The following is a 458,388-nucleotide window of genomic DNA, read 5'->3' as shown; positions in this document are numbered from 1 at the left end:
AACGGCGCAGGGCGCAGCAGGCCAAGGCTGCGGGCGATATGGGGGGCCATCAGGCCAACGAAACTGACCGGGCCGACCAGCACGCTTGCCGCGCCAGTGGCCAGCCCTGCCGCCAGCACAACGGCAAGCCGCACGACGCCAAGCGGCACCCCCAGACCCTGCGCGACACCCGATCCCAGCGGCAGGATGTCGAACCAGCGCGACAGCAAAAGCGCCGCGCCAAGCGCCGCCACCGCCATTGCGGCAAGCGCCATCGCCCCTGCGACCGTGACCCGTGTCGCACTTCCCGCAAGCCACCCCAGCAGGGACCATGCTCTGGGATCACCTGACGCCATAATCGCTGCCAGAAGGGCCGAAGCGAAGGCTCCGATCGCCAGCCCTGCCAGCAACAGCCGCGCCGGTGCCATATTACTGCGCGCCGCATAGGCGGACAGGATGATCAGCGTCGCCCCCGCCCCGCCAGAAGACCCGAGCGCCAGCGCCACGGGCGACGGGGCAGGCAGCAGGAACAGCGTCGCCGCATAGCCAAGCGCGGCACCACCGGTCACACCCAGAACCTCGGGCGCGGCCATCGGGTTTGCCGTCACCCGTTGCAGGGCCGCCCCCGAAAGCGCCAGCAGCGCTCCGGCCGCGGCAGCCGCCAGAATGGCCGTGGCCCGCAATGGCACGAAACTCGCCGCAATCGCGCCCGATATCACGCCCCAGCCCTCGGGTCCGCGGGTGCCAAACAGGCTCAGCACGGCAAAGGCGACCGCCGCGCAGGCCAGCAGAGCAAGCCGCCGCCACGGGTGCGGCGCGCGCGGTGGCAAAGTGTCGTTACGTTCAGCCTCGGGCGGGACAATGTTGCGCAATCGCGGGAGCAAAGCGATCAAAAGCGGCCCGCCAATCAGCCCGGTCAACGCGCCCGTCGGCAGTTCTGGCAGCCCAAAGGCGGCAAGCGCCAGCAGCGCGCTGTCCACCAGCCACAGCAGCAGCGCGCCCGCCAGTGGCGCGGCCAGCAGGACTTGCGCCACGCTGCGCGCGCCCAAACGCCGTGCCAAGGCCGGTGCCGCCAGCCCGACAAACCCGACCAGCCCCACCTCGGCAGAGACCATGGCCGAGACGAACACCGCCAACGCAAGCGCCGCGACCCGTATCGCCCCGACTTGCGCCCCAAGCGCTTTGGCCGTGGCCCCGCCAAGGCTTAGGACCACCAGTGGCCGCACCAGCAAGGCAGCTCCTGCCGCCCCCAGCACCAGCACCACAGTCAGTCGGGTCACCCCGTGCCAACTGTCTTGTGAAAGCGCCCCGCCGTTCCAGATCACCAGCGACAGCAGGTAATGCCCCTGCCCCAGTGTGAGCGCGGTAGAGATGGCGGAAGCAAGCATGCCCACCAGCATCCCCGCGATGGTGACCGTAACAGGCGCAAAGCCACGCCGCGCGCCAAGCGCCATGACAATGAGCGCTGCAAGCCCGCCTCCGACCAATGCGACAGGGCCGGGACCAAGGGCGAGCATATTCGGCCAGAGCAGCGTGGCGCAGACCAGCGCCAGCTGTGCCCCCGAGGCCACGCCAAGGGTCGTTGGATCAGCCAGCGGATTGCGCAGCACCGCCTGCATCAAGGCACCCGACAGCCCCAGAAGCGCCCCGATCAGCAGGGCAATCACGGCCCTCGGCATCAACCCGAAGGCAAAGAGGATCTGTTCGGGTGACAGGTCTTGCGGACCTGCGACGGGCAGCACCCATTGCGCAGCGGGCAGGGCGGCAAGCGCTGCGATGGTCCATAGGCACGCCGCGCCGAGGGCGGCCACAAGGGGCAGCGTCAAAAAGGGCGGACGGATCATGCGGTTTCCAGCGCGGTCACAAGATGGGACGCAAAACGCAGCCCGGAAGGCGCGCCGCCAAAGGGCATCTGATCGGGCAGATACGACACGCGACCCGCCCGCACGGGCGGCAGCGCGGACCAAAGCGCGCTTTGGCCAATCGCGCGCCGTGCGGTCACCGGCAAAGCGCCCGCGATGACTAGATGCGCCTGCGGAAAATCGATCAATCTGGACAGAGGGACCGGGGCATTGAATCCGAATTCAGTATCGCCGCCCCAGGCATTCGTCAGGCCGATCCGGCGAAGCGCCCCGCCATATAGGCTGTCGCTGCCATAGATCTGCACATGACGCGCATCCCCCACCGTCATCACCACAAAGGGGCGCACGGCAAAGCCTGTTGCCCGTACGCGCAGCGCATCGAAAGCGGCCTCAAAGTCCTGACGCACCCGGTGGCCCACCTCTCCGCGGTCCAGCTGTATTGCCAACGTTTCCAGCGCCGACAGCGCCTTGGGCAGTGCGGGTTCAGTCGGGATGAACATATTTTGTGTGAACACCGGTGCGATACGTCCCAACTGCGGTTCAACGAAACTGTAGAAATTCGACGACAGGATCAGGTCAGGGGCGACAAGGCTCAGCGCTTCGAGGTTGGGGCTGCCGCGCAACCCGACATCCGCACAGTTCGGGGGCAGCGTCACCGCCGTACCGCGCAGGAATTGACGTTTCTCAGCTACGGCAACCAGCGGCAGGTCGAGCGCGGCAGCGGTTTCCGCCATCGCCCAGTCAATCGCGGCGAGGCGCGATCCCCCCCAAGCGCGTGCGCCGCGCGCGCGAGATGCCACAAGAGCGCAGGCTCCTGTGGCAATGATCGCGCGGCGCGTGAGGGTGATGGGTTTTACCACTTCTTGGACAGCGTCGCAGAGATCGTGCGCCCGTCGCCATAGTAGGTCGAGAAATAGCCCACCGAAGAGACATAAGCCTCGTCCGTCAGGTTGGTCACATTGACCTGCAGCTCTGTGCCGTCATCAAAGTCATAGGACACAGCCGCATCCAGCAGCGTCACAGAGTCGAGCTGATTGGCATTGGCGTTGAACGCATAGCGTTCCCCGATGAACCGCGCGCCTGCGCCCACGGTCAGCCCGGCAAGCGGTCCGCCCTGGATCTCTTTCGATGCCCACAGCTTGAAGGTATGTTTCGGGGTCAGCCCCAGTTCGTTGCCATTGTTGTCACCGCCGATGATCTCGCTGTCGGTAAAGGAGTAGCCGCCCGTCACGCTCCAGCCGTCGGCCAGATTGGCACGGCCTTCCAGCTCTAGCCCGCGGATACGGGATTTGCCGACCTGATCATAGGCCCGCACCCCGGCCCCATTCTGCACATAGACGGGGCGGTTCTTTTCTTCGAGCTGATAGACCGAAGCCGACAGATAGGCATCAAGGGTGGCGGGTAGGTATTTCGCGCCAACTTCCCATTGCTCGCCCGTGGTCGGGTCAAGCGCTGTGCCCATATCGCCCGGCTCTGCAAAGCTTTGGAACGAGGTGCCATAGGACAGATAGGCCGACACGCCATTGTCCCAGACATAGCCAAGACTTGCCTGACCGGTGGTGGCGCTGTCGTCGCGTGTCAGATCAACGGTGCCGGGCGTGCCGCCAGAGCCCGGAACGGTGTAGAGCGTGTTGGACTGCCCTTCGGATTTGTTGCGATCATGGCGCAAGGCCAGACCCGCGCGCCAATGGCCATATTCGATTTCGTCGCTGGCGTAGATGCCGACCTGTTCCACGGTCACATTCTTGTTCGCATACCAGCTTGCCCCGTCGCGCACCGGCGTGATCGGGCTGTAGTCTGGCGCGGCAAAATCAATGCTGTCCTGACCATAGTAAAACACGCTGAGCGCAGATTCTTCGAACCGGCTGGCATCGATACCAAAGGCGAGATTATGCAGCACATCGCCGGTCAGCGCCGAGCCTTCAAGCCGCAGGTCCGTGGCATAAGACGTCACATCTTCGTCTTGCAACAGCTGTGTGCGCGCCACATCGGTGCCCGTCACGCCGCCGACAGAAAGGTTGGAATAGGACCAGTCGAATTTCGTCACGCCCGTGTTGCTGACCAGCCGCCAGCCATTATCGAACGTATGGGTGACCTGCGCGCCCAGATTAAGCACTTTGCGGTCGCCGTACTCCAATGCCTCGTTGCCAAAGTAGAAGTCGCGCAGGTCTTCATCGGAACGGGTGCCGACCAGCCCGTTGGGCACGCCCGAGGGGGAATCCGGGTCGTCATCCTGATAGGACAGCAGGAATTCCACCGTCGTTGCATCGGTCGCCTGGTATTTCGCGGCAAAGCCCAGATAGGCCCCGGGGTTGTCGTATTCATCGATCCCCAGAACGCGATTGCCCGCCTTGCCGACGATGCGGTAAGCAAAGCGGTCATCGACCACGCGGTTGGCATCGCCAAAGACATAATGGGACCCGTTGCCATCCGCATGCAGGCCCAGCTCGGTCGTGTCGCCATCAGATTGCGCGCGTTTCTGGATCAGGTTCACCAGCCCGGCGGGCGACCCTGCCCCGTATAGCACCGAATTTGGGCCGCGCAGAAGCTCCACCCGTTCCATGCCGTAAAGATCAAGCGAGGGCGCGCCATAGTTCGGGCGCGTAGAGCGGCTGAATTGCAACCCGTTAAGGTAGATCTGGTTTTGCAGGTCAGCCCCGCGGACCGAAATTGAATCAAACCGCGGATCGGCCCCATAGGCTTCGGTCACGACACCCGCCGCATAGCCAAGCGCCTCTGACAGATTGTTGGCGGCCGTATCCTCGATCTGGTCGGTGGTGACCACCGTGACGGAGGACGGCGTTTCCAGCAAGGACCGCCCGCTTTTGGTCGACGCCGTGGTACCCGCGGCATAGCCCACCACCGGGCCGGTCGGGTCTTCTTCGGACTGGATGATGATCTCGCCCAGATCGACGGCGTCCTGCGCCGTCGCCACACCGGCAGACAGGGCCAGCGCGCTGGTCCCCAGCATCAAGAAAAAGGTGAACTTCATGGATATACGTCCCGCTGTTTATTTTTCCGAGTATTTAACTCAGCTATAAGGCGACGTCTTGAACGCATCCGCCGTCATTTGTCCCAATCCGCTGTAAACGTATCACTGAATATCGCGTCGCCACTGCGATGGCGGCACCCCGACAGACCGGCGAAAGACCCGTGACAGATGGGCCTGATCGGAAAACCCGGTTGCCGCGGCGATGTCGGCAAGGGGGCGTCCGGGGTCGGCCATCATCTCCTTGGCGGCGACGACGCGACACTCGGCGATCCAGCGTTGGGGCGACAGACCCGAGGTTTGCTTGAACGCGCGGCTGAACCAGCTTTCGGAGAGCCCCGCCAAATCGGCCAATTCGCCCACCCCGACGGGGCGAAAGATATTCTGCGCCATGTACTGCCGAACCGCCGTCATATGCTGAGGCGACAGTCCGCCGGACGCAGGCAGGGCGTTTTGCGACGGCGGGTCCATCACTGCGCCCAAAAGCGATTGCAGCAGGCCTTCCAAGACCATCGTCCCACGTTGAGGGGTCTCTACTTCGCTGGCCGCAAGACGGCCAAGGGTCAGCAGCACGCTATCCTCCGACGCAAACATCACGCGGCGGGGCAGATCTGATACACCGATCGCACCAAGCCGTGTCTGCAATGCCGCCGCGTCAAAATGGAAATCTATATGGCTGAGCCTTTGGGCCTTGCCCAGCTTGCTCCACAACGGGGTGCCCGCCGGAACAAAGAAAGCGCGCGTTCCGAATTGGGCCGTCGCCCCCTCGCCCGTTCGAAGCGCGATCAGCGGCAGGGTGTCATCCAGAAAGACGACAAGGCGCGGATCCGGTGCGGTGTAGTACCCGCCGCCCCCTTGGTCCCCGTCGACATGCCAGACATCTGCGATAGCCCCCGACAAGGGCCGAAACCGCAAGGGCTTGATCGTGCGCAGGTTGCGGGTCTGCGCCTCCATACGAGGGACAAAAACCTGTGGCACATAGGATTTTGATAGAGGGGCGGATGACATGACGACGCGCTGAGACAGCTCCAGAATTCTGAAACCATTTTCTGACAAATTTACTCGGATAAGTCAATTCCCCAACATCCCCGCGGGGATCGTCACCAAGGGTCAGTCTTGCACCATTGATACGACGCGCCCAACTGCGCTTTGCGCCATGGGCATATGAGCCTGTTGTGCCTCCCGAGGCCACCGGATGAACAGCATGGCCTCGCCTGCGATCCTATTAGCGCTCAGCGTCGCTTCCAGATCTTGAAGGGAGCAGCGCAAAACCTTCTGATCCTTGCGCTGCGCTTTCGCGGCGATTTGCAGGTCGAACTGAACCCCCGGATGCGCTGTCTTTAGGTGATCCACAATCTGTGGCGCAGCCCCCACAGCCATGTAAAGCGCCACGCATGTGCCGGGTCTGATATCCTTGATCGGTTCGGGCACCGTATATCCATCTTGGCGATGGCCGGTCGTCAGCACCACGGTGTCGATCTTGCCCCGATCCGTCAGGCTTTCACCGATGCTCGCGGCCGCGGCGCAGGCCGCGGTGACGCCGGGGATGATCTCGAAAGCGATACCGCTGGCTTTCAGCGCATCGACTTCTTCTGTGCTGCGCCCGAACACCCCCGGATCACCACATTTCAGACGCACAACGCGTTGGCCGCGTTTGGCAGCCATCACCAGGGTCTGTGTGATTTTCTCTTGCGGCCAACTGTGACAGCCCGGAGCCTTGCCAACGTAAATGCGTTCGGCGTCACGACGGGCCAATTCAAGGATTTCAGGGGCAAGCAACCGGTCATAATAGATCACATCCGCCTCTTGCAGACGCTGCACGCCGCGCAGGGTGATCAGATCCTTCGCCCCCGGCCCTGCGCCAACAAGGCTGACGCTGCCGCCCGCAGCGGTGCCGAAGTCGCCCGTTTGGATGGCCGACTTGATACGCTTGGCCGCCGCGCGTTCGGCACCGGCGGCAAACATCCAGCGCGGGCTGTCGTTGAAAACCCAACGCCACAGATCGCGACGCGCGCGCGGATCAAGGCGCGCAGACGCTTTCCCCCGCAACCGGCCCGCAAGTGCAGCAAGATCCCCCAGCCGCGGCTCGAGCATTTCCTCTACTTTCGTCTTGATCTGGCGGGCCAGCACCGGGGCTGTCCCCTCGGTGCCGATGGCCACGACCACCGGATCACGGTCCACGATCGAAGGCGTGATCGCATCGCAAAGCTGTGGCTGGTCGACGACGTTCACAACCGCCCCGGCCTCTTTGGCCAAAACATGCAGCGCCATGTCCGCACCAGGGCAGCCAGTGGCGATAAAGGCCAGCGCGGTGTCTGAAAAGCTGTTCGGGGTGATTGGACCGTCGTGAAGTGTGACACGGCCCGATGCAGCAAGGTCCGACAGTTCGGCATCGAATGTAGCGGCCCAAATCTCGACCGTCGCTTCGGTTTTCAGGATCAGTCGCGCCTTCTGGGCGGCCTGTTCGCCCCCGCCCATGATCACGACGCGGCGGCCCGCCATTTGCAGGAACATTGGAAATGTCTTCATGCGGATTGCTCCTTTGACTGGTGTCGCTGGTCCCAAAGGCTGCGCGCCATTTGGTCGGCTTGAGAAAGTGTCGGAGACGCCTTCAGCGTCCACAGCGCAAGTGCCGCAGTGCCGGTCACCGTGGCGACTGCGAAAGGGTCGTCCACGCGCCCGTGCCACAGGCCCTGCAGGTCGATGACATCGCCTGTTTCATGCAAACGTCGGGTGTCACGCAGGATTGGCGCGGCGGTCTGCTGGATATGCGCCCCGTCGCGCAGGCCGAACAGGGTGATGTCCTTGGAGGGATGACGCTCGAATTCGCCGCCGCCCCCTTTGATGATGCTCAGATCCTGCTGGTCCAATAGCTGCGCGGCTTGGGCCTGCAGGCTGCGGTACGACGGGTGGAACACGCCTTGCACCGTCGCCGGGGCCTCGGACGGGTTCCACATCCGCAATACCGTATTGAAGCACGATCTGAGGCCGAGCGTATCGCGCAGGTTCAAGATGCTGAATGCCGCAGGGCTTAGGGTTTCTAGCGGGGTATAGGCCACCTGCGGCCCGGCAAGATCAATCACCTCGCGCACCGATGCATTGGCCGATTGATGCGAATTCCACCCGTGCATCGAAATGCTGTAACCTGCCTGCCCCACCAGCCGCGCAGCAAGCAGGAACAGCGGCACCCCCCGGCTGCGACCTGCGGCATAGGACGGCCAGTCCAGATCCGCTTTGGGCAGTTTGCCCACCACATGTGCGCGTAATGCCGCGGTGAAACCGGCAATCTCTTCGGGGGTTTCGCCGCGCAGACGCATGACCATCAACAGCGCGCCGACCGCTTCGGGGGCAGCATCACCGCGTAAGATCAGCGCCATGGCGTCCTGAGCTTCGGCCAAGGTCATCGCGCGGGCACGCCCCTTGCCGCGCGCGACGATCCGGACATAGGAGGCCAGGCTCATTCTGCGGCCATCCGTTGCAAGGTCTGATCCAGCAAGGCGGCGAGTTCGGGTTTGCACGACCCGCAGTTTGTCCCCGCGCAGGTGGCGTCGCCCAAGGCCGCGACGGTAGAGGCCCCGCCGGCGATAGCGGCCAGCAAGGTGTTGCGCCCCACATCAAAACAGGCACAGACCGTAGCACCCGGGTCCGGCCGGTCAGCGGCATTGCGCCCGGCGAGCGCCGCCAACGCCGATGTGTCCGTCCCGATCAGCGCGATAATCGCACTGCGCGAGACAACCACCGGATTGGGGGATACGAAAAGCAGCCCGGTGATCCGCCCACCTTGGGTTATCGCAATCCGGACGCCACCGGTCGCCGCGTCGGACTGGAGCGAAAGATCACCCTCCGCCTGCCCCGTCAGAAGGCGGGCCTCTGCCTCCCAATCCTCGGGTTTTTTGCTGCCCGCCAGCTCTGCCTGCCAGCCGGTATTGGTGCGGGCCAAGGCGGCATAGGTGGTGCGCGGGGCGGGTTCCGCGATGCTTGCCAGAAAGCCGTACCATTTCGCCTTGAAAACCTCGGCAGTGACAGCGCTGGCCTTCAAGGCGGGTTGACCTGAAATCGGATCGGTCAGCGGCGTCATGACGCTATTGACCGTGCCCGCGGTGCTGCGCTGACGGGTCCAGTGCATTGGCGCGAACAACGCGCCTTGGGCGACGCGCGGGGTGATCAACGCCCGCATCAAAACACGACCACGGCTGTTTTGCAGCGCGATCAACGCCCCGGGGAGCGCCCCCAATGCGGCGGCATCAGCCGGGTTCATCTCTACATAAGGTTCGGCCAGATGTGCCCCAAGCCGCGCCGATTTGCCCGTGCGCGTCATCGTGTGCCACTGGTCGCGGTTCCGTCCGGTATTGAGCGTAAAGCGTGAATTCAGCGACACAGGCGATGTCACGGCAACCATCTGCGCCTTGCCGTCAGGATGATAATATTGCCCGTTCGCAAAGAAACGCGCCCCATTGCGCGGCCATTGGGTCGGCACCATTTTCGCGTAATCCGCATCGGCAAAAATGCTCAGATCAAGATCGCGCGGGAAGGCCGAAGCGGCCTGATCAAGCGCGACATATTCGGCAAAGACATCCGCGGATGAGCCATAGGAAAAGGCACCCGAAAACCCCATACGCTTGGCCACGTCGCTGATGATCTGCCAGTCGGGCCGCGCATCACCGGGGGCGGGCAGAAAGGCGCGTTGGCGCGAAATGCGCCGTTCGGAATTGGTCACGGTGCCGTCTTTTTCACCCCAACCGGTGGCGGGCAGCAGGACGTCTGCCAAAGCGTTGGTATCCGTCTTCTCCATGATGTCAGACGTAACAACGAAGGGCACATTTGCAATTGCCGCCGCCACGCCATCGGCATCGGGCAACGACACCGCGGGGTTGGTCGAGATCACCCACAGTGCCTTGATCTGCCCGTCGCCACAGGCCTCGAACAGATCGACAGCTTTCAGTCCCGGTTTGGTGCAGATCGTCGGGCTTTGCCAGAATCCCTGCACCGCGCTGCGGTGCGCTTCATCCCCGATCTCTAGGTGGTTTGCCAGCATATTGGCCAGACCGCCAACTTCGCGCCCCCCCATGGCATTGGGCTGGCCAGTCAATGAGAACGGGCCCATCCCCGGATTGCCGATGCGCCCTGTGGCAAGATGGCAATTCAGGATCGCGTTTACCTTATCCGTGCCACAGACCGATTGGTTGACGCCTTGGGAGTACGCGGTGACGACTTTGGGCGTGTTTGCCCAAAGCGCATAGAAATCGGCCAGTTCCCGAGCGTTCAACCCGCTGTCCGCCGGATCACTGGCCTGGGCCGCCGCCAGTGCCGCATCCAGCCCGTTCACATGGTTTTCCGTATAGGCCGTGTCGAGTTTTCCGGTCTCTGCCAGATACGCCAGCAACCCATTGAACAAGGCAACATCCCCGTCGGGGGCGATCCTCAGATGCACATCCGCCAGATCGGTGGTCGCCGTCCGGCGCGGATCGACATTGACGATCCGCATATTGGGGCGAGCCTGTTTTGCGGCGGCAATACGCTGGTGCAGGACCGGATGGCACCACGCCAGATTGGACCCGACAAGCACAACCAGATCGGCTTGCTCCAGATCTTCATAGGTGCCGGGAACGGTATCGGTGCCGAAGGCACGCTTGTGACCCGCGACAGAGGACGCCATGCACAGACGTGAATTCGTGTCGATATTGGCCGCCCCGATGAACCCTTTCATCAGCTTGTTGGCGACATAATAGTCTTCGATCAGCATCTGGCCCGAGGCGTAAAAGGCGACGCTTTCCGGCCCATGCTGCGCGATGGCATCGCTGAACCTCTGCGCCACCATATCCAGCGCCGCATCCCAGTCTGCCCGCACCCCGTTGATCTGCGGATGCAAAAGCCGCCCGTCCAGATCGATGGTTTCCCCCAAGGCAGCACCTTTGGAGCAGAGCCGCCCGAAGTTGGCCGGATGATCCGGATCCCCCTTGATTGTACCATCGGCGGCCGCCAGCACACCGCAACCTACACCGCAATAAGGGCAAGTGGTGCGCGTGAGGGTCATGCGGCGCTCCGCGCTTGCAGGAACGTCCGGTCCAGCAGGATGCGCCCGCTTTCCACCCGCGCCGGATAGGTCGCGACGCGGCCCGCGTCCGCGCCCTGCGCCTCTCCGGTCTCGAGAGAGAATACCCAGTTGTGCAGCGGGCAGGTTACGGATTTGCCATGCACGATGCCTTCGGCCAGCGGCCCCGCCTTGTGCGGACAGGCATTATCAAGCGCAAAGACTTCATCCTCAGCCGTGCGGAACACCGCGACACAGCCAAGCGTGGTCTTGATCATACGCGCACCGCGCTGTGGCACCTCCTCAAGTGCTGCGATATCGATCCAGCTGGTCATTCCGCAGCCTCCAGTGACAGGGTTGCAAGGGGTTTGTAGCGCTCGGCCTGCTGGGTCACGTGTTCGGCCCACGGGTCTTTGCGGTAAATCGTCTGGCTCAGCTCGAAGCGATCAACCAAAGCGTCGCCTTCGGCAGCAACCCGTTCCTTGATCCAGTCCAGACCGACCTTGGCCATCCATTTGTAAATGCGATCAAGGTATTTGGCATTCTCGCGATACAGCTGGGTCACCGCCTTGATCACATTGATCGCCTCTTGCTCGGTCGGCACCTGGATCAGCAATTCGGTTTCCCTGACGTCCATACCGGCCGCCCCGCCGATGCTGATCTGGTATCCGCTGTCGACACAGATGACCCCGATGTCCTTGCAGGTCGCTTCGGCGCAATTGCGCGGGCAGCCCGACACCCCGAGTTTCAGCTTATGCGGCGTCCAGGCCCCCCAGAGCTCTTTCTCAAGCTGGATGCCCAGTCCGGTGCTGTCCTGGGTGCCAAAGCGGCAATGATCCGTGCCGACACAGGTTTTGACCGTGCGCAGCCCTTTGGAATAGGCATGTCCCGACACCATGCCGGCCGCATTCAGATCGGCCCAGATGTCGGGGAGATCCTCGCTTTTTACGCCCAATAGGTCGATCCGCTGCCCGCCGGTGACCTTGACCGTCGGCACCCTGTATTTATCCGCCGCATCGGCAATGGCACGCAGTGCGTCCGGCGTGGTGATCCCCCCCCACATGCGCGGCACGACGCTGTAGGTGCCGTCCTTCTGGATGTTGGCGTGTTTGCGTTCGTTGATGAAACGCGATTGCGGATCGTCGCGATATTCCAGCGGCCAATCGGCAAGCAGATAGAAGTTCAACGCGGGGCGGCAGACATGGCAGCCGTCGGGCGTCTTCCACCCGCATTCCTGCCAGACCGCCGGCATCGAGGTCAGTCGCTGCGACTTGATCATCCGCCGCACGTCTTCGTGGGTCATATCGGTGCAGCCGCAGATCGACGCCGCGGCAGGCAAGACGAAATCATCCCCCAGCGTGACCGCCAATACCTGTTCGACCAGCCCGGTGCACGTCCCGCAGGATGCGCTGGCCTTGGTCGTCGCTTTGATCGCGCCCAGATCAGAGGCGCCCGCCGCGATGGCGTCTTCAATTTGTCCTTTGCAGATACCGTTGCAGCCACAGATCTCCGCGTCACGCGGTAAGGCTGCAACAGCTGCTAAAGGGTCCAGGGGGGGCCCCCCTTGGTAGGCCGGGCCGAAAATCAGCGTATCGCGCATGTCCGCGATGTCGGTCTTGTCGCGTATCAGGCCAAAGAACCAGTTGCTGTCGGCGGTGTCGCCATACATCACCGCCCCGATAACCACGTTGTTCTTGATCACCAGACGGCGATAGACACCCCGCGCCGGATCGCGAAAGACGATATCCTCGCGCCCCTCGCCATCGGCAAAATCGCCCGCACTGAACAGATCGCAGCCCGTCACCTTGAGCTTGGTCGACAGCTCTTTCGGGACAAAGGTCGATGACTGCCCCAGCAGGGTCTGCGCCGCCACCTTTGCCTGATCGTACAGCGGTGCCACCAGACCGAAAAGCGCGCCATTATGTTCCACACATTCCCCGACAGCCAGCACATCGGCGTCGGAGGTCACCATCTGGTCATCTACATGGATGCCCTTTCCAACGGCCAAGCCTGCGCCCTGCCCGAGTGCCACGTTGGGGCGGATGCCCACGGCCATGACCAGCAAATCGCAGGGCAGTTCCGTCCCGTCATCCAGCAGCAGGGCACGGACCTTGCCGCTCTCGCCCAGGATCTCCTTGGAGTTTGCGGCGCATTTGACGGTGATGCCCTTATCCGTCAGGGCGCGGCGCAGCAGATATCCTGCGGCCTCGTCCAATTGCCGCTCCATCAAATGCCCCATGATGTGCACAACGGTCACGTCGACGCCGCGGGCCGCCATGCCTGCCGCCGCCTCCAACCCCAGCAGCCCGCCGCCGATCACGACGCATTTGTTGCCTTCGCCCAGCCCCATCATCCGTTCGGTGTCTTCCAGATCGCGGTAGGCGATGACGCCGTCCAGATCGTGACCCGGCAAGGGGATCATAAAGGGGTTCGATCCGGTGCCCAGAACCAGCTTGTCATAGGACACCGTGCCGTTCTCGCCCGTGACCGTCTTAGCTGCACGGTCTATTTCCAGCACCTTTTCGCCAAAACGGCAGGTGATGTCATTTTCGGCGTACCATCCATCATCATGGGTCACGATGTCGGCATAGGTCTTCTCTCCCGACAGGACCGGGGACAGCATGATGCGGTTGTAGTTGCCCCGTGCCTCTGCATTGAAAAGGGTGATGTCATAGGCTTCGCGGTCCTGTTCCAGAAGGTGCTCCAGCACCCGACCGGAGGCCATACCGGCACCGATAACGACAAGTTTCTGTTTCATGGTCTCACTCCGCCGCGATTGCTTTGGGTTTCGGTGTCCCGCCGGAGGCAGGTGATTTCGGCGCATTGCCGTGTTCGTATTCCTCAAGGAAATCGAGCACTTCTTGCCGGTAGCTGTAATAGTCGGGGTGTTCGAGCAGCGCCTTGCGGGTGCGTGGACGCGGCAGGTTTACGTCGGTGATCTTGCCGATGGTGGCTTGGGGTCCGTTGGTCATCATCACTACGCGGTCGGCCAGCAGGATCGCCTCGTCCACATCATGGGTCACGCAGATCGCCGTCACTTTGGTGCGCGACCAGACTTCCATCAGCACTTCCTGCAATTCCCAGCGTGTCAGACTGTCGAGCATGCCGAAAGGTTCATCCAGCAGCAGCAGTTTGGGCGATAGGGCAAAGGCACGGGCGATACCGACGCGCTGTTTCATGCCGTTCGACAGGCTGGCGGCATTCTTGTCCATACTGTCTGCCAGCCCGACACGTTCAAGGTAGTATTCCACCACATCCTGACGTTCCGCCTGCGACGCGCGGGGATAGACCTTGTCGACACCAATGGCGACGTTCTCCTTGGCCGAGAGCCACGGGAAAAGATTGGGCGACTGGAACACGACGGCGCGTTCGGGGTCTGCACCTTGGACGTTCCACCCGTCCAGACGGATCGCCCCTTTCGAGATCGGGTTCAGCCCCGCAGCCATCGTCAGCACAGTGGATTTACCGCAGCCCGAATGCCCGATCAGCGAGATAAATTCGCCCCTGTTGATCTTGAGATCAAAGTTCTCGACCACGGTCAGCGGCCCTTTCGGCGTCGGATACACCTTGTCGAGCTGCGAGAAATTCAGGAATTTTTCCTGGATGGCACCTTCCTGCGCCTTGGAGACTGCCGCGGGCACTGAATGGATCGGCGTGACATTGGGCAGCATACGCGTTTCTTCGACTTTCGCGGCGATGCCGATGTCCATCAGATAGGTCGTGACCTGCCCACGCAGCGCCTTGAATGCCGCGTCATTGTTCATCGCAATCCGGTCGCGGGGGCGGGGAATGTCGACTTTGAATGCGTCCCCAAGCGTGCCGTCCGGATTAAGGGCGATGATCCGATCCGCCAGAATGATCGCTTCATCCACATCATTGGTGATCAGGACGCAGGTTTTCTTGTCTTCGTCCCAGATCGCCTCGATCTCATCCGCGAGATTGGCGCGGGTCAGGGCGTCGAGCGCCGACAGCGGCTCATCCAGCAGCAGCATTTCGGGGTCCATCGCCAGGGCGCGTGCCACATTGACCCGCTGGCGCATCCCTCCGGACAATTCAGCAGGGCGGCGCGTGGCCGCATGGGACAGGCCCACCATGTTGACATAGTGATCGACCTTGGCCGCCCGTTCGAGTTTGGAGAGATCAGGAAACATCGTATCGACAGCAAGCCTGACGTTGCCCTGCACCGTCAGCCACGGCATCAGCGAATAGTTCTGAAAGATCACACCGCGTTCGCGGCCCGGTTCGGTGATGGGCTTTCCCTTGTAGGTCACGCTGCCCGAGGTCGGCTGCTCAAGCCCTGCCATCAGATTGATCAACGTGGTCTTGCCGGTGCCCGAGAACCCGAGGATGACGACGAATTCACCTTCGGCAACGTCAAGGGAGATGTCCTTGAGAACGGGTTGGGTGTCATAGGTTTTGGTGACATTTTTGAAGTTCAAGATACCCATATCGATCACCGGTTATTCGAGAAGGTGAACATGGACTGGAGCGCATACATCACACGGTCCAGAAGGAAGCCGATGATGCCGATGGTCAGCACCGCGACCATGATCCGCGCCAGACTTTGCGAGCTGCCGTTCTGGAATTCATCCCAGACGAATTTTCCAAGCCCGGGGTTCTGCGCCAGCATTTCCGCCGCGATCAAAACCATCCAGCCCACACCAAGCGACAGCCGCAGCCCGGTAAAGATCAATGGCAGCGCCGAGGGCAGCACCAGTTTGGTGATCTTGGTATAGGTATTCATTTTCAGCACGCGACTGACGCTGACAAGATCCTTGTCGATGCTGGCGACGCCAAGGGATGTATTGATCAGCGTGGGCCAGAGCGAGCAGAGCGTCACGGTGATCGCCGAGATGAGGAACGACTTGGAGAACATACCGTCATTGGTGCTATAGACGGCTGATACGATCATGGTCACGATGGGCAGCCATGCCAGTGGCGAGACCGGCTTGAAGATCTGTATCAGCGGATTCAGCGCCGCATTCGCCGTTACAGACAGGCCCGCAGCGATGCCCAATGGGATCGCAACGATCGACGCAATGAGAAAACCGAAAAGCACCGTTTTGATCGAGGTCCAGATCTGGTCGTAGTAGGTTGGCTTGCCTGTATAGGCGCGATCACGCACACGATCTGGGTTGCCACTTGCGATATGCTTGGCGTTGCGCGCCTCTTGCCGCTCGTAGAAGGCGGCTTCGCGTTCGCCCTCGCGGATGGCGTCCTGATGCAACTCGCCGACCTGCTCCCAGACTTGGGCAGGGCCGGGCACAGCCCCGAGCGAGGTTTGAACCTTGGGGGCCAGGCTTGCCCAGAGGGTCAGGAAGATCGCAATCGCCAAGAGCGGCACGCCCAGAAGCCGCCAGATCTCGCCGGCCTGCGCGCGCGGATTATCCCCCGCGGCGGCCTTCAGGATCGGTGTCATCCAAGACAGGCCAAAGACGCTGAACCATGCGTCGGCCTTGTTGATCCGGGCAAAGCGCCGCGCGCGGCGGGCTTCGATATCGAGTGTGTTTGTGTCAATCGCGGTCATATCGGCTGTCCAATTGCTGCTTTTGATGAAAGTGGCTCCCTCCCCCTTGCGCTTTGCGGTGTGGCAAAGCGGAGGGGGCGGGGTTTAGCCTTCGACCTTGCTGTCGACGACCGTTTGACCGGACTTCAGACCGATGGGCAGGCTGTCGATATAGGCGTTCGGCGCGCGTCCGTCGTAGCTGATCCCGTCGATGATATCGGCAGCCGGTGTCGGTGCTTTGAAGCCGTCGCTATCCCAAGGAAACGCCGCTTCGTCGGCCATACCCTCGTCTACCAGCAGCCTTGCGGCCTGTAGGTAGATGTCCGGGCGATACACGTCTGCGGCCGTCTGGAAATACCATTCATCCGGCTTTGTCTCGTCGATCTGGCCCCAGCGACGCATCTGGGTCAGATACCAGATCGCGTCTGAATAGAACGGATAGGTCGCATTGTAGCGGAAGAAGACGTTGAAGTCGGGGGCGGGGCGCACATCCCCTTTCTCGAACTCGAAAAAGCCGGTCATGGAGTTGGCGATCACATCCGCATCCGCGCCCACATATTCAGAGCGCGACAACATCTCTACCGCTTCCTCGCGGTTGGCGTTGTCGTTGGCATCAAGCCACATTGCCGCGCGGATCAGTGCCTTGGTCAATGCAAGCGTGGTGTTGGGGTTTTCCTCTGCAAATTCCGCGGTAATGCCAAAGACCTTCTCGGGGTTGTTTTTCCACATGTCGTAGTCGGTGATCACCGGCACGCCGATCCCTTTGAAAACCGCCTGCTGGTTCCAAGGCTCCCCCACGGCGTAGCCCGATATCGTCCCCGCTTCCATTGTCGCAGGCATCTGCGGTGGCGGCGTCACAGACAGCAGCACATCCGCATCAATCTGACCGGAGATATCCTGCGCGCTATAGTAGCCGGGCTTCAGTCCGCCCGCCGCAAGCCAGTACCGGATCTCGTAGTTGTGGGTCGAAACGGGAAAGACCATGCCCATATTGAACGGCTCGCCGCGGTCCTTGTAGCCTTCGACCACCGGAGCCAAAGCACTGGCGCTGATGGGATGCTGCGGCCGACCATCGTCCATCGTGGGCACGTTCGGCTTCATCTCGTCCCAGATGTCATTTGAAACGGTGATCGCATTGCCGTTCAGGTCCATCGAGAAGGGCGTGATGATATGCGCTTTGGTGCCATAGCCGATCGTTGCCGCCAACGGTTGGCCCGCCAGCATATGCGCGCCGTCCAGTTGGCCGTCGATCACGCCGTCCAGCAGCACTTTCCAGTTGGCCTGCGCCTCAAGCCTGACAAAAAGCCCCTCGTCCTCAAAGTATCCCAGCTCGTAGGCCACGGCCAAAGGTGCCATATCGGTCAGCTTGATAAAGCCAAAGGTCAGCTCCTCTTTCTCGAGTGCGAGCATTTCGGCCGACGCCGCGGTCGCCAGCAGACTTGTCGAGGCGAGCAGGAGTGCGAATGTATTTTTCATGGGTCATGTCCTTTCATGGCCCCGAAGGGCAGAAACGAAAAAAGCCGCACGTATGGTTCACGGGGAAGAAATCCGTGCTCCGTACGAGCGGCATTGCTCTGAGTGATGTGCGACCAGCATTGGTCAGCGGTATAGGTCGGACAACGTTGTCCCTTGGTATCAAGCGTGGCTCATAGACGCGGCTTCACGCAACGAATTTTCTGCATTGCGGCAGTTTTTCAGAGGCCCATGCAGAAGCCGCTTAAGAATTCATCGCACAGCTGCGGTGAAATCAAACGTTCTGCCGTCAAAAAAGGCGTCGGGCGAAAGAATCATCTCTCCCCGCGCAGATGCTACAGATGTTGGCAACGTCATCGCCCCTTCGGTTTTCTCGGAGGATTGGGGCATATCAGCGCCGATATCAGACAGATTCTGGCGGAAAAGATCGGCGCGAAAACAGGTTTTGGCTTTCTCGATTCCCGCGGCGTCGGCACCTAGGTGATGCGCGATCCACGCCGCCTGACTGCGCCACGGGAAAGAGGCGGCATGGCTGTGGAACTGCAAGAACCGGTCCACCGTGACCGGAGAGGCCCCCGTTCGGGGGACGATATGCCCGGTCAGCGCCGGATCGATCAAATCGGGCGACATGCTCAGGTGTTCACTGCGCCCCAAGATCTCCACCGCCAGCGGCTTGTTTCCAGGCGCATCAAGCCAGGCCGACGCTTGGTATACCGCCCGCATCAGGCGACGCACGCTGTCCTCGTTCTGCGAGGCCCACTCATGGCGCGCGGCAAGCACCTTCTCCGGCGCGAACTGCCAGACATCGCGGCCCGCCATCATCAGCTTGGCAACATTATTCTGCACGGCCACACCGCCCCAGGGCTCGCCCACCCAAAAGGCATCGACAAACCCGTCCGAGACTGCATCCGCCATACGCATCGGCGGCACGGTGACTTCCTCGATCTGCAGGTCGGGCGCTTGCGCGGCCCAATAAGACAGCAGCAGCCGGTGCATGGAATAGTGGAACGGGATACCCACACGCAGCGGTTTGGCACCGCGCGCGCTGAGCCCCGACAGCAATGCGGTCGTGTCCCCAAAGCGCACGTCCTCCAATGCGGAAGCAACAGCGTTAGAGACGCCGAACACCGTGCCGTTCACGGACAAGACCATCAGCGCATCTACCCGCGCGGGCAATCCACCCATCCCGATGGACATGGCCACCGGCATTGGCGACAGCATATGCGCGGCATCCAGATGCCCCAGTGCCAGCATATCGCGCAGTGCAGACCACGAAGGCTGACGCAAAAGATTAAGCGCGAGCCCCTGTTCGGCAGCAAATCCCAGCTCTTTCGCGATGACCAGCGGGGCGCAATCAACCAACGGGACATAGCCACAGTTCAGAACAACCTCGCTCATGACAACAGATCCGCTGCCGTCACCAATGCTTGCGCCACATCGATGACCTTGCGATTCTGGCTCATCGCGGTGGTGCGCAGCAGCTTATAGGCGTCATCCTCGGACATGCCGCGTTGGCGCATCAAGATCCCCTTTGCGCGGTCGATCGTCTTGCGATCCTCCAGCGCTTGCTTGGCAGCATTCAGTTCGAAGTGGAATTGACGCATCATTTTAAAGCGCGCGATGGCCGTTTGCAGCACGGGTTTGATCCGGTCCATCTGAAGACCATCCACCACATAAGCGCTGACCCCGGCATTCAGCGCCGCCTGCGTCAGGTTCTCATCCGTCTGATCCACAAACAGCGCGACCGCCCGCTTGGTCGTCTCGGTCGCGTGAGAGATATGTTCAAGCGTATCGCGGTCCGGGTTTGTCAGGTCGATAAGAACGATGTCCGGTGAAAATTCCCGCACCGTCTGGTTCAGCTCCGACATCTGCAGCAAAGCCTTGACGTCAGACCAACCCGCTTCGCGCAGTGCATCCACGATGTCACGCACGCGCTCGGGGTTTGGCTCTACAACCAGGATACGCAGATCTGTATTCATGCATTTTGATCCGCGATCATCGGTGCAACTTCAATCTGGCATCCCTCGTGCGCCAGCGGCTTACGACATGCTGCGCCCAAACAGTGCGCAGAAAATACGCATGTGCCAATCTGTTGTGCAGAATAAAACAACCGCTCGACCACAGCGGTGCCAGCCATTCAGGTTTACACCTGAGCTATGGGCAGCCCCCCCAAGAACACAAGCGGGCCGGAATGTGGGACCATCACGACATCCGGCTGTGGGCCGTCAATGATCCGGTGGCAGCAGCGACAGACCTAATCGCTTGGCCGCATCCAGAGCGGCCTCATGATGCAGGGGCCATGCTTGCGTCAGCCCTTCGATGATCAACAACAGCGCGGTATCGGCCCCCTTCAACGCGGTCGCCGCTGCGGCCCTTTCCGCGACCTCTGCCTTGTGACGTTCCAGTAATTCGCGCAGCGGCTGACTGCCCGGTTCAGCGGCCACTGCAGCATGAAAGAGGCAGCCATGCGCGCTCTCGGTCACCATCCAGTTTCCAACGCGGGTCAGTATCGTATCAAGCGCCTCGCTCGGGTCCTCTGGCAGGTCATCAAACACGCGGGCGAGATAGCGATGATGCCGGTTCTCCAACGCAGCAAGCACCATTTCCGCCCGCGACGGCGTGTATTTGTAAAGCGTGCGAAGGCTCACGCCCGCAGCATCCCGCAGGTCTTCGACGCTAGGCTCGGCAAAGCCCCGATTGGCAAAGGCGCGTTCAAGCCCTGCGGATATCTTGCTCATCATATCGGTCATGCTTGACGATGTAGAGTGATCCCTCTACATACGCAAGTAGAGCAATCATTCTACATCGGAGATTTCCCCTATGACGCTTCCTGAAACGATGAAAGCTGTACGCCTCACCGGCCATGGCGGGCTGGACAAGCTTGAGTGGTGTGACGACGTTCCGATGCCGCAACCAGAGGTTGGCGAGGTCTTGATCCGTGTGGGCGCATCGGCGGTGAACAATACCGACGTCAACACCCGAACCGGCTGGTATTCGAAAGCGGTGCGGGGCGACACGGGGTCGGCTGCAACCGAGGGTTACGCGGGGGCGTCTGATGCCGACGGCGGCTGGTCCGGTGCGCTCAGCTTTCCACGCATCCAAGGCGCGGACTGCTGCGGAGAGATCGTTGCGGTCGGGGACGGAGTGGACGCGGCGCGGATCGGTCAGCGCGTGCTGGTGCGGCCGATGTACCGTCCGGCCGGTGCCGGATCAGATGCGCTTGTGACCTTCGGCTCGGAGCGCAATGGCGGCTTCGCGGAATACACCACCGTGGGCGAGGAAAACGCACTACGGATCGAAAGCCCGCTTTCGGATGTCGAGCTCGCGTCCTTTCCTTGCGCATTCTCCACTGCCGAAGGCATGATCCAACGCGCCGGACTGGGGGACGAGCGCGTCTTGATCACCGGCGCATCCGGCGGCGTCGGATCGGCGGCGGTGCAACTGGCCAAGCGGCGCGGTGCCCATGTCACGGCCTCTACCAGCCCGGCGAAAATGGAGTCGCTGAAAGCCCTCGGCGCGGATGCGGTGATCGACCGGAATGAGCCTTATCCAAACGACGCCTTCGACGTCGTGCTCGACCTTGTAGGGGGGCCGCGCTGGCCCGAACTGCTTGATGCTTTGGTGCCACGGGGGCGCTACGTCACGTCGGGCGCGATTGCCGGTCCGATCGTCGAACTTGATCTGCGGACCCTCTACCTCAAGGATCTGACCCTCATCGGGAGCACCCGGCAAGCCCCAAGCGTATTCACTGATTTGGTCAGCTACATCGAAGCAGGCGAGATCAAGCCCGTGGTCGCCGAAACCTATCCCTTGGCTGACTTGCACGCGGCGCAGAAGGCATTTCTGGAAAAGTCGCATATGGGCAAAATCGGCGTGACAATCGCAGACTGACAGACACGAGGCACAGGTTACAGCCTGCATAAGGCACGGTCTGCTCACAAGTATCGCTCCGGACCTTCGCCGCTGATGGCGTCGAGGTCCGGTTTCGCGCAGACCGTGAGAACGTCTCGCATTCTGCCATCATGAAATGCGCAATCGCTGCACGCCGTGTCGAATACGTCCTGCTTGCCGATGACGTTAGGCCGCCCCCTTACCCCCACGCGTTCGGCTTTCCCCGCAAATAGGTCACGTTCTCAGGCAGGAATGGTGACCCCGGCAGGATTCGAACCTGCAACCTGCCCCTTAGGAGGGGGCTGCTCTATCCAGTTGAGCCACGGGGCCACGGGATTGGCTTAGCGCAAAACGGGGTGGTGATCCAGCCACACTGCACGGTGGTATGGCGGCGCTGTGGTGGGGGGCTTGATATGGTGATTGCCTGCGCCCAACCGACACACTACGCTGTTGATAGAATACCACTTTCAAGCAGGACAAGCGCCTTTGACACAGCCTCCGAAACGCCCGTTGACCCTTCGTGATGTATCCGATGCCTGCGGGGTGTCGGAAATGACGGTCAGCCGGGTTCTGCGAAAACGCGGCGACGTGTCCGAAGCGACGCGGCGGCGGGTGCTGGCTGCGGCGAAAGAGCTGGGGTATGTGCCCAACCAGATTGCCGGATCGCTGGCGTCCCAACGGGTGAACCTTGTCGCGGTGATTATCCCGTCGCTGTCGAACATGGTCTTTCCCGAGGTGCTGAACGGCGTCAATCAGGTGCTTGAAGACACGCCGCTGCAGCCGGTCGTGGGCGTCACGGACTATATGCCCGAGAAAGAAGAACGTGTTCTTTATGAAATGCTGTCGTGGCGGCCCTCGGGCGTGATCATCGCGGGGCTGGAACATAGTGATGCGACGCGTGCCATGCTCAAGAACGCGGGCATCCCCGTGGTCGAGATCATGGATGTTGACGGGCGCCCGATTGATGCGATGGTCGGCATCTCGCACCGCCGTGCGGGGCAGGAGATGGCCAAGGCGATCCTAAAGGAAGGCTATGAACACATCGGTTTCATGGGCACCAAGATGCCGCTCGACCACCGTGCCCGCAAACGGTTCGAAGGGTTTACCGAAGGGCTCGCCAAAGCCGGGATAGAGATCGAGGACCGCGCGTTCTACTCTGGCGGCTCTGCGCTGGCCAAGGGGCGCGAGATGACGCAAGACATGCTTGAGCGGTCGCCCGAGCTGGATTTCCTGTATTATTCAAACGACATGATCGGCGCGGGCGGATTGCTGTATCTGATCGATCAGGGCATCGATATTCCGGGCCAGATCGGCCTTGCCGGTTTCAACAACGTCGAACTGCTACAGGGCTTGCCCCGTCAGCTTGCCACGATGGACGCCTGTCGGCTCGAGATCGGACAGGCCGCGGCGCGTATCATTCTGAACGATACACTGGATGAACCGGACCCCGACCTGCAGACGCAGATTACGCTGACACCGACCCTGTCGCTGGGGGACACGCTGCGCCGCAACCGCAAGGTATGACCCTGCCGCTGATCGGCAACCGCGACGCCCGTCGCATCTTTCTGCATCGCCATCTGCTGAGCGATGCGCCCCAAGGGCCCGCCAGCGGGAAAGACCTGTTGCAGCTGATCCAGGGCCTGGGCTTTGTGCAGTTGGACAGCATCAATACCGTGGCGCGGGCGCATGACCTGATCCTGTTCTCGCGCCGCCAACGCTATCGCCCGCAAGCGTTGAAGACGCTGTATGAACGCGATGGGGCGCTGTTTGAGCACTGGACCCATGACGCCGCGGTGATCCCGATGGGATACTACCCCCATTGGGAATTGCGCCGCCAGAGGGACGCGCAGATGCTGCGCCAGCGGTACAAGAACTGGCACCAACATGATTTCGAGGGGCGGTTCCAGACCGTGCTCGACCAGATCCGCGCACAGGGGCCGGTGTCGTCGTCTGATGTCGGGCAGGATGAACCACGCTCGAATGGCGGGTGGTGGGATTGGCATCCCTCCAAAACCGCGCTGGAATATCTGTGGCGCGCCGGTGCGCTTTGCGTTGTAGGGCGGGACGGCTTCCAGAAACGCTATGACCTGACAGAGCGGGTGATTGACGCGGCGCTATGCGACCCGTCGCAGGCACCGGGTGAGGCGCAGACCATTGATTGGTGCTGCAACGGCGCGCTGGATCGTCTGGGCTTTGCCACACCGGGGGAGCTGGCGGCATTCTGGGCGCATATCTCTCCGGCAGAGGCGAAGGCATGGGTCCAGCGTGAACAGGCCGCCGGACGTGTCGAGCAGGTGCAGATCGCGGGTGCCGACGGCACAGTCCATCGCAGCTTTGCCCGTCCCGGTCTGGCAAGCGACCCCGCGATAGACATGGCTCCGACCGCACGGCTGCGCGTGCTCAGCCCCTTTGACCCGGCCTTGCGCGATCGCAAACGCGCCGAACGTCTGTTCGGCTTCCGCTACCGGATAGAGATGTTCGTGCCCGCGCCCAAACGGGTCTATGGCTATTATGTTTTTCCGATCCTGCAGGGCGACAGCATCATCGCGCGGGTGGATATGAAAGCACACCGTGACCGGGATACGCTGGTGGTACGCGCCCTTTGGCCAGAGCCGGGCAGCCGTTGGGGCAAAGGCAAACAAGCCGCCTTCGAGGCAGAGCTGGCCCGCATCATCCGTCTGGCAGGCGTCAGTCAGATCGCTTTCGAAGACGGCTGGCTTCGCTAACCCTCCCCGTTTCGATGAACGAATTGGCGGTACATGCTTGCGCAGGCGACAACGATGACAATTTGTAAACATTTTATTGACGTATTGCTTTTCCCTGCCAAAGTGAGCGGAAAGGAATCAAGAACCATGTCGAACCGTCTTTGCTTTCATCCCAAGGGTCGCCCATGACGCGCCATGTGGTCGTCGTGGGGGCGGGTATCGTCGGTGTGTCATCGGCGATCTGGCTGCAACGCGCAGGCGCGCAGGTCACGATCATTGACCGCGCGGCACCGGGGACAGGCACGTCGCATGGGAACGCGGGCGTGCTGGCAGCCTGCGCCGTGGCACCTGTCACCGCCCCCGGCCTGATCGCCAAAGCCCCCGCGATGCTGCTGAACCCGGATGTGCCGCTTTACCTGCGCCTGCCCTATCTGCCGCGTCTGCTGCCTTGGCTGGCAAAGTATCTGCGGGTCGCGAACGACCGCGACACCCGCCGGATTGCGCAGGGGCTCGCGCCTATTGTCAGCGACAGTGTGGACCAACACAAAAGCCTGACCGCTGATTTGGGCCTGTCCGACTGGGTGAGGGACAGCGATTATGTTTTCGCCTACCGAAACCGCGCCGCGTTTGACGCCGAAGCCTACACCTGGGCGCTGCGGGCGGAGGCGGGGTTCGCGCCAGAGCTGATCGAGGGGCCGCAGATACACGAGTATGAACCGACGCTCGGGTCGGACATTCACCTGCTTGCCACCATGAAGGACCACGGCTTTATCCGCGACCCCGGCGGCTATGTCGGCGCGCTGGCGCGGGCGTTCGAACAGGGCGGCGGCAAGATCCTGCAGGCCGAGGTCAAGGATTTCGACCTGTCCGGCGGCGCGATTTCCGGGGTCGAGACGACCCAAGGCCGCGTGGCCTGTGACGATATCGTGCTGGCCACCGGCGTCTGGTCGAAACCGCTGATGGCCAAGCTGGGGCTGAACGTCCCGCTGGAAAGCGAACGCGGCTATCATGTGATATTCGAGGGGGCGACGGGCGGGCCTGTGCGCCCCGTGATGATCGCCAGCGGGAAATTCGTTGCCACCCCCATGGCGCAGGGCCTACGCTGCGCGGGTATTCTGGAATTCGGCGGGCTTGACGCAGCCCCGTCCAAGGCACCGCTGGCGCTGCTGCGGCGACAGGCCAAGGCGGCCTTTCCACAGCTTAGCGCCACGCGCGAAATCGAATGGCTGGGGCACCGACCTGCCCCCAGCGACAGCCTGCCCCTGATCGGACAGGTTGGCACAAGCCGGGTCTTTACCGCCTTCGGGCATCACCACATCGGGTTGACAGGCGGGCCCAAAACAGGCCGCCTCGTCGCAGGATTGGTTATGGGGCAACCCGTCAACACCGACCTACAGCCCTATGCACCACAACGGTTTAGCAGGGGCTAACCCCGCAAACCAAAGACATACCAACAAGGAGAGAACCACATGAAACGGACCACCACATTGATGACAGGCGTCGCGACCGCCGCCCTGACGGTCACCACCGCCCTGCCTGCTTTCGCGGCTGAGAAATGGGACATGCCTATGGCCTATTCGGCGTCGAACTTCCATTCCGAGAACGGCGTTGAATTCGCCAACTGCGTGACCGAAGGCACCGCGGGCGAGATCGAGATCACCGTGCACCCCGGCGGGTCGCTGATCGCGGGTGCCGACATCAAACGCGCGATCCAAACCGGTCAGGTCCAGCTGGGCGAACGCATCCTGTCGGGGCACCAGAATGAAAACGCGATCTTCGGCTTTGATTCCATCCCCTTCCTCGCGCCGTCCTTCGAGGCGTCCGACAAGCTGTGGAAAGCCGCGAAACCCAAGATCGAAGAGCTCTTGGCAGAGCAGAACCTGACGCTGCTTTATAACGTGCCATGGCCTCCACAGGGTCTGTACTTCAAGAAAGAGGTCAACACGATCGAGGACATGAAGGGCGTCAAGTTCCGGTCCTACAACAACGCCACCAGCCGTCTGGCAGAGCTGACAGGCATGCTGCCCGTCACCATCGAAGCCGCCGAGCTGAGCCAGGCTTTTGCCACCGGCGTTGCGGAATCGATGATCTCGTCCGGTGCGACCGGCTATGACCAGAAAGTCTGGGAAAGCCTGACCCATTTCTACGAGGTCGACGCCTGGCTGCCGCGCAACTACATCATGATCAACAATGACGTGTGGAACGATGTCTCGGAAGAGAACAAGGCGATCATCACCACCTGTGCAAGCGATGCGGAAACGCGCGGGCTGCAAGCCTCCAAGGACTATACGCAGTTCACCTATGACGGGCTGCGCGAAGGCGGCATGACCGTGGAACCCGCCAGCGAAGAGCTGATGTCCGGCCTGCGCGACATTGGCGGCACCATGACCTCCGAATGGCTGGAGAATGCGGGCGAGGACGGTCAGGCGATCGTCGATAGCTACAAATCCATGCAGTAAATCAACGAACGGCGGCGCCCCACACAGGTGCCGCCGTTTGACGTTCGATCCGCCAATCCGGAGACCTTTCCCATGAACATCCTGCGACGCCTGCTTGATTTCATCTATTTCGCATCTGGTGCCCTGGCTGCCGTCAGTCTTGTCGCGATCCTGCTGCTGATCGTGGTGCAGATGGTTGCCCGCTGGACCGGCGAGGTTTTCCCCGGTGCGGCAAGCTATGCCGGCTATGCGATGGCCGCCGCCAGCTTCCTCGCTTTCGCCAACGCGCTGAACCGTGGCGCGCATATCCGCGTATCGGTGCTGCTGAACGCACTGCCCGCAGGCCCGAAACGGCTTCTTGAAATATGGTGCTTCGGCCTTGCCGCGGCGATTGCGTGGTATTTCACCTACTACGCCTATTGGTTCGTCTACTGGTCGTGGAAATTCAACGAAGTCAGCCAGTCGCAAGACGCCACATCCTTGTGGATTCCGCAGTCGGTGATGGTTGTGGGCGGTGGCATCCTCGCCATCGCGCTGACCGATAACCTGCTCTATCTGATCGTAAAAGGCGAACACCGTCTCACCCGCGATCTTGTCGATCAAAGTTTTGGGGAGTGACGCTGTGACGGAACTTTACGCGATCATTCTGTTTATCACTGTGCTGCTGTTCCTGCTGGGCACCGGCGTCTGGGTTGGCCTGGCGCTGATGGGCGTCGCCTGGTTCGGGATGGAACTGTTTACCACCCGCCCGGTTGGCGATGCTATGGTCACGACGATCTGGGCCTCGTCCAGCTCGTGGACGCTGACCGCGCTGCCGCTGTTCATCTGGATGGGTGAGATTCTATTCAGGACGCGGCTATCCGAGGATATGTTCAAAGGGCTGTCGCCGTGGCTGGCGAAATTGCCCGGCGGGCTGGTGCATACCAATATCGTCGGCTGCACCGTGTTTGCCGCCGTGTCAGGGTCGTCTGCCGCGACGCTGTCGACCGTGGGCAAAATGTCGATCCCCGAACTGCGGGCGCGCAATTATCCCGAAAAGATGATCATCGGCACGCTGGCCGGTGCCGCCACGCTGGGGCTGATGATCCCGCCCTCGCTCGCGCTGATCGTTTACGGCGTCACCGTGAACGAAAGCATCACCGAACTGTTCTTTGCCGGCGTCCTGCCGGGGCTTATTCTGGCGCTGATGTTCATGGCCTATGTCGCCTTTATCGCGCTGACCTCGAAGGACTGGAACCCCAGCGTCGAGACAGGGATGAGCTTTGCCGCCAAGCTGCGCAACTCGCGCTTTCTGCTGCCGGTCTTCGGGCTGATCACGGTGGTGATCGGGTCGATGTATCTGGGCTACGCCACCGCGACAGAGGCGGCGGCCATCGGTGTGCTGGGGTCGCTGGCGCTGGCGTTGATGCAGGGGTCGCTGAACTGGACCAGCTTTCAGGAAAGCCTGATGGGGGCGATGCGCACCTCTGCCATGATCGCATTGATCCTTGCGGGTGCTGCCTTTCTTAAACTGTCGATGGGCTTTACCGGCCTGCCCCGTGCGCTGGCGGACGGGATTGCAGCGCTTGAACTGACGCGCTTTCAACTGCTGATGGCGCTGCTGGTATTCTATATCGTACTGGGCATGTTCCTTGATGGTATTTCGTCGGTCGTGCTGACCATGGCTGTGGTTGAGCCGATGGTGCGCGGTGCGGGGATCGACTTGATCTGGTTCGGAATCTTTGTTGTGGTCGTGGTCGAGATGGCGCAGATCACGCCGCCGATCGGGTTCAATCTGTTCGTGCTGCAAGGCATGACGGATCACGAGATGGGATATATCACCAAAGCCGCCTTGCCGATGTTCCTGATCATGGTGGTGATGGTCTTTGTCCTGATCTTCTTCCCCGACATCGCGACCTGGCTGCCCGAAAATTTAAGGCAGGTGCCCCAATGACCGACTTCCCCCTGATCCAGACCGTTGGCCTGTCCGGCGTGCTGGTGCGTTTTGCGGACACGATGTCAGAGCCCGCGAACCGCGCCGCCCTGTCGTTTCGCGCCGCCGTGGATGCCGCCGACTGGCCCGAGGTGACAGAGACGAGCACATCGCTGGTGTCCACCTTCCTGCAGATCGATCTGGTGGCGGCTTCGGTGGACACCCTGCTGGACCGGCTGCACGACCTTCTGGCAACGCGCGACTGGTACACCTCTGACCTGCCGACGGGGCGGACGCTGTGGCATGTGCCAACGGTCTATGGCACCGACCTTGCGCCACAGCTTGAAGAAGCGGCAGAGCTTGCGGGGCTGGACCCCGATGCGGCGATTGCACAGCTGTCGCAGGCGCGCGTACGGGTGCTGACCATCGGCTTTGCCCCCGGCCAGCCCTATATGGGCGAACTGCCGCAGAACTGGGATATTCCGCGCCAGCAGGGGCTGACAAAATCCGTCCCCGCCGGCGCGTTGATCGTGGCGATCCGGCAGCTGATTATCTTCACCAATGCCTCCCCCACTGGCTGGCGCCACATCGGGCAGACCGCGTTCAAGACCTTCCGCCCGCGCAGCGACACACCCTTTGCCCTGTCACCGGGGGACGAGCTGTGCTTCCCCTCCATATCGCGCGCCGAATATGACAAGATCACCGCGACAGATGAAACCGGCCAGGGCGGCGCAGAGACAGAGGTGCTGGCATGAGCGCGACCCTCACCATTTCCCAAGCCGGTCCCGCCCTGACCATACAGGATATGGGCCGTCCCGGTTGGCGTGCCCAAGGGCTTACAAAGGGCGGTGCCGCCGATCCCGTGGCGCTTTACGAAGGGGCCGCCCTGCTTGGCCAATCGCCCGAGCTTGCGGTGATAGAGATGACAGGCACCGGCGGGACCTTCACGGCTGACGCCGACATCCGTATCGCCCTGACAGGGGCCACCATGGCCGCCAGCATCGACGGGGATGCCATCGTCTGGAACGCCAGCCACATGCTGCCCGCGGGCGCAAAGCTGACCATTGGCGGCACCACGGGCGGCACCTATGGCTATCTGCATGTGGGCGGGGGCATCGCCTCTGACACACTGTTGGGGGCACGGGCCAGCCACCTAAGCGCCGGACTGGGCCAGCCGCTTGCTGCGGGCGACGCGCTGCCCCTTGGGGCAGACAAGTCGCGCGAAACGGGGCTGCAACTGCCCCGCGACAGTCGTTTTGACGGCGGCACCGTGCGCGTCGTGGCCAGCATGCAGACCGACCACTTTACCGCTGATGAACGCAAACGCTTCGAGACCACCGCCTTTACCCGCGACCCGCGTGCCAACCGCATGGGCGTGCGCATGGACCACGACGGCGACGGTTTCAGCGCCGAGGGCGGTCTGTCCATCCTGTCCGAAGTTATCGTACCCGGCGACATCCAGATCACCGGCGACGGCGCACCTTTCGTGCTGATGGGCGAATGTCAGACCACCGGCGGCTATCCCCGCATCGGGACCGTGATTCCCCGCGACCTGCCCCGCGTGGCGCAAGCCGCATCAGGCGCCGCGATCCGGTTCGAATTCATCACGCTGGAACAGGCCATCACGCTCGAGACGCAGCACCGCCAAGACATCAAGGCGCTTGGCGGGCAGGTCACGCCACTGGTCCGCGACCCTGCCAAAATCCGCAACCTGCTGGCCTATCAGCTGGTGGGGGGCGCGATCTCTGCCACCGACAACCCCTTTGAAGAGGAGCATTAAATGCCGACCGTCGATCTGAATGCCGATATGGGCGAAAGCTTTGGCCCGTGGAAAATGGGCGATGATGCCGCTTTGTTGCAAATCATCAGCTCTGCCAACATCGCCTGTGGTGGCCATGCGGGTGACGCTGATGTGATGTCTGCCACAATGGCGCTGGCGCGTGACAATGGCGTCGGTATCGGTGCGCACCCCGGTTTCATGGATCTGGCCGGTTTTGGCCGCAACCGCATGTCGGTGCCACGGGGCACGCTGCAAAATCAGGTCCGCTATCAGGTCGCCGCCAGCGTCGGCATGGCGCGCAGCCTTGGCACATCGGTGCGGCACCTGAAACTGCACGGCGCGCTCGCCAATATGGCGTCAGAGGACGAGATACTGGCCCGTGACCTTTATGAGGCCGCGCTCAGCGTCGCGCCTGATCTGATCGTCATGGTGCTGGCCGCCACGGCGCAGCAGGACGCGGTGCAATCGCTTGGCTGTAAGTGGGCCGGAGAGATCTTTGCCGACCGCGCTTATAACGACGACGCGACGCTGGTCGACCGCTCTAAACCCGGTGCGGTGATTCACGATGCGGCACTGGCGGGCGAACGGATGGTCAAAATGGTCAAAGCCGGTGCGATTCTGACCGAGGGCGGCCAAACAATTCCTGCCGCGATCGATACGATCTGTCTGCACGGCGACACCCCCGAAGCCGTCGATATTGCCCGCGCTGTCAAATCATCACTGCAAGAAGCAGGGATCGCGCTGAAATGTTTTGAAGGCCATACGGGCTAAGCCCTAAACCCAACACCTGAAACGAAAAACAGCGCCCCGAGGGGCGCTGTTTTTATCCGTTCCAGTGAGACTGGAAAGTAGTGGTGAGCCGTGATGGGTTCGAACCATCGACCTACTGATTAAAAGTCAGTTGCTCTACCAACTGAGCTAACGGCCCACTAGGCGGGTATCTAGAAAGGTGCGGCCTTGGGGTCAAGCGGAAACTTACGAAAAATTTCACTCTCGCTGGATTAGTTTCAAATGCCGCGTTATATGCGCCGAATGTATAGTGATCTGACCAACGGTTTGCCCTTCATGAAGATGCATGGGCTGGGCAATGATTTTGTCGTGCTGGATGCGCGCGAGAAAGATGTGCTGGATGCGCGTGCCGACGGTACCCCGGCGCTCCCGAAGGTGACCCCTGCCCTTGCACAGGCCATCGGACATCGCCAGTTCGGCGTGGGCTTCGACCAGCTGGCCGTGATCACCAGTGGCGCGGCTGATGCGCATCTGACGTTCTTCAACGCTGACGGCTCTACCTCTGCAGCTTGCGGCAATGCCACGCGCTGCATCGCGCGGTTCCTGATGGAGGAAACCGGTAAAACCCAACTGCACCTGACCACCGACCGCGGCGATCTGGCGGCGCGGGATGCAGGCAATGGGCTGACATCGGTCAACATGGGTCACCCGCAGCTTGACTGGGACGAAATTCCGCTTGCTCGCCAGATGGATACGCTTGAGCTGCCAATCGACGGTGCGCCGACAGCCACCGGCATGGGCAACCCCCATTGCACCTTCTTTGTTGATGATGTCGACGCGATTGATCTGGCCGGTTTTGGCCCCGGTATCGAGCATCACGCGCTTTACCCCGAACGCACCAATGTGCAGATCGCCCAGATCATCGGCCCCGATCACATCCGTATGCGCGTGTGGGAACGGGGTGTGGGCATCACGCTGGCCTCCGGCTCCTCGAGCTGTGCGACGGCCGTGGCAGCGGCCCGCAGAGGGCTGACAGGCCGCGCCGTGCGTATTGATCTGGACGGTGGCACGCTGCACATCGACTGGCGCGAGGATGGCGTCTGGATGACCGGCCCCTCGGCCCATGTCTTCAGCGGCGTGCTGACCCCTTCGTTTCTGGAAAGCCTGACATGAGCGCCCCGATCTTCTCGAATCACGGCTGCCGCCTGAACGCCTATGAGACCGAAGCGATGAAGGAACTGGCCGAACAGGCTGGCCTGAAAGACGCGGTAATCGTCAACACCTGCGCCGTCACTGCCGAGGCCGTGCGCAAGGCGCGTCAGGACATCCGCAAACTGCGCAAGGCCAACCCGGACGCGCGTTTGATCGTCACCGGCTGCGCCGCCCAGACCGAACCGGAGACCTTTACCAAGATGGCAGAGGTCGACGCCGTCATCGGCAACACCGAAAAGATGGTGAGCGCGACGTGGCAGGGATTGGCCGCTGATTTCATCGGCGAGACAGAGGCGCTGCAGGTCGATGACATCATGTCGGTGACCGAAACGGCGGGGCATCTCATCGACGGGTTCGGCACACGCAGCCGGGCCTATGTGCAGGTCCAGAACGGCTGCGATCACCGCTGCACCTTCTGCATCATCCCCTATGGCCGCGGCAATTCCCGCTCGGTCCCCGCGGGGGTCGTGGTGGATCAGATCAAGCGACTGGTCGACAAGGGCTTTAACGAAGTCGTTCTGACCGGCGTCGATCTAACCAGTTGGGGTGCGGACCTTCCCGCGACGCCCAAGCTGGGGGATCTGGTGATGCGCATCCTGCGGCTGGTGCCCGACCTGCCACGCCTGCGGATCAGCTCCATCGATTCGATCGAGGTGGACGAGAACCTGATGCAGGCCATCGCCACCGAGCCCCGCTTGATGCCGCACCTGCATCTGTCCTTGCAGCACGGCGACGACATGATCCTGAAACGGATGAAGCGTCGCCACCTGCGCGACGATGCGATCCGTTTTGCCCAAGAGGCCCGCAAACTGCGTCCCGACATGACCTTTGGGGCCGATATCATCGCCGGCTTCCCCACCGAAACCGACGCGATGTTCGAAAACTCTATCAAGCTGGTGACGGACTGCGATCTGACATGGCTGCATGTCTTCCCCTATTCGGCGCGCGAAGGCACGCCCGCGGCACGGATGCCTGCGGTGAACGGCACGCTCATCAAGGAACGCGCGGCGCAGCTGCGTGCTGCAGGTGACGCGCAGGTCGCGCGCCATTTGGCCGCCCAACAAGGACGCGCCCATCAGGTGTTGATGGAAAGCCCCACCATGGGCCGGACCGAACAATTCACCGAAACCCATTTTGCCACCCCCCAGACCGAGGGCGCGATCATTTCGGCCACGATCACCGGCCAGAACGCAGGGCATCTGCTGGCTGTGTGAGACGTTGCAGATTGTAAACCTTTCTCCTCTAGGGTGATTCCCTAGCGAGAAAGGGTTAACATGAGCGAAATTATCGAATGGGTCCTCGAGATGGACGTGCGGGATGGTCAGGGCGACAATGTCCAACCGTTGCTTGATGAAATGGTACAGGCTGCAGAGGCAGACGAACCGCGCACGCTGCATTGCGAATTCTACATGTCCGACGACCGACGCACCTGCACTGTGCTGGAACGTTATGCGGACAATGCAGCCGTGATGGCGCATTTTGCGCAGTTCGGTGGCCGCTTTGCTGACCGGTTTACAGACCTGTTTATGCCGGTGCGTTTAACCGTCTACGGCCCTGCCACCGCCGCGGTGATGTCCGTGCTTGCGGGCTATGGCGGTGTACGGCTGGACCGCGTGGCAGGGTTCCACCGCTAAGCCATAGGCACCGTCTGTCGCGGTATTTGACCCGCGCGTTTGGCGACCAGCCGACTACCGCAAAAAAAGAAAACCCCCCGAACCACAATGGATCGGGGGGCTATATTCAGGCATTGGCCGTGTGAAGGAAGATCAGTCTTCCTTGTGTTTCACAGGCGCCCACAGACGTTTGTTGGTCAGGTACAGCAGTACCGACAACAGCGTCAGGAACAGAACGCCAGCAAAACCGGCTTGCTTGCGTGCCATCATCTTGGGCTCGGCTGTCCACATCAGGAAGGCCGCAACGTCTTCGGCTTCGTGGTGCAGGTCAGAATCGTGCCCGTCGTTATAGGTCACGTCGTCGCCGTACAGCGGGGGCGCCATCGCGATCCAGCTGCCTTCGATTGTGGCGTGGCCATTCTCGTCCTTACAGGATTCGGGGATACCGCCGCTTGGGAACGCTGTGTTGTAGTGACCGGGGAAATCCTCGGGGGCACAGGCAGGCGCTTCTTCATAGCCGACCATCAGGGACGCGATGTATTCGGGTCCGCCGATGCCTTTGAAGAACTGGTTGATCCCCAGACCATAGGGCCCGTGGAAACCGGCGCGCTTCTTGGCCATCAAGCTGAGATCGGGCGCGGTATCCAACGCGGACTCAGGGAAATGGTCAACCGGCGTGCCGGGGCGTGTGTCGTCCAGCTCGGGGTCGAAGATATCAAAGTTCGCGGCATAGGCACGGACCTGATCTTCGGGAAGGTGGGGGCCACCTTCATCCGCAAGAGTACGGATCGGCACAAACTTCATCCCGTGGCAGGCAGAGCATACCTCGGTGTAGATTTGCAGACCGCGTTGCAGCTGGTTGGCATCGAAGGACCCGAAAGGCCCTTCGAAAGAGAAGTCGAAGTCTTCGACATGCGCTTCACCACCGGCGGCGAAAGCAGCGGAACCTGCAAAGCCCAAGGCGACAACAGCCGAAAGGAAGGTTTTCTTGATCATTGTCATGGTCCTTACTCTGCTGGCTTGACCAGCGTCTTGGTGCCGCCGGTTTTTGGCGCGTAATGCGCGTCAAAGTCGGCTTCGATGGTTTCAGGCTGCGGCGCTGGTTTCTCGATCACACCCAGAAGCGGCAGGATCACCAGGAAGTATGCGAACCAATAGGCCGACGCGATCAGCGAGAAGCTGGCATAGGGCTCTTCCGCAGGCATGGCACCCAGCCACATCAGCGCGAAGAAGTCGATCACCAGCAGCGCGAACCACCACTTGAACATGGGACGATAGCGGCCCGAACGCACCGAGGATGTGTCCAGCCAAGGCACCAGCGCCATCACCGCAATCGCACCGAACATCGCCAGAACACCAAAGAACTTGGCGTCGATGATGCCACCGGTCACGAAAGACGCAATCTGAACAACCCAGACTTCGGCAGTAAAGGCACGCAGGATCGCGTAGAACGGCAGGAAGTACCATTCAGGCACGATGTGTGCAGGCGTCGAAAGCGGGTTCGCCTCGATATAGTTATCGGGGTGGCCCAGATAGTTCGGCATGAAACCCACGATCGCAAAGAAAACAACCAGGATCACGGCCAGCGCGAACAGGTCTTTCATCACGAAGTAGGGCCAGAAGGGCAGCGTGTCTTTCTCTGCGTCTTCCTTGCTTGTGCGACGGACCTCGACCCCAGTGGGGTTGTTGTTCCCGGTGGTGTGGAACGCCCAGATGTGCACGATCACCAGACCGGCAATCACGAAGGGCAGCAGATAGTGCAAGCTGAAGAAACGGTTCAGCGTGGCGTTATCGACCGCAGGCCCGCCCAGCAGAAGCGTTTGCAGGCTTTCCCCGATGAACGGGATCGCACCGAACAGACCGGTGATAACCGTAGCGCCCCAGAAGGACATCTGACCCCAAGGCAGAACATAGCCCATAAAGCCGGTTGCCATCATCAGAAGGTAGATCAGCATGCCGACGATCCACGTGATTTCACGTGGCGCTTTATACGACCCGTAGTACAGGCCGCGGAAGATGTGCGCGTAGACCGCAACAAAGAACAGGGACGCGCCATTCATGTGCAGATAGCGCAGCATGTAGCCGCCGTTCACGTTCCGCATGATGTGTTCAACGCTCGAGAACGCGACATCGACATGGGGTGTGTAGTGCATCGCCAGCACGATGCCGGTCACGATTTGCAGTGCCAGACAGAACGTCAGAACAATGCCCCAGATCCACATCCAGTTCAGGTTCTTCGGTGTCGGGATCATCAGTGTGTCGTACAGCAGCCCAACAACGGGAAGACGGGTGTGCAGCCACTTCTCTCCGTTAGATTTCGGCTCGTAATGGTCGTGAGGAATTCCAGCCATTCCCGTTCTCCCTTAACCTAGTTTGATCGTGGTTTCATCCACGAATTCTGCGATTGGCACCGGCAGGTTGCGCGGTGCTGGCCCTTTGCGGATACGGCCCGCAGTGTCATAGTGCGACCCGTGGCAGGGGCAGAACCAGCCGCCAAAGTCACCTGCGTCGCCCAAAGGCACGCAGCCCAGGTGGGTACAGACGCCCATCATCACCAGCCAGTCTTCTTTACCGGCCATGGCGCGGTTTTCATCCGTCGCGGGGGCACCGGCTGCGATGTTGGCGTTCTCGGCACCCGGATCGGGCAGCTCGGACATTTCAACATCACGTGCCTTGGCGATTTCTTCTTCGGTACGGCGGCGGATGAACACCGGCTTACCCAACCATTTGACCGTGAGCTGTGTACCTGGCTCAACAGCGGACACATCGACGCGGATGGACGACAGCGCCTTCACATCTGCGGATGGGTTCAACTGATTGACCAATGGCCAGACTGCCGCGCCGACGGCGACCGCACCTGTACCAGCTGTGGCGTAATAGAGGAAATCCCTCCGGGTGCCTGCGTGATCTTCTGCTTGGGACACGGGTTAACTCCAAATCGAGGGCCTGACGGCCATTAAATCAAGGGGCGGCGCTGACGCACCTCCCACAATTCTTTTGGTTACTAGCGGGCTGCGTCGCGCACGTCCAGATACCTTTGTCGCGCAAACCGTCGCAGTGTTGCATTCCTTCAAGGGTGCAGACCGGATTTTTTGCGCTTTTATCCTGCCGGAGGGGCAGTGGCCTGCATGGATGCACGCGAATCAAAGCGGCGCGCCCAATCGGCCAAGGCGTCGTTTCCCTTGCGCCAATTACGCGCGTCATGCCGGAAATCAAGGTATCCCAAAGCACAGCCGACGGCGATCTGCCCCATATCCAGCGGACCGGAAAGCTGACTGATCCAGCGTGTATTCAGCGCCGCGCAGGCCCGTTCGATCTTGGACCACTGACCCTCGACCCATTCCGGCATCTGCTTGCCTTCGGGGCGCATCCGGCCCTCGTAGACCATCGATAGCGCCGCATCCAGCATACCATCCGCCGTTGCCTCAAGCGTCAGCGTGTCCCAGCGGCGGCTGCCCGTGGGATAAAGCTTGCCGCCCGCGCGGTCATCCAGATAGGCGCAGATTACACGGCTATCATACAGCGCGGGCCCCTCGTCGCGCACCAGTGCCGGTACTTTGGCCAGCGGGTTGTTCGGCAGCAGCGCGGCATCAGGCGCCAGCGGCGTGGTCGAGATATTTTCAAGCGTCACATCTTCGATCTGGCCGGTTTCGTGCAGCAATACCATAACCTTGCGGACATAGGGTGATGTCGGGGAATAGGATAGTTTCACGGGTGTCTCCTCCTCGGGGTTTGGGCGAACTATCACCGTCATCCGCGCGCGGTGCAATCGCTTGTTGATCAGGCGCCATTTGCCGCGCGCATCTGGTCGGCCAAACTGCCTGTTCCCGCGCCAAAGCCGTGCGCCTCTACCCCGTCGGCAGCGGCCAGTCGCACCGCATCGGGTTTATTCTGGCTCAGCTTCCACGTCCCGTCGACGCCGGTGATCCGCATCCGGCAGGGCACGATCATGCGCATCATTTTCTGCAGGGTCACGGGGTTCATCTTGGCGGTGGTCCACGGCGGCTTGGGCAGCAGGCGGTCTTCGAACCAGGCAGACTGGCGATCCAGCAGGTCCAGCAGCTCTTCTTGCGGGCGCAGCTCTAGCATGCCGGTCAGATGCACCGCCACATAGTTCCACGTCGGCACCTGATCGTCGATGTCGTACCAGTCGGGCGAGACATAGCTATCGCCCCCGCTGATGGCGAGCTTGACCGGCAGCGCGGATTTGAGCGCCCGCGCGATCGGGTTTGACCGGACCAGATGCAGATCCGCCTGATCCCCTGCTTCGTTCAGCAAAAACGGCACATGGCTGATCAAAGGGCCGTCGCTGCCATTGGCTGCAAGCACGCCAAAGCTGCGGTCGCGGGCAAAGGCGATGTTCTTGGCGGTGTCGGCGTCGTGGTAAACGGGATTCGGGTGCATAACGTAGGGTCCAAACTGCAAACGCGCTTTTGGTATTGCAGACGCGCCCCTGCCTTGGCAACGTATCCCTATTCTCAGGGCGGGGCGCAATTCCCCACCGGCGGTATGTGGCCCCAGTGCCACGAGCCCGCGAGCGCTGGCGACATCCCTTCGGGATGCGCCGGGTCAGCAGATCTGGTGAGATGCCAGAGCCGACGGTCATAGTCCGGATGAAAGAGAATGCGTTTGTTGCGGCCCCTTGGGGCCGTCCGCAATCGTGATCGCCTTGGGTGACTTGTGTCGCTGACGTAAAAAAGGAGATCACTATGACACACACCCGCTACGCCTTTGTAAAAGCACGCTGGCACGCCGATATCGTTGATCGTGCCTATGATGGGTTTTCCGAAACCATCCCCGCAAGCCAGATCGATGTTGTCGATGTCCCCGGCGCGTTCGAAATGCCGCTGATGGCGCAGACCCTCGCCAAATCCGGCAAATACGATGCGGTGATCTGCGCGGCCTTCGTGGTCGATGGCGGCATCTACCGGCATGATTTCGTGGCGACAGCCGTGGTTGACGGGTTGATGCGCGTAGGCCTTGATACGGGCGTGCCTGTCCTCTCGGTGTCGCTGACGCCGCACCATTATCAGGAAACCGACCACCACAATGCGATCTACCGCGCGCATTTCGTCGAAAAGGGCCGCGAGGCCGCTTCGGCAGCGCTTGGCATCGTCGCGGCGCGTCAACTGCTTGACGCGTAAGACGGGTTTACCGCGCGGGCCTGTGCGTCAGGCCCGCTGCGCCCCGATGCTGGCGATGCCCAACACATCCAGCACTTTGGCCTCGATATGTTCGGCGTTCATCCCCGCGACCGCATACATATCCGCAGGGCTCGCCTGATCGATAAAGATATCGGGCAGCACCATAGACCGGTATTTCAGCCCCGCGTCGAACACGCCCTCATCCGCCAGAAGCTGTGCCACATGGCTGCCAAAACCGCCGACTGCACCCTCTTCGATGGTGATCAGCGCCTCGTGATCGGCGGCCAGCGACAGGATCATCTCGCGGTCCAGTGGCTTGGCAAAGCGAGCGTCGGCAATGGTCGGCGTGATCCCCTTGGCCCGAAGCGCCTCGGCGGCTTTTTCCACCTCTGACAGGCGCGTGCCAAAGGACAGCAGCGCCACGCGCTTGCCCTCGGCGATGATGCGCCCCTTGCCGATCTCCAGCGGTTCGCCGCGTTCGGGCATGGTCACGCCCGCGCCTTCACCCCGCGGGAAGCGGAAGGCAATCGGCCCGTCGTCATAGGCCGCCGCCGTGGCCACCATATGCACCAGCTCTGCTTCATCCGCGGCAGCCATCACGACGAAATCGGGCAGGTTCGCCAAAAACGCCACGTCAAAGGCGCCGGCATGAGTGGCCCCATCCGCCCCGACCAACCCCGCGCGATCAATCGCGAAGCGCACCGGCAAGCGCTGGATCGCCACGTCATGCACCACCTGATCATAACCGCGCTGCAGGAAGGTCGAATACATCGTGCAGAACGGCTTCATCCCGCCCGCCGCCAATCCGGCAGAGAATGTCACACCGTGCTGTTCCGCGATGCCCACGTCAAAGCACCGGCTGGGGTAGCGTTCGGCGAAAAGGTTCAGCCCTGTCCCATCCGGCATCGCGGCTGTCACGGCGCAGATCTTGTCGTCTTTTGCGGCCTCGGCGATCAGGCTGTCCGCAAAGACGCGGGTATAGCTGGGCGCGTTTGACGGCGCTTTCTTCTGCTCGCCCGTCAGCACATTGAACTTGGCGGTCGCGTGGCCCTTGTCACGGGCGGCTTCGGCGGGGCCATAGCCCTTGCCCTTTTTGGTGATCACATGGATCAGCACCGGCCCCGTCGCCCGCGCCTTGACCGTGCGCAAGACCGGCAACAACTGGTTCAGGTCATGCCCGTCAATCGGCCCGAGATAGGAAAACCCAAGCTGTTCGAACAACGTACCACCTACGGCCATGCCCTTGAGCATATCCTTGGCGCGCTTGGCCCCTTCGCGGAACGGGCCGGGCAACATGCTGACAGCGCCCTTGGCCGCGGCTTTGAAATCCTGAAACGGCTCTTCGGCATAAAGACGGCTAAGGTAGGTCGACATCGCCCCCACCGGCGGCGCGATCGACATCTCGTTGTCGTTCAGGATGACGAACATCCGTTTTTTCAGATGACCCGCGTTGTTCATCGCCTCATAGGCCATGCCCGCCGACATCGACCCATCGCCGATCACCGCAATCGCATCGCCCAGACCTTCGGGGACATTGCCGCCCAGATCACGCGCCACCGAAAAGCCCAAAGCCGCGCTGATAGAGGTCGATGAATGCGCAGCACCAAAGGGGTCGTAGGGGGATTCACTGCGTTTGGTAAATCCGCTCAACCCATCTTTCATACGCAGGGTGCGGATACGGTCGCGGCGTTCGGTCAGGATCTTATGCGGGTAGCACTGGTGGCTGACGTCCCAGATCAGCTTGTCCTTCGGCGTATCAAACACCGAATGGATCGCGACCGTCAGTTCAACCACGCCCAGGCCTGCGCCCAGATGGCCGCCCGTCTCTGATACGGCAGAAATCGTCTCTGCCCGCAGTTCATGGGACAGTTTCACCAGCTCTGCATCCGAGAAATTCTTCAGATCGGCAGGGCGGTTCACCCGGTCCAAAAGGGGGGTATCTGGTCTATCGGTCATCTGGCTCTCCACCGGATCAGCTTTTGCGGGCAATAACGAAGCGGGCCGCGTCTCGCAAGGTTTCGGCGTCACTGCCGTAGGGGGACAGGGCATCACAGGCAGCATCGACAAGATCACGGGCGCGGGCGCGGGCGGGGTCCAGCCCCAGCAGCGACACAAAGGTCGCCTTGCCCGCATCGGCATCCTTGCCCACGGCCTTGCCCACCGTGGCGGCATCGCCTTCGACGTCAAGAATGTCATCCGCAATCTGGAACGCCAGCCCGAGGTTGCGCGCATAGCTGCGCAGCGCGGCGGGATCATCGCCCGCCATCACCGGCCCCGCCGTCGCGGCCCATTCGATCAGCGCACCGGTCTTGCCGGCCTGAAGCGTTGTGATCTGGTCCAGGGTCAGCGGTTGGCGCGCGGTTTCGGCGGCGATGTCCATCGCCTGCCCGCCCACCATGCCGCGCACACCGGCAGCCCGCGCCAGCCCCGTGACCAGCGCAACCCGTTCAGCGTCGCCGCAGCCCGTTGCCGCGACCAGTTCAAACGCCAATGTCTGCAGCGCATCGCCCGCCAGAACCGCCGTCGCCTCGTCCCATTTCACATGTACCGTGGGTTGACCCCGACGCAGGGCGTCATCATCCATGCAAGGCATGTCATCATGCACCAGCGAATAGGCGTGCAGCGCCTCGATCGCGCCGGCGGCGGGGGCGGCCTGCGCGTCCATCACCCCGTGCAACCGCGCGCTTTCGATCACTAGAAAAGCCCGCAGGCCCTTGCCGCCTGTCACGGCATAGCGCATCGCCTCGGCCACGGTGCCGTCCAACCCGCCAAGCCCGTGCAGGATCTGGCCAATCGCCAGATCCGCAGCATGAGGCATGGCCGCATGAAACGGTTTGCGCGTCAGCTCTGTCTCAAGCGAGATGTCAAACCCCGCCAACGGGAGCCACTCCGACAGGGTTGCCGTCGCCATCCAGCGTGATCTGCGCGACTTTCTCTTCGGCTTCCTTCAGCTTGGTCTCGCAGCGTTTCTTGAGCTTGGCCCCGCGTTCGTAAAGCGAAATGCTTTCATCCAGCGCCACATCGCCCCGTTCCAGCTGGCCCAGAACCTTTTCCAGTTCGGCCATCGCTGCCTCAAAGCTCATCTCTTCTACCGGAGTATCCGTCATTGCCGTGAATCCCATCAATCAAACTTGGCCTGACCATAGCCCGCCCGCGCCATAGCTTCCAGTGACCGTGCCGATTTCTTGGGCGCAAATTCTCTTACGCCACGATACCACATTTACCGCCAAGGCAGCGCGTGATCAGTCGGGGGCCAGCATATAGCCCGCGCCGCGCACGGTTTGCAGATAGCGGGGCTGTTTGGGATTGTCTTCGATCTTGCGGCGCAATCGGGTGATCTGCACATCGACAGCACGTTCCTGCGCCTGCCCGCGGTCACGGCCCAGTTCCTCCACCAGTTTTGACCGGCTCAGCGCGGCGCCGGGTTGGGCCGCAAAAATGCGCATCAGCTGGATTTCGGTGGCGGTCAGCCGCACCAGATCGTCGCCCTGCCACAGCTCTCCGCGTTCGATGTCATAGCGGATCGGCCCCATCGACAGCACCTTGGGCGCGGTATCAGCCACGCGGGTGTCGGGCATACGCCGCAGGATCGCGTTGATCCGCAACAGCAGCTCTTTGGGTTCAAACGGTTTGGCAAGGTAATCATCCGCCCCCGCTTCCAGCCCTTCGATCCGGTTGTCCGTCTCGCCCTTGGCGGTCAGCAGCAGGATCGGCGTTTGCATGTCTTCGCGCAGGCTGCGGGTCAGGCTTAGACCATCCTCGCCCGGCATCATCACATCCAGCACGATCAGATCAAAATCCAGCCCCGCCAGAATACGCCGCGCATGGGCGGCATCGCGGGCCGAGGTCACAAGGAACCCGTGCCGCATCAGGAACTTCTGCAACAGCGTGCGAATACGTTCGTCGTCGTCGACGATCAGCAGGTGTGCGTCGGCCTCGTTCACGCGCCGTTTTCCTTCAGACGGGTGTAACAATGGTGCATTTCGGGGTCCATCATCGCCTCTAGCACGGTGCGGAAACCGGCGACCGCCTCGGGGCCCGCGTCGCGGAACGCACTGCGCATCCGCATCCGTTGTGCATCAGACAATGTCTGTTCGAGCGCGCGCCCGGCGTCAGTCAGATACAAGTGCCGCTCCCGCTTGTCTGCTTTTCCCACTTGGCTTTTGACAAGACCATCGGCGATCAGCGTGCGCAATACACGATTAAGGGATTGTTTTGTAACACCCAAAATCCCCAGAAGGTTGTTTACCGTCGTGCCCGGTGCCCGGTTGATAAAGTGGATCGCACGGTGGTGCGCACGGCCATAGGCCATATCCACAAGGATCTTGTCAGGGTCGGCTGTAAAACCGCGGTAGGCAAAGAACATCGCCTCGATCCCCTGCCGCAGCTGTTCATCCGTCAGGAACAGCAGGTTCTCGCCCGTGTGTGATGATGGGCCGCGTCCGTCTGCCATTATACTCTCCCCTTGCTGCGCCAAGAGCTTACGTCAGCGTTATTGACTTTCCAAGAGTCAAAGGCTATCGAATCCCATGTTTTGCGTAATTATATGTCTGCACGCAGCGGGTTTCACGCAATTTTCATAAATCCCGAGGTGCTTTGAGGAAGGATACATCATGGACGGCGCATACGACGATCGCGACGGCAAAATCTGGTTGGACGGTAAAATGGTCGATTGGCGCGATGCCAATGTCCACATCCTGACCCACGCCATGCACTATGCGTCATCGGTGTTCGAGGGCGAACGCTGCTACAATGGCAAGATTTTCAAAGGCCGCGAGCATTCGGAACGGCTGCGCAAATCGGCGCAATACCTCGACTTCGAAATCCCGTATTCCGTGGACGAGATCGAAGCCGCGAAATACGAGATGCTCAAGGCGAACGGCTGGACCGATGCCTATGTCCGCGCGGTAGCGTGGCGTGGAGCCGGCCCCGACATGGGCGTCTCGGCGGCGCGCAACCCTGTACGTCTGGCCATCGCGGGCTGGGAATGGGGCAACTATTACGGCGATGCCAAGATGAAGGGTGCCAAGCTCGACATCTCGAAGTGGAAGCGCCCGTCGCCCGAAACGATCCCCGTACACGCCAAAGCGGCGGGCCTGTATATGATCTGCACCACCTCCAAACACGCGGCAGAGGCCAAGGGCTGTTCCGACGCGCTGTTCATGGATTATCGTGGCTATGTGGCCGAAGCGACTGGCGCGAACATCTTTTTCGTCAAGGACGGCGAAGTGCATACGCCACTGGCCGATTGCTTCCTGAACGGGCTGACCCGTCAGACCGTTATCGGGATGCTCAAGGAAAAGGGCCTGACCGTGCACGAACGCCACATCATGCCGGAAGAGCTGGAAGGCTTCGAGCAATGCTGGCTGACCGGCACCGCGGCCGAGGTCACACCCGTCGGACAGATCGGCGACTACACCTTCGAGGTCGGCGCGCTCACCCGCGAGATTTCGGAAGACTACGAAAAGCTCGTCCGGTCCTGAACTGCCCCATCAAAACAAACGGCGCGAGGGTTCTCCCCCCGCGCCGTTTTCATGTCCGCACCTGCGGTGCAGCACGTCGTGTTAGTAAAGCGCGACCGGATTGATCATCGCCTGTACCGTGCCTTTGATCAGCGGCTGCCCGAGCACGAACATAAACTCTTGCACGCCTTCAGCGACCAGCGGTCCTGTGTTCATCGTCTCCAGAATATAGATGCCGTTGTCCTTGAGCAGCGTGACATGGCCATAAAACACCTTGTCCCCCTCTTTCGGTGGAATCGCTTCTAGGCCCCATGTGTCCGCACCCACGGCCATCGGGTTCATCGACGCCATAAACACCGCGCCTTCGTTATTCAGCCCCGGTTCGGTGGACCCCCAGGCCGTCGGGTCGCTTTCCATCATGCCGTCGGTCCAGCCCGTGTGAAACAGCACGATATCACCTTCGTTTACCGTGATCTGCTGCGCCTCCATCGCGGCGGTGATCTCTGCCTCGCCAAAATGCTCTCCGGCGGCCAACACATCCTTGCCCATGTGCTTGGCCATATCGATGATCACGGCACGCCCGACCAAGGGCGGCACGGCATGCGTTCCCAACTTGGTCAGGCCGCTGATCGCCGAGATTTCCTTTTCGTCCAGGCAGTTATAATACATCCCGTCTTCGCCCAGATGCCCAAGCCCGTCCAACTGCGACCCGATACCGATCCAGGTTTGCAGCAGATCGTCGTTATAATTGCCCTCGTAGCCAAAGGACGACAGCTTTTGGCCGCCGTGCTGGTTCGGCTGGACCACCTGAAGGCTCAGCGAACGGGGCGGGAAGGCAGGCGTATCCGGCCCGATCACGATCCCGAGCGGCATCGATTTGCCCTGCTTGATCAGCTTGGCGGCCTGCAACGTGCGCTCGGTCGAGATCAGGTTCGCCGATCCCAGCTGGTCGTCAGGGCCCCAATGCGAATGGTCACAGTCTTGCGCCCATGCGGCAGATGCCCCGACACCGATGGACAAGGCAGTTGCGATAATCTTGGTAAATTTCATCTTTCTTCCCTCCCAGAAAACAGGGTGCAGCACCGACGGGATACCCGCTGCTCCACACCCCAGAGGGTTAGGCTAACATGAAATTCAATCAGGGCACGTAATTTCAACCGATCAGCTGGGCGTCCCCTGTGGCATGCTGCTGGCCTTGGATTTGGACCGATCCAGCCCCAACTGCCGTTCCCGCCAGATGATCGCCGCACCGCCGGCGATGACCAGACCGGCACCGATCAGGATAGCAGGCGTCGGGATTTCGCTGAAAAGCACCCAGCCGATCAACACCGCGAACAGCATGGAGGCATAGTCGAACGGGGCGAGCATCGACACCGGGCCAAAGCGGTAAGAGGCCGTGATCATGATCTGTGATACCCCGCCGATCATGCCCGACAGGATCAACAGTGCCGAGACTTGCCAACCGGGGTTCACCCACCAAAGCGGCTCCCAGTTGATCACCATGCCTGCGGGCAGCGTGAGGAACGACAGGCAGGTCGCGGTCAGCGAAAAATAGAACACGATGGCCGCCGTGCTGTCGGTTTGCACCAATCGGCGCACGTGGATCTGGACAAGCGCGCGCATGATCGACGCGGCAACCACCATCATCGCCCCCAGCATGGCAAGCTGCGACACACTATCCCCGCCTACGGTAAAGCGGGGGTACAGAACGATTAGCACGCCGATCAACCCCACGGCCACCGCAGACAGTCGGAACACACGCACCTGTTCGCCCAGGAATATCGCGGCGAAGATTACCGTGAAAAGCGGTGTGGCATAGCCGATCGCGGTGACCTCTGGCAGGGGCAGCAGGCTAAGCCCGGCAAAGGTCAGCGCCATCGCCGTGGTCCCGAAAACGCCGCGCCAGACGTGGCCCATCAGATTGCTTGGCTTCAGCCCGTCGCGCAGGTCGCCGCTTTGCCATAGCCACAGGATGATCATCGGGAAGGCAAAGAACGAACGGTAAAACACGGCTTGGGCGGCGGGCACGGTGGCCGTCGCGATCTTGATAAGGGCCGCCATGACCGAGAACAGAAAGACCGCCCCCAGTTTAAGGGCGATGGCCCGGCCGGGGCGGTGCTCTGTCGTGGTGCTTTGCATGGCGCATGCTTGCGCCTGCAGGTTTCAAGTTGCAAGACCCCGCGTCAACTTGCGCGTCGTATTCCCGCCAATATGCAAAAAATCCGAGCGTTCCGCGCGGCTTAGCCGATGATGCCGCGGTTCTCGCCAACCTGACCGCGGTGCAACAGCATATGGTCAAGCAGGACGCAGGCCATCATCGCTTCGCCCACCGGCACGGCGCGGATGCCGACGCAGGGATCGTGGCGACCTTTGGTAATGATCTGCGTATCTTCGCCGGATTTGGTAATCGTCTTGCGTGTGGTCAGAATGCTTGACGTTGGCTTGACCGCGAAACGCAGCACGATGTCCTGACCGGTGCTGATGCCGCCCAGAATACCGCCCGCGTGGTTCGACGAATAGACAGGGCCGTCGGGGCCCATGCTGATCTCGTCCGCGTTCAGCTCTCCGGTCAGCATGGCGGCGGACATGCCTTCGCCAATCTCCACGCCTTTGACGGCGTTGATGCTCATCATCGCGGCGGCAAGATCGGTGTCGAGCTTGCCATAGACCGGCGCGCCAAGGCCCGCGGGCACGCCGCGCGCTGTCACCTCGATGATCGCACCGACGGAGGATCCGGATTTGCGCAGACCGTCCAGATACGCCGCCCACTCTTCTGCCGCTTTGGCGTCGGGCACCCAGAACGGGTTCTGTTCGATCTGGTCCCAATCGAAGGCATCGCGGTCGATCTTGTGCGGGCCCATCTGCACCATGTAGCCGGTGATCTGCACATTCGGCGCAATCGCCTTGATCGCTTCACGTGCCAATCCACCCGCCGCCACACGCGACGCGGTTTCACGTGCCGAGGACCGCCCGCCCCCGCGATAATCGCGGATACCGTATTTCTGGAAATAGGTTATGTCGGCGTGACCGGGGCGGAACTTGTCCTTGATGTCGCCGTAGTCTTTCGACCGCTGGTCGGTGTTCTCGATCATCAGCTGGATCGGCGTGCCGGTGGTGACGCCTTCAAACACGCCCGACAGGATCCGCACCTCATCCGCCTCGCGGCGCTGCGTGGTGTATTTGTTCTGGCCGGGTTTGCGCTTGTCCATCCAGTGCTGGATCATCTCTTCGGTGATCGTCACACCGGGAGGGCAGCCGTCCACCGTGGCCCCCAAAGCAGGCCCGTGGCTTTCGCCCCAGGTGGTCACGCGGAAAAGATGGCCAAAGCTGTTGATCGACATGGGCGGTGCTCCTTTGGCGGTGATCCTTAACGGGGGCTGCACCATGCCTCAAGGGGTTTCACCTTGCGCGCGGGCGACAGGCGTTCTACCGATAAGACACCTCGGGGGGCCTGACAGGCTGAGATGTGCGCGCACGGACCCGTTGAACCTGAACCGGTTAACACCGGCGGAGGGAAGGTCTGGATACACCTCCAACGCTTTCTGACGCCGCATTTTGGAGGATGCCATGAAGTATCTTACACTTGCTGCCACCACGCTTTTCGCCACGCAGGCATGGGCCGACACACCCGAACTGGTGGTCTATACCTACGACAGCTTTGTCGCCGAATGGGGCCCCGGCCCCGTGATCGAAGCGGCCTTCGAGGCCGAATGCACCTGCGATCTGAAATTCGTCGGCATGGGCGATGGCGCGGCGCTGCTGGCGCGGCTCAAGCTGGAAGGCGCGCGGTCTGACGCCGATCTGGTGCTGGGGCTTGATACCAGCCTGATCGCGGCGGCCAAGGAAACAGGGTTGTTCGCGCCCGCCACAGTTGATGCGGATTATGACCTGCCGGTCACATGGGAAGACGACAGCTTTGTCCCCTATGACTGGGGCTATTTCGCCTTTGTCCATAACGCCGATCTGACCCCGCCCGCGAATTTCCGCGCTCTGGCCGACAGTGACCTCAAGATCGTGATTCAGGACCCGCGGTCCTCTACCCCCGGTCTGGGCCTGCTGATGTGGGTCAAGGACGCTTATGGTGACGAGGCCCCTGCGATCTGGGAAGGTCTGGCGGATAATGTCGTGACCGTGACCAAGGGCTGGTCCGAAGCCTACGGCCTGTTTCTTGAGGGCGAAGCCGACATGGTGCTGAGCTATACCACATCCCCCGCCTACCACCTGATCGCCGAAGAGGACGCGACCAAAGCCGCCGCCGCCTTTGACGAAGGCCACTACATGCAGATCGAAGTGGTCGGTAAACTGGCGGGCAGCGACCAGCCCGAGCTGGCCGATCAGTTCATGCAGTTCATGGTATCGGACGCGGCGCAATCGGTGCTGCCCACGACCAACTGGATGTACCCCGCCGTCACGCCCCAAGGCGGGCTGCCCGAAGGCTTTGAGCAGTTGATCGAACCGGGCAAGGCGCTGCTGATCCCGAACGATGACGTGCCCGCCCTGCGCGAGGAAGCATTGGCCGAATGGCTCTCCGCACTGTCGCAATAAGCACGAAAACCGGCATCAGCGCCGCCATTCTGGTTGCGGCGCTGATCCTTGCTGCGGTGGGCGCCGTGCTGTGGCGGGCCGAGTTCGGCAGCGGGCTTGGCCCGGCCGATTGGTCCGCGATCCGGATTACCGTGTTACAGGCCGCGCTTTCCGCCCTGCTGTCTACCGCGCTGGCGATCCCTGTCGCCCGCGCCTTGGCGCGACGGCGCTTTGTCGGGCGCGGGCTGCTGGTCACGCTGCTGGGGGCTCCGTTCATCCTGCCGGTGATTGTCGCCGTGCTGGGGGTGCTTGCGGTCTTTGGCCGCGCGGGCTGGCTCAATGCGGCGCTGGCGGCGGTCGGATTGCCCGGCATCACGATCTACGGGCTACACGGCGTGGTGCTGGCGCATGTCTTCTTTAACCTCCCGCTGGCCACGCGGCTGTTGTTGCAGGCATGGCAGACCGTGCCCGCGGAACGGTTCCGGCTGGCCGCACAGCTTGGCCTGACCCCGCGCGCGGTATTTCGCAGCATCGAGCTTCCCCTCCTGCGGCAAATCCTGCCCGGCACCGCAGCGTTGATCTTTGTGATCTGCCTGACCAGCTTTGCCGTAGCGCTGACCCTCGGCGGCGGCCCCCGCGCCACGACGATCGAGCTTGCGATCTATCAGGCGTTCCGTTTCGACTTTGACCTGAACCGTGCAGCGCTGCTGTCGCTGGTGCAGCTTGGGCTTGCGGGCAGCACCGCCGCGCTGGCGCTGTGGATCATCCCCGCGATCAGTCTGGGTGGCGGGCAGGACCGCCCCCTGCACCGCTGGGACGCACGTGGCGGGCTGCAACGCGGGCTCGACGCGCTGTTCATCACGTTGGCGGCGGGGTTTCTGCTGCTGCCCCTGACCTCGGTCGTGCTGCGCGGGGTGATCGGCCTGCCGCAAATGCCCGCCAGCGTGTGGCAGGCAGCGGGCACCTCTGTCACCGTGGCGCTGATCAGCGTGGTGGTATTGCTGGCCTTGGCCCTGCCCCTTGCCGGATGGATCGCGACCCGCGCCCGCGGCGGGGTAGAGGCCGTGGGCCTCTTGGGGCTTGCGGCCTCTCCGCTGATGATCGGCACTGGCTGGTTCATTCTGATCAACCCTGTCGCCAGCCCCTTTGCGCTGGCCCTACCCGTCACGGCGCTGGTCAATGCGCTGATGGCCCTGCCCTTTGCCCTGCGTATTCTGGTGCCCCGCCTGCGCGACACGGTGCAGATCTATGGCCGGCAGGCGCAGATGCTGGGACTGACCGGATGGCCGCTTTGGCGCTGGCTGATCCTGCCACGCTTGCGCCCGCAGATCGGCTTTGCCGCGGGGCTGACCGGTGCCCTGTCGATGGGGGATCTGGGGGTCATTGCCTTGTTCGCCGACCCCGACAGTGCCACCCTGCCACTGCAGATGTACCGGTTGATGGGGGCCTACCGGATGGAGGCCGCGGCCGGTGCGGCCCTGATCCTGCTGGCGCTGTCGCTTGGGATTTTCTGGATATTCGACAAGGGAGGGCGCTGGCATGCTGACGCTTGAGACCGCGCAGATCACCCAAGGCAGCTTTACCCTGCACGCCGACCTGACCCTTGCGCCCGCGCAGACCTATGCGGTGATCGGCCCCTCGGGTGCGGGGAAATCCACCCTGCTGGGGGCGCTTTGCGGGTTCATTCCGCTCAGGTCCGGCAGGCTGCTGTGGCAGGGCAAGGACATCACCCAAGCCGCCCCCGGTGTGCGGCCCATGACAATGCTTTTTCAGGACAACAACCTCTTTCCCCATCTCAGCGTGATGCAGAATGTGGGGCTGGGGCTGCGCCCCGACCTGCGGCTCGGCTCTGCGGAACAAACCCGTGTACACGAGGCGCTTGATCGCGTCGGGCTGCAGGGGATGGCTGCCCGCAAGCCTGCCGAGCTTTCCGGCGGGCAGCAAAGCCGTGTGGCCCTCGCACGGGTGCTGGTACAAGCCCGTCCGCTTGTGCTGCTCGACGAACCCTTTGCCGCACTTGGCCCCGCCCTGCGCAACGACATGCTGGATCTGGTGGCCGCCCTCGCCGCAGAGACCAAAGCCGCGTTGATCATGGTCACCCACGCCCCCGAGGACGTACGCCGTATCGCGGATCAGGTGATCTTTGTCGAAGGTGGCACCGCACATCCGCCGCAGCCTGCCGCAGCGCTGATGGACAACCCGCCCGACGCGCTGCGCGCCTATCTGGGGTAATCAGAAAATGACGGCGTAGAAGGTCAGCGATGTCAGCAGGATCGTCAGATACCCCAGCAGCACATAAAGCCCGTCGCGGGTGAACAGACCAAAGGCGAACAGCGCCACCGTTCCGCCCCCGAAGGACGACGCGAAGGGCACGAATTCAAGCAAGGGCCAACCCACAGGCAGGATCACGCAGGTCACCAACGTCAGCAGACGCATCGGGCCTGTCGTCAGAAACTGGAGCCTTTTGCCGGAGTGGCGATCAAAAAACGCCGCGGGCTTGCGCAGCCACCGCACGCAGAACAGCAACCGCGATGACTTGACCTCCCGGCGCAGCAGGAACTGCGGCAACCACAGACGTTTGCGCCCATAGACCGCCTGCGCCGACAGCACGATGATCACCATCGCCATGAAACTGGACACACCAAAGACACCGGACAGCGGCGACACCAACAGCAGCGCGGCCAGCAGAATGAAAGGGAGCAGGGACCGCTCTCCGAATTCGTTCAGCACATCGTTGATCGTGACCGTCTCGCGGCTGGCCGCTTGCTCCATCCCGTCCAGCAGATGGGTGAGGCTACGCTCCTCGATATTGTGCATATACCCCCCAAAGGTCAGCTGTCTTGTGCAAGCAATGCCGCCAGCCCGGCCCGATAGGTGGGGAACTGCGGTGCCCAGCCTAACGCCTGCTTGATACGGTCGTTCCGAACCTTCTTGCTTTCCGCGTAAAAGCTGCGGGCCATGGGGGTCATATCGGCCTGATCAAAGGGGATCGCGGGGGGCACGGGCAGGCCAAGCAGCTCTGCCGCGTGGGCGATCACGTCTTGCGGTGGCGCGGGGTCATCGTCGCACAGATTATAGACCGCGCCCGGGTCGGGCCGCTGCAAGGACAGCTCAAGCGCTTGGGCAATATCCTCGACATGGATGCGAGAGAAGACCTGCCCCTGCTTGATGATCCGCCGCGCCGTTCCGGCCCGCACCTTGGCAAAGGGGCCGCGTCCGGGGCCATAGATCCCTGCGAGGCGAAAGATATGGAGCGGCAGATCGGAGATCGCCTGCCACCGTGCCTCTGCCGTGACACGGGCGCGTCCGCGCTTGGTCGATGGTGTCAGCGGCGTGTCCTCGTCCACCCAATCGCCGTCGTGGTCACCGTAAACCCCTGTTGTCGACAGGTAGCCGACCCACCGCAGATCGGGCGCGGCGCGAATGACCGCATCCTCGACCGCATTCAAAACCGGATCGCCTGCGCTGTCCGGTCCGGCCGAGACGAGCACATTGGGAAACTGCGCGATCAACGCGCCCAGATCGGCCCCCGGCCAGACGACGGGTTCAACGCCTGTGTCCGCGATGGCATCTGCCTTGTCGGGACTGCGCGTGGTGCCGACGATGCGCCAGCCCTGCGGCACCAGCCGTGCGGCAAGGGCGCGCGCGCTAAAGCCATGCCCGATCGACAGCAGCGTTTTCTCCATGAGGCGTCCTTTCTATGTGGTGGGGGTCCGGGGCAAGGCGATCCGCTGCCCTTCGGGGACCAATGCATTCATCTGCGCGATATGTTCCGGCAGGCATTTGGTCAGGAAGTCATAGGTCTGGACCACATGCGCCCGCGCCGCAGGCCCCAGATGCGCATAGGCCGCCGGATTGCCCAGCACATCCGCCACCTGATCGCCCAGCGCATCGGGATCGAAGAAATCGCACAGCAGACCGGTTTCGCCGTGGGTAATCGCCTCGCGCACGGGGGCCACGTCAGAGCCGACAATCGTCGCGCCCATCGCCATCGCCTCGAGCAGGGACCACGACAGCACAAATGGCATCGTCAGATAAAGATGGCAGCGGCTGATCTGAATAACCCTCTGGTAATCCTCGTAGGACAGCTTGCCCAGAAAATGCACGCGCGACCAATCGACGTGCTTGCCCACCTCTGCCTCCATCTCGGCACGCAGACCCCCGGGGTGTTTGCTTTTGCCGCCATAAGAGGTGTCGTTGCCCCCCACCACCAACACCCGCGCATCGGGGCGTTGTTTCAGAATGCGTGGCAATGCGCGCATGAACACATGAAAACCCCGCGTGCGTTCAAGGTTGCGCGACACAAAGGTCAGCACCTCGTCATCCTTGGTCAGGGCGCGATCCATCCGCCCAAGCTTGAGCGTCACCGCCGGATCGGGGCGCAGCTGGTCTGTGCGTATCCCGTCGTGGCAGACATAGAGCTTGCGGTGAAAGCTTTGCGGAAAACGGTCACGCTGCCAGTAGGTCGGGCTGAGCCCGACATCGACGGTTTCGATATTGGCCAGCGGCACGGCATTCCGCGCGTGCAGCAGAAAGGGGGTATTCTCGGTCACGGGGTCTTCGGGGTCGAACCCCACAGGGCCGCCGGTATCGCTGTAGTAATACTCGAAGAAGCCGATGATCGGGACATCGGGCCAGATCTGCTTGAAAAACGTCAGCTCCCCCCAACCCACATGCCCCACCACGATATCGGGTTTGAACCCTTCGCGGGTCTCGATCTGTTTGGCCGCGCGGGCGGCCCCCAAGCCGTTGCCGGTCGATTCCTCCCAGTTCTTTGACAGCCCATAGGCAGTCTCTGCCGGTCTGTGATGCGCCTTGTAGACCCGTGTCTCGACGCCATCAAAACGGGGCGGATTTTTGCGTTGGGTCAGGAAATAGATCTGGTGTGTGCGTTGATCGGCCAGCCATTGCACCAGCTCGCGGTATTGGCCGGGCATATTCTGGTGCACAAACATGATCTTCATGGGGTCGCCTTATGTCCTGTCGGTTGCAGACAGTTAGCCCAGTCGGCACGGACAGTGCAAACGCCACAGCGCTGGACGGCTCTGGCTTGAACCTCGGGCGATCTTCGTGTCAACGTCAGGTATGAAAGAACACACATTCCCCTCGTGGCCCGATGTGGCCGATCAACTGGTCGCTGTTGCGGCAGGACGCAGCGCTGCGGATACGATTATCACCGGCGGTATCTGGGTCAACGTGCACACGCGCGAAACCCTGCCAGACCATGATATCGCGATCAAGGCGGGGCGCATTGCCTTTGTCGGGCCGGACGCCAGCCATTGCAAAGGCGACACGACCAAGGTGATCGAGGCAAAGGGCCGCTATATGATCCCCGGCCTGTGTGACGGGCATATGCACATCGAAAGCGGTATGCTGACACCGGCGGAATTCGCCCGCGCTGTGATCCCCCATGGTACCACGTCGATGTTCACCGACCCGCATGAGATCGCCAATGTGCTGGGGCTGGAAGGCGTGCGCATGATGCATGACGAAGCCCTGATGCAGCCGGTGAACATCTTCACCCAGATGCCGTCCTGTGCGCCATCCGCCCCCGGTCTGGAAACCACCGGCTTTGAAATCACGGCAGAGGATGTCGCCGAGGCCATGCACTGGCCCGGTATCATCGGTCTGGGCGAGATGATGAACTTCCCCGGTGTGACCGCGGGCGACCCCAAGATGCTGGCCGAGATTGCCGCAACGCAACGCGCGGGCAAGACCGTGGGCGGGCACTATGCCTCCCCCGATCTGGGGCCCGCCTTTGCGGCCTATGTGGCGGGCGGCCCTGCGGATGATCACGAGGGCACCTGCGAGGCGGATGCCATTGCGCGGATGCGTCAGGGGATGCGATCGATGATCCGGCTGGGGTCCGCGTGGTATGACGTTGAAACACAGATCACCGCGATCACCGAAAAAGGCCTGGATTCGCGCAACATGATCCTGTGCACCGATGACTGCCATTCCGGCACCTTGGTGAATGACGGTCATATGAACCGCGTGGTGCGCCATGCCATCGACTGCGGCTGCGACCCGTTGGTCGCGCTGCAAATGGCGACGATCAACACCGCGACCCACTTTGGGCTGGAACGCGAGATCGGATCGCTGACGCCCGGGCGGCGGGCCGATGTGATCCTGACCTCTGACCTCGAAACGCTCCCCATCGAGACGGTGATCGCGCGGGGGCAGATCGTGGCCGAGGATGGCGCGTGTCTGGTAGACTGCCCCCATTACGACTGGCCGCCCCATGCGCGGCAGACCGTCAACATGGGCAAAGCCCTTGGCGCGGATGATTTCCAGATCACCGCTCCTGCGGGGGCCAATGCCGTCACCGCCAATGTCATCGGCGTCGTCGAGAATCAGGCCCCCACCCGCGCGCTGAAATTCGAGCTGCCGGTGACCGAAGGGCGCGTGCAGTCCACGGGCGAAGTGTGCCAGATCGCGCTGGTCGAACGGCACCGCGGCACCGGCACTGTCGTGAATGCACTTGTGTCGGGCTTTGGCTATCAGGGGCCGATGGCGATGGCGTCCACCGTGGCGCATGACAGTCATCACATGATCGTGGTGGGCACCGATACCAAGCATATGGCGATGGCCGCGAACCGCTTGCGCGAGGTTGGCGGCGGGATCACCATCTTCAAGGACGGGGCAGAGCTGGCCATGGTCGAGCTGCCGATCGCCGGCCTGATGTCCGACAACCCCGCCTCCGAGGTCGCCGCCAAGACCGAAGCCATGATGCAGGCGATGCGCGACTGTGGCTGCACGCTGAACAACGCCTATATGCAGCATTCGCTTTTGGCGCTTGTTGTCATTCCCGAATTGCGCATCTCTGACCTCGGCTTGGTCGATGTGCGCAGTTTTGAATTTATTCCTTTGTTAGAGCCTGTTTCATGACCAGAATCCTGACCCCAGACGCCCGCCCCGCCGAACAGTTCACCGATGCTGCTGCCGCCGTTGCACGGCTGATCGAGCTATACAGCCAAGCGACAGGCTTTCTGAGCGCGCATTTCCAGAAGGCGATGGACAGCGCCGCCCCGGAAACGCGGATCAGGGCCTTCTACCCCGAGATCCGGTTTACCACCTCCAGCTATGCGCAGGTGGATTCACGGCTGTCGTTCGGCCATGTGTCGTCCCCCGGCACCTTCTCGGCCACGATCACGCGGCCAGAATTGTTCAAACATTACCTGACACAACAAATCCGTCTGCTGATCGAAAACCACGGCCAGCCCGTGACCATCGCGGTATCCGACACGCCGATCCCCGTGCATTTCGCGGTCAGCAATGACGACAGCGTGACGATCCCGCAGGAAGGTGCCGCGGATTTCACCCTGCGCGATGTGTTTGACGTGCCGGACCTGAGCACAACCAATGACGACATCGTCAACGGCACCTATCTGCCGCTGGACAACGTACGCCCGCTGGCCCCCTTCACCGCGCAGCGCGTCGATTATTCGCTGGCACGGCTGACGCATTACACCGCAACCGATCCCGAACATTTCCAAAGCCACGTGCTGTTCACCAACTACCAGTTCTACGTCACCGAGTTCGAGGAATACGCCCGCGCTATGTTGCGTGACCCCGATAGCGGCTACACGTCCTTCGTATCTACCGGCAATGTCGAGATTTCGGACGGCGACGCGCCGCTGCCTGCGTCGGTCAAGACTCCGCAGATGCCGACTTACCACCTCAAGCGCGCGAACGGGTCCGGGATCACGCTGGTCAACATCGGCGTCGGCCCGTCCAACGCGAAAACCGCGACCGACCACATCGCCGTGCTGCGGCCCCATGCGTGGCTGATGGTTGGCCACTGTGCCGGTTTGCGCAACACACAGGCGCTTGGTGATTTTGTGCTGGCGCATGGCTATCTGCGCGAGGATCACGTGCTGGACGACGACCTGCCGGTCTGGGTTCCGATCCCCGCGCTGGCCGAGATCCAGATCGCGCTGGAGGACGCCGTTGAACAGGTCACCCAGCTTGAGGGCTACGAGTTGAAGCGGATCATGCGCACGGGCACTGTTGCCACCATCGACAACCGCAACTGGGAATTGCGCGATCAATCCGGTCCGGTGCAACGGCTCAGCCAGTCGCGCGCCGTGGCGCTGGATATGGAAAGCGCCACGATTGCGGCCAACGGCTACCGCTTCCGGGTGCCCTACGGCACGCTTCTATGCGTCTCGGACAAACCCCTGCATGGTGAATTGAAGCTGCCCGGTATGGCGTCTGATTTCTACAAAACGCAGGTCGCACGACACTTGATGATCGGTATTCGCGCGATGGAACAGCTGCGCGATATGCCGCTAGAGCGGTTGCATAGCCGAAAATTGCGCTCGTTTGACGAAACTGCCTTTCTCTAAAGGCCGAAATCGGCTGAAAATAGCATGTTTTCGCGGTTTCTTGCGACCTATTCGTTGTGTTCAGCCACAACATACCGTTACATTCTGCGCGTGAGGCCCTAATCCGGGCGGACGAAGGAGAAAAACAAGATGGCAACTAAACCAATGACAAAAACCCAGCTCGTCGCGGCTTTGGCTGAGGAAATGGGCGAAGACAAGAAAACAGCAAGCGCGGCACTGGACGCGGTTTGCGCGTTGATCACCAAAGAAGTCTCCGGCGGTGGCGCTGTGACACTTCCCGGCATTGGCAAAATCTACTGCCGCGAACGCCCCGAGCGTATGGTGCGCAACCCTGCCACCGGCGAACAGTTCAAGAAAGACGCGGACAAGGTTGTTAAGATGACCATCGCGAAAGCGCTGAAAGACAGCGTTAACGAATAAGACTGATCACAGTCTGTTCTGACAAAGGGTCGCCCACGGGCGGCCCTTTGCGTTTGGCGCAGGTCTGCGTTGCGCTGAATGCGCTTGCCCCTGTCGGACAACTGCGGAAGTCTCCGCCCACTGGAAAACCTGAAAGGCCCCCTCATGGATATACGTGCAATTCTCATGGGGCTGGCCTTCGCCGTCATGTGGTCCTCTGCCTTTACGTCGGCGCGGATTATCGTCGCGGACGCGTCCCCCTTGATGGCTTTGTCGGCGCGGTACCTGATCTCAGGCCTGATCGGCGTGGGGGTCGCGCTGGCGCTTGGTCAGACGTGGCGACTGACGCGCGCGCAATGGCGGGCAACGATCATTTTCGGCGTGCTGCAAAACGCGGTCTATCTGGGGATGAACTTTGTCGCGATGCAGACCGTACAGGCGTCACTGGCAGCGATCATCGCCTCGACCATGCCGTTGCTGGTCGGTCTGGCGACATGGCTGTTTCTGGGGGAAAAGCTCAAGCCATTGGGCATTGCAGGGCTGATCGCCGGTGTGATCGGGGTGGCCATCATTATGGGGGCACGGATCAGCGGCGGCGTCGATCTGACGGGGTTGGTGCTATGCGGCGTCGGTGTGGTCGCGCTATCAGCGGCGACCCTGCTGGTGCGCGGTGCCACCTCTGGCGGGAACTTCCTGATGGTGGTGGGCTTGCAGATGCTTGTCGGCTGTGTGGCGCTGTCGATTGCGACCTTGCTGTTCGAGACGCCGCACATCAGCCCAAGCTGGCCGCTGGCGCTGGCGTTCCTTTATACCTGTCTGGTGCCGGGACTGCTGGCGACGGTGGTCTGGTTCTGGCTGGTCAACCGTATCGGAGCCACCCGCGCCGCGACCTTCCATTTCCTCAACCCGTTTTTCGGGGTGGCGATTGCCTGGCTGTTGCTGGGCGAACCGCTGGGGGTTCAGGATATCATCGGTGTCGCCGTGATTGCCCTCGGCATTCTTGCGGTTCAGGTCTCGCGGCAGCGCCGGGCCTGACCTGCAAGCCAAGGGGTTGGGCAACAGGCGGGCGGTCACAGATCGGTGCGTCGGTGCTTTACCCCTTTGAAAAACCCGCGCAGGCCCCATTTAATGTATCAAACCGCAAAGGAGCCTCGCATGCCGACCTATGAAAAGACCGACGCCGCCATTAACGCTCTGTCCCCCGAAGAATTCCGTGTCACCCAGCAGAACGGCACCGAACGGCCGGGCACGGGCAAGCTGCTCGATAACAAAGAGCCGGGCATCTACGTAGACATCGTCTCTGGCGAGCCGCTGTTCGCGTCCTCGGACAAATACGACTCCGGCTGCGGCTGGCCGAGCTTTACCAAACCCATCGAACCGGCCCATGTCGCCGAACTGCGTGACGCGTCGCTGGGGATGATCCGCACCGAAGTGCGCAGCGCCCATGGGGACAGCCATCTGGGCCACGTCTTCCCCGACGGTCCCGCGGATCGTGGCGGGCTGCGCTATTGCATCAATTCCGCCTCGTTGCGCTTTATTCATCGTGACGACATGCAAGACGCAGGCTATGGCGATTATATCAACCAAGTGGAGGATGTAGCATGAGCGAACAACGCGCAGTACTGGCCGGAGGATGCTTTTGGGGCATGCAGGACCTGATCCGCAAACGCGAGGGGGTTCTATCGACCCGCGTGGGCTATTCGGGCGGCGATGTGCCCAATGCCACCTACCGCGACCACGGCACCCATGCCGAGGCGATCGAGGTGATGTTTGACGACGACGTGATCAGCTATCGTGATCTGCTGGAACTGTTTTTCCAGATCCACGACCCGACAACGCTGAACCGTCAGGGCAATGACCGCGGGCTGAGCTATCGTTCGGCGATCTACTATGTCGACGAGGACCAGAAAGCCACGGCGCTGGACACGATTGCCGATGTCGAAGCATCGGGCATCTGGCCGGGCAAAGTCGTGACAGAGGTAGAACCCGTCAGCGATTTCTGGGAAGCAGAGCCCGAGCATCAGGATTATCTGGAGCGTATTCCAAACGGCTATACCTGCCACTTCCCGCGCCCCGATTGGGTCCTGCCCAAACGCGCGGCAGCAGAATAAACGCAAAACGGCGCAGCCCCTCGGGTTTGCGCCGTTTTCTTTTGTGCAGAGTCAGGCCGATGCGACCCTTGGCCTGCCTGTCGCCTCGACCGTCAGCAGCGCTTCAATAAAGACCTTGCGGCTTTCGACCTCTGCATGGCGGATGTCGCGTTGCACGTCGATCTGCACATCGACCACCCCCGCCGCCCGCGCCGCCGCCTCTGCCTTGTCGCGCAGGGTTGCCTCAAGCGTGCTCAGCGCCTGTGCCTGATCAGTGAAATCCTGCGGCCCGCCGGCCAGATACACCCTGAACCGCCCCTCTGCGGGCGAGGTCACCGTGCCGCTTTCCCGCATGGTCACCCGGCCCACGACTGCACCAATGGCATTTGCCACCGCGGCGTGTTCGGGCAGGATCATCTGCGTGCCCAGCCGTTCCCCCACCGCCGGATAATAAGCCGCGGCAGAGGCCCCCAGCCCGATCACCGGCACGTTCAGCGCCGCCTCGATCCGCACAAGCCCCGCGTGCCCGCGCAACCCGCGCTGCAACAGCTCGTGGCGGGCCAGCGTTTCGGGTTCTGTATCAAAGGCGGGCGCTTCTTCCGCCAGCGCCGCTTCCAGCATGGCTAGCGCGGTCTGTTCGGTCAGTTGATCCACGATGATCTGCGCCATAGCGGCGGGGTCAGGGGCCAGCATCTGCCCCGCGCCTGTGCGTCGCCGTCCAAACAACCGCAGCGCCTTGCCTGCGGCCTCTGCGTCCCACGCCGCGACCCGTCCCAGCACATGGCTTGCGTCCGATGGCGTAACGCCGGCCAGCTGGACCAAGCCACGCTCTACCAGACGTTTCAGCGCGCCTGTCTCTATGCGGGCGCGCAGGATGTCGGCCATCGGGTGCAGCCCGTCACCAATACGGTCCAGCAGCATTTGTTCACGCGCCGAGATCCCCTCGCGCGGTTGACCTGCCACGGCACGCACAAAGCGTCCGTCATATTCGCCGGGGGTGGTGCTGCGCAGCTGCGCATCAAGCGCGGCATGAGCCACCTCGGGTGCCTCCGTCGCGATGAGGGCAATGGGCAAGACCCGCTTGGGCCCCAGCGTCACCCCCCCATGCAAGCCTTCGGTCAGGAAATGCACCTCGCTGTCGCCCCCCAGACCAGTGGTGCGCATGGCAACGGCCTCTACCATCGTGCGGTAGCTGCCGACGCGGGCCCCTGCGGGGTCGATCGCGGGCCGGCCATCGCGCAACAGGGCTACATCGGTGGTGGTGCCGCCAATATCGCTGACCAACGCACGGGCCGCACCGGTCATCCACCGCGCCCCCACGATCGATGCCGCAGGTCCGCTGAGGATCGTTTCAATCGGCCGTTCCCGTGCCTGCGCGGCAGAGATCAGCGCCCCGTCCCCCCGCACGACCATCAGCGGGGCCGTGACGCCAATGTCGGTCAACACATCCTCGGCCCGCCCGATCAACCGGTCGATCATCCCGATCAGCCGCGCGTTCAGCACCGCCGTCAGCGCCCGTTTCGGCCCGTTGAGCTTGGCCGACAGCTGATGCGAGGCCGACACGGGCCGCCCCGTCACCTGCGTCACCAAGTCGGCGACGCGTTGCTCATGCGCGGGGTTGCGCGTGGCAAACTGGCTGGCGACGGCAAAACCGCTGACCTGTTCACGCTGCTCGGTCAAAAAGGAGATCAGCGCGGCTTCGTCCAGCGGGGCACGCTCTGCGCCTGCGTGGTCATGACCACCGCCAAGGATCAGATAGAGGTCACCGTTCAGCGCCCCTGCCAGCCCGTGGGTTTCAAGATCCCGTTCCTTGAAGCCGACATAGATCAACGCGACGCGCCCGCCCTGCCCTTCGACCAGCGCATTGGTTGCCAGCGTGGTCGACAGCGACGCCATCGCCACCTGACCCGCTGAAACATCGGCCGCCGCCAGCACGCGGCGCACGGCCTGCCCCACACCAATGGCCAGATCGGCGCGGGTGGTCAGCGCCTTGGCCGATGCGATCACCGTGGTTTCATCGCGGATCAGCACCGCATCCGTATAGGTGCCGCCCGTATCGACCCCAAGCAAAAGCGCCATTCAACTATCCTTGCACCGTTTTCCTAGGGTTTACCTGTTCCGGCGCAGCGGTCCAGCCCTGTCAGCCTTGGTTTTCGCGCAGACGGGCCACGGCCCATTGCGCCGCGTCGGCGACAGTCGCGTCCGGATCGTCCAACAGGCCCTGCGCCACAGGGGTCAGACGCGCCTGACCGGAATTGCCGATGGCATAAAGCACATTGCGAATGAACCGGTTGCGCCCGATCCGCTTGATCGGCGAGCCGCTGAATCGCAGACGAAAGGCCGCATCATCCAGCGCCGCCAGCTCTGCCAGATCGGGGGCTCCGACACCGCCGTGATAGCGCAAATCGCTCGCCGCGACGGCGAATTTGTTCCACGGGCAGGCGGCAAGGCAATCATCACAGCCGTAGATGCGGTTGCCCATCTTGCTGCGCAGCTCTAGGTCGACCGGCCCGTTGTGTTCAATCGTCAGATAGGAAATGCAGCGCCGCGCATCCAGCTGATAGGGCGCGGGGAAGGCATTGGTCGGGCAAGCCGTGAGGCAGGATCGGCACGACCCGCAGTGATCCACCTCTGCCGTGTCGGGGGTGAATTCCAACGTGGTGAAAATCGCACCCAGAAAGGCCCAGTTCCCCCAGTCGCGGCTTAGCAGATTGGTGTGCTTGCCCTGCCAGCCCAGCCCCGCCGCCTGCCCAAGCGCCTTTTCCGGCACAGGGGCCGTGTCGACAAAGACCTTCACCTCGCAGGGTTCCTGCGCCACCAGCCATCGCGCCACCCGCTTGAGCCGTTTCTTTACGATGTCGTGGTAGTCGCGCCCCTGCGCATAGACCGACACGCCCGCCTTGTCGGGGTGGTTCAGCACCTCGGTCGGGTCATATTCAGGCGTGTAGCTTTCGGCCAGCATGATCACCGACCGGGCCTCGGGCCAAAGGGCAGCAGGGTTGCCGCGCCACGCCATGCGGTCGGCCATCCACGCCATCTGCCCATGATAGCCTGCATCGACGAAAGCCTGCAGCCGTTCGGGCACATCAGGCACCGCGTCGGGGCGGCAGATCCGGCAAGAGACAAAGCCTTCGTCCAGCGCCTGCGCCACCAACCGGCCCCGCAGGGCGTCCGTATCGGCAGCCGGTGTCACAGACATCGGGCGCGGCGTGGATCAGAAATCAAGGTCATTGTAATGCTTCGGCGGCGGGAAGCCCGGCACCTGATCGGCCAGCAACGACCGGAACGCGGGGCGGGACTTGATCTTGGCGTACCAGTCCTTGACCACGTCGGACCGGTTCCAGTCCACATCCGAGATATAATCAAGCGAGGACAGATGCGCCGCCGCCGCGAAATCGGCCAGCGTCATCACGTCGCCCGCCAGCCAGCGCCGGTGGTCCAGCAGCCATGCCATATAGTCGATGTGATACTTGATCGCCTTAGCCCCGTCCTTGACGTTGCGGCTGTCGGGAAAGCCCTGTTTCATCACCTTTTTGTTCACCCGTTCATACAGCAGCTTCGAGGTGACCTCATCGTGGAACTTGTCATCGAACCAGCTGACCAGACGACGCACTTCAAGCCGCTGGACCGGATCAGAGGGCATCAGCGACGGTTCAGGGCGGGTCTCTTCGATATACTCGCAGATCGCGGCGCTTTCGGACATGATGATGCCGTCAAGCTGCAATACAGGCACCTTGCCTGCCGGATTGCGGCGCATGAAATCTGGGTCTTGCTCCCAATACCGCTCTTCGACGCGTTCGACCTCGATCTTCTTTTCAGCGAGGCTCAGCCGGACTTTGCGGCAGAACGGCGAAAGCGGGACGTGAAACAGGCGAGCCATAAGGGGTTCCGGTACTAACAAACAGGGGTTTCATCCTCATGCCCGTCTTGGTTGGGTTTTTCAACTCTCGAAACAGGCTGCCCGTCCGTCCTTGCTGATTGTCGCCGCACCATCGCGGATCTGTGCGCTGCGCTTGCGCACCGCGGCAGAGGGGCGCGCGGCCGAACGGGTTTTCGGCGACGGCAGGATCGCGGCCAGCCGCGCCGCTTGGGTTGCGGTCAGCTTGGCGGGAATCACCCCAAAGTAATGTTGCGCCGCAGCGTCGACACCAAAGATGCCTTCGTCGAACTCGGCCACGTTCAGATAGACTTCGATGATGCGCCGCTTGGTCCAGACGGTTTCAACCAGCGGCGTGATCCCGGCCTCAAGCGATTTGCGCAACCATGTGCGACCATGCCAGAGATAGACGTTCTTGACCGTCTGCTGCGACAGGGTGGATGCCCCGCGGTTTGATCCCTCGGCGATGGCGCGTTTGATCGCGGCCAGATCAAAGCCCCAGTGTTCGCAGAAATTCGCATCTTCCGCCGCCACGACAGACCGCGCCATGACAGGGGCCACGTCTTCCAGCGCGACCCATTGCTGGTCCACGCCCCCCAACCTGCGGCCTTCGCTGAACATATAGGGGGTCGTCGGCGGGTTGATCACCGCGAACAGCAACACCAGGGCGATCAACAGGCCAAGCACGGCAAGCACCAGCTTGAACGCGCCCCGAACCACCCGCCGCTTGAGCGACCGCAGCTGCGCCGCAGGGGACGGGGTCTTGGACTTGGCTTTGCCCTTGGATTTGGAGGATGCGCGTTTTGCCATAGCCATCAGCTATATCGTGGCAATGGCCTATTGTGAACGGGCACTGCGGGCGGAAATCCCTTTTGCAAGATAGGCCCCGATCAGCGCAGAGGCCTTGGGCGACGGGTGGGTGTTATCGCTGGCAAACAGGCTGGGATCCTGACGGTCGATGACGGTTTCTGAATCAAGGAATGTCACCCCCGGGGTTTGTGCCGCAAACCGCGCGATGCGGCGTTCCAGCAGCACCAGATCATCGCGACAGCCCTCGAATGACCCTTTGCCATTGCCGGCGTAATACCCCATCCACATCACCTGCGCGCCCGTGCTGCGCAAACGTGTCAGGAAGGCGGGGATTTCCCCAGTAGCGGCATCCGCCGCGATCAGCGTGTCGACCACAGGCGTGCAGGCCGCGCATTTGCAGTCGTTGAACCCCAGATCATTGGCCCCGCCGTTCACCACGATCCAGTTCCACCGCCCGCCGGGGTACTGATCCTGAATGTCGAAACCGACAGCGGATAAAAGCGTGCTGTCATTGCTGAACTGCGCACCGGGGACGGCCTTGCTGACCACATTGCGCCCGAGGCTGGCTGCCATCGCATCGGGGATCGCCTGATCGCTTGATCCGTTCCACGCCATGACGGAGTCGCCAATCACCAGAATATCGCCGCCGCCCTTGGGCGCAGCATCGGTACAGGCCGCAAGCGCGAGCCCCACCAGCAAAAGCGCCATCAGCCGGACGCGAGAGGTAAGTGTTTTGATCATCCCGTAACTATAGGCCGGTTGCGGCCCCGGTAAAGCGTGGGCGACGCACAAAAGAAATCGGGCGCGAGGTTTCCCCCGCGCCCGATCTATCCGTTTTGCTTACTCCGCCGGGATCGCGTGCTCTTCGACGCTCAGCGGGGCGGGCAGATGGACCAGCATCTCTTTGGGGCAGATCTGCAGGAAGTTATCCTTTTCAATGTCCCAGTGCTGCAGGATGTCTTCGGCCTTGCGGCTGTTGGTTTCCTGCAGGTGCCGTTCAATCAGGCCCTTCAGCTGGTTTTCCCAATGCTCGACCGTGACAGGGCAGGTCACCAGTGTTTCGCGGTTCAGCATTTTGTCGGCCTTGCCATCGGGGTTGTAGAGATAGGCCATACCGCCCGTCATACCCGCGCCAAAGTTCGCACCGATCTCGCCCAGGATCACGGCCACACCGCCGGTCATGTATTCACACCCGTTGCTGCCGCAGCCTTCGATCACCACATGCGCGCCCGAGTTCCGAACGCCGAAACGTTCACCGGCACGGCCTGCTGCGAACAAAAAGCCCTTGGTCGCACCATAAAGCACCGTGTTGCCGATGATGGTGTTGTCAGAGGCGACGATGGTGCTGGCCATAGACGGGCGCACGACGATGGTGCCGCCCGACAGACCCTTGCCGACATAGTCATTCGCATCGCCGGACACTTCAAGCTTGAGCCCCGGTGCCGCGAAGGCCCCCAGCGACTGCCCTGCCGAACCGGTCAGCTTGACCGTCAGGTGATCGGGCTGCAGCTGGTTGTTCATGCCGAAGTTGCGGATGATGTGGCTTGAGACGCGGGTGCCCACGGTACGGTGCGTGTTCTGCACCGCATAGCTCAGCTGCATCTTCTCGCCATCTTCAAGGAAACGCGCGGCGTCGCGCACAATTTCAGAGTCCAGCGTGTCCAGCACAGCGTTGCGTGGCTTGTTGCGGTCATAGACGATCTCTGCCGCGCCATCGACGGTGATCAGCAGCGGGTTGAGATCCAGATCGTCAAGATGCGCAGACCCACGGCTGACCTGTGCCAGAAGATCGGCACGGCCAATCACATCATCCAGGCTACGCGCCCCGATAGAGGCGAGCAATTCGCGCACTTCGGTGGCGTAGAAGGTGATCAGGTTCACGACCTTATCCGCGTTGCCCGTGAACTTGCCACGCAGCGCTTCGTCTTGGGTGCAGACGCCGACGGGGCAGGTGTTCGACTGGCACTGACGCACCATGATACAACCCATCGCGATCAGCGCGGCGGTGCCGATGCCGTATTCCTCGGCCCCCATCATCGCGGCCATCACGATGTCACGCCCTGTGCGCAAACCACCGTCGGTCCGCAGGGTGACGCGGTCGCGCAGGTTGTTCATCGCCAGAACCTGATGCGCTTCGGTCAGGCCCATCTCCCACGGCAGACCCGCATATTTGATCGAGGTCGCAGGCGATGCGCCCGTGCCGCCATTGTGGCCCGAGATCAGGATGATATCCGCCTTGGCTTTCGCCACACCGGCCGCAATCGTGCCAACGCCCGAGGACGCCACCAGCTTCACGGTCACCTTACAGCGCGGGTTGATCTGCTTGAGGTCATAGATCAGCTGCGCAAGGTCTTCGATGGAATAGATATCGTGGTGCGGCGGGGGCGAGATCAGGGTCACGCCCTTGGTCGAATGGCGCAGACGGGCGATCAGGTCGGTGACCTTCATGCCCGGAAGCTGACCACCCTCGCCGGGCTTGGCCCCTTGAGCGACCTTGATTTCAAGCTCTTCACACTGGTTCAGGTATTCGGCAGTCACACCGAAACGGCCCGACGCCACCTGCTTGATCTTGGCCGACGGGTTATCGCCGTTGGCCTCGGGCACGAAGTGCGCCGGATCTTCGCCACCCTCGCCAGAATCGGACTTGGCCCCGATGCGGTTCATCGCGACGTTCAGGGTCTTATGTGCCTCGGGCGACAGCGCGCCAAGGGACATGCCCGGCGTCACGAAACGCTTGCGGATAGAGGTGATGGATTCGACCTCTTCGATGGGCACTGGGGCCCCCAGCGGCTTGATATCCAGCAGGTCGCGCAGATGGATCGGCGGGTTGCTTTGCATCTTGGCGCTATACTGCTTCCACATCTGGTAGGATGCTTTGTTGCAGGCCATTTGCAGCATGTGCATCGACGATGCTTCCCATGCGTGGGTCTCGCCGGATTTGCGCGCCTTGTAGAAGCCGCCGATGGGCATGACGACGCCATCCCCCTGCCAACCACGGTCGTGAACCGCTTCGGCCTTACGTTGGATACCGGTCACACCGATCCCGCTGATGCGGCTGGTCATGCCGGGGAAGTATTCCGCGCACATCGCACGGCTCAGCCCTACGGCTTCGAAGTTCAGGCCGCCACGGTAGGAGGACATGACGCTGATGCCCATCTTCGCCATGATTTTCAGCAGGCCCTGATCAATCGCCTCGCGGTAGCGGGCCATTGCGGTGGTCAGGGTCATGTCCAGCAGACCACGCCCGATACGATCCGCCAGCGAATCCTCGGCTAGGTAGGCGTTCACCACGGTGGCACCACAGCCGATCAGCACGGCAAAGTAATGCGGGTCCACACATTCGGCCGAGCGCACATTGAGCGAGGTAAAGGTCCGCAGGCCCTTACGGGTCAGCTGGCTGTGCACGGCAGATGTCGCAAGGATCATCGGCATCGCCACGCGGGTCGCATCGCTGAACTGGTCGGTCAGCACGATGTGACCAGCGCCCGAGCGCACGGCGTCTTCTGCCTCGTCCCGGATGCGGCGCAGGTTTTCGCTCAGGTTGTTGCCGCCCGGCTCGAACGTACAGTCGATGGTGACGGAGTTCGCGTTGAATTCGGTCATCAACTGATCGAACTGCGCGTTCGCGAGGAACGGGCTGTCGAGCACGAGGATCTCGGTCTGGGCGCTGGATTCATCCAACACGTTCTTGAGGTTCCCGAACCGCGTTTTCAGGCTCATGACGCGGAATTCACGCAGGCTGTCGATGGGAGGGTTGGTGACCTGGCTGAAGTTCTGGCGGAAGAAGTGGCTGAGCGGGCGGTACTGGTTCGACAGAACCGCCGACGGGGTGTCATCGCCCATGGACGCCAAGGGCTCTTTCGCGTCTTCGGCCATCGGTGCGAGGATCTGCTCGAGGTCTTCGATGGTATAGCCCGCTGCCACCTGACGGCGGCGCAGCTCATCGCCCGAGAACAGGGCCTTTTCCTCGACATCGCCAAGCGCTTTGTCCAGCTCGTTGATCTTGCCGACCCATTCACCAAAGGGACGCGACGCGGCGAGCTTGTCCTTGATCTCGGTGTCGCCGAACATCTTGCCTTCTTCGATGTCGACCGCCAGCAGCTGACCGGGGCCAAGCGCGCCTTTGCGCACGACATTCGCCTCGTCCTGCGGGACCATCCCCGCCTCGGAACCGGCGATCAGCATGCCGTCGCCGGTGACGACGAAACGCATGGGGCGCAGGCCGTTTCGGTCAAGACCGGCGCAGACCCAGCGGCCATCGGTCATGGCCAGCGCTGCGGGACCATCCCAAGGTTCCATCACCGAGTTGCAATAAGAATACATGTCGCGCCATGCCTGGGGCAGCTCGACCGCCTGCTTGGACCAGCTTTCAGGCACCAGCATGGTTTTCGCCATCGGGGCCGAACGACCCGCGCGCACCAGGACTTCGAACACCGAATCCAGCGCGGCAGAGTCGGACGACCCCGCGGCGACGATCGGTTTGATATCTTCGGCCATGTCGCCAAAGGTGCCCGACGCCATGCGGATCTCGTGGCTTTTCATCCAGTTGACGTTACCCTTGAGCGTGTTGATCTCGCCGTTATGGGCCAGCATGCGGAAGGGCTGCGCCAGCCACCACTGCGGGAAGGTGTTGGTGGAATAACGCTGGTGATAGATCGCAAACGCGGATTCAAAGCGTTCGTCCATCAGGTCGGGGTAGAAGTTGGCAACATCCTGCGCCAGCATCATGCCCTTGTAGATGATCGACCGGCAGGACATCGACGCGATGTAAAGCGTCGGCACCTGAGCGGCCAGCGCGGCTTTCTCGATGCGGCGACGGATGACGTAAAGCTCGCGCTCGAATGTTTCCTCGTCCACGCCCTTGGCGTTGGAAATCAGGATCTGTTCGATCTCGGGACGGGTCGCATTGGCCTTTTCCCCCAGAACAGAGGTATCGACGGGCACGTGGCGCCAGCCGTAGATATAGTAGCCCATCCGCAGCACTTCGGTTTCAACGATGGTCCGGCAGGTTTCCTGCGCGGCAAAGTTGGTGCGCGGCAGAAAGACCTGACCGATGGCGATCAATTCGCCTTCGCGCGGGCTGTGACCGGTGCGACGCACCTGATCGTAGAAAAAATTGACGGGGATCTGCACGTGGATGCCCGCGCCGTCGCCGGTCTTGCCATCGGCATCCACCGCACCACGGTGCCAGATCGCCTTGAGCGCCTTGATCCCGTTTTCGACAACCGCGCGGCTGCTGGAGCCGTCGATGTTCACAACAAGACCCACCCCGCAGGATGAATGCTCTTCTTCTTCGGAATACAGACCGTTTTCTGCCATGAAGGCGCGTTTTGCTTCTTCGCGTGCTACCCAGGCGTCATCATATTTGGTCATTTGGAATCTCCTAAATCGGGCGCGCCCGAGGCGCGAAATATCAGTTGAAAGGGGCGCTTATTCGGCCGCGATGGCCACGCTGGCCCCCATCTTTTCAAGGATCGCCTGCGCACAGTCGCGCCCGTCCTTGATGGCCCAGACCACCAGCGACGCACCGCGCACGATATCGCCCACGGCATAGACGCCATCCAGCTCGGTCGCGCCGGTGATATAGTCGGCCTTGACCGTGCCCCAACGGTTGACCGGCAGCTCGGGCGTGTTCCACAGCGTGGGCAGGTCTTCGGGTTCAAAGCCAAGCGCCATGATCACAAGATCCGCCTCTTCGACATAATCGGCACCCTCGATCACCTCGGGGGCCTGACGGCCCGAGACATCCGGCGCGCCAAGGCGCATCTTTTGCACGACGACGCCGGTCACCGGATCACCGACGAACCCTTTGGGCGCGGACAACCATTCGAAGACCACGCCTTCTTCCTCGGCGTTTTGCACTTCGCGTTGCGAGCCGGGCATGTTGGCGCGGTCACGGCGGTACAGACATTTGACCGAGGTCGCCCCCTGACGGATCGAGGTCCGTACACAGTCCATCGCGGTATCACCGCCGCCGATCACGACGACGCGCTTCCCTTGAGCATTGAAACGGCCGGAATCGAATTCCTCTACCTTGTCGCCAAAGCTTTTGCGGTTGCTCACGGTCAGGAAATCAATCGCGCGCTCAAGGCCAACGCCGCCGACGCCGGGGGCTTGGATGTCGCGTGTTTTATAGACGCCCGTCGCGATGATCACGGCGTCATGCTTGGCGCGGATATCGGCAAAGCTGATGTCGACGCCCACATCGCAGTTCAATTCAAAGTTAACGCCACCTTCGGCCAGCTGGTCGTTGCGGCGCATGACGACATCTTTTTCCAGCTTGAAACCGGGGATGCCGTAGGTCAGCAAACCACCCGCGCGGTCATAGCGGTCATAGATGGTGACCTGCACACCCGCGCGGCGCAGCACGTCGGCTGCGGCCAGACCACCGGGGCCCGCGCCGATGATACCAACGGATTCGGCGCGTTCGGTCTTGGGCTTGATCGGCTGCACCCAGCCATTTTCCCACGCGGTATCGGTGATGTATTTCTCGACCGAGCCGATGGTCACAGTGCCGTGGCCCGATTGTTCGATCACACAGTTGCCTTCGCACAGACGGTCCTGCGGGCAGATGCGGCCGCAGATTTCGGGGAAGGTGTTTGTCGCCTGGCTGACCTCATAGGCCTCTTGCAGACGCCCTTCGGCGGTCAGGCGCAGCCAGTCGGGGATGTTATTGTGCAGCGGGCAATGGGTCTGGCAATATGGAACGCCACATTGGCTACAGCGGCTGGACTGCTCCTGCGCTTTCTCATCCGCGTATTCCGCATAAATCTCTTTAAAGTCTTCACGACGCAGATTCGGCATCCGCTTTTCGGGCATATCCCGGGAAACCGTTGTAAACTTGAGCATTGGCTGCTTTGCCATCTTGGATCTCTCCGCCTGAAACACGTTGCTGCCCCCTCATACACAGGGGCCAAACGATTATAAAGGCAGCATTGCTGACCTATATGCGGTTTATTTTATATCGACCCCAAAACTCCCGCAAATTTATCACATATTTATGTCCGTTACGGACCCAATTACAGGCTTTCCTTCCAGCCCCCCAAAGTTATACGCCTATGGCATCGCCAATGACCCAAAGGCCGGCCCCCTTATGACCCTGTTCCAACTGCTGCTTGTCGCAATCATTCAGGGTCTGACAGAGTTTCTGCCCGTCTCTTCCTCGGGTCATTTGATCCTGCTGCCCACGCTGACCGGCGGGCCGGATCAGGGGCTTGCGATTGATGTCGCGGTGCATGTGGGCACGCTTCTCGCGGTCGTGCTCTATTTCCGGTCCGAGGTCGCAGAAGCCACCATCGGGCTTGGTCGCCTGCTGCGCGGCAAGATGGACACCCCCGGCGCTAGGCTGGCCGCCCTGCTGATCCTCGCAACACTACCGGTGCTGGTCGCCGGGCTGGTGATCAAATTGCTGGGGATTGACGAAATGCTCCGCTCTGTCGCGGTGATCGGCTGGACCATGCTGCTTTTCGGTATTGTGCTCTATTGGGCGGATCACACGGGGCGCAGCGATCGGGAGTCCGGCGACTGGGATGTCAAAGGTGCCGTCTGGATGGGACTGGCGCAGGCGATGGCGCTGATCCCCGGCACGTCGCGGTCGGGCATCACCATCACCGCCGCCCGCAAACTGGGCTACGACCGCGCCAGCGCTGCCACACTGTCCATGTTGATGTCGATTCCCACGATCCTCGCCTCTGGCGCGCTTTTGTCACTGGATGTGATCGGGCAAGCCGACGCGCAGCTCGCGCGCGACGCGTCGATCGCTGCGGGCTTCGCCTTTGTTGCCGCACTGGCGGCACTGGTCCTGATGATGCGCCTGCTGCGCAGCGTGAATTTCACCCCTTATGTGATCTACCGCATCCTGCTGGGGGCAGCGCTTTTGGTATACGCCTACAGCTAACGCAAAAGGCCCCGCCGTCGCCGGCAGGGCCTTTCCAAATTCGACATCGAAATCGTTAGGTCCGCAGGTTCTTCGCGGATTGCTTGATCTCGTCATACTGGCCCGAGGGGCGGAACCGCCACAGGTACTCGGGCAGGACGGAGCCCATGGACACGGGGCTGATCCCCAAAGCATCAAAGCCCTGCGCCCCCTCGCCCACAACATTGTCATGCGCCAGGTTCTTGACCTGATCACGGGTCAGCGTGTTGTTCTTGACCAGGCCGAGCGTCACCGATTGCAACACATCAAGGCCAAAGGCGATCACCCGCGCCACGAAAGTCGGCAAGGCGACAACCATGCGGCGACGGTTCACCACGTCAAGCATACGTTGCATCAGGCCGCGAAAGCTTTCGACCTCGGGGCCACCCAGTTCGTAAATACCGGCAGCGGCCTTGCCTGTCACCGCAAGCTCCGCCGCGTGGGCCACATCATCTACATAGACGGGCTGGAACAGCGTATCCGCCCCTACAGCAGGGATCGCGGGGCTGATCCGCGTCATACCGGCGAAACGGTTAAAGAAGTCATCCTCGGGGCCGAACACGATCGACGGGCGCAGGATAACAGCCTGCGGCATATGCTTGAGCACACCGGCCTCTCCCATCGCCTTGGTCTGGGCGTATTCGCTATCCGCCTCGGCATCCGCCCCGATGGCAGAGATTTGCACCAAACGCGCGATCCCTTCGGCGGCGGCCAAGCGCGCAATGCGTTCCGCGCCGTCGGCCTGAATGGCGTCAAAGGTGTTCTTCCCCGCCTCGGCCAGAATACCGACGCAGTTCACCACCGCATCAGCGCCCTGCAGCGCATCGCGTACCGAAGCGTCATCACGGATGTTGCAAAAGACCGGTTCGACCTGGCCGACAGTGCCGTAGGTGCGCACAAACAGCGCCTCGTTCGGGCGACGCACCGCGACGCGCACCCGCCATCCCGCCAACGCCATGCGACGAACGATATACCGCCCCACAAACCCGGAGCCGCCGTAAACCGTGACCAGCTTTGCCATGATGATACCCCTGACCAGAAAATCTAGCGCTACAGATACATCCAGCCCCCCTCGGGAACAAGCAGCAATTCCGGCAGAGATCGCCTCGAAAGCCCGTCCCACCGCACCAAACCTCGGTTTTCCGGATTTATTTTCACACCGTTTCATTTTGTTGCGAGAATCCAATTGACACCCCCGCCCCACAACAATAAACGCTCCCTCACAACCCCCCTGTGCCCAGGTGGCGGAATGGTAGACGCGCTAGCTTCAGGTGCTAGTACTGGCAACGGTGTGGAGGTTCGAGTCCTCTCCTGGGCACCACTTATCCCCGATAAGTCGCTGTTTTGTTTCACTGCTACCTAGTGCTGCCTTGGCGATCGTTGTCCCTGCCCATCGAACTGCCCTTTCAAATCAGCATCGCATCTGCGGCATACCCGCCACCATCGACAGCGCCAATAAAGACGCCCCACTGGCGTCAGGCCCGCTTCACATCCATGTGATATGTCAAAAGTTAAGTCGATTTGTCGCCACTTATCGCTAATGAAATTGCAAAAATTGCTATAAACTAGGCTGGTCCGGATCATTTGACCGACCCACAGGCCACCAGAGGGTAAAGACATGGCGAGCTTTTTTGCGTTTGGTATCGATGTTATCAATAATCCCGCTGTGTCCACAAACTCCAGCGCAGGCCAAGACGGCGCTGGTCAGATGACACTTTCCGGTGGCAGCCAGCCCTTCGCTGACGATGCCATCATCGAATTCATCACACAGAATGAAACGGCAGACGGTGAACTTGACGGGGGCTCGTCCTTCATCGGGATCAAGGTCTATGCCAGTGCTGCCGACTATAACGCCGGCATCGTCCAATATAATTACGTTCCGATGAACCCCGGCCAATCGGCGAATATCCAAAGCGATGTCAGCGGACTTGGCGACACCTACGTACGGTTCAACGCCAACGTTCTGGTGCCCCGCACTGAAAGCGGTGCCAACGACCCAAGCGCACCGACATTTGGGAATCTACTGGTGGCACCAGGTACCAATGCGGGCGACAATATCGGCACACTCAAGATTGACCGCAATACGGATCAGGATTTTGACGGCGACGGCTCCATCGCATCCGGTACGTTGGAGGATGGCAACGGCAAGTTCTATGTCGGGAACACCGTGCCATGTTTCACCGCGGGCAGCCTGATCGCTACTGCAAAAGGCGACACCCCTGTAGAGCACTTGAAAGCCGGTGACGCTGTCATCACACGCGACCACGGAATGCAGAAAGTCTCTTGGGTCGGTGCACGCCAGCTGACAGCGGCGGAGCTGGTCGTCTATCCACACCTGCGCCCCGTTTTGATCACGGCGGGTGCTCTCGGCGCTGGAACGCCGGAACGGGACCTTATCGTTTCACCCAACCACCGAATATTTCTCTCCGATGCGCGATCGATGCTACATTTTGGTCAGGACGAGGTCCTCGTCGCCGCGAAGCACTTGGTGAATGGTGACACGATCCGGACGTTCACGCCATCGTCTGTACAATACGTGCACCTGATGTTCGAAAGCCATCAGCTTGTGCTGTCGGACGGGGCATGGACAGAAAGCTTTCAGCCGGGAGTAGAGACACTCCAAAGCATCGGCCAAGCGCAACGCGACGAGATACTGGCGCTGTTCCCCTCGCTTTCCGAGGAGATCGGGATACAGCAATACAACGCCGCGCGTAACACGCTGAAACGCCATGAGGCACGCCTGCTGCGGCTCTAGGGCGCGTTCAGGTTTATGGAGTGGAGCGGTTACAGTTTGCGCTCTCGCTGAGGTGTCTATGTGCGAATCTTTGTGTTTACGAAGCATCCCACTTCCGCAAATTCAGCTATAAGTCGCGGTACCTGCGTTACTATCAGGTCACCCCTCGCGCCATCACGTTGGCTCAAAACGCCACAAGGCCCGCAGGTGATGCGGGGTTTTTTATATCGTATTTTTTTGTATTTGGTTGCGGGAGTAGGATTTGAACCTACGACCTTCAGGTTATGAGCCTGACGAGCTACCGGGCTGCTCCATCCCGCGCCGGGTGCCAATGTTTTTGTATTGGCTTATTTATTGTCATCGTTGAGAGATACGTAGAGGTTTTGCTAGGTTTGGCGGTGACCTACTCTCCCACGTCTTAAGACGCAGTACCATTGGCGCAGTAGCACTTAACTGCCGAGTTCGGGATGGGATCGGGTGTTTTGCTTACGCTATGACCACCAAACCGAGTAAAACCTCTATGTTGCTGCTTTTGCCATTGGCAAAAGAGCAACAAGCGGGAGAGAGCGTATCCGAAGGATGCGCGTTCCCGCCCCCTCACCATTCTGGGTGAGGATGTCCAAGTCAGTACGACTGATTGTATGTGTATGCTTTTGTCCTAGTAAGAAGTCTTTCTTCTACTGGATCAAATCAAGCCTATCGAGCAATTAGTACCAGTCAACTGAACGTATTACTACGCTTACATCTCTGGCCTATCGACGAGATGGTCTATCTCGGCTCTCAGGGATACCTTGTTTTGAGGGGGGCTTCCCGCTTAGATGCCTTCAGCGGTTATCCTGTCCGATCATAGCTACCCAGCACTGCTATTGGCATAACAACTGGTCCACCAGTGGATCGTTCACCCCGGTCCTCTCGTACTAGGGGCAACTCCTCTCAAGTATCCTACACCCACGGAAGATAGGGACCGAACTGTCTCACGACGTTCTAAACCCAGCTCACGTACCTCTTTAAACGGCGAACAGCCGTACCCTTGGGACCTGCTCCAGCCCCAGGATGAGATGAGCCGACATCGAGGTGCCAAACACTGCCGTCGATATGGACTCTTGGGCAGTATCAGCCTGTTATCCCCGGCGTACCTTTTATCCGTTGAGCGATGGCCCTCCCACTTGGGACCACCGGATCACTATGGCCGTCTTTCGACTCTGCTCGACTTGTCAGTCTCGCAGTCAGGCTGGCTTCTGCCATTGCACTCAACGAGCGATTTCCGACCGCTCTGAGCCAACCTTCGCGCGCCTCCGTTACGATTTAGGAGGCGACCGCCCCAGTCAAACTACCCACCACACAGGGTCCCGGATCCGGATAACGGACCGCGGTTAGACATCAAGCAGAACAAGGGTGGTATCTCAAGGGAGGCTCCACGCAGACTGGCGTCCACGTTTCAAAGCCCACCACCTATCCTGCACATGTTCGGCCTAATGCCAGTGTGAAGTTGTAGTAAAGGTGCACGGGGTCTTTCCGTCTAACCGCGGGTAACCGGCATCTTGACCGGTAATTCAATTTCGCTGAGTCTATGTTGGAGACAGCGGGGAAGTCGTTACGCCATTCGTGCAGGTCGGAACTTACCCGACAAGGAATTTCGCTACCTTAGGACCGTTATAGTTACGGCCGCCGTTTACCTGGGCTTCAATTCAGAGCTCTCACTCCTCCTTTTAACCTTCAGGCACCGGGCAGGCGTCAGACCCTATACGTCGTCTTACGACTTCGCAGAGCCCTGTGTTTTTAATAAACAGTCGCCACCCCCTGGTTTGTGCCCCCAGCCCCTAGTTGCCTAGGAACCGGGCCTCCTTCTCGCGAACTTACGGAGGTATTTTGCCGAGTTCCTTCAACATAGTTCTCTCAAGCGCCTTGGTATTCTCTACCTATCCACCTGTGTCGGTTTAGGGTACGATCTAGCGATGGAGCTATTTCCAGGGACCTCTAAGCAGCCCATTCAATCCGATAAGGATGAACTACCCTCGAGATCCGTCACTTCCATCTGGCCCAGGAATATTAACCTGGTTCCCATCGACTACGCCTTTCGGCCTCGCCTTAGGGGTCGGCTTACCCTGCTCAGATTAGCTTTAAGCAGGAACCCTTGGATTTTCGGCGAGAGTGTCTCTCACACTCTTTGTCGCTACTCATGTCATCATTCTCACTAGTGATCTCTCCACCGGATCGCTCACGCGCCGGCTTCACAGAAAGCTCCGCGTCTCCAATACCCCGAAGGGCTAAGGAGACATGGAACTATGTCACACTACGCTCTGCTACCATGCAATTAATGCATCCTAAGCTTCGGCTCATGGCTTGAGCCCCGTTACATCTTCGCCGCAAGACAACTTATTTAGACCAGTGAGCTGTTACGCTATCTTTAAAGGATGGCTGCTTCTAAGCCAACCTCCTGGTTGTTTTGGTCGTCTCACCTGCTTTCCCACTTAGCCATGAATTAGGGGCCTTAGCTGTAGGTCAGGGTTGTTTCCCTCTTCACAACGGACGTTAGCATCCGCTGTGTGTCTGCCATCTAGTACTCCTCGGTATTCGGAGTTTGGTTAGGATCAGTAAGCCTGTGGGGCCCCATTACCCATCCAGTGCTCTACCCCCGAGGGTATTCGGATGACGCTCTACCTAAATAGATTTCGCAGAGAACCAGCTATCTCCGAGTTTGATTGGCCTTTCACCCCTAGGCACAGCTCATCCCGATCCTTTTCAACGGATGTGGGTTCGGTCCTCCAATAAGTGTTACCTTATCTTCAACCTGGCCATGCCTAGATCACTCGGTTTCGGGTCTGATCCCACAAACTCAACGCCCTATTAAGACTCGCTTTCGCTACGCCTACACCTAACGGCTTAAGCTTGCTTGTGAGACCAAGTCGATGACCCATTATACAAAAGGTACGCTGTCAGGCCGTAAAGACCCTCCAACTGATTGTAGGCGTTCGGTTTCAGGTACTGTTTCACTCCCCTCGTCGGGGTGCTTTTCACCTTTCCCTCACGGTACTGGTTCACTATCGGTCAGTAAGGAGTACTTAGCCTTCGAAGGTGGTCCTCCGATCTTCAGACAGAATTTCACGTGTTCCGCCCTACTTAATACGTCCAATCATGCTTCTTATACGGGACTATCACCCACTTTGGTTGCGCATTCCAACGCATTCTAACCACATTCATGGCTCGGCTGGTCCCCGTTCGCTCGCCGCTACTAGGGGAGTATCAATTGATTTCCTTTCCTCCGGGTACTTAGATGTTTCAGTTCCCCGGGTTTGCTTTTATAAACCTATGTATTCAGTCTATAAATACCTGTTTCTGCTTACTGATGAACCCACCGTCTGCACCTTGCGAACTTACGTCCTCAAGTAGCAAAGCGGTAGGACAACAATAAACAATCAGGTGGGTTGCCCCATTCAGAAATCCATGGATCAAAGCTTATTCTCAGCTCCCCATGGCTTATCGCAGAGTATCACGTCTTTCATCGCCTCTTACTGCCAAGGCATTCACCAAACGCCCTTTTCGCGCTTGATTTGATCCAGAAAAAGAAAGACTACCTAATATGCCCTACCGCTTCGCTACTTGAGGGCTATTTACACCAACAAACTAACGACGCTGCATAAGGCAGGCAGTCCAACGCGGGAGACAGAAGCTGGTAAGAAACTGTCTTCCCTTATTCCAGATCAAAAGCATACTTTTACCCGCCCACTCTCTAAGAGTGGACAGCGAGTAGTGCATATAGCCTACCTTCCGTGCAGGAAGCAGGCGTCACTACTCTGGTTAGTGTACTTGACTTGGACAACACGTCGCTTTCAGTCGCGATACGTTCAAAAGACCGAGGAAACAGTCAAGTAAACGCCGGCTCCAAAAGGAGCAGCAACCGAGATCATCACCTAACGCGGTGCGATCAGATCGTGTTGTTTGTTACTTCAAGATTACTCTTAAAGTAACTGTATCTCTCTTTACGATGTCAATCAGATGCACTCCAAAGGAATGTCACCCATGCGCTTGCGCGCCGTCCGATTGGACGATTAAGAACTGCGAACAGTGCTTAATGGTCAAATCGTATGCTTGCCCAACGCGTGCTTTGCTGCGCAAAACCCTGTTTGGGCGACGATCTTCAGCTGGCAAAGATCTTGGTGGGTCGAGGAGGACTTGAACCTCCGACCTCACGCTTATCAGGCGTGCGCTCTAACCACCTGAGCTACCGACCCAGCGTGTTTTGCAAAGCAAAACCGCGACGTCCCGGCAGGGCATTCCGAAGGAATGTCCCGAGAGGGACCAGCCCAAGCGGTTATTCAAGGGCCGTATGCTTGGTGGAGCCTAGGAGGATCGAACTCCTGACCTCCTGAATGCAAATCAGGCGCTCTCCCAGCTGAGCTAAGGCCCCAGCGTAGCCCGAGGGCTGCGTGTTACGTTGGCTGCATGAAGCAACCCTACCCCTTACGGGACATTTGCTGCGCAAATACCCTGTCGGGGCTTCGCGCCTCACTGCGTGAGACGCTTGCTGAAGAGATATGAGGACGGCTCGGTCCGAAAGGTCATCTTGCGATGCCTTGAATATGGTCAGTTTTGTTTACTGACCTGCTAAGTGATCTACGAGTGAGAACAAGTTCTCGCTGCTAAGATCATCCTTAGAAAGGAGGTGATCCAGCCGCAGGTTCCCCTACGGCTACCTTGTTACGACTTCACCCCAGTCGCTGATCCTACCGTGGCCGCCTGCCCCCCGAAGGTTAGCGCAGCGTCGTCGGGTAGAACCAACTCCCATGGTGTGACGGGCGGTGTGTACAAGGCCCGGGAACGTATTCACCGCGTCATGCTGTTACGCGATTACTAGCGATTCCGACTTCATGGGGTCGAGTTGCAGACCCCAATCCGAACTGAGACAGCTTTTTGGGATTAACCCATTGTCACTGCCATTGTAGCACGTGTGTAGCCCAACCCGTAAGGGCCATGAGGACTTGACGTCATCCACACCTTCCTCCCGCTTATCACGGGCAGTTTCCTTAGAGTGCCCAGCCGAACTGCTGGCAACTAAGGATGTGGGTTGCGCTCGTTGCCGGACTTAACCGAACATCTCACGACACGAGCTGACGACAGCCATGCAGCACCTGTCACTGCGTCACCGAAGTGAACGCCCGATCTCTCGGGTTAGCACAGGATGTCAAGGGTTGGTAAGGTTCTGCGCGTTGCTTCGAATTAAACCACATGCTCCACCGCTTGTGCGGGCCCCCGTCAATTCCTTTGAGTTTTAATCTTGCGACCGTACTCCCCAGGCGGAATGCTTAATCCGTTAGGTGTGTCACCGAACAGTATACTGCCCGACGACTGGCATTCATCGTTTACGGTGTGGACTACCAGGGTATCTAATCCTGTTTGCTCCCCACACTTTCGTACCTCAGCGTCAGTATCGAGCCAGTGAGCCGCCTTCGCCACTGGTGTTCCTCCAAATATCTACGAATTTCACCTCTACACTTGGAATTCCACTCACCTCTCTCGAACTCTAGACTGATAGTTTTGGAGGCAGTTCCAGGGTTGAGCCCTGGGATTTCACCCCCAACTTTCCAATCCGCCTACGTACGCTTTACGCCCAGTAATTCCGAACAACGCTAACCCCCTCCGTATTACCGCGGCTGCTGGCACGGAGTTAGCCGGGGTTTCTTTACCAGGTACTGTCATTATCATCCCTGGCGAAAGTGCTTTACGATCCTAAGACCTTCATCACACACGCGGCATGGCTAGATCAGGCTTGCGCCCATTGTCTAAGATTCCCCACTGCTGCCTCCCGTAGGAGTCTGGGCCGTGTCTCAGTCCCAGTGTTGCTGATCATCCTCTAAAACCAGCTATAGATCGTAGACTTGGTAGGCCATTACCCCACCAACTATCTAATCTAACGCGGGCCAATCCTTTCCCGATAAATCTTTCCCCCGAAGGGCTTATACGGTATTACTCTCAGTTTCCCGAGGCTATTCCGTAGAAAAGGGTATGTTCCCACGCGTTACTAACCCGTCCGCCGCTCACCCGAAGGTGCGCTCGACTTGCATGTGTTAGGCCTGCCGCCAGCGTTCGTTCTGAGCCAGGATCAAACTCTCAAGTTGAAACACATTACTGCGTATCCTTGACGTCGAACCTCTGCACATCAAACCTGCATCACTTACTGAATGATACAGGCGTTTTCTCCGTTTGAAGTGCTTAAAGTTACCAAAGTAACGAAAAGCCGTCCAAACAGTGAAGCTGACACTCCATCATCGGCCGAAGCCTAAGAGCGCGATATACAGACGTTGATCCATCGAATGAACCAAACCGCCCACATATCTCTTCAGATATCTATCAATTTCAAAGAGCGTCGAGACAAAAGAAACCAAGATGCGCCGTAAACTTCTCAGCGCGCCCCGCCTCAATTACCTCAGAATTTCTCCGCTACGTAAGACCCGAACCGTAACCCGTCGTCCCCGTCTAGCGCCCCGTGTCTGCATGTCTGCGTCTCCGGTAAGGGGCGTTCTAAGGTTTGTTCCAAATACCCGCAACCCCTTTTTTCGGATTTTATCCTTTTCGTCAAAAAACCTTCACAAACGCCTGTTTTATTGACTTTCTGAGCGGCGGAAATTTGTAGCACCAAGTCCCCTCAGGGTATCTCTCTCCGCTTATACGGAGCTTTTCGCGCCTCGACCCAACCACAGGTAGGGCATTGCGGTGGAATCGCCGACTCGCGGGCCGGATAATCGCGAATCCATATGGGGCGTTACAGCCGGTGCACGGTCACATCTGTGCCGCAGGCCTCTTGGGCGAGATCGACCACATGCTGGTGGTGGGTGAGATAGATGGCCTGCCCGCGCTTTCCGACCCGTTGCATCAAGTGACAGGCCGCGCGGGTGCGGTCTTCGTCGAAGGTTTCAAAGACATCATCACAGAAGAACGGCAGCACGGTTCCTGTCGACGCCATTTGTTCATAGGCCGCCGCGCGCAGGGCAAGGTAAAGCTGGAACCGCGTCCCTTTGGACATTGCGGCGGCTTCCTTAGACACCCCATCCTCTGCCCGTACGGCCATTAACACATCCCCCTGAGCGGCAGGCTGCGTGGTCAGTGTAGTGTATGCCCCTTGGGTCAGATCACTGAATGCCTGTTCGGTCGCGGCCAACATCGTGCTGCGGTGGGTGTCGCGATACCGGCGGATGGCATCCTCGGCCAAAATATGGCCAAAACGCCCCGTCAGATAGCGCAGCATCACGGCCTGCATCTGTTCTTCGACCGTGCGCTTTTGCGAGGTGAGCGCCGCAATATCGCCATCCCCCCCAACTGCATCCAGCGCCGCTTGCGCCCGAGCGCGCGCAGCAATCGCGCTGTCGAGCTCTGCTTCAAGTCGCGACAGGTCTTCGCAGAGCTCGGCAAGCGCCACTTGCGCCTGTGCGAGGGGCGCGGCGCTGAGGCGTTCCTGCGCCTGCTCCCAGGCATCAACCCCCAGGATCGAAAGCAGACGGGTACGCAAATCCGCACTTTGCTGGCGCAGGGCAATTGCCTGTTGCGCGGTCGCCGTCGCCTGACGCAATGCATCGAGGGTAGAGGTGTCTATCTGATCATCAAACGCACGGGCCAGAAGTTGGACCTGATCATCTAGCACGGCAATTTCGCGCAGCGCCTCAGCCGCGGCGTCCTCCGCCACGGCAAGGCGCGCGTCCAGATCGCTGCGGCGCGCTTGGGCCTGACGGGCACGCTCCACCACAGTTTGCAAAGCGGCGTAACGCGCCAAGGGCTGTTCCTGCGCGTCTGCCCCGCCATCCAGTGCATCCAACTGTGCGATGAAACCGGCGCGATCCTGTTTGATGCCTGCAATCTGGCGCCGGACACCCGCCATGCGGGCGTCGACCTCTCGGATACTGCGCAGGCCCGTCAGCCCGTTCCACATGTCTATGCCAGACTGCAGCGCCGGAAGATGTGTTGCGACGGCACCGCGCCACTGGTCACGCGCCTCGGTCACGGCCGTGCGTGCCTTGTCCGCTGCGACTGCTCGGCGATCCCGCTCTGCCGTGGCCTGACGCACTGTGGCCTGTGCGATCTTTTGGGCATTCTGATGCTCGCGCGACGCCGCGATCTGGGTTTTGGCCATGAGCACGACGGTCCGCAAAGGCGCATCCCCTGCCTCCAACCGTGCCGCCAGATCGTCGCGCATCTGCTCTGCCGCGCGCAATAGCTCTGTGTGGGCCTGTTCAGATGTCTTTAAGGTTTCGGCTGCAGTTTGCGCCGCCTCTGCGTCGCGCACCCATTCGACAAAATCCTCGGCGGAAAGGGTTTCGGGCAAGCCAAGTGTATCGAGGTGGGACCGCAGTTCACCCGTCACCTTATCAAACGCCACCTCGGTCTCGGTACGTTTATTCTGCGCCCTGTCATGATCCTGCCGCGCCTCGATCAACTGTCGTTCCGCCTGCCGCATTTCCGCCAGCGATTGGCTTTGCCCTGCGCGTAATGAGGTCTGCGCGTCATCCGCGCGCATGGCGGCCTCGAACGCAGAGGCAGAGGCCATGTCCAACACATCTTTATGCAGCGCCCATAGCTCATCTCGGGTTTGTCGCCCTTTGGCGGCGGCATCATCGCTGATCAAGTCTGGGGCCGACGCGGCCATTGCGTGTTTTGTCTCGGCACCCGCCAGACGATCGGCTGCCGTGGTTTCCGCCTGCACGGCAGCACGCAGGGCAAGCCGCGCTTCGCCATGAGCCTGCATCAATTCCTGCGCGCGCCGGCTGCTGAGCGGAAGTGCCGGAACCGCGTCGAACGCCACATTTTGCCGCGTCAGCCCGCGCAAGGCTGTGGCCACCCCCTGACGATCCGCCGCGAGCCGGCGCAGCGCGTCATTATATCGACTGACCAGATCCTCCGCTTCGGCCTGCATGAATAGGCGTTCGACGTCCGCGTCGACGGCGGTCTCTTCTTCGGTATCGCGCAGGGCCCGTGCCGCGTCATCGTATTTGTCGCGCGCGACCTCTGCCTCCGCCTGAGTGGTTTGCAGATGCTTGCGCGCATCGTCCAGAGTGGCGCGCGCCTGTTCAAGCGCCGTAAGGGCGGGATCGCTTAAGATGAATTGCGCAAGCGCGCCATCGGCGGGCAGCCCCAGAGCATCAAGCCGCGCTCGCATATCAGCGGTATCCTGCTTCAACTGTGCTTCGCGTTTGGGCAGGTCGGATTGCCCCGCCTCTACCTGACTTTTCTTGAAGGCAAGCGCATCAACATCAGCCCCTCGCGCCAAATCATCCGCGTTGACGGCGACCTCGTCTCGCGCGGCCCGCAATGTGTGCACCTCGGCGACGGACCGTTCCCTTTCGGCAACAAGCGCGATCCGTTTCGTCATCATTTTAATCAAGTCTTCGCTGTCGAACTCCAGCGTCGTGGGATAATGCGCGATAGGGGTAAGCTGCGCCTCTAGGGTTTTCCATTCTGTCGCCAATGGATGCGCATCAAGTATAGCCTCCAGCCGCGTTTTCTGAACGGAAAGCTCGGACTTGGCGGCGCGCAGACGCTGCTCTTCGGTTTGGGCGGCGTCCCGCGCAAGACGCAGCTCGCGAAACGCGGCGGCGCTGACGTCGTGATCCTTGATCTGCTGGACCAGTTCTGCATGCGCAGCCTTCAGCGCCGCGAACTCTGATTTTGTACCGCCTTTTAGATAAAGGTCACGATTGCCCTGCGCCACCCGCCCCAAGACCTGCGACAGATCGCTGATACCCGCCGCGGCAGAGAACAGCAGCTTCCCGATATCCCCCTCGCTTTTGGTAATCTCTTCGCCGCCGGCCTCGATTGTTTCATCGTCGAGACACAGCAGACTTTGGTATTCCTTTTGCGACACACCGCGCAGCGCCGCAGACAGCAAAGCATCCGGCACAGGTTTGCCCGCCCCGTCCACAAGATTGCCCGAGCGTTTGGGCAACCGGGACAGCTGGTGGATCTGCCCGTCAATATCGACGGTACCGCTGACGCGCAGGTTCGCGCGGGGGTGTTTGAAGGCATAGGGTTCACGCGCTGCAAAACCGTAAAGCAGCCGCAGATACCCCTCCATCAGGGTGGTTTTGCCCGCTTCATTCCGGCCAAAGACGATATGAAAGTCCGATCCGTTTGCGGGGCGCGCGCCGAAATCCAGCACGCGGTCGGTAAAGTGACCAAATCGGTCCAGCGCAAGCTGCTCCAGCCGCATCATTCGCCCGCTCCTCGCATCTGCGCGGCCATGGTCAACACCGCCTCGTCGGTCAGCTGCCGCAACAACGCCTCTTGCGCCTCTGCAGCCGGAGCGAGGGCGCGGCGCTGGTCAGCAGGCAATAGGCCAAGGATCTGGCTTAATTCTTGCTGCAACCTGTCCCGAGTGGCGGGCTCCTTAGCGATGTCCGTCATCAACTGCTGTACCTCGGCCACAGCACCATCCACCGCATTCTCAGATACAGCCGTTACATCCACCGACATCTTCTCGATCCACAGATCACCGATGCTTTCCGCGATTTCATCGGCTTGGGCGCGCCAAATATCCGCCAACTGGCGTATCTGCCACGCCAGCGCCGTTTGCCCCGTCAACCGCAACCGCAAGATCGCAGCCCCCCGTCCGGCCTGTGACTGCAACGCCGACCGCAGTTTGCGGCGCAGATCTTCGTCAGCCTCCGCCCCCGTCACATCGCAATCACAGCGGCGGAATTCCACGACCGAGGTCGCCACTTCCGAAACCGAGATCTTGCCATCCTCGATCGTCAGCAGGCTAGCGGACTTTGGCCCCGCCTCCCCGATATCGCGCCCTTGCGGCATGCCCGGCATCACGATCCAGGGGTCTTCGCTGTGCACGGCGCGTTTGTGAACATGACCCAACGCCCAATAATCAAACCCAGCCCCCGCCAATTCGCCGACCGACACAGGCGCATAAAGATCATGCCCCTCCGCCCCCGCGAGAGAGGTATGCATCATCGCAATATTAACCGCCCCCGCCTCTGGCACGGTATACTTCGGCAGCAGGCTTTCCGGCGCGTGACGGTCGAGAAAGCTGACGCCGTGAATATAGACGGGGTGGTCCGCCAACTGAACTTTCTCGCCCCGCCCGTCGAACACATGCACGTTTGGCGGCAGGTCGATCTCCCCCGCGATCGGGTTTTCCGCGTCATGGTTCCCCTTGATATAGAACACCCGCACGTCAGTCTGCGCCAAACGATGCATCTGCGCGGCGAGATACGCGGCGGTTTTCGCGCTACGTTCTTGCCCGTCATAAAGATCGCCCGAGATCAGAAAAGCGCTGACCCTCTCGTCGATGCAATATTGCACCATCGTCTCAAGCGCTTGCCGGCTGGCGCCGCGCACCTGCGCGGCCAGACGGTCATCCTTCATCGCCAAACTACGAAGCGGTGAATCTAGGTGAAGATCGGCAGTGTGCAGAATACGAAGGGTCACGGACGGAGGCCACCTTGTTCCACGGAAAACGCTGCGGTCTTTGTCACGTAGTTCACATTCCGTTGCAACGGGCCGCAGTTGTGTCTTGCGGCTTTGATCCGCTGATCCCGCGGGCTAAGACTGTCACACCCGCCTGATAGAAAGTCATTCGATGCGTCGACCCGATATCCCTCTGACCCAAGACCTGGTGCTGATCGGCGGCGGGCATGCCCATGCGTTGGTGCTACGCAAATGGGGGATGAAACCGCTACCGGGCGCGCGGTTAACCGTCATCAATCCCGGCCCCACGGCCCCATATACAGGTATGCTGCCGGGCTATATCGCGGGCCACTATTCACGTGAAACACTCGAGATTGACCTCGTGCGACTGTGCCGCTTTGCGGGCGCGCGTCTGATCCTGTCCCACGCCACAGATATCGATCGCACTGCGCGTCTGGTTCATGTCGAAGACCGCGCGCCTATTGCATATGATGTTGCCTCCTTTGATATCGGGATCACCGCTAAGATGGGTATCCCGGGGTTTGATGGCTTTGCTGTCGGTGCAAAGCCACTTGATGTCTACGCCAAACGCTGGCGCGATTTCCTTGCCGCGGTGACGAGCGGGGACATAGAGCCCGAAATCGCCGTGATCGGCGGCGGTGTCGCCGGTTGCGAGCTGTCCCTCGCGATGGCCCATGCCGTGCGCAGCGCGGGGATCGAGCCTCGGGTCACCTTGCTACAGTCCGACCCGACGCTTTCGGGCCTTGGCAACCGCGCGCGCCACACGGTCGAGGCCAAGCTTCGCGGCGCCAAGGTCACCCTACGCACCGGCGTACGCGTCACGGAAATCGCCGCCGATCATGTCGTTCTTGGCAGCGGCGACAAAATCCGTTCTCAATTGACGGTCGGCGCTGCCGGTGCTTTCCCGCATGAATGGCTGGCGCAAACGGACCTTCCCTTGCGTGATGGGTTCATCGAAACCACGCCCGACCTGTCACTTCCCGGTGACCCAACTGTATTTGCCGTCGGCGACTGCGCAGCAATGCCCTTTGCCCCACGCCCCAAGGCTGGCGTGTTTGCCGTTCGCGCAGCACCCATCCTGTATCACAACCTTCGTGCCGCCCTCACCAATGGTCCCCGCAAGCCCTTCAAACCACAAAAACGTTACCTAAAGCTTATCTCCCTTGGGGAAAAATCGGCTTTGGCGGAAAAATTCGATCTTGCATTCTCGGGGCCTGCGTTATGGCGCTGGAAAGATCGGATCGACCGCGCCTTCATGGATAAACTTGACGATTTGCCGCCGATGCAACCGCCAGCTTTGCCCGAAACGCTGGCGCAGGGTGCCCGCGATATACTGGCCGCGAAACCCTTATGTGGCGGCTGTGGCGCTAAGGTCGGAAACACAGTGCTTCGTGACGGGCTATCGTCGCTTCAAGGTCCGACGGATGCCGCCATTCTTTCTGTCCTCGGCGATGATGCTGCGGTGCTAAGGCAACCCGGTGGCGGTTTTCAGGTCATCAGCGCCGATCACTTGCGCGCTTTGATCCACGACCCCGCATTGATGACGCGCATCGCAGCAGTGCACGCCTTGGGCGACATTTGGGCCATGGGAGCGCAGCCCCAAGTGGCCCTTTCCAGCATCGTACTTCCCCATATGTCTCAGGCGCTTCAGTCCCGGACACTGCAAGAAATCACCGACGCAGCCCGTGCGATATTCGACCACGCGGGCGCGACGATTGTCGGGGGGCACACATCGATGGGTGCCGAAATGACCATCGGGTTCACCGTCACCGGCACGCGCGAAACGCCACCAATCACCCTGTCGGGCGCTCAAGCTGGCGACTGCCTTGTGCTGACCCGGCCCATCGGATCAGGAATTATCATGGCTGCGCATATGGATGGCACAGCACGGGGAGCCGACGTCGCCCAGGCCCTAAACGAGATGGCAGAACCGCAGGACCGTCAAGCCTTCCACCTGCGTCGCGCCAATGCCATGACAGATGTCACCGGCTTTGGCCTTGCGGGTCACATCGCCGCCATCTGCCGCGCATCGCGCCTGAGCGCGGAAATCTCGGCGGACGCCATTCCCGTCTACTCCGGCGCCCGAGACCTATCAGATCGCGGCGTGCACTCGTCGCTGTATCACCCCAACGTCGACAACGCGCCCACGCGAGGACGCAGCGACCCGCTTTTGCACGACCCCCAAACCGCAGGCGGCTTGCTGGCTGCTCTACCCCCAGCCGAGGCAGAGATTGCGATCCGAGACATGGCCGCCGAAGATAAAAAATCCTGTATTATCGGGCATTTGATCGACGGCGAAGAACCAATCACTGTGCTGTAGCTACACTCGGTGCGCCTGGCGATCCCGGGAGGACTCGAACCCCCAACATCCTGATTAGAAGTCAGGTGCTCTATCCAGTTGAGCTACGGGACCACTCAGGTCATCTCATAGCTAGTTTGCGTGGGATGAGCAAAGCAAAATCTATCCGTAATCCCCATGATATTGTCATCAAGTATCTCCTCTTCCGATAGTGTAAATCACCAATGGCTCCGCACAGGGACCCAATACTTATTGATCTTTCGGACTTAGCCGTCGACGATCCCAAGTGATACCGGCACGCACAACACGCGCCGGCGCGCCCACGGCCAAGCTATGTGCGGGGATAACCCCAAGAACCATGGAACGGCTACCGATCACGGAGTGCTGCCCTATCTGCGCGCCTTTCATGATCCTGACACCATGGGCCAACCAGACGTGATCCCCGATTTCGATATCTTGGGGCGGGTTGACCCGTTCCCCCGTTTCTACGTCAAGGATCGAATGCATATCACTGACATCCATGGTGATATCCCCGGACAGCATGCAATCCTCGCCAATCGTAATCGCGCCCGCTTCATGCAGACTGAGGTGAGCCATCATGATCGTGGTGCGATCGCCAATGCGAATATGCGTATCACGCGCGCGGCATCGAAATGACCCCGCCAAACGACAATCTGCGCCAATATAGACGGCGCTCTCGTGATTCCTGAGCTCAACCAAGCCACCGGAGATCACAGTACCCTCGCCGATCACCACGTGGTTATTGCGCCCGTATATATTAATCCGCACCCCTTCGGCGCAGGTAGCTGTTGGCGATATATCTACCTGATTGTTCTGACCATTATCCGTCACCAAAACGCCAAGTTGCGTTTTGCTCACCTATGTCACCTCCCGTAAAATCCGAACAGAAATTCTGTTGTAATGCTGAGTGAACTTAACCTCCCCTTAAGAGTGAGCGTGCTGATCTAGAGCTCTATCAACGCAACATAGAATCGAAATGATTGATTTTGTATAAACAGCTCAAAGCTCTCTTTGCCCGCTATATCGCCGCCCACCTAAGGGCCGTGGGGCGTCCAATGCACATTACGGACCCGTCCGGTGCCACGGTGGGTGCCGTTGATGTATTTGCCGTAAATGACGGGAACTTGAGGCTGGCGGGCTGGACGTTCGCGGATGATATCGTGCTGCATATGAACGGCGTAAAAGTAAGCGCTAAAGCCGACTTGATCCGTGACGACGTGACCAAAGCCTATGGTGGCCCGCGACGGGTCGGGTTCGACCTGACCACGCCGCTTGGCCCGACAGGCTTGCAAGAAATCGGGCGGTTTGGGGTCGAATTTCACCGTGTCCGCAATGGCACCTGGACAATTGCGCGAAGTCTAAAACTCCCTCACCTTGGGTGGATTCAAGCGCGATTGGTAATAAAATTCATCATCGCGCTGGTGCTGCAGTTGCCTGCCTATGCCGGCTGGCGCGTCAGACGAGACCCCGCTTTTCGCACACGGATCAAACGGGGGCTGGGGATATGCCCCGTTCACCATGCGCGCGAGCTTGACCCTGACCTATTCCGCGCCAATGCGCCTCCCGTCATAACGGTATCGGTGACGATAATACTGCCGGTATTCAACGCGCATGACCTACTGAAAGAGGCGCTGCGGCGCGTCGTCGACAATACCGATCTTCAGTGGCGCATTATTCTGATCGAAGATTGCTCAACCGATAAACGGATTCTACCGTTGCTGCGCGCGTGGTCCTTGGCCCACAATGACCGTGCGACACTGCTTGAGAATGATCAAAACCTTGGGTTTGTAAAAAGCGTAAACAAAGGCTTGCGCTATGCACAACGCTGGCCCGACACGGTAATTTTACTGAATTCTGACGCCTTAGTCCCGGCGAACTGGGCGAGCCGCCTTATCCGCCCCCTCGTTGAATATCCACGCGCCGCCACTGTAACCCCAATGTCCAACGACGCGGAAATTTTTACCGCCCCCCTCATATGTGCGCCCCAAAAACTTGCCGCCGGACAGGGGGATCTTATAGATGTGACCGCCGCGCAGCTTAACCCGCAAAGCTATCGCATGACCACGCCAACCGGGGTGGGATTTTGCATGGCGATCAACCCCAGATACCTCAGAACTGAACCGCAATTGGATGTCAGTTTTGGTCGGGGATACGCCGAAGAGGTCGATTGGTGCCAGCGCATCAGAGCAGCGGGCGGGCAGCATTATTGCGCCGTAAACCTTTTCGTAGAGCATCGCGGCGGACAAAGTTTCGGATCGACAGAGAAGAAGCGTCTTATCGCGAAAAACAACGCTCTAATTTCAAAACGTTATCCCGAATACGATACAGAGGTGCAGCAGTTCATTGCCTCTGACCCATTAAAATCGCCCCGCCTCGCCTTGGCATTGGCCTGGCTCGGTGCACAAGATACCTATCCAGTCTCGATATATATCGCGCACAGTATGGGTGGCGGCGCTGAATCGTATCTGCAACATCGGATGAAATCAAAACATCACGCGTTGGGCCGCGCCGCTGTGGTAATCAGGGTCGGCGGTGCCATGCGATGGCAGATTGAGTTGCATTGCCAGAACGGAACAATTTCCGGCGGAACCAGCAACCTCGACTGCGTCAATCAACTTCTACGCCCCATAAAACGGCGACGATTAATCTATTCCTGCGCGGTTGGGGATCAAGATCCGCTGACTATCCCAAGTGCGATTCTAGAATTGAGCCAAACCGGCCAACAGGTGATAGAGTTTCTCTTTCATGACTACTTCGCAATCTCGCCCAACTACACTCTTCTGAACGATCAAGGAGTGTACGATGGCCTACCTCCACCTCACCTAAATGCCCCAACAACCAAATGTGCACCGATAAGCATGATTCGGTGGCAAAGCGAGTGGGGAAAACTCCTGACCGCATCCCAAGAGATCGTGGTTTTTTCTAAAAGTAGCAAAGAAATTGTGCGCGCAGCATTCCCCAACTGCGCCGATAAAATTCAAGTTACACCGCATAGAATTTCAGACGCCGTGCCCCGTATCCCTCGGCCCCTCAGCCCAAAGCGCCCGGTGATCGGTGTATTGGGCGACATTGGTCTTCAGAAAGGCGCACAGATCATCAGCCGAGCCGCTGATGCGATAGATGTGCAAGGTGTCGGTATGGTCATCGTCGGGAACTTCGATCCCGCCATTCCCCTCCCCCCCTCGGTGCCTATCCATGGGAGATATACCATATCAGATCTGGGAAAAATTGCCGCCCGATACGGCGTGACAGATTGGTTAATACCTTCAGTGTGGCCGGAGACATTTTCGTTTACCACGCACGAAGCTCTGACATCCGGTTTGCCCACCCATGCGTTCGCAATTGGTGCTCAGGGCGAAGCAGTTACCAAAGCTGAAAACGGTTTCCCTATTCCCTACTCAACCCAACAGGATTTGGCGGATATTCTGCTGTCTCACGTTAAAAATCACATCACCAAAACCTGGGCGGTGGCCTCATGAGCCAAATCTCAGTGCCCCTAAAATTTTTGCGAAACAAAGGCATCGAAGTACTGAACCGGGGTGCTACGTCGATCAGCCTGCCCAGACATACCGTGCTCGAAGCCCCGGGGAGCCTGAAATGGACACAGTATGAACACTCGTTAGAGATGGGAACGTTCTCGTATCAAGTCTCGGGATACTGTTTTGCCGCACGTATCGGCCGATATTGTTCATTCGGCGAATCCGTTCAAATAGGTCGGCAAAACCACCCGTTGGACTGGGTATCCACAAGCCCCGCTTTCTATCTTGGGGACCGAGTATTCGAACTTGGCGACGGTTTTGAGGCAGCCGAACACTACCACAATTATAGGACAGCTCACAGCAAGCCTCCCACCAAGGTAAAAATCACTACAATTGGAAATGATGTATGGATCGGGCACGGGGCGTATATCGCCGCCGGGGTCACCATTGGCGACGGCGCAATAATCGGGGCGCATTCGGTCGTGACCCGCGACGTTGCCCCTTATGCAGTCGTCGCGGGGAATCCGGCCACTCTCAAACGAATGCGCCTACCGCCGAACTTCATCAGTCTCATGTTAAAGTGCCGCTGGTGGCAGTTTGCGCCGTGGCAGATGGATCACCTTGATCCGTCGGATGTGCTGGAATTTTGTAGAGGGGTAAACACAATGCTCAAAGATGCCGCACCTTTCGCGCCCCCGGCGCTGGATCTGCGATCGGAAAACATTCAGTGAAAAAAGTCGCATTTTTACACATACCCAAAACTGCGGGCCAATCTGTGCACTCGGAGCTCACTAAAATCTATGGCAGCGCTCGAACCTCTCCTGTTCGCGTTCACCACCAAGCTTCGTCAGACGGTCAATTTCCCAACGGGTATGACCTTTACTCGGGTCACCTAGATTGGTGCCGCCTTCGTGAGACCCAGACAGATATCTTTGCGTTCACGGTACTTCGCGATCCATTTGAAAGGATCGCTTCTTTCTATTTTTATTTAAGAAATAAGGCCTCACGCCTCACGGACAGCCTACTTTCGGCTCCTGGGCATATGGGGTTGTACAAAGTAAAAAATTGCTCCCCCGCCGCATATTTCTTTGGCGGAAGTCCCGCTTGGCAACAGTTCATTAAGGATCATTACGACAATTTTTACTGTTGCTATCTCGCCACCGGGAAAGTTCGCGGGGCGGCCGAGGTCTGCCATTTCTCGAAAGATATGCTTGTTGGTCAAGCGATAGGCGGCGCGCGGAAACTAGATAGGGTTTATCGCTTAAGCAGTTTAAATCTGCTTGAAAATGACATTCAAAACCTGACGGGGCGTCGTCCTTCGATTGTAAAAACGCGCATCAATGTTGGGCCAAAAGGCGTTCAGACAAGCCGATGGCAAGATCTAATGACTCTGATCAACGATAAACCGGCACAGGAAAGAATGGCTGCGTTTGCTGAGGCTGACATAGCCTTGCTTGATCACCTCAAAGACGAGGGCTTGTTAATTTAACACCGATTCAGAACCGTTTGAGTTGTGCAAGCGCGCGCAGGGCTAGATCGCCCGCCTGTGTTTGCCGGTAGATTCCGAGCGAAGTCAGTGCTGCGCGACCCTTAGTGTGACTTTGGGATCGCCAATCGAGAAACCTCAATAATTGCTCGCGAGCGGTCACCGTCAGAATGGGAGCAATTCGGTACATCGCGGCCGCATTTGCATCGATCCAATTCACCAACGTACCATCCGCCATGCATCGAGCCCTGCGCCGTAAATGACGAACAGGCGCGCCCACAAGATTTGCACCGTGTTGCCTGTATAATACCCCAGGTTTCTGATCATTAAGAATACCAAACCCTGCGCCTGTGATCGCCTGGTACATCCACCAATCATGAAAAGGGGTTTCCGCAACGTCGGTAGTACTTAAAATGCTACGCAGATAGTTGGTGACGATAGGCGGAATCACAATCGTATTTCCGCGCATAACATTCTGTACGATTGCATTTCCAAACCGAAAAGGGCGATTCAGCGCCGGGGACGCTCCCAAACGCTCCCCCGTTTCGTCCACATAGTAACTTCTACTACTGTAAACACATCTACCACCCAACCGCCCGACGAGCGCGACAGCACGGGATAGTTTGTGAGGCAGCCAGACATCATCCTGATCGGAAAACGCCACCCAATTCCCTTCTAACCATTTGTTTTTCAACAATTTATAATAATTGGCGGCAACGCCACTCTGAGGCCCTTTGAGCAAGTGAATATCATGGTGCGATGTTTCCGCTTTAAAATTTTCAAGCGCCTCACAAGTGCCATCGGTCGAGCCGTCATCGCTTACCCAAAGGCTCCAATCCTGATGCGATTGCCCGCGGATTGAGGCCAGCTGATCTGCCAAAAACATGCCACCGTTCTTCGTCCCCATTAAAATGTGAACATGCGGTTCCGCCATCCTAAAGTCCTTCGTAGTTTAATCGACTTTCTCTGAACTACTTCGCGCGAATTAATAAACTGTGAGGACTATTGAACTAGGTACTGAGATCATGACCCATAATCCTGCCCAATCAACGACCACGCACCATACGCACGCGGCGCGCAAACAACAAAAGCTGCGCGAGCGTGAGGAAGCTTTGCGACGCATCGAAAAAAAACGGCATGATAGGGCGCTTGCCGTTGCGGCGCGGGAAAAGAAGCGAGAAACCGCCTCTCAAGCGACTATTCTGACACTGCCAGTCACGTCGATCGTCCCGCCTGTGCCACAAGCGCGCCTTCACCTACGTCACCGGCTTTCTTTTGTCAGCTTTATCATCATCGTTCTCGGAACCAGCCTGTTCGTGTCATGGTACCTTTGGGAGCGCGCTGCAGATCGCTATACCTCTATCGCCGGATTTGCAGTCCATAGCGAGGATATGAGCTCGCCGGTCGAACTCTTGGGTGGGGTTGCAAATCTCTCGGGGTCCGGTGCCGCTGACGAAGAAGTTCTGTATCAATTCATTCAAAGTCAGCACTTAGTGGAGAAAATCGATAAGTCTCTGAATTTGCGAAAAATATGGTCACCCCCCGCGACGCAATCTGATCCGGTTTTCGGCTACCACGCCCCTGGTACGATCGAGGATCTGACCGAATACTGGGGTCGCATGGTCAATGTGTATAGCGATAGTAGCACCGGTCTGATCGAGGTTAAGGTGCAAGCATTTGATCCCGAGGACGCGCGCGCCATTGTCCAAGCAATCTATGCTGAAAGCGCACAACTGATACATGAACTTTCCGCGATAGCGCGCGAGGATGCTACCCAACATGCTGAAGAAAACTTGGCACGCGCAGCGCAGCGCCTCAAAAAAACGCGGCTTACGCTGGCCCAATTCCGCATAAGGAACCAATTGGTGAGCCCCGATACACCGCTTCAAATTCAGACCGGGTTATTGGCATCTTTAGAAGCAGAAATGACGGAAACGTTGATTAGCATCGACATGCTTCAACAAACCAGCACGCCAACCGATCCCCGCTTGAAGCAAGCGCAACGAAGGCGCGAAATAATAGCAGCGCGTATCTCGCAGGAGCATCAGAAATCGAATGCCATGCAGGGTGCAATGCACTCCATTGGTTTCGCGGATCTTTTTGGGCAGTTTGAAAGCCTAAAGGTCGATTTGGAATTTGCTGAACAGTCTTATACCGCCAGCCAAGCCGCCTTTGATACAGCGGTTGCAGAGGGGCGAAAAAGATCAAAATACTTGGCGGCGCATATCCCTCCGACACTTGCAGAGACTTCGATTTATCCAAATCGCCCTTTTCTTCTAGGCGTCACATTCGCATCTAGCTTCGCCCTGTGGGCGCTCATTATGCTGGTTTGGCACTCCTTACGAGATCGGCACTAGGATCGCCGATGATTGTCTTTCGAAATTTGACCAAAACCTATCATGTGCGGGGGCGACGGAAGACAGTCGCTTCAAATATTAACGTTATTTTTCCAACTGGTATTTCTGTCGGGCTGCTAGGGCGGAACGGCGCTGGAAAATCTACGCTGCTCAAGATCATTGCGGGGGCAACTGACCCTACATCGGGCGAGGTCATCTCTGATGGCAGTGTATCCTTCCCAGTTGGCTTTGCTGGGTCGTTCCACCCCGACATGACGGGGGCACAAAACACGCGCTTCGTTGCACGGATTTATGGTGCAGACACGTCTGCACTGGTCGACTACGTCGCCGATTTTTCAGAGCTTGGGGTTCACTTTCACCTTCCATTCCGAACATACTCCGCCGGTATGAAGTCGCGTCTGGCTTTCGGCGTTTCCATGGGGCTGCAGTTTGACACCTATTTGATTGACGAAATCACCGCTGTCGGAGATGCTCGGTTCAAACAGAAAAGTCGTTCCATTTTTATGGACCGCCTGTCCCGATCTGGTGCAATATTTGTAAGCCACTCCAATGGCATGCTACGAGAACTATGCACTGCAGGCGCTGTTCTAGAGGCCGGAAACCTAGAATATTTTGCCGACATTAACGATGCGATAGCACATCACGAATACAACATGGGGAAATGATCAGCTCATCCCAAGGCGTACCGTATGACTCCATCTCTTCTGCCGGAAAACACCAAGCTTGCCTATTGCATCGGGGCTCAGAAAGCCGGCACGACTTGGCTTTATGAAACCTTGCGCACCAGCAGTCAGATTCATTTTTCGCGCAATAAGGAACTTCATTATTTCAATGTGATCGCGGGTAAGTCTGACCAGGTTTTTGACCTACGTATGAACACGGCGAAAACCTTGGCAAGGGAACTGGTGTCAGAACGCGGCCCCAAGAATCGGCGCAATCTTAGGGTCCTCAGCGAATTGGCTGACCTTTTGTCTATCTACACGGATGCGCCTGAACATCACGAGGCTTATCTTTCCTATCTTACTCAGGGATTTAGCGGCCAGCCTGTGATTTGCGACATCACCCCGGCTTATGCGATACTGGACGCAAAGGACTTCTCTGAAATGGGGAGCCTTGGCGAAAGTTGTTTCATTTTTATTTTGAGGGATCCGATTGATCGTATGTGGTCCCAAATCAGAATGGCCGTTAGCGCGGATGCCGCCCAGGTAGCCGACTTTCAAACGGCTTGCGAGGCGCGCGCGCAGCATTTGATCGACAGCAAACGGCTGCCTAAGTTAGAGCGGGCGAACTATCGGCGCACGATGAGCGAGCTGGAAGCGGTGATCCCTCCACATCGAATTAAATATGTATTTTACGAAGACCTTTTTCACGCTCATACCATGCGCGATATCTGCATGTTCTTAGGTATTTCGCCGATTTCACCCAAAGCTGATCTTCGCAGTAATTCTGGTCGCCACGCCATGTTGCCAGAGCACCTAAAACACAGTTTTAGAGAGGCCTTTGCCCTACAGTATGACTTCATTTTAAATCGTTTTGGCGCGGCTACGCCCGCACGATGGCAGGTCAACAGCGCGCAGAGGGTACCAGGATGATAGGTCGGGTCGCACGCCAACGAAGAACAATGGTCTTTGCGACGCCGCGCATTATCGTCGCGCTGATACTTCGCGAAATCGGGACCAGCTATGGCCGGTCCCCGGGTGGGTATATTTGGGCATTGGCTGAACCCGTTCTCGGGATCGCGCTGTTGACCGCAATATTCTCGATCGGGTTTCGTATGCCCCCGCTCGGAAACAATTTTCCGATCTTTTACGCTACAGGTTTGCTGCCCTTTTTGATGTTCGTCGATCTCAGCAACAAGGTCGCGCAGGCGATCAACTATTCGAAACAGCTACTAGCCTACCCGCGCGTGACTTTCGTCGACGCCATCTTGGGGCGGTTCATCCTCAATTTTCTCACTCAGCTTCTTGTAGGCTTTATCGTACTGAGTGGGATCATTTTTCTGTTTGATACGCGGGCCGCAATAAATGCATCAGACATCGTGTCAGCTCTGACTATGATTGCCGCGCTTTCACTGGGCGTGGGGGTATTCAACTGTTTTATGATGTCAATGTTTCAGGTCTGGCAACGTGTCTACGGGATTTGCACGCGGCCGCTTTTGCTACTGTCCGGCGTCATCTTTTTATATGAAACGATACCCGAACCCTACCGCGGCTATCTTTGGTTCAATCCACTGATCCACGTGGTCGGCCGCGTCAGGTCCGGGTTTTATCATAATTACGACGTACCCTACGTCTCCTCAGCCTATGTCTACGCCGTTGCCGCAATACTGGGCCTTTTTGGCCTTGTGTTATTAAGGCGCTATCACCGTGACATTCTGGAACGCTAACGATCCCCACGTGGCAGTTTAAACCTTAAAAGCTTTCGAAGTCGCCATTTAGGATAGATAGGTTTTCGACCCCCAACAGGTCCAGTGTTTTGCCGCTGCCAAAATCCAGCACGATATGCCCCTCGGCCCCTTTGCGTGCGAACGACTGAAGCTGGCTCATCGATAAACTTCCCCCACCCCAAAGGGCAGAATCCAGCGAGAGAGTGTCAATTTCGTTTTGAAAGCTCAGGATTGTGTCTTGGCCTGCACCATAGATAAACTGATCTGCCCCGATCCCACCGGACAGCACGTCGTTTCCCGCGCCGCCGTCAAGCGTATCGTGACCCGCATTGCCTTTGATCAAATCGTCGCCGTCGCCGCCGATCAGCTGGTCGGCACCATTGTCGCCCGACAGCGTATCGTTCCCGGACCCACCGTTAACCGTATCGTTGTTGATCCCCCCCGCAAGACGGTCATTCCCGCTGTCCCCCTGCAGAAAATCTGCGCCCGCATTTCCGAAAAGCTGATCATTTCCGCTGCCGCCAAGCAGTTGATCCGCACCGGCGCTACCCTCCAAACGGTCCTTGCCGGCACCGCCCCACAGGCTATCGGCATTTAACCCGCCGATCAAATGGTCATCGTCCCTGTCCCCATAGAGTCGATCCGCACCGTTATTGCCTGTTAACGTGTCGTTCCCGTCGCCACCGCCAAGCGCGTCATACCCGTCGCCGCCCCACAGGGCGTCGTCCCCATCACTACCGCGCAAAGTGTCCCAGCCGATACCGCCCCAGATCTGATCCCCCTCGGTACCACCCTCAATCAGATCGCTCCCGCCGTTGCCATAGATCGTATCGGCCCCAGCTTCGCCAAGAATCGTATCATTGCCGCCTGCGCCCATCAGCCTGTCGCCATCCGCGCGCCCGCTGATATGATCATCGGCCGCATCCCCTTCCAGCACATCCGACTGGGGCGTGCCAACCAGAACCAACGGGGTCGGTGCGGTGGGGAGGGATGGCGTATCTGGTTCCTCTGGCAGGGTCCAATCCGGCATGAAACGCGACTGCCCAATCAGATCGAGCGCTTGAACATCATCCTCGCTAAGGGACTGTCCGTTCGATGTTTTTATCTCTAGCCGCTCCTCACCAAAGGACAGAACCGCACCGTCTTTGGTCGAAGATATGGTCAACTGAGACCCATGTCTCAGGAACGGCCAGGCCGACAGATCAATACTGTCCTGCGCGCTGTCGAAATCGGCAATCGTATCGGCCTCCCCATCTGTGGAAAGGACGAAAAGATCGCGGCCGGAACCGCCGGTCAACAGATCACGGCCGCCGCCGTCTCGCAAAATATCATCCCCTGCGCGCCCGGAGATATGGTCCGCGCCATCCCCGCCGGATAGCAAATCGCCCCCCGTGCCGCCTGTCAGCGTGTCAGCTTGATCATCCCCTGTTGCCGCCGCAACCCGGTCAGAAATATCCACCGTAAAGATGCTCAGCCCCGCTTCGGCACCTGAAGCGACGGCGAGGTGCAGTAAATCTCCTTGTACCGAAAAGTTAAGCGCCGACACCGCGTCAAGCGTGCTCCCTTCCGTGTCTTCGATCGACACCAGATGCATCAACCGGCCATCGTCCATCAATTCGAAGACCGAAACACCGTCATCTCCGCCCGCCGCCGCCACATAGGCGCGGCCGTGATGTGTTGCGGTCTCGATCACATGCACCCCGTCAAATCGCGTGTCCCGCGTGTCGAGGACGTGATCCGTTAAGGTTAATCCACCATTTGCCCCCAGCATCGCGACGCTCAAACTCGCGCTTCCCGCCGCGGCCAGTATCGCAAATCCATGCCCCCCAACGTCTACAAAGGCTGTCGCGCTTGGCCTGCCGATCCCCACGCCATCCTCCGCCGCGATACGAGAGACTTCTCGCGGGATACCATTCCCATCCAATTTGAACGAAATAAATGCGTCGTCCCGCGCCGAGGACGCCAGCAGATACGGCGTGCTTCCGACATACCCGACGCTCAGGCCGGTCAGACCTGCCTCTGACGCGACGCTACTGTCGCCCGATATGCGCGTCAGCGCCCCATCGTCGCCCATGCGCCACGACCCGATGCTATCCGCCCCCCGCACCAGCCCGTACAGATAGCTCTGCCCGCCCAAATCCAACGTCTCGACGGCCATTAACTGGGCAGGCACGGCACCACCGGTCACGGCAGAAACATTACCAAAGCGCCCATCATCTGTTAACGCAACGCGGGTGAGCGCGGCGTTATCCGCCCCCGTGAGCAATAGCGCACCGTCTACGACCTCCAGCCTGCTGGTGACCCCGGCCCGCGTGTCCCCGGCGATGGTCCGACTGTCCAGAAACCGAAGCCCCCCTTCCGCATCAATGCGATAGGCCAGCAAGTCACCGCCACCAAAGCGCGAGGTCGTGTATAGCACCGCCCCGCCAGAGGATTGGACAACCGCCATATCCGTCACCCCGGTCAGCGCCATATCCTTCCGCGGCGACAATGTGGTTTTATGCTCAAGCTCCATCGGTTTATTCCCCTACATGTTCCGGGGATAAAGATGGGCCGAATTCCTTAACGGCAGCTTCAGCTTTTAAGGCGGCAATGTGGCCCTTTCATACAATTTTCAGGGTTTCGCAGATCAGAGGTATAGGCCACCGCTGTGCGTCGTGCCCGCAATATCGCCCGGCAGCACGGTCCCGCCACTTTGCACCACAGCGTTGCTGCTCACGTCAAAACGTTTGCCCGTGGCTGTGCCGGTGAAACCATGCCCGCTGAAGTCCGCCTGCCCGGCCATCTCGCAAGTCACAAACGCAGTGGCAAAGTCGGGCGTATTCGCCAGCGTCACCGTCTGCATCCCCCGCGCCAGCACGGCCCCCTGCGACAAACGCAGATGATATGCGGCATCGCCGTCGATAACATACGAACCCGCCCCCTCGACGCGCCCGCCGACAATATCCAGATGTCCCCCCGCCGCGCCAAAGACGACCTCATCAACCTCTAACACCGCTTCCGGCAACACCCGGATCGCCGGGTCGGCACCGGAGGTTTCTATCCTCATACCCCGCAAACTCAGACGCCCCGAAACCAGCTCGATCACCGACCCTGTCGCTGTCATCGTGACCGCGTCGGGGTCGCCGGTATTCCCGACAAGCTCAACCAGACCTCCCCCCAATGCCGCGCTTACCGCGACTGGCGAAGCGCCCAGATCATAGCTGCCATCCGCCAACTGAACCGTGACGGCGTGGCCTGCGCTGTCCAAACGGACGACTTCCTCCATCGCACGGCCTAGCGACGCAAAGGCAGCCGCCCCCGTGCCCCGCCCACTTTGCCCATCGCCACCCTGAAGGGGGTCCACGTAGTAAACGCGAGGGGCAGTCAGCTGCTCTCGCCAACCCGAGACTGGGGCGGTCACACGCCCGCTCGCCGCTTCAATGCGCAAAGCTTCCGCCCAATTTGCGCCGTCCGCGCTGACCTTGATGGCGAAATCATCACTTCCCGAGGTCCCCATCTCGGCCCGCCCCCCAAAGGCGGTCTGGAACAGCAGACTGGCCGTGTCCCCTTCGGCTGCCTTGTTGATCTTAACCTGATGCCCCGCCCCGGCATTGTTGAACAGCACCGCATCTGACGCCACAACCAACCGGTTATACGCATCCGGCGTCGCCCCGACACCCAGCCGAGGCACATCTTGCAACGCCGGCACCGCCCAGCGCGCGCCGTCGTAAACCACTTGGGTTTGGCCGGGGGCCACAGATGCCACCCAGCCCGGCATCGGCGCGATAAACTGCCACGCCCCGTCCACGAACACTGCCACCGCGTGGTCATGCCCCGCCCAATCCCCGCCAGCGTTTGAGGCCACCAGATACCGATCCCCCTCGCCTGCGGTCGCGGGCGGCGTAGTTTCGGTGAAAGACAGGACCGACAGTTGCACAATCGCGTCCAAAAGCCGCAGCGCCTCGTTATGGGTCACATGCTTTTGCGCTTGCGACGGTTGAATATACGGAAGGGCGAGAACGGGGGATGTATCGGTCATATGGTGGCTCCTGTTCGGTAGATGGTGATCAGGGCTCACCCTGCCGCAGACAGGTTAACGCGAGCCTGCACCACCGCGCGCGGTATCGCGAAACTGCCCTTATCCTTCATTTAGCAACCAGCGGCTGACAATCCAAAACCGACCCGCTACAAGACCGCCTAGCGCAGAGGGGCCAGCGGGCCGCAAGGAGCGGGGCAGCCGGATATGACATCGCCAAAACGCCACCCGAATGGGGCAGCCACATGACCACGATGATCCCCGCCTGGGTCAACGGCAAGCTCACCCCCGTCGAAAAGCTTGAGGTCCACCAGCGCGGTCTGCGCCATAAGGCTATCTCGGTTTTCGTCATGCGCGGACGCGAAACCCTGATCCAGCGACGGGCGCTTGGCAAATATCACACCCCCGGTCTCTGGGCGAACGCCTGCTGTACCCATCCGTTCTGGGAGGAACCCGCGCTCACCTGCGCCAAACGGCGACTGGACGAAGAGCTAGGGATCAGCGGCCTAAGGCTCGACCATCGCGACCAGGTCGAATACCGCGCCGATGTGGGGGGCGGCCTGACCGAACATGAGCTGGTAGAGATTTACGTCGCCGAAGCCGTCGCGCTCACCGATGTGACCCCGAACCCCGCCGAAGTGATGGATACCGCCTGGGTCGACCTCTCCGACCTCGCCCGCCAGACCCAAACCACGCCAGAGCGTTTTACCCCCTGGCTGCGCATCTATCTGGCCGAACACATGGACAGCATCTTTACCGCTTAATCCTCAGTCTCGTCCGATGGTTTTGGCGTAAACAGCATAAACAGCGCATTCCCTTCGCGCAGCAAATGAACCTCGTTATCACCGGCAGTCATATCTGGCCGGGACGGGCAGGTATCAGGCACCTCGTCACAGGCGACCGCCGTCTTTCCGGTCAACTGTTTCAGCCGGAACGGCAGCGCTTTGTAAGATTGTATGCCGGCCTTTAGCCCAGCGGCAATTTTCGACGAATCGCCATAGACATAGACCGGCCCCTCCGTCGCCCGCACCTCCTGCGCCCAGAGTTTGGTATCACTACGCCAATCATTGGACTGCCCATAGGCCAGAAACAGCTGGATGAACCACACACCGATGATCAACAGCAATAGATTGCGCCCTAAACGGCCGTATAGACCCTCATCCTCGCTCAATATCTGAACCGCACGCACCACAGTGAGCGCAAAGAAAACCCAAAAGAAGATAAACGCGCGCGGCGGAACGATCACCCCCAGCTTCAGCGCCTGAACCACCGTCAGCGCCAGCCCGATCGCCATACCAGCCGCAAGATACAAAGCCTCTAGCGGCGCGCGCTTGCGCAGCACATTCAGGGCAAGGATATAGACAAACGGAATAAGCCCGATAAGCGGCGGATACCCGATGCCGGTCCGGTTGAGGAACAGCGTAAATGTTTCCCCCAGCTTCGGCAGGTTCGCGATCATCCCGCCAATCCCGTCCCCCGCGGTCGGATCACGCCAATCGGCTACAGGCACGCCAAACACACCGTGAACCTGCCAGTTCAACGTATAGACCGTCAGCACCGCGACAACGAAGCTTGCGCAAAACAGCGCCATCAGCTCCGCCAGATCGCGGATTGACCGGTCCCGCGTGCGCGCAATGCAAATCGCCAACAGCAGCAGCGGATAGGTCGTATAGGCCATAAAGCTGACGATCACGAAAATCGGCAATAGCCAGCGCAACTGCGCGCTGGAGATGTAACAGGCCAGCACCGCAAACAGCGCCACAACAGCCAACCCGGGGATGAGCGTATTGAACCAGAGCGAGATCAACATCTCGGACGGGCAAACCACCAGCAGCAGGGCCAGCACGACAGTAAACCAGCGCTGCGCACCGGGCCCCATCGCCGCAACGGCAAACGCAGCGACAAACGCCGCCCATAGGCTCTGATACAGGGCAAAGTTCAGCCAGGCAGGCGTAACCACCTCGCGCAGGTGCCAGATGTAGTTCAGCCACCGCCCCTCGTGCAGGGTCTTGTTCCAAAAGGCGGGCGCATCTGCGAAAAAGGCGGGATAGTCATCATGGCGGATCATCGGATCCAGCAGATTTTGCCCCGTCAGCAAGAACGCCGCCACCAGTGTGATCAGGAAGACCGGTGCCAGCTGCAGCCGTTCAGATTCGGCCCGCATCGCCAACTGCCGCCCGACCGCCGCCGTCATACAACCGCGCGACCCAGGGTTTTGGCACGGCGCGCCCGCAGGGCCAGCACCATCGCCCGCGCTTGCGCAATGGCAGTGACAACGCCGCGTGGCAGGGTCTTGACCACAGCCAAACGCAACCGCCAGCCAAGGCTACCCGCGTTGCGCAGCTTTTGCCCCGCAGGCACTTGGGTCGCGAGGATCTCTTTCGGCAAACCCGCGCGCCCGGCCTCATTCACATAAAGGATCGCGTTGTAACGATACCAGGGCGCGATATCCTTGTTGTCCTTCAACTCAGGGCGCACGCAATCATAGGCGACATAACCCTTGGCCGCGAAAATATCCTGCCAGAAGGACAAGGGCTGTTCGTTCACGTGAAACTCGCCCCCCTGTCCGGTGACCGCAGCGGAAAACAACACACGATCAGACGCCCGCGTCAGACTATCAACCAGAACCTCCGAGGCTTCGGTGGGCAGATGCTCTCCGACCTCAAGGCTCTGCGCCAGATCAAAGCGGCGGCCCGTCTTTACCGGCTGTGTCAGATCGGCGGCCATGAACTGCTCCGGCGCGACTGCCAGTTGCGCCCGGTCTACATAGTCCCCGTCTACCGCCAGCACGTCCTCCGCACCACCTTTGCGCCATTCATCCATCCAAACCCCGCGCCCACTGCCCAGATCGATCACCGTCGCTGGCTTCAGCAAAGGAAACAGCAATGACACAAACGGTTTTGCCGAGGCACGCGCACTTTGGTTGATGTAGTCGAAAAATGTATCACTGTAGATATGGCTCATGACATGTACTCCGTCTTGGGGTGCGGCAAGGCGAACACCCATAGGGTCATCAAAATATAGTTCTGCACCGGCAGATACAGCGCAACGGCCAGCGCCGCCGCCCAGGCCGGCATCCCCAAAGCCTCTGCCAGAGGGCCCGTGACAAGCATCGACATGCCAAAACCGCAGCCAACCATGATGGCGAATTTTGTGATCTGGCTGCGATTGATCAGCCGCCGTTCAAAGGTGAACAGGGCATGACCGATGTATTGCAGCACGATCGCCAGAAAAAACGCCAGCGCATTGGCTGCCGGTTGTGGCACCCCCGCCGCCAGAAACGCCGGATACATCGCCACGTAGGATAATGCCGTCATAATGCCGACAACCCCAAAGCGGGCGCACTTATAGTCAAAAACACGCATCAGGCACGCAACCGTTTCACATCGGGGACCATATCGCGCGTATCATCGCTCACGAAATAAAGCGGGCGATCCTTGGCCTCGACGTAAAGGCGACCGATATACTCCCCCAGAATACCCAGCGTCAAAAGCTGCGCCCCCGAGAAGAAGCTAACCGCAAGCACCACCGACGCCCAACCCGGTGCCGTCTGATACACGACCAGCGAATAGATCACATAAGCGGCCATCAACGCCGCCATGAACAAGCTGACAAAAGACAGGCGCGTCGCAAGTTTCAACGGCTTCGTCGAAAAGGCGGTCATCGCGTCGATGGCAAAGCGCATCATGGCACGGAAGGGGTATTTGGTTTCGCCCAAGGCGCGTGGTGCGCGGATATATTCAATACCCACCTGTTTAAAGCCCGCCCAGGCGAACATCCCCCGAATAAAACGGGCCTTTTCCGGCATCGCCAGCACCGCATCCAGCGAGCGGCGGTTCACCAAACGGAAATCGCCCGTGTCCTGCGGGATAGGGACATCGGACATGGCATTGAGGAAGCGGTAGAACAGATGCGCCGTGGCCTTCTTGAACATGGTCTCGCCTTGGCGCTCGCTACGACGGCCGTAAACCACGTCAAACCCGCGATCCATCATGAACATCATATCGACCAGCAATTCCGGCGGATCTTGTAAATCGGCATCCAGCATAAAAATGCGTTCGCCCTGTGCCGCCTCAAGCCCGGCGGTCAGCGCGATTTGATGCCCGCGATTGGCCGAAAGCTTGATACCCACCAGTTGCGCACAGCCGGCTTGCGCGGTTTCTATCGCTTTCCACGTGGCATCGGTGGATCCATCATCCACCAGAATAATCTCGGCCCGATCTTTCCACGGCGCGATTGCCTGCGTCAGCCGCGATACCAGCCCCGGGATCGAGGCTTCTTCGTTCATGCAAGGGATCACAACAGAAAGATACATATCACACCGCCTGAATAATTGACCCGTTCAGGGGTAATAAGGCGATGTGGCTGAAATAGGGCACCGATGGGTTCAATTTGCGGAACCTCTGGTCGTTAGACAGACCCTTTGAAACGTAAAAGGCCGGACATTTCTGCCCGGCCTTTGGTCATCAATTGCGGTCAGATCAATTGCTGACCGCGTTCCCCACACTCAGGATCTGCGGCAGGATCTGCGAAACAGCGCGGCTCCATTTAGTGACGGGCTGCTGCGCGATAAAGATGATGTCATCGGGGCGCAGTTCGAACCGCGGGGCCAGCGCGAAATTCGCGGCGTTGCGAGCATCCAGATGCCACGCGGTAATGGCCCCCAGCTCGCGCGGGTCAGAGGAGGCGCGCAGCACATAGACCTGCGATACATCGCCGGTCGACGACGCCACACCACCCGCATCATACAAGGCATCTGCCAGACTTGCCTTACGCTCGTAGGGCAAGGCAAAGCGCGACTGAGTTCCAACCTCACCCGCGAGATAGACATAGTCGCGGTCATCGGCACCAAGATCTAGGCGTGCTTTGTAGTTGTCACGGGCTTCGTCCAGATTATCACGGCGCAAGGACACCTCAAGCTGCAGCTCTTGCAATGCCGAGGCGCGTGCCGCCTGACGCGCCTGAACCAGAGTGATCTGCTGCGCGAAATATTCCTGCGCACGCGCCAGTTCGTATTCCGTATCAACAAAGATCGCATCGCCGGGCAGCAGACGGGTCTTGGTCAGGCTCGCGCGGGAATAAAGCTGCGACAGCGGGATCTGATACAGCGTACCATCACGGTACAAACGGATCGAGGCATAGTCCTGATCCTCGACCGTGATCCCGCCGGCAGCGGCCAAGGCTTCTTCCAGATAGAGCGGCGTCAGCGTTACCGGCACAACAGTCGGCTGCGACACGGCACCCCCGATGGACACACGGCGCGAGTTGAACTCGGAAATCTCGAGGCTGAAAGTCGGGTCAATCTGGTTCTCGACCAGACGCTGGAACAAGGCCGCTTCGGCGTCTTCAATGGTCAAACCGGCAATACGCACACGGCCCACATCGGGAATGTTGATCGATCCGTCATCCTGCACCGTATAGCCTTGGCGCGCGTTTTGTGCGGCCAGCAGCCCGGTCAACTGTTCAACCGATCCGGCGGCGCGCGGCGTGGCCAGCAGCACCACATCACCGATACCAATCTCGTAGGGACCGGGATCAACCGGGGGCGGCAGGCGCAGCTCAAGCGCGTTGGGGCGGGTCTGAACGTCGAGTGTGGGCGATGGCAGCGCCCCGGTTCCACGCAGCCCCGAGCCAGAGCCTGCGGTGCGGGAAAACACATCGGGCAGGCTCCGTGGCGCATAGGCGGATCTATTCGCCTGAATGACGGATTCAGCAGTGAGGTTCATTACCCGTACATTGGTGCCGCCAGCGGCGCCCTCTACAACTTCAGGTGTTCGGTAAACCGTACCACAGCTTGCAAGGGTCAGGCCCAAAACAGCTACCAATAGGTATCGCACTTTAATACTCCCATTCATCATGTGACACCTCGCCCCCAGACAGGTTCGGCCCCTGTTAACCTTAACGGGCGGCGGCCTTGGTCATCAAATACCCGACCTCATCGCCCGCCCATTGCCGCGCCTGTACAATGGCACCGCTCTTTACACTGACCCAATACGTATTCCGAAACGACTGGTCCAGACTTTTGCAATCCTCGGTTACAACCCGCGTCGCCACGGTGCCGATCTCAAGCGCGAGCGTCGCGCTGCCTTGCGGCTCCACCAGACAGCGGTACGCGCGGGTAGAAATCTCATCCAGTCCCGTCAGATTGCTGTGCAACCGGTCTGAATAACCGCGCCGCCCGGACAGGATCAGCGCCTTGGGCTCCGACACATCAGCAGCGAAAAGTTCAGACCCAAGGCCGCGTGTCCCTTGCAGCATCCCGTCTTCCAGCATCAGCGCCGTTAAATCCGAACTCAGCCATGTATCGACACCGTTCACACGCGCCTCGCGCAGCATGCGGCCGGTTTGCGCACGGTTTTCGACGGTCAGCAGCAAGGCGGGGGTCGCGGTATCCTGCACCAGCGCGGCAAAACGCGGCGGAAACCCTTGCGCGGTTTTGGGCACGACTGAATCGTCGTCCACAGCAACGGCAACACCACGCGCCAGAAGGTTCTGACTGGCGCTACAGGCTGTGAGGCCCGCCAGACACAGACCAAGGGTCAACGCACGTAAGATCATCGCAGGTATCTCCCCCAGCTTTCCCGCAGCTCTTTGCCGCGATAGTCGCGCACGACCCCGTGCAAACGGTTGGCGACAGCAAGACGCGCCCCGCCGTCGCGTGTAATCGGCTTGATTGTTTGCTGGACTTTCGTCCGCGACGGCCGTCCGGTCAGCCACGAAAGCGGCACTTCGAACCGCAGGCCCTTATCGAACGACCCTTCCCCGAAATCATCAAAGGACACATCCGTGAGCGTGAAATACCCGCCAACCTTGAACCCGTTGTTGAATTCACGATCCAAAGAGAATGTCGCGCCATAGTCACCCGCAAGATAGCGACCAACGTCTAGCTGCCCGAAGAACCCATTGCCCAGATCATAATAGGCAGAGGCATGGCCGGTCACGACGTCATAGTCCTGAAACCCGAACAGCATGTCGAAATCACGTTGTTTGACATAGTTCAGCTCTGCCCCAAGTGCGAGCCGGCTATCCATCGGATACCAAAGCACCTCGGTCGATACGCCGCCAAACATCCCTTCCAGATACCCTGCAGAAACACGACCAAACAGGTTTTTCCCCGGGCGGAACAAATACTCGGCCGTGAGGCTGTTCACCTCAAGCTCAGATTCCTTTGCATAGCGTATAGCATTAGAACGCACCGGCTCGATCACGGAATCCGACACGCGGAACGATTTGTCGATATTGCCCACCAGCGGATAGCGGAAACGACCCCCAAAGGTCAGCCCCGGGCGCGGCCGGTAATCCATCTTGAGCTGGACGCCGAAATCGGCCCTAATCGGGCTGTTAGGGTCGAAAAAGGATGTGGCGAGATATGGCCCGATCGACGTGTCAAAGACCGGATAGACATCCGCCAACTCGCCTTCGCGGCCCTGATCGTGCCCGTCTTCCAGACGCGCCCGTGCCAGACTGCGCCAGGCACCATCGTAATCAAACTGCAGCTCTTCCAGATCGGATCTTTGCGTCACGATCTGGTTCAGCGGCACACCGCGCTCCAGAAACACGACCGTGAACTCTTCGATCGCGGGGGGTAGCGTCACCGCCATGGCCCGCGCCGTGCGCCCTGCCGCTTGGGCCTCATTGTCGAAACGGGTGTTTTCCACGCGCACGGTCGCGCGGTTGCCCGACATGGTGAAGCCTTGCAGTTCCAGCCCGTCTTCCGCCAGCACACGCTGCAAAACGGTCTCGACCGCATCACGCCCGCCCCCGGCAGCAGAGTTGTTCCACTCCGCAATCGCCAGCCGGTTGCGCGCGCCGATGGTGCGCGGTGCCTGCTCCAACCCGCCGGGTACGGACGGTTTCTTGGGGTTGATGACATAGCTCAGCTGCGCGCCGACCTCATGCCCCCCGACGACAAACCCCTTGAGGTGCACACCGTTGTTGAAACGATACTCCAACCCCACATTGAGGGGCGAAGACACGTCGATGCCCGTGTTCACCGATTCCCGCGTGTATTCATCGGGGGAGTATTCGGCGAATAGCGTCATCTGGTCCGACACATTCCACTGCACGCCCGCGAAGACCGACGTCGGCCCGCGGAACCAGTTCCCTGTTTCTAGCTGGCCGCCCGTGTTGGCGTCGCGCGTCCGTGTGTCAAACCGGTCAGACAAAATACTGAACGGATTCGAGAATGAGTTCCGCCCCGCAAGCCGCCCCCATCCCAGACCGCCGGTAACCTCCAGCTTCGACCCGAAGCTTTTGGTGGCCACAAAATATTCACTGCTCAGGATACCAGTGCCCAGAAAGTCTCGCATCCCCACGGCGAAAGCAGGGCGTAGGTCGGTTTCATCCCAAATCTGGTAATGCACATCAAAGCTGCGATCGAAGGTATCGCCATCAAGGTACGCATTGGTACTGATATTCTTAATCTGCGAATACCGGAATGTGCCGTACAGACGCGGCAGAACCTGGAACGTTGCTGAATACCGGTAGTTGGGGCCAAACGTGCTTGCCGTGAAGGCCAGATCGCCGTCCTTCAAAACGCGGGCCGTCGGCATTTCAACCAATCCGGGTGTGCCGTAGGTCGATAAAGATTGCGCTGAACCTTCGGCAAGACTAGTGACGCAAAACGCCCCGGCTAGCATCGAACAAGCTAGTTTCCTCGAGCGCCCTTGCATCTGCTAACCTACCTATTAATTAATTGTTGCGAATACCGGGACCGTAGAGAAGTTTAGGAAGGACTACACTTTGTGTGCCGTCCAATCAACGGATTTACCATTTCGTTGCGCCAGTTTTGCAACACAGAGGATACGCCAAGACCTATGCTGAACCGTTGGTTTAAACGCCGTCAACCTGACCCCGAGCCCGAACCTCATTTCGATCCGATCACACCGGATGTGCCCGTGATTGCGATCGGAGATATTCACGGGCGTTTTGATCTGCTTGAAAGACTGCCCGAACCTCCGGCCGGCACACAGGTGATCTGCGTCGGCGACCTTGTCGACCGCGGCGAACAAAGCGCGCAGGTTCTGCGGGCGCTGCATGAACAGCCCGATATCATCACGCTGATGGGCAACCACGAGCAGATGATGCTAAAGTTTATCGACAATCCGAAAGAGAATGGTCCGCGCTGGCTCCGGTACGGCGGGCTCCAGACTTTGTCGAGCTTTGGTGTCTCGGGCGTGTCGCAAACCTCCTCTGGTGATGATCTGGAACGCGCCCGCGACGCCCTGCAAGGCGCTATGGGCGAGGCCTTGCTCGACTGGGTGATCAACCTTCCAACCTCTTGGGTGTCGGGCAATGTCGCCTTTGTCCATGCCGCCGCTAACCCACTGATCCCTATCAAGGATCAGGAAAGCCGCACGTTGCTTTGGGGGCATGAGGATTTCGGGCGCAAACGCCGCCGTGACGGCATCTGGGTCGTACACGGGCACACAATCGTCGACACGCCGATGATCAAGGGCGGCGTGGTGTCGATCGACACCGGTGCCTACGCGACGGACAAGCTCACTGCCGCGACGATCAACAATGGCGAGGTCGAGTTTAACTACCTCTGATCTGACGGCATCCCGATTTTAACCACACCTTAGGATACCTCTGCTTTAGCTGACACACCGGCACATGCGTCGGTGTTTGGTTGCTATGGGTAAGAGGTGACGATGGCGTTTATCGATATCGGGATACGGCAGGGCAGTGATGTCCATGCACGTCGGGCACCACTTTACGAACGTGGCGGGAAACGGGTGTTCGACCTTGCGGTCAGCCTCGCGTTGCTGCCGCTGATCCTGCCCGTGATTATCGTTTTATACTGTCTGGTGGCATCCACGGGTCAGGGCGGTCTTTATGCCCACCCTAGGGTTGGGCGCGCCGGCAAGGTTTTCCGCTGTTGGAAAATCAGAACGATGGTCCCTGATGCACAGGCCGCGCTGCCGGCGATTCTATTGGCGCGACCTGATCGCGCGCTGGAATGGGCGTTGTACCAAAAGCTGACCAAAGATCCGCGCGTGATCCCCGGTGGCCATTTCCTGCGTCGCACCGGTCTGGATGAACTGCCCCAGATCTGGAACGTACTGCGCGGCGATATGTCTTTGGTCGGGCCGCGCCCCGTCACCCGGGCGGAGCTGCACAGCTACGGTGATGCCCGCCACGCTTACCAACGGGTGCGCCCGGGGGTCACAGGGCTTTGGCAGGTATCGGGGCGCGGCATCCTGCTGTTTGCCGAACGCGCCTCGCTGGATGAACGCTACGCCCGCCAGCCAAGCTTTATGGGCGATCTCAAAATCATCGCGCGCACTCTGCCCGTCCTGTTGCGCCCCACCGGATACTGACGGGGCGCAACAACAGTTTACGCGGTGACAAGGCGCTAGACCAACCCTTTGATCCCCGTTGCGGTGGTGCCGCTGTCGCGCACTTTTGAGATGCGAAACGGATAGACGACCCCCGCCATCAAACCGGGCAGAGTGATTGCATCCCCGCTTTTCAGCGTCACCGCGACATCACCGGCCCCACCGACCATAAAGCCACGGGTGATCTGCGGCAGGTCGGCGGTATCGTCGGGCACAATATCAAAGGCCCCGCAAATAGGGCCGGTCAATCCTGCGGTATAGTCATTGAAATTGTCGGTAATTGGCATGTCGCTCTCCGTTTGGTGAAGAGCGCAGCTTGGTCTACCGATCCTACCTAAATCTTACCCCACCGTGCGGAGCACCCCCAAGGCCAGCAACCAGCCTTGGGGAAGATCATTCACGCAAGCTTGCCGTGGCAATGCTTGAACTTTTTGCCCGACCCGCAGGGGCATTCATCATTGCGCGCAGGGGTGCCCCACGTGCTTGGATCATTCTCGTCGAACCCCGCCACAGCGGTAGAACCGGACGCGGCAGCGGCGGTCGAAGCCGGCGCTTCGCTGTTCTCTTCCGCCGCCTGCGCTGCGTTAACCTGCGCCGCGGCCTGACGTTCCTGCATTTGCGACAGGATTTGCTGCTGCTCTTCCTCTGTCATCGGACGGATTTGACCCAGCTTCTGGGTCACTTCGGTCCGCAGGCTGTCCAGCATGCTTTCAAACAACTGGAAGGATTCGTTTTTGTATTCGTTCAACGGATCACGCTGCGCATAGCCGCGGAAACCGACGACCGACCGCAGATGTTCCAGCGTCAGAAGGTGATCACGCCACTTGCCGTCAATCGCCTGCAACAACACCTGCTTTTCAATGTTGCGCATGTTCTCGGGGCCGAACTGTTCAGCCTTCTGGGCCATCATATTTTCGCTGGCTTCGACAAGACGTTCGCGGATGACCTCATCATCGACGCCCTCTTCCTCACACCATGCTGCGACGGGCACATCCAGGTTCAACTGATCCGCAACCGCGGCCTGGAAACCTTGTGTATCCCACTGATCTGCATATGTTTTTGGCGGCATGAACTGGTCGATCAGATCGTCGATCACCTGCTCGCGCATGTCGGCGGTGATCTCTTGCAGGTCGGCAGCTTCCATGATGTCGCGGCGCTGGCCAAAGATGACCTTCCGCTGGTCGTTCATTACATCGTCGAACTTCAACAGCTGTTTACGAATGTCAAAGTTGCGCCCTTCGACCTTGGCCTGCGCGCGTTCCAGCGACTTGTTGACCCAAGGGTGCACAATCGCTTCGCCCTCTTTCAGGCCAAGCGTCGTCAACACTTTCTCAAGCCGTTCAGAGCCGAAAATACGCATCAGATCGTCTTCGAGAGACAGGTAGAAGGACGACCGGCCGGGGTCACCCTGACGGCCCGAACGGCCGCGCAGTTGGTTATCGATCCGGCGGCTTTCGTGACGCTCGGACGCCAGAACATAAAGCCCCCCTGCGTCGAGCACTTTTTTCTTCTCGTCAGCGTGTTCCGCTTCAATCTTTTCACGGATCGCAACGGGATCGGCATCAGGATCAGCGTCCAGCGCTTCAATCACCTTCAGCTCGACGTTGCCGCCCAGCTGAATGTCGGTGCCGCGACCAGCCATGTTTGTCGCGATGGTGACCGCGCCGAACTTGCCCGCATCCGCCACGATCTGCGCTTCCTGCTCGTGCTGGCGCGCGTTCAGAACGTTATGCTTGATGCCCGCTTCGGTCAGCATCTGGCTCAGCATTTCGGATTTCTCGATAGAGGTTGTACCCACCAGAACCGGCTGGCCTATCGCATTGGCTTCTTTGACCTTTTCGATCATCGCCTGATATTTTTCCAGCGCCGAACGATAGACCTGATCGTCTTCGTCCACACGCGCAACCGGCACGTTGGTCGGGACCACGACAACACCCAGCCCGTAAATCTCGGCGAATTCTTCGGCTTCGGTTTCGGCAGTACCCGTCATGCCCGCCAGCTTGTCATAAAGGCGGAAGTAGTTCTGGAAGGTGACCGAGGCCAGTGTCACGTTCTCGGGCTGGATCTGGCAGCCTTCCTTCGCTTCGATCGCCTGATGCAACCCGTCGGACAGACGACGACCGGACATCATACGCCCGGTGAATTCGTCGATCAGCATCACCTCGCCGTCGCGCACGATGTAATCCTTGTCGCGCTGGAACAGCTTATGCGCCCGCAAACCCTGGTTCACGTGGTGCACGATGGTGGTGCTTTCGGGGTCATACATCGTTAACCCTTCTTCCAGCAGGCCGCGGCTGTGCAGCTCTTGCTCGAGGAACTCGTTCCCTTCGTCGGTAAAGGTCACGTTGCGGGTTTTCTCGTCCAGCTCGTAGTGGCTTTCCTGCAGCAGCGGGATCACATCGTCGACGATTTTATACATCTCGGAGCGGTCTTGCGACGGGCCAGAGATAATCAGCGGCGTCCGCGCCTCGTCGATCAGAATACTGTCGACTTCATCCACGATGGCAAAGTTGTGCTGTTTCTGGAAAATCTGGCTCAGCTCAGACTTCATGTTATCGCGCAGATAATCAAAGCCCAGCTCGTTGTTCGTGGCGTAGGTCACGTCGCAATCATAGGCGGCGCGTTTGTCTTCCTCGGTCATGCCGGACACCGCAGCGCCCGTGGTCAGCCCCAGCGAGGCAAAGACCTTGCCCATCCAGTCGGCGTCCCGTTTCACGAGGTATTCGTTCACCGTGACCACATGCACGCCCTTGCCGGTCAGCGCATTGAGGTAAGCGGCCAGCGTCGCGGTCAGGGTTTTACCCTCGCCGGTTTTCTGCTCGGATATATTGCCCTGATGCAGGAAAATCGCCGACATCAACTGCGTGTCAAAGGCGCGCAGACCCAAGGTCCGGCGTGCGCCTTCGCGGCAGTTCGCAAAAGCTTCCGGCAGCAGATCATCAAGGCTTTCGCCGTCAATCGCCCGCTTGCGCAGCTCTTCCGTTTTTTGCTTCAGACCGTCGTCGGTCAAAGCCAAGAATTCTTCTTCCAGCGCGTTGATCTTTTCAACCAGCGGGCGGGTCGCCTTGATTTTACGGTCGTTTGGGGTCCCAAAGACTTTTTTGGCGAGTGTTCCGATGCCCAGCATGCAATCTCCTGCCGAAGTTATGTTCCAAGGCGTCCATCTGCTTGCCGAGCCGCCGGACAGCCCCTAGATACAAGACTGAACGTGCGCCAAGGCCGCGCCCATAGGGCGATGTAAGGGCCGCACTAAACCGTGTCAATGTAGCAGCCCCTTGTGGCTGCCAAACCAAGGACAGATACATGCAAAAACCTCTCACTTTTCTGGCACCATTCGTGGTGGCAGCTTCGCTCGCCCTGCCCGCTGTTGCGCAGGACGACACTGCCGAAAACACGGATGCGCAGACAGACGTCACCGCTGAAACCGTGGTTGCCACGGTCAATGGCACCGACATCACGATTGGCAGCATGATCATTGCCCGCGCCACTCTGCCCGAACAATATCAACAGCTTCCCCCCGAAGTCCTGTTCAAAGGCATTCTGGATCAGCTTGTGCAGCAAACCGCCTTGTCGCAAGACTTTGACGGCGAAGTGCCGAAGCGGATCGAGATGGCGCTTGAAAACGAACGCCGCCAGCTGATCGCGGGCGAAGTGATCGAGAGAGCAATGGCCCAGGACGTCACCGAGGAAGAGCTGCAAGCCGCCTATGAGGAAGCCTACGCCGATGCAGAACCGACCGAGGAATTCAGCGCGTCGCATATTCTGGTAGAAACAGAAGAAGAAGCCCAAGCCGTCAAGAAAGAGCTGGATGAAGGCGCGGATTTTGCCGAGCTGGCGAAAGAAAAGTCCACCGGTCCTTCCGGTCCTGCGGGCGGTACTTTGGGTTGGTTCGGGCCCGGCATGATGGTGCCCGCGTTTGAAACCGCCGTTGCCGAGCTTGAGGTCGGCGCTGTGTCTGATCCCGTTGAAACCCAGTTCGGCTGGCACGTGATCAAACTGGACGACAAGCGCCAGAAAGAAGCGCCCAAGCTCGAAGACGTGAAGGACGAGCTGGAAACCCAGGTCCGTCAGGTCAAGGCACAGACCCTGATCGAAAAGACCACCGAAGCCGCAGATGTTGACCGCTCGGCGGCTGACACAATCGACCCTTCGGTTCTGACCAACCTCGGCCTGCTGGAGTAACAAATGGGCAAAGTCACCGCTGTATCCCCGCTGGCACCCGATCACTTCCCTGATCTTCCTGTCATCGATGGTGTGCGTTTCGCCACCATCGCGGCGGGGGTACGGTATCAAGGCCGCACCGATGTGATGCTGGCCGAATTGGCCCCGGGCTCGACGGTGGCGGGGGCGTTTACGCGCTCTGCCACCCGCGCCGCCCCAGTTCTGGATTGTCAGGCCAAGATCGGCGCGACATCAGACACCGGTGCCGCGATCCTGGTCAACTCGGGCAACGCCAATGCCTTCACCGGCAAGGACGGCGTCACCGCGGTCGAAGCAATTACCGCTTCGGTTGCTGATGTCTGCAACATTCCCCAATCGCGTGTTTTCACCTCTTCAACAGGTGTGATCGGCGAACCGCTGCCCCACGACCGGATCACGGCTGTTCTCGCGGACCTTAAAGGCGCGTTGTCCGACAAGGGCATTTCCGATGCGGCCAAGGCGATCATGACCACGGACACCTTCCCCAAAGGGGCCCGTGCCGAGGTCGAGATTGACGGTAAAACAGTCTCTATCGCGGGGATTGCGAAGGGATCGGGCATGATCGCGCCAGATATGGCGACGATGCTGGTCTATATCTTCACCGATGCGATTGTCAGCCAACCGGCGCTGCAAAAGATGCTGTCGACCCATACCGATAGCACCTTTAACTGCATCACCGTGGATAGCGACACATCGACCTCCGACAGTCTGATCCTGGCCGCAACTGGCGCGTCGGGCGTGGATGCCAGCGAAAGCGATGCGTTCTCGGAAGCGCTGCACGGCGTCATGCTGAACCTCGCGCATCAGGTTGTGCAAGACGGCGAAGGGGCGACCAAATTCGTCGAGATCGCCGTGACCGGTGCCGCTACGGATGATGATGCCAAGACCCACGGCATGGCCATCGCGAATTCCCCCCTCATCAAGACCGCCATCGCGGGCGAGGATCCGAACTGGGGCCGCGTGGTAATGGCCGTCGGTAAATCAGGGGCTGCTGCTGATCGGGATCGCCTGTCGATCCGCTTTGGCGATATCGAGGTGGCCAAAGACGGCTGGCGCAGCCCCGACTACTCGGAAGAGGCAGCGGCGGCGCATATGAAGGGCCAGAACATCACCATCGGCGTCGATCTGGGCCTTGGCGACGGCAAAGCAACGGTTTGGACCTGTGACCTTACCCACGGCTATATCGAGATCAACGCGGACTATCGTTCGTGAAGGTTATCCTTGTCTCGGCGGTTGCCCTGATCGACGTGGACGGGCGCGTGCTTTTGGCACAGCGCCCGCCCGGCAAATCCATGGCCGGTTTGTGGGAGTTTCCGGGCGGCAAGGTCGAAGCCGGCGAAACCCCCGAAGCCGCCCTGATCCGCGAGCTGCAAGAAGAACTTGGCATCGACACATGGGCCTCCTGCCTTGCCCCGCTGACCTTTGCCAGCCATGCCTACGATGATTTCCACCTGCTGATGCCGCTGTTTGCCTGCCGCAAATGGAACGGCACACCGCAGGCGCGCGAGGGGCAGACCCTGAAATGGGTCCGTGCCAATGCGCTGAAAGATTATCCGATGCCGCCTGCGGACATTCCCCTGATTCCGATCCTGCGCGACTGGCTTTAGGGCCAGCGCGACCTCGCTGCTGTTTCTTTACGCGCGTGAATACTGCTTCCTTGACTTTTTTGTTGCTAGACTTAGGCAAATTGTCGCTTATAAAGATGCAACTTCAGGTTCTTCTGGGAGGAAGCAATGCTTCGCACAATCACCATCGGTTCCACCGTATCCGTCCAGGGTATTTTCGTCCGCGACATGCCCGACGGCCGCGTATCGGTTAAGGTTGATGACGCGATCTATACCGGCAAGCCAATCCAGCGCCGGAACTGATCAGGCACACGCAAAACATCTGAACCATCCCCCTGCCCCAAGCGTTTGCTTAGGTCATCAAGGATGGATCAATCATGAAGCCTCAACGTGTTATCGTTATACTGAACAAGGGCTCCGGCCGCAAAGACGGGACAGAGCGTAAGTCTTGGATTTCAGACAGGTTTCAACACCACAACATTCCCGTCAGCTTCGTTGAATTCTCGCCCAATGGCGCGGATTTGGGACAGGTGGCGCAATCCACTGCCGAGGCGAACCCCGACGCCACCATCGTCGCGTCAGGCGGCGACGGAACGATCAGCGGCGTCGCCTCGGGCTTGGCGCATGTGCCCAACCAGATGGGGATTATCCCCGCAGGTACCTTTAACTATTTCGCCCGTTCGCTGAACCTGCCCGAAACCGTTGACGAAGCCGTGGATGTCATCGCCAAAGGCGTCCTGCGCCCCACGGACATCGCCAAGATCAATGGCAACGCGTTTCTGAACAACGCCAGCATCGGGGCCTATGCCGCCATTCTGAAAACCCGCGAAGGCATCTATGACCGCTGGGGTCGCAGCCGTGTTGCGGCCTATTGGTCGGTGGTCAAAGCGCTGGCAACACTCCGCGCGCCGCTCAGGCTGACGGTGACGATTGATGGCAAATCCTTTAAGCATAGGACACCGCTGGTCTTTGCGATCAGCAACGCCTTTCAGCTGAACCAAATGGGGCTGAGCGGTGAAGACTGTATCGCCAAGGGCGGCATGGTGCTGCTGGTTGCCCCCGATACCAACCGCTGGGGGTTGTTCAAACACGCCGCCGCGCTGGCCCTTGGGGTCGCGAAACGTGAAACCGACTATCAAATGCACTGCGGGAACGAGATCACGCTTGAGATGCCGCATAAATCACGCCCCGTTGCCCGCGACGGAGAGCTCAGCCGCATGAAAGGCCCGTTCAAACTGCACATGCAGCGCGAGGCCCTGCAACTGATCGTTCCTGCCGAATTTAACGAGGCCGTCAGATGAGCACATTGGTACATCTCTCAGATTTACACTTTGGCAAGGATCGACCCGACCTGCTGGAACCGCTGCTCTCTTGTGTGAACGAACTGAACCCCGATATCGTCGCCATATCCGGCGATTTCACGCAGCGCGCGCGGCGGAGCCAGTTCGAGGAAGCGCATAACTTTATCCAGCGGATCAACGCGCCTGTCTTGGGTGTGCCGGGGAACCATGATGTCCTACTTGACCGCCCGTTCCAGCGGTTTTTCATGCCGTGGCGGCGGTATCGTAAATGGATCAACGCCGATCTGACGCCGCGGTATGAAGATGACGATATGGTCGTCATCGGCATCAACTCGGTCGATCGCTTTTCGTGGCAGACGGGAAAGCTGACGGCAGGGCGTATCGCACATGCCTGCAAGGCGATGGACGACACCGCCGCGCGCAAAGCCCGCGTTTTAGTGGTGCATCACCCGCTAGAGCATCCCAATCACACCAAGAAAAAGCCCATACCCGGTGCCGAGATCGCGCTGGAAAAGCTGCTGTCTTGCGGGGCGAACCTGATCCTGTCGGGGCACCTCCACACGTGGCACGCAGAGAATTTTACCGTCGAATCCGGCGGCACCACAGCGATCCAGTTGCATGCGGGGACCAGCCTGTCGTCGCGCGTGCGCGGAGAGCCGAATGATTTCAACCTTGTGAAAATCTCGGACGATCAGGTCTGTGTCGACCGGCTGAGCTTTAACGAAGATAAACGGGTCTTTGAAACGACAGAAGCCCGGACATTTAACCGGGCTTCTGATCATCAGATTTCGGACGAAGTGTAACTTAGTCCAGCGTACGCACGACTTCTTCACGTGTGAAGATTTCGATAACGTCGCCCGGACGGATGTCTTCGTAGTTCTCGAACGCCATACCACATTCCTGGCCTGACGGTACTTCGGCAACTTCGTCCTTGAAGCGCTTGAGCGTTTTCAGCGTGCCTTCGTGGATCACGACATCGTCGCGCAGCAGACGCACACCAGCGGCGCGGCTTGCTTTGCCTTCGGTCACCAGACAGCCCGCAACCTTGCCAACGCCAGTCACTTTGAACACCTCTTTGATCGACGCATAGCCGATGAAGTGTTCGCGGATCTCGTTGCTCAGCAGGCCACTTGCGGCAGCTTTCACATCATCAACCATGTCATAGATGACCGAGTAATACCGGATCTCGACACCCTTCTGGTTGGCCGAGGCACGGGCCGAGGCGTTTGCACGCACGTTGAAGCCGATGATCGGCGCGTTGGAGGCTTCGGCAAGACCAACATCGGTGTCGGTGATCGCACCTACGCCCGAGTGAAGGACGCGCACGCGGACTTCGTCGTTGCCAATTTTTTCCATCGCTTGAACGATCGCTTCGGCAGAACCCTGAACGTCTGCTTTGATCAACAAAGGCAGTTCGCTAATGGTTTCATTCACCTTGGCGTTCGCCATCAGCTGTTCCAGCGTCGTGGCAGCACCAGCCGCAGCGCGTTTATCTTTGGCGGCTTTTTCACGGTATTCCGCAATTTCGCGCGCCTGCGCTTCGGTGTCGGTGACGTTCAGAACGTCGCCCGCACCCGGTGTCCCGTTCAGGCCAAGCACCTCTACCGGCACGGATGGGCCTGCCTCTTTCACGCGCTCGCCCTGATCGTTGATCAGCGCACGGACCTTACCGTACTGCTCGCCCACAACAAAGATGTCGCCCTGACGCAGCGTACCGTTCTGAACAAGAACAGTGGCAACGGGGCCGCGGCCCACGTCAAGCTGCGCTTCGATCACGGCACCGACCGCGGCGCGGTTCGGGTTCGCTTTCAGTTCCAGCAGTTCCGCTTGCAGCGCGATGGCTTCCAGCAGTTCGTCCAGACCTTGACCCGTGGTGGCCGATACTTCGACGTCCTGTGTTTCACCGGACATCTTTTCAACGATGACCTCGTGCTGCAGCAGGTCCGTACGGACTTTGTCAGGGTTCGCTTCGTATTTGTCGATCTTGTTGATCGCCACAATCATCGGCACCTTGGCCGCTTTCGCGTGGTTAATCGCTTCGATCGTCTGAGGCATCACAGCATCATCCGCCGCGACCACCAGAACAACGATGTCGGTGACCTGCGCACCGCGCGACCGCATCGAGGTAAAGGCCGCGTGGCCCGGTGTATCGAGGAAGCTCAGAACCTGACCGTTGTCGGTTGTGACCTGATAGGCACCGATGTGCTGTGTGATACCGCCCGCTTCGCCGGACTGAACCTTGGCTTTGCGGATCGCGTCAAGCAGCGATGTCTTACCGTGGTCAACGTGGCCCATGATCGTGATGACCGGAGGACGCGAGACCAGATCTTTCGGATCGTCTTCGGCTTCCTTGATCACGTCTTCAACGTCAGCGTCGGAAACGCGCACCACTTTGTGGCCGAATTCCTCGATGATCAGCTCGGCTGTGTCAGCGTCGATGGTTTCGTTCTGCGTGACCATCATGCCGTTTGTCATCAATGCTTTGACGACAGCGCCAACGCGTTCGGCCATCCGGTTCGCCAGTTCGGAAACCACGATCGCCGGAGGCAGGTTGACGTTGCGCACGACCTTTTCACGCTCAACCGAACCGCCCATTGCCTTCTGGCGCTGGCGTTCCTGTTTGCGTTTCATCTGCGCCATGGAACGTTGACGGCCACCTTCGCCACCGGACAAAGCCTGGTTCAACGTCAGTTTGCCGGAACGGCGGCTATCGTCGCCACCCTTGTTGCGCTTGTTGGTTTCCTCGCGGTCGCCTTCTTTCTTGCGGGCCGCAGGGGTCGGTGCGCCGGATTTGATGTTCGGCGAACGCGGCGCGGCAGGGGCCGCTGCGGGGGCTGCGGCAGCGGCTGCTGCGGCTTCCGCTTCTTTCTTGCGGCGCTCGTCCTCTTCGGCTTTCGCCTTCAGGCTTTCCTCGCGCTCACGCTCTTCGGCTTCTTTCGCCTCGATCTCGGCACGACGACGCTCGCGGTCTTCCGCGCGGGCCTTTTCCTCGGCTGCGCGTGCTTCGGCTTCTTCCGCCTCGCGGGCGCGGGCAGCCTGAACCGCCTTCAGCCGGCGTTCCATTTCGGAATCGGTGATCCCTGCCGGACGCTTGGAGGGATCCCCGAGCGATGGATTGCTACCGCCGCCGGCTTTTGCGCCAGCAGGTTTGGGCACCACAACGCGCTTGCGCTTGGTCTCGACCACGACGTTTTTCGTCCGCCCGTGGCTAAAGCTTTGCTTTACGTTGCCGGGACGCGAAGACGCTCCCCGCAGGCCCAATGTCTTTTTGCCGTCACTATCGCTCATGAAGCTCGTCTATCCTTTCGGGTGACCGTTGCCACCCTCGTTTATGCGCACGCCTTTTAACCGCTGAGCCTCCTCTACAACACGAGAGGTAAGACCACCAGAGGCGAGCGCCCCATGTATCACAGTTTGGCGTCCGAAAGCCAAACCCAATTCGTCTGCCGTCAGCCAGCCAATGTAATGGCCGTAATGCGGCGTGCTTAGTTTCGATTTGCCGCGGCCCGATCCATCTACTGCTTGGATCAACACTTCGGCTTCTTCCATTTGCAGCCAACCTTTGACTTTTTCGTAGCCCGCAACGGCCTTGCCCGCTTTGCGTTGCAACGAAATCAGGTCAACCACACGGCGGACAAGTTGCTTTTCAACTTCATCCACCAAATCATCCGCAACCTTGACAGGTTGCTTGGCCGAGCGGGCGAACAGACCCTTCTTGGCCGCTTTTTCCAACGCCGCCCGATCCGCTGACACATACATCCCCCGACCGGGCAGTTTCCCCATGATATCCGGGAAAACATGCATGTCGGGACCAATGACAAAGCGGATCAGCCCGTTTTTGGGCTGCGCCTCGCCAGTGGCGATACACTTTCGTTCGGGACCGTCTTGCCGGTCTTTAGAAACGCCACCACGTGTCATATCGTTCCCCAAGGCCCCGCGATCAGGCCTCGGCCTCCTCGTCCGTGTCGATGTCGGCATCGAACTCTTCGTCGACATCATCCGCTTCAAGCTCGGCAGGATCGACCCAGCCCAGCAGGACGCGCGCGGTCATGATCAGCTTTTGCGCATCTTCCAGCGACAGATCGAAAGGTTCAAGTGTCCCTTCATCCTTGGTGCGTTCGCCATTCACGGTAGTCCAGCCGCCGGCCAGCTCCCAATCCGCGCAAGTCGCGAAATCTTCGAGCGTTTTAACGTCGTCTTTGGCCAGTGCCTCAATCATTTGGGGTGTCAGGCCGTCGAATTCAATAAGCGTGTCGTCCACACCCAAGGCGCGCGCCGCATCAAGCGCCGCTTTGTTCTGTGCTTCGATCACGTCACGGGCGCGGGCTTGCAGCTCGCTTGCGGTGTCTTCGTCAACACCGTCGATGACCAGCAGCTCGTCCACTTCGACATAGGCGACTTCTTCGAGGTTGGTGAACCCTTCGGAGACCAGAAGCTGGGCAAAGAATTCGTCCAGATCCAGATTGTCCATGAACAGCTTGGTGCGCAGTTCGAACTCTGCCTGACGGCGCTGGCTCTCTTGCTCTTCGGTCATGATGTCGATGTCCAGACCGGTCAGCTGCGACGCCAGACGCACGTTCTGACCACGACGGCCAATCGCCAACGACAGTTGTTCTTCGGGAACGACGACTTCGATCTTGCCGGCTTCCTCGTCCAGAACAACCTTGGAGACCTCGGCAGGCTGAAGCGCGTTCACAAGGAACGTCGGCTGGTCTTCGTTCCACGGGATAATGTCGATCTTTTCGCCCTGAAGCTCGTTCACAACGGCCTGAACGCGGCTGCCGCGCATACCAACACAAGCCCCCACAGGGTCGATGGAGCCATCATAAGAGATGACAGCGATTTTCGCGCGCGAACCGGGGTCACGGGCAACGGCTTTGATCTCGATGATGCCGTCATAGATTTCAGGCACTTCCATCTTGAACAGCTCGGCCATGAATTCGGGCGCGGTGCGGCTCAGGAAGATCTGCGGGCCACGCTGTTCGCGGCGCACATCCTTGATGTACACGCGGATACGGTCGTTCGGGCGATAGCTTTCGCGGCCGATTTTCTCGTTGCGACGCAGGATCGCTTCGCCAGCGCCCACATCGACGATAACGTTGCCATATTCCTCGCGCTTGACCAGACCGTTGATGATAGTACCGGCGCGGTCCTTGAATTCTTCGTACTGGCGGTCACGCTCGGCTTCACGGACCTTCTGCAAGATCACCTGCTTGGCGGATTGTGCGGCGATACGGCCCATTTCAACCGGTGGGACTTCTTCGCTGAATTCCTGACCGACTTCGGGGTTCGCCATATACTGCTTGGCCTGCTCTACCGTGAACTCCGCCTGATAGTTCTCAAGCTCGTCATCGGCCACAACCGTACGCACACGGGTAAAGGTCGCGCGACCGGTCTTGCGGTCGATGGAAACGCGAATGTCCATCTCAGCGCCGTAGCGCGACTTCGCCGCCCGAGCGAGCGATTCTTCCATCGCTTCAACCACGAGGTTGGGGTCGATCATCTTTTCGCGGGCCACAGCCTCGGCGGTTTGCAGCAGTTCCAGCTGGTTGGCAGATGTAATGGCCATTTAGTCGTCTCCCTCGGTGGACCCTTCGGTCTCGATGTCATCGAATTTGGTTTCGTCAATCGCACCGGACGCTTTGCGTTGGCGCAGCATTTCTTTGATCAGATCGTCGGTCAGAACCAGTTTGGCGTCGGTCAGCCAATCGAACTTGAGCCCGATGGTGCCTTCCTCGACGTTGATCAGCACCTCGTCATCCTCGACGCCTGCCAGCTCGCCCTTAAAGCGGCGGCGGCCGTCGATCAGTTCGCCGGTCTCGATCTTGGCCTCATAGCCCTCGAACATCTCGAAATCCTTGAGCCGCGTCAGCGGGCGGTCGATGCCGGGGCTCGACACTTCAAGGGTGTATTCATCAAGGATCGGATCCTCGACATCCATGACAGCGCTGATGGATTGGCTGATCAGGGCCAGCTCGTCCACCTCGATACCGCCATCGGGACGGTCTGCCATCACCTGCAACGTCGTCGACTTGCCCGACATCAGGCGAACGCGCACCAGTTCAAACCCCATATCCTCGATCACCGGTGTGATGATCTCGGCCATGCGGCGATCAATGGCTGCTTTTGCAATCAGGTCGTTGTTCATAATCTCACTATCATCCTGCAGTTTCGAGCAGGCACAAAAAAACGGGCGCGCGGCCCGTGTTCAAGATCGGTGGAGCCTCAGGTGTGGACCCCGATGCGCCGCTGTTGAGACGTCATATACGCCCGTATATGTGAAACTGCAAGCCCCGTGTGCCTGCCCTGCTTAGGCCAGCCACCAGCGTTCGGCGGCGCGCAGGTTGTCCAGCGGGCGATGCTGGCCGGTGCGCAGGGGCATGGCGATGCTGCGTGACACCGCATGGGTCACCCCGCGTGCATGGGGCAGCAAGGCAATATCATCATAGGATTGAAGGGCTTCGCCATCATTCAGGTCTGCCGCTTCGACCAGATATTCAGCCATCGCCTGCGCACGAACCTGCTGCGCGGGAATGGACACCAGTTCAACCGTATCGAACCAGCCGGCGCTGCGCCCTTTGTAGTGATCTGCCACACGTTCGGCCAAAACCTGCTGACCCGGCGTAAATCTTCGCAGACGGTACAGGCCGGTGCCGATGCCGTCGTCCATCCCGTGGGCGGCGCGGATCACATGACGCGGGTCCGCCAGCGTAAAGGGCAAGTCCATCGCGGGCGCATCCATCGTGATGCGCAGCTGATGGGGGCCTGTCGCCTCTACCACACCGTCCAGCGCGAGGGACGCAACAACATCGCGCGCGGTCATGGGATGTTGATCGTGAAACAGCACATCCTTGCGCAGATCGACCAGCCAGACGCGCCCGTCGGCGATGCCCTGCCAGGCTGTTGCCAGCTCTCCGCGCAGGGTGCCGTCAGCGGCGATTTCGGTCAGCGTATCAAAGATCAGCCCCTGCCGCGCCACCTGCATGAACAGTCCATCGCCCTGCCCCCAAGTATCGCTGCGCGCCGCCCCCGACAGCGCCATCCGCAACCGCCCGCCCGCTTTGGGCATGGAGGCCGCAGACACCCCTGTCGCCGCCAGCAAGGCCGCCGCAGCACCCGAGGCAAATAAAGCACGGCGATCCATCAAAGAGCGGGTCATTGCGCAGCAATCCTGTCCATCGTGCGCACCAGTTCGGCGCTGATGCCGGGTTCAGACAGCGCATGACCGGCATTGCGCACCATCTTCAGCTCGGCATTAGGCCAAGCCTGCGCCAGTTCATACGCGCTGGAGGGGGGGCAAATCATATCGTAGCGGCCTTGCACAATCACGCCGGGGATATGGGCAATGCGGTCCACATGCGCAAGGATTTGGCCGTCAAACTCAAGAAATCCGGCGTTGGTGAAATAGTGATTCTCGAGCCGGGCGAAGGTGCGCGAATATTCCCCCGGGCCCTCATACGACCCGCCCGACGCATGGATCGAGGCCAGCGCGTTTTCCCACGCGGCCCAGGCCTTGCCGTATTTCACCTCGGTCATGCGGTCGCCACAGAACAGCCGGCGGTGGTAGGCAGCGATCAGATCGCCGTGCTCGGCTTCGGGGATCAGGCCGGTGAACCGCGCCCAAAGATCGGGCCAAAACTTGCCCGCGCCGCCGCCATAGAACCAGTCAAGCTCCGCCTGCGTCATCATGAAAACGCCGCGCAGGATGATGTTGCGCACCCTCTCGGGGCGGGTTTCGGCATAGATCAACGCCAGCGTCGCGCCCCAGCTGCCCCCAAAGGCAATCCATTTCTCGATGCCAAGCGCTTTGCGGATGCGTTCGATATCCGCGACCAGATCCCATGTGGTGTTATTGATGACCGACGCAAAAGGCTTGGACCGCCCGCACCCGCGCTGGTCAAACAGGATCACGTGATATTTTGCCGGATCGAAATAGCGCCGCATCGACGGGCTGCACCCGCCACCGGGGCCGCCATGCAGGACCACCACGGGGATGCCATCGGGGTTGCCGCATTGTTCGACATAGATCGAATGACCATCGCCCACATCCATCATCCGCTGATCGAACGGGTCGATCGGCGGGTGAAGATATTGCACTGCGCGCTTTTGGTCCGGGATTTTGTCCATTACAGCCCTATATAGTCATTGGACCCAAAAGAGCACAGAGAGATCAGAATGCAAGCGCCTCAAAGCACTGTTGACCCCGCCGAGATCGAAAAGTTTCAGGCCATGGCCGCCGAATGGTGGGACGAGAACGGCAAGTTCAAGCCGCTGCATATGCTCAACCCCTGCCGTCTGGATTACATCACCTCCCAAATCGCCGGAGAGTTCGACCGTGACCTGAAATCGCCCGAACCGTTCCGCGGGCTCCGGATTCTGGACATCGGTTGTGGCGGCGGGCTGCTGTCGGAACCGATGGCGCGGTTGGGTGCGACCGTGGTCGGTGCCGATGCCGCAGCAGGCAACATCCCCGTCGCGCAGGTCCATGCGCAGCAATCGGGGCTCGATATCGACTACCGCCACACCACCGCCGAGGCGCTGGCCGAAGCGGGGGAACAATTCGACGTGGTGCTGAACATGGAGGTGGTCGAACATGTCGCCTCTCCTATCGATTACCTGATCGCCTGCCGCACCCTGCTGAAACCCGGCGGGCTGCACATCTGTTCGACGCTGAACCGCAACCCCAAGTCTTTCATGATGGCGATTGTCGGGGCAGAGCACGTGATGCGCTGGCTGCCCAAGGGCACCCATGAATGGTCGAAGTTCATCACGCCGGATGAACTCTTTGACCTGCTGCACAAGGCCGGCCTGACGGCGGTGGATCGCAAGGGCTTCGTGTTCAACCCGATCACATGGTCGTGGCGTCTGTCCGATCGCGACCTGAGCGTCAACTACGTCACCGCCAGCCTGAAGCCAGAGTGACCCAAACCGGCGTCAGCCTTCCAGCTGGCGCCGCAGGGCGCGCAGGGTATCGAGCGTGGCACGCACCTGCGCCTCGCCCAGATCATCGGCCACGTCATTGATCAACGGCGAGATTTGCCGGATCGCATGATCCCGCGCATTGCGCCCTGCGGGACTGATCGCCACCATTTTGCGCCGCGCATCGTCCCAATCGGGGCGGATATGCACATAGCCCGCCCAGACCAGTTTATTCAGCGTATTCGTCATCGCGCCACGGGTGACATTGAACGTCTCGGCCAGCTGCGCGGGGGTCTTTTCACCGTCATGCCAGGCCAGATTGTTCAGCACCGAAAAATGCGAAATCTCCATGCCTTTGGGCAGCGCCCGGGTCAGCCGGTTGCGCATCCGTTGATCAGCCGACAGCAATTCGCTGATCAACGTGATCGCAAGTGAGTTTCGATTTTCCGTCATAAGCCGTTACTAAGGTGCCTTGAAATCCCGCCGGTTGGCAAGACTGGGTACGCGGGTACGTGCCTCTTGTACACGCGCCATGTCCAGCGTGAACGGATAAATGCCCGGCGCGGTGCCCGCATCCAGCAGCACCTCGCCCCACGGGGCAACAACCAGCGAATGGCCGTAGGTGTCGCGGGTCTTGTGGCTGTCGCTGGCATGGGTGCCAGTCTGCGCGGGGGCTAACACGAAACACCCTGTCTCGATCGCGCGGGCCCGCAGCAGCATGTGCCAATGCGCGGCACCGGTCACGGGCGAAAACGCGGCGGGCATGGTCAGGATCGTGGCCCCCGCATCCGCCAGCGCCTGATAGAGCTTGGGGAAGCGCATGTCATAGCAGATGCTCATCCCGATTTTGGCGAAAGGCGTCTGCGCCACAACCGCCTGATCGCCGGGGCGGTAGCCCGCCGATTCGCGGTAGCTTTCGCCCGCGTCGATATCCACGTCGAACATATGGATCTTGTCGTAGCGGGCTTTGATCTGCCCCTGCGGATCAATCAGGAACGACCGGTTGGCAAAGCGCCCGTCCGCATCCCGCGTTTTCAGCCCAAGCGACCCGATCAGCAGCCAGATGCCCGCCTCTCGCGCCACATCCCGCAGGGCGGCGAGGGTGATGTCATCGTCTTCGTGCTGCAAAACGCTGCGCTGGTGGTCGCGGCTGGTCGAGACGCAGTTCGTGACCTCTGGCGTGAGGACAAACGCCGCCCCCTGCGCCGCGGCATCGCGCACCATCTCTACCGTGCCCGCCAGATTGCGGGCCGGTGTATCGCTGACGTTCAGCTGGATCAGCGCCGCCTGCATCAGGAGGCCAACAAAGCGTCCAGCTTGCCCGCACGCTCAAGCGCGTAAAGGTCATCACAGCCGCCGACATGGGTGTCGCCGATAAAGATCTGCGGCACAGTGCGCCCGCCATTGGCACGTTCGATCATCTCGGATTTACGCTCTGGCTGGGCAAGCACGTCGACCTCGGCAAAGCTCACGCCTTTTTCATTCAGCAGACGTTTGGCGGCATGGCAAAAGCCGCACAGCGGGGAGGTATAGATCTCAACAGGTTGCATGTTGATGTCCTTTCAACAAATGGGTTGGATCAAGACTTAAGTATCTTTTGCCACTCTTGCCAGTGTCACAACGCAGATTGGCCCTGCGCGTGCGTCCAGACAGGCCCGCGCCGACGCCTGTAATGTCGCGCCCGATGTCATCACGTCATCCACCAGCAGCACCGGACGGCCACGCAGCAGGTCGGCGCGGCGGGGATGGGCGGTGATCGCGCCATCCAGATGGGCAATGCGTTCGCGACGTCCCTTCCCCTCTAGCGCGGCGGTGCGTCGGACGCGGCGCAGCGCGTCGGGGCACCACCCAAGCTTGTGTTCACGGGCAAGCGCACGGGCCAGCAGGGCCGATTGGTTGAACCGCCGCTTCCACAGCCGCGCGTAATGCAGCGGCACAGGCACAACCAAAGTGTCAGGCGTGACGAAGGGCGCGATCACCCGCGCCATCCAGTGTCCTGCGGGTTTGGCGATGTCCTGACGGTCGCCGTGTTTCAGCGCCAGCACCAGCCGGCGGCCGGTATCTCGGTACAGAAGGGCTGCGCGCCCGTGGTCCCACGGCGGCGGCGCGGCAAGGCACGCGTCGCAGCGCACGTCTGTCTCGGACAGATCGCCCAGCAAGGGAATACCGCAGGTTTCGCAGACCACACCTTCAATGAACCCCGTGTCGCGCCAGCACGGACCGCACAGCCCCCCATGAGCAGTCACCCACGCCCCGCACGCCAGACAGGACGGCGGGTAAATCAGCGCAACAGCGGTTTGTAACTGGTCTCGCATGATCTTATTATCCTTTCATGAACGCTTCACACACCCTGACCGATCGCGCGGCGCTGACCCGCAACCGCAGCCGCGCCACCGATGACGCCCTGTTCCTGCACCGCGCCGCGCTTGAAGAGGTCAATGATCGGCTGTCGCTGGTTAACAGAACCTTTACGTCAGCAGCGATTGTCACCGGCTTCCCGCAGGTCTGGGGCGCGCTGCATCCGAACGCGACGCTGGTGGAGGACACCGATACCCTTGCGCTGACCCAAGGCGCGCATGATCTGGTGGTCCATGCGATGGGGATGCATTGGGCGAATGATCCGGTGGGTCAGATCATCCAGTCACGCCGTGCCCTGCAACCCGACGGGCTGTTTTTAAGCGTTGGTTTCGGCGGGCAGACCCTGCACGAGCTGCGCGCCTGCCTGGGTCAGGCCGAGGCATCGATCACCGGCGGGCTGTCGCCGCGGATCGCCCCTATGGCCGAGTTGCGTGATATCGGCGGTCTGCTGCAACGGGCGGGGCTTGCGCTGCCGGTGGCGGATTCCGTGACGGTGACGACCGAATACCGCGATATCTGGCACCTGATGCGCGACCTGCGCGCCATGGGAGAGGCCAACGCGCTGACCAGCCGCCTGCGCCGCCCCAGTGGCCGCGCGATCTTTGACGCGGCGGGGCAGCTTTACCGCGACCACTACGCCACGCCAGAGGGACGCATCAAAGCAAGCTTTGAGCTGGTCTTTCTGGCGGGCTGGGCACCGGCGGACAGCCAGCCCAAACCCCTGCGACCCGGCTCTGCGCAGCAGCGCTTGGCCGATGCGCTGGCCACGGCAGAAACGCCGCTGCGCGATTGACGCGCGACCATAACCGTTTATCTCAGCGCTAAACGCAGAAAAGGAATGCCAGATGACGCAGCAGCGCCCAGCCCATGCACAACCTGACCACCCCACCGTGCCCGCCCCCAAGGTGGGTATCCTGCTGGCGAACCTCGGCACGCCGGACAACTATGATTACTGGTCAATGCGCCGTTATCTATCGGAATTTCTGTCGGATCGCCGCGTGATCGACTATAGCCCGTGGAAATGGCAGCCGCTGCTTCAGCTGGTGATCCTGTCGAAACGCCCCTTCACCAGCGGGGCCGCGTATAAGTCGATCTGGAACCACGAGGCGGGGGAAAGCCCGCTGATGACCATCACCAAACAGCAAACCGCGAAGATAAAAGACGCGATGCAGGCGCGGTATGGTGACGCAGTCATGGTCGATTACTGCATGCGCTACGGCAACCCGTCGACCCAATCCAAGGTGGCGGCGATGACCGCTGCGGGCTGCCAGAAGATCCTGTTCTTCCCGCTGTACCCGCAATACGCCGGTGCCACCTCTGCCACTGCGAATGACGCGTTTTTCGCGGCGCTCGCCAAAGAGAAATGGCAGCCCGCCGCACGCACGGTTGAACCCTATTTCGACCGCCCCGATTATATCGAAGCGCTCGCCACCTCGATCGAGAAGGCCTACGCCAAGATGGAGACAAAGCCCGACAAGCTGCTGTGTTCCTATCACGGTGTCCCGCTGCGCTATTTGATGGAGGGCGATCCCTACCACTGCCAATGCCAGAAAACGACGCGCCTGCTGAAGGAACGGCTGGGCTGGGACGACACCCAGATCATGACGACCTTCCAGTCGAAATTCGGCCCCGAAGAATGGTTGCAGCCCTATACGGTGGAAGAGGTCGCGCGGCAGGCCGAAGCCGGCAACAAAAAGATCGCGGTCTGTGCCCCTGCCTTTTCAGCCGATTGCATCGAAACGCTGGAAGAGATCAACGAAGAGATCAAGGAAAGCTTTGAACACGCGGGCGGGGAGGAGTTTCACTATATCCCCTGCCTCAATGACGACGACTTGCACATCAAGGCGCTGTCCAATGTGATCGAGGAAAACCTGCAAGGCTGGATCGACTAATCCCCCGCGCCGCTTGGACCTGAAAACAAAGAAAGCGCCTGTGGCTACAGGCGCTTTTCTTTTGTCCGCTTGTCATCTGATGCCAAACGGCAGACATAAAAAAAGGCGGTGTAGAACACCGCCTTTTTCTAACTGAAACTTCGACCGAATTAGTCGGAAGCAACTGCAGCAGCAACAACGGCCAGCAGCAGCAGAGGAATCAGGATGCCCGAGGAAGAAGAGGTGGACTCTTCAACGATGACGGGTGCTTCGATGATTGGCTCTGCCAGCGAACCAGCAAATGCATTCGATGCAGCAGCTGTCAGAGCAGCGGCGAGAACGAGTTTCTTCATAACATAACCTCCAGAAAAGGCGTACTTCACAGTGTGATAGCACGCGCCCAAGACTTACCTCGTAAAACTTTCTAAACAGCATCAGCGGGCAATTGCAAACCCGGATTCAGCTTTTGAGCACCACAATCGCTAAAAAGTTGTCAAATAAGCAACACTTGGGTGCCGACGTTCGCCATGCCAAAAAGTTCAGCAATATGTTCATTGTACAGGCCGATGCAGCCATTCGACGAACGGCGCCCGATCTTGCGTGTGTCATGCGTGCCATGGATACGGTAGTACGTCCAGCTCAGGTACAGCGCGTGGGTGCCCAAGGGGTTGTCAGGGCCCGGTCCGATCACCGCTGGCCACTCTGGGTTGCGTTCCAGCATCGACGGGGTCGGACGCCATGTGGGGCCGACGACCTTCTGGATCACGCTGGTACGCCCACGGCGGGTCAGTTCCTCGGTCAGCGGTACGCTTGAGGGGTACAGTTTGTAGATCGACTGATCCTCGGACCAGTAATGCACCGCGCGGCTGTCGATATCGACAAGAATGGCCCCGTTCTTGGTGTCGCTGAAGTAAGGCTGCCAATCCAGCGTGCGGAAGCTGGAGGTGTTGCGACGCACCGTCTCGGTCAGATCACGCTCCGTCTCCGTGGTCGCTTCGCTGTTGACGCTGCTTTGCGCCAGCGCGGGCGTTGCCAACATCGCGGCGCTGCCAGCAAGGAAAGCACGGCGCGACGAAAGGGTAAATTTCTTATCAGACATCAGATGTCTCCTGAAGGTAGTTACAACCTAGTATAATACTGTCGTATATGGCTCGAAAGTCGCAGTTTCAAATCAAACAAGCGTTAACAGGCGCGCTCACGCTCATGTGCGTTTGATCTGCAACGCATCAAGCTGTATGGCACGACAAACCCAATTGCGTGGAGTTGCGCCATGATCCGTCTGTTTTCAATCCTTATTTCCCTGACCGTGGCGCTGGCGGCCTGTACCCCTGCACCGACCCCGCTTGCATCCGACGGTCGCCCCGGCCCTACCGTCTATAAGATTGGGCGCAATGATACCGGCAAGCTGCAATTCCGCATGCTTGATTCCGTGAACGCGCTGCGCGGTGCCTCCGGTCTGGCACCCGTTCAACTGGACGCACAGCTGAACGCCGCCGCCGCGACCCATTCTCGGGATATGGCGGTGCAGAACCGCCCCTGGCACTTCGGGTCTGACGGGTCGTCCCCTGTCGATCGCATCCAACGTGTAGGGTATACCGGCGCTTTGGTCGGCGAAGTCATTTCGGAAACCTACGAGACCGAGCTCGAAACACTTGCCGCGTGGATGGAGAAGCCGGACACCCGCCGCATCATCATGTCGAAGGACGCTTTGAACATGGGCTTTTCCTGGCATCAGGAAAACAACGGCAAGATCTGGTGGACCATGGTGATGGGGAAGTGACCGCCAAGGTCACCCCCGCTTTTAACTAGATATCAGGGGTTCAGTGCGATGGGGGTGTTATCCCCGACCATCGCATAGATCTCCTCCATCTCGTCGTTCGAGACAGAGATACATCCCCACGTCCAATCGGTGCGATTCTTGTCCTTGGCGGTCTTTTGACCGTGGATAAAGATATCGCCACCGGGGCTTTTGCCCAAAGCTTCCGCGCGGGCGCGGTCCATTTCATTGGGGTAGTTGATGCCGATCGACAGGTGGAAGCGGCTGTTCGGATTGCGCCGGTCGATCATATAGATCCCTTCGGGCGTGCGTCCGTCACCTTCGTACACCTTGTGGCCCACAGGCGCGAACCCCAGTTTGATATCATATGATTCCAGCACCTTGTCGTGGTGCATCAGATACATCCGGCGGTCGCCCTTGTTGACGATCACATAGGTGACCTGCGGCCCGTTGTACCGTTTGAATTTACTGCTGCTGCAGGCCCCAAGCGCGACCAGCGCGGTGCCACCCAGAATCAGGTTTCTGCGTTTCATGTTCACTATGCCTCGTTCCCGCGACCTTTTCGGCCTTATGTGGATGCCCTATCATGTAGCAAATATCGATGCGGTCAAAAAGCCGTTACTGGCGGCTGTGCTCTGCCAGCTTCTTTTCGATCGCTTCCAGCTTTTCCATCACCTCAAGCCGGTAGGCATCGGTGCGCACGGTCTCTTCCTCGTTATGCGCGTCCTGCATCGAGTTCACGATCAGACCCACCAGCAAGTTCACCACGGCGAAGGTCGTGACCAGAATAAACGGCACGAAGAAGACCCAGGCATAGGGGTAGACCTCCATCACCGGGCGGACGATCCCCATCGACCAGCTTTCCAGCGTCATGATCTGAAACAGGCTATAGGCGCTGGCGGGCAATGACCCGAACCATTCGGGGAACTGGTCGCTGAACAATTTGGTCGCGATGACGGACCCGATGTAAAAGATGATCGTCATCAGCAGGAACACCGACCCCATACCGGGCAACGCGGTGATAAACCCTTCGACGACGCGGCGCAGACGCGGGGCGACGGACAGCACCCGCAAAACCCGCAGGATACGCAGCGCCCGCAAGACAGACAGCCCCTGCACCGCGGGCACCAGCGCGATGGCAACGACCGTAAAGTCAAAGACATTCCACCCGTTGCGGAAGAATCCGACCCCGCGCGCAATGATCTTGAGCGTGATCTCGGCGATGAAAATGAACAGGCAGACGCGATCCAGAAACAGGATCAGCGTGCCGTATTTCTCCATCAGGGCGGGGGCTGTCTCCATCCCCAGCAGGGCGGCGTTGAACACGATCACACCGATGATGAAATTGCTGACGGCCCGCCCTTCGACCCATCTTCCCAGACGTTCCCGCATGTTTACCGTGCCCACCATAGATCTGCGTTATTTACGTTTGCGTTGTACTTCCGGCGCAGTGAACTGCGCTGCCAGCTCCACATGGGATGACCAGCGGAATTGATCAACGACTTGCACCCAATTCAACGTATAACCGGCGGCAATCAGCACGGCGGCGTCCCGCGCGAAGGTGACGGGGTTACACGACACATAGGCCAGCACCGGCGGCATCGCTTTGACGATCTCGGCGATCTGGGCCTCGGCCCCCGCGCGCGGCGGGTCGATGACCACGGCGTCGGTCTTGGCCAGCTCGTCCGGCAGCAAGGGACGGCGGAACAGATCGCGCGCCTCTGTCGTGACGGGTTTAAGCCCAGTCGACATGCGCCACCCGTGATCCAGCGCGGCGGTCATAGCGGCGTCACCTTCGACGGCGTGTACCTCTGCCTGATCGGCCAGGGGCAGGCTGAACGTGCCGCAGCCGGCAAACAGGTCAATCACATGACGCGCCTCACCGACAGCCTCGCGCACGGCGGTGACCAGCGCCGCCTCTCCGTGCGGGGTGGCTTGCAGGAAGGCACCGGGCGGGGGTGTCACCTTGGCCGCACCGAAACGCTGCACGGGCGGCGTGCGCATCGCGATCACCTCGCCGTCCCAGGTCAGCCGCGCCAGCCCCAGACTGTCGCACAGATGCGCCAGTTCTTGCCGCAAGGGGCCGTCCAGCTCTTTCCCGTTCTGGACCGAGATATCGAGCCCCCCGCGCGATGCGGTCACCGTTACAGCCAGTGCGGCCTTGCGGCTTGTACCGATCACGGCAAGTTTTTCGGCAATCGGCAGCGCGCCCATCACCGCAGGGTCCAGCAGCTGGCACCCAGGAATTTCGATCACCACATCAGACCCGCGCCCGTGGAAACCGGCCATCGCGCCCTTTTTGGTGCGCTTCGCCGCAAAGGTTGCCCGACGGCGCGATTGCGCGGGCGAGGTTTGCAGTTGCTTAAAAACAGTCTCTATCCCGTGGGCATCCAGCGACGCCTTGACCACGCCCAGCTTGAAATCCGCGACATAGTCATCCGACGCATGCTGCAACTGGCAGCCGCCACAGGCCTTGAAGTGGCGACACGGCGCCGACACCCGGTTCTCTGACGGGGTGACGATACGGATGTCGGTCAGGGTCTGACCGTCAGGCGTGCCTGTCACCACCTCGCCCGGCAGGGTCATAGGAGCAAATAAAGGGCCGGGCGCAATGCCGTCGCCCAGGTGGCCAAGTCGCTGGATTGTATATTCTGTCATGCGCAGGGCTTACCGCGAAGCCGGGCGCAGCAAAAGCCTTATTCTGCGGCCTTCATATCCAAAAACCCGCCCGACTGCCGCCGCCAGTAGCGGGCATAAAGCCCGTCTTTGGCAAGCAGCGCCTCATGGGTGCCGATCTCTACGATGCGGCCCGCGTCCATCACGGCGATGCGGTCCATCTTGGTCAGGGTCGACAGACGGTGGGCGATGGCCATCACGGTCTTGCCCTCCATCACGCGGGTCAGCGCGCTTTGGATCGCGGCTTCGACCTCGCTATCCAGCGCGCTTGTCGCTTCGTCCAATATCAGGATCGGCGCGTCCTTGAGGATCGCGCGGGCCAGCGCAATACGCTGACGTTGCCCGCCCGACAGCTTCACCCCCCGTTCCCCCAGATGCGCGTCATAGCCGCTGCGGCCCGTGTGGTCCTGCATCTTCTCGATGAACTCATGCGCCTCGGCCTTACGTGCGGCGGCGATGACCTCTTCCTTTGTCGCGTCGGGCATGCCATAGCGGATGTTGTCAAACGCCGACCGGTTGAACATCGCGGTCTCCTGCGTGACCATCCCGATCTGACGCCGCAAGCTTTGCTTGGTCACACCCGAGACATCCTGCCCATCAATCGAAATGTGACCCTGTTCCGCCGTATAGAGCCGCAGCAAAAGCGACACCAACGTCGATTTTCCCGCCCCCGATGCGCCGACGATGCCCAGCTTCTCTCCCGGTTTGATCGATAGGCTCAGCTCTTCGATACCGCCCGTATCGCGGCCATAAGTAAAGCGCAGCCCGTCAAAGCGGATCGCCCCTTCGTGCACCTCCAGCTCTGCCGCGTTGTCTGCATCGCGCAGCTGCTGCGGCGCGGCCAGCGTGCGCATCCCGTCTTCGACCTCGCCCACATTCGCATAAAGCGCCATCAGCGTGAAACTGACCCAGCCCGTCATTTGCGCCAGCCGAAGCGACACCGCCCCCGTCGCCGCGATATCGCCCGCCGTCACCAGACCCAGCGACCAGTACCAAAGCGCGCCGCCCACCAGCAGCACCGGCAGAAACCCCGCAATCGTCATCAGCCAGAACCGGAAAGAGACGCTGACCCGCCCGAAATCGAGGCTCGTATCCAGAAACTTGCGCATCGCCCCCAAGGCGGCGCGGTCCTCGTGATCGGCATGGGCGAAGAGCTTGACGGTTTTGATGTTGGTGATCGTATCGACCACCTGCCCCGTCACCATCGCGCGCGCCCCTGCCCGCGCTTTGGAATGTTTGCGGACCCGCGGCATGAAGTGGCGGATCAGGAAAACATAGCCCACCATCCAAAGCACCAGCCCCGCAGCGATGCGCCAATCCACCGTGCCAAGCAGCATCACCGCGCCGACAAAGGACGCGGCGGCGAAGAGCACCGTATGCAGTACCTCGGTCACGACATCGGTCAGCGCGCGGCTGGTCTGCATTTCCTTCTGCGAAATCCGGCCCGCGAAATCATTGTCGAAAAACGTGACTGCCTGCCCCAGCGTGTAGCGATGCAAGCGCGACAGCACGAGGTTGAACACATTCGGCGCGACCACGATCGACTGCATATACGAACTAACGCCGAACAGCGCCGGACGCAGCAGCAAAAAGAACGCCAGTCCCGCCAAGAGCAGCCCCGTATGATCCGAAAATACGGCCCCCGCCTCGGCGGCAAGCGCCGCATCCACAACCCACCCAAGAACCAGGGCGGCCATCACCTCTATCACGCCGGCGAAAATCGACAGCACGCCCGCGACGCCAAGCGCAGGGCCGCTGCCCTTCAACGCCCAGCGAAAAAAGGCCGCCAGACGGCGCGGCGGCTCTGTCGTGGCGGGGGAAAACGGGTCGATCCATGTCAAAGGCATTACGATGTCGGCTCTTCTGTGCGAAGGAACCCGCCGGATTGCCGGTTCCAGAAATCTGCATATAGCCCGCCTTGTCCCAAAAGCACCTCATGCGTGCCTTCTTCGACGATACGGCCCCCGTCCATGACGAGAATACGGTCCATTTCAGCGATGGTGGACAGGCGGTGCGCAATGGCGATGACGGTCTTGCCCTCCATCATGCCGTACAGGGTCTGCTGGATCGCGGCCTCTACCTCGCTATCAAGCGCGCTCGTCGCTTCGTCCAGCAAAAGGATCGGCGCGTTCTTGAGGATGACCCGTGCCAGCGCGATGCGTTGCCGCTGCCCTCCCGACAGCTTCACCCCCCGCTCGCCAACCTGCGCATCATAGCCGGATCGCCCGCCCTGATCGTTCAAATCCTGAATAAAATCATGTGCTTGGGCCTGTTTCGCTGCGGCAATCACCTCTGCCTCCGTCGCGGTGGGACGCCCGTAGAGGATATTTTCGCGGATCGACCGATGCAGCAAAGCATTGTCTTGCTGCACCATCCCGATCGCCTGCCGCAGGCTGTCCTGCCGGACGGTGGTGATATCCTGCCCGTCAATCAGAATACGCCCGCCTTCGGGGTCGTAAAACCGCAGCAACAGCTTGACCAAGGTCGATTTGCCCGCGCCCGACCGCCCGATCAGGCCGATCTTTTCCCCCGGCTGCACGGTGATATCCACCTGATCCAACCCGCCCGAACCACGGCCATAATGATGGGTCAGCCCGCGCATTTCCACCCGCCCGTCGGTCAGGGCCAGCGGCTTGGCATCGCTGTCGTCAACCAAGGTGATTGGCTGCGCAATCGTTTCTAGCCCCTCGGCCACGACGCCAAGCTGCTGGAAGAACGTCGATAGCGCCCACATGATCCAGGCGGTCATGGAGTTCAACCGCAGCGTCAGCGCCGTCGCAGCGGTCACCACGCCCACCGTCGCGTTGCCGGTTGACCACAGATAGAACGCCCAGCCTACGACCCCGACGATTAACAAACCGTTCAAGCTGACCAGACAGATATCCATGATGGTGAATATCCGCATTTCCTTTTGAAAAGTGACGCGCGCATTCTCGATGGCGCCCTTGGCATATTCAATCTCGCGGTCATGGTGAGCGAACATCTTGACCGAATGAATATTGCTGTAACTGTCGACCACGCGGCCCGTCACCTCTGACCGCGCATCCGACGCGGCCTGCGACGCGACCGCAACACGCTTGATCGTCCATTGGGTCAGCACAGCATAAAGCGCGAACCACGCGACCAAGGGGATCAGCAGTTGCCAGTCCGACGTGGTTAACAAAATCGCTGCGCCGATGAGATAGGCCAGCGCATAGGAAATCGCGTCAAAAACCTGAAACACGACCTCTCCCGCCGCGGGGGGCGTTTGCATGATGCGGTTGGCGATGCGCCCGGCAAAGTCATCCTCGAACCAGCCGACCGATTGCCGCAGCACCTGCCGGTGTCCGCGCCAACGGAAAAGTGTGCCGTAATTTGGCAACACAGCGTTGTTCAGCAGTAACACATGAACTGCCTGCACAGCAGGACGCGCGATCAGGATAAGCAGCGCGACGACGATAAACTCCGCCCCATAGCTGCGCCATACCTCGGCCGGGCTGCCGTCCATCAGATCGACAAGACGGCCCATATAGTAGATCAACCCGATCTCGATCGCCGCGACCACAACGGAAAGCACACCCGTGACCCAGAACACCGTTTTGAACGGCGCGCTGTAGTTGCGGAAAAAGGGCCACAGCCGCGTGGGCGGCGTGTCTTGCTCGGCGTAATCCGCATAGGGATCGACAAGATTTTCGAAAAATCGAAACATAATTCACCTGTAGGGCGCGTGTTCGCCGCCACTATAGAAAGAGCCGCGCCGAAAAGACCACAGGTTGCGTCAGCTTTCTGGCGTGTTCAACAAACTGTCCCGCGTCGCCGCAAACCCCGAAGCGATCCAGAGCGCCCTAAGCGCGGCCAGCCGCCTTCCCAAAGCAGGTCCGGTGTATTCCGGCATCAAATCAGCGGCTTGAACGGGAAATACGGCAGCTTCGGCCTGCGCGATACGATCAAGCACTGCCGCATCGGGTGGCGTTTCAGACAGGCACGCGCGCAGCACAACAACCGCGCGCGCCATATCGCCGCCGTCGATATGGGCAATCGCTGCGATAGATTCCGCGCCATATGCCGCCTCTTTCAGCCGATGCAGGTATTTCACATCTGCCTTGCTCAGCCTAAGGCGCTGGTAGGTATCCTCACCGCCAAGCGCTGCCAGCCGCGTGCGCCAGTCCACAGACATCTGCAACAGCTGTTCGAAATGCACGACCATCCCGAGCCAGCGGTCGTCGCTCCCCGGCAGAATTGTCCCCAAAACGCCGGTTTGACGCATCGCAGCTACCGCTGGCGCAGGGTCCGGCGCAGTTAACAGCTTCGTAAGCTCTGCTCCGATCCGCTCCGCCGACAGGCTTTCCAACCCATCGGTATGCGCTGCAATCGCGGCCAAAGCCTCCGGATCAAAGCCCTCGACCGGGTCCGCATACCACGCGCAAAACCGGAAATAGCGCAAGGTGCGCAGGTAATCTTCGCGGATACGTTGGGCGGCATCCTCGATAAACCTCACCCGCCGCGCGCGCAAATCAACAAGACCTTCAAGCGGGTCGATCACCCGCCCCTGCGCATCCGCATAAAGCGCGTTCATCGTAAAATCACGGCGCAACGCATCGTCGAGGATACTGTCCGAAAAAGCGACAACCGCGCGTCGCCCGTCCGTTTCCACATCCCGGCGGAAGGTCGTCACCTCGAACCCCTTACCGCCGCTGACCACGGTGACAGTTCCATGTTCCACGCCCGTCGGTACGGCTTTCAGCCCAGCGCGCGCGGCAAGAGCCATGACGCGTTCGGGCAATGCATTGGTCGACATGTCGACATCGCTATCCGCCACGCCCAAAAGCGCGTTCCGCACACAGCCCCCGACAAAATAGATCGCATGCCCGCCGTCCGTCACCGCATCGCATACGGCTTGGGCATCGGGGTCGGAAAGCCAGCGCGTGCTGGCAGGAAGGGTCACATCATACGTTCTGTCCATGCCCGCAACATACGCGCGGTTGCCCCCCAAATGTAATAGGGCCCATAAGGAACCGTGTAATAATACCGTCGCTGCCCCTGCCATCGGCGCGACTGGACCACGTAATTTTCGGCGTTGAGCACATGATCAAGTGGAACGGTAAAGACTTCCTCAACTTCGCCGGGTTCGGGGATAATTTCGAAGTCTTTTTTCACGAAGGCAATGACGGGCGTCACCAGAAAGTTCGTAACTGTCTCATGTGCGGGCAGCGTACCCAAGACGTCGACCAGATCCGAGGGCAGGCCGATTTCTTCCCGTGCCTCGCGTAGGGCTGCGGCAACGACATCCGCATCACCGCCATCCTGCTTGCCGCCCGGGAAGGCAATTTGCCCCGGATGGTGCTTTAGCGCGGACGACCGCTTGGTCAGGATAAGTTCCAACCGCCCGCCCCGATCAACGATCGGGGCCAAAACGCCAGCTGGCCGCAATATCCGGTTCGCCGGTGGCGTAGACCCTTTGTTAAGGTCAAAATCGGAAGACGTGACACCAGTTTGTGCCAGCGCCTTCCGAAAATGGGCGAGCTGATCAGCTGCCACTGTTGTCTTCTGCCTCGAACCCGACTGTTTTCGGGTCCAGATCATAATGCGCGCCACAGAACTGGCAGTCGGCCGTGACGCGGCCGTCGTCTGTCGTCATCGTTTCGATATCCCCCGCCGAATAGATCGACAGGCTTTGCCGCACACGATCTTCGGAGCAGGTGCAGCCAAAGCGGACCGCCTGCGCGTCGAATACGCGCGGCATCTCCTCGTGAAACAGACGTTTCAAGAGATCTGTCGGCGGCAGGCTCGGCCCAATCAGTTCAAGCTCGTCTACCGTATCCAGCAACACGTTGACGCGGCGCCAGTTATCCCCCTCTTCACCGTCGACCAGATCAGTGGCTTGCAGCACCTCGCCGCTACCTTCCCCTTGCGCGGCAAAGGGCGAGGCTTTGGGCATATGTTGCAGCATAACACCGCCGGCGCGCCAATGCTCATCCTCCCCCGGGGAGGTGGATTTGCCAAAGCTCAGCTCAAACCGTGTGGGCAGTTGTTCGGACTGCGCGAAATACGCCTCTGCACATTCGGACAGCGATTTACCGGTAAGCGGCGTAATCCCCTGATAGGGGGTCATACCGTTGCCCTGATCGATCATTATGGCAAAATACCCCTCGCCCACCTGATCAAAGGCCGGCCCATCGGTGATCCGGTCGGCGTCATAGCTGGCGTAGGCACGGATGCGCGCGGGTTCACCATCCTCCGTCGGGCCGTAGTAATCTGTCGCAATCATGCGCACGGGCCCTTTGGATTGGACCTGCAGCTGCAATTTCCAGCGCAGCTTAATGGTTTGCCCGATCAGCGCCGTAAGCAAAGCCATTTCGGCGACCAACGCCTCTACCTTTTCGGGATAGTCATGCTGACGCAAAATCCCTTCCAGCACGCCATCCAGACGCGCGACGCGCCCCCGAATATCAGAGGCATCGAGTTGAAAGGGTAGAACGGTGTCGTCCCACGCGATTTTGTTTCCTTGGGTCATTTGACTTTCCTTACCGGCAGACGGTTGGCATACCGCGTCTATATAAGGGCAACAAGCCGTGCGAAAAGGGGGAGTCATATGATGCGACGCGTTGGGGAACCGCCCATTCCGGGAAAAACATACACGTCGCGCCCCGGAGCCTATGCGATTTTGCCCCTCAAGGGTCGCTTTTTGATGACCGCCCAGCTTAGGCCACATGTTGATATTCAGTTGCCAGGCGGTGGCATTGACCCCGGTGAATCGCCTCTCCAAACGCTCCACCGCGAGGTGATGGAAGAGATTGGCTGGACCATTGCGCGCCCCCGGCGGTTGGGCGCATTCCGACGATACGTCTATATGCCGGAGTATGACATCTGGGCCGAGAAAATTTGCAATGTCTATGTCGCCCATCCCGTCCGTCATATTGCCCCCCCGATAGAGCCTGACCACGCAACAGTTGTTCTGTCGGGGGAAGAGGCCGTTTCGGTGCTAGGCAACGATGGAGATCGGCACTTTCTTGAACGGTTTCTGGCGGCAAGGTCCTGAAATTCGAAGCAGATGCCGGAAACATCATCAGGAAAGTCAGCCGTCCCCGCATGATCTTCTAGCCGCGACGTGAGCGCGTCAAAGAAAAGCGGCCCCCTGATGGGGTGCAGATCATGTAGAACCTGATTTAAACCATTATCGTCCAGCATTTGCCCAATCGGGTCAGGACATTCCGTCACCCCGTCGGAAAGCACGATCAGACGGTCGCCAGGGTAAAGCTGGCTCGCGACTGTTTCATATTGCGCATCGGCAATCAGCCCTACGGGCAGCCCGCCTCTCCCGAAGTTTTCCAACCTGCTGTTGCGTCGCTGAATGAAGGGGTGCGGGTGGCCGGCCTGGGTTGCCCTGATCCTGCCGGTATCAAGTTCAATTTCCGCCAGAAAAAGTGTGAAATACTGCTCCGATTCCATGTCAGAGAGCACTAGGCTGTTCAGCTCGGCGATTACTTGGTCGGGCGGGCGCATTTTATACGTCCCGTCAGATTGGCGTGCCAATGCCAGGTTTTGCTCAGGTGCGACGGCGGAAAATATACCGGCCAAACGGGCGGCCATCAGAGCCGAGCTCACCCCGTGACCGGACACATCTAGCCCGTAAATCCCGATGCTATTTCCCGCTGTGAAATATCCCACCAGATCGCCCCCTACATGCCCGCTGGACCTGAGCATCAAAGACACGGTACCCGCATCGAAGGCGCAGTACGGTTCCTGCAAAAGGGATTTCTGAAACTTTCGCGCTTCGTCTAGGTCCCGATCCAATGCGTCATGTACGTTTTGCAACGCGTCCAAAGCTTCACTAATGACACGGTTTTTCGACGATAATTCACGCTGCATCGTCAAAATGCGTTCGCCCGCCATGATTCGCGCGCGTAGCTCGTCAACGTTGACTGGCTTGCTGACAAAATCGTCCGCACCGCTGTCCAACCCTTTAACCACCTCGGACTTATCAGATTTTGCCGTCAGTAAAATGAAGTACCCGTAGCTGCCCTTCGAAAGTTTGCGAAACGCCTCGCAAAATTGCAGCCCCGACATACCCGGCATAATCCAATCGCTGATGATCAGATCCGGTAGCGTTTGTTCGCAGACCGCCAATGCCTCTTCAGCAGAGGCCGCTTCCTGCACATCGAATCCCCATCGCGACAGTGTCGCCATCAAGATTCGCCGTTGCAGCGCGCTATCGTCGACAACCATAGCTGTTTTGATCGCGCGAAACCGCTGCGGCGTGTTTGGTCGGGCTATTTTTTCAATCTTGTTCTGCAACATTCAAAAGCTTTCGGCATCTTCGCCCCGAGCCTAGCCAACGACAGATTAAGATTCGGTGAAGCCCAAAAGTTTTTAAGTGATGATCGCCCTGCACGCTTTGTTAGGAATTTTGCCCCACATTGGCCGGAGAAAGAGGGCGAATCAGTGATTGACTGGGAACAGGTCACGACCTTGCAGGCCGCTGTTGGGCGCGACGACTTCAGCACAATTATGTGCGTGTTTTTTAAGGAGGTGGAAGAAGCCAATGCTCAGCTAACGATGGACGTAACGACCGATCAGTTTCGCGATATACTTCACTTTGTGAAGGGCAGCGCGTTAAGCGTGGGGTTTGTCGAATTGTCAGAACAATGCGCGCAGGCCGAAGGCAATTTTGCCGGCAGCCATCAAATCACATCTATTTGGAAGGAGATCCTTACCAGCTATGAAAAATCGAAAGAACATTTCCTATCGAACACGGGGACCTGCATTGCGCCTATAGAACAAATTGAGCCAAGGTTTCGTCATTCGTGATGTCCGTATAGGTAAATCCTGCGTCCTTCAGTTGCGCCAAGAACGGCCCAAAACTGTCAGGGCTGCGTGTTTCAATTCCGATCAGGACAGAGCCGAAGTTTCGCGCAGACTTCTTCAGGTATTCAAACCGACAGATGTCATCGTCCGGGCCGAGAATGCTCAAGAATTCTTTCAGTGCACCCGGGCGCTGCGGCATCCGCAGAATAAAATATTTTTTGACGCCGGAGTACCGCTGCGCCCGCTCTTTCACCTCTGGCAGACGCTCAAAATCGAAGTTTCCGCCGGATGCTACGCATACAATGGTCTTGCCCTTGATCTGGTCAGCTACTTCGCCCAGCGCCTCAATAGATAGGGCACCAGCAGGTTCTAACACGATGCCTTCAACATTCAGCATTTCGATGATCGTGACGCAGATGCGGTCTTCGGCCAGATGGATCACATCACTCTCTGCGACACGATCCAACCGTGCAAAGTTACGTTGGCCAATTTTTGCGACCGCGGCCCCATCGACGAAACTATTGATAGGAGACACATCCACCGGTGCACCCGCGGCCAAAGCTTTGGCCAAACTAGGGGCCCCTTCAGGTTCAACAAAGCTATACCGGCACTCATTTTGAAAATAGCTGTAAACGCCGGACGAAAGACCGCCGCCACCAACGGGAAGCAGAATGTGGTCGGGCACGCGCCCTAACTGCTCCTCTATTTCAACCGCAACGGAGGCTTGCCCCTCAATGACATCTTCATCATCGAAAGGAGACAGAAAATGCGCACCCTCTTCCACGCAATACTGCTGCGCCGCGGCGAGCGTTTTGTCAAAGTAGTCGCCGATCAAGCAAACCTCGACCTGAAGCCCACCGAACATCTTGGTTTTCTGAATTTTCTGTTGAGGCGTCGTGACGGGCATGAAAATCACACCTTTCACACCGAAATGACTGCACATAAATGCAACACCTTGGGCGTGGTTGCCCGCACTTGCACAAACGAAAACAGACTTCTCGGGGATCACTTTGCGCATGGCGTTGAACGCTCCACGCAACTTATATGATCTAACGGGGCTTAGGTCTTCGCGTTTCAACCATATGTCAGCGTCGTATTTTTCTGACAGATGTTCGTTGCGCATCAAGGGGGTGGCGGGAAACACCTCTCGCATCTGTTGCGCTGCGCTGCGTGCTGCAGTTTTAAACATATCTGTCATCTCATCGACCTTACCGTTGAATACTTGTCGATACGATTCCCAGGTGACGCGGTCAACGCAGCCTTCAATCTTGCTCACGCCTTGAAAAACAGGTACTTCGCGGTGCAAACCGAAAAGGAAACATCATGTCCGCGCCCAAAAAAGTTGTGCTCGCCTATTCTGGTGGGCTTGATACCTCGATCATCCTGAAATGGCTGCAAACCGAATATGGCTGCGAGGTGGTTACCTTTACCGCTGACCTCGGCCAAGGCGAAGAGCTTGAGCCCGCCCGCGCCAAAGCTGAAATGATGGGCGCATCCGAGATTTACGTGGAAGACGTGCGCGAAGAATTCGTGCGCGATTTCGTCTTCCCCATGTTCCGCGCCAATGCGGTCTACGAAGGCCTATACCTGTTGGGCACCTCCATCGCGCGCCCTCTGATTTCCAAGCGCCTTGTTGAAATCGCCGCCGAAACCGGCGCCGACGCCGTTGCGCACGGCGCGACAGGCAAGGGCAACGATCAGGTTCGCTTCGAATTGGCGGCCTATGCGTTGAACCCCGACATCAAGGTGATCGCGCCATGGCGAGAATGGGACCTGTCCAGCCGGACTAAATTGATCGAATTTGCCGAAAAACATCAGATCCCCGTGGCGAAGGACAAACGTGGCGAAGCGCCGTTTAGCGTGGACGCGAACCTGCTGCACACCTCTTCGGAAGGCAAAGTGCTGGAGGATCCGGCCGTGGACGCGCCCGACTATGTGTACCAGCGCACCGTCTCGCCAGAGCAGGCACCAGATACGCCCGAGTATGTAGAGATCGGGTTTGAACGTGGCGATGCGGTTAGCATCAACGGCGAAGCCATGTCGCCCGCGACACTTCTGGCTAAATTGAACGAACTTGGCGGCAAACATGGCTGCGGGCGCCTTGACCTTGTCGAGGGTCGTTTTGTCGGGATGAAATCCCGCGGTATTTACGAAACGCCGGGCGGCACCTTGCTGCTTGAAGCACACCGCGGGATCGAATCAATCACGCTCGACCGTGGGGCGATGCACCTGAAGGACGAGCTGATGCCGCGCTATGCGGAGCTGATCTATAACGGTTTCTGGTACAGCCCCGAGCGCACCATGCTGCAAGCGGCGATTGATGCCTCGCAAACCCATGTAACCGGTACAGTTCGACTAAAATTGTACAAAGGCCACGTGCGTACCGTCGGCCGCTGGTCGGATCATTCGCTGTATTCCGAAGCCCACGTGACATTTGAAGATGACGCTGGTGCCTATGATCAAAAAGACGCGGCGGGCTTCATTCAGCTGAACGCGCTGCGCCTCAAGCTCTTGGCCGCACGCGATAAGCGCCTCAAAGGGTAAACAGAAAAGGCCCGGACAGGGGGATATTCTGTCCGGGCCTTCTTTTGGGTTAGAACGGTTTACTCTGCAGTAATAACCGTCATCACCAATTTACCGTCTGGCTTGATCGGGCCGTCTTCTTTGGCGCCCAATGTGTATTCAAAGCCGCCGGTTTTCATGCCGCCCTCTTCGGAGTGGACCATGAGCATCAACATATCGCCGGATTTCACTTCTTCTTGCAGAATGGCGGCAACGTCGACGTTTTCACCGGCACGCAGAGGCGCGTAGCCGACAACGGGGCCGGGTTTCATCTCGGCATCTGTGCGGTGAACGACCATCCAGCCATTTTCAGTTGCCATCACCTTATCGGCGCTGACCACACCGTTGGATACATCTTGATCCATCGCTTCGACCATCGCGTTGCTGTGTGCGGCGGCGAAGGCTGTACCCGTGGCAAGCGTGAGAGCCAGAGCGGTTGCTGTAAACATCTTCATGTTAAATCTCCTTGTTGCGTGGTTCTTCATGACGAGTCACGCAACATGAGATGATTTAGTTTCGATAAATCGAAGATATTTACCCAAAATCACCTAAGCCGTTGATCATAAAGCTTTTGATAATGTGGAAGGGCTTTGGCACACAGCGCTTCGGCGGCAGGTTCAAGCCTGGGCAACGGCCCCTCTGCCCCTGCAAAACCGGTGCTTTTGTGCACGGCACCATACCAATGTGATGCCCAGATGCCATCTTCGGCACGTGGGCCCGCCGCCCAGGATAGCATTGCCGGATCGAAGGGCAGGCTGATGGCATCACACAGCTTACGCAGCATTCCTTCGGGGTTCGCGCGAATATCAGCGGAATCGATGACCAGCCCACCGATTTGATCGTACAGCGAGGTCTGTTGGCCATAGCCGATATCATTAAAATTCGGCGCTTCTCGTTTCGCGGTATAGCTGGCGATCACGCGGGCGGGGTGGCGTATCAGGTGGACATGCACGCAGCCCTCTGCCCAATCCATCGGAAACCCGTCAATCATATGATGGGGCATGTGTTTCATGTAGCGATGCGGCGTGCCCGGCTCTGCGCAGCGCGCCGCGACGCTCGAGGGGTCGCATTCATGGCCCGCGATAATTTCATCTTTCATCGGATGATCGGCGCCGGTGGCCTTAAGATACGGCGCATAGAACGGTTCATCCATCGCGGTGAAATCGGCCCGGTTGCCGAAGCTATACATCATCGCCGTGCTCAGATTGCGCGGGCCGGACCACATTGCGATACGCATCAGGCACATTCCTTTGCAATCAGGTCTTTGTATAAACCGCGCAGCTTTTTTGTTACCGGCCCCATGTCGCCGGTGCCAATCTGACGGCCATCGATCATCGCGACAGGTGTTTGCGCCCCGAATGTGCCGGTCAAGAAGGCCTCGTCAGCACCATAGGTGTCGACCAATGAATAATTCCTTTTGAAACACGGGATATCATTGGCGCGGCACAGGTCGATGACCTTCTGACGGGTGATTCCATTCATGCAGTAATCGCCGGTGCTGGTCCAAACCTCCCCTTTGCGGACGATGAAAAAGTTACAGGCGTTTGTTGTATTCACGAAACCGTTGATATCGAGCATCAGCCCTTCGTCGGCACCCGCTTTTTCCGCGGCAATACACGCAAGAATACAGTTCAATTTGGAATGACTATTTAGCTTTGGGTCCTGCGTCATCGGCAGCCCGCGCAGATGCGGCACCGTGGCCAGCCGGATCGGGCGCGGCATATTCGGGCGCGAGTGTTCCATAATGATCGTGATGGTGGGGCCCGATTGCGACAGCGACGGGTGCTGGAAGGGCCGCGTTTTTGGCCCCCGTGTGATCATCAGGCGCGCGTGGGCATCAGTGGTCATGCCATTGGCTTTTTGCGTCTCTAACAAGGCTGAAATCAGGGCGTCGCGCGTCATCCCGATGTCAAGGTCAATGGCTTTGGACGCCTCGAACAGGCGGTCAAAGTGATCGTTCAGAAAAGCCCATGTACCATCATACAGCCGCAGCCCTTCCCAGATGCCGTCGCCCAGCATGAAACCGCTGTCATAGACGCTGACCACGGCCTGTGCCTTGGGGACAATCTGACCGTTTAAATAGATCAAAATGTCTTCATTGCGGGCATCTTCTTCGGCTTGGTGCGTGGTGACGTGGGTTTGCATCAAATTGCTCCTTCTTTGGGGCTGACGCTAAGAACTTCGTGCCGCGGGGCCAAGGGTGAAACCGACATCACTTGGCTGTGACATCACGGGCACCTGAGTTGCGTCGCGCAAACATTGCGGTCACCGTTAGGCAAAACAAAGGAGAGTATTCCATGGGATTTGCCACAAATATGCGCATGATCGCGTTAAGCGCTGCCATTGGTCTGGGCCTTGCAGCACAGGCGACAACCGCAAAAGCTGCCGGAACAGAGACGCTTTTGGTCGCGGGCGGCTGCTTTTGGTGCGTTGAAGCGGACTTTGAAAGCGTGAAAGGCGTGAAAGAGGTCGTATCGGGTTTTGCGGGCGGAAGCGTGAAAAACCCCACCTATAAACAGGTCGTCGCCGGCGGCACCGGGCACTATGAAGCGGCGCAGATCCAGTATGATCCGGCGGTTGTGTCTGCGGACCAGTTGCTGTCGATGTTCTTCCGGTCGGTTGATCCAACGGACGCGGGCGGGCAATTCTGCGACCGCGGCGATAGCTACCGCACCGCGATTTTTGCCGACGGTAACGGGCAGAAGGCCGCTGCAGAAAAGGCCAAGGCCGATGCGCAGGCCGCTTTGGGCAAGAACGTCGTAACCCCGCTCTTGGGCAAAGCCGCGTTCTACCCCGCCGATGCCTACCATCAGGATTACTACAAAAGCGATGAACGTCTGGCCTTTACCAGCGTCGGCTTGGGCGTGAAGAAATCCGTCGCCTACAAGCGCTATCGCAACGGCTGTGGGCGCGACCAGCGCGTGAAACAACTTTGGGGCAGCGCTGCGCCCTTTGCGAAATAACGTTAACCCAGCGTTAATCGCGAGCGTTAATCTTCGTCAAAACCGTGATCCTGGATGTCTTTGAGGTCCGGGATCACATCCGCTGTCCCTTGCCGCGTGACCATCAAGGCGCCAGCTTGCATTGCCAGCGCAATCGCATCCGGCATCGACAGTTTGCGGTCCAAGGCGGCGATCAGATAGCCGGTAAACGTGTCCCCCGCCCCCGTGGTATCGATGGCTTTGACCGGATAGGCCGGAAAGCTTTGCACCGTTTTCGCCTTGTTAGAGACCCATTTGCACCCCTCAGCGCCCAAGGTCACGATAATATCGTCGATCGGCAGCGCGTCGATGCGGGCACCTGTGGTTTTTTCAAGCGCCTCTGCCTCGACCTCGTTCAACACCAGCAGATCAATGTCGGGCAGAACCTGCGCCACGATTTCAGCATCAAAGGGCGCAGCGGCATAAGCGACGCGCAGGCCCAGAGTATGCGCGGTCTGCGCGGCAAAGCGTTGGCCCAGGGTTTCGTTCTGCATCAGCAGAAAGTCACCGGGCGATGCCTCTGCCAGGGCGGCCCCGATCATCTGGGTGGTGATCTGGTGATTGGCCCCTGAGAACAACACGATAGAGTTTTCGCCATCCTCGGCCACACAGATATTCGCGTGACCGGTGGCCGTGTCGATCATGCTGATATGCTGCGTTTCGACGCCGTATTCCAGCAAGCGGTCCACGGTCCATTTACCGTCCGGCCCCACAGCACCGATATGCATAACGCGCGTTCCGGCGCGGGCGGCGGCGACCGACATATTGGCGCCCTTCCCGCCCAACCCTTGCCGGAAATCATGCGCGGCAATCGTTTCCCCCGGCGCCGGCAGATGCCGCAGATAGTAGAAATTATCCGCGTTGACAGAGCCGAGGTTCCAGATCATTCGCCAACCTTGCAGGCCGCCAGAATAGCCATGTTCAGGATGTCATTCGCGGTGGATGTGGTCGAACAGATCTGGATCGACTTGTCCAACCCCGTCAGGATCGGGCCGATTACTGTGGCCCCCGCCATTTCCTGCATCAATTTGACCGAGATACTGGCCGAATGCCGCGCCGGCACGACGAGGATATTCGCAGGCCCTGTCAGCCGCGAGAACGGATAGTTCTTTTGGCTTTCGGCATTCAGCGCCACATCCACGGTCATTTCGCCTTCGTATTCGAAATCGACCCCGCGTGCGTCCAGCACATCGGGGGCACGCTGCATCTTTTCTGCGCGCTCGGAAACCGGATAGCCAAAGGTAGAGAAGCTAACGAAGGCAACCCGTGGCTCAAGCCCCATGTGGCGGGCGACCTTGGCCCCTTTTTCAGCAATATTCGCAAGGTCTTCTTCGTTCGGCCATTCATGCACCAGCGTATCGCCGATGAACACAATCCGCCCCTTGTGCAGCAGCGCAGTGATCCCGACGGCGCCGTGTTTTGCATTGGCATCGAACACGTGGTTTAGCCGTTCAAGCACATGGGCGGATTTGCGGGTTGCACCGGTCACCAGACCATCGCCATGCCCGTGCGCCAACATCAGCGCGGCAAAGACGTGGCGGTCACGGGCGGCCAGACGGTGGATATCCTTGCTGTCCGACCCCTTGCGCTGCAAGCGATTGTAAAGGAATGACTTATACGTCTCCAGGTGCTGGGTATTGGCCGCATTCACGACCTCAAGCTCGCGGTAGGCATCCTCCATCCCCGCCGCCGTCAGCTTGGCCTTTACGTCGTCGGCACGCCCGACGACCAGCGCCTTGCCCAGACCGGAGCGTTGATACATCACCGCAGCCCGCAGAACCTTGGGGTCATCCCCTTCTGCAAAGATCATCCGCGCCTGATTGGCCCGCGCACGGGCGTTGATCCCACGCAGGATATTCGCCGTCGGGTCCATCCGCGACTTCAGGCTCAGCTCGTAGGCGTCCATATCGATGATCGGGCGCCGCGCGGCGCCGGTGTCCATACCTGCACGTGCAACAGCAGGCGGAATACGATGGATCAGACGCGGATCGAACGGCGTCGGGATGATGTAATCCCGACCAAAGCTCAGGTTCTTGCCATAGGCCAGCGCCACTTCGTCCGGCACATCCTCGCGTGCCAGATCGGCCAAAGCGTGGGCGCAGGCGATCTTCATCTCGTCGTTGATGGCGCGGGCGTGGATATCAAGCGCCCCGCGGAACAGGTAGGGAAAGCCCAAAACGTTGTTAACCTGATTGGGGTAATCGCTGCGGCCCGTGGCGACAATCGCATCGGGGCGTACCTCGTGCGCTTCCTCCGGCGTGATTTCAGGATCGGGGTTCGCCATCGCGAAGATCACCGGATTATCCGCCATGCTGGCGACCATCGCGGGCGTCACGGCCCCTTTGACCGACACACCCAGGAACACATCCGCGTTCTTCATCGCCTCTTCCAGCGTGCGCAGCTCGGTCTGCGCAGCATGGGCCGACTTCCACTGGTTCATGCCCTCGGTACGGCCCTGATAGATCACACCTTTTGTATCGCACATGATACAGTTGTTGTGCTTGGCCCCCATCGCCTTGAGCAGTTCAAGACAGGCGATCCCCGCCGCGCCCGCACCGTTCAACACGATCTGCACATCTTCGATCTTCTTGCCCGAAATGCGCAAAGCGTTCAGCAGACCCGCAGCACAGATCACCGCGGTGCCGTGCTGGTCGTCGTGAAAGACGGGAATATCCATCTCTTCTTTCAGACGCTGTTCGATGATGAAACATTCTGGCGCCTTGATATCCTCAAGGTTGATCCCGCCGAACGTCGGCCCCATCAGCTTGACCGCGTTGATGAAGGCCTCGGGGTCTTCGGTGTCCAGCTCGACGTCGATCGAATTCACGTCGGCGAACCGTTTGAACAGCACCGACTTGCCCTCCATCACCGGTTTCGACGCCAGCGCACCAAGGTTGCCCAAGCCCAAAACAGCAGTGCCGTTGGAAATCACCGCGACCATATTGCCCTTGTTGGTATAGTCATATGCCAGCTCGGGATTTTCAGCGATCGCCTCACAGGGAACGGCAACACCGGGGGAATAGGCGAGGCTCAGATCCCGCTGGGTCGTCATCGGGACGGTTGCGGTGATTTCGAACTTGCCCGGCGTGGGTTCAAGGTGAAAGGCGAGCGCCTCTTCGGACGTGATGCGGTTTTTGGTCACTAGAACGGCTTTCCTCATGGTTTCCCGCTTGATATCGCCGATCGGCCCCTCACACAATCATGATGGCGCTCACGGTTTGCACGACGTCGCGGCGACGCCTCGCGTGCAACGCCGGTCCGCCCTTTCGTCCGGAGGCGCGGTTTTGTACACAACGTTAACTCGAACCGGGGGCGCAGGGTGACCGAAGAAAAAATCACGCCAATGATGGCGCAATATCTAGAGCTTAAATCCCAGTACGCCGAAGCGCTGCTGTTCTACCGCATGGGCGATTTTTACGAGATGTTCTTTGACGATGCCGTCGCCGCGGCTGAAGCGCTGGATATCGCGCTGACCAAACGCGGCAAACACGGGGGCGAAGACATCCCCATGTGCGGCGTGCCGGTCCATGCCGCCGAAGGGTATTTGCTGACGCTGATCCGCAAAGGCTTCCGCGTGGCGGTCTGCGAACAGATGGAAAGCCCGGCAGAGGCGAAGAAACGCGGCTATAAATCCGTGGTCAAACGCGATGTCGTGCGGCTGGTCACCCCCGGCACATTGACCGAGGAATCCCTGCTCGAAGCGCGGCGCCACAACTATCTGGCCGCATTTGCAGAGGTCCGCGACGGTCATGCGCTGGCCTGGGTCGATATTTCGACCGGCGCGTTTCACGTGATGCCCCTGACCCTGTCGCGCCTTGGCCCCGAACTGGCCCGTCTGTCCCCGTCAGAGCTGATCGTGTCAGAAGCGAAAGAGGCTGATTTGCGTGAATTAGTCTCTGATTTCGACATCGCGCTGACCCCGATCGCACGCTCTGCCTTTGACAGCCGCAGCGCTGAGAAACGGGTCTGCGATCTGTTCGGCATCGGGTCGCTCGACGCCTTCGGCAGCTTTGAACGCGCCGATATCTCGGCCATGGGCGCGATCATCGACTATCTCGAGATTACACAGAAGGGCAAACTCCCCCTCCTGCGCCCGCCGCAGAAAGAGGCCGAGGCCCGCAGCGTACAGATCGACGCTGCCACACGTCGCAATCTTGAACTGACACATGCGCTGACAGGTGGTCGCGCCGGTACGCTGTTGTCCGTCATGGACAAGACAGTGACCGCCGGCGGTGCCCGGCTACTGGAACGGCGCATTTCGTCACCTTCCCGTGTGTTAGAGACGATTCAATCCCGTCTGGACGCGATCAGCTTTGCCTATGACACACCGTCGATCCGCAATGACATCCGCCAGCATCTGCGCAACGTCCCTGATCTGGACCGCGCCCTGTCGCGCCTGTCGCTGGACCGCGGCGGCCCCCGTGACCTTGCCGCCATCCGCAACGGCCTGACCGAAGCCAGCCATCTGGCCGACAAGATGCAAGCTGCCGTCCTGCCCGATCTGCTGGCCCAGGCCGCCAAAGGGCTTACCGGCCATGACAGCCTGATTGATCTGCTCGACGATGCGCTGATTGCCGAACCACCCCTGCTGGCCCGCGACGGCGGCTTTATCGCGCCGGGGTATGACGCCGAGCTGGACGAGGTGCGCACCCTGCGGGACGAAGGCCGCAGCGTCATTGCCCAGATGCAGCAGGATTTCATCTCGCTCACCGGTATCTCGACGTTGAAGATCAAACACAACAACGTGCTTGGGTATTTCGCCGAAGTCACAGCGACCCACGCCGAGAAAATGCTGTCGGCGCCGCTGTCCGATACCTTTATCCACCGTCAGACCACTGCCAATCAGGTCCGTTTCACAACCGTGGAACTGTCCGAGATGGAGACAAAGATCCTCAACGCGGGCAACCACGCGCTGGAGATTGAAAAGCGGCTCTATGAAACGTTGAAACGCGCGATTCTGGATCACTCCGGCCCGATCGGTGTCGCCTCGGCTGGATTGGCCGAGATTGATCTGGCCACCGGTCTGGCCGATCTGGCGCAGTCCGAAAACTGGGTGAAACCCCGCGTCGACAATTCACGTGCCTTCGACATTCAGGGGGGCCGCCATCCGGTCGTGGAACGCGCCTTGGCCCAGCAATCCGGCAGCCCCTTTATCGCCAATGATTGCACCCTGTCGGCCGATGGCGACAACGCGAATATCTGGCTGCTGACCGGCCCTAACATGGCGGGTAAATCGACCTTCCTGCGGCAGAACGCGATCATCGCCCTGATGGCGCAAATGGGCAGCTACGTGCCTGCCGCCACCGCGCACATCGGCCTGATCAGCCAGATTTTCAGCCGTGTCGGCGCCTCTGACGATCTGGCACGGGGCCGTTCCACGTTTATGGTCGAAATGGTCGAAACCGCCGCAATCCTCAATCAGGCGGACGACCGCGCGCTTGTGATCCTGGATGAAATCGGGCGCGGCACGGCGACCTATGACGGCTTGTCCATCGCTTGGGCCACGCTGGAACACCTGCATGATATCAACCGCTCTCGCGCTTTGTTCGCGACGCACTACCATGAAATGACCGCGCTTTCGAACAAGCTGGGCGGGGTCGATAACGCCACCGTCGCGGTCAAGGAATGGGACGGAGAGGTGATCTTCCTGCACGAGGTCCGCAAAGGCGCCGCCGATCGGTCCTACGGTGTGCAGGTCGCGCAATTGGCCGGCTTGCCGCCTTCCGTCATCGCGCGCGCACGCGTCGTGCTTGAAGCGTTGGAAAAGGGCGAACGCGAAGGCGGCGCGACGCAGAAAACCCTGATCGACGACCTGCCCCTGTTTGCCGTGGCACCGGCACCTGCGCCTCAACCAAAACAAAGCTCCAAGCTCGAAGAAACGCTGGCCGAGATTATCCCCGACGAGCTCTCTCCACGTGAAGCGCTCGACCTGCTCTATAAATTGAAAGAGGCGGCCAAAACCTGACCGCCTCCCTCGCTTCCAAATGGTGTTAAATCCTCCCCGAAGGGCCGCTCTATCCCGGGCGTTTACCCTGCGGGGGTAGAGGAAACGCCGACCTGCGCCGGACGCAGCAGACGGTCGTGCAACATGAAACCTTCGGCGGCGACCTGGATGATATCGCCTGCTTTGGTGTCTGGCACGGGCGCCTCGAACATCGCCTGATGATGCTGCGGATCGAACTTGTCACCCACTGCGGGCGAAATGACTTCGATGCCGTGCTTCTTGAACACGCTCAGCAACTCGCGCATCGTCAGTTCGATCCCTTCCAGCAATGGGCCGGAAATGGTGCGCTGCTCTTCTGTAGCGGCTTCCAGGGCGCGTTTCATATTGTCGTAGACCGGCAGCATGTCGCGCGCCAGTTTCGACCCGCCATAGTTTTCCGCCTCGCGACGGTCCTTGTCAGACCGTTTGCGCGCGTTCTCTGCGTCGGCCAGGGCCCGCATGAAACGGTCTTTCAGCTGGTCACGCTCGGCACGCAATTCGTCCAGTTCCAGCGCTTCGTCGTCAATCTCGGACATCTCGTCGGCATAGGCTTCGGCCTCTGCGTCATCGATATCATCCAGAAATTCGTTCTCTTTCGGCTCTGCCATAATTCACCTCTAGCTGCGGTTCGAAATCAGCTTTCCAACCAGCTGCGCCGTGTAATTCACAATCGGCACGATACGTCCATAATTAAGGCGCGTGGGGCCGATCACACCGACCGCCCCGATCACCTTACGATCAGCGTTCATATAAGGGGAAACGACCAGAGAGGAACCCGAAAGTGAAAAAAGTTTATTCTCAGAACCAATAAAAATGCGCACACCGTCGCCCGCGTCGGCCAATTCGAGGAATTCCGCGATATCCCGCTTGCGTTCAAGGTCGTCAAACAGCTGGCGGATCAATTCGACGTTCTCGGCCTCGCCTTCGGTGTTGATCAGATTCGACCGTCCGCGCACGATCAACCGCTCGGGGGACTCCCCTTCGCCCTGCCACAGCGCCAGACCGCTTTCTACAAGCTGCTGCGCAAGAACGTCGATCTGCTGGCGCCGCTGGCTGATCTCATGCGCGATGGTGCGCTGCAATTCCGAGATGGTTTTCCCCTCGACCAGCGCATTCAGGAAATTCGCGGCTTCACGCATGCTGCTGGGGGTCTGGCCCGGCGGCGGTGTGAACAATCGGTTCTCCACGTGACCGTCGGAAAAGACCAGAACGACCAGCGCCCTATCGTGAGACAGTGAAACAAATTCGATATGCTTGATCGGTGCCTCGTGTTTGGGCGTCAGCACAAGCGAGGCACCCTGGGTCACGCCGGACAGCGCCGACCCCACCCGATCAAGAATGCCGCTGACATCGGCGTTGTTGCTGCCAACGGTCGCGTCGATCTTTTCACGGTCCGTCTCGGTTGGATCGCCGATCTCGATCATGCCGTCGACGAACATGCGCAGCCCCATCTGCGTCGGGATACGACCGGCGCTGACATGGGGGCTGCCCAGCAGTCCCATATATTCAAGATCCTGCATCACATTACGGATCGTCGCCGCGCTGACCTTTTCGCTGAAATCACGGGTCAGCGTGCGCGACCCCACGGGATCGCCATTCGCCAGATAGCCTTCGACCACGCGGCGGAACACCTCGCGCGAGCGGTCGTTCATCTCGTCTAAAACTGTAGGTGTTTTGTCCATAGTGGGAGAAGTATGTGCGACAGGGGGCAAACGTCAATCGGGGTTGCATCGCGCCGCAACGCAGAGTTATCCCCAATGGCAAATGGAAAAGGAAATACCTATGCGCCCCTCTGGTCGGAAACTTGACGAACTGCGTGCCGTATCGATTGAAACGGGATTCACCAAACACGCCGAAGGATCGGCCCTGATCAAGATGGGCGACACCCATGTGCTGTGTACCGCCACGATCGAGGACCGCGTGCCGCCCTTCATCAAAGGCTCCGGTCTGGGCTGGGTCACGGCAGAATACGGCATGCTGCCCCGTGCCACCAACACCCGTATGCGCCGCGAGGCGGCAATGGGCAAACAAGGGGGGCGTACCGTTGAAATTCAACGCCTTATCGGTCGCGCCCTGCGCGCCGGCGTGGATCGCAGTGCCTTGGGCGAACGTCAGATCACCATCGACTGCGACGTGCTGCAGGCCGACGGCGGCACGCGTTGTGCCTCTATCACGGGCGGTTGGGTCGCGTTGAAACTGGCGGTGAACAAGCTGATGAAGGCGGGCGACGTGGTCAGCGACCCACTGGTCGATCCGGTCGCCGCGATCAGCTGCGGCATCTATGCGGGCCAGCCCGTGCTTGACCTTGACTACCCCGAGGATTCCGAAGCAGGCGTGGACGGTAACTTTATTATGACCGGCAGCGGCAAATTGATCGAGATCCAGATGAGCGCCGAAGGCTCCACCTATTCGCGCGACCAGATGAACCAGTTGATGGATCTCGCCGAAAAGGGCGTGGCAGAGCTTGTCGAGAAGCAGAAGGCAGCCACCGCATGACCCGTAAATTCACCGGCGACCAGATTCTGGTCGCCACCCACAACGCTGGCAAGCTGCAGGAAATGACCGAGCTTTTCGCCCCCTTCGGCGTCACCGTCAAAGGTGCCGCCGAGATGAACCTGGGCGAGCCGGAGGAAACCGAAAACACTTTCATCGGCAACGCCCGCATCAAAGCCCGTGCGGCGGTCGCGGCAACGGGCCTTCCCGCGCTTGCAGATGACTCCGGGATCGAGGTCGAAGCGCTGGACAATGCCCCCGGCGTCTATACCGCCGATTGGTCCGAAACGCCCAACGGCCGCGATTTCGTCATGGCGATGACCAAGACCCACAGGTTGCTGGAAGAGGCAAACGCCCCACACCCGCGCCGCGCGCGGTTCTGCGCGACACTGGTTTTGGTCTGGCCCGACGGACATGAAGAGATTTTCGAAGGCCGCGTGAACGGCACGCTTGTCTGGCCGATCCGCGGCGACGTCGGTCACGGCTATGACCCGATGTTCCAACCCGACGGGCACGAGCAGACCTTTGGCGAAATGTCCGCCGACGCCAAGAACGCAATCAGCCACCGTGCGGACGCTTTCGCCAAACTGATCTCTGCCTGCTTTGACTGAGGATTGGCGCCAGGGGGGCTTTGGCCTTTATATCCATTGGCCGTTTTGCGAGGCGAAGTGCCCCTATTGTGACTTTAACAGCCATGTTAGTCGCACAATCGACCAACGGGCCTGGCGCGATGCCTATCTGGCAGAGCTTGAACGCGGCGCCGCCGAAACCCAAGGGCGCGTCTTGAACGCCGTCTTTTTCGGCGGCGGCACCCCAAGTCTGATGGACCCCGATGTCGTCGCTGATGTCATCGCCGCGATCCGTCGACTGTGGCCCACGGCCAATGATCTGGAAATCACGCTCGAGGCGAACCCCGGTTCGGTTGAAGCCGACCGTTTTGCAGCCTTCCGTCAAGCGGGCGTCAACCGTATTTCAATGGGTATACAGGCCCTGAATGATGCGGACCTGAAACGTCTGGGCCGCATCCATACGGTTGACGAAGGGCTTGCCGCTTTTGACATCGCCCGCAATACCTTTGAACGCGTCAGTTTTGACCTGATTTATGGTCGCCAGAACCAGGGTTTGGCCGACTGGCGGACCGAGCTGAAACAGGCCCTATCGCTAGCGATAGACCATATGTCGCTGTATCAACTGACCATCGAGCAAGGCACCGCCTTTGGCGATCGCTATGCAGTGGGAAAGCTGCGCGGATTGCCCAGCGATGATCTGGGCGCCGATATGTATGCGGCCACTCAGGATATTTGCGGCGAGATGGGCATGCCCTCTTACGAGGTATCGAACCACGCCCGCGACGGGGCGCAATCGCGGCACAACCTGATCTACTGGCGCTACGGCGATTATCTTGGCATTGGTCCGGGGGCCCATGGGCGCCTGACCCAAAACGGCAATCGCTTTGCGACCGAATGTTATAGCAACCCCAAACGCTGGCTTGACGCTGTTGCCAGCGGTGCCACCGAAAAGCCCCGCGAGCTTTTGACGACCGAAGATCAGGGGAGCGAGTTTCTGATGATGGGGCTTCGTCTAAAGGAAGGCGTGGACCTGCGCCGGTACGAGGCGCTTTCCGGCGCACCGCTATCAACAAAAAAAATCACCCAGATGCAGGGCATCGGGATGATTTCTAGGGATAAAGACCAGCTTTATGTGACAGATCAGGGCTTTATGGTGCTAAACGCGATTTTGGCCGAACTCTTGTCGGATTAAGAGGCCGACAGACGTTGGCAAAGCTCGTCCAGCTCGTCCATCGTCGTGTAGTGCAGCACCATCTGGCCCGCCTCCTGCCCCGGCTTGTGGTTCAGGGTTACCTTCAAACCAAGGTTCGCTGACAGATCCCCTTCAAGCGCGCGGGTGTCCGCGTCTTTTTCGCTCGATGATTTGGCCGCCCGCTTGTTTGGTCCTTCATTCTCAGCTTGCTGCTCTTTCTTGATCAGCGCCTCGGCCGCGCGCACCGACAAGCCGCCGGCGATAATCTGTTTGGCCAGCTTTTCAGGGTTCTTCGACGGCACCAAGGTCCGGGCGTGACCCGCTGTCAGGTCGCCCTGACGCACCATTTCCAGAACATTTTCGGGCAAATTTAGCAAGCGCAGCAAGTTCGCGATATGACTGCGGCTTTTGCCCAAGGCTTCCGCCATCTTCTCTTGCGTGTGGCCAAAACGGTCCATCAGCTGACGATAGCCCGCCGCTTCTTCGATCGAATTGAGGTCCGCCCGCTGGATGTTCTCGATAATCGCAACTTCGAGAACTTCGACATCGGTGAATTCGCGGACAATGATCGGAAGTTCATGCAGCTGCGCCATCTGCGACGCGCGCCATCGGCGTTCACCCGCGACAATTTCGAACGTCCCATCATCACGGCGGCGTACGATCAGCGGCTGGATAACGCCCTTTTCGCGGATAGAGTTTGCAAGATCATCCAAATCCTGCGGATCAAACCGCTTGCGCGGCTGCTCCGGATTAGGAGAAATCTTTTCAATAGGAACATACTGTTCCGCCGCGCCTTCTGATGCCACCGTTTGTGTCTCCGCTACGTCCGCCATCAAAGCCGACAATCCTCGACCCAAACCGCGCCGTTTGTCTTTATCTGCCATTGCCTGACCCCTTATTTATACGGCACTATTTGCCAGTACTTCTTTCGCCAGATCGCGGTACGCTTTGGCACCTTTCGACCCGCTATCGTAACTTAGAACCGGCATCGCATAACTGGGTGCCTCACTGACCCGTACGTTACGCGGAATAACGGTTCTATATACCAGTTCGCCCAAATTGCTTCGGGCGTCCTGCTCAACCTGTTGCGACAGGTTGTTCCGCTGATCATACATCGTCAGCAAAATCCCTTCGATCCGTAGGTCCTTGTTCCCGCTCTGGCGCACTTCGCGGATGGTCAGCATCAACTGCGACAATCCTTCAAGCGCGAAAAACTCGCTTTGCAGTGGGACAAGCACCGAATGCGCCGCAATCATCGCGTTCACTGTCAGCAAGTTCAGCGATGGCGGGCAATCAATCAGGATATAATCGAAGGCGTAGCTGTCCATCTGCGTCTGCCGCAGGGCGTCATGCAAAAGAAAACTACGCTTTTCATTAGCGATCAATTCCATATCTGCGGAACTGAGATCGACAGTGGCGGCAACGATATGCAGGCCTTCTGTCTCGGTCGTCATAATCACTTGATCAAGGTCGATATCCTCAAGCAAAAGCTCGTAGGTCGTAAATTCCCGATCATCCAGTTCAATGCCCAGACCAGTTGACGCGTTGCCTTGCGGATCAAGGTCAATCACCAGAACGCGCTGCTTCTGCTCAACCAAAGCCGCCGCGAGGTTGATCGTCGTCGTGGTCTTACCCACTCCACCCTTCTGGTTCGCAATCGCAATAATTTTGGGCCCCGAAGGTCGAGACAGATCAGACATGTTTGATTTCCTTGATCTTAAGAATTGCGGCGGATGGGTTCGTCTGGCTTTGGATCGCGTCGCAGGTATATGCCCAGATCTCTCTCGCTGCGGCATCCTCTGCGCGCCAGTTCTCCCCCTTCGGGAAAAGCGCAGTGCCGGAGGGTAAGAGATGGCGATCTGCAAAACCCAGCAATGCGGTCAAGTCGGACAAGGCCCGCGCGCTTAGAACGTCTGCTTCCAAGTGTTCGATCGCTTCAATCCGCGCGTTCGCCACCGTTGCGTTCAGCTCAAGCTCCCGAATGGCTGTTCTCAGGAACGCGCATTTACGCTGGTCGCTTTCGACCAAGGTAAATTTCGTCGCACGCTCGTCTTGCTGCGACATCAGCGCTACGACAATTGCCGGAAAACCGCCACCGCTTCCAAGATCTACCCAATGGCCCGTATTCGGCGCGTGGGAATAGATTTGTAGTGAATCCAGAATGTGACGCTCCCACATCTCGGTGACGCTCGGCTTGGAAATCAGATTAATCTTCGCCGTCCACTTCTCGACCAATTGCGAGAAATGCTGAAGCTTCTCCAATGTTTCACGTGAAACATCCTCCTCAAAAGCGCCCATCATGCAGACTTCTTCTGGCTGCCGCGCTTGAGGTGAGACAGAAGCAGCGTCAAGGCCGAGGGCGTCATACCGTCAATGCGGGCCGCCTGTGCGAGGTTGGTCGGGCGAGTCAGCGACAGCTTTGAGGTAAGCTCATTTGACAGCCCGTCGATGGCTTCATAATCAAAATTCGCAGGAATGACATGTGCCTCATCCTTCTGGAGGAGGTCGATATCCCGTTGCTGACGCGCGATATAGTTTGCATATAGCGCATCCCGCTCGACCTGACGGCGAATTTCGGGTTCTACCGTTTCAAGCGCTGGATTAATCAAGACGATCTGCTCGAATGTCACATCCGGAAATGCCAATAGTTGGAAACCGGTCCGCTTTGTTCCGTCCTGGCTAACCTTGATCCCTGCCGCCTCGATCGCCTTTGATGCATAGGGCGTTTTCGTGAGCTCTGCCATCGCTGCGTCGATCTTGGCCATTTTGGCGTTAAAATACGCAACCCGCTCTTGCGATACGCAGCCCAAGGCAATCGCTAAAGGGGTCAGACGCTGGTCAGCGTTATCTGCCCGGAGCGACAAACGGAATTCGGCGCGAGAGGTAAACATGCGATAGGGCTCTGTCACACCTCGGGTGGTCAGGTCATCAATCATCACGCCAATATAGCTATCGGCGCGGCTGAACGTCACCGGCTCTTTGCCCTGTGCTGCAAGCGCCGCGTTCAATCCGGCAACCAAACCTTGTGCTGCAGCTTCTTCATAACCGGTGGTCCCGTTGATCTGACCAGCGAGATATAGGCCAGGCACAGTCCTCACGGAAAGGGCCAGATCTAGGGCGCGGGGGTCGACATAGTCATATTCAATCGCATACCCGGGCTGGATGATTTCTACATTTTCCAACCCAACCATCGACCGCACATAGGCAAGCTGAACATCCTCAGGCAGGGAGGTCGAAATACCATTGGGGTAGATGGTGTGGTCATCGGCGCCCTCAGGCTCCAGGAAAACTTGGTGCGAGGTTTTATCAGCAAAGCGGACAACTTTATCTTCAATCGACGGGCAGTATCGGGGCCCTACCCCGTCGATATGCCCCCCGTACATCGCGGAGCGCGACAGGTTATCGCGAATAATTTGATGCGTTTTTTCATTGGTATGCGTAATGCCGCAGGAGATTTGCGGTGCCGACGTCGCCTCTGACAAGAAAGAGAACAAGACAGGCTCATCATCCCCGGGTTGCGATTCCAGCTTTTCCCAATCAATCGTCCGCCCGTCCAAACGCGGCGGCGTCCCCGTCTTCAGACGCCCTAGTGGCAGTTTGAACGAATCAATGCGGTTTGCCAGATCGACGGAGGCTTTATCGCCCATCCGACCGCCGGAGCGCGACACATCCCCAATATGGATGACGCCGCGCAAGAAAGTCCCAGTTGTCAATACAACCGCAGCCGCAGCGATCTGTTCACCATCGGCAAGAACGGCACCAGAAACCTTGCCATCGTTGAGAATGAAGTCGGTCACCTCTCCCTCTACGATGGTAAGATTCTCCTGGCGTTCGGTCTCGGCCAGCATTTCTTTCCGATAGATCGCACGGTCCGCTTGCGCCCGCGGGCCTTGAACAGCGGGTCCCTTGCGGCGGTTCAAAAGACGGAACTGGATGCCGGCTTTATCCGCGACACGCCCCATAACACCATCCAGCGCGTCAATCTCTCGGACTAGATGTCCCTTACCAAGACCACCGATAGCCGGATTGCAGGACATCACCCCGATCCCGTCGCGCGACATCGTGATCAAAGCAGTATTCGCGCCCATACGCGCGGATGCGTGGGCCGCTTCGGCTCCGGCATGGCCGCCACCGATAACTATCACGTCAAAATGTTTCACGTGAAACACTCCATCTATTTTCCCAAGCAAAAGCTCGAAAAGATTACATCCAGCAGGTTCTCAACGTCAATTCGGCCTACCAGCGCCTCAAGTGCGCGAATCGAATGGCGCAGTTCTTCTGATGCTATATCATATTGATCGGGGCCGTGATCCAGAACCAACATCGCAGCAGCTAATCCCTCGGCTGATTTCTGCAATGCAACGCGGTGACGTTCGTGCGTCGCAAGGCCGGCATTCAGGCTTCGCGCGCCAAGGATGGCCTGTATTCTTTCTATCAGCTGCGGTACGCCCTGCCCCGTCACACCAGATATAGCGTCGTCCGAGCTATCGCGTAAGTCAGCCTTTGGTCGCAGGACGATATCATCCGCAGCTGCGGCGACAGGCAGTTCCTCACCCTCTTCAACCAAAAACACGCGCAGGTCAGCTTGCTCGCCGCGGGTTTTCGCGCGGTCGATCCCGATGGCTTCGACCTCATCTGCCCCCTCGCGCAAGCCTGCCGTATCCAGCAAGGTCACCGGCAGGCCACCAAGGTCCATCCGGACCTCGATCACGTCGCGCGTCGTGCCCGCCACGGCAGAGGTGATCGCCGCATCGCGCCCCGCCAATGCGTTCAACAAAGTGGATTTCCCGGCATTGGGCCGGCCGATGATAGCGACCTCAAAACCCGTTCGGATACGTTCCGCCGTATGCGTACCGGCGATTTCAGCCAGAATATCGGCGTTCACCGCATTCAGCAGTTCCGCAACCTCGGGCGAGACGTCGACGGGAACGTCTTCATCCGCGAAATCGATGGTCACCTCAAGCAGCGCGGCCGCACGGATCAGTTTCTCGCGCCAGATGTCGACCTTTTGACCCAAGTGACCGGACAAAACGCGCAAGGCTTGTTTTCGCTGGGCTTCGGTCTCTGCTTCGATAAGGTCACCCAAGCCTTCAACCTGCGTGAGGTCAAGCTTGCCATTCTCCATCGCACGGCGGGTAAATTCGCCCGGCTCGGCAAGGCGCGTGCCGTCAAAACCAGAGAGCAGCGCCAGTACCGCACGCACCACCGCGATGCTGCCATGCAAATGAAGCTCAACCGTGTCCTCGCCGGTAAAGCTGTTCGGACCTTCGAAAGTCAGGACAAGCGCACGATCAATGACCTGCCCATCGGCGTCACTAATTTCCCGCACGGCGGCCACCCGCGGGGCGGGCAATGGCTGCGCGATGGTTTCAGCGATAAAAAACGCCTGCGGGCCCGAGATACGAATGACGCAAACACCGGCCCGCCCCTGCGCTGTGGCTTGGGCGAATATCGTATCCATATCATTTAACCCACTGATTTAAATGAATATTTAGCTATTCATTGAGTCGAAGAAATCGGAGTTCGTCTTGGTTTGCTTCAACTTCCCGATCAGGAATTCAATCGCATCCGTCGTGCCCATCGGGTTCAGAATACGACGCAACACAAAGGTCTTTTGCAGATCGTTTTTGTCGACCAGCAGATCCTCTTTCCGCGTACCGGACTTCAGAATATCGATCGCAGGGAAGACGCGCTTGTCCGCAATCTTGCGATCCAGCACGATTTCAGAGTTACCGGTCCCTTTGAATTCTTCAAAGATCACCTCGTCCATGCGGCTGCCGGTGTCGATCAGCGCGGTGGCGATAATGGTCAGCGACCCACCCTCTTCAATGTTCCGCGCGGCGCCGAAGAAACGTTTGGGGCGTTGCAGCGCGTTGGCATCAACACCACCGGTCAGAACCTTACCCGACGACGGCACAACCGTGTTGAAGGCGCGGCCCAGACGGGTGATCGAATCCAGCAAGATCACAACGTCGCGCTTATGCTCGACCAGACGTTTCGCCTTTTCGATGACCATTTCCGACACGGCCACGTGGCGCGTTGCAGGCTCGTCGAAGGTCGAAGAAACAACCTCCCCTTTGACACTACGCTGCATATCAGTGACTTCTTCGGGGCGTTCGTCAATCAGCAGAACGATCAAGTAACACTCGGGGTGGTTCTGTTCGATCGAATTCGCGATGTTTTGCAGCAGAACCGTTTTACCGGTCCGTGGCGGCGCCACGATCAAGCAGCGCTGGCCCTTACCGATCGGCGATACCAGATCGATGATACGCGAGGACCGGTCCTTGATCGTCGGATCATCGACTTCCATTGTCAGACGTTCATCAGGGTAAAGCGGCGTCAGGTTTTCAAAGGCGACCTTGTGGCGCGCTTTTTCCGGCTCTTCAAAGTTGATTTTGGTGACATCTGTCAGCGCGAAATACCGCTCCGCATCATCTGGCGCCTTGATCAGACCTTCGATTGTGTCGCCGGTGCGCAGCGAGTGCTGGCGGATCATCTCGGGCGAGACGTAAATGTCATCGGGGCCCGGCAGATAGTTCGCTTCGGGCGACCGCAGGAAGCCAAACCCGTCCTGCAACACTTCCAGCACACCATCGCCCGAGATTTCCCAGCCTTCATCCGCACGTTCGCGCAGGATCTGGAACATCATTTCGCCTTTACGCATGGTCGATGCGTTTTCGATCTCAAGCTCTTCGGCCATCGCCAGAAGATTCTTGGGCGTCTGCGCCTTTAGATCGGCAAGGTTAAGTGTTTCAGTTGTCATGGAAATATCCTGTTCCGATCCCGGAATGCGGGCGGGTCGTGTCATAAAAATGGGCAGATGTATACGGTCCCCGGACGGGGTGCAGGAAACACATACTCAGAATGGCGGGTTTCGTCAATCAGCTTAGAATTTCACGACGACCGAGAATACGATGATGATCATCAGCAGCGTCGGGACTTCATTCATGATCCGGTAACGTTTGCCGCTCAGCCGGTTCTCCCCCGCTGCAAAGGCCTTCACACGCCCGACAAGCCACCCGTGGAACCCTGTCATCGCAAATACGCTTGCCCCCTTCGTCCAGGGCCACACAGCGGCCCAGTCGACGATGCCCGGTGTGAACACCAGCGCCAGCCCGAAAATCCAGGTGCTAATCATCGCGGGGCGCATGATCACGGTGGCAAGCTTGAACTCCATCTTCTTGAAAAGATCGTGGGTCTGGCCGCTTTGGCCCACCTGCTCTGTATGATGCACGAGAAGCCGCGGCAGATAGAACAGCGCTGCCATCCACGAAATGACCGAGATAATATGAAGCGATTTTACCCAAGGATAGGCGATGGCAAGCAAGTCGGTCATGTCACACTCCGGTTGGTGCCTTCTTACTAATATAAATAAGAAAAGAAGAAAGATGATGATGTAAGTAGGGGGATCATTTTCTGTGGATTACTGTTTTGTACCTCGATTTATCCACCTGTGCATGTTGTGAATCCCGTATCGATGATAACTCGGCGCCGCGCGGATAAATTCACCCTTTTTCAAATACTTAATTAAAAAATTTTCAGGGGATAAACTGTGTAGCTTTGTGGATAAGCTTGGGATTAACTCCGTTCAGGGGGTTTGCGATTTATCCTTATGCCGCCCCGTATAAAGCTGGAATTTCCCGCTGGCAGACAGGGGTTTTCCCGACGCTTTCGCGCACTCTCGCCATTCGGGGGAAAAATCCCTAAGAACTTCCTAGCGTCGCACACAGGTTTATCCCCATGCCCCAACGTTTCATCCTCGCCTCCGGGTCGTCGATCCGGTCACAGCTGCTGCAACAGGCCTGCGTCCCCCATGAGGTGAGCGTGGCGCGCATTGATGAACAAATGATTAAGTCGGCCCTGCTGGCAGAGCAGGCACCCCCCCGCGACATCGCCGATACACTGGCCGAGATGAAAGCCCGCAAAGTCAGCGACAAGACCCCGGGCGCCTTGGTGATGGGCTGTGATCAGGTGCTCGACCATCGCGGGACGCTGCTGTCAAAACCCGCCACGCCAGACGAGGCGATTGCCCAGCTGAAATCCCTGCGCGGTGATCGCCATAGCTTGCTGTCCGCTGCGGTGATCGTCGAGGATGGCAAACCGATCTGGCGTCACGTGGGTCAGGTGCGGCTGCGCATGCGCGACGCGTCGGACAGTTATATAGAGGAGTACGTCGCGCGGAACTGGGACAGTATCCAACATGCGGTCGGCGCCTATAAACTAGAAGAGGAAGGCGTCAGGCTGTTCAGCGGCATTGAAGGCGATTACTTTAATGTCCTAGGGTTACCCCTGCTTGAACTGTTGAATTATCTGACGCTACGGGGGGATCTATCCGCATGAGCTTGGCTAAAATACCGCTGGCAGGTGTGATCGGATCGCCGATTGCCCATTCAAAATCCCCACAGATCCACGGGCACTGGCTGAAAACGCTTGGGCTGCAAGGTGCCTATATCCCCCTTCACGTCGAACCCGAAGACCTCCGCCAAGTGCTTGAGGCGATGCCGAAAATGGGGTTCATCGGTGCCAATGTCACGATCCCCCATAAAGAAGCGGTGATCGAGATCGCAGATATCATCACAGACCGCGCCGCGATGATTGGGGCGGTGAATACGATCACCTTCCGCGCCGACGGTAAAATTCAGGGCGATAATACGGACGGCTACGGGTTTATCGAAAACCTCAAGGCAGGCGCGCCGGATTGGGTGGCGGGTAATGGCCCCGCCTGCGTCTTTGGTGCCGGTGGCGCCGCGCGGGCCGTGATATCTTCGCTACTGGACGCTGGTGTGCCCGAGATCCTGCTCGCCAATCGCACCCGTGTGCGGGCCGAACGGTTGCGGTCGGTCTTTGGCAACCGCGTGACGGTCTACGACTGGTCGCAGGCGGGGACGATGGTCAGCCACGCCGGCCTCGTGGTGAACACCACATCGCTGGGGATGATCGGAAAATCCGAGCTGCGCGTGCCGCTTGATGGGCTGCGCGCCGATACCGTGGTTACGGATCTGGTCTATGCACCGTTGAAAACCACGCTTCTGGCAACCGCAGAGGCGGCAGGATGCGTCACTGTTGACGGTTTAGGCATGCTTTTGCATCAGGCGGTGCCGGGGTTCGAACGGTGGTTTGGCGCGCGACCGACGGTGGACCATGAAACACGCCTGGCGGCGTTGCGCTGATGTTTCTTCTGGGTCTGACCGGGTCGATCGGTATGGGGAAATCGACCACCGCACAAATGTTCGCTGATCTTGGCTGCGCCGTCTGGGACGCGGATGCCGCCGTGCATCGGCTCTATGCCAAGGGGGGGGCCGCCGTCGCGGCCTTCCAAGAAACGCTACCTGATGCGGTGGTTGCGGGCGAGGTATCGCGGCCCGCACTCAAAAGCCTGATTGATGCGGACCCCACCGTATTGAAAACGATCGAAAGCATTGTGCATCCGCTGGTCGGTGAAGATCGGGCGGCCTTTCTGGCGGAAACAAAGGCCAAGATCGTCGTGCTCGACATCCCGTTGATTTTTGAAACCGGTGGTGACAAACGCATGGATGCGGTGGCCTGTGTCACGGTCTCGGCTGACATCCAGCAAAAGCGCGTGATGGCGCGCGGGACGATGACGCTGGAACAGTTCGAAAACATCCGCGCCAAACAGATGCCAAACGATGAAAAATGCGCTTTGGCCGATTATGTGATTGAAACAGACACCCTGCCCCACGCCCGCGCGCAGGTGGAGGCCGTCATCGACGATATCAAAGGAAAGCTGTCCCATGCGTGAGATCGTACTGGATACGGAAACCACCGGATTCGACCCTGAAAGCGGCGATAGGATCGTTGAAATCGGTGCGGTTGAACTGATGGGTCACGTGGCGACCGGCAATACCTATCACCAATATATCAACCCCGAACGCAGCATGCCCGCCGAAGCCTTCGAGGTGCACGGGCTGGGCGACGACTTTTTGCGCGACAAACCCAAGTTTGCGCAGATCGGGCAGGATTTTCTGGATTTCATCGGTGATTCAAAGCTGGTGATCCACAACGCCGCCTTCGATATCAAGTTTCTGAACGCGGAATTGAAATGGATGGGGCTGCCCCAGATCCCGTGGGAACAGGCGCTTGATACGCTGGCCATCGCGCGCAAACGCTTTCCGGGTTCGCCCGCGTCGTTGGATGCGCTATGCCGCCGCTTTGGCATCGACAACACGTCGCGGACGCTCCACGGTGCTTTGCTTGACAGTGAAATTCTGGCGGATGTCTATCTAGAGCTGATCGGCGGGCGGCAACCGGACTTCGGCCTGTCGACCAAACCGGAAAAGAAAGAGGGCGATACCACTCCCGATTGGACGCCAAAACCGCGCCCGACGCCCCTACCCTCGCGGATTACCCCGCAAGAGGCCGCCGCCCATACCGAATTTGTCGATAAACTGGGCGACAGCGCTGTCTGGAAGACGCTTTAGGCGTCCGCTTTTTGCGTATTCTCGGCCTGACGGCGCGCGATCTCGTTGCGATACAGCGCAACAAAGTCGATGTTTTCGAGGTTCAGCGGCGGGAAGCCACCGTCGCGGGTCACATCGCTGACAACGCGGCGCAGGAACGGGAAGATCATGCGCGGGCATTCAATCAGCAGAAACGGGTGCATCTGGTCTTCGGGCACGTTTTCAACGTGGAAGATACCGACATAGTCGATTTCCAGCAGGAACAGCGTCGCGTCGCCGCCTTTGGCTTTTGACGTGACCTGAAGCTTGATCGCGGATTCATACTGGTTCTCGGCCGACCGCTTTTTCGCATCCAGATTGACCTGAACCTGAACGTCGGGCTGCACATCTGTCGGCGCGCCTTTTTGCGCCATGATGTTTTCAAAGGACATATCACGAATGAACTGACCCAGAATGCGCATCTGCGGCTGTGCGGCCTGGGTCGGTTGTGTTGCTTCTTCTTCAGCCATTTAGAGGCTCCTTAAGACAATAAACTCATTTAGTCGGGCTTATCAGATCGCCTTGCCGCGCTCAATGGCCCGCTTCAAATGGCCTGAAGTCGGTGGCCCGCAGTCAATGCCCCGTCGTCAGTGATCCGTCCAGCCAGAGGGGCGTTTGGGCCCGCGGTCCTGTTCCGACAGCTCGTGATACTCGCCATCGATCACATCCCCCTGCATCGGACGATGGGGTTGCGGGCGCCGTGGCCCCGAGGTGCCGCCCATATGGACGCTGCTCACGTTGACCTTGCTGCGTGCAGCTTTGAACGCAGCGGTACGCACGCTGGGGATCAGCAGCGCAAAGCCCAGGGCATCGGTGAAAAACCCCGGTGTCAGCAGCAACGCGCCGGCAAACAGGATCATCGCGCCATGCACCAGCGGTTCGGTCGGATCACGGACTTCGGACAGGGACGATTTGATCTGGCCAAGCGCCAGCGCACCCTGTGCGCGCATCAGATAGGTGCCGATGATCGCGGTAGAAACAACAATCGCCAGCGTCCAGCCGAGGCCAATTGCCCCACCCACCTGAATGAACAACGTTATTTCTATCAACGGTACGGCAATAAAAGCCAAAAACAGCCACATGGCATGCGTCCTTTCCTATGGGCCAGAGTGGACTTGGCCCGGTTCACACCCTACATAGGGGCACTAGACCGACGTTTCCATGTTTCTCAGCACGAGGTACCTATGAATTCGCCCATGATACAGCTTCTGGTACTGGCCGCTATTGCCGTGTTCCTGATCCTGCGGCTCAAGAATGTGCTTGGCACACGCACCGGTTTTGAAAAACCGGCCGAGGTCAGCGAGAAACCCGAACGCCCCAGCGGCCCCGCGTTCGAAGTCATCGAAGGTGGCCCCGATCTGGATATTACCGATCACGCGCCCGAAGGGTCCGATACCGCGCTCGCCCTGGCCGAGATGAAGCGTGTCGAGCCGTCCTTTGGGGTCAGCGACTTTCTGGGCGGCGCCCGCGGCGCCTACGAGATGATCGTGATGGGCTACGAACACGGTAATCTGGACGAGATCAAACCCTTCCTTTCGGAAGACATCTACGAAAGCTTTGTCGAAGGTGTTGCCGCGCGTGAAGACCAGGGCCTGACCGTGGAAAGCCACTTTATCGGCATCCGCGAGATGGAGCTTGAGAACGCCACGATGGACAAGACCACCAACGAGGCAGAGCTGACGATCCGTTTCGTGGCCGAGCTGACGTCGGTCGTGAAAGACCGCGATGGTGAAATCGTCGAAGGCAGCACGACAGAGGTCAATCGTCAAAAAGACACATGGGTGTTTGCCCGTGTCATGGGCTCGGATGATCCAAATTGGCTGCTCGTTTCTACAGACGGTTAAAACGTGCCTGTGCGGGTGCATTGCTGTGGGCGGGCCTGATGGCGCCGCCCGCTTCTGCGACAGATGTGTCCTATTCGATCCTGTCGTTCGACCAGCTTGAGGGGTGGGAAACCGACGACCACGCCGCCGCCCTGCGCGCGTTTCTGAATACCTGCGGTGATATGAAGGATGTCGATTGGCGCAACATCTGCGCCTATGCCAAATCCGACCCCGACCCGCGCCAGTTCTTTGAACTTCTGTTCCGGCCTGTGTTGATCGAGGACGGAAACGAGGCGATGTTCACGGGCTATTTCGAACCTGAACTTGACGGTGATCTCTACCCCTCCGACCGCTACCGCTATCCGGTCTATGCCATGCCGCCAGAGGCGAAGGCGAACAACCCGTGGCTGACCCGCCGCGATATTCTGGATACCGACGTGATGAAGGGCCGCGGCCTTGAAATCGCCTATGTCGACGACCCGGTCGAACTTTTCTTTCTGCAAATCCAAGGCTCTGGCCGGATCAGGCTGCCCGATGGCAATTATCTGCGTGTGGGTTACCGTGGGGCGAACGGCCACCCGTACCGGTCGATCGGCGTCGAACTGGTGCGCCGCGGCGTCTATGACCCGCATCAGGTAAGCGCAGAGGTGATCAAGAACTGGGTCCGTCGTAACCCTGATGACGGGCGCGAGCTGCTGTATCACAACCCGTCTTATGTGTTCTTTCGCGAGGTCAATCAGGTGCCCGCCGATCAGGGGCCGCTTGGCGCGATGAACCGGTCGGTGACCACCCTGCGCACCGTCGCTGTGGACCCCAAGTTTGTACCGCTCGGCGCCCCTGTCTGGATCGAAAAAGAGGGCAAGGAACCGATGCATCGCTTGATGATCGCGCAGGATACCGGGTCGGCGATCAAGGGCGCGCAACGGGCGGATGTGTTCTTTGGCACCGGCGACAAGGCGGGGCGTGCCGCGGGCAAGCTGCGTGATCCGGGGCGGATGATGGTCCTGATGCCGATCCAGCGCGCCTATGCGCTTTTGCCGGAGCCGCTGCTATGAGCCGCAAGCGTCTGGATAAGGATGATCTGTCGCTTTGGAAAAAGGTGACAGAGCGGACGGAAAAGCTCGACGTTGACAAGCTGTTCCGCGCCGAGATTGACGGCACCTCCTCGATCCACGGCCCCGCACCAACGCCGCCGCAAATCCGCAAGCGCAGCTCTGTCGTCATGGGCAAGCCCGATCCCAAGCCGCGGCGAAACACCCATGATCTGATGCCTTCCCTGCCCGATCAGCTGCGTCAGGCACCGGTGCAGATGGATTCAAAGGCGTTTGGCAAGCTCAAGCGGGGCAAGATGCGCCCCGAGGGTCGCATCGACCTTCACGGTATGACGCTGGACCGCGCGCACCCTGCGCTGACCAAGTTCATTCTGGGCTCGCATGCCAAGGGGCGACGCCTTGTCTTGGTGATCACCGGCAAAGGCAAGATGCGCGACGAAGGCGGCCCGATCCCCGTGCGCCACGGCGTGCTGCGCCATCAGGTGCCGCAATGGCTGTCGATGCCGCCGCTGTCGTCAGCCGTGCTTCAGGTCAGTCAGGCGCATATCAGCCACGGCGGCGGCGGCGCCTATTACGTCTATCTGCGGCGTCACCGTTAGGCTGTGGCGGGCGCGACCAACCGCTTGCGGTAGCGTAGCACCCCGACCGTCGCCATGATCGCGGCCACGGCATAGTAGATCGCAATCGGGATCATCTGCTGCGGGAAATCAACGCCCAGATCAATGAACAGCCCCGTCACCCCCGGCCCGATGGCCGACCCGAACACCATCAGCGCGGCACCCACGGCCTTGATCGACCCGATATAGCGCGTGCCATAGAATTCGGCCCAGAAAACAGAGGTCGCGGTCGCCTGCATCCCCTGCCCCACGCCAAAGATCATCAACCCGACACCCGCCATCGCAATCGTATCGGCAAAGGCGAGCACGGCGAAAGACAGCGCAAAAGGCAGCATTTGCACCGGCGTGACCCGCGTCACGCCAAACCGGTCGATTGCCCAGCCCGACACAAAGGTCGAGACCACGGATGTCACCGTATAAAGCGGCATCAGCGCGACAAAGCTGACCAGCGTCCAGCCCTTCACCTCTGTCAGGTGGACCTGCTGAAAGAACAGCGCCGTCCCCCACGCCGGAGGACCGATCACCAGCGGGATCATCAGCCAGAACAACCCATGACGGATCATCTGCACCCGCGTCCAGTGCTGCCCGTCCATCCCCGCCGATTGCGTGCTTTGCGCCATGGATTGCGGCGTACGCTCTTGCCGCAGCAACAGCAGCATCACCGGCATGGTGATCAGCACCAAAGCGGCGGCCAGCACCCAAAGGCTGCGCCAGTGAAAGCTTGCGAAAAGGGCGACGAAGACGACAGGCAATATCGCCTGACCCGCCGCAAAACCCATAGACGACAGCGACAGCGCCTTGCCCCGTGCGGCTTCGAACCAGCGCACCATCGCCACGGCCCCAAGCTGAGACATCATCCCCTGCCCGGTCAGACGCAGCGCATAGATGACAAAGATCAGCGCGATCCAGTTAGGCACAGCGGCCATCGCCAGACAGGCGCCCGCCAGCGCGACCATTACCCAGAATGACAGCCGACGCACCCGAAACCGGTCTGTCAGCACACCCGCCCAGATCATCGTGATCGCCGAGAGCGTCGTGCCGATGGTATAGATCCCGCCCCATTGACCGTCAGACAGCCCGAAACTGCCCTTAATCTCGCCCGCGAAAAGCGAGATGAAATAGGTCTGCCCATAGGCCGAGGTAAATGTCAGCAGGAAACCCGCCAACAAGAACACCCAATTGGCGCGGATAAATCTGAAGTATGCCATGCGCCATCATTCTCAGGCGCATGGCAGATTGAAAAGCCCTAAAGAACGTAGCGTGACAGATCGGTGGATCGTGTCAGTTCGCCCAGGTTCTTCTCGACGAAATCTCCGTCGACGGTGATCTTTTCGCCGGTGCGATCCGGCGCGCTGAACGACAGCTCTTCAAAGACACGCTCCATCACGGTGTAAAGCCGCCGCGCGCCGATATTCTCGATCGACTGGTTCACATCGGCGGCGATCTTGGCCAGCGCCTTGATACCTTCGTCGGTGAATGTGACCTCGACCTCTTCGGTGCCCATCAACGCGGTATATTGCAGCGTCAGCGCATTGTCGGTCTCGGTCAGGATGCGAACGAAATCATCCTCCGTCAGCGCGCGCAGCTCGACGCGGATCGGCAAGCGGCCCTGCAATTCGGGCAACAGGTCGGACGGCTTGGCAATATGGAAGGCGCCCGAGGCGATAAACAGGATGTGATCCGTTTTCACCGGTCCGTGTTTTGTCGATACGGTGGTGCCTTCGATCAGGGGCAGCAGGTCGCGCTGCACGCCTTCACGGCTGACATCGCCGCCACGCGCGTCAGAGCGGGCGCACACCTTGTCGATCTCGTCCAGAAAGACGATGCCATTCTGCTCTACCGCTTCGATCGCGGCGCGGTTGACGGTTTCGTCATCCAGCAGCTTGTCGGCCTCTTCGCTGATCAGCACCTCGTAGCTTTCGGCGACTGACAGGCGTTTCTTGACCGTCCGGCCGCCCATGGCTTTGCCAAAAAGATCGCCAAGGTTCATCATCCCCATACCGCCGCCGGGTTGTCCGGGGATATCCATCGCCGGAAACGGGCTAGAGGTATCGGCGACTTCAAGCTCGATCATCGTATCGTCCAGCTCGCCCGCTTTCAGCTTCTTGCGGAACATATCGCGGGTGCCTTCGCGGGCGTCCTTGCCCGCAATCGCGTCAACAACGCGTTCTTCGGCGGCCTTATGCGCGCTGACCTTCACGTCCTCGCGCATGTATTCGCGGGTCATGACGATGGCGCTGTCTACCAGATCACGGATGATCTGTTCCACATCGCGGCCGACATAGCCGACTTCGGTGAATTTCGTCGCCTCGACCTTGAGGAAAGGGGCCCGCGCCAGTTTTGCCAAGCGGCGGCTGATCTCGGTCTTGCCCACGCCGGTAGGCCCGATCATCAGGATGTTCTTGGGGTAGACTTCGTCGCGCAGATCATCGCCCAATTGCTTGCGGCGCCAGCGGTTGCGCAGCGCCACGGCAACGGCGCGTTTGGCGTCGTTCTGGCCGATGATAAAACGGTCAAGTTCAGAGACGATTTCGCGGGGGGTCAGATCGGTCATTGTGTGATTTTCTCCACCGTGAGGTTACCATTGGTATAAACGCAGATGTCCGACGCGATCTTCATCGCATCCCGCGCGACGGTTTCGGCGTCGCGGTCGCTGTCCATCATGCCGCGCGCCGCGGCCAGCGCGTAATTCCCGCCCGACCCGATGGCCGCGACAGAATGTTCAGGCTCCAGCACGTCGCCCGCGCCGGTGATCACCAGCAGCTCGCGCCCGTCTGACACGATCAGCATCGCTTCGAGCTTTTGCAGGTATTTGTCGGTGCGCCAGTCTTTGGCAAGCTCGACACTGGCACGCGCCAACTGCCCGGGCGTGGCTTCAAGCTTGGCTTCAAGCCGTTCCAGCAGCGTGAAAGCATCAGCGGTCGATCCGGCAAAGCCCGCCACAACGTCAAACCCGCCGGGGCTGAGCCGGCGCACCTTGCGTGCGGTTCCTTTGATCACGGTTTGGCCAAGGCTGACCTGACCGTCGCCCGCGATCACGACTTCGCCGTCTTTCTTCACACCGATAATGGTGGTCCCGTGCCAGCCGGGGAATTCTTGCTTTGACATGTAGCCTCCATAGTTCAAACCTATATGAAAACCCCGCCGCTGTTTCGCAAGGCTAATGTCCCGAAAGGATTTGAATGCCCCCGGTAGACGACCTGAAAACCAAAGGATTTCAGATATTTGAGCGATTGTCGGCCAAGGCGGGGATTGCGCCCGAAACCTGTACCTGCGTGGCCGAGTGGATCAAGGATGACAGCAACCAGCGCCAGATCGTGCAGCGCTATGACGGGCGTGACGGGGGCTCTGTCGTGTTCAAACACGTGGCACGTCCGTGGGATACCGACAGGTTCACCGCGATGCTTGCGGCCCATCAGGCAGCCTGTGACGCGCTCGACGGCGTGCCCGGCTATAGCGTGCCACAAATCCTCGCGGCGGAGGCGGGCCAGCAGGCCTATCTGATGTGCTTTGCCAAGGGCGACACGTTTCTGGACCTGTGCCGCCAGACAGAGGATCACGCCCCCTTGCTGCGACGGGCGGGCGGCTGGCTGGCGGCGTTTCACGGGGCCACTTTGCAGGGCACCCATCCGTTTCAGCCGCGGTTCATGGTCAATCACCTGCACCGTCTGGTGGCGCGTGTTGAAAGCGGTGCGCGTCGGATCAACGGCAAGCAACGATTTGCGGCCTATGTGGGCCGTATCGCGGACTTCGCGCCACAGGCCCAAGGACACGCGGGCCGGATCGCAGCGAAACATGGCGACCTGAACGGGTATAATCTGGTGATGGCGCCCGACGAGACGGCAGCGTTCGATTTTTCAGCGACCACACCGTCGCCCGTGGGCTATGACATCGCGCGGCTGCTGCAAAGCTATACCCAGATGGTCGGCGACCTTGATGCCTTGCCCAAAAGCCACAGCGTTCCCCCCGCCGCCTGGGACGCGTTCTTTGAAGGATACACGCTGGTCCCGCCCGATGATCCCACGGTGCACTTCCTGACGCGGGTGCAGATCCTGACCGACTGGAACCGGATTCAAGAACATGGATCTATCGCCAATGTCATGCGGTTCGAGCGGATCAAAAAAATAGCGCGCCAAGCCTTTGCCTGACGCGCCATTGAATGTGCTTGCTGCGGGTGCGGCAGCTTAGATCGACTCTTCGATCCAGCCTTGCAGCGCGGCCTTGGGGCGGGCGCCCGCCAGGTTCGATACGACTTCGCCGTTCTTGAAGATGAACAGGGCAGGGATGCCGCGCACACCCATCTGGGCGGGGCTGTTGGGGTTTTCGTCAACGTTGACTTTGACGATCTTTACCTTGCCGTCCATCTCGGAGGAAAGTTCCTCGAGCGCGGGGCCGATCTGCTTACAGGGGCCGCACCACTCAGCCCAGAAATCCACCACAACGGGGATATCGGAATTCTTAACTTCTGCGTCGAATGTTGCGTCTGTGACTGCGACGGTTGCCATGTTGCTGCTCCTGCACGGGGTTGGTTAGAGTGGGAACCTATGTAGCCCCATGCGTCCCGTCAAGATCGCGCACCCGCGATAGGGCGTTTGTGATCAGCGCGTCGGGCAGTTCCATCAGCGTGGCGGTACGGGTCCATAAAATAGCGGTGCGGATGCGGTGATCGGGAAACACCTGCGCCAGCGCTGCGGCATAGGCCCCCATCTGGCGCAACAGGCCTTCGGGGCAGCGATCAGGCGTATCGGGCACCACGCGGTTGGTTTTGTAATCCACCAGCAATACATCCGTATCCGACACCAGCAGCCGGTCGATTGTCCCGTGCAGCCGTTCGGGGCCCAAGGGCGCGGTGATCGGTACCTCTGCCAAGGCGTCCTTGCCAAAGACATGGGCCAGTTCGGACGTATCCAAGACCGCGATCGCCTCTCTCAAGGCGGCTTGGGCGACGGTTTCATCATACCCCTGCGCCAGCGTGTGCAGCACACCGTTCCAGCGGTCGCTGTGCATCATGGGCAGGGTTTCCAGCATCTTATGCACCAGATTGCCGTAGGATTTCGCCGCATCTTCCGATTGGCCATCGTCGCCGGGCAGGGCCTTGGCGCCGCCCAGATCAGAAGGGGCCAGCGTTTTGGCACGCAGTGGGATATCGGTAAGGGCTGTGTTGAAAACAGGCTCTAACACTGGCGTTGTATGGGTTTTGGGGGCGGAGTCGATCACTGGCAGCGCATCCCAGTCGCCATGTTCAAACCGCATCCCGCCCGAGCTGCCAACCGGCTTGGCACCGGCTTGACCCATCGCGGCACCGACCATCTGATACCAGCTGTTGCCATCCTTGGGCAGCTCTCCCGCCGCGGCCACGATCAGCCATTTCTCGGCCCGCGTCATCGCCACATAGAGCAGCCGCAGCCGTTCGGCCATCTCGCGCGCCTTGCGGTCGTCCAGCGCGCCGCGCATGGCAGCGGGCATATCCCCTTCGGACAGTTTCCACACGGGCGTGTCACCGATCTTGATGATCTCGTCCCGGATCACCAAAGGGCGTTTGCCCGTGTCCGGCAGGATCACGATCGGCGCCTCAAGCCCCTTCGCCCCGTGCACGGTCATCACCCGCACCTGATCCGAGGCATTGTCGATCTGGCGCTTGATCTCGAGGTCGTCGGTCTGCATCCACACCAGAAACCCCGTGAGGCTGGGGATCGCGCCGCGCTCGTACGATAGCGCCTGCGAGAGCATGGCGTTGATCCCGTCCTCTGCCTCTGATCCCAGCCGCGCCAGCAGCTTGCGGCGCCCGTCATGGCGGGTCAGGATACGTTCGATCAGGTCATAGGGCCGCAGGAAATCGACCTGCGCCCGCAAATCTCGCAAGATCGCAACGGTTTCGGGGTAGGCATCGCTGCTGCGCAAGGCCTGCCACAGGTGATCTTCCTTGCGGTAGTGGGACAGGGTGAACAACATCTGCTCTGTCCACCCGAACAAAGGCGATTTCAGCGCCGTCGCCAGCGACAGGCTGTCTTCGGGCGTGGCAAGAAAGCTCAGCAGCGCCGCCAGATCCTTGACCGCCAGTTCGGCCCCGACCTTGAGCCGGTCCGCGCCCGCAATCGGCAAACCGGCGGTTTTGCACGCGCGGATGATTTCCGAGAACAGATCACTGCGCCGCTGCACAAGGATCAGAAAGTCACCCGCCCGAATACGCCGCCGCGCAAAGGCACCGGGGGTATCGGTATCGACGGGAAGATAATGTTCGCCCTCGGTCAGTTCCTTGATCTGCGACGCGACCTGATCGGCCAGAACGACTGTATGGTGATGCGCCGACTTCTGATCGACAGGATCGGACCATTCACGGTCATCGGGTTCGTCGGTTTTCTCGACCACGGGCCAAAGATCAACACGGCCGGGCAGGGCGGATTTGAACGCCTTATGCGCCGCATCCGCCTGAAACCCTGCATCCGTATGCGGGGCGAGCGTTGTATCTACCAGTTGCAGGATCGCCGAGGACGATCGGAACGAATATTCAAGGCTGCGCCGTTGAAAGATCTGACCCGCTTGGGTGATCTTTTGTTCAAACAGATCCTGTTTGTGATCAAACTCGCGCGGGTCGGCCCCCTGAAAGGAATAGATCGACTGTTTTTTATCGCCCACAACGAACAGCGTGCGGTCTTCCTCTTCTCGGGCACCGTCGCCACTGTAGAATTCATCGGCCAGCCGTTCGATGACATCCCATTGGCGCGGGCTGGTATCCTGCGCTTCGTCCACCAGAATATGATCAATGCCACCGTCGATCCGATAAAGCACCCAAGCCGCGACCGCAGGGTTGGTCAGCAGCGCCCGCGCCTTGAGGATCAGATCATCAAAGTCGAGCCAGCCGCGTTTCTGTTTCTCGTGGGCATAGATTTCAAGGAAGCGATGCGCGAATTGATGCAGCACATGGGTCTTTTGCGCCGCCCGCAGCGCCAGCCGCGCGTCACGGGCATCTTCGACCCGCCGCATCAGGTCATCGACCTGCGGCATCAAATCAAACAGCAGCTTTTGCGTCGGTTTCGTGGGCAGGCTGCCGACCTTGGCGGTAAAGGGTTCCTTGGCACCCGCACCGGTCAGCATCACGTCTTCCAGAACGGGCAGGGCGGAGATATCCATTTTCTGGATCGTCGCCAGCTTTTCCGCCGCTTTGCCGTCCAGCCCGCCCTTGGCCCGCATCTGCGGGATCATCTGTTCAAGGATCATCGCCTCTGATCCCAGAAACACCGAAGCCGTGATCTTGTCCTCGGTCAGGTCGGCGGGCTGATCGAACAGCGCCAGCACATCTTCCCATGACAGCACAGTGGCAAAGCCTTCGCGCTGCCCGACGATACTGCGGGTAAGCTTGCTGAAATCCTCGCCCGTGTACATCCGCGCCAGCGTGGTGATCAGCGCGGCATCCTGCCCCTCGGCCATGGTATCCACGATCTCGGCCCGCAGCAGATCGGCGGCGCGGTCTTCGATTTCGGTGAACTGCGGGCTCACCCCTGCTTCCAGCGGAAAGCGCCGTAATAGAGACGCACAGAACGAATGGATCGTCTGGATTTTCAGCCCGCCGGGGGTTTCGATGGCGCGAGCAAACAGGGTGCGGGCCATGCGCAGCTTTTCGGGGGTAAAGCCATCCTCGACCCCCAGCTCCGACAGTGAATGACGCAGATCGGCGTCGGTCAGCATGGCCCAGGCACCGAGCCGTTTGAACAGCCGGTTCTGCATCTCTGACGCGGCGGCCTTGGTGTAGGTCAGACACAGGATATGCTGCGGTTCGACCCCGTTCAGCAACAGCCGCGCCACGCGGTCGGTCAGCACGCGGGTTTTACCCGACCCCGCATTCGCCCCCAACCACGTAGAGGCATCGGGCCGCGCCGCGTCGATCTGGGCGCGGGTGGCGTCGTCAAAGGGGGCGGTCATGTCAGATCCTCCGGCGTGGGTTCGGTCGTGGCATCCCATTCGCCAAACCGGGCCAACTGGTCGTAATCGCCTGCAAAATCCGTGGTTTTCACCATTCGGCGCGCGGTAAACCCCTGTTCATCCGACAGGTAGCTGGTGATCAGCGCGTGCAGCTTGGCCAGCACCTCGTGCGGGGGCTCATCCTCAAGCGGCGCTGGGCGTTCCACCGGTTTGCTGCCAAGCCCGATATAGGCGGCTTGGGCAACGGGGGCGGGGCCGATTTCCTTGAAGCCGCCTTCCTCGACCATCGCGGCTTCGAGCAGCAACTGCTTATCAAAGGCTTTCTGCTCGGCCACACTGGGCGGCGTGCCGGTCTTGTAGTCATAGATCAGAATATCGCCATCTTCCGTCCGGTCGATCCGGTCGGCAAAGCCCATAAGGGTAAACCCCAGATCGGGGAACTCATGACTGCCCTTGGCGGCTTTTTCAAAAGCGGCGGGGGTGGAATAGCTTTGTCGCTGCAATTCGTTTTCGATGAACCAATCGGCAATCCGTTCGATCTTGGTCAGCCACATGACGCGCGCGGCGGGCCAGGGGGCTTCGGCCTCTAACACGGTGCAGGCAGTCTCTAACAAATGGCTTTTCGTCAAAAGTGCAGGCTCCGCTGTCACCGACTTGATGAACCGTTCCATGATCTCGTGCACGATGATGCCACGCACAGGCGCGTCTGGCGATTGCACCAGCGGGTTCAGCGCACGCAGTTTCAGGCTGTGTTTGGCATAGATCGCATAGGGATCACGGATCAGGCGCTTGATCTCTGTCACGGACAGCGCGTGGGGGCGTGCGGCACGGGGCGGGCGCGGCGACGGGCGCGGCGCGGGGGGCACACGGGTCACGGTTTCCAGCGCACGGGCCTGATCCAGCCAGTGGTCGCCGCGTTTTATCATCGCCTTCCACGCCGCATCGCCGCCCTGCGCGGGCAAACCGTTCAGCAGGTTGCCCAAGCGGTTGAGCCAACGCGAAGGCACGGTCTCAGCCTCGTCCGACCGGATCGCGCGGGTCAGGCAGACCTCGGGCGCGGCGATGGATTGTTGATAGTCATGCGCCGACAGGCCGATCCGCCGTTCGGGCAGCAGCAAACCGGCTTTCAGGCGCATCTGGCGGTTCAGCCAAGGGTCTGGCGGCGGGGCTTCGGGCCATGTGCTGTCGTTCAGCCCGCCAAGGATCACCAGATCGGCGCCCTGCACGCGGGCCTCGAGCGTGCCCCAGATCATGACGTTTGGATGTGGCGCATCGCGGTCGCGGATTTCGCCCTGTTGCAGCAGGGCTCCCACCAGATCGGTGTAATCCGCCGCCGACATCTCGCCCCCATAGGGCGCGTTTTCGGCAAGATCGTTCATCACCTTCGCCGCCTCTTCGCCCGCGTGATGCTGCCACAACCCGTTGGGCTGGCTTGGCGTGGCACCGTCGGCGATGGCATCGGCCAGCGCCATATGCAGGGCGACCCAGTCTTCCAGCGGTCGGTCGCCGGTGAGTTCGCAATCGGTCAGATGGGTGCCGACCCAATCGGCCCAGACATCCATTTGCGCGGGGTCTTTCGACCGCGATACCGTCTTGCGCGCCAGTTTCAACACACCTTCCGCATCCGGATAGGGCAGCCCGTCGCGGCGCAGTTGCAGTTCCAGCCGTTGGGTGTTGAGCTGGTGAAAATTGCGATCGCCGCCGCTGTGGGTCAGCGGATGTTTCAGCAGGGTCAGCAAGGCTTCGGAATCCAGCTTGCGCAGGAACAGATCGCCCACGTGACGCAAGAACCGACCCGGAGGCGACAGATGCAGCGGCAGGCCCGCGCTGTCGTCGGGCAGGATGTTCCACCGGTCCAGCGCCGAGGTCACCTGACGCGATAGCATCCGGTCGGGGGTGATCAGCGCGGCGGTTTTACCATCCTCGACCGCTTGGCGCAGGCGCAGCGCAATCGCAAGCGCTTCGGCACGCGGGGTAGGGGCCTGTATCAGGGTTAACCCTTCGGTGGCCTGATGCAAATCGGGCAGTTTCGGCCCTTCGGTCAGCCAGACGTGGGTCACAGGGGCAGGGCGCAGGGACAGCGACACCAATGCATTGCGCGCGGCAGAGGGCGGCGGCGTGTCGGTCCAGGCCTCGATCTTGCTGCGCGACATCTCAAGCTGGCGCAGCAGGTCGCGGAACCGGTATTGCGGATGATCCTGCGAAATCTTTTCCTGATCCTCGCCCAGATCGGTCCAGACCGCTTGCGGCATGTCGAAACAGAAACCGGGGAGCACAAGCGCGCCTTGTGGCAGCTTTGCCACCGCCTCCATCAGCAGGGCAGAGGTGCCCCGCGATCCGGTAGAGCCTGCGACGATCACCGGATGCCGGGGCGGGTTCTGCTCCCACTCTGCGATCAGGCGCTGTGCGACCTGACGTTGCCGCGCACGCGGATCGGGGCGGGTGACGCTTTCCCCCAGATACTGATGCGCGATGGCGAGGAACTGTTTCGCGCGTTCCCAATGGCCCGATTGGTCACTGACATCCAGCTCGGTCACGGCCTCGACCGGTACGCCTTCGCCCTGCATTTCGTCGATCAACTGCGCCAGACTGTCCGACAGGTCATAAAGCGACGCGCGCGGGGCCAGTTCAGGGGCCTGATCCAGCAGCTTTGACACCAGCGTAATCAACTCTAACCGGCGGCGTAGAGCCGGACCGGGGCGCGACAGGTCAACGCCGCTGCCAAGGGTATCAAGGTTGTCGATCAGATGGATGCGCGGCAGCAGGCTGGGCGGGCCCGCGTCAAAAATATCGCGCAAACGCCGTTGCATCCGGCGGGTGTTCACCACCAGATCGATCCGCCCGATGGCATGGGCGGGTTGCCCTTCCAGCCGCGAAAGCAAACCCCGCACCAGTTCCTTGGGGAAGTCGACGCCCGGGGCCAGCCCGAAAACGCGCGGTGCGTCCTGCGGTTCAAACATCGGCGGCGTCCAGCATGTCTTCGGCAAGGGTGATCCCGCCGGGGTGGCCAACATCGCACCAGCCGCCGGGATAGGACAGCCCGTACATCCGCCCGCGGTCCAGCATCACATCCCACAAGAGGTTGAGCGAGAATGCACGCTCTGAAATCGTCTCTAACAGGTCGGTTTTGATGATCTGCACCCCGCCATAGACAACGCCCGGCCCGCGTTTCAACGCGCCGTCGGTGCCCATTGTAAAGTCTCCGTCGCCCCCATGCCCCACGGCCTGCGTCACCGGCACGCCCATCAGCAGCGCATCCATCCTGTCGGGGTCCCATGCGTCTGCCAGCAAGGACAGCGGGTTGGGGCCCGCCCAGATCGCATCGGTGTTCATGGTAAACACCGGCCCGTCGCCCAAAAGCGGCAACGCATTGCGCAGCCCGCCGCCGGTTTCCAGAATATCGGGCTGTTCGACAATCGTCTGCACGTCGCGCCCTGCCAGATGATCCAGCAGCGCCTCGGGCTTATAGTGCAGGTTCACAACGATCCGCCGCGGCGCGACACCGCGCGCCAGATCAAGCGCGTGGTCGATCAACGGCTTGCCCGCGACAGGGATCATCGGCTTGGGCTGGTCTTTGGTCAGATGTTGCATCCGCGTGCCGAAGCCGGCGGCAAACATCATCACGGCATCTGGGGCATGGCGCATCTGGCTTTCAAATCCTTCAGAAAATCGGGGGTCGGCGCGGGAAGAGCGGGACGCAGCACTTTGGCCAAGGGCGCAAGCGCCGGATCATCAAGGTTACGCTGCACATAGCCCCAAACACGGGGGATGAAATCGACGTAATGCGCCTTGCCGTCGCGCAGGCAAAGCCGTGCAAAGATCCCCAAGATCCGCAGGTTGCGTTGCAGGCCAAGCAAGGCATAGGCTCTGCGGAAGGCGGCATCATCCTGACCGCTATGCCGGATGTAATGGGCGATCATCGCCGTCTCGATCTGCGGGATCACATCGCGCCGCGCATCTTGCAGGATCGAAACCAGATCATAGGCGGGGTGGCCCTGCAGCGCGTCTTGGAAATCCAGCAGCCCCACGCGGGCAGAGCCCGTCCTCTCGGGCCGCCACAACAGATTTTCAGCGTGGTAATCGCGCAGGATGATCACACGGGGGCTATTGTCCAGCGCGCGGGCCAGCGGGGTGAAGAGGGCGTTAAACTCCGCCGCGGCGCCGCTGTCGGGGGCGTACCAGTCAAACACCATCTGCGCCGCCTCTGTCAGCCAATCGGCATCGCAGAGCGGCAGATCGGGGGGCGGGGCCTTGTGCAGGTCCAGCAGACAGTCCGTCGCGGCGGTATAAAGCTGCCGCGTCATCGCGGGCGATTGGACCATCAGCCGCGCAAACAGGTCATCGCCCAGATCCTCGATCAGCAGAAAGCCGTTGCCTGCGTCTTGCGCGTAGATCTCGGGCGCGCTCGCCCCTTGGGCGCGCAGCCAATCGGCTATGCGGACAAAGGGGCGCACGTCTTCGCCCTTGTCGGCGGGGGCGTCCATCAGCACGGCGGTGCGGCCATCATCAAGGATCAGACGGTCATAGCGGCGGTTCGATGCGTCCCCGGCCAGCAGATCGCGCCGCGCCTGTGCCCACCCCGCATCGGCAAGGAAGCTTTCCATAGCGGTCATACGGCCGTTCATTTGCGCCAGGCCCCCAGCTTTTCGGGCCATTTATCGTCGTTCCACGTGGCAGACAGCCGCCGTGTGTCGTCGCCAGTGACCGTCAACGTCAGATCAAGCGCGTCTTCGGGGCGCAGATCGCCCAGCCTGTCGGGCCATTCCACAAGGCAGATGGCATCGCTGAACGCATCGGTCAGCCCCAGCTCTTCGATCTCGTAGACAGAGGTCAGACGATACAGATCCGCATGCCAGATCGCGGCGGCGGGGGCGTCATAGGTCTGCACCAGCGTGAAGGTGGGCGAGGGCACGTCTTCGGGCACCGCCAGCAGCGACTGGATCAGCGCCCGCGCGAAATGCGTCTTGCCCGCGCCAACGTCGCCGGTCAGTAAAACAACGTCGCCGGCAGTGAGCGCGCGCCCAAGGGTCACGGCCAGTCGGGCAGTTTGGTCTGCGTCATGCAGCGTAAGATCAAGTGCGTGTGATGCCATGCGCCAAGGTTACTTGGGCGCGGTGGTGCGCCGCAAGGCGAAAGCGGGGCGTCAGGCGTCTTGCGGCGGTTTCTCGGCTTCGGGGTTTTCAATCTCTGCCACCGGCTTTTTCGGCTGGTGAAACCGGATCAGCGTGGCCCCGTCCACTATGGGGGAAAACAGGCAGGTCAGCTCTGTCCCATTGGCAAGATACAGCGGCATGCTCCACTTCATGCGATCTTCGCGGTTGGTCACGAAATCCTCTATCTCCTGCCACAGCAGATTGGGGGCGGACCGGCGGTGCCAGCCCTGAATGGCGTCGTGGATAGAGATATCGGCAAAGGTCATGTCGGGATCGACACCCCAAAGGTCATTATACGCGGTGTTAGAGAAGGTCAGGATACCCGACGACGAAAAGACGACGATGGCATCGTCCAGCGTATCAAGCATCGCCTGCCCCTGTTCCAGCTCTGCCCTGAAGGTGCGGGTCAGGCTGACCTGGGCGCTGATATCCTCTATCAGAAAGGCCGTGGCCCCGTCGGGGTGCGGTCGGCCCTTGACCCGAAAGGTCTGCCCTGACTCAAGCGACCATATCTCTTCATAGCGGCCATCATGGGCGGCGCTGATCAGCTCGGACACGGTGGTGCGCCAGGTGGCATAATCCTTGGGCTCGGGGATTTTGCGCGCCTCGCGCAGCTTGTCGAAGAAGGTCTGGATCGCGGGGCGGGCGCTCAGGAACTGCGCCCCCAATCCGGTCAGGTCGATTAACGCCGGGTTAAACAGCACCAACTGGCTTTTGCGGTCAAATATCGCGAGCCCGATGGACAGCTGCGCAAAGGTCTTGGTCAAGGTTTGCACGAAATTGCGCTGCGCCTCTTCGGCGCGGACCAATGTGGTGATGCAGGTCGCCTGATAGCAGTTGATGCTACGCGATTGGCTGTGGGTGACCGCGTACCAGTCTTTCACCCCCGTGGTCCGGTCGCGCAAGGACAGACGGTGGGTCGCGTTGCTGAAATCGCTGGGAAACAGCCGCTGGGTTTCAATCGCCTGACCGGGGTGACAGGCGTTAAACAACTCGTGATAGGCATCGTTGTACCAAAGCAGTCGGTTTGCATGGTCCGTATGCCAAAGCGGCACCGACACGGTAGAGCGTAGCCGCGTCAGCGTGACCTCTGCCTCTGACCGCAGATCGACGCCCATATCATTGGGGTCCAGCACCACCACGCGGCACAGGTGCTTTTCCCAAGTGATGCGGATCAGCGTGTGAATCTTGGGGTCGGTGGCCGGGACGATCAACTGGCCTTCAGGCGTCGAAGGGGGTTTGTCGGGGAACATCGCGAAGCGACCTGACACGTTGTGATGCAAGTCGGACCATTCGTGAAACCCCGCCTCTAGCGGGCAAAACTGCGCTGTCGTGCCAGAGGCGTGCTGCAACACCCCGTGGTCAAAAAGATAGGACAGCTCGGGCTCCCCCCGCGGATCGGCCTTGTCGGCGGTCTCTGCGTTATCGAGCCAGAGATAGGCGATATAGCCACTCGAAAGAATGGCAAAGATCACGAGCGCAATGTCGAAGGTGGAAGCCACGGCGGGACTCAATTCTTTAGGGTTCCACTCAGTTAAGCGCCCAAATAGTTAACAGTTTATTAACCGCCGCGTGAATGGCCGTATGACCTACCGCGGAAAATCGCCGAGATCGTCTTTGGTGCCCCCCCACGCCGCTGCCGCAGGGATCAGGTGAAGCGCGTGTTCTCTCCGGTGGGCAGGGGCGTTTCGCCGTGATGCGCATCCAATTTTTCGCGGGGCCATGTGACCTTGACCACCGCACCGACGGGGGTGTCCGTCTTGGGGGCGCTGTCCGGCCCGTTGGCAAAACGAAGCTCCGCACCCGAGCGTTCAAGCAAGGTCTTGGCGATGAACAGCCCCAGCCCCATGCCTTCGTATTCGGGGCGCCGCGCGTTGCTGCGGTCCGAAGGGCGCCGCCGCATGAAAGGGTCACCGATGCGGCCAAGGATATGCGGAGGAAAGCCCGTACCATCGTCAAATATCCGGACCGAGATCACCGTGTCAGACCAGTTCGCCTCTACCCAGACCGTTGTGGCGGCGAAATCCACCGCGTTCTGCATCAGGTTGCGCAGGCCGTGGATAACCTCTGGCCGGCGCAGGATCGCGGGCTGGTCGGCGGCGTCCCCGGCATCTGGCCCGAGCCTAAATGTAAACGTTTTGCCGCGCATCCGGTGGGGTTCGGCGGCTTCTTCAAGCACCGTCATCAAGGGGGCTTGGCGCAGATGCAGATCGTCTTTGCCCGCCCGCCCCATGTCGCGCAGAATATCGCGGCACCGGTCGGCCTGATCGCGGATCAACGCGGCATCCTCTGCCAGATCGGGCTGGTCTTGCAGTTCATTCCACAGCTCGCTGCTGGCCAGTTTGATCGTGGCAAGGGGCGTGCCCAGTTCATGTGCGGCAGCGGCCACCACGCCGCCAAGGTCGGTCAGCTTCTGTTCGCGCGCCAGCGCCATCTGGGTGGCGGCCAAGGCGTCGGCCATCGAATGGATCTCGGTGGTGACGCGGCGGGAATAGGCGGTAGAGAACACAATCGCGATCACCAGCGCGATCCAGATGCCGAAGATAAAGATGCCCGGCAGCTCAAGCACGCCCCCATCTTGTGTGATCAACGGCAGGTGAAACAGCGCCAGCCCCGTCGCCAGCCCAATGGCTGTGCCACAAAGCACGATGGTCGACCGCAGGCTCAGCGCCGTGGCAGAGATGGTCACCGGCCCCAGCAACAGCAGCGAAAACGGATTATGCAGCCCGCCCGTCAAAAACAGCAGAAAGGCCAGCTGTACCAGATCGAACAGCACCATCAGCAGGTTTTCATACTCAGACAAACGCTTGTTTTCGGGAAACACCAGAATGGCGATCAGATTACCGATCACCGACACGCCAATCGCGAAATAGCACAGCCCCAGTTCCAGCTGCAGGCCAAAGATGCGTTGCGCGACGGTGATCGCCGTCAGTTGCCCCGCAATCGCCACCCACCGCAGCACGATCATTGTGCGCAGGCGGATCCAGTTGGCACGCGCGCCCTTGCCCAGGCCTCTACCCACGGGAATGTTAGCGGCCTGCGTCATCGGCGCACCTTTTCAAAATGTCGGTTACGTTGATAAAGGGAAAGCGTAGGTCTGTGTCCGACCGGGATCAAGAGCGCCTAACCGCGCAGGAGAATGAATATGAGAAGAGTGTTGGCAATTGGCGCGGTGTTGGTCGTGCTGGCGTTTCTGGCGGTATCCCTGATGCTGGTATACCGGACCGATGGCGACAGCGACAAATACGCGCAGTGCAAGAACTCTGCCGTGGCCGGTGGTGCCGAATTGGGCGGGCCGTTCGAACTGGTGAACGCCCAAGGCCAGACCGTGACGGACGCGGATGTGATCACCGAGCCCAGCCTCGTTTACTTTGGCTATACCTTCTGCCCGGACGTCTGCCCGCTGGATGTGGACCGCAACGCCCGCGCCGTGGATGAGCTGGAGGCGCGTGGTATGTCCGTGACGCCGGTGTTCATTTCTGTCGATCCTGCCCGCGATACCCCTGAAGTTGTTGGAGATTTCGCCGCCAACATGCACCCCAAGATGATCGGGCTGACCGGATCGCCCGCACAGGTCAAAGCGGCAAGCGATGCCTACCGCACCTATTACAAGGCGCATGAGGATGAAGGCGAAGACTACCTAGTGGACCATTCGACCTTTAGCTATCTGGTGATGCCGGGCGAAGGTTTCGTCGATTTCTTCCGCCGCGATGTCCCACCAGAGCAGCTGGCCGACAAGGTCGCCTGCTTTGTGGAACATCAGTAAAAATTTGACCAAGCTAGGCCACCGCCACATATCTGGATAAAGTCCCGGTACAACATTCAACCAGTGGAGCATGATATGGTTCAGGAAAATGCGCTTGATCTCGGCGAGGATCGGTCCCTCCTTCTGGTGGATGATGACGAACCGTTTCTGCGCCGCCTTGCCAAGGCGATGGAGAAGCGCGGCTTTGACGTAGAAACCGCCGGTTCCGTCGCTGCCGGTGTGGCCATCGCCACCGCGCGGCCCGCGGCCTATGCGGTGGTCGATCTGCGGTTGCAGGACGGCAACGGGCTGGATGTGGTCGAGGTGCTGCGCGACAAACGCCCCGATGCGCGGGTTGTGGTGCTGACCGGCTACGGTGCCATCGCCACCGCCGTCGCCGCGGTCAAGATCGGTGCGACGGATTATCTGTCAAAACCCGCTGATGCCAATGACATCGTGAACGCTCTGCTGGCCACGGGCGATGACATGCCGCCGCCACCGGAAAACCCCATGAGCGCGGATCGTGTGCGGTGGGAACATATCCAGCGTGTCTACGAGCTGTGCGATAGAAACGTGTCCGAAACGGCGCGGCGGCTGAACATGCACCGCCGGACCTTGCAGCGCATCCTGGCAAAACGGTCCCCGCAGTAACGCGCTACACGTCGTAGCGTTTGCTGATCTTGTCCACGACCTGACCCGAGGCAAGCGAGACCCCTTCGTCATAGTGCCAGTCGCGAAACCCGCGGCTTTGGTAATAGGTCAGCCCGCCGTGGTTGTCGGCGCGGATCGTGGCGTTGATCCAGACATACCCCAGCCGTGCCGCTGCCTGCGCGGTGGCATCAAACAGCGCGGACCCGATGCCCAGACCGGTACGACCAACCTGCACAAAGCTCGCGATGTCGCAGGCCTCGGGCGGCAGATCGGGGTGCGGGCTGATCCACTGGAACCCCACGACGTTTTCCTGATCGTCCAGCGCCACATGCCACGCGCTTTGATCGGCGTTGCTGGCCATCCATTCGGTCAGATCCTTGCCGGTGACAGGGCGGGTCATCGCGGTGGTGCCCCCGATGGTGATGATCTCGTTCAGCAGCTGCGCCATATTGCCGGCATCCAGCGCGATTGGCGGGCGGACCTTGACCATCACAGCGCGCCCAGCAAATCCAGATGCCGCGCGGTGAAGTCATTGCGCGTGTCCACCGGCGGGCGCAGCACGATCGACAGCCCCTCCATCAGAGCGGGGTTGGGCCGGCCAAAGAACTTGGACGCCTCTGCCTCCGAGAAACCGGCGATCTGCGTCGCCTCCATCCAGGCGCTGACCTTATCGGCGCGCTTGATCTGCTGCTTGACCGATTTCGGCAGCGCCGCAGGCAGCCCAAAGCGGATATGGATCGCGGACATCAGCCGGTCATCCAGCGCGCCATATTCCGGCCCGACCGCCGCCTTCACCGGAGATATCATATCGCCGATCACATATTCCGGTGCATCATGCAGCAGCGCGGCCAACCGCCACTTTGGCGGGGCCTTGGGGTTCATCCGGCCATAAATCGTCTCGACCAGCAGCGAATGTTCGGCCACGGAATAGGCAAAATCCCCCCGCGTTTGCCCGTTCCACCGCGCGACAAAGGCCAGCCCGTGGGCGATATCCTCGATCTCTATATCGACCGGCGTCGGGTCCAGCAGGTCAAGCCTGCGGCCGGATAACATACGTTGCCATGCACGGGATTGCTGCGCCATTCTATTGATCTGCCTTTGACACGTGGAACATTTGCGGGTTTCGCCGTGTTCTTCCCACGAAGGAGACGATCATGAAACCTGTTATTTCTGCTCTCACACTCGCACTTGGCCTCGGGACCGTGGCCGCACCCGCAATGGCAAGCGATGTCTGCATGCCCGCGCAAGAGCTGAAGGCGTCGCTGGTGGATTGGTACGGCGAAACGCCGGTTGAAGGCCAGGACGACGGCGCGGTCCAAATCTGGGCCTCGGATGACACAGGCACATGGTCTGCTGTAAAGACCCTGTCGAACGGAATGGCCTGCGTCACCGCGCAGGGCGCAAACTGGATGGCGGGGATGACCACGGACGAGATGATCGTCGCCTCGGCAGAGTAACCGTTTCGTGTGGCGCTTGACCGCCACCGTTGAGATCACCGCATCAAAGTGCTACGGCCCTTTTCAAATATACGATACATAGCCGATCTTTTGAAAAGGGATGCCCCGATGGCCAACGATTACATCGTTAAAGACATTAGCCTTGCCGCCTATGGCCGCAAGGAACTTGATATCGCAGAAACCGAAATGCCCGGCCTGATGGCCCTGCGCGCGGAATACGGCGACAGCAAACCGCTGTCCGGTTCGCGCATCGTGGGCTCGCTGCACATGACGATCCAGACCGCTGTTCTGATCGAAACGCTTGTCGCATTGGGGGCCGATGTCCGTTGGGCGTCCTGCAACATCTTCTCTACCCAGGATCACGCGGCGGCGGCGATTGCCGAAGGCGGCACGCCTGTTTTCGCGATCAAGGGGCAATCGCTGGAAGAGCATTGGGATTATCTGGACAAATCCTTCCAGTTCCCCGACGGCCCGAACCTGATCCTTGATGATGGCGGCGATGCGACGCTGTACATCCTGCTGGGCGCCCGTGCCGAAGCTGGCGAAGACGTGATCCCCGTGCCAACGTCGGAAGAAGAAGTCGCGATCAAGGCGCAGATCAAAAAGCGGATGGCGCAATCCCCCGGCTGGTTCACCAAGATGCGCGACCAGATCAAGGGCGTGTCCGAGGAAACCACCACAGGCGTCCACCGTCTGTATGATCTGGTGAAGCAAGGCCAGCTGCCCTTCCCCGCGATCAACGTCAACGACAGCGTTACCAAGTCCAAGTTCGACAATAAATACGGCTGCCGTGAATCGCTGGTCGACGGTATCCGCCGCGCGACAGACGTGATGATGGCCGGTAAGGTTGCTGTCGTCTGTGGCTATGGCGACGTTGGCAAAGGCTCTGCCGCATCGCTCGCCGGTGCCGGTGCCCGCGTGAAAGTGACCGAAGCCGACCCGATCTGCGCGCTGCAAGCCGCGATGGACGGGTTCGAGGTTGTCCTGCTGGAAGACGTGCTGGACACTGCCGACATCTTCATCACCACCACCGGCAACAAGGACGTGATCCGCATCGAGCATATGCGCGAGATGAAGGACATGGCGATCGTCGGCAACATCGGCCACTTTGACAATGAAATCCAGGTTGCCGCGCTGAAGAACCACAAGTGGACCAACATCAAGGAACAGGTCGACATGATCGAGATGCCTTCGGGCAACCGTCTGATCCTGCTGTCCGAAGGCCGTCTGCTGAACCTTGGCAACGCGACTGGTCACCCGTCCTTTGTCATGTCCGCGTCTTTCACCAACCAGGTGCTGGCGCAGATCGAACTGTGGGAAAACACCGGCAAATACGAGAACAAGGTCTATATCCTGCCCAAGCATCTGGACGAAAAAGTCGCCCGTTTGCACCTTGATCGTATCGGCGTGAAACTGACCCAGCTGAGCAGCGAACAAGCCGCTTATATCGGCGTCACACCCGAAGGCCCGTTCAAGCCCGAACACTACCGCTACTAAGCCGGTTCATACCGTCTGACAAAACGCCGCCTTGCAAGAATGCAGGGCGGCGTTTTTCGTGGGTCAGCTGCCAAGCGCGAAGCGTTCGACCTCGTGAAACCGCCCCTGCGCATCCTCGCCACAAAGCGTCAGACTATCGATGGTGAAGGGGGCAGGGGTATCTGACACTAAATAGCGGTGCAGAGCCGTTTTCACGGGGTCGATCTGATCGGGCGCAAGCGGCCCGGTGAGGGTGATGTGAAAGCGGAAATACTCCATAATATGGGGGTATCCGTAGGTTTTGAGGTAGATCCGCTGCTGATCGGTCAGGTAGGGGGCGTTCTTGCGCGTGAACTCCGCCTCTGACAGCGGCGCGCGGAAGGCGTCCAGCACCACATTGGCAGAGGCCGCAAGACTGCCAAGCGCGGTCGTGTCGCCCTGCGGCACCAGCGCCAGGAACCGCCCGATCTGCGACAGCGCCAGCCCGTCCAACTGCACCGGAGCCTGCCCTTCGCAAAAAGCGGCGAGGCCATCAGTCAGCTGTGCCGCGCTGGTCGCATCTGCCAGAAAGAACGGCGCCTTGACCGTCCCGTGTAGCCCGTATTTGCGCGGTCGCTGGGTCAGCTTGGCAATATCAAGCCCCGCGATATCGGGATGTGCCACAGCTTCGCCCGCCTGCACATCCCAACCCAACCAGGCCGCGCCCCGCCGGGCAAAATCCCCCGGCGGCGGCGTATAGTAAATGGCGTAGCGTTTGAACATCTTGGGCCCCTTTATCGGTCAGCCTAGACCCCTAGCAGCGCCATGTAACAGCTTAAAGATAGCGGTTTACCAGATTTTCCAGCGCTTCCTGACGGCCCGAGGCGGGCTGCGGGTTCAGCGCATCGGCTTTGACCTGCGCGTTGATCGTCTCCAGATCGCTGCTCAGCAGGCCTTGGCCGCGTTCAGAGCCCCAACCGGCATAGCGCGCATCACGCGCCGCTTCGAGCTTGCCATCCTCCAGCATCGCGGCGGCGGCTTTCAGGCCCTTGGCACAAACATCCATCGCACCGACATGGGCCAAAATCAGATCTTCGGCGTCCAGCGACTGGCGGCGCAGTTTGGCGTCAAAGTTGGTGCCGCCGGTGGTGAAACCGCCCGCTTTCAACACTTCGTAATAGGCCAGCGCGACTTCGGGGACGGAATTGGGGAACTGGTCGGTGTCCCAGCCTGACTGGTAATCGTTGCGGTTCATGTCGATCGACCCGAAAATCCCAAGCGCCGAGGCCATGGCCAATTCGTGTTCAAACGAATGCCCGGCAAGAATGGCGTGACCCTGTTCGATGTTCACCTTCACCTCGTTCTCAAGCCCGTAATCCTTGAGGAAACCATAGACGGTGGCCACGTCGTAATCATACTGGTGTTTGGTCGGTTCCTGCGGTTTAGGCTCGATCAGGATGGCACCCTTGAAGCCGATCTTGCGGGCGTATTCGACGGACATCTGCAAGAAACGCCCCGCCTGTTCGCGTTCGCGTTTCAGGTCGGTGTTCAGCAGCGTTTCATAGCCTTCGCGCCCGCCCCACAGCACATAATTCTCGCCGCCCAGCTTGTGGGTGACGTCGATACATTCCTTCACCGTCGCGGCGGCATAGGCAAAGATATCGGGGTCGGGGTTTGTGGCAGCGCCCGACATATAGCGGCGGTTGGAAAACAGGTTGGCCGTGCCCCAAAGCAGCTTGGTGCCCGTCTGCTCCATCTTTTCGCCGAAATAGTCAGTGATCTCGTGCAGCCGCGCGGTGCTTTCGGCAAAGGTATCGCCCTCGGGGCGGACATCGGCGTCGTGGAAGCAGAAATACGGCTGACCGAGGATCTTGAACATATCAAACGCGGTGTCAGCCTTGGCGCGGGCGGCTTCCATCGTGGTGTCGAACCACGGGCGCAGGAAGGTCTGGCCGCCAAAAGGGTCGCCGCCTTCCCATGCGAAACTGTGCCAATAGGCGACGGCAAAGCGCAGATGCTCTGCCATCGTCTTGCCCATCAGCATCTCGTCGGGATTATAGCTGCGATAGGCGAAATCATGGTCCGCTTGCGGGTCGTAAGAGATCGTCGGGATGCCGTCGAAAAAGCTGGTCATGGGGATGGTCCTTCTTGTCTTAGCGCAAATGTTTTACGGCGCTATACGTGTCTGAATATCGGGCGTGGGCCTCTGAAAAGGCGTCGACTAGAGCTGGAACAGGCTCTATCACGCGGGAAATGGGGGGCGGCACGGCGATCTCGGCTCCGGCACCGGCGGCGGCCATACGACCCAAGCGCGCTGCCCCAAGGGCACCGCCAAAGTCACCCGCGGCGGGCAGCTGGATCGGCATGTTCAGCGACGTTGCAATGGCCGACAGCCAATAGTCGGATTTAGACCCGCCGCCGACGGCGATCAGGCTGTCGATGTGGGTGCCGGTGTGCCGCATCGCGTCGAAACTGTCGCGCAGGGCGTGGGTGACCCCTTCCAGCACTGCGCGGGTCATGGCGGCGCGGTCGGTGTTATGGGCCAGATGCAGGAAACCACCCCGGATATTGGCGTCGTTATGGGGCGTCCGCTCGCCCCCGAGATAGGGCATAAAGATCGTGCGGCCGGGAGCCTGTAGCGCGCCCAGATCAGAGGTGAGCGTCCGCGCGTCCTCGTTCAACACACCAGCCAGCCAATTAAGCGAATCCGTGGCCGACAGGATCACCCCCATCTGGTGCCACAGGTCCGGCAGCGCGTGGCAAAAGCTGTGCAGCGCGCTTTCAGGTGCCGCGGCATAGCCCGGCGTCGCGGCAAACAGCACGCCCGAGGTGCCAAGCGAGACGAACGCCTGACCCGGCTTCACCACACCCATCCCGATGGCCGAGGCGGCATTATCGCCGCCGCCCCCCGCAACAGGGATCCCCGCAGGTAGGCTCAGTTGCGCAGCGATAGAGCCGCTTAGGTGCCCTGACACCTGCGATCCTTCAACCAGTGATGGCATCTGTGCCCGCGTCAGGCCAGATCGTTCCAGCAAAGCGTCGGACCAGTCGCGCGCGCCGGTATCCAGCCAGCTTGTGCCCGCGGCATCCGACATCTCTGAAACGGCTTCGCCCGTCAGCCAGAAGCGCAGCGCGTCCTTGGGCAGCAGCACCTTGGCGATCCGCGCGAATATATCGGGCTCATGGTCGCGCACCCATTCCACTTTGGGCGCGGTGAAACCGGGGAACACAATGTTGCCCGTGACCGCGCGCCAGAGGGGGTCAGCATCCATCGCGGCGGCCTGTGCTGCGGCGCGGGTGTCGTTCCACAGCATACAGGGGCGCAGCGGCGTGCCCGCGGCATCCAGCAGGGTCGCGCCATGCATATGCCCGCTAAGCCCGATGCCCTGCACAGCGGCCAGATCAACCCCCAGCCCTGCAATCGCATCGGCGCAGGCGGTGAACCAATCGCGCGGGTTCTGTTCGACCCAGCCATCGTGGGGGCGCGACACCTGCAAGGGTGCCACGCTTTCCGCGATGATGTTTTCCGCGTCGTCCACCAGCAGGGCTTTCAGCCCAGAGGTGCCAAGATCAAGCCCCAGAAACATGGTTTTCCCCTTTGTCAGCGCCTATGCGGCGTCGCGCGCCTTGCCCATGATGATCATGCTCAGGATGTCATCCTCGGTCACGTCGCCGACCTTTTCGGTGCCGATCAGCGCGCCGTTTTTCATCACCGACACACGGTCGCACAGCTCAAGCATCTCGCGGGTGTCGTGGCTGATCAGGAAGATGCCAAGCCCTTGGGCCTTCAGCTCTTTGATCAGATCGGCAACCATCTTGCTTTCATGCACCCCAAGAGCGGCGGTCGGTTCGTCCATGATCAGGATCTTGGCGTTGAAATAGACCGCGCGGGCAATCGCAACCGATTGCCGCTGACCGCCCGAAAGCGCCGAGACAGGCTCGCTTATCTTCTTAAAGTTGGGGTTGAGCCGCGCCATGATCTTGCGGGTCTCTGCCTCCATCCGCGCATCATCCACGAGGCCGAATTTATTGGTCAGTTCGCGCCCCAGAAACAGGTTGCTGGGCGCATCAAGGTTATCGGCCAGCGCCAGTGTCTGGTAGATGGTCTCGATGTTGTGGCGGCGGGCGTCACGGGGCGAATGGATGCTGGCTTTCTTGCCCTCGATCCAGATTTCGCCCTCGTCCATCTGATAGGCACCGGCAAGGATCTTGATCAGCGTGGATTTCCCCGCGCCATTGTGCCCCAACAGGCCGACGACCTCGCCCGGATACAGGTCCAGCGACACGTTATCGACGGCACGCACCCCCCCGAAGGACAGCGAGATATTCTTGAGCTCTACAAGCGGTGTCATGATTTCCCTCCCATACGGCGGCGATAGACGATGTCGATCCAGACGGCGAAGACAAGAACCGCACCGACGACGATGTTTTGCAGCGGTGCGTCAACGCCCACCATAGCCATGCCCGATTGCAGCGATTGCATGATCAAGGCACCCAGAATGGCCCCGTGGATCGTCCCTATACCACCCGCCAGAGCCGTGCCGCCAATGACAGCCGCCGCGATGACACGCAGTTCGTCCAAAGTGCCGATGTCGTTCGAGTGGTTGGTCAAACGGGCGGAGGCAACAACCGCGGACAGCGCCACCAAGGCCCCCATCAGGGCAAAGACCTTGACCGTCAGCAGACGGGTGTTGATGCCCGACAGCTCTGCCGCGTCGGGGTTGCCGCCCGTGGCAAAGATATAGCGCCCCAGCCGCGTGCGTTTGGCCATCACGGTCATGCCAATCGCCAGCGCGATCAGCAGCAACACCGAATAGGGGATGCCGTAAGACGCGGTATAGCCTTCGGGCATCACATCGCCACGGGCCTTGAACTCGCGCATCAGACGCGCGGTCGGAACCTCGTAGGCGTTCAGGATGGCGACAAAACCCAGAATGCCCACGGCGATGATCAGACCGACCAGCACCTCGGCCCAAACCGGTTTCACGTGAAACCCGTGGTTGACCTTGTTGCGCCGTGACGACCACAGCGCCCAAAGCGCCAGAACCACGGCGATCAGCCCGACGACCCAAGACCATGTCTCGCCCAGGGTTCCGTTGATTCCGCCGAACTTGCGGAAGGTTTCGTCCAGCGGCCCGATGGTCTGACCGTCGGTCATATACCACGCCACGTTGCGCCAGATCAGCAGTCCGCCAAGGGTCACGATGAAGGCGGGGATCGTGAGGAAGCCGATCAGCCAGCCCTGAAACGCGCCGATGATGGTGCCAAACAGCAGGCCGACGACGATGGCGATCCAGGGGATCATCGGATGCCCCAGCCCCATGCCCAGCATACGCGGCAGGATATCGGTCTGGGTCATCGCCATCGCGGCAGAGCAGGTGGCCAGCATCGCGCCGACCGACAGGTCGATGTGACGGGTCACGATCACGAAGACCATACCGGTCGCCATAATGGCAACGCTGACGGTCTGGATCGTGAGGTTGAAAATATTGCGCGGCGTCAGAAAGCGCCCGTCGGTCAGCACGTTGAACACGAGGCAGACCAGAATGAACGCACCGATCATCCCTAACAGACGGGTATCGATTTCGAGCTGGCTAAGAAAAGAGCGCTTGGGCGCTGTCGGCGACGGATGTACATCTGCCCCGGTTTCGGTGGTCGTATCTGTCATGTGATTGGCTTCCGGATTGGTTCGCAATGTCAATCAGCGGGGCCGCAAAGCGCGGCAGCCGGGCTGAAGCAAACGGGTGGCACACCCCGCATCAGGGGCGGGGTGTGCGTTTTGGTCTTAGTTACAGGCCGCGACGTCTGTCACGCCTTGGCACAGGGCTTCTTTCGAAATCCAGCCGGCGTCCAGAACCGCGTTCAGGTTGTCGATGGTGACAGGCACGGGGGCCAGAAACTTGGCCGACAGGGCTGTGCCCGCAGGGGATGTCCATTCCTGCGCGCCGTCCACGTCTGCCATCTCGGTGCCGCCGGCAAGGGCAACAGCGATTTCGGCAGCGTTCTTGCCCAGATCACGGGCGTCTTTCCAGACGCTGACGGTCTGCGTGCCCTTGGCAACACGGTTCAGCGCCGCGTGGTCGCCGTCCTGGCCGGACACGGGCGTGCCTTCCATGCCTTGCGCGGTCAGCGCGGCAACGGTGCCGCCTGCTGTCCCGTCATTGGAGGCAACAACCGCATCAACGTTATTGTCTTGCGCGGTCAGGATCTGCTCCATGTTGCGCTGTGCGTTGGCGGGCAGCCAGCCGTCGGTATAGGCTTCGGCAACGATGGTGATATCGCCCGCATCAATCGCGGATTGCAGCACTTCTTGCTGGCCGCCGCGCAGGAAGTCGGCGTTCGGATCGGTGGGCGAGCCCTTGATCATCACATAGTTGCCCTTTGGCATCGCTTCCAGCACGGCACGCGCTTGCATACGGCCCACCTCGACGTTGTCGAAGGTCAGGTAAAAGGCGCGGGGGTCTTCGATCAGGCGGTCATAGCCCACAACCGGAATACCTTCGTCCGCGGCTGCGGTGATTGCGGGGCCGATGGCCTGGCTGTCTTGGGCAAGGATGATCAGCGCATCAACGCCTTGGGCGATCAGGCTTTCCACATCCGACAACTGCTTGGCCGACGACGATTGCGCATCGGCGCTGACATATTTCGCACCGGCAGCGTCCAGCGCGGCCTTGATCGCGGCCTCGTCTGTTTTCCAGCGCTCTTCTTGGAAGTTCGACCAGCTCACGCCGACGGTGATATCCTCGGCTGCTGCAGTCTGAGTGAAGCCAGCAGTGGCGACGGCCGCTGCCATAAAGAGTTTACGCATTTCTTTCCTCCCAGATGAAATGATCCGATGTCCTTGGTGGCATCGGTGACGTCGTAGTATGAGGTTGCGCACTTTAATTCAGTTGTCAAAATAAATTTTACATTATGACACAAAGAATTTGACACAGATCGGCAAAACACGGCTTATTTCCTGTGGGAGACAGAGGGATTAACCTGTTGCAGGGGAATTTCAAAATACATCGGGAGGATAAAGTTTGGCGAGCGAACTAATTCGCGACCTTGGGTCGGAGGGGTCAAAACTTGTGTCTTCAGGCTGTGGCCCGCTGCTGGCCTTGCCGCAGGATGATACACGCCCGCTGCGCCAACAGGTGTTTGAACAGGTCCGCGCGAACGGGCAGATGCCGCGCATGGATGTGGCGCGCAAGCTCAACATCAGCCCCGGGTCGGTGACCACCATTACCTCTGATCTGATCGCGCGCGGTCTGCTGCAAGAGGTAGAGGACAGCCAGCGCGGCCCCAGCCGTGGCCGCCCGCCCATTGCCCTGCGGGTCGCTCCGCAAAGCCGTTTCGTCGTGGGCATGAAGCTGTCGGACGAACGCCATACCGCGGTATTGCTGGATCTTGCCGGCACGATCATCGCCGAGGCCCATGTCGCCAGTGCATCGCTGCGGCAGTCTACCGAAGATATGTTGACCGAAGTCAGTTCCCTCATGGACAGGCTGTTGCAGAAATCGGGACGCGTAATGTCCGACATCAGCGCCGTGGGAATCGGCTTGCCCGGGCTGGTGGATGCGAGCCTCGGGATCGTGAAATGGTCGCCGGTGATGCTGGACACGGATATGCCGCTGCGCGATCTGCTGTCGAAAACGCTGGGGCTGCCTGTGTCCTTGGACAATGACACCAACCTGCTGACGCTGGCCGAGCTGTGGTTCGGGGCCGGTCGGGGGATTTCCAACTTTGCCGTGGTGACCATTGAACGCGGCGTCGGCATGGGGCTGGTGCTGAACAACCGGCTGTTCCGCGGTGCCCTTGGCCCGGGGATGGAACTGGGCCACACCAAGGTGCAGTTGGACGGTGCCCTGTGCCGTTGCGGGCAGCGCGGCTGTCTTGAGGCCTATGTCGCCGATTACGCCATTATCCGCGAGGCAGGCACCGCGTTTGAACGCGACCCGCGCGCCGAAAGCTCTGCCGTGTCGATGATCGAAACCCTGTATGACGAAGCGAACGCAGGCAACGAGGCCGCGCTCGCGATCTTTAACCGCGCCGGACGGTTCCTGAGCGTCGGGCTTGCCAATATCGTGCAGTTGTTTGACCCCGAACGGATCATTCTCAGCGGCGAACGGATGCGCTATGACTATCTGAACGTTGACGATGTGTTAAGCGAGATGAACTCTATGATCCTACCCGCAGGCCGCGCGCCGACCCCTGTCGATATCCACGCTTGGGGCGGGTCCGTCTGGGCGAAAGGGGCCGCCGCACTGGCCTTGTCCGATGTGACCGACGCCCTGCTGGGGGAGAATGCTGCGTGATCCATCGTTTGATGGCGGCAGCCTGTGTTTTTGCCTCTGCTGCCCATGCCGATCCGTTGTTTCAGGACATCAGCGCGGGCCTGCCCGACCACCATTATACCGGCGGGTGGGAACATTTTGTAGGCGGCGGTGTGTCGGCGTTTGACTGTTCGGGCGACGGGCTGCCCGATCTGGTGGCCGCAGGCGGCACCGCGCCGCTATTGCTGCTCAAAAACGTCTCTGACACGGGGGAAATCGCCTTTGAACGAGCTGTGATCGACCCCGAGATTACGGGGGCCACGGGGGCCTATCCTGTCGATATGAACGGTGACGGGCTGCTTGATCTATATGTCATGCGCGTCGGGCCGGACCGCGTGCTTCAGGGCGGCGCGGATTGCCAGTTCACCGATGTGACAGAGGCATGGGGGATCCCGCAAACCGATCAATGGACCACCGCCTTCACCGCCTGGTGGGAGGATGGCGCATCCTTTCCCACGCTTGCTGTCGGCCATTATGTTGACCGCGCCAATCCCGACGGGCCGTTTGGCGCCTGTGATACCAACACGCTGCTCGCGCCCAAGGGCGGCACCGCGCCCCGCTATACCGCGCACGCGCTGTCGCCGGGGTATTGCGCCCTCTCGATGCTTGCCGCAGAGGATGCGCGTGGGCTCAAATCGCTGCGAATCTCCAATGATAGACACTATTATGTCTCCGGCGGGGCGGAGCAGATGTGGGATATCGCCGAACAGCGGTTCCTGACCGAAGCGGACGGCTGGGCCAAAGTCTCGCTTTGGGGGATGGGGATCGCCAGCCGTGACCTGACCGGCGACCAACGGGACGAGCTGATGCTCACCTCTATGGGGGACCAACTGATGCAGGTGGCGCAAGCCGACGGCAGCTATCGCGGCGCGCCCTATGACATCGGCACCTATGCGCAGCGCCCCTATGTGCCCGGCGATGGCCGCCCGTCTACCGGATGGCACGCCAGTTTCGCCGATGTGAACAACGATGGCCGCGCCGATCTGTTTATCGCCAAGGGCAATGTCGACCAGATGCCCGGCATGGCGATGCGCGATCCGAATAATCTGTTGATCCAAGGGGCGGATGGCCGCTTTACCGAGGCCGGCGACACCGCAGGTGTGGCCGATATCGCGCGGTCACGGGGGGCGACACTGGCGGATTTTGATGGCGACGGGCTCCTGGATCTTGCCGTGGTGAACCGGCGCGCGCCGATGCGTATGTATCGCAATGTGACGCCCGAGGCAGGCCGCTTTGTGCGCATCGCGGTGCGGGGCGCGGGCGGCAATCGCTTTGCCGTGGGGGCGCGGGTGATCGTGACGGTGGGCGACGCCGTGCAAAGCCAGCAGATCACCCTTGGCGGCGGTCATGCGGGGGCGGTGCTGGCACCGCTGCATTTCGGCATCGGCGACGCGGCAGAAGCATCGGTGCAGGTCCGCTGGCCCGATGGCACGCAAAGCGACCCCATGCGCATGACGGCAGGCGATGAGATCACGGTCACGCAGCCCGATTGATCAGGGCACACCGCCCACGGCCAGCCCGCTTGGCACCGTGTCAGGGATACCCAAGCGCCCCGACAGCGCCTGCGGGTCATCCAGACTGCGCAAGAAAGACACTAACGCGGCGATATCACCGGGATTCAGCCCTTTGGGCGCGCGGATCATCGCGGCTTGGGTGATGGCATCGCGGGCGGCGGGGTCGTCCATCTCGCGCCAGTCATCCCCGTCCAGCGGCGGCAGGCGCACCCCGTTCCTGTCAGCCGCGCCGGGGGCAAAGCGTTTCGCCGCGCGGGCCGGATCCATATGATCGCGCAAGAACTTCTCTATCTGGCTGTGCCCGCCCGCATGCCCCCAAGGGCCGGTCTGCATCACATTGCGCAGGGACGGCGTGCGAAACGCATAGGCATCGGCCCCATTTCCAGTCACGCCCATACGCCCCGTATCGCGGGTGTGGGTTTCAAACACGGCCGCCTTGCCGGGGCCAAGCTGCGGTGCCCCCATGGCGTGAAAACTATGGTCAGTCTGGAACGCCCCCGCGTGGCAGGTGCTACAGCCCGCCTCGCCATAAAACAGCGCCATGCCCTTTTGCGCATCGGCGTCCAACGGGGCTGACCGATCGCGCAGATAGGCATCAAAGGCAGAGCTGTCTGACCGCCATTCATGGGCCACAAAGACGGCAATCGCGTTTGAAATATCGGTAAATCCGATGTCGTCGGGCGTGGTGATATGATCATAGACCGATTGGAACCGCCGCGCATAGTCGGGCAAGCCCGCCACCCGTCGCGCCAGAATATCCCACGCCCCGCCCTGCGCCGTGATCAGACCCTGACGCACGGCTTTGGCAACGTCATTCTCCATATTCTGGCCGGCCATCTCGTCGGGGCTGAGCACCGGAAACATGGTTTGGGCCGAGAGCAGAGACGCAAAACCGTCAAGCATATCGTCGTCCAGCGGCGTGCGGAAACCGGACGGCATCTCGGCGTCAACCTCGATCCGGCCATCGTGGAACAGCACGGTGAATTCCCTTGCGCCCAGATTGAACAAGGCAGGCGAATTGCGCGGGATGCGGTGGGGCGGCATGTTGTCGGGATCCCCGCGCCGTTCCAGCCCCAGCCCGACCCCACCTTCGCCCAGACCTAGCGACACGCCATCGCTGGTGGCAAAATCAGGGTGGTGACAGGTGGCGCAGGCGATATTGCGGTTGCCCGACAGGATCGGATCGTAAAACAGCAACTGCCCGAGGATCGCCTCGTCCAGATCAACGGGCGCAAAGCTGGCCGGATCAACGGGATCGGGCAGCGGTCCTGCAACGCTGGGAAACGGCGCAAGACAAAGGGCGAAAGCGGTGGCGAGGGCGGTCTTCATCCTCGTAGTTTTGCGGAAAAACCGCTTCGGTACAAGCGTGTGACGCGGGGCGAGCCGCAATCAAGACATGCCGAAAACCGCACAGACCAACGCAGGCGGGAAAAATTTCTTTTGCGCGCGTCAAAACCGCTTTAGGGTCTGAAACAAGGCCGGAAACATCGGTCAAATCAACGGTTGGAGACCACGAATGGGCAAAAGAGATGAATGGATCGCGAAATATGCCGACGATCTGCAAACGAAATGCGGCATGACGCCAGATATGGACCTGCTGACGAAAGTGACTATCGGTTGCGGTCCGTCGATCTATAACGCTGACGCGCAGACCATCGCCGCGTCGCAGGAAAGCGAGCTTGAGCTGGTCAAGAACAACTTCCTCATCAAAAAGCTTGGTCTCTCGGATAGCCCCGAGCTTATGGACGGTATCCACAAGGCCGTAGAGACTTACGGCAAATCCGAGCGGAACAAATACCGCGCGGTGGTCTACTATATGCTGACCAAACACTTCGGCAAAGAATCCGTTTACGCGTAAATCTGACCCTGCCGAACTGAAAACGCCCGCTTGGTTCAGCGGGCGTTTTTATGTCTAAAACGTGTGATTAAAGCGTGTATTAGGCTCTAGGGTTTGGTGTTTCCCAAGGCGCAGATCGCGCTCCATTGCTCTGCTGTGACAGGCTGGACAGACAGACGCGGGCTTTTGACCAGCGGCATATCATCGAACCGGCCATCGGCCTTGATATCGTCCAGCGTCACCGGTTTTTCAAACGGGCGCACGGCTTTGATATCGACACATTCCCAGCGTGCGTCCTCGGTCGAGCTATCGGGATGCGCGGCGGCGCAAATCTCGACAATGCCGACAATCGCGCGCTCGCCTTGCGAATGGTAAAAGAACCCCAGATCGCCAACCGCCATCTCGCGCATGAAGTTGCGCGCCTGATAGTTGCGCACGCCGTCCCATTCCTCGCCCGCGTCCCCCTTGGCGACCTGATCCGGCCAGCCCCAAGTGGAGGGTTCGGATTTGAACAGCCAGTAGGCCATTACCCGATCACCCGGTTCCACGGGATCAGTTGCACATCGGCAAACAACCCGGCCTTGGCATAGGGGTCATTGTCGGCCCAATCCTGTGCCGCGGCTTTGTCGGCGACATCCAGAATGACCAAAGACCCGATCATATCGCCGGCATCATCCAGCAGCGGACCGGCCTGGGCAACGACGCCAGTGGATTTCAGATATTCCACATGGGCGGGGCGGTTTTCCTGACGCACGGAAAGCGCGCCAGCTTTGTCTTTGGCAATAAGGGCAACCAGCATGTTATTCTTCCTTTAAAGGGCGGGTCAAAAGCGCTTTCATCGCGCTTGCTACATCTAAGCGGTTCTCGACCAGACCTGCAACGGCGGCGGTGATCGGAAGATCCAGCCCGTTGTCATGGGCCAGCGCATCGACCGCCCGCGCGGTGGCGGCACCTTCGACGGTGGTGGCGCTGTCAAAGGGCTCCCCCCGGCCCAGGGCCAGCCCCAGCCGGTAGTTCCGCGATTGGGCCGAGGTGCAGGTCAGCGTCAGATCGCCAAAACCGGACAGGCCCGCCAAGGTCACCGGATCCGCGTGGTGATGCGCGGCAAGCCGCTGCATTTCGGCGAAGCCACGGGTCATCACGGCGGCGCGGGCGCTTTCGCCCAGGCCCGCGCCGATTGCGGCACCGCAGGCGATGGCCACCACGTTTTTCAACGCGCCCCCCAGTTCCGCACCCACGGTATCAGAGGTGCGGTAAAGACGCAGGTTTGCCGTTGTTAGGCTCTGTTGTAGGGTCGCGCAGGTGGTTTTATCGGCGCAAGCAAGGGTCAGTGCCGTGGGAAGCCCCCGTGCAATATCCGCGGCAAAGCTTGGCCCCGTGAGGATCGCGGCGGTCGCATGGGGCAGCACCTCGCGGATCACGGCGACAGGGCCAAGGCCGGTGTTCAGCTCGATCCCCTTGCAACAGGCGACGATGGTCTTGCCGTCCAGCGCGGCAGCGTGATCGCGCAGAAACCCGCGCAGTTTTTGCATCGGAACAGCGGCGAGCAAGGTCTGCGCCTTGGCGGCCTCTGCCAGATCCTCGGTCACGAACAGGCCCTCGGGCAGCGGGCAACCGGGCAGGCGGGCGGTGTTTTCGCGGCTTTGCCCCATGCCCTGCGCATCCCGCGCCCATAGCGTCACCGCGCCCTTACCCGCCAAAGAGATCGCCAACGCAGTGCCAAAGGCACCGGCCCCCAGAACGGCAATGCTCATGCTTTCGCTCCTTTTTTGCCGCTGCCCAACATGGCGGGCTGGCGTGTGTCCAGCGGCCAACGCGGGCGGGCCGATAGGGTCAGATCATCGGGCGCGCGCAGCTGGCTTTGCTCGATCGCGGCAAAGGCGATCATCGCGGCATTATCGGTGCACAGCGACAGCGGCGGCGCGATAAAGGCGCAGTCTACTTCGGCGGCAACAGTCTCTAACCCGCGGCCTATTGCCTTGTTCGCGGCCACACCACCCGCCACGCAAAGGGTGCGCACATCAGGCGCGTGATCCAGATATTTCCGCAAGGCGCGGCGGGTCTTTTCGGCCAGTACATCGGTAACGGCAGCCTGGAAACCCGCAGCCAGATCGGCCTGATCCTGAACGCTCAACCCGCCTTTTTCGTCGATCACCTTGTCCCGTGTGCGCAGCACCGCCGTTTTCAACCCCGAAAAAGACATGTCGCAATCGGGCCGGTCCAGCAGCGGGCGCGGCAGGGCAAAGCGTTTGGGGTCGCCCGCCTTGGCCGCCTGTTCAATCGCGGGGCCCCCCGGTTGCGGCAGTGAGATCAGGCGCGCCACCTTGTCAAAAGCCTCGCCCGGGGCGTCGTCGATGGTGCCGCCCAAGCGTTCAAACCGGTCCGGCCCATGCACCAGCAGGAACTGGCAATGCCCGCCGGACACCAGCAACATCAGGTAGGGATAGGGCACATCATCGGTCAGCCGTGGCGTCAGCGCATGGCCCGCCAGATGGTTCACGCCATAAAGCGGCTTGCCCGTCGCGGCTGACAGCCCCTTGGCGCACATCACGCCCGACAGCACGCCGCCGATCAGCCCCGGTCCCGCGGTCACGGCGAAACCGTCAACATCCGCCAAGGTCAGCGCGGCCTCGGCCAGCGCCTTTTCGACGCAAAGGTCCAGCTTTTCCGCGTGGGCGCGGGCTGCGATTTCGGGGACGACACCGCCGAAAGAGGCATGAAGCTCGGTCTGCCCCACAACGACAGAGGATAGCACGAGGGCGCGTTGCCCCGGCAGCTGACGCACCAGCGCGGCGGCGGTATCATCGCAGCTGCTTTCCAATCCAAGAAGTAACATGGCTGTTTCCGTTGCAAGGGTGACAGGGGCCAAGTAACACCTTGGGGCAGGTGGAACAATCCTTGGGGCCCAAGCGTCAGATGACAAAACCAGCGTTGATCCTGACCCGCCCTGCGCCCGCCTGCGCGGCGTTTGCGGCCAGCCTGCCGGATGCGCTGCTGTCGCGGGTGCGGGTGGTGACCAGCCCGTTGCTGCACATTCTACCGACCGCAGCGCCTGTTGATCTGGGCGGCATCGGCGGGGTGATTTTTACCTCGGCCAATGGGGTGGCGCATGGCCCGGAGGGCGGCACCGTGCCGGCCTATTGTGTGGGCGAGGCGACGGCGCAGGCGGCTGCGTCCAAGGGCTGGCAGGTCGCGTTTCACGCGCCCGATGCTGCGCGTTTGCTCCCGATGATCAAGGCACATCGCCCCGCAACGCCCCTGCTGCATCTGCGCGGCACGCATCAGCGCGGGGATATTGCCGAACGGTTAACGCAGGCCGGTCTGCCGACACGCGCTGTGGTGCTTTATGACCAGCGGGCGCTGCCTCTGACGCGTGACGCCCAAGCCGCGCTGGCAGATGGCCCGTCGATCGTGCCGCTGTTTTCCCCGCGCACCGCCGCGCAATTCGCCGATCAGGCATGTGAAACGCGGCGGGCTACCATCATCGCCCTCAGCCCCGCCGTGGCCGAGGCGCTGGCCCGCACAGTGGTTCAGCAGATACTCATCGCCCCAGAACCAACCGCCACGTCACTGCGTTTTACGCTTGAAACTGCGGTGGATTGGAACAGGTTAGCTTGAAGGTCGACCTAGATGCCGTCTAAGGTTGTGCAATACGTCTGATATCAGGTCAGAATCGGAAAGGTTTTTAAGCGTGGCGAAAGCGAAAACACCCAGTTCAGGTGACGACACCCCGAAGACATCTTCGACATCAAGGGCGTCTGCTGCCGCCGCCAAGCCGAAGACCACAGCCAAGAAAACCGGATCGTCCACCGCGACAAAACCGGCTGGGTCAACGGCGAAGCCATCAACGGCCAAGCCCAAGCCTGCGGCCAAGACATCCGCTGCAAGCGCGGCGAGCGCCGATAAAACCGCGACAGGTAAAGCCAGCGATGACAAAGCGAGTGCCAAACCGGAAAGCGTGAAAACCCCCGACACCGCATCGAGTGCCGCGAAAGCAAGCGACGCCAAAGAGGCAACGACACCCGCTGTGAAAACGGGGGGCAGTGATACAGCGGCCAAGGCTGCTACGCCCGCGACCGCCTCGACGTCTGCCAAACCCGAGACGAAGCCGAGCGACGCGAAATCCGATGCAAAGCCGGGCACGGCCTCTGATAAACCGGCAGCACCTGCGTCAAAGCCCGCGACGTCAACCGCATCGACCACATCAGCGAAACCGGCCACGCCGACCAAGACGCCGCCCCCCGTCACCCCTGTGGCAGAGCCTGAAAAGCGCGGTAGTGTCTTTTGGCCGATGCTGTTCGGCGGGATCATCGCGGGCGGGATCGGCTTTGCCGTGGCGGAATATGATTTGCTGGAACAGGCGGGCCTGCGCCCTGCGGACAGCTCGCAATCTAACCTGACCGACACGATCGCCGCGCAAGAAGCACGGATCAAGGCGCTGGAAGAGACAGACCCGGCCCCCGCGCCCACCGATGACGCCGCCCTGCAAGAGGTTCAGGCGCTGGTGGCCGAACTGGCCACCCGTGTGGATGATCTGGGTAACCGCCCCGCGACAGAGGCACCGGCCCCTGTCGATACGTCAGCCTTTGAAGAGGAACTGGCGGCGCTGCAATCCTCGGTCGAGACGCAGCGGGATGAAATTCAACGTCTGCTCGACAATGCGCTCAGCGTAGAGGAAGCGACGGCGCAAGCCGCACAGGCCGCGACGTTGCAATCCGCCTTGGGCCGGATCGTCTCTGCCGTCACAACCGGACAGCCCTTCGAGGCAGAGATCGCCGATCTGAAAGCCAATGGTATTCAGGATGTCCCGCCGGCCCTTGCCGATACGGCGGCGACGGGCGTTGTCACCGCCGCCAATCTTCAGGACCGTTTCCCCGATGCGGCACGGGCATCGCTTGCCGCGGCACGCGCGGCCTCGCCTGATGTGGACGGGGGCGGCATCGGCGGCTTCTTCAAGCAGCAGTTGGGGGCGCGGTCGGTTGCACCGCGTGACGGGGATGACCCCGACGCGATCCTGTCGCGCGCCGAAGCGGCAATGCGCGACGGGCGTCTGGCCGATGCGCTGGCAGAGGTGAAAGCCCTGCCGCCCGAAGCCAAAGAGCCCCTGTCCGAATGGCTGTCTGATGCGCAAGCGCGCCACGACGCCCAAGACGCCGTACAGACATTGACACAACGCCTGACGGCGAACTGAGGAACCTGATTTATGCTTTGGTCACTGATTAAGATCGTTGTGTTCGTTGCGGTGATTGCCGCCATCACCTGGGGCGCATCGTTCTTGCTGGAAAGCTCGGGCGGGTTGCAGGTCACCGTGATGGGCACCGAATACAGCTTTGGCCCGCTGCAATCCGTGATCGCCGTGGTCCTGCTGGTTGTTGCGGTCTGGATCATGCTCAAGATCTTTGCGCTGCTGGTTGCGGTCTGGCATTTCCTGAACGGCGACGAAACCGCGCTGTCGCGCTATTTCGACCGCAACCGCGAGCGCAAAGGTTACGAGGCGCTCTCCGAAGGGCTTATGGCGCTGGCCAGCGGCGAAGGGCGTCTGGCGATGGCCAAGGCCGCAAAGGCGGATAAATACCTTGAACGTCCCGACCTGACCAATCTGCTGATCGCGCAGGCTGCGGAAATGGCGGGCGACCGTCGCAAGGCAGAAGAGACCTATCGCAAGCTGGTCACCAACGAACGCACCCGTTTTGTCGGTGTGCGCGGGATCATGAAACAGAAGCTGGCCGAAGGCGACACGGAAACCGCGCTGAAGCTGGCCGAGAAAGCCTTTGCCATCAAACCGAAACACGCCGAAACCGGCGATGTGCTGCTGAAACTACAGGCCGAGAAAGAAGATTGGGCCGGTGCGCGCCAAACGCTGAACACCAAGCTCAAGAACGGCCAGATGCCGCGTGATGTGCATAAACGTCGCGATGCCGTGCTCGCCCTGTCCGAGGCGAAAGACGTCATTGCCGAAGGGAACAGCATCGAAGCCCGCGAGGCCGCGATCGAGGCGAACCGCCTGTCCCCCGATCTGATCCCCGCAGCCGTGATGGCGGCGCATGGCTATATCGATCAGGGCAAACCGAAATATGCGGCCCGCGTGCTGAAGAAAGCGTGGGACGTACAACCGCACCCCGATCTGGCCGGTGCCTTCGCCGCGATCCAGCCGGACGAGACCCCGAAAGAGCGGCTCAAGCGGTTTACCACGCTGACCCGCGTGCAGCCCGACCACCCCGAGACCAAAATGCTGCTGGCAGAGCTGAACATTGCCGCCGAAGATTTCCCGCAAGCGCGCCGGTCCTTGGGGGATCTGGTCGAAACCGACCCGACCGCACGTTCGGTCACCTTGATGGCGGCCATCGAACGGGGCGAGGGGGCTTCGGATACCATCGTCAAAGGCTGGCTGGCACGGGCGCTGACCGTATCGCGCGGCCCTCAGTGGATTTGTGACAACTGCCAACATATCCACGCGAGCTGGAAGCCGATCTGCGAAAACTGCCACAGCTTCGATACGCTGGCGTGGAAAACCCCGCCCATGTCCGAAGTCGCCATGCCCGGCGGTGTGCAGATGCTGCCGCTGATCGTCGGCGCGCTAGAGGATAACTCGGGCGCGGATGCCAAGCCGCCTGTCGCCACCCGCGCCGATATCGAGGATGCAGAGCTGATCGACGACACCCCCGCAGACGCCGCCGATCCGGTTGAAAAACCAGCGACCCAGCCCGAGAAATAGCGCGGGGCCCAAAGGTGAACGAAAACAAAGGCCGGCACGTATTGTGTCGGCCTTTTGCGTTACAGCTTATGTCTAACCTGCCTTTTGGTGTCTTATCGGATGACGGGGCTGCCGCAGGGGCGTATGTCTGTGACACGACTATTGCAAAGGATATGCCCCATGCCCGCTGATGATTTTGTATTCCCCCCCGCGCCGCAGACCAGTCTGGCTGTGCAGGGCACCGACGCCCGTTTTCCCATGCGCCGCATCTTTTGCGTGGGTCGCAACTACGAGGCGCACGCCCGCGAGATGGGCAAAGATCCGACGCGTGAGGCTCCGTTCTTTTTCACCAAACCCGCCGATGCGGCGCTGGATACGCCATGCACCATCCCCTATCCGCCCCAGACAGAGGATCTGCACCACGAGATCGAGCTGGTGATCGCCATCGGCAAAGGCGGGCGCAACATCGCGGAAGCCGACGTGATGGATCACGTCTGGGGGGCTTCGGTCGGGATCGACCTGACCCGCCGTGACCTGCAGGCAGAGGCGAAGAAAGCCGGTCGGCCATGGGATTGGGGCAAGGCCTTTGACAACTCCGCCCCGATTGCCGCGCTGAAACCCATCGCCGATGTCCCGTCTGTGGAACAGGGGCGCATCTGGCTTGCCGTGAACGGTGAGGTGCGGCAGGACGCCGATCTGGCCGATCTGATCTGGTCAGTGCGCGAACATGTGGCGATCTTGTCGCAATCTATGGCGCTGGCCCCGGGGGATATCATCATGACGGGCACACCGGCCGGCGTCGCCGCCCTTGTGGAAGGGGATGTCGTGACCGGCGGCGTTGACGGGATCGCGACGCTTGAGGTGACAATAGGCCCCCGCGCCTAAGCCCCAGCATCGCCCCCGCGACAAAAGCGCCCGTTGAAATCACGGGGGCGCCCCCTAGGTTATAGGATGATTCATACATATGGGAAATCGCAATGAAACATCTCTATAGCGCTCTACTGGCCACCGTGATCGCGGTTCCGGCCCTGGCAGACAGCCATAGCATGGGTGACGCAGACGCCGGCGAAAAGCAGTTCGGCAAATGCAAAGCCTGCCACATGATCGTGGACGACGCTGGCGAAACCTTCCAGCGGGGCGGCAAGGTCGGTCCGAACCTTTACGGGATCATCGGCAAGCAGGCCGGCACCGTCGAAGACTATCGCTATGGCGATGATCTGGTTGCCGCTGGCGAAGCCGGTCTGGTCTGGGACGAAGCCAATATGGCCGAATACCTGCAGAACCCCACCGATTTCCTGCGCACCACACTGGATGACAAGAAAGCCCGTTCGAAAATGTCGTTCAGAATGCGCAAAGGTGGCGAAGATGTTGCGGCCTATCTCGCGACGTTCTCTCCCGAAGCCGAGGCCGCAGCAGACGCGCCCATGGCCGACGATGCAGAGGCCGAGAAAACCGAATAAGCGGCTCTAACCAGCCTGATTGGCCCGCGTTCCCAAAAGGGGAGCGCGGGCTTTTTTATGAGTTTATCTGTTCAGATCAGACCAGCAGGGCAGCAGATCGCCCGCCGCCGGTGTCGCGTGATAGGCCGCCCGCGCAATCGCCCGCGCCAGACACAGTGACGCGGCATGGCCGATCAGCGGCAGAATGCTCTCGGCAACCTCATGCGCGCCGGTGCTCAGGCCAAAGACCAGATCACCGTCATAGGGGGTATGCGCAGGCACCGTGGCCCGCCCGATCCCGTCATGGGCCGCAACGGACATCCGCTGGCATTGCGCCTTTGTGAGGGTCGCATTTGTGGCGACAATCGCGATCGTTGTATTCTCGCGCGGGGACATCGACGCCATCTTGCGGCTTTCCATCGTCATCCCCAGCCCCGTCGCCGGGTCCGGGCCCATGCCGCCGAACTCTGCATCCACCTCGAAGGGGGCGGCGTAGAAGTGACGGTCACCCGGCGTGGTGACGGCCCCCACCGGATTGGCTGCGACCAATGCGCCGACCATTGTCCCATCCGGCAGGTGCAGTGACGCGGACCCCAGCCCGCCTTTCACCATCGCGCTCAGCGCGCCGGTGCCCGCGCCGATGGTGCCAAGCGTGAAATCTTCAGCCGCGGCATCATAGGCGGCACGGCCCAAGGCGCGGTAGGGATTCTCTGCCCAAGCCTTGTCACCGCCGTTCAGCAGGTCGAACAGGATCGCCCCCGGCACCAGCGGGATTGTGGCATCGCCCAGCCGAAACCCGCGCCCCGCCGCGCGCAGCCCGTCCACCACGCCCGAACAGGCATCCAGCCCATAGGCCGACCCGCCCGACAGCACCAGCGCATCCACCGCGGCGACCGATTTATCGGGGGCGAGCAGATCCGTCTCGCGCGTGCCGGGGGCACCGCCCATCACATGGACAGAGGCGGTAAAGGGGTCATCCGCCAGCAGCACCGTCGTGCCGGATTTCAGCGCATCGTCCTGCGCGTTTCCCACCCGAAGGCCGGGCACATCGGTGATCAGGTTTCTGGGTCCGGGTTTCATAGGGCAGGGCCTTTGGTTGGTGCGGGACGCTCCGCGGGGAGTTTATTTGGCAAAATGAAGCAGGGCATCACAGATCCGGCAAACGGGGCGCGGCGGCGAGGAGTTTTTGCGTGTAAGGGTGTTGCGGGCGATCAAAGACGTCGGCGGTGGCACCTTGTTCAACGATCTGCCCCGATTTCATGACCAGCACCCGGTCCGTGACTGTGCGCACCACCGAGAGATCATGGGAGATAAAGAGATAGGTCAGGTCATAGGCGCTGCAAAGCGCGGCCAGCAGATCAAGGATCTGCGCCCGAACCGAGACATCGAGCGCGCTCACCGCCTCGTCAAAGAGGATGAGGTCGGGGCGGATGATCAGGGCGCGGGCGATGGCAATGCGCTGGCGCTGCCCGCCTGAAAATTCGTGGATGTATTTGGTCGCATCTTCCGGCGACAGCCCCACGGCGGTCAGCGCATCGGCGATGGCATCGCTGCGGGCGCGGCCCTTGGGCGGGTCGGGCAGCAGGTGGAACGGTTCGGTGATCAGCCGGTCCACGCGGTGGCGCGGGTTGAAGCTGCCGAAGGGGTCCTGGAACACCACCTGCATTTTGCGCCGTACGGCAAGATCGGGTTTGCTGCCGCTATAGACCGCTGCACCGTCCAGCGTGATATTGCCCGATTGCACCGGTTCCAGACCCAAAAGCGCCCGCGTCAGGGTCGATTTCCCGCAGCCGCTTTCACCCACGAGGCCCAGGCGTTCGCCCCGTTGCAGGGTGAAGGACACGTTATCGACAGCGCGGAAACGCCCCGGTTTGCCGAAGAGCGTCTTGCGTGGCAGGGCGTAGTCGCGGCTCACGTTTTCCACCTTTAGCAGCGGTTGCGGAGGCGGGGCGGCAGGCAGGGCGACCGCATGGGTCGAGGCGGCAAACAGCATCCGCGTATAGGGGTGGCGCATGGTGTGCAGCAGGGCCTGTGTGTGCCCCTGTTCGACGATCTCTCCCTTGCGCATGACGATGATGCGGTCGGCCATATCGGCGACCACTGCCAGATCATGGGTGATCATCAGCAGCCCCATCCCGTCATCCCGCGCCAGCGATTTCAGCAGATCAAGGATCTGCGCCTGGGTCGTGACATCCAGCGCGGTGGTCGGTTCATCGGCGATCAGCAAGCGCGGCCGCAGCGCGATCGCCATCGCGATCACCACCCGTTGGCGTTGCCCGCCCGACAGCTCGTGCGGGTAGCGGGACAGGGGAAAGCGGTCATTTGGCAGGCCGACCCGCTCAAGCGTTTCGGCGGCTTGGCGGGCCGCGGCGTGACGTGACACGGTTTTGTCGTGGATACGGATGGTTTCCGCCACTTGATGGCCGATGGTCTGCACCGGGTTCAGCGCCGTCATCGGTTCCTGAAACACCATGCCGATGTCATTGCCGCGGATCGCGCAAAGCTCGGATTCGGGCAGGGCCAGCAGGTCTTGATCCCCCAGCATGATATGACCGCGCGCCTGCGTCCCCTTGGGCAGCAGCTGCATCGCCGCTAGCGCGGTCATGGATTTGCCCGACCCGCTTTCGCCGGTGACGGCCACGATCTCTCCGGCGTCGACAGAGAGGGTCACGCCTTGCAGGATATTGAACCGGTGGATCGCCACCGACAGGTTGGTGATGCTGAGCAAGCTCATATCCGGCGCACCCGCAACCGCGGGTCCAGCGCATCGCGCAGCCCGTCGCCCATCAGGTTCAGCCCCAGCACCGTCAGGATGATCGCGAACCCCGGCACCAGCGCCATATGCGGTGCGATGCTGACCATGGTCTGCGCATCTGCCAGCATCCGGCCCCAGGATGGCGTCGGCGGCTGCGCGCCCAGCCCGACATAGGACAGCCCTGCCTCGGCCAGAATGCCGAGGCTGAACTGGATCGTCCCCTGCACGATCAACAGATTGGTCACATTGGGCAGAATATGTTCGACCGAGATCCGCGCCGCCGATTTACCCGCGACACGCGCGGCGAGGATGAACTCGCGCTCCCACAGGCTAAGCGCGGCACCACGGGTGATGCGCGCAAAGACGGGAATGTTGAAGATGCCGATGGCGATGATCGCGTTCACCGCGCTGGCCCCGAAGATCGCTGTGATCAGGATTGCGATCACCAGTGAAGGGAAGGCAAAGACCAGATCGTTGCCGCGCATGATGATCTCGTCCACCAGCGACCCGCGTTTGGCTGCCGCCCACAGACCAAGCGGCACGCCAAGGCCCATGCCGATACCCACCGCCACCAGCGCCACGGCGATAGAGGTGCGTGCGCCGACCATGATCATGCTCAGGATATCGCGGCCAAAGTGATCGGTGCCCAGCAGATGCGCGCCGCCGACCCCTTGCAGCTTGTTCGGGATATCCATCGCCGTATGGGAAAACGGCGTCCAGACAAAGGATACAAGCGCGGACAGCAGAAAGACCGAGGTCAGCAGCGCGCCAAGGATCAGGTTCCGGTTCATGCGCGCGCCCTCAGACGCGGGTCAACTGCCGCATAGGCCAGATCCACAAGAAAGTTCACCACAATGACCGAGAAGACCAGCAGCATGACCACGGATTCCACCACGATCAGATCCCGCGCCGAAATGGATTGAAACACCAGCCGTCCAAGCCCCGGCAGATAGAACACCTGTTCGATGATGATCGACCCCGCCAGCAGGAAGGAAAACTGCAGCCCGATGATCGTCAGCACAGGGATCAGCGCATTGCGTAACCCGTGCCGCCACAGTGCTTGTCTTTCGGTCAGCCCTTTGGCGCGGGCGCTGCGCATATAGTCTTCGCCCAAGACATCCAGCAGCGCAGACCGCATGACCCGCGCCAGAATAGCCGCCTGGGGCAGGGCCAGTGCGATGGCGGGCAGGGTCAGGGCGTGCAGCCCCGTCAGCACGCCTTGATCCCAGCCGACAAAACCGCCGGCGGCGAACCAGCGCAGGTTAATGGCGAATATTAGCACAAGGATCATCGCGAACCAGAAATTGGGCACCGCGACCCCCAGTTGTGTGGCCCCCATCACCCCCATATCACCGGCTTTGCCACGCCGCGCCGCTGCATAGATCCCGGCGGGAAAGGCGATCAACGTGGACAGCCCTAGCGCGTACAGCGCCAGAGGCAGGGACACCCAAAGCCGCGCGGCGATCATCTCGGACACGGGGGTGCGGTAGGTATAGGAGGTGCCGAAATCCCCCTGCAGCAGCCCGCCGACCCAAGCCAGATAGCGCGCCGGTTTCGATGCATCGAGCCCAAGTTCACTGCGCAAAGCAGCAAGCGTTTCAGGCTGCGCATTCATCCCCAGCATAAAAGAGGCCGGGTCACCGGGGGCAACTTCGATAACGGTAAAGATCACCAGCGACGCAACAGCCAGGCTGATACAGAGCGAAAGCAAACGTTTGAGCGTGTACCGGATCATGCGGCCGAAGGTAGGCGCGCAAATCAACAGCGTCCAGCGCAGAAAAACCTTTTTAAGGCGAGCGGGTTACCCGTCGCTCTCTTTTTGGTGAACCGATTAGTTTTGGGGCAGGGGAACCAATTCGCGCTGCACGGGGTTGGGTATGCAGAAACGAGAATTTAGGAGCTTAACGATGACCAACACATTTAAGACACTCGCTATTGCCGCCCTTATGGGTACCGTATCCGCACCAGCATTTGCTGCCGCACATGCTGACACCTCGATGACCTGCGCCGAGTTCAACGAACTGTCGAAAGACGATCAGATGATGGTAGCTTCCGCTGCGATCGCAGAGATCGATGACGGTGACAACGGCGGTTCCATGGGCAACTCCGGTCGTGACACAGGTGATACAACCACCACCACTACTGTAACAGCAGCCGAAGCGACCGACGATGAGCCTGAAGAAGGTTCGCTGGAAGGTGACCTGAAAGCTGTGGAAGACACCGGTGGTAACACTGCTGAATCCAACATGACAGCAGAGCCAATGGACGAAGCCGCGATGGAACAGTTCATGGTTGTATGTAACCAGAACCTTGACGCCACCGTAGGTGAGGCCGCTGCTGGTCTGCCAGGCGACAAATAAGACTTAACCCTTCAGGGTTTTGCGGGCGGGTGCAGAAATGCGCCCGCCTTTTTTGTGCGATACAGCCTACGATACAGTGACTAAACCGCGCTTTAGGGTCAGGCGCGGGCCTCTGCCGTTGTCACTGTATTACGGGTCCGAATGGACTTGCTCGCCTGTTGCCGGGCCAGATCAGCGCTTGCTTGCAGGATCAGGCGCGAGGGGGCCTTACCCTTGCCGCGCGCAGGCAAGCCGTGCTGGTTCAACACCTGTTTCTTCTTCAGGAACACGCGTGCTGTGGGGCCATAGACCTTGGCGACTTCTTCGCGGTTGACGCGCCCTGTGCCCAAGGTGGGCAGTACCTTGGAGAATGCCGCGCGATGCGGTTTGCTCATCTGGTCCAGCGCCATCGGGCCGGGGTAGAAGCTTTCCGACGGGACGTTCTCGGCAAAGATCACCTGATGGTCGTCGAACATCAGGTGAACGTAGGTGACCGATTTCTTGCCCTTGGCGATGCGCACGCCTTTGGCCGCATCGGCAAGATGTTTGGCGCGGGCAAAGTTATCGCCGCTCTGGCCGACCAAAACACCATGTTGCTGCGAGACCAAGAGATCCCGTTCGGCACCGAAAGTGCCACGTTTGATCAGCACGGGATGCAGATGTGATCCCTTTTGCATCTGTTCGGCATCGTAAGACCGCGTGTTGATCCAGCGGATTTTCTGCGGGCCGTTGTCCATTGTGGTGACAAGATCGCCGACACGCAGGTCTTCGACCAAGACATCCCCGCGCGGCGTGCGGATGGCGGTGCCTTTGCCAAAGCAGACGACGCCGGTGTTGTCATAGGTAAAGTGCTGCGCCTGCACGCCGATGAACTTGAGCGACCCATCCTCGAACTTGGAATTATAGGTGTAATCCGTGGTCTCGAAGTTGGACTGATCCAGAATGCCATTGTCTTCATAGTCAGCGCGCAGATCGAAGATCTTGTCGTAATAGCCGCTTAGATCAATGAAATCATTATTGGTGGTGTCGTCGTCATCCAGCGGGCCGGTATTGCCCGCGTTGAAATCGGTGATCGTGTCGTGACCGCCGGAGTAGACGAATACGTCATCGCCGTCGCCGCCTGTCAGCTGGTCGTCGTCCTGACCGCCGTCGAGCGTATCATTGCCGTCGCCCCCGATCAGGGTGTCGCGGCCCGCGTCGCCGTGCAGATTGTCGTCGCCACCGCCGCCATCGATTGAATCATCGCCGTCGCCGCCGGACAAGCTGTTGTCCTGTGTCCCGCGCGCGGTGATGGTGTTGTCTTTGCTGTCGCCCTTGACCGACGCGGCAGAGTTCTCGAGCGCGACGTTTTCAAAGTTCAGCAGATCGCCACGGTCGTTTCCTGCGTGGTCCAGCCGGCTGGCGGCAAGATCGACGGTGTGATCCGCCCCCAGCCCGCTGCCTGCGACATAGGTATCGATGCCATCGCCGGCGTCGATGGCGGAGTTCGCGTCGTCCGCTGTGGTGCCCGCCTCGCGGATGATCCGGTCATCGCCCGTCCCGGCGTCGATGTCATAGGCACCATCACCAACCTTGATCGTGTCATCGCCTGCACCGGTATCAACCGCGACACCGCCAATGCTGGCATCCACATAATCCGATGAATTGGTCAGAACCAGCTTTTCAATCTCGGTGAAGGAAACGCTGTTGGGGCCTTCGGTCGCGGTGCCCGACTCTGCGCCGGTATAGGTGACAGAGACACCGTTGCTCAGCGCGTCGAAGGTGACGACATCATAGTCCTTGCCGCCTTCGCCACCGGCGATTTTATCGGTGCCGAAATCATCTTCCATGACAAACAGATCGGCGTCATCCCCGCCCGACATGGCATCATTGCCGGTGCCGCCCGCGATCGTATCGTGGCCCGTGCCACCCTCGATCCGGTCGTCACCGCTGCCGCCGGACAGGCTGTCATTGTCCGCCCCACCAGAAAGGCTATCATTCCCACCGTCGCCATAGATCGTATCGTTGCCAGCCCCACCGTCCAGCGTATCATTGCCGGCATCGGTCGCGCTGATGGTCGACATCTTGAGGTCGCCAACACGGATCGCGTGGCCGGTATCATCGGGGTCGTGGTTGTTATACTCGATCTCGATCCGCGAAACGGGGCCTGCGATATCGACCTGCAGGAAACCCGTCTTGGCATTGGTCGTGCCCCGCCCCGCATCCGTGCTGATGGCACGGCCGGTTTCGTCGTTCACGTCCAGCGTATCGCTATTGCCCGCCGTCAGATCGACAGGGATAAGATTGCCGTCGGCGTCATAGGCCCGCACGATGACTTCATCCACGAAGCCATAGGCCTGATCGATGTCGAAAATACCGAAGGTGACATTGCTCACCTCGTCCGACACGCCGCTGTCCAGCGACGAGAAGTCGATGCTCATCTTCGCGGTATTCGGGTCCGACCCCTCCGCACCGCCAAGGATACGGATCGACGAACTGTCGCTTAGTTCGTTGTAGTCATACAGCGGGTCGTTCCGCTCCATCGTGGCAGAGCGGAAGTTCTCCCCCTGATCCACGGACATCGTGACCTGGATATTGCCGGACGAGGTGACCCCGGTGATGCCACCCGTGACGCTAACGCCGTCCTCGATATTCTGGTTGGCCCAGGAAAACGTGGTCTCTTCGGTGGTGTCGGCGTCGCCGTGGAGGCGGTCGTCGCCGTCATTGCCTGCAATATAGTCATTTCCCGCGCCGCCCAAAATCGTGTCATCGCCCGACCCGGCCGAGATTTTGTCGTTGCCTGCGCCCAGCTTTACCGCGTTGCCGCTGTTGTCCACCTCGTCCGCTTGCGCGTCCGTCGATCCCACACGCATGGAATCATCACCCGACGTCCCATCAACGGTGCCATCCGGCGCAACATAGTCGGCATCGACGCGGCTGGCGTACATCATCGACTCGTTTGAAGAGACAGTGTTGAACGTGATGGAGTCGATGGGCCCCGCCTCAAGCGCGGATTGGTAATCGGAGGAGCTGGCAGCCGGCGCAAGGAACAGGTCGCCGTTGGTGGATTGGAAGACAATCGCCGTCACGGTCGCCTGGGAACCGTCGGCGTAGGTCAGCGTCGCGGCATAGGAGGCAATGGCGTCAAAGTTCTGGCTGTTGCCATCGTCGATGCGGAAGGTGTCAGACCCGTTTTCCCCACTGTTATCAGTAGAGTATGTGCCGCGTGCAGTATTTCCATACCCCCGCGCCCCCGGAGAGAAGGACTTGATGTTGTTGTAAAGTGGGCTGTTGGCACCCCCAAAGGTTTCCCCCTCCAGCGAGCGTGCGTTTTCGCTGATCTGGTTTCCCTCGGTCGTATCGATACGACCGACATTCCCAAGGTAGAAAACGTTAAATCTGGTTGCCATTGTTACAGCCCTCAACATCTTTGAACCGGTGGCAGGCCTGTGGCCCGCGTCCTGTGTATTGTTGTGGGTACGGGGACAATGTGGCGTCACTTTGACCGGAAACAAAAACAATGTGGCCATGTTTCTATGCTTTTGATCGAAACAATACACAGTCTGGTAATGATCAACGCCAAGCGCACAGCGTAAAAACGCGGGGGCAGGGCCTATGCGCCGCGATGTGATCAAATGGTCTAAAATGCCGGGTATTTAGAGATGTGACCGAAGTGCACGGTAAAAGCGGCGTGAACTTGCAGCGGCCATAGGGCGGGCTTGCTGAAGGTTGACCGCAGAGATTTTGCCCTAGTCGACTGAAAATAAGCGATTTTATCTGTCTCTCCCCCCTCGGGGCTGACCTCCTGCTTGGTTTAAACCCATCGGGCAACAGGGCACCCCTGACCCTGTACCGCGCGGCCATGCAGACTCCGCGCCTCAATTCCGCCGCACGAATGCCGCCGCAGCGCCTCAAGCCTCTGTCGAAAGTGAATGACCCCCAGCATCCCCGCCGGGTCCATCAACCAAAGGAGCTTTCCGTGCCACATCATGCCCCCCCTGAGCCCAAGACCGGCCTTTGGCACATTACCGGTGCTGCGATGGCCGCGACGTTCTGCTTGTTTGCGCTGCTTGGGGGATGGGCCGCGACAACACAGCTTTCGGGGGCGGTGATCGCGACGGGGCAGATCGATGTGGCGGGCAAGCCCAAGGTGATCCAGACGGTGGATGGCGGCGTGTTGGCAGAATTGCCGGTCCAGAACGGGGATATCGTCAAGGCGGGGCAGGTCTTGGCGCGGTTTGATGCCACGATCTTGCAGATTGATCTGCGCATGGCCCGCGCCCGTCTGGCCGAGGCAGCGGGCCTGCGCGCCCGTCTGGAGGCAGAGCGTGACGAAAGCCCCGCCCCCCGTTTCGATGCCATTGATCTGCCAGCAAAAATCGGCGCGCTGGATATGACGCAAGCGCAGGCAGGGCAGGCCGCGATATTCGAGGCGCGGGCCCAGATGCGCGCGGGGATGCGCGCCCGCATGGCCAGTGATCTTGCCGATGTCGAAACCCAGGCCACGGGCCTTAACGGTCAAATCTCTGCGCTGGAACAACAACTTGCCATCCTCACGACAGAGCTGCGCAGCCTCACGCGCTTGGTTGAAAAGGGGCTGGCCCCGCAGGTCCGTTTGTCGCAGCTACTGTCCACGCGGGCCGGTTTGCGCGGTGACCTTGCCGCGCGGCGGGCGGATCTGGCGCGGTTGATCCACCAACGCTGGACGCTCAAGCTGGAAAGCCTGCAAGCCGATCGCCGGTTTCAGGAACAGGTCGCGCTGCAACTGCGCGAGGTCACTGCCGAAGTTCAGGAACTGACCCTATCGATCCTCACCCGCCAAGCGCAGCTTGACCGTATTGCCATTCGGGCGCCCGTCGACGGGATGGTGCATGAACTGCGCGCCACGACCGTTGGCGCGGTTGTCGGGGCGGGTGCGACCTTGATGGATATCGTGCCGCAGCAGTCAAAGTTCGAATTCGAGGTGCAGGTCGATCCGCGCTCGATCAATCTGGTACGCTATGATCAGCCCGCCACCCTCGTGCTCACCGCCTTTGACCCGCACACGACCCCGCAACTGACCGGCAGCGTTTACAGCATCTCTCCGCAAGTGGTGGTGGACCCGCGCAATGGCGACAGCTTTTATCGGGTCATTCTGGATATCCCCCGCACCGAGCTGGACCGTCTGCCAGCCTCCGTCCGTTTGGTCCCCGGTATGCCGATCGAGGCGTTTTTGAAGACCAAAGACAGGACCGTGTTGAGTTATCTGGCAGAACCAATCAGCAGCCAGCTGCGCCGGGGGTTCCGCGGCTCCTGAGACCTCGACGTTAGCGAAATCTTTACCATCTTCCCGTCTTAAGAGGGGATGAACACACCGTCCGCCCCGCCCGGCATCACTGTCGTGATCCCCCATCTCAACCAACACAACGCTCTTGCGCGTTGCCTTGCTGCGCTGGACGCCGGAACGCGGAAGCCGGTCGAGGTGATCGTCGTCGACAATGGCTCCGCCCGGTCACCGCAAGGAGTTGTTAACGATTACCCATGGGTATCCCTGATCCATCAGCCGATCCCCGGCCCCGGCCCCGCACGTAACCTTGGCGCGGCGCGGGCACAGGGCGATGTGCTCGCCTTTCTGGACGCCGATTGCCTGCCCGACGCGCATTGGCTGACGCATATTGCCGCGCATATGGCGCGCGACCCCCATACGATCCTTGGCGGTGATGTCCGTATCGAACGTAAAGCGCGCAGGCTGGACCCCGCGACCGCATATCAAGCGATTTTTGCGTATCGGATGGACCGCTACATCGCGCAGCAGGGGTTCACGGGGACGGGCAATCTGATCGTGCATCGCAAGGTGTTCGACGCGGTCGGCCCGTTCAAGGGCCTCCACCATGCCGAGGACCGCGACTGGGGCCAGCGCGCCACCTTTGCCGGATATCGCATAGGCTTCGCCGCCGATCTGGTTGTCTATCACCCGCCGCATACGGCGACGGGCCTGCGGCTGAAATGGGACAGGCAGCTTGCCCATGACTGGACGCGCTGTACCGGCCTTGGCGGCCGGATCCGGTGGGCGATAAAGGCGCTGCTGCTTATTCCGTCACCGCTATGCGCTGTGGCAGAGGTTGTGACCAGCCCCCGCATCAAGGGCGCGCGCAACCGTGTGATGGCCTTGATCGGGCTGACGTCTATCCGGCTTTACCGCGCGCGACGGATGCTGTCGCTGCTGCGGGGCCATGACCCCGAACGGCTTTTGCACCGGTGGAACCGCATTGACCTGCCCTGACATCACATGCGCGACATGGGGTGGCCCGTGATCCGGTCCTTTGGCTTTCTGCTGTCCGGCAACGCCTGCGCCGCCGCGATCTTGCTGCTGCGCACGGTGGTGGTGTCGCGTCTGATCGGCCTCGAAGATTTCGGGATCGGCACAAGCCTCGTGCTCGCGCTTGCTATGATAGAGATGCTGACCGCGCTTGGCTTTCAACAACAGATCGTCAATGCGCCCAAAGGGGATGACGCGGATTTCCATAGCGCGCTGCATGGTGTGGCGCTGATACGCGGCATGATCGGGGCGGCGGCGCTGTTTCTTCTCGCGCCGCTTCTGGCCCGCTCCTTTGGGGTGGTGCAGCTGACATGGGCGTTTCAGCTGATCTCTGTAGTGCCGCTGTTACAGGGGGGGATGCATCTGGACGTCTATCGCCAGACCCGTCACGACAAACATCGCGCCGCAATATGGATCGCGCTGCTGCCGCCGCTGGGGTCGTTGGCCGCGCTGCTGCCCCTATCGCGGATGTTCGATGACTTCCGCATCATGCTTTTTGCCATGTTGGTGCATATGGCGCTGGGCACGCTCATGTCTCACGCAGTTGCGAAACGCCCTTACCGGCTGCGGTTTGATGGGACCGTTATGGTCCAAAGCATGCAGTTCGGATGGCCCCTCATGGCAAGCGGCGCGGTGATGTTTCTGGTGTTCAATGGCGAACGCGCCATCGTCGGGCGTCTTCTGGGGCTAGAGGCGCTGGCCCTGTTTTCCATGGCCGTATCGCTGACACTGACGCCGTCGCTGGTTCTGATGCGCAGCACGATGAGCCTGTTTCTACCCCGCCTGTCAGCCAGCACCGCGCGCCAGGAATTTCGGGCCCGGGCGATCACCACGATCCAAAGCCATATCGTGCTGGCCGCAGTGATGGTCACGGCAGTCTGCCTGCTTGGCGGTTCCTTCGTACACCATGTGCTGGGCGATAAATACCGCGCTGTGCTGCCCCTGCTGACGCTCTTGACGGCGGTTCAGGCGTTGCGGGTGGTCAAAGGCGGGTGTGCGATTGTCGCGCTGAGCGAAGGGTATCGCAAGACCGAGCTTTTGACGGACCTGTTGCGTATCGCGTTCCTACCCCTCGCGGCATGGAGTGTGCTGCAAGGCGCAAGCCTGCCCCATGTGGTGCATATCGCAGGACTGGGCGAAGCCGCAGGGCTGATGATTGCGCTGCTTTGGATGCACCGCGTGCAACGGGTGCCGCTATGGCCATTGGCCCTGCCGCTGATCTGTATGGTCGCGGTATTGGCTTGGGCGGTTTTCACGCAGGACCAGCCGACGGGATTTCGGGCCGCAGGCTTCGGTCTGTTGCTGGCCGGTCTGGCGATGGCGCTGCCTGACCTCCGCAGAATTATTTTCACAAAAGGAGCACCCGATGGGATGGAGTCCAAGGCGATACAGCACCGATAAGAAGACTTTGACCGCACAAGTGACATGCCGCGGCCAAAGCAACGGCAGCCGTTCACCATGAAGAGACGCGCCAAGCCGCCCCGCCTGTCTGCGCTTGCCATCGGGCGGGACAACCACTTTAACCTCATTCGCTTTCTGGCGGCGGTGGCTGTGTTGGTCTCTCACGCGTGGCCGCTCGCGCTTGGGCGCGGCACGGTTGAGCCTTTGAAAACAGCGCTTGGCTATTCGCTGGGGGAGCTGGCGGTTTTCGTTTTCTTTGGCCTGTCCGGCTTTTTCATCGCGGGCAGCTACGACCGGCAGGGGTCTGCCTTGTCCTTTGTCATGGCGCGGGCCGCGCGTCTGCTGCCGGGGTTGGCCGTGTCGATCTTGATCGTGGCGCTGATCATGGGGCCGCTGGTCAGCGGGTTAGACCCGGGTACGTATCTGTCGCATCCCGATACGGCGCGGTTTATCGTGCAAAATATACTCTTGTTTAAACCACAATATACCTTGCCGGGCGTGTTCACGACGAATCCCTATCCCACCGTAGAAGGTTCGATTTGGACGCTCGCGCATGAGGTCGCCTGCTATGCGCTTATCCTGTTCGTCGGCCTTGTCGGGGCCCTGTCCCGCCGGCGGGTGATGGCGGTGCTGTTGGCGCTTTACCTGATCGCGTGGGGAATCGCGCCGTATCTCGGCGACCTCATTCATCCGCGCCTACAGCAAACGCGGCTGCTGTCGTTGCCCTTTGTTTTCGGGGCCTCCTGCTGGATCTGGCGCGATTATATCACCTTGCGGTGGCCCTTCGTCGTTGGGTTGATCGTCCTGACATGGGCCGTGCACGCTACGGTTTTCGCTTTTCCAATGCTTGCACTGGCTGTGACCTACACCAGCCTCTGGGCGGGGTATTGCAAGCTAGACCCCCTGCTGATGTTCAATAGGGTCGGAGATTATTCATACGGAATATATATTTACGCGATGCCGCTGCAGGGGCTGGTGGTTTGGGTGTGGGGGGACATGACGCCAGCGCTGAACATTGCGCTGGCCTTGCCGTTGACGTTGCTTTGCGCGGTATCGTCCTGGCACTGGATTGAACGACCCGCGCTGACCTTCGCGCGGGAGGGGCAGCGCGGGTCTTTGATCACGCGGAGGATAGCACCGCGCCGATAAAGCCGCTATCGCCCAATGTATTTCCCACAAGGTCGCTGCCATAGGGGGCCTGCGCGGGTGATATTTTGGGCAGATCGGACAGTGCGTCGGGGCGGTAGTCACCACTGCCTGTGTTGCTGCCGGTGTGAGAGCGGTCGTCGACCCAAGGCGAGGCGATATGTGAAACCTCACCGATAGACGGCAGTTCCCCCAGCCACGAGGACGGGCCATAGCCGGGTTCATTACTTGACCCTGCGATTGCGACATTATGCGACCATCCAACCTTGTACCGCGCTGGCCAGTTGCCGGTAAGGGAGGTTTCGCCGGAAAATACATCGCTTTTGATGTTGATGCGGTGAAACAGATTGTTCCGGAAAGAGCCCGACTTCGCCACGTTCTCGCTGCCGTCCAGATACAGCAAATTCGCGCGTTCCCCCGCGATGGTATTGTTGTGCACAACGATGTTTTGGGCTGCATTTGTGTCGCTGTCAGCGTTCAATCGCAGCGCCGCATTTGTGGAGCTCCCCCAGCTTTCCACGATGTTCCCTACAAAAGCAAAGCCCCGCTCTCCGATCTCGGCGCTTGCGGAAACGATTGCATTGGTAGCGCTGCCATTGCTGAATGTGTTCCACCCTAAAAACGTGCCGGTCATGGCAGGCCGGTTGCCAGTCGGCGCCCGGAGGGTGAATTCGTCAAGTCCCGAACAGCCGAGCGCCTGATAGGTGATTGTTCCGGCACAGCTTTTGCAGCCGATCGCGGTGACCATGATTGCTTCGGTCGAAAAGGAATTGCCCTGGTGTGGATCTTCGTTGGGCACGACGGAGCAGTTGATTTGTACAAAGCGCCCCACCCGGTAAACCCAAGCGCCGTAGCTGCCGAATCCGTTGGCGTCCCAAAGACAGTTCTTTGTTATCAAAAGATTGCCTGCCGAGTCCGCACCACTGTCCAGAAACACCGTGTTCGCCCCGCCTTTCTGCAAAGTGACATCACAAATCTTGAGGTGCGTTGGTATGCCGTTGAAACGATTGACCCCACCGTCGGTTAAGATCGTGGTATCCCGTTTGAACGGGTCTTCAGCCCTGATACACAAGGGCAACTGTGCCGAGCGACCGGCAGCCTTGAAAGGCGTTAGGATATGCGACCCCTCTGCCAGTAAAATCGTGCCACCGCCTGCATCATCCACCCGCCCAAAATGCGCGGCATTAAATTCCTTGATCGCGTTGGCCGCGGCCGCGATTGTCGCGAATGGGGCGGCAATGGCATCTGCGCGCGCAGACGCAGCCTGACCCGTCGCATCGTCGCCCGTGGTTCCATCGACTTGGGCATAACATGCCCCATACCCGCCGCTCGTGTCGTTCAGCATCCGAAGCGTCGTCAGGTTGGGGGACGGATATTCATCGGTGTCGGCACTGATGGAAAAGGCGTCCCCCACCCATGGGTAGATGGTGGCATCTACAGTCAATAAATCCCCCTGGGCCAAGCCTGATAGATCAACCGTCGCTGCATAATGCGAAACATGGAGCCCCGACGCGTCAAATCCAAGACTGCTTTGCGACGACACAAGCTGCGATGCTTCGTTGCCAAGCGTATCGCGGACGATGAACCGCACCGCCGCGACGGGTTGCCCCTGTTGGGCATATGCGTGGGCAACTGCCAGCCTTAGTATATGTGCATCATCTTCTACCCTCTCACGGTCATGGTTTAACCACATGGCAATAGGCCGGGGCGCTGGCCTTGTGCTGTGATTGATTGCACCGTTGATAGTATCGCCCGCGTAAACGAAGTCTGAACACGCGACGGTCTTGTCAGTAAAATTTGAATGATCTGGGTAGGGCTGCCTGACACGGCTGGTGAATTGCACAACCGAAGCCCTGCTGACAGCCGTCGCCGCCGTATCAAAACCGCGCCGGTTCACGGTCACATTCCGCGCCTCGGAAGTGGTGGAAAACGACGGTATATCTCGGTGCTCGGCCTGCCAACCATCTGCAAGAATTTCCGTGACGGGCGAAATCTTTAGCGGCGGCGACCCCGCTATCGTTTGCCCCAGTTTCATGCCCAGCCCGAGTGTCATCTGCATAGTCCATACCTTGCGATCAGAATTCGTAGGCATCGATACATATCAACCTCGCTGAACCGTTGCCCTCGCAGGGGAAGAGGCGGAGGGCGGGTTAATCTTCACGCAATATTAAATGTTCAGCCCAATGGTGGTCGTACCGCCGATTCTTCTTACGAAAGGACAGTTATGATTTGGACGTGAACCACATATACGCGACGGACCAGCACCGCTCTCTCAAGCGCATACGGCTATACCATCAACGGCCCGTATCACGGGTTGTGCTCGTGTATTTCGGGCTCCTGCTGGTGCCCGTCGGCTTCAATTTAGGGTCGGTCTATATGACCGGGACCAAGGCGCTATTAGCAGTGCTGATTATTCCGCTAAGTCTCCGCCTGTTTTGCGGCCACTACGGGCGTGTTTTGTTGACAGACGTTCTGTTCTTTATGCATTTTCTATGGGTTTCGCTGGCCTTAGCGGTCAACAACCCGGTGGAAGCCACCCAGAATGCAGGCTCAATCGGGGTCGAGTTTCTAGGCGGGTATTTGATCGGGCGCGCCTTTATCCGGGACAGACACAGCTTTGCCGCAGTGGTTAAGATCCTCACGGGACTGATCGTGTTATGCTTCCCTCTGGCCTTGATAGAGTCGCAAAGCGGGACATCTGTTCCCATTGAATTGTGGAAGATGACCGGGCTTACGACCCCGGTGGATCTGGCGATTGATCGCCGCATGGGACTGGAGCGGGTGCAACTTTCGTTCGAGCATCCAATTCACTGGGGCTTGTTTTGTACAATCGCGACGTCTCTTTACTTTATCGGGCTGGCGGGACGGCACAGCTTGGGTCTGCGGTCTGTGATTATGACGGTGATTTGCGCCAGCTGTTTCCTATCGCTGTCCAGCGGCGCGCTACTGGCGGCAATCGTGCAGATAGGGCTGATATTCTGGAGTTTCCTATGTCGCAGGATCGGGCGACGATGGCTAATCCTCTCAACCTGTTTTGTTATTTTTTACGTCGTGATTGATTTGCTTTCCAATCGAACCCCGATCCAAGTTTTCATGAGCTATGCGACATTTTCTGCCGAAAGCGCCTATTGGCGGTCCGCTATTTTCCAATGGGGCATGACCAATGTCTGGAGCGCACCTGTATTTGGACTTGGGCTAAACGATTGGCTCAGGCCGGTTTGGATGCACACCTCGAGTATCGACAATTTTTGGCTATTTATCGCGATGCGTTTCGGATTGCCGGCGTTTACTTTTTTGACAGTCGGCTATGGCTATGCGCTCTGGCGTGTCGGGCGCAAAGATTTCACCATGGATCGGACCCTAGCGGCGTTACGGCTAGGCTGGATACTCTGCTTTACTGGGCTCACCCTCACGCTGTCGACGGTGCACATTTGGGGCAGCATCTATGGCTTCGTATTCTTCATATTTGGGGCAGGACTGTGGATGATGGATGCGAAGCCGCGATCCCCGCAGAGTGAACGTACAATTTGAAATATTGATCCTTTTCGGATTTGCCAATTTTTCCACTTTGTAAAGGAAATCACCCTACCACAGAAGTCAGGCCGCAAGGGAATGTCGGCCATGACGACTGATTGGTTTGGGGGAAGTGCAACGTGCAGACGCACAACATCTATGCCGCCGCGTTGCGATCACAGCTTGGGGGGATTGGGTTACTTTTTTTGGTCAGTGGGTTGATCAACATCCTGCTGCTCACAGGATCGATTTACATGATCCAGATATATGACCGCGTTTTGCCTAGTGGGTCGGTGGTCACGCTGATGGGGCTCTTCGGGATTGTACTGCTTCTTTTTTGTTTCTTCGGGCTTTTTGACCTGATCCGGCAACGGCTTTTGGCCCGTCTTTCGGTGCGTTTGGACCTGGCGCTTGGGGCTGAGTGTTTCGCGGCTTGGATCAGCAATGATGAAAAGAACAACGTACCGGCAAGCGCACAACAGCCCCTGCAACAACTGGGGCACCTTAGACGTCTGCTGTCTAGTCCCGCGTTCATAAGTGTCTGTGATATGCCGTTTGTGCCGATCTTTTTGTTGGCCCTATACATCATTCATCCTTGGTTGGGGGCGATGGTTCTGGGCGGCGTGGCGTTGGCTTGTGCCGTGATGGCAACGGGCCGCTATTTGACGCGCAACACGATCAGCATTTCGGCAAATCAGGATCATGCCCTCGCTGATATGTCCTATCACAGTCGCCGTCTGGCGGAGCCGCTGCGCGCCATGCGTATGCAAGATGATCTTGCCACATATTGGCGCGGGCTTCAGCGCAGCAGTCTGGCGTGGCATCAGCGCCTGCACGCCCCGCCGGATGCACTGGCATCGTTCAGCAAATCGTTCCGCCTGATGTTGCAATCCTCGATCCTGACAGTTGGGGCCATATTGGTCATTCAGGGCCAAATCTCGGCGGGGATGATTATGGCCGCTTCGATCTTGGCGGGGCGCGTACTGGCCCCTATCGACCAGATGATCAGCGGCTGGCAGGGGATTGCCTGCGGTTGGTCCGCGCACCGCCATCTGCACCGCCATTTTTCACAGAATATCCCGGCGCGCGAGGGGGTTGTATTGCCTGAACCAAAGGGCCGGATTTCTTTCACCGCCGTTTCCCACGGGATCGAGGGGCGGACGGAGAACGGGCTGAAGGATGTCTCCTTTGACCTGTCACCGGGGGATGGGCTGTGCGTGCTCGGCGGGCCAAATGCGGGCAAAAGCATATTGGCAAAACTGGTCGTTGGCGTTGCGGCTCCTACAACCGGTGAGGTTCGGTTTGATGCCGTTAATCTGGCTCGATGGCCTTCCGCGCAGATTGGCTCTGCGATCGGCTATTTGCCCGATACCATTGATCTTCTGCCCGCGACGATTTTCGACAATATTTCCAGATTTCGCCCCGATACCACGGATGCGCAGGTGATCGCCGCTGCGAAGCTGGCCCGTGTACACCACGCCATTATGGCTCTTCCGGATGGGTATATGAGTGTTGTGCGCGGCGGTGGGGGGTCCTCGTTAACCCAAGGGCAGATACAGCAGATCGGGCTGGCGCGGGCGTTGGTCTGCAATCCGGCGCTGGTTGTGATGGATGATCCGATGCGGTCGCTTTTCAGCTGTCCCGATGCTGAACAGATCGTGGCAGAGGTCGCACGCCATATGCGGGATCGGGGTAGCACGGTGGTGATCACGGCGCGCCAGCCCTGTGTAATTTCGGCGTTGAACAAAGTGCTAATATTGTCCGAGGGGCGGATAAGGCAGTTCGGCTTGACCAGTGATATCTTCGGGTGCGCTTTCCCTACGCGGGTGGCGGCGAAGGTTAAGACGCTGCAGATCTTGGGCAATGGCACAACACGGGCAAGCGGGGGGTAACCGTATGGAATAGAAAAATGGTATAAAAAAAGGGGCATTGCGCACGACCCAAGCCCCCTTCTATCGCTTTCTTCAAATGTCGCCCTATTCGGACCAAGAAACACCGGTAAGGTCGATAGCCTGCGTCGGGGCATTGCGCCAAAGGCCGGTCAGACCTGCCTTTGCAACGGACAGTGACGCCAGCTGGAACAGGAAACCGTTGACGTGATCTTGGGCGATCATGGTCTGCGCCTCGCCCAGCAACGCGTTGCGTGCCTCCGGGTCGGTTGTCGTGTTCAGCTTGGTCATCAAAGCCTGAAAATCAGGGTTGTCATATTGGAAATAGTAATCAGGGTTGGCGTAGATGCCAATATCCATCGGTTCGGTGTGACTTACGATTGTCATGCCGAAGTTCTTTCCCTTGAACACCGTTTCAAGCCATTGGGCCCATTCGACATTATTGATCTTGGCGGTGATACCAACCTCGGCCAGCTGCGCGGCGATGATCTCTCCGCCGCGGCGGGCGTAGGAGGGGGGCGGCAGGTCCAGAGTGGTCTCGAACCCGTCGGCAAAGCCGGCTTCGGCCAGTAAAGCTTTGGATTTTTCGATGTCATGCAGGCTCAGCGCGGTTTGATCGACATAGGCCGGGTTATGGGGCGCGAAATGCGTACTGATGGGCGTGCCGTATCCAAACATCGCACCATCAATAATGGCTTGACGATCAATGGCATGGGCGACGGCGGCGCGCACCTTGGGGTCATCAAACGGCGGCTGTTTGTTGTTCATCGCCAGAATGGTTTCGCCCTCGGTAGAACCGACAAGCACTTGAAACCGCGGGTCCGCTTCGAATTGCGGCAGGTTCTCGGGTGCGGGGAAGCCGGCGAACACATCAACATCTTCGGCCATCATCGACGCGAAAGCGGCGGTCGGGTCAGAGATGAATTTGAACGTGGCGATATCCAGCGCGGCCGGGGTCCCCCAGTAGTTCGGGTTCTTCTCGATACGGATATTGTCGCCCTGGGTCCAGCTGGTGAATTTGAACGCGCCGGTGCCGATCGGCAGTTGCTTGATATTGTCGATGCTTTCGGGTGCCACGATCACCGCGTCGCCCCAGGCGAGGTTGAACAACAGGTTGCCGTCCGGCTCTGACAGTTTGATTTCGACGGTCGACGGGTCGACGACTGTCACCTCCGAGATCGCGCCGAACAGCGCCTTTTGAGCGTTTGCGCTGTCTTCGGCATTGCTCCGGTCAAGCGAGAATTTGACGTCGGCAGCATCCATCGTCGTTCCGTCGTGAAAGGTCACGCCGCTTTGCAGTTTGAACGTATAGGTCAGGCCATCGTCAGAGATTTCCCACGATTGCGCCAGCCCGGGCACGACCGATCCGTCGCCCATAAAGCGGGTCAGCCCTTCGAAAACGTTGGAATAGAGCACCTGATCAATAGCCCCCGCCGCAGCGCTGGTCGGGTCCAGATGCGGTGGCTCAAGTTGCATCGCGACGGTGATGTCGTTTTTCGCGGCGACGCCGGTGGCCATCAGCGCGGCAGCGCAGGTGCCTAGAATAAGTTTGCGAAGATGGGCCATGGGTGTCTCCTGTTGGCAATAAGGAAAATGTTAACCAGTTCTGTCAGGTTTGACCAGCGTCGGGATGCTGTCGCAATTATCGGTTGTACCCAGCCTGTGCGCGGTTTATGCGCCGTTTTTTGAGGTTTTGAAGGGGCGCGCCATGGCTGCGATGTCACCCACTTTGGGTATCGATTTCGGAACGTCCAACTCTGCCGTGGGCTATGCAGTAGACGGTGTGCCGCATTTGATTAACGTCGAGGCGGGGCAGAACACGCTGCCGACCGCGCTGTTTTTCGATAATGAGGAAAAGCGGATCATTTATGGTCGCGGTGCCCAAGAGGCGCTGATCGGCGGGGAGGACGGGCGCTATATGCGTGCGCTCAAAAGTCTGCTGGGCACGCCCTTGATGCGCGAAAGTCGGGTTCTGTTGGGCAAACGCATGGATTTCATCGCCATCGTGGCGCGCTTTCTGGCCGAGCTGAAGACGAAGGCAGAGCGCGCCACCGGCCAGCAGTTTGATCGGGCGCTGTCAGGGCGACCTGTGATGTTCCACAGTGCCGATCCGGCGCGGGACGCGCAGGCGTTGGTGGATTTGACCGAATGCTATACGCAAGCCGGGTTCAAACAGGTCCGCTTCATGCCCGAACCCGAGGCCGCGGCTCTGGCCAATCGTGCTGTGCTTGAACCCGGTGATCTGGGGCTGATCGTCGATATCGGGGGCGGTACGTCTGACTTTACCCTTTTCCGGCAGGAAGGTGACGCGGGCATTCATATCCTCGCCAGCAAAGGGGTGCGCATTGGCGGGACCGACTTTGATCGCGAGTTGAGCCTTCAGCATGTGATGCCGCATCTGGGGATGGGCAGCCAGATCAAACATGTGTTCGGGGATGAAACCCACGCCGCCCCTCATGCGGTTTTTGCCGATTTGGCGACATGGCAGAAAATCCCGTTCCTTTACACCCGCGAACAGCGTCGCGCGGTCGAGGATCTGGCGAAATACGCGGTAGAGCCGAAGCTGCTGAACCGACTGCAGCGTGTGTTGGAGGATGAGCTGGGCCACGATATGGCCTTCGCGGTAGAGGCCGGCAAGATCGCGGCGAATGACCCCGATGCCAGTGCCCCGCCGCAGATCGACCTCAAGATCGTGGAGCGCGGGCTGACGGTCCCACTGCCACCGGCGATGATGGCGACGAGTTTGGCGTATATGGCAGCGGAGATCGCGCAGGTTGCGACCGATCTGACGGCGCAGGCTGAGGTAAAACCCGACGCCGTGACCAAGCTGATCTTTGTCGGCGGGTCCAGCCTGATGGGCGTGATCGACCGCGCCATGCGCGATGCATTTCCGCAGGCCGAACTGCACCGCGGGGCCGCGATGACCGCGATCGTCGACGGTCTGGCAATCGCCGCGCCACACGCCTTTGCTGACGGCTGAGGGCCTTAGTCTTTCGGAAGTAGCAGCGTCTCCAGCGCGGCCCCCATCACGCAGGCGCTATCGACCATATCGTCGATGCCGATATATTCATCCGGCTTATGCGCCAGCTCTAGCAGGCCGGGGCCATAGGCGATGCAATTCTTGAGCTTGCCGATCCGGTCGATGTGTTTCTGGTCGTATGACCCGGGGGAGGCGACGTATTCAGGCGCTTTGCCCATGATATCCTCGATCGCATGGGCGACAGTTTGCACGACCGGCGCATCGCGGTCGGTCATCGACGGCAGGACCGAATTCAGCTCTGTCAGCTCGTAGTCAAAATCGACCCGCGTTTCGCGCAGACCTTCCAGCAGGGCGCGCACTTCGCCGCGCACCTGATCCAGCGGTTCTTCCAGCAAAAAGCGCCGGTCAATGGTGATGCGGCAGCTGTCTGGCACGCAATGGGCCGGTAGCCCGTCGAAATCCGGGTCGTTTTCCTTTTGCCCACCGTGGATCGAATTGATGTTCATGGTTGAACTACGCGCCCCTTCGGGGACCACGGGCATGTCTGTGTGACGGGCGGCCATGGCGGGGAACAGCTTGTTTTCGAACTCGGAGAGCACTGCGCCCATGTGGCGCACGGCGCAATCGCCCAGAAACGGCATGGAGCCATGGGCGATCTCGCCCTTGGTTTCGATCTCGGCCCACCAGCCGCCCCGGTGCCCCAGACAGATACGGTCTTTCTGCAGCGGTTCGGGGATGATCACATGTTGCACGCGGTCCGGGTTGAAATGCCCGTGCTCGGCCAGATAGGCGACACCGCCGTAGCCGCCGGATTCCTCGTCCGCTGTGCCGGAGATTTCGATTGCGCCGCTGAAATCGGGGTGCTGTTCGATAAAGGTCTCGGCCGCGATGATAGAGGCCGCCAGCCCGCCTTTCATATCGCAGGTGCCGCGTCCGTAAATCTTGCCGTCCGAGATTTCGGCCCCGAATGGATCAAACGTCCAGCCGGCCCCGACCTCGACCACATCGGTGTGGCTGTTGAAGTGGACACATTCGCCCGCCCTGCGGCCTTCGCGGCGGGCGATGATGTTCCAACGGGGGTATTTCTCGCTATCGCCGGGGGTACCAAAGGCGCGGATCAGCTGCGTCTCGAACCCGTGCTTGCGCAGGCGGGTATCAAGGTATTCGCAGATCAGCCGATAGTCCTGACCCGGCGGGTTAAGCGTCGGGATGCGGATCAGATCTTGGGTCAGCGCGATCAGATCGTCACGCTTGGCGATAATGGCGGTAGAGAGAGTGCTTGTCATACCGCCATGTTTGAACGGGCGTTCATATATGGCAAGCGAAGTCTGCAGTTGCCCCGTCGGATTCGAGTTTATTTTGCAAAATGAAGCCGCAACCGGGCATTTATGCGGCGATGTCCTTCATCGCCGTGAGCAGGGCGCGGACTTCGTCCATGGAGTTGTAATGGCAAAGCGACACACGCACCGCGGCATCAAACCCGAGCGGGGTCAGGATGTTGCCGGAGTAGTGATCCGCCTTGCGCACATGGGTCCGGATGCCTTGGGCGTTGAGTTGGGCCACGATATCCGCCGCAGGCAGGGCGTCGAGCGTGAAGGACACAAGCCCCTCGCGGTCGGGGTTGTCGGTGCCGCCCAGGATCGTGACACCCGCCAGATCGGCCAATCCGGCGAGGTTCCCCGTGCCGAACAGCAGCGCATTGGTCAGCTGTTTTTCGTGGTCGTGGATCGCAGCAGCGGCGGCCTCTATCCGTGCGCGGGGGGCTGTGGCGTCTGACACCTGGCTGCCGAGCCAGTCGAAATAGCGCACCACATCCGAGAATGTCGCATAGGCACCCGTGTCACGGGTGCCCATTTCCCAATTCCCGGCGGGACCGTTCGCCAGTGTCTCGATCGGCAGCGCGGTAAGACGCTCTGACGCCCAGGCAATGCCATAGCCGTGGCGCGAGAACAGTTTGTACGGAGAGATGACATAGCCGTCGATGTCATAGCTGGCGATGTCGATATGCCCATGGCTGGCGTGCTGGATGCCGTCGACAAAGATATAGGCGTCGGGGGCGATGGCGCGGATCGCGGCGCTGATGCCCGCCACATCATTGGCGATCCCCGTCACGGGGGAGGTGTGCAGGATCGTGGCGACCCGTACCTCTGGGGTCATCAAAGCGGCGTAGGCGTCGGGCGTTACCTGACCTGTCGCGTTATCGTGGGGCACGCTGATATAGGGTTTGCCCGCCACATCGGCCCAGTGTTGCGCGGCACTGCGCGAGGCGGGGTGTTCCACAGTAGACCCGATGACGGCACCGGGGGCGCTGCCCATAACGGCTGTCCGGATCAGGCGGAACGACAGCTCTGTCCCGCTTTCGCCGACAAAGAACTGCCCGTCAGGCGCGTTGAAGAACAACGCCATATCGGCGCGGGCCTGTTTGATGATATCGACCAGCGCATGGGACGCGGGGTTGTCGCGCCCCTGATTGTCGGGGATGGCGGCGAATTTGGTCGAGGTCTCGACGACCGTGTTCAATGTCAGCGCGCCGCCAGCGTTTTCGAAAAACACGCGCGGTCCCTGGAACGGGCAGCTGTCAACATGGGCAAAGCGATCGCGGATTGCCGACATGAGTTTGGTATTTTCTGTGAACATTATGCGGCCCTGCTGCGTTACTTTCTGTGCTTATGCAGTTTCTGCGCTAGTTTGATGCTGGATCACAATCAGATTTTGCGGGCTCGGCCCCATTTGTTCGTAGTTTTCAGGAGCGCAGGAATGGCCCCTCTTATTCAACGCAAGGTTTCGCGTAAGAAACCACAGGACGCGCAAGCCGAGGAGAAATCGGTCAGCGAAGCGACGGCATTGTCGCCCAAGCTGATCTACGAGGTGATCCGCCGTGAGGGCGAGGAAGAGCTGGCGCGCAGCAAGCGGTCGTTGATCTGGTCGGGGATCGCGGCGGGGGTGATGATCAGTCTGTCGGTTCTGGGCGAGGCCGTGTTCCGGACCTATCTGCCCGATACCGCGCATCGTTTCCTGATCGAGAACCTGGGCTATTCGCTGGGTTTTCTGGCGGTGATCATGGGGCGGATGCAGCTGTTTACCGAAAACACCATCACCACCGTTTTGCCGATCATGCGGGCCAAGACGTGGCATTCGCTGATGTGTATGTTCCGCCTGTGGGGGATCGTGCTGGCGGCGAATGTGGTGGGGGCCTTTGCCGCGGCGATGCTGTTTCTCTGGACGCCCGCGATTTCGCCCGAGGTGCTGCCCGCCATTCTGGACCTGTCGCATCACGCAACCAGCATGGGGGCCTATCAGGGGTTCTGGCGGGCCATTCCGGCGGGGGTCATCGTCGCGCTTATCGTCTGGATGATGCCGCAGGCGGATGAGACGTCGTTCTTCCTGATCCTTGTGTTCACCTGGCTTATCGCCGCGGGGGATTTCGCGCATATCGTTGCGGGGTCTGTCGAGATGGCGGTGATGATACTGGACGGCCAGCTTGGCCTGATGGCGGCGGTGTTCGAGTTCTTCTTACCGGTGCTTGCGGGCAACATTGTTGGCGGAACGATCATCTTTACCCTCGTCGCTTGGGGTCAGGTGCGCGATGAGGTAGAAGAGGAAAAGTAGCGTAAATGTGATGTGGCAGGGGCCGCAGCCGTGGGGAACGAGGATCAAGGGTTTTGACACAGAAATCGGTGGGCACCGTAAAGCTGTACTGGGATGCGCTGAAAGCGGCGCTGGTTGATATCTCTGAAAAGAACGTCTCGCTTATCGCGGCGGGGGTCGCTTTTTATGCGATGTTGTCGCTGTTTCCCGCCCTTGCCGCGCTGGTCACGATCCTGAGCCTGATCTCTGACCCTGTGGTTGTCATTGCCCAGCTGGAAGACATGCGCGGTCTGCTGCCCGATGACGTCTATGATATTCTCAATGATCAGGTGGTGTCGTTGGTCACAACCAGCACCGGCAAACTGGGGTGGGCTGGTGCGGCTTCGGTTCTGGTGGCGATGTGGTCGGCGCGGGCAGGTGTGGGCGCGATGATGATCGGCCTGAACAGCGTGTATAGTGAACGCAATCGCAACGCCGCGCGACACTATCTGCGGGCGCTGATGCTGACCTTTACCTTGGTGATGGTGGGGCTGATTGCGCTGATCACTGTGGTGATCGCACCGATTGTGCTGTCGTTCATCCCCCTGGGGGTATTCGGCTATTTCGTCGCCGAGATCATCCGCTGGAGCATCGCGATTTTGGTGCTATTGGCCGGTGTTGGTGTGCTGTACCGCTTTGGTCCGAACCGTCGTGCGGCGCGCATTGGCTGGCTGACATGGGGGGCCGTTTTCGCGGTGTTTTCATGGGCGGTGGTGTCGATCGGGTTCAGCTATTACGTTGCGAACTTCGGCAATTACAATCAGGTCTACGGGTCTATTGGCGCTGTGATCGCCATGCTGGTCTGGCTGTGGATCAGCAGTTTTCTGGTGCTAATGGGGGCATCGTGGAACGCGCAGGTTGAACTGCGCACACGCCCTGACAGCACCATTGGCCGTGACCGGCCGCTTGGCAAACGCGGGGCCTATGTTGCGGATAATCTGGTCAGTGTGAGCGAGGAATAGCGCCTACATCAAGGGGCGCTTGGCCGGTTTGCTGCGCTCTGTCTCGGCGACGTCGGCGAGCTTGTCGAGGTCGTTGACCTGCAGCACCTGATCCGACCAGGACGCGAGTTGCTGGTCACGCAGCTTCGCGAGGGTTTTGTTGGTATGGACAAGCGATAGACCCAAAGCATCCGCCAGATCGCGTTGCGTGAAGGGCAGGGTCATTGTGTTATTTGTCACCAACCCCAGCCCCATCCCGCGTTCAAAGAACTTGAGCATCGCCCATGACACCGCTTGCAGCGCGGTGCGTTGCCCGACAGTGGCAAGCGTTTCGCCAAGGAAATGCTCCTCTATCGCGGCGAGCCATGTGATATCGAACGCGCGGCTGGGGTTGCTGCGGAAGAAGGTCCAGAAATCCGACCGGTTGAACACGCACATACGCATATGTGTCCGCGCCTCTACGCTGTGGCCCATTTCGCCAAGCATACCGGCCTGAAGTCCCATGAAATCGCCGGGGAAGACAAAATTAATAACCTGCCGTTCACCATTATCCAGCGACTTATGCCGGATGCCCATGCCGGACAGCACCGTATAAAGTTGGGGGGAGTTGGACCCCTGCATGAGGATTGTCGTGCCGGGGTCGACGCTAAGCTCACCGACCTTGAATTTCTGCATGAACTCAAGCTCTTCCCTTGTCATGGTGACAAAGGCGTCCTTTTTGTGAAGCGGACAATAGCGGCAATCGATACCCATGAAAAAATTCCTAACTCGTATGTCATAGTTTAACGCGGCGCTTTGGAAATATTGCTACCTTCACGGGATTAGAAAGGCGCGTTGTGATTCCTTTTTTCGTATTCGATACTGACCCGATCGTTCGGGCGGACGTGATCGACATGCTGGAACAGGCATTCGGTGACGCCGCATTGTCTGTGTCCGAAACCCTTTCCGCTTTTATCTCTGAACTGCGCAGCTGTTCGTCTCAGGCCGTGGCGCTTGTGTCCGGCACGTCGAATGACCTGTCGGAACTCTTTGCCGCAGACCTGCCCACGAAAGATGTCGCCTATGTTCTATACGGCGAAGGTCAAAGCATTCCCGACACCTACATCTATTCCGTCGTAGACCGGCCTTTCACCAATGACACTATGGTGCAAGGCATTAGCGACGCGCTTGCTTCCCTGCGTTCAGACCGTTGACGAAAGCCGTGATGATCGCGGCAATTCCTCCGACGCCGCCGGTGGCTTGCGCCTGTTGCATCGCCTGTGCGCGTAAGGCGGCTTCGCGTTTCTGACGCCGGATTGCACGGGCCCGGATTGACAGGGCCGCAATCAATACAAGACCCATACCGAAAAACAGGCTGCCCATAATCAGACAGGCTACTAGCGGTGTGGTGATGGTAAGCAAGAACAGCCACGCGGCGACGGCAAGAAACGCCCCGCCCACAATCAGGCAGAGCATTGCGCCAAAGCCGATGGCGGCAGTTTGCGCCGTTCGGGTTGCCTTTTGGGCAACCCTATCCGTCACATATTCGAACATTAGCGGCGTGTCGCGAACAGACCGGCGATAAAGCCGACACCCGCAGCGATACCCAATGCGGCGGCGGGTTGTGTGCGCACAAAGTCTTCGGCTGTTTGCTGCGCTTCCAGTGCCTTGTCACGGCCGGAGTTCGCCAGATCCTGCGCAGTGGATTTCGCTTGGTTGGCAGCTTCGGCGCTTTTGGCTTTGGTCAGATCGGCCATCGTGCTTGTCAGCGACGCGATGTCGTCTTTCAAAACGGCCAGCTGGACCGAGATATCATCGACAGACAGGTTGCTTGTGTTGGTTACGTCCTTGGCCATGGTGGTCTCCATTATTCATGTGTTCACCAACCAAACGCGCCCTGTAGATATAAGTTCCTTAAAGGCGTGGCTTGCGTCCCACAGGATCGATAAAAAAAGGCCACGGTGGAACCACCGCGGCCTCGTTTGTTTGCGTGTATGCCGGTTTAGCTGTGCAGCGTCTCTGTCGACGAGAAGAACATCGCTTGCGAAACAGCCGATACAACCTGATCCACCGTGTAGGGCTTGGAGATCAGGAACGCGGGTTCGGGCTTGTCGCCAGTCAGCAGGCGCTCGGGGAATGCGGTGATGAAGATCACCGGACGGTTACCCAGATCGCGCAGCAGGTCGTTCACGGCATCGATACCGGAGGAGTTATCGGCCAGCTGGATATCCGCGAGGATCAGGTCGGGCACATCCGCCTTGCCCAGTTTGACAGCTTCGTCACGCGTGCGCGCAACACCGGTCACACGGTGGCCCATCTCGGCGACGATGGATTCGATGTCCATCGCGATGATCGCCTCGTCCTCGATGATCATGACCGAACCGGTAACACTATCTGCCATTTCGCGGCGGGCAATTTGCACCAGCTCGCTGGCTTCGCCTTCTTCAACACCGATGATCTGGCCGACTTCCTTAAAGGAGAACCCTTCGATCGTGTGCAGCAGCAACGCTTCGCGGCTGTGGTTGGTCAGCTTGGCGAGGTGCTTTTGCGCCTTGGCGCGGGGTCCGCTTTCACCTTCTTCGACAGGCGCACCGGCGCTGGCCCAGATGCCGTACAAAACGCGGAACACACCTGTGCGGGTGTCTACACCATCCAGAACCGACCGGTCCGTCAAAATCGCTTCGAGCGAGGCGGCTGCAAATGCGTCGCCGCTGTTCTGGCTGCCGGTCAGTGCGCGCGCGTAGCGACGCAGGTAAGGAAGGCATTCACCCAACGCATCGCTGACACTTGGTGTTTCGGTGACATCCGTCATTTATTGTCGTCCTTTTAAAATATTTCTGGAACCAAACCCCCTAACGCTGTGTTTGGTTCCGTGTCATATGTATAAATACAGTATTTAAAGAAGGCAGGAAACTTGTTCATGCAATCAGGCCAAAACGACGAGCGTGAGCGCTTTATCGACGAAAATCTTCGCCGCGTTTATGACGAGACGATGGAAGAAGGGATTCCCGATAAATTTAAAGACCTGCTTAATCAGTTGAAAGAACAGGATAAAAACGCTGGTAAAAAAGGATGAGCAATTCTGATCCCCGCGACCAACTGGTGGAGCATTTGCCCGCCATGCGCGCCTTTGCCATCAGCCTGACCCGGAACGGTGCCGTCGCGGATGACATGGTTCAGGATACTCTGGTCAAAGCCTGGACCAACATCGAAAAATTTGAAGTCGGCACAAATATGCGCGCCTGGCTCTTCACAATTTTGCGGAACACCTATTATTCTTCCCGTCGTAAAGCCAACCGCGAGGTCGCTGATGTGGATGGTGTGTTCACCGAAAGCCTTGCCGAAAAGCCAGCGCATGACGGGCATATGCAAATGACCGATTTCCGCAAAGCTCTTGGTTTGCTGAAAGACGAACAGCGCGAAGCATTGCTGCTGGTCGGTGCATCGGGCTTTTCCTACGAGGAAGCCGCCGAGATGTGTGGTGTTGCCGTCGGTACGATCAAAAGCCGGACGAACCGTGCCCGTGCGCGACTGGCTGAGCTGATGGGCCTGCGCGATGACGAAAGTCTCGAAATGACGGATGATGCGACGATGTCGGTTATCTCGGCATCTAAAGTGTCTTCTTTCTGATCGTGACGTCGGGGTTTCTATCCACAAATATCTTTCGGGGCCTCGCGTTTCGCGTGCTGCTTTTTCTATCGCTTGCGTTGCTGCCCATCGGTTTGATCGCCGTTGTGCAAACGCGAGAGATTGCGGAGCAGAACCTCGAGAATGCCGAACTGTCGCTGCTTGCCATTACAGAGCAAGCGTCGGCGAAGGAAAGCGGCACGATTCAGGAAGCGTTCGGCGCAGCGGCGGCTTTGGCGTCCGTGGTCAAACTGATCAAGTCTGACAATGTATCCTGCAGCGCCTTCATGCGCGAATATCAGCAATCCTCCGACCTTTATACAGTCGCAAGCTTCATCCAAAACGACGGGCGGATGGATTGTGTGTCGACAGGCGTTTCGGGAAACGTGTCGGACCGGCCTGTATTTCAAAAGATGATCGAACACAAAAGTCGCATGGCGAATGTCACCAGCACGCCGGCACAAAGCAAGGAACCGGTGCTGATCGTCACCAACCCGCTTAAGGTGGAAGAAGAGCTGATCGGCTTTATCAACCTGTCCATTCCCGAAAAGATTTTTAACGACGCACCGGTGCCCGAGACAGGGTCGCAGCCGATCGCGATGCTGACCTTCAACGCGCAGGGCGACATCCTGACGACCAAAAATGGTCTTGAAGCGGCCGAGCAAGAGCTGCCCTCCTTTGCCGCGTTGAAATGGTATGTGGGCCAGTCTGGTCGCGTCTTCCATGATACCAACCAGCAAGGGCAGGACCGCGTCTATGCCGTTTTGCCCATCGTCCCCGGTGTTGCCTACGCCATGAGCGTCTGGCCCGAGGATTCCCCGCTGCTTCAGGCGGGGGCGATGACAACGCTTAGCTTCGTGCTGCCGGTGGCGATGTGGCTGGCAAGCCTCGTCGTGGCCTTCTGGGCGCTGAACCGTCTGGCCATTAAACACATCCGCAAACTTGGTCGGCAGATGCGCCATTTCGCGTTGAACAGAACCTTGCCGCGCACGCCCTTGGGGGGTGTCGTCCCGACCGAGATCGTGAATATGGAGCATGCCTTTGTCGGTATGGCGGAATCGATCCTGCGGGATGAAGCGTCGCTAGAAGACAACCTGCGCCAAAAGAATATTCTGCTGAAAGAAGTGCATCACCGGGTGAAGAATAACCTTCAGCTGATCTCTTCTATCATGAACATGCAGATCCGTCAGGCGACCACATCGGATGCGAAACGCGTGCTGCAGCGTTTGCAGGACCGGATACTCAGCCTCGCGACAGTGCACAAAAGCCTTTACCAGAACGACAACCTGACCCGCGTCGACGGTGGCGCGCTCATGCATGAGATCGTGAACCAGCTCCTTAGCGTAGGTCTGCCGTCCGGCTCTGGCGTGACGGTGTCGCAAAACTACGAGGCGGTTCAGCTTGATCCCGACGACGCCGCACCGCTGACGTTGCTGGTGTCCGAGGCGATTACCAATGCGCTGAAATATGTCGCCGCCGACGGCAAGGCAAAGGGACATATCGAGGTGAGCCTGTCTCATACCCAGCCGGAAATGGCGTTGCTGTTTGTTAAGAACACCACCGGCAATATTGATCCCGAAGCAGGGACCGGCCTTGGTTCTCGGTTGATCAACGCGTTCTCGCGTCAGTTGAACGGGCAGGTAGAGATCATCGATGAAGAGGGCACCTATACGCTGAGCGTTGAATTCCACGTGCCGCTACAGGCGAAAGAAGTTTACGACTACTGAGGGTTCGGCGCAGAAAACTCGGTAAAATTAAATTTATTTTCAGTATGTCGGCGGTGAATCCTTCGCGTCCCAACCGGCGGGGCCTATTGGGCTGCAACCTGCGGGATTCATGGGACTTTCGGTGGTTTCGCGATGGATGTGGTCCCGATCGCGTATGTCAGGCGACATTCGCCGTCTCAGCAAAGCGCCGCGCAAACTCTGCAATGCAGCAATTGCGCCCTCCAGCCTGTGGAACCATGTGACCCGTGGGCTGTTAGTCTCCTGAACGAGCCACACAAGCGAACAGGAGGCATCAATGACGACAGATTTGTTTATCGCTTCATTTTTGATTCTCGCTTTGGCCGCAATCGCTATCGTTTCGCTGACCACGCAACGGGGCAGCGAAGAGAAAAAGCGCCAAAGATCGTCATTGCATAGCCATTCCCGGCGCGACGACGAACGATAATCAAAGGTTTAGTGCGGGCCATCCGCACGTCAAGAAAACGAAATCAAAAACTCGGCGGCGTACATGCACTTACAACAATGCATTGTACGTCGCCGATGTTTCTGAACCGGTGCGGCAAGCGGCTGTCAAAAAGATAGCCATCCCCCGGTGCCAGCACGGCGACGGCACCGTCGACCGTCACCTCGATCTCTCCGGAAATAACCACACCAGCTTCTTCGCCCTCATGCACCAGCAGTTCGGGGCCTGTGTCCGCGCCGGGCGGGTAGGTTTCGTGCAGCACTTGCAAGGAGTGTTGCTCCGCATTGCCAAGCTGGCGCAATGACACCTGACCGTCATAGGTAGGGGAGACTTTGGTAAACTCACTCTCGCGGTAAAAGACCTTGGGCGATTGCGTGTCTTCCAGCGTTGAAAAGAATTCAGCCATGCTGATCGGGATCGCGTCCAGCAGGCTTTTCAAAGACGCGACCGAGGGGCTCGTCTTGTTCTTCTCGATCAGGGAGATGGTGCCGTTGGTCAGCCCTGCCTTTGTCGCCAGTTCGCGCTGAGACAGGCCGCGTTCTTCTCGAATCGATCTTAGTCTTTGACCTATGTCCACGTCCGGTCCCCGGATTATTTCTGTCAGCTACCTAACCCGTATCTTGGTGCGATCACAGGCAAATTTTGGCGCATCCGATTCAACTGACGCGCGCTGAGGCAAATCTATATTGACAATTAAATTAAACGCAATAAGAGGATTTTAAACGCGGGTCGCGTTTCAACAAGAGGATTTGTATATGCCTAGTACTGTCAAAAAGCAGCCGCGCAAGGCCGCTGCAAAGAAACCGGCAAAAAGCAGCGTCGTGCCCGACATGCTTGATGCAAACGTATCTGTCGAAACCAACGCTCAGTTGATCGCCCGCCGTGAACAGGCTGTTCCACGTGGCGTTGCCTCTGCCGCGCCGATCTATGCGAAATACGCCGAGAACGCGGAACTTTGGGACGTGGACGGCAACCGCTACATCGACTTCGTCGGCGGCATCGGCGTGCTGAACACCGGCCACCGTCACCCCAAGGTGATCGCGGCAGCCAAGGCGCAAGAAGACCAATACACGCACACCAGCTTTCAGGTTGTGCCCTACGCCCCCTATATCGAACTGGCGGAAAAGCTGAACGCGCTGGCCCCCGGTGACGCGCCCAAGAAAACGCTGTTGGTGACAACCGGTGCCGAGGCGGTGGAAAACGCGGTCAAGATCGCGCGAGCTGCAACCGGCCGCCCCGGTGTGATCGCCTTTACCGGCGGCTACCACGGGCGCACGCTGCTGACGCTGGGGATGACGGGTAAAATCTCTCCTTACAAAAAAGACGTTGGTCCCTTCCCGTCCGATATCTTCCGCGCGCCTTTCCCATCGCCTCGCGACGGGATCACGGTCGAGGATGCGATCACCGGCCTGAAGAACCTCTTCCTGACCGATGCGCAGCCCGAACGTGTGGCCGCCATCATCATCGAGCCCGTCTTGGGCGAGGGTGGTTATACCCCCGTGCCGTTCGAGATGATGCACCAGCTGCGCGAGATCTGTGACCAGCACGGTATCATGCTGATCGCCGACGAAGTGCAGGCGGGCTTTGGCCGGACCGGCAAATGGTTTGCCATCGAACACTCCGGCGTTACCCCCGATCTGATCACCGTCGCAAAGTCGATGGCGGGTGGCTATCCACTGGCGGGTGTGATTGGCCGCGCTGATGTGATGGACGCGATGATCCCCGGCGGGTTGGGTGGCACGTACGGGGGCAACCCCGTCGCCTGTGCCGCAGCGCTTGCCGCGATCGAGGCGATCGAGGAAGAAGGCCTGCTGCAGCGGTCGCTGGACATGGGGGAACACCTCAAGGCGCGCTTTGCCGAGATCGGCGCACGCTCTGCACCTTTCCGCATGTGGGATATCCGCGGTCTTGGTGCGATGGTCGCGGTCGAGTTTGTGACCGACTTTGACACCGCGACACCGGACGGAGATTTCACCAAACGTGTTATTGCGCACGCGCTCAAGCGCGGTCTGCTGCTGCTGAGCTGTGGCATGCAGGGCAACGCCGTGCGTGTGATGGTGCCGCTGACCGCGTCGGATGCGATCATCGAAGAGGGGCTTGGGATTTTCGAAGCCTCTGTCGCTGCCGCGGTCGCCGAAGAAGCAAAGTAAGCTCTGTCATCATAATGAAAGGCGCGCCGGGAAACCTGCGCGCCTTTTGTGTTTCCGGTCTTGGGGGCGTTTAATCAAACGGTACAAAGCTGTCGGCCTGCGCCCGCGCCCAACGGGTTTTATTGCCGTTATAGTCGGGCGATTGATCGTCCAGCAGATAGCCTTCGGGCAGGTAGCCATAGACCTGATCACCCTGCACCATGCTATTATCGCTTTGCCGCATCATCATATGGCGGGGCAGGAAATCGCTGGGGTGCTCTAGGCCGGCGGCGCCTGTCATCTCGCCTAAGGCCATCAGCGTATTGCGGTGAAACCGCGCGACACGCTGGCTTTTGTCATCCACATCCAAGGCGCGCTGACGGGTGGGGTCTTGGGTCGCGACGCCGACGGGGCAGTGATTGGTGTGGCACGCTTGCGCCTGGATACAGCCCACCGCAAACATGAACCCGCGGGCGGAGTTGCACCAATCCGCGCCCAAAGCCAGCGCACGGGCGATATCAAAGGCTGATACGACTTTGCCCGCCGCGCCTAGTTTCACCTGATCGCGAATACCGGCACCGCGCAGGGTGTTGTGCACAAAGGTCAGCCCCTCGACCATCGGCATGCCGACGTGGTTGGCGAATTCAAGCGGGGCAGCACCCGTGCCGCCTTCGGTGCCGTCGACGACGATAAAGTCAGGCACGATCCCCGTGTCCAGCATCGCCTTGACCATACACATGAATTCACGCTGGTGGCCGATGCACAGCTTGAACCCCACAGGCTTGCCGCCCGACAGATCGCGCAGCTTGCCCAGAAACTCCATCATCTGAACAGGAGAGGTGAACGCCGAATGGGCGGCGGGCGAGATGCAATCGTGCCCCATCGGGATGCCCCGTGCCGCCGCGATCTCGGCACTGATCTTCGACGCGGGCAGCATGCCACCATGACCGGGTTTGGCACCCTGGCTCAACTTAAGCTCGATCATCTTGATCTGGTCGCTGGCTGCCTGCTCCTTGAATTTGTCGGGGTCAAACTGCCCGTCTTCTGTGCGGCAGCCAAAATAGCCCGACCCGATTTCATAGATCAGGTCTCCGCCCCCCTCGCGGTGATAGCGGCTGATCCCGCCTTCGCCGGTGTCATGGGCGAACTGGCCCATCTTGGCCCCCTTGTTCAGGGCGCTGATCGCATTGGCTGACAGCGATCCAAAGCTCATCGCCGAGATATTGTAGATCGACGCGTCATAGGGCTGCTTGCAGTCCTTGTTGCCGATGGTCACGCGAAAATCCGTGTCGGTGATATGGACCGGCTGGACCGAATGGGTGACCCATGAATACCCCGCATCATAGACCCGCATCCGCGTGCCAAAAGGCCGCGCGTCTTCCACGCCTTTGGCGCGTTGATAGACCAGCGACCGGTCATCACGGCTGAAGGGTTCTTCGTCCTGATCGGATTCAATCAGATACTGCCTGATTTCCGGGCGGATACCTTCAAAGAAAAACCGCATGTGCCCCAGCACCGGATAGTTGCGCAGGATCGAATGTTTGGTCTGGATCAGGTCGTACACCCCCATACCCGCGAGGATGCCGAAGATCACCGACGGGAGAACCATCCACCACGACCACAGCGCTGTGAGCATCGCGAACACGCCGAAAAGGACGACGACAGTCGCAAAAAGGCCAAAGCGGCCGAGGGATTTGAGTGCTTTCATGTGGGGCTCCTGCTCGCGCGTCTGGGTCGAAAATCGCTGCTTTTTCGGTTATATAGCACAAATAACCCGAAAGTACCGCGCGGCGAAGGCAGATGTCCGGCACATATTCCGGCCCGCAGTTTTGATTTTGTGCCGCTGCGCGCTAGTATTTTTAGGCACGGGATTGGGGGAAGTGAAATAAATATGGAAAATCAGTTTATTACATCGTTTTTCGAGTTGCGATTTACCATCCGCGTCCCCTAAATGACGGGTGCCATGTGTACCGCATAGTGAAAATAATTCATGATTTCACGCCGCGATTCGCACAGGGTCAGAGCATTATTTCGGGGAAAAATCGCAATAAATCAGCTTGTTTTGCTTCGGAATATCTGCGCTCATTTCAACCATGACGGAGAGCATGCGCATCAATGACGTGTGTTCAGACAATTAAGTTGGGAGACTTCAAATGACTATTTTCAAGTCCATCGCCATCGCCTCTGCACTGGTCGCGGGTACCGCCGCCACCGCGCAGGAGAAATTCATCACCATCGGGACCGGCGGCCAGACCGGCGTCTACTTTGTTGTGGGTCAGTCGATCTGCCGCTTGGTAAACCGTGACAGCGCCAAAACCGGCCTGAAATGTACCGCTCCGTCCACCGGTGGTTCCATCGCCAACATCAACGCCATCAAGGCGGGTGACATGGACATGGGTGTTGCCCAGTCCGACTGGCAGTTCCACGCGTACAACGGGTCTTCGCAGTTCGAAGGCGACAAGTTCGACAAAGAGCGCGCGGTCTTCTCTGTACACGCCGAACCCTTCAACGTCATCGCGCGTGCCGATTCCGGCATCGAAAGCTTTGACGATCTGAAAGGCAAACGCGTCAACGTCGGCAACCCCGGTTCAGGTCAGCGCGCCACGATGGAAGTCGTTCTGGATGCCAAAGGCTGGACCATGGATGACTTCGCGCTCGCATCCGAGCTGAAGCCAGCCGAGCAGGCCGCCGCTTTGGGCGATAACAAGGTCGACGCGATCATCTACACCGTGGGCCATCCCAACGGGTCGATCCAGGAAGCCGTGTCTACCGTCGACGCCAAGCTGGTGCCGGTTGAAGGCGAAGCGATCGACAAGCTGGTCGCCGACAACCCTTTCTACGCATACTCCACCATCCCCGGTGGCATGTACAAAGGCACCGACGCGGATGTGAAAACATTCGGCGTGAAAGCGACCTTTGTGACCTCCGCTGATGTGGACGAAGAAGTCGTATACGAAGTTGTAAAAGCTGTGTTCGACAACTTTGACCGCTTCAAAAAGCTGCACCCCGCGTTTGAGAACCTCAAAGAAGAAGAGATGATCAAAGACGGTCTGTCCGCCCCTCTGCATGATGGTGCGGCGAAGTACTACAAAGAGCGTGGCTGGATTGAATAAGCCCGCCGCTTGACCATTAGCGAACGCGAGGAGGGCCTCGCGTTCGCATCCTGCGGCAACGACCGCAGTCGACCGACAATAAACGTGCACCTGTCCTGATACGGGGCCACCAAGGGGACGAAGATGTCACAGAACGATCAACACCAAGCCGCCGCTGTAGAAGCCGAAGCCGCCGGAAAAGGCGGGCTGAGCCAAAGCGAACTGGATGAACTTGTCGCGTCTTCGGACACGGGCGGCAGGTCAGCGACCGGTAGCGTTGGCGTCTTTCTGGCGTTGACCGCGCTGGCGTGGTCGCTGTTCCAGCTGTGGATCGCCTCCCCGCTTCCTTTTGTTTTCGGCTGGGGTGTTTTTAACGACACCGAAGCCCGGTCAATCCATCTGGCCTTTGCTATCTTCCTTGGCATCGCCGCCTTCCCCGCCGCGCGCACCAAGGTGCAGCTGGGGCTGGGGATTATCGTGCCCGTCGTGCTGGCCTATCTGTTCATGGTCGCGGCCAAAGACGGCACGCCGACCTGGTGGATCCCGCTGGTTGCCATCGTCATTGTCGCATGTGTCGTGCTTGGATCGCCCAAAGACCGTATCCCCCTGTGGGAATGGGCCCTGGCGCTGGTTGGCGCGGCCGCTGCGTTGTATCTGTTTGTGTATTATCGCGAAATCTCGGGCCGTGTCGGTGCGCCGAACATGCAAGATACGGTTGTTTTCGTGATCGGCATCATGATCCTGCTAGAGGCAACGCGCCGCGCTCTTGGGCCTGCGCTGATGATCGTTGCGTCGGTCTTCCTTGTCTACAACGTCTTGGGCCCGATGATGCCGGATATCATCGCGCATAAGGGTAACTCGCTTTCCGAGATCGTGAACCACCAGTGGATCACCACCGAAGGTGTGTTCGGCATCGCGCTTGGTGTGTCGACGTCTTTCGTATTCCTTTTCGTCCTGTTCGGCGCGCTGCTGGATAAGGCCGGTGCCGGTAACTATTTCATCCAGGTCGCCTTCAGCATGATGGGCCACATGAAAGGCGGGCCTGCGAAGGCTGCTGTTGTGTCCTCTGCGATGACGGGGCTGATTTCTGGCTCTTCTATCGCCAACGTCGTGACCACGGGGACATTTACCATTCCACTGATGAAAAAGGTGGGGTTCAGCTCTGAAAAGGCCGGCGCGGTCGAGGTTGCGTCTTCGGTCAATGGTCAGATCATGCCGCCCGTCATGGGGGCCGCGGCCTTCCTGATGGTTGAATATGTGGGCATCCCCTATTTTGATGTGGTGAAACACGCGTTTCTGCCCGCGGTGATCTCTTACATCGCGCTGGTGTATATTGTGCACCTCGAAGCGCTGAAGGCCGGGATGGTCGGGTTGGAACGCCCCTATACGCCCAAGCCGATTGTGCAGCGCTTGCTGGTGTCCGCCTTTATTATCGCCTGCATCTGCGCGCTGAGCTTTGCTGTCTACTATGGCATGGGCTGGCTGCGTCCTGCTTTCCCCAACAGCGCGGGCTATATCATCTTTGCCTTGCTGACCGCGGTTTATGCCGGTCTGCTGTATATCGGGTCGAAGGAAGAGCCGCTGGTACTGGATGATCCGAACGAGCCGGTGACGCGTCTGCCCTTGCCCGGTCCAACGGTGCGGTCGGGCCTGCACTTTATCCTGCCGATTGTCGTTCTGGTCTGGGCCTTGATGGTGGATCGTCTGTCCCCTGGCCTGTCGGCGTTCTGGGCCACGACCTACATGATCTTTATCCTCGTGACACAGCGCCCGCTGATGGCGATTTTCCGGGGCGAAAGCCAGTTTGCCAATGATGTGGTTGCGGGGGTGCGTGACCTGATCGACGGCTTGGTCGTCGGGGCGCGCAACATGATCGGCATCGGGATCGCCACCGCGACCGCCGGTATCATCGTGGGCGTTGTCAGCCAGACCGGCGTTGGCTCGGCGCTTGCCGATGTGGTCGAGGTTCTGTCGGGCGGCAATATCCTTGCGATCCTGTTCCTGACCGCGATCCTGTCGCTGATCCTTGGGATGGGGTTGCCGACAACGGCGAACTATATCGTTGTGTCGGCCCTGCTGGCACCTGTCATTGTGACACTGGGGCAGCAAAACGGTCTGATCGTTCCGCTGATCGCCGTGCACCTGTTCGTATTCTACTTTGGCATCATGGCTGATGTGACGCCCCCGGTCGGGCTGGCGAGCTTTGCCGCCGCGGCTGTGTCCGGTGGGGATCCGATCAAGACCGGTGTCGTCGCGTTCTTCTACAGCTTGCGGACGGCGGCGCTGCCGTTCCTGTTCATCTTCAACACCGAACTTCTGCTGATTGATGTGACGATGGTGCAGGGTATATTCGTCTTCATTGTCGCGACCTTTGCGATGCTGTTGTTTGCAGCGGCAACACAAGGCTGGTTCCTTGCGCGGAACCGCTTCTACGAGACGATTGCCCTCTTGCTGATCGCCTTTACCCTGTTCCGGCCCGGTTTCTGGATGGATATGGTCTTTCCGCCTTATACCGAAGAAGCACCGGCCGAGATTGTGCAGGCCGCGGCCGACACACCGCTTGGGGAGGATCTGCGCCTGCGCGTCGCGGGTATCAATGATCTGGGTGATCCGATCGAATTTGTCGCCCTTCTGCCCATCAACGAAGGCACCACGGGCGAAGAACGGCTGGAGGCTGCCGGCGTGATCACACGTGTCGAGGGCGACCAGATGTTCATCGACGACGTTCTGTACAACTCTGCCGCACAATCGGCGGGTCTGGATTGGGACCAAGAGGTGCTGCGCGTGCTCAAACCCGTCGCAACCCCAAGTAAATACTGGATGTTTATCCCCGCGCTGTTGTTGCTGGCCCTCGTGGTCGTCATGCAACGGGGCCGCAATGCACGTGCGGCCCGCAAAGCAGCGGTGGTGTAACAGATTAGTTTGTGCATGTTACGCATAGAAGCCATGCAAATGACGGTGGGTTCGCCATCACGTCACGTGTTTAATATTCCCAACAATGGGAGTATGGACTTGTCACCTTGGGCGTATGGGCGGAGTATTTCCGGCCCCTTCCGCCCGTTTGGACGGAGTGACAAGTTATGACACCTTTTGCGATTGCAGGCGTGCAGATGTACGTCAACGCGCTGGAGTCCAACGTCGATGGCATGATCCAACGACTGGACATCCTGATGGCGCGTTTTCCCTGGACCCAGATGGTCCTGTTTTCCGAGCTGGCCCCCTTTGGCCCGCTTGACCGGTTTGCATTGCCCCCCGAGAATGAAACGCTCGAGGTGTTTCAGGCCGCTGCGCGCAAGCACCGTGTCTGGCTGATCCCCGGCTCCATGTTCCTCAAGAACCCCGAGGACGGGCGCGTGTACAACACTGCCGTTGTGATCAACCCCGAGGGCGAGATCATCCGCCGCTACGCCAAGATGTTCCCGTTCCGGCCCTATGAATCCGGCATCGCGGCGGGCACCGAATTCTGTGTGTTCGACGTGCCGGAAGTCGGGCGTTTCGGCTTGTCGATCTGCTATGACATGTGGTTCCCCGAAACCACGCGCCAGTTGACCAGCCAAGGCGTCGAGGTTCTGCTGACACCGGTTCTGACCGGCACCACCGACCGTGACGCAGAGCTGGCGATTGCCCGCGCGACCGCGGCGCAGTTCCAGTGCTATGTCTTTGCGGTCAACGGTCTGGGCGCAGGCGGCGTCGGTAAATCGCTGGTAGTCGATCCGACATCGATGGTCCTGCACCAGTCCGCCGGTCAGGAAGACATGTTCCCGATCGAAGTCGATCTGTCGATGGTGCGTCGTCAGCGCGAAACCGGCATGAAGGGTCTGGGGCAGGTGCTTAAATCCTTCCGCGACCGGTCTACCGACTTCTCGATCTATGACCGTTCCAGCGGGACGGACGCCTATCTGAACACGCTTGGCCCGCTTGAGGTGCCCCATCAGGGGACCCGCGCCGGTCTGCACGTCGATGTGCCCGCGCAGCGGGTACCGGACGCGCCCGTGTTCAAAGGGCATGAAACAACGACACCAGCGGTTCAGCCGGGCTTTGCCCCCGAACCGCTACCAAATCCAACGGCGGGGACTGCCAATATCACGGCCCCTGCCGAAACACCTGTGGCTCCGGCTGCAGCGACACCAAATCCACCCGTAAAGCCCGGTGATCTGCCGGGCAGCGGGCCGACATCTAGCGGCTAGGCTGCGGCGTTCAGGTCCGGCGCTTTTCAAAAGTGCCGGACACCGGGATGCAGCAGTCGACCGCCCAAAGCGGAGTACGATTGATGCATTCTATGAACGATTATTCGTCGGCAATTCAGCTGAGGTCCGACCGATGGAGCGCGCTGCGTGAAGCGGCGAGCGGCCTGACCCGCGCCACCACAGCCAAGGAAATCGAAGCCCTGCGCAGCAAATGCGCCGCGCTGTTTGACTCCCTGTCGCTGATCGAACCCTATTGGGCCTTTCCAGGCATGGCGGCGTTCGAACACCTGCAGCGGATGCTGAATAACAACAGCTTTGACGACATGGCCTTTGCGGTGAACCGCATCACGCGGGCGCTGACAACAGGGGCCTATCGCCGTCGCACCATCCCGCTGGAACGCGACAGCATCGATCACGACGAGCATGACGACGAGGCGATGCTGTCCCCCGAGGCGCGGGCGCTGACCAAACCGTATTTCGAGGTGCTGATCGTCGATGATGTGAACGACCAGCAAGAGCGCTGGCTGAAATCCAACGTCAGCCGGATGCGCCGCCCCGAAGACCCGTTCCACTACGAAGCCGTGGTGGTCAAATCCATCGAAGACGCGCTGATCGCGGTGCTGTTCAACCATAATATCCAGGCCATCGTTGTGCGCCCGGGCCTGACGCTCAAGTCCAAGATGGACGAGACGATACTGGTGCGCTACCTCGCCCGCGCCGGCGGGCAAGAAGAGATCGACAAGCTCCAGCCCGAGAACTACGGCCCCGAGCTTTGCCGTATGATCGCCAAGGTCCGCCCCGAGCTGGACGCCTATCTGGTGACCGAACGGTCGGTCGAGGATATCGCGGGTCTGGATCTGGGGATCTGCCGTCGGGTCTTTTATAACCAAGAAGACTTTATGGAGCTGCACCTGAACATTTTGCGCGGGGTGCAGGCGCGGAACAAATCGCCGTTCTTCACGGCGCTTGTCGAATATTCCAAACAGCCCACGGGCGTTTTCCACGCGATGCCGATCAGCCGGGGTAAGTCGATCACGCGGTCGCATTGGATTCAGGACATGGGCGCGTTCTACGGGCCGAACATCTTTTTGGCCGAAACCTCTGCCACCTCGGGCGGGCTGGACAGCTTGCTTGAACCACACGGGCCAATCAAAGAGGCGCAAGAGCTTGCCAGCCGCGCCTTCGGGTCCAAGCAGACGTTCTTCGCCACGAACGGGACATCGACTTGCAACAAGATCGTGGTGCAGGCTCTGGTGCGCCCCGGTGACATCGTGCTGGTCGACCGCGATTGCCACAAATCCCACCACTACGGGATGGTGCTGGCGGGGGCGCAGGTGTGCTATCTTGATAGCTATCCGCTGAATGAATATTCCATGTACGGTGCTGTGCCCCTGCGCGAGATCAAGCATCAGCTTCTGGCGCTCAAGGCCGCGGGCAAGCTGGATCAGGTGCGCATGTTGCTGCTGACAAACTGCACCTTTGACGGGCTGGTCTATAACGTCGAACGGGTGATGGAGGAATGTCTGGCGATCAAGCCTGACCTCATTTTCCTTTGGGACGAGGCGTGGTTCGCTTTTGCCCGTTTCAACCCGACCTACCGCCAGCGTACGGGCATGAACGCAGCCAATACGCTGCGCGCGCGGTTCAAGTCGGACGACCACCGCATCGCCTATGAAAAGCAGCAGGCTGAACTGAAGGATGCCGACGACGAGACGCTGCTGAACACGCGTTTGATCCCTGCGCCGGATTCGCGGGTGCGGGTCTATACCACGCAATCGACCCATAAAACGCTGACCTCCCTGCGGCAGGGGTCGATGATTCACGTGAATGATCAGGACTTTAAGGGCGAGGTCGAACAAAGCTTTCACGAAGCCTATATGACCCATACCTCAACCTCGCCGAACTACCAGATCATCGCCTCGCTTGATGTAGGGCGACGACAGGTAGAGCTTGAAGGCTTCGAATTCGTGCAGCGCCAGATCGAGGCCGCTTTGTCCATGCGTCGTGCGATTGCCGACCACCCGCTGCTGAGCAAATACTTCAAGGTGCTGACAGCGGGCGACATGATCCCCGAGGAATACCGCGAAAGCGGGGTGACCAGCTATTACCATCAGGAACAGGGCTGGACCGATATGTGGGACTGCTGGGAGAAAGACCAGTTCGTCCTTGATGCCAGCCGTGTGACGCTGCTGGTCGGCGGGACGGGCTGGGATGGTGACACGTTCAAGACCGATATCCTGATGGATAAATACGGCATCCAGATCAACAAGACCTCGCGCAACACGGTCTTGTTCATGACCAATATCGGCACCACGCGGTCCAGCGTCGCCTATCTGATCGAGGTGCTGGTCGAGATCGCGAAATCGCTGGATGACCGTCTGGATGACGCCAGCAAGATGGAGCGTCGGTCTTTCGACAACCGCGTCGCCAACCTGATGGAGAACTACCCGCCGCTGCCGGACTTCAGCCGCTTTCACGAGGCCTTCCGCAACGACGATGTCACCTCCGAAGGGGATATCCGCACGGCGTTCTTCCTCGCTTATGACGAGAAGAACACCGATTACCTGGAGCTGAACGGCACGCTGAAAGAGGCGATGGACGCCAACCAGACGGTCGTGTCCGCCAGCTTTATCATCCCCTATCCCCCCGGCTTTCCCATCCTCGTCCCCGGACAGGTGGTAAGCCAGGAAATCCTGTCGTTCATGCGGAATTTGGACGTCAGCGAAATCCACGGTTACCGCCCCGATCTGGGGCTGCGCGTCTTTACGGATGCGGCGCTGAAACGGGTGCGCAAGAAAAACCTGTCGTCTTCACCTGATTAAGATTAAGCAAAGGACCAAATATCATGACAACGACTGTTCTCAAGAATATCTCGGAAATTCGCCGGTTCTTTCACCGTAACGAAGACCCTGTTTACTTTATCTCGGCCACGAACTTTAACCTTCTTGGTCTCGATGAGTGGGTGAAAAACTTTAAGTATATCTGCTACATCGACTGCTACGGCGGCAAGCACCCCAATGTGTTCTGCCCCTCGGAACAGCCCCACGCTGAATTCCAGAGCATCGAAGACATCAACAACTATCTGTTGCAGCACAAAGAAGTCATCGATTTCGTCAAGCGGCGCGGCGGCAAGCCCAAGTTCGTGTTCCTGATGTTCGACGAGGAAACCGAACGCCTGTCGAAAGAACTGGGGGCGGATGTCTGGTTCCCCAAGGCCAAGCTGCGCCAAAAGATGGACAACAAGATCGAAACCGTGCGTATCGGCAACAAGGCCGGTGTGCCGTCGGTGCCGAACGTGCTGGCCGAGGTCAAGGATTACGAAGACCTCAAGAAGACCTGCGAGAAGGCCGGGATTGGCCACGATCTGGTGCTGCAATCCGCCTTTGGCGACAGCGGCCACACGACGTTCTTTATCAAGTCCGAAGCAGACTTCCGCCGTCATGAATCCGAAATCGTAGGCGAGGGCGAGATCAAGATCATGAAGCGGATCGACTGTCGCGGTTCCGCGATCGAGGCTTGTGCCACCAAGGAAGGCACGATCGTTGGCCCCTTGATGACCGAATTGGTCGGGTTCAAGGATCTGACGCCCTATCGCGGGGGCTGGTGTGGCAATGAAATCCTGTCGACCGCCTTCCCGCCCAAGGTCCGTCAGAAAGCGCGCGAGCTGACCTATAAGTTCGGCGAACAGCTGCGCAAGGAAGGTTATCGCGGTTATTTCGAGCTCGACTTCCTGATCGACAAAAAGACCGGTGACATCTGGCTGGGCGAGTTGAACCCGCGCATCACGGGCGCGTCGTCGATGACAAACCACGCGGCCTTTGCGCACGCGGATGCGCCGCTGTTCCTGTTCCACCTGCTGGAATTCAGCAAGAAGAAGTTCAATCTGGATGTAGAAGAGCTGAACAACCGTTGGGCCGACCCCGAGATGATCGACGGCTGGAGCCAGATGGTGATCAAACATACCGAAGACAGCGTCGATATCTGCACCGAAGCGCCCGAAACAGGCATTTACAAGATGCTGGAAGATGGCCGCGTTGTGTTTGACCGTTTCGATTATCACCGTCGCGCCGTGGAATCCGAGAACGAGGCGTTCTTCCTGCGCATCCTGCAACCGGGTGATTACCGCTATGAAGGGGCCGATATTGGCATCCTTGTGACCCGCGGTCGGTCGATGACGAAGTCTTTTCAGTTGAATGAGCGCGCGAAAAAGTGGATTCACGGGATCAAGCAATCGGTGAACGGTCGTCCTCTGCCCGTCGCAGAGGCGGGTCCGGCGATGTCTGATCCGGCGTTCAAAATCCTCTAAGCACCGAAAGGGCAGCTCATGCTGTGGCGTGCCATTTCAGAAGAATTGCCCGGTCCCAAATGGGCCGGGCTTTTCGCCGAATACTGGCCTCACTACCGTAAATGGTGGCTGAAGGAGGGCGAGCCCGCGCGCCCGACCTATGCCGAATGTCGTCGTGCGCTCAAGGCGCATATGCCCGACCTCATCCCGCTGTACGAAGATCTATGTGATCAGGCGGGCGGGGGTGATCTGGCGGCAAGGTTCCTGAGCTTTTACTGCCCGCCGCCCTATCTATCGGGATGCAGTCAGGCGGTTTGGGGCGGCAAGGAACCTGTCATGGTGCGCAACTATGACTATAACACCAACGCCTTCGACAGCTTGGTGCTGCACACCGGCTGGAAGGGGCGCCGCGTGATGGGCACCTCTGACGGGTTGTTCGGGCTGGTGGACGGGGTGAACGACGCGGGGCTGTCGATCTCGCTCACCTTTGGGGGCCGTCGTGTGGTGGGGGTGGGCTTTGGCGTGCCGCTGATCCTGCGCTATGTGCTGCAAACCTGCGAGACTGCCGAGCAAGCGGGCGAAATTCTGGCACGTGTGCCGACCCACATGAGCTATAACGTCACCGTGCTGGACCGCAAACGCAAGTATCTGACGGCGCTGATGGCACCGGACCGGCCTGCGATCATCACCAAGGCAGCGGTGGCGACCAACCATCAGGAAAACGTCGAATGGATCAGCCATGCGCGCTTTACAGCGACGGTTGAACGCGAAAGATATCTGCTGCAACGGTTGCGGTTCCACCGTGATCCGGAAGAGAAATTCATCAACACGTTCCTGAAACCGCCGCTCTATTCGCACCAGTTCAACGCAGGCTTCGGCACGCTTTATACCGCTGTCTATCGCCCCCGCAAACGCGAGATGGAGCATCGCTGGCCCGGAACCGTCTGGCATCAGAAGCTGGACGCGTTCGAGGAAGGGTCGCGCAACGTCCTGATGCCGGGGGTTGTGGCGTAACTTTTTCCCTGCACATGAAAAAGGCGGGGCACATACCCCGCCTTTGTGTTTCGCTGTAGCCAAATTTAAGCGGCTTTGCGGTTGTGTTCACCTTCTTCGACTTCCTCGACGATCTTGGCGATAAACGCATCCAGATCTTCGGGGGAGCGGCTGGTGATGATGCCTTGGTCCACGACGACTTCGCTGTCCTCGTAGTGCGCACCGGCGTTTTTCACATCCGTCGCGATTGAGGCGTAGGAGGTTGCGGCGCGGCCTTTGATAATGCCTGCTTCGATCAGCAGCCAAGGGGCGTGGCAGATCGCGGCAACGGTCTTGCCTGCGTCAGCAAAGCTTTTGATCAGCGATACGGCGTCCTTGTTGGCGCGCAGCAGGTCGGGGTTGATCTGACCGCCGGGCAGGACAATCGCGTCGTAGTCATCAACGGTGACATCCGACAGGGCTTTGTCGGCAGCAACTGTGTTGCCCCAGTCGTCCTTGTCCCAGCCCTTGATGTCTTTGCCATCAGGGGTGGCAACATGCACGGTGGCCCCTTTGGCCTTGAGGTCATTCAACGGGCGCTCCAGCTCGGATTGCTCGAAACCATTGGTGGATAGGATCAGAATTTTCGCGTCTGTGATCTGTGTCATTAGAAAGCTCCTTTCATCTTCGCTATCTTCACCGACACAACAAAGACACCGCGCGAATGTTCCAGCGCTGGAACCTGCATTGACGGGATTCCGCCGATGCCGAGAATGAACTTTTCGTGTCCAGAATTCGATACACACGGTTTGTGATCTCCTTTATACCAAGGGGATGAAAGACACCGTCGACCCTGCACCATCCGTCAATCTGGAGGAGATCATCGTCTGCCCCCAATGCGACGCCGTGTATCACCTCAAGGTGCCCAAGGTCGGCGAGAAGGCGGTGTGCGAGCGGTGCCATACCGTGTTGATCGAACCGCGCAAAAAGGCGGGGCTGAAGATCATTGCCATCGCCATTGCCACCTTTGTTCTGATCCTTGGCGCGACGTTCTTTCCGTTTCTGGATATTGATGCGGCGGGCAACAAGAACTCTGTCTCTGTGATGGACGCGGCGCTGGCGTTTTCCAGCGGGCCGCTTTTGCTGCTGTCGCTGGCGACGGCTGCCTTGATCATGCTGGTGCCCTTGGCGCGGGTGATGCTGACGCTTTATGTACTGGTCCCCATCGTGCTGGACCTGCCGCCCGCACGCCACGCCATGCAGGCGTTCCGCCTGTCGCAAGCGTTGCAACCGTGGTCGATGGCCGAGATTTTCGCGCTTGGCTGTGCCGTGGCGCTGGTGAAGATTGCCGATCTGGCAACTGTGGGTTTTGGGCCAGCTTTCTGGATGTTTTGTGGTTTGGTTGTTCTGATTGTGGCGCAGGACAAATTCATGTGTAAATGGTCGGTATGGAATTCGCTGGAAAATCCCAAAAAATCCTAAGCGCCCGCGAAATGGGGTTGGTGGCCTGCACACGGTGTACCCGTGCGTGGCCTATCGGCACGCCTGTCTGCCAACGCTGCGGCCACAAGATGCTGTCGCGTGACTTTGGCAGTATGCAGCGGGTCTGGGCGTTCTGGGTCGTGGGGCTGATGTGCTATATCCCCGCCAATATGTACCCGATGCTGAAAACGCGGACCCTGTTTCAGGTGGATGAAAGCACCATCGTCGGCGGTGCGGTCGAACTGGCGCATCACGGCTCTTACGGTATTGCCTTTATCATCCTGCTCGCGTCGGTCGCGATCCCGCTGGCCAAGTTCTGGGCAATCGCCTATCTGGCAGTCAGCGTTAAGACGCGTAATGCCGCGGCACATCGGTCGCGCCATGTGATGTATGAAATTGTCGAGTATATCGGCCGCTGGTCTATGATCGATATCTTTGTGGTTGCGATCCTTTCGTCGCTGGTGCAACTCAAAACCCTTGCGACCATTAACCCCGGCCCTGCGAGCATGTTCTTCGCCTTGTCGGTCATTTTTACCATGCTTTCTGCACAGGCCTTCGACTCCAGACTGATCTGGGACACGAATGCTTTCGATGGGGATCCCGATCAACATGTCTGACACGCCACCCGAGGTTAAGGTTAAATCCGCGCGCAAACTGTTCCTGAGCGGCGCGTCGATCGTCTGGATCATTCCGATCCTGGCGTTGGTTGCGGCTTTGGGCGTTGCGTTCAGCAGCTATAATTCCCGCGGTCCGGTGATTTTTGTCGAATTTGACAAAGGCGCCGGCATCAAGGCGGGCGAGACCGAATTGCGTTACCGTGACGTGACCGTTGGCCGGGTCGAGGAAGTCGGCTTTACCACCGGTCTGGGCAAGGTCGTCGCGTCGATCCGCGTGGACAAGAATGTGGCCCCCTTTATCGACGCCAGCGCGTCCTTCTGGATCGTCCAGCCCGAGGTTTCGGCGCAGGGGATCTCGGGGTTGGGTACGGTGCTCAGCGGCGTCTATATCGAGGGCAGCTGGAATGACGAAGTAGGCGATTTTGCCGAACGGTTCGTCGGGTCGGATTCGCCACCGTTGATCCGCGCCGGGCAATCCGGTCTGCAAATCGCCTTCCGCACCGTTGGCAACGGCACCCTGACCGATGATGCCCCGATCCTGTATCGCGGGATCGAGGTGGGCCGTCTGGGCAAGGCAGAGATCGCCCCACGCGGGAACTTTGCCATCGTAGAGGCGCTGATTTACGAAGAGCACCGCAACCTGATCAACAGCAGCACACGCTTCTGGGACAGCTCTGGTTTCAGCCTCTCCCTTGGGCCAGGTGGTGCCGAGATCGACTTTCAGTCCATTGCGACGCTTATCGGGGGCGGGGTGACGTTTGATACATTCGTTTCCGGCGGCGACCGCGTGCAAGACGGCACCGTATTCGACATTTTCCCAAGCAAGGAAGACGCTCGCAGCGCGGTTTTCAACGCCTCGGAAGTCGAACCGCTGCTGATCAACGTGATCTTTGACGAAAACGTTTCCGGACTGGCCGTCGGCGCCCCTGTCGAGCTGAGCGGTCTGAACATCGGCGAGGTCGACTCCCTTGCCGGTATCGTGGATTACGACCAGTTTGGTGACAGCCGCGTGCGGTTGAACGTGACGCTGGCCATCCAGCCCGCGCGGCTTGGCCTGCCGGGGGATGTATCTGCCGAAAGCGCGCTGGCGTTCTTGCAGGACCGTGTTGTGAACGGCCTGCGCGCGCGGCTTGCCTCTGCCAGCCTGTTGACCGGTGGCCTGAAGGTTGAACTTGTGGTGGTCGAGGACGCGCCAAGCGGGCGTCTGGTGGCCGCGGGCGAAAACTTCCCTGTTATGCCAACGACCAAGAACGAAACATCAGATGCCGCTGCCACCGTCGAAGGTGTCTTTAGCCGCATCAACAACCTGCCCATCGAAGAGCTGTTGAACAGCGCCATCGGTCTGATGAATTCGCTACAGGCTTTTGTTGGCAGTGACGAGCTGCAACAGACCCCGCGCGATGTCCGCACGCTGATCAACGAGGTCACGGGGCTGGTATCGTCGGACTCGGTGCAGAATATCCCCGTATCGCTGAACGCCACGCTGCTGCGTGTCGAAACACTGGTCGCGACACTTGAGGAAGAGCAGATGGCGAAACGTCTGCTGGATGCGGTCGACTCCGTCTCGGAAGCCGCCACATCCTTCAGCACCTCGACCGAGGGCGTGCCCGAACTGGTCGAAGAGATGCAGGCCGTCGCCGCCAAGGCAAGCGAGCTGGAACTGCAACAGCTGGTGGACGAGTTGACCGCGCTGACCCGCTCTGCCGATCAGGTGATTGGTACACCGGACGCCGTGGCGCTGCCCGGATCGCTGAAAAACGCCCTGGACGAGCTGAACTATACGCTGCAAGAACTGCGCGAAGGCGGCGCGGTCGAGAACGTGAACCAGACGCTGGCATCCGCGCGTAACGCGGCGGATAATATCGCGGTGTCGGCACAAGACCTGCCACAGATCGTGAACCGTCTGTCGACCCTGTTCACGCAGGCAGAGCGTACAATTGAAGGGTACAACAAGGGTGATCAGATCAGCCGTACCGCACAAGAAACCATGCGCGATATCCAAAAAGCGGCCGATGCGCTTGCATCCTTGGCGCGCACCATTGAACGTAACCCCAATTCATTGTTGCTGGGACGGTAAAATATGAACGTTGTAAAAAGTATCGCAAGCCTTGGTCTCGTGGCCTTTCTTGCCGCTTGTGGATCCGCAGATCGCTATGCCGTGGACATGCCCCCGGTCACAGAGCAGGTGAGCATCCGCTTCAACTCGGTCGAAGTGCGTGACGTATCGCTGCCCAGCTATGCGGCTGCCGATGAAATCCACGTACGCAAATCGAACGGCACGTTGGTGAGCTCTTCCGACGAACTTTGGGCGGATTCACCCGAACGGGCCGTCGCCTTGGAATTGAGCGAGAACCTGTCGCGCCTCACCAACCGCCGGATCGCATCCGAGCCTTGGCCATTCGAAGCCTATCCCGATGCCCGGCTTGAGCTGCGGTTCAGCGAATTGCTGGCCGCTGAAACAGGCCAGTTCCGCGCCTCGGGCCAGTATTTCGTCGCCGTATCTACCGGTGGAAGCGAACGATCGGGGTTGTTTGACCTGACCGTAGCTTTCGACCCCAAGGGGGGTCCGGCTGCCATAGCGGCGGCACGGGGGCAACTGATCCTTGATTTGGCCAGCTACATCGCCAAGAATGGACTAAAGTGACGTAATTCCAGCGCGATTTCCCTATAGGGGAAAATTTTATACGACTTTTGATTGAATTTTTTTCATAAGGATTTAGCAAGGCCGCCATCACCCTTTGGGCGCAATCGCATAACAGGCAGACCTTCTTCATCTCATGCCCGTTGACGCTACCTGCGATACCGCGGGCATCTTGCCTGATACATTACTTTTAGCCAGTTCTGGCCATGATCAACGGACCACATGCATATGATGAACCAAAGCCAATCGAACTTTTCCGGGCCCAGGGACGAAGATGACGACACCATCGATCTTGGCGCGCTGATTGGTACGTTGTGGCGCGGCAAACTGATTATCGCTGCTGTCACACTGATTTTCATGCTGCTGGCGGGGTACTATGCCTATGGCGTGGCTGTGCCGACCTATCGGTCCACCGCGGTTGTGGTTCTGGACACCAAAGAAGACAGCATCGTGGACCTGCAGGCCGTGGTTGGCGGGTTCTCGGGCGATAGCACCGAGGTCAATACAGAGGTCGAAGTGCTGCGGTCCCGTGGGTTGGCGGGCAAAGTTGTCGACCGGCTGAACCTGATTGATGACCCTGAGTTCAACGGCGAACTGCGCGAACCGTCCATGATCGGTGGCATGATCTCTGGCCTCAAGGGGATGCTGTCTTCAGGGCCGCCCGAAGAAGAGTTGGACCCTGAACTTCAGAAAGCCAAAACCCGCGATGCGGTTGTGCAGGCTTTGCTGGACAAGGTGTCGGTCTCCAATATTCGCCAAAGCCTTGTGTTCAACGTCACGGCTGAAACGGAATCTCCGGTTAAATCTGCCCAGATCGCGAATACGATTGTTGAACTGTACATCCTCAACCAGATCGAAGTGAAATTCGAGGCGACGGAAAAAGCGACTGAATGGCTAAGCAACCGTGTGTCCGAGCTTCAGATCGAGCTTGAGAATGCCGAGAAGAAAGTATCCGAATTTACGGCGCGCACCCAACTGGTTTCGATCGAGGGCCTGCAAGCGCTTGAGCGTCAGATCAAAGAGCTCCGTGACCGCATTGATGGTGCCGCCCTGACCCGCGAGGCGCTTCAAACACGCCTTGCTGACTTAGAGGCCGCGCAAACGCCCGATGAAAAGCTCGACGCGGCGCAAGACGCCGCACTGACGCGTATCTTTAGCAACGGGCTGTCGTCCGAAACGAACCAGACGGCATTTGACCTGCGATTTGACACGGTGATGACACGGGTTCGGGCTGATCTTGTGCGCAGCACGCAACAACTTGAGGCGCTGCGCAACTCGGAAGAAGAGCTTGCAGCGCAGCTGGCCTCGCAAGGGCAAGACCTGATTGAGCTGCAACAGCTGACCCGTGAATCCGAAGCAACGCGTCTGCTCTATGAATATTTCCTGACCCGCCTCAAAGAGACCTCTGCCCAAGAAGGCATTCAGAAGGCCGACAGCCGCATGCTGTCCAGCTCGGTCGTGCCAAATTCACCAAGCGCGCCGAAGAAATCGCAGATCATTGCGCTGGCGATGATCCTTGGGGCGATGGTCGGCTCGGGGCTCGTACTGCTGCGCGAATTCAGAACCCGCACGTTCCGCACCGCGAACGAGCTTGAGCAACACACCGGCTATACCGTGATCGGGCAGATCCCGCTGATCCCTTCGCGTCACCGCAAGGACACGCTCAAGTATCTGTCGGACAAGCCGACGTCTGCCGCCGCCGAAGCGATCCGCAACCTGCGCACCTCGTTGATGCTGTCGAACCTCGACAAAAAGCCGCAGGTCATCGTATCGACCTCGTCCATCCCGGGGGAGGGTAAAACCACCGTCTCGCTGTCGCTGGCGAAATTCCTGTCCGGTCTGGGCAAATCCGTCCTGCTGGTCGAAGGTGATATCCGCCGCCGCACGCTGAACGAATACTTCCCCGATATGCCGCGCAATGGCATCGCGTCTGTCCTGAACGGCGATGTGAAATTCGCCGATGCGATCCATACGCCTGACGGTTTTGGCGCGGATGTTCTGGGCGGCGAAAAGACCAATGTGAACGCGGCGGATATCTTCTCCTCCGATCGGTTCAAATCCTTCATCTCCGAGATGCGCGATCAGTATGACTTCATCATCATCGACACGCCGCCTGTGTTGGTTGTGCCGGATGCACGTATCATCTCGCAGAATGCCGATGCGATCCTGTTCTCTGTAAAATGGGACAGCACGAACAAGGGTCTGGTCGAGGAATCCATGCGCTTCTTCCACAACTCGAACCAGCGGATCACCGGTCTTGTGCTCAGCCAGATCGATGAGAAGGGCATGAAACGTTATGGCTATGGCGGCGAATACGGTGCCTATGGGGCCTACGGCAAGGGCTATTACGACAGCTAAGCAAGGCTTGGGCATGCCTCAAAACCGCCCAAATCTTTCCCCTCAAGGGTCATAACAGGGCCCCTCTGCTAGGCGATATTCATTGGGAAGTTATCCCAGTGAGGACCCTCAGATGGCACGTATGAAAGAGATCGCAACAGCTGCTGGCACGCTCGCCTGCGCTTTGGGCATCGGCTACGTGATGCAAAGCTCTGACGCTGCGACAGCCCGCTATGGCTCTGACGCCGCTGTGAAAGAGCAAGAGCTACGCCGGCTAAGCAACGAGAATGCCGTGCTCGAGGTTGAAGACATCGTCCTCACCTCGGCCGAGTTCAATGCAGCCCCGCTGGAGCCCACGGTGGAGCTGCCCGATTCTGCCCCCGTCATGTTGGCCGCTGCAAGCGCGGACGAACCGATCTCTCGCCCAGTTTCCGCCCCAATTGCGACGGAACCAGCGGCCACACAGACCTGCGATATCACCGCGAACGCGCGCCCCGTCGCGGCAGCTATGGTGAACCTGACACTGGCGGCACCCTGCATGCCAAACGAACGGATCACAGTGCATCACAGCGGCATGATCTTTACCCAAACCACATCTGACACCGGCGCGCTGGACATTACCGTTCCGGCGCTTGCGCAGGATGCGACCTTCGTCATTGCTTTCGGAAACGGCGAAGGCGCGATTGCGGATGCGAAGATTGATGATCTGGCCGAATTTGACCGCGTGGTTCTGCAATGGAAGGGCGACACCGGTTTCCAGATGCACGCCCGCGAATTCGGGTCCGACTACGATGGTTCGGGCCATGTCTGGGCTGGCAAGCCGCGCAGCGTTGCCTCCGCGATCACCGGTGAAGGCGGATTTATGACCGTGAACGGCGACCTCAGCGCGGCAGAGCCACTGGTGGCCGAGGTGTACACATTCCCCGCTGCGATGGAAAACGCCGATGCCCGCGTTGCGCTGACCGTGGAAGCCGAAGTGATCCAGGCGAACTGCGGCCAGGAGATAGAGGCGCAATCGATCGAACTGCTTGGCGATGCCACGCTCAGAACGCGCGACCTAAGCGTCGCAGTGCCGGATTGTGATGCGGTCGGCAGCTTTCTTGTGTTGAATAATCTGCTCCAAGACATGAAGGTTGCGGGACACTAACGCAACGCTTGGGGTCTTATGATCACGATTATACGTGCGGCGGTTCTCGCCGCACTTTTCTTATGTTCGGCGACGCTGTCCGCAGGGGCGCAGGATGTCGCGCTGTCCTCCCGTGATGGCAAGATTGAACTAAGCGGCACCTTGCTGGGCTTTGATGGCGAGTTCTACCGCGTAGAAACCGAGTATGGCGAGCTGACGGTCGACAGCACCGGCGTTCAATGCGAAGGGCCGGGCTGCCCCAATCTGGACCCTTTCGTCGCCGAACTGCAGCTTTCGGGATCGGCCACGATGGGCGAAGTGCTGATGCCTGCCCTGATCGACGGGTTTGCGCAGCGCAACGGCTATACCGCTGTGCGCGAGGATGAAGACGAACACCGCTTTACCTACCGGTTGATCGACGAAAAAAGCGAACAAATCGTTGCACTGTTCATGTTTCGGGCAAGCAATAGTGACGAAGGCTTTGCCGATCTACTGGCGGACGAGGCGGATATCGTGATGTCCCTGCGCGAAATGCGCCCTGAAGAGCGGGTCCGCGCGCGCGAGGCGGGGTTGGGTGATATGACGGGCCTGAACCGCAGTCGCGTGCTGTCGCTTGATGCTGTCGTGCCGGTGGTGTCGGCCTCGAACCCGGTCAAGCAGATCTCTCCGTTGATGCTGGCGCGGGCCTTTGCGGGTAAGGTGACCAACTGGCAGGCGCTTGGCGGGCCGGACGCACCCATTGATCTGCATCTGCCCGATACCAGCAGCGGGCTGGCACAAGCGATCAGTGATCAGGTGATGCGGCCCGCGACGCTCAAGTTCACCGACGATATCACCCGCCACGCCCGCCCCGCCGATCTGGCGGAAGCGGTGGCAAACGACAGTTTCGCGCTTGGCATCACCAGCTATGCCGAACAACGTGATACCGACGTGTTGACGCTTTCTGGCAGCTGTGGCTTTGCGCTCGATGCCTCGCGCCGCACCATCAAGACCGAAGATTACCCGCTGACCGCGCCGATGTTTCTGTACTTTCCGGCCCGCCGTCTGCCACAGGTGGCGCGTGAGTTTCTGGCCTTTACCCGCAGCCCTGCGGCGCAGATCGTGATCCGGCGCGCGGGGTTTGTCGATCAGACGCCCGAGGAGATCCCCGTCGAGGATCAGGGCAACCGATTTACAAACGCGATTGCTGTCGCGGGGCCCGAAATCACGCTTGAGGAACTACAGCGGATGAATGCGGCATTGAAGCCCATGGCGCGGCTGTCGACCTCTTTCCGGTTCGAGGCGGGATCGGTGCGTCTGGATGCACAATCGCGGTCAAACGTGCAGCAACTCGCCCGCGCGCTCGAGGTGGGGCAGTACGACGCGCGCCGTTTGTTGTTCGCGGGGTTCAGTGACGGGCAGGGCGCGTCTTTCGCCAACCGTGACATCGCGCTGCGTCGGGCAGAAGCCGTGCGGCAAGCGGTGATCACCGCGGCGGTTACTGCCAATCTGGAACGTGTGACGCTGGATTTGGACGCCTTTGGCGAGGCGATGCCTATGGCCTGTGATGATACCGCATGGGGGCGTCAGGCCAACCGGCGGGTAGAGGTCTGGGTGCGCTAAACCCTAGCGAAACTGGGGCGGGGCGTATTTCAGAAGCACCGGCACGACCAATTCTTCTTCGTCGATCAGATGGCGGTTCAGCAAGGGTTTGAACGCATCCAGTCGCTGTTTCATGGCCGCGGTACTGTCGAGGAAACCTGCCGCGTCCCCCTCATGGCGCAGGACGGCATTCGCCGTCTCGGCCAGATCGTTCAAAATACCATCAAGACTGTGGTGGTCGCGATCCAAAATCTCGAACCCCTGTGCCGCACCTCGGTCAAGCTGCGCCATCACCGGAAAATACTGGGCATCCTCGATATGATGGTGACCGTGCAACTCGTTGATCAACATCCCGCCGAATCGCGACAGTTTGCGTTTGTAGGTCTCGGGCGGCTCGACGCGGTCCATCGCCAGTTGTGCGTCCCCCTCCATCTGGTCCAGCAGACGGCGGAACATCATATGACGATCCAACCAGAACGCGATCAGGCGAGAGTAATTCGGGTTCTCCTCCCAACCGTCGCGCGGGAAGGCTTTGATCAACGCACGCAACGGATCGGGCAAGCCATCGCGCTGCATCAGGGAAAGCGGGTCGGGGGGCGGCGTATTGGACATAGGCCAAAGCTAGTGCCGGGGGGTGATCCGGTAAACTGCGCAAATTCGAACACGACAGTTGCGCTTATAAGTACCCTTCGCTGCGAAAGCTAAGCTCGCGTGATTTGCCGATGATCAGATGGTCATGCAGGGTCAGCCCAAGGGCGCTGCAGGCTGCGAAAATCTGCTGCGTCATGTCGATGTCGGCTTGCGATGGAGTAGGGTCGCCCGAGGGGTGGTTATGCACCAGAATAAGCGCGCTGGCGTTCAGTTCAAGCGCGCGTTTGGCGACCTCTCGCGGGTAGACGGGGACGTGATCGACAGTGCCCTTGCCCTGTTCCTCATCGCCGATGACGACGTTCTTGCGGTCCAGATAAATGACGCGGAACTGTTCGGTTTCGCGGTGCGCCATCGTGGTGTGACAATAATCAAGCAGAGCGTCCCAGCCTGATAGCACATGCTGCCGCATCAACCTTGAACGCGCCATACGGTGGGCTGCGGCTTCAATCACCTTAAGCTCGACAATCACCGCGTCGCCCACGCCCGAGATATCCCTAAGACGTGGTTCAGGCGCGGTGATCACGCGGTTGAAGTCGCCGAACCTGTCCATCAGCGCACGGGCCAGCGGTTTGACATCACGGCGCGGGATGGCGCGGAAGAGCACCAGTTCAAGCAGTTCATAGTCCGGGATCGCTGCGGCGCCGCCCTGCATAAAGCGTGCGCGCAAACGTTGTCGGTGATCCGCTATATACGAAGGCTGTTTGCCCGATGCGGGCGGTGCGGGCACCGCTTCGTCCCCCAGAAAGGGCAGGCGCGGGTCAGAGAAGTGAGCGTTGTTGCGTCCCATTGGCCCAGCTTGCGGCCAAAGAGGTTATCATCCCGTTAACGCGGGCAGGGCCAGAAACAAAAAGGGCGGAGCCTGCGCCCCGCCCGATGTTTTGTATGCTCAGGTCTTACCCTTTCATCGAATCCCAGAAGGATTTCACCGACGAAAAGAAGCTGCTGCTTTCAGGATTGTTGTTGGAGGATTCCTTTTCGAACTCCTGCAACAATTCCTTTTGGCGGCTGGTCAGGTTCACCGGCGTCTCGACCGCCAGTTCGATGATCATATCGCCCGTACCACCCCCACGCAGCGGGGGCATACCCTTGCCGCGCAGACGCATCTGGCGACCGGACTGGCTGCCCGCCGGGATTTGCACGCGGCCACGGCCACCGTCGATCGTTGGCACCTCGATGCTGCCCCCAAGGGCGGCGGTGCTCATCGACACGGGAACGCGGCAGAACAGGTTTGGCCCGTCGCGTTCGAACAGCTTGTGGTCCTGCACCTCGATAAAGATGTACAGATCACCCGACGGCCCGCCGCGCATGCCTGCTTCGCCTTCGCCGGCCAGACGGATACGTGTGCCGGTTTCAACGCCCGCAGGGATGTTCACCGACAGCGCACGGTCTTTTTCAACACGCCCGGCACCGCGGCAGGATTTACAGGGGTTCTTGACGATCTGGCCCATGCCCGAACACGTCGGACAGGTGCGTTCGACCGTGAAAAAGCCCTGTTGAGCACGAACCTTGCCCATACCGGAACAGGTGGGGCAGGTGGTCGGCTCTGCGCCGCCTTCTGACCCGGAACCGTTACAGGAATCGCAGGCCACAGAGGTGGGCACGTTGATCGACTTCTGCATGCCCCGATACGCATCTTCGAGCGTAATCCCGAGGTTATAGCGCAGATCGGCGCCGCGCGCGGCACGGCGTCCGCCGCCGCCCCGCTGGCCACCCATGAAGTCGCCGAACAGGTCGTCAAACACGTCAGAGAACGCCGAAGAGAAGTCGCCCTGACCGCCGCCGCCAAAGCCGCCGCCACGATGGCCACCGCCACCGCCCATACCCCCTTCAAAGGCCGCATGACCATACCGGTCATAGGCGGCTTTCTTTTCGGGGTCTTTCAGGACTTCGTAAGCTTCGTTCGCTTCTTTGAACTGGGCTTCGGCATTGGGGTTGTCGGCATTGCGATCGGGGTGCAATTCCTTGGCTTTGGTGCGGTAGCCCTTTTTGATCTCGTCGGCAGAGGCACCTTTAGCGACGCCGAGCGTCTCGTAGTAATCACGTTTGGCCATGAATTAGCTCCTACGCTGGAACGTGACGGGCCGGCCCGGCAAGCGGACCGGCCCCTTCAGTGGTTCCGTGGGCGTGCTTACGCGCGCTTGTTATCGTCCAGATCTTCGAAATCGGCATCGACGATATCGTCGTCACCTTCGGGTGCATCCGCAGCCGGGGCAACGTCTTCGTTTTCGTCCTGAGCCGCCTTGTAGATGGCTTCGCCCAGTTTCATCGCCGCTTCGGTAACGTTCTGGATACCGTTGTTGATCTTATCAACATTGTCGGTCGCCAGTTCGTCGTTCAGTGCAGCAATGGCCAGTTCGATCGCTTCGACGGTGGTCGGGTCAACCTTGTCAGAATGCTCTTCCAGCGACTTCTCGGTCGAGTGGATCAGCGATTCCGCCTGGTTTTTCGCCTCGATCAATGCGCGGCGCTCTTTGTCGGCGTCGGCATTTTCTTCGGCGTCTTTCACCATCTTTTCGATATCCGCATCGGACAGACCGCCGGATGCTTGGATCGTGATCTTCTGCTCTTTGCCTGTGCCTTTATCCAGCGCGCCTACGGCAACGATACCGTTTGCGTCGATGTCAAAGGTCACTTCGATCTGGGGCATACCGCGGGGTGCGGGTGGGATGCTTTCCAGATTGAACGCGCCAAGGATCTTGTTGTCCGCAGCCATTTCACGCTCCCCTTGGAAGACGCGGATGGTCACGGCGCTTTGGTTATCCTCAGCGGTCGAGAAGACCTGCGACTTCTTCGTCGGGATCGTGGTGTTGCGGTCGATCAGACGGGTGAACACGCCACCCAGCGTTTCGATACCAAGGCTCAGCGGTGTCACGTCCAGCAGAACAACGTCTTTGACGTCGCCTTGCAGAACACCGGCCTGAATGGCCGCACCCAGGGCAACAACCTCGTCAGGGTTCACACCCTTATGGGGCTCTTTGCCGAAGAACTTGGTCACTTCCTCGATGACGCGCGGCATACGGGTCATACCGCCGACCAGAACGACTTCGTCGATCTCGGATGCGGAAACACCGGCATCTTTCAACGCGGCTGCGCAGGGCTTCATCGACGCTTTGATCAGGTCACCAACCAATTGCTCCAGTTTGGAGCGGGTCAGCTTCATCACCATGTGCAGTGGCGAGCCATCTTTGCCCATCGAGATGAACGGCTGGTTGATCTCTGTCTGGCTTGCGCTGGACAGTTCGATCTTGGCCTTCTCTGCCGCTTCTTTCAGACGCTGAAGCGCCATCTTGTCCTGGGTCAGGTCGACGCCGTTGGTCTTTTTGAATTCATCCGCAAGGTAGTTCACGATGCGCATGTCGAAGTCTTCACCACCCAGGAACGTGTCACCGTTGGTGGATTTCACTTCGAACAGGCCATCGTCGATCTCAAGGATGGTCACGTCGAATGTACCGCCGCCAAGGTCATAGACCGCGATGGTTTGCGTGTCTTTCTTGTCCAGACCATAGGCCAGGGCCGCCGCTGTCGGTTCGTTGATGATCCGCAGCACTTCCAGACCGGCAATCTTGCCCGCGTCTTTGGTCGCCTGACGCTGAGCGTCGTTAAAGTAGGCAGGCACAGTGATCACGGCCTGGGTGACTTCCTCGCCCAGATAGGATTCCGCTGTTTCCTTCATTTTGCCAAGGATGAACGCAGAGATTTGCGAGGGGGAGTATTTCTCGCCCTTGGCTTGTACCCATGCGTCACCATTCCCACCGTCCATGACGGTGAAGGGCAGGTTCTTTTTGTCCTTGGCTAGATCCGCGTCGTCATTGCGACGGCCGATCAGGCGTTTCACGCCGAAAATTGTGTTGTCGGGGTTGGTAACCGCTTGCCGTTTGGCAGGCTGCCCAACCAGACGTTCGTCGTCTGTGAACGCAACGATGGAGGGCGTGGTGCGCGCGCCTTCGGCGTTTTCGATAACGCGAGGCTGGCTGCCGTCCATGATAGCGATACAGCTGTTTGTCGTTCCTAGGTCGATACCAATAACTTTGGCCATGTTTGATCCCTCTTTTACTCAAGGCGATGACACGAAGCGCAGGCCCGTTGTGGCACCTTTGCCCCGATCTTTTTCACCAAAGGCCGGATGCCTTTAGCGGTTCTCGGCGTATATAAGGAGCAGATATGGACCCTGCAACCGTTGCATGAGAAAGGAGAGGCGGATTCTGCGTGGATTTTTCGCGAAAGCAGGCAAGAAGGGCGTTTAGATGACGATATTGCGGTTACGCGGCTTCGAAATTCACAAATCTTACCTTACGTTGTCGGCGCAGCGCGGGCTGCTGGATGCTGTGCGCGGCGTGGTCAAACAGGTGCCGTTCTTCCGCCCCGTCATGCCAAGCGGGCAGCAGATGTCGGTGCGCATGACCTCCGCGGGAGACTACGGCTGGCTGTCCGATACGCAGGGCTATCGCTATGCGCCAACCCACCCCAACGGCACCCCGTGGCCTGCGATCCCGCCTGAGGTTTTGGCGATCTGGAATGACCTGACGGGGCTAGAGCGGCAGCCGGAGTCCTGCCTTATCAACTATTACGCGTCAGACGCGAAGATGGGCCTGCATCAGGACAAGAACGAGACGGATTTCCGCTGGCCGGTCGTGTCCATCTCGCTTGGCGACGAAGGAATGCTGCGCGTCGGCGGTCAAAAGCGCGGCGGCAAGACCGACAGCCTTTGGCTGCAATCGGGCGATGTCGTCGTCATGGGCGGCGAGGCACGGCTGAACTATCACGGGATCGACCGCATTCGTGCGGGGTCTTCGACGCTGTTGCCCAAGGGCGGGCGGATCAACATCACGCTGCGGGTCGTGACCTGAGCCTAGCGTCGCGCGCTCCAGCTCGCGGAGGCATGTTTACGGGTGTAGAATTCACCCATCAGCCCGATCACCATCAGGACCACACCGACCCAAACCGCATATTCCCAGTTACTGTAGCGCGGGTTGTAGTTGATAAACGCATATCCGCGCGCCTGGTCGATGACGTGGAACAAGGGGTTCCAGTCAAACATGGCCAGCATGAAGGACGGCAGCGAATTGGCCAGAAACATCTTGCCCGAAGCGATCATATTCGCCCGCTGGTAAATCGTCGTGAAGATCTGCGTAAAGGCCGGTGCCCAGGGCTTGATGGCCAGCAGCACCATCCCCACGGCCACGCCCGTAAACCACGCGATCATCAGCATGAACATCACGCCCGACGGATCGTAGATCACCACCGGATTGAAGGCGAGGTGATAGACCGACATGATCAGGATCAGCGATAGCATCTGAATATACAGAGCGCCCAAGGCCGCCGCAGCCAGTGCGATCATCGTGGTCATCGGCGCGTGTTTCATCATCGCGCTCGCCGGTCCCTCGGCAGCGGCGACGGCGGCAACCGTTTTGGTGTGCACCATGAACAGAAAGATGCCGGTCATGATGTAGATCACGAAATCGCCCCGAATGGCCGCCCCGCGCATCCCCAGAACCGAGAACATGACATAGAACACGCCAACAAAGATCACCGCTTGCAGGATGTTGATCCCGATGGCGGCAAAGGCATTGTTGTGCTGCTTGCGCACAGAGCGCACGACGGAGTGGTAGACGAGTTCAAAGAAGTTAACGGCCGAGCGGAAATTGCCCGTGTTGGTGCGCCTTGGTTGAAACATCGTAAAGCCTCTTTGTGACGTACCCTCGCACGGAATTCTTGCTGTTCCGTCAAGGCGCAATCATAAGGGGTTTGCGCAAAGTAATCAACGAAACTGAAAAGGCCGCGACATTATGGATTATGAGCAACTGGTAACGGTGATGCGCCGTTTGTCGATCGAAGCAGGCGACAAGATCATGGAGATTTACGGCGCGGATGATTTCGAGGTCAAAACCAAATCCGACGAAAGCCCCGTGACCATTGCCGACGAAGCGGCGGACAAGATCATCTCGGACGGGCTGCGCGCGGCGTTCCCTGATGTGATGCTTGTCACGGAAGAGCAATCGGCCACCCATTCGGCGTCGGGCGATACATTCCTGATCGTGGACCCGCTGGACGGCACGAAAGAGTTCATCAACCGTCGGGGCGATTTCACCGTGAACATCGCGCTGGTCGAAGGCGGCGTGCCGACACGCGGTGTTGTCTATGCCCCCGCCCGTTCGCGCATGTTCTTCACGCTGGCCGATGGCAGCGCGGTCGAGGAAACCGGCGATTTCCCCAAAGACAGCATGGGCCCTGTGCAGCCGATATCAGTCTCTACGCCGGATAATGCCGCGCTGATGGTCGTCGCGTCCAAGTCGCACCGCGATCAGGCGACCGATGACTACATCGCGAAATACAATGTGCGCGACATGAAAAGCGCGGGTTCGTCGCTGAAGTTCTGCCTGATCGCCACGGGCGAGGCGGATCTGTACCCACGCGTCGGGCGCACGATGGAATGGGACACGGCTGCAGGCCACGCGGTTCTGACCGGCGCTGGTGGTGAGGTTGTGCGCTTTGACGACCTGACCCCGCTGACCTACGGCAAAGCCGATTTCGCCAACCCCTTCTTTATCGCCCATGCGCCGGGCGTTGATCTGAAAGCCTCCTGATGTCGGTCCTTATTATCATTCCCGCCCGCTATGCCTCCACCCGCTATCCGGCGAAACCGCTGGCGCTGTTGACAGGGGCGAGCGGTACGGCACGCAGCCTGATCGAACGCAGCTGGCGTGCGGCCTGCGAGGTTCAGGGCGTCGACAAGGTCGTTGTGGCCACCGATGATGATCGCATCAAGGACGCCGCCGAAGCCTTCGGGGCCGAGGTGGTGATGACCTCGGTCGACTGTGCCAACGGGACAGAGCGTTGCGCCGAAGCCCATGCGGTTCTGGGCGGTGGCTATGACATCGTGGTGAACCTGCAAGGCGACGCGCCGCTGACACCACATTGGTTTGTCGAAAGCCTTGTGCAGGGTCTGCAGGGCGACCCTAATGCGGGGATCGCGACGCCGGTATTGCGCTGCGATGGCGCGGCGTTGAACGGGCTGCTGGCCGACCGCAAAGCGGGTCGGGTGGGGGGCACCACCGCCGTTTTCGCAGCGGATCATACGGCGATGTATTTTTCAAAGGAAGTCGTGCCGTTCACGTCGAAAACCTATGAGGACGCCGATGCCACGCCGGTGTTTCACCACGTGGGCGTCTATGCCTATCGCCCCGACGCGCTGGCGGCCTATCCGTCATGGAAGGTCGGCCCGCTTGAACAGCTTGAAGGGTTGGAGCAGCTGCGCTTCATGGAAAACAGCCACAAGGTGCTCTGCGTCGAGGTCGAGGCCAAGGGCCGCCAGTTCTGGGAGCTGAACAACCCTGAAGATGTGCCAAAGATCGAAGCGATGATGGTCGAGATGGGGTTGGCGTAACCGCACCGCCCCACCGCCATCGCCAATATTGCGGTGGGGCGTGCAACCTGTAATGAATAAAGCCACAGCGATCCGACGTTTTGATTTATTTAACGAAAACGGCGGATAAGGCGCAAAGATGTGCAAGCTGCGGCATAAAGGAGCTTTTGACCGCAAAATCAGCAAGAAGCCGCCATATTTTAGGCGCTGCCCATATTTAGGGCTGGCAGCATGGTGGTTTGCAATTCAATGAGCGCTAACTCGGTTATCCGCACGTAAATGTATAAAGGCGACGATTTCACATGGCTAAGAAAGTAACAAAAGCGATTTTTCCGGTGGCTGGTTTGGGAACGCGGTTTTTGCCCGCGACGAAATCTGTCCCCAAAGAGATCATGACCTTGGTCGATCGCCCGCTGGTGCAATACGCCATCGACGAGGCCCGCGCGGCGGGCATCAAGGAATTCATCTTTGTTACCTCCCGCGGCAAGGGCGCGCTGGAAGATTACTTTGACCATTCGCCCGTGCTGGAACAGGAACTGCGCTCCAAGGGCAAGACAGAGCTGATGGAGATCCTGAAAAGCACCAATATGGACAGCGGTGCCATCGCCTATATCCGCCAGCACAAAGCGCTTGGTCTGGGCCACGCGGTATGGTGCGCGCGTCGTCTGATTGGCAATGAACCCTTTGCGGTGATGCTGCCTGATGACGTGATTGCTGCCGATAAGCCCTGCCTGCAGCAGATGATCGAAGCCTATAACGAGACCGGCGGCAACATGGTTGCGGCGATGGAAGTGAACCCTGAAAAATCCTCCTCCTACGGGATGCTGGACATCGACGAGGGCCAAACCGATGGTGAACTGGTCAAGGTGAAGGGCATGGTCGAAAAGCCCAAAGCTGAAGACGCGCCGTCGAACCTTGCCGTCATCGGCCGCTATATCCTGTCGCCAAACGTGCTGAAGAACCTGAACCAGCTGAAGTCCGGCTCGGGCGGGGAAATCCAGCTGACCGACGCTATTGCAGCAGAGCTGACCCAAGGCAACGATGTCTATGGTTACCGCTTCAAGGGGCAGCGTTTCGACTGCGGTTCCAAATCCGGTTTCCTGCAGGCGACCGTGTCCTTCGGGCTGGCACGTGAAGAGCTGCGCGATGATCTGCGTGCGTATCTGCAAGACATCATGCAGGGTGAAACCGCAGCGCAATAAGCGCTGGACGATAGGGACGGGCGTATGGCGAATATCTTGGTCACCGGCGGTGCGGGCTATATCGGGTCGCACGCGTGCAAGGCGCTGGCCGCCGCAGGGCATACCCCCGTCACCTTCGATAATCTGGTCACCGGCTGGCGTGACGCGGTGAAATTCGGCCCGTTCGTGCAGGGTGACCTGCTGAACCGCGCCGAGATTGACGCCGCGTTTGAACAATACCAGCCGGTCGCCGTCATGCATTTTGCCGCGCTTAGCCAAGTGGGCGATAGCATGAAACAGCCCGGCACCTATTGGCGCAACAACGTCGAAGGGTCGTTGAATCTGATCGAGGCGACGGTCGCCGCAGGCTGCAAACACTTCGTCTTTTCGTCCACCTGTGCGACCTATGGCGATCAGGACAATGTCGTGCTGGATGAAAATAGCGCGCAGCACCCGATCAACGCCTACGGGGCCTCCAAACGCGCGATCGAAGATATCCTGCGCGACTTCGAGGCGGCTTATGGTCTGCAAAGCGTGATCTTCCGCTATTTCAACGTGGCCGGTGCCGACCCCGAAGGGGAGGTCGGCGAATTCCACCAGCCCGAGACACATTTGATCCCGCTGATGCTGGACGCCATCGACGGTAAACGGGATGCGCTGACAATCTTTGGCACCGATTACGACACGCCCGATGGCACCTGCATTCGCGACTATGTGCATGTCTGCGATCTGGTCGATGCCCATGTTCTCGGGCTGAACTGGCTGCGAGAGGATAAGGGCAGCCGCGTGTTCAATCTGGGCACCGGCACCGGGTTTTCCGTGCGCGAGGTTGTGGAACACAGCCGCGAGGTTACCAACCGCGCCGTGCCCATGACCGAAGGCGACCGGCGACCGGGCGATTGCACCAAACTGGTCTCGGGCTCGGTCCGCGCCGAGACAGAGCTGGGCTGGCGGCCCACACGGTCGACCCTGCAGCAGATGATCACCGACGCGTGGAGATGGCACCAGACCGGCCACTATAGCGCATGACCGACAGCGCCGCTGTTCCCGCGTCGCGAGGGGCCCGGCTATGGGGTGCCTATCGGATGCGGTTGAAACGGCGGCGGCTGCTGTGGCGTGCATTTCGGTCGCGGCACCAGTTGAAGGCACCAACGCGGCCCGCCATTCCGCGCGATGGCGTGCTCGCCTTTGTTGTGCTGCGCAACGAGGCCGCGCGGCTTCCATATTTTCTGGATCACTACCGCGATCTTGGCGTTGCGCATTTTCTGATGATCGACAATGGCAGTGACGATGGCAGTACCGAAATGCTGGCGGCACAGCCCGATGTGACCCTGTGGCAAACCTCTGCCAGCTATCGCGCGTCGCGGTTCGGGCTGGATTGGCTGAACTGGCTGCTGTGGCGGCATGGGCACGGGCGCTGGTGTCTGACCGTCGATGCGGACGAGCTGCTGGTCTATGACCAGATGGAGACGCGGAAACTGCCCGCGTTGACCGATCAACTTGAGCGTAAAGCGCGCAAAGCGTTCGGCACGCTGATGCTGGATATGTTCCCGAAGGGCTCATTGGGCGCGCAGTTCTATGCCCCCGGCCAAGACCCGGCGCAGGTGCTGGATTGGTTCGACCCCGCCCCCTATCGGGCGCTACGTCAGTGGCCGATGAACAACCTTTGGGTGCAAGGTGGTGTCCGCGAACGGGTTTTCTTTGCCGATCGTCCCACACAGTCACCGACGCTGAACAAGATACCGCTGATCCACTGGCATCGGCGCTATGTCTATGTGAATTCGACCCACTCCCTCCTGCCGCCCGCGCTGAATGACATCTACGATGGGCCGGGGGGGAAGACGGCCTCGGGGGTGTTGCTGCATAGTAAGTTCCTGCCAGAGATCATTGCGAAGTCCCGTCAGGAAAAGGCACGGGGGCAGCATTTTCACAACCCGGAACAGTTTGACGGTTACTATGACCAGATCGCTGACGCGCCCGATCTGTGGCATGCAGGCGCGCGGCGCTATACCGGGCCGGCGGATCTGGAAGACTGCGACCTGATGCGCAGCCCCTGGGCCTGATATTCCCCGGCCTGACCGTCATTCCGGCAACGCGTAACTGTTTCAAAGTACGTTGTTTATGAACACGGCCCATGACATATTGGCTTGGAACCTGATGGAATGAAGGCCCTAGGCCGGCGGGGCATTCCGCGCAGGGTATGGAGAACACGTGAGCCTTTGGGATTCTTACAAGATGCGCGTGCGGCGCAAGCGGCGGTTGATCCGGGCGCTGCGCAAGTCGTCCGAGCTGACACAGGTTCAGGACAACACCAGCGCCATCCGTCCCGATGATGTCTTGCTTGTCTGCACCATGCGGAACGAGAAAATCCGGCTCCCGTATTTCCTGGAGTATTATCGAGAGCTGGGGATCAACCACTTTCTCTTTGTCGATAACGGGTCCGACGACGGCAGTGCCGATTACCTGCGCGGGATGAAGGATGTCTCTGTCTGGCATACCGATGCCAGCTATCGGCGGTCGGGGTTCGGTGTCGACTGGATGAACTACCTCAAACGCAAATACGCGCACGGGCATTGGGTGCTGGTTGTCGATCCGGATGAATTCTTTGTCTATCCGTTTTGCGATACGCGGCCGGTTCAGGCGCTGACCGACTGGCTGGACAACTGCGAGATCCGCAGCTTTGGCGCGATGCTGCTGGATGTCTACCCCAAGGGACGGCTGGGGGATGAACCCTATCAAGAAGGGCAGAACCCGATGGAGATCGCATCGTGGTTCGACAGCGGTAACTACGCGATCTCGCGCAATGCCAAATATGGAAACCTGTGGATACAGGGCGGGCCGCGTGCGCGGGTATTTTTCAAGCACAAGCCCGCCAAGGCCCCCGCGCTGAACAAGGTGCCCTTGGTCAAATGGGACCGGCGCTATGCCTATGTCAGTTCCACCCATATGCTGCTGCCGCGCGGGTTGAACCGTGTCTATGACGAATGGGGCGGAGAGAAAGCATCAGGCGTGCTGCTTCATGCCAAATTCCTGGACACCTTTAGCGCCAAGGCGGCAGAAGAACTTGTGCGCGGCCAGCACTATGCCAAATCCATCGAATACAAGACCTATGCCAACAACCCCGACCAGAATCCGCAGCTGTGGGGCAAGTGGTCCGAGAAATATATCAACTGGCGCCAGCTCGAGATTCTCGGTCTCATGTCCAAGGGGAACTGGGCATGAGCGTCGGGATCGTCATGCTGGTGCACACCGCCCTAGGCCGCGCCGAACAGGTCGCGCGACATTGGGCGGCGGCGGGCTGTCCGGTGGTGATCCACGTCGATAAATCGGTGCCACGCCAGACCCATGATGCTTTTGTGCAGGCGCTCGCGGATGTGCCCGCGCTGGTGTTCAGCAAAAGATACCGTTGCGAATGGGGGACATGGGGGCTGGTGGCCGCCTCGCAAACCGCGTCCGAGATGATGCTGAACCGCTTTCCGGATGTGCGCCATGTATATCTGGCATCGGGGTCATGCCTGCCGCTGCGTCCGGTGAAAGAGCTGATCGACTATCTTGCCGCCCGCCCGCGCACCGATTTTATCGAAAGCGCCACCACAGCCGATGTGCCCTGGACCGTTGGCGGGCTGGACGAAGAACGTTTTACCATGCGTTTTCCCTTCTCGTGGAAACGGCGGCGCTATCTGTTCGACAAGGCGGTGGCTGTGCAGCGCTTTATCGGGCTCAAGCGGCGTATCCCCAAGGGGGTCGTGCCGCATATGGGGTCGCAATGGTGGTGCCTGACGCGGCAAACCCTGTCGGCGATCCTGCAAGATCCGAAACGCGCCGCCTACGACGCCTATTTCCGCCACGTCTGGATACCGGATGAAAGCTACTTCCAGACGCTCGCGCGGCTGTATTCGACCCAGATCGAAAGCCGGTCGCTGACGCTGTCCAAGTTCGATTTTCAGGGCAAGCCGCATATCTTTTACGACGATCACCTCCAACTTTTGCGGCGGTCCGATTGCTTTGTCGCGCGCAAGATATGGCCCAAAGCGGACAGGCTCTACGAGGCGTTCCTCACCGATGAGGCGGGTGCCATGAAGCGGACAGAGCCGAACCCCGGCAAGATTGACCGTGTCTTTGCCAAAGCGGTTGAACGGCGCACGCGGGGGCGGGCGGGGCTCTATATGCAAAGCCGATTCCCCAATGAAGATTGGGAAAACGGCGTCACTGCCGCGCCCTATTCCGTGTTTCAGGGATTTGTCGAGCTGTTCGAGAACTTTGAACCCTGGCTCACCAAATCCACCGGCGCGCGGGTGCATGGCCATCTGTTCGCACCGGATCGCGTGCATTTTGCCGATGGGCAGAATTCGATCAACGGGGCGCTGAGCAATAGCGCCAAGATACGCGACTACGACCCCAAGGCGTTTCTAACCAATCTGATCTGGAACACCCGTGGCGAACGTCAATGCTTCCAGTTCGGCCCGCAGGACAATCAGGATATCGTCTGGAACATCGCCAAGGATCCGAATGCGCAGGTGTCGGTGATCACCGGAGCTTGGGCCGTGCCGCTGTTCCGGTCCAATCAGGATTTCGCCGACATTCGCCGCACCGCCGCCGCGCTGCAAAAGATCGAAAGCGAACATATGAAAGTGCTGCGGTCGCATTACGCCAAGGCGCGGGTGCGTATCTGGACGATGGCCGAATTCATCGAAGCCCCGATGGAGCCGCTGCAAAGCATTCTGGACGAGATCGGGCAGGTCAAAACCGGCCGTCTGTCCGAGGTGCCAAAGATGGCGGATCTCACCGGCTTTGGCCAATTCCTGCAGAACCTCAAGAACCAGGGGATGCACCCCTATCTGATGGGCGACTTTCCTGTTGAACGTGGCATGTCGGCCCCCCAGAAACCGCCGCGCAAACCCTATCTGGTGCAGTAAATATGAGTTCTAATTTCAAAAGCTTTGTCGTCTTTGCCGAAATGCGCACGGGCTCCAACTTTCTGGAGAGCAACCTGAACGCCTTTGACGGGATCACCTGCCACGGCGAGGCCTTCAACCCGCATTTTATCGGCTACCCCAAAAGCACCGAGATTTTGGGCATAGACCAGCAAACACGGGACGACGACCCGACAAAGCTGCTGGTTGCGATACGCGACAAGACCAAGGGCATCGGCGGGTTTCGCTATTTCCACAACCACGACCCGCGCGTTCTGGATCCGCTGCTGGAAGACGACACCTGCGCCAAGATCATCCTGACGCGCAACCCTGTCGAAAGCTACGTCAGCTGGAAGATCGCGCGCAGCACGGGGCAGTGGAAATTGACGGACGTGAAAGCGCGGAAAAAGGCGCAAGCCGTCTTTGACGAAGAAGAATTCTCGGACCACCTAGAGGCGCTTCAGGCGTTCCAGCTGACACTGTTGAACCGGTTGCAGAAGCTGGGGCAGACGGCGTTTTACGTGGCCTATGAGGATCTGCAAAGCGTCGAGGTGATGAACGGTCTGGCGCGATATCTGGGCGTGGATCACCCGCTAGAGGCGTTGGATAAAAGTCTGAAAAAGCAGAACCCCGACCCGATCTCGGCCAAGGTCAGCAATTATGACGATATGCTGGATGCGCTTGGCCGGATGGATCGCTTCGACCTGACCCGCACCCCGAATTTCGAACCCCGACGCGGGCCGGTGGTGCCGTCCTATGTCGCGGCGGCCGAAGCTCCGTTGCTTTATTTGCCCTTGCGCAGCGGGCCAGAGCCGCAGGTGCTGGACTGGATGGCGGCGCTGGATGGTGTCGGGCGGGACAAGCTGCAAACCAAGTTGAACCAGAAGCAGTTGCGCCAGTGGAAGCGCCGGCATCCCGGTCACCGCAGTTTCACCGTGCTGCGGCATCCGGTGGACCGTGCGCATGACGCGTTCTGCCGGCACATCGTGACCACGGACAAAGGCAGCTACCCGCAGCTGCGCACGACGTTGATCAACCGCTACAAGCTGCCGTTGCCGAAAGGCGAACCGGACAACAGCTATGACGCCGACGCACATCGCGCGGCGTTCAAGGCGTTTCTGACTTTCCTCAAGGGGAATCTGAACGGGCAGACAGCAATTCGTGTGGATCAGGCGTGGTGCACGCAGGCGCAGGCGGTACAGGGGTTCGGCGAATTCGCCTTGCCCGACCGGATCATCCGCGAGGATGAGCTGGCCGCAGAGCTGTCAGCCTTGGCGCAAAGCGTCGGGGTGCAACCGCCCGCAGCATTGCCCGCACGACCCGCAACCCACCCCTATGCGCTGGCCGACATCTATGATGCCGACATCGAAAAACGCGCATCCGACGCGTACCAGAGGGACTATATGATGTTCGGGTTCAAAAGCTGGGGGTAGCGCCGCTTAGGCGGCCTGCGTTGCCTGTGCTTCGGTTAGGATCGCGTAAAGCGTGGCAGGGTCCGGGTTGGCCCGCAGCTTAGAGCAGACAGAGGCATTGCGCAGTGTACGCGACACCAGCGCCAGCGCCTTGAGGTGTTCGACACCCGCGCTTTCAGGGGCAAACAGGGCAAAGGCGATATCGACCGGCTGGCGGTCGACCGCGTTGAAATCGATCGGCTTGTCGAGAAGCACAAAGGCCCCCAGCACATTGTCCAGACCTTCAAGCCGCGCGTGGGGCAGCGCGACCCCGTGGCCCACGCCTGTCGGACCAAGGGATTCGCGCGTCATCAAGGCTTCGACCACCGCGGCGGCTTTCAAGCCGTAAGCATTATGCGCCAGCTCCCCGATGTCGTGGAGCAGGCGTTTCTTGCTTGAGGCCGATGTGAGGACTTTGACAGCCCCCGGCTTTAGGAGTTTCGCAAAATTCATTCTGCTCGCTCTGTTCTCGGCCGCTGATGGGTCCGGTTTGTGTTACGACGGATCGATCCAGCCGATGTTGCCGTCATCGCGACGGTAGACAACGTTTACGCCTTCTTGACCGTCTTTGCGGAAGACCACGACAGGCGTTCCCGAAATTTCCATCTGCATCACAGCTTCACCCACAGACAAGGTCGCGATCTTGGTCTGCATTTCCGCGATGATCATGGGTTGGAGTGTTTCGGGTTCCTGCGCGTCTGAATCGCTTTCTGAGGCGAGGATATACGAGGATGCACCGAAAAGTTCAACCGGTTGCGCACGCTCGCGATGGTGATCTTTCAACCGTCGCTTGTAGCGCCTCAGCTGCTTTTCCATCTTTGCTGCACATGAATCGAAAGATCCATAGATATCAGTAGCATGCGCTTTCGCTGACGCCGTAAGGCCAGTCGATAGGTGCACCGTCGTTTCGCAGACGAACTCGTGACCGGATTTGGAAAAGATGACATTCGCGTCCGTCGGACGCTCAGCATACTTCTGGACAGCTTCGCCCAATTCCGTTTTCACATGCGTTTGCAGGGCTTCGCCGATGTCGATTTGTTTGCCACTGATTTGGTACCGCATAAATTCTCCTTGTTCTTATGATCCGGACAACACCATAGGCCGCATAAAATGCGGTAAAGGCGGGGTCAGATGCGGGTGAATGACGATGCGACGAGTTTGAGAGACACCATCCCTTTGGGAAGGGGGGGATGCAGCACAAACATGATACGCCGTCTCGCCATAGTCCTATTGAGCGCGTGATTGGGCCGCGTTGTCAAATGAATCCGGCGCATGGATGTGCGGAAACTAGCGCAATATGTCTGTAGTTGATTAGGAAATGCGGAAGTTATCGCCCAGGTAGACCCGGCGCACATTCTCGTTCTGCACGACCTCTTCGGGGGTGCCGGACATCAACACAGTACCTTCGTGCAAGATGTAAGCACGGTCCACAATATCCAATGTTTCCCGCACGTTATGGTCGGTGATCAGCACGCCGATGCCGCGCTTTTTCAGATCGGCAACCAGATGGCGGATGTCATCCACCGAAATCGGGTCCACGCCCGCAAAGGGCTCGTCGAGCAGCAGGTATTTGGGATCGGCCGCCAGACAACGTGCGATTTCCACGCGGCGACGCTCCCCACCTGACAGGGCCAAGGCCGGCGCACGGCGCAGGTGTTCGATGGAAAATTCCGACAGCAAGGCTTCAAGCCGTTCACGCCGCCCGCGCGCGTCAGAGATAGAGATATCCAGAATCGCCGAGATATTGTCTTGCACGCTCAGCCCGCGAAAGATGCTCATCTCTTGCGGGAGGTACCCGATGCCAAGCTGTGCGCGGCGATACATCGGCAGGGTGGTGACGTTCTTGCCATCAATCGTGACAGTGCCGCCTTCGGGCATGACCAGCCCGGCCACGGCGTAAAACGTGGTCGTCTTGCCGGAGCCGTTCGGCCCCAGCAGGGCAACAACCTCGCCCCGGTTCAGCTCCATCGAGAAGTCGCGGATCACAGTTTTCTTGCGGTAGGATTTACGCAGGTGTTCGATGCGCAGACCGCTTGCGCCATCCGTGACCGTCAAATTCGGGGAAGACATCAGTTGTTGCTGCCCGTTTGCAGGATCGTTTTCACGCGGCCGGACATCTGCGCCGTGCCGTCCGACAGCTTTACGCTCATGGTGTCAGAGCTGAGCGCATTGCGCCCTTGGGTCAGCAGCACGTTCCCCGACATCACGATCGTGCCCGTGTCGATGTCGTAATCCGCGCGCTCTGATTCGGCGGCGTCCTTGCCCGAGACAAGGGTCACACCGCCCGTCGCTTCAAGCCGCGCGATGCCTTCGGCCTCTGCCCGGTACACAACCAGAACGCGTGCGGCGGACAGGCGCATCTCGCCCTGACCGATCAGCACATTCCCAGTGAAAACAGCCGATCCATCCCCTTGATCGACTGAAAGATTGTCGGCGGTCACCTCGACGGGCAGGCCGGTATCCTGACGGATCGACCCAAAGGCCACATTGGTCCCTTGTGCGGCGATTGGCATCGCGGAAAGGAGCAGGAAAACGGGCAGCAGTAGGTGTTTCACGTGCGTCACTCTGATTTGGATTTCGGTTTGTATATCAGCTTCACCCGGTTTGTGAAAACCAATTGGGGGGCGGTTTGTTCATCTGTTTGCGTTATCGACATGGCGCCGGCCTCAAGCGTACCACCTGGGGTAGTGCCGTGGACCGCGCCCGGCGACTGGATATTCAGCCCCGACAGGTCTGACGTGATCTTTTCGCTTTGCAGCCGGTATCCGGTCGAGGTCGTGAGGATCACCTTGCCCAGCAGATCGGCCACATCCTCGGCAATATCAAAATCGGCGAGATCCGATTGCAGGCGAAAGGTCGATCCCTCGGGGGTGTTGATCGTCGCACGCAGGTTTTCGGCGTGGTTCATGCCGGTCTGCCCGTCGGGGCGGGTGAGCACATCGGCATAGAACGACAGCTCGTCCCCCTCTGACGTTGCGCCGGTAAAGAAGGGGCCGGTGATCTGCTGGTCGCGCAGGCGATCTTGCACCTCTTTCTCGGCAAAGGGGATGGCCTGCCCGGGATCAATCGCGCGCGACAGCAGGAACAGGGTCGACAGCAGGCCAAGCGCTGCCAAGGGGAATAGCACCTTGAGCCAAGAGATCAGCCTTGTGTAACGGTCCCCCTGCATCGCGCCCTAGCCCAGACCGACGCGTAGGCAGTCGTGGATATGCAGCAGACCTGCGGGGACGTCCCCTTGGGCGGGGTCCAGCACCAGCAGACAGGTGATCTTGCGGGCGTTCATGATGCCCACGGCCTTTTCCGCCAGCGCGTCGGGTGCGACGGTGACAGGGGTCGGCGTCATGACCTCGCGCGCGGTTTTGGACATCAGCCCGTCCAGGTGACGCCCCAAATCGCCGCTGGTGATGATACCGGCCAGCGCGCCGTTGCTGTCGGTGACAATCACCACGCCAAAGGATTTACTGCTCATCGCCATCAGCGCGTCGGACATCGGGGCATCGACCTGCACCAGCGGAAGCGCATCGCCCGTGTGCATCAGATCAGCGACGCGGCTAAGCCGTGCGCCAAGTTTGCCACCGGGGTGGAATTCGCGGAAATGTTCGGCGGTGAAGGCGCGGTTTTCCATCAGGGCAATCGCCACAGCATCCCCCATCGCCAGTGTCATCGTGGTCGATGTCGACGGCACCACGCCGGTCCCGCAGGCCTCTGCCAATTGCGGCAGTTCCAGCACCACGTCGCATTGCGCGCCAAGGCTGCTTTGCGCGCGGCTGGTGATGCCGATCAGCGGGATGGAAAAGCGCCGCGAATAGGCGATCAGATTGGCCAGCTCCGGCGCTTCGCCCGAGTTCGAGATCGCAAGCACCACATCATCGCCAGTGATCATCCCCAGATCGCCGTGGCTTGCCTCGGCAGGGTGGACGAACTGCGCGGGCGTGCCCGTGCTTGCCAGCGTTGCGGCGATCTTTTTGGCGATATGGCCGGATTTGCCGATGCCGGTGACAATCACCCGCCCACGGGTCGCGACCAGCAGGTCGATGGCCTGACGAAAACGGTCGTCCAGACTGTCGGCCAGTTGTTCAAGCGCTTGGGCTTCGGTGCGGATGACGCGGCGGGCGGTATCTAGGAAAGGTGTGGTCATGCGTGTGCAAAAATATCCGTTTCGGGCCAGCCGTCCAAATCGAGTTGGGCACGGGTTGGCAAAAATTCAAAACACGCTTGTGCGAGCTCGATGCGTCCTTCGCGGATCAACATCTGGTTCAACACGTCCCGCAGCTTGTGCAGGTGCAGCACGTCCGAGGCGGCATAGTCGATCTGCGCTTTGGTCAGCGTCTCGGCACCCCAATCGCTGGATTGCTGCTGTTTGGAGATATCGACGCTCAGCAGTTCTTGGCAGAGTTTGGCAAGCCCGTGGCGGTCGGTATAGGTGCGCACAAGGCGGCTGGCGATCTTGGTGCAATAGACCGGCGCGGCCTTGGCCCCAAAGGTGTTCAGCAAAGCCGCGATGTCAAACCGGCCATAGTGGAACAGCTTGAGCACATGCGGGTCTTCGAGCAGGGCACAAAGATTAGGGGCCTCGGTCTGGCCCTTGGCGATCTGGACCAGATGCGCGTTCCCGTCACCGCCGGACAGCTGCACGACACACAGCCGATCACGGTGCGGATGCAGCCCCATGGTTTCGCAATCGATCGCGACCATCGGTCCAAGGTTCAGCCCGTCGGGCAGGTCATTTTGGTAAACTGTATTTGTCATGCCCTCCCTATATCCCGACGGCGCGCGTTGGGAAAGCATCGCTTTCTGCGCGGCCTCAGGCGGTGGCGATTTCCGGCAGGTCAGGGCGTGGGTAGGCCGCGAGCAGAGCAGCAACCCTTTGATGCGCGACCAGACCGGCCCAATCATCGCGGATCAGCGGACGCGGCAGCGCGGGGTGCTTCAGCGCAAGGCGGCGCCAATTATGCACGATCAGGCAGCGTAGGGTCGCAATTTGCAACGGCGTCAGCGTGTCGGCACCGGCAAGGTCGCGCGCGACATGGTGCAAGGCGTCTGACAGCTGCGCATAGCTTTCGGCAAGGGAGGCAGGCTCTAGCTGGCGTTTCATCCAGTCGGGGGCAGCCTGACCGGGCAGCGTGGCCGCGTCTTTGGGCACAGGTAGGCCGGCACCCCCGACATAAAGGCGCGGCATCAACGTGGTGAATCCCGCCTTTTCCAGCGCGCCGGTCTCGGCGTCATCGGTCACGATCATTTGCCAGTGCTCCGGCAGATCGTTCGGGGTGGCGTAGATCCGGCCACTGGCCGCCTGACTTTGGGCGCGGCCTTGGGGTGTCAGGCTGTGATGGCTGATCCGCCCGTGTTTCTCGGACGCGATCCATTTGTCCTTGCGCAAACGATGCAGAGCCACGCGCGCGGCCTCGGGACGGACGTCCATCGCCGACATGATCGCCGACAGCACCGGCCCGCCGATGATCTGCCCTTCCTGTCGGGCCAGATCACCAAAGAGACTGATCATCAAAGACCAGACGCGCTGGCCGCCAAGGTCTTTCAGGGGGGCGATCGCAAGGTCAAAGTCGTCAATAGGCATTCATCGTCAGCAATTCATACTCGGCCACGGCGGCATCATCCTGATTGGTCAGGGTCACGTGCCAGCGTACCTCACCGTATTCGACATTGCGAGGCGTCTTTGCCTTGACACTGAGCCGGACCTTGATGCTGTCGCCCGCCTGCACCGGTGCCATAAAGCGCAGGTTGTCCAGCCCGGTATTCGCCAGCACAGGGCCGGGGTCAGGCTGCACGAACAGCCCTGCGGCAAAGCTCAGCAGCAGATAGCCATGGGCAACACGGCCCGGAAAGAACGGGTTCGCCTTGGCGGCGGCGTCATCCATATGCGCGTAAAACGTATCACCGGTGAAATGAGCGAACGTCTCGATATCCTCCAGCGACACGGTGCGGCTGGCAGAATTGAAAGTCTCGCCCAAATCCAGCGCGCCAAAGCGGCGGGTGAACGGGTGGTCGCGGTCCGAAATCTCGGTCGCGCCGGGCACCCATTGCTTGCCGATGGCGGTCAGAATATCGGGGCTGCCCTGAATGGCGGTGCGCTGCATATAGTGCATGACGCCGCGCACGCCGCCCAGTTCCTCGCCGCCGCCTGCACGCCCCGGACCCCCGTGGACCATATGGGGCAGGGGGGCACCGTGGCCCGTCGCCTCGGCCATCGAGTCGCGGTTGTTGAAATAGAGCCGCCCGTGAAACGCGCCTGCGCCCATGACCATGTCGCGTGCGGTCTCGCCGTCGCGGGTGATGATGGAGGCGACCAGTGACCCTTTGCCTTTGTTCAGCAGCGCGATGGCGTGATCGGTGTCGCGGTAAGGCATGATGGTGGACACAGGGCCAAAAGCCTCGGTGTCGTGCACATGCGTGGCGGCATCGGGATCGGCGCAGTGGAACAGCATCGGCGGGACAAAGGCGCCTTTCTGCGCATCCGCACCTTCGACCGCAAAGGCATCGGGGTCGCCAAAGACACGCGTCGCCTCGGTCCCGATCAGGGCGGCTTTCTCCATCACATCACGGCGCTGCGATTGCGAAACAAGCGCGCCCATTTTCGTGCCTTCAAGACGGGGATCGCCGATGGTGACTTTGGCCAGCCGGTCCGACAGCGCGGCGATCAGCGCATCAACATGGGGTTGCGGTACCATGATCCGGCGGATGGCGGTGCATTTCTGCCCCGCCTTGGCCGTCATCTCGCGCTGGACCTCTTTCACAAACAGATCAAACTCGGGCGTGCCGGGGCCCGCATCAGACCCTAACACAGAGGCATTGAGGCTATCTTGTTCAGACGCGAACCGGACGGAGCGTTCGACCAACACAGGGTTGCTGCGCAGTTTCAGCGCGGTTTCGGCAGAGCCGGTAAAGCTAACTACATCCTGACAATCGAGGTGGTCCAGCATATCGCCCAAGCCCCCCGTCACCAACTGGATCGCGCCGTCTGGCAGAATACCGGATTGGATCATCAGGCGGAAACAGGCCTCGGTCACCTGACAGGTGGCGGTGGCGGGTTTGACGATGGCAGGCACCCCGGCCAGCAGCGTCGGGGCGAGCTTTTCCAACATGCCCCAAACGGGGAAGTTGAAAGCGTTGATATGAACCGCAACGCCCTGCAACGGCGTGCAGATGTGGCGGCCCATGAACTGACCCGCGCGGCCCAGCTGTTCGACGGGACCATCAAGATAGACCTGATCATCCGGCATCTCGCGGCGACCTTTGGCGGCGTAGACCTGCATCGTACCGATCCCGCCATCCACGTCGATCATGTGGTCAGCCTGCGTGCCACCTGTGTCGAACGACAGCTCGTACAGGCTCTGTTTATGGTCATTGAGGTAGAGCGCGACGGACTTGAGCATCCGGGCACGGTCGTGAAAAGTCAGCTTGCGCAGGGCAGGGCCGCCGATGTCACGGGCATAGGCCAGCATCGTCTGAACCTGCAGCGCGTCATTGCCGGCTTGGGCGATCACATCGCCGGTGATCGCACTTGCGATGTTGCGTGCACCGGCACCGGGGTTGATCCATTGTCCGGCGGCAAAGCTTTGGATATCGCGCATATTGGGCCCCTTAGTGATGGTCGTAGTCAATGAAAAGCGTGTCGCTCAGCGGATAGCTTTGGCAGCTCAGCCGGTATCCGCGTTCAACTTCGTAGTCCTCAAGCGCGTGGTTCGACAGCATCTCGACCTCGCCTTCGGTGACCTTGCACATGCAGGTCGAACAGACCCCCGCCTTGCAGGCAAAGGGCGCATCAAGGTTATTCTCTAGCGCGGCATCCAGCACCGACTGCCCCTTGGCCATGGTAAAGCTGTGCTGCGCGCCGTCGATTTTCACGGTCACCTGCGTTTGCGCCTGACCTTCGCTGCGCTTGGCCATTTCCTGTTTCGCCAGACGGCCCTGTTGGCTTTCGCTGAACAGTTCGAACTTGATTTGATCAGGCTCTAACCCGTGGGTTTTCAGCGCATCCGCGATGGCCAGCATCATCGGCTCCGGCCCGCAGATAAAGGCCATGTCCATGTCCGACACGTCGATCCAGGTCTTGAACAATTCGGCGCATTTATTCTGGTCTACACGGCCGGTGAACAGGTCGATGTCCTGGCCGCTTTCCAGCATGTGAATGACGCTCAACCGGCCCATATAGCGGTTCTTGAGATCCTCCAGCTCTTCGCGGAACATGATCGTGTTCACAGCGCGGTTGGCATAGACCAGCGTAAAGGTCGATTTGGGCTCGCGTTTCAGCACCGTCTTGAGGATCGACAGCACGGGCGTGATCCCCGACCCGCCGGCAAAGCCAAGGTAATTCCGCGCGCGATCAGGCTCTAACCCGGCGGAAAACGTGCCTTGGGGGGGCATGGCATGCAGCGTATCCCCGACCTTCAACACCTCGTTCGCAAAGGTAGAGAAGGCACCGCCATCGACCCGCTTGATCCCCACTTGCAACACGCCGTCATCCAGACCGGCGCAAATGGAATAGTTGCGGCGCAGCTCGGTCCCGTCGAAATCCTGTTTGAAGGTCAGATACTGACCCTGCTTGAAGGCAAATGCCTTTGGGTCTTCGGGCTGCAGGGTCAAGACCACCGCGTCGCGGATGGTGCGGTGAATATCAGTCACTAATAAGGGGAGGAATTGGCTCATGGGTCAGATACACTTAAAATAATCGAAGGGTTCCAGACAGTCGGTGCAGCGCCATTGCGCCTTGCAGGGTGTCGATCCGAACTGGCTGATCTTTTCCAGATGCGTCGATTGGCACCGGGGGCAGCGTTCGGGGCCACCTGCGGGTTGGGGCGGGGCGATGCCGTAGCTTTCCAGCTTGGCGCGGCCCGCGTCGGTCATCCAGTCAGAGGTCCAGGCAGGCGAAAGTTGCCGCTTTAGAGCCAGTTTTTCGATCCCGTGCCCGCGCAATGCCGCTTCGATATCAAGGTTGATGATCGTCGTGGCAGGGCAGCCGGAGTAGGTCGGCGTCACCGTGACCTCTAGCGTGTCACCCTGCCATTGCACATCGCGGATGATCCCCAGATCGGTCAGCGAGATTACCGGAATCTCGGGGTCCGGCACGGCGTGGAGCCAGCCCCAAACAGTCTCTAACGAGGGCTTTTCGACTACCATGTCGCATCCGGGTAGGCGCGTTGCAGCCATTGCATCTGCGTCAGCATATGCCCCAGATGTTCCGAATGGCGTTTACCGGATTTGCCGCCGCGATGGCCGAAATCGCTTTCGGGCCGTGTCAGCGTGGCGACGGTGAAGACATCGTTCACCAAAGTATCATAGGCGGCGCGCAGGGAGGCAGGATCGGGCGCGATGCCCGCTGCGATCATGGCCTCATCCACGGCGTCCGCGACGAACATTTCCCCGACATAGGGCCACAACAGGTCCAGCGCGTTCTGCATGCGGCGGTGGCTTTCCTCGGTGCCGTCGCCAAGGCCGATCACTGTGTCTGTCGCGCGCTCCAGATGGTAGGTCACCTCTTTGCTCGACTTTTCCGCGATGGCCGCGATCTGTGCATCGCTGCTTTCCATCAGGGCGGTCAGCTGCGACAGGTGCCATGCGTCAAACAGGAACTGGCGCATGATCGTCTGGCCGAAATCGCCGTTGGGCTGTTCGACCAACAACAGATTGCGGAAATCCCAGACGTCACGGTGAAAGGCAAGCCGATCCGCATCGCGACCGGCATCTTCGACCTTACCCGCCAGATCCAGCCAAAGCGTGGTCTGGCCGATCAGGTCCAGCGCGGTATTCGCCAGCGCGATGTCTTCCTCCAGCACGGGGGCGTGGCCGCACCATTCCGAGACGCGGTGCCCCAGAACAAGGGTGTTATCCCCCATCCGGCATAGAAATTCGAACAAATCACCTTTGTTAGGGTCTATATTTGCCGTGCTCACATCGCCCCCACTTCGTCTGGAATGTCAAAGAAGGTGGGGTGGCGGTAGACCTTGTCGTTGGCGGGCTCGTACAGCGGGCCTTTTCCCTCGGGCGAGGAGGCGGCGATATGGGCGGCCTCGACGACCCAGATGCTCACGCCTTCGTTGCGGCGCGTATAAACATCGCGGGCATTCTTGATCGCCATTTCGGCGTCAGCGGCGTGAAGCGAACCGACGTGGCGATGGCTCAGCCCGTGCTGGCCGCGAATGAAAATCTCGAACAGGGGCCATTCATCGGCGCGCGCCTTGCCGTGGTCGACCGCTTGGGTGCCGGGGTAGGGTTTTGCTTCTGGGCTGCTCATCTTGCTTACTCCGCTGCCAGTTTCGCGGCGCGTTTCTTCGCCGCATGTGCCATCAAACCGTCCCGCACCCACGCGCCGTCGTCCCACGCTTTGTTGCGCGCGGCGAGCCGTTCGGTATTGCAGGGGCCATTGCCCTTGAGCACGTCAAAGAATTCGTCCCAATCGGGCTGGGTAAAGTCGTAATGCCCGCGTTCCTCGTTCCATTTCAGATCGGGGTCGGGAACGCTGAGGCCCAGATATTCGGCCTGCGGGACACATTCATCGACGAACTTCTGACGCAGTTCGTCGTTGGAGTTCATCTTGATCTTCCACGCCATCGATTGCGCCGAATGGACAGAGTTTTCGTCCGACGGGCCAAACATCATCAGCGCGGGGCCCCAGAAGCGGTTCAGCGCGTCCTGCGCCATCTTGCGCTGCGCGTCTGTGCCCTTCGCCATCTTCATCATGATGTCGTAGCCCTGGCGCTGGTGGAACGATTCCTCTTTGCAGATACGCACCATCGCGCGGGCATAGGGACCGTAGGATGTGCGTTGCAACGGCACCTGATTCATGATCGCGGCCCCATCCACGAGCCAGCCGACAGCCCCCATATCGGCCCATGTTAGGGTCGGATAATTGAAGATAGAGCTGTATTTCATTTTGCCCGACAGAAGGTCGCGGGTCAGCTGGTCACGGCTGACCCCCAGTGTTTCGGCGGCGCAATAGAGATACAGACCGTGGCCTGCCTCGTCCTGCACCTTGGCGAGCAGGATCGCTTTGCGCTCCAGCGTCGGGGCGCGGGTGATCCAGTTGCCTTCTGGCAACTGGCCCACGATTTCCGAATGCGCGTGCTGGCCGATCTGCCGGATCAGGTTCTTGCGATACCCCTCCGGCATCCAGTCTTTCGGTTCGATTTTGCCGCCCGCATTTATCCGTTCCTGAAAGGCGCGTTCCTGCGGATCCATCTCTTCGAGAGATTTGACACCTTGGCCGGTGGATTTGATCATCTGTGCATACATCGTTCAGATCCTTTCAGGGGGATAATTGCGTTAAGCGCGTTCGAGGATGATGGCGACGCCTTGGCCGACGCCGACACACATGGTGCACAGCGCATAGCGGCCGCCTGTGCGTTTCAACTGCAAGGCTGCGGTCATGACCAGACGGGCACCGGACATCCCCAGCGGGTGACCGATGGCAATCGCGCCGCCGTTGGCATTCACATGAGGCGCATCATCCGCCACGCCAAGCGCGCGCAATGTGGCGATCCCTTGCGACGCGAATGCTTCGTTCAGTTCAATCACATCCATCTGGTCGATGGTCAGACCTGCGCGGGCCAGAACTTTCTGGCTGGCAGGAACAGGGCCGATGCCCATGATGCGCGGTTCAACACCGGCGGCAGAGATACCGACAACGCGTGCAATCGGGGTCAGCCCGTGCTGCGACGCCGCCGCCTCAGAGGCCATCAGCATCGCCGCCGCGCCGTCGTTGACGCCAGAGGCATTGCCCGCAGTCACGGTCAGGTCGGGGCCGTTGATCGGGCGCAGCTTGGTCAGCGCGTCAATCGTGGTCCCGGGGCGGGGGTGTTCGTCGCGGTCAAAGACAATCGGGTCGCCCTTGCGCTGCGGGATCGACACGGGGGTGATCTCATCGGCGAAAACACCGGCCTTGTCCGCCGCTTCCCAGCGGTCCTGACTGCGCTTGGCAAAGGCGTCCTGATCTTCGCGGCTGATATCATAATCCGTAGCCACGTTATCGCCGGTTTCGGGCATGGATTCGACGCCGTATTGCGCCTTCATCTTGGGGTTCACAAAGCGCCAGCCAATGGTGGTATCATAGACAGCGTTGTTGCGCGAGAAGGCGGTTTCCGCCTTGGGCATCACGAAAGGTGCGCGAGTCATGCTTTCGACACCGCCGGCAATCGCCAGATCCATGTCGCCGGCCTTGATCGCACGGGCCGCGACGCCGACCGCATCCATGCCAGAGGCACACAGACGGTTGATCGTTGCACCGGGCACATCGACCGGCAGGCCGGCCAGCAGGGCCGCCATACGGGCCACGTTACGGTTGTCTTCGCCGGCCTGGTTGGCACAGCCAAAGATCACGTCATCGATTTTGGACCAATCCAGATCCGGATTGCGGGCCATCAGTGCGGCAATCGGTGCCGCTGCCAGATCATCGGCGCGGACCGATGACAATGCACCGCCAAAGCGGCCGATGGGTGTGCGCTGCGCGTCACAAATAAAAGCGTCCATGAAAGTCTCCCTTGGTTGACGAGCGTAGGGATAGTCGCGATTCGACGCAACTTAAATGTTACCTGACATTTTTCAGTTTACATATTTTGTAACATAATGGCGGGCAGGATAACGCGCAAGGCGGTCTGTTCGGGCCGCTTGGGCAAGGCGCGCAACCTTCCCCCGCAGGAGCGCTGGAACAGGGGTGGAAACCCCGTTAAAACAATGCGCAAGATGCGCCCCAGACTGATTTGACCCGAACGGACCTGACCCATGCATAGTGTGACCCTTCTAACCTCTCCTCAACGCCCGCAGCTTGAGGCGTCTCTGGTCGATGCCGTGCGCAACGCATGGGGCGGCGGGGATGCGGTCTGGCTTGCTCCGGATGAGGCGGCGGGCTTTGACATGAAGCGGATGCCGGGCAATCGCTGGGATGTCTGGGCCGAATGTCAGGGGATGGGGGTCGATCTGGTGATCACCCCGTCGGAAGGCCGCCGCAAGAAGATGCTGCTGGCGGATATGGACAGCACCATGATCCAGCAGGAGTGTATCGACGAGCTGGCAGATGAGGCCGGGGTCGGGGACCGCGTCAAAGATATCACCGCCCGCGCCATGAACGGAGAGCTTGATTTCAACGCCGCCCTGCGCGAACGGGTTGGTCTGTTGAAGGGGTTGGACGAGGCGGTGATCACCCGCGTGCTGGCCGAACGGATTACCCATATGCCCGGCGGCAAGACCCTGATCGCCACGATGAAGGCAAATGGGGCCTATGCGGCGCTTGTGTCGGGCGGTTTCACGGCATTCACCGCCGCGGTGGCAGAGGCGCTTGGCTTTGACGAGAACCGCGCGAATACGCTGATCGCATCGGATGGCGTGCTGACGGGCGACGTCGGCGTGCCGATCCTGGGCAAACAGGCCAAGGTCGATGCGCTGGAACAGATCACCGCGCGGCTGGGGCTGTCAGAGGACGACGTGATTGCCGTGGGCGACGGGGCAAACGATCTGGGCATGCTGGCGCGCGCGGGCATGGGCGTGGCGCTGCACGCCAAGCCCGCCGTGGCGGCGGAATGTGACGTGCGGATCAACTTTGGCGATCTGACGGCGCTGCTTTATGTGCAGGGGTACGCCAAGGACGAATTCGTCATCTAGGCGCGCAAGCTGCATGGGGCGCTGCCCCATACCCCGGGATTTTTAACCATTTGGAAGCGACGTTACGCAAAGCCGGCGGCAGGTTTGAGCGTGCCCGTAATGATGCCGCGCCGGTTTTCTATCGGGGCATTGCGGTATTTCAATGCTTCGGGGTGGTTCGGGTCGAGCGCGCCGAGTTTGACCAGGATCGAGGTGATCGCGCATTCGGCCGCGCGTTTGGTGCCACAGGCCGCCTTGAGAGCCACGCCGATGTTCTGATCCGGCAGGATTGCGATGAAGAACCCCTCGGCCCCGGTTTTGAGCGCGACCTTGCCGTTCATCGCGCGCATCAGATTGGTGCAGGCGCGGGTCTCGCCGGCGACAAGGTCGGGGTGCAGGCGCATGGCCTGATGCAGCCGCGCCTCGGCCGACCCATCGGGAGCAGCGGCGAAATGCGCCATGGCGCGGGCCATACCATGTAGCGTAGTTGCAAAATTCGGGACAGAGCAGCCGTCGATCCCGAAGCCGGGCGAGGTGGTGCCGGTCACACGCTCGAACGCCTCGAGACAGGCGCGTTGCACCGGGTGGTCCGGCTTTTCGTAATCCGCGCCGCCGCCCATATGGGCGTTGACCGACAAGAAGCCTGCGTGTTTGCCGGAACATTCATGGTGGATCTGGCAAGGCTGGGTGTCAGAACACACCAGTGCATTGCGCGCGGCCTCGTCACCGGGAACTGCCGTGCCGCAGCGAAAGGCGCTGTCGTCCAGCCCCAACGTCTTGAGCCAGTCAGAGATGATGCCCACATGCAAATCCGCCGCCTGATGGGACGCGCAGGCCAGCGCCAGATGTTGGGGCCCAAGGCCATAGGCATCGGCGGCACCGGACTGGATCAGGGGCAGCGCCTGGATCATCTTGGCAGAGGAGCGCGGCAGGATCACCGCATCGGGATCGCCCCAAGCCTGCAGGATCTGACCGCTGCTGTCACAGACCACCGCATGACCCGAATGCACGCTTTCCAGAAACGGACCACGCCAGATTTCAGCAAAGGGGGCTGCTTGGGTCATGAATTATCCTTTTCGTTGGCGAATTCCTGCCAATCAGGGTTTCGTGTGTCGCCTGTTTGCCGTTATTATGCTTGTTGACGAGAGAAATACAGTTCCTTTGATCAAGAGCGCCTCCCGAAGGGCTGCCATTGGGGAATTGTTGTGATGTTGAGGTTAATGGCGGCTGGAGGCCCAGGTAGATGATGAACTTTAGGACGATTGGTTTTGCGGCGGCGCTGGCGGGTCTGAGCGCAGGCAGCGTTTTCGCGCAAGCGCAAAGCACGAACCGCGTGGCAGCAGAGACGGACTGGAGCGTATTCGTCGAAGACAACCCGACCGAATGCTGGGGCGTGTCCACGCCGAAAGAATCCGTAAACTCCCGTGATGGCCGCGTTGTGGCGGTGAACCGTGGCCAGACCCTGCTGATGGTCTTTTACCGTCCAAGCGCGGGGGCCAAGGGGCAGGTGGCCTTTACCGGCGGCTATCCCTTTGCTTCGGGGTCGACTGTCAACATGAACATCGGCGGCACCACGTTCGAGCTGTTCACCGAAGGCGAATGGGCCTGGCCTGCGACCACCGAGGACGACAACAAGATCATCGCCGCGATGAAACGTGGCGCGGATGCAAAGCTGACGGGCCGTTCCGGGCGTGGGACGCAGACCGAGGACACGTTCTCGCTTCTGGGGTTCACGGCTGCGGTTGAAGATGCGGCCAAACGCTGCGGCGGCTAGGTTTTTCCGCCTGAACTGATCGCAAAGCCCTGCCATTGGCGGGGCTTTTTCACACCAAGGGTTAGGTCGATAAAGCGGCCATGACGGGCGAAGCTATGCACTCAGCCCGGCCCAGCAATGCGGCGTTTCCTTTTGATTTAGGGAAAAATCCCTATATAGAGCGCTCAAACCCCTGCACACCGGAGAATCCCCATGTCTGCGACCGCGCCGATCACTCAAGATGTCATGACCATTCCGCGTAAGCAGGCGGAGGGGCCGGTGAACCTTGTCGGGTTGACCCGTGATGCCATGCGCGCCGCGTTGATCGCAGAAGGCACGCCTGAGAAACAGGCGAAGATGCGTGTGGGGCAGATCTGGCAGTGGATCTATCAATGGGGCACCCGCGATTTTGCCGATATGACCAACCTGTCGAAAGCCTTCCGTGCCGAGCTGGCCGAGAAGTTTGTGATCGAGGTGCCCGAGGTCGTGACCAAGCAGGTGTCCGAAGACGGCACGCGCAAATATCTGGTGCGCATCGCGGGCGGTCATGAGGTCGAGGTGGTGTATATCCCCGAAGAGGGGCGCGGCACCTTGTGCGTCAGCTCTCAGGTCGGCTGCACGTTGACCTGTTCCTTTTGTCATACCGGCACGCAAAAGCTGGTGCGCAACCTGACCGCGGCCGAGATTATCGGGCAGGTGATGGTGGCGCGGGATGATCTGGGCGAATGGCCCGTGCCCGGTACGCTGACCGATGCGCCGCGGCTGTTGTCCAACATCGTGCTGATGGGCATGGGCGAGCCGTTGTATAACTTTGAAAACGTGCGCGACGCGATGAAGATCGCGATGGACCCCGAGGGGATCCAGCTGTCGCGCCGCCGGATCACCTTGTCGACCTCCGGTGTTGTGCCGGAGATCGCGCGCACCGCCGAAGAGATTGGCTGCCAACTGGCTGTATCCTTCCACGCTACCACGGACGAGGTGCGCAACAAGTTGGTGCCGATCAACAAACGCTGGAACATCGCCGAGCTGATCGAGGCGCTGCGGGCCTACCCCAAGGTCAGCAACTCCGAACGGATCACGTTCGAATATGTCATGCTGGATGGTGTGAACGATTCAGACGCCGATGCGCATCGTCTGATTGAATTGATCCGCGGTATCCCCGCCAAGATCAACCTGATCCCGTTCAACGAATGGCCCGGCGCGCCGTATAAGCGGTCGTCGAACAACCGCATTCGCGCGTTCTCCGAGATCGTGTATCAGGCAGGCTATGCCTCGCCCGTGCGTAAACCGCGGGGTGAAGATATCATGGCGGCCTGCGGTCAGTTGAAATCCGCGACAGAGCGCGAACGCAAGTCCCGCAAGCAGATCGAGGCTGACGCGGGGATGTAACCGCCCTCAATTCAACGTGAAATCCACGATGCAGCCGTCCCGATTGGGGCGGCTGTTTGCATTTGAAGGGGTTTGATTGCGGCGGGGTCACCCTGAAATGACCTTGGGCCCGCCACATTTAAGCAGAAATTAAGTCATGATCGCCCAGAATATTGTTTCCATCGACAACACAATCAGGAGCGATACTGCGATGACTGTTATTATCAAGAACGACGCCTTTATCACTGCCGATGTACTGGCGCTTGTGACCCGCGAACGCGAAAGCGCCTTGTCCTACCGCGAATGGAAACATCGTCTGGCCGGGTATGGCTATGGGGTACGTGATACGGACCACGGGTCCGTTCTGGAAACGCTGCCGCATCACGTAGAGGTCTGTGTGCTTCCGGCCGATCTTTGCGCCTGATCTGACCGGAACCTTTTATTTTGAACGCCCGGGGATTTCCTCTCGGGCGGGGGCTGTATCCCAGTTTTCGATCAGCTTCATCGCCTCGTCGGCGGTTTCAACGAATTGGAACAGGTCCAGATCCTGATCAGAGATCGTGCCCGCGTCTGCCAGCGCGTCCCAGTTGATGATCTTTTCCCAGAAGGTACGGCCGAACAGCAGGAACGGCACGCGGCTCATCCGGCCTGTCTGGATCAGGGTCAGCGTCTCGAACATCTCGTCCAGCGTGCCAAAGCCGCCGGGGAAGACACAGATCGCCCGCGCGCGCATCAGGAAATGCATCTTGCGGATCGCGAAGTAGTGAAAGTTAAAGCACAGCTCCGGTGTGACATATTCATTCGGGGCCTGTTCGAAGGGTAGAACGATGTTCAGCCCGATAGATTGCCCGCCGGCGTCGACGGCACCGCGATTGCCTGCCTCCATCACGCCGGGGCCACCGCCAGTGACGATCACGTTGTCTTGCCCGTCACTCTCCATCGATTTCAGCGTCATCAGCCGTGCGAATTCGCGGGCCTCGTCATAGAAATGGGACAGATCGGCCAGTGTCTTGGTGCGGGCCTTGTCTTTATGGGCAGGGGCGGGAATACGCGCGCCGCCGAACAGGACGATGGTGGATTTCACACCATGGGCGTCCAGCTCCATCTCGGGCTTGAGCAATTCCAGTTGCAGCCGGACGGGGCGCAGCTCCTGACGGCACATGAAGTCGTCATCGGTAAAGGCCAGCCGGTATGCCGGGGCGCGCGTTTGCGGCGTGTCGGGTACATCCTGCGCGGTGGCGCGGTCGTCGCCGGCCTTGCGCAAGGGGTGGCGTTTGGATTCGGTCATCATACTCTCCGGTCTGTGCGGGCGACGGGTGCCCTTTGCTGCAACATGCCTGCCTTTGCCGCAAATGACCACGCCATCCGACGTCATTGCACCACAGCCCCGACGACTGTATAGCCAAGCGCAACATTTGACCCTCATTCGCCGGAGCTAAACCCATGTCGAACGCCCAACTTGAAACCGCCATCGAAGCCGCCTGGGACGCCCGTGACACGATCACTTCGGCCACCACCGGCGAAACACGTGACGCGATCGAAGACACGCTGGCCGCGCTGGACAGCGGCAAGCTGCGCGTTGCCGAAAAGATGGAGAACGGCGACTGGCATGTGAACCAATGGGCCAAGAAAGCGGTCCTGCTGGGCTTCCGCATCAAGGATATGGAACAGCAAGACGGCGGCCCGCAGGGCAGCGGTTGGTGGGACAAGGTCGATAGCAAGTTCAAAGGCTGGAACGATGCCGACTGGAAAGAGGCGGGCTTTCGCGCCGTGCCCAACTGTGTCGTGCGCAAATCGGCCTATATCGCGCCGGGCGTCGTGCTGATGCCGTCCTTTGTGAACATCGGCGCCTACGTCGACAGCGGCACAATGGTGGACACATGGGCGACCGTCGGGTCGTGTGCGCAGATCGGCAAGAACGTCCACCTGTCGGGTGGTGTTGGCATCGGTGGCGTGCTCGAGCCCATGCAGGCCGGCCCGACAATCATCGAAGACAACTGCTTTATCGGTGCGCGTTCCGAGGTGGTCGAAGGCTGTATCGTCCGCGAAGGCTCCGTTCTGGGGATGGGGGTCTACATCGGCCAGTCGACCAAGATCCTCGACCGTGAAACCGGCGAAGTCTTCTATGGCGAAGTGCCCGCGGGGTCGGTCGTTGTGGCGGGGTCCATGCCGTCGAAGAACGGTGTGCACCTTTATTGCGCCGTGATCGTGAAGCGCGTCGACGAAAAGACCCGCTCCAAAACCTCGATCAACGAGCTGCTGCGCGACTAAGGGAACCTTTTCACAGACCTGTGAGTTCACTCTATGAAACAAGATTTATGGAGAATTTGAAATGACAGGTCTGGGTTGGTTCGCAGCAATAATCGTCGGTGGTCTGGCCGGTTGGATCGCGGAAAAGATCATGAAGTCCGATATGGGGCTGATCATGAACATTATTCTGGGGATCATTGGCGCGATCGTTGCCAACTTCCTGCTGATGACAATCGTCGGTGCGACCTTGGGTGGCTGGATTGGTCAACTGGTCGTCGGCGTCATCGGGGCCTGCCTGTTGATTTGGGTTACACGTTTGGTACGCGGACGTAGCTGACCCTTTTCAGACGACACAGAACACGATAGGGCTGCCGCATCTTAATGCGGTGGCCCTTTTTATGTCTGACCAGAAGAAACCCAAGAAACCGTCACGCCAGCAGGTCTATACGCTGCTGGTCGAGATTGGCCGCAAAGAGGGCGACGGCCTGCCGGACAAGGCGACGGGCGCTGCGCTGATGTGCTTTGCCTCGGGTATCGACGAAGCGGAAGCCGTGCGCGAGACGGTCGCCATCCTGAAACAGGCCGATACCAACCCGCTGGATGTGACCGGATATGGCACGATTGCCGACCGCGAGGCCGAAGGCCACGAGATTGACGAAGACGAACGGGCCTTGATGGCGCGGGCGCTGGACGAAAACTCTGTCATTATTGCGCAGATGACGCCTTTCTTCGACTAAGGTTCCTGCGCGGCTTTGCAGCGCTGGCGTGGGCTATGTGGCTCACCGCTTTGTGTATTTCCGCGCTGCCCCTTGGCTTTGGTACATTTTCCCCACAAATGTAGGGCAACACCGCGACACACGCCGAAGGAGCCCTCATATGTCCAGCATCGATCCCGTAGACCTGACCGCCAAACTGGTGCGTTGCCCGTCGGTCACCCCCGCAGATGGGGGCGCGCAAGAGGTGCTGTTCGATCTGCTGACCGAGGCGGGGTTTGACTGTGCCTGGGCGGACCGTGGAGGGATCAAGAACCTCTTTGCGCGTTGGGGCAACAAGGGTAACACCCGCAGCTTTGGCTTTAACGGTCACACCGATGTCGTGCCCATCGGGAACGAGGCCGACTGGACGATGCCGCCCTTTGGCGCAGAGATCAAAGACGGCATCATGTACGGGCGCGGCACCACCGATATGAAATCCGGTGTGGCAGCTTTCACCGCCGCGGCCATCGACTTTGTCCGCGACACGCCCCCGGATGGGTCCATCGTGCTGGCAATCACCGGCGACGAGGAAGCCGAAGGCATCGACGGCACTCGAGCCTTGCTGGATTACATGCAAGAGGCGGGCGAACGGATGGATGTTTGTCTGGTGGGGGAGCCGACATGTCCGAACAAAATGGGCGAGATGATCAAGATCGGGCGACGCGGGTCGCTGAACGCACATTTTCGCGTGATCGGCAAACAGGGCCATGCGGCCTATCCTCACCGCGCCAATAACCCGATGCCTGCGATGATGCGGCTTATGGATCAGCTTGCCTCGCATCAGCTGGACGAGGGGACGGACCATTTCGATCCCTCCACGCTGGCGATTGTCACCGTCGATACCGGCAACCCCGCGACCAACGTGATCCCCGCTGAAACCCGCGCGACGGTGAACATCCGTTTTAACGACAAGCATTCGGGCGCTAGCCTGACCACTTGGCTGGAGGAACAGGCCGCCGCGGTCCGCGACAGTTTCGGCGTGCAGGTCGAGCTCAAGGTTAAAATTTCGGGCGAGAGCTTTATCACGCCGCCGGGTGAGCTGTCTGATCTGGTGTCCAAAGCGGTGCAGGCAGAGACGGGGGTGACGCCCGAGCTATCCACCTCTGGCGGGACGTCGGATGCGCGGTTCATGAAGCACCATTGCCCTGTGGTTGAATTCGGGCTGGTTGGTCAGTCCATGCACGAGGTCGACGAAAACGTCGAGGTGGCGCAGATCCACCAGCTCAAATCCATCTATACCCGCATCCTGAAGGACTATTTCGCATGACCGCCCATATCGCCGTGACCGAAGACCTCGCCAGCTGTCACCTGCTGCGCCGCATCGTCTTTATCGAAGAGCAGAACGTGTCGGAAGCCGATGAAATGGACGACCGCGACGATGACGCGACGCATTTCCTTGCCACCGAGGAAGAGCTGCCGATCGGATCGGCGCGGATGCATATCAAGGGTGATACGGCCAAGATCGGGCGCGTATGTGTGATCAAATCCCACCGCGGTACGGGGCTTGGCGCGGCGTTGATCCGCGCGGCGGTAGACGAGGCGCGCAAGGATCCTGCCGTGCGCTTCGTGAAGCTCGGCGCGCAGTTGCATGCCTTGGGGTTCTACGAAAAGCTGGGGTTCGTGGCGCAGGGGCCGGTCTTTGACGACGCCGGCATTGATCATCGCGAGATGGTGCTGTCGCTTTGAACCGCACGCTGGTCATCATGGTGAAAGAGCCGCTGCCGGGGCGGGTCAAGACGCGGCTTGGCCGTGATCTGGGCATGACCGCTGCCGCGTGGTGGTTCCGGCATCAGACCCGCGCGTTGATCCGCCGTGTGCAAGACCCGCGCTGGCAGGTGGTGCTGGCGGTCGCGCCGGATCGGGCGGGGCTGTCCAGCCGTGTCTGGCCCGCGCATCTGCCGCGCTGGCCGCAGGGGCGCGGTGATCTGGGGGATCGTATGGGTCGTATGCTGCGTGCTGCGCCCGCGGGGCCGGTCTGCGTCATCGGGGCGGATATTCCGGGTGTGACCGCGGCGCGGGTGGCTGATGCGTTTCGCGCGCTCGGGTCGCATGACGCGGTGTTCGGGCCTGCACCGGACGGGGGCTATTGGCTGGTCGGGCTGAAACGCGCCCGCCCCGTGCCGCCGCGCCTGTTTGAAAACGTCCGCTGGTCCACGGAGCATGCGCTGGCCGATACCGTCGCCACGCTGCCCGATCACCGCATCGCACAGGTCGCCACATTGCGGGACGTGGATACAATCGACGATTTGCCCATGACGAAGCGGGGTGCGCGTGCTACCTCGTGAAGCATGAGCAAAATACCTTCAAAGCCCGAGATCCTTGACTGGATCGCCGAAAACCCCACTCTGACCGCCAAGCGTGACATCGCCAAGGCGTTCGGCATCAAGGGGGCGGCCCGGATCGATCTGAAACGCGTGCTGAAAGAGCTGGAGGCCGAAGGCCATCTGGAAAAGCGCAAGCGCAGCTATCAGGACCCTGACCGCTTGCCGCCGGTGTCTGTGTTGCAGGTCACGGGGCCGGACAAAGATGGCGATCTGTTTGCCAAACCGATGGAGTGGCAGGGTGAAGGCGTGGAGCCCGTGGTGCTGGTGATCCCCCGTGCCTCTGACCCGGCCTTGGGTGCGGGCGACCGTATTCTGGCGCGGTTGACGTTGGTACAGGCGCAAGACCACCACTACGAGGCGCGGCTGATCCGCCGCATTGGTGCGAACCCGCAGCGGGTCTTGGGCATCTTCCGCAAGACCACAGAGGGCGGGCGCATTGTGCCCATCGACAAAGGGTCCGACAAGGAATGGTGGGTGCCCGGAGACGCGACCCACGGGGCCAAGGATGGCGAGCTGGTCGAGGCGGAGCAGGCCGGACCAAAGGCGCGCATGGGATCGCCGCGGGCGCGTATCGTTGAACGGCTGGGGGACCCGTCGGCACCCAAGGCCGTGTCCCTGATCGCGATCCACCAGCATGGTATCCCCGACGACTTTCCTGACGACGTGATGGCGCAGGCCGATGCCGCAAAACCAGTGGGCCTGAAAGGGCGCGAGGATCTGCGCGATTTGCCCCTGATCACCATCGACCCGTCGGACGCGCGGGACCATGATGACGCATGCTATGCCCATGCTGACGAAGACCCCAAGAACGAGGGCGGCCATGTCGTCTGGGTCGCAATTGCCGATGTGGCCGCCTATGTCACCCCCGGCTCTGCGCTGGACCGCGAGGCGCGCAAACGGGGCAATTCCACCTATTTCCCTGACCGTGTGGTGCCGATGCTGCCCGACCGTCTGTCGGGAGATCTGTGTTCGTTGCACGAAGGCGTGCCGCGGGCCTGTATCGCTGTCCGCATGGTGCTGGATGCGGCGGGCAACAAGATCGGCCATAGCTTCCATCGTGGGCTGATGCGCTCTCCCGCGTCGCTGCACTACGAAGAGGTGCAGGACGCGATTGATGGTGCCCCCAATGACCGCACCGGCCCGTTGCTGGACCCTGTGCTAAAACCGATCTACGCCGCCTATGCCGCCTTGAAAGCTGCCCGCGCCGAGCGTCAGCCGCTGGACCTTGACCTGCCCGAGCGGCGGATCGAACTGGACAAGGACGGCACCGTGAAATCGGTGAACTTCAAGGACCGGCTGGATGCGCACCGCTTGATCGAAGAGTTCATGGTGCTAGCCAATGTCGCCGCCGCCGAGACTCTGCTGTCCAAGAAAACGCCGCTGCTTTATCGCATCCACGAAGAGCCCTCTCCCGCCAAGCTGGACGCCTTGCGCGAAACCGCGCAGGCGGCGGGCTATACGCTGGCCAAGGGACAGGTGCTGCATACGCGCCATCTGAATAAGCTGCTGAACGATGCGGCGGGCACTGATGATGCCGAGCTGATCAACCTGTCGACCCTGCGGTCGATGACGCAAGCCTATTACGGGCCTGCGCATATCGGGCACTTTGGTCTGGCGCTGCGGTCCTACGCGCATTTCACCTCTCCGATCCGGCGCTACGCGGATTTGATCGTGCACCGCGCGTTGATCACTGCCCACGGCTGGGGCAATGACGGGCTAAGCCAGCATGATATCGAGGACATCGAACAGACCGGCGCGCATATCTCGGACACGGAACGCCGGTCGATGATGGCAGAGCGTGACACCACCGATCGCTATCTCGCGTCCTATCTGTCGGAACGTGTGGGCAATGAATTCTCGGGCCGGATCAGCGGCGTGGCGCGATTTGGGGCCTTTGTGAAGCTGGATGAAACCGGTGCCGACGGGCTGCTGCCCATGCGGTCGCTGGGGCGCGAGTATTTCCATTTCGACCAAGAAGCCGGCACGCTGATGGGGTCGGATACGGGCATGATCATCTCTGTCGGGCAGCGTGTCACCGTGCGCCTGTCAGAGGCGGTTCCGGTCACCGGGGGCATCGCGCTGGAGCTGCTGACGCTTGAGGGTGACGCCCTGCCCAAGGGCGGCCAAGGGGTGCGGCGCGGACGCGGTGGGCCTGCGGGCCGCACCAACCCCAAGCGCAAGGGTGTCAAAGCCAAGCGCAAGGCGGATAAGGTGAAACGCAAGGTCAAACGCACACGACGCTGACCCCGGAGCGGGGACACGAGGCAGGAACAGGCGGGCAGTAACACGCACAGCGGGCAACTCCGCCTTTCTGGGCGCGGCGTTTGACGCTAGGCTTGCAGCGTGATGCTGGGGAAGGGCGCGGGAATGGAACTGCTGAAAATTGGCGTATTGGTTGGCGGGGTGACACTGTCGGTGACGGCTGCCACAGGTGTGATCGCTGCGGGGGCCGAGGGTACTGCGCGCCCACCCGCCATGGTGCAAAAGCCGGGCAACGCGGCGGGGTTGCAGGACTGGGTGACCGCCTTTCGTGCGCGTGCATTGGCCGCAGGGATCGACGGTGCGGTCTTTGACCGCGCGATGCAGACCGTGCGCTATGACCCGCAGGTCATCCGCCGCGACCGCAACCAATCCGAATTCACCAAAACAATCTGGGCCTATCTTGAGACCGCGACCTCTGATTTGCGGGTCACCAACGGGAAGAAGGCGCTGGCCGAACAGGCCGACGCGCTGTCACAAATCGAAACGCGCTATGGCGTCGAGAAAGAGATCGTCACCGCGATCTGGGGGCTCGAAAGCGCCTATGGCACCTTCAGGGGCAGCGATCCGGTGCTCAGCTCGCTGGCGACATTGGCCTATGACGGACGGCGGAGGGCGTTCTTTGAAGGGGAGCTGCTGGACGCGCTGCGGATCTTGCAGGCGGGCGATACCACGCCCGCGAGGATGCAGGGCAGTTGGGCTGGTGCAATGGGGCACACGCAGTTCATGCCCTCGTCTTTCCAGCAATATGCCGAGGATTTTACCGGCGATGGCAAACGCGATATCTGGAGCGATGATCCACGTGACGCGCTTGCCTCTACCGCGGCGTATCTCAAGCATTTCGGATGGGTCCAAGGGCAGCCTTGGGGCGTCGAGGTTCGCCTGCCCGAGGGGTTCGACTATCTTCTGGCGGGGCGGGATATCCTGAAAACGGCAGCGGAATGGCGTGCGCTTGGGGTGCGCCCTGTGACAGGATCGCTGGGGGATCACGGCCCTGCGTCACTACTTTTGCCCGCTGGGGCAGAGGGCGCGGCGTTTCTGATCTATGCCAATTTCGCGGTGATCGAACGCTATAATTCGGCCGATGCCTATGTGATCGGTGTGGGGCATCTGGCGGACCGTATCGCCGGGGGCGGGCCGATCGAGGCCAGCTGGCCGGTGCAAGACCGCGCGCTGACCTATGATGAACGGATCGAGCTTCAGACGCAGTTGACGGCGCAGGGGTTTGATACGGTCCAGATCGACGCCAAGATCGGCCCGCTGACCATCAATGCGGTGCGCGATTTCCAATTGTCGCAGGGGCTTGTGCCTGACGGCTATGCCTCCCCCCGATTGTTGGAGACGCTGCGCGCAGCCGCGGCGGAATAATCTGGCGTAAATGAAACGCGCCGGACCTTTGGGTCCGGCGCGTGCCTTCGGCGAGGATTTTAAACCATTTGGAAGCGGCTTAGCCGGGTGACATCCCGCGCAGCCGTTCGGAGCGGCGGCGCAGCAGTTCGACCACGGTCAGCAGGCAGATCGAGATGACCACGAGGATCGTCGCAACGGCAAGGATCGTGGGGCTGATCTGTTCGCGCAGGCCTGTGAACATCTGCCACGGGAGCGTTTTCTGACCGGCAGAGCCGACAAAGAGCACCACGACGACTTCGTCAAACGAGGTGATGAAGGCGAACAAACCGCCCGAGATCACGCCCGGCAGGATCAACGGCATTTGCACGCGAAAGAAGGTTGTGACCGGATTGGCCCCCATATTCGCCGCCGCGCGGGTCAGAGACCGGTCAAAGCCTACCAGTGTCGCGGTGACGGTGATGATGACGAAGGGGATGCCCAATGCCGCGTGTGCCAGGACAACGCCGACATATGTGCCCTGCAGGCCGACGCGGCTGTAAAAGAAGTACATGCCCGCCGCCGAGATGATCAGCGGGACGATCATGGGCGAGATCAGGATTGCCATGATCGCGCGCCGGAACGGCACGTGCTGCTGGCTCAGGCCAATGGCCGCGAGGGTACCGAAGCTGACCGACAGAAGGGTCGCGGCCGGGGCGATCTTGATCGAGTTCCAGACAGCACCTTGCCATGCGGAGCTGCTGAAAAAGTCCTTGTAGTGGCGCAGCGAATACCCTTCGGGATCGAAACGCAGCATTTCAGGGGTGAAGGTAAAGAAGTTCTCGGCGTTGAAGCTGAGTGGCATGACCACGAGGATCGGTGTGATCAGGAACACAAGGATCGCGCCGCAAATGATGCGGAAGGCAAAGTGCCAAAGCACCTGACCCGGGGTTAGATAGGGCGCGACCTTGGCGCGGTAGCGTCCCTCGTAGAGCCAGAAGCTGAACCAGCCGAAGAACCAGCCGAAGATGGCCCCTAGGACCAGCAAGGGCACGCCGCCCAGAATAAAGCCGATCACCGCCAGCAGAATGACAGAGGTCCAGCGAGCGATGGTTTCGTTCTTGATCAGCTGCGTCAGCACAAAGGCCAGCGCCCCCATGGAGAGCGCTCCGATTAGGATGCCCAGCAGTCCGCTGCCTTGGGCGGTGCCGACAAAGAGCCCGGCAAAGGCGCCTGCTGCGGCGACAACCGGTACATAGAAACCGACGGGTTTGCGGGAGATAGGTGTGAGTGCGACCATGATATCAGCCTCCCAGTTTCACGTTGTCGATGCCGACGATCTTGTCGTAGGCCCAGTAAAGCCCAAGCACCACGGCCAGCAGGATCGCCCCGAGCGCGGCTGCGAGGCCCCAGTTGAGCGAGCTGGAGATGTGGTAGGCAATCCGGTTGGAGATGAATGTCCCCGTGGTGCCGCCGACGATTTCCGGCGTGATGTAGTAGCCGATCGATAGGATGAACACGAGGATCGACCCCGCGCCGATGCCGGGCACTGATTGCGGGAAATACACGCGCCAGAAGGCTGTCCAGTTCGTGGCCCCCAGTGACTTTGCCGCACGTAGATAGCTGGGCGGTACTGTTTGCATCACGGAATAGAGCGGCAGGATCATGAAGGGCAGCAGGATGTGCGTCATCGCGATGATCGTGCCGGTTTGGTTGTTGATCAGCGCAAGACGGCTGTCATCGGCCACCAGCCCCAGCCACACCAGTGTATCGTTGATCACACCCTGTTGTTGCAGCATGACCTTCCACGCTGATGTCCGCACCAGAAGCGAGGTCCAGAAGGGCAGCAGCACGAGGATCATCAGCAGGTTCGCGGTACGCGCGGGCAGGTTGGCGAGGATCCACGCCACCGGATAGCCCAGCAGGATACAGCTGAGGGTGATGCAGACCGACATGAACAGCGTGCGCAGGAACAGCGTGCCGTAGATGCGTTCGTTGTCGGGGCGGAATTCGGGACCGTCAGCCGTTTTCTGCATGTCGACGGCATTCAGGAAATAGCCGTTGGTCAGCGCGGGGCTGTAGGCGCGGATGGTGCTCCAGATCGGGGTTTTGCCCCAATCGTCGTCAATCTCGGTGAAGGCTGTTTTGTAATCGACTGCGTCGAATGTAGGGGCGGCTGCGGCAGCCTCGGTCAACTCGGCTGATGCCGGGCCTGAATAGCTGGCGATTTGCGATGCCGTGGGGCCTGTCAGGTCGTCATAGAGAGCTGAGTAGATCAGCGCCCATGGGTCTTCCTTGTACAGGTTGTCTTCGTCGTCGTTCTGAACGAAGTCGGCGAAAATTTCGTAGTATTCTGCGGTCTCGGGCAAAAGCTCTGCCATGCCTTCGCGCATTTCAAACGCGGGCTGGTCGTCGCCGGAGGATTTTTTCCAGTCGGAAATCTCTGCCAGCCATGCGTCGGAGCCAAGCAGAGCGTTCCAGTTTTCGCCCTTCTTCCAGAAGTCGTTCAGATCCTCGAACTGGTCCTGAAACACTTCACCAATGTCATCCACGCCGCGGCCGGATTTGCGGAACAGGGACGATGCACCGGTCAGCTCGTAGTTGAGCCTTGAGCCCAGACGGGTGTGCAATTTGCGTTCCTGTGCGATGAACAGGTCTTCGTAGAGCGCCTTGTAGACGGGGGCACCGGGGGTTTCACCGCTTTCGCTGTCCCAGTCGGAAAGGGTTTGCGTGGTACGGGGCAGCGTGTCGCTGACGATCTGGTTCTCGACAGAGCGGAACAGCATATCGGCGATCGGCGCGATAAAGGTGATCAGGATAAAGATCAGCAGAGGGGCGATCAGCAAAAGCGCGCTGAGCTTCTGACGACGGAGCGCACGGTTCAGGCTGCGTTTCAGCGGTGTGCCGTCCGCGGCCAGCATCGGGCCGGTCTGTTCAGGTGTGTCGTTCGTCGCGTCGGCGGTATCGCTCATATCGGCCCCATGGGGTTAGGTCGCTGGAAGGTCGGGAAAATGGAAAAACAAATAAGGGGTGGAGGAGGCCAAAGCGGCCTCCTCCGAATGGTTCAGGCGATTATTGCGCCAACCATGCCTGGAACTTCGCGTCGATGTCGTCGCGGTAGTCAGCCCAGAACTCGTAGTTGTAGAGGAACGTGTTCTTTGCGTTGGCCGGGTCGGTTGGCATGTGTGGTGCCATGTCGATGCCCAGTTCTGCGTGCTTGCCAACCATAGGAGCGGAGGACAAACGGGCAGGGCCGTAGCTGATGTACTGCGATTGATCCGCCAGACGCTGGGTGTCTGTCGCGAATTTCACGAAGTCTTTGACGCGCGCCAGACGGTCGTCAGGCAGACCTGCTGGGATGATCCAACCGTCAAGGTCGAACACCTGCGCGTCCCACAGCATTGCAACGGGCTGGTCTTGCTCTTCGATAACGCTGAACAGACGGCCGTTGTAGGTGGAACCCATGACGACTTCACCATCGGCCAGCAGCTGTGGCGTGTCGGCACCGGCGGACCACCAGATCACGTCGTCCTTGATGGTGTCGAGCTTGGCCAGAGCCTGTTCCTGACCTTCTGGAGTTGCCAGAACGTCATAGACTTCGTCCTTTGCAACGCCGTCACAGAGCAGCGCCCATTCCATGTTGTTGATCGGACGCTTTTCAAGCGCGCGCTTGCCTGGGTAGGCTTCGGTGTCGAAGACGTCGCAGATTTTGGTTGGGGGCGTGTCGCCAACCATGTCTGTGCGATACCCGAATGTGGTCGAATACACGATCTGCGGGATAAAGCAGTCGCTGACCAGCAGGTCGCCAAAGTCGTCTTCAGCGGATGTCCCGTCGGGGGCTTCAGCCAGCATCTCGTCCGCGTCGATTTCCATCGCCAGACCTTCGTCGCACAGGCGGATGGCGTCAGCGGCAACCACGTCGACCAGATCCCAGGTCACGTTGCCGGCTTCGTTCATCGCGCGCAGCTTTGCCACGGCTTCGTTGGAGCTTTCATCCCAAACAGCAGAGAGTTCAGGGTGCATTTCCAGATAGGGCTGCAGATACGCTTTGTCTTGGCTGGCTTGGTAAGCGCCACCCCAGGAAACAAGCGTCATCTCTTTGGCCATGTCCGCATGCGCATCGGCGAATGCCAATGTGCCAGCGCCAATGATCGCGGAGGATGCGAGTAGCGTTGTCGTAAACTTCATTAGATAGTCTCCCATTATATGCCCGTTAGGGTCTTGAGGGTGTGATATCGGGCTTAACCACAGCCTCGTGCGACGCCGTCGAACGTTGGACGGCCGGCCGCGTCCTGACGCTTATGCGTCGAGGGCGCGGCAATCCTCTGCCAGCCAGCCAATCTCGATCTGCTGGCCTGGCTTCAAACGTACCTGATCGGGTGCGTTTCGTGTCTTGATGATAAAGTTGTCGGTCCCGGCAACCCGCAGGCGGGTGCGGAAGATGTCGCCCATATAGACGAATTCAAGCACTTCGGCTTTCAGGGTATGCGCCCCTTCCTGCATCCGTTCCTTGTTGAATTCAACGCGTTCGGGGCGGATCGATACGCGGGTGCGTTCGCCGGCGCGGGTCACGTTGATCGGCTTGGCCTCGATCAGGCCGCCGCCGTCCAGCTGCACAAGGCAAGTGCCGCCCTTGATCTCGGTCACGACGCCTTCAAGAGTGTTATTCTCGCCGATGAACTGCGCAACAAAGCTGTTTTCGGGCTCTTCATACAGCAGGTCGGGCGGGGCCAACTGTTGGATGCGCCCGTTTTCAAACACGGCCACGCGGTCGGACATCGTCAGCGCTTCGGTCTGGTCGTGGGTCACGTAGACCACGGTGATGCCCAGTTCATGCGCCAGATGCGTGATCTCGAACTGCAATGTTTCGCGCAGCTGTTTGTCCAACGCCCCCAGCGGTTCGTCCATCAACACCAGTTCGGGTTCGAAGACCAAAGCACGGGCCAAGGCAACGCGTTGCTGCTGACCACCGGAAAGCTGTGCCGGACGGCGGCCGCCGAAGTCGCCCATCTGAACACGGTCCAGCGCGATCTTCACTTTCTCTTCACGCTCGGACTTGCCGATCTTGCGCACCTCAAGCGGGAAGGCGAGGTTTTCGGCAACGGTCATATGCGGGAAAAGCGCGTAGTTCTGGAACACCATGCCAATGCCGCGTTTGTGCGGCGGGATGTTGTTGATCGATTTACCATCAAGCCGGATGTCGCCATGCGTGGCCGTTTCGAAACCCGCCAGCATCATCAGGCAGGTGGTCTTGCCGGACCCCGATGGCCCGAGCATTGTCAGAAACTCGCCTTTCGGCATCGACAGGTTGAGGTCTTTTACGACGAGATTTTCGCCGTCATAGCTTTTCTGCACGCGTTCAAATTCTACGAACGCATTCGTTGCTGAAGTATCTGCCAAAGCTGGCTCCCCGTTTATTGTGACGTTCAAGCGCCCTTGTTGACAGGAAGTTAAAACTGGCTGGTTTCCGCTTTGCAACCAATTAACGACACTTTTGGGCAGAAAGCGTCAATTGCGGGAAGATCGACGGTTATTTGACAAGAAACAGTTCTTTTGCCTGCGGAATTACTGTGCAGCCTGCTTGAAATAAGGGGAATTCGTTAATATCTGCCATAGGTTAAGCCTCAGCGGCTCGCCCCGAACCCGGCGATTTTGAGCGCTGGTCAGCCTCTGCCGATGTCGCAAACAGACAAGTCCTTGCAGGGCTTCCAGCGGCGGGACGGGCGACCTTTGCGCCGCGTCCCGAATGTATGTCACGCCTTAGCCGAGCGGCGATTCAGCGTCTTGCGCGTGGTCTTCGGCTGCCTTGAGCAGGCCGCCTTCTTTGACCGCGGTATAGGTTTCATCCAGCGCTTTGGTGGCGCGCGTCATGAATACTTTGATCTCTTCTGGGGTGATCACCAGCGGTGGCGAGATGATCATCCGGTCGCCGACGTGGCGCATCACCAGATTATTCGCAAAGCAGCGTTCACGACACATATAACCGACGGTTCCTGCATCGCCTGCGAACTTCGACCGCGTTTCTTTGCGCGGGGACAGCGGCAGCGACGCCATAAGACCCGCGACGTTGACGGTGCCGACCAAAGGATGCTCTGCCAGTTTGGCCAGCCCTTCCTTCAGGGCGGGGGCGGCAACATTGTTCACGTGATCCAGAATGTTTTCGTCCTGCATAATCCGCAGGTTTTCCAGTGCCACGGCCGAGCAAACGGGGTGCCCCGAATAGGTATAGCCGTGATTGAACTCCCCAGACCCGATGGTCTGCGCGATCTCGTCACAAACGATGGACCCGCCAATCGGCTGGTAGCCAGAGCTTAGGCCCTTGGCGATGGTCATGATATGCGGCTTGATCCCCATCGTCTCGGAGCCGAACCAGCTGCCTGTGCGGCCAAAACCACAGATCACCTCGTCCGCGATGATCAATACATTGTACTTGTCACAAATACGCTGGATTTCGGGCCAGTAGGTGCTTGGCGGCACGATAACCCCGCCCGCGCCCTGAATGGGTTCACCGATGAACGCCGCGACATTATCTGCCCCAAGCTCAAGGATCTTGGCCTCAAGCTCTTGCGCGCGGGCAAGGCCGAACGCCTCGGGCGTGAGGTCGCCACCTTCCACCCACCAGTCAGGCTGGTTGATGTGGTGAATACCGGGGATCGGCATGCCGCCCTGTTCGTGCATATAGCTCATGCCACCAAGAGAGCCGGACCCCATCGACGACCCGTGGTAGGCATTCTTGCGGCTGATGATGTGGGATTTCTCTGGCTTCCCTTTCATGGCCCAATAGGTGCGCACCATCCGGATGTTGGTGTCATTCGCTTCGGACCCCGACCCGGCAAAGAATACATGGTTCAGATCGCCGGGGGCCAGTGACGCGATCTCTTTTGCAAGAGCGATGGCGGGCACGTGCGAGGTCATGAAGAAAGTGTTGTAGTAATTCAGCTCGAGCATCTGGCGCGCGGCGACGTCGGCCATTTCCTGACGGCCATACCCGATGTTGACGCACCAAAGTCCCGCCATCCCGTCAAGGATCTCGTTCCCCTCACTGTCGGTCAGGTAGACGCCCTTGGCACGGGTGATAATCCGCGCGCCCTTCTCGGCAAGTTCGTCATTGGTGGTGAACGGGTGCATGTGATGCGCGGCGTCAAGTGCTTGCAGCTCGGCGGTGGGCATGTGGTTGGTGATATGGGCCATAAAGAACACCTCTGGGAATGGGGAGGGAAGATTGGGCTCAGAATATGATCAAATTATACAGAGTCAATCGAATCGCTCTGCTGTGGTGACGATAAACGGCTATCAGCCGATCAGATTTTAATCAAAGAGAGGCGCGAATCTGGACCATGCCCTGAGAAACATCCTCGGTCATGGCCTGCGCAGCCTTTGCCGCATCGCCTTCGCGAAAAGCCGCCAGCAAGTCGGCATGTTTATCTGGCAGGTTCGACGTGCCAAACCGACCGCAGACCACGCGCAGCGACGGGCCGAACATCAGCCATAAACGGTCGACGGTCGCGGCCAGAATAGGGGCCTCGGCACAGGTGTTGACGATGGTGTGAAAGCGGTAGTTCTGGGTCAGGTATTCGCCGATATCCCCACGATCAATCGCGTGGTTCAGCGCGTCGTCCACCTGTGCAAGTTCGCTTAAAACAGTCTCTGACATGCGGCTTGTGGCCCGTTGAGCAAGCTCTGCTTCAAGAGTTTTTCGCATGAATTCCAGCTCGTTAACCCCTTCGAGGTCCAGCACAGGGACCGATACGCGGCGATTGCCCTGATGCACCAGCGCGCCTTCGGCGATCAAACGGCGCAGCGCTTCGCGCACCGGGGTCATGCCCGCATCAAGGGTTTCCGCGAGGCCTTGAATGGTGACCGCTTGACCGGGGGCAAGATCGCCGAACAGGATCAGCTTGCGCACGCGTTCATAGACATGCTGATGGGCCGGCACCTTGGCCGGGCTTTCCAAAGGCTTTTGCGACGCAAGGTCAGCGGAATTTACGTTCATCAAATTTGCCTAAATTGTACTCAACCACATTTTGAACCACGGCATGCACCTGCGTAAAATTATAAATGATCTTGTCGCATGACGCAAAACTTGATCAAATTGACGAAAGGTTCGGATCAACTGAGCCTACACAACGGGAGATGACAATGAAATATAGCTTGCTCAGCTCAATCGCAGCAACGGCATTGATCGCCACCAGCGCCTTGGGTGAAGAGGTGCGGGTCTATAACTGGTCCGACTACATCGACGAAGACCTGTTGCAGAAATTTGAAAAAGAAACCGGCATCGATCTGATCTATGACGTGTTTGACAGTAACGAAGTGCTTGAAACCAAGATGCTTGCAGGCGGGTCCGGCTATGACGTGGTTGTCCCGACCGGCACCTTCCTTGAACGCCAGATCACGGCGGGGGTTTTCCAGAAGCTCGACAAAGACAAGCTGCCGAACATCACCAACATGTGGGATGTGATCGAGGACCGCGTATCGAAATACGACCCCGGTAACGAATATGCCGTTAACTATATGTGGGGCACCACCGGGCTTGGCGTGAACATGACCAAGGTTAAGGAAGTGCTGGGCGAAGATGCCCCTGTTGATTCGCTTGACCTCGTATTCAAGCCCGAGAATATGGAAAAGCTGGCCGAATGTGGCGTGCATTTCCTTGACGCTCCGACAGAAATGATCCCCGCGGCGCTGAAGTTTCTGGGCGAAGAGCCTCAATCCCAGGACCTCGACGTGATCGCGAAGGCAGAGCCTGTTTTGACGGCGGTTGCCCCCCACGTTCAAAAATTCCACAGCTCGGAGTATATTAACGCACTGGCCAACGGTGATATCTGCGTTGCCTTCGGTTGGTCGGGTGACATCCTGCAATCGCGTGACCGCGCGGCCGAGGCGGATAACGGTGTCGAAATCGCCTATTACGCGCCAAAAGAAGGGGCGCTGATGTGGTTCGACAATATGGCTATTCCAGCGGATGCGCCAAACCCGGATGGGGCGCATAAGTTCTTGAATTTCATGATGGACGCAAAGAATATGGCCGCCGCGTCGAACTACGTTTACTATGCGAATGGCAACAAGGCGAGCCAAGAGTTCCTTGCCGAGGACGTGATCGGGGACACAGCGATTTACCCAGACGAAGCCACGCTGGAAAACCTGTATACCATTTCTTCATATTCACCCAAGGTACAGCGTGTCATCACGCGTATGTGGACGAAGATCAAATCTGGTATCTAAAATCGCATCGGGTCAAAGCCTTACCGGTTTTGACCCGATCAACCGGACCCTTCCATCCGGAGGGGTAAACGCTGTGCAAAGGATAGATCAAAGTGAGCCAACCCGTTTTCGCCCCGTGGGATGACCCGAACGAAAAGCCGCTTATCCGCTTCGAGAATGTGACAAAGCGTTTTGGCGATTTCGTTGCGATCGATGATCTGTCTTTGAGTATTTATGAAAGCGAGTTCTTTGCACTGCTGGGGCCTTCGGGCTGCGGTAAAACAACGATGATGCGCATGCTTGCCGGGTTTGAAAACCCAAGCGCGGGCAAGATCGAATTGGCGGGTAAGAATATCGCGGGCATCCCGCCGAACAAGCGGGCGGTTAACATGATGTTCCAGTCCTATGCCCTGTTCCCACATCTGTCTGTCTGGGAGAATATCGCCTTTGGGTTGAAACGAGGGGATATGTCCAAGGCAGATATCGCCGCACGCGTTGAAGAGATGCTCAAACTGACGCGCCTTACCAAATTTGCCAAACGCAAACCCCACCAAATCTCGGGGGGGCAACGTCAACGGGTCGCGCTTGCGCGGTCCCTCGCCAAAGCGCCGAAGCTTTTGCTACTGGACGAACCGCTTGGCGCGCTGGACAAAAAGCTGCGTCAGGACACCCAGTTTGAACTGATGGATATCCAGGAAAGCACGGGGACCACCTTTGTGATCGTTACCCACGACCAAGAGGAAGCGATGACCGTCGCAAGCCGCGTGGCTGTGATGGACGAAGGGCAGATAATCCAGGTCGCGACGCCAGGAGGTATCTACGAAGCACCTAATTCCGTCTACGTCGCAGACTTCATCGGTGACGTGAACATTATCTCCGGCACGGTGAAGCCCGCAGGCGAGAATATGTACCACCTTGATTGGGTCGCGAATGAGGCCCCCTTGCTTGCGGCATCAGAACGCCCCTTTAGCGATGGGCAGGAAGCTCATCTTGCGATCCGACCGGAGAAGATCGCCATTTCTACCGAGAAGCCGACAGAAATGAAGAACGCTGTTCAGGGCACCGTTCTGGACATCGCATATCTTGGCAATCTCAGCACCTACCATGTCCAGCTGGCCGGTGGTCAAGTGATCAAGGCACAGACCGCAAACACGCGTCGGCTGTCGCGCCGCACGATCACGTGGGAGGATAAGGTCTGGATTTCATGGAGCGCCACCGCCGGCGTCCTGTTGGAGCGATGAATATGCGTCGCTTTTTCCTTATCGCGGTGCCCTATGCTTGGTTGCTCGCGCTGTTTCTCATTCCTTTCATCATTGTTTTTAAAATTTCTCTCTCTGATCTGGCTTTGTCGATTCCTCCTTACTCCCCGACGGCAAAAGACGGGATCTGGGCGATGTTCGCGGCATTCGATCTGGAAAACTTTACCTTTCTTGCTTCGGACGATCTCTACTGGAAGGCTTACCTAAGCAGTTTGAAGATTGCGTTAATATCTACAGTTTTAGCGGTTTTGGTGGGATACCCCATGGCCTACGGCATGGCCCGCGCGCCCGAGGAATGGCGTCCGACCCTCATGATGCTGGTGATCTTGCCCTTTTGGACCAGTTTCCTGATCCGCGTTTACGCATGGGTCGGTATTCTGAGTAATGAGGGGCTTTTGAATCAATTCCTGCTGTGGTTGGGCATCATCGATACGCCTTTGACGATCATGAACACGACGACCGCGGTCTATATAGGAATTGTTTACACCTATCTGCCATTCATGATTCTACCGATCTATGCCGCGCTAGATCGGTTGGACGAATCCTTGATCGAGGCCGCTGAAGATCTGGGATGTTCACGGTTAAAGGCATTCTGGCTGGTCACGATACCTTTGTCTCGCAACGGGATCATTGCAGGGTGTTTCCTGGTCTTTATCCCCGCGCTGGGCGAATTCGTTATCCCGTCTTTGTTGGGCGGTTCAGGGACGTTGATGATCGGCAAGGTCTTGTTCGAGGAGTTCTTTAACAACCGCGACTGGCCCGTCGCGAGCGCGGTAGCGGTGATCCTGCTGCTGATACTGATCGTTCCAATCGTTCTGTTCCAACGCAACCAGCAACGTCAGGCCGAGGTGGAGTCATGAGACGCGCAAGCTGGTTCAATATTACGTCGCTCACCCTCGGGTTTGCTTTTCTTTATCTGCCGATGATCCTGCTGGTCATCTACAGTTTTAACAGTTCGAAACTGGTGACTGTCTGGGCCGGTTTCTCGACGAAATGGTACGGCGAGCTGCTTCAGAATGAGGCATTTCTGAATGCTGCTATGGTAACGCTGAAGGTCGCGGTGGCATCCTCTACGCTGGCAACGGTGTTGGGGACGATGGCGGCATACATTCTTGTGCGCGGGGGGCGGTTTGCTGGGCGTACGCTCTTCTCGGGTATGATCTACGCGCCGCTGGTCATGCCGGAGGTGATTACCGGCCTGTCGCTGTTGCTTCTGTTTATCGGGATCGGGCTGGACCGGGGGACGCTAACCATCGTGCTGGCACACACGACCTTTTCGATGTGCTACGTGTCAGTGGTCGTGTCATCAAGGCTGGTGACTTTTGACCGGTCGCTGGAGGAAGCGGCGCTGGACCTTGGGTGCTCGCCTTTCGACGCCTTCCGTTTGGTAACCTTGCCGATCATCGCGCCGGCGGTCATTTCGGGGTGGCTGTTGGCGTTCACGCTCTCGCTGGACGACCTTGTTATCGCTTCGTTTACCACGGGCCCGTCCTCCACAACCCTGCCGATCAAGATCTGGAGCGCGGTGCGTCTCGGCGTCTCGCCCGAGATTAACGCATTGTCCACCATCATGATCGGTATCGTGACTTTCGGGGTTATCACGGCGTCACTGATATCGAAGCGCAAGGCGATCAAGGCGCAACGCGATGTGCAGGCGGCGGAACGCGCCGCGGCATGAAAGAGCGGCGGCATGAAACGAATATTTAACGATTTTGCCTATACAGATGCGCCTAGGGAAGATTGTTGGTGGGATCAAACCTGCGCCGCTACCGACAGGCCTGCGTTGGAAGGTGACGTATCCTGTGACGTGGCGATTGTGGGGGGCGGCTTTACAGGGCTCTCTGCCGCGTTGCGCCTTGCGGAGGCTGGATATTCGGCGGTCGTGCTGGAAAATCGATATGTCGGCTGGGGCGCGTCGGGCCGCAACGGGGGCTTTTGTTGCCTTGGGGGCGGACGGCTAAGTGATGCCGCGCTGGACAAGCTTGCGGGGCGCGAGGATCGGTTGCGCTTTCGCGCGGCTGAGCTGGCGGCGATCAACTTTGTTGACGCGTTGATCACGCGGCATGGGATCGAGGTTGACCGCCACTCCGACGGGGAGATCGAGCTGGCGCATCGGCCCAAGGATATGGACGATTTTCGCACGCGCGTCCGCGAGGTGCGAGAGAACTACGGGCTAGAGGCGCGGCTTATTGATCCCGCGGATTTCGCGGCGCATGGGCTGTCAGGGCCTTTCCACGGGGCGCTGCATATTCCCGCGGGCTTTGCGCTGAACCCGCGGAAATACGTGACCGGCCTTGCTGCGGCGGCGGAAAAGGCGGGTGCGGTGATTTACCATGGTACGCCTGCGCTTGAGGTACGGCAGGCGGCGCAGGGTCACGACGTTCGAACGCCCAAGGGCAGGGTGCGTGCACAGAAAGTGATTGTCGCCACGAACGGGTATTCGTCGGAAGATTTGGTGCCGGGGCTGTCGGCACGCTATATGCCCACGCAGTCGACGGTCCTTGTGACCCGCCCCCTGACCGAGGCAGAGCTTGATGCCGCAGGATGGAAGAGCGATTATATGTCCGCAGATACGCGCAATTTGCTGCATTATTTCAGGCTGATGCCGGACCGCCGGATGTTGTTCGGCATGCGCGGCGGTTTGGTGACGGGCAAAGCGGCAGAGGCGCGCGCCATTGCGCGTGTGCGCCGCGATTTCGAAAAGTTTTTCCCGGCATGGAAAGACGTTGAGACACCCTACCAATGGTCGGGTATGGTATGTCTGTCGCGCGCGCAAATGCCCTTTGTCGGCAAGCTCCCTGACCCCGGTGCTGTCTATGCAAGTCTTTGTTATCATGGGAATGGTGTTGCAATGGGCAGCTATTCGGGCGGGCTGGTCGCGGATCTGGTGATGGGCAAACCCATCGACCGGCCCTACCCTCAGGTTATGCAAAAACCGCTGCGAAAGTTCGAGCTGGGGCGCTTGCGCCGGCTTCTGATGCCATTTGCCTATCTTGGTTTTGCGCTGTCAGATCACTAGATGTGGGTGCACCGGCTGGCTTGGCTTGCTGACTGTCAAATTGATTTAGGATAAAGTTTCATGAAGATTGCGATGATTGGCACCGGCTATGTCGGTTTGGTCTCGGGTGTTTGTTTCTCGGATTTCGGGCATGAAGTTGTCTGTGTCGACAAAGACCCGTCTAAAATCGAGAAGTTGGAAAAGGGCATCGTCCCGATCTACGAACCCGGTCTTGATGATTTGATGGCCAAGAACGTTGCAGCGGGGCGTCTATCTTTCACCGGTAACCTTGCCAGTGCAGTGGATGGTGCGGATGCCGTGTTTATCGCGGTTGGGACGCCGACCCGGCGCGGGGACGGGCATGCGGATCTGACCTATGTCATGGCCGCCGCAGAAGAGATCGCCTCTGTCCTGACGGGTTATGCGGTGATCGTCACCAAATCGACTGTGCCAGTGGGCACCAACCGTCAGGTTAAACAGGTCGTCGCCAAAGCCAATCCCAAGGCCGAATTCGACGTTGCCTCGAACCCGGAATTCCTGCGTGAAGGGGCCGCGATTGACGACTTTATGCGCCCCGACCGCGTGGTTGTAGGCACGCAGAATGAACGCGCCGAACAGGTGATGAAGGACATCTACCGCCCGCTCTCGCTGCGCGAGTTTTCGATCATGTCGACCGATCTGGAAAGCGCAGAGATGATCAAATACGCCGCCAACGCGTTTTTGGCGACGAAGATTACCTTTATCAATGAAATCGCGGCGCTGTGTGAACGCACTGGTGCGGATGTGAAAATGGTGTCGAAAGGCATGGGGCTGGATAACCGGATCGGGTCCAAGTTCCTGCACGCGGGCCCGGGCTATGGCGGCAGCTGCTTCCCGAAAGACACGCAGGCCTTGGCGCGGATGGGGCAGGATCATTCGGTGCCGATGCAGCTGACCGAAACCGTGATCAAGGTGAACGACGAGGTCAAACGCCGGATGATCGACAAGGTGGTCGACATCTGTGGCGGATCGGTAAACGGCAAGACCATCGCGGTGCTGGGGGTAACGTTCAAGCCCAACACAGACGATATGCGCGACTCTCCCAGCTTGACGATTGTGCCATCGCTGGTGGGCAACGGGGCCAAGGTGCGTGTGGTTGATCCGCAGGGCAAACGCGAGGGCGAAGCCTTGCTGCCGGGCGTGTCGTGGCTGGAGGATGCCTATAAGGCCGCGCAAAATGCGGATGCGCTGGTCATTCTGACGGAGTGGAATGAATTCCGCGCGCTGGACCTCAAGCGGATGGCCAAGCGGATGACGACCCCTGCGATGGCAGATCTGCGCAATATCTACAGCCCGAAAGATGCCAAACGCGCCGGTTTCTCGGCCTATGTCTCTATCGGGCGCGAAGGGTTCGGGGCTTAACCTGAACCACAGGCCCGCGCTTGGAACAGGGCGGGCCGACAGCGTGATCAGCTGCGGTGGGTTTCGCCGCGTGCTTTGGCAAGCGTCATCTGCCGCTGGCGCTCACGGAACCGCGCCTTATCCGCGTCAGAGGTTTCATTGACGCACTGCGGGCAGCTAACGCCGGCCTCGTATCCGGGCTTTGCGGTATCTTCGGGCAGGATCGGGCGACGGCAACCGTGGCACAGCATATGCGGCCCTTCTTTCAACCCGTGACCAACGCTGACCCGGTTATCAAAGACAAAGCAATCGCCTTTCCAGCTGCTTTGCTCTTCGGGGACTTCTTCAAGGTACTTGAGGATGCCCCCCTTGAGGTGGAACACGTCCTCCACCCCTTGGCCGATCAGGTAGTTCGTCGATTTCTCACACCGGATACCGCCGGTGCAGAACATCGCGATCTTCTTGTTGTGGAAACGGTCCTTATTCGCCTCCCACCAGGCGGGGAATTCGCCAAAGCTCTGGGTTTCCGGGTCGATGGCCCCGTCGAATGTGCCGATCGCGACCTCATAGTCATTGCGCGTGTCGATCACGGCAACATCGTCGCGGCCGATCAGATCGTTCCAGTCGGCGGGATCGACGTAATGCCCGACCTTGGCCAGCGGATCGACATCGGGCTGACCCATGGTGACGATCTCGCGCTTCAGGCGGACCTTCATCTTGCCGAAGGGCGGCGTCGTGGCGGTGCTTTCCTTCCACTCAAGATCGGCGCAGCCGGGCAGGGCACGGATATGCGCGATGACCGCGTCTATCCCCGCACGGGGGCCGGCGATGGTTCCGTTGATGCCTTCGGCGGCGACAAGCAGCGTGCCTTTGACGTCATGTTGCGCACAAAGCGCAATCAACGGCGGGCGCAGGGCGTCAGGCGCGTCAAAACGGCTGAAATGATAGAGGGCGGCAATGGTATACATGCGCGCTGAGATACGCCCATGCGGCGGTTCAGGCAAGGGGGTGCCGTGCCGCACCCGCCGTGCTATGTCCCTTGGCACAAGCTGGCCCATGAGGAACCCGATATGACCCACGCCCTGATCGTGATTGATGTGCAAAATGATTTCTGCCCCGGCGGAGCTCTTGCGGTGACAGACGGCGACGCCATCGTCGACGGGATCAACGCGCTGATGGGGCAGGCGGATGCGGTGGTTCTAACGCAGGACTGGCATCCGGCGGGCCATTCCTCCTTTGCGTCGTCCCATGCGGATAAGGCACCCTTCGAGGTGACGCAGATGCCCTATGGCGCGCAGGTGCTGTGGCCGGATCATTGTGTCCAAGGCAGCAACGGGGCCGCGTTCCACCCGCGGCTGGATCAAGCCCGTGCCGATATGATCATTCGTAAAGGGTACAACCCCGCCATAGACAGCTATTCTGCGTTCTTCGAAAATGATCACAAAACGCCTACCGGGCTTGAAGGGTATTTGCGGACACGCGGCATAACCAAGCTGACGATGGTAGGGCTGGCGCTTGATTTCTGCGTTAACTTTTCCGCCGTGGACGCGGCGAAGCTGGGCTTTGATGTCGAGGTCCGTTTGGACCTGTGTCGTGCGATCGATCTGGACGGATCGCTTTCTGCCGCGCGCGAGGCGATGACGACGGCGGGGGTTACTCTGCGCTAAGCGGGGCGTCTTCGACGGGGGCGATGTTGAGGATATCCAGCGCATCCAGCCCGCCAAGCGTGGCATCCACCGCGACGGTCGCCAGAATGATCCCCATGACGCGGCTGATCACGCTGGCGCCCGTGGTCCCCATCAGGTGACCGATCCGCCCTGCGAGCAACAGAAGCACAAGCGTGAACAGCAGCACGACCACCAGCAGGCCCGCCGTGACCAGCTGGTCTGATATCTGGTTGGTGTGGTTGTCCGTCAGGATCACAATCGCCAGCATCGCCCCCGGAGAGGCGATAGACGGCATGGCGAGCGGAAAGACCGCACCGGCGAGATGATCCCGCTCTGCCGCCTCGATTTCCTGCGTCGGTTTGGGATCGCCGAAAATCATGCTGAGCGCGAAGAGGAACAGGATAATCCCGCCCGCGACCTGAAACGACCCCAGCCGCAGCCCAAGGTTCTCTAGCAGATATTGCCCGCCGACGAGGAACCCAAGCAAGACCAGGCCGGCCACCAGTACGGCCCGCAGCGCAAAGCTTTTGTGCAGGTGTTGCGGGACGTTGGCTGTCGCGAAAAGAAAGACGGGAAGGCTGCCAATAGGGTCGATCACGACAAACAAGGTAATCAACTCTCGCAAGAGAATGGGCCATTCCAGCATCTAGCAGCGCTCCTTAGGGGGTTAAGCCGGTGGATTACCACAGGTTTTGCACTGTGTCAGCGGCAATTCCCTTGCCCGTACAAGATGGATGGGCCACAAACACACCGCCTAAGGGAGCTTTGAACATGGTCGACATTGCAAGCCGCGTCTGGAACCACAAGTGGAAGATCGACCCTATCGTGCGGTCCCTGATCGATACGGATTTCTATAAGCTGTTGATGTGCCAGTCGGTTTTTCGCAACAAGCCGGAAACACAGGTCACATTCAGCCTGATCAACCGTTCCAAGCATATCCCGCTGGCCGATCTCATTGACGAAGGAGAGCTGCGCGAACAGCTTGATCACATCCGGTCGCTGTCACTCAGCCGCGGGGAAAGCACTTGGCTGCGTGGGAATACTTTTTACGGCAAGCGCCAGATGTTCCGCCCCGACTTTATGGAGTGGTTCGAGGGCCTGCGCCTGCCGCCCTATCATCTTGAGCGTAAGGGCGACCAATACGAGCTGACATTCGAAGGGTCGTGGCCCGAAGTCATGCTGTGGGAGATCCCCGCCCTGGCCGTCTTGATGGAGCTGCGCAGCCGCGCCGTGTTGGACCGTATGGGCCGGTTCGAACTGCAGGTGCTCTATGCGCGCGGCATGACCCGTGTCTGGGAAAAGATCGAAGCCCTGCGGGAAATTCCAGATCTGTCCATCGCCGATTTCGGCACCCGTCGTCGCCATTCGTTCCTGTGGCAGGATTGGTGCGTGCAGGCCATGCAGGAAGGCTTGGGCGACGCCTTTACCGGTACGTCAAACTGCAAAATCGCCATGAGCCGAGAGGTCGAGGCGATCGGCACCAACGCGCATGAACTGCCGATGGTCTATGCCGCATTGGCCAAGGACGACGCCGCACTTGCGCAAGCGCCCTATGACGTTCTGCAAGACTGGCACGATGAACACGAAGGTAACCTGCGCATCATTCTGCCTGATACTTACGGCACGAAAGGCTTTCTGGATAACGCGCCCGACTGGCTGGCGGGCTGGACCGGTATCCGCGTCGACAGTGGTGATCCGGCGGTGGCGGCACAGACCGCGATCGACTGGTGGAAGTCCCGCGGTGAAGACCCCAGTGAAAAGCGGGTTATTTTCAGCGACGGTCTGGATGTCGCCAAGATCAAGGAATTGCATCAACAGTTCGCGGGCAAGGTCAAAGCCTCCTTTGGGTGGGGCACCTTGCTGACAAATGATTTCCGCGGGCTGGTGCCTGACGACGCGCTCGCCCCGTTTTCGTTGGTGTGCAAAGCGGTCAAGGCAAACGGCAGCCCGACGGTGAAGCTGTCGGATAACCCTAACAAAGCAATGGGCCCGCAGTCAGAGATTGACCGTTACAAACGTGTCTTTGGCGTCGGCGATCAGGCGGCTCAGAAAGTTATCGTCTGATCCGACGGCAAAAGGGGCCAGTGGTTTCCCACCGGCCCCTCTGCTTTATGCCGCCTGCGTGGGGTGCGGGGCATAACTGCCAATCGCTTAGCCGCGGTCGTCGACGATCAGGGTCAGACCGCCCATACCGTTACCGCGCACGGCCACGACCTCTTCCGAGGTGAAGCCTTCGGCTTCCAGCTCTGCGCTCAGGTCAGCATTGGCGTCAACAGAGGCGCGCATGTCATCAACGGCCTCGGCCTGTGCGTCCAGCGCGTCGTCCAGCGCGGTTGTGGTCCCCTGTTTGGATGCCTTGAGCTCCGACACGGTTACGACGTCTAGCTTGGCGTCGGCATCGAACGCGTCAATTTCTGCTTGGGTCTGCGTGTCGGTTTCGGCACCAGCGCGCAGTTCCTGGATCAACTGACCATAGTTTTCCTGCGCGGTGTCGCTGGTGTCGGTCACGGCACCCTTGGCTTGTTTCAATGTGGAATCGGTGGATAGTGAACCGGATGCGCCAACGTCAGCGCTGATGCCCGACCCTACGTCTGCTGCGCCGCCAACGGCACCATCAACAGAGGTTTGCGCCATCGCTGCGGTGGAAACGCCGGTGGCCATCAGGGTCGCGATCAGTGTTGTGGTCGTAAGTTTCATCTGAGTTCTCCTTAGATTTACTACCAGACATCGCTTGCATGTCTGCGAGGGGAACACCGGGCCACGGCGATCCGTTCCAGCGCGGATTCGACCCTCTGGCGGCGATTTGCCGATAGGGGGCGCATACCGGCAAAAAACGGCGAGATAGGGGCGCTGCAATAGAAGTGATGGAACGGCGGCGCAGGGTAGGCCCCGCAGCAGGCTATTCCGGCGGATCAACCCGTCCGCGCAACGCCTTCACCTCGCCCCGCGTCTTTTTCGCCTTCAGCCGGCGCTTCTTCGAACCGAGCGTCGGGCGTGTCGGGATACGCTTTTTGGGCGGCTTCAACGCGGCGGTGATCAGTTCCTTCAGGCGCTCGCGGATAATCTCGCGGTTGCGGACCTGACTTCGGGTTTCGTCGCATTGCAGCACCAACGCGCCCTCGGTCGTCCAACGACGGCCCGCCAGTCTGCGCAGACGGTTTTTGACCGGCGTCGGAATAGAAGGGGAGGTCGCGGCCTCGAACCGCAGTTCCACGGCGCTTGAGACCTTGTTCACATTCTGACCGCCGGGCCCGGAGGCGCGCATGAAGCTTTCCGTCAGCTCCCAGTCCTGAATGGCAATCTCGTCCGTGATCCGCAGCATCAAACTCTCCTTCATGGCGACTATCGCATCGCGCAGACCCAAGGGAAAGGGGAACGCCCAGATACGAAAAGGGCCGCCCCGGTGCGGAGCGGCCCAATCGAAGGGTTTAAGGAGGTGGGATCGGTTAGATCGGCGATCCACCCGGGTTGTTTCAACCGTCAGGGGCTGCCCTAACGGGATACCTCCCAAGCTGTTCCGACACCTCGCTCCAATACCGTTCTTGACACTGGATCACCTCCTTTACATTTGTTGAACTCACTTGAAGACTGGCACAGTAATCTGAAAACGCAAAACGTTTTCTGCACCCGTCACGGTTCACAAAAGGGTGCCTATCAGCTGCGGGTCAAAAGTTGTGCAGTGATGATGCGGAAGGGGATCAGGGCAATCAGCGCAATCCCGAGTTTCACAGACCAGTCTGCAACGGCCAGCGATACCCAAAGCGGCGCGAGCGGGCCGCTGCCGAGCAATGGCAACATTTCGGCCGCCCAGGACACATCGGTTGCAGGATGCAGGAACGACAGGGCACCGGAAAATGAGATCGAGAAAAACAGCAGCGTATCAAGCGTGCTGCTGACCAGCGTGCTGGCCAAAGGCGCACGCCACCACGTGCCATCGCGCAGCGCAGAGAAGATCGCGACATCGACCAATTGCGCCACGAGGAATGCCACACCGGACCCGATCGCGATGCGTAGGGTCACCAGCGGCCCGAATTCGCCCATGATCTGCGTCCCGATCAGCGAACAGACCAGCCCCACGACAAAGCCTACCAGCACGACACGGCGCGCGGCATCCTTGCCGTAGACGCGGTTCATCACGTCGGTGACCAGAAACGCCAGCGGATAGGTGAACGCGCCCCAAGTCAGCCATTGGCCAAAGAGGAACTGAACAAGAATGTTGGAGGCCACAACGATGGCAGCCATGGCAAGAATGCCGGGAAGGTAGGTGCGTGTCATATTTGAAACCGTTTTTTGCAAGGGTGCGGCGACTTGGCCTGCGGGGATCGCAGACGTCATGCGTTGTAGGGAAGGCGGGGCACCCGCGCAAGCTATTGCGTTATCGTCAGCTCGATCACCTGGGTTTCCTGCACGGAGAGGAAATTATCGTCTGATATCATCATCACCCGCGTGCGCCCGATGGCGTCGCGCCAAACGGTCAGCGCCTCTAGGTTGTCGTATCGCGCGGGCAGGGTTTGCAGCAGCGTCACCGCGCTGGCCTGATCCCCAGAGAGTTCGATCCGCCGCAGGCGCGTGCGAAACCCCAGCGGGGTGACCGTACGCTCGAGCAGATACAACCGCCCTTCATCGTCGAAATCCGCACCCACGGGGACAAAGGGGCTGTCATTCTCGAGGTAGGCCGCGATGCGCCACGTGCCGTCTTGGTATTTGTACAGCGGGATCTGATCGCCGCGGTTATCCTCGGGCAAGGCATAAAGCGCGCCTGCTGCATCGACCGCCAAAGCTTCAAATCCGGCATTGTCGCGCAGCACTGCGCCCTCGGGCGGGGCGATGAACTGCAATGGGGTGCCGTCGGCAAGGTTGGTACGCGCGATGCGATGATCGCCTTCGTAGCTGATAAAGATGCTGCCATCCGGCGCAATCGCCAGACCTTCGGCGTCGGCCTCGGGTTTGTCCATCACCGCGCCGTTCTTATCGCGCAGCGCGACGGAATGGATGATCTCCATCCCCGTCAGCGTGCCAAGCGCGTCGCGCGACAGGTCGGCCACGATGATCCGCCCGCGGTCACTGATCGCGGTAAGCTGTTTGCCATCCGCGCGCATCTCGACACCGGACAGGCCACCGAACCAGGGGGCGTCATGCTCCCACGTCAACTGTTGATGTTGCGCGATAGGGCCATTTGCACCCGCCGCAAAAGCAGCGGAGGCAAAGCCGAGGGCAAAAAGGATCTGTAGCAAGCTTAGTTCGAATCCAGCACGGATTGGCATTGCGCTGGCAGGTCAGCAAGCAGCAGTTCGCGCTTTGGCTTGCGCTTGGGCGCATTGGGGTTTGGTGGGGGCGGGTTCAGGATATTCGCCTGCCACTGACGCGCATCGGCGCAGCCGTCGCCCGCAGGGGGCGGATCCTGGTTGACGCAGCCGGTCGCCCCTTTGGGGCAGCTTAGCCGAACGTGGAAATGATAGTGGTGCCCGTACCAAGGGCGGATTTTGCGCAGCCAGCTGCGGTCGCCCTTTTCGTCGGCACACATCTGCACCTTGGCCCCGGGGAAAACAAAGATGCGCGCCACGCGGGGATCAGATGCCGCGGCCTTGAGTACCTGATGGTGCTGGCGGGTCCAACTGCTGTTCACATAGGCACCGCTGGCCCGACGCATGGATATAGAGGAGATACTTTCACGCTGTGCCCGGCTGAGCGACAGCGACTTGGGCGGAAGCATCCAGAAATCGGCGTCCAGACCCATCTGGTGGCTGGCGTGCCCTGTCAGCATCGGGCCGCCACGGGGCTGGCTGATATCGCCGACATATAGCCCTTCCCATCCGGGTTGCTGTGCGGCCTTCGCGCTGAGCGTTTTAATGTAATCGATCATCTCCGGGTGGCCCCAGTTGCGGTTGCGCGACAGGCGCATCGCTTGCCAGGTCGGCCCCGTTTCGGCCAGTTGTTGCGCCCCTGCGACACAGCCCTTTGAATAGCTGCCGTAAGCGGCGGAAGACTGCCGTGACCCGTCGGCTTTCGCGCCAAAAAGCTTCTTGGCCTGAATGTTGCTGCGCGCGCCCCCCGACGACCCGATGGTCGGCAGGATTTTGGACGCTTCCGCATTCGGCTTGGACGGTGACCCGCCGCAAGCCGCCAGCGTGAGGGCCAGCGCGGTACATGTGAGGATTCGTGTCAGGATCATTTCGCGAAATCTCCGTTCGGTTTCACCCAGACTAACAGAACCAGGCCGATGATGAACAGCCCTACGACAGGGGCGATCCCGATCCGTTGGCTGCCGGATACGTCGCTTGCGATGGCGATCAGGGCAGGGGCCAGAAACGAGGTCGCTTTGCCCGACAGCGCGTAAAGGCCAAACGCCTCTGTCATGCGGTCGGGGTTGCCCTGACGGGTCAGCATATTGCGCGACGATGCCTGCAGCGCCCCGCCCGCCGCCCCGATCAAAGCACCAGCGATGTAAAAGGCGATGTCGGGCGCGGAGGATCCTTCGGCCAGCGTGATGCCCATGATCGAGTTGGGCGTCAGCGAGATGATCAGCACGGCCGTTGCAATCAGGATCAGACAGCATGTTACGATCACAGGCATCGGCCCAATCGCACGATCCACACGCCCGCCCACCCAGCAGAACACCGCGCCTGAAATCGCGGCAAGTATCCCGAAGACGCCGATATCAATAATGCTCCAGTTCAATACGCCAAGCGCGTATATCCCGCCGAATGTGTACATTCCGTTAAGCGCATCGCGGTAGAACATGGATGACCCCAAATAGGCCAGCAGCGACGGGTGGCGCGGCAGGTTCTTGAGCGTGACCCACAGATCAGAAAGCCCTTGCCCCACGCGGTACCGCGCCGCGCCGGTCACCGGCGTATCGCGCACATACAGAAAGAAGGGGATCATGAAGACCGCGTACCAGATCGCGGTCAGCGGCCCGACGATGCGCGTATCGGCTTTGGTCGCGGGGTCCAGCCCCAAAAGCGGGCTCAGCCCCGCCATCGTGCGCCCATTGCTGCCCGCCTGAAACAACGCGATCATCACGATCAGCGCCACAACACCGCCGACATAGCCAAAGGCCCAGCCTGACCCCGACAGCCGTCCGCGCTCTCCCGGGTCGGGATGCAGCTCTGGCAGATAGGAGTTGGTGAAAATTGTCGCGAATTCCATCCCGATCAGGCCAATGCCAAAGAAGAAGAGCGCCCACAGGACCGAGAAATCTTGCGGGGCGGTCCACCACAGCGCGGCTGATCCCACCACATAAAGCCCCGAAAACAGCCAGATCCACGGCATCCGCTTGCCCGATGAATCAGCCACCGCCCCAAGGGTCGGGGCCAGTATCGCTATCATGATCCCCGCAACCGTCAGCCCGTAGCCCCAATAGGCCTGCGCCTGCGCCTTGGCCGCATCCAGCGCCATGCCGCTATCCACAAGATTTGCCGTTGCTGTTTGCGCGAAATACGGGCCGAAAATAAACGTCAGAAGAAGCGTGTTATAGGGTTGGCTGGCCCAGTCAAAGAAGTACCAGCCCCAGATTTTCTTGCGCGCTGACGTGGCTGCCATGACTGCTTTCTCCTGTTTTGAGGGACGGTAGTGCAGCAGCCCTACGCGGCGCAAGAGCGGTGTTGGGCGCAACGCTAGCGTGAACTGCCCATCAGTATGTCATAAGACATCTCAAAAGGGTCGCTTTTCAAATCCTTTTTGCCTACACAGGGTGCCAACGTTAAGAATGTTTTGGATAATTTTACGAGGCTCCGTATGTCGATGATCCGGCTTTTGTACTTCAGCACCGCAGTTCCTTCGGTCTCTAAGGCGGATGTTGCCGACATATTTACCGTCGCTGTGCGCGAGAATGAAAAACACGGCGTCACCGGTGCCTTGGCCTACAACGGGCGCAACTTTTGTCAGGTGCTTGAGGGCGAAGAAGCCGCCATCCGCCAGTTGATCGAAAACATCCAGAAAGACAGTCGTCACAGCGGCTTCAAAATCCTCGACGAAAAGCCGATCGAGACACGGCATTTCGCCGATTGGTCCATGCTTCAGGTCGATAGCCTGGATTTTTCTGTCGTCATCAACGCGATGCAAGCGTGATGTGATGCGATTTTACCGAGAGGGGCGGTGCCAAGGCGCTGCCGCTCTTGTTCTTTGATGCCAGCGCACCTACTTTCGCGCTGTGCAACGAAAGGCCCCCTTATGACATCCCTGTTTCAGATCCTGATGCTTCTACTGAACATCGTTTGGTTCATCATCATCGCGCATGTCATCATGAGCTGGCTGATTAATTTTCAGGTTTTAAATCTTCGTCAACCTTTGGTGGCGCAAGTTTGGGATGGGCTGAATCGCTTGTTGGAGCCTGTTTACGGGCGGGTCCGCAGCTTTCTGCCGCAAATGGGCGGGCTTGATCTGGCACCGCTGGTCGTTCTGATCGCCGTTGCCGTTTTGCGTATCCTGCTGATCAACAACGCCGCGCTGTTCTACTGATCGGGTGGCTGCTGGGGCAAAGACCCCGCTGGACGCACGGGCAGGGATTGTTCCCCGCCCGCGACTATGAGATTCTGCAAACTGCAGGTTAGATACAGTTGGGTTTTTCATGTCAGGCGCTGCCACGCTACTTCGTGATGTCTTTGGATTTGACGGGTTCCGCCCCGGCCAACAAGAGATCGTAGAGGCCGTTACCGCCGGCGAAAACACATTGGCCATCATGCCCACGGGTGGTGGTAAATCTCTTTGTTTCCAAATGCCTGCTCTTTTGCGCGACGGGGTGACGGTGGTGATATCGCCGTTGATTGCCCTGATGCGCGATCAGGTCCGCGCGCTGCAAGAGCTTGGCGTCGGGGCGGGGGCGCTGACCTCTGGCAATACGCCAGAGGAAACCGATGCCGTGTGGGAAGGGCTTGAGGCCGGAACGCTCAAGCTGCTCTATATGGCCCCAGAACGGCTCGCTGCCGGGTCGGTTACGGGCATGCTCAAACGGGTTGGCGTATCGCTGATCGCCGTGGACGAGGCGCATTGCGTCAGCCAGTGGGGCCATGATTTCCGCCCCGATTACCTGCGCATCGGCGAATTGCGTCGTACGCTTGACGTTCCGCTGGCCGCGTTCACCGCAACGGCGGACACGGAAACCCAAGCCGAGATCGTTCAAAAACTATTCGATGGTGTCCCCCCGCGCGCCTTCCTGCGCGGGTTCGACCGGCCCAATATCCATCTGGCCTTTGCGGCCAAAAACGGGCCGCGCGCGCAGATACTGAACTTTGCGTCAGGGCGTAGGGGGCAGTCGGGCATCGTCTATTGCGGAACGCGGGCCAAGACCGAAGGGCTGGCCAAAGCGTTGCGCGACGACGGGCATCTGGCGCTGCATTATCATGGTGGGATGGAGGCGGACGACCGCCGCACCGCCGAACGCCGTTTCCAGCAGGAAGACGGGCTGATCGTGGTGGCGACAGTGGCCTTTGGCATGGGCATCGACAAGCCGGATATCCGCTGGGTGGCCCACGCCGATCTGCCGAAATCCATCGAAGCCTACTATCAAGAAATCGGGCGGGCGGGTCGCGACGGTGCGCCGGCCGAGACGCTGACGTTGTTCGGCCCTGATGATATCCGTTTGCGCCGCAGCCAGATCGACGAAGGGCTCGCCCCGCCGGAACGGCGCGCCGCTGATCATGCACGGCTGAACGCGCTGCTGGGGCTGGCCGAAGCATTGGCGTGTCGTCGTGCGAACCTGTTGAAATACTTTGATGAAACCGATGTCACCTGTGGCAATTGCGACCTTTGCGATACGCCTGTCGATGTGTTTGACGGGACCACTGCCGTGCGCAAGGCGCTGTCGGCGATGCTGCGCACCGAGGAATGGTTTGGCGCAGGCCATCTGATCGACATCCTGTTGGGCAATGAAACCGATAAAATCCGTGAACGCGGGCACAGCGATTTACCGACCTATGGCGTGGGCAAGGAATATGACAAACGCGAATGGCAGGCGGTGTTCCGGCAAATGATGGGGCACGATCTGGTGCGCCCCGATGCCGCACGTCACGGTGCGCTGCGCATGACCGATGCCGCATTGCCAATCCTGCGCGGTGAGGCGTCGATCTCTCTGCGCCGGGACAGTATCCGCGCCGCCGCATCGCAGCGCCGTCCTGCGGTCAAGGCGATGGTCAGCGACGAGGATGCGCCGCTGCTCTCTGCGCTCAAGGCGAAACGCCGCGGGCTGGCAGAAGCCGCAAAAGTGCCCGCCTATATCATCTTTAATGACCGCACCCTGATCGAGATGGCCGAGAAACGCCCGGATACACTGGACGCTATGGCCCGTATCGGCGGGGTGGGGGCCAAAAAGCTCGAGAACTTTGGCGATGCGTTTCTAGAGGTGATCAACGGGGCCGCCGCCGAGATGCACCCGACGCGGCGCAAGCTGGCGGGACGCGCGGCAGGGTCGGTGTTCGATCAACTGCGCGAAGTGCAAACTACCTTGTCTCGTGGGGCAGATGGGGGCGAAAAGCCGTTGAGCTGCTCAACTTCGCTGCTGGCAAAAGTGGCGCAGTTGCACGCGCCGAACCTTGATGCCATCGAACGCATTTTGGGCGAGAAACGCACCGAAAGGTTTGGCCCCGCATTTCTGGACGTTTTGCAGCAAGCGGGCTAGCTCTTGCTGCGACCAAAAAAGGAAAATCCATGCTGACCGTTATCTCTCCCGCCAAGAAAATGGACTGGACCCCGCGCGACGTCGCTATGACGACGCCCGACCTGCAGGAAGATGCGGTCGCCTTGGTCAAGGTGGCTCGCGAGCTGAGCGTTGGTGATCTGCAATCATTGATGCACCTGAGCGAGAAACTGGCCAAGCTGAACCGCGACCGTTTCGCCGCGTTCGAGGAAAATCCGTCCCCCGATGTTGTGCGCCCCGCTGCCTTTGCCTTTGCTGGTGACACCTATCAGGGGCTGGAAGCGACCAGCCTGGACCCTGATGAACTGGACTATGCCCAAGATCACCTGCGCATTCTGTCGGGGCTTTATGGTGTGCTGCGACCCTTGGATGCCATTCAGGCCTACCGGCTTGAGATGGGCAGCCGATTGAAAACGCCGCAGGGCAAATCGCTGTACGACTATTGGGGCGCGCGTCTGTCCGAAGCGTTGAACGAACAGGCGGAACAGACCAACAGCAAGGCGTTGGTGAATTGTGCCAGTCAGGAATATTTCGGCGCGGTCGACCTTAAGGCGCTGGTGCCGACGGTTGTGACACCACAGTTCATGGAAGATAAATCGGACGGCAAAGGGCCCAAGATTGTCAGCTTTTACGCCAAGAAAGCCCGTGGCGCGATGGCGCGTTTCGTGGTGCAGAACCGCCTTACCGACGCCGAGGCGATCAAGGATTTCGATATCGGCGGATACGCATGGCAGAAAGAGCTGTCGACGCCGGAAAAACCTGTATTTGTAAGGCCCTATCCCACCAACTGACCCTCCAGCGGGAAAGCCGCGTTGGGGCAGTAACGGTTAAGGAGCGCCACAAGCTCCGCCTTGCGCAAGGGTTTGGTGAGGAAATGATCCAGCCCGGCGGCGAGTATTCTTTCCTTTTCGTCCTGAATGGCATGCGCTGTCAGCGCGACAATCGGGCAGCTGCTCGCCCCGTCTTCCAGCGCACGAATGGCGGCGGCGGCGTCTTTTCCATTCATCTTGGGCATAGAAATGTCCATGAACACCAGATCGGGCCGGAAGGTTTCAAACAGCGCAACTGCCTCTTGCCCGTTGGTGGCAAGTTGCAGGTCGATGTTCAGCCGTTGCAGCATCTTTCGAAGCACCAGACGATTGGTCTTATTGTCCTCGGCCGCCAAGACCCGCATCGGGCGGGTACCAACAGGCACCGGCTGCATCGTTGACACTTCGGCCAGCAGCTCGGTGACACTAATCGGGTTCTTCATGATCCGGCGCACGCTCGTATCATCCATACTATCGCGAATTTTGTCGGGCGTCTGACTGTACAGGATTACCTCGGTCGCGGGGTCGGAGCCATGTACAGCGCGGGCAAATTCGATCCCGTCCATATCGGGCAGCGTGTCGTCGACAAGCAGCAGATCAATACTGCCGTCCAGCGCGGCCAGCCCCGCTTCACCGGTGCCACAGGAAGTCACGCGCACACCGATATGTTCCAGATTGCGCTGCAAGATCGATCGGCAGATCGTTTCCCTTTCGACAATCAGGACATGGCGCAGGAAGGGAGGTGGCTTAAGCGGCGGCGCGGCACTGTCTTCTTGGGCCTTCAGGGGCAGTTCGAAGCCAAAGCACGACCCAACCCCATGCTCTGACGTGACCCAAATCTCGCCCCCCATCAGTTGTACCAGACGTTGGCAGATGGCGAGCCCCAGTCCCGTCCCCTCTGCATTGGGGCTGGGGTCACTGCTGGCTTGGGTAAATTCCCCCATGATATGTTCAATCATGTCCGGCGCGATGCCGATGCCCGTATCCTCGATAGAGATTTTGATCAGCACGTTGCCAGAGCCCGCGTCGGGCAGCCCCGTGGCGCGGATCAGGATATGTCCATTTTGCGTAAACTTAACAGCATTTCCCACCAGATTGGTAAGCACTTGCCTAATGCGCCCTGCATCGCCGACCAGCTTGCGCGGCAGGAACAGGTCGTAATCCAGCGCGAGGTCCAGCCCCTTTTGCACCGCAAGGGGCTGTAAAAGCAGCAGTACCTCTTGGAAGACACGTTCCAGATCAAAGGGGGCGGGGTGGATGCTCAGTCGGTTTGCCTCGATGCGCGAGAAATCCAGAACGTCGTTGATGATGACCAGCAAAGCTTCGCCAGAGGTCTTTATGGTGTCGACATATAGGCGTTGGTCTTGGGTCAGCGCGGTATCGCCAAGCACCTCCGTCATGCCTACGATCCCGTTCATCGGTGTGCGGATTTCGTGGCTCATCTTGGCGAGGAAAAGGGATTTCGCGCTGTTGGCTGCCTCGGCCGCGGCGCGGGCATCGACGAGCTTGCGTTGGTATTCCACGGTTTCGGTAATGTCGCGGGCGAGCGATACGATATCACCGCCTTTTCCCCTTTGATCGACAATCTTGATATATGCGCCATTCCAGAGCTTTATGATGATGGGTGCCGGGGCCTTTTGCTGCGATCGCAGGAGCATCTTGGCGCGCCATTCCTCTGGCGTGCGGCGCCCGATATTTACGATCCCTTCATCGGTGAGCACACGCAGGATGGTGGAATAGCTGACACCCGGACAGATGGCATCAATACCGTCGAACACGGCCAGATAAGACCGATTGGCCATGATCATTTCATTGTCTTTGTTGAAAAAGGCAAAGCCGTCATGGATGGTTTCGACCGAATGCCACAGCCGGCGTTGGGTCAGTTCGATCTGTTCGCGCGCGGCACATAGATCGGACATCACCCGTTTGTTTTCGCCGCGGATGTTTTCAACCTCCGCCCGTGTTTCAGAAATCTCGACAGAGACATTTTGCGCGTGGTCATCCAGCTTGCGGTAAGCGGCACAAAGCTCTGCCTGGGTTTGTTCAAGCAGCGCTTCCACCTCTGCGCGGCGGCGTTGTTCATGGGCAAGCTGGTCAGCTGGTTTCATCCAAAGCTCCGAATTCCTCCTATCGGGGGATCATGGGGGGCTTGGGGTGAACAACTGCTTAAGCGTTGCGTGATTTATCGGGCGGTGGCGTTGTTTTTAAGGTTAACGCCGCCCTTCGCGCAGCCATGCTGCAAGGATCAGGGCGCTGCCCAGCAACAGGACGAGCCACGCGGGCAGGATCGGCATCTGTCGCACGTCACGTGTTTCATAGGCGTTGCGAGGGGTCAGACCGATCCATCCACGTCCGGCTGCAGGGCGCCCGACACGTATGTCGCGGAGGCGAGGCAGGCCGTCCTCGATCCGCGCGACACCACCGCGCAGGGGCGCAAGTACGGGGGCGAGGGTTTCGTCGCTGGCAATCGTTTCCACAAATTCCCGCGGGGCGGCGGGGCCCAAACCGATCACCGCGCTTTGGTCGCCATTTTCCAGCCGGTAAAGGCCAATCTCGGGGCCTTCGTAAACCCCTTCGAAGACACCCGGCGTGGCTGGCGAAAGCGTGATCTCTGCCGTGCTGCCATCGGGGTTGGTCAGGGTGACAGGCGGGATGTCATCCCCCAGCGTGCGACGGGTGATGCGCATGGTCTGGCCTTCGGCTGTGGCGGTCAGGGCCTCTTCCTCAAGCTCGGGTTCTTTCATCATCCAGTGGGCCAGCCGCCGCAACAGCTCTAGTTGCGGGCCGCCACCTTCATAGCCACGGTTCCACAGCCACGCATGATCTGACGCCATGAGCGCGACGCGCCCTTCTTCCACACGGTTCAGGATCAGCAGCGGCCGGTCATCTTCGCCGGTCATCACCACATGTCCCAAGGGATCGGCCACGTCGATCTGCCGCAGCCAGCGGCCCCATGTTTCCTGTTCGGGCAAGCCGCTGGTCACCGGATGGCGGTGCCCCAGCTCGGACACCAGCGGGCGGTAGGGCTGTTCGATCACCCGTGCGGTCGGCGTGGCGGGCAAGACCTCTCCGAGGGGGGAGCGGTAGATGCTGTCGGCGCTTGCGAAATCCGCCCCGGCAGCGACCAGCACAGCACCCCCGCCGCGCACATAATTGGCGACGTTTTCAAGATAGAGCGACGGTAGGATGCCGCGGCGTTTGTAGCGGTCAAAGATGATCAGATCGAAATCCTCGATCTTTTCCATGAACAGCTCGCGGGTGGGAAAGGCGATCAGCGAAAGTTCGTCCACCGGCACGCCATCCTGTTTTTCCGGCGGGCGCAGGATCGTGAAATGCACCAAATCGACAGAGCTGTCGGATTTCAGCAAATTGCGCCACGTACGCCCGCCCTGATGCGGCTCCCCGCTGACGAGAAGCACCCGCAGACGGTCGCGCACCCCGTTGATCTGGATCAGCGCGGCATTGTTGCGGTCGGTCAGCTCTCCTTCGGCCTCGGGCAGCGAGAACCGGATCACATTGCGCCCGCCGTGGGGCAGGGTGACGGGAAGTTCCAGATCTTGCCCCACGGGGACGCGGAAGGTCTGCGGCGGCTCCCCATCGACCGAGATTTCAAGCGGGGCCAGCGCGTCTTTTTCCGGGGCGGCCCCAAGGTCGTCGATGCGCAGGGTCAGGGTCACGGGTTCGCCGATGATGGCAAAGGCAGGGGCGTTGCGGACGGACAGGCGGCGATCCCAATCGCTTTGCTTTCCGGTCATCAACAGATGCATCGGTGCGGGCAGATCGACTGGCAGGTCGGCGTCGTGAATGCGCCCGTCGCTGAGCGCAAGGATGCCTGCGATACGGGCGCGCGGCTCTTCGGCAAGCACCTCTGACAGGGCGGTCATCAGCTGCGTGCCGCTATCGCCTTCTCCATCGGGCACAGTCACGCGGCGCAGTTCCGTATTCTCGCGCGCGGTGATCTGTGCTGCCAGTGTCTCGGCGGCGGCGGCGGTTTGTGCGGGCCGGTCTGCGAGGGATTGGCTGGCGCTTTCGTCTTCCAGCATCACGACGATATCGGTGAGCGGCGCGCGGTCTTCCTGCTGCACGGAGGGGCCAGAAAGCGCCGCCAGAACGACGAGCATCGCCGCCCCCCGCAGCGCCCAGCCTTGCAACCCGCGCAGCACCGCCAAGGCAACGGCCACCAGCGCCAGTGCGGCAACGCCCCATAACATCGGTAGCGGGATCAGCGGGTCGAAGATGATGGTTGATGTCATTGGCCCAACCTGTCCAGCAGCGCAGGCACATGCACCTGATCGGATTTATAGTTGCCGGTCAGCACATGCATGACCAGATTGACGCCAAAGCGGTAGGCGAGCTCGCGCTGACGTTCCCCGGCGAAACCGCGCCCGATCGGTACCATCGGCGCGCCGTTCGAGGACACGGCCCAGGCCGCGGCCCAGTCATTTCCACCGATGACAACCGGGCTCACCCCGTCATTCAGATTGCGGAACGGCATCCCCTCTACCTGTTCGGCATCGGGGGGCGATGCCTCTACCCACAGATCGCGTCCGCTGTGCCGTCCGGGGAAGTCCTGCAGCAGATAGAACGTGCGGGTCAGCACGTGATCCGCAGGCAAGGGTTCAAGCGGGGGAATGTCCAGCGGCGCGGCGAGGTCTTGTAGCTTGCGCCCGTTGGGGCTGGCAGCTCCGAAGCCCGCGATATTCGCATCACGTGTGTCGAACAGGATCATCCCGCCGGAGCGCAGATAGTCGTTCAGCTTGCGATAGGCCGCATCCGATGGGCGGGGCTGATCGGGGGTGATGGGCCAGTAAAGCATAGGGAAGAAGGCAAGCTCGTCCCGCTCCAGATCCACACCGATGGGGTTGGCAGGTTCGACCGAGGTGCGGAAATAAAGCGTATCCGACAACCCGCGCAATCCGGCATCCGACATCTCGTCAACCGACGCGTTGCCGGTGATCACATAGGCCAGCGTCATTTCCGCCGTGGCGTTCAGGGCAAAGCTGTCGTCCGCCTGCGCATCGGCCTGCGTCGGTGCATAGATCAGCGCCGCAAGGATCAGCCCTGCGGCATTGCTGTGCCTGAGCAGCCGCCCCGACAAGGACAGCGACGCGATGACATCAGCGAGCAGCAGTAGAATTGACAGGGACAACAGCCAACCGGCAAGCGGCTGTTCATCGGCCACATCAAGCCCACGTACTGGCACATCCGCTGGCCATGCCGCGGGGGTCAGGGTGGTATCTGCAACCACCACATTGCGCGCAATGCGCCGATCGCCAGAGGCATAGACCCCCGGTTGCAGGTCTGGGCCCGCAGCCGCGGCCATCAGATCAGCCCCGTCCACACCGGGCAGCGTACCCGCGTCAGACAGTGTGCCAAACCCGTCCATCACGCGCAGGGGCGTCCACGTCGTGCCCTGCAGGTCCGAAGCCTCGATACCGGCGGAAGATGAAGAAATCGCTAACCGTTCCATCATCTGCACAAACAGCCCCGACAGTGGCAACGTCGACCACTCGGCCGTGGCTGTCACGTGAAACAATACGATCTGCCCCTGTCCTACCTGCTTGCGGGTGACCAGCGGGGTGCCATCGCTTAGCGACGCGATCACACGCTCTGCCAGTGTCGGGTCGGGCTGCGCGACGACCTGGGCCGAGACGGTCACATCCTGCGGTATCTCCAACCCGTAGAAAGGAGAGGATTCGCGGAAGCTGTCCAGCGTTTTCGGGGCGCCCCAGCTCATTGCGCCGCCGACACTGCGGCCACCGGCCCGCAGGCGCACAGGCATCAGCGGGTCTTCGGTATCTCGGCTGATGTCGCTGGCAGCGATGCGTGGACCGGCGAAACGCACCAACATGCCACCGGCTTCGATCCAGTCGATCAAGGGGGCCTGCTCTGCCTCCGACAGGGTCGCGATATCGGCCAGCACGATCACATCTGGGTTTGCGGGCAGCACATCACCAATCCCCCCCTCAATCAGATCGGCGGCGGGGGCCAAGGCTTGTTCGATGTAGTGCAGGGGGGACAGCAGCTCCAGCCCTTCGCGGTTTTCGCGTCCGGCGATCAGCCCAACCTCGCGCCGCCGCAGCGCATCATCTACCAGCGTCGTCGCCCCGGCGGAGCGTTGGCTCGCGATGTCGAAACGCGTGATCCGCGCGCGCAGCTCTGCGGGCAGGGACAAGGCCGCGCTGGCCTGCGTTGATCCTGCTTCGAATGTGGCCGGAACGCTGGCAAGGACGCGGATATTGCCCGCCGGATCACGCCCCTGCGCCGTGATGGTCACCGACCGCTCAGCGCCAGCAAGGGCGCGCTTGGCGGTCAGGGTAATCGCCCCGTCCTCATAGGTCGCGGGGGCCAGTGCCGTTACGTCTGCGCCAGTCTGATAGACCTCGACGCTGCCCTTGCCCTGAAGCGCATCAAGCATCGCGTCGCGCCCCGCATAGGCCAGCCCGTCGCTGAACCACAGGGTATCGAAACCGCCAAGCGTGTCCGCGATCTCTATCGCGCGGTCAATGTCGGCGGGGGCGGGCTGCCAGGGGGCGGGATCAAACCCGGCCAGACGGCTGCGCCATGCGTCAGCGGATTGAAAGGCGGGTGCTTCTGGTCGGGTAAGGGTCAGAAAACCGACAGTGCGTCCAGCGCGTGCCGCACGGGTCAACTGCGCTTCTAGCGCTTCGGTTTGCTGAGGCCAACGCGTGGCTCCCGCCCAAGACCCGTCGAGCACGATCAGCAGCGGGCCGGTACCTTGGGTCTGTTCCTCTTGCGGGTTCAGGATCGGTCCGGCCAGCCCGATGATCAACGCGGCCACCGCCAGCATGCGCAGCAGCAGCAACCACCACGGCGTGCGGTCCGACACGCTTTCATCATCGCTCAGCCCAAGCAGCAGCGCCACGCCGGGAAAGCGGCGGCGGATCGGCGCAGGTGGCACCGCGCGCAGGATCAGCCACAGGATCGGCAGCGCCAGAAGCGCCAACAGCATCCACGGCGCGGTAAAGCCGATGCCCCCCAGAACGGTCATGCGGCCCCCCCGCTGCGCGTATCCAGCGCCGCATAAAGCCACAAAAGCGCCGATTGTGCGGTGCTGTCGGTGTGGTGCAGCCCGTATTGCCAGCCAGTCAGGGCGCAAAGCTGCCGCAGCTCTGCCTTGCGCGCGGCGAGCCGTTCCAGATAGCGGTCTTTCAGGTCGTTCGCTTTCAAGGTCTCGTGGCGCAGCGTGCCGCCGACGCTTTCAAAGATGGTGCGGCCGGTGAAGGGGAAGGCCTCCTCCGAGGGGTCCAGCACATGATATAACACGCCGCGCACCCCGCGGTCCGCCGCTTTGGTCAGCGCGGTGGTCACCCCCGCAAGATCACCCATGAAGTCAGAGATGAACACAGCCCGTGCATGGGGGATCATGGCGCGATGTTCCGGCGGGGCGTAGTCGGCGGCGTCGTCCTGACACAGGGCTTCGGCAAGGCGCAGGATCTGCGGCCTGCCGGATCGCGGGGGCAGGGCGCTGCCGGTCAGCCCGACCCGTTCACCGCCCCGTTGCAGCAGGATCGCCAGCGCCAACCCGATCAGCCGCGCGCGGTCGCCCTTCTGTTCCAACGCAGCCGTCGAGGCAAAGCGCATGGACGCCCCCTGATCGACCCAAAGCATGACCGACTGCGCGATCTGCCATTCGCGTTCGCGCACGAACTCATGGTCCCCCATTGCCGAACGCCGGTGATCGATGCTGCGACGGCTATCCCCGGCCTGTGCCGGACGGTATTGCCAGAAATCATCCCCCACCCCTGCGCGTCGACGCCCATGAGCACCCAGCAGGACTGCACCGGCCAGATGCTCTGCACGGGCCAGCAGCGCGGGCAAACGGGCGGCTTGCTCCTCTGATCGGATGCGAAGGGTGTAGGGGCTGTTCACGCCGCGGCCTTTTTCCCGATCAGACTGGCCGCGGTTGTGTCAATCAGCGCGGATAGGCTGTCGCCACGAGCGCGCGCCGCGAAGTTCAGCGCCATACGGTGCAGCAACACAGGACGGGCCATATCGATGACATCCTCCGCCGACGGTGCCAGACGCCCCTGCAACAAAGCGCGCGCCCGCACCGTCAGCATCAACGCTTGCGCGGCGCGTGGGCCGGGGCCCCACGCCACGGTATCGCGCACTTGCGGGCTGGCATCAGGCCCGTCAGGGCGGAAGGCGCGGACCAGATCAAGGATCAGCTCGACCACCGATTCACCCACGGGCATCTGCCGCAGCAGCGTTTGCGCGGCCAGTAGCTCTGCCGTGGTAAAGACGGATGCGGCCTGCGCATCGGTATCCCCTGTGGTGGCCAGCAGAATATCCCGCTCTGTCTCCCGGTCGGGGTAGGCCACATCGATCTGCACCAAAAAGCGGTCAAGCTGGGCCTCGGGCAGCGGGTAGGTGCCTTCTTGCTCAATGGGGTTCTGGGTGGCGAGCACGTGAAACGGATGCCCCAAGGCGCGGTCCTGTCCGGCGACGGTCACGGTCTTTTCCTGCATCGCCTGCAGCAAAGCCGACTGGGTGCGCGGCGAGGCGCGGTTGATCTCGTCCGCCATCAGCAACTGGCAAAAGATCGGCCCCTCGACAAAGCGGAACGCGCGGGTGCCATCGGCGGCGGTGTCCAGCACCTCTGACCCCAGAATATCGGCAGGCATCAAATCGGGCGTGAACTGGACCCGATTGCCATCCAGCCCCATTACCGTGCTCAGCGTTTCGACCAGCCGCGTCTTGCCCAGACCCGGCAAACCGATCAGCAGCCCGTGGCCACCGCAGAGCAACGCCGTCAGCGTCAGATCAACGACCCGTTGCTGCCCGATGAAACGCCGGTTGATCGACGCCTTCGCCTCGGCCAGCTTTGCGCCAAGCGTCTCGATTTCTGCTACCATATCGCGGGCTTGGGTCATGACTTTTGCGTCCTCGGGGTTATATCAGTTAGATGTAAGTGTATCGTGTGAACAGGAAATGGCAAAAGCAATGAGTGGACAAAAAACCGTGACCCCGACAGCAGAAAGCCTTGCCGCGTCTGTTTCCGCCGCCAAAACACGCGGATTGCCGCCGGTTGAAAAGTGGAACCCCCCGTTTTGCGGCGATCTGGACATGGAGATCAAACGCGACGGCACTTGGTTCTATCAAGGCACCCCCATCGGACGCATCGGGCTGGTAAAGCTGTTCGCATCGATTCTGATCCGCGAAGAAGATGATTATTTCCTTGTGACGCCGGTTGAAAAGGTCGGCATCAAGGTCGAGGACGCCCCCTTTGTCGCCATCGATTTCGAGGCCGAAGGCAGTGGCACCGACCAGAGGCTGACCTTCCAGACCAATCTGGAAGACATCGCCGTCGCCGGCCCCGAACTGCCGATCCGAGTTGAGCGCGACCCCGAAGATGGCGAACCCGCGCCCTACGTCCGTATCCGCCGCAACCTAGAGGCGCTGATCGACCGCAAAAGCTTTTACCGGCTGGTCGAGCTTGGCGTGCATCACGACGGCTGGTTCGGCGTATGGTCGGGCGGCAGCTTCTTTGGTATTATCCCCTCGGACGAACTGCCCGATTGATCCTGCCTGCCACAGTGCGACGATAGCGGCCCGAACCGGATGATCCTTCATGAAGCCAGCCGCGAACCTTACTCTGCTGTGGCCCGAGCTGCCCTATCTTGATCGTTTTGCCGCCGCCGCAAAGGCGGGGTTTACCGCCGTAGAGGTGCTTTTCCCCTATGATCTGGCCGCCAAAGAGACGCTGCGCGCCTGTGTCGCCAACGGCTTGCAGTTGATCCTGATCAACGCCCCGCCGCCCAATTACACCGGCGGCGCTCAGGGCTTTGCGGCGGTGCCCGAACAGGCGGCGCGTTTCCGCGTCGATATCCAGCGGTCGTTTCGATATGCCACCACGCTCAAGGTCCGCTATCTGCATGTCATGGCGGGCAATGGGCAAGGCGCGCTGGCGCGGCAGACCTTCATCGATAATCTGATCTGGGCGGCTGATATCGCGCCGAAGGGGCTTACCCTGACGGTTGAACCGCTGAACCCGGTCGCGATGCCGGGGTATTTCATGAACGACTACGCGCTTGCCGCCGATGTGCTGCGTGCTGTGAACCGGCCGAACGTCGGGCTGCAATATGACAGCTACCACGCCCAGATGATCCACGGTGACGCGGTGGCGGTGTTCGATCAATACAAAGATCTGATCGTACATGTGCAGCTTGGCAACGCGCCTGATCGCAGCGCGCCCGGTACGGGTACGGTTGATTTCCCTGCGCTCTTCGCCGCCCTGCGCCGCGCGGGGTATCGCGGCTGGGTCAGTGGCGAATATATCCCCGGCCCACGGACCGAGGACAGCCTCGGCTGGATGACACTCAGCTAGCCGCAGGGGGGCACTTCAGAGGCGATTAATGCGCCTCCGCCCAACTCGCCCCGACGCCTGCATCCACGTCGAGCTTCACATCCAGTTTGACCACCGGATCGGCTGCATTCTCCATCACCTTGCGTGCGGCGGCGATCAGATCGTCCTCGGCCCCTTTCTCCACCTCGAACAGCAATTCATCGTGGACCTGCAACAACATGGTGGCGGGCAGATCCTTGATCGCGTCGGGCATACGGATCATCGCGCGGCGGATCACATCGGCGGCGGTGCCCTGAATAGGCGCGTTGATGGCCGCCCGTTGGGCAAAACCGGCGCGGGGGCCCTTGGCGCTGATCTCGGGCGTGTGGATCTTGCGCCCGAACAGCGTCTGCACAAAGCCATGCTCTTTGGCGAAAGCCTTGGTGTCATTCATATAGGTACGGATGCCGGGGAAACGTTCGAAATAGCGGTCGATGAACCCCTGTGCTTCGGCGCGCGGGATACGCAGGTTGCGCGCCAGACCAAAGCCCGAGATGCCATAGATCACGCCAAAGTTGATCGCCTTGGCCTGACGACGCACGTCCGACGTCATCTCGTCCAGTGGCACGCCGAACATTTCCGAAGCGGTCAGCGCGTGAATGTCGATGCCGTCCTGAAACGCCTGCTTAAGCTCGGGGATATTGGCGATATGCGCCAGTATCCGCAGCTCGATCTGGGAATAGTCAAGCGCGACCAGCGCCTTGCCCGGCTCTGCAACAAAGGCCTCGCGGATGCGCCGCCCTTCTTCGGACCGGATCGGGATGTTTTGCAGGTTCGGATCGGTCGAAGCCAGCCGCCCGGTCGACGCCCCCGCGATGGAATAGGACGTATGCACACGGCCCGTGTCGGGGTTGATGTGATCCTGCAGCGCGTCGGTATAGGTCGATTTCAGCTTGGACAGCTGCCGCCAGTCCAGCACCCGCGCAGGCAGGTCATGCTCTGTCGCGAGGTCCTCAAGCACATCGGCACCGGTGGCATAGGCCCCCGTCTTGCCTTTCTTGCCGCCTTCCAGCCCCATCTCGTCGAACAGGATTTCCCCCAGTTGCTTGGGCGAGCCGACGTTGAATTTGCGCCCGGCGAGCTCATAGATCTCGTCCTCAAGCCCCGCCATCTTCTGGGCAAAGGCGTTGGACATCCGGCTCAGCGTATCGCGGTCCACCTTCACGCCAGAGCGTTCCATTGCCGCCAAAACAGGCACAAGCGGGCGTTCAAGCGTTTCATAAACCTTCGTCACCCCGACGCGGTGAAGCTGGGGTTTGAACAGTTGCCACAGCCGCAGAGTGATATCCGCATCCTCGGCGGCATATTTCACCGCATCGGCGAGCGGCACCTTATCAAAGGTGATGGCCGATTTGCCTGTCCCCAGCAGCGGCTTGATCGGGATCGGTGTGTGCGACAGATAGCGTTCAGACAGCGTGTCCATGCCGTGGCCGTGCAGCCCGGCGTGCATCGCGTAGGACAGCAGCATCGTGTCGTCGATGGGCGCGACGTTGATCCCAAGCTGAGCGAAAATCTTGCTGTCGTATTTCATGTTCTGCCCGATCTTGAGGATCGAGGGATCCTCCAGCATCGGGGTCAGCAGGCGCAGCGCCTCTTCGGTAGGGATCTGCCCCTCGGCCAGATCATCACTCCCGAACAGATCATCGCTGCCGCGCGCCTTGTGAATGAGCGGGATGTAGCAGGCCTTGCCCGGTTCGACACAAAGCGAAACCCCGACAAGCTGCGCGACCATATCGTCCAGCCCGGTGGTCTCTGTATCGACGGCGACATAGCCGAATTCGTAGATACGGTCGATCCAGGCCTGCAGCGCGGCTGTGTCACTGACGTGTTCATAGAGCTCTGCGTCAAAGGGCACATCCGCCGCGGCCGGGGCATCTGCAGCGACCGGTGCCTCGGCGATGGTGGGGGCCTCTTTCCCCAGCACCTCGGCCACACGTTTGGACAGGGTGCGAAACTCCATCTCGGCCAGAAAGCCCAGCAGTTGATCTGCATCAGGGTCGCGCACCTCAAGATCGTCAAGGGTGAAGTCCAGCGGCGTGTTCTCGTCCAGCTTGACCAGATCACGGGACAGGCGGATCTGGTCGGCATGGTCGATCAGGGTCTGGCGCCGCTTGGGCTGCTTGATCTCGCTCGCGCGCTCCAGCAGCGCATCCAGATCACCATATTCGTTGATCAGCAAAGCGGCCGTCTTGATCCCGATCCCGGGTGCCCCGGGGACGTTATCGACAGAGTCGCCCGCCAGCGCCTGCACATCCACCACACGATCGGGATAGACGCCGAATTTCTCGAACACACCGTCGCGGTCGATGCTCTTGTTTTTCATCGCATCCAGCATTTCAACACCGCCGCCGACCAGCTGCATCAAATCCTTGTCCGAACTGATGATGGTGCAGCGGCCACCTGCGGCGCGTGCCTGTACGGCGAGCGTGGCAATGATGTCGTCCGCCTCGAAACCTTCCTTTTCCTTGCAAGCGATGTTGAACGCTTCGGTGGCGGTACGGGTCAGCGGGATCTGCGGTCGCAGGTCTTCGGGCATGGCCTCGCGGTTGGCCTTGTATTTGTCATACATGTCATTGCGGAAGGTATGGCTGCCCTTGTCAAAGATCACGGCCACATGGGTCGGTGCATCCGGCCCTGTGTTGCCTTCGACATAGCGGTGCAACATGTTGCAAAAACCCGCCACCGCCCCAATCGGCAGCCCGTCCGACTTGCGCGTCAGCGGTGGCAGCGCGTGATAGGCGCGGAAAATAAACGCCGACCCGTCGATCAGATGCAGATGGTGACCTTTGCCAAATGTGCCGGACATGTCGGTGCTCCTCTTTCAGACAAGCTTTCTTGTGCCACGAAGCCGGCAAACTCTCCAGCGGCCAATTGCCCGCGACCGGCTTCATTTTGCCAAATAAACTCCCCGCGGAGCGTCCCTGCCTAGCGGGGCTCGCTTTGGTAAAGGCGCCAGGAGAGGCTCACTGACAAGGGTAGTGGCGTCCAGCGTCCGAACCGCAGCCCTGCCGCGCGGAGTTGGTCGCCGATCCAGACGTTGCAGGTGCGCAGGATGCTAAAGCGTCCCTTGGCGGCAAAGAATCCATCGGTGGCGGTATACCCATCCACATCCACACGTTGAGGCAGCCCGTCAGGGCCGGGGTCAAGCGCCGACCAGACATTCGCGACCAGTCTGCGGTACGCGCCTTCGGACATCGTCACGGTCCGGCGTTCGGCGGTCGGGGCGATGGGGCCAATGACATCAATCCGCAGCACCGCGTCGTCGCCGATAATCCCGCGCCAGACATTGCCGGGTTTCAATTCGCGATAGGTGGGGGTTTCCGTATAAAACTTGCGCGCCCCCCATCCGATGACAAGCCACCGCGCATCGGGGTGCGATAGCGGCAGACCCCGCGTCTCGAGCGCGGCAAACCGCGGGCCCGAGATATCATCAATCGGGATCAGCAGATCATAGTGGATGGGTCCGTGGACCAGCAGCACCTCGCGCGTCGGCACCGCGCGCGGTTCATCAGAGGCAGGAGCGGCCCAGAGGGCACCGATCACTGCGGCAAGCACAAAGCACGCGGGCAAAAGCGCAAGCGCGCCCAGCCATCGTAACGCTTTGGTCAGACCTTGCCCTCAAACTCGGCGTGGATGAACTTGCAGTCGCAGTACCCACATTCGACCCAGCCCTTGTCTTGCGGGATTTGCAGCCAGACGCGCGGGTGCCCCAAGGCGCCTTCGCTGCCGTCACAGGCGACGCGCCAGGTGTTCACAATGCGGGTTTCCGGTGCTTGGGATGTCATGCTGTCGTCCTTGGCTTTGATGCGCCCATCTTATGACCAAACCGCGCAGGCAGGGCAAGGGTGCGCCGTGTGATTTGGCCGCCCTCTGCTTACAAGTTTGTAAACTGCGTTGAATTAGGTTCACCATCGGCGACAGAGCCGCTAAAAGACGGAAAACCACTGTAAACCTGCGGAGCGGTCTCAGGATGAACACCCCAAAACCTGTCGTATTGTGCATTCTGGATGGGTGGGGCCTGCGCGATGACCCTCAAGGCAACGCGCCCCTTCTGGCAAAGACCCCGCATGTCGACCGGATCATGCAAAGCTGCCCTTCAGCGACGCTGACCACCTTCGGGCCTGATGTGGGTCTTCCACAGGGGCAGATGGGCAACTCCGAGGTGGGGCATACCAATATCGGGGCTGGTCGTGTCGTCGCGATGGATCTGGGCCAGATCGATCTTGCGATCGAGGAAGGCGCGTTTGCCACCCATCAACCGTTGCTGGACTTTGCCGAGACGCTGAAACAGACCGGCGGCACGGCGCATGTGATGGGGCTTGTCTCTGATGGCGGGGTGCATGGGCACCTGACGCATATGATTGCCGCGGTACGTGCGCTGCGGGCGCAGGGTATTCCGGTGGTGATCCATGCGCTGACCGACGGGCGCGATGTCGCGCCGCGCTCGGCCTTGGGCTATTTCGAGACGCTGCAAGCCGCCTTACCCGACGGGGCGACCATCGCAACGGTCTCGGGGCGCTATTTCGCGATGGACCGTGACAACCGCTGGGACCGTGTTGCCAAAGCTTATGAGGCGATCGTCCAGGGCAAGGGCAGCGCCGCCCCAACCGCCCGCGATGCGGTGAATGATGCCTATGGTTTGGACGAAAACGATGAATTTATCACGCCCACGGTGCTGGATGGCTACACCGGCGTGCAGGACGGCGATGGGATCTTCTGCCTGAATTTCCGCGCCGATCGCGCGCGCGAAATCATGTCGGCGCTTGCGGATCCGGAGTTTGACGCCTTTGACACAGGTGCGCGGCCTGCGTGGTCTGCGGTGATGGGCATGGCGGAATACTCCGACGCGCATGGGGCGTTCATGACCACCATGTACCCCAAGCCCGAGATCGTGAACACGCTTGGCGCATGGGTCGCACAGCACGGCCTTCGTCAGTTCCGCTTGGCCGAGACAGAGAAATACCCGCATGTGACGTTCTTTCTGAACGGGGGCGAGGAAACACCCACAACGGGCGAGGACCGCTATATGCCCAAGTCGCCGAATGTGGCGACCTATGATTTGCAGCCAGAGATGTCTTGCGCGGAAGTCACCGACCGTTTCGTGCAAGCGATCAAGGACCGCTACGACCTGATTGTAGTGAATTACGCGAACCCCGATATGGTGGGGCATACCGGTGATCTTGATGCCGCCATCGCGGCCTGCGAGGCGGTGGATACCGGCCTTGGGCGCGTGCTTGAGGCGCTAGAGGGCGTCGGCGGCGCGATGATCGTCACTGCGGACCACGGCAATTGCGAAACGATGATTGATCCCGAAACCGGCGGGGCGCATACGGCGCATACGCTCAACCCCGTGCCCGTGGCGGTTGTCGGCGGGCCCGATGGGGCCAGCCTGCGCAGCGGTCGTCTGGCCGATCTGGCACCGACAGTGTTGCAGTTGATGGGGCTGGATCAACCGGCCGAGATGACGGGAAAGTCGCTGCTAGAATGATCCGCCTTTGCGCCCTTGCCCTAATGTTCTGGCCCGTCGGCGTTTTTGCGCAGACCGAGGCGGCAGAACAGGCGCGTCGCGCGATGGCCGACCTTGAAGCGGCCTCTGCCCAGTTGGACGCCGCAGATGGGGCGCGGGACCGCGTGCAGGCGCTGACCCAGACGATTCAGGCGTTTGAAACCGGCCTTGGGGCCATGCGCGAGGGGCTGCGTCAGGCGGCCATCAACGAGGCGCAGCTGAGCAAAAAGCTACAGGCCCGCGATGGCGAGGTCGCGCAGTTGCTGGGCGTGTTGCAAAGCATCGGCGGCAACCCGTCGCCCACGTTGTTCCTGCATCCTGAAGGGCCCGTTGGCACGGCGCGCGCGGGTATGTTGCTGGCAGAGCTGACACCGGCCCTGAACACCCGCGCCGATGTCTTGCGGCAGGATCTTGAAGACGTGCAGACCCTGCGGGCGCTTCAGACCGATGCGGCACAGCGCTTGCAGGACGGGCTGACGGAAATCCAGCGCGCCCGGACAGAGCTTAATCAGGCGATGGCCAACCGGACCGATCTGCCCAAACGCTTCAACGAAGACCCGGTGCGCACCGCGATCCTGATCTCGACCTCCGAGACGCTATCGGGGTTCGCCAGCGGCCTGTCCGAGATGACCTCGGACCCGATCGCGGATGCCCCCGCCGATTTCGAAGGGCAGAAGGGCGACCTGACCTTGCCGGTGCAGGGCGTGATCCTGCGCCGTGCCAATGAAACCGATGCGGCGGGGGTGACGCGGCCCGGGATTATCCTCGCGACCCGCCCGCGTGCCATCGTGACATCGCCCACGGCGGCGACAATCCGCTACACTGGCCCGCTGCTGGACCTGGGAAACGTGGTCATTCTTGAACCTCGGGCCGGGGCGTTGTTTGTATTGGCAGGGTTGGATGTGGTTTATGGCGAGGCAGGGCAGGTGATCGGGGCAGAGACGCCGATTGGCCTTATGGGCGGCCCGGCCGGCGTAAATCAACAGGCGCTGTCACCAAATGGTGATGGGGCTGGCGTGGAGCGTTCAGAAACGCTCTATATAGAAGTAAGAGAGAACAATGTTCCGCAGGACCCGTCAGACTGGTTCCGAACTGATAAGGATGGATAAACGATGAAGAAGTTCGTGATGGCTGCCGTGGGCGGTACGCTGGCAGGGGTAATTGCCACGACGCAGATTGCGGGCCCCTTGCTGGCACAGGAAACTGAAAAGAACAGCAACGTTTATGAACAGCTTGATCTGTTCGGCGACATCTTTGAACGCATCCGCGCGCAATACGTCGAAGAGGTCGACACCGAAGAGCTGGTAGAGGCCGCGATCAACGGCATGCTTACCTCGCTTGATCCACACTCCAGCTACCTGTCGCCGAAAGACGCGCTGAAGATGCGCGACCAGACCCGTGGTGAATTTGGCGGTCTCGGCATCGAGGTGACGCAGGAAGAGGGTTTCGTCAAAGTCGTTTCCCCGATTGATGGTACGCCTGCCTCTGAAGCGGGTATCGAAGCGGGCGATTTCATCACCCATGTGGACGGCGAAAGCCTGCTGGGGCTGACGTTGGATGACGCGGTCGAGCTGATGCGCGGGCCAGTGGGATCAGAGATCGAGATCACCGTGGTGCGAGAAGGCGAGACCGAACCCTTCGACGTGTCGCTGGTGCGCGATACCATCCAGCTGACCGCGGTGCGCGCCCGTACCGAAGGCGACGCGGTTGTGCTGCGGGTCACCACCTTTAACGAACAGACCTACCCCAAGCTGAAAGAGGGTCTGGAAGAGCAGGTCGAGGCCGCCGGCGGCATCGAGAATGTCAGCGGCTTTGTCGTGGATCTGCGCAACAACCCCGGTGGTCTGTTGAATCAGGCTATCGCCGTGTCGGATGCTTTCCTTGAAGAGGGCGAGATCGTCAGCACCCGTGGCCGCGACGCCGCGGATGGCGACCGCACCAACGCCACCCCCGGCGATCTGGCCGAAGGCAAGCCGATTGTGGTGCTGATCAACGGTGGCTCTGCCTCGGCTTCCGAGATCGTTGCCGGTGCCTTGCAAGACCACCGTCGCGCGATTGTCGTCGGGACCAAAAGCTTTGGCAAAGGGTCGGTGCAGACGATCATGCCGCTGCGCGGTGAAGGGGCGATGCGCCTGACCACGGCGCGGTACTACACGCCGTCGGGCCGCTCTATTCAGGCACTTGGCGTGTCCCCCGACATCATCGTCGCCCAGCCACCCGCACAGCCTGCGGACACCGAGGAAGAGGATGCAACAGCACGTCCCCTGCGGTCCGAAGCAGACCTGCGCGGCAGTCTGAACAACGACAGCCTGACCGACGATCAGGTCGACCAGATCATGGAAGACCGCGCCAAGGCCGAAAAAGCTGCGTCCTTGCGGGAAGAGGATTACCAGCTAGCCTATGCCATCGACATCCTCAAAGGTTTGTCCGCATTGGGCCCGAAGAAGTAAGCGCGGCGATCACGCGTTCGCATTAAGGACCGGTCCGCAGATAGGCGGGCCGGTCTTTTTTGTTGGGCCAAGGGCGGGTGTTCAGCCCAGATAGACCTTGCCTTCGGGGTAGCGCACGCGGGGCACCGATTGCGTCGCCAGAAAGAACCCGATGGTCAGCGGGCCGACGCGGCCCAGAAACATCATCAGCATGATCATCGCGCGGCCGGTGCTATCAAGCTCTGCCGTGGCACCGCGCGACAGGCCGACGGTGCCAAAGGCCGATGTTGCCTCGAACGCGAGGTCGATGAACTCTCCGTCATGTTTGATCGACATGATGAAGATGCCCGTCAGGACCAGAAGGATGCTAATTGTGGTCAGCGCCATCACCTTGAACACTTCATCCGGCCCCATCGACCGACCAAAAGCATGCAGGCTGGTGCTGCGCCGGAAGAAGGCCACGGTGGCGAGGATCAGCACGATGAGCGTGGTCACCTTGATGCCGCCCGCCGTCGACGTACTGCCGCCGCCGACCAGCATCAGCGTCATGGTCATCAAGGCAGTACTCTCGTGGACCTCTGCGTAATCAAGCGTGTTAAAGCCTGCTGTCCGTGGGGTGACGGCCTGAAACCAACTGGCCCAAAGCTTGCTGCCAAGGCTGCCGAACTGGCCCAAGGTCGCGGGGTTGCGCCATTCCAGTGCTGCAAACAGCGCCCAAGCCAACAGGATCAGCACCACCGTGCCGGTGAGCATCAGCTTGCTGTGCAGGCTGAGCCGTCGCCAGCTGCGTTTTTCCCATATATCGGCCAGCACGATGAACCCGATGCCGCCGATGATGAACAGGGCGGGGATCACGACGTTGATAATCGGATCGCTGACCCAGTTACTTAGGCTGTCGGGGAACAGCGCGAACCCCGCATTGTTGAATGCAGAAATGCTTAGGAACACCGAATGCCACAGCCCCTGCGCCAGACCGAATTCGGGCACGAAGACAAAGGCCATCAAGGCAGCGCCGATAAGCTCTGCCAGAATGGCGATCTTCAGGATCGCCATCACCAGCGAGGTCAGATTGTAGATGCTCGGCTGGTTCAGGTCCTCGCGCAGGATAATCCGCTGCGGCATCCCCAAAGGGATACCAAGCGCGGACAGCACCAGAACGGCAAAGGTCATTAACCCCAAGCCGCCCATCTGGATCAAAAGTGCGATGACCGCCTGCCCGAAGCCGGTAAAGGCGGTGCCGGTATCGACCACCGCCAGCCCCGTCACCGTAACAGCAGAGGTAGAGGTGAACAGCGCGTCCGACAGGCTGATCCCCGCAGTATTCGCCAGCGGAGTCCACAGGATCAATCCGCCCAGAACCACCATCGTCAGATAGATCAACACAAGCACGGCGGGCGGGGGCAGAAGCCGCCACGCGCTTTTCTGTGACCTCGAAAAGAGTTTCAAAGGCTTGCCGCAAAGCTGCGCAGGTCGGTGCGCTGCCCGAGCAGGATCAACAGATCGTCCCGTTGCAACGTGCAGTCCAACCCGTCGCGCCCGATATATTCGGTGCCCCGCATCACGCCCAGACAGCGCAGGTCGAACTTCTTGCCGTATGACAACGTCTCGAGCGATTTGCCCTCAAGCGCTTCGGGGATGCGGAAGTTAACAACGTGGTACCCGTTCCCAAGGCTGACATAGTCGCGCACCAAGGGGTTGTGGATCACTTGGGCGATATGCTGGCCGACTTCGACTTCGGGGTGGATCACGCGGTCGACACCCAGTTTCGACAGGATGCGGTGATGCGTTTTTGTCTTGGCCTTTGCCCAGATCGTCTCGACGCCCAGCAGTTTCAGGTTGATGGCCGACAGGATGCTTGATTCAAGATCACTGCCCATGGCGACCAGCGCCATCGAACAGTCGCCCAACCCGGCTTCGCGCAGGGCGGCATCATCGCGGGCGTCCACGATAACGGCTTGGCTCAGCTTTTCGACATGGTTGCTGACGCGCTGGTCGTTCAGGTCCACGCCGATCACGTAGTTGCCAAAACGCTGCAGCTCGGTTGCGACCGTAGAGCCAAAGTTGCCAAGGCCGATCACGCCGATAGTCCGTCTTTTCACTGCCATCACGAGGGTCCTCTGAAGGGCTCAGTCTTGCCAAGGGATACATCGCGTCACAGGGGCAAGCAAGCAAGCGCCGTCAGGTCGTTTCGACGCAGTGCCGCCGGAACGCACGTTTCAGCATATCAAGCTCGGCGCGCAGCAAATCCACCTCGGCGCGCAAATCGGGGCCGGTGACCTCGTCCCCGATCAGGGTGATGCTGGCCAATGTCGAGCCAGACGCGCGGTCGACCACCAGCAATGTATGCAGCCCATCGGCGATTGCGGCTGCGGGCACAGGGATGCTGAGCACCCAGTGATCCGATGACGCGTCATGTTCCAACTGCACCCCCGCGACATCGGCATCGGCATGGGTGACCGCAAGATCGGGTTTGGTATCGCCCGCGCCGGTCACGATCCCTTGCCAGGTGCCATCGCGCATCTGGGTTTTGGTGAGGGTCAGGTTGCTCATGCGGGGCTCCTACAACTGGGCGCGGGGGCGGCGCGAAAAAGTCAGGTCACGCAGCATGATCTGGTTCATTTCGGGCCCTTCAAAAATCAGGTCGATCCAGGCTTTCTCGACGCGTTTTTCGTTCAGGTTGGAATAGGCGAGGTCGAATTCTGCCGTGACCTCGGATTTGTTCAGCGGCAGTTCCTGCACCATTTGTTCGGTGTTGGGCCCGTGGCGGATGTTCAGGCGGGCGAAAATCTCGATCGGTTTCTCCATCTCGATCACGGCGTCCACGCGCAGGACATGGGTGCGCTTCATCCCGTCGACGCAATCATCCTGCAGGTCCAGCACCAGCGACAGGAAAGACCCGTCGAAACGGTAGACCTCAAGCCGAAGCCCATAGGGCGCCAGATGGTTTTCTTCGAGGTTGCGGATTTGCCGGATGCCGAGTTCGGACAGGGTGCAGTCGTGGAAAATCGTGACCTCATCGCCCATGGTCGCCTTGGATTGCACCGACGACAGCCCCGATTTGGTCAAGGGCGCGCGCCACAGCTGCGGGCGCCAGGACCAATCGGTGTTATGGGGCCGAGAGAACTTGTTAGAGCCGATACGGGGCAGGGCAAGCCGGTCTTCGGCGGTGTAGATCAGCTTGTCCAGATGCCGACGCAAGGCGCGTGCTTGACCTGCTTGTTTGCGCAGCACGGACAGTTCTGTCTGGGGGGCACGGTCGGCTTTGGCGGACCAGCGGCGGGTAAACCGCGCGATCAAGGCGCTGTCGATCAGCTTTTTCCCGAGTTTGCGCATGTGCCTGTTGCCCCGATTACGAATGGGTTGTTGGTCGTACCCTACCGCCTGTGGCTTGGGGGCACAAATGAAATGGGCCAAGGGGCCGGCGCGCTAGTTGCGTTGCGCGACGGTAGTTTTTGCAGGTGCACTGGCGTCGATGCTGCGGGTGATCAACTGTGTCAGAACCCTTCGGCCAGAGGGGCTGACGATCTCGCCGCGTTCGGGGCCGTAGACAGCGATACCGGCGGTTTGCGTGCCCATCCGTGCGACGCCGCGCCACTGGTTGGGGGAAAGCCCACCGACAGGAATACGCCCCTGCGCGCGGAAGGTGACGCTTTGGTCGCCTTTCTCCACATCGCGCACATTCTGGAGCGAGGTTTCAGCCGCGATCTGCTGGGCGCTTGGCAGGGAGCCGGGTTTGGACTGGGTCAGGCTGACCGTGATCAACCCGCGCGGTGCTGCCCCCGCAGAGGCAGGGGCCCCTAATCCGTCACAGCGTGCAATCACGGCAAAGCGCGCCTCGAGGCTGGTTTGGTCGATGCAGAAACCATCGGGGGCGACCAGTTCGACCCCTCCGGCCATTTTCGCGCGTGACAACGGCGGCTTGGCGGCACCCGAGGACGCGCCAAGCCCCTGACCGCCCTCGCAGGCGGTCAGAAGCATCACGCCAAAGGCGGCAAGCGGACCTTTACAGGTCCATGTAGTCATGTGTTTCCGCCTTCGCGCCGGGATGCGTCACCGCACCAAGATAGGTTGGGCCCACAAGCTGCGCGTATTTCCACAGTGCACCGCTTTGATAGTTGGTTTTGCGGGCACCGGGCCAAGCCGCTTTGCGTTCTGCCATTTCCTCGTCCGAGATATCGACAGAGATCGAACCGGTGATCGCGTTCAGTGTGATCATGTCGCCCTGTTTGAGCAAGGCAATCGGTCCGCCATGCGCGGCTTCGGGGCCGACGTGACCAACGCAGAAACCCCGTGTCGCGCCGGAGAAACGGCCGTCGGTGATCAGTGCCACCTTTTTGCCCATGCCTTGACCGGACAGGGCCGCCGTGGTCGCCAGCATTTCGCGCATGCCGGGGCCACCAGCGGGGCCTTCGTTGCGGATCACGAACACGTCGCCTTCGCTGTAGGCCCGGTTTTGCACGGCTTCGAACGCGTCTTGCTCACATTCAAAGATCAGCGCCGGACCGGTAAAGACGATGTCTTCTTCGGACATGCCAGCGATTTTCACGATGGCCCCTTCGGGCGCGAGGTTGCCCTTCAGACCAACGACGCCGCCGGTCTTGCTGATCGGTGTTTCGATCGCGTGGATCACCTTGCCGTCGGCCTCGCGTTCGATCTTGTCAAGCTCTTCACCGATGGACAGGCCCGAGGCGGTCAGACAGTCATCATGCAGCAGGCCAGCCTTGCGCAATTCTTTCATCACAACAGGCACGCCGCCCGCGTCATACAGGTCTTTTGCCACATGCGACCCGCCGGGTTTCATGTCGACGAAATAGGGGGTGTCGCGGAAGATGTCGCATACATCGCTGAGGTTAAAGTCGATACCCGCCTCGGCGGCCATAGCGGGCAGGTGCAGACCGGCATTGGTCGATCCGCCGGTGCAGGCCACGATGCGCGCCGCGTTCTCGAACGCTTCACGGGTGCAGATGTCACGCGCGCGGATGTTCTTTTCGATCAGGTTCATGACGGCTTCACCCGAGGCCGCCGCATAGGCGTCGCGGGATTCATAGGGCGCAGGCATGCCAGAGGAGTTCAGCAGCGCCAGACCGATCGCCTCGGACACGCAGGCCATGGTGTTGGCGGTGAACTGGCCCCCGCAGGCACCGGCTGTCGGGCAAGCGACGCGTTCCAGAACTTCAAGCGCGGCTTGCGACATGCTGCCGTTCTGGTAATTACCCACGGCTTCGAAAACGTCTTGCACAGTCAGGTCGCGGCTGGCGAAATCAGCAGGCACATCGGCCCCTTCCGGGACTTTGCCCGGCAGGATCGACCCACCGTAGAGGAACACGGACGGCACGTTCAGCCGGAGCATCGCCATCATCATGCCCGGCAGCGATTTGTCACAGCCCGCAAGACCGACAATCGCATCGTAGCAGTGACCGCGCATCGTCAGCTCTACCGTGTCGGCAATCGCTTCGCGCGACGCCAGAGAGGAGCGCATGCCCTCGTGGCCCATGGCGATCCCGTCGGTGACGGTGATGGTGGTGAATTCGCGCGGCGTGCCTTGCTGCGCCTTGACGCCGACCTTGACCGCCTGGGCCTGACGGTTCAGCGCGATGTTACAGGGGGCCGCTTCGTTCCAGCAGGTTGCCACACCCACCAGAGGCTGGTGAATCTCTTCTTCGGTCATGCCCATTGCGTAGTAATAGGACCGGTGCGGTGCGCGCTCTGGCCCCTCGGTCACGTGCCGGCTTGGCAGTCTGGATTTATCAAAGCGGGTGTTGATGGACATGTGGCAGGCCTCCCTGAGTGGACGTTTACACCGGAATAGCCACCCAGCCCTGTCGCTGCAAGGCTCAAGCCACCAGTTGAACAGCGCGGGCTGTGGGCTTAGGTGTTAAATAACCCTTGGCTCTGTGCCGCCCCTAGCGAAAGCGACCCTGCATGGAGCATTCGATCTTTTCCTTTATTTGGAAATACTCCCGTCGTGACCAACTGGTTTTGCTTGTCCTCACGCTGATTACCTTCCCGATCCTCTACATCACCCTCGAACTGCCCAAGCGCATCATCAACGATGCCATTGGGGCAGAGACCGATGTGATCGACGTTTTCGGGATGTCGTTCAGTCAGGTGCAGTTCCTGATGGTGCTGTGTTTTGCCTATCTTTTCTCGGTGCTGATCCACGGCCTGATGAAGATGCGTTTGAACACGATGAAGGGGGTGCTGGCAGAGCGGCTACTGCGTCGCTTCCGCTATCAGTTGATCGCGCGGATGATGCGTTTTCCGCGCAGCTATTTCGAAAACACCAGTCAGGGCGAGCTGGTGTCGATGGTCACCTCGGAGGCAGAGCCGATGGGCGGGTTGATGGGCGATGCGGTCGCCCAGCCTGTGTTCCAGGCGGGGCAGATGCTGATCATCCTGCTGTTCCTCTTCCTGCAATCCCCGTGGTTCGGGTTGGCGGGCGTCGCATTGATCCCGTTGCAGGCGTATCTCATCCCGATGCTGCAGCGGCAGATCAACCTGCTGAACAAACAGCGGATCAAGGAAGTGCGGCACCTGTCGTCTGAAATCGGCGAGACCGCCGCCGGTATCACCGATCTGCGCACCAACGGCGGCTGGCGCTACCGTCTGGCGCTGTTCACCGACCGGCTGGGCCAGCTGTTCGAGGTCCGCTTCCAGATCTACCAGAAGAAATTCTTCATGAAGTTTCTCAACAACTTCATCACCCAGCTGACACCGTTCTTTTTCTATGCCGTGGGGGGATATCTTGCGATCAAGGGGCAGATCACGGTGGGCGCGCTGGTCGCGGCCTTGGCCGCCTACAAGGATTTGTCGAGCCCGTGGAAGGAACTGCTGACCTATTACAATCAGACGCAGGACATGTCGCTGCGGTGGGATGTGGTCATTGAACGTTTCGCCCCGCGGGGCGAGATCGACGCGCGCCTGTTCGAAGGTGAGCCCGAAGAAGTCCCGCATCTGCGCGGCCCAATTGTGCTGGAACATGTGTCTTTGCGCACGCCGGACGGGAACACGATCCTGGATGATCTGAACCTCGAAATACCCAAAGGCGCGCGCGTCGCGCTTGAGATGCCCAACCAATCCGAACGCAACGCTCTGGCAGAGCTTTTGGTGCGCGAGGCCGTGCCGAGCCGCGGGCGGATCACGATGGCGGGGCATAATCTGGCAGAGCTGCATCAGGCCGTGCTTGCGGCGCGGATCGGCTATTCCGATGCGCACCCCTATCTGTTTCAGGGCACCGTCGGGGACAATCTGCTGATGCCCCTGCGGTCGAGCCCGAAAACCGTCCTCTGGGACCCCATGAAAACCGACCGCGCCGCGATCGAGACAAAGCGGTCGGGCAATAGTCTGGACAGCACCAAGGCGGATTGGCTGGACCCCGGGCTCGCCGATCTGAGCACCCGCGAGGACATCAACGACTGGTGGTATGAGCTGGCCAGCGCCGTTGGCACACAGGACATGATGTTCCGTCGCATGGCCGCCGACCGGATGGACCCGGACAAACACCCCGAGCTTGCGGCCCGCGTGGTTGCCCTGCGTGACGAGGTGCACGAGCGGCTGAAAGAGCAAGGGCTGGACAAGGTGGTGCACCGCTTTGACCCAGATCGGTTCAACCCGGCGCTGCCGCTTGGGGGGAACCTGATGTTCGCCGCGCCCATCCGCAGCATCTCGCAGGCGGGTCTGGCGCTTGAACGCAGCTTTCTGGCGATGATCATCGAACAGGGTCTGGCCGAGCAGGGCATCGCGATTTCACAGACGCTGGTAGAAACGTTGCACCAGACCTTTGGACGTGATGGCACCGACCACCCGCTGTTCACCGCGCTCGGCATCGAGGAAGAACTGTACGAACAACTGGTCGATATCGCGCTACGGCGTCGCGCCAAAGGGGATGAAGCGCTGAGCGAGGATGAATTCTCGTTGCTGCTTACCGTGCCCTTTGCCTTCACGGCCGAACAGATCGGCCCGGCTTTCCCTGCGACCTTCAAGGACGAGATCCTGAAAATCCGTAAGCAGCAGGGTGCCGAGATGCGCGAACGGGCGCGGGATATGTTCGTGCCGATCACACCTGACCAGTATCTGCCGCGTCTGACGATACTTGAAAATGTGTTGTATGGCCGGATTTCCGCCGTGGCGGGGCTTCAGGCGGATCTGGTTCTGGATGTGGTGTCGGACGTGTTCAAGAAACACGGGCTGCAACAGGATGTCGCGCTCAACGTCTTTGATCTGCCGGTCAGCATCGGCGGGTCAAATATCGCGATGATGTTCCAGGAACGCGCCGGATTCAGCCGCGCGGCGATGAAACGACCCGATATCCTGATCCTGAACCAGTCGCTTGCGGGGCATGACGCAGAAAGCCTGCAACGGTTGCGCGACAAGGTCAGCGAACTGCTGCCCGAAACGACCCAGATCTACATGGATAGCTCCTTTGCCAATCCTGACGATTTCGACATGTACATCAAGATCCGTGGCGGGCGCATTGACGGTCTGGCGCAGGTTGATACTCCCAGTCAGGACGACAGCATCTCGGACGATTTGCGACGCAAACTGCGGATCATCGCGCGCAACGACTTGTTCGGCAACCTCGACCCGCGCAACCAGCGTCTGCTGGCCTTTGCGGCGCAGTGGTACACCGTCGCACAGGGAGAGATGGTCTTTGCTCAAGACCAACGGCCAGATGCGGTCTACCTCTGTCTGTCGGGGAAGGGAGAGCTGAGCTGGCGCGACCCCGAAGGGTTGGCGCATCACGTCTCGACCGTCGAAAAGGGGCGGTTGATCGGTGACCTTGCGGTCATCGTGAACGAGCCGCGGCAGATGGATTTTGTCGCCCTCGAAGACAGCCGTTTCCTTCGGATCGGCGCGGATCAATTCAAGTCGGTGGTTGAAAACGACCGTGTGATCCTGCTGAGCCTTCTACGCACGGTATCAAGCCATCTGACCAACGCCGCCGACTTGCTTCGTGCGGCACGGGTGGATATCCCGCGCGAAGACGAAGCCTTGCCCCCGCCCGTAGGAGATGACCCCGCGTGACCCGATACGCTGCCCACAAAGCCTTTGTCGCCCCTGCGATCCCCTCGGCGGCGCTGTGGCGGCTGATCCTCGGGTTTCTTGCGGCAACCGCGATCTACCTGCTGCTCAACAACCTGATGTTCACCACGCTGTTCAACCTGATGGGGCCCCGTGCGGACGGGTTTTATGACAGCTTGCTGTCAGGCAAGACGCCGATGGCGATGTTCCTGCTGCTTGGCAGCTTCGGGCTGATGATCGTCGGCGTGGCCGTGGTGACACGGGTGATCCACAAACGTCCCGTGCGTGGCCTGATCGGCCCGTCGGGGCTGGTGGTGCCGCAGTTCTGGGCCGTGCTCAAGATGCTGGTGCTGCTTGGTGCGGTGACCTATTTGCTGCCACCGTGGAACCTTGGCGCGCCCTATGTGCCCAACCTCGCGCTTGGCACATGGCTGATGTTGCTGCCGTTTTCGCTGCTCGGGGTGCTGGTACAGGTCAGCGCCGAAGAGATCGTCTTTCGCGGTTATGTCCAGCAGCAGCTGGCGGCACGGTTCAACTCTCCGCTGGTGTGGATGGTGTTGCCGGCCGTGATTTTCGCGCTTGGGCACTATCTTCCCGATCAAGCCGGCGAAAATGCGCTGGTCATAGCACTTTGGGCCGGTGTCTTCGGGATGTTGATGGCCGATCTGACCGCGCGTGCAGGGTCGCTGGGGCCAGCCATTGCAGTGCATTTCTGCAATAATGTCGCGGCGATCGTCATCACCTCTCTGCCCGATGACCTATCGGGTTTGGCGCTGTATCTGACCCCCTTCGGGATGGATGATGTCGACGCGTTGCGCGCGTGGTTGCCCGTCGATTTCGCGCTGATGCTGGTCAGCTGGCTTGCCGCGCGGCTGGCGATCCGCCGTTGATTGCAATTTACTGCGCGTCAGCTTATTTGGAAGGCGAAACTGGAAGCAAAGGTTCACCATGAACTGGATCAACAACTACGTCCGTCCTCGGATCAACTCCATCTTCTCGCGTCGCGAGACGCCGGACAATCTGTGGACGAAATGCGAAGAATGCGGCACCATGCTGTTCCACCGCGAGGTGTCGGACAACCTGAACGTCTGCACCAGCTGTGGTCACCACATGGCGATTACCCCGCGTGAACGCTTCAAGGCGCTGTTCGACGGCGGCATCTTTACCGAGGTCAAAGTCCCCGCGCCGACGCCGGATCCTTTGCACTTTCGCGATCAAAAGAAATACCCCGACCGCCTGAAGGCCGCCCAGAAACAAACGGGCGAAGCCGAAGCGATGCTGGTCGCCACCGGTGAAATCGGCCGCACGCCGATCGTCGCGGCAGGTCAGGACTTCTCGTTTATGGCCGGGTCCATGGGCATGTATGTCGGCAACGCCATCATCGCCGCGGCTGAAAAAGCGGTTAAGCTGAAATGCCCGCTGGTGCTCTTCTCCGCCGCCGGGGGCGCGCGTATGCAAGAAGGCATCCTGAGCCTGATGCAAATGCCGCGCACCACCATCGCCGTGCAGATGCTGAAAGAAGCGGGGCTGCCCTATATCGTCGTTCTGACCCACCCCACGACCGGTGGTGTCACGGCGAGCTATGCGATGTTGGGGGATGTCCAGATTGCGGAACCCAATGCGCTGATCTGCTTTGCCGGCCCACGTGTGATTGAACAGACCATTCGCGAGAAACTGCCCGAAGGCTTCCAGCGCGCCGAATATCTGCTGGACCACGGCATGCTGGACCGCGTGACACCGCGCACCCAGATGCGGGATGAGTTGATCGACATCACGCGGATGCTGATGAAGCTGCCGCCCGCGGTGCGCGGCGATCTGCCTGCGCCGACTGAAGGCGGCGATATTGCCCATGCGCTGACGCCAGAACCCGATGCGGCCCCCAAAGCCGAAGCGGCGGAACCCAAGGCGAAATGACGCAGAACAAATCGGATGCAGTGCTGGCGCGTATGATGGCGCTGCATCCCAAGATTATCGACCTGACGCTGGATCGCATGTGGCGGCTGCTGGACGCTTTGGGCAACCCCCAGAACGACCTGCCCCCTGTGGTCCATATTGCCGGTACCAATGGTAAAGGATCGACACAGGCGATGATCCGTGCGGGGCTTGAGGCGGATGGCCACCGTGTCCACGCCTATACCTCGCCCCATCTGGCGCGCTTTCACGAACGCATCCGCCTTGCCGGAGAGCTGATTTCCGAAGCCGCGCTGACCGAGATGCTGGATGAATGTTACGCCGCCAACAACGGCGAGAGCATCACTTATTTCGAGATCACAACCTGCGCCGCGCTCCTGGCCTTTGCCCGTACTCCGGCGGATTATACCCTGCTTGAGGTCGGCCTTGGCGGGCGTCTGGACGCGACCAATGTGATCGACCAGCCCGCATTGACCGTCATCACGCCGGTGTCGATTGATCACCAACAGTTTCTGGGCACGACCCTGCCGGAGATTGCGGGTGAAAAAGCCGGCATCATCAAACGTCGCGTGCCCTGCATCGTCGGCCCGCAACAAGATGCAGCGCTCGAGGTGATAGAGACGCAGGCGGCACGCCACCACGCCCCCGTTTTTGCCTATGGTCAGCAGTGGCATGTGGCCCCCGAAGCCGGACGCGTGGTCTATCAGGATGACTCGGGGCTGCTGGACCTGCCCAAGCCTAACCTATTGGGCGCGCACCAGATTTCCAACGCCGGTGCGGCTTTGGCGGCATTGCGTCAATTGGGGGCCTCCGCACAAGCCTGCGAGGCGGCTGTGACCCGCGCCGAATGGCCCGCCCGAATGCAACGTCTGCGTCGCGGGCCGCTGATCGACAGTGCGCCGCAGGCCGAATTATGGCTGGACGGCGGGCATAACCCTGCTGCGGGCGAGGCCATCGCAGCGGTGCTAGAAGACATGCCCGCCCGCCCCACATTCCTGATCTGTGGCATGTTGAATACCAAGGATATCGGCGGCTATCTGCGCCCGCTGGCTCGCCATGCAGAACAATTGTTCGCCGTCTCGATCCCGGGCGAAGCAGCGACGTTGCCGGCCACCGAAACCGCGCGCGCAGCGATCGACGTCGGCCTGACCGCGCAAGAGACATCTAGCGTCGCCGAAGCGCTTGCAACCATTGTCGCGAAGGTGCCCCACGCGCGGGTATTGATCTGCGGTTCGCTCTATCTGGCAGGCGCAATTTTGCGGGAAAACGGATAGCCTTTTAACAATTAGAATTGGCTATATTTACGATTTGTAGGGAATTTGCGTCCTAAGGTCTGAGGGTAACATTTTTGCCTTTGGGGGGACCAATGCAATGACCAATACGTATCAGAATTTCCTTGCGCTGCGCAGGATGGTGTTCGGCCATCTCCGTCTGCTCACGATCTTTGTCGGTGTGACCTTTATCGTCGATCACTGGCGATCTTCCGGGGGCCACGACACCGCGCAGGGCTATGCCAATGGACAGGTGGCGTATCTGGCCTCCGGTGGGCCAGCCTTTGTGCCGCTGTCGCCTGCGGCGCTGCTGAACAAGATGCACAAAGACGCTTCCTTTGACGTGGGCGATGCAATCAGCGCGATCGTCCAATCGTTTGATGATAGCAAACGCGGCCAAGTGCTTGAATCCTACCTGATCTGGGCGATTAGCACGGAACGGTCGGACAGCTATATTGATACTTTGCTGAACAGCGCGGCGGCCAAAGGCGATTTCAAAGTACCACCGGCGCTTACGACAGCCTCTGGTGCGCTGGATACGGCAGGTTTGCTGACGGCGGTTGTTGTCGCTGAACGCAAGGCTTTGGCCGCCCGCCAGACTGACGGCGATCAAGCGCATGCTCGCGACGGGCAGCAGATCCGCCAATCCGTCGCCTTTTACCACAATCAGGCCGCGCCACTCTATCTGGCCGCAGTCGATCTGCAGCGGGATGGGTCCGCCCCGGGGCGGCGGCGCAATTAAGCGCCCCAGCCTTCCCCCTGCATTTCGCGCAAACGCGATGCCGTACGCTCGAACTCGAAGGTGCCTTCCCCCTCCAGATATAGCATTTCGGGTTCGGCCGCGGCTGAGCAGATCAGCCTCACCTTAGCCTCGTATAACGCGTCGATCAGGGTCACAAAGCGTTTGGCTTCATTGAAGTTTGACCGGCCAAGACTGGGGATATCGTCCAGCATCAACACGCGCACGGCCTCTGCCAATGTCAAATAATCTGCCGCCCCTAGGGGTCGACCACAAAGCGCGTGGAACTTGGCGCGGGCGACACCGTTGCGAAACTCCGGCACGACGACATCGCGCCCCTTCACCCGCAGGATCAGCTCCTCCCCCGGGCCGCCAGCCAGATCATCCCAGACGGCATTCATCGCGGCACGGCTCTCTGGGTTGACGGGGGTGAAATAGGATTTCGTACCCGCCAATCGGTCCTGTCGGTAGTCGCGCGGGCTGGCAAGCTCCATCACCTTCATCTTCTCTTTGATCAATTCGATGAAGGGCAGGAATATCTGGCGGTTCAAACCGTCTTTATACAGGTCATCCGGTATCCGGTTCGACGTTGTGACCACAACCACACCAGCTGCAAAAAGCGCTTCAAACAGCCGGCCAACGATCATGGCGTCAGTGATGTCGGTGATCTGCATCTCGTCGAAGGCTAGCAGCTTCACGCTATTCGCGACCTCGGCTGCGACTGGCGCAATCGCATCGTCGACTCCTGTTTTCCGCGCCTCATGCATCGCGCTGTGAATTTCCTGCATGAACGCGTGGAAATGCACCCGCCGCGTTGGCACATCGCCCATATTTGCCGCGAACATATCCATCAGCATCGACTTGCCGCGACCCACACCACCCCAAAGATACAGCCCCTGCGGTGGCTCGGGCGCGCGCTTGAAAAAGCCCTTTTTCTGCGGGGCCATCAAGGCGCTGCGAATGCGGTCAAGCTCTGGCAGTACGGCCTCTTGCGCGGGGTCCGGCGACAGGCTGCCGTCGGCAACGCGGTTATCGTAAATGGTGCGTAAATCGGTCATGCCTTTGGCTTACAATGTGCCACAGGCTTTGGGAAGAACCCCCGCGGGCCGATATGCGCGCAGTTTTGAAATTGACGGCCCCGGTTTCAAAGCTACGGTGGCGGCACGTGCTTCGGGGGTCATCATGGAAAAAAATACGTCAATCTTCACACCGGTGCTGATCGTCGGGTGTCTGATCATCATGGTGAGCTTTGCCGTGCGTGCCTCTTTTGGCGTCTTTCAGATTCCCATCGCGGAAGAGTTCGGCTGGCTCCGCTCCGAATTCTCGCTGGCGATCGCGATCCAGAACCTCGCCTGGGGCATCGGCCAACCGATCTTTGGCGCGATGGCCGAGAAGATCGGAGACCGCCGCGCCATTATCATCGGGTCCGTGGTCTATGCCGTGGGGCTGGTGCTGTCGGCCAATTCGGTGTCACCGATTGAACACCAAACCTATGCGTGGTTGGTGGGTTTCGGGATCGCGGGAACGGGCTTTGGCGTGATTTTGGCCGTGGTGGGCCGCGCCTCAACGGCCGAGAACCGGTCCATGTCGCTGGCCATTGCCACGGCGGCGGGCAGCGCGGGTCAGGTCTTTGGTGCGCCAGTGGCGGAATGGTTGCTGGGGTTCCTCAGCTGGCAGGCGACCTTCCTTGTCTTTGCGGGCGCGATCATGGCGATGTTGTTGACGCTGCCGTTGATGCGCGCCCCCGCGATGGCCAGCAAGGCCGAACTGGAGGAAAGCCTGTCGCAAATCCTGGGCAAGGCGCTGCGCGACCCGACATTTACCTTCATCTTTATCGGCTTCTTTTCCTGCGGCTATCAGCTGGCCTTTATCACCGCGCATTTTCCTGCCTTCGTGACCGAACTTTGCGGTCCGATCCTGGCGGGCGGCGTGCTGCATAACATCGGGATCACAACAACCTCTGCCCTGGGTGCGGTGGCGATTTCCCTGATCGGTCTGGCCAATATCGCCGGAACATTGCTGGCGGGGTGGGCGGGCAAACGCTATTCCAAAAAGTACCTGCTGGCTGCGATCTATACCGGACGTACCGTGATTGCGGCGTTGTTTATCCTGCTGCCGATCACGCCGGTGTCGGTCATCCTGTTCTCCATCGGGATGGGGGCATTGTGGTTGGCGACGGTGCCGCTGACCAGCGGGCTGGTCGCGCATATTTATGGGCTGCGCTATATGGGCACGCTTTATGGGATCGTGTTTTTCAGCCATCAGTTGGGCAGCTTTATGGGGGTCTGGCTGGGCGGGCGGATGTATGACGCCTACGGCGATTACACCGCCGTGTGGTGGATCGGTGTGGCCGTGGGCGCGTTTAGCGCGCTGATCCATTTGCCCATCCGCGAGAAGCGGTTGCCCGGGCTGGTGACGAGTTAATCTGTCGCCTTATCCGCCGTGTCGATATGTGCCTTGATCGCTGCAATGATCTGGGGCGCATGGGTATAGGGCAGGCCGTGGCCCGCGCCTTTGATCACCTCGTGTTCGGCGGCGCGGTTCCATTCGGCAAGGCTGCCGATGGCTGACGCGGGGATCACCTGATCGTCCTGCCCCCAAAGCGCCAGCACAGGGATATCATGCGTCCGGATCGCGCGGTGTTCATCCCGCAGCACATCCGCCAGAATACCGCGACGGCTGGCCAGCACCGCAGGAACATAGTGCTTATAGTCCAGCTGTTCGGCCTGATGGTCGTGGATGTGGCGGACCTGTACGGGGATGTCACGTTCAGCCCTGATGCCGCGCCGGAAGGTCGGCGGGAACAGCGCCAACATCAGCCAATCGCCGACCAGCGGGGTTTTGGCCATAAAGTCGACCAGCTTGTTCGGCGCCAGCCCCATCCCTGCGGGCGCCAGCAGGATCAGCCGTTCGACACGTTCGGGGAAAGCGGCGGCAAAGCACGTCGCGATCGAGCCGCCCATGGAATACCCCAGCAGGGTGAAGCTGCCGGTGACATCCTGATCTTCCAGCAGGTCTTGCAGCTGTTTGATAAAGAACTGGCGATCTTGCGGGCCGGACGGACGGTCGGAATAGCCGCGCCCGTAAAGGTCATAGGTCAGCGTCCGGTACCCCATCGACACCAACCCGCGGGCGACTGCGCGCCAGACAATGCTGGGGGTGGTCAGCCCGTGGATGCAAACGACAACAGGGCCTTGGGCGGGGCCGGTCCACGCGTAATGGGTCACGCCGTCGGGCAGCTCTGCGAATTGGCCAAGGGCGCTGCCGCGGTCCGCGTCCTCCATTTCGGCACGGTTGCGTTCGATCACAAGCGGGATTGCGATGATCAGAGCCGCAATGAGAAGAAACCAGATCATCTGTGAGCGCGCCACCGGTCAAGGATATAGCGGCTGGTCATCAGGTCCAGATGCGCGCCGCCGCCGTTTTTGAACAGGGTGATGTCATCCTCTGACTGGCGGGTGAACGCGCCGAGATCATAGTAATCCGCGACGATGTCACTTGCGCTCAGCACACCTTGGGCGATCGGGATCTTCAGCTCGCCGATATGATCAACCGTGGTGTCGAGGCTGTCGACAAAGACCCGGGCACGGGTCAGCGCCGTATCATCCACCTCGCGCATGTCGGGGCGGTAGGCACCGATCAGGTCAAGGTGCTGGCCGGGTTGCAGCCACGCGCCCTTGATTAGCGGTTCGGTCGACATGGTGGCGCTGGTGATGATGTCCGCGTCGCGCACCGCGGTCTCAAGATCATCGGCAACGCGCAGCCCGTCGATATCACGTGCCATCGCCTGAGCATTGGGGGCGGATCGGTTCCACACCGTGAATTCGGCATCGGGAAACACCGCCCGGTAGGCAGCGTGCAGCCCGCGCCCTTGGGTGCCCGCGCCGACGATCAGGATTTTGCGGCTGTCGGGGCGGGCAAGCTTGCGCGCGGCGAGCAGGCTGTCACCGGCGGTTTTCCATTTGGTCACGAGGTGGAAATCTACCAAAGCCTCGAGCGCGCCGTGATCATCTGCGTAAAGCGACACGCCGCCGTTCACCATCGGTGCCCCTTTGGCGGGGTTGTCGGGAAAGATGGTGGCGGATTTCACCGCCAAACCCAACCCGTCGATCCACGCGGCGCGGTTCAGCAAGGTGTCCTTGCCCCGATACAAAAACGTATCCGCGATTTCGGCGCGCGGCAGGTTGTGCCCCTGGGCCAGTGCGTCGGTCAGGCCGATCCAGTCCAGCAGCGCGTCGCCGGCGTCGAAGGGGATGATGTCGAACTGGGTCATGCGGCCTCTGCTTCCGTCAACAGCCCCGCAGCGACGAGCCTGTCAGCCCAGCCGTCCGGCCCGGTGAAATGATGGGTCTGCCAGCCGCGGGCGTTGGCGGCGTTGATATTGTCGATACGGTCGTCGGTGAACAGAAGCGCGTCGCCGGACAGGCCCGATCCTTCCTCGAGCGCTGCATAGATCGCGGGATCGGGTTTGATCATACCCATATGACCCGAGATGAAATCGCGATCAAAGGCGCGCAGGAAAGGATAGTGTTCAGCCGCATGATCATAGGATTGGATGCCGAAATTGGTCAGCGAAAACACCGGCACGCCCTTGGCCTGCAGCGCCTCTTTCAGCCTGAGAGAGCGGGGGATCACGGGGGCGGCCATTTCGATCCAGCGATCATGCCACATGCGGATCTCATCGCGCCAGGCGGGGTTGGCTTCGGCCGCGGCATAGATCGTGTCGGTGAAATGCTGGCCGCTATCGACAAGATCGTTCATGCCGTGCAGGTCTACCTCGGCGAACATGGCGCGGCGGCGGTCCTCTCCGATCACGGAGTCATAGAACCGTTCGGGCTGCCATTCGATCAGCACATTTCCGATGTCAAAGACGACTGCCGCTGGTTTCATGTGCTCTTCCTTTTGCCGGGTCGGTGGGGGCACCTGCGCCGCCCTTGCCCTATCGTTGTGCCGCGCGAAGCTCGCGTTCTAGCGCGTCCAGAAAACGGGAGCGGTCGGCCTTTGTAAACCCTTTGCCGCCGCCCTGGCGAAACGGGTCCGCGGCACGCAGGTCGGCCATCAAATCACGCGTCGCCAGCACATTGCCGATATTGGCTGCGGTCAGCGCTTCGCCATTGTGTTTCAGCACCCGCGCGCCGGCTTCGACACAGCGGGAGGCAAGAGGAATGTCGCCGGTCACCACGACGTCACCGGGGCCGCAGCGTTCGGCGATCCAGATGTCGGCGATGTCGGGGCCATCGGGGACAATCACGGTTTCGACCAGCGGGTTCTGCGAGGGACGCAGCCCGCCGTTGGACACCACAAACATCCGCACCTTGTGGCGGGTGGCAACGCGTTCCGCCTCTGCCTTCACGGGGCAGGCGTCCGCGTCGATATAAAGCACCGTCATCGCCGGGCCCTATCGCGCATAAAGCGCATCGGCGTGGAAGGCGATGTGGTCTTCCATGAAGGTCGAGATGAAGAAATAGCTGTGATCATAGCCCGGCTGCATCCGCAATGTGGCGTTCTGGCGGGCTTTCGCCATCGCCTCGGCCAATGCTTCGGGTTTCAGCAGATCAAGGAATTGGTCATCGGTGCCCTGATCAATGAGGATCGGCCCGTCAAAGCCGCGCTCCGCCATCAAAAGCGTCGCGTCATGTTTGGCCCAGGTCGTCTCGTCACTGCCCAGATAGGCTGCCAGTTGTTTGCGGCCCCAGTCACTGCTGGTTGGATGCGCAATCGGCGCGAAAGCCGAGACCGAGGTAAAGCGCCCCGGCAGGTTCATCGCCAGCGTCAGCGCCCCGTGCCCGCCCATGGAGTGGCCGCAGATCGCCTGCCGGTCCATATCCAGCGCGAAGTTTTCACCCAGCAGCGCAGGCAGTTCGTCGGCGATATAGTCCCACATCTGGAAATGCGGTGCCCATGGGTCTTGGGTGGCGTTCACATAGAAGCCCGCGCCCTTGCCCAGATCATAGGCGTCGTCGTCGGCCACATCCTCACCGCGGGGGGAGGTGTCGGGAAAGACCACCGCGATCCCGTGTTCCGCGGCCCATGCCTGCGCCCCCGCTTTGGTCATCGCGTTTTCATGGGTGCAGGTCAGCCCCGACAGGAACCACATCAAGGGCACCGGGCCCTGCTGCGCCTCTTCGGGCAGGAACAGCGCAAAGGTCATGTCGCAGTTGCAGGCGGTGGAACGGTGGGAATAGACGCCTTGGGTGCCTTTGAAGCTGGCGTTTTCGGAAATCGTTTTCATCGGGCGTCTCCTGTGTGTGGTTGGTCTATGGCTATCGGCCCTCGGTCTGCGCGGCAAGGGCAGGACGCTGCGCTGGCTGAGTATTTGCCAAAGGGTGAAGGCTAAAGCGCGGTGACCCACGCGATGACGAGGCTGACGCTGAGGATGCTGAGCAGTGTCGAGACAAGGATTGCGGCAGACACCCGTTGCGGCCCGACGTTATAATGTTGGGCCAGCATATAGACATTGCCCGCGACCGGCAGCGCGGCGGTGGCGATGATCACGCCCGCCTTATACGGATCGACGTTGAACAGCCATAGCGCGGCAAAACCCACAAAGGCCGGGTGCAGCACCAGTTTGCAAAACGATAGCCAGCCCGCGACATGCAGCTTTTCCGCCGATTTCGTCGCCAGCGATGCCCCGATGGCAAAAAGCGCGCCGGGGGTCGCGGCCCCGCCGAGGATGGCCAGAAATTCGTTCATCGGATCAGGGATCGGGATCTGAAGGCCGGACCAGATAAAGCCAAGGGTCATGGCGACGATCATCGGGTTTTTCACCAGCCCCACGGAAATCGTGCGCAGGGCGCGCAGGCTCAGCTGACCATCGCGCGCGCCGGTGATCAGGATCACGATGAGGCTGGAAAACACGATCAGATCCACCGCCAGGGCCAGCACGACGGGGCCGATTGCCTCTGCCCCGAGCAGCAGGGTCAGCATGGGCACGCCGAGGAAGCCGGTATTGCCGATCACGGCACATTGGGCCTCCATCGCGGTGGCGGGGACATCGAGGCGGCGCAGAAAGCCTGTCAGCGTTGCGATGCCATAGACAAAGCCGGTGCCCCATAGATAGGCCGCGACGAGGCGGCTGTCCCAGACCTCGGCCAAGGACAGGTTGGCGGAAAAGCGGAACAGCATGGCAGAGAGGGCGAAGTAGAAGACGAATTTGGTCAGATAGGCCGTGGCCTCTGCCGTGAAGAACCGCGTGCGCCCGGCCCAATAGCCCAAGCCGATCAGCGCGAAAAAGGGAAGTGTCTTGAGAAAGATCGCCAGCATGTGAAATTGGTAGCGGCTGGCTGTGCTTCGTGCAACGGGGCAACAGTGCTGTGACGCAAATACACAGGCTTTGGGGTGGGGGGCTGCATTTGGGACTTGGAACTGAACGGTTCAGTTTATACTCTGCCTTTCAAACTGCCGGAGCCTTCATGACCAGTGACCAGACCAAGGTTCGTAAGGGCCGTAAATTCGATCAGGTTCTTGCGGGGGCGCGTGATGTCTTTATGGCGGACGGGTTTGAGGGCGCCAGCGTTGATGCGATTGCCCGTGCCGCTGGCGTGTCCAAGGCGACGCTTTACAGCTATTTCCCCGACAAACGTCTGTTGTTCATGGAGGTCGCCGATACCGAATGTGCCCGCCAGTCACGGCAGGCTTTCGATAGTATCGACACCGATGCGCCGCCGCGTGTGGTGCTCGGGCTGGCCGGTCGGCATTTGCTGGGGTTCATCACATCGACCTTTGGTCAGCAGATGTTTCGCCTATGCGTGGCCGAATGTGATCGGTTCCCCGAGCTTGGCCAGCGCTTTTATAACTCCGGCCCAGCTGTGGTCCGGCGCGAGATGGCGGGGTATTTCGAGACCGCTGTCGCCCGTGGGCAGCTGCGTATGGAGGACCCGCTACTGGCAGCCGACCAATTCGGAGAGCTTTGCAAGGGGGATGTCTGGCTGCGACTGACCTTTGGTATCATCGACAGGATTTCTCAGGCAGAGATCGACCGCGTGGTAGACAGCGCGGTCGATGTATTTCTGGCGCGCTACGCGGCTTAGCCCTTGGGCCGGTTGTCGATAATCCGCACCGCTTTGCCTTCGGAACGGGTGATGGTGTTCACATCGCCGACGTCGATCATCACGCTGATGCCCACGGTTTCCTTGATCTGCGCGGCCAGCTGCTGTGCCGCTGTTTGCCGGGCGGCATCGTCGACGGTGGCGTCGACACATTCGCACAGCACCCGCATCTGATCCATGCGGTCGGGCTTGCTGAGCTCGATCTGGAAATGCGGAGCGAGACCGGGGGTGGCCATCAACGCCTCTTCGATCTGGGTGGGGAAGACGTTGACGCCGCGCAGGATGATCATGTCGTCGCTGCGGCCGGTGACTTTCTCCATCCGGCGCATGCTGCGGGCGGTGCCCGCGAGCAGGCGGGTCAGATCGCGGGTGCGGTAGCGGATGATGGGAAACGCCTCTTTGGTGAGCGAGGTAAAGACCAGCTCCCCCTGTTCGCCATCGGCCACGGGCTGCCCGGTTTCGGGGTTGATGACCTCGGGGTAGAAATGATCCTCCCAGATGTGCAAACCGTCTTTGGTTTCGACACATTCGCAGGACACGCCGGGGCCCATAATCTCGGACAGGCCGTAGATATCGACAGCGTGCATATCAAACGCCTGTTCAATCTCGAGCCGCATGGCATTGGTCCAGGGTTCGGCCCCGAAGATACCTACTTGCAACGAAGACTGGCGCGGATCGATGCCTTGACGCGCGTATTCATCCAAGATCGACAGCGCATAAGAGGGTGTGACCGTGATGCCGTCGGGTTTGAAATCCTCGATCAGGCGAACCTGTCGCGGGGTCATCCCGCCCGAGATCGGTACGGTGCTTAGTCCAAGGCTATCCGCCCCCAGATGCACCCCCAACCCTCCGGTAAACAGCCCGTAGCCATAGGCGTTATGCAGCATGTCGCCGGGTTTCAGCCCTGCCGCGCGCAAGGACCGCCCCATGACGCTGCCCCAATTGGCGAGGTCATTCTTGGTGTAGCCCACGACAGTCGGCTGGCCGGTGGTGCCCGAGGACGCATGGATGCGCGCCAGCTGGTCGCGGGGCACGGCGAACATCCCGAAGGGGTAATTGTCGCGCAGGTCGGTTTTTACGGTGAAGGGGAATTTCGCCAGATCGCTCAGGTCGTTCAGGTCGTCGGGGTGGACGCCCGCGGCATCAAAGCTTTGACGGTAGAAGGGGACATTCGCATAGGCGTGGTGCAGGGATTTCTTCAGCCGCTCCAATTGCAGGGCGCTGATTTCATCGCGGCTGGCAAGCTCGATCGGGTCAAGCGATGATCGGGCAGGCGTGAGGTCTTTCATGGGGTCATTTCCTCCTCGAAATGGTGGCCTTTGATGGTGCGTGACAGGCCACGGAACAAGGCGATGGTCCGCCCGTCCTCCCCCGTGACTGTCACGTCATAGACGCCGGAGCGTCCGGTTCTGGATTGTTCCCGTGCCGCCGCGTGCAGCCGTTCGCCAGCCTTCCCCGGTGCGAGGTAGGAAATCTGGTTCTGCTGGGCGACGGCAAGCTGGTTGTAGCTGTTGCAGGCGAAGGCAAAGGCGCTGTCGGCGAGGGTGAAGATATACCCGCCGTGGGCGATGCCGTGGCCGTTCAACATGGCCGCGGTGACCACCATCGACAGCTCCGCCGCGCCGGGGGCGATATGGTCGATGCGCATCCCCAAAGACTGGCTGGCCGTATCGGTGGACCACATGGCAGCGGCGGATTTTTCGGCGCGGAGTTGCGGGGTCATGGCGGGCCTTTATGTTTCACAATTTGGATGCTTGCACAGATAATGTAACGCTTTCAAGAGAATTGATCGGCGGCTCTCTTGATTTGAGCGGCGAAGGGCGCAACTGTCAAAACATGACAGTGCATATTCATCCCTCACACCCGCAGAATGAACGCGCGCCCGAACAGGTTTCCTTTCACCGGACGGAGCTTGGCCCGATCCTGTCGCTTTATGGGCGCATGGTCGCGGCGGGGGAATGGCGCGACTATGGAATCTCTTCGCTGCGCGAGGTCGCGGTGTTTTCAATCTTCAGGCGCACTGCAGAGATGCCGCTTTACCGGATCGAGAAACGTCCCAAGCTGCGGTTGAAGCAAGGGATGTACGCGGTGATCGGGGCCAATGGGCAGGTGCTGCGCCGCGGTCAGGATCTGGCTGCCGTGCTGCGCGTGCTGGAACGCAAGATGATCCGCGCCGTCGACCCCTAGACCGCCGCGCTGGTCGAGGGGGCGGATGGATTTAAGGCCATTTGGAAGGGCTGAGCCGTTTGTGCCCGGTCAGCGGGCCGTCGGTTTTGGCGATACGGGTCAGCGCGTCCTGGATGGGTTCGCGGGTGACGGCCATATGATGCGCATTGGCGTGGATCATGGTGGCGGGGTCGAGGACCAGCGCCACATGGCCTTTCCAGAACAGGAGGTCATTGCGTTGGATGTCGCGCGGGACGGGGCCTGCACCTGCTACGGTATCGGCAAAGCTGGTCTGCTGCTGGTCGCTGTCACCGGGGCAGGGAATGCCGCAGGCGAGGAAGGCGGCCTGAACGAGGCCCGAGCAATCGATCCCCCAGCGGCTGTTCCCGCCCCAGAGGTAGGGCGTGCCGAGAAACAGCTCTGCCACGGCGGCGGGGTCCGGGAAAGCGTGCGGCAGCGGGGCGAGGTGTTGGGTCGGGATATGGCCAAGCGAGGTCTGGGCAAATCGGCCTTCCGTTCCCGTCACCATAACGCGGCTGCCAAAGCTGAGGCTGCTGACATCCGGTGATTTCAGATCGGCACGCGTATAGGCGTGGGTGGCGGGTGCGGTGACGACGTGAGTCGGGGGGACCGCAGGGCCGATGGCGGTTTCGGATATGTAACCGCAGTAGTTGTCCTTGGTCAGTTGCACATAGGCGGTGCCATCGGTGCGATCCAGCACGGTCAGCGCCTCACCCAAGAGCGCTTGCCGGTCGCGGGGGCCGTCGGGGCTGCGGTTCAGATCAACGACCGGTAGGGTGATCTGCGCCGCTGTCTTTTCGGTGATCCGCTTGGGGTCGGGATGCAGCCGTCGGTCGGTCATTGTGACAGGATCGCCCCGAGGCTGGCATGCAGCGCGCGTGTGGCCTGACCCACGCCGCCTTTGGCGCGGGCAGGGGCGGCGCTTGGTTGCCAGCCGTAGATGTCGAAATGCGCATAGGGGCTGTCGGTGACGAAGCGACGCAGAAACAGCGCGGCGGTGATACAGCCTGCGAACCCGCCAGAGGGAGCGTTATCCAGATCGGCGATACCGGGTTCGATCAGCGGCTCGTAGGGCGTGTGGAAGGGCATACGCCAGACGGGGTCGGCGTGGGTGGCGGCAGCGGATTCCAACGCGGCGACGAAATCGGGATCGTCGCTGAAATAGGGGGCAAGATCGGGACCCACGGCGACCCGTGCGGCACCGGTCAGCGTCGCCATAGAGATAATCTGGTCGGGCTTGTCCTCGTCCGCCAGAGCCAGCGCATCGGCCAGCACCAACCGGCCTTCGGCGTCGGTATTGTTGATCTCGACCGTGAGGCCCTTGCGCGAGGTCAGGATGTCTTGGGGGCGGAAAGCATTGCCGGAGACTGCGTTTTCAACCGCGGGGATCAGCACGCGCAGTTGCAGGTCCATCCCCGTGGCCATGATCATATGCGCCAGACCCAGCACCGCCGCCGCGCCACCCATGTCCTTTTTCATCAGACCCATCGACGCGCCGGGTTTCAGGTTCAGCCCACCGGTGTCAAAACACACGCCTTTGCCCACCAGCGTCAGCTTTTTCCCGGTTTTGCCCCAGGTCAGGTCGATCAGCCGGGGCGCGCGGTCGGCGGCGCGGCCGACAGTATGGATAAGCGGCAGGTTCTGTGCCAACAGATCGTCGCCCGTGATGACAGAGATCTGCGCCCCGTGTTGATCTGCCAGTTTACGCGCTGCGGCTTCCAGATCGGGCGGGCCCATATCCGAGGCGGGCGTGTTGATCAGGTCGCGGGTCAGCATCTCCCCTTCGGCGAGGGCGCGGATGTGATCGGCGTCGATCCCAGCGGGCGCAACAAGGCGGGCGGCCATCGGAGATTGCGAGGCATAGCGGTCAAACCGATAGGACGCGAGCAGCCACCCCAGAGCCTCTACCGCGCGCTCTGCCGCGGGCAGGTCGGCGTGCAGTTCATAGTCGCCCTTGGGCAGCTTTGCCGCGGCACCTGCCAGATGGAAGCGCCCCCGTTTGCGGGCGCTGGCCGTGCCGTAGCCCGCCAGAGCCACGCGCAGCGCGCCATCTTCGCCCGGCAGCGTCAACGCCTGCCCCAACGCGCCGGTAAACCCCTGTGCCGCGACCCAAGTGCGTGTGGCATCGGATTGCCCGTCGAGCCAGTCAGGCAGGGCATCGGAGGCAATCAGATGCAGCGGGATCGCAGCGGCGGAGGGATCGGCGAAGAGAGCGGACATAGGGCTGGGCCTTTCGTGCGTGATAGTCGCGCGCAGCCTAGACGTATCCTGTGGCGCTGCAAGCCCGTCAAAGGGTCACATCCTGCGCGTCCCAGATCGCGGTCAGCGACCGTTCGCCGATGCGGATCAGCCGCGTGAGCGTCGCCCCGATCGCGACGTGACTGTTCTGGTCAATCGCGCAGATCACATCCCCCGCAACGTTTGCCAGCTTTTGCAGCCCCACCTGTTCGGCAATCGCAATCAGCGACCGGCAGTTTTTACGCAGTTCAAGCCAGTTGGATGCCTGATACAGACGGTCGCAGTGGGACATGCGCAGGGCCAATTCCTCCATCGCGCGACAGACGACATCCTCGGCCCCTGATTCACCCAGTTGGTCATACAGGATACCCAGACGTTCCTGATCTACGCGGACTTGTTCGACTGGCCGCATTTGCAATACATACATTAGAGTCACCTCATCATTACGCCCCCACAGCGCATCTGCACTATGTCGGCCAATTGATGTCCAATTCGTTTACGGCCGTGTGCGTTTTCGCTCGAATACGATGCGAATTCAGAGTATTTTGGCTAAAATTTAGTAAAGGCGAGACAGAGATGGATAACGCGAAACCGCTCCCGAATTATCTGGTTCAACGGTATCACGGATGGAAAGCAACCAGTTACGCTGAAAACGAGGCATGGTACCGCCGTTTGGCCAGCGACGGGCAGCATCCTCGTGCGATGATCATTTCGTGCTGCGATAGCCGCGTGCATGTAACATCGATCTTTGGGGCGGATCAGGGTGAATTCTTTATTCACCGTAATATCGCCAACTTGGTGCCACCTTACCAGCCTGACGGGCAGCAGCACGGGACGTCGGCCGCGGTTGAATATGCGGTTCAGTCGTTGAAGGTCGCGCATGTTATCGTGCTCGGTCACTCCAGCTGTGGCGGTGTGCAGGGCTGTCTGGACATGTGCAAAGGCAACGCGCCGGCGCTGGATGCCAAAGACAGCTTCGTCGGTCGGTGGATGGATATCCTGCGCCCGAAATACGATGCGGTGTCGGACATCGAAGACCCGAAAGAGCAGGCACGCCAGCTTGAGAAACACGCTGTTATGACCTCTCTTGAGAACCTGATGACGTTCCCCTTTGTGGCGCAGCAGGTCAAAGCGGGCGAGCTGACGTTGCACGGCCTGTGGCACAACATCGGCGAGGGCGGGCTTGAGTGCTATAGCGCCGATAAAGAGATGTTCCGGCCCGTATAATGGGCTGGTCTGACAGGGACGGTTCCGGCGGCACCTGCGCGTGATCGTTCCTGCGCTTTTGCTGACCGTGTCGATCCTTGGTACGGTCATCGCGACCTCCCAGCCGGTTTGGGGGGATCTGGTTTTGCTGGCGGGGCCTTGTGCCATCGCCAGCGCCATCTTGCTCCTGCGCGAGGCGCGGGTCTGGTTGGCGGGGCAATCCCGGCGCAGTGCCCGTGGTGCGGTGGTGATTGACGGGTCAAACGTCATGTACTGGTGGGGCGGCACGCCGCTGATCACGCCCGTGCAGGACGTGGTGCGGACCCTGAAAGACCTTGGCTTCAAGACAGGCGTGGTCTTTGATGCCAACGCAGGGCATCTGCTGACGAACGCTTACAAAGATGATGCGGCGCTGGCGGCGATGCTGAAGCTGCCGGTGGATCAGGTGATGGTCGTGCCAAGCGGATCGCCGGCCGATCCCTTCATCCTCACCGCCGCGCGCGAGATGGGGGCGGTTGTCGTGAGCAATGACCGCTACCGTGACTGGGCCGATGACTTTCCCGAGGTGCTGCGACGCGGACATCTGATCAAGGGTGGATACCGGCAACAAGAGCTGTGGTTCGACTTTGCCACGCTGTCAGACGAACAGAGCGCCGCCTGATGGCCAGAGCGCCCGCGGCAGCGTTGATCTGAACATGCCGGACATGAAAAAGGCCAGCGCATCGCACTGGCCTTTCCCGACATAAAGATCAGGGGGCGCTTAGCCTTTTTTCAACACTTCGCGGCCCAGCAGTTCCGCGATCTGCACGGCGTTCAATGCGGCACCCTTGCGCAGGTTGTCGCTGACACACCACAGGTTCAGACCGTTGTCGATCGTGCTGTCCTGACGGATGCGGCTGATGAAGGTTGCGAAATCGCCCGCACATTCAACGGGGGTGACATAGCCACCGTCTTCGCGCTTATCGATCACCATGATGCCGGGGGCTTCGCGCAGGATGTCGCGGGCTTCGTTCTCGTCCAGATGCTCTTCGAACTCGATGTTGATCGATTCGGCGTGGCCCACGAAGACCGGAACGCGGACACAGGTCGCTGTGACCTTGATTTTGGGATCGACGATTTTCTTCGTCTCTACCATCATCTTCCACTCTTCTTTCGTGTCACCGCTGTCCATGAAGACGTCGATATGCGGGATCACGTTAAAGGCGATCTGTTTGGTGAACTTCTTCGCGGGCTTGTCGTCGGTGGGGTTGTAGATCGATTTGGTCTGGTCCCACAGTTCGTCCATGCCGTCTTTGCCCGAACCGGACACCGACTGGTAGGTCGACACGACAACACGTTTGATCGTGGCGCGGTCGTGCAGCGGCTTGAGCGCGACAACCATCTGCGCGGTCGAGCAATTCGGGTTCGCGATGATGTTTTTCTTGGAGTAATCGTGGATCGCGTCGGCGTTCACCTCTGGCACGATCAGCGGGATATCGGGATCGTAGCGGTACAGCGACGAGTTATCGATGACCACGCAACCGGCCTTGGCGGCCTTGGGCGCGTATTTTTTGGTCGCTTCCGAACCGACGGCGAACAGCGCCATATCCCAGCCCGTGAAGTCGAACGTATCCAAGTCTTTCGTCTTGAGCGTCTTGTCGCCAAAGCTGACTTCGGATCCCATAGACTTGCGCGAGGCAAGTGCCACGATTTCGTCTACAGGGAAGTGGCGCTCGGCCAGAATGTTCAGCATTTCACGGCCCACATTGCCTGTGGCACCCGCGATGACGACGCGATAACCCATCTTAAAACTCCAATACTAAAATGTGATGGTGCGGGCCTCTTATACCGCTTGGGCCCGCGGGGGAAGGGGGCGCGGCCTATTCGCCTGCATCGCGGGAAAACAGGTAGACGAACAGACCCGCTGCCATGAGCGCGGCAAACAGGGTGAAAATCATCACATAGGGGGCCTGCGCGGTGACGGCGGGCTGGCTGGCCGCATAGACGCGGCCCGACAGGAACTGCGCCACGCCAACGCCCCCAATGCTGCACAGGTTCAACAGGGTCATGCCCCGCCCGACCAGCTGCGGCGGCATAAAGCTGCGGCCGTGGGCGATGATCACCGCATAGGTCGCGCCAAAGAAACCGACAGCGGCCATCAGCGCCGTGGCAAGAATGATGCCGCTGTCGGGGAAAAGCATAAGCGCCACCAATGCCGCGAGGTTCAGCGCCGTGCCCCCGACAATCACCCATTTCGTGCTGCCGATCACGCGGTCCAGCGGGCCATAGGCGAGGCTGCCTGCCACCATCGCGATCCCCATCAACAGGGTCGCCCAGCCGATCTGGTGAGCGTTCGCGGCAAAGACATCCTCGAAATAGGGACCGATCCAGAGCCCGCGCAACGCGCCGACCTGGGCGTAGCTGACGCTCATGATGGGAAAGATGAACCACAGCGCCTTGATCTTGAACACGCCAAGTAGGCTGCCGCGTTGTTCCCCTTCGGGGGTGGCGGGGTCGCGCACGACGCTCCAGATGCCAACCGCCGTCAGCGTGGTGATGGCGCAAAGCCCCCAAAGCGACGCGCGCCAGCCGATCGTTTCCGCCGCAATCGCCATCGGATAGGAGGCGACGAGATTGCCAAGCGTGCCGATGCCCACCATGACAGAGGCGAGCACGACAAAGCGGCTTGGTGCGAATTCACGCGCAAAGATATAGTAGGCTCCCATCAACACCGGCGCACAGCCGATCCCGATCAGGACCATCGCCAGATTGATGTGCAGCGGCTGCGTCGCCACCGCGAACAAAGCCGCCCCGCCGCCTCCGCCCACCAGCAGCAAGCTGGCCGCCGTGCGCCGCGGCCCGACTGTATCCAGCGCCCATCCCACAGGCAGTTGCATCGCCGCAAAGGAGAAGAACCAAAGCCCCGACGCAAAGGCGAGGTCTTCGGGCGTGGCCCCCAGATCAACGCGCAGTGATGGGCTGAGCACGGCTAGAAAGGCACGGAAAAACTGGCTGAGCACATAGCCCAGCCCCAACAAAGCTACCCCGCGTGTCATGTCAGTGTGTCACGCCATTTGCCCGCAAGCGCTTGCGCCGCGTGGCTGAGCAGCAGAACATCCGCCCCGACCGCAACAAACTGCGCCCCGGCCTCAAGCGCGTCGCGGGTCATGTCGTCGTGGGTCGACAAGATGCCCGGTGCCTTGCCCGCCGCGTGTATCTTGTGCAGCGCGGTCATGATCGCGTCTTGTACATCGGGGTGGAGCGCATTGCCCATGTACCCCATATCAGCCGCCAGATCCGCAGGGCCGATGAACACGCCGTCGATCCCGTCAACCGCGAGGATCGCATTCAGGTTCTCAAGGCCCTTCACGCTTTCGACCTGCACCAGCAGGCAGATCTCATCATCCGCCGTGGTGCCGTAATCCGCGATCTGCGAGAAACGCGCGGCACGGGTCAGCGCATAGCCGACGCCGCGGTCGCCGTGAGGCGGATAGGTGACATCGCGCACCAGTTGGCGGGCCTGATCGGCGTTATCCACCATAGGCACCAGCAGGGTCTGCGCCCCCGCATCCAGCATCTGTTTGATCAGATAGGTCTCCCCCACGGGGACGCGCACGACGGGGTGGCTGTCAGAGGCTTCAAGCACCTGAAGCTGCGCCATGATAGAGCGCAGGTCGTTCGGCGCGTGTTCACCGTCAATGACCAGCCAGTCAAAACCGGCGGTCCCCATCAGTTCGGCGCTATAGGTGTCCGCAAGGCCCAACCAGCAGCCAAAGACGGTGTCGCCTTGTTTCAAAGCCTGTTTGAATGCGTTGAAGGGGGCTGGCATGGGCATGATCCTTGGTGCTGTTTCGGCGTACCCTAGGGTCAAGCATCACGGAGTGTCCAGAGGGGGCGCTGCCCCCGCCCGCGCAGACGTTTGCTTAACCCGCCGCCATGTCGGCAACAGTGGGCAGCGGGGCGACGGCGCCGTAGCCCTGGACAGACAGCGCAGAGGCCGCGACGGCGTAGTGGCAAGCGGCTTCGGGGGTGTCGCCTTTTGACAGGCGGGTCAGGAAGGCCCCGTCGAAACAGTCTCCGGCACCTGTGGCGTCGACGGCTGTGACCGGAACGCCGGGAATATGCGTTATCGCTCCGGCGTGCCCCAGAAGCGCGCCGTCCTCTCCGAGGGTCAGGGCGACGATGTCCGGCCCCATTTTGTGAAATGCCCGCACGATGTCTTCGGGGGTGTCCAGACCCGTAATCTGGCGCGCGTCATCCAGACCCGGCAGCGCGATATCCGCCAGCCCGAGCGCTTGGGTAATCACGGAACGGGCTTGCTCGAGGGGCCAGAGCGCCAGCCGCAAGTTCGGATCGAAAGACACCTGCCGTCCGGCCGCCCGTGCGATACGCATCGCCTCCAGACCGGCATCGCGCGCGCCGGCACTGATCGCCAGAGTGATGCCGGACAGATGGGTGAACCGGGCGCGCTCTATGGCCTCGACAGGCAAGCTGTCTGCGGTCATTCGGCTGGCAGCAGAGCCTGCGCGACGATATTCGAACCGGTGCCCATCTGAACCGTGGCGCACGAAGTAGAGCCCTGTCGGGGCCGATGCGTCCGTCGCAACGCAGGAGGCATCGACGCCCTCGCGGCTCCAAAGATTGCGAAGCTCTTGCCCGAAACCGTCGTCGCCCAAGCGCGTTGCGATGGCGCTGCGCGCGCCGAGGCGGGCAGCGGCAATGGCGACGTTTGACACGTCACCACCGAACCCCTGATGCCACTGCGTCCCCTTGATCTGGTTGAACTCGACCAGCGGTTCGCCGATGCAGATAATATCGAAGTCGCGCATGGGGTCAGTGGTTGTTGCGCGGCAGGCCGCGGCTGGTGATGTCGCGGTATTCGGTAGCACCTTCAAAGACCATGCCTTCGGAGAAGGGGCGTACTTTCTCGCGGAAGATCTCTTGCCAGGGGGATTGGCTTTCTGGCTGCGCATAGCCCCCCGCAGCGTCCAGCGCAGCGCGGCGCGCGGCAAGCTCGGTTTCGTCCAGCAGCACGTCCACGCGGCGCTGTTTCAGGTCGATGCGGATCGGATCGCCGTCTAGCAGCAGCGCAAGCCCGCCCCCATCCGCAGCTTCGGGCGACGCATTAAGGATCGACGCCGAGCCAGAGGTGCCCGACTGCCGCCCGTCGCCGATGCAGGGGAGTGCGCGGACGCCCTGTTTGATCAGATAGCTTGGCGGGCGCATGTTCACCACCTCGGCCCCGCCGGGATAGCCCTTGGGCCCTGCGCCACGCATCACCAGAACACTGTCATCGGTCAGCCCCAACGCGGGGTCATCGATGCGGGCGTGAAAGTCTTCTGGCCCGTCGAATACCGCGACACGGCCTTCAAAAGCCTCTTGTGCGTTCGAGAAATAGCGCGCCCGAAAACCCGCGTCGATGGCAGAGGTTTTCATCAAGGCGCTGTCGAACAGGTTGCCGCGCATGTTCAGGAAACCCGCATTGGGTTTCAACGGTGACGCCGCGCGGCGGATCACATCCTCATCAAGGATCGGCGTGTCGGTGTAGAGTTCGGCGATGGTTTGACCGGTCACAGTCAGCGCATCGGGATGTGGTAAAAGCCCGGCCCGCAACAATTCACCGATCACAGCGGCTGTGCCCCCCGCGCGGTGGAAGTCTTCGCCCAGATAGGTGCCGACGGGCTGCATATTGACGAGGAGTGGCACGGCGTGGCCGAATTCCTCCCAGTCTCCGTTGCTCAGCGCGATGCCAAGATGCGCAGCGATGGCATTGAGGTGGATCGGCGCGTTGGTGGATCCGCCAAGGGCGGAGTTGACGACAATGGCATTCTCGAAGGCTTCGCGGGTCATGATCTGGGCCGGGCGCAGGTCTGCATGGACCATATCAACGATACGTTTTCCCGTATGATAGGCCGCTTGCCCGCGTTCGCGGTAGGGTGCGGGGATCGAGGCAACGCCGGGCAGCTGCATGCCCAGAGCCTCTGACAGGGAGTTCATCGTCGACGCGGTGCCCATCGTGTTGCAGAACCCGACCGAGGGGGCGGAAGAGGCCGCGATCTCGAGGAATTCTTCGGCGTCGATTGTGCCGGCCGCCAGCTCTTGCCGCGCCTGCCAGATCACCGACCCCGATCCTGCACGTTCGCCCCGGTGCCAGCCGTTCAGCATCGGCCCGACAGAGAAGGCCAGGGCGGGCATGCCCACCGTCGCCGCTGCCATCAGCAGCGCTGGCGTGGTTTTGTCACAGCCAATGGTCAGCACGACGCCGTCGATCGGGTAGCCATACAGGCTTTCGACGAGGCTAAGATAGGCGAGGTTACGGTCCAGCATCGCGGTCGGACGCTTGCCGGTTTCCTGGATAGGATGCACCGGAATTTCCATCGGGATGCCTCCGGCGGCGATGATCCCGTCGCGGGTCCGTTTGGCCAGCTCGATGTGGTGGCGGTTGCACGGGCTCAGGTCGCTGCCGGTCTGCGCGATCCCGATCACCGGCTTGCCTGACCGCAGTTCTTCAAGCGTGAGCCCGTAGTTCAGGTAGCGTTCAATATAGAGCGCGGTCATCTCCGGATCGTCGAGATTGTCGAACCACTTACGGGAGCGCAGAGATTTGGTGTCGGTCATAATTCGTCTTTCAGCGGCCGGTCACGCCAGGGAAGGCAATGAGAATAGCGAGCGCGAGGATTTGAAGGGCAATGAAGGGCAGGAGAGAACGGAAGATCTCTCCCAAAGAGATATCGGGTGGTGTCACCGACTTGAGATAGAAGGCGGCGGGACCAAAGGGCGGCGACAGGAAGCTGACCTGCATGTTCATGGCGAAGACCACACCGAACCACACAGGATCAAGACCGAGATCGCGAATGATCGGGACAAAGATCGGCATGGTCAGCAGTGCAATCCCTACCCAGTCCAGAAACATCCCAAGGACAAAGAGGATCGCCATCATGAACAAGACAATCACGGTTGGATTGTCGGACACGCCGGTGATCAGGTTAGAGACAAAGGTGATGCCCCCCATCAGGTTAAAGACCCCGACCAGTGCCGAGGCACCGATCCCGATCCAGACGATCATCCCGACGGTCGCGAGGGTCCGCTTGGCCGCGCCCACCATCAGCTCTGTGGTGAATTCGCCGCGGATCATCGTGGACAGGGTCACGCCGATTACCCCGATGGCAGAGGCTTCGGTGACCGAGGCAATGCCGCCATAGATCGACCCCAGCACAAAGATCACCACCATGATTGGCAAGATCAACCCTTTGAGCAGACGCATTTTCTCGGCTGTCGAGGTCTCGTCCGGTTCCGGGATCGGGGCGATGTCGGGGTTCATATAGGCCCGCACCAGCACGTAGATGATATAGAAGCTTGCCAGCATCAGACCGGGCAGGAAGGACGCGGTGAACAGATCCCCGATAGAGACGGACGCCGTCAGGCCATAGATGATCAACACGATGGACGGGGGCACCATTGTCCCCAAGGCCCCGCCCGCGCAGCATACGCCGATGGCCAGACGCCGGTCATAGCCAAGCCGCAACATCTGGGGTAGCGCCAGCAGACCCAGCAGCACCACCTCGCCCCCGATGATGCCGGACATGGCGGCCAGCACCACGGCGACCAGCAAAGTCTGGATCGCGATGCCGCCCCGCAGACGGCCACCGACCACGCGCATGGCGTCGAACAGATCGCGTGCAATGCCCGACCGATCAAGGATCGCAGCCATCAATACGAACATCGGTACGGATACGAAGACGAAGGAATTGACGAAGCTGAAGATGCGGCTGGTGATCAACGGCACGGCCATTGGCCCGAACCAGCCAAGCGCAAAAATCAGCGCCACGAGCAGGGTCACGAAAGCCAGTGGCATGCCGGTGATCAGCAGCAGGAACAAGGTGACGAACATCGCCCCTGTCGCCACTTCGATCCCCATGGCCTTAAAGTCGAACAGCGCTGTGAGAAGGTCCATCACCGGTCCTGTTTTGTCATGTAGTTCCAAGCAAGCACAGCGAACTGCACGGCCATGACCACGAGAATTGTAAAGAGAAAGATCTTAAGCATCCCCGGCGTGGGTGGATCCCATGCGCTGCCGCTGCTTTCCAGCCGGATCGCGCCGGTTGGCGTCCAGACCGCACGCACAAGGCTTTGCCATGCGGCCCAGCCGAAGAAGGCTGTCGCCACGAGGCAGACCAGCGAAATCACCACATTGAAAATGCGCCGCCACGGGGCTGACAGATAATCGTAGATCAGGACCACACGGATATGCGCATCCCGCGATACAACATAAAGCCCCCCATAAACAAAAGCGGTGGCGTTCAGAAAGATCACCGTCTCATGCGCCCAGATCGTGGGGGCGTCAAAGACATAGCGCAAGACCACTTCGATCCCGAGGATCGCGGCAGAGGCGAGGATCGCAAAGGCAAAAAGGATGCCGATCCGGTCGATGCCGCGCCCTAGCAGCCCGGCCTCCGGGATCGCCCCCTTGGGTGCGTCAATATCCACGGGTGCGCTGGCCGCGACGTTGGGATCTGTCCTGTCTTGCATATGCCCCTCCCGAGCGTTCACCCCTCCGGGCTGTCCGGAAGGGTGCTGGTGCTTCGGCGCTTATTGCAGCAGCCCGTTTTCTTCGAGATAGGCGGTCAGCGTGTCATAGACCTTGCGCGATGCGTCGGATGCTTCGGCCGCCTTCTCCCATTCGGTCTTGGCAAAGGCGCGGAATTTCGCACGCTCTTCATCGGACCAATTGTGCACGGTGATATCGGCGTTGGCTTCGGCTTCTTTCACCGCGGCCATGTCACGTTCGGCCAAGGTCGACACCTGGAGCTGCCGGAAGTCTTTTACGGACTCCACCAATGCGCTTTGGATATCCTCGGGCATCGAATCCCATACACCTTTGTTGATCGACACCTCGACCAGCGGCATGGAGTGGAAGCCGGGATATACAGGATGGTTCGCCACGTCATGCATGCCCTGCGCGTGGTTGGTCGAGAAGACGGTATAATCCGCCGCGTCGATCACGCCCTTGTCAAGCGAGGTGAACACCTCGGAGCCAGGCAAGTTGACCGGAGACGCGCCCGCCGCAGCAAAGACTTTCTGCACCATACCTTCGGGGGCGCGCATTTTTAGCCCCTTCAGATCGTCCACACCGTCTAGCGGCACCTTCGACAGAAACGCCTCGAGGCCGGGGGTCGTCGCGCCGATGAAATGCAAACCGTAGGGTTCAAGCATTTCGTTCATCAGTTCATTGCCGCCGCCGTTCTCCATAAAGTCGAACATCTGCTGCGGGTCTGACCATGCCCCGACCGGATTGGCAATCAGGCCAAACGCCGGCTCTTTCCCTGCGAAATAAGAGGTATCAGTGACGTGGCCATCAATAATGCCAGCCGCCACGGCATCCTGAGATTCAGTATGGGCGACGATTGTTTCAACTGGCAGCAGATCGACCTCGACGCGGCCGTCGGTTTTGGCGGCGACGTCTTTGGCCCATTCTTGCTGCAGCAAGAAGTTGGCGTTGCCTGCCGGATCAGATGACTGGAACTTGAGCGAAAAATCCTGTGCAGCAGCGGCACCGGCCAGCCCGGCGCTGACAAGTGCGGTTGCGGCCAGAAGCCTAGCGGTAAAGCGCATGTGTTTATCCTCCCTAAAAAGTCGTGACCGTAAACGGTGACGATGGGCGGACGCTAATGACAGCGCTGTCATCTGTCAACTATTCACAAGGACCTGCGCACGTGATAGGTTTTATCGTATGGAAAAGAACATTAAATACAAGCGGGTTACGTTGAACGAAGTCGCGGCAGAGGCCGGTGTCAGCGCTATCACGGTATCGCGGACGATTCGTGCCCCCGACATGGTCTCGGCCGGTGTGCGAAAGAAGGTTCAGGCTGCGATCGAACTGCTTGGGTATGTACCGGATCAAGCCGCTTCGGCGCTTGCGTCCGAGCGGACAAATGTGGTGGGTCTGCTGGTCCCATCGCTGACCAACGCGGTGTTTTCTGACGTCTTGCGCGGTGTTTACGATGTGATCGACGGGTCAGGCCTATCGGTGCAAATCGGTAATTTCCGCTATAGCCCCAGCAAAGAAGAAAACCTTTTGCGTACCTTCCTGCGTCAGCGCCCTGCGGGGCTGATTGTGGCAGGGATCGACCAAACCGACGCAGCACGGACCCTGCTCAAGTCCGCCCCCTGTCCCGTCGTGCAGATTATGGACGTGTCGGACTCTCCGATTGACCTCATGATCGGGTTCTCACACTACGATGGTGCGGTCGAAGGCACGCGGCACTTGATCGATGCGGGGTACAAAAAGCCCGGATTTCTGGGCGCGCGAATGGACCCGCGCTCGCAGGCGCGGCTTGCGGGTTTCACAGCCGAAGCGCAGGCGCGCGGCGTGTATGATCCGACCCGCGTGATCACGACGACCCACCCGTCCTCGGTGGGTATGGGCGGGCAACTGCTGAGCGATCTTCTTGCGCAAGCGCCAGACACCGATGCTGTGTTCTGCAATAACGACGACCTTGCCGCCGGCGCGCTGTTCGAGGCCGAACGCCGTCGCATCAACGTCCCCAACGATCTGGGTATTTGCGGCTTCAACGACCTTGAAATGTCGCGGCACCTGAACCCCGGCATTACCTCTGTCGCGACGCCGCGCTATGAGGTCGGCGCAGGGGCAATGACCCTGCTTCGGGACGCAATCGCTGACCGCGCGGCCATCCAAACGCCGCATATCCGGCTCGGCGTGGAGCTGATAAAGCGCGGGTCGACAAGGCGGGGGTGAATGTCGCGGATGACACGAGACCGGGCAGGGGGCGCTGCCCCCGTCGCGCAGGCGCGACTCCCCCGGAGTTTTCAGGGCAAAATGAAGAGGTCAGATGACCTTGATCACGTCTTTGTCGATGGCCAGCATATAGCCGCGCCGCGCGATATTCTTGACCAGCAGTTCCGACACGATCTGGTTGCCCAATGTATCGCGCAGACGTTTGATGCGCGTGGCCCCTGCTGCTTCGTCGCAGTCAGCGGCGGTCCGGCCCGAGATCATGCCCTCGATCTCGGAGCCTGAGAGCACGTCGTCATCCATGCGCGCTTCGGCAAGGACCGACATCGTTTCCATCGCGGCGGCGGTCAGTTTGAAGCCGAGGTTGTTGAGGTAGACGGTGTTTTCCTCGCGGCTGATCAGGAGCGAGTTTACTTGTATCCCCACCCGTTCGATCTGCGCCATGCGGCGGTTGAAGCCCACGAGCATGATCAGGAACACCAGCGCCGCGACCAGCATGGCCGTCGCAAAGACCAGCAGCACGATGATCACGATCCGGTAGCTCGACAGGGTTTCGGAAAACGCGGTGCCCGATTGTGCGAGAATTTCAAGCAGTTTGATTTCGGCCTGAGTAGTCAGATCGTCGTGCTCGACAAAGATGCGTTCGACCTGCGCGTTAAAGGCATTGGCGTCGGGCAGGGCCCATAGCAACAGCCCTGCGCCGATCAGAATGATCGCCACAACGGCCGCGATACCACCGCCGACAAAACGCCCGCCCGTGCGGCGCATCTCAGAAGCGGAGGAAATTTGGTCCGGCACTCGCTTTCCTTTGGTTTAGGCCATCCTTGCCAAAGACAGAGACGATCGTCAGCAACGTCCAGCCATGTGCAGCCAGCCGGTCCGTCAATTGGGCCTGCGCCGAGGCACGGCTGCAGTCACCGGATACCTGCGCCACACCATAATGCAGGCGCAAGGGGTTTTCCTGCTTTGCCTTGTAATCGGCAAAGCACTCCGCCGCTTGGGCAGAGGGGGCGGAGAGGGCCAGAAGCCCCGCAGCAGCCAGGGAAAGGAGGATGTGTTTCATGACGATCAGACTGCGCCTATCCGGGCGGATATTCAATATCCATTGGGTCTGTACCGCTTTGTTATTCGATAACAGGGGGGTGTTATTGCCTGTCTGAGGGGGGGCGGCCAGTTTGATCCCACGGCCTCGCTCTTGATGGCTTTGCATGGGGTGCTTCCCATGTTGCCCCCAACCGAAAGGATCAGACAATGCGCTTTACATTGCACCATAAATTCATCGCCTCGATTGCAGCCGCAGCCGTCGCTATCACCGCCTTTACTGCTGCCCCCGCCGCCGCGGGCGACCGTAACAGGGATCTGGCGAAAATCGCGGTCGGTGTTCTGGGCGTGGCCATTGTCGGCAAGATCATTCACGACAAGAACAAGCGCGACGAAGAACGTGCCCGGCAGGAAGTATCAAAGCACCGCCATGCGCCAAACACTGTGTACCGCGCCCCACGCCCTCAACGGGCCGAGCGCGTGCCCGTCTACCGCGCGCCGCAATCGCGCCACCGGGTAGAGCCGCGTCCGCTGCCCAAGGGCTACAAGCGCAAGCAGCATCACACCCATGCCAATGCCAAGCTGCTGCCCAAACAGTGTTTCCAGAGCTTCGACACGCGTCGCGGTCAGGTGCTGATGTTCGGCCGCCGCTGTCTTGAGAATAATTTCCGTCATGCCAACCGTCTGCCGCAGCAATGCGCGCAGCAGATCCGGACCCATCGGGGCACCCGCTATGGATATGACGCCCGCTGCCTGCGCGGCGCGGGATACAGTTTGGCGCGCGGTTAATCTCAGCGTGCCAATACCGGGGGCATTTCGATGCTCTCGGGTGGGGAAGGGAGGGATGTTCGGGCATCCCTCCCTTTCTTATGTGCTGTGGATATCTTTTGCGATTGTGACATCGCAGTCTTCGCAAGGTCACAATTCGCGTGGGCGGGGCTTGAGCTTTGGCGCGGGTTGGGGTTTTCACGGGTCATGAAACCAGATTTTGAATTTGAACGGGCCGCCCATGCGCGCGGCTTTGAGCGGGTCGCCGGCGTGGACGAGGTGGGGCGCGGGCCCTTGGCGGGGCCGGTCACTGCCGCTGCCGTGGTGCTGGACCCGGATCGCATCCCCGAGGGGCTGAATGATTCAAAAAAGCTGACCAAACCTGCGCGAGAACGCCTGTATGAAGAGCTTTTGCAGGTTGCGGATGTCAGCGTTGCCCATGCCTCGGTCGAAGAGATTGAAGAGCTCAACATCCTGAGGGCGAGCCACCTTGCCATGCTGCGCGCGCTGGAGGGGCTGAAGACCCCCGCCGACTATGCGTTGATCGACGGCAATATGATCCCGCGCGATCTGACCTTGCCTGCCGAAACCGTGATCAAGGGAGACGCTCGGTCGCAGTCGATTTCCGCGGCCTCAATTGCGGCTAAAATATGTCGAGATTGTGTCATGTTGTCCTTGGCGCAACAGCACCCCGGATATGGCTGGGAAACCAACATGGGATACGGGTCGAAAAAACACATGGAGGCGTTGCAGAAAATTGGTGTGACCCCACACCATAGACGTTTGTTCAAACCCGTACACAACATGTTGTATCAAGATAAATAACTAACCACTTGATTCAAAAAAGAAATTGACCAGGAATCGTCTGTCGGGGCATCTTGTGGATAACCAAGAGCACACAATGTGCCGGGCAAGAGGCAGCTATTATGAAGACGATGACCAAGGGTGCGGCAGCACTCCCTTTAAACACGATCATTTCTGGCGACTGTATCGAAGCGATGAATGCGCTTCCGGCAGAGTCGGTGGACCTTATCTTTGCAGATCCCCCCTATAACCTGCAGTTGCGTGGCGACTTGCATCGTCCCGACAATTCAAAGGTGGATGCGGTCGATGATGCGTGGGACCAGTTTTCCAGCTTTGCCGTCTATGACAAGTTTACCCGCGAATGGCTGAAAGCCGCGCGGCGTCTGTTGAAACCCAATGGCGCGATCTGGGTCATTGGCAGCTATCACAATATTTTCCGCGTTGGTGCCGCCTTGCAGGATGCGGGTTTCTGGATCTTGAACGACGTGGTGTGGCGCAAGTCGAACCCGATGCCGAACTTTCGCGGCAAGCGCTTTACCAATGCGCATGAAACCATGATCTGGGCCGGCAAGGACGAGAATTCCAAATACACCTTCAACTACGAAGCGTTGAAAGCGCTGAACGAAGGGATCCAGATGCGCAGTGATTGGGTGCTGCCGATCTGCACCGGCCACGAACGTCTGAAGGACGAGATGGGCGATAAAGCGCATCCGACGCAAAAGCCCGAAAGCCTGTTGCACCGTATTCTTGTAGGGTCCACCAACCCCGGTGATGTCGTGCTTGATCCGTTCTTTGGCACTGGCACCACAGGCGCCGTTGCCAAGATGCTGGGCCGAGACTTTATCGGGATTGAACGGGAAGAGGCGTATCGCAAGGTTGCCGAAAAGCGGATCAAATCCGTGCGCAAGTTCGATAAGGAAGCGTTGCAGACCACCACCTCGAAACGCGCCGAGCCGCGCGTGCCGTTTGGCCAGCTGGTTGAACGTGGCATGCTGCGCCCGGGCGAAGAGCTTTATTCCCTGAACGGCCGGTATTCCGCCAAGGTCCGTGCCGATGGCACGCTTGTCGGGAACGAGGTCAAAGGATCGATCCACCAAGTCGGTGCGGCGTATGAGAAAGCGCCGAGCTGCAATGGTTGGACATATTGGTGCTACAAGAAAGACGGCAAACGCGTGCCGATCGATATCTTGCGCCAGCAGATCCGGGCAGAGATGGCCAACTAGGCCTCTCCCCACTTTCACACCCTATTTACGAACACCGCCGGTGTCCTTGCCGCCTCATGAGAAGGCGTGCCCATAAGGACACTCACCTTGGCCCCGCCTTTCATTGGCGGGGTCTTTTTCGTTTCAGGCGGTCAGGAAGGTTCAGCGATGTTCAGCGGGGATAGGGGGTCTTGCCCGCGTTATACTCGGCCCAGTCCGTGATCTCGGGGTAGTAGGTCCGGCGCCATTCCCGCACCCGCGGGTTCATCACACGCCGCCAGACCCAGGGCATCATCGCGGCCATTGTCATGACGGGGTAGCCATAGGGCAGCTGCGGCGCTTCTGCGTCGCCATAGGTTTGCAGCACGGGAAACCGCCGGTCGGGTTTATAGTGGTGGTCGGAATGGCGTTGCAGATTGATTAGCAGCCAGTTGGACGCCATATGCGCTGCGTTCCACGAATGACGCGGCTGGACGTGTTCGTATTTGCCGTCACCCAGATGTTTGCGCGTCAGACCATAGTGTTCGATGTAATTCACCAGCTCAAGCTGCCAGATCGCCACGCCCGCTTGCAGCAGGAACAGGCCCAGCCCGACCCAGCCGCCAAGGACCACGGCGAGGATCAGGCAGCCTGCTTGCAGCGCCCAGTATTTGAAAAACGGGTTGCTCAGGTCGGTCCAGTGTTTGCCCTTGCGTGCCAGCATCGCTTTTTCGGCCTGAAAGCTGGACACCAGCGATTGCCGCAGGACGCGCGGGTAAAAGCGGTGGAACCCTTCGTTATAGCGTGCGGTCACCGGATCGCGCGGGGTGGCGACATAGCGGTGGTGCACCAGCAGATGTTCAGACCGGAAGTGCGAATACAGCACCATCGCCAGCAGTGCATCGGCCCAGAAGCGTTCGCGTCTATTGCGTTGGTGCATCAGCTCGTGGGCGTAGTTGATCCCGATGGTGCCCGTCATGACGCCGACGCCGAAGAAGACGGCGGCTTTCTCCCAGCCGGACAGATGCGCGGCCTGTGGCACGTACCATAGCAAGCCGAAGAGCGTGAGAAACTGCACCGGCATCCACGCGGTCGTGATCATGCGATACCAGAACAGGTCGCCGTCTGACGCGTCCGGATCGGCGTTATCAAGGTTCAGCCCCGCGATCGCGTCGATGATCGAAAACAGATACCATGTGACCAGCGGCATCAGGATCACGGTCCAGCCGCCGACGGTGGCTGAGACCCAGACCAGCGGGATCAGCGCAAAGGACAGGGCAAAAGGCAGCGCACGCCGGAACTGCGACAGCTGGTCGGTGCTTATGTTTGTGGTGGGCGAGGTCATGCTGCACGGCCTTTTCGGGTTATCTGGCCCAAGGGGTCGGGCACAGCTTTGGCTGCGATAAACTATGCCGCGCCGCCGCTAACGTAGCAAGTCATAGGCTTTGCGCATCACCGTGGGCAGGTCCGAGGGGCGGAAATCATCCCGCACGACAAAGTGTCCGCGTGCTGGCGCCGTGTCATTCGGTAGGGGCGCGTGCATGACGGTCAGCATCAGGTGGAAATGCGTGAACGTGTGCCGCACCTCCCCCGCAAGGGGCTGCCAGTCGGCAGGCGCAGGCGGTGTGCCTGCGGGGCGTGGGCCGTCTGCCTCGATCCAGTCCGTGCCGGGCCAACCGAGCATACCGCCGAGCAGCCCTTTGTCGGGGCGCGTCTCAAGCAGCCAGGCGCCATCCGCGCGCTGCCCCAGATAGACCGTGCCATGCCGGATCGGCTTCGGCTTTTTCGGGGTCTTCTTGGGCAGTTCGGCCGCCGTGCCATTGCGGCGGGCAAGGCAGGGATCGCGCCACGGACAAATGCCGCAGGCGGGAGATTTGGGGGTGCAGATCGTGGCCCCCAGATCCATCACCGCTTGGGCGTAATCTCCGGGACGGGTGATTGGGGTCAGCGCCTCTGCACGTGTCATCAGCTCGGGCTTGGCAGCGGGCAGTGGGGTGTGGATGTCATACAGCCGCGCCATCACCCGTTCGACATTGCCATCCAGCACGGTGAAGGGCAGATCAAACGCGATAGAGGATACGGCCGCAGCGGTATAAGGGCCAATCCCCGGCAGCTTCAGCAAGGCCGCGTGGTCGGCGGGGAAGTGGCCGTCATGATCGGCCACCACAGCGCGGGCGCATTTCAGCAGATTGCGGGCACGGGCGTAATAGCCCAATCCGGCCCATTCTCCCATCACATCGGCATCCGCAGCAGCTGCCAGATCAGCGACCGTCGGCCAGCGCGCGGTGAACCGCTGGAAGTAGTCGCGCACGGTTGAGACGGTGGTTTGTTGCAACATCACCTCGCTCAGCCAGATGCGGTAGGGATCAGGGCGCACGCCCGCCGCCCGCGCCGCTGGCGGCACGCGCCAAGGCATCGTGCGCGCGTGGACATCGTACCATTCCAGAAGGATCAGCGGGAGGTCGCCGGAGGGGTCGGTGTCACGCAATGTTTATAACCTTTTCGGTTGGGTATGGCTGGTGATACGAGGCGGGATCGCTATGTTGTGGCTAGTCATTCGGGAAAGATAGTCATGGCGCCACGGCGTACCAGTACAAAAGGGTTCAAAAGGACGGATAGCCTGCTTTCGGCCAAGATCCGTCAGGCGAGCGAGACTCGCGGCTTTGCCCAATCCCGTCTGTTGACCCAATGGGCCGAAATCGTCGGTCAGGACGTCGCGGCCATCTCGCGCCCTGTCGAGGTCAGCTATGGCCGGGGCGGTATGGGGGCGACGCTGACCTTGCTGACGACAGGGGCAAATGCGCCGATGCTGGAGATGCAGAAGGAACAGCTGCGCGCCAAGGTGAACGCCATCTACGGGTTCAACGCGATTGCGCGGGTGCGGGTGACCCAGACGGCTGCCACCGGCTTTGCCGAAGGCCAGGTCGCTTTTGCGCCGCAACCCAAGACCCATCCCGAACCGCCGAACGACCCCGTCTTGCAACAGCGTGCTGCCGAAACCGTCAGCCCTGTCGCGAACGAGGCCCTGCGCGATGCACTTGCACGTCTGGGCGAGAACATATTGAACAAGACCAAACGCTGAAAAAGGAAATCACATGAAACCGACATTCCCCATCCTTGCGGCTGTTGCCGTAGCTGCCGCAGGTGGCTGGTACGCTTTCAGCGGTACAAATGCCGTGAACAGCACACCGATCAACCCGCTGGTCAGCGCGGCCAACGCACAGTCAGCCGACACGGCAGAGGCAGATGCACCTGCTGCAACCACCGAAATTCAGGACATGACATTGGGCAACCCCGATTCAGCGGTCCAGATCATCGAATACGCATCCTACACCTGCCCGCACTGCGCCGCCTTTGACCAAGGCCCGTTCCAGCAGCTCAAGGCGGATTACATCGACAACGACAAAATCGGCTTCACCTACCGCGAGGTCTATTTTGACCGCTACGGCCTTTGGGCGTCGATGGTGTCGCGCTGCGGTGGCGAGGACAAGTTCTTTGGCATCACCGACATGATCTATGCTGGTCAGTCGGAATGGGTCCGCGCCGGAGAGCCTGCCGCGATCGTCGAAGAGCTGCGCAAAATCGGCCGTCTGGCCGGGCTCGACAATGCTGAGCTGGACGCCTGTCTGCAAGACGGTGAAAAAGCACAGTCGCTGGTCGCATGGTGGGAAGAAAACCAGAAGGCGGATGACATCAACAGCACGCCAAGCTTCATCATCAACGGCAAGAAATACTCCAACATGCCCTATGCCGAGATGAAAGAGATCATCGACGCAGCGCTGGAAGAATAATGGCGGCCCCGCTGGCAGGGCTCAAGGTTATTGAGCTGGCACGTATTCTGGCGGGCCCTTGGGCCGGTCAGACGCTTTCGGATCTCGGCTGCGAGGTGATCAAGGTCGAAAGCCCGGCGGGTGACGACACCCGCCAGTGGGGGCCTCCGTTCATCGAGCGCGGGGAAGATAAATCCGCCTCGTATTTCCACTCGGCCAACCGGGGCAAAGCCTCGGTTGTTGTCGATCTGACCACCGATGAAGGTCAGGCCAAGATGAAAGAGCTTTTGGCCGATGCCGACATCCTGATCGAGAATTTCAAAACCGGCGGGCTTGCCAAATACGGGATGGATTACGCCAGCCTGTCCAAGCAGTTCCCCAAGCTGATCTATTGCTCGATCACCGGTTTCGGGCAAGACGGCCCCTATGCGCATCGCGCGGGCTATGATTTCATCATCCAAGGCATGTCCGGCCTGATGTCGATCACGGGTGAACCCGACCGTCAGCCGCAGAAACACGGCATGGCGATCACCGATATCTTTACCGGCGTCTATGCCACCACGGCCATTCTGGCAGCGGTACACCAGCGCAGCCAGACCGGTGTTGGCCAGCATATTGACATGGCACTGCTGGATTGCGCTGTTGCGGTGACGGGCAATCAGGCGATGAACTATCTGACCACGGGCAATGCGCCGACGCGGATGGGCAACGCACACCCGAACCTGACCCCCTACGAGGTGTTCACATCCTCTGACGGGCATCTGATCATTGCCACGGGCAATGATGGGCAGTTCCAGCGGCTGTGCCGGATGCTGGGGCTGGATGATATGGCAACCTCGGCAGACTATGCCAAGAACGCCGACCGCGTCGCCAACCGGCCCGAGATGATCCGCCGTCTGAACGGGGCTACCAGCCAACGCACCCGCGACGATCTGCTCGCCGCCTGCGAGGCAGAGGGCGTGCCAGCCGGGCCGATCAACGACATGGCCGATATGTTCGAAGACCCCCAAGTCATCGCGCGCGGCATGAAGGTCGAACTGGACGGGGTGCCGGGCATCCGGTCGCCGTTCAAATTCTCGGGCGCTGAACTGGCTTTGCATCGCGCCGCGCCAAAACTTGGGCAGGACGACTAGGTTCGCCCCGACACGCTGCCGGAGCTTCGCTGGAAGCTCTGGCGGTTACGCCGTTTTCGGCAGTCGATCCAGCGCGGCAAAAAGCGCGTTATCAGGATCGAACTTCAGACGCACCGGCAGGGTTATCACCTTCATTCTGAAAGACGCGGGCAGACGCACCGCGTCTTTTTCCGTTGTGACCAGCTGTGCGCCGCGCAGGGCGGCATCCGCCTCCAGCCGTCCCATCAGCGCAGGGTTCAGCGGCTGGTGATCCTCCAGCGCTTCGGCGTGGACAATCTCTGCCCCCAGATCGCGTAGGGTGGCAAAAAACTTCTCGGGGTGGCCGATGCCTGCGAAGGCCAGCGCGCGGGTGTCGGACCAATCCATCCCCGTTTGCAGGGGGGCGAGTTCGGCACGCACATGCGGCAGCCCGCCGGGCAGCCCGCCGGGCAGGTCGGTCGCGTCAAACTGCGCCTGATCTGCAGCGCCACCGATGGACAGCACGATATCCGCCCGCGCCAGACCCGTAGCAACGGGTTCGCGCAAGGGGCCTGCCGGCAGACACAGCCCGTTGCCGAACCCCTTGGCCGCATCCACCACCACAATCGATAGGTCCTGATGCAGCGCGGGGTTCTGGAAGCCGTCGTCCATCACAATCACCGATGCCCCCGCTTCCGCCGCGGCCTGCGCTCCCGCTGCGCGATCCTGCGCAACCCAGACATCGGCAAAGGCGGCCAGCAGCAGCGGTTCATCCCCCACCTGCGCGGCAGTGTGGCGCGACGGATCAACCTGCACCGGTCCCTTCAGCGTGCCGCCGTAACCGCGCGACACCACATGGGGCGTGTGATACCTGTCGCGCAGGTGTTCGACGACAGCCATGACCGTTGGCGTCTTTCCCGTGCCCCCGGCGTTGATGTTGCCGACGCAGACCACCGGAATATCCAGACGCAGCGGCGTGCCCGCCGCCAGCCTGCGGGCGGTGGCACGCGCATAAAGCGCGCCCAGAGGTTGCAACAGGCGCGCGCGCCAATCGGGCGTGGGACGGTGCCAAAAGGCGGGGGCGCGTTTCATGATGTGGCCTCTCGCTGGTCAAGCGTTTCTTGCACAAGGTCGATCACCTTGTCGGTGACGGCCGCACCGCGGCTGATCACATCCCACCCCGCCTGCGCCATCGTCGCTGCCTGATCTGGCGCGATCAGCCGGTTCACGGCGGTGCCAAGCGCTGTGGCATCATTCACGATCCGCGCGGCCCCTTCGGCAGCCAGCCGGGTATAAAGCGGCAGATACCGCCGGACTTTCGGCCCGTACAGCACAGCCGATCCCAGGGCCGCGGCCTCGAACGGGTCACAGCCACCGCTGCCGTTGATCAGGGAGTTGCCCAGAAAGGACACAGGGGCCAGCCGGTAGAACAAGCCGATCTCTGCCGGATCATCGGCGATCATCACCTGGGTCGAGGCGTCGGGATAGCCCGCGTCGCCCCATCGCAGCACGCGAAAGTTCTGATCCTCCATCCGCTGCGCGAAAACATCGGCCTGCTTGGGGTCGGCGGGCGCGAGGATCAGCAACAGCCGGTGTGATAGACGGAGCCCTTGGCGGTGCGCGGTAAGGACGGTGTTCAACTCACCCTCGAGCACCTGATTGGCGAACCAGATCGGGCGCCCCACAACCGCAGCCGACAGATCGGCCAGATCGGAATCCATGCACGGCAACACGCGGCCACCGGCCTGAAGGGCGGGGGTCAGCTCTATGTCCTTGCGGGCGAGCCCAAGCCGGACAAGCCGCTGCATCCCCGCCTCCGACCGCGTCATGATCGCCGAGAAATGCATCAGCAGATCGCGGGTCAGATCGCGCAGCCACCGGTCGCGCCGCCCGTCAAAGCCGTCGCTGTCGGCATCGATCAGGAACATCGGGCAGGCCTGTGTGGTCATCTCTGCAATCATATTCGGGTGCAAACGCCCCCATGCCCAGACACAGGCGTCGGGCTGCCAGTGGTCGATAAAGTTTTTGGCAAGCGTCGGGTGGTCGTCGGGCAGGGTATCGATCAGCACGTCGGCTTCGCTACACGGCGGCAGGTCGACCGGCACCAAGGGTTGGGGAACGGTGATCAGAACACTCAGCCCCGGACGGCTCCGGCACAGGCGGATGGCCAGATCCTGTATCGCGAACAAGCTGCCGGGTTCGGGGGCGTGGCACCAGACAAGTTCGCCTTCGGGGCGCTTGGCCACGGGGGTGAATGGCGGCACGCCCCCGCGACCGGTAAAGGCGCGATAGGCCGACAGCCCAAGCGACCGCGCCATAAGAGTTTACCCCAGCTCTTCGGTAGAGGAGGCCGCAGCCTCTTCGTCGCGCAGACGGTGCAGATGCGCGATGAAATACCGCATATGCGCATTATCGACCGTGCGCTGTGCCTCGTTTTTCCAGGCGTCGTAGGCGCTGGCGTAGTTCGGAAAAATCCCGACGACATGGATGTCATCGACGTTTTTGAACGCGGTACCGGTGGGCGAAATCAGTTCGCCCCCAAAGACGAGGTGCAAGCGTTGGGTCATATCGCGGTCCTTTGTTTTCAAACAGATGGCCTTGGGGGCAATCTAAGGGGTGGCTTGGGTCTGGGCAAGGCCGCTTAGCAGCGCCGCATGGACGGCATCGCCCCCCGCGACGACACCGTTCAGGCGTGGATCGGGGTTGTTGAACCGCAGGGGTTGCCCTGTGCGGTCGGTGCATTGCCCGCCTGCTTCGGTGACAATCAGCGCCCCTGCGGCGATGTCCCATTCCCAGCTTTTGCGCAATGTGACCATGCCGTCAAAACGACCCTGACCCACCAGCCCCAGCCGGTAGGCCAGCGACGGACGGTGCGCGCGTTTGAAGCCGGGGTCGCCCTTGGTCCAATGCTGCATTTCCATCACCGGTTTCGTGGCCAGCACGGTAGCCTCGGGCAATGTGGCGATGTCGGAGACAGAGATGCTTTGCCCGTTCAGGGTCGCACCGGCCCCCGCCGCCGCGGCATAGAGCCGGTCGAGCATGGGCAGGAACACCACCGCCGCCGTAATCCTCCCGTCGCGCGCAATGGCAAGGGAATGGGACCAGGTGTCGGACCCTTCGATAAAGCTGCGTGTGCCGTCAATCGGGTCGACGATGAACAGATCACGCTGCCCCAGCCGCCGTGTACCGTCGTCGCTTTCCTCGGACAGCCAGCCATAATCCGGGCGTGCCGCCGTCAGCGTCTGGTGCAGCATGGCGTTCACCGCAAGGTCAGCCTCGGTCACCGGACCGGCATCATCGGGCTTGTCCCAACGCTGCGCGGTCTTGCCGGTGAAAGAGGTCGCAATCTCGCCCGAGCGGCGTGCGGCCTCGATCAAAAGGGAGAGGTCATCAAGCGCCGGCAAGGGTCATTCCCGAGACAAGAAGCGACGGCACAACGCGGCTCAGATGCGCGCGCGCGTCATTGGCCGGTACAATCGATTGCAGCATATCACGCAGATTGCCCGCGATGGTACATTCGTTGATCGCGTGGGTGATCTCGCCGTTTTCGATCCACAGACCGGACGCCCCACGAGAGTAGTCGCCGGTATTGGGGTTGATGGTCGACCCGATCATCGACGTCACCAAAAGACCTGTGCCCATATCGCGGATCAGGTCTGCGCGGGTGGCATTGCCCTGGGACAGCGCGATATTCCATGTGGCCGGACCGGGGTTCGATCCGGTGCCGCGTGCGGCATTGCCGGTCGGGGTTAGCCCCAGCTTGCGCGCGGTTGCCAGATCAAGGGTCCACCCCTGCAACATCCCGTCATCCACGATGGTGCGGCGCGACGTGGGCAGCCCTTCCCCATCGAACGGGCGCGAACCTGCGACGCGGGGGCGAAACGGGTCTTCGATCAGGGACATGCCCTTTGGCAGCACCTGTTCGCCCATAGCGTCGCGCAGCCACGAGGCACCGCGTGCAATCGCCGTGCCACTGATCGCCGACAGAAGATGCCCGATCAACGCCGAGGAAATGCGTTCGTCAAACAATACCGGATAGGCCCCCGTGGGCGGTTTGCGTGCCCCCATGCGTTCAAGAACGCGCTCACCGGCTTTGGTGCCGATGTCTTCGGGGCTGCGCAGGTCGGCCTGGAAGATGCGGCTGTCGCCGTCATAGTCCCGCTCCATCCCTGTGCCGGTGCCGGCGATTGCAACGCAGGACAGCCCGCGGTCGGTACGGCGGTATCCGCCTTCGAAGCCGTTGCTTGCCGCCATAAATACCTGTTGCGCGCCATAGCCCGCACCCGCGGACTGCACCTGACTGACACCTTTGACGGCCAGCCCTGCGGCCTCGGCGCGGGCGGCGTCATCCTGCAGCGCTTCGGGCGAAGGCTCGGGCGCGGGGTCGTAAAGCTCAAGCGCCTCGACATCCCAATCCGTCGCCAGCTGGTCGGGATCGGCAAGGCCGATGTAGGGATCTTCGGGGGCCTCTTTCGCCATTGCCACCGCGCGGATCGCCATTTCCTCGACCGTGCGGTCCGATGTGTCGGAAGCAGAGACGTTGGCAGAGCGTTGCCCGACAAAAACCCGCAGCCCGATATCGACGCCTTCGGCGCGTTCGGCCTGTTCCAGCACCCCGCCACGCACATCGACGTTCACCGACGTCCCGCGCACGGCCATCGCATCAGCACTATCCGCACCCGCTTGACGGGCGGCATGCAGCAACGACTTGGTCAGCGCCTCAATGGATTGCGACATGGGGGGATACTCCTTGAATGGGTGAAAGACTGCTAGCGCCCCTGCCGCAGCTGTGCAAGGGACGCCAGTCGCTGGAGGGCCGTGGTCGCAAAGGGTTACTTGATCCGCTGCCCATTGGCGAGGATTTGCCCGTCGCGGGTAAATTCGAGCTTGGATTTCAGCGTATCGTCCTCACCCTCGGCCGGGACGGCGAACATGCCCATCATCATACGCGCCCCCATCGCCATCTGCGCCGGCAGCAAGCCCGAGGACACGAGCGTATCGATCAAGGTGTTCCCGCCCACCAGCTTGAGGTCAACAGCACCCGACGGCTTGAGCGCCGTGGGGGCGTTCTCGTCATGCTCGAACGTGACCGCGCCATTGCCGGTCAGCTTGGCCCCCAGTGCATCCACGATCAGCGCATTCAGGTTCACGCTATCGAGCTGTGCTGGCACCTGTCCGGTCTCGGCCATTCTGGTCGCGGCCTCGGGGTCAAAGTAATCCATCAGCAGCCGCGCCTTGCCGGACACATCCAACGACAGGTTGGCCGGATCGCGGGGCAGGGTGCCTTGCGGGTTGATCATGCCCCAGACCATATCCGACATGGTGAACCCTTCGAGGTTCAACCCAAGGGCCACGTCCTGCGCATCGTCGGTCTTGAGCACCGGCGCGCTCAGGTTGAACGCCGCATTATCGAGGCCGAAGGACAGAAGGAATGGAAACTGCTGCGGCTGCACTGACAGCGCCATGCCCTGACGCGAACCGGCATAGCTCATGCCGTCGGCGCTGGTTTCCACCGTCAAACGCCCCCCTTCAGAGGCGACAGCGGCAGACATATTACCGTTCTCGGGATCTTCGATGTCGACCGTCATGGTGCTGTTGCCGCTGGTGAACGTGCCCGCGCCGGTCATACCTGCCCGCAGCATCGCGGCCATATCACTGGCCTGCGCGATACCCAGTGGCAACCGCCCGTCGCCGTCGAACGTCATATCCGTCGAGGTGCCGTTGATCGTCGCGATGGCGGGCTCTTTGGGGTCTTTGAAGCGCATGTCAAACGTCATCGACGCAATGGACCCGTCCTGCGCATAGGCGCGCATATCGTCCAGCACCGATTTAGAGGCGTATTCGACGTTGTTCAGCACCACATTCAGCGAGGCGTTGTCGGGGCCGAAGGTCTCGTCGCCCACCGTCATCTGATCCAGCGTCAAGCCTAGAAGACCGGCAGCATAGGCGCTGCTCAGGTCGGTCGGCGTCCCGCTCACGCGCATGTCCTGGCCGGTCTGGTTCACGGTCAGCGCTGCGCGCACGCGGTCTTCATCCGGGTCGGTCGGGGTGATTTCGAACACCAAGGGCATTGCGTCGGGCATGACCACCGACACGGTGCCATCGTCGTTTTGCACAAGGCTCAATTGTTCAAGCGACATCGAGATCTGGCCCAGATCAGGCTCGCTCGTCAGATCAAAGCGGACATTGCTCACCGCGAGCGTATCCCCGGATACCTTTTCGGTGGCCGTCAGCGCATAGCCCATGCTTTGCATATGGTCCTGCCAGTCACGCCACACATCCTGCGGTGTCACATCCGCCAAAGCGCTGGACGAGGTGAAAAGAACTGAAAGGGCGGCACTGCCGAAGAGAGGGCGGATCATGAAAAATTCCTTTGTCGCAAATCGCGGGCGGCTATCCGGTGACAGCGCGGTTGCGCTAAAGGTAAGCGCCCGACGCCACCTTACAAGGCAAAGCGACCCGCGCCAATCTGCGATGTTCCGCCCGCGGGGGCGCTTTTGATTGGCGCTGGCGGATGTTGTTGCTAACGATGTCACCAAACGCCGTGCACGGCAGGCCCCGTGCGGGGCTTATTGATGACGAAGGGAATTATACGATGGATATGACAGGTAAAACCGTGATGATCACCGGTGCCAGCCGCGGGATCGGGGCCGAAGCGGCACGGGTTTTTGCAGACGCAGGTGCGAATGTCGTGCTGATGGCGCGGTCTCAGGACGCGATTGCCGATCTGGCGGGCGAAATTGGCAAGCAAGCCATCGCGATCCCCTGCAACGTGGCCCGTTTCGGTGAGATGTCCTCGGCGGTGGAAACGGTGCTGGGGGCCTTTGGCGGCGTCGATGTGTTGATCAACAACGCCGGTGTGATCGAACCGATCTCGCATCTTTCCGCGTCGGACCCTGACGAATGGTCGCAGGTCATCGATATCAACCTCAAGGGCGTCTACAACGGCATGCGCGCTGTCTTGCCCGTGATGAAAGACGCAGGCGGCGGGTCGATCCTGACCATCAGCTCGGGTGCCGCGCATCACGCCATTGAAGCCTGGAGCCACTATTGCGCGTCCAAAGCGGCGGTGAACATGATGGGCCGATCGATCCACCTGGAGGAAGCCGCGAACGGGATCCGCGCCATCGGCCTGTCGCCGGGCACGGTCGCAACCCAGATGCAGCGCGAGATCAAGGCAAGCGGCATCAACCCCGTCAGCGAACTGGCATGGGAAGATCACATTCCCGCCGATTGGCCCGCGCGGGCCCTGTTGTGGATGTGCAGCGCCGAGGCCGACACATACTGTGGCGAGGAAATCTCGCTGCGCGACGAGGGCATCCGCAAAGCGATTGGTCTGGTATGATCGATTTCGACCGCGAAGGCACTGTATGGGTCGCGACGATCAACCGGGCGGACAAGGCGAATTCTCTCACCCACGAGATGCTGGTCGCCCTGGCCGAGTTCATGGAAGACGCCCAAGCCGCCCGCGCGGTGATCCTGACGGGTACTGGCAAAGTGTTCAGCGCCGGTGCCGATCTGGACGAGGCGCGCGCGGGGCTCGCTGTCTCTGACATATGGGAGAGGCTGTCGGGCGCGATTGCCGCGCTCCCGGGGCTGAGCATCTGCGCGCTGAACGGGACGCTGGCGGGGGGCGCTATGGGGATGGCCTTGGCCTGCGATCTGCGGATCTGCGTGCCCGGGGCCAAATTTTTCTATCCGGTGATGAAGCTGGGGTTCTTGCCGCAACCCAGCGACCCCGCACGTATGGCAGCCTTGATCGGCCCTGCGCGCAGCAAGCTTATTCTGATGGGCGGGCAGAAGATCACCGCCGAAGAGGCACTAACGTTCGGCTTGGTCGATCGTATTGTGCCAGCCGACGAGCTTATGCAAAGCGCACGCGATATCGTCGCCGATACCGTTGCCGCCACGCCCGAAATTGCCACTGGGATCAAAGCGATGTGCGCCCCGCCCGAAACCCCTGCCGAGATGCCCTAGGTCAGGCGGTTAGATGAACGGGACAAAGGGCACGCCACAGCTTGCCAGCAGTGTAAGGCCCGAGATGATTAAAATGATGCGCATATTCTGCCCTTTTATTGGAATAAGCACGATCGTCGTGCATTTGGTTTAAGGTCAAGTTAATGGTGCCGCTGTAACTCACAGCTATATCCTTAACCCGAATGGAAGAGCACGTCATGACATCAGAAAATTTGCCCGCCCGCCGCGGGGTTGTCATCGGCGCGGGGCCTGCAGGGCTGATGGCGGCCGAAATGATGGCCGCGGCAGGCTTGGCTGTGACGGTCTGCGATCATAAGCCATCCGTCGGGCGCAAGCTGTTGATGGCGGGTAAATCGGGGCTGAATATCACCAAGGCCGAAGAACACGCCAAATTCCTGAACGCTTTTTCGACGGCGAAAGAACCGCTTGAACCCATTCTTAACAGTTTCGATTCTACGGCGGTGCAGGAATGGGCCAAGGGATTGGGGCAAACCCTGTTTACCGGCTCTACCGGGCGGGTTTTCCCGACCGTGATGAAGGCGTCGCCGCTGCTGCGTGCGTGGCTGGCGCGGCTGGCCGATGCAGGTGTTGCGGTGAACACCCGCTGGCGTTGGACCGGATGGGAAGACGGCGCGCCGGTGTTCGATACGCCAGACGGCATGAAAGGCTTGCCGGCCGATGTCACTGTGCTGGCCATGGGCGGGGCAAGCTGGTCACGCTTGGGCTCCACCGGTGCCTGGGCTTTGCCGCTGCGCGACGCGGGCGTCGATATCGCGCCTTTTGCGCCTGCCAATGCAGGAATCGCGATGAACTGGTCGCCCCATATGGAAGCGCATTTCGGCGCGGCGCTGAAAGGGATCGGCTTGAAATCAGGCACCTACCGATCGCGGGGGGAGGCGGTGATTTCCGCCCGCGGATTGGAAGGCGGCGGGATCTACACCGTGTCGCGCGGGCTGCGTGAAGGGCATCCGCTGATGCTGGACCTGCTGCCGGATCAATCCCGCGAGGCGTTGGTCGAAAAGCTGGCTAAGCCACGTGGCAAGATGAGCGTGGCAAACTATCTGCGCAAAACACTCAAACTGGATGTGGCCAAGATCGCGCTACTACAGGAAATGGCGCGCCCCTTGCCGGCGAACGCGACTGACTTGGCGAGGTTGCTGAAAGCGCTGCCGGTGAAACACGCAGGCCTGCGCCCGCTGGACGAGGCGATTTCAACCGCAGGCGGGGTAAAGCTTGATGCGCTGGATGACGGGTTGATGCTACACGCCCGCCCCGGCGTTTTCGTTGCAGGAGAAATGCTGGATTGGGAGGCCCCGACGGGCGGGTATCTGATCTCGGCCTGCCTTGCGACAGGCCGATGGGCCGGACAACACGCTGCCGCTTGGGCGCAGCGGGATTAACCTTCGCGGGTGGCGGCGGCCTTGAACGCGGGGCGGTCACGCATGGACTTGGCCCAATTTCCCAGCTTGTCATCCACGCGCGCAAACCCCGCGCCGATGGACCAGTTGATGCAATGGGTCGCCAGCAAATCCGGTATGGTGACTTCCTCCCCCATCAGGAACGGCCCGTCCAACCTGTCTGACAGGATCGCAGCAGAGCGGGCGAATTCGGCTTTCAGGCTATCCTTGATCTCGGGGACGCGCTGTTCCTGCGGGAAGACAAAGCTGTGTTTCGCCGCAGCCCAAAGGATCGCGTCCATTTCGTCGATCAGCCAGAAGGTCAACGCATCCTGATGCGCTCGGGCCGCGGTGCCAGGGGGGGCGGTCAGCGCGCCGTGCTTGTCCGCCAGATACTGCATGATCGCGACAGAATCGGTCAGCACGTCGTCACCGTCCACAAGTGCGGGAATTTTGCCGGACGGGTTGTATTGCTTGGCCTCGTTCGAACGTGGCGCACAGGGCAGGTGATCGTAGGGCTGGCCCAACTCTTCGAGCATCCACATCACCCGCATCGCCCGCGTTTTGGTTGCCCCGATAACCTTATACATCGATATTCCCTCCCAAGAATTAACCTGAATTTAGCGTTGTGCCCCCAGCATGGCGAGGCGGATAAAGGCGCGTTCGACCAGCGCCATCGTCGGCGCGTGTTGGCCTGCTGACCGAAGCGTCAGGTCGGTGTCTGTCAGCACGGTCAATGCGGTTTCCAGTTTGGCCGCACCCCAGTTTTTGGCCTGACGCATGGCGCGATCGCGGTCGCGGACGCCCCAGATCTGGCCGCCCGGATTGCTCGCGATGCGGTAAAGCGTGCGAAAATGACGTGTCGCCATGATGATCAGCGTCACGGCGTTCACCCCTTGGGCCTGCAGCTTGGCCATCACCGGGCCGATGTCGCCCGCGCGCGCCTCTGCCACGACGTGGAGAATGTCGTCGACCTCTGCCTCTGTCGAGGTGGGGGCGCAGTTGGCCACATCCTCTGCCGTGAGCGGGCCTGCGTCGCCGATCTTATAAAGCGTGATTTTATCGACCATTTGACGAAAATCGCCCGGATCAAGCACCCGCGCCAGTTCACTAAGCGCCCCCATCGCATCCGCCTCGGGGCTGAGCTTTGCTTCGGCAAGCACGCGTTCAATCTCTGCCCGGTCGGGTGGATTGTCGTAGATCGGGGTGGCGAAAGCGTTCTTATGCGCCTCGAACGCCTTGAGCACCTTGGAGGTTTTTTTCAGATCCCCCGCCGACACGACGATCTGCGCGTCCCCCGGCTGCCAGTCGGCCAGTGCATCGGTCAGGATTTTGGCGATATTGTCGTTGGCGTCTTCCACAAAAGCCGCGCGCGGCCCCGGGAAGAAACCTACCGCCTTGATTGCGTCCAGCAACATGGGCGCATCCCGCCGCAGGTCAGCGGCCTGAATACGGGTCAGGCGCATTTCCTCTTCGGCATTGGGGCCCAGCAGGTTTTTCAGGAACCTCTGCCGTTTCAACGCGACACGCATCGCATCCCCGCCATAGATCAGCAGCCCGGTCTTCGTCGGATCGGGCTTGGCGAAATAGGCATTCGCGTCGCGCGGGGGCAGCTTCATGGGGTCAGATCGGCCGCGTATAGGCGGGTGACCAGCTGGTCGGCCAACATGACCATCAAGCGTTTTTGGGCATCACGTTCTGCCGCGAGCGTTGCAACAGTCGAACCGGTCGCGGAATAGCCGGTAAAGTTTTCGACATTTCCTGACACCTCGATCTGACCACTGCTGAGGTTGCGCAGGGCGAATTCGACCTTGCCGACTAGGTTATACCGTGTGGTGTTGTCTTCGCTGTCGATCGCCAACCCCTCTTCCGAGGTGTCGACGGTCAGGGCCAAAGCATAACGCGGACTTGCGGCGCGGCCCAATCGCGTCTCGATCTCGCGAACGAGCGTGTAAGAATAGGCATCATTCGGCGCGTCGACCTGCACCGCGTTTTGCAGCGCCGTGCCAGTGCCGCCGGGGCCGTAAACGGGTTGAAACCCGCAGGCCGCCAGGACCAGCAGTGGCAATGCGATAAGAAAACGGCGGTTAAGCAACGACATTGACGATCCGTCCGGGCACAACGATGACCTTTTTAGGCGTGGCCCCATCAAGGGTACGAATGACAGCTTCGTGGCTCAGCGCGATCTTTTCAACCTCTTCCTTCGGCATATCGGCAGGTACCTGAATTTCCGCGCGGCGTTTCCCGTTGATCTGGATTGGCAGGGTCACCGTATCGTCGACCAGCATCGCCTCGTCTGCTTGCGGCCAGGTCGAGGTGGTGATCAGACCGTCGCCGCCTTGCGCGGTCCAGATTTCCTCTGCCAGGTGGGGCGTCATCGGGGCCATCAACTGGGCCAGCGTCATGATCGCTTCGCGCTGTGCGGCTTTGCCCGCCTTGGATTTCTGCAACGTCGCGGTAAAAGCATAAAGCTTGGCAATCGCGGCATTGAAGCCAAAGGATTCCACACCCATCGTGACATCGTGGATGGTCTTGTGCATCGCGCGCAGCAGATCGTCGTCGCCAGTGCCTGCGGCGCTGTCGTCCATCTCGGTGATGCGGCTGCTGATGTTCCACACGCGGTTTAGGTGCTTATACGCCGCCTCTGCCCCGGATGCGGTCCATTCGACATCGCGTTCGGGGGGCGAATCGGACAGGACGAACCAGCGGGCGGTATCCGCCCCGTAGTTCGCGATGATCCCCAGCGGGTCGACCACGTTTTTCTTCGACTTCGACATCTTGGCCGAGGGGATGATTTCAACCTCTGTCCCATCGGCGAGTTTGCCGTCGGTCACATCTTCGGGCAGGTGATAGACGGGGCGGTCATTTGCGTCGCGGGTCTGGTAAATCTCATGTGTTACCATGCCTTGCGTGAACAGCGCGTTAAACGGCTCAATCGCTTTTTCAGGCAGGTGGCCGGTGATCTGCATCGCGCGGGCGAAGAAGCGCGAATACAGCAGGTGCAGGATCGCGTGTTCGATGCCACCGATATATTGGTCCACATTCATCCAGTATTCCGCGTCCGCCATATTGGTCGGCGTGTCAGCGCGTGGCGCGGTGAAGCGGGCGAAATACCAAGAGGAATCGACGAATGTGTCCATCGTATCGGTTTCGCGTTTCGCGGGCGCACCGCAAGACGGGCAGGCGCAGTCGCGCCATGTGGGGTGTCGGTCCAACGGGTTGCCGGGCGTGTCAAAGCTGACGTCATAGGGCAGCTCGATCGGCAGGTTCTCTTTCTTTTCGGGCACCACGCCGCAGGTGTCGCAATGCACGACCGGGATCGGGCAGCCCCAGTAGCGTTGCCGGGACAGGCCCCAATCGCGCAGGCGGTATTTGGTCACGCCTTGGCCCACGCCCTGCGCTTCGCAGGCGTCGATGGCCGCAATGATCGCCTCTTCGCCGGTTTGCCATTTCTCGCCGGCAAAGCCGCCATTGTAGTACACTTTTTCGGATTTCGCCGGCACGAAGGGCGCGGCGAGCTTTGGGTCCGCGTCGTCGGACGGCAAGAAGGTCGACGTGATCGGCAGCCCGTATTTGGTGGCGAATTCAAAGTCCCGTGCGTCATGGGCGGGGCAGCCAAAGATCGCCCCCGTGCCGTAGTCCATCAGGATGAAGTTCGCGATATAGATGGGCAGTTCCCACGCGGTATCGAAGGGGTGGCGCACACGCAGGCCGGTATCCATCCCCAGCTTTTCGGCAGTCTCGATCGCTTCTTCGGTTGTGCCGCCCTTGCGACATTCGGCACAGAAGGCCGCGATTTCGGGGCTGTCTTTCTCGAGCAGTTTGGCCAGCGGGTGATCGGGTGAAATGCCGACAAAGCTTGCGCCAAGCAGGGTGTCGGGGCGCGTGGTGTAGACTTCGATCCGGTCGAAACCTTCCGGCGCGTCGATGGTCGAGAACGCGAATTGCAGCCCGCGCGATTTGCCGATCCAGTTCGCCTGCATCAGCTTGACCTTCGCGGGCCAGTTATCAAGCGTGTCCAACGCATCAAGCAGCTCTTCCGAGTGGTCGGAGATTTTGAAGAACCATTGCGTCAGCTCGCGCCGTTCCACCAGCGCGCCAGAGCGCCAGCCGCGCCCTGCCTCGACCTGTTCGTTGGCCAGAACGGTCATATCGACCGGATCCCAGTTCACGATGGCGTTCTTGCGATAGACCAGCCCTTCCGACAGGAAATCGAGGAACAGCGCCTGCTGCTGGCCGTAATATTCAGGGTCGCAGGTGGCAAATTCGCGGGACCAGTCGATCGACAACCCCAGCGGTTTCATCTGGTCGCGCATGTCGGCGATGTTGCCATAGGTCCAGTCTTTGGGGTGACCGCCAATGGCCATCGCGGCATTTTCAGCGGGCATCCCGAAGGCATCCCAGCCCATCGGGTGCAGCACGTTATGCCCCGTCGCGATCTTGTAGCGCGCGATCACGTCGCCCATCGTATAGTTCCGCACGTGCCCCATGTGGATGCGCCCCGATGGATAGGGAAACATTTCAAGCACGTAATACTTTGGCTTGTCGGCGTTGCGTACCGCTTGGAACACATCGTTCTTTTCCCAGGCGGCTTGCCAGCGGGCTTCGATTTCGGCGGGGGAGTAGGAGGGCATCTTGGCGGACCTTATCAACGAGAAACGCCGGGCGAGCGACTAGCGCGTGGCCCGGCGTGATAATGGGGAATAGACGGGTGCGGGCTTAGAATTTGGCGTCGGCAATGCGCATTTCACGCGCACGGCTCAGGATCGCGTCTTCGACCGCGCGAGAGGTTGCTTTGCTGACCGTGCGGCCACCACGGGTTTGCAGCGCGATGTTCAGCGACCGTGCATCAAGCGCGGGATCATCAATCAGGACCGTCGCGCGGTAGGATTGGCTGCCCCCCGGGGGGGTGCCATAGCCGGTCACGATCACGCCGGTATAGGGGTCGATGGATTGCACAGGCAGGAAGTTGAGAACTTCGAGCGACGCAGACCACAGGTATTTGTTGACCGACACGCTGGTGTCATTGTCTTTGCGGTTGAAGATTGCCCAAATGGTGTTGTCTGGGTTTGTCTCGACATAGTTGGGGTTCGTCGGAGACAGCCCGAGGTTAGGGTCGTTGTCGTTGGGCGGGCCGAAGTTCAGGCCACCGCATGCGCCAAGCGCTGAGACCACCACGAGGGCTAGTGTAGATTTGAATACCGAACTGCGCACCATCTCGACCGTCCTTTGCCTGTTTGGGCACAGGTCTATCCAAGCGGGGTTCTGTGGGCAAGCGCAATGTCAGTATATACTAGAGTACAGGGCACCTGTGCATCTGCGTTCTTGGCCCGTCCGTGCTTTCTGCGGGGTTGCGCAACTGTGACATAGCTGCATCACAGTTTTTTCCAATGATGCCAAGGCTTCCGCGATCCTTGCCAAAACTAGGGCAAACGCTGAAAACACGTCTCATACCTTTACCGGATTCCCCGGTATGGGCATATGAATTCAAACCGAGGGATAACTCATGAAAAAAGTTCTCTTCGCTACAACAGCTCTGGTTGCGACCGCTGGCGTTGCAGCTGCAGACGTTACATTCGGCGGCTACGGCCGTTTTGGTGTTCTTTACCAAGAAAACGCATCGGGTAACGATGAAACCAACGTAACAAGCCGTTTCCGTCTGCAGATCGACGCGACTGCTGAGTCCGACATGGGCGTTACATTCGGTGCACGTGCACGTATCCAGCAGAACAACAGTGACGAAAACGTCTCCGTAACAAAAGGTGCAGACGGCATCTTCGGTACAGCTGACGACGGTCTGACTACAGCTGGCCCGGCCGGCACAGGCATCAACGGCGTTCGCTTCTTCGCGCGCACCGGTGGCTTCGAAGTTGGTGTTGGTAACATCTACGGCGCTCTGGAATCCATGCCTGGCATGTACGAAATCGACTTGGGCCTGACCGGTCTGTCGTATGAGTACACAGCATACAACTTCCGCGGCGACGCGTACTCCTCCGGTGGTAACGGCGCGGCCGGTTCCAACGGTGTTGAAGCTCTGTACTCCATGGGCGACCTGAAAGTACACATCTCTGCTTCCGACACAAATGACCGTGTTGCAGGCTACGTTGCGTACACATTCAACGGCTTCACATTTGCAGCTGCTGCTCAGGACTCCAACGATGCAGGCGATACCGACTACGCTCTGTCCGTGGTTGGTAACGTTGGCCCAGCCAAAGTTTCCTTCGCATATGCTGACAACGGTGACGACACCGGTGCAGGCACAGTCAACGGCGACCACTACGCCCTGACCGCGTCCTTCGACATCGGCGCAGCTACCAACCTGGACGTTTACGTTGCAGACGCTGACTACTTCGCTGAAACTTCCTACGGTATCGGCGCTCACCACGATCTGGGCGGCGGCGTCTCCCTGCGTGGCGGTATCATCAGCAAAGGCGACGACACAATCCGTGCCGACATGGGTGTTCGTTTCACTTTCTAAGTTGAGCGATACAGTGTAAAAGAGGGGCAGGCCGTTGGTCTGCCCCTTTTCTTTTGCGCCAAGCTGTTGTTCTGTGCGCCCTCAACAACAAGGGTCGACTGACATGAGCTTGCACGACATCACATCCCGCATCGCCAAAGCCGAAACCGACGCGGGCCGCGCGCCGGGCAGCGTTGAGCTGATCGCCGTGAGCAAGGTGCAGCCGGACGCGCGCGTTGCGGCGGTGCTGTCGGAAGGTCACCGCTGTTTCGGCGAGAACCGCGTGCAGGAGGCCGAAGGCAAATGGCCCGCTTTCCGGCAGGAGTTTGACGGCGTAAAGCTGCATCTGATCGGCCCACTGCAAAGTAACAAGGCACGTAGCGCGTTCGAATTATTTGACGTCATTCACACGCTTGACCGCCCCAAACTGGCGCAAACCTTTGCGCGGCTGGCGCAGGAAATGGGGCGCTGTCCTGATATGTTCGTGCAGGTTAACACCGGCGAAGAGGATCAGAAGGCCGGTGTTCTTCCAGCGGATGCCGACGATTTTATCAAGGAATGTCTGTCGCTTGATCTGCCCGTGCGCGGGCTGATGTGCATCCCGCCGGTCGATGAAGAAGCCGCGCTGCATTTCGCGCTGCTGGCCAAGATCGCGGCGCGCAACGGGTTGCGGGATTTGTCGATGGGGATGAGCAGCGATTTTGAAAAGGCCATCGCGCTTGGGGCGACCCATGTGCGCGTCGGCTCCGCCATCTTCGGGGAACGTACCGCAGGCTAGACGATCAACCTGCTGTGGCGGGTCAGCCGTGCGGCGATCTGGTGCAGATGCGCGCGTGAAAAGGCGACGCAGCCTTCGGTGGGATAGCCCGGTCGGCGCTGCTGGTGGATAAAGATCGCCGACCCGCGCCCTGCAACGGCATCGGGCCAGTTCCAATCTGTCAGGATCACCAGATCGTATAGGGGGTCGGCACGGCGCAGAACCTCGTGGCTGTGCGGGTAGGGGGCCTGCACAAGGCTGTTGTAGTCGCCCTGCGTCCCGTCATCAGACCAAAGATCACGCGGGCCGATCGGCATCGCCCATGGCACAGGGGCGGGAATGCGGTCGGGACGGTAGAGCATACCGACAATGCGGTGAATGCCCGCGGGCGTCGCCTTGTCGCCCTCGCGCTTATTGCGGGTGATACCGGTTTTTCCGATGGTGCAGGGGTAAAGTTGCCCCTGAAACCGGACGCCCCGCGGCGTAAGGACCAGATCGTCGGGTGTCACAGAAGGTGCCCGGATTTGGCGGCTTTTGTGGCAAGGTAGGCGTGGTTGTGGCTGTTCTCGCCGACCTTGAGAGGGACGCGCTCTGCGACTTTGACGCCGCTTGCCTCCATCATCTCGACCTTGCGGGGGTTGTTGGTCAACAGACGCACCGACGAAAACCCCATTGATGTCAGGATGTCCGACCCCAATCGAAAATCCCGTTCATCGTCTTCAAAGCCCAGACGGTGGTTCGCCTCGACCGTGTCAAAGCCTTGATCCTGAAGGGAATAGGCGCGCATCTTGTTGGTCAGCCCGATGCCGCGCCCCTCTTGGTTGAGGTACAGCAACACGCCGTGCCCTTCCTTGCCCATCTGGGTCAGCGCGGCATGCAGCTGCGGCCCGCAATCGCATTTCAGACTGCCCATGATATCGCCGGTAAAGCAGGCCGAATGCAGCCGCGCGAGCACGGGTTTGCTGCGGTCTGGACGGCCGATTTCGATGGCGTAATGTTCCTCTCCGCCGTCGTCGGGGCGGAAGATATGCAGACGTCCGGCCTCTGAGACCTCCATCGGGAGACGCGCATTGACCACCGGATGCAAGGGGCTGCGCGCGGCAAGGATCGGTTGTGCCGCGCTCAGGTTAATCATCGTCAGGCCGTTTTGCTGGGCGAACTGACCTGCATCCGCAAGGTCGAGTATCACAGCAGCGGGCAGCAGGCGCGCTGACTTGATCAGATCAATCGCCAAGCCGTGCGGCGTCGCATCGCCCCCACGTGCGCAGGCCAGCGGGCCTTTCAGGGGGCTGCGCAGATCGTCCGCCGGATCCGCGATGGATTTCACCCATCGCAACGTGGCGTCCCGCGGCAGGAGGACACGCGCAAAACTGCCATCGTAGGCGCGCGCTTTCAGGGTTTCGGCGCGCCGGGCGCTGATCACCAACACCGGTTCGCCACCCATGGCCAGCAGGCCGGTCAACCGCGCGGGCGTCAGCGTTTCGGCAGCCATAACCAGAACCGGCCGCGATCCCGCCAGTACAATGGGAACGCCCAAACGCAGGTCCGCACGGGCGCGTGCCAGTTGCTCGGTTATATCGGGCCCAAAAACCATGATTTGAAATCTTTCATGTTATGTTGTCACATTTCTTACTGCAGAAACCGGCGGATTGAAACATTGCGCGACAATTTCGCACGGTCGTGTGATCAAACACCTGCTACTCTTGCACGCACGGCTTTGTGAACACATCTAAAGTGAAGTTGTAGAGGATGAGTTGATATGGCCCAGCTGAAGAAAATCTTGCTCGTAGATGATGACGACGACCTGCGCGACGCGCTGAGCGAGCAATTATTGCTGACCGAAGACTTTGATGTATTCGAAGCAGGCAATGGCGCAGACGCCAAAACCCGCGCCGCCGAAGCATTGTATGATCTGGTCATTCTGGATGTTGGGTTGCCGGACATCGATGGTCGTGACCTGTGCCGCGACCTGCGTACCCAGGGCGTGAAAAGCCCGATTCTGATGCTGACGGGGCATGACAGTGACGCGGATACGATCATGGGTCTTGATGCGGGCGCGAATGATTACGTCACCAAGCCGTTCAAATTCCCCGTTCTCTTGGCGCGCATCCGGGCGCAGCTGCGCCAGCACGAACAATCCGAAGAGGCGATTTTCCAGCTTGGGCCCTATACGTTCAAACCGTCGGCCAAGTTGCTGATCACCGAAGACGACAAGAAAATCAGGCTGACTGAAAAAGAGACGAATATTCTCAAGTTCCTATACCGTGCTGCCGCGGGCGTCGTCCCGCGCGACACGCTTTTGCACGAGGTCTGGGGCTATAACGCCGGTGTCACGACGCACACGTTGGAAACCCACATCTACCGTCTGCGCCAGAAGATCGAGCCTGATCCCTCGAACGCAAGAATTTTGTTAACTGAATCAGGTGGATACAGAATTATTTCATAATTTTGGAACCCAATCGGGCGCCACTGGTTATTCCTGCGAGAGACGGGGTTTTCATGACCCGTCGATCGGTTTGAACCCGAAGTTTGTATCCGGGAAATGATACATACCTCCCTGTTGGACTAGGCCGGGCCTTTGTGCCCGGTCTTTTTTTGTCCGCAGCCCGGAAGTCCCGGGAATTCGGCATGGTGGACGCTGCGCATTTCGCGGTAGGGTGCGCGCGATCTGACCCAAGGGAGCTGCCTCATGCCTTTCACGCTGGCCACATGGAATATCAACTCTGTCCGGTTGCGCGAACCGATTGTGCTCAAGCTGCTGGCTGAACATGGGCCGGATGTGCTGTGTTTGCAGGAATGCAAAAGCCCGGTCGACAAAATCCCCACCGCGGCCTTCATCGAAGCGGGCTACACCCACATGGTGGCGCGAGGACAAAAAGGATACAATGGTGTGGCAATCCTGTCGCGTCTGCCCTTGGTGGATGCCGGTGATCAGGACTTTGCGACGCTGGGCCACGCGCGCCATGTTGCGGCAAAGCTCGAAAACGGGGTGACGGTGCATAACTTCTATGTGCCCGCTGGCGGCGACGTGCCCGACCGCGAGGTGAACGAGAAGTTTGGCCAGAAGCTCGATTATCTTGCGGACATGCGCGACTGGTTCCACGGCGACAAACCCGAGAAATCCATTCTGGTAGGCGACCTGAACATCGCACCGCGCGAGGATGACGTCTGGGATCACAAGAAGCTGCTCAAGGTGGTAAGCCACACACCGATAGAGGTCGAAAAGCTGGCCGAGACGCAGGACGCCGGTGGTTTTGTTGACGTAACGCGGCAGGATATCCCGCAAGGCAACCTGTACAGCTGGTGGTCCTACCGCGCCAAGGATTGGGATGCGGCAGACAAGGGCCGCCGGTTGGATCACGTCTGGGCAACGCCCGATATCTCGGGCGCGGCACATTCCAGCCGCGTGTTGCGCGACGCCCGTGGTTGGGAAAAGCCCAGCGACCACGCGCCGGTCTTTGCGACATTCGACCTTTGAAATAGACAGACGCGCCCTCATATAAAGGGCAACCCCAAGCGAGGATTTTGATATGATGGATTTGAACCTTTCCCCCGCCGGTGCCGGTGATGCCGATCTGATCAAAGACACGAGCGAAGCGACCTTCATGGCCGATGTTGTCGAGGCATCGCAAACGGTGCCGGTGATTGTCGATTTCTGGGCCCCGTGGTGCGGCCCGTGCAAGACCCTTGGTCCGATGCTCGAAGACGCGGTGCGCGCGGCCAAAGGCGCGGTCAAGATGGTCAAGATCAACGTTGACGAGGCCCAACAGATCGCAGGCCAGTTGCAGATCCAGTCGATCCCGACGGTTTATGCTTTCTTCAAAGGCCAGCCGGTTGACGGGTTTCAGGGGGCCCTGCCACAGTCCGAGATCAAGGCGTTCATCGACCGCGTGATCAAAGCGGGCGGCGGCGAAGCCCCCGGTGAAGAGCTGTCAGAGGCCGTGGCCGCCGCGGATGACATGCTGGCCGAAGGGGCGGCGCAGGACGCGCTGGACACTTTTGCCGCGATCCTGGGCGAAGACCCGAACCATGCCGGTGCTTATGGTGGGATGGTGCGCGCCTATATCGCGTTGGATCAGCTTGATCAGGCCGAAGCGCATTTGAACGGCGCACCCATCGAAATCTCCAAAGCGCCCGAGCTTGAGGCCGCGCATGCGCAGCTTCAACTGGCACGACAGGCAGCCGATGCGGGCCCCGTGGCAGAACTTCAAGCGGCGGTGGATGCCAACCCTGATGACATGCAGGCGCGTTTCGATCTGGCGCAGGCGCTTTATGCGCATGGCGACACGCAAGCCGCTGTGGATCAACTGCTGACGCTGTTCGGCAAGGATCGTGAATGGAATGACGGCGCCGCCAAGACGCAATTGTTTACCATTTTCGAGGCGTTGAAACCCAATGATCCGATTGCGCTGAATGGTCGTCGTAAACTTAGCTCTATGATATTTGCATAAGGCTGTGCGCGCCCTAGGTAAGCTTACATGATACAGCAATCGGACCTGCCAGACACAATCGCGATCTTCCCGTTGTCGGGCGCATTGCTGCTGCCGCGCTCGCGGTTGCCGCTGCATATCTTTGAACCGCGCTATCTGCAGATGATCGAAGACAGTCTGAAAACGCCGGGGCGGTTGATCGGCATGGTGCAGCCCAATGTGGTGCCGGGGCGCGACGGTCCGGGGCTGCAAACCATCGGATGCGCCGGGCGGATCACCCAGTTCTCCGAGACAGAGGACGGGCGCTATATGATCACCCTCGCGGGGATCTCGCGTTTTCGGGTGGTGAAAGAGGTCGAAGGCTTCGCGCCCTACCGCCGTTGCGATGTCAACTGGGACGGGTTTGAACGCGATCTTGGCAAGGATGAACAGGACAGCAGTTTCGACCGCGATAATTTCCTGAACACGCTTGGCCGTTACTTCGACGCGCGAAACCTGTCGGCAGATTGGGATACGTTGCAAGAGGCCGACGATGAACTGTTGATCAATTCACTGTCGATGATGCTGGATCTTGACTGCGAAGACAAACAGGCCTTGCTCGAGGCACCATCCCTCTCTACCCGACGCGAGACGTTGCTGACGTTGATCGAATACACCCTGCGGGGTGGCCAAGAAGGGGAGATGATGAATTGAACGCCGAAGAGATACCATTCGACCGCCGCATGTTAGAGGCATTGATTTGCCCCCGCACGCAGATGCGCCTGACCTATGACGCCGACAAGCAAGAGCTGATCTCGGACGCGGCCGGTCTTGCCTATCCGATCCGCAACGGTATCCCAGTGATGCTGGTGGACGAAGCGCGGGTTATCGACTGACGCGGCGGGGGTAGGCGGCCCCCTAAAGCGCCTTACCCTGCATCAGACGGGGCAGGGTGCCCGTCAGCCCCGCCGCCTCGCGCATGAAACCGCGACGGGCATCGGGCAGGGCGTTAATCGCCGCCATCCCCACATCACGTGCAAGACGCAGCAGCGGGTTGTCGTTGGAAAACAGCCGGTTGAAGCTGTCCGTCGCCAATGCCAGCGCGGTGTTATCAAAGCGACGCCACAGCTGATATTGCTCGAGCACCGTGGTGCTGCCGACATCCTGCCCGCGCCGTTGCGCATCAGCGATCACCTCTGCCAGCGCGGCGACATCGCGCATGCCGGCGTTCAATCCCTGACCGGCAATCGGGTGTACCCCATGTGCGGCATCCCCCAGCAGCGCGACACGCGGTGCCACCATCGAATGCGCCAGCGACAGGCTCAGCGGGTAAGTGTACCGCGCACCGGCAAGGGAAATCTCGCCCAGAAAATCACCAAAGCGCGGGCGAAGCACGTCGAGGTATCCGTCATCCGGCAGCGCGTGGATATGCGCTGCGTTTGCGGCGGTCTCGCTCCAGACGATGGAGGACCGGTTTTCGGTCAACGGCAGGATCGCCAGCGGACCGGGGGGCATAAAGAACTGATGCGCGACCCCGTGATGGGGTTTATCATGGGCGATGGCGCAGACCAGCGCGGTTTGCGCATAATCCCAGCCGATGCGTTTGATCCCCGCCCGCGTGGCGGTGCCCGAGGCGCGACCATCCGCGCCGACAACCAGACGCGTGCGCAGGGTCTTACCGTCTTCCAGTGTCAGGGTGACGCCCGCCGGGGCGGCGTCTTGCGCGATGACCGTTTCGCCGTCCAGCCGCGCGATGCGGGTCTCAGCGCTCACCGCTTCTGCCAAGGCGCGCCGCAGGTGGCGGTCCTCGACCATATGGCCCATCGGCCCTTCTTCGATCTCTGCGTGATCGAAATGCATGAAGAAAGGGGAGGGGCCTTCGCCCGCGCGCCCGTCCGTCACTTTGATCTCGAGCATCGGTTGCGCGTGGGATTTCACATTATCCCAGATGCCGAGCGCCCCGAGCATCCGTGTCGAGGTCAACGCCAGCGCATAGGATCGCCCGTCAAACGCCGCATCTTCCCGCGTGGCAGCGGGCAGCCTGTCGATCAACGTGACCCGCAGCCCGATCTGCGCCAAAGCCAAGGCAAGTGTCGGGCCATTCAGCCCACCACCGACGATTGCGATATCTGTATCAAAATCCATAGCTTTAGATATGGGCGTGCAGCAGGGATTGTCCATGCGCGCTGGCGTCGCTACCGTCCCTTTTCCAAAGCATTATTCGAGGAAGCAACATGCAAGAGTGGTTAACCATGACAGCCGCAGATTTGGGACGGGGCATCGGGGACGGCCAGATCGACCCTGTTGTGCTGTGCCAGACCTATCTTGACGCGATCGACGCCCACCCCCTGCGGGATCGCATCTATGCCCGCGTGACCGCCGACCGGGCCCTGGCCGAGGCCGGAGCCGCGCGGGATCGCGCGCGTGCGGGCCAGCGTTTGTCGCCACTGGACGGGGTGCCGATCAGCTGGAAAGACCTGTTCGACACCGCCGGCGTCGCGACAGAGGCGGGCAGCGCCCTGCTGAAAGACCGTGTGCCGGACCGCGACGCGCGCGTGTTGGCGAATGCCACCGCGATGGGGTTGGTCTGTCTGGGCAAGACCCATATGAGCGAGCTGGCGTTTTCGGGGCTCGGGTATAACCCCAGCACCGCCACCCCCCCTTGCGTGAACGATGAAGCTGCCGTGTCGGGCGGGTCGTCGTCCGGGGCTGCGGCTTCTGTCGCTTTCGGTCTGGCGGCGGCGGCGATCGGGTCGGATACCGGCGGATCGGTGCGGGTGCCTGCCGCGTGGAACGATCTTGTGGGGCTGAAAACCACCTCGGGCCGTGTGTCGCTTGAGGGGACCGTGCCGCTGGCTGCCAAGTTCGACACGGTCGGCCCGCTTTGCCGCTCGGTCGAGGATGCGAGCCTGCTGCTGGCGCTCACTGAAGGGTCCAAGCCGATGGACATGGGCAGCACCGACATCGAAGGGCGTCGCTTTGCGATCCTGCGCACGGTGGCGTTCGACGACATCGAAGACGCCCCCGCGGCGGCTTTCGACGATGCTGTCGCGCGGCTGAAGGAAGCGGGGGCGGTGATCGAGGACATCGATTTCGACCCTATCAAAGAGGCGATGCCGCTGAGCGGATGCCTTTACACCGCCGAAGCCTACGGCCTGTGGCGCGACGTGATCGAGGCGAACCCGGATGCGATGTATGGCGAAATCCTTGAAAGGTTCCGCTTGGGTAAATCCCACTCCGGCCCCGATTATGTGGCGGCTTGGGCCAAGATCGACCAAATCCGCGCGGCCTATGTGAAAGCTGTGGCGGGCTATGACGCGGTGCTGATCCCCACCGCACCGCTGTTACCCCCCAAGCTGGACCGGCTGGAAACCGAGCATGACTATTACGTCTCGGCCAACCTCATGACCCTGCGCAACACGCGTATCGGGAATCTTATGGGGCTGGCGGCGGTGACCCTGCCCACGGGCACCCCATCCTGCGGGATCATGCTGATGGGCCAGCCCTTTGGCGAAGAGCACCTGCTGCGCATTGCCGCAGCCGCCGAAGAGGCATTGGCCTAAATGACACAAACCTTGCCCTGCGTCCTGCAATGTCTGGACGCGGGGCAAGCCCTTGGGTACTCTGGAACAAACGGGGCGTGAATGATCCCGAACCCGAGGCAGTGAAATGATGTACCCCGAGCGGTTTTCGAACCTTCCGGCCCACGCGTGGCCGCGCCTGCGCGCATTGCTTGATGCGCATGAAGGCGGTGGCACGCCGATCCACATGACGATTGGCGAGCCGAAACATGCTTTTCCGGCATGGGTCACCGATGTGATCGCTGAAAATGCTGCCGGATTTAACAGCTACCCGGCCAACGACGGCACGCCCCGGTTACGCGGCGCGATTGCCGGATGGATCAAGCGGCGCTACGGTGTGGATGTGGATGCGGACACGCAGGTGATGCCGCTGAACGGCACCCGCGAAGGGCTGTATAACGCCGTCATGGCCACCTGTCCCGAGATGAAGAATGGCCAGAAGCCCGCCATTCTGATGCCGAACCCGTTCTACCAGGTCTATATGATCGCCGCGATTTCCGGTGCCGCTGATCCGGTGATGGTGCCTGCCACGCGCGAAACAGGGCATCTGCCCGATTTTGCCAGCCTGCCCGAAGATGTGCTGAACCGGACCACTGCGGCCTATATCTGCTCGCCCGCCAACCCGCAGGGGGCCGTGGCCACCCGTGCGTATTGGACCGATCTGATCGCGCTGGCAGAAAAATACGATTTCAAGATTTTCGCGGATGAATGCTATTCAGAGATCTACCGCGACACGCCGCCCGTCGGGGCGCTACAAGTGGCGCAAGAGGTCGGGGCCGACCCGGATCGTGTGGTGATTTTCCATTCGCTGTCGAAACGGTCGAACCTGCCCGGGCTGCGGTCCGGCTTTGTGGCATCAGGTGCCAATACCATGCGCGAGATCAAGCAACTGCGGAACTATGCCGGTGCACCGCTGCCGCTACCGTTGCAAGCGGCGTCGGCTGCGGTCTGGGACGACGAAGCCCATGTGGCCGAGAACCGCGCGCTTTACATCGAGAAATACGAAGTCGCCGACCGTATTCTCGGCAACGTCCCCGGGTACCAAAGTCCCGAGGCCGGGTTCTTTTTGTGGCTGCCGGTGGAAGATGACGAAGCTGCGGCGCTGAAACTCTGGCGTGAAACCGGCGTGCGGGTGCTGCCGGGTGGCTATCTGGCGCAAAGCGTGAACGGCGAAAACCCCGGGAAACAATATATTCGGGTGGCGATGGTCGCCCCAAAAGAAGAGACAACGCGCGGGATCGAAGCGATCCGCCGCTGTCTCTATCCAGAATAAGACGAGGGATCAGAGCAATGGCATATCAGACACGTGGGCGCGACCCTTTGCTAGACACCAACATGGCCGAAGCGATCGAAAAACGCGGCAAGGAGCTGCTGGGCCTCGGGCTGATCGCCCTGGGCCTTATGGCCGCCATGATGATCGGCAGCTACACCCCTGACGATCCCAACTTTATGGTGTCCACCGATGCGCCGGTGCAGAACTGGCTGGGGCGCATGGGCGCGTCGCTGGCCGCGCCTTTGTTCATGATCGTGGGCTGGGGCGCGTGGTCTGTCGCGGCAATCCTGCTGGCCTGGGGCGCACGCTTTGCCCTGCACCGCGGCGAGGAACGCGCCGTGGGCCGTTTGATCTTTGCCCCGATTGCTGTCGCCTTGTGTTCGATCTACGGGGCAACGCTGACGCCGGATGCGGCTTGGCTTCAAACCCATAGCTTTGGTCTGGGCGGGCTGTTTGGCGACACGGTCATGGGCGTGATCCTGACCGTCCTGCCGATCGGGTCGACCTTTACGATCAAGCTGATGTCGCTGTTGATGGGCGTGGCGATCCTTGCCTTTGGTGCCTTTGTTGTCGGCTTCACCCGACTTGAACTGCAACGTCTGTTCCGCTTCATGCTGGTCGGGCTGATCATGGCTTATGCCGGGTTGATGACGCTTCTGGGGCGGGGTGCGTCGGGGGCGGTTGCGGCCGCGCAGGGCATTCAGGCCCGCCAGCTTGAACGCCGCGAACGCAACCGGATCGAGGCCGAGGAGAACGCGCAATTCGCGGCCAGCCAAGGATACTATGACGACGAACTGGCCTATAGCGACGCGCCTGCACCTGCGCCAAAAACCGGCCTCCTGTCGAAAATGCCGACGCTGGTCAAACGCGCCGACCCGCTGCCCGAACCTGAATTGGTCGAGACATGGGCTGAACCCGAACTGGACGAGGCCCCCAGCAGCGACCGTATCAAGTCCAAGATCGCCGATGTGATCAAAAGCCGCGTGCGCACTGGCGGGGCTGTGCATACGGCCACCACCGCCCCCTTGACCCGTGGTCGCGGGCGTGGCCCTGACCCGCTTCTGTTGGATACCACCGCCCGTGGTGCCCGCCGCGAAGAGCCGCCATTAACCGGTGCGCCGGCCCCCTCCCCTACTCGGGCGGAGCCGCCTTTAACCGCAAGCCGTGCACCTTTGGTCGCGGAACGCCCCGTGCTTGAGCTAACCCCCTCCGAACCGGATCACGACGCGGATATGGCGGTTCTGGATGATGAACCGATGACCGACAGCCACCTGCCACTGCAAGAGGCAGAGCGGGAACCGGCCATGCAGATCCCCGTGGCTCAGCCGCGCAAGGTGGTGCAGCCGCAGATGCGCAAGCCGGTGCAGCCCAGCAAACAGGCTCAGGCCGAGGCACAGCCTGCGTTGACCTTTGAGGACACGCACCCCGGATTTGAACTGCCGCCGCTGAACCTGCTGGAAAGCCCGGATAATGTAGAACGCCTGCACCTGAGCGACGATGCGCTGGAAGAGAACGCGCGCATGCTGGAAAACGTGCTGGATGACTATGGCGTAAAGGGTGAAATCGTCGCTGTCCGTCCGGGCCCCGTTGTCACCATGTACGAGCTGGAACCGGCACCGGGCCTCAAGGCGAGCCGTGTGATCGGTCTGGCGGACGATATCGCGCGCTCTATGGCGGCACTGTCGGCGCGTGTGTCTACCGTGCCGGGGCGCAGCGTGATCGGCATCGAACTACCTAACGAGAACCGCGAGAAAGTTGTGCTGCGCGAAATCCTCGCCGCGCGTGATTTCGGCGACAGCACCATGCGCCTGCCACTGGCCTTGGGCAAAGACATTGGCGGTGACCCTGTGGTCGCGAACCTTGCCAAGATGCCTCACCTGCTGATCGCGGGGACCACCGGTTCGGGTAAATCCGTTGCGATCAACACAATGATCCTGTCGCTGCTCTACAAGCTGACGCCGGAAGAATGCCGGATGATCATGATCGACCCCAAGATGCTGGAACTGTCGGTCTATGACGGCATCCCGCATCTGCTGTCCCCCGTTGTGACCGACCCGAAAAAGGCCGTTGTCGCGCTGAAGTGGACCGTGGGCGAGATGGAAGAGCGCTATCGCAAGATGTCCAAGATGGGCGTGCGCAACATCGAAGGCTATAACGGTCGCGTCCGCGAGGCCCTGGCCAAGGGAGAGATGTTCAGCCGCACCGTCCAGACCGGCTTTGACGAGGATACGGGCGAGCCGATCTTCGAGACGGATGAATTCAAGCCCGAAGCGCTGCCCTATATCGTCGTGATTGTGGACGAGATGGCCGACCTGATGATGGTCGCGGGCAAAGAGATCGAAGCCTGCATCCAGCGTCTGGCGCAGATGGCGCGGGCCTCGGGTATTCACCTGATCATGGCGACACAGCGTCCTTCGGTCGATGTCATCACGGGCACGATCAAGGCGAACTTCCCGACGCGGATTTCCTTCCAGGTGACCTCCAAGATCGACAGCCGCACGATCCTGGGCGAGATGGGGGCCGAACAGCTGCTTGGCATGGGCGACATGCTCTATATGGCGGGCGGATCCAAGATCGTGCGTTGCCACGGTCCCTTTGTCAGCGACGAAGAGGTCGAAGAGATCGTGAACCACCTCAAGGCCTATGGTGAACCTGATTATGTGTCGGGTGTGGTTGAAGGGCCATCCGATGACCAAGAAGGGAACATCGACGCGGTTCTGGGTCTGGGCGGCAATACCGACAGCGAAGACGCGCAATATGACACGGCCGTGGCGATCGTGGCAAAAGACCGCAAATGTTCGACATCCTACATCCAGCGGAAACTGGGCATCGGCTATAACAAAGCCGCGCGTCTGGTCGAACAGATGGAGGACGCTGGCCTTGTTTCGCCAGCCAATCACGTGGGCAAGCGCGAGATCCTGATACCAGAGCAGGGGTAGCGCGCAAAAATAATCGGAACGTCATTGCGACGCCGGGGGTTGGCTTGGGAACAGGCCAGCCCCTTTTGCATTTCGGGCGTGTTAGGCGATATCCTGCTGCGTGATATCGTATATCATGACGCGAAGCCCTATGTCGAAGGCAAGGCACTGGAATAAGAATAGGAAGACTATGATGCGTTTTGTTACCACCACCGTTCTGGCCATTGGTCTGGGGTTGGCAGCTGTGATGCCCGCCGCCGCCGACAAACTGCCGCTGAACGCGATTTCCGGCTATCTTAACGATCTGAAAACCGCCAAAGGCGAATTCACCCAGATCAACAACGACGGCTCGATCAGCACCGGCACGATCTACATCAAACGTCCGGGCAAAGTGCGCTTTGAATACAACGCACCGGATTCGGGGATTGTCGTGGCGGGCAGCAATACGGTTGTGATCTACGACAAGAAATCCAACCAGCCGGCAGAGACATACCCGCTGTCGAAAACGCCGCTGTCGATCATTCTGGCCGCGAATGTGAACCTGGGGCAGGCCAAGATGGTGACGGGGCATAACTATGACGGCACCGCGACCACCGTGCGCGCCCAAGACCCCGCGCATCCTGAATATGGCAATATCGAGCTGAAGTTCACCGGCAACCCAGTCGAGCTGCGCCAGTGGATCATCAACGACGGCAACGGCACCAAGACCACCGTGGTTCTGGGCGACCTGCAGAAGGGCGGCAGCCTGCCTAACAAACTGTTTGACGTCGGCAGCCCCGGTCAGGTGAACCGCTAACGAAAAAGGGCCCCGAACATACGTTCGGGGCCCTTTCTTTATCCGGTGTGGGTCAGCCTACCAACGTGACAGGCGACACCCTGCAATCTGCTGCTGGTACATATCGGAGCGCGCACGCACCTTGCGGGCCACGGCGACCAGCCAGGGTTTCGAATTATAGCTTTGGCGCGCATAGCCTGTGTTGCCTTCGTGATAGGCCAGATACTGGTTTTCCGCGTCATGCAGGGGGATGCCGTTCTTGTCGCGGCTCTTGTTCATGTACCACCCCATGAAATCCGACGCGTCGTTGATCCGGTCGCGCTTGGCGCGGAAACCGCCAGCTTCAGCCAGATATTCATCCCATGTCGCATCAAGCGCCTGGCTGTAGCCAAAGGCGCTGGACTGGCGGCCCATGGGGATCACGCCGATGACATAGCGGAACGGCGTACGGGCGTCCGCGATGAATTTGCTTTCCTGATGGATCGTCGCCATCTGCACATGGACAGGCACGCCCCAACGGCGTTCAGCTGCACGGAATGCGCGGTAATATTCTGGGCGCTCTTTGAGAATCGCACATGCGTTATCAAGGTCTCGTGGGGCACTGGTCGGACCGCCACTACATGATGCCAAAAGCACAGCAATTATCAGGGCGCAAAAGGTTCTGCTCATCGGCCTCTCGCTTTTATCGTGTTTTTATTACATTTAGTTTATCAGATTGCCCTGCCGACGCCCACCAGAAATTACAGCAGAAACCCCAGCATAAGCGGTAAAGCGGCAACCGATAGCACGGTAGAGACGACAACCAGCCCCGCGACAGACTGCGCATCCGCACCGTATTTCTCTGCCAGCAGGTAGGATGTCACCGCCACCGGTGTCGCAACCTGCAAGACCAGCACGCCAAACGCGATTTTATCAAGGTCAAAGAACCAGCCCGCCAAGGCGGCGATGCCGATGCAGATCGCAAGCTTGATCAGCGACAACACCACTGCGCGCCCGATCCCGCCGGGGGACAGCCGTGCCACGGCAACGCCCAATGTGATCAGCATAATCGGGATCGCCATCTGACCGAGCAGAGACAGCGTATTGGTCAGAAACACCGGCGTTTCCCAGCCTTGCACCAGAAACAAAGCGCCCAATGCCGTGCCCCAGACCAGCGGTTCACGGATGACTTTCCCGAACGAGCCAGAGCCCGCCACCAGCCAGATGCCAAAGGTGAACGACCAGATGGCCATAATGGCAAAGACCACAACGGCGTAACCCAACCCCGTGTCGCCAAAGGCAAAAAGCGCGAGCGGCAGACCCAGATTGCCGGTATTCCCGAAGATCATCGGGGCCAAATACGTCCGCCGGTTCAACCCAAACACGCGCACGATCACGGCGGCCAGCAGCGTCACCCCGCCATAGGCTGCCACTGTCGCCAGTGACAAAGCGCTCAGCGCGGCGGGGTCGATCTGCGTTGTCATCAGCGACACGAAAATCAGACAGGGCACCGATAGGGTCATCGCCAGCTGGGTCACAAACTGGATGCGATACTCGAACCCCAGCTTCACCCAGGCAAAGCCGATCCCCGCGAGCAGGAACACAGGAGCCACAATTTCAAGCACTGTCAGGACGAGGTTCACAAACTGTTTCCTTGGTTACGCGTCGCAGGATTGGACAAAAGCCCCTTGAAGGGACTACGAACGAACGGTAGGTGCACCGATGTTATGATAAGAACGCGCGCGAAATACCACTTGGGCCAGATCGTCCGGCACAAAAAACATCCCTTCCGAGGGGTGATTTTTGACGTGGACCCCGAATTTGCCAATACCGAAGAATGGTACGAGGCTATTCCGGAAGACAGCCGCCCCGAGAAAGACCAGCCCTATTATCACCTGCTGGCCGAAAACGAACAAAGCTATTACGTGGCCTATGTGTCCGAGCAGAACCTCGTGGCCGATTACTCGGGCGAACCTGTGGACCATCCCGATATCCCCGACCTCTTCGGCCCGTTCACCGATGGGGCCTATCCGCTGCACTTCCAACTGAACTGAGGCAAAGCGTGGGTGACCCGCGCCCTGCCACCCTTTTTTAATAGCCCAGGGCACACCCATCCTTGCGCGCGTCGCTCGCCCCCTCCAGCAAACCGTTGTCATGCAGCTGGATCGCCTGCGCGCCGCCGATGGCTGTGGCCGGAATTTCGACCTTATGCCCCATCTCGGCCAGCTCGGCACGGACCGCATCGCTATAGCCGCGTTCGACCTTGAGGATGCCATTGTCGGAAAACGCGCGGGGGGCGTCGATGGCGGCCTGAGGGTCTAGCCCGAAATCCGTCAGGTTAGAGACAAACCGCGCGTGGCCATTAGGCTGGTAGGCCCCGCCCATCACGCCAAACGGCATGATCACCTTACCGTCGCGTTTGATCATCCCCGGAATGATCGTATGCATCGGCCGCTTGCCGCCCTTCAGCTCGTTCGCGTGCCCTTGGTCAAGGGTGAAACCCGCACCGCGGTTTTGCAGCAGGATACCGAATTTATCCGACGCGATGCCCGACCCGAAACCGTGGAAGATCGAATAGATCAACGACACGGACATCCCATCCTTGTCCACCACGGTGATATAGATCGTATCCTTATGCACCGCCTCTGACAGGGCGACGGGGTTGGGCATGGCTTTCTTCGGGTCGATCAACGCCGCCAGCTCTCGCGCCGTTTCGGGCGCAAGCATATGGGCCAGACGTGCGGTATGGTCCGGGTCCGCCAGAAAACGATTGCGTGCATCATACGCCAGCTTGGCGGTTTCCGCCTCGATATGCACACGCTCCGCGCCCCAAGGATCCATGGATGCAATGTCGAAATGCGACAGCATGTTCATCATCAACAGTGCCGTGGCCCCCTGTCCGTTCGGCGCATGTTCCAGCACCTCAACGCCCTGATAAGTGGAGGCAAGGGGCTCACCAGGGGTGCAAGCGGTGGCGGCGAAATCCTCTGCCGTGTGCTTGCCCCCCATCGCATTGAGAGAGGCGACGATATCTTCGGCCACCTCACCGGTATAGAAGGCATCGCGCCCGTCCTTGGCGATGCGACGCAGGACTTCGGCCTGACCGGGGGCGCGGAAGATGTCGCCGGTCGTTGGGGCCTTGCCGCCGGTCAGATAGAAATCGCGTGCGGCCCCCTGCAAGGTGCCCGCATCATTGCCCCAATCAAAGGCGACACGTGCCGCGACGGGTACGCCTTCTTCGGCATAGCGGATCGCAGGGGCAAGAATCGTGTCCAGACCCATGGTGCCGATGGTGTCGGACAGGTGGCAAAACGCGTCGATCGCGCCGGGAATGGTCACGGCATGGGCGCTGCGCAGCGGTACCGTCTTTTCACCAGCGTCGCGCAAATGGGCGGCATCCAACGCAGCAGGGGCGCGGCCCGATCCGTTCAGCGCGTGCACTTCGTCGCTGCCCGCTGGCGAGTACAGCACAAAGCAATCCCCGCCGATTCCGGTCATCTGCGGCTCGCAAATCCCCAGCAGCACGGCACCGGCAATCGCGGCATCCATCGCGTTGCCGCCCCGCTCAAGAATATCGACAGCGGTCTTTGCGGCCAAAGGATGGGACGTGGCACACATGCCATTGCTCGCCAGAACGGGGGATCGTCCGGGAAGGTGAAAGTCGCGCATGTCATTGGCCTCAGGTTGCTGTCATCGGCCTGAACGTAGCGCGGTGCAGGACGGGCGGGCAATCACTAAAGGGCAGTTGGGCACTTAAAGGGGAGCTGGGTACATAAAGGGGGATTGGGCACAGCAAATGTGCCTCGGCGTTGCGTACTGGGTGGGGGCTATTAAAACGCAACGCCGAGGGAAGCCATATGCAGCTACAGAACCGACGTTGCCCGCAAAGCTGGGCGGAATTATGAAACCTTTGAGGCGCTATTGCGAAGCGTTGCTTCAAGCTGCCCCAAGGGTGACCAACACTTAACCCCTGGCCGCAAAGGCCCCCCTAGTGGCGGCCCCCCGTACCCAGCTTATCCGGCGGCAAGCGGAATGCGCAGCGCCAGCAGGTTCATATCACCGGTGCGCGAATATTCCAGCTCGCAGCTCAGCAACCGGATCAGGCTCCAGCCGAATCCCCCTTCGGGCAGCTCGTCAGCAAGTTTAAGCACATCAAATGCTTCACCCGGGGGGAGGGTGAACCCCGGCATCGGTTTGCCCAGATCGGTGATGCGAAACCGCAAGTCATCAGGCGCATAGGCCCCGCGCACCCCGATTAACCCCGCTTGGGGCAATCCGGCATAGGCGTGCTCGACCACGTTATTCAACGTCTCGGCCAGCACCAGTTCCACAATCTCGAGGTTTTCTTGCGATAGCCCCCGATCGGCCAGTTCTGTGCGGATATGTCCAAGGGCCGCGCGTACCGCATCGGCAGAGGCTTCCAACGTCACCTCGAACCCATAGGGGGTATCCGGCTGACCGACTGTGCCTTCGTTCCGGTTCGGGGCGCTCATGCGGGCACCTGCGCGGCCAATGCGGCGTCCAATGTGGGGAAAAGGGGAAACACGCTGTCCATCCGCGTTAATCGGAATACCCGATCAACCGAGGGCGTCAGCCCCGCCAGCGTCAGGCTGCGGTCCGGCAACAGAAGTTTCAGCGTCGCTACCACCGCGCCAAGCCCACTGGAATCAATAAAGGTCACCTGCCCCAGATCCAGAATAACCACAGGTGGCCCCTCTTCGATCATATCCCGCATGGCTTCTTTAAAGGCGCGGGCAACGGCGGCATCAATACGGCCTTCCATCACGGATATGATTTGCAGCTGCCCTTCTGTTCTGGTCGAGAGTTTCATATGGTCATCTCCAAGGTGTGCCGGACGCCAGAAGACATAGCGCCGATACCTTACCAAAAGATGATCATTTCCCGGGGAGGGGACGAAATGGAAAAAGTCGTGATAGCAGGGGCTGCGCGGACGCCGATGGGCGGGTTTCAGGGAGCTTTTGCCGATCTGACCGCGGCCGATCTGGGGGGGCACGCGATCAAGGCGGCGCTGGACGGTGCCGGCACCGATACCGTGGACGAGGTGCTGATGGGCTGTGTGTTGCCCGCAGGGCAGGGCCAGGCTCCCGCGCGTCAGGCCGGCTTCAAGGCAGGTCTGGGCGAAGAGGTGCCGGCGACAACGCTGAACAAGATGTGCGGCTCGGGGATGAAGGCGGCGATGATCGCCTTCGACCAGATCGCCTTGGGTCAGACCGATACCATGATCGCCGGCGGGATGGAGAGCATGACAAACGCGCCCTATGTGCTGCCGAAAATGCGCGGCGGCGCGCGGTTGGGGCACGGTCAGGTGATCGATCACATGTTCCTCGACGGGTTGGAAGACGCCTATGACAAGGGTCGCCTGATGGGCACCTTTGCCGAAGACTGCGCCGAGACATTTCAATTCACCCGCGCCGTGCAGGATGACTATGCGCTGGCCTCCCTGTCCCGCGCGCTCGACGCGCAAAGCAGCGGCGCGTTCGATGACGAGATCGCAGCGGTTGATCTGAAATCGCGTAAAGGGTCGGTCACCATCTCGGCGGATGAACAGCCCGGCAACGCACGGCCCGAGAAGATCCCCGAACTCAAACCCGCCTTCCGCGAGGGCGGCACAGTCACGGCGGCGAATGCGTCTTCCATCTCGGACGGGGCGGCGGCATTGGTGCTGGCATCTGAAACCGCCGCCAAATCCCAAGGCTTGAATGTCCGTGCGCATATCCTCGGCCACGCCAGTCACGCGCAGGCACCGGGGCTTTTCACCACCGCGCCCGTACCGGCGGCGCAGAAACTGCTGGACCGGTTGGGCTGGCAGAAAGACGACGTTGATCTGTGGGAAGTGAACGAGGCCTTTGCCGTCGTGCCACTGGCCTTCATGCATGAAATGGGGCTGTCCCATGACATCGTGAACGTGAACGGCGGTGCCTGTGCGCTTGGCCACCCCATCGGGGCCTCTGGCGCACGTATTATCGTGACCCTGCTGAACGCACTGGAAAAGCGCGGGCTGAAACGGGGTATCGCGGCGATCTGCATTGGCGGCGGTGAAGGCACTGCAATTGCGATCGAACGCCCCTGATTTTCCAAATGGACTAAATCCTCGGGGGTCGGGGGGCAGACAGCCCCCCGGTCCGACAGCAACAAAAGGCACTTTTATGCGCGTTGACTATCCTACCCTCTCCAAAACCCTACACGCTTTGACCGACGGCGAAACCGACAGCGTCGCGCTAATGGCCACCGTCGCCTGCGAGGTGCACCACGCCGACGACCGCTTTGACTGGACGGGGTTCTACCGTGTGACCGCGCCAGAGCTGCTTAAGATCGGGCCCTATCAGGGCGGGCATGGCTGTCTGGTGATCCCCTTTGCGCGTGGGGTGTGCGGGGCCGCCGCGCGCACCGGCGAAGCGCAGCTGGTTGCGGATGTGGATGCCTTTCCGGGCCACATCGCTTGCGCGTCCTCCACGCGGTCTGAACTGGTCCTGCCTGTCTGGAACGGCGCCGGAGAGCTGCTGGGTGTCTTTGATATCGACAGTAACCAGCCCGCCGCGTTTGACCAGACCGACGCCGATGAACTCGCCGCGATTCTGAAATCTGTTTTCGCAAACGTCTAGGCCGGTGATCCTGCCCGTCGATCAAAGGAAATGTCATGAGCTTTGACGCTTGGCTCGTGTTTGCCCTGTTCTGGGTGGTGTTTGTCACCACGCCGGGGCCGAACGCGGTGAACTGTATCAGCAACGGGATGAACCTGGGCTTTGCGCGGGCGATGGTCGGGGTGCTGGCGATCCTGACGCAGGCCTCGCTGTTTCTGGCGCTGTCAGCGATTGGCGTGACGGCGCTGCTGACGGCCTCGGCCACGGGGTTCTTTGTGGCCAAGATGATCGGGGCAGGGTTTCTGATCTATCTGGGCGTGCGCGGGCTGGTCATGGCGGGCAAGCCTGTGGTGATGGAGGATCGTCCCGCCGCGTCGGTCTATTGGCGTGCCTTTGCGATTGCGACGATCAACCCGAAATCGGTCGCCGGGTATCTTGCGGCCTTCAGCCAGTTCGTGCAGCCGGATGTCCCGATCTGGGACCAGATGATCGTGATCGTGCCGACGGCGCTGACCCTGACCGCGGCCAGCTATACCGGGTTTACGGCGCTTGGGGCGGGGCTGGGGCGGGCGGCCTTGGGAGCGGTGTTCAACGTCTGGTTCCGCCGCGTGATGGCGGTCAGCTTTATCATCTACGGGGTGCTGTTGGGCAGCGCGCATACGCCGATGCCTAAGGGGTGATCACGGGCTGATCCCGCGCGCCTGTGGGGCAAGTGCCCTTGGGTCAGTCTTTCCCTCTGGCCCCTGCGGTCCTGCGGGCGTAAGCAGACCCCAAGGAGACACGATATGCGCAACCCAGATACCCTATCCAACACCCAGCCCGCCCCGCCCGAGGACACGCCCCAAGGGCTTGCCTTTGCGATCGGGGCCTATGGTCTTTGGGGGTTTCTGCCGCTGTACATGAAGGCCATCGCCCATATTCCCGCGGCAGAGATTGTCGTGCACCGGGTCATCTGGTCAGTGCCCGTGGGCGCATTGGTGCTGATCCTTCTGGGGCGCACCGCCACCCTGCGCGAGGCGTTCCGGTCGCCGCGCACCTTGGCGATGGGCTGTGTCACGGCGACGCTGATCTCGGTCAACTGGGGCATCTACATCTGGGCGGTGAACTCGGGTCATGCGCTGGACGCGGCCTTGGGCTATTACATCAACCCGTTGTTCAGCATCTTGCTGGGGGCGCTGCTACTGGGGGAACGTCTGTCGAGACTTCAGCTTGCGGCAATCGGGCTCGCAGCCGTCGCCGTCGCGATCCTGACGCTCGATTCCGGTCGCTTCCCTTGGGTCGCGCTGAGCCTGACATTCACGTTCGGGCTGTATGCGCTGGCGAAAAAGCGGCTGCCGATCGGGCCGAACCAAGGTTTCCTGCTTGAGGTCCTGATCCTGCTCGCTCCTGCGCTGGCTTATCTGGTTTACCTGATTATGACGGGGCAAAACCACTTTGGTCAAGGCGTGCCGTTTAATACGTGGATGCTGGTGGGCTGCGGCGTGGTCACGGCGGTGCCGCTGATCTTTTATGCCAACGGAGCCAAGCGGCTGCGGCTGTCGACCATCGGTATCTTGCAGTATATCGCGCCGACGATGATCTTCCTTTGCGCGGTGCTGGTCTTTGACGAACCCTTTGGGCGGGCGCGGATGATTGCCTTTCCGCTGATCTGGGGTGCGCTGGTGATCTATTCGATCTCGCTGTTCCGGCAGATGCGGCACAAACCGGCATAACAAGGGACCGAGGGGCGCAGACATGTCGCGCCCCTCGATCATTATATCATTCGCTCAGGACAGCGCGTCCTTGAAAGCGAGGAAGCTGGGGTCTTTCATCACCCGTGCGTTCATCGCCTCACGTAGCGCACCGATGGATTTATAGGGGCGCATCACCACCTCGAATTTGGCGATCAGACCGTCGTCACCCAGGGTGATCAGATCGACGCCAACGGCATCCAGATCCCCGATCTTGCACTGGAACTCCAGCGCCCAATCTGTCCCTTCCCCCATGATCCGGCGGTATTTGAAATCGCTAAAGACATTGCCGACGTGCCCCAGGACCGCTGCCACAGGGGCGCGGCCGGTCCAGGTCTTGTAATATGTCGGCGGCATGAAGGTGACGTCTTCCGCCAGCAGCGGGGCGATCTTTTCCGAATCCCCCTTGGCGACAACATCAATCATCTTGGTAATAGTAGGATGCATTCCGGGTCCTTTGGTACAGATTGGCTTGAAAACCTACCCTAACTCTGAGACGGACACTTATGGAAACAGAATATAATCCGCCCCAAGATCCGCTGGTTGTCCTGCATGAAGACGCCGAAGTGTTGCTGGTCGACAAGCCCGCGGGCTTGCTGTCGGTGCCGGGCAAGGGGCCACATCTGGCCGATTGTCTCATCGCGCGGGTGCAGGATGCATTCCCGGACGCGCTGCTGGTGCATCGTCTGGATCGGGACACCTCGGGCGTGATGATCTTTGCGCTGACGCCCCATGCGCAGCGCCATCTGGGATTGCAGTTTGAAAAGCGGATGACGCGCAAGACCTATGTCGCGCGGGTCTGGGGGGTACCGCAGGAAAAGACCGGCACCATTGATCTGCCGCTGATCGTGGATTGGCCGAACCGCCCGCGCCAGATGGTCTGCCATGAAACGGGTAAACCCGCACAAACCGACTGGCGTGTGCTGAAAGACGAAGGCGACACCGCGCGGGTGCGCCTTAGCCCCAAGACAGGGCGCAGCCATCAGCTGCGGGTGCATATGCTGAGCCTCGGCCATCCGATTCTGGGCGATCCGTTTTACGCTACGGGGCCCGCGTTGGCGTATCCGCGCCTGATGCTCCATTCAGAGGAGCTGCGGTTCAACCATCCTCAGGGCGGACATTCGACCAAGATTCGCGCCAAGGCACCGTTCTAAAGGCCATAGGGCGCAGACGAAAAAGGCCACCCCGAAGGGTGGCCTTGGTGTTTGTGGGGGATGCCGAAGGACAGCTTATTCAGCGGCCCAACCCGAGACGGCTTTGATCTCGGTAAAGTCCTCGATCCCGTACATGCCACCCTCGCGGCCATTGCCCGATTGCTTCATGCCGCCAAAGGGCGACCCTGCGGCGCGGCTTTGGCCGTTCATCTCGACCATGCCCGACCGCAGTTGACGCGCCAGACGGTTGCGACGCTCGCCATCTTGCGACTGGACATAGTTGGTCAGGCCGTAAACCGTGTCATTGGCGATCTGGACCGCTTGCTCTTCGCTGTCGAACTTCATGATCGACAGAACCGGCCCAAAGATTTCCTCGCGGGCGATGGTCATGTCGGGGGTCACGTCTGCAAAGACAGTGGGTTTGACAAAGAACCCGCGGTTCAAGCCGTCGGGACGTCCGGTGCCGCCCGCAACCAAACGCGCGCCTTCGTCGATGCCCTTCTGGATCAGGTCCTGAATCTTGTTGAACTGCGATTCATTGACCACGGGGCCGATATGACGCCCATCTTCGGAGGCAGGACCAACGGTAACCTGCGACGCCACAGCGCCTGCTTCTTCGACGGCTTTGTCATAGACATCCGACTGCACCAGCATACGGCTGGGGGCGTTACACGACTGACCGGTGTTGTTCATCATGTGCAGCACGCCGCGTTTGACAGCCTTGTCATCGGCATCGTTGAAAATGATGTTCGCGCCTTTGCCACCCAGTTCAAGGTGGACCTTTTTCAGCGTATCCGCCGCCGCTTTCGAGATCAGCGTGCCCGCGCGGGTGGAGCCGGTGAAGCTGATCATGTCGATGTCTTTATGCGACGACATCTGGCTGCCGACACCGACGCCATCGCCGTTCACAAGGTTGAATACCCCTTTGGGGAAGCCTGCCTCGTCAATCAACTCGGCAAAGATCATCGCGTCCAGCGGGCTTTCCTCGGACGGTTTCAGCACCATCGTGCAGCCCGATACAATCGCCGCGCCGACCTTGAGCGTGATCTGGTTCATCGGCCAGTTCCACGGCGTGATCAGACCGGCAACGCCCACGGCTTCGCGGATGATCCGGTCATTCGGGGCGTGATCGCCAAGCGGCTGTTCGAATTTGAACTCTTTCGCGGCCTTGATGAAGTTGCTCAGGTGATAAGAGCCGGCACCAACCTGCGATGTACGGGCCAGATCCATCGGCGCACCCATGGCCGTGCTCATCGCTTTGGCCAGATCCTCGGCGCGGGCCTGATAGACCTCTAGCAGCTTTTCCAGCAGAGCGATGCGTTCCGCCGGAGGCGTCGCCATCCAGCCGGGCAGGGCGGCCTTGGCGGCGGCAACCGCGGCATCGGTATCCGCCTGATCCCCAAGCGAGATGACCGCGCAGGGCTCCTCTGTGGTGGGGTCGATCACGTGATAGTCATTCGGCTTGGCGGGGGATACCCATTCGCCGTTGATGTAAAACTCGCGCTTCTCCAGCATGGGAAAACTCCTTTTGTCATGCGGTGCCGGGGACGTTTCCCCCAGCCTGTTGCGCGTACCATGTCACCACATCTGGGGACCCGCAAGTGAGGGGGTGAAACCGGCAGCGCAACGTCTTACATAAGTGGAGAACGACAAACCGAAACCATGAAGCCGGAGAATATTATGTCCTTGCGCATCAACGATACCATCCCCGATCTGACTGTCGAAACCGATCAGGGCACGATCAGCCTGCACGACTGGGTGGGCGACAGCTGGGCGATCCTTTTTTCGCACCCAAAGGATTTCACGCCGGTCTGCACCACCGAATTCGGGGCGGTCGCACAGCTTGCTGACGAATGGGAAAAGCGCGGCACCAAGGTGATGGGTATTTCCGTGGACGGTGTTGAAGAGCACAAGAAATGGAAAGGCGATATCGAGACCTTCGCCGGTGCCAAAGCGGGCTTTCCGATCATCGCGGATAACGACCTGACCGTTGCCAAAGCCTTCGACATGCTGCCCGCCGACGCTTATCTTCCCGATGGCCGCACCCCCAACGACAGCGCCACAGTCCGCGCCGTGTTCATCATCGGGCCGGACAAGCAGCTGAAGCTGTCGATGACCTACCCGATGACCGTGGGCCGCAACTTTGCCGAGGTTCTGCGCGCGCTGGACGGCTTGCAAACCTCGACCGGCAAGGGCGTGGCGACACCGGCGAACTGGAATGTCGGCGACGACGTAATCATCCCCGCAACCCTGTCGGATGACGATGCCAAAGCGAAGTTCGGCGACTTCAACAAGATCCTGCCCTACCTGCGCACCACCAAAGCGCCCAGCTAAGCGCGGGATCTCAGGCTTTCTGAGGTCGCAATTTAACCTGCGTGCGATACCACGCCCGCTTTAATTCCCGCATCAGCTTGCCGCTGGTGCGGGTTTTTTGCTGGATGGTTGACCCGCCGATCTGGTTGGCGATTTCGCTTAGCCCATTGGGAAGCAGGGCGTGGAGCTTTTGCCCTGTCACCCAATGCATCTGCAGCCATGTATCGACAGGGCGGTCAATCTGGGTCGATCCGTCAAGCAAGCGCTGCGCGGCGTCGCGCCCCACCACCTGACAGCAACACTGCAAGCCGATCCGCTTGGGCAGGATCAACGCCATATCGCCGTCGCGCGCCACGACATCTGCGGGCAGCTCTCGCATCTTGGGCGGCAGGCGCAGGTACATATCGGGCGTCATATTCTGGTGGATAAGTTGCAACGCGCGGTCCAACTCTGGCCGCGACACGGCGAGGTCATCCTCGACAATCATCGCGTAATCCCAGCCCTGATCGACGATCATCTGCCAGCATTTGCGATGGCTTTGAAAGACGCCGATCTCGGCCGGTGTCAGGGCGAAGGGATAGGACGGGCTGTGCAGGTTGCCAGAGTGGGTGCGCACATCTGCGACCTGCGTAGGGTCGCGGCCATTCACCGCTTCGACGACCTGCGCATCGGGCAGATCCTGCAGCAACCGCGCGACATTGGCGTGCCGCGCGGTGCTGGTGGACATATGGATGATCAATGATTTCATACGGTTTGATACCGCGCTTGGTGACGTTCTCAAACCGTTTAAAATCATTGCTCGGCGTTAAAGGTGAACAGCTTTTCGCCGTTGATCGTATAGCTGTCGATCAGGTCTTTGGCGCGGTCGCCGACCAGCCAGTCTTCCAACTGGGCCGCGGCATCTTTGTTCACATGCGCATGCTTCTCGGGGTTCACCGGAATATAGGCATATTGGTTGAACAGCACCGGATCGCCTGCAAAGAGGATTGCCAGATCGGCCTTGTTGTCAAAGTTCAGCCAGCTTGCACGGTCGGACATGATATAGGCCCCCATCCCTGCAGCGGTGTTGAGGCTCGCGCCCATGCCCGCGCCGACAGCTTTGTACCATTCACCGAATGTCGCGGGGTCCAGATCAGCACCGGCCCAAAGCGAGAGTTCTTTTTTGTGGGTGCCGCTGTCGTCGCCACGGCTCACGAAAGGCGCCTCGGCCGCTTCGATCTTGGCAAGCGCGTCTTTGGCTGCCTCTGCCTCTGCGATTGCGGCGGGGTCGTCATTTGGGCCGATCAGGACGAAATCATTATACATGATCTCGCGGCGGTGGGTGCCATAGCCGTCGGCGACAAAGGCCTCCTCGGCTTTCTTGGAGTGCACCAGAATGGCATCGACGTCGCCCGCTTCGCCCAAGCGCAAGGCTTGACCGGTGCCGACGATCAGCAGTTGTACGTCAAGGTCCAGATCTTCTTTGATGGCGGGCAGCAGGACGTCGGACAGACCAGAGTTGTTGAAGGACGTGGTGACAGCCATTTTCATGGTGTCCGCCTGCGCAGCCGTGGTGCCAAGTGCGAGAACAAGAGCGGTAATCAAGGATTTCATATCAAAATATCTCCATTCAGGAACGATTTGAATTCCGGGGTCTGCGGGGCGTCAAACGCATCGGGCGCCGGGCCAGCCTCGTGAATACGACCTTTAAACAGAAACAATATTTCAGTTGCAAGGCGCCGCGCCTGACCCAGATCATGGGTCGCCATCACGATGCGCGTCCCTGACTGATGGGCAGACTGCAACAGCGCCTCTATATCCTTGACGGAGCGGCCATCCAGATTGGCGCAGGGCTCATCCAGCAGCAGCATCTCGGGGGTGCGGATCAAGGCGCGGGCGAGGGCGAGCTTTTGTTTCTCGCCACCGGACAACCCCGTCGCAGGGCGATCCAGCGCGGGCGTCAGGCCGATGCGAGCCGCCCATGCCTCTACCGCTTTGTTCACCTGCGCCTTGGGCTGGCCAAGTATCGCGAGAGGATAGCCCAGATTGGCGCGCACCGACCGGCGCAGCATCACTGGGCTTTGGAAAACATAGGCCTGCCGCATCCGCGCAAGGTCATTCGGAACGGCCCATGTGACCGCGCCTGTAGACAGCCGTTCAAGCCCGTGCAGCGCCTTGAGGAATGTCGTCTTGCCGGCACCATTGGGCCCCAGCAGGATCGTGAATCCGGTTTTGCCAAGGGTCAGGTCCACGGGGCCCAGCAATCGCTTGCAGCGGCGGGTGACGCTGACGTCGCGCATATGGGCGGGCAGCAGGGGGGTCACCATCTGCCCTCTCTTTCTGTGCGCGACAGGGCGTGGATGATCAGGTTCACACTCAGCGCAAGTGCGATCAGCACAAAGCCCAGACCAAGCGCCAGTGCGAAATCACCCTTGCCGGTTTCCAGCGCGATGGCGGTGGTCAGCACGCGGGTGGCGTGGTCGATGTTGCCGCCCACGATCATGATCGCGCCGACCTCGCCTATGGCGCGGCCAAAGCCTGCCAGCGCCGCCGTCAGCAAGGCCCGCCGCCCGTCCGAGATCAGCGTCAGGATGCGCCGCGTCGGGGTGGTGTTCAGCGAGATCAGCAGATCGTGGTATTCAGCCCAAAGATCACGCATCGCCTGATGGGTGATAGAGGCGATGAGCGGCGTGATAATGATCACCTGCGCAATGATCATCGCCGTCGGCGTGAACAGCAGCCCCAGCACCCCGAAGGGACCGGCGCGCGACAGCAGCAGATAGACGATCAACCCCACCACGACGGGCGGCAATCCCATGAGGGAGTTCAGCACCGCAATCGCGGTACGGCGGAAGCGGAAACGGCGGATGGCGAGCCATGTGCCGAAGGGCAGCGCGATGGCCGAGGCAATGACCAGCGCCGTCAGGCTGACCTGCAACGACCTGAGCGTAATCTCGATCAGGTCGGGATCGCCGGTGACAACCAGCCAGAACGCAGAAGAAAGGCCCGCCCAGATATCATTCATCGGGCGGGCCGTCGGAGTTTGCTATGCATAGGATGCGGTCTTAGTCGCCCAGCCGGACATTGCGATCAGACGAGGTCTGCTCGGCCGCGGAGAACCCTGCGTTGTCCAACGCAAAGTTCATGCCCGCAGCAAGGATGACCAAGGCGACGATGGCAGTGATAAAAGCTTTCATTCCGTACCTCGTTGATGCGCATTGGCACGCTGGGTGGGGGGCGTTGGGTGCATCATATCACTCTGCCGGCTGCGTGCCAGAGGCAGGTTTACCCTGCTTCGCGACAACTTCGTCGGCCCAGATGCTGTGGTGCTCGCGCGCCCATTCAAGATCGACATCGCCCGACCCCATCGCCTCGAACGCGCCTTCCATGCCGAGTGTCCCGATATAGATATGCGCGATGATCACAGCCATCAGCACAAAGCTGATAACGGCATGCCACAGCTGGGCGTATTGCATTTCCTCTTGCGGGGTCAGCGTGGCGTCTATTGTGCCAAGCCCCAACAGTTGCGGCACGCCCATGTCATTCAACAGCGCCAGCGTAGGTTCGAACATCGTCAATTCGAACGGGAAGAGCAGCGAAATACCCGAGACAGAGATCGAGGTGCCCAGAATGATGACGGCCCAGAAGATCAGCTTTTGACCGGCGTTGAACTTCTTGGCGGGGGGGTGACCCTTGCCGAAGATCCCGCCGCCCTTGAGGATCCAGTTGATGTCGGTACGGTCCGGCAGGTTGTGGACGATCCACATGACGAACACCATCACTAGCCCCAGCATAAAGGCCCATGACACGTTGTTGTGGATCCACTTGCTCGCGATGGCGAAGGTCGAAAACGCCTCGTGCCCGAACAGCGGGATCAGCAGTTTACGCCCCGCAAGCGATAGCAGACCGGTGATGGCCAGCAGGATGAAAGAGCTTGCGATCAGCCAGTGGCCGAAGCGTTCGATGAATTTGAACCGTTCGATAGTGATACCCGCGCGCCCGTGTTCGATACGGATACGTCCGCGGATCAGATAGAAAATCGCCATCAGCACGACGGTGACTCCCAACAGCAGGCTGCCATAGGTCAGCAGCGGGCCGTGACGGAAGTTCAGCCACCACATGCCACCGTCCTGCATCAGGACCTTGGCCGCAGGTCCGCGGTTGCTGGCGCGCGCGTCGGGCAGGGCGTCCGCCCGGATCTCGCGCCACAGGTCCGCGTCGGATGCGCTACCAAGCGGTCCAAGGTGAGATTCGGCCGGGGGCGGGTTGCCCTCAAGCGGTAAGGGAAGCTCGGCCCCAAAGGGCACGTCCTCGCCGCGTTGGCGGGCCATGATGTCTTCAAGCGACTGTTGGCCCGGTTGCAGGACCGAGGCATCGCCCGAGGTGTCCTGCGCGGCGGAAAGACCGGCAAAGGACACAAGAAATATGAGAGGCAGCAGAACGCGCAGCAATGTCATCGGGACCTCCGACAGGATAAAGATAGTTGGCCCGCCAGCAGCAGGTGCCAGCGGGCCAAGGAAAGCATGAATATGCGAAAGGGGGATTAGCCGCCCTTTTGCTCGTATGCCGTGCCCCAGCCCCAGGCGCCCGAGCCAAAGCCGCGCGCGACAACGCGTTCGCGGTAGATGCCCGAGACGACATCGCCGTCACCGGCCAGCAGCGCTTTGGTCGAACACATCTCGGCGCAGATCGGCAGCTTGCCTTCGGCGATCCGGTTGCGGCCGTACTTCTGGAATTCCGCTTCGGAGTGGTTTTCCTCGGGGCCACCGGCGCAGAAGGTACATTTGTCCATCTTGCCGCGCGACCCGAAGTTGCCCGCCTGTGGATACTGCGGCGCGCCGAAGGGGCAGGCGTAGAAGCAGTAACCGCAGCCGATGCACAGGTCTTTTGAGTGCAGAACGATGCCGTCGTCGGTCTGGTAGAAGCAGTCTACAGGGCAGACCGCCATACAGGGCGCATCGGAACAATGCATACACGCAACCGAGATCGACCGCTCGCCGGGTTGGCCGTCCTGAATGGTGACGACCTTACGGCGGTTGATGCCCCACGGTACTTCGTGTTCGTTCTTACAGGCCGTGACGCAGGCGTTGCATTCGATGCAGCGTTCGGCGTCGCAGAGAAACTTTGCTCTTGCCATCTTAATAGTCTCCTTACGCTGTCCAGATTTTGCAGAGAGTTGCTTTGGTCTCTTGCATCTGAGTTACTGAGTCATAGCCATATGTTTGCGCGGTGTTGGTGGATTCACCCAGGACGTAAGGGTCGGCCCCCTCTGGGTATCTGTCCCGCAAATCAACGCCTTCCATGTGGCCGCCAAAGTGGAATGGCATGAACGCCACGCCGCTTTCGACACGTTCCGTGACCATCGCCATCACCTTGACCTTGCCGCCTTCGGGGCCTTCGACCCAGACATCGGCCCCGTCACGCACACCCAGATTGTTAGCGTCGCGGGTGTTGATCTCGATGAACATGTCCTGCTGAAGCTCGGCCAACCAGGGGTTGGATCGGGTTTCGTCGCCGCCCCCTTCGTATTCGACGAGACGACCAGAGGTCAGCACGATCGGATAGTCCTTAGAGAAATCATTCTCCTGGATGGACTTATACATGGTGGGCAGGCGCCAGAACTTCTTGTCGTCATAGGTCGGGTAGTCGGCGACCAGATCACGACGGTTGGTGTACAGCGGTTCGCGGTGGATTGGCACCGGATCGGGGAAGGTCCAGACCACGGCACGGGCCTTGGCGTTGCCGAAGGGGGCGCAGCCATGCTTGATCGCGACACGCTGGATGCCGCCCGACAGGTCGGTTTTCCAGTTCACGCCACCGGTGTCGGCGATATAGTCCGACGGGGTCTCGCCGGTCTGGGATGTTTCACCGACTTCCTCGTCCGGCTTTGCATTCGCCGGTTGGCCTTCGGGATAGCCCGCAACATAGTTGATCACGGCCATCTCTTCGTCGGTCAGATCTTTGTCCCAGCCCAGTTCACGCAGCATGGCCATAGTGAACTCAGGGTAGCCGTCCTTGATCTCGGAACCAGCGCTGTAGACGCCTTCGGCCAGCAGGTTGTCACCGTCACGTTCCACACCGAAACGGGCGCGGAAGGTCAGACCGCCTTCGGCAACGGGCAGCGACATATCGTACAGGTTCGCTGTGCCGGGGTGGTTCATCTCGGGGGTGCCCCATGCGGGCCAAGGCATACCGTAAAAGTCCCCGTCGGCCGGTCCGCCTTTGGCGCGCAGCGTGGTGCGGTCAAACGTGTGCTGGTTGGCCATGTGCATCTTCATGCGCTCGGGGCTTTGTGCGGTGTAACCGATGGTCCACATGCCGCGGTTGAATTCGCGGGTCAGGTCCTCGATGTTGGGTTCGTCTCCGTCCAGCGCGATGTTCTTGAACAGACGGTCGCTGAAACCGAACTTGTCCGCGAACAGCTTGATGATCGTGTGGTCGGGCTTGGATTCGAACAGGGGCTCGACAACCTGATCACGCCACTGCAGCGACCGGTTGGACGCGGTGACAGAGCCGCGGGTTTCGAACTGGGTCGTTGCGGGCAACAGATACAGCCCGTCTTGGCGGTCCTGCATCACGGCGGACACCGTTGGATATGGATCGACAACGACCATCAGGTCGAGTTTCTCCATTGCGGTGACCATTTCCTTTTGACGGGTCTGCGAGTTGGGCGCGTGGCCCCACAGAACCATCGCGCGGGTGTTGTCCGGCTGGTCGATGTTTTCCTTGTCTTCCAGCACGCCGTCAATCCAGCGGCTCACGGGGATACCGGTCAGGTTCATCATCGAGGTGTCGTTGAACGACGCCTTGGAGAAGCGGGATTGCAACCATTCAAGGTCTTCTTCCCAAACCCGCGCCCAGTGGGCCCATGCCCCTGCGGACAGACCATAGTAGCCCGGCAGCGTATCGGCCAGAACGCCCAGATCGGTGGCACCCTGCACGTTGTCGTGGCCGCGGAAGATGTTTGTGCCGCCGCCTGCGGTGCCCATGTTGCCAAGAGCCAGCTGCAGGATGCAGTACGCGCGGGTGTTGTTGTTGCCGTTGCTGTGCTGCGTGCCGCCCATGCACCAGATCACGGTGCCGGGACGGTTGTTGGCCAAGGTGCGCGCAACGCGTTCAAGTTGCGACGCAGGCGCGCCGGTAACGCGTTCGACTTCTTCGGGTGTCCACTTCGCGACTTCGTCACGGATCTGGTCCATGCCCCAAACGCGGGTGCGGATGAATTCCTTGTCTTCCCATCCGTTCTCGAAAATGTGCCAGAGGATACCCCAGACCAGCGCCACGTCCGAACCGGGACGGAAGCGGACATATTCATCCGCGTGGGCCGCCGTACGGGTAAAGCGCGGATCGCACACGATCATCGGCGCGTTGTTCTGCTCTTTCGCTTTGAGCAGGTGCAGCAGCGACACGGGGTGCGCCTCGGCAGGGTTGCCGCCGATGACAAAGATCGCCTGGCTGTTGTGGATGTCGTTGTAGCTGTTGGTCATGGCGCCGTAGCCCCATGTGTTCGCAACGCCCGCAACGGTGGTGGAGTGACAGATACGCGCCTGGTGGTCGACGTTATTGGTGCCCCAATAGGCCGCGAACTTGCGGAACAGATACGCCTGTTCGTTGTTATGCTTGGCCGAGCCGAGCCAGTAGACGGAATCGGGACCGCTTTCTTCGCGGATCACGTTCATCTTGTCGCCGATCTCGTTGATCGCCTGTTCCCAGCTGATCCGAACCCACTGGCCACCCTCTTTTTTCATCGGGTATTTCAAGCGGCGTTCACCGTGGGCGTGTTCGCGTACCGACGCCCCTTTGGCGCAATGCGAGCCAAGGTTGAACGGGCTGTCCCAACCGGGTTCCTGACCCGTCCAGACGCCGTTCGACACTTCGGCGATGACGGTACAGCCAACCGAACAGTGGGTGCAGACAGATTTGATCGTCTCTACCGCGCCGCTGACGGCGGTGGCAGCCGACGCTTGTGTGACAGAGCCCGCGGTCGATGCGATCGCCGCCAGGCCGCCGATGGCCAGACCGGACCCGCGCAGGAATGCGCGACGGTCAACGGATTTTTCCGCGATGTCGGATAGCATGCCCGCCCGCTGGGGCCGCCGTGCCATCCCGTTGGTCTTTTTCCGAAGCATAATAGTCTCCCTTGATGCCCGCGTGCTCTGACCGCGTGGGTCGGACCGGGGCTGAGTTTCCCTCCCGCGGTGGTTAGGCGCGCGGGTTGTTGATCACTGAATTAGAAGCGTGTGCTTTCCAGATAGGCGCGGGTGTGCGCGGTATCTTGCATCTTGTCCGATTGCAGATCGACTGGCTGCGCCTCGGCGGCGGTGCCGCTGCTGGCCACGGCAACGGCGGCTGCCGGTGCGGCTGTCCCTGCCAGTTTCAGGAAATTGCGGCGGTTGGTGCCTTTGGTATCCTGGGTCATGGGTTGTACCCCTTTCCTTGGTTATGCGGGGGGAAGCCCGCCTGATGTGGTGCGGTTATCCCGCCGTCATACGAAATGCTTCGCGTTCAATGTCCATGAAGGCGCTGCCGACTGCGGCAACCCCGGCATATAGGACGGAGTTCTTGGCCCCTTGCAGGTCGGTAAAGAAGTGACCCGCCCAAGGCGCGATGTGTTTGTTGAAAAACGCCCGCTGCGTGGCGTCGCTGGCCGGAGCCCCAAAGCGCCCGACAATCATACCGCCCATCATCTCCATCAGGGATGCGATGTTGTCTTCGGGTTCAAAGACGTTTTCGGCGCGGCTGATGCGCTGTGCGGCCATGTCGCTGCGCAGGGCGGCGAGGGGCTTTTCGTTCAGAAAGCCGGTCAGGTAATAGCTGGCATAGGGCAGCAGCTCGCCCCGACCGAGACCAATGAACAGCGCGTTGAACTCGGTTTGCACTTTCTTGGGGGTCATGGCCTTGGCCACGCGCGCAAGCCCGTTGATCGCTTCGCCCAACGGGCTGTCATCGCCGGACAGGCCGGCGGTCTGGTCCAAGAGCATCTGATCCGCAGGGCGGGCCAGCATCACGCCAAGGTAATTGTACAGATCGGCGCGCAGGCGATCTTCGGCAGAGACTTGGGTGGCTTGGGCGGCAGCGGTCATGCGCTTTGCTCCTCAAAACGAAAGGCCATGCGGCGCGGGGGCAGGGCTGCGGGTTCTTCCATCGCGGTTTCGGCGACGGGGGGCTCTGCGGGGGTATCCGCTTGGGCCACGGCGACGGCGGGTGCGTCGACCTCTGCCGGAGCGACGGGCGTGGTCGGCTCTGTTTCAGCAGGTGTTTCTGCCGCATCGGTGGCGGTGTCGAGCGAGGCTGCAGCCTTGCGCGCGACATCTTCGATATGGCGGCGCAGCCCTTTGCCAACCTCATAGCTGGTGGTGAAACTCGTCACGGCAGAGGCTTGGGTATAGTCGTCAGCGTAGTCGACCAGATCATCCAGACAGGCCAGCGCCGGATCGGACACCCATAGTTTGCGCAGCGCACGGCGGCGCAGGTGTTCGGGGATGGCACGCGCCATAAAGGCCGAGAAATCATCGCCCGCTTTCAGCGTGTCAGGGTCGGGCAGATCAAACTCGGCCAGCAGTTCGGCGTCGGATTTTTCCGCCAGCGTGGCCTGATGCTGCGCCTCTGCCTGCTCTGCGGCGGCTTGCTGCGCGGCGGCTTCCTCTGCCTTGACGGCAGCGCGGCGGCGATCCCAAAAGGATGTGTGACGGGTCATTGTGACGACCCCGAACGCGACGTGCGCGGTGCGCGGTAGACATCGGTTGTCTGCGAGATGCGCGCGTCCCCGATCCCGTCTTGCTTCGGCTCTTGGTATTTGTCGCGCCGCCGCTTCACAAAGGCTTCTTCTTCGTGGTGCGTGTCGACATAGGCGCTGATCCAGGCATGGACCTGCGGGGTCATCATGACCTTTTCGACGATATCCTCGCCATTGTCGCTGTAATCCTGCGCCTCATAGG

General features: G+C 60.3%; 419 protein-coding genes, 7 tRNA genes, 3 rRNA genes, 1 pseudogene and 2 riboswitches (2 of these 432 only partly in view). Of the genes and pseudogenes, 181 read left to right on the top strand and 249 right to left on the bottom strand.

Annotated elements, in window-relative coordinates; all coding sequences use genetic code 11:
- The 15 genes from fhuB to ABM428_RS02590 all read right to left on the bottom strand — a co-directional run.
- A protein-coding gene (gene fhuB / locus ABM428_RS02660; RefSeq protein WP_132997462.1) for a Fe(3+)-hydroxamate ABC transporter permease FhuB crosses the window boundary here: on the bottom strand, positions 1-1,823 show its 5' portion. It extends 160 nt beyond the left edge of the window; only the first 1,823 of its 1,983 coding nucleotides appear in the window; the start codon lies at positions 1,821-1,823; its stop codon lies off the left edge, out of view.
- Entirely contained in the window at positions 1,820-2,641 is an 822-nt protein-coding gene (locus tag ABM428_RS02655; protein ID WP_240790829.1) for an ABC transporter substrate-binding protein, read from the bottom strand. The genes fhuB and ABM428_RS02655 overlap by 4 nt, the downstream gene beginning before the upstream one ends.
- A gap of 53 nt (positions 2,642-2,694) precedes the next feature.
- A complete protein-coding gene (locus ABM428_RS02650) occupies positions 2,695-4,833 on the bottom strand; it encodes a TonB-dependent siderophore receptor (protein ID WP_132997460.1) in 2,139 nt (712 codons plus the stop codon).
- 102 nt (positions 4,834-4,935) lie between these two features.
- Entirely contained in the window at positions 4,936-5,838 is a 903-nt protein-coding gene (locus tag ABM428_RS02645; RefSeq protein ID WP_240790828.1) for an AraC family transcriptional regulator, read from the bottom strand.
- A 102-nt stretch (positions 5,839-5,940) separates the two neighbouring features.
- Entirely contained in the window at positions 5,941-7,359 is a 1,419-nt protein-coding gene (gene cysG / locus ABM428_RS02640) for a siroheme synthase CysG (RefSeq protein ID WP_132997459.1), read from the bottom strand.
- Entirely contained in the window at positions 7,356-8,291 is a 936-nt protein-coding gene (locus ABM428_RS02635; RefSeq protein ID WP_132997458.1) for a glycosyl transferase family protein, read from the bottom strand. Before ABM428_RS02635 ends, cysG begins: the two co-directional genes overlap by 4 nt.
- The gene (locus tag ABM428_RS02630) at positions 8,288-10,864 is read right to left on the bottom strand and encodes a nitrate reductase (protein WP_132997457.1); all 2,577 of its coding nucleotides are present in this window, start codon (positions 10,862-10,864) and stop codon (positions 8,288-8,290) included. The genes ABM428_RS02635 and ABM428_RS02630 overlap by 4 nt, the downstream gene beginning before the upstream one ends.
- Positions 10,861-11,196, bottom strand: a complete 336-nt coding sequence (nirD, locus tag ABM428_RS02625; protein WP_132997456.1) for a nitrite reductase small subunit NirD — start codon at positions 11,194-11,196, stop codon at positions 10,861-10,863. Before nirD ends, ABM428_RS02630 begins: the two co-directional genes overlap by 4 nt.
- Positions 11,193-13,619: a nitrite reductase large subunit NirB gene (gene nirB, locus ABM428_RS02620; protein WP_353628140.1), complete on the bottom strand. Its 2,427-nt coding sequence runs from the start codon at positions 13,617-13,619 to the stop codon at positions 11,193-11,195. The genes nirD and nirB overlap by 4 nt, the downstream gene beginning before the upstream one ends.
- A 4-nt stretch (positions 13,620-13,623) precedes the next feature.
- Complete coding sequence (locus tag ABM428_RS02615) at positions 13,624-15,309, bottom strand: ABC transporter ATP-binding protein (RefSeq protein WP_353628139.1); 1,686 nt, start codon at positions 15,307-15,309, stop codon at positions 13,624-13,626.
- Positions 15,310-15,314: 5 nt separating this feature from the next.
- Positions 15,315-16,388, bottom strand: coding sequence for an ABC transporter permease (locus ABM428_RS02610; protein ID WP_286759661.1), 1,074 nt, complete (start codon positions 16,386-16,388; stop codon positions 15,315-15,317).
- An 84-nt stretch (positions 16,389-16,472) separates the two neighbouring features.
- Positions 16,473-17,843 carry a CmpA/NrtA family ABC transporter substrate-binding protein gene (locus tag ABM428_RS02605; RefSeq protein WP_353628138.1) on the bottom strand — a complete coding sequence of 457 codons (1,371 nt, stop codon included), beginning with the start codon at positions 17,841-17,843 and terminating at the stop codon, positions 16,473-16,475.
- A gap of 249 nt (positions 17,844-18,092) precedes the next feature.
- Entirely contained in the window at positions 18,093-19,238 is a 1,146-nt protein-coding gene (locus tag ABM428_RS02600; protein ID WP_037964687.1) for an ABC transporter substrate-binding protein, read from the bottom strand.
- Positions 19,235-19,819, bottom strand: a complete 585-nt coding sequence (locus ABM428_RS02595) for an ANTAR domain-containing protein (protein ID WP_353628137.1) — start codon at positions 19,817-19,819, stop codon at positions 19,235-19,237. The genes ABM428_RS02600 and ABM428_RS02595 overlap by 4 nt, the downstream gene beginning before the upstream one ends.
- A gap of 246 nt (positions 19,820-20,065) precedes the next feature.
- Positions 20,066-20,578 carry a TetR/AcrR family transcriptional regulator gene (locus ABM428_RS02590; RefSeq protein ID WP_353628136.1) on the bottom strand — a complete coding sequence of 171 codons (513 nt, stop codon included), beginning with the start codon at positions 20,576-20,578 and terminating at the stop codon, positions 20,066-20,068.
- An 82-nt stretch (positions 20,579-20,660) separates the two neighbouring features.
- Between ABM428_RS02590 and ABM428_RS02585 the strand changes: the two genes are divergently transcribed.
- Positions 20,661-21,731 (top strand): alcohol dehydrogenase family protein, encoded by a 1,071-nt coding sequence (locus tag ABM428_RS02585; RefSeq protein ID WP_353628135.1) that lies wholly within the window; start codon positions 20,661-20,663, stop codon positions 21,729-21,731.
- Positions 21,732-21,984: 253 nt separating this feature from the next.
- On the opposite strand, the gene ABM428_RS02580 is transcribed toward ABM428_RS02585, so the two are convergent.
- Positions 21,985-22,061 (bottom strand) — tRNA-Arg (locus tag ABM428_RS02580).
- A 156-nt stretch (positions 22,062-22,217) separates the two neighbouring features.
- Here ABM428_RS02580 and ABM428_RS02575 point away from each other — a divergent pair.
- The 9 genes from ABM428_RS02575 to ABM428_RS02535 all read left to right on the top strand — a co-directional run bounded on the left by ABM428_RS02575 (position 22,218) and on the right by ABM428_RS02535 (position 31,337).
- Complete coding sequence (locus ABM428_RS02575) at positions 22,218-23,255, top strand: LacI family DNA-binding transcriptional regulator (protein ID WP_037942958.1); 1,038 nt, start codon at positions 22,218-22,220, stop codon at positions 23,253-23,255.
- Positions 23,252-24,457, top strand: coding sequence for a DNA glycosylase AlkZ-like family protein (locus ABM428_RS02570; protein WP_353628134.1), 1,206 nt, complete (start codon positions 23,252-23,254; stop codon positions 24,455-24,457). Before ABM428_RS02575 ends, ABM428_RS02570 begins: the two co-directional genes overlap by 4 nt.
- 140 nt (positions 24,458-24,597) lie before the next feature.
- Complete coding sequence (locus ABM428_RS02565; protein WP_353628133.1) at positions 24,598-25,866, top strand: FAD-dependent oxidoreductase; 1,269 nt, start codon at positions 24,598-24,600, stop codon at positions 25,864-25,866.
- A 39-nt stretch (positions 25,867-25,905) separates the two neighbouring features.
- The gene (locus ABM428_RS02560) at positions 25,906-26,895 is read left to right on the top strand and encodes a TRAP transporter substrate-binding protein (RefSeq protein WP_005850974.1); all 990 of its coding nucleotides are present in this window, start codon (positions 25,906-25,908) and stop codon (positions 26,893-26,895) included.
- Between the two features lie 72 nt (positions 26,896-26,967).
- Positions 26,968-27,492: a TRAP transporter small permease gene (locus ABM428_RS02555; RefSeq protein WP_005850973.1), complete on the top strand. Its 525-nt coding sequence runs from the start codon at positions 26,968-26,970 to the stop codon at positions 27,490-27,492.
- Positions 27,493-27,496: 4 nt separating this feature from the next.
- Positions 27,497-28,807: a TRAP transporter large permease gene (locus ABM428_RS02550; RefSeq protein ID WP_009825820.1), complete on the top strand. Its 1,311-nt coding sequence runs from the start codon at positions 27,497-27,499 to the stop codon at positions 28,805-28,807.
- Positions 28,804-29,541 carry an allophanate hydrolase subunit 1 gene (locus ABM428_RS02545; RefSeq protein ID WP_005850971.1) on the top strand — a complete coding sequence of 246 codons (738 nt, stop codon included), beginning with the start codon at positions 28,804-28,806 and terminating at the stop codon, positions 29,539-29,541. The genes ABM428_RS02550 and ABM428_RS02545 overlap by 4 nt, the downstream gene beginning before the upstream one ends.
- The gene (locus ABM428_RS02540; RefSeq protein ID WP_353628132.1) at positions 29,538-30,566 is read left to right on the top strand and encodes an urea amidolyase; all 1,029 of its coding nucleotides are present in this window, start codon (positions 29,538-29,540) and stop codon (positions 30,564-30,566) included. The genes ABM428_RS02545 and ABM428_RS02540 overlap by 4 nt, the downstream gene beginning before the upstream one ends.
- Positions 30,567-31,337, top strand: coding sequence for a LamB/YcsF family protein (locus ABM428_RS02535; RefSeq protein ID WP_132997445.1), 771 nt, complete (start codon positions 30,567-30,569; stop codon positions 31,335-31,337).
- An 81-nt stretch (positions 31,338-31,418) separates the two neighbouring features.
- Here ABM428_RS02535 and ABM428_RS02530 read toward each other — a convergent pair.
- Positions 31,419-31,494: transfer RNA gene (locus ABM428_RS02530), tRNA-Lys, on the bottom strand.
- Positions 31,495-31,598: 104 nt separating this feature from the next.
- Between ABM428_RS02530 and dapF the strand changes: the two genes are divergently transcribed.
- The 3 genes from dapF to ABM428_RS02515 are packed head-to-tail and all read left to right on the top strand — an operon-like array spanning position 31,599 to position 34,141.
- A complete protein-coding gene (gene dapF, locus ABM428_RS02525; RefSeq protein WP_353628333.1) occupies positions 31,599-32,468 on the top strand; it encodes a diaminopimelate epimerase in 870 nt (289 codons plus the stop codon).
- On the top strand, positions 32,465-33,721 hold the full coding sequence (mtaB, locus tag ABM428_RS02520) for a tRNA (N(6)-L-threonylcarbamoyladenosine(37)-C(2))-methylthiotransferase MtaB (RefSeq protein WP_353628131.1): 1,257 nt from the start codon (positions 32,465-32,467) through the stop codon (positions 33,719-33,721). The genes dapF and mtaB overlap by 4 nt, the downstream gene beginning before the upstream one ends.
- A 60-nt stretch (positions 33,722-33,781) precedes the next feature.
- Entirely contained in the window at positions 33,782-34,141 is a 360-nt protein-coding gene (locus ABM428_RS02515; RefSeq protein ID WP_353628130.1) for an antibiotic biosynthesis monooxygenase, read from the top strand.
- Between the two features lie 132 nt (positions 34,142-34,273).
- Here ABM428_RS02515 and ABM428_RS02510 read toward each other — a convergent pair whose 3' ends face one another.
- The 5 genes from ABM428_RS02510 to ABM428_RS02490 all read right to left on the bottom strand — a co-directional run bounded on the left by ABM428_RS02510 (position 34,274) and on the right by ABM428_RS02490 (position 38,524).
- The gene (locus ABM428_RS02510; protein WP_037942948.1) at positions 34,274-35,122 is read right to left on the bottom strand and encodes a cytochrome c1; all 849 of its coding nucleotides are present in this window, start codon (positions 35,120-35,122) and stop codon (positions 34,274-34,276) included.
- A 5-nt stretch (positions 35,123-35,127) separates the two neighbouring features.
- Positions 35,128-36,471 carry a cytochrome b gene (gene petB / locus ABM428_RS02505; RefSeq protein WP_005850964.1) on the bottom strand — a complete coding sequence of 448 codons (1,344 nt, stop codon included), beginning with the start codon at positions 36,469-36,471 and terminating at the stop codon, positions 35,128-35,130.
- Between the two features lie 12 nt (positions 36,472-36,483).
- Positions 36,484-37,044, bottom strand: coding sequence for a ubiquinol-cytochrome c reductase iron-sulfur subunit (petA, locus tag ABM428_RS02500; RefSeq protein WP_037942947.1), 561 nt, complete (start codon positions 37,042-37,044; stop codon positions 36,484-36,486).
- 176 nt (positions 37,045-37,220) lie between these two features.
- Positions 37,221-37,832 carry a glutathione S-transferase gene (locus ABM428_RS02495; RefSeq protein WP_037944875.1) on the bottom strand — a complete coding sequence of 204 codons (612 nt, stop codon included), beginning with the start codon at positions 37,830-37,832 and terminating at the stop codon, positions 37,221-37,223.
- 68 nt (positions 37,833-37,900) lie between these two features.
- Positions 37,901-38,524, bottom strand: a complete 624-nt coding sequence (locus tag ABM428_RS02490; protein WP_353628129.1) for an FMN-binding negative transcriptional regulator — start codon at positions 38,522-38,524, stop codon at positions 37,901-37,903.
- 66 nt (positions 38,525-38,590) lie between these two features.
- Positions 38,591-38,749: riboswitch (FMN riboswitch) on the top strand.
- An 80-nt stretch (positions 38,750-38,829) separates the two neighbouring features.
- Here ABM428_RS02490 and ABM428_RS02485 point away from each other — a divergent pair.
- The gene (locus tag ABM428_RS02485; protein WP_005850960.1) at positions 38,830-39,264 is read left to right on the top strand and encodes a 6,7-dimethyl-8-ribityllumazine synthase; all 435 of its coding nucleotides are present in this window, start codon (positions 38,830-38,832) and stop codon (positions 39,262-39,264) included.
- Between the two features lie 27 nt (positions 39,265-39,291).
- On the opposite strand, the gene dxs is transcribed toward ABM428_RS02485, so the two are convergent.
- The 5 genes from dxs to ABM428_RS02460 all read right to left on the bottom strand — a co-directional run bounded on the left by dxs (position 39,292) and on the right by ABM428_RS02460 (position 43,717).
- Positions 39,292-41,220, bottom strand: coding sequence for a 1-deoxy-D-xylulose-5-phosphate synthase (gene dxs / locus ABM428_RS02480; protein WP_009825808.1), 1,929 nt, complete (start codon positions 41,218-41,220; stop codon positions 39,292-39,294).
- A gap of 16 nt (positions 41,221-41,236) precedes the next feature.
- The gene (locus ABM428_RS02475; RefSeq protein ID WP_132997440.1) at positions 41,237-42,175 is read right to left on the bottom strand and encodes a polyprenyl synthetase family protein; all 939 of its coding nucleotides are present in this window, start codon (positions 42,173-42,175) and stop codon (positions 41,237-41,239) included.
- Positions 42,129-42,371: an exodeoxyribonuclease VII small subunit gene (locus ABM428_RS02470; protein WP_005850957.1), complete on the bottom strand. Its 243-nt coding sequence runs from the start codon at positions 42,369-42,371 to the stop codon at positions 42,129-42,131. The genes ABM428_RS02475 and ABM428_RS02470 overlap by 47 nt, the downstream gene beginning before the upstream one ends.
- A gap of 135 nt (positions 42,372-42,506) precedes the next feature.
- On the bottom strand, positions 42,507-43,208 hold the full coding sequence (locus ABM428_RS02465) for a response regulator (protein WP_132997439.1): 702 nt from the start codon (positions 43,206-43,208) through the stop codon (positions 42,507-42,509).
- Complete coding sequence (locus ABM428_RS02460) at positions 43,205-43,717, bottom strand: MarR family winged helix-turn-helix transcriptional regulator (RefSeq protein WP_005850955.1); 513 nt, start codon at positions 43,715-43,717, stop codon at positions 43,205-43,207. The genes ABM428_RS02465 and ABM428_RS02460 overlap by 4 nt, the downstream gene beginning before the upstream one ends.
- Positions 43,718-43,877: 160 nt before the next feature.
- On the opposite strand from ABM428_RS02460, the gene ABM428_RS02455 reads away from it, so the two are divergent.
- Positions 43,878-44,747: a branched-chain amino acid aminotransferase gene (locus ABM428_RS02455; RefSeq protein ID WP_005850954.1), complete on the top strand. Its 870-nt coding sequence runs from the start codon at positions 43,878-43,880 to the stop codon at positions 44,745-44,747.
- Between the two features lie 81 nt (positions 44,748-44,828).
- Here the strand turns inward: ABM428_RS02455 and ABM428_RS02450 are convergent, their stop codons facing one another.
- From ABM428_RS02450 to aroC, 3 genes are all read right to left on the bottom strand, one after another.
- The gene (locus ABM428_RS02450) at positions 44,829-45,776 is read right to left on the bottom strand and encodes a cyclase family protein (protein WP_132997438.1); all 948 of its coding nucleotides are present in this window, start codon (positions 45,774-45,776) and stop codon (positions 44,829-44,831) included.
- A gap of 111 nt (positions 45,777-45,887) precedes the next feature.
- Positions 45,888-46,865, bottom strand: coding sequence for a DMT family transporter (locus tag ABM428_RS02445; RefSeq protein WP_132997437.1), 978 nt, complete (start codon positions 46,863-46,865; stop codon positions 45,888-45,890).
- 101 nt (positions 46,866-46,966) lie between these two features.
- Positions 46,967-48,067, bottom strand: coding sequence for a chorismate synthase (gene aroC, locus ABM428_RS02440; RefSeq protein WP_132997436.1), 1,101 nt, complete (start codon positions 48,065-48,067; stop codon positions 46,967-46,969).
- Positions 48,068-48,159: 92 nt separating this feature from the next.
- Positions 48,160-48,259: riboswitch (TPP riboswitch) on the top strand.
- A gap of 34 nt (positions 48,260-48,293) precedes the next feature.
- Here aroC and thiB point away from each other — a divergent pair.
- Genes thiB through ABM428_RS02425 form a run of 3 tightly spaced genes read left to right on the top strand, consistent with a single transcriptional unit; the run spans position 48,294 to position 51,482 of the window.
- Positions 48,294-49,271 (top strand): thiamine ABC transporter substrate binding subunit, encoded by a 978-nt coding sequence (gene thiB / locus ABM428_RS02435; RefSeq protein WP_353628128.1) that lies wholly within the window; start codon positions 48,294-48,296, stop codon positions 49,269-49,271.
- Entirely contained in the window at positions 49,247-50,803 is a 1,557-nt protein-coding gene (locus ABM428_RS02430) for a thiamine/thiamine pyrophosphate ABC transporter permease ThiP (RefSeq protein ID WP_353628127.1), read from the top strand. Before thiB ends, ABM428_RS02430 begins: the two co-directional genes overlap by 25 nt.
- A complete protein-coding gene (locus tag ABM428_RS02425) occupies positions 50,790-51,482 on the top strand; it encodes an ATP-binding cassette domain-containing protein (RefSeq protein ID WP_353628126.1) in 693 nt (230 codons plus the stop codon). The genes ABM428_RS02430 and ABM428_RS02425 overlap by 14 nt, the downstream gene beginning before the upstream one ends.
- On the opposite strand, the gene ABM428_RS02420 is transcribed toward ABM428_RS02425, so the two are convergent.
- From ABM428_RS02420 to ABM428_RS02410, 3 genes are read right to left on the bottom strand one after another with little or no spacing between them, the layout of a single operon-like run.
- Entirely contained in the window at positions 51,483-52,067 is a 585-nt protein-coding gene (locus tag ABM428_RS02420; RefSeq protein WP_005850947.1) for an exopolysaccharide biosynthesis protein, read from the bottom strand.
- Positions 52,068-52,081: 14 nt separating this feature from the next.
- Positions 52,082-52,936, bottom strand: a complete 855-nt coding sequence (locus ABM428_RS02415; RefSeq protein WP_353628125.1) for an SDR family oxidoreductase — start codon at positions 52,934-52,936, stop codon at positions 52,082-52,084.
- 12 nt (positions 52,937-52,948) lie between these two features.
- Positions 52,949-54,214: a glycosyltransferase family 4 protein gene (locus tag ABM428_RS02410; RefSeq protein WP_132997431.1), complete on the bottom strand. Its 1,266-nt coding sequence runs from the start codon at positions 54,212-54,214 to the stop codon at positions 52,949-52,951.
- Between the two features lie 121 nt (positions 54,215-54,335).
- Here ABM428_RS02410 and ade point away from each other — a divergent pair, with 121 nt between their 5' ends.
- The 6 genes from ade to msrA (ABM428_RS02380) all read left to right on the top strand — a co-directional run bounded on the left by ade (position 54,336) and on the right by msrA (ABM428_RS02380) (position 60,108).
- Complete coding sequence (gene ade / locus ABM428_RS02405) at positions 54,336-56,138, top strand: adenine deaminase (RefSeq protein ID WP_005850944.1); 1,803 nt, start codon at positions 54,336-54,338, stop codon at positions 56,136-56,138.
- Positions 56,135-57,598, top strand: a complete 1,464-nt coding sequence (locus tag ABM428_RS02400; RefSeq protein WP_005850943.1) for an AMP nucleosidase — start codon at positions 56,135-56,137, stop codon at positions 57,596-57,598. Before ade ends, ABM428_RS02400 begins: the two co-directional genes overlap by 4 nt.
- Positions 57,599-57,727: 129 nt before the next feature.
- Positions 57,728-58,018: an HU family DNA-binding protein gene (locus tag ABM428_RS02395; protein WP_235183739.1), complete on the top strand. Its 291-nt coding sequence runs from the start codon at positions 57,728-57,730 to the stop codon at positions 58,016-58,018.
- A 144-nt stretch (positions 58,019-58,162) separates the two neighbouring features.
- Complete coding sequence (locus tag ABM428_RS02390) at positions 58,163-59,032, top strand: DMT family transporter (RefSeq protein WP_132997430.1); 870 nt, start codon at positions 58,163-58,165, stop codon at positions 59,030-59,032.
- A gap of 120 nt (positions 59,033-59,152) precedes the next feature.
- Positions 59,153-59,602 (top strand): peptide-methionine (R)-S-oxide reductase MsrB, encoded by a 450-nt coding sequence (gene msrB / locus ABM428_RS02385; protein ID WP_037954063.1) that lies wholly within the window; start codon positions 59,153-59,155, stop codon positions 59,600-59,602.
- Positions 59,599-60,108, top strand: coding sequence for a peptide-methionine (S)-S-oxide reductase MsrA (gene msrA / locus ABM428_RS02380; RefSeq protein ID WP_037942922.1), 510 nt, complete (start codon positions 59,599-59,601; stop codon positions 60,106-60,108). Before msrB ends, msrA (ABM428_RS02380) begins: the two co-directional genes overlap by 4 nt.
- Positions 60,109-60,159: 51 nt before the next feature.
- On the opposite strand, the gene ABM428_RS02375 is transcribed toward msrA (ABM428_RS02380), so the two are convergent.
- The 7 genes from ABM428_RS02375 to ABM428_RS02345 all read right to left on the bottom strand — a co-directional run bounded on the left by ABM428_RS02375 (position 60,160) and on the right by ABM428_RS02345 (position 71,638).
- Positions 60,160-62,166: a hydantoinase/oxoprolinase N-terminal domain-containing protein gene (locus ABM428_RS02375; protein ID WP_132997429.1), complete on the bottom strand. Its 2,007-nt coding sequence runs from the start codon at positions 62,164-62,166 to the stop codon at positions 60,160-60,162.
- Positions 62,167-62,227: 61 nt separating this feature from the next.
- Positions 62,228-63,286 (bottom strand): tRNA epoxyqueuosine(34) reductase QueG, encoded by a 1,059-nt coding sequence (queG, locus tag ABM428_RS02370; protein WP_132997428.1) that lies wholly within the window; start codon positions 63,284-63,286, stop codon positions 62,228-62,230.
- Between the two features lie 15 nt (positions 63,287-63,301).
- Positions 63,302-63,967 carry a glutathione S-transferase family protein gene (locus ABM428_RS02365; protein WP_005850934.1) on the bottom strand — a complete coding sequence of 222 codons (666 nt, stop codon included), beginning with the start codon at positions 63,965-63,967 and terminating at the stop codon, positions 63,302-63,304.
- 60 nt (positions 63,968-64,027) lie between these two features.
- Positions 64,028-64,774, bottom strand: a complete 747-nt coding sequence (mtgA, locus tag ABM428_RS02360; RefSeq protein ID WP_132997427.1) for a monofunctional biosynthetic peptidoglycan transglycosylase — start codon at positions 64,772-64,774, stop codon at positions 64,028-64,030.
- A 27-nt stretch (positions 64,775-64,801) separates the two neighbouring features.
- Complete coding sequence (locus tag ABM428_RS02355; RefSeq protein WP_039911725.1) at positions 64,802-65,515, bottom strand: SGNH/GDSL hydrolase family protein; 714 nt, start codon at positions 65,513-65,515, stop codon at positions 64,802-64,804.
- Between the two features lie 99 nt (positions 65,516-65,614).
- Positions 65,615-70,147 (bottom strand): glutamate synthase large subunit, encoded by a 4,533-nt coding sequence (gene gltB / locus ABM428_RS02350; protein WP_132997426.1) that lies wholly within the window; start codon positions 70,145-70,147, stop codon positions 65,615-65,617.
- A gap of 57 nt (positions 70,148-70,204) precedes the next feature.
- A complete protein-coding gene (locus tag ABM428_RS02345; protein ID WP_037942908.1) occupies positions 70,205-71,638 on the bottom strand; it encodes an NAD(P)-dependent oxidoreductase in 1,434 nt (477 codons plus the stop codon).
- A 229-nt stretch (positions 71,639-71,867) separates the two neighbouring features.
- Between ABM428_RS02345 and ABM428_RS02340 the strand changes: the two genes are divergently transcribed.
- Positions 71,868-72,671, top strand: coding sequence for an undecaprenyl-diphosphate phosphatase (locus ABM428_RS02340; RefSeq protein WP_132997425.1), 804 nt, complete (start codon positions 71,868-71,870; stop codon positions 72,669-72,671).
- 55 nt (positions 72,672-72,726) lie between these two features.
- Here ABM428_RS02340 and ABM428_RS02335 read toward each other — a convergent pair whose 3' ends face one another.
- Positions 72,727-73,710, bottom strand: a complete 984-nt coding sequence (locus ABM428_RS02335) for a complex I NDUFA9 subunit family protein (RefSeq protein WP_353628124.1) — start codon at positions 73,708-73,710, stop codon at positions 72,727-72,729.
- Positions 73,711-73,924: 214 nt separating this feature from the next.
- On the opposite strand from ABM428_RS02335, the gene ABM428_RS02330 reads away from it, so the two are divergent.
- Positions 73,925-74,010: transfer RNA gene (locus tag ABM428_RS02330), tRNA-Leu, on the top strand.
- A 297-nt stretch (positions 74,011-74,307) separates the two neighbouring features.
- A complete protein-coding gene (locus tag ABM428_RS02325) occupies positions 74,308-75,444 on the top strand; it encodes a Hint domain-containing protein (RefSeq protein WP_353628123.1) in 1,137 nt (378 codons plus the stop codon).
- A gap of 223 nt (positions 75,445-75,667) precedes the next feature.
- On the opposite strand, the gene ABM428_RS02320 is transcribed toward ABM428_RS02325, so the two are convergent.
- From ABM428_RS02320 to ABM428_RS02285, 8 genes are all read right to left on the bottom strand, one after another.
- Positions 75,668-75,744, bottom strand: a tRNA-Met gene (locus ABM428_RS02320).
- A 69-nt stretch (positions 75,745-75,813) separates the two neighbouring features.
- A 5S ribosomal RNA gene (gene rrf, locus ABM428_RS02315) occupies positions 75,814-75,928 on the bottom strand.
- A 181-nt stretch (positions 75,929-76,109) separates the two neighbouring features.
- Positions 76,110-78,975 (bottom strand): 23S ribosomal RNA (locus ABM428_RS02310).
- Between the two features lie 603 nt (positions 78,976-79,578).
- Positions 79,579-79,655, bottom strand: a tRNA-Ile gene (locus ABM428_RS02305).
- A gap of 100 nt (positions 79,656-79,755) precedes the next feature.
- A tRNA-Ala gene (locus ABM428_RS02300) sits at positions 79,756-79,831 on the bottom strand.
- Positions 79,832-80,079: 248 nt separating this feature from the next.
- Positions 80,080-81,539: ribosomal RNA gene (locus tag ABM428_RS02295) — 16S ribosomal RNA — on the bottom strand.
- The 16S, 23S and 5S rRNA genes sit together here with 3 tRNA genes alongside, the layout of an rRNA operon.
- 644 nt (positions 81,540-82,183) lie before the next feature.
- Positions 82,184-85,621 carry an AAA family ATPase gene (locus tag ABM428_RS02290; RefSeq protein WP_353628122.1) on the bottom strand — a complete coding sequence of 1,146 codons (3,438 nt, stop codon included), beginning with the start codon at positions 85,619-85,621 and terminating at the stop codon, positions 82,184-82,186.
- Positions 85,618-86,832, bottom strand: a complete 1,215-nt coding sequence (locus tag ABM428_RS02285) for a DNA repair exonuclease (RefSeq protein ID WP_132997702.1) — start codon at positions 86,830-86,832, stop codon at positions 85,618-85,620. The genes ABM428_RS02290 and ABM428_RS02285 overlap by 4 nt, the downstream gene beginning before the upstream one ends.
- A gap of 166 nt (positions 86,833-86,998) precedes the next feature.
- Between ABM428_RS02285 and selD the strand changes: the two genes are divergently transcribed.
- The gene (gene selD, locus ABM428_RS02280; protein WP_353628121.1) at positions 86,999-89,167 is read left to right on the top strand and encodes a selenide, water dikinase SelD; all 2,169 of its coding nucleotides are present in this window, start codon (positions 86,999-87,001) and stop codon (positions 89,165-89,167) included.
- A gap of 16 nt (positions 89,168-89,183) precedes the next feature.
- Here the strand turns inward: selD and ABM428_RS02275 are convergent.
- Positions 89,184-89,260: transfer RNA gene (locus ABM428_RS02275), tRNA-Arg, on the bottom strand.
- Positions 89,261-89,395: 135 nt separating this feature from the next.
- Complete coding sequence (locus tag ABM428_RS02270; protein ID WP_132997688.1) at positions 89,396-90,025, bottom strand: acyltransferase; 630 nt, start codon at positions 90,023-90,025, stop codon at positions 89,396-89,398.
- A 128-nt stretch (positions 90,026-90,153) separates the two neighbouring features.
- Here ABM428_RS02270 and ABM428_RS02265 point away from each other — a divergent pair, with 128 nt between their 5' ends.
- From ABM428_RS02265 to ABM428_RS02255, 3 genes are read left to right on the top strand one after another with little or no spacing between them, the layout of a single operon-like run.
- Positions 90,154-92,646 (top strand): glycosyltransferase, encoded by a 2,493-nt coding sequence (locus ABM428_RS02265; protein WP_353628120.1) that lies wholly within the window; start codon positions 90,154-90,156, stop codon positions 92,644-92,646.
- Positions 92,643-93,377, top strand: a complete 735-nt coding sequence (locus ABM428_RS02260; protein ID WP_353628119.1) for a CatB-related O-acetyltransferase — start codon at positions 92,643-92,645, stop codon at positions 93,375-93,377. The genes ABM428_RS02265 and ABM428_RS02260 overlap by 4 nt, the downstream gene beginning before the upstream one ends.
- Entirely contained in the window at positions 93,374-94,135 is a 762-nt protein-coding gene (locus ABM428_RS02255) for a sulfotransferase family 2 domain-containing protein (protein ID WP_353628118.1), read from the top strand. The genes ABM428_RS02260 and ABM428_RS02255 overlap by 4 nt, the downstream gene beginning before the upstream one ends.
- A gap of 7 nt (positions 94,136-94,142) precedes the next feature.
- Here ABM428_RS02255 and ABM428_RS02250 read toward each other — a convergent pair whose 3' ends face one another.
- Positions 94,143-95,066, bottom strand: a complete 924-nt coding sequence (locus ABM428_RS02250; RefSeq protein ID WP_353628117.1) for a glycosyltransferase family 2 protein — start codon at positions 95,064-95,066, stop codon at positions 94,143-94,145.
- 91 nt (positions 95,067-95,157) lie between these two features.
- On the opposite strand from ABM428_RS02250, the gene ABM428_RS02245 reads away from it, so the two are divergent.
- From ABM428_RS02245 to ABM428_RS02230, 4 genes are read left to right on the top strand one after another with little or no spacing between them, the layout of a single operon-like run.
- On the top strand, positions 95,158-96,489 hold the full coding sequence (locus ABM428_RS02245) for a capsule biosynthesis protein (protein ID WP_132997684.1): 1,332 nt from the start codon (positions 95,158-95,160) through the stop codon (positions 96,487-96,489).
- Between the two features lie 8 nt (positions 96,490-96,497).
- Positions 96,498-97,154 carry an ABC transporter ATP-binding protein gene (locus tag ABM428_RS02240; RefSeq protein ID WP_132997683.1) on the top strand — a complete coding sequence of 219 codons (657 nt, stop codon included), beginning with the start codon at positions 96,498-96,500 and terminating at the stop codon, positions 97,152-97,154.
- A gap of 24 nt (positions 97,155-97,178) precedes the next feature.
- Positions 97,179-98,081 (top strand): sulfotransferase, encoded by a 903-nt coding sequence (locus tag ABM428_RS02235; protein ID WP_132997682.1) that lies wholly within the window; start codon positions 97,179-97,181, stop codon positions 98,079-98,081.
- A 29-nt stretch (positions 98,082-98,110) separates the two neighbouring features.
- Positions 98,111-98,875: an ABC transporter permease gene (locus tag ABM428_RS02230; RefSeq protein ID WP_009825770.1), complete on the top strand. Its 765-nt coding sequence runs from the start codon at positions 98,111-98,113 to the stop codon at positions 98,873-98,875.
- A gap of 25 nt (positions 98,876-98,900) precedes the next feature.
- Here ABM428_RS02230 and ABM428_RS02225 read toward each other — a convergent pair whose 3' ends face one another.
- Both ABM428_RS02225 and ABM428_RS02220 read right to left on the bottom strand, forming a co-directional pair.
- Positions 98,901-101,390 (bottom strand): calcium-binding protein, encoded by a 2,490-nt coding sequence (locus ABM428_RS02225; protein WP_353628116.1) that lies wholly within the window; start codon positions 101,388-101,390, stop codon positions 98,901-98,903.
- 114 nt (positions 101,391-101,504) lie between these two features.
- Complete coding sequence (locus ABM428_RS02220; protein ID WP_353628115.1) at positions 101,505-102,896, bottom strand: DUF2793 domain-containing protein; 1,392 nt, start codon at positions 102,894-102,896, stop codon at positions 101,505-101,507.
- Between the two features lie 242 nt (positions 102,897-103,138).
- On the opposite strand from ABM428_RS02220, the gene idi reads away from it, so the two are divergent.
- Positions 103,139-103,657, top strand: coding sequence for an isopentenyl-diphosphate Delta-isomerase (idi, locus tag ABM428_RS02215; RefSeq protein ID WP_074636718.1), 519 nt, complete (start codon positions 103,139-103,141; stop codon positions 103,655-103,657).
- Here idi and ABM428_RS02210 read toward each other — a convergent pair.
- The 7 genes from ABM428_RS02210 to ABM428_RS02180 form a co-directional block, all read right to left on the bottom strand.
- A complete protein-coding gene (locus ABM428_RS02210) occupies positions 103,654-105,057 on the bottom strand; it encodes a hypothetical protein (RefSeq protein ID WP_353628114.1) in 1,404 nt (467 codons plus the stop codon). The genes idi and ABM428_RS02210 overlap by 4 nt on opposite strands.
- A gap of 26 nt (positions 105,058-105,083) precedes the next feature.
- Positions 105,084-105,857: a methyltransferase domain-containing protein gene (locus ABM428_RS02205; protein WP_132997676.1), complete on the bottom strand. Its 774-nt coding sequence runs from the start codon at positions 105,855-105,857 to the stop codon at positions 105,084-105,086.
- Positions 105,854-106,258, bottom strand: a complete 405-nt coding sequence (locus ABM428_RS02200; RefSeq protein ID WP_037942347.1) for a GtrA family protein — start codon at positions 106,256-106,258, stop codon at positions 105,854-105,856. The genes ABM428_RS02205 and ABM428_RS02200 overlap by 4 nt, the downstream gene beginning before the upstream one ends.
- Positions 106,258-107,208 (bottom strand): glycosyltransferase family 2 protein, encoded by a 951-nt coding sequence (locus tag ABM428_RS02195; protein ID WP_009825762.1) that lies wholly within the window; start codon positions 107,206-107,208, stop codon positions 106,258-106,260. The genes ABM428_RS02200 and ABM428_RS02195 overlap by 1 nt, the downstream gene beginning before the upstream one ends.
- A gap of 166 nt (positions 107,209-107,374) precedes the next feature.
- Positions 107,375-108,619 carry a polysaccharide biosynthesis/export family protein gene (locus tag ABM428_RS02190; RefSeq protein WP_005850883.1) on the bottom strand — a complete coding sequence of 415 codons (1,245 nt, stop codon included), beginning with the start codon at positions 108,617-108,619 and terminating at the stop codon, positions 107,375-107,377.
- 172 nt (positions 108,620-108,791) lie between these two features.
- On the bottom strand, positions 108,792-109,451 hold the full coding sequence (locus ABM428_RS02185) for a YjbF family lipoprotein (protein WP_132997674.1): 660 nt from the start codon (positions 109,449-109,451) through the stop codon (positions 108,792-108,794).
- A complete protein-coding gene (locus ABM428_RS02180; protein WP_276319495.1) occupies positions 109,448-111,532 on the bottom strand; it encodes a YjbH domain-containing protein in 2,085 nt (694 codons plus the stop codon). Before ABM428_RS02180 ends, ABM428_RS02185 begins: the two co-directional genes overlap by 4 nt.
- Before the next feature lie 177 nt (positions 111,533-111,709).
- On the opposite strand from ABM428_RS02180, the gene ABM428_RS02175 reads away from it, so the two are divergent.
- Both ABM428_RS02175 and ABM428_RS02170 read left to right on the top strand, forming a co-directional pair.
- Complete coding sequence (locus tag ABM428_RS02175; RefSeq protein ID WP_132997672.1) at positions 111,710-112,444, top strand: metallophosphoesterase; 735 nt, start codon at positions 111,710-111,712, stop codon at positions 112,442-112,444.
- 102 nt (positions 112,445-112,546) lie between these two features.
- Positions 112,547-113,215: a sugar transferase gene (locus ABM428_RS02170; protein ID WP_132997671.1), complete on the top strand. Its 669-nt coding sequence runs from the start codon at positions 112,547-112,549 to the stop codon at positions 113,213-113,215.
- A gap of 35 nt (positions 113,216-113,250) precedes the next feature.
- Here ABM428_RS02170 and ABM428_RS02165 read toward each other — a convergent pair whose 3' ends face one another.
- Together ABM428_RS02165 and secA are read right to left on the bottom strand one after the other, a co-directional pair.
- The gene (locus ABM428_RS02165; RefSeq protein WP_005850873.1) at positions 113,251-113,520 is read right to left on the bottom strand and encodes a hypothetical protein; all 270 of its coding nucleotides are present in this window, start codon (positions 113,518-113,520) and stop codon (positions 113,251-113,253) included.
- A 110-nt stretch (positions 113,521-113,630) separates the two neighbouring features.
- Positions 113,631-116,360 carry a preprotein translocase subunit SecA gene (gene secA, locus ABM428_RS02160; RefSeq protein ID WP_037942361.1) on the bottom strand — a complete coding sequence of 910 codons (2,730 nt, stop codon included), beginning with the start codon at positions 116,358-116,360 and terminating at the stop codon, positions 113,631-113,633.
- A 176-nt stretch (positions 116,361-116,536) separates the two neighbouring features.
- Between secA and ABM428_RS02155 the strand changes: the two genes are divergently transcribed.
- The 6 genes from ABM428_RS02155 to ABM428_RS02130 all read left to right on the top strand — a co-directional run bounded on the left by ABM428_RS02155 (position 116,537) and on the right by ABM428_RS02130 (position 121,102).
- Positions 116,537-117,415 (top strand): peptidylprolyl isomerase, encoded by an 879-nt coding sequence (locus ABM428_RS02155; protein ID WP_132997670.1) that lies wholly within the window; start codon positions 116,537-116,539, stop codon positions 117,413-117,415.
- 3 nt (positions 117,416-117,418) lie between these two features.
- Positions 117,419-118,645: a bifunctional glutamate N-acetyltransferase/amino-acid acetyltransferase ArgJ gene (gene argJ / locus ABM428_RS02150; RefSeq protein ID WP_132997669.1), complete on the top strand. Its 1,227-nt coding sequence runs from the start codon at positions 117,419-117,421 to the stop codon at positions 118,643-118,645.
- The gene (gene mutT / locus ABM428_RS02145; RefSeq protein ID WP_005850865.1) at positions 118,642-119,040 is read left to right on the top strand and encodes an 8-oxo-dGTP diphosphatase MutT; all 399 of its coding nucleotides are present in this window, start codon (positions 118,642-118,644) and stop codon (positions 119,038-119,040) included. Before argJ ends, mutT begins: the two co-directional genes overlap by 4 nt.
- 126 nt (positions 119,041-119,166) lie before the next feature.
- The gene (locus ABM428_RS02140; protein ID WP_005850863.1) at positions 119,167-119,301 is read left to right on the top strand and encodes a hypothetical protein; all 135 of its coding nucleotides are present in this window, start codon (positions 119,167-119,169) and stop codon (positions 119,299-119,301) included.
- A gap of 74 nt (positions 119,302-119,375) precedes the next feature.
- Positions 119,376-120,299 (top strand): diacylglycerol kinase family protein, encoded by a 924-nt coding sequence (locus tag ABM428_RS02135; RefSeq protein ID WP_132997668.1) that lies wholly within the window; start codon positions 119,376-119,378, stop codon positions 120,297-120,299.
- Positions 120,296-121,102, top strand: a complete 807-nt coding sequence (locus ABM428_RS02130; RefSeq protein ID WP_005850860.1) for a metallophosphoesterase — start codon at positions 120,296-120,298, stop codon at positions 121,100-121,102. Before ABM428_RS02135 ends, ABM428_RS02130 begins: the two co-directional genes overlap by 4 nt.
- Before the next feature lies 1 nt (position 121,103).
- Here the strand turns inward: ABM428_RS02130 and infB are convergent, their stop codons facing one another.
- The 6 genes from infB to pip all read right to left on the bottom strand — a co-directional run bounded on the left by infB (position 121,104) and on the right by pip (position 128,426).
- Complete coding sequence (gene infB, locus ABM428_RS02125; RefSeq protein ID WP_005850858.1) at positions 121,104-123,587, bottom strand: translation initiation factor IF-2; 2,484 nt, start codon at positions 123,585-123,587, stop codon at positions 121,104-121,106.
- A gap of 9 nt (positions 123,588-123,596) precedes the next feature.
- A complete protein-coding gene (locus ABM428_RS02120) occupies positions 123,597-124,217 on the bottom strand; it encodes an RNA-binding protein (RefSeq protein WP_005850857.1) in 621 nt (206 codons plus the stop codon).
- A gap of 22 nt (positions 124,218-124,239) precedes the next feature.
- Positions 124,240-125,868 carry a transcription termination factor NusA gene (gene nusA, locus ABM428_RS02115; protein ID WP_005850855.1) on the bottom strand — a complete coding sequence of 543 codons (1,629 nt, stop codon included), beginning with the start codon at positions 125,866-125,868 and terminating at the stop codon, positions 124,240-124,242.
- Positions 125,869-126,447 carry a ribosome maturation factor RimP gene (rimP, locus tag ABM428_RS02110; protein ID WP_005850854.1) on the bottom strand — a complete coding sequence of 193 codons (579 nt, stop codon included), beginning with the start codon at positions 126,445-126,447 and terminating at the stop codon, positions 125,869-125,871. It abuts the gene before it with no gap.
- A gap of 162 nt (positions 126,448-126,609) precedes the next feature.
- On the bottom strand, positions 126,610-127,458 hold the full coding sequence (locus ABM428_RS02105) for an ABC transporter substrate-binding protein (RefSeq protein WP_353628113.1): 849 nt from the start codon (positions 127,456-127,458) through the stop codon (positions 126,610-126,612).
- On the bottom strand, positions 127,455-128,426 hold the full coding sequence (gene pip / locus ABM428_RS02100; RefSeq protein WP_353628112.1) for a prolyl aminopeptidase: 972 nt from the start codon (positions 128,424-128,426) through the stop codon (positions 127,455-127,457). The genes ABM428_RS02105 and pip overlap by 4 nt, the downstream gene beginning before the upstream one ends.
- A 48-nt stretch (positions 128,427-128,474) precedes the next feature.
- Between pip and ubiG the strand changes: the two genes are divergently transcribed.
- A complete protein-coding gene (gene ubiG / locus ABM428_RS02095) occupies positions 128,475-129,221 on the top strand; it encodes a bifunctional 2-polyprenyl-6-hydroxyphenol methylase/3-demethylubiquinol 3-O-methyltransferase UbiG (protein ID WP_064217204.1) in 747 nt (248 codons plus the stop codon).
- A 12-nt stretch (positions 129,222-129,233) separates the two neighbouring features.
- Here the strand turns inward: ubiG and ABM428_RS02090 are convergent, their stop codons facing one another.
- The 4 genes from ABM428_RS02090 to ABM428_RS02075 are packed head-to-tail and all read right to left on the bottom strand — an operon-like array spanning position 129,234 to position 131,533.
- Entirely contained in the window at positions 129,234-129,671 is a 438-nt protein-coding gene (locus ABM428_RS02090; RefSeq protein WP_005850847.1) for a MarR family winged helix-turn-helix transcriptional regulator, read from the bottom strand.
- A gap of 9 nt (positions 129,672-129,680) precedes the next feature.
- Positions 129,681-130,511, bottom strand: coding sequence for a carbon-nitrogen hydrolase family protein (locus ABM428_RS02085; protein ID WP_074636695.1), 831 nt, complete (start codon positions 130,509-130,511; stop codon positions 129,681-129,683).
- Complete coding sequence (gene grxC, locus ABM428_RS02080) at positions 130,511-130,768, bottom strand: glutaredoxin 3 (protein ID WP_005850844.1); 258 nt, start codon at positions 130,766-130,768, stop codon at positions 130,511-130,513. Before grxC ends, ABM428_RS02085 begins: the two co-directional genes overlap by 1 nt.
- A 36-nt stretch (positions 130,769-130,804) precedes the next feature.
- Complete coding sequence (locus tag ABM428_RS02075; RefSeq protein ID WP_132997663.1) at positions 130,805-131,533, bottom strand: ComF family protein; 729 nt, start codon at positions 131,531-131,533, stop codon at positions 130,805-130,807.
- Positions 131,534-131,550: 17 nt separating this feature from the next.
- On the opposite strand from ABM428_RS02075, the gene ABM428_RS02070 reads away from it, so the two are divergent.
- Both ABM428_RS02070 and hemH read left to right on the top strand, forming a co-directional pair.
- Positions 131,551-132,369, top strand: a complete 819-nt coding sequence (locus tag ABM428_RS02070) for an SAM-dependent methyltransferase (RefSeq protein ID WP_132997662.1) — start codon at positions 131,551-131,553, stop codon at positions 132,367-132,369.
- Between the two features lie 52 nt (positions 132,370-132,421).
- Positions 132,422-133,468, top strand: coding sequence for a ferrochelatase (gene hemH / locus ABM428_RS02065; protein ID WP_009825741.1), 1,047 nt, complete (start codon positions 132,422-132,424; stop codon positions 133,466-133,468).
- A 149-nt stretch (positions 133,469-133,617) separates the two neighbouring features.
- On the opposite strand, the gene ABM428_RS02060 is transcribed toward hemH, so the two are convergent.
- Both ABM428_RS02060 and ABM428_RS02055 read right to left on the bottom strand, forming a co-directional pair.
- Complete coding sequence (locus tag ABM428_RS02060) at positions 133,618-133,800, bottom strand: hypothetical protein (protein ID WP_005850832.1); 183 nt, start codon at positions 133,798-133,800, stop codon at positions 133,618-133,620.
- Between the two features lie 140 nt (positions 133,801-133,940).
- The gene (locus ABM428_RS02055; RefSeq protein ID WP_037942384.1) at positions 133,941-134,546 is read right to left on the bottom strand and encodes a L,D-transpeptidase; all 606 of its coding nucleotides are present in this window, start codon (positions 134,544-134,546) and stop codon (positions 133,941-133,943) included.
- Between the two features lie 171 nt (positions 134,547-134,717).
- Between ABM428_RS02055 and ABM428_RS02050 the strand changes: the two genes are divergently transcribed.
- On the top strand, positions 134,718-135,227 hold the full coding sequence (locus ABM428_RS02050; protein WP_005850828.1) for a CAP domain-containing protein: 510 nt from the start codon (positions 134,718-134,720) through the stop codon (positions 135,225-135,227).
- A gap of 32 nt (positions 135,228-135,259) precedes the next feature.
- On the opposite strand, the gene ABM428_RS02045 is transcribed toward ABM428_RS02050, so the two are convergent.
- The 8 genes from ABM428_RS02045 to ABM428_RS02010 form a co-directional block, all read right to left on the bottom strand.
- Entirely contained in the window at positions 135,260-135,757 is a 498-nt protein-coding gene (locus ABM428_RS02045; protein WP_005850826.1) for a murein L,D-transpeptidase family protein, read from the bottom strand.
- Between the two features lie 85 nt (positions 135,758-135,842).
- A complete protein-coding gene (locus ABM428_RS02040; RefSeq protein WP_005850824.1) occupies positions 135,843-136,634 on the bottom strand; it encodes an ion transporter in 792 nt (263 codons plus the stop codon).
- Between the two features lie 9 nt (positions 136,635-136,643).
- Positions 136,644-137,882 carry a class I SAM-dependent RNA methyltransferase gene (locus ABM428_RS02035; protein WP_353628111.1) on the bottom strand — a complete coding sequence of 413 codons (1,239 nt, stop codon included), beginning with the start codon at positions 137,880-137,882 and terminating at the stop codon, positions 136,644-136,646.
- Between the two features lie 38 nt (positions 137,883-137,920).
- Positions 137,921-139,747: an ABC transporter ATP-binding protein gene (locus ABM428_RS02030; RefSeq protein WP_353628110.1), complete on the bottom strand. Its 1,827-nt coding sequence runs from the start codon at positions 139,745-139,747 to the stop codon at positions 137,921-137,923.
- Positions 139,747-141,588, bottom strand: coding sequence for an ABC transporter ATP-binding protein (locus ABM428_RS02025; protein WP_353628109.1), 1,842 nt, complete (start codon positions 141,586-141,588; stop codon positions 139,747-139,749). Before ABM428_RS02025 ends, ABM428_RS02030 begins: the two co-directional genes overlap by 1 nt.
- A gap of 69 nt (positions 141,589-141,657) precedes the next feature.
- On the bottom strand, positions 141,658-142,842 hold the full coding sequence (locus ABM428_RS02020) for a CCA tRNA nucleotidyltransferase (protein ID WP_165934334.1): 1,185 nt from the start codon (positions 142,840-142,842) through the stop codon (positions 141,658-141,660).
- Positions 142,821-143,417: a CoA pyrophosphatase gene (locus ABM428_RS02015; protein ID WP_132997699.1), complete on the bottom strand. Its 597-nt coding sequence runs from the start codon at positions 143,415-143,417 to the stop codon at positions 142,821-142,823. Before ABM428_RS02015 ends, ABM428_RS02020 begins: the two co-directional genes overlap by 22 nt.
- A complete protein-coding gene (locus ABM428_RS02010) occupies positions 143,407-144,393 on the bottom strand; it encodes an Hsp33 family molecular chaperone HslO (RefSeq protein ID WP_064217215.1) in 987 nt (328 codons plus the stop codon). The genes ABM428_RS02015 and ABM428_RS02010 overlap by 11 nt, the downstream gene beginning before the upstream one ends.
- Positions 144,394-144,471: 78 nt before the next feature.
- Here ABM428_RS02010 and ABM428_RS02005 point away from each other — a divergent pair, with 78 nt between their 5' ends.
- Positions 144,472-144,918 (top strand): NUDIX hydrolase, encoded by a 447-nt coding sequence (locus tag ABM428_RS02005; RefSeq protein ID WP_132997658.1) that lies wholly within the window; start codon positions 144,472-144,474, stop codon positions 144,916-144,918.
- Between the two features lie 11 nt (positions 144,919-144,929).
- Here ABM428_RS02005 and ABM428_RS02000 read toward each other — a convergent pair.
- Positions 144,930-146,066: pseudogene (locus ABM428_RS02000) on the bottom strand (SpoIIE family protein phosphatase); the annotation flags it as partial.
- 12 nt (positions 146,067-146,078) lie between these two features.
- On the opposite strand from ABM428_RS02000, the gene ABM428_RS01995 reads away from it, so the two are divergent.
- Positions 146,079-146,687, top strand: a complete 609-nt coding sequence (locus tag ABM428_RS01995; RefSeq protein WP_240790847.1) for an Hpt domain-containing protein — start codon at positions 146,079-146,081, stop codon at positions 146,685-146,687.
- Here ABM428_RS01995 and ilvA read toward each other — a convergent pair.
- Positions 146,650-147,882, bottom strand: a complete 1,233-nt coding sequence (ilvA, locus tag ABM428_RS01990; RefSeq protein WP_353628332.1) for a threonine ammonia-lyase IlvA — start codon at positions 147,880-147,882, stop codon at positions 146,650-146,652. The genes ABM428_RS01995 and ilvA overlap by 38 nt on opposite strands.
- Positions 147,883-148,007: 125 nt before the next feature.
- On the opposite strand from ilvA, the gene ABM428_RS01985 reads away from it, so the two are divergent.
- The gene (locus ABM428_RS01985) at positions 148,008-149,228 is read left to right on the top strand and encodes an argininosuccinate synthase (protein ID WP_005850804.1); all 1,221 of its coding nucleotides are present in this window, start codon (positions 148,008-148,010) and stop codon (positions 149,226-149,228) included.
- Between the two features lie 59 nt (positions 149,229-149,287).
- Here ABM428_RS01985 and ABM428_RS01980 read toward each other — a convergent pair whose 3' ends face one another.
- The 3 genes from ABM428_RS01980 to ABM428_RS01970 form a co-directional block, all read right to left on the bottom strand.
- Positions 149,288-149,701: a hypothetical protein gene (locus ABM428_RS01980; RefSeq protein ID WP_005850801.1), complete on the bottom strand. Its 414-nt coding sequence runs from the start codon at positions 149,699-149,701 to the stop codon at positions 149,288-149,290.
- Positions 149,702-149,790: 89 nt separating this feature from the next.
- Positions 149,791-150,483: an HAD family hydrolase gene (locus ABM428_RS01975; RefSeq protein WP_132997656.1), complete on the bottom strand. Its 693-nt coding sequence runs from the start codon at positions 150,481-150,483 to the stop codon at positions 149,791-149,793.
- The gene (locus ABM428_RS01970) at positions 150,483-151,391 is read right to left on the bottom strand and encodes a D-amino acid aminotransferase (protein ID WP_132997655.1); all 909 of its coding nucleotides are present in this window, start codon (positions 151,389-151,391) and stop codon (positions 150,483-150,485) included. Before ABM428_RS01970 ends, ABM428_RS01975 begins: the two co-directional genes overlap by 1 nt.
- Before the next feature lie 152 nt (positions 151,392-151,543).
- On the opposite strand from ABM428_RS01970, the gene msrA (ABM428_RS01965) reads away from it, so the two are divergent.
- Complete coding sequence (msrA, locus tag ABM428_RS01965; protein ID WP_353628108.1) at positions 151,544-152,209, top strand: peptide-methionine (S)-S-oxide reductase MsrA; 666 nt, start codon at positions 151,544-151,546, stop codon at positions 152,207-152,209.
- Between the two features lie 26 nt (positions 152,210-152,235).
- Here the strand turns inward: msrA (ABM428_RS01965) and ABM428_RS01960 are convergent, their stop codons facing one another.
- Together ABM428_RS01960 and ABM428_RS01955 are read right to left on the bottom strand one after the other, a co-directional pair.
- Positions 152,236-153,114, bottom strand: a complete 879-nt coding sequence (locus tag ABM428_RS01960) for a ribokinase (RefSeq protein WP_353628107.1) — start codon at positions 153,112-153,114, stop codon at positions 152,236-152,238.
- A complete protein-coding gene (locus ABM428_RS01955; RefSeq protein WP_005850791.1) occupies positions 153,111-155,369 on the bottom strand; it encodes an NADP-dependent malic enzyme in 2,259 nt (752 codons plus the stop codon). The genes ABM428_RS01960 and ABM428_RS01955 overlap by 4 nt, the downstream gene beginning before the upstream one ends.
- A gap of 201 nt (positions 155,370-155,570) precedes the next feature.
- Between ABM428_RS01955 and mutS the strand changes: the two genes are divergently transcribed.
- The gene (gene mutS, locus ABM428_RS01950; RefSeq protein ID WP_353628331.1) at positions 155,571-158,192 is read left to right on the top strand and encodes a DNA mismatch repair protein MutS; all 2,622 of its coding nucleotides are present in this window, start codon (positions 155,571-155,573) and stop codon (positions 158,190-158,192) included.
- A gap of 62 nt (positions 158,193-158,254) precedes the next feature.
- Here mutS and ABM428_RS01945 read toward each other — a convergent pair whose 3' ends face one another.
- Positions 158,255-158,818, bottom strand: coding sequence for a nucleotide exchange factor GrpE (locus ABM428_RS01945; protein ID WP_005850788.1), 564 nt, complete (start codon positions 158,816-158,818; stop codon positions 158,255-158,257).
- Between the two features lie 9 nt (positions 158,819-158,827).
- Entirely contained in the window at positions 158,828-159,862 is a 1,035-nt protein-coding gene (gene hrcA, locus ABM428_RS01940; RefSeq protein ID WP_005850786.1) for a heat-inducible transcriptional repressor HrcA, read from the bottom strand.
- Between the two features lie 130 nt (positions 159,863-159,992).
- On the opposite strand from hrcA, the gene rph reads away from it, so the two are divergent.
- Genes rph through hemW form a run of 3 tightly spaced genes read left to right on the top strand, consistent with a single transcriptional unit; the run spans position 159,993 to position 162,464 of the window.
- Positions 159,993-160,706, top strand: a complete 714-nt coding sequence (gene rph, locus ABM428_RS01935; protein ID WP_037942417.1) for a ribonuclease PH — start codon at positions 159,993-159,995, stop codon at positions 160,704-160,706.
- Entirely contained in the window at positions 160,703-161,314 is a 612-nt protein-coding gene (gene rdgB / locus ABM428_RS01930; RefSeq protein WP_037942418.1) for an RdgB/HAM1 family non-canonical purine NTP pyrophosphatase, read from the top strand. The genes rph and rdgB overlap by 4 nt, the downstream gene beginning before the upstream one ends.
- A complete protein-coding gene (gene hemW, locus ABM428_RS01925; protein ID WP_353628106.1) occupies positions 161,307-162,464 on the top strand; it encodes a radical SAM family heme chaperone HemW in 1,158 nt (385 codons plus the stop codon). The genes rdgB and hemW overlap by 8 nt, the downstream gene beginning before the upstream one ends.
- On the opposite strand, the gene ABM428_RS01920 is transcribed toward hemW, so the two are convergent.
- The 7 genes from ABM428_RS01920 to ABM428_RS01890 all read right to left on the bottom strand — a co-directional run bounded on the left by ABM428_RS01920 (position 162,461) and on the right by ABM428_RS01890 (position 169,800).
- Positions 162,461-163,348, bottom strand: a complete 888-nt coding sequence (locus ABM428_RS01920) for a ParB/RepB/Spo0J family partition protein (protein WP_132997652.1) — start codon at positions 163,346-163,348, stop codon at positions 162,461-162,463. The genes hemW and ABM428_RS01920 overlap by 4 nt on opposite strands.
- Before the next feature lie 15 nt (positions 163,349-163,363).
- Positions 163,364-164,164, bottom strand: a complete 801-nt coding sequence (locus ABM428_RS01915) for a ParA family protein (protein WP_005850775.1) — start codon at positions 164,162-164,164, stop codon at positions 163,364-163,366.
- Complete coding sequence (gene rsmG, locus ABM428_RS01910) at positions 164,157-164,765, bottom strand: 16S rRNA (guanine(527)-N(7))-methyltransferase RsmG (RefSeq protein ID WP_132997651.1); 609 nt, start codon at positions 164,763-164,765, stop codon at positions 164,157-164,159. The genes ABM428_RS01915 and rsmG overlap by 8 nt, the downstream gene beginning before the upstream one ends.
- Entirely contained in the window at positions 164,762-166,624 is a 1,863-nt protein-coding gene (mnmG, locus tag ABM428_RS01905; protein ID WP_132997650.1) for a tRNA uridine-5-carboxymethylaminomethyl(34) synthesis enzyme MnmG, read from the bottom strand. Before mnmG ends, rsmG begins: the two co-directional genes overlap by 4 nt.
- A gap of 14 nt (positions 166,625-166,638) precedes the next feature.
- The gene (gene mnmE, locus ABM428_RS01900) at positions 166,639-167,925 is read right to left on the bottom strand and encodes a tRNA uridine-5-carboxymethylaminomethyl(34) synthesis GTPase MnmE (protein ID WP_132997649.1); all 1,287 of its coding nucleotides are present in this window, start codon (positions 167,923-167,925) and stop codon (positions 166,639-166,641) included.
- A gap of 30 nt (positions 167,926-167,955) precedes the next feature.
- Complete coding sequence (gene rho / locus ABM428_RS01895) at positions 167,956-169,227, bottom strand: transcription termination factor Rho (RefSeq protein ID WP_005850767.1); 1,272 nt, start codon at positions 169,225-169,227, stop codon at positions 167,956-167,958.
- A gap of 123 nt (positions 169,228-169,350) precedes the next feature.
- Entirely contained in the window at positions 169,351-169,800 is a 450-nt protein-coding gene (locus tag ABM428_RS01890; protein WP_353628105.1) for a CopD family protein, read from the bottom strand.
- Between the two features lie 404 nt (positions 169,801-170,204).
- On the opposite strand from ABM428_RS01890, the gene ABM428_RS01885 reads away from it, so the two are divergent.
- Genes ABM428_RS01885 through dnaQ form a run of 4 tightly spaced genes read left to right on the top strand, consistent with a single transcriptional unit; the run spans position 170,205 to position 172,903 of the window.
- On the top strand, positions 170,205-170,804 hold the full coding sequence (locus tag ABM428_RS01885) for a nucleoside triphosphate pyrophosphatase (protein ID WP_180828503.1): 600 nt from the start codon (positions 170,205-170,207) through the stop codon (positions 170,802-170,804).
- Positions 170,801-171,634, top strand: coding sequence for a shikimate dehydrogenase (locus ABM428_RS01880; RefSeq protein ID WP_353628104.1), 834 nt, complete (start codon positions 170,801-170,803; stop codon positions 171,632-171,634). Before ABM428_RS01885 ends, ABM428_RS01880 begins: the two co-directional genes overlap by 4 nt.
- Positions 171,634-172,224, top strand: coding sequence for a dephospho-CoA kinase (gene coaE, locus ABM428_RS01875; protein ID WP_184583687.1), 591 nt, complete (start codon positions 171,634-171,636; stop codon positions 172,222-172,224). The genes ABM428_RS01880 and coaE overlap by 1 nt, the downstream gene beginning before the upstream one ends.
- Positions 172,217-172,903 (top strand): DNA polymerase III subunit epsilon, encoded by a 687-nt coding sequence (gene dnaQ, locus ABM428_RS01870; RefSeq protein ID WP_005850757.1) that lies wholly within the window; start codon positions 172,217-172,219, stop codon positions 172,901-172,903. The genes coaE and dnaQ overlap by 8 nt, the downstream gene beginning before the upstream one ends.
- Here the strand turns inward: dnaQ and secB are convergent.
- Both secB and ABM428_RS01860 read right to left on the bottom strand, forming a co-directional pair.
- Positions 172,900-173,391 (bottom strand): protein-export chaperone SecB, encoded by a 492-nt coding sequence (gene secB / locus ABM428_RS01865; RefSeq protein ID WP_005850756.1) that lies wholly within the window; start codon positions 173,389-173,391, stop codon positions 172,900-172,902. The genes dnaQ and secB overlap by 4 nt on opposite strands.
- A gap of 117 nt (positions 173,392-173,508) precedes the next feature.
- On the bottom strand, positions 173,509-174,003 hold the full coding sequence (locus ABM428_RS01860) for an FxsA family protein (RefSeq protein WP_353628103.1): 495 nt from the start codon (positions 174,001-174,003) through the stop codon (positions 173,509-173,511).
- A gap of 102 nt (positions 174,004-174,105) precedes the next feature.
- On the opposite strand from ABM428_RS01860, the gene ABM428_RS01855 reads away from it, so the two are divergent.
- The 3 genes from ABM428_RS01855 to ABM428_RS01845 are packed head-to-tail and all read left to right on the top strand — an operon-like array spanning position 174,106 to position 176,395.
- Positions 174,106-174,765, top strand: a complete 660-nt coding sequence (locus tag ABM428_RS01855; RefSeq protein WP_005850752.1) for a Tim44/TimA family putative adaptor protein — start codon at positions 174,106-174,108, stop codon at positions 174,763-174,765.
- A 38-nt stretch (positions 174,766-174,803) separates the two neighbouring features.
- The gene (locus tag ABM428_RS01850; protein ID WP_037942861.1) at positions 174,804-175,799 is read left to right on the top strand and encodes a murein transglycosylase A; all 996 of its coding nucleotides are present in this window, start codon (positions 174,804-174,806) and stop codon (positions 175,797-175,799) included.
- Positions 175,796-176,395 carry a Smr/MutS family protein gene (locus ABM428_RS01845; RefSeq protein ID WP_353628102.1) on the top strand — a complete coding sequence of 200 codons (600 nt, stop codon included), beginning with the start codon at positions 175,796-175,798 and terminating at the stop codon, positions 176,393-176,395. The genes ABM428_RS01850 and ABM428_RS01845 overlap by 4 nt, the downstream gene beginning before the upstream one ends.
- Here the strand turns inward: ABM428_RS01845 and ABM428_RS01840 are convergent.
- The 3 genes from ABM428_RS01840 to hslV are packed head-to-tail and all read right to left on the bottom strand — an operon-like array spanning position 176,392 to position 179,521.
- Positions 176,392-177,621, bottom strand: a complete 1,230-nt coding sequence (locus tag ABM428_RS01840; protein ID WP_353628101.1) for an MFS transporter — start codon at positions 177,619-177,621, stop codon at positions 176,392-176,394. The genes ABM428_RS01845 and ABM428_RS01840 overlap by 4 nt on opposite strands.
- 38 nt (positions 177,622-177,659) lie before the next feature.
- Positions 177,660-178,967 (bottom strand): ATP-dependent protease ATPase subunit HslU, encoded by a 1,308-nt coding sequence (gene hslU / locus ABM428_RS01835; protein ID WP_009825703.1) that lies wholly within the window; start codon positions 178,965-178,967, stop codon positions 177,660-177,662.
- Positions 178,964-179,521 (bottom strand): ATP-dependent protease subunit HslV, encoded by a 558-nt coding sequence (hslV, locus tag ABM428_RS01830; protein WP_005850743.1) that lies wholly within the window; start codon positions 179,519-179,521, stop codon positions 178,964-178,966. The genes hslU and hslV overlap by 4 nt, the downstream gene beginning before the upstream one ends.
- Positions 179,522-179,595: 74 nt before the next feature.
- Here hslV and ABM428_RS01825 point away from each other — a divergent pair, with 74 nt between their 5' ends.
- Positions 179,596-180,561, top strand: coding sequence for a phosphotransferase (locus ABM428_RS01825; RefSeq protein WP_353628100.1), 966 nt, complete (start codon positions 179,596-179,598; stop codon positions 180,559-180,561).
- Positions 180,562-180,597: 36 nt separating this feature from the next.
- Here the strand turns inward: ABM428_RS01825 and trxA (ABM428_RS01820) are convergent, their stop codons facing one another.
- The 8 genes from trxA (ABM428_RS01820) to regB form a co-directional block, all read right to left on the bottom strand.
- Positions 180,598-180,918, bottom strand: coding sequence for a thioredoxin (gene trxA / locus ABM428_RS01820; RefSeq protein WP_005850739.1), 321 nt, complete (start codon positions 180,916-180,918; stop codon positions 180,598-180,600).
- A gap of 37 nt (positions 180,919-180,955) precedes the next feature.
- Positions 180,956-184,333, bottom strand: coding sequence for a double-strand break repair helicase AddA (gene addA, locus ABM428_RS01815; RefSeq protein WP_353628099.1), 3,378 nt, complete (start codon positions 184,331-184,333; stop codon positions 180,956-180,958).
- On the bottom strand, positions 184,330-187,293 hold the full coding sequence (gene addB / locus ABM428_RS01810) for a double-strand break repair protein AddB (protein ID WP_353628098.1): 2,964 nt from the start codon (positions 187,291-187,293) through the stop codon (positions 184,330-184,332). The genes addA and addB overlap by 4 nt, the downstream gene beginning before the upstream one ends.
- Positions 187,286-187,978 (bottom strand): nucleotidyltransferase family protein, encoded by a 693-nt coding sequence (locus ABM428_RS01805; protein WP_348001782.1) that lies wholly within the window; start codon positions 187,976-187,978, stop codon positions 187,286-187,288. Before ABM428_RS01805 ends, addB begins: the two co-directional genes overlap by 8 nt.
- Complete coding sequence (locus tag ABM428_RS01800) at positions 187,954-188,946, bottom strand: phosphotransferase (RefSeq protein ID WP_353628097.1); 993 nt, start codon at positions 188,944-188,946, stop codon at positions 187,954-187,956. The genes ABM428_RS01805 and ABM428_RS01800 overlap by 25 nt, the downstream gene beginning before the upstream one ends.
- Positions 188,947-188,954: 8 nt before the next feature.
- Positions 188,955-189,425, bottom strand: a complete 471-nt coding sequence (gene tsaE / locus ABM428_RS01795) for a tRNA (adenosine(37)-N6)-threonylcarbamoyltransferase complex ATPase subunit type 1 TsaE (RefSeq protein ID WP_005850727.1) — start codon at positions 189,423-189,425, stop codon at positions 188,955-188,957.
- Positions 189,426-189,476: 51 nt separating this feature from the next.
- Positions 189,477-190,988 (bottom strand): PAS-domain containing protein, encoded by a 1,512-nt coding sequence (locus tag ABM428_RS01790; RefSeq protein WP_180828492.1) that lies wholly within the window; start codon positions 190,986-190,988, stop codon positions 189,477-189,479.
- 146 nt (positions 190,989-191,134) lie between these two features.
- Complete coding sequence (gene regB, locus ABM428_RS01785) at positions 191,135-192,532, bottom strand: sensor histidine kinase RegB (protein WP_132997637.1); 1,398 nt, start codon at positions 192,530-192,532, stop codon at positions 191,135-191,137.
- A 99-nt stretch (positions 192,533-192,631) separates the two neighbouring features.
- On the opposite strand from regB, the gene ABM428_RS01780 reads away from it, so the two are divergent.
- Complete coding sequence (locus tag ABM428_RS01780; protein ID WP_181358622.1) at positions 192,632-193,252, top strand: SCO family protein; 621 nt, start codon at positions 192,632-192,634, stop codon at positions 193,250-193,252.
- Positions 193,253-193,327: 75 nt separating this feature from the next.
- Entirely contained in the window at positions 193,328-193,882 is a 555-nt protein-coding gene (locus tag ABM428_RS01775) for an ActR/PrrA/RegA family redox response regulator transcription factor (protein ID WP_037942457.1), read from the top strand.
- 4 nt (positions 193,883-193,886) lie between these two features.
- Here ABM428_RS01775 and ABM428_RS01770 read toward each other — a convergent pair whose 3' ends face one another.
- Together ABM428_RS01770 and ABM428_RS01765 are read right to left on the bottom strand one after the other, a co-directional pair.
- On the bottom strand, positions 193,887-194,372 hold the full coding sequence (locus ABM428_RS01770; RefSeq protein WP_037942458.1) for a GNAT family N-acetyltransferase: 486 nt from the start codon (positions 194,370-194,372) through the stop codon (positions 193,887-193,889).
- On the bottom strand, positions 194,372-194,965 hold the full coding sequence (locus tag ABM428_RS01765; protein ID WP_037942460.1) for an HD domain-containing protein: 594 nt from the start codon (positions 194,963-194,965) through the stop codon (positions 194,372-194,374). Before ABM428_RS01765 ends, ABM428_RS01770 begins: the two co-directional genes overlap by 1 nt.
- 71 nt (positions 194,966-195,036) lie before the next feature.
- Between ABM428_RS01765 and ABM428_RS01760 the strand changes: the two genes are divergently transcribed.
- A complete protein-coding gene (locus ABM428_RS01760; RefSeq protein ID WP_005850714.1) occupies positions 195,037-195,339 on the top strand; it encodes a hypothetical protein in 303 nt (100 codons plus the stop codon).
- 108 nt (positions 195,340-195,447) lie between these two features.
- Positions 195,448-196,836, top strand: coding sequence for an adenosylhomocysteinase (ahcY, locus tag ABM428_RS01755; protein WP_353628096.1), 1,389 nt, complete (start codon positions 195,448-195,450; stop codon positions 196,834-196,836).
- A 63-nt stretch (positions 196,837-196,899) separates the two neighbouring features.
- On the opposite strand, the gene ABM428_RS01750 is transcribed toward ahcY, so the two are convergent.
- The 6 genes from ABM428_RS01750 to xylF all read right to left on the bottom strand — a co-directional run bounded on the left by ABM428_RS01750 (position 196,900) and on the right by xylF (position 203,602).
- Positions 196,900-197,577, bottom strand: a complete 678-nt coding sequence (locus ABM428_RS01750; RefSeq protein ID WP_353628095.1) for a DUF1045 domain-containing protein — start codon at positions 197,575-197,577, stop codon at positions 196,900-196,902.
- A gap of 52 nt (positions 197,578-197,629) precedes the next feature.
- Positions 197,630-198,928 (bottom strand): xylose isomerase, encoded by a 1,299-nt coding sequence (gene xylA, locus ABM428_RS01745; RefSeq protein WP_353628094.1) that lies wholly within the window; start codon positions 198,926-198,928, stop codon positions 197,630-197,632.
- Between the two features lie 19 nt (positions 198,929-198,947).
- Positions 198,948-200,381 (bottom strand): xylulokinase, encoded by a 1,434-nt coding sequence (gene xylB / locus ABM428_RS01740; RefSeq protein WP_353628093.1) that lies wholly within the window; start codon positions 200,379-200,381, stop codon positions 198,948-198,950.
- Between the two features lie 21 nt (positions 200,382-200,402).
- A complete protein-coding gene (locus ABM428_RS01735) occupies positions 200,403-201,146 on the bottom strand; it encodes an ATP-binding cassette domain-containing protein (RefSeq protein ID WP_005850705.1) in 744 nt (247 codons plus the stop codon).
- Positions 201,143-202,462, bottom strand: coding sequence for a sugar ABC transporter permease (locus tag ABM428_RS01730; protein ID WP_005850703.1), 1,320 nt, complete (start codon positions 202,460-202,462; stop codon positions 201,143-201,145). Before ABM428_RS01730 ends, ABM428_RS01735 begins: the two co-directional genes overlap by 4 nt.
- A 117-nt stretch (positions 202,463-202,579) precedes the next feature.
- The gene (xylF, locus tag ABM428_RS01725; RefSeq protein ID WP_353628092.1) at positions 202,580-203,602 is read right to left on the bottom strand and encodes a D-xylose ABC transporter substrate-binding protein; all 1,023 of its coding nucleotides are present in this window, start codon (positions 203,600-203,602) and stop codon (positions 202,580-202,582) included.
- Positions 203,603-203,864: 262 nt separating this feature from the next.
- Between xylF and ABM428_RS01720 the strand changes: the two genes are divergently transcribed.
- Both ABM428_RS01720 and ABM428_RS01715 read left to right on the top strand, forming a co-directional pair.
- Positions 203,865-205,091 carry an ROK family protein gene (locus ABM428_RS01720; protein WP_009825683.1) on the top strand — a complete coding sequence of 409 codons (1,227 nt, stop codon included), beginning with the start codon at positions 203,865-203,867 and terminating at the stop codon, positions 205,089-205,091.
- Positions 205,092-205,102: 11 nt separating this feature from the next.
- Positions 205,103-206,602, top strand: a complete 1,500-nt coding sequence (locus ABM428_RS01715) for a CRTAC1 family protein (protein WP_353628330.1) — start codon at positions 205,103-205,105, stop codon at positions 206,600-206,602.
- Here the strand turns inward: ABM428_RS01715 and ABM428_RS01710 are convergent, their stop codons facing one another.
- Entirely contained in the window at positions 206,603-207,952 is a 1,350-nt protein-coding gene (locus ABM428_RS01710; RefSeq protein WP_353628091.1) for a cytochrome c peroxidase, read from the bottom strand.
- A gap of 187 nt (positions 207,953-208,139) precedes the next feature.
- Between ABM428_RS01710 and ABM428_RS01705 the strand changes: the two genes are divergently transcribed.
- On the top strand, positions 208,140-208,481 hold the full coding sequence (locus ABM428_RS01705) for a DUF2853 family protein (protein WP_005850691.1): 342 nt from the start codon (positions 208,140-208,142) through the stop codon (positions 208,479-208,481).
- A gap of 86 nt (positions 208,482-208,567) precedes the next feature.
- On the opposite strand, the gene ABM428_RS01700 is transcribed toward ABM428_RS01705, so the two are convergent.
- From ABM428_RS01700 to tsaD, 4 genes are read right to left on the bottom strand one after another with little or no spacing between them, the layout of a single operon-like run.
- Positions 208,568-208,987, bottom strand: coding sequence for an EVE domain-containing protein (locus tag ABM428_RS01700; protein ID WP_184583665.1), 420 nt, complete (start codon positions 208,985-208,987; stop codon positions 208,568-208,570).
- Complete coding sequence (locus ABM428_RS01695; protein ID WP_005850688.1) at positions 208,987-209,259, bottom strand: YciI family protein; 273 nt, start codon at positions 209,257-209,259, stop codon at positions 208,987-208,989. Before ABM428_RS01695 ends, ABM428_RS01700 begins: the two co-directional genes overlap by 1 nt.
- A 1-nt stretch (position 209,260) precedes the next feature.
- Positions 209,261-210,214: an NAD(P)H-dependent glycerol-3-phosphate dehydrogenase gene (locus ABM428_RS01690; RefSeq protein ID WP_353628090.1), complete on the bottom strand. Its 954-nt coding sequence runs from the start codon at positions 210,212-210,214 to the stop codon at positions 209,261-209,263.
- Positions 210,211-211,296, bottom strand: coding sequence for a tRNA (adenosine(37)-N6)-threonylcarbamoyltransferase complex transferase subunit TsaD (gene tsaD / locus ABM428_RS01685; RefSeq protein WP_037965645.1), 1,086 nt, complete (start codon positions 211,294-211,296; stop codon positions 210,211-210,213). Before tsaD ends, ABM428_RS01690 begins: the two co-directional genes overlap by 4 nt.
- Before the next feature lie 80 nt (positions 211,297-211,376).
- On the opposite strand from tsaD, the gene ABM428_RS01680 reads away from it, so the two are divergent.
- Positions 211,377-212,078, top strand: a complete 702-nt coding sequence (locus tag ABM428_RS01680) for a uroporphyrinogen-III synthase (protein WP_353628089.1) — start codon at positions 211,377-211,379, stop codon at positions 212,076-212,078.
- Here ABM428_RS01680 and ABM428_RS01675 read toward each other — a convergent pair.
- Entirely contained in the window at positions 212,070-212,771 is a 702-nt protein-coding gene (locus ABM428_RS01675; protein WP_353628088.1) for a hypothetical protein, read from the bottom strand. The genes ABM428_RS01680 and ABM428_RS01675 overlap by 9 nt on opposite strands.
- Here ABM428_RS01675 and ABM428_RS01670 point away from each other — a divergent pair.
- The 4 genes from ABM428_RS01670 (at position 212,752) to ABM428_RS01655 (ending at position 216,614) form a co-directional block, all read left to right on the top strand.
- The gene (locus tag ABM428_RS01670) at positions 212,752-213,651 is read left to right on the top strand and encodes a mitofilin family membrane protein (protein WP_353628087.1); all 900 of its coding nucleotides are present in this window, start codon (positions 212,752-212,754) and stop codon (positions 213,649-213,651) included. The genes ABM428_RS01675 and ABM428_RS01670 overlap by 20 nt on opposite strands.
- A 12-nt stretch (positions 213,652-213,663) precedes the next feature.
- Complete coding sequence (locus ABM428_RS01665; protein ID WP_132997625.1) at positions 213,664-215,175, top strand: heme biosynthesis protein HemY; 1,512 nt, start codon at positions 213,664-213,666, stop codon at positions 215,173-215,175.
- Between the two features lie 159 nt (positions 215,176-215,334).
- Entirely contained in the window at positions 215,335-216,039 is a 705-nt protein-coding gene (locus ABM428_RS01660; protein ID WP_340245098.1) for a fumarylacetoacetate hydrolase family protein, read from the top strand.
- A gap of 92 nt (positions 216,040-216,131) precedes the next feature.
- Positions 216,132-216,614, top strand: a complete 483-nt coding sequence (locus ABM428_RS01655) for a cytochrome c family protein (RefSeq protein ID WP_005850674.1) — start codon at positions 216,132-216,134, stop codon at positions 216,612-216,614.
- Between the two features lie 63 nt (positions 216,615-216,677).
- Here ABM428_RS01655 and ABM428_RS01650 read toward each other — a convergent pair whose 3' ends face one another.
- From ABM428_RS01650 to ABM428_RS01635, 4 genes are all read right to left on the bottom strand, one after another.
- Complete coding sequence (locus ABM428_RS01650) at positions 216,678-217,673, bottom strand: P1 family peptidase (protein ID WP_353628086.1); 996 nt, start codon at positions 217,671-217,673, stop codon at positions 216,678-216,680.
- A gap of 67 nt (positions 217,674-217,740) precedes the next feature.
- Positions 217,741-219,327, bottom strand: coding sequence for an ABC transporter ATP-binding protein (locus ABM428_RS01645; protein WP_132997622.1), 1,587 nt, complete (start codon positions 219,325-219,327; stop codon positions 217,741-217,743).
- On the bottom strand, positions 219,324-220,139 hold the full coding sequence (locus tag ABM428_RS01640; protein ID WP_037942493.1) for an ABC transporter permease: 816 nt from the start codon (positions 220,137-220,139) through the stop codon (positions 219,324-219,326). The genes ABM428_RS01645 and ABM428_RS01640 overlap by 4 nt, the downstream gene beginning before the upstream one ends.
- The gene (locus ABM428_RS01635) at positions 220,136-221,083 is read right to left on the bottom strand and encodes an ABC transporter permease (protein WP_037965886.1); all 948 of its coding nucleotides are present in this window, start codon (positions 221,081-221,083) and stop codon (positions 220,136-220,138) included. Before ABM428_RS01635 ends, ABM428_RS01640 begins: the two co-directional genes overlap by 4 nt.
- Before the next feature lie 172 nt (positions 221,084-221,255).
- Here ABM428_RS01635 and ABM428_RS01630 point away from each other — a divergent pair, with 172 nt between their 5' ends.
- Positions 221,256-221,708 (top strand): hypothetical protein, encoded by a 453-nt coding sequence (locus ABM428_RS01630; protein ID WP_037954025.1) that lies wholly within the window; start codon positions 221,256-221,258, stop codon positions 221,706-221,708.
- Positions 221,709-221,806: 98 nt separating this feature from the next.
- Here ABM428_RS01630 and ABM428_RS01625 read toward each other — a convergent pair whose 3' ends face one another.
- The gene (locus tag ABM428_RS01625; protein WP_353628085.1) at positions 221,807-225,076 is read right to left on the bottom strand and encodes a Hint domain-containing protein; all 3,270 of its coding nucleotides are present in this window, start codon (positions 225,074-225,076) and stop codon (positions 221,807-221,809) included.
- A gap of 569 nt (positions 225,077-225,645) precedes the next feature.
- Here ABM428_RS01625 and ABM428_RS01620 point away from each other — a divergent pair.
- The 4 genes from ABM428_RS01620 to ABM428_RS01605 are packed head-to-tail and all read left to right on the top strand — an operon-like array spanning position 225,646 to position 230,514.
- On the top strand, positions 225,646-226,962 hold the full coding sequence (locus ABM428_RS01620) for an HlyD family type I secretion periplasmic adaptor subunit (protein ID WP_353628084.1): 1,317 nt from the start codon (positions 225,646-225,648) through the stop codon (positions 226,960-226,962).
- Between the two features lie 48 nt (positions 226,963-227,010).
- Entirely contained in the window at positions 227,011-227,928 is a 918-nt protein-coding gene (locus tag ABM428_RS01615) for a glycosyltransferase family 2 protein (RefSeq protein ID WP_132997619.1), read from the top strand.
- A 6-nt stretch (positions 227,929-227,934) separates the two neighbouring features.
- Positions 227,935-229,365: an oligosaccharide flippase family protein gene (locus tag ABM428_RS01610; RefSeq protein ID WP_353628083.1), complete on the top strand. Its 1,431-nt coding sequence runs from the start codon at positions 227,935-227,937 to the stop codon at positions 229,363-229,365.
- A gap of 57 nt (positions 229,366-229,422) precedes the next feature.
- Positions 229,423-230,514, top strand: coding sequence for an acyltransferase (locus ABM428_RS01605; RefSeq protein WP_353628082.1), 1,092 nt, complete (start codon positions 229,423-229,425; stop codon positions 230,512-230,514).
- Here ABM428_RS01605 and ABM428_RS01600 read toward each other — a convergent pair.
- Positions 230,486-232,570: a hypothetical protein gene (locus ABM428_RS01600; RefSeq protein ID WP_353628081.1), complete on the bottom strand. Its 2,085-nt coding sequence runs from the start codon at positions 232,568-232,570 to the stop codon at positions 230,486-230,488. The two genes, ABM428_RS01605 and ABM428_RS01600, sit on opposite strands and share 29 nt — an antisense overlap.
- Positions 232,571-232,833: 263 nt before the next feature.
- Between ABM428_RS01600 and ABM428_RS01595 the strand changes: the two genes are divergently transcribed.
- On the top strand, positions 232,834-234,042 hold the full coding sequence (locus ABM428_RS01595; RefSeq protein ID WP_240790840.1) for an O-antigen ligase: 1,209 nt from the start codon (positions 232,834-232,836) through the stop codon (positions 234,040-234,042).
- Between the two features lie 236 nt (positions 234,043-234,278).
- Positions 234,279-235,916 (top strand): type I secretion system permease/ATPase, encoded by a 1,638-nt coding sequence (locus ABM428_RS01590; protein WP_240790839.1) that lies wholly within the window; start codon positions 234,279-234,281, stop codon positions 235,914-235,916.
- Positions 235,917-236,000: 84 nt separating this feature from the next.
- Here the strand turns inward: ABM428_RS01590 and ABM428_RS01585 are convergent, their stop codons facing one another.
- On the bottom strand, positions 236,001-237,479 hold the full coding sequence (locus tag ABM428_RS01585) for an ABC transporter substrate-binding protein (RefSeq protein ID WP_353628080.1): 1,479 nt from the start codon (positions 237,477-237,479) through the stop codon (positions 236,001-236,003).
- Between the two features lie 142 nt (positions 237,480-237,621).
- On the opposite strand from ABM428_RS01585, the gene ABM428_RS01580 reads away from it, so the two are divergent.
- On the top strand, positions 237,622-238,893 hold the full coding sequence (locus tag ABM428_RS01580; RefSeq protein ID WP_165934333.1) for an Hsp70 family protein: 1,272 nt from the start codon (positions 237,622-237,624) through the stop codon (positions 238,891-238,893).
- Between the two features lie 5 nt (positions 238,894-238,898).
- Here the strand turns inward: ABM428_RS01580 and ABM428_RS01575 are convergent, their stop codons facing one another.
- Complete coding sequence (locus ABM428_RS01575) at positions 238,899-240,179, bottom strand: acetylornithine deacetylase/succinyl-diaminopimelate desuccinylase family protein (RefSeq protein ID WP_180828468.1); 1,281 nt, start codon at positions 240,177-240,179, stop codon at positions 238,899-238,901.
- A 100-nt stretch (positions 240,180-240,279) separates the two neighbouring features.
- The gene (locus ABM428_RS01570; protein ID WP_353628079.1) at positions 240,280-241,530 is read right to left on the bottom strand and encodes an aminotransferase class V-fold PLP-dependent enzyme; all 1,251 of its coding nucleotides are present in this window, start codon (positions 241,528-241,530) and stop codon (positions 240,280-240,282) included.
- A gap of 120 nt (positions 241,531-241,650) precedes the next feature.
- Here ABM428_RS01570 and ABM428_RS01565 point away from each other — a divergent pair, with 120 nt between their 5' ends.
- Positions 241,651-242,502, top strand: a complete 852-nt coding sequence (locus ABM428_RS01565) for a formate/nitrite transporter family protein (RefSeq protein ID WP_132997611.1) — start codon at positions 241,651-241,653, stop codon at positions 242,500-242,502.
- Positions 242,503-242,555: 53 nt separating this feature from the next.
- The gene (locus tag ABM428_RS01560) at positions 242,556-243,482 is read left to right on the top strand and encodes a YihY/virulence factor BrkB family protein (RefSeq protein ID WP_005850639.1); all 927 of its coding nucleotides are present in this window, start codon (positions 242,556-242,558) and stop codon (positions 243,480-243,482) included.
- Positions 243,483-243,485: 3 nt separating this feature from the next.
- Here the strand turns inward: ABM428_RS01560 and ABM428_RS01555 are convergent, their stop codons facing one another.
- Positions 243,486-244,214, bottom strand: coding sequence for a Crp/Fnr family transcriptional regulator (locus ABM428_RS01555; protein ID WP_005850638.1), 729 nt, complete (start codon positions 244,212-244,214; stop codon positions 243,486-243,488).
- Positions 244,215-244,297: 83 nt separating this feature from the next.
- Between ABM428_RS01555 and ABM428_RS01550 the strand changes: the two genes are divergently transcribed.
- A complete protein-coding gene (locus tag ABM428_RS01550; RefSeq protein WP_009825650.1) occupies positions 244,298-244,654 on the top strand; it encodes a hypothetical protein in 357 nt (118 codons plus the stop codon).
- Here ABM428_RS01550 and ABM428_RS01545 read toward each other — a convergent pair.
- The 3 genes from ABM428_RS01545 to ABM428_RS01535 all read right to left on the bottom strand — a co-directional run bounded on the left by ABM428_RS01545 (position 244,617) and on the right by ABM428_RS01535 (position 246,252).
- Entirely contained in the window at positions 244,617-244,982 is a 366-nt protein-coding gene (locus tag ABM428_RS01545) for a hypothetical protein (protein ID WP_235183728.1), read from the bottom strand. The genes ABM428_RS01550 and ABM428_RS01545 overlap by 38 nt on opposite strands.
- An 11-nt stretch (positions 244,983-244,993) precedes the next feature.
- Positions 244,994-245,296 (bottom strand): YqjD family protein, encoded by a 303-nt coding sequence (locus tag ABM428_RS01540; protein WP_235183729.1) that lies wholly within the window; start codon positions 245,294-245,296, stop codon positions 244,994-244,996.
- Between the two features lie 146 nt (positions 245,297-245,442).
- Positions 245,443-246,252, bottom strand: a complete 810-nt coding sequence (locus ABM428_RS01535; RefSeq protein ID WP_005850634.1) for a response regulator — start codon at positions 246,250-246,252, stop codon at positions 245,443-245,445.
- A gap of 108 nt (positions 246,253-246,360) precedes the next feature.
- Between ABM428_RS01535 and ABM428_RS01530 the strand changes: the two genes are divergently transcribed.
- From ABM428_RS01530 to ABM428_RS01515, 4 genes are all read left to right on the top strand, one after another.
- The gene (locus ABM428_RS01530; protein WP_005850632.1) at positions 246,361-246,516 is read left to right on the top strand and encodes a NepR family anti-sigma factor; all 156 of its coding nucleotides are present in this window, start codon (positions 246,361-246,363) and stop codon (positions 246,514-246,516) included.
- Positions 246,513-247,070: an RNA polymerase sigma factor gene (locus ABM428_RS01525; protein WP_005850631.1), complete on the top strand. Its 558-nt coding sequence runs from the start codon at positions 246,513-246,515 to the stop codon at positions 247,068-247,070. The genes ABM428_RS01530 and ABM428_RS01525 overlap by 4 nt, the downstream gene beginning before the upstream one ends.
- A gap of 53 nt (positions 247,071-247,123) precedes the next feature.
- Positions 247,124-248,794, top strand: coding sequence for a sensor histidine kinase (locus ABM428_RS01520; protein WP_240790838.1), 1,671 nt, complete (start codon positions 247,124-247,126; stop codon positions 248,792-248,794).
- Positions 248,795-249,089: 295 nt separating this feature from the next.
- Complete coding sequence (locus ABM428_RS01515; RefSeq protein WP_005850628.1) at positions 249,090-249,239, top strand: hypothetical protein; 150 nt, start codon at positions 249,090-249,092, stop codon at positions 249,237-249,239.
- 43 nt (positions 249,240-249,282) lie between these two features.
- Here ABM428_RS01515 and ABM428_RS01510 read toward each other — a convergent pair whose 3' ends face one another.
- Positions 249,283-249,834: a cupin domain-containing protein gene (locus tag ABM428_RS01510; RefSeq protein ID WP_184583643.1), complete on the bottom strand. Its 552-nt coding sequence runs from the start codon at positions 249,832-249,834 to the stop codon at positions 249,283-249,285.
- A gap of 178 nt (positions 249,835-250,012) precedes the next feature.
- Between ABM428_RS01510 and gabT the strand changes: the two genes are divergently transcribed.
- Complete coding sequence (gene gabT / locus ABM428_RS01505) at positions 250,013-251,407, top strand: 4-aminobutyrate--2-oxoglutarate transaminase (RefSeq protein WP_174226591.1); 1,395 nt, start codon at positions 250,013-250,015, stop codon at positions 251,405-251,407.
- 70 nt (positions 251,408-251,477) lie between these two features.
- On the opposite strand, the gene ABM428_RS01500 is transcribed toward gabT, so the two are convergent.
- Positions 251,478-253,094 (bottom strand): FMN-binding glutamate synthase family protein, encoded by a 1,617-nt coding sequence (locus ABM428_RS01500; protein ID WP_184583641.1) that lies wholly within the window; start codon positions 253,092-253,094, stop codon positions 251,478-251,480.
- 445 nt (positions 253,095-253,539) lie between these two features.
- On the opposite strand from ABM428_RS01500, the gene ABM428_RS01495 reads away from it, so the two are divergent.
- The 6 genes from ABM428_RS01495 to ABM428_RS01470 all read left to right on the top strand — a co-directional run bounded on the left by ABM428_RS01495 (position 253,540) and on the right by ABM428_RS01470 (position 263,964).
- Positions 253,540-254,499: a TAXI family TRAP transporter solute-binding subunit gene (locus ABM428_RS01495; RefSeq protein ID WP_005850616.1), complete on the top strand. Its 960-nt coding sequence runs from the start codon at positions 253,540-253,542 to the stop codon at positions 254,497-254,499.
- Between the two features lie 123 nt (positions 254,500-254,622).
- Positions 254,623-257,391, top strand: a complete 2,769-nt coding sequence (locus ABM428_RS01490; RefSeq protein WP_037965589.1) for a TRAP transporter permease — start codon at positions 254,623-254,625, stop codon at positions 257,389-257,391.
- A 167-nt stretch (positions 257,392-257,558) separates the two neighbouring features.
- On the top strand, positions 257,559-258,665 hold the full coding sequence (locus ABM428_RS01485; RefSeq protein ID WP_009825643.1) for a carbon-nitrogen hydrolase family protein: 1,107 nt from the start codon (positions 257,559-257,561) through the stop codon (positions 258,663-258,665).
- An 83-nt stretch (positions 258,666-258,748) separates the two neighbouring features.
- Complete coding sequence (locus ABM428_RS01480; RefSeq protein ID WP_005850610.1) at positions 258,749-261,487, top strand: aminotransferase class I/II-fold pyridoxal phosphate-dependent enzyme; 2,739 nt, start codon at positions 258,749-258,751, stop codon at positions 261,485-261,487.
- Between the two features lie 23 nt (positions 261,488-261,510).
- Positions 261,511-262,971 (top strand): biotin carboxylase, encoded by a 1,461-nt coding sequence (locus ABM428_RS01475; RefSeq protein ID WP_005850608.1) that lies wholly within the window; start codon positions 261,511-261,513, stop codon positions 262,969-262,971.
- Positions 262,972-262,989: 18 nt separating this feature from the next.
- Positions 262,990-263,964, top strand: coding sequence for a C45 family autoproteolytic acyltransferase/hydolase (locus ABM428_RS01470; protein WP_037965586.1), 975 nt, complete (start codon positions 262,990-262,992; stop codon positions 263,962-263,964).
- A 65-nt stretch (positions 263,965-264,029) separates the two neighbouring features.
- Here ABM428_RS01470 and ABM428_RS01465 read toward each other — a convergent pair whose 3' ends face one another.
- Entirely contained in the window at positions 264,030-264,590 is a 561-nt protein-coding gene (locus tag ABM428_RS01465) for a type 1 glutamine amidotransferase domain-containing protein (RefSeq protein ID WP_064217270.1), read from the bottom strand.
- Positions 264,591-264,756: 166 nt separating this feature from the next.
- Between ABM428_RS01465 and ABM428_RS01460 the strand changes: the two genes are divergently transcribed.
- The 7 genes from ABM428_RS01460 to ABM428_RS01430 all read left to right on the top strand — a co-directional run bounded on the left by ABM428_RS01460 (position 264,757) and on the right by ABM428_RS01430 (position 273,727).
- The gene (locus tag ABM428_RS01460) at positions 264,757-265,404 is read left to right on the top strand and encodes a paraquat-inducible protein A (RefSeq protein WP_005850602.1); all 648 of its coding nucleotides are present in this window, start codon (positions 264,757-264,759) and stop codon (positions 265,402-265,404) included.
- Positions 265,405-265,415: 11 nt separating this feature from the next.
- Positions 265,416-266,021: a paraquat-inducible protein A gene (locus tag ABM428_RS01455; RefSeq protein ID WP_009825638.1), complete on the top strand. Its 606-nt coding sequence runs from the start codon at positions 265,416-265,418 to the stop codon at positions 266,019-266,021.
- Positions 266,014-268,098 (top strand): MlaD family protein, encoded by a 2,085-nt coding sequence (locus tag ABM428_RS01450; RefSeq protein ID WP_235183731.1) that lies wholly within the window; start codon positions 266,014-266,016, stop codon positions 268,096-268,098. The genes ABM428_RS01455 and ABM428_RS01450 overlap by 8 nt, the downstream gene beginning before the upstream one ends.
- 3 nt (positions 268,099-268,101) lie before the next feature.
- Positions 268,102-268,665 carry a membrane integrity-associated transporter subunit PqiC gene (locus tag ABM428_RS01445; protein WP_005850596.1) on the top strand — a complete coding sequence of 188 codons (564 nt, stop codon included), beginning with the start codon at positions 268,102-268,104 and terminating at the stop codon, positions 268,663-268,665.
- A 219-nt stretch (positions 268,666-268,884) separates the two neighbouring features.
- Positions 268,885-271,020 carry a polysaccharide biosynthesis tyrosine autokinase gene (locus ABM428_RS01440; protein WP_132997607.1) on the top strand — a complete coding sequence of 712 codons (2,136 nt, stop codon included), beginning with the start codon at positions 268,885-268,887 and terminating at the stop codon, positions 271,018-271,020.
- Positions 271,021-271,132: 112 nt separating this feature from the next.
- Complete coding sequence (locus ABM428_RS01435) at positions 271,133-272,146, top strand: hypothetical protein (protein ID WP_009825634.1); 1,014 nt, start codon at positions 271,133-271,135, stop codon at positions 272,144-272,146.
- An 18-nt stretch (positions 272,147-272,164) separates the two neighbouring features.
- On the top strand, positions 272,165-273,727 hold the full coding sequence (locus ABM428_RS01430; RefSeq protein WP_132997606.1) for a substrate-binding domain-containing protein: 1,563 nt from the start codon (positions 272,165-272,167) through the stop codon (positions 273,725-273,727).
- Positions 273,728-273,730: 3 nt separating this feature from the next.
- On the opposite strand, the gene ABM428_RS01425 is transcribed toward ABM428_RS01430, so the two are convergent.
- The 4 genes from ABM428_RS01425 to dnaK all read right to left on the bottom strand — a co-directional run bounded on the left by ABM428_RS01425 (position 273,731) and on the right by dnaK (position 278,393).
- On the bottom strand, positions 273,731-274,318 hold the full coding sequence (locus tag ABM428_RS01425) for a hemerythrin domain-containing protein (protein ID WP_132997605.1): 588 nt from the start codon (positions 274,316-274,318) through the stop codon (positions 273,731-273,733).
- A 64-nt stretch (positions 274,319-274,382) separates the two neighbouring features.
- Positions 274,383-275,144, bottom strand: a complete 762-nt coding sequence (radC, locus tag ABM428_RS01420) for a DNA repair protein RadC (protein WP_132997604.1) — start codon at positions 275,142-275,144, stop codon at positions 274,383-274,385.
- A gap of 106 nt (positions 275,145-275,250) precedes the next feature.
- The gene (gene dnaJ, locus ABM428_RS01415) at positions 275,251-276,408 is read right to left on the bottom strand and encodes a molecular chaperone DnaJ (protein WP_005850586.1); all 1,158 of its coding nucleotides are present in this window, start codon (positions 276,406-276,408) and stop codon (positions 275,251-275,253) included.
- 77 nt (positions 276,409-276,485) lie between these two features.
- The gene (gene dnaK / locus ABM428_RS01410; protein ID WP_005850585.1) at positions 276,486-278,393 is read right to left on the bottom strand and encodes a molecular chaperone DnaK; all 1,908 of its coding nucleotides are present in this window, start codon (positions 278,391-278,393) and stop codon (positions 276,486-276,488) included.
- A 208-nt stretch (positions 278,394-278,601) separates the two neighbouring features.
- On the opposite strand from dnaK, the gene ABM428_RS01405 reads away from it, so the two are divergent.
- Positions 278,602-279,204: an alpha-ketoglutarate-dependent dioxygenase AlkB gene (locus ABM428_RS01405; RefSeq protein ID WP_037942528.1), complete on the top strand. Its 603-nt coding sequence runs from the start codon at positions 278,602-278,604 to the stop codon at positions 279,202-279,204.
- Positions 279,205-279,206: 2 nt separating this feature from the next.
- Here the strand turns inward: ABM428_RS01405 and ABM428_RS01400 are convergent, their stop codons facing one another.
- On the bottom strand, positions 279,207-280,031 hold the full coding sequence (locus ABM428_RS01400; protein ID WP_005850582.1) for an ABC transporter permease: 825 nt from the start codon (positions 280,029-280,031) through the stop codon (positions 279,207-279,209).
- A gap of 112 nt (positions 280,032-280,143) precedes the next feature.
- Between ABM428_RS01400 and cysQ the strand changes: the two genes are divergently transcribed.
- From cysQ to ABM428_RS01360, 8 genes are all read left to right on the top strand, one after another.
- Positions 280,144-280,941 (top strand): 3'(2'),5'-bisphosphate nucleotidase CysQ, encoded by a 798-nt coding sequence (cysQ, locus tag ABM428_RS01395; protein WP_037965563.1) that lies wholly within the window; start codon positions 280,144-280,146, stop codon positions 280,939-280,941.
- Positions 280,941-281,741: a 3-deoxy-manno-octulosonate cytidylyltransferase gene (locus tag ABM428_RS01390; protein WP_132997603.1), complete on the top strand. Its 801-nt coding sequence runs from the start codon at positions 280,941-280,943 to the stop codon at positions 281,739-281,741. The genes cysQ and ABM428_RS01390 overlap by 1 nt, the downstream gene beginning before the upstream one ends.
- A gap of 281 nt (positions 281,742-282,022) precedes the next feature.
- The gene (gene galU / locus ABM428_RS01385) at positions 282,023-282,922 is read left to right on the top strand and encodes a UTP--glucose-1-phosphate uridylyltransferase GalU (protein ID WP_005850578.1); all 900 of its coding nucleotides are present in this window, start codon (positions 282,023-282,025) and stop codon (positions 282,920-282,922) included.
- A gap of 24 nt (positions 282,923-282,946) precedes the next feature.
- Complete coding sequence (gene galE / locus ABM428_RS01380; RefSeq protein WP_009825625.1) at positions 282,947-283,930, top strand: UDP-glucose 4-epimerase GalE; 984 nt, start codon at positions 282,947-282,949, stop codon at positions 283,928-283,930.
- Complete coding sequence (locus tag ABM428_RS01375; RefSeq protein WP_132997602.1) at positions 283,927-284,964, top strand: glycosyltransferase family 2 protein; 1,038 nt, start codon at positions 283,927-283,929, stop codon at positions 284,962-284,964. The genes galE and ABM428_RS01375 overlap by 4 nt, the downstream gene beginning before the upstream one ends.
- Positions 284,965-285,136: 172 nt before the next feature.
- A complete protein-coding gene (locus tag ABM428_RS01370) occupies positions 285,137-286,123 on the top strand; it encodes a glycosyltransferase family 2 protein (RefSeq protein WP_037942542.1) in 987 nt (328 codons plus the stop codon).
- Positions 286,120-287,817, top strand: coding sequence for a beta-1,6-N-acetylglucosaminyltransferase (locus ABM428_RS01365; RefSeq protein ID WP_005850570.1), 1,698 nt, complete (start codon positions 286,120-286,122; stop codon positions 287,815-287,817). The genes ABM428_RS01370 and ABM428_RS01365 overlap by 4 nt, the downstream gene beginning before the upstream one ends.
- 2 nt (positions 287,818-287,819) lie before the next feature.
- Entirely contained in the window at positions 287,820-289,247 is a 1,428-nt protein-coding gene (locus ABM428_RS01360) for a sulfotransferase family 2 domain-containing protein (protein ID WP_132997601.1), read from the top strand.
- Between the two features lie 6 nt (positions 289,248-289,253).
- Here ABM428_RS01360 and ABM428_RS01355 read toward each other — a convergent pair whose 3' ends face one another.
- The 15 genes from ABM428_RS01355 to pcaF form a co-directional block, all read right to left on the bottom strand.
- The gene (locus ABM428_RS01355) at positions 289,254-289,718 is read right to left on the bottom strand and encodes a PTS sugar transporter subunit IIA (protein WP_005850566.1); all 465 of its coding nucleotides are present in this window, start codon (positions 289,716-289,718) and stop codon (positions 289,254-289,256) included.
- Positions 289,719-289,760: 42 nt separating this feature from the next.
- Entirely contained in the window at positions 289,761-290,327 is a 567-nt protein-coding gene (hpf, locus tag ABM428_RS01350; protein ID WP_005850565.1) for a ribosome hibernation-promoting factor, HPF/YfiA family, read from the bottom strand.
- Positions 290,328-290,576: 249 nt separating this feature from the next.
- Entirely contained in the window at positions 290,577-291,335 is a 759-nt protein-coding gene (gene lptB, locus ABM428_RS01345; RefSeq protein ID WP_005850564.1) for an LPS export ABC transporter ATP-binding protein, read from the bottom strand.
- A complete protein-coding gene (locus tag ABM428_RS01340) occupies positions 291,335-291,829 on the bottom strand; it encodes an LptA/OstA family protein (protein ID WP_005850563.1) in 495 nt (164 codons plus the stop codon). The genes lptB and ABM428_RS01340 overlap by 1 nt, the downstream gene beginning before the upstream one ends.
- A complete protein-coding gene (gene lptC, locus ABM428_RS01335) occupies positions 291,826-292,434 on the bottom strand; it encodes an LPS export ABC transporter periplasmic protein LptC (RefSeq protein WP_009825618.1) in 609 nt (202 codons plus the stop codon). The genes ABM428_RS01340 and lptC overlap by 4 nt, the downstream gene beginning before the upstream one ends.
- Positions 292,435-292,440: 6 nt before the next feature.
- Positions 292,441-293,403: an SIS domain-containing protein gene (locus ABM428_RS01330; RefSeq protein WP_064217285.1), complete on the bottom strand. Its 963-nt coding sequence runs from the start codon at positions 293,401-293,403 to the stop codon at positions 292,441-292,443.
- Positions 293,400-294,014 carry a ribonuclease D gene (locus ABM428_RS01325; protein ID WP_005850559.1) on the bottom strand — a complete coding sequence of 205 codons (615 nt, stop codon included), beginning with the start codon at positions 294,012-294,014 and terminating at the stop codon, positions 293,400-293,402. Before ABM428_RS01325 ends, ABM428_RS01330 begins: the two co-directional genes overlap by 4 nt.
- A gap of 55 nt (positions 294,015-294,069) precedes the next feature.
- Positions 294,070-294,840: a PaaX family transcriptional regulator C-terminal domain-containing protein gene (locus ABM428_RS01320; RefSeq protein WP_353628078.1), complete on the bottom strand. Its 771-nt coding sequence runs from the start codon at positions 294,838-294,840 to the stop codon at positions 294,070-294,072.
- Positions 294,830-296,854 (bottom strand): phenylacetic acid degradation bifunctional protein PaaZ, encoded by a 2,025-nt coding sequence (paaZ, locus tag ABM428_RS01315; RefSeq protein WP_353628077.1) that lies wholly within the window; start codon positions 296,852-296,854, stop codon positions 294,830-294,832. Before paaZ ends, ABM428_RS01320 begins: the two co-directional genes overlap by 11 nt.
- A gap of 10 nt (positions 296,855-296,864) precedes the next feature.
- Entirely contained in the window at positions 296,865-297,929 is a 1,065-nt protein-coding gene (locus ABM428_RS01310; RefSeq protein ID WP_132997598.1) for a 2Fe-2S iron-sulfur cluster-binding protein, read from the bottom strand.
- Between the two features lie 3 nt (positions 297,930-297,932).
- Positions 297,933-298,400: a 1,2-phenylacetyl-CoA epoxidase subunit PaaD gene (paaD, locus tag ABM428_RS01305; protein WP_132997597.1), complete on the bottom strand. Its 468-nt coding sequence runs from the start codon at positions 298,398-298,400 to the stop codon at positions 297,933-297,935.
- Positions 298,394-299,116 carry a 1,2-phenylacetyl-CoA epoxidase subunit PaaC gene (gene paaC / locus ABM428_RS01300; protein ID WP_206338406.1) on the bottom strand — a complete coding sequence of 241 codons (723 nt, stop codon included), beginning with the start codon at positions 299,114-299,116 and terminating at the stop codon, positions 298,394-298,396. The genes paaD and paaC overlap by 7 nt, the downstream gene beginning before the upstream one ends.
- Positions 299,117-299,169: 53 nt before the next feature.
- Entirely contained in the window at positions 299,170-299,514 is a 345-nt protein-coding gene (gene paaB / locus ABM428_RS01295; protein ID WP_353628076.1) for a 1,2-phenylacetyl-CoA epoxidase subunit PaaB, read from the bottom strand.
- A 5-nt stretch (positions 299,515-299,519) separates the two neighbouring features.
- Positions 299,520-300,512 carry a 1,2-phenylacetyl-CoA epoxidase subunit PaaA gene (gene paaA / locus ABM428_RS01290; protein WP_037942555.1) on the bottom strand — a complete coding sequence of 331 codons (993 nt, stop codon included), beginning with the start codon at positions 300,510-300,512 and terminating at the stop codon, positions 299,520-299,522.
- Between the two features lie 30 nt (positions 300,513-300,542).
- The gene (gene pcaF / locus ABM428_RS01285) at positions 300,543-301,745 is read right to left on the bottom strand and encodes a 3-oxoadipyl-CoA thiolase (RefSeq protein ID WP_353628075.1); all 1,203 of its coding nucleotides are present in this window, start codon (positions 301,743-301,745) and stop codon (positions 300,543-300,545) included.
- Between the two features lie 252 nt (positions 301,746-301,997).
- Between pcaF and serB the strand changes: the two genes are divergently transcribed.
- Positions 301,998-302,873, top strand: coding sequence for a phosphoserine phosphatase SerB (gene serB, locus ABM428_RS01280; RefSeq protein ID WP_005850546.1), 876 nt, complete (start codon positions 301,998-302,000; stop codon positions 302,871-302,873).
- 62 nt (positions 302,874-302,935) lie between these two features.
- On the opposite strand, the gene ABM428_RS01275 is transcribed toward serB, so the two are convergent.
- Positions 302,936-303,916: an asparaginase gene (locus tag ABM428_RS01275; protein ID WP_132997594.1), complete on the bottom strand. Its 981-nt coding sequence runs from the start codon at positions 303,914-303,916 to the stop codon at positions 302,936-302,938.
- A gap of 179 nt (positions 303,917-304,095) precedes the next feature.
- On the opposite strand from ABM428_RS01275, the gene ABM428_RS01270 reads away from it, so the two are divergent.
- The 3 genes from ABM428_RS01270 (at position 304,096) to ABM428_RS01260 (ending at position 306,397) form a co-directional block, all read left to right on the top strand.
- Positions 304,096-304,626 (top strand): invasion associated locus B family protein, encoded by a 531-nt coding sequence (locus ABM428_RS01270; RefSeq protein WP_005850544.1) that lies wholly within the window; start codon positions 304,096-304,098, stop codon positions 304,624-304,626.
- A 192-nt stretch (positions 304,627-304,818) separates the two neighbouring features.
- On the top strand, positions 304,819-305,994 hold the full coding sequence (gene rlmN, locus ABM428_RS01265; protein WP_037942562.1) for a 23S rRNA (adenine(2503)-C(2))-methyltransferase RlmN: 1,176 nt from the start codon (positions 304,819-304,821) through the stop codon (positions 305,992-305,994).
- A 190-nt stretch (positions 305,995-306,184) separates the two neighbouring features.
- Entirely contained in the window at positions 306,185-306,397 is a 213-nt protein-coding gene (locus ABM428_RS01260; RefSeq protein ID WP_005850541.1) for a hypothetical protein, read from the top strand.
- 15 nt (positions 306,398-306,412) lie between these two features.
- Here ABM428_RS01260 and ABM428_RS01255 read toward each other — a convergent pair whose 3' ends face one another.
- The gene (locus tag ABM428_RS01255; protein ID WP_132997593.1) at positions 306,413-307,264 is read right to left on the bottom strand and encodes a TIGR00730 family Rossman fold protein; all 852 of its coding nucleotides are present in this window, start codon (positions 307,262-307,264) and stop codon (positions 306,413-306,415) included.
- A 152-nt stretch (positions 307,265-307,416) separates the two neighbouring features.
- Between ABM428_RS01255 and dapD the strand changes: the two genes are divergently transcribed.
- The 8 genes from dapD (at position 307,417) to ABM428_RS01215 (ending at position 314,929) form a co-directional block, all read left to right on the top strand.
- Positions 307,417-308,244 (top strand): 2,3,4,5-tetrahydropyridine-2,6-dicarboxylate N-succinyltransferase, encoded by an 828-nt coding sequence (dapD, locus tag ABM428_RS01250; protein ID WP_005850539.1) that lies wholly within the window; start codon positions 307,417-307,419, stop codon positions 308,242-308,244.
- Between the two features lie 61 nt (positions 308,245-308,305).
- The gene (locus tag ABM428_RS01245; protein WP_005850538.1) at positions 308,306-308,560 is read left to right on the top strand and encodes a GlsB/YeaQ/YmgE family stress response membrane protein; all 255 of its coding nucleotides are present in this window, start codon (positions 308,306-308,308) and stop codon (positions 308,558-308,560) included.
- A gap of 61 nt (positions 308,561-308,621) precedes the next feature.
- Positions 308,622-308,960 (top strand): hypothetical protein, encoded by a 339-nt coding sequence (locus ABM428_RS01240; RefSeq protein ID WP_005850537.1) that lies wholly within the window; start codon positions 308,622-308,624, stop codon positions 308,958-308,960.
- Between the two features lie 139 nt (positions 308,961-309,099).
- Positions 309,100-310,245, top strand: a complete 1,146-nt coding sequence (dapE, locus tag ABM428_RS01235; protein WP_353628074.1) for a succinyl-diaminopimelate desuccinylase — start codon at positions 309,100-309,102, stop codon at positions 310,243-310,245.
- The gene (locus tag ABM428_RS01230) at positions 310,242-310,664 is read left to right on the top strand and encodes a GNAT family N-acetyltransferase (RefSeq protein WP_005850535.1); all 423 of its coding nucleotides are present in this window, start codon (positions 310,242-310,244) and stop codon (positions 310,662-310,664) included. The genes dapE and ABM428_RS01230 overlap by 4 nt, the downstream gene beginning before the upstream one ends.
- The gene (locus tag ABM428_RS01225; RefSeq protein ID WP_064217293.1) at positions 310,661-311,263 is read left to right on the top strand and encodes a TIGR04282 family arsenosugar biosynthesis glycosyltransferase; all 603 of its coding nucleotides are present in this window, start codon (positions 310,661-310,663) and stop codon (positions 311,261-311,263) included. The genes ABM428_RS01230 and ABM428_RS01225 overlap by 4 nt, the downstream gene beginning before the upstream one ends.
- 3 nt (positions 311,264-311,266) lie before the next feature.
- Positions 311,267-313,546, top strand: coding sequence for a ribonuclease R (gene rnr, locus ABM428_RS01220; RefSeq protein WP_005850532.1), 2,280 nt, complete (start codon positions 311,267-311,269; stop codon positions 313,544-313,546).
- Between the two features lie 123 nt (positions 313,547-313,669).
- Positions 313,670-314,929: a lytic murein transglycosylase gene (locus tag ABM428_RS01215; RefSeq protein ID WP_240790836.1), complete on the top strand. Its 1,260-nt coding sequence runs from the start codon at positions 313,670-313,672 to the stop codon at positions 314,927-314,929.
- Positions 314,930-315,008: 79 nt separating this feature from the next.
- On the opposite strand, the gene ABM428_RS01210 is transcribed toward ABM428_RS01215, so the two are convergent.
- The 6 genes from ABM428_RS01210 to ABM428_RS01185 form a co-directional block, all read right to left on the bottom strand.
- Complete coding sequence (locus ABM428_RS01210) at positions 315,009-316,187, bottom strand: ABC transporter permease (RefSeq protein ID WP_037942574.1); 1,179 nt, start codon at positions 316,185-316,187, stop codon at positions 315,009-315,011.
- A 4-nt stretch (positions 316,188-316,191) separates the two neighbouring features.
- Complete coding sequence (locus ABM428_RS01205) at positions 316,192-317,859, bottom strand: ABC transporter permease (protein ID WP_005850527.1); 1,668 nt, start codon at positions 317,857-317,859, stop codon at positions 316,192-316,194.
- Between the two features lie 100 nt (positions 317,860-317,959).
- Entirely contained in the window at positions 317,960-319,075 is a 1,116-nt protein-coding gene (locus ABM428_RS01200; protein ID WP_009825599.1) for an extracellular solute-binding protein, read from the bottom strand.
- A 111-nt stretch (positions 319,076-319,186) separates the two neighbouring features.
- Complete coding sequence (locus ABM428_RS01195; protein WP_132997590.1) at positions 319,187-320,287, bottom strand: ABC transporter ATP-binding protein; 1,101 nt, start codon at positions 320,285-320,287, stop codon at positions 319,187-319,189.
- A gap of 360 nt (positions 320,288-320,647) precedes the next feature.
- Positions 320,648-322,078: an aspartate aminotransferase family protein gene (locus ABM428_RS01190; protein WP_037954007.1), complete on the bottom strand. Its 1,431-nt coding sequence runs from the start codon at positions 322,076-322,078 to the stop codon at positions 320,648-320,650.
- Positions 322,079-322,199: 121 nt separating this feature from the next.
- Positions 322,200-322,880: a GntR family transcriptional regulator gene (locus ABM428_RS01185; RefSeq protein WP_051843876.1), complete on the bottom strand. Its 681-nt coding sequence runs from the start codon at positions 322,878-322,880 to the stop codon at positions 322,200-322,202.
- A gap of 146 nt (positions 322,881-323,026) precedes the next feature.
- Here ABM428_RS01185 and ABM428_RS01180 point away from each other — a divergent pair, with 146 nt between their 5' ends.
- The 6 genes from ABM428_RS01180 (at position 323,027) to ABM428_RS01155 (ending at position 329,749) form a co-directional block, all read left to right on the top strand.
- Positions 323,027-324,112 carry a polyamine ABC transporter substrate-binding protein gene (locus tag ABM428_RS01180; RefSeq protein WP_260004246.1) on the top strand — a complete coding sequence of 362 codons (1,086 nt, stop codon included), beginning with the start codon at positions 323,027-323,029 and terminating at the stop codon, positions 324,110-324,112.
- A 92-nt stretch (positions 324,113-324,204) separates the two neighbouring features.
- Positions 324,205-325,332: an ABC transporter ATP-binding protein gene (locus ABM428_RS01175; RefSeq protein WP_064217298.1), complete on the top strand. Its 1,128-nt coding sequence runs from the start codon at positions 324,205-324,207 to the stop codon at positions 325,330-325,332.
- Between the two features lie 2 nt (positions 325,333-325,334).
- The gene (locus ABM428_RS01170; protein ID WP_037942582.1) at positions 325,335-326,210 is read left to right on the top strand and encodes an ABC transporter permease subunit; all 876 of its coding nucleotides are present in this window, start codon (positions 325,335-325,337) and stop codon (positions 326,208-326,210) included.
- A complete protein-coding gene (locus ABM428_RS01165) occupies positions 326,207-327,028 on the top strand; it encodes an ABC transporter permease (protein WP_289085439.1) in 822 nt (273 codons plus the stop codon). The genes ABM428_RS01170 and ABM428_RS01165 overlap by 4 nt, the downstream gene beginning before the upstream one ends.
- Before the next feature lie 12 nt (positions 327,029-327,040).
- Positions 327,041-328,369: an FAD-dependent oxidoreductase gene (locus tag ABM428_RS01160; protein ID WP_353628073.1), complete on the top strand. Its 1,329-nt coding sequence runs from the start codon at positions 327,041-327,043 to the stop codon at positions 328,367-328,369.
- A 60-nt stretch (positions 328,370-328,429) separates the two neighbouring features.
- Positions 328,430-329,749 carry a UDP-glucose/GDP-mannose dehydrogenase family protein gene (locus ABM428_RS01155; RefSeq protein ID WP_132997586.1) on the top strand — a complete coding sequence of 440 codons (1,320 nt, stop codon included), beginning with the start codon at positions 328,430-328,432 and terminating at the stop codon, positions 329,747-329,749.
- A gap of 47 nt (positions 329,750-329,796) precedes the next feature.
- On the opposite strand, the gene ABM428_RS01150 is transcribed toward ABM428_RS01155, so the two are convergent.
- On the bottom strand, positions 329,797-330,696 hold the full coding sequence (locus ABM428_RS01150; protein ID WP_039912169.1) for a rhodanese-related sulfurtransferase: 900 nt from the start codon (positions 330,694-330,696) through the stop codon (positions 329,797-329,799).
- Between the two features lie 102 nt (positions 330,697-330,798).
- Between ABM428_RS01150 and pncA the strand changes: the two genes are divergently transcribed.
- Positions 330,799-331,395: a bifunctional nicotinamidase/pyrazinamidase gene (gene pncA / locus ABM428_RS01145; protein ID WP_165934335.1), complete on the top strand. Its 597-nt coding sequence runs from the start codon at positions 330,799-330,801 to the stop codon at positions 331,393-331,395.
- Here pncA and ABM428_RS01140 read toward each other — a convergent pair.
- Positions 331,382-332,041 carry a MarC family protein gene (locus tag ABM428_RS01140; protein WP_037942591.1) on the bottom strand — a complete coding sequence of 220 codons (660 nt, stop codon included), beginning with the start codon at positions 332,039-332,041 and terminating at the stop codon, positions 331,382-331,384. The two genes, pncA and ABM428_RS01140, sit on opposite strands and share 14 nt — an antisense overlap.
- Positions 332,042-332,166: 125 nt before the next feature.
- Between ABM428_RS01140 and pncB the strand changes: the two genes are divergently transcribed.
- A complete protein-coding gene (pncB, locus tag ABM428_RS01135) occupies positions 332,167-333,459 on the top strand; it encodes a nicotinate phosphoribosyltransferase (RefSeq protein WP_009825586.1) in 1,293 nt (430 codons plus the stop codon).
- Between the two features lie 87 nt (positions 333,460-333,546).
- Here pncB and ABM428_RS01130 read toward each other — a convergent pair whose 3' ends face one another.
- The 6 genes from ABM428_RS01130 to ABM428_RS01105 form a co-directional block, all read right to left on the bottom strand.
- On the bottom strand, positions 333,547-334,092 hold the full coding sequence (locus ABM428_RS01130; RefSeq protein ID WP_132997584.1) for a nicotinate phosphoribosyltransferase: 546 nt from the start codon (positions 334,090-334,092) through the stop codon (positions 333,547-333,549).
- A 202-nt stretch (positions 334,093-334,294) separates the two neighbouring features.
- Positions 334,295-334,717, bottom strand: a complete 423-nt coding sequence (arfB, locus tag ABM428_RS01125) for an alternative ribosome rescue aminoacyl-tRNA hydrolase ArfB (RefSeq protein ID WP_005850506.1) — start codon at positions 334,715-334,717, stop codon at positions 334,295-334,297.
- Positions 334,718-335,049: 332 nt separating this feature from the next.
- A complete protein-coding gene (locus tag ABM428_RS01120; protein ID WP_037954002.1) occupies positions 335,050-335,670 on the bottom strand; it encodes a queuosine precursor transporter in 621 nt (206 codons plus the stop codon).
- 92 nt (positions 335,671-335,762) lie between these two features.
- Positions 335,763-336,629, bottom strand: coding sequence for an esterase-like activity of phytase family protein (locus tag ABM428_RS01115; protein ID WP_168592340.1), 867 nt, complete (start codon positions 336,627-336,629; stop codon positions 335,763-335,765).
- 2 nt (positions 336,630-336,631) lie between these two features.
- A complete protein-coding gene (gene mepA, locus ABM428_RS01110; RefSeq protein ID WP_132997582.1) occupies positions 336,632-337,567 on the bottom strand; it encodes a penicillin-insensitive murein endopeptidase in 936 nt (311 codons plus the stop codon).
- Positions 337,564-338,937 (bottom strand): MFS transporter, encoded by a 1,374-nt coding sequence (locus tag ABM428_RS01105; RefSeq protein ID WP_132997581.1) that lies wholly within the window; start codon positions 338,935-338,937, stop codon positions 337,564-337,566. The genes mepA and ABM428_RS01105 overlap by 4 nt, the downstream gene beginning before the upstream one ends.
- A 201-nt stretch (positions 338,938-339,138) precedes the next feature.
- Between ABM428_RS01105 and ABM428_RS01100 the strand changes: the two genes are divergently transcribed.
- From ABM428_RS01100 to yaaA, 4 genes are all read left to right on the top strand, one after another.
- The gene (locus ABM428_RS01100) at positions 339,139-339,465 is read left to right on the top strand and encodes a BLUF domain-containing protein (protein ID WP_235183734.1); all 327 of its coding nucleotides are present in this window, start codon (positions 339,139-339,141) and stop codon (positions 339,463-339,465) included.
- Between the two features lie 102 nt (positions 339,466-339,567).
- Complete coding sequence (locus tag ABM428_RS01095) at positions 339,568-339,855, top strand: YggT family protein (protein WP_005850500.1); 288 nt, start codon at positions 339,568-339,570, stop codon at positions 339,853-339,855.
- 109 nt (positions 339,856-339,964) lie between these two features.
- A complete protein-coding gene (recQ, locus tag ABM428_RS01090) occupies positions 339,965-342,010 on the top strand; it encodes a DNA helicase RecQ (RefSeq protein WP_132997580.1) in 2,046 nt (681 codons plus the stop codon).
- 29 nt (positions 342,011-342,039) lie between these two features.
- Positions 342,040-342,819 carry a peroxide stress protein YaaA gene (yaaA, locus tag ABM428_RS01085; RefSeq protein ID WP_353628072.1) on the top strand — a complete coding sequence of 260 codons (780 nt, stop codon included), beginning with the start codon at positions 342,040-342,042 and terminating at the stop codon, positions 342,817-342,819.
- On the opposite strand, the gene ABM428_RS01080 is transcribed toward yaaA, so the two are convergent.
- From ABM428_RS01080 to ABM428_RS01060, 5 genes are all read right to left on the bottom strand, one after another.
- A complete protein-coding gene (locus tag ABM428_RS01080; RefSeq protein WP_353628071.1) occupies positions 342,804-344,945 on the bottom strand; it encodes a response regulator in 2,142 nt (713 codons plus the stop codon). The two genes, yaaA and ABM428_RS01080, sit on opposite strands and share 16 nt — an antisense overlap.
- Positions 344,946-345,047: 102 nt before the next feature.
- Entirely contained in the window at positions 345,048-347,090 is a 2,043-nt protein-coding gene (locus ABM428_RS01075) for a hypothetical protein (RefSeq protein WP_353628070.1), read from the bottom strand.
- Positions 347,087-349,849, bottom strand: a complete 2,763-nt coding sequence (locus ABM428_RS01070; protein WP_132997818.1) for a DUF4159 domain-containing protein — start codon at positions 349,847-349,849, stop codon at positions 347,087-347,089. The genes ABM428_RS01075 and ABM428_RS01070 overlap by 4 nt, the downstream gene beginning before the upstream one ends.
- The gene (locus ABM428_RS01065; RefSeq protein WP_132997819.1) at positions 349,846-350,730 is read right to left on the bottom strand and encodes a DUF58 domain-containing protein; all 885 of its coding nucleotides are present in this window, start codon (positions 350,728-350,730) and stop codon (positions 349,846-349,848) included. Before ABM428_RS01065 ends, ABM428_RS01070 begins: the two co-directional genes overlap by 4 nt.
- Positions 350,727-351,734 (bottom strand): MoxR family ATPase, encoded by a 1,008-nt coding sequence (locus ABM428_RS01060; RefSeq protein ID WP_132997820.1) that lies wholly within the window; start codon positions 351,732-351,734, stop codon positions 350,727-350,729. The genes ABM428_RS01065 and ABM428_RS01060 overlap by 4 nt, the downstream gene beginning before the upstream one ends.
- A 70-nt stretch (positions 351,735-351,804) precedes the next feature.
- On the opposite strand from ABM428_RS01060, the gene ABM428_RS01055 reads away from it, so the two are divergent.
- On the top strand, positions 351,805-352,383 hold the full coding sequence (locus ABM428_RS01055; RefSeq protein WP_064216124.1) for a DUF1285 domain-containing protein: 579 nt from the start codon (positions 351,805-351,807) through the stop codon (positions 352,381-352,383).
- Between the two features lie 49 nt (positions 352,384-352,432).
- Positions 352,433-353,188 carry a hydroxypyruvate isomerase family protein gene (locus tag ABM428_RS01050; RefSeq protein WP_132997821.1) on the top strand — a complete coding sequence of 252 codons (756 nt, stop codon included), beginning with the start codon at positions 352,433-352,435 and terminating at the stop codon, positions 353,186-353,188.
- Positions 353,189-353,213: 25 nt separating this feature from the next.
- Here ABM428_RS01050 and polA read toward each other — a convergent pair whose 3' ends face one another.
- The 3 genes from polA to ABM428_RS01035 all read right to left on the bottom strand — a co-directional run bounded on the left by polA (position 353,214) and on the right by ABM428_RS01035 (position 356,991).
- Complete coding sequence (gene polA, locus ABM428_RS01045) at positions 353,214-356,012, bottom strand: DNA polymerase I (RefSeq protein WP_132997822.1); 2,799 nt, start codon at positions 356,010-356,012, stop codon at positions 353,214-353,216.
- A gap of 119 nt (positions 356,013-356,131) precedes the next feature.
- Positions 356,132-356,749 carry a TIGR02117 family protein gene (locus ABM428_RS01040; protein ID WP_353628069.1) on the bottom strand — a complete coding sequence of 206 codons (618 nt, stop codon included), beginning with the start codon at positions 356,747-356,749 and terminating at the stop codon, positions 356,132-356,134.
- Between the two features lie 62 nt (positions 356,750-356,811).
- Positions 356,812-356,991 carry a zinc-finger domain-containing protein gene (locus ABM428_RS01035; protein WP_005850479.1) on the bottom strand — a complete coding sequence of 60 codons (180 nt, stop codon included), beginning with the start codon at positions 356,989-356,991 and terminating at the stop codon, positions 356,812-356,814.
- A 185-nt stretch (positions 356,992-357,176) separates the two neighbouring features.
- Between ABM428_RS01035 and gpmI the strand changes: the two genes are divergently transcribed.
- Genes gpmI through ABM428_RS01020 form a run of 3 tightly spaced genes read left to right on the top strand, consistent with a single transcriptional unit; the run spans position 357,177 to position 361,162 of the window.
- Positions 357,177-358,694 (top strand): 2,3-bisphosphoglycerate-independent phosphoglycerate mutase, encoded by a 1,518-nt coding sequence (gene gpmI, locus ABM428_RS01030; RefSeq protein ID WP_132997824.1) that lies wholly within the window; start codon positions 357,177-357,179, stop codon positions 358,692-358,694.
- Positions 358,691-359,821 (top strand): murein hydrolase activator EnvC, encoded by a 1,131-nt coding sequence (locus tag ABM428_RS01025; RefSeq protein ID WP_132997825.1) that lies wholly within the window; start codon positions 358,691-358,693, stop codon positions 359,819-359,821. The genes gpmI and ABM428_RS01025 overlap by 4 nt, the downstream gene beginning before the upstream one ends.
- Positions 359,822-359,824: 3 nt before the next feature.
- Entirely contained in the window at positions 359,825-361,162 is a 1,338-nt protein-coding gene (locus ABM428_RS01020) for a S41 family peptidase (protein ID WP_037942619.1), read from the top strand.
- 81 nt (positions 361,163-361,243) lie between these two features.
- Here ABM428_RS01020 and ABM428_RS01015 read toward each other — a convergent pair whose 3' ends face one another.
- The 6 genes from ABM428_RS01015 to ilvD form a co-directional block, all read right to left on the bottom strand.
- Complete coding sequence (locus tag ABM428_RS01015; protein WP_180829220.1) at positions 361,244-362,506, bottom strand: TrkH family potassium uptake protein; 1,263 nt, start codon at positions 362,504-362,506, stop codon at positions 361,244-361,246.
- Positions 362,507-362,583: 77 nt separating this feature from the next.
- Entirely contained in the window at positions 362,584-363,246 is a 663-nt protein-coding gene (locus ABM428_RS01010) for a TrkA family potassium uptake protein (protein ID WP_005850470.1), read from the bottom strand.
- 73 nt (positions 363,247-363,319) lie between these two features.
- Entirely contained in the window at positions 363,320-363,691 is a 372-nt protein-coding gene (locus ABM428_RS01005; protein ID WP_005850469.1) for a hypothetical protein, read from the bottom strand.
- A gap of 9 nt (positions 363,692-363,700) precedes the next feature.
- Complete coding sequence (locus ABM428_RS01000) at positions 363,701-364,474, bottom strand: DUF6478 family protein (protein ID WP_005850467.1); 774 nt, start codon at positions 364,472-364,474, stop codon at positions 363,701-363,703.
- Between the two features lie 93 nt (positions 364,475-364,567).
- Positions 364,568-365,164 (bottom strand): hypothetical protein, encoded by a 597-nt coding sequence (locus ABM428_RS00995; protein WP_132997827.1) that lies wholly within the window; start codon positions 365,162-365,164, stop codon positions 364,568-364,570.
- Positions 365,145-366,911, bottom strand: a complete 1,767-nt coding sequence (gene ilvD, locus ABM428_RS00990) for a dihydroxy-acid dehydratase (RefSeq protein ID WP_353628068.1) — start codon at positions 366,909-366,911, stop codon at positions 365,145-365,147. Before ilvD ends, ABM428_RS00995 begins: the two co-directional genes overlap by 20 nt.
- 152 nt (positions 366,912-367,063) lie before the next feature.
- Here ilvD and ABM428_RS00985 point away from each other — a divergent pair, with 152 nt between their 5' ends.
- The 5 genes from ABM428_RS00985 (at position 367,064) to ABM428_RS00965 (ending at position 374,086) form a co-directional block, all read left to right on the top strand.
- Positions 367,064-370,165, top strand: coding sequence for an ABC transporter transmembrane domain-containing protein (locus ABM428_RS00985; protein WP_353628067.1), 3,102 nt, complete (start codon positions 367,064-367,066; stop codon positions 370,163-370,165).
- A complete protein-coding gene (locus ABM428_RS00980) occupies positions 370,162-371,052 on the top strand; it encodes a CPBP family intramembrane glutamic endopeptidase (protein ID WP_005850461.1) in 891 nt (296 codons plus the stop codon). The genes ABM428_RS00985 and ABM428_RS00980 overlap by 4 nt, the downstream gene beginning before the upstream one ends.
- Positions 371,053-371,110: 58 nt before the next feature.
- On the top strand, positions 371,111-372,076 hold the full coding sequence (gene accD / locus ABM428_RS00975) for an acetyl-CoA carboxylase, carboxyltransferase subunit beta (RefSeq protein ID WP_005850460.1): 966 nt from the start codon (positions 371,111-371,113) through the stop codon (positions 372,074-372,076).
- Positions 372,073-373,347 (top strand): folylpolyglutamate synthase/dihydrofolate synthase family protein, encoded by a 1,275-nt coding sequence (locus ABM428_RS00970; protein WP_353628066.1) that lies wholly within the window; start codon positions 372,073-372,075, stop codon positions 373,345-373,347. The genes accD and ABM428_RS00970 overlap by 4 nt, the downstream gene beginning before the upstream one ends.
- Positions 373,348-373,444: 97 nt before the next feature.
- The gene (locus ABM428_RS00965; protein ID WP_353628065.1) at positions 373,445-374,086 is read left to right on the top strand and encodes a hypothetical protein; all 642 of its coding nucleotides are present in this window, start codon (positions 373,445-373,447) and stop codon (positions 374,084-374,086) included.
- Here the strand turns inward: ABM428_RS00965 and zapE are convergent.
- Entirely contained in the window at positions 374,083-375,141 is a 1,059-nt protein-coding gene (gene zapE / locus ABM428_RS00960; protein WP_074636470.1) for a cell division protein ZapE, read from the bottom strand. The two genes, ABM428_RS00965 and zapE, sit on opposite strands and share 4 nt — an antisense overlap.
- 124 nt (positions 375,142-375,265) lie before the next feature.
- Between zapE and ABM428_RS00955 the strand changes: the two genes are divergently transcribed.
- Positions 375,266-376,507, top strand: coding sequence for an MFS transporter (locus tag ABM428_RS00955; protein ID WP_009825556.1), 1,242 nt, complete (start codon positions 375,266-375,268; stop codon positions 376,505-376,507).
- Here ABM428_RS00955 and ABM428_RS00950 read toward each other — a convergent pair.
- The 6 genes from ABM428_RS00950 to ABM428_RS00925 all read right to left on the bottom strand — a co-directional run bounded on the left by ABM428_RS00950 (position 376,504) and on the right by ABM428_RS00925 (position 381,346).
- Positions 376,504-377,439, bottom strand: coding sequence for an alpha/beta fold hydrolase (locus tag ABM428_RS00950; protein ID WP_132997831.1), 936 nt, complete (start codon positions 377,437-377,439; stop codon positions 376,504-376,506). The genes ABM428_RS00955 and ABM428_RS00950 overlap by 4 nt on opposite strands.
- A complete protein-coding gene (locus ABM428_RS00945) occupies positions 377,436-378,356 on the bottom strand; it encodes an ornithine cyclodeaminase family protein (protein WP_132997832.1) in 921 nt (306 codons plus the stop codon). The genes ABM428_RS00950 and ABM428_RS00945 overlap by 4 nt, the downstream gene beginning before the upstream one ends.
- A complete protein-coding gene (locus ABM428_RS00940; RefSeq protein WP_005850450.1) occupies positions 378,353-378,973 on the bottom strand; it encodes an HAD family phosphatase in 621 nt (206 codons plus the stop codon). Before ABM428_RS00940 ends, ABM428_RS00945 begins: the two co-directional genes overlap by 4 nt.
- Before the next feature lie 49 nt (positions 378,974-379,022).
- Complete coding sequence (locus ABM428_RS00935; RefSeq protein ID WP_132997833.1) at positions 379,023-379,472, bottom strand: YaiI/YqxD family protein; 450 nt, start codon at positions 379,470-379,472, stop codon at positions 379,023-379,025.
- A gap of 9 nt (positions 379,473-379,481) precedes the next feature.
- On the bottom strand, positions 379,482-380,315 hold the full coding sequence (gene fghA / locus ABM428_RS00930) for an S-formylglutathione hydrolase (protein WP_132997834.1): 834 nt from the start codon (positions 380,313-380,315) through the stop codon (positions 379,482-379,484).
- Positions 380,316-380,416: 101 nt separating this feature from the next.
- Positions 380,417-381,346 (bottom strand): AEC family transporter, encoded by a 930-nt coding sequence (locus ABM428_RS00925; RefSeq protein WP_037942638.1) that lies wholly within the window; start codon positions 381,344-381,346, stop codon positions 380,417-380,419.
- A 149-nt stretch (positions 381,347-381,495) separates the two neighbouring features.
- Here ABM428_RS00925 and ABM428_RS00920 point away from each other — a divergent pair, with 149 nt between their 5' ends.
- Complete coding sequence (locus ABM428_RS00920) at positions 381,496-382,113, top strand: TetR/AcrR family transcriptional regulator (protein ID WP_009825549.1); 618 nt, start codon at positions 381,496-381,498, stop codon at positions 382,111-382,113.
- Here ABM428_RS00920 and paaK read toward each other — a convergent pair.
- Positions 382,110-383,420: a phenylacetate--CoA ligase PaaK gene (paaK, locus tag ABM428_RS00915; RefSeq protein WP_037942643.1), complete on the bottom strand. Its 1,311-nt coding sequence runs from the start codon at positions 383,418-383,420 to the stop codon at positions 382,110-382,112. The genes ABM428_RS00920 and paaK overlap by 4 nt on opposite strands.
- Positions 383,417-383,854 carry a hydroxyphenylacetyl-CoA thioesterase PaaI gene (paaI, locus tag ABM428_RS00910; RefSeq protein WP_074636457.1) on the bottom strand — a complete coding sequence of 146 codons (438 nt, stop codon included), beginning with the start codon at positions 383,852-383,854 and terminating at the stop codon, positions 383,417-383,419. Before paaI ends, paaK begins: the two co-directional genes overlap by 4 nt.
- Before the next feature lie 113 nt (positions 383,855-383,967).
- Here paaI and ABM428_RS00905 point away from each other — a divergent pair, with 113 nt between their 5' ends.
- Entirely contained in the window at positions 383,968-384,318 is a 351-nt protein-coding gene (locus tag ABM428_RS00905; RefSeq protein ID WP_037942884.1) for a DUF2794 domain-containing protein, read from the top strand.
- 31 nt (positions 384,319-384,349) lie between these two features.
- Here the strand turns inward: ABM428_RS00905 and ABM428_RS00900 are convergent, their stop codons facing one another.
- The 3 genes from ABM428_RS00900 to ABM428_RS00890 all read right to left on the bottom strand — a co-directional run bounded on the left by ABM428_RS00900 (position 384,350) and on the right by ABM428_RS00890 (position 386,983).
- Positions 384,350-385,159, bottom strand: a complete 810-nt coding sequence (locus ABM428_RS00900) for a C40 family peptidase (RefSeq protein ID WP_132997835.1) — start codon at positions 385,157-385,159, stop codon at positions 384,350-384,352.
- A complete protein-coding gene (locus ABM428_RS00895; RefSeq protein WP_132997836.1) occupies positions 385,156-386,538 on the bottom strand; it encodes a M17 family metallopeptidase in 1,383 nt (460 codons plus the stop codon). The genes ABM428_RS00900 and ABM428_RS00895 overlap by 4 nt, the downstream gene beginning before the upstream one ends.
- Before the next feature lie 67 nt (positions 386,539-386,605).
- The gene (locus ABM428_RS00890) at positions 386,606-386,983 is read right to left on the bottom strand and encodes a hypothetical protein (RefSeq protein WP_240790858.1); all 378 of its coding nucleotides are present in this window, start codon (positions 386,981-386,983) and stop codon (positions 386,606-386,608) included.
- Positions 386,984-387,132: 149 nt separating this feature from the next.
- Between ABM428_RS00890 and ABM428_RS00885 the strand changes: the two genes are divergently transcribed.
- Together ABM428_RS00885 and ABM428_RS00880 are read left to right on the top strand one after the other, a co-directional pair.
- Positions 387,133-387,783, top strand: coding sequence for a carbonic anhydrase (locus tag ABM428_RS00885; RefSeq protein ID WP_037965419.1), 651 nt, complete (start codon positions 387,133-387,135; stop codon positions 387,781-387,783).
- A gap of 40 nt (positions 387,784-387,823) precedes the next feature.
- Complete coding sequence (locus ABM428_RS00880) at positions 387,824-388,423, top strand: hypothetical protein (protein WP_132997837.1); 600 nt, start codon at positions 387,824-387,826, stop codon at positions 388,421-388,423.
- A gap of 99 nt (positions 388,424-388,522) precedes the next feature.
- On the opposite strand, the gene ABM428_RS00875 is transcribed toward ABM428_RS00880, so the two are convergent.
- The 8 genes from ABM428_RS00875 to ABM428_RS00840 form a co-directional block, all read right to left on the bottom strand.
- Positions 388,523-389,545 carry an aspartate-semialdehyde dehydrogenase gene (locus ABM428_RS00875; protein ID WP_005850430.1) on the bottom strand — a complete coding sequence of 341 codons (1,023 nt, stop codon included), beginning with the start codon at positions 389,543-389,545 and terminating at the stop codon, positions 388,523-388,525.
- Positions 389,546-389,621: 76 nt separating this feature from the next.
- Complete coding sequence (locus ABM428_RS00870) at positions 389,622-390,797, bottom strand: MFS transporter (protein ID WP_074636451.1); 1,176 nt, start codon at positions 390,795-390,797, stop codon at positions 389,622-389,624.
- Entirely contained in the window at positions 390,794-391,570 is a 777-nt protein-coding gene (locus ABM428_RS00865; protein WP_037942656.1) for an aldolase/citrate lyase family protein, read from the bottom strand. The genes ABM428_RS00870 and ABM428_RS00865 overlap by 4 nt, the downstream gene beginning before the upstream one ends.
- A 94-nt stretch (positions 391,571-391,664) precedes the next feature.
- Entirely contained in the window at positions 391,665-392,570 is a 906-nt protein-coding gene (locus tag ABM428_RS00860; RefSeq protein ID WP_353628064.1) for a sugar kinase, read from the bottom strand.
- Between the two features lie 4 nt (positions 392,571-392,574).
- Positions 392,575-394,359, bottom strand: a complete 1,785-nt coding sequence (locus ABM428_RS00855; protein WP_064215598.1) for an IlvD/Edd family dehydratase — start codon at positions 394,357-394,359, stop codon at positions 392,575-392,577.
- Between the two features lie 10 nt (positions 394,360-394,369).
- Entirely contained in the window at positions 394,370-395,695 is a 1,326-nt protein-coding gene (locus ABM428_RS00850; protein ID WP_005850423.1) for a TRAP transporter large permease subunit, read from the bottom strand.
- Positions 395,695-396,270, bottom strand: coding sequence for a TRAP transporter small permease subunit (locus ABM428_RS00845; RefSeq protein WP_037942663.1), 576 nt, complete (start codon positions 396,268-396,270; stop codon positions 395,695-395,697). Before ABM428_RS00845 ends, ABM428_RS00850 begins: the two co-directional genes overlap by 1 nt.
- Positions 396,271-396,330: 60 nt before the next feature.
- The gene (locus ABM428_RS00840) at positions 396,331-397,353 is read right to left on the bottom strand and encodes a TRAP transporter substrate-binding protein (RefSeq protein WP_009825537.1); all 1,023 of its coding nucleotides are present in this window, start codon (positions 397,351-397,353) and stop codon (positions 396,331-396,333) included.
- A 118-nt stretch (positions 397,354-397,471) separates the two neighbouring features.
- On the opposite strand from ABM428_RS00840, the gene ABM428_RS00835 reads away from it, so the two are divergent.
- The gene (locus ABM428_RS00835; RefSeq protein WP_132997840.1) at positions 397,472-398,497 is read left to right on the top strand and encodes a LacI family DNA-binding transcriptional regulator; all 1,026 of its coding nucleotides are present in this window, start codon (positions 397,472-397,474) and stop codon (positions 398,495-398,497) included.
- A gap of 90 nt (positions 398,498-398,587) precedes the next feature.
- Here ABM428_RS00835 and ABM428_RS00830 read toward each other — a convergent pair whose 3' ends face one another.
- Together ABM428_RS00830 and ABM428_RS00825 are read right to left on the bottom strand one after the other, a co-directional pair.
- Positions 398,588-399,262: a hypothetical protein gene (locus ABM428_RS00830; protein ID WP_132997907.1), complete on the bottom strand. Its 675-nt coding sequence runs from the start codon at positions 399,260-399,262 to the stop codon at positions 398,588-398,590.
- A gap of 1 nt (position 399,263) precedes the next feature.
- Positions 399,264-399,557, bottom strand: a complete 294-nt coding sequence (locus ABM428_RS00825) for a hypothetical protein (protein WP_005850413.1) — start codon at positions 399,555-399,557, stop codon at positions 399,264-399,266.
- Positions 399,558-399,745: 188 nt separating this feature from the next.
- On the opposite strand from ABM428_RS00825, the gene ABM428_RS00820 reads away from it, so the two are divergent.
- The 3 genes from ABM428_RS00820 (at position 399,746) to ABM428_RS00810 (ending at position 402,330) form a co-directional block, all read left to right on the top strand.
- The gene (locus ABM428_RS00820; protein ID WP_009825533.1) at positions 399,746-400,324 is read left to right on the top strand and encodes a hypothetical protein; all 579 of its coding nucleotides are present in this window, start codon (positions 399,746-399,748) and stop codon (positions 400,322-400,324) included.
- Between the two features lie 186 nt (positions 400,325-400,510).
- The gene (locus ABM428_RS00815) at positions 400,511-401,128 is read left to right on the top strand and encodes a ribonuclease HII (protein ID WP_037942886.1); all 618 of its coding nucleotides are present in this window, start codon (positions 400,511-400,513) and stop codon (positions 401,126-401,128) included.
- A gap of 101 nt (positions 401,129-401,229) precedes the next feature.
- Positions 401,230-402,330 carry a site-specific DNA-methyltransferase gene (locus tag ABM428_RS00810; protein WP_005850409.1) on the top strand — a complete coding sequence of 367 codons (1,101 nt, stop codon included), beginning with the start codon at positions 401,230-401,232 and terminating at the stop codon, positions 402,328-402,330.
- Positions 402,331-402,481: 151 nt separating this feature from the next.
- Here ABM428_RS00810 and ABM428_RS00805 read toward each other — a convergent pair whose 3' ends face one another.
- Both ABM428_RS00805 and ABM428_RS00800 read right to left on the bottom strand, forming a co-directional pair.
- Entirely contained in the window at positions 402,482-403,633 is a 1,152-nt protein-coding gene (locus tag ABM428_RS00805; RefSeq protein WP_353628063.1) for an alkane 1-monooxygenase, read from the bottom strand.
- A 78-nt stretch (positions 403,634-403,711) separates the two neighbouring features.
- On the bottom strand, positions 403,712-404,776 hold the full coding sequence (locus ABM428_RS00800; RefSeq protein ID WP_353628062.1) for an A/G-specific adenine glycosylase: 1,065 nt from the start codon (positions 404,774-404,776) through the stop codon (positions 403,712-403,714).
- Positions 404,777-404,860: 84 nt separating this feature from the next.
- On the opposite strand from ABM428_RS00800, the gene ABM428_RS00795 reads away from it, so the two are divergent.
- The 3 genes from ABM428_RS00795 to ABM428_RS00785 are packed head-to-tail and all read left to right on the top strand — an operon-like array spanning position 404,861 to position 407,191.
- A complete protein-coding gene (locus ABM428_RS00795; protein ID WP_005850403.1) occupies positions 404,861-405,370 on the top strand; it encodes a DUF721 domain-containing protein in 510 nt (169 codons plus the stop codon).
- Positions 405,371-405,383: 13 nt separating this feature from the next.
- Positions 405,384-406,079, top strand: coding sequence for a DsbA family protein (locus ABM428_RS00790; RefSeq protein ID WP_009825529.1), 696 nt, complete (start codon positions 405,384-405,386; stop codon positions 406,077-406,079).
- The gene (locus tag ABM428_RS00785) at positions 406,079-407,191 is read left to right on the top strand and encodes a CaiB/BaiF CoA-transferase family protein (protein ID WP_005850400.1); all 1,113 of its coding nucleotides are present in this window, start codon (positions 406,079-406,081) and stop codon (positions 407,189-407,191) included. The genes ABM428_RS00790 and ABM428_RS00785 overlap by 1 nt, the downstream gene beginning before the upstream one ends.
- Before the next feature lie 45 nt (positions 407,192-407,236).
- Here ABM428_RS00785 and lpxK read toward each other — a convergent pair whose 3' ends face one another.
- From lpxK to ABM428_RS00755, 6 genes are all read right to left on the bottom strand, one after another.
- Entirely contained in the window at positions 407,237-408,241 is a 1,005-nt protein-coding gene (gene lpxK, locus ABM428_RS00780) for a tetraacyldisaccharide 4'-kinase (protein WP_132997843.1), read from the bottom strand.
- Positions 408,238-409,467, bottom strand: coding sequence for a 3-deoxy-D-manno-octulosonic acid transferase (locus ABM428_RS00775; RefSeq protein ID WP_132997844.1), 1,230 nt, complete (start codon positions 409,465-409,467; stop codon positions 408,238-408,240). Before ABM428_RS00775 ends, lpxK begins: the two co-directional genes overlap by 4 nt.
- A gap of 6 nt (positions 409,468-409,473) precedes the next feature.
- Positions 409,474-409,716: a DUF4170 domain-containing protein gene (locus tag ABM428_RS00770; protein WP_005850395.1), complete on the bottom strand. Its 243-nt coding sequence runs from the start codon at positions 409,714-409,716 to the stop codon at positions 409,474-409,476.
- Between the two features lie 42 nt (positions 409,717-409,758).
- Positions 409,759-410,553: a 3'(2'),5'-bisphosphate nucleotidase CysQ gene (locus tag ABM428_RS00765; protein WP_037942685.1), complete on the bottom strand. Its 795-nt coding sequence runs from the start codon at positions 410,551-410,553 to the stop codon at positions 409,759-409,761.
- Positions 410,540-411,886, bottom strand: a complete 1,347-nt coding sequence (locus ABM428_RS00760; RefSeq protein ID WP_132997845.1) for a TldD/PmbA family protein — start codon at positions 411,884-411,886, stop codon at positions 410,540-410,542. The genes ABM428_RS00765 and ABM428_RS00760 overlap by 14 nt, the downstream gene beginning before the upstream one ends.
- Before the next feature lie 95 nt (positions 411,887-411,981).
- Positions 411,982-413,511 (bottom strand): DUF2125 domain-containing protein, encoded by a 1,530-nt coding sequence (locus tag ABM428_RS00755; protein ID WP_353628061.1) that lies wholly within the window; start codon positions 413,509-413,511, stop codon positions 411,982-411,984.
- A gap of 233 nt (positions 413,512-413,744) precedes the next feature.
- On the opposite strand from ABM428_RS00755, the gene ABM428_RS00750 reads away from it, so the two are divergent.
- The 3 genes from ABM428_RS00750 (at position 413,745) to ABM428_RS00740 (ending at position 416,526) form a co-directional block, all read left to right on the top strand.
- Complete coding sequence (locus ABM428_RS00750; RefSeq protein WP_005850387.1) at positions 413,745-414,494, top strand: SDR family oxidoreductase; 750 nt, start codon at positions 413,745-413,747, stop codon at positions 414,492-414,494.
- Entirely contained in the window at positions 414,491-415,126 is a 636-nt protein-coding gene (locus ABM428_RS00745; protein WP_180828395.1) for an enoyl-CoA hydratase/isomerase family protein, read from the top strand. Before ABM428_RS00750 ends, ABM428_RS00745 begins: the two co-directional genes overlap by 4 nt.
- Positions 415,127-415,323: 197 nt before the next feature.
- Entirely contained in the window at positions 415,324-416,526 is a 1,203-nt protein-coding gene (locus ABM428_RS00740) for a TIGR03862 family flavoprotein (RefSeq protein WP_342579946.1), read from the top strand.
- Here ABM428_RS00740 and ABM428_RS00735 read toward each other — a convergent pair.
- The 5 genes from ABM428_RS00735 to ABM428_RS00715 all read right to left on the bottom strand — a co-directional run bounded on the left by ABM428_RS00735 (position 416,523) and on the right by ABM428_RS00715 (position 421,740).
- Complete coding sequence (locus tag ABM428_RS00735) at positions 416,523-417,113, bottom strand: glutathione S-transferase family protein (RefSeq protein ID WP_289081320.1); 591 nt, start codon at positions 417,111-417,113, stop codon at positions 416,523-416,525. The genes ABM428_RS00740 and ABM428_RS00735 overlap by 4 nt on opposite strands.
- A 30-nt stretch (positions 417,114-417,143) precedes the next feature.
- Positions 417,144-418,142 carry a DNA polymerase III subunit delta gene (holA, locus tag ABM428_RS00730; RefSeq protein WP_353628060.1) on the bottom strand — a complete coding sequence of 333 codons (999 nt, stop codon included), beginning with the start codon at positions 418,140-418,142 and terminating at the stop codon, positions 417,144-417,146.
- Positions 418,139-418,624 carry an LPS assembly lipoprotein LptE gene (gene lptE, locus ABM428_RS00725; RefSeq protein ID WP_184583533.1) on the bottom strand — a complete coding sequence of 162 codons (486 nt, stop codon included), beginning with the start codon at positions 418,622-418,624 and terminating at the stop codon, positions 418,139-418,141. The genes holA and lptE overlap by 4 nt, the downstream gene beginning before the upstream one ends.
- Positions 418,611-421,157 (bottom strand): leucine--tRNA ligase, encoded by a 2,547-nt coding sequence (gene leuS / locus ABM428_RS00720; protein ID WP_353628059.1) that lies wholly within the window; start codon positions 421,155-421,157, stop codon positions 418,611-418,613. The genes lptE and leuS overlap by 14 nt, the downstream gene beginning before the upstream one ends.
- Positions 421,158-421,242: 85 nt before the next feature.
- Entirely contained in the window at positions 421,243-421,740 is a 498-nt protein-coding gene (locus ABM428_RS00715) for a DUF3576 domain-containing protein (RefSeq protein WP_005850370.1), read from the bottom strand.
- A gap of 289 nt (positions 421,741-422,029) precedes the next feature.
- Here ABM428_RS00715 and ABM428_RS00710 point away from each other — a divergent pair, with 289 nt between their 5' ends.
- The gene (locus ABM428_RS00710) at positions 422,030-423,001 is read left to right on the top strand and encodes a porin (protein WP_132997853.1); all 972 of its coding nucleotides are present in this window, start codon (positions 422,030-422,032) and stop codon (positions 422,999-423,001) included.
- 103 nt (positions 423,002-423,104) lie between these two features.
- Complete coding sequence (locus ABM428_RS00705; RefSeq protein WP_132997854.1) at positions 423,105-423,758, top strand: YggS family pyridoxal phosphate-dependent enzyme; 654 nt, start codon at positions 423,105-423,107, stop codon at positions 423,756-423,758.
- On the opposite strand, the gene ABM428_RS00700 is transcribed toward ABM428_RS00705, so the two are convergent.
- Together ABM428_RS00700 and ribA are read right to left on the bottom strand one after the other, a co-directional pair.
- Positions 423,755-424,246 carry a L,D-transpeptidase gene (locus ABM428_RS00700; protein ID WP_180828379.1) on the bottom strand — a complete coding sequence of 164 codons (492 nt, stop codon included), beginning with the start codon at positions 424,244-424,246 and terminating at the stop codon, positions 423,755-423,757. The two genes, ABM428_RS00705 and ABM428_RS00700, sit on opposite strands and share 4 nt — an antisense overlap.
- Positions 424,243-425,331 carry a GTP cyclohydrolase II gene (gene ribA, locus ABM428_RS00695; RefSeq protein ID WP_064216083.1) on the bottom strand — a complete coding sequence of 363 codons (1,089 nt, stop codon included), beginning with the start codon at positions 425,329-425,331 and terminating at the stop codon, positions 424,243-424,245. The genes ABM428_RS00700 and ribA overlap by 4 nt, the downstream gene beginning before the upstream one ends.
- A 165-nt stretch (positions 425,332-425,496) precedes the next feature.
- On the opposite strand from ribA, the gene ABM428_RS00690 reads away from it, so the two are divergent.
- From ABM428_RS00690 to ABM428_RS00670, 5 genes are all read left to right on the top strand, one after another.
- On the top strand, positions 425,497-426,183 hold the full coding sequence (locus tag ABM428_RS00690; RefSeq protein ID WP_005850360.1) for a response regulator transcription factor: 687 nt from the start codon (positions 425,497-425,499) through the stop codon (positions 426,181-426,183).
- 243 nt (positions 426,184-426,426) lie between these two features.
- Positions 426,427-427,215 (top strand): exodeoxyribonuclease III, encoded by a 789-nt coding sequence (locus ABM428_RS00685; RefSeq protein ID WP_009825509.1) that lies wholly within the window; start codon positions 426,427-426,429, stop codon positions 427,213-427,215.
- 52 nt (positions 427,216-427,267) lie between these two features.
- Positions 427,268-428,188, top strand: a complete 921-nt coding sequence (gene trxA / locus ABM428_RS00680; RefSeq protein WP_132997856.1) for a thioredoxin — start codon at positions 427,268-427,270, stop codon at positions 428,186-428,188.
- Between the two features lie 27 nt (positions 428,189-428,215).
- Positions 428,216-428,860 carry an LON peptidase substrate-binding domain-containing protein gene (locus ABM428_RS00675; RefSeq protein ID WP_005850355.1) on the top strand — a complete coding sequence of 215 codons (645 nt, stop codon included), beginning with the start codon at positions 428,216-428,218 and terminating at the stop codon, positions 428,858-428,860.
- A gap of 29 nt (positions 428,861-428,889) precedes the next feature.
- Positions 428,890-429,042: a Trm112 family protein gene (locus ABM428_RS00670; RefSeq protein WP_180829218.1), complete on the top strand. Its 153-nt coding sequence runs from the start codon at positions 428,890-428,892 to the stop codon at positions 429,040-429,042.
- Positions 429,043-429,064: 22 nt separating this feature from the next.
- Here ABM428_RS00670 and ABM428_RS00665 read toward each other — a convergent pair whose 3' ends face one another.
- Positions 429,065-430,291: a UbiH/UbiF/VisC/COQ6 family ubiquinone biosynthesis hydroxylase gene (locus ABM428_RS00665; RefSeq protein WP_353628058.1), complete on the bottom strand. Its 1,227-nt coding sequence runs from the start codon at positions 430,289-430,291 to the stop codon at positions 429,065-429,067.
- 89 nt (positions 430,292-430,380) lie between these two features.
- Between ABM428_RS00665 and ABM428_RS00660 the strand changes: the two genes are divergently transcribed.
- The 4 genes from ABM428_RS00660 (at position 430,381) to ABM428_RS00645 (ending at position 436,714) form a co-directional block, all read left to right on the top strand.
- Positions 430,381-431,709, top strand: a complete 1,329-nt coding sequence (locus ABM428_RS00660; protein WP_353628057.1) for an amidase family protein — start codon at positions 430,381-430,383, stop codon at positions 431,707-431,709.
- 109 nt (positions 431,710-431,818) lie between these two features.
- Positions 431,819-433,000, top strand: a complete 1,182-nt coding sequence (locus ABM428_RS00655; protein ID WP_353628329.1) for an aminotransferase class I/II-fold pyridoxal phosphate-dependent enzyme — start codon at positions 431,819-431,821, stop codon at positions 432,998-433,000.
- Positions 433,001-433,017: 17 nt separating this feature from the next.
- Positions 433,018-435,939 carry a DNA translocase FtsK 4TM domain-containing protein gene (locus ABM428_RS00650; RefSeq protein ID WP_037942724.1) on the top strand — a complete coding sequence of 974 codons (2,922 nt, stop codon included), beginning with the start codon at positions 433,018-433,020 and terminating at the stop codon, positions 435,937-435,939.
- Positions 435,940-436,108: 169 nt separating this feature from the next.
- Positions 436,109-436,714, top strand: coding sequence for an outer membrane lipoprotein carrier protein LolA (locus tag ABM428_RS00645; protein ID WP_373276848.1), 606 nt, complete (start codon positions 436,109-436,111; stop codon positions 436,712-436,714).
- A gap of 57 nt (positions 436,715-436,771) precedes the next feature.
- On the opposite strand, the gene ABM428_RS00640 is transcribed toward ABM428_RS00645, so the two are convergent.
- Both ABM428_RS00640 and ABM428_RS00635 read right to left on the bottom strand, forming a co-directional pair.
- Positions 436,772-437,362 (bottom strand): lytic transglycosylase, encoded by a 591-nt coding sequence (locus ABM428_RS00640; RefSeq protein WP_174226590.1) that lies wholly within the window; start codon positions 437,360-437,362, stop codon positions 436,772-436,774.
- A 71-nt stretch (positions 437,363-437,433) separates the two neighbouring features.
- Complete coding sequence (locus tag ABM428_RS00635; protein ID WP_037942726.1) at positions 437,434-438,315, bottom strand: AEC family transporter; 882 nt, start codon at positions 438,313-438,315, stop codon at positions 437,434-437,436.
- 84 nt (positions 438,316-438,399) lie between these two features.
- Between ABM428_RS00635 and hspQ the strand changes: the two genes are divergently transcribed.
- Complete coding sequence (gene hspQ / locus ABM428_RS00630; RefSeq protein WP_005850331.1) at positions 438,400-438,726, top strand: heat shock protein HspQ; 327 nt, start codon at positions 438,400-438,402, stop codon at positions 438,724-438,726.
- Positions 438,727-438,763: 37 nt separating this feature from the next.
- On the opposite strand, the gene ABM428_RS00625 is transcribed toward hspQ, so the two are convergent.
- The 3 genes from ABM428_RS00625 to ABM428_RS00615 form a co-directional block, all read right to left on the bottom strand.
- Positions 438,764-440,341, bottom strand: coding sequence for a gamma-glutamyltransferase family protein (locus tag ABM428_RS00625; protein WP_132997858.1), 1,578 nt, complete (start codon positions 440,339-440,341; stop codon positions 438,764-438,766).
- A gap of 344 nt (positions 440,342-440,685) precedes the next feature.
- On the bottom strand, positions 440,686-441,165 hold the full coding sequence (locus tag ABM428_RS00620) for an ATP-binding protein (protein WP_064216077.1): 480 nt from the start codon (positions 441,163-441,165) through the stop codon (positions 440,686-440,688).
- Positions 441,162-441,503 (bottom strand): STAS domain-containing protein, encoded by a 342-nt coding sequence (locus ABM428_RS00615; RefSeq protein WP_132997859.1) that lies wholly within the window; start codon positions 441,501-441,503, stop codon positions 441,162-441,164. Before ABM428_RS00615 ends, ABM428_RS00620 begins: the two co-directional genes overlap by 4 nt.
- A gap of 87 nt (positions 441,504-441,590) precedes the next feature.
- Here ABM428_RS00615 and ABM428_RS00610 point away from each other — a divergent pair, with 87 nt between their 5' ends.
- The 4 genes from ABM428_RS00610 (at position 441,591) to rarD (ending at position 444,986) form a co-directional block, all read left to right on the top strand.
- Positions 441,591-442,763, top strand: a complete 1,173-nt coding sequence (locus ABM428_RS00610; RefSeq protein ID WP_132997860.1) for an acetyl-CoA C-acyltransferase — start codon at positions 441,591-441,593, stop codon at positions 442,761-442,763.
- A 76-nt stretch (positions 442,764-442,839) separates the two neighbouring features.
- The gene (locus ABM428_RS00605; RefSeq protein ID WP_132997861.1) at positions 442,840-443,295 is read left to right on the top strand and encodes a GAF domain-containing protein; all 456 of its coding nucleotides are present in this window, start codon (positions 442,840-442,842) and stop codon (positions 443,293-443,295) included.
- Positions 443,296-443,330: 35 nt separating this feature from the next.
- Positions 443,331-443,954 carry a LysE family translocator gene (locus ABM428_RS00600; protein ID WP_009825491.1) on the top strand — a complete coding sequence of 208 codons (624 nt, stop codon included), beginning with the start codon at positions 443,331-443,333 and terminating at the stop codon, positions 443,952-443,954.
- Between the two features lie 105 nt (positions 443,955-444,059).
- Positions 444,060-444,986: an EamA family transporter RarD gene (rarD, locus tag ABM428_RS00595; RefSeq protein ID WP_037942744.1), complete on the top strand. Its 927-nt coding sequence runs from the start codon at positions 444,060-444,062 to the stop codon at positions 444,984-444,986.
- A 54-nt stretch (positions 444,987-445,040) separates the two neighbouring features.
- On the opposite strand, the gene ABM428_RS00590 is transcribed toward rarD, so the two are convergent.
- Positions 445,041-445,451 (bottom strand): nuclear transport factor 2 family protein, encoded by a 411-nt coding sequence (locus ABM428_RS00590; RefSeq protein ID WP_037942746.1) that lies wholly within the window; start codon positions 445,449-445,451, stop codon positions 445,041-445,043.
- Between the two features lie 59 nt (positions 445,452-445,510).
- On the opposite strand from ABM428_RS00590, the gene ABM428_RS00585 reads away from it, so the two are divergent.
- Positions 445,511-446,158: an RluA family pseudouridine synthase gene (locus tag ABM428_RS00585; RefSeq protein WP_005850315.1), complete on the top strand. Its 648-nt coding sequence runs from the start codon at positions 445,511-445,513 to the stop codon at positions 446,156-446,158.
- A gap of 75 nt (positions 446,159-446,233) precedes the next feature.
- Here the strand turns inward: ABM428_RS00585 and ABM428_RS00580 are convergent, their stop codons facing one another.
- Positions 446,234-447,673, bottom strand: a complete 1,440-nt coding sequence (locus tag ABM428_RS00580) for an aldehyde dehydrogenase family protein (protein WP_005850313.1) — start codon at positions 447,671-447,673, stop codon at positions 446,234-446,236.
- A 165-nt stretch (positions 447,674-447,838) separates the two neighbouring features.
- On the opposite strand from ABM428_RS00580, the gene ABM428_RS00575 reads away from it, so the two are divergent.
- Positions 447,839-448,492: a peroxiredoxin gene (locus ABM428_RS00575; RefSeq protein ID WP_037965330.1), complete on the top strand. Its 654-nt coding sequence runs from the start codon at positions 447,839-447,841 to the stop codon at positions 448,490-448,492.
- Between the two features lie 10 nt (positions 448,493-448,502).
- Here the strand turns inward: ABM428_RS00575 and ABM428_RS00570 are convergent, their stop codons facing one another.
- The 12 genes from ABM428_RS00570 to ABM428_RS00515 all read right to left on the bottom strand — a co-directional run.
- Positions 448,503-449,219, bottom strand: coding sequence for a glycosyltransferase family 25 protein (locus ABM428_RS00570; RefSeq protein ID WP_037965328.1), 717 nt, complete (start codon positions 449,217-449,219; stop codon positions 448,503-448,505).
- A 44-nt stretch (positions 449,220-449,263) separates the two neighbouring features.
- Entirely contained in the window at positions 449,264-450,064 is an 801-nt protein-coding gene (locus tag ABM428_RS00565; protein WP_132997862.1) for a substrate-binding domain-containing protein, read from the bottom strand.
- Entirely contained in the window at positions 450,061-450,777 is a 717-nt protein-coding gene (locus tag ABM428_RS00560; protein ID WP_353628056.1) for an ATP-binding cassette domain-containing protein, read from the bottom strand. Before ABM428_RS00560 ends, ABM428_RS00565 begins: the two co-directional genes overlap by 4 nt.
- Complete coding sequence (locus ABM428_RS00555; protein WP_005850303.1) at positions 450,771-451,475, bottom strand: ABC transporter permease; 705 nt, start codon at positions 451,473-451,475, stop codon at positions 450,771-450,773. Before ABM428_RS00555 ends, ABM428_RS00560 begins: the two co-directional genes overlap by 7 nt.
- 40 nt (positions 451,476-451,515) lie before the next feature.
- Positions 451,516-451,647 (bottom strand): hypothetical protein, encoded by a 132-nt coding sequence (locus ABM428_RS00550; protein ID WP_005850301.1) that lies wholly within the window; start codon positions 451,645-451,647, stop codon positions 451,516-451,518.
- A 57-nt stretch (positions 451,648-451,704) separates the two neighbouring features.
- Complete coding sequence (locus ABM428_RS00545; RefSeq protein ID WP_009825484.1) at positions 451,705-452,907, bottom strand: formate dehydrogenase subunit gamma; 1,203 nt, start codon at positions 452,905-452,907, stop codon at positions 451,705-451,707.
- Between the two features lie 86 nt (positions 452,908-452,993).
- On the bottom strand, positions 452,994-453,587 hold the full coding sequence (fdh3B, locus tag ABM428_RS00540) for a formate dehydrogenase FDH3 subunit beta (RefSeq protein ID WP_005850298.1): 594 nt from the start codon (positions 453,585-453,587) through the stop codon (positions 452,994-452,996).
- 13 nt (positions 453,588-453,600) lie between these two features.
- Complete coding sequence (locus tag ABM428_RS00535; RefSeq protein WP_132997864.1) at positions 453,601-456,579, bottom strand: formate dehydrogenase subunit alpha; 2,979 nt, start codon at positions 456,577-456,579, stop codon at positions 453,601-453,603.
- A gap of 101 nt (positions 456,580-456,680) precedes the next feature.
- Positions 456,681-456,869 carry a twin-arginine translocation signal domain-containing protein gene (locus ABM428_RS00530; RefSeq protein ID WP_005850294.1) on the bottom strand — a complete coding sequence of 63 codons (189 nt, stop codon included), beginning with the start codon at positions 456,867-456,869 and terminating at the stop codon, positions 456,681-456,683.
- Positions 456,870-456,924: 55 nt separating this feature from the next.
- A complete protein-coding gene (locus tag ABM428_RS00525; RefSeq protein ID WP_009825482.1) occupies positions 456,925-457,533 on the bottom strand; it encodes a molecular chaperone in 609 nt (202 codons plus the stop codon).
- Positions 457,530-458,147 (bottom strand): DUF3306 domain-containing protein, encoded by a 618-nt coding sequence (locus ABM428_RS00520; protein ID WP_132997865.1) that lies wholly within the window; start codon positions 458,145-458,147, stop codon positions 457,530-457,532. The genes ABM428_RS00525 and ABM428_RS00520 overlap by 4 nt, the downstream gene beginning before the upstream one ends.
- Positions 458,144-458,388: the 3' portion of a DUF3305 domain-containing protein gene (locus ABM428_RS00515; RefSeq protein ID WP_132997911.1), read on the bottom strand. 292 nt of this gene lie beyond the right edge of the window; only the last 245 of its 537 coding nucleotides appear in the window; its start codon lies off the right edge, out of view — the gene reads right to left on this strand; its stop codon occupies positions 458,144-458,146. The genes ABM428_RS00520 and ABM428_RS00515 overlap by 4 nt, the downstream gene beginning before the upstream one ends.

The sequence above is a fragment of the Sulfitobacter sp. TCYB15 genome, from assembly GCF_040435955.1.
GTDB lineage: Bacteria > Pseudomonadota > Alphaproteobacteria > Rhodobacterales > Rhodobacteraceae > Sulfitobacter > Sulfitobacter pontiacus.
The sequence above is the reverse complement of the archived record's forward strand: the minus strand, read 5'-3'. Positions and strand labels throughout refer to the sequence as shown.

Bases quoted from the DNA above. Each gene is read 5' to 3' on its own strand.
- ABM428_RS02650 (WP_132997460.1), bottom strand. From the start codon at position 4,833: ATGAAGTTCACCTTTTTCTTGATGCTGGGGACCAGCGCGCTGGCCCTG.
- ABM428_RS02645 (WP_240790828.1), bottom strand. From the start codon at position 5,838: ATGTCATCCGCCCCTCTATCAAAATCCTATGTGCCACAGGTTTTTGTC.
- cysG (WP_132997459.1), bottom strand. From the start codon at position 7,359: ATGAAGACATTTCCAATGTTCCTGCAAATGGCGGGCCGCCGCGTCGTG.
- ABM428_RS02635 (WP_132997458.1), bottom strand. From the start codon at position 8,291: ATGAGCCTGGCCTCCTATGTCCGGATCGTCGCGCGCGGCAAGGGGCGT.
- ABM428_RS02630 (WP_132997457.1), bottom strand. From the start codon at position 10,864: ATGACCCTCACGCGCACCACTTGCCCTTATTGCGGTGTAGGTTGCGGT.
- nirD (WP_132997456.1), bottom strand. From the start codon at position 11,196: ATGACCAGCTGGATCGATATCGCAGCACTTGAGGAGGTGCCACAGCGC.
- nirB (WP_353628140.1), bottom strand. From the start codon at position 13,619: ATGAAACAGAAACTTGTCGTTATCGGTGCCGGTATGGCCTCCGGTCGG.
- ABM428_RS02615 (WP_353628139.1), bottom strand. From the start codon at position 15,309: ATGGGTATCTTGAACTTCAAAAATGTCACCAAAACCTATGACACCCAA.
- ABM428_RS02610 (WP_286759661.1), bottom strand. From the start codon at position 16,388: ATGACCGCGATTGACACAAACACACTCGATATCGAAGCCCGCCGCGCG.
- ABM428_RS02605 (WP_353628138.1), bottom strand. From the start codon at position 17,843: ATGAAAAATACATTCGCACTCCTGCTCGCCTCGACAAGTCTGCTGGCG.
- ABM428_RS02600 (WP_037964687.1), bottom strand. From the start codon at position 19,238: ATGAGCGAGGTTGTTCTGAACTGTGGCTATGTCCCGTTGGTTGATTGC.
- ABM428_RS02595 (WP_353628137.1), bottom strand. From the start codon at position 19,819: ATGAATACAGATCTGCGTATCCTGGTTGTAGAGCCAAACCCCGAGCGC.
- ABM428_RS02590 (WP_353628136.1), bottom strand. From the start codon at position 20,578: ATGAGCAAGATATCCGCAGGGCTTGAACGCGCCTTTGCCAATCGGGGC.
- ABM428_RS02585 (WP_353628135.1), top strand. From the start codon at position 20,661: ATGACGCTTCCTGAAACGATGAAAGCTGTACGCCTCACCGGCCATGGC.
- ABM428_RS02570 (WP_353628134.1), top strand. From the start codon at position 23,252: ATGACCCTGCCGCTGATCGGCAACCGCGACGCCCGTCGCATCTTTCTG.
- ABM428_RS02560 (WP_005850974.1), top strand. From the start codon at position 25,906: ATGAAACGGACCACCACATTGATGACAGGCGTCGCGACCGCCGCCCTG.
- ABM428_RS02555 (WP_005850973.1), top strand. From the start codon at position 26,968: ATGAACATCCTGCGACGCCTGCTTGATTTCATCTATTTCGCATCTGGT.
- ABM428_RS02545 (WP_005850971.1), top strand. From the start codon at position 28,804: ATGACCGACTTCCCCCTGATCCAGACCGTTGGCCTGTCCGGCGTGCTG.
- ABM428_RS02540 (WP_353628132.1), top strand. From the start codon at position 29,538: ATGAGCGCGACCCTCACCATTTCCCAAGCCGGTCCCGCCCTGACCATA.
- ABM428_RS02535 (WP_132997445.1), top strand. From the start codon at position 30,567: ATGCCGACCGTCGATCTGAATGCCGATATGGGCGAAAGCTTTGGCCCG.
- dapF (WP_353628333.1), top strand. From the start codon at position 31,599: ATGTATAGTGATCTGACCAACGGTTTGCCCTTCATGAAGATGCATGGG.
- mtaB (WP_353628131.1), top strand. From the start codon at position 32,465: ATGAGCGCCCCGATCTTCTCGAATCACGGCTGCCGCCTGAACGCCTAT.
- ABM428_RS02515 (WP_353628130.1), top strand. From the start codon at position 33,782: ATGAGCGAAATTATCGAATGGGTCCTCGAGATGGACGTGCGGGATGGT.
- ABM428_RS02510 (WP_037942948.1), bottom strand. From the start codon at position 35,122: ATGACAATGATCAAGAAAACCTTCCTTTCGGCTGTTGTCGCCTTGGGC.
- petB (WP_005850964.1), bottom strand. From the start codon at position 36,471: ATGGCTGGAATTCCTCACGACCATTACGAGCCGAAATCTAACGGAGAG.
- ABM428_RS02490 (WP_353628129.1), bottom strand. From the start codon at position 38,524: ATGCACCCGAATCCCGTTTACCACGACGCCGACACCGCCAAGAACATC.
- ABM428_RS02485 (WP_005850960.1), top strand. From the start codon at position 38,830: ATGACACACACCCGCTACGCCTTTGTAAAAGCACGCTGGCACGCCGAT.
- dxs (WP_009825808.1), bottom strand. From the start codon at position 41,220: ATGACCGATAGACCAGATACCCCCCTTTTGGACCGGGTGAACCGCCCT.
- ABM428_RS02475 (WP_132997440.1), bottom strand. From the start codon at position 42,175: ATGGCGACGGCAACCCTGTCGGAGTGGCTCCCGTTGGCGGGGTTTGAC.
- ABM428_RS02470 (WP_005850957.1), bottom strand. From the start codon at position 42,371: ATGACGGATACTCCGGTAGAAGAGATGAGCTTTGAGGCAGCGATGGCC.
- ABM428_RS02460 (WP_005850955.1), bottom strand. From the start codon at position 43,717: ATGGCAGACGGACGCGGCCCATCATCACACACGGGCGAGAACCTGCTG.
- ABM428_RS02455 (WP_005850954.1), top strand. From the start codon at position 43,878: ATGGACGGCGCATACGACGATCGCGACGGCAAAATCTGGTTGGACGGT.
- ABM428_RS02450 (WP_132997438.1), bottom strand. From the start codon at position 45,776: ATGAAATTTACCAAGATTATCGCAACTGCCTTGTCCATCGGTGTCGGG.
- ABM428_RS02445 (WP_132997437.1), bottom strand. From the start codon at position 46,865: ATGCAAAGCACCACGACAGAGCACCGCCCCGGCCGGGCCATCGCCCTT.
- aroC (WP_132997436.1), bottom strand. From the start codon at position 48,067: ATGTCGATCAACAGCTTTGGCCATCTTTTCCGCGTGACCACCTGGGGC.
- thiB (WP_353628128.1), top strand. From the start codon at position 48,294: ATGAAGTATCTTACACTTGCTGCCACCACGCTTTTCGCCACGCAGGCA.
- ABM428_RS02430 (WP_353628127.1), top strand. From the start codon at position 49,247: ATGGCTCTCCGCACTGTCGCAATAAGCACGAAAACCGGCATCAGCGCC.
- ABM428_RS02425 (WP_353628126.1), top strand. From the start codon at position 50,790: ATGCTGACGCTTGAGACCGCGCAGATCACCCAAGGCAGCTTTACCCTG.
- ABM428_RS02420 (WP_005850947.1), bottom strand. From the start codon at position 52,067: ATGCACAATATCGAGGAGCGTAGCCTCACCCATCTGCTGGACGGGATG.
- ABM428_RS02415 (WP_353628125.1), bottom strand. From the start codon at position 52,936: ATGGAGAAAACGCTGCTGTCGATCGGGCATGGCTTTAGCGCGCGCGCC.
- ABM428_RS02410 (WP_132997431.1), bottom strand. From the start codon at position 54,214: ATGAAGATCATGTTTGTGCACCAGAATATGCCCGGCCAATACCGCGAG.
- ade (WP_005850944.1), top strand. From the start codon at position 54,336: ATGAAAGAACACACATTCCCCTCGTGGCCCGATGTGGCCGATCAACTG.
- ABM428_RS02400 (WP_005850943.1), top strand. From the start codon at position 56,135: ATGACCAGAATCCTGACCCCAGACGCCCGCCCCGCCGAACAGTTCACC.
- ABM428_RS02395 (WP_235183739.1), top strand. From the start codon at position 57,728: ATGGCAACTAAACCAATGACAAAAACCCAGCTCGTCGCGGCTTTGGCT.
- ABM428_RS02390 (WP_132997430.1), top strand. From the start codon at position 58,163: ATGGATATACGTGCAATTCTCATGGGGCTGGCCTTCGCCGTCATGTGG.
- msrB (WP_037954063.1), top strand. From the start codon at position 59,153: ATGCCGACCTATGAAAAGACCGACGCCGCCATTAACGCTCTGTCCCCC.
- msrA (WP_037942922.1), top strand. From the start codon at position 59,599: ATGAGCGAACAACGCGCAGTACTGGCCGGAGGATGCTTTTGGGGCATG.
- ABM428_RS02375 (WP_132997429.1), bottom strand. From the start codon at position 62,166: ATGGCGCTTTTGCTTGGGGTCGATACGGGCGGCACCTATACGGATGCG.
- queG (WP_132997428.1), bottom strand. From the start codon at position 63,286: ATGTCTGTGACACCGGCTGCCGATACGGACGCCCTGCGGGGCCGGTTG.
- ABM428_RS02365 (WP_005850934.1), bottom strand. From the start codon at position 63,967: ATGGCTCGCCTGTTTCACGTCCCGCTTTCGCCGTTCTGCCGCAAAGTC.
- mtgA (WP_132997427.1), bottom strand. From the start codon at position 64,774: ATGGCAAAACGCGCATCCTCCAAATCCAAGGGCAAAGCCAAGTCCAAG.
- ABM428_RS02355 (WP_039911725.1), bottom strand. From the start codon at position 65,515: ATGATCAAAACACTTACCTCTCGCGTCCGGCTGATGGCGCTTTTGCTG.
- gltB (WP_132997426.1), bottom strand. From the start codon at position 70,147: ATGACCAAATATGATGACGCCTGGGTAGCACGCGAAGAAGCAAAACGC.
- ABM428_RS02345 (WP_037942908.1), bottom strand. From the start codon at position 71,638: ATGGCAAAGCAGCCAATGCTCAAGTTTACAACGGTTTCCCGGGATATG.
- ABM428_RS02340 (WP_132997425.1), top strand. From the start codon at position 71,868: ATGACCCTGTTCCAACTGCTGCTTGTCGCAATCATTCAGGGTCTGACA.
- ABM428_RS02335 (WP_353628124.1), bottom strand. From the start codon at position 73,710: ATGGCAAAGCTGGTCACGGTTTACGGCGGCTCCGGGTTTGTGGGGCGG.
- ABM428_RS02325 (WP_353628123.1), top strand. From the start codon at position 74,308: ATGGCGAGCTTTTTTGCGTTTGGTATCGATGTTATCAATAATCCCGCT.
- ABM428_RS02290 (WP_353628122.1), bottom strand. From the start codon at position 85,621: ATGATGCGGCTGGAGCAGCTTGCGCTGGACCGATTTGGTCACTTTACC.
- selD (WP_353628121.1), top strand. From the start codon at position 86,999: ATGCGTCGACCCGATATCCCTCTGACCCAAGACCTGGTGCTGATCGGC.
- ABM428_RS02260 (WP_353628119.1), top strand. From the start codon at position 92,643: ATGAGCCAAATCTCAGTGCCCCTAAAATTTTTGCGAAACAAAGGCATC.
- ABM428_RS02250 (WP_353628117.1), bottom strand. From the start codon at position 95,066: ATGGCGGAACCGCATGTTCACATTTTAATGGGGACGAAGAACGGTGGC.
- ABM428_RS02245 (WP_132997684.1), top strand. From the start codon at position 95,158: ATGACCCATAATCCTGCCCAATCAACGACCACGCACCATACGCACGCG.
- ABM428_RS02240 (WP_132997683.1), top strand. From the start codon at position 96,498: ATGATTGTCTTTCGAAATTTGACCAAAACCTATCATGTGCGGGGGCGA.
- ABM428_RS02235 (WP_132997682.1), top strand. From the start codon at position 97,179: ATGACTCCATCTCTTCTGCCGGAAAACACCAAGCTTGCCTATTGCATC.
- ABM428_RS02230 (WP_009825770.1), top strand. From the start codon at position 98,111: ATGGTCTTTGCGACGCCGCGCATTATCGTCGCGCTGATACTTCGCGAA.
- ABM428_RS02225 (WP_353628116.1), bottom strand. From the start codon at position 101,390: ATGGAGCTTGAGCATAAAACCACATTGTCGCCGCGGAAGGATATGGCG.
- ABM428_RS02220 (WP_353628115.1), bottom strand. From the start codon at position 102,896: ATGACCGATACATCCCCCGTTCTCGCCCTTCCGTATATTCAACCGTCG.
- idi (WP_074636718.1), top strand. From the start codon at position 103,139: ATGACCACGATGATCCCCGCCTGGGTCAACGGCAAGCTCACCCCCGTC.
- ABM428_RS02210 (WP_353628114.1), bottom strand. From the start codon at position 105,057: ATGCGGGCCGAATCTGAACGGCTGCAGCTGGCACCGGTCTTCCTGATC.
- ABM428_RS02205 (WP_132997676.1), bottom strand. From the start codon at position 105,857: ATGAGCCATATCTACAGTGATACATTTTTCGACTACATCAACCAAAGT.
- ABM428_RS02200 (WP_037942347.1), bottom strand. From the start codon at position 106,258: ATGCGTGTTTTTGACTATAAGTGCGCCCGCTTTGGGGTTGTCGGCATT.
- ABM428_RS02195 (WP_009825762.1), bottom strand. From the start codon at position 107,208: ATGTATCTTTCTGTTGTGATCCCTTGCATGAACGAAGAAGCCTCGATC.
- ABM428_RS02190 (WP_005850883.1), bottom strand. From the start codon at position 108,619: ATGAACCTCACTGCTGAATCCGTCATTCAGGCGAATAGATCCGCCTAT.
- ABM428_RS02185 (WP_132997674.1), bottom strand. From the start codon at position 109,451: ATGATCTTACGTGCGTTGACCCTTGGTCTGTGTCTGGCGGGCCTCACA.
- ABM428_RS02180 (WP_276319495.1), bottom strand. From the start codon at position 111,532: ATGCTAGCCGGGGCGTTTTGCGTCACTAGTCTTGCCGAAGGTTCAGCG.
- ABM428_RS02175 (WP_132997672.1), top strand. From the start codon at position 111,710: ATGCTGAACCGTTGGTTTAAACGCCGTCAACCTGACCCCGAGCCCGAA.
- ABM428_RS02170 (WP_132997671.1), top strand. From the start codon at position 112,547: ATGGCGTTTATCGATATCGGGATACGGCAGGGCAGTGATGTCCATGCA.
- ABM428_RS02165 (WP_005850873.1), bottom strand. From the start codon at position 113,520: ATGCCAATTACCGACAATTTCAATGACTATACCGCAGGATTGACCGGC.
- secA (WP_037942361.1), bottom strand. From the start codon at position 116,360: ATGCTGGGCATCGGAACACTCGCCAAAAAAGTCTTTGGGACCCCAAAC.
- ABM428_RS02155 (WP_132997670.1), top strand. From the start codon at position 116,537: ATGCAAAAACCTCTCACTTTTCTGGCACCATTCGTGGTGGCAGCTTCG.
- argJ (WP_132997669.1), top strand. From the start codon at position 117,419: ATGGGCAAAGTCACCGCTGTATCCCCGCTGGCACCCGATCACTTCCCT.
- ABM428_RS02140 (WP_005850863.1), top strand. From the start codon at position 119,167: ATGCTTCGCACAATCACCATCGGTTCCACCGTATCCGTCCAGGGTATT.
- ABM428_RS02135 (WP_132997668.1), top strand. From the start codon at position 119,376: ATGAAGCCTCAACGTGTTATCGTTATACTGAACAAGGGCTCCGGCCGC.
- ABM428_RS02130 (WP_005850860.1), top strand. From the start codon at position 120,296: ATGAGCACATTGGTACATCTCTCAGATTTACACTTTGGCAAGGATCGA.
- infB (WP_005850858.1), bottom strand. From the start codon at position 123,587: ATGAGCGATAGTGACGGCAAAAAGACATTGGGCCTGCGGGGAGCGTCT.
- ABM428_RS02120 (WP_005850857.1), bottom strand. From the start codon at position 124,217: ATGACACGTGGTGGCGTTTCTAAAGACCGGCAAGACGGTCCCGAACGA.
- nusA (WP_005850855.1), bottom strand. From the start codon at position 125,868: ATGGCCATTACATCTGCCAACCAGCTGGAACTGCTGCAAACCGCCGAG.
- rimP (WP_005850854.1), bottom strand. From the start codon at position 126,447: ATGAACAACGACCTGATTGCAAAAGCAGCCATTGATCGCCGCATGGCC.
- ABM428_RS02105 (WP_353628113.1), bottom strand. From the start codon at position 127,458: ATGACCCGCTCTTTGATGGATCGCCGTGCTTTATTTGCCTCGGGTGCT.
- pip (WP_353628112.1), bottom strand. From the start codon at position 128,426: ATGGACAAAATCCCGGACCAAAAGCGCGCAGTGCAATATCTTCACCCG.
- ubiG (WP_064217204.1), top strand. From the start codon at position 128,475: ATGCAAGCGCCTCAAAGCACTGTTGACCCCGCCGAGATCGAAAAGTTT.
- ABM428_RS02090 (WP_005850847.1), bottom strand. From the start codon at position 129,671: ATGACGGAAAATCGAAACTCACTTGCGATCACGTTGATCAGCGAATTG.
- ABM428_RS02085 (WP_074636695.1), bottom strand. From the start codon at position 130,511: ATGCAGGCGGCGCTGATCCAGCTGAACGTCAGCGATACACCGGCCCGC.
- grxC (WP_005850844.1), bottom strand. From the start codon at position 130,768: ATGCAACCTGTTGAGATCTATACCTCCCCGCTGTGCGGCTTTTGCCAT.
- ABM428_RS02075 (WP_132997663.1), bottom strand. From the start codon at position 131,533: ATGCGAGACCAGTTACAAACCGCTGTTGCGCTGATTTACCCGCCGTCC.
- ABM428_RS02070 (WP_132997662.1), top strand. From the start codon at position 131,551: ATGAACGCTTCACACACCCTGACCGATCGCGCGGCGCTGACCCGCAAC.
- hemH (WP_009825741.1), top strand. From the start codon at position 132,422: ATGACGCAGCAGCGCCCAGCCCATGCACAACCTGACCACCCCACCGTG.
- ABM428_RS02060 (WP_005850832.1), bottom strand. From the start codon at position 133,800: ATGAAGAAACTCGTTCTCGCCGCTGCTCTGACAGCTGCTGCATCGAAT.
- ABM428_RS02055 (WP_037942384.1), bottom strand. From the start codon at position 134,546: ATGTCTGATAAGAAATTTACCCTTTCGTCGCGCCGTGCTTTCCTTGCT.
- ABM428_RS02050 (WP_005850828.1), top strand. From the start codon at position 134,718: ATGATCCGTCTGTTTTCAATCCTTATTTCCCTGACCGTGGCGCTGGCG.
- ABM428_RS02045 (WP_005850826.1), bottom strand. From the start codon at position 135,757: ATGAAACGCAGAAACCTGATTCTGGGTGGCACCGCGCTGGTCGCGCTT.
- ABM428_RS02040 (WP_005850824.1), bottom strand. From the start codon at position 136,634: ATGGTGGGCACGGTAAACATGCGGGAACGTCTGGGAAGATGGGTCGAA.
- ABM428_RS02035 (WP_353628111.1), bottom strand. From the start codon at position 137,882: ATGACAGAATATACAATCCAGCGACTTGGCCACCTGGGCGACGGCATT.
- ABM428_RS02030 (WP_353628110.1), bottom strand. From the start codon at position 139,747: ATGCCTTTGACATGGATCGACCCGTTTTCCCCCGCCACGACAGAGCCG.
- ABM428_RS02025 (WP_353628109.1), bottom strand. From the start codon at position 141,588: ATGTTTCGATTTTTCGAAAATCTTGTCGATCCCTATGCGGATTACGCC.
- ABM428_RS02020 (WP_165934334.1), bottom strand. From the start codon at position 142,842: ATGGACAGAACGTATGATGTGACCCTTCCTGCCAGCACGCGCTGGCTT.
- ABM428_RS02010 (WP_064217215.1), bottom strand. From the start codon at position 144,393: ATGACCCAAGGAAACAAAATCGCGTGGGACGACACCGTTCTACCCTTT.
- ABM428_RS02005 (WP_132997658.1), top strand. From the start codon at position 144,472: ATGATGCGACGCGTTGGGGAACCGCCCATTCCGGGAAAAACATACACG.
- ilvA (WP_353628332.1), bottom strand. From the start codon at position 147,882: ATGACAGATATGTTTAAAACTGCAGCACGCAGCGCAGCGCAACAGATG.
- ABM428_RS01985 (WP_005850804.1), top strand. From the start codon at position 148,008: ATGTCCGCGCCCAAAAAAGTTGTGCTCGCCTATTCTGGTGGGCTTGAT.
- ABM428_RS01980 (WP_005850801.1), bottom strand. From the start codon at position 149,701: ATGAAGATGTTTACAGCAACCGCTCTGGCTCTCACGCTTGCCACGGGT.
- ABM428_RS01975 (WP_132997656.1), bottom strand. From the start codon at position 150,483: ATGCGTATCGCAATGTGGTCCGGCCCGCGCAATCTGAGCACGGCGATG.
- ABM428_RS01970 (WP_132997655.1), bottom strand. From the start codon at position 151,391: ATGCAAACCCACGTCACCACGCACCAAGCCGAAGAAGATGCCCGCAAT.
- msrA (WP_353628108.1), top strand. From the start codon at position 151,544: ATGGGATTTGCCACAAATATGCGCATGATCGCGTTAAGCGCTGCCATT.
- ABM428_RS01960 (WP_353628107.1), bottom strand. From the start codon at position 153,114: ATGATCTGGAACCTCGGCTCTGTCAACGCGGATAATTTCTACTATCTG.
- mutS (WP_353628331.1), top strand. From the start codon at position 155,571: ATGATGGCGCAATATCTAGAGCTTAAATCCCAGTACGCCGAAGCGCTG.
- ABM428_RS01945 (WP_005850788.1), bottom strand. From the start codon at position 158,818: ATGGCAGAGCCGAAAGAGAACGAATTTCTGGATGATATCGATGACGCA.
- hrcA (WP_005850786.1), bottom strand. From the start codon at position 159,862: ATGAACGACCGCTCGCGCGAGGTGTTCCGCCGCGTGGTCGAAGGCTAT.
- rph (WP_037942417.1), top strand. From the start codon at position 159,993: ATGCGCCCCTCTGGTCGGAAACTTGACGAACTGCGTGCCGTATCGATT.
- rdgB (WP_037942418.1), top strand. From the start codon at position 160,703: ATGACCCGTAAATTCACCGGCGACCAGATTCTGGTCGCCACCCACAAC.
- ABM428_RS01920 (WP_132997652.1), bottom strand. From the start codon at position 163,348: ATGGCAGATAAAGACAAACGGCGCGGTTTGGGTCGAGGATTGTCGGCT.
- ABM428_RS01915 (WP_005850775.1), bottom strand. From the start codon at position 164,164: ATGTCTGATCTGTCTCGACCTTCGGGGCCCAAAATTATTGCGATTGCG.
- rsmG (WP_132997651.1), bottom strand. From the start codon at position 164,765: ATGATGGGCGCTTTTGAGGAGGATGTTTCACGTGAAACATTGGAGAAG.
- mnmE (WP_132997649.1), bottom strand. From the start codon at position 167,925: ATGGATACGATATTCGCCCAAGCCACAGCGCAGGGGCGGGCCGGTGTT.
- rho (WP_005850767.1), bottom strand. From the start codon at position 169,227: ATGACAACTGAAACACTTAACCTTGCCGATCTAAAGGCGCAGACGCCC.
- ABM428_RS01890 (WP_353628105.1), bottom strand. From the start codon at position 169,800: ATGACCGACTTGCTTGCCATCGCCTATCCTTGGGTAAAATCGCTTCAT.
- ABM428_RS01885 (WP_180828503.1), top strand. From the start codon at position 170,205: ATGCCCCAACGTTTCATCCTCGCCTCCGGGTCGTCGATCCGGTCACAG.
- ABM428_RS01880 (WP_353628104.1), top strand. From the start codon at position 170,801: ATGAGCTTGGCTAAAATACCGCTGGCAGGTGTGATCGGATCGCCGATT.
- coaE (WP_184583687.1), top strand. From the start codon at position 171,634: ATGTTTCTTCTGGGTCTGACCGGGTCGATCGGTATGGGGAAATCGACC.
- dnaQ (WP_005850757.1), top strand. From the start codon at position 172,217: ATGCGTGAGATCGTACTGGATACGGAAACCACCGGATTCGACCCTGAA.
- secB (WP_005850756.1), bottom strand. From the start codon at position 173,391: ATGGCTGAAGAAGAAGCAACACAACCGACCCAGGCCGCACAGCCGCAG.
- ABM428_RS01860 (WP_353628103.1), bottom strand. From the start codon at position 174,003: ATGTGGCTGTTTTTGGCTTTTATTGCCGTACCGTTGATAGAAATAACG.
- ABM428_RS01855 (WP_005850752.1), top strand. From the start codon at position 174,106: ATGAATTCGCCCATGATACAGCTTCTGGTACTGGCCGCTATTGCCGTG.
- ABM428_RS01850 (WP_037942861.1), top strand. From the start codon at position 174,804: ATGGCGCCGCCCGCTTCTGCGACAGATGTGTCCTATTCGATCCTGTCG.
- ABM428_RS01845 (WP_353628102.1), top strand. From the start codon at position 175,796: ATGAGCCGCAAGCGTCTGGATAAGGATGATCTGTCGCTTTGGAAAAAG.
- ABM428_RS01840 (WP_353628101.1), bottom strand. From the start codon at position 177,621: ATGGCATACTTCAGATTTATCCGCGCCAATTGGGTGTTCTTGTTGGCG.
- hslU (WP_009825703.1), bottom strand. From the start codon at position 178,967: ATGACCGATCTGACCCCCCGCGAAATCGTCTCTGAACTTGACCGTTTT.
- hslV (WP_005850743.1), bottom strand. From the start codon at position 179,521: ATGTCAAAGCAAGAATTCCCCGGCTGGCACGGGACCACCATTATCGGT.
- ABM428_RS01825 (WP_353628100.1), top strand. From the start codon at position 179,596: ATGCCCCCGGTAGACGACCTGAAAACCAAAGGATTTCAGATATTTGAG.
- trxA (WP_005850739.1), bottom strand. From the start codon at position 180,918: ATGGCAACCGTCGCAGTCACAGACGCAACATTCGACGCAGAAGTTAAG.
- addA (WP_353628099.1), bottom strand. From the start codon at position 184,333: ATGACCGCCCCCTTTGACGACGCCACCCGCGCCCAGATCGACGCGGCG.
- addB (WP_353628098.1), bottom strand. From the start codon at position 187,293: ATGTTTGAACCGCAGGACGCACCGCGCGTTTTCGGGCTGGCCCCGGGC.
- ABM428_RS01805 (WP_348001782.1), bottom strand. From the start codon at position 187,978: ATGCGCCATGCCCCAGATGCCGTGATGATGTTTGCCGCCGGCTTCGGC.
- ABM428_RS01800 (WP_353628097.1), bottom strand. From the start codon at position 188,946: ATGACCGCTATGGAAAGCTTCCTTGCCGATGCGGGGTGGGCACAGGCG.
- tsaE (WP_005850727.1), bottom strand. From the start codon at position 189,425: ATGGCATCACACGCACTTGATCTTACGCTGCATGACGCAGACCAAACT.
- regB (WP_132997637.1), bottom strand. From the start codon at position 192,532: ATGACGCAGGCCGCTAACATTCCCGTGGGTAGAGGCCTGGGCAAGGGC.
- ABM428_RS01780 (WP_181358622.1), top strand. From the start codon at position 192,632: ATGAGAAGAGTGTTGGCAATTGGCGCGGTGTTGGTCGTGCTGGCGTTT.
- ABM428_RS01775 (WP_037942457.1), top strand. From the start codon at position 193,328: ATGGTTCAGGAAAATGCGCTTGATCTCGGCGAGGATCGGTCCCTCCTT.
- ABM428_RS01770 (WP_037942458.1), bottom strand. From the start codon at position 194,372: ATGGTCAAGGTCCGCCCGCCAATCGCGCTGGATGCCGGCAATATGGCG.
- ABM428_RS01765 (WP_037942460.1), bottom strand. From the start codon at position 194,965: ATGGCGCAGCAATCCCGTGCATGGCAACGTATGTTATCCGGCCGCAGG.
- ABM428_RS01760 (WP_005850714.1), top strand. From the start codon at position 195,037: ATGAAACCTGTTATTTCTGCTCTCACACTCGCACTTGGCCTCGGGACC.
- ahcY (WP_353628096.1), top strand. From the start codon at position 195,448: ATGGCCAACGATTACATCGTTAAAGACATTAGCCTTGCCGCCTATGGC.
- ABM428_RS01750 (WP_353628095.1), bottom strand. From the start codon at position 197,577: ATGTTCAAACGCTACGCCATTTACTATACGCCGCCGCCGGGGGATTTT.
- xylA (WP_353628094.1), bottom strand. From the start codon at position 198,928: ATGACCAGCTTTTTCGACGGCATCCCGACGATCTCTTACGACCCGCAA.
- xylB (WP_353628093.1), bottom strand. From the start codon at position 200,381: ATGTTTCTGGGGCTTGATCTTGGCACCTCTGGGCTGAAAGCCCTGCTG.
- ABM428_RS01735 (WP_005850705.1), bottom strand. From the start codon at position 201,146: ATGACACCGCTTGTAGAGCTCAAGAATATCTCGCTGTCCTTCGGGGGG.
- ABM428_RS01730 (WP_005850703.1), bottom strand. From the start codon at position 202,462: ATGACAGATACGACCACCGAAACCGGGGCAGATGTACATCCGTCGCCG.
- xylF (WP_353628092.1), bottom strand. From the start codon at position 203,602: ATGCGTAAACTCTTTATGGCAGCGGCCGTCGCCACTGCTGGCTTCACT.
- ABM428_RS01715 (WP_353628330.1), top strand. From the start codon at position 205,103: ATGGCGGCAGCCTGTGTTTTTGCCTCTGCTGCCCATGCCGATCCGTTG.
- ABM428_RS01710 (WP_353628091.1), bottom strand. From the start codon at position 207,952: ATGAAGACCGCCCTCGCCACCGCTTTCGCCCTTTGTCTTGCGCCGTTT.
- ABM428_RS01705 (WP_005850691.1), top strand. From the start codon at position 208,140: ATGGGCAAAAGAGATGAATGGATCGCGAAATATGCCGACGATCTGCAA.
- ABM428_RS01700 (WP_184583665.1), bottom strand. From the start codon at position 208,987: ATGGCCTACTGGCTGTTCAAATCCGAACCCTCCACTTGGGGCTGGCCG.
- ABM428_RS01695 (WP_005850688.1), bottom strand. From the start codon at position 209,259: ATGCTGGTTGCCCTTATTGCCAAAGACAAAGCTGGCGCGCTTTCCGTG.
- ABM428_RS01690 (WP_353628090.1), bottom strand. From the start codon at position 210,214: ATGAGCATTGCCGTTCTGGGGGCCGGTGCCTTTGGCACTGCGTTGGCG.
- tsaD (WP_037965645.1), bottom strand. From the start codon at position 211,296: ATGTTACTTCTTGGATTGGAAAGCAGCTGCGATGATACCGCCGCCGCG.
- ABM428_RS01680 (WP_353628089.1), top strand. From the start codon at position 211,377: ATGACAAAACCAGCGTTGATCCTGACCCGCCCTGCGCCCGCCTGCGCG.
- ABM428_RS01670 (WP_353628087.1), top strand. From the start codon at position 212,752: ATGCTGTTCGGCGGGATCATCGCGGGCGGGATCGGCTTTGCCGTGGCG.
- ABM428_RS01675 (WP_353628088.1), bottom strand. From the start codon at position 212,771: ATGATCCCGCCGAACAGCATCGGCCAAAAGACACTACCGCGCTTTTCA.
- ABM428_RS01665 (WP_132997625.1), top strand. From the start codon at position 213,664: ATGCTTTGGTCACTGATTAAGATCGTTGTGTTCGTTGCGGTGATTGCC.
- ABM428_RS01660 (WP_340245098.1), top strand. From the start codon at position 215,335: ATGCCCGCTGATGATTTTGTATTCCCCCCCGCGCCGCAGACCAGTCTG.
- ABM428_RS01655 (WP_005850674.1), top strand. From the start codon at position 216,132: ATGAAACATCTCTATAGCGCTCTACTGGCCACCGTGATCGCGGTTCCG.
- ABM428_RS01650 (WP_353628086.1), bottom strand. From the start codon at position 217,673: ATGAAACCCGGACCCAGAAACCTGATCACCGATGTGCCCGGCCTTCGG.
- ABM428_RS01645 (WP_132997622.1), bottom strand. From the start codon at position 219,327: ATGAGCTTGCTCAGCATCACCAACCTGTCGGTGGCGATCCACCGGTTC.
- ABM428_RS01640 (WP_037942493.1), bottom strand. From the start codon at position 220,139: ATGAACCGGAACCTGATCCTTGGCGCGCTGCTGACCTCGGTCTTTCTG.
- ABM428_RS01635 (WP_037965886.1), bottom strand. From the start codon at position 221,083: ATGATCCGGTACACGCTCAAACGTTTGCTTTCGCTCTGTATCAGCCTG.
- ABM428_RS01630 (WP_037954025.1), top strand. From the start codon at position 221,256: ATGACCAACACATTTAAGACACTCGCTATTGCCGCCCTTATGGGTACC.
- ABM428_RS01625 (WP_353628085.1), bottom strand. From the start codon at position 225,076: ATGGCAACCAGATTTAACGTTTTCTACCTTGGGAATGTCGGTCGTATC.
- ABM428_RS01615 (WP_132997619.1), top strand. From the start codon at position 227,011: ATGAACACACCGTCCGCCCCGCCCGGCATCACTGTCGTGATCCCCCAT.
- ABM428_RS01610 (WP_353628083.1), top strand. From the start codon at position 227,935: ATGCGCGACATGGGGTGGCCCGTGATCCGGTCCTTTGGCTTTCTGCTG.
- ABM428_RS01605 (WP_353628082.1), top strand. From the start codon at position 229,423: ATGAAGAGACGCGCCAAGCCGCCCCGCCTGTCTGCGCTTGCCATCGGG.
- ABM428_RS01600 (WP_353628081.1), bottom strand. From the start codon at position 232,570: ATGCAGATGACACTCGGGCTGGGCATGAAACTGGGGCAAACGATAGCG.
- ABM428_RS01590 (WP_240790839.1), top strand. From the start codon at position 234,279: ATGATCCAGATATATGACCGCGTTTTGCCTAGTGGGTCGGTGGTCACG.
- ABM428_RS01585 (WP_353628080.1), bottom strand. From the start codon at position 237,479: ATGGCCCATCTTCGCAAACTTATTCTAGGCACCTGCGCTGCCGCGCTG.
- ABM428_RS01580 (WP_165934333.1), top strand. From the start codon at position 237,622: ATGGCTGCGATGTCACCCACTTTGGGTATCGATTTCGGAACGTCCAAC.
- ABM428_RS01575 (WP_180828468.1), bottom strand. From the start codon at position 240,179: ATGACAAGCACTCTCTCTACCGCCATTATCGCCAAGCGTGACGATCTG.
- ABM428_RS01570 (WP_353628079.1), bottom strand. From the start codon at position 241,530: ATGTTCACAGAAAATACCAAACTCATGTCGGCAATCCGCGATCGCTTT.
- ABM428_RS01565 (WP_132997611.1), top strand. From the start codon at position 241,651: ATGGCCCCTCTTATTCAACGCAAGGTTTCGCGTAAGAAACCACAGGAC.
- ABM428_RS01555 (WP_005850638.1), bottom strand. From the start codon at position 244,214: ATGGGTATCGATTGCCGCTATTGTCCGCTTCACAAAAAGGACGCCTTT.
- ABM428_RS01540 (WP_235183729.1), bottom strand. From the start codon at position 245,296: ATGGCCAAGGACGTAACCAACACAAGCAACCTGTCTGTCGATGATATC.
- ABM428_RS01535 (WP_005850634.1), bottom strand. From the start codon at position 246,252: ATGACGGATGTCACCGAAACACCAAGTGTCAGCGATGCGTTGGGTGAA.
- ABM428_RS01530 (WP_005850632.1), top strand. From the start codon at position 246,361: ATGCAATCAGGCCAAAACGACGAGCGTGAGCGCTTTATCGACGAAAAT.
- ABM428_RS01525 (WP_005850631.1), top strand. From the start codon at position 246,513: ATGAGCAATTCTGATCCCCGCGACCAACTGGTGGAGCATTTGCCCGCC.
- ABM428_RS01515 (WP_005850628.1), top strand. From the start codon at position 249,090: ATGACGACAGATTTGTTTATCGCTTCATTTTTGATTCTCGCTTTGGCC.
- gabT (WP_174226591.1), top strand. From the start codon at position 250,013: ATGCCTAGTACTGTCAAAAAGCAGCCGCGCAAGGCCGCTGCAAAGAAA.
- ABM428_RS01500 (WP_184583641.1), bottom strand. From the start codon at position 253,094: ATGAAAGCACTCAAATCCCTCGGCCGCTTTGGCCTTTTTGCGACTGTC.
- ABM428_RS01495 (WP_005850616.1), top strand. From the start codon at position 253,540: ATGACTATTTTCAAGTCCATCGCCATCGCCTCTGCACTGGTCGCGGGT.
- ABM428_RS01490 (WP_037965589.1), top strand. From the start codon at position 254,623: ATGTCACAGAACGATCAACACCAAGCCGCCGCTGTAGAAGCCGAAGCC.
- ABM428_RS01485 (WP_009825643.1), top strand. From the start codon at position 257,559: ATGACACCTTTTGCGATTGCAGGCGTGCAGATGTACGTCAACGCGCTG.
- ABM428_RS01480 (WP_005850610.1), top strand. From the start codon at position 258,749: ATGCATTCTATGAACGATTATTCGTCGGCAATTCAGCTGAGGTCCGAC.
- ABM428_RS01475 (WP_005850608.1), top strand. From the start codon at position 261,511: ATGACAACGACTGTTCTCAAGAATATCTCGGAAATTCGCCGGTTCTTT.
- ABM428_RS01470 (WP_037965586.1), top strand. From the start codon at position 262,990: ATGCTGTGGCGTGCCATTTCAGAAGAATTGCCCGGTCCCAAATGGGCC.
- ABM428_RS01465 (WP_064217270.1), bottom strand. From the start codon at position 264,590: ATGACACAGATCACAGACGCGAAAATTCTGATCCTATCCACCAATGGT.
- ABM428_RS01460 (WP_005850602.1), top strand. From the start codon at position 264,757: ATGAAAGACACCGTCGACCCTGCACCATCCGTCAATCTGGAGGAGATC.
- ABM428_RS01455 (WP_009825638.1), top strand. From the start codon at position 265,416: ATGGGGTTGGTGGCCTGCACACGGTGTACCCGTGCGTGGCCTATCGGC.
- ABM428_RS01450 (WP_235183731.1), top strand. From the start codon at position 266,014: ATGTCTGACACGCCACCCGAGGTTAAGGTTAAATCCGCGCGCAAACTG.
- ABM428_RS01445 (WP_005850596.1), top strand. From the start codon at position 268,102: ATGAACGTTGTAAAAAGTATCGCAAGCCTTGGTCTCGTGGCCTTTCTT.
- ABM428_RS01440 (WP_132997607.1), top strand. From the start codon at position 268,885: ATGCATATGATGAACCAAAGCCAATCGAACTTTTCCGGGCCCAGGGAC.
- ABM428_RS01435 (WP_009825634.1), top strand. From the start codon at position 271,133: ATGGCACGTATGAAAGAGATCGCAACAGCTGCTGGCACGCTCGCCTGC.
- ABM428_RS01430 (WP_132997606.1), top strand. From the start codon at position 272,165: ATGATCACGATTATACGTGCGGCGGTTCTCGCCGCACTTTTCTTATGT.
- ABM428_RS01425 (WP_132997605.1), bottom strand. From the start codon at position 274,318: ATGTCCAATACGCCGCCCCCCGACCCGCTTTCCCTGATGCAGCGCGAT.
- radC (WP_132997604.1), bottom strand. From the start codon at position 275,144: ATGGGACGCAACAACGCTCACTTCTCTGACCCGCGCCTGCCCTTTCTG.
- dnaJ (WP_005850586.1), bottom strand. From the start codon at position 276,408: ATGGCCAAACGTGATTACTACGAGACGCTCGGCGTCGCTAAAGGTGCC.
- dnaK (WP_005850585.1), bottom strand. From the start codon at position 278,393: ATGGCCAAAGTTATTGGTATCGACCTAGGAACGACAAACAGCTGTATC.
- ABM428_RS01405 (WP_037942528.1), top strand. From the start codon at position 278,602: ATGACGATATTGCGGTTACGCGGCTTCGAAATTCACAAATCTTACCTT.
- ABM428_RS01400 (WP_005850582.1), bottom strand. From the start codon at position 280,031: ATGTTTCAACCAAGGCGCACCAACACGGGCAATTTCCGCTCGGCCGTT.
- cysQ (WP_037965563.1), top strand. From the start codon at position 280,144: ATGGATTATGAGCAACTGGTAACGGTGATGCGCCGTTTGTCGATCGAA.
- ABM428_RS01390 (WP_132997603.1), top strand. From the start codon at position 280,941: ATGTCGGTCCTTATTATCATTCCCGCCCGCTATGCCTCCACCCGCTAT.
- galU (WP_005850578.1), top strand. From the start codon at position 282,023: ATGGCTAAGAAAGTAACAAAAGCGATTTTTCCGGTGGCTGGTTTGGGA.
- galE (WP_009825625.1), top strand. From the start codon at position 282,947: ATGGCGAATATCTTGGTCACCGGCGGTGCGGGCTATATCGGGTCGCAC.
- ABM428_RS01375 (WP_132997602.1), top strand. From the start codon at position 283,927: ATGACCGACAGCGCCGCTGTTCCCGCGTCGCGAGGGGCCCGGCTATGG.
- ABM428_RS01370 (WP_037942542.1), top strand. From the start codon at position 285,137: ATGCGCGTGCGGCGCAAGCGGCGGTTGATCCGGGCGCTGCGCAAGTCG.
- ABM428_RS01365 (WP_005850570.1), top strand. From the start codon at position 286,120: ATGAGCGTCGGGATCGTCATGCTGGTGCACACCGCCCTAGGCCGCGCC.
- ABM428_RS01360 (WP_132997601.1), top strand. From the start codon at position 287,820: ATGAGTTCTAATTTCAAAAGCTTTGTCGTCTTTGCCGAAATGCGCACG.
- ABM428_RS01355 (WP_005850566.1), bottom strand. From the start codon at position 289,718: ATGAATTTTGCGAAACTCCTAAAGCCGGGGGCTGTCAAAGTCCTCACA.
- hpf (WP_005850565.1), bottom strand. From the start codon at position 290,327: ATGCGGTACCAAATCAGTGGCAAACAAATCGACATCGGCGAAGCCCTG.
- lptB (WP_005850564.1), bottom strand. From the start codon at position 291,335: ATGTCTTCCCCGAATTTGACGGTCACGGATGGCGCAAGCGGTCTGCGC.
- lptC (WP_009825618.1), bottom strand. From the start codon at position 292,434: ATGCAGGGGGACCGTTACACAAGGCTGATCTCTTGGCTCAAGGTGCTA.
- ABM428_RS01330 (WP_064217285.1), bottom strand. From the start codon at position 293,403: ATGACCACACCTTTCCTAGATACCGCCCGCCGCGTCATCCGCACCGAA.
- ABM428_RS01325 (WP_005850559.1), bottom strand. From the start codon at position 294,014: ATGACAAATACAGTTTACCAAAATGACCTGCCCGACGGGCTGAACCTT.
- ABM428_RS01320 (WP_353628078.1), bottom strand. From the start codon at position 294,840: ATGCCTATTGACGACTTTGACCTTGCGATCGCCCCCCTGAAAGACCTT.
- paaZ (WP_353628077.1), bottom strand. From the start codon at position 296,854: ATGCGCGATATCCAAAGCTTTGCCGCCGGACAATGGATCAACCCCGGT.
- ABM428_RS01310 (WP_132997598.1), bottom strand. From the start codon at position 297,929: ATGAGCCAATTCCTCCCCTTATTAGTGACTGATATTCACCGCACCATC.
- paaD (WP_132997597.1), bottom strand. From the start codon at position 298,400: ATGGTAGTCGAAAAGCCCTCGTTAGAGACTGTTTGGGGCTGGCTCCAC.
- paaC (WP_206338406.1), bottom strand. From the start codon at position 299,116: ATGGGGGATAACACCCTTGTTCTGGGGCACCGCGTCTCGGAATGGTGC.
- paaB (WP_353628076.1), bottom strand. From the start codon at position 299,514: ATGAGCAGCCCAGAAGCAAAACCCTACCCCGGCACCCAAGCGGTCGAC.
- paaA (WP_037942555.1), bottom strand. From the start codon at position 300,512: ATGTATGCACAGATGATCAAATCCACCGGCCAAGGTGTCAAATCTCTC.
- pcaF (WP_353628075.1), bottom strand. From the start codon at position 301,745: ATGGACGCTTTTATTTGTGACGCGCAGCGCACACCCATCGGCCGCTTT.
- serB (WP_005850546.1), top strand. From the start codon at position 301,998: ATGCATAGTGTGACCCTTCTAACCTCTCCTCAACGCCCGCAGCTTGAG.
- ABM428_RS01275 (WP_132997594.1), bottom strand. From the start codon at position 303,916: ATGACCCAAGCAGCCCCCTTTGCTGAAATCTGGCGTGGTCCGTTTCTG.
- ABM428_RS01270 (WP_005850544.1), top strand. From the start codon at position 304,096: ATGATGAACTTTAGGACGATTGGTTTTGCGGCGGCGCTGGCGGGTCTG.
- rlmN (WP_037942562.1), top strand. From the start codon at position 304,819: ATGTCTGCGACCGCGCCGATCACTCAAGATGTCATGACCATTCCGCGT.
- ABM428_RS01260 (WP_005850541.1), top strand. From the start codon at position 306,185: ATGACTGTTATTATCAAGAACGACGCCTTTATCACTGCCGATGTACTG.
- ABM428_RS01255 (WP_132997593.1), bottom strand. From the start codon at position 307,264: ATGATGACCGAATCCAAACGCCACCCCTTGCGCAAGGCCGGCGACGAC.
- dapD (WP_005850539.1), top strand. From the start codon at position 307,417: ATGTCGAACGCCCAACTTGAAACCGCCATCGAAGCCGCCTGGGACGCC.
- ABM428_RS01245 (WP_005850538.1), top strand. From the start codon at position 308,306: ATGACAGGTCTGGGTTGGTTCGCAGCAATAATCGTCGGTGGTCTGGCC.
- ABM428_RS01240 (WP_005850537.1), top strand. From the start codon at position 308,622: ATGTCTGACCAGAAGAAACCCAAGAAACCGTCACGCCAGCAGGTCTAT.
- dapE (WP_353628074.1), top strand. From the start codon at position 309,100: ATGTCCAGCATCGATCCCGTAGACCTGACCGCCAAACTGGTGCGTTGC.
- ABM428_RS01230 (WP_005850535.1), top strand. From the start codon at position 310,242: ATGACCGCCCATATCGCCGTGACCGAAGACCTCGCCAGCTGTCACCTG.
- rnr (WP_005850532.1), top strand. From the start codon at position 311,267: ATGAGCAAAATACCTTCAAAGCCCGAGATCCTTGACTGGATCGCCGAA.
- ABM428_RS01215 (WP_240790836.1), top strand. From the start codon at position 313,670: ATGGAACTGCTGAAAATTGGCGTATTGGTTGGCGGGGTGACACTGTCG.
- ABM428_RS01210 (WP_037942574.1), bottom strand. From the start codon at position 316,187: ATGGTCGCACTCACACCTATCTCCCGCAAACCCGTCGGTTTCTATGTA.
- ABM428_RS01205 (WP_005850527.1), bottom strand. From the start codon at position 317,859: ATGAGCGATACCGCCGACGCGACGAACGACACACCTGAACAGACCGGC.
- ABM428_RS01200 (WP_009825599.1), bottom strand. From the start codon at position 319,075: ATGAAGTTTACGACAACGCTACTCGCATCCTCCGCGATCATTGGCGCT.
- ABM428_RS01190 (WP_037954007.1), bottom strand. From the start codon at position 322,078: ATGGCCCATATCACCAACCACATGCCCACCGCCGAGCTGCAAGCACTT.
- ABM428_RS01185 (WP_051843876.1), bottom strand. From the start codon at position 322,880: ATGAACGTAAATTCCGCTGACCTTGCGTCGCAAAAGCCTTTGGAAAGC.
- ABM428_RS01180 (WP_260004246.1), top strand. From the start codon at position 323,027: ATGAAATATAGCTTGCTCAGCTCAATCGCAGCAACGGCATTGATCGCC.
- ABM428_RS01170 (WP_037942582.1), top strand. From the start codon at position 325,335: ATGCGTCGCTTTTTCCTTATCGCGGTGCCCTATGCTTGGTTGCTCGCG.
- ABM428_RS01165 (WP_289085439.1), top strand. From the start codon at position 326,207: ATGAGACGCGCAAGCTGGTTCAATATTACGTCGCTCACCCTCGGGTTT.
- ABM428_RS01160 (WP_353628073.1), top strand. From the start codon at position 327,041: ATGAAACGAATATTTAACGATTTTGCCTATACAGATGCGCCTAGGGAA.
- ABM428_RS01155 (WP_132997586.1), top strand. From the start codon at position 328,430: ATGAAGATTGCGATGATTGGCACCGGCTATGTCGGTTTGGTCTCGGGT.
- ABM428_RS01150 (WP_039912169.1), bottom strand. From the start codon at position 330,696: ATGTATACCATTGCCGCCCTCTATCATTTCAGCCGTTTTGACGCGCCT.
- pncA (WP_165934335.1), top strand. From the start codon at position 330,799: ATGACCCACGCCCTGATCGTGATTGATGTGCAAAATGATTTCTGCCCC.
- ABM428_RS01140 (WP_037942591.1), bottom strand. From the start codon at position 332,041: ATGCTGGAATGGCCCATTCTCTTGCGAGAGTTGATTACCTTGTTTGTC.
- pncB (WP_009825586.1), top strand. From the start codon at position 332,167: ATGGTCGACATTGCAAGCCGCGTCTGGAACCACAAGTGGAAGATCGAC.
- ABM428_RS01130 (WP_132997584.1), bottom strand. From the start codon at position 334,092: ATGAAACTTACGACCACAACACTGATCGCGACCCTGATGGCCACCGGC.
- arfB (WP_005850506.1), bottom strand. From the start codon at position 334,717: ATGCTGCGGATCACGGACGAGATTGCCATTCAGGACTGGGAGCTGACG.
- ABM428_RS01120 (WP_037954002.1), bottom strand. From the start codon at position 335,670: ATGACACGCACCTACCTTCCCGGCATTCTTGCCATGGCTGCCATCGTT.
- mepA (WP_132997582.1), bottom strand. From the start codon at position 337,567: ATGATCCTGACACGAATCCTCACATGTACCGCGCTGGCCCTCACGCTG.
- ABM428_RS01105 (WP_132997581.1), bottom strand. From the start codon at position 338,937: ATGGCAGCCACGTCAGCGCGCAAGAAAATCTGGGGCTGGTACTTCTTT.
- ABM428_RS01100 (WP_235183734.1), top strand. From the start codon at position 339,139: ATGATCCGGCTTTTGTACTTCAGCACCGCAGTTCCTTCGGTCTCTAAG.
- ABM428_RS01095 (WP_005850500.1), top strand. From the start codon at position 339,568: ATGACATCCCTGTTTCAGATCCTGATGCTTCTACTGAACATCGTTTGG.
- recQ (WP_132997580.1), top strand. From the start codon at position 339,965: ATGTCAGGCGCTGCCACGCTACTTCGTGATGTCTTTGGATTTGACGGG.
- yaaA (WP_353628072.1), top strand. From the start codon at position 342,040: ATGCTGACCGTTATCTCTCCCGCCAAGAAAATGGACTGGACCCCGCGC.
- ABM428_RS01080 (WP_353628071.1), bottom strand. From the start codon at position 344,945: ATGAAACCAGCTGACCAGCTTGCCCATGAACAACGCCGCCGCGCAGAG.
- ABM428_RS01075 (WP_353628070.1), bottom strand. From the start codon at position 347,090: ATGACATCAACCATCATCTTCGACCCGCTGATCCCGCTACCGATGTTA.
- ABM428_RS01070 (WP_132997818.1), bottom strand. From the start codon at position 349,849: ATGACCGTTCTGGGGGGCATCGGCTTTACCGCGCCGTGGATGCTGTTG.
- ABM428_RS01060 (WP_132997820.1), bottom strand. From the start codon at position 351,734: ATGACCCAAGCCCGCGATATGGTAGCAGAAATCGAGACGCTTGGCGCA.
- ABM428_RS01055 (WP_064216124.1), top strand. From the start codon at position 351,805: ATGAGTGGACAAAAAACCGTGACCCCGACAGCAGAAAGCCTTGCCGCG.
- ABM428_RS01050 (WP_132997821.1), top strand. From the start codon at position 352,433: ATGAAGCCAGCCGCGAACCTTACTCTGCTGTGGCCCGAGCTGCCCTAT.
- polA (WP_132997822.1), bottom strand. From the start codon at position 356,012: ATGTCCGGCACATTTGGCAAAGGTCACCATCTGCATCTGATCGACGGG.
- ABM428_RS01035 (WP_005850479.1), bottom strand. From the start codon at position 356,991: ATGACATCCCAAGCACCGGAAACCCGCATTGTGAACACCTGGCGCGTC.
- gpmI (WP_132997824.1), top strand. From the start codon at position 357,177: ATGAACACCCCAAAACCTGTCGTATTGTGCATTCTGGATGGGTGGGGC.
- ABM428_RS01025 (WP_132997825.1), top strand. From the start codon at position 358,691: ATGATCCGCCTTTGCGCCCTTGCCCTAATGTTCTGGCCCGTCGGCGTT.
- ABM428_RS01020 (WP_037942619.1), top strand. From the start codon at position 359,825: ATGAAGAAGTTCGTGATGGCTGCCGTGGGCGGTACGCTGGCAGGGGTA.
- ABM428_RS01015 (WP_180829220.1), bottom strand. From the start codon at position 362,506: ATGGTGGTTCTGGGCGGATTGATCCTGTGGACTCCGCTGGCGAATACT.
- ABM428_RS01010 (WP_005850470.1), bottom strand. From the start codon at position 363,246: ATGGCAGTGAAAAGACGGACTATCGGCGTGATCGGCCTTGGCAACTTT.
- ABM428_RS01005 (WP_005850469.1), bottom strand. From the start codon at position 363,691: ATGAGCAACCTGACCCTCACCAAAACCCAGATGCGCGATGGCACCTGG.
- ABM428_RS01000 (WP_005850467.1), bottom strand. From the start codon at position 364,474: ATGCGCAAACTCGGGAAAAAGCTGATCGACAGCGCCTTGATCGCGCGG.
- ABM428_RS00995 (WP_132997827.1), bottom strand. From the start codon at position 365,164: ATGACTACATGGACCTGTAAAGGTCCGCTTGCCGCCTTTGGCGTGATG.
- ilvD (WP_353628068.1), bottom strand. From the start codon at position 366,911: ATGTCCATCAACACCCGCTTTGATAAATCCAGACTGCCAAGCCGGCAC.
- ABM428_RS00985 (WP_353628067.1), top strand. From the start codon at position 367,064: ATGGAGCATTCGATCTTTTCCTTTATTTGGAAATACTCCCGTCGTGAC.
- accD (WP_005850460.1), top strand. From the start codon at position 371,111: ATGAACTGGATCAACAACTACGTCCGTCCTCGGATCAACTCCATCTTC.
- ABM428_RS00970 (WP_353628066.1), top strand. From the start codon at position 372,073: ATGACGCAGAACAAATCGGATGCAGTGCTGGCGCGTATGATGGCGCTG.
- ABM428_RS00965 (WP_353628065.1), top strand. From the start codon at position 373,445: ATGACCAATACGTATCAGAATTTCCTTGCGCTGCGCAGGATGGTGTTC.
- zapE (WP_074636470.1), bottom strand. From the start codon at position 375,141: ATGACCGATTTACGCACCATTTACGATAACCGCGTTGCCGACGGCAGC.
- ABM428_RS00955 (WP_009825556.1), top strand. From the start codon at position 375,266: ATGGAAAAAAATACGTCAATCTTCACACCGGTGCTGATCGTCGGGTGT.
- ABM428_RS00950 (WP_132997831.1), bottom strand. From the start codon at position 377,439: ATGATCTGGTTTCTTCTCATTGCGGCTCTGATCATCGCAATCCCGCTT.
- ABM428_RS00945 (WP_132997832.1), bottom strand. From the start codon at position 378,356: ATGACCCAGTTCGACATCATCCCCTTCGACGCCGGCGACGCGCTGCTG.
- ABM428_RS00940 (WP_005850450.1), bottom strand. From the start codon at position 378,973: ATGAAACCAGCGGCAGTCGTCTTTGACATCGGAAATGTGCTGATCGAA.
- ABM428_RS00935 (WP_132997833.1), bottom strand. From the start codon at position 379,472: ATGACGGTGCTTTATATCGACGCGGACGCCTGCCCCGTGAAGGCAGAG.
- fghA (WP_132997834.1), bottom strand. From the start codon at position 380,315: ATGAAAACGATTTCCGAAAACGCCAGCTTCAAAGGCACCCAAGGCGTC.
- ABM428_RS00925 (WP_037942638.1), bottom strand. From the start codon at position 381,346: ATGCTGGCGATCTTTCTCAAGACACTTCCCTTTTTCGCGCTGATCGGC.
- ABM428_RS00920 (WP_009825549.1), top strand. From the start codon at position 381,496: ATGACCAGTGACCAGACCAAGGTTCGTAAGGGCCGTAAATTCGATCAG.
- paaK (WP_037942643.1), bottom strand. From the start codon at position 383,420: ATGAAAGACCTCACGCCTGCCCGATCATCGCTTGACCCGATCGAGCTT.
- paaI (WP_074636457.1), bottom strand. From the start codon at position 383,854: ATGACCCCGCAACTCCGCGCCGAAAAATCCGCCGCTGCCATGTGGTCC.
- ABM428_RS00905 (WP_037942884.1), top strand. From the start codon at position 383,968: ATGACAGTGCATATTCATCCCTCACACCCGCAGAATGAACGCGCGCCC.
- ABM428_RS00900 (WP_132997835.1), bottom strand. From the start codon at position 385,159: ATGACCGACCGACGGCTGCATCCCGACCCCAAGCGGATCACCGAAAAG.
- ABM428_RS00895 (WP_132997836.1), bottom strand. From the start codon at position 386,538: ATGTCCGCTCTCTTCGCCGATCCCTCCGCCGCTGCGATCCCGCTGCAT.
- ABM428_RS00890 (WP_240790858.1), bottom strand. From the start codon at position 386,983: ATGTATGTATTGCAAATGCGGCCAGTCGAACAAGTCCGCGTAGATCAG.
- ABM428_RS00885 (WP_037965419.1), top strand. From the start codon at position 387,133: ATGGATAACGCGAAACCGCTCCCGAATTATCTGGTTCAACGGTATCAC.
- ABM428_RS00875 (WP_005850430.1), bottom strand. From the start codon at position 389,545: ATGGGTTATCGCGTCGTCATCGCGGGTGCCACAGGCAATGTGGGCCGT.
- ABM428_RS00870 (WP_074636451.1), bottom strand. From the start codon at position 390,797: ATGACACGCGGGGTAGCTTTGTTGGGGCTGGGCTATGTGCTCAGCCAG.
- ABM428_RS00865 (WP_037942656.1), bottom strand. From the start codon at position 391,570: ATGCCAGCCCCCTTCAACGCATTCAAACAGGCTTTGAAACAAGGCGAC.
- ABM428_RS00860 (WP_353628064.1), bottom strand. From the start codon at position 392,570: ATGCGCGACTTCGATATTATCTGCATCGGCGAACCGCTGGTCGAGTTC.
- ABM428_RS00855 (WP_064215598.1), bottom strand. From the start codon at position 394,359: ATGACCGACACCAAATCTCTGCGCTCCCGTAAGTGGTTCGACAATCTC.
- ABM428_RS00850 (WP_005850423.1), bottom strand. From the start codon at position 395,695: ATGGACCTTCTCACAGCGCTGTTCGACTTTAAGGCCATGGGGATCGAA.
- ABM428_RS00845 (WP_037942663.1), bottom strand. From the start codon at position 396,270: ATGCAAGACAGGACAGATCCCAACGTCGCGGCCAGCGCACCCGTGGAT.
- ABM428_RS00840 (WP_009825537.1), bottom strand. From the start codon at position 397,353: ATGCGCTTTACCGCTAGGCTTCTGGCCGCAACCGCACTTGTCAGCGCC.
- ABM428_RS00835 (WP_132997840.1), top strand. From the start codon at position 397,472: ATGGAAAAGAACATTAAATACAAGCGGGTTACGTTGAACGAAGTCGCG.
- ABM428_RS00830 (WP_132997907.1), bottom strand. From the start codon at position 399,262: ATGCGCCGCACGGGCGGGCGTTTTGTCGGCGGTGGTATCGCGGCCGTT.
- ABM428_RS00825 (WP_005850413.1), bottom strand. From the start codon at position 399,557: ATGAAACACATCCTCCTTTCCCTGGCTGCTGCGGGGCTTCTGGCCCTC.
- ABM428_RS00820 (WP_009825533.1), top strand. From the start codon at position 399,746: ATGCGCTTTACATTGCACCATAAATTCATCGCCTCGATTGCAGCCGCA.
- ABM428_RS00815 (WP_037942886.1), top strand. From the start codon at position 400,511: ATGAAACCAGATTTTGAATTTGAACGGGCCGCCCATGCGCGCGGCTTT.
- ABM428_RS00810 (WP_005850409.1), top strand. From the start codon at position 401,230: ATGAAGACGATGACCAAGGGTGCGGCAGCACTCCCTTTAAACACGATC.
- ABM428_RS00805 (WP_353628063.1), bottom strand. From the start codon at position 403,633: ATGACCTCGCCCACCACAAACATAAGCACCGACCAGCTGTCGCAGTTC.
- ABM428_RS00795 (WP_005850403.1), top strand. From the start codon at position 404,861: ATGGCGCCACGGCGTACCAGTACAAAAGGGTTCAAAAGGACGGATAGC.
- ABM428_RS00790 (WP_009825529.1), top strand. From the start codon at position 405,384: ATGAAACCGACATTCCCCATCCTTGCGGCTGTTGCCGTAGCTGCCGCA.
- ABM428_RS00785 (WP_005850400.1), top strand. From the start codon at position 406,079: ATGGCGGCCCCGCTGGCAGGGCTCAAGGTTATTGAGCTGGCACGTATT.
- lpxK (WP_132997843.1), bottom strand. From the start codon at position 408,241: ATGAAACGCGCCCCCGCCTTTTGGCACCGTCCCACGCCCGATTGGCGC.
- ABM428_RS00775 (WP_132997844.1), bottom strand. From the start codon at position 409,467: ATGGCGCGGTCGCTTGGGCTGTCGGCCTATCGCGCCTTTACCGGTCGC.
- ABM428_RS00770 (WP_005850395.1), bottom strand. From the start codon at position 409,716: ATGACCCAACGCTTGCACCTCGTCTTTGGGGGCGAACTGATTTCGCCC.
- ABM428_RS00760 (WP_132997845.1), bottom strand. From the start codon at position 411,886: ATGTCGCAATCCATTGAGGCGCTGACCAAGTCGTTGCTGCATGCCGCC.
- ABM428_RS00755 (WP_353628061.1), bottom strand. From the start codon at position 413,511: ATGATCCGCCCTCTCTTCGGCAGTGCCGCCCTTTCAGTTCTTTTCACC.
- ABM428_RS00750 (WP_005850387.1), top strand. From the start codon at position 413,745: ATGGATATGACAGGTAAAACCGTGATGATCACCGGTGCCAGCCGCGGG.
- ABM428_RS00745 (WP_180828395.1), top strand. From the start codon at position 414,491: ATGATCGATTTCGACCGCGAAGGCACTGTATGGGTCGCGACGATCAAC.
- ABM428_RS00740 (WP_342579946.1), top strand. From the start codon at position 415,324: ATGACATCAGAAAATTTGCCCGCCCGCCGCGGGGTTGTCATCGGCGCG.
- ABM428_RS00735 (WP_289081320.1), bottom strand. From the start codon at position 417,113: ATGTATAAGGTTATCGGGGCAACCAAAACGCGGGCGATGCGGGTGATG.
- holA (WP_353628060.1), bottom strand. From the start codon at position 418,142: ATGAAGCTGCCCCCGCGCGACGCGAATGCCTATTTCGCCAAGCCCGAT.
- lptE (WP_184583533.1), bottom strand. From the start codon at position 418,624: ATGTCGTTGCTTAACCGCCGTTTTCTTATCGCATTGCCACTGCTGGTC.
- leuS (WP_353628059.1), bottom strand. From the start codon at position 421,157: ATGCCCTCCTACTCCCCCGCCGAAATCGAAGCCCGCTGGCAAGCCGCC.
- ABM428_RS00715 (WP_005850370.1), bottom strand. From the start codon at position 421,740: ATGGTGCGCAGTTCGGTATTCAAATCTACACTAGCCCTCGTGGTGGTC.
- ABM428_RS00710 (WP_132997853.1), top strand. From the start codon at position 422,030: ATGAAAAAAGTTCTCTTCGCTACAACAGCTCTGGTTGCGACCGCTGGC.
- ABM428_RS00705 (WP_132997854.1), top strand. From the start codon at position 423,105: ATGAGCTTGCACGACATCACATCCCGCATCGCCAAAGCCGAAACCGAC.
- ribA (WP_064216083.1), bottom strand. From the start codon at position 425,331: ATGGTTTTTGGGCCCGATATAACCGAGCAACTGGCACGCGCCCGTGCG.
- ABM428_RS00690 (WP_005850360.1), top strand. From the start codon at position 425,497: ATGGCCCAGCTGAAGAAAATCTTGCTCGTAGATGATGACGACGACCTG.
- ABM428_RS00685 (WP_009825509.1), top strand. From the start codon at position 426,427: ATGCCTTTCACGCTGGCCACATGGAATATCAACTCTGTCCGGTTGCGC.
- trxA (WP_132997856.1), top strand. From the start codon at position 427,268: ATGATGGATTTGAACCTTTCCCCCGCCGGTGCCGGTGATGCCGATCTG.
- ABM428_RS00675 (WP_005850355.1), top strand. From the start codon at position 428,216: ATGATACAGCAATCGGACCTGCCAGACACAATCGCGATCTTCCCGTTG.
- ABM428_RS00670 (WP_180829218.1), top strand. From the start codon at position 428,890: ATGTTAGAGGCATTGATTTGCCCCCGCACGCAGATGCGCCTGACCTAT.
- ABM428_RS00665 (WP_353628058.1), bottom strand. From the start codon at position 430,291: ATGGATTTTGATACAGATATCGCAATCGTCGGTGGTGGGCTGAATGGC.
- ABM428_RS00660 (WP_353628057.1), top strand. From the start codon at position 430,381: ATGCAAGAGTGGTTAACCATGACAGCCGCAGATTTGGGACGGGGCATC.
- ABM428_RS00655 (WP_353628329.1), top strand. From the start codon at position 431,819: ATGTACCCCGAGCGGTTTTCGAACCTTCCGGCCCACGCGTGGCCGCGC.
- ABM428_RS00650 (WP_037942724.1), top strand. From the start codon at position 433,018: ATGGCATATCAGACACGTGGGCGCGACCCTTTGCTAGACACCAACATG.
- ABM428_RS00645 (WP_373276848.1), top strand. From the start codon at position 436,109: ATGATGCGTTTTGTTACCACCACCGTTCTGGCCATTGGTCTGGGGTTG.
- ABM428_RS00640 (WP_174226590.1), bottom strand. From the start codon at position 437,362: ATGAGCAGAACCTTTTGCGCCCTGATAATTGCTGTGCTTTTGGCATCA.
- hspQ (WP_005850331.1), top strand. From the start codon at position 438,400: ATGATAAGAACGCGCGCGAAATACCACTTGGGCCAGATCGTCCGGCAC.
- ABM428_RS00625 (WP_132997858.1), bottom strand. From the start codon at position 440,341: ATGCGCGACTTTCACCTTCCCGGACGATCCCCCGTTCTGGCGAGCAAT.
- ABM428_RS00620 (WP_064216077.1), bottom strand. From the start codon at position 441,165: ATGAGCGCCCCGAACCGGAACGAAGGCACAGTCGGTCAGCCGGATACC.
- ABM428_RS00615 (WP_132997859.1), bottom strand. From the start codon at position 441,503: ATGAAACTCTCGACCAGAACAGAAGGGCAGCTGCAAATCATATCCGTG.
- ABM428_RS00610 (WP_132997860.1), top strand. From the start codon at position 441,591: ATGGAAAAAGTCGTGATAGCAGGGGCTGCGCGGACGCCGATGGGCGGG.
- ABM428_RS00605 (WP_132997861.1), top strand. From the start codon at position 442,840: ATGCGCGTTGACTATCCTACCCTCTCCAAAACCCTACACGCTTTGACC.
- ABM428_RS00600 (WP_009825491.1), top strand. From the start codon at position 443,331: ATGAGCTTTGACGCTTGGCTCGTGTTTGCCCTGTTCTGGGTGGTGTTT.
- rarD (WP_037942744.1), top strand. From the start codon at position 444,060: ATGCGCAACCCAGATACCCTATCCAACACCCAGCCCGCCCCGCCCGAG.
- ABM428_RS00590 (WP_037942746.1), bottom strand. From the start codon at position 445,451: ATGCATCCTACTATTACCAAGATGATTGATGTTGTCGCCAAGGGGGAT.
- ABM428_RS00585 (WP_005850315.1), top strand. From the start codon at position 445,511: ATGGAAACAGAATATAATCCGCCCCAAGATCCGCTGGTTGTCCTGCAT.
- ABM428_RS00580 (WP_005850313.1), bottom strand. From the start codon at position 447,673: ATGCTGGAGAAGCGCGAGTTTTACATCAACGGCGAATGGGTATCCCCC.
- ABM428_RS00575 (WP_037965330.1), top strand. From the start codon at position 447,839: ATGTCCTTGCGCATCAACGATACCATCCCCGATCTGACTGTCGAAACC.
- ABM428_RS00570 (WP_037965328.1), bottom strand. From the start codon at position 449,219: ATGAAATCATTGATCATCCATATGTCCACCAGCACCGCGCGGCACGCC.
- ABM428_RS00565 (WP_132997862.1), bottom strand. From the start codon at position 450,064: ATGAAATCCTTGATTACCGCTCTTGTTCTCGCACTTGGCACCACGGCT.
- ABM428_RS00560 (WP_353628056.1), bottom strand. From the start codon at position 450,777: ATGGTGACCCCCCTGCTGCCCGCCCATATGCGCGACGTCAGCGTCACC.
- ABM428_RS00555 (WP_005850303.1), bottom strand. From the start codon at position 451,475: ATGAATGATATCTGGGCGGGCCTTTCTTCTGCGTTCTGGCTGGTTGTC.
- ABM428_RS00550 (WP_005850301.1), bottom strand. From the start codon at position 451,647: ATGAAAGCTTTTATCACTGCCATCGTCGCCTTGGTCATCCTTGCTGCG.
- ABM428_RS00545 (WP_009825484.1), bottom strand. From the start codon at position 452,907: ATGACATTGCTGCGCGTTCTGCTGCCTCTCATATTTCTTGTGTCCTTT.
- fdh3B (WP_005850298.1), bottom strand. From the start codon at position 453,587: ATGGCAAGAGCAAAGTTTCTCTGCGACGCCGAACGCTGCATCGAATGC.
- ABM428_RS00535 (WP_132997864.1), bottom strand. From the start codon at position 456,579: ATGCTTCGGAAAAAGACCAACGGGATGGCACGGCGGCCCCAGCGGGCG.
- ABM428_RS00530 (WP_005850294.1), bottom strand. From the start codon at position 456,869: ATGACCCAGGATACCAAAGGCACCAACCGCCGCAATTTCCTGAAACTG.
- ABM428_RS00525 (WP_009825482.1), bottom strand. From the start codon at position 457,533: ATGACCGCTGCCGCCCAAGCCACCCAAGTCTCTGCCGAAGATCGCCTG.
- ABM428_RS00520 (WP_132997865.1), bottom strand. From the start codon at position 458,147: ATGACCCGTCACACATCCTTTTGGGATCGCCGCCGCGCTGCCGTCAAG.